The following is a 461,373-nucleotide window of genomic DNA, read 5'->3' as shown; positions in this document are numbered from 1 at the left end:
AAACATGACGGTATACAGCTTTGAGGGAGGCATGTTGTAGTGGAGATAATGCTTGTTTTCCCTCTGCAGTAGCAACATTATGCATGGCAGACAGAAGATAAAAAATTTCAATAAGTTGTAGTCTCACAATAGGTTCCAGGATATATACTTTTATGAGCTTAAGTATAGTTAAGAAATATAACAGAGCCCAATAAGTGGTGGGGATGTGGTTTATATTGCACTATTAATATTAAGTTAAGCTTAATATGGTTAGATCAGCTCCAAAATTTTTAGGAGTTGTGATGCCTGTTTATCAAGTTAACTCGCCGGTTATAATTTTTAATCATCCTGAATATGGAGAGCGCCTTTTATTTAAACAAGGTCTTACAAATCCACGTAATGAATTGGGAAAAAATGGAGTTAGTTTACATAGTGGGTTAGGCTCATTATTTTATAGAACGATTAAAATCAGAGCGACTTTAATTAATGAAAAGGGGCAACATGAGAATCGTGAGTTTAGTCTTAATCGCAATAGCTTAATTAAATATCTGGGAGAGAATGCAAGTACAAATGATAGTGATGACATCCTCATACAAAAGCTTAATCAAGGATTATTAACTTCTGATTTAAATAATTCTAATCAGGAAGATAAGCAGAAACAGAGTATAGCCGGAGAACGTTTACGTCATGCAGGACAGCATAACCGAAGGTTAATTAGCCATTGGACAAATGCCTTTATAGACTATTTAAAAGGCTCATTTCTTGGTTGGTTGTACCAAAAAACAATTGGTGGTTTAAACCGTATTAAAATACGCTTTCTTTTTGTTAGAAAAGAGAAAGATATTTTTGAAGCAGGTGAGGTTTTAGCAAAAAAACGTTTTCATGATGCTTATAAGGATGTCCCTGCTTATAAACAGCATATTATTCGCTTTAATGGCATACCTGTTTCCACGACCACATTCCAGGATATCCCCTTAACAACTAAAGAAAATTATATTAAATATCAACAATTTGATTCCGACACTCATTTTTATGGAAAATATCCAGCTTATGCAAAAACAGACACATCAACAGGAACTACTGGTAAACCGACAGCTTGGGTGCGTGGAGATTGGGAATTAGAGATTGTCAAAAAATCTTTGCAGTTAGCTGCAAAAATCCAATTCGGTAATCGGCAGTTAAGCTATATTAATGCATTCGCTCTTGGCCCTTGGGCAACGGGTTTAACTACTTATGAATTAATGAGAAACACGGGAAGTGTCTTTGCAACAGGGCCCGATAAGGAAAAAATTCTTGATGAAATATTACGTATCGCGAAGTATGAAGAGCATCAGCTTAATTTGGCTGTAGATAAATTATTGTCACAAAACCCACGCATTCTTCCGGCTAATAAGCAACTTATCAGCGATTGCATTAACAATACCCTTAAAGCATTGTTGGCAGATAGAGAATTGACCGTAGCCAGTGCTTTAAATAAACAAATGGAGCTTCTTCCCCAGCAAGTACATTCGTTTATTCTAAAACATAAAACCCAAATCTCAAGCATAGTTCAAACGTTAAATACAGAGAAAAAGCAAACCATTATTGCTGGTTATCCTCCTTTTCTATTAGATTTGGCAACGTACATTAAAGAGAAAGGCCATGATTTAAAAGATTTTTCAATTGTTGGGATCGTCGGGGGGCAGGCGATTTCCGAGGCAATGAGGGACCGTTTAGTAGAAGATGGCTTTAGCAGCATTTACTCTTCCTATGGCGCATCTGATTTAGATATAAATCTTGGTGTGGAAGCAGAGGATGAGATTTTTGTGCGTAAAGCAATTGAGCAAAATCCTGGCCTTGCACGGGAGTTTTATGGTGCAAATAAAGGATTGCCTATGGTTTTCCATTACGATCCGATGAACTGCCATGTTGAATGTTTAGATGGCAAGGATGAGAAAGATGAAGAAAGAAATTCCTTGGTTTTTACAACCACCAGAGAAGATCGCTCCTCGCCTCGTATCCGCTATAATTTAGGGGATAAGGGGCGAGTTTACGCTTCAAGTGATGTCCAAGCATTATTAGCAAAATATGGAATTTTTTATAAACCCAAAACAAACTTACCCTTAATGTTTGTTTGGGGACGTGACTCAACGGTGGTTTATAATGGCGCTAATTTGGCATTTACGGAACTAGAGCGCGCCATTACGGACACGGATACCGAGAATAAAATCCTTAAAAAAGCATTCTATAGTTATCAAGATCATTTAGGTGCTGAAAAATTAGAAATTTGGTTAGAACTCAATGAGGGAATCGAATTAACAAACGATTTGAGAGAATACGCCCAAACGTTGATGTCTCGATTGGCACTTTTAAACCAAGATTTCCGTTATCAATTAGAAAGTCTCAATGAGGGTACACCACTCCCAACAGTACGCTTCTTTAAACGTAGTCAAAGTCCTATCGGTGAAGCGGGTGGGCATCGCAAGCAAGTACTTGTTTTCCAAAAGGAAAACTTACCGAACGGCTATCAATTGCCCAAAGAGGATCAATGTCAAGAAGTAACGGTTCCGATGAGTCAAGATATTTTGAATTTTGGCGCGCGAGCTCAGTTATAAGTAGCAGGGTTTAATCATATAGATCAATTAATGGCTACGATAGACACGGTACACGCTACGATAAAAATAACCGCAGCATTCCCTGGGCATGAACATAATGCGGGAAGGGGGATAACCGAGTTTGTGGATGATTGGAAATGCGTAAGGGCAGCATGGATGCCAATCTGCTTAGGAAAGGAGCTACGGCTTAAAATGTGCAATTAGCTTATTAATTTAGGCGGTTATTTAATAAATTTCCTTCGTCAGAATGCTAATTAAAGGCAATCTTCAACATAATAAACTTCGGGATCCCGGCCAGCATATATTCGCGTAATTTGTTTGCCATTACTTTCAAAACGAATAGCCAATTTCTTTGGATTTTCGACAAAGGTAAGGTAGTGTCCTTTTTCTTCATAGCGATGAGGTTCAATTTTTAATTGAGAACCATATAAGGATTGAACTTTCTCTTCTGAATCGCCGACGTGAATACCTTTTGAGGTCTGAATGGTTGGGGAGCTCACAGAAATACGTACAATCTTACCATCAGAAACCATGAAAGAGACCTGTTTAATGCCTTTTATGGTTTCTGAATAACAGCTTTCATCTTCATAGACATCAGGCTTGTTACCAGAGAATTGAACGCCTTGAATTTTTGCTGCTTCATCCAGCGTCATACCAATTTTAATAGGACCAAAGCCTTGAGGTGATAACTGCCATTGATTAACGGTAAGCGCCAAAGCAGTATTGACTATACCGATAATTAATAATGATAAACTGAGCTTAATTTTAAGATTCATGATACTCGACAAATTGAGGCACTTTTAACATTTTGCCTATTACATCATCAATTTGTCGAGGTAGCAAATTTTTACAATGTTCTGGCCTTATATTGATAAGGCACATACTCAGGTGTCCAGATGTGTTGACGAATGCGTTTTTCTATATCTTCATCTGTGAGGTATTCGGCTAAATTTGAATTCACTGCTTCTTTTGCCACAGCAAAAGCGACCTGATAGGAAACTTCACGTACCTCAGTTAACGGCGGGAGCAGATTTCCTTTGGGATTGTGCTTGGCAGGTGAACAGGCGGCGAGCGCTTTTGCTGCAGCCATAAACATTTTATCGCTCACGTTTTTTGCTTTAATGGAGATGAGACCTAATCCCATTCCAGGAAAGATATAAACGTTATTAGTTTGGTCTACGCGAAACATTTGCCCATCTTTTACAATTGTTCCAAAAGGACTGCCAGTTCCAATAACCGCTCGATTATTCGTCCATAGCATGAGATCAGTAGGAACAGCCTCGCTGTGAGTAATTGGATTGGATAAGGGCATAATAATCGGTTGTTTTACATGCGCTGCCATTTCGCGTACAAGGTCTTCAGTAAATAAACCTGCTTGCCCAGATACGCCGACTAAGGCATTAGGGTGAAGATTTTTAATAACGTCTTTAAGACTAATAATGCCTTCATGTTCACACTGCCAGTTGGCTACTATCTGTTTTGATTTTAATAATTTTTGCTGAAAAGGTAATAAACCGTCCATCCCTTCGACGAGTAAGCCATTCCTGTCAACCATATAGATATTATCGCGTGCCTCTTTTTCGGAAAGACCATCATCAACCATCGCATGCACAATAAGCTCAGCAATACCGCAGCCGGCTGAACCTGCGCCCACAATAACAATGCGTTGTTCTTTGAGATGAATACCAGTCACTTGAACAGCAGACAAAAGTGTGCCTGTGGCTATGGCAGCAGTACCTTGAACATCATCGTTAAATGTACATAATTGGTTGCGATATCGATCCAAAAGGCGAGTCGCATTTTGTAGCGCAAAATCTTCCCATTGCAATAACACGTGAGGAAAACGTTTTTTTAACGCCTGAATAAATGCTTCAATAAAATCATCATAATCCTGTCCGCGAATGCGCTCATGACGCCAACCGACGTAGAGAGGATCTTTGCGTAGTTCATCATTATTTGTTCCAGTATCAAGTAAAATAGGAAGTGTTGCGGAAGGATGAATACCCGAACAGGCACAATAGAGAGCGAGTTTACCAATAGGAATACCCATTCCCCCAGCACCTTGGTCTCCTAAACCCAAAATGCGTTCACCATCTGAAACGACGATGGCTTTCACTTTATCGAAGCGGCGATTTTCCAAAATTTTATCAATGCGGTCACGATAAGGGTAGGCAATAAAAACACCACGAGGACGACGGTAGATGTGACTAAAATTTATACATGCATCTCCCACTACCGGTGTATATACAATGGGCATAATTTCGGTGATATGCTCACAGAGCAAACTGTAATACAAGGTTTCATTTGAATCCTGAAGATCGCGTAAATAAATGTATTTTTCCAAATCAGTCGTTTTACTTTTAAAGGCGGCGTAAGAGCGATTTCGCTGTTCGACAATATTGCTTTCTTCGGGAGGTAAGAGGCCAAACAACCCAAATTCTTCTCTTTCTTTATTGGTGAAACTGGTTCCTTTGTTGAGAATCGCATTGGAAATAAGTGCATAATCCTTTACATTAACCTCAAGATAGTCTTGTCCTTTTTCATCTACCTTACGGGTATAATCCATCATTCTCTCCTTAAATTTTATTACCAGTATAGTATGGCCTTGCAAATTTTTTAATGCTTTTTCATTATCTTAAATACAAGATAGACTCTATGAACCAAGTTTATAAGTTTAAGCTAATGAAGCATCAATGTCTTAATTAACAATAAGATAGCCCTTAGCTAATAGATTAGCTATAGTTGATATAAAAGCCTTTAGCCTAGGACCGTTGTAAATGATTCGAGAACGTCTAGCCGCGTTTCAATATTGGCCGCATGTTATTACGATAGCAATTATTATTTTTGCATACGCTGGCTATCGTTATTTTGCCTATTATTTTACTTGGTCGGACGATGCTTACGTTTCTGCAAATATAGTTAATATGGCATCTATTGTTGAGGGACCTATCACAAAACTTTATGTTGTTGAAAATCAGAATGTGAAAAAGGGACAGAAGCTGATTGAGATAGATCCTCGACCTTATAAATACGCCATGGATAAAGCTTTGGCAGAACTTAATATAGCCAAACTTAATTATGAGAACGATAAGCTTGCTATCTCAGTTGCCAAAGAAAAATTAGAACAAAATAAATCGATGATTGCCCTCAGTCAGGATCACTATCGACGATATCAAAAATTGCTAAGCGAAGGGGCTTTGCCTGAAATTCAAGTCATTAACATTGAATCTAAAATAAAGGAACAAGAAGCACAGGTTTTGGCTGCAACGGAAGAGCTAAGGATTGCAGAAAAAAACTTCGATAATAACGAAATTCTGGCCGCGCAGGCGAAATATAACAAAGCCCGCTATATGTATGAAAACACAACGGTTTTTGCCCCTGCAGATGGCTACATTACCAATTTTAATTTACGCCGGGGACAATATATTAGAATTGGTGATGGTTTATTTGCTCTAGTGGAAACGAAACAGTGGTGGGTTGTTACACGTTATCGTGAAACGGCTATTCGCTTAATCAAACCAGGTGATAAAGTAAAAATTAAACTTGATATGTATCCTGGAAAAGTCTTTTATGGACATGTAAATAGTATCGGTTGGGGAATTAATCGCGTCCAGTCCGGGGCAGTTGCTCCCTCAACGCTGGCTTATCTTGAAGCAACCGAGGATTGGATTAAAATCGCGCAACGTTTCCCTGTCCGTATTTACTTTGATGAAGTTACTCCAGAGTATCCTTTAAGAATCGGTGCAAGCGCTACTACAATAACTTATCCTACGAGGGATTGAGAATTTTTACAGCAATTACATCCAATACTATCGAAAATCGCGCCGCATTACGGACTGCTATTGCCGCCGTTACTGCGGTACTTCTTGCTTTTGCTCTTCATTTAGATAAACCTTACTGGTCAGGAATGACAGTGGTTATTGTTGCTAACCTGTATGTAGGTAGCATTATTGATAAAGCAATATTGCGAATTATTGGTACAGTTATTGGTGTATGGGTTGGTGTCATTTTAGCAAGTATGATTGCTAATAGTCTTTTTCTCTATCTTCTTATTAATTTACTACTAATTTCTGTTGCTGTTTATTATTACAATTTTAGTTCTTATGCCTATGCTTTTCTTTTGGGGGCTTTGGGAGCGTTTATTGTTATTGCCCAATTAGCAATTAATGCGGATCAAGTATTTTATGTGGCTGTTTGGCGACCCATTGAAATTGGTCTTGGTGTTATTGTTTCAGCCGCGGCGGCTTTATGTCTTTTTCCTAACAATATTCATGAAAATGTCAGGAAAAATGTTGCCGTTATCTTCGATTCCTTAAGTAAACTTCTTGAACAAGTAAGACAAGCTTTGTTAACAGGAAACCCTACATGGGTGGAAATATCGAACAGTAATTTAGCTCTAAAGGAAAAATTAAAAAAATCCATTGGCATGATAGGAGTTATGCGGCGTGAGTTAGGAGTAACAAGAGAGAAAGTGGATGAGTTTCGTGTGTTACTCGATTTGTTCTTTGAATTAAGTCGGGCCGTTACTTATTTTGAGACGTCTTATGAGGCGCAAGATGAGGTATTGGCATTTGAGACAGAAATCAATCTGGTCTTTGCTGCGATTCAAGGAGATTTAACTGTCTTAAAAGATGTATTTCTAACCGGTAAATCTTCATCGCAATCGCTGCAAGCAAAATTGGCAATAGAAAGATTTTACGCAACAATAGATAATATAAAAGATATCTCTTTTGAACAAAGAAGATCTTATTTTGATATTCGCTCTCTATTAAGTCGAATTCATACGATCATCACTAGCCTGGAAGAGACGTTGATTTTGCATCAGCGTTCTAAAGCACCAGGAAATAAATTAATTAACAAGCAACAACAGTTAAGTAGTGATCCCGATATTATCAAGCACAGCATTAAAGCTGGACTCTCTGCAATTCTTGCTCTTGTCTTTTGGCTGATTAGCAATTGGCCAGGAGGCTTGAATGGTATTATCAGCAGTATCGTTATTTCAATTAGGAAAGACTTATTTGAGATGAAAAATGTCAGCATACATCGTATGCTGGGTTGCTTTCTGGGCGGGGGAATAGCATTGTTTCCCCTCGCTTTTTTTATACTCAATTTATATGCATTTATTTTAATCTTATTTTTCTCGGTTTGGGCTTTTAGCTATTTTTCTTTCAAATACACAAAATATGCTTATATTGGTTTACAGGCGAATATCGCTTTAGTCATTTGCCTGGCTCAGGAAGGGGGACCGCCGATGGCCTTAGGACCTCCTTTGGAACGCTTTGGCGGTATTATTATTGGGATCGTTGCCAGTTTTATTGTTGGCAATATATTGTGGCGTGCACACCCACTGACTCTTTTGAGGAAAAATATAAAAAAAATTTACAGTTATCTTGTTGTGAATATGGAAGTTTTATTTGCCGGTGAAGGCAGTTTATATGACTTAATTCATTTATTTTGGCTGACGCGAAGTTTAATGGAGTCACTTGATGAATATCGATTAAATCCTAAAAAGAAGGTGACATTAGATGAGGCAAAAAGAAATTTCACGCAATTAACTCTCATTCAGGCAACGTTAAGTCATATTTATCGTGGAATAAACGTCAACGATGCTCATCGAACTGCACAAAATGTTGCAATTGATGTTCAGTCAATAGAACAAGGATTAATTGCCCTCTATAAAGAAAAAATACCTGCAACCAGAGAATTAATTAAGGAGCAGGTTGAGAAGCATTTAGCGCAAATAGATCTGGATATTTTTTATCAAACTAATTCCAGTGAAGCAGTTAATTTTGGAGAATATCTAAGGGCCTTAAAAAGGTTGTTAGCTCTGCGGGCTGATTTGATATGCTAGCGCAAGCATGAGTCTGCAAAACTTGAAGAACCATTATTTTAACAAAAGCGTTTTAACAACCAATATTAATGATACATATCGCTCTAAATTCACGTTATTCACGCGTAGACGGGAATTCATCTCACGCAGTAAGGAATTAATAGGATAGATAGATCCCGCCTGCACTGGAATGACATTACATATATACAATAGGTTGTGAAGGTACGTTGGGCTTAATAGCAAAACCTTCGGCTTGCTATAAACCAAAAAAATTGATGCCCGCGCAGACGGGCAAATCGCAAGTATAGATAGTCATTAGCTGGGTTTGCCTTGGAACTCAAGCGTTCACCAAACCTGTTTGCGTAGTTGCAAGCTTAAATGAATCAACCACCAGGTCATCCAGTGTATTAATGTCGATGCTTAAAATACGGGTATATAAGTTTCTGACTTCTTCATCACGTTTTGTGAATAAGGGTGGGTGAGCAAGACGATAATCAGCAATGGATTTCAATTTATTCAGAGTAGAGACAGGATCAAGTTTTTCGTTAAAAACAACTCTCATATCTTCAATTCCTTTGGGTGTCTTCCTAAAGTCAAAGAAAGGTAAGCAATAACCTTTTTTATCCCAACTTTCGGCAGTTATATTAGTTGAAAGATTCTCAAGTAAATCACTCAGCAACTCGAGATTTTTTCCCTGTCCAACCTTAGTTAAAGGCAAATCATGAAGCTCTTTTGCAAAAGGTGTGTAGTTGTCGTTTCCATACCCGGCTGAAAAAATAGCAAATACAACATTATCAAAATAATCAGGACGTTTCTCTAGCTCTTCGCGAAAAAGCCTTGCTACGTTTTGAGGAGGATTCTTAAATGCTCCACAACCAAAAGCACTCAAGACCACATCTCGAATTCCTTTTTCATGTAATGTTTCTAGTTGAGCTGCAATTTTTTTACGCATGCTAGATTCATTAAAGGGATGGCCACCACGCAAATCATCTGCAGCTGATTTTAATTCATAAAATAAAAAGTAATCATTATCGTCTAAATCACGGTAACTGGATTCGTCTTTAGTTTCTTGACCTTTAATACACACTCTTGGTTTATCGGTGTCTAAATAAACTCTGTCATTTTTGCCATTGATGAAGTCTGTCATTTCTTGAGTGTATCTATTTTTCTCAGGATTCATTTCATCATCTGTGACATGAAAATGACAATCGGTGCGTCGATACATATTTTCTTCTTGGGCTACCATCCCCTCCAGATAACCACCACCAGGACTAAACGCATTTGCCATGTTTAACACAGCATAAATTTTTCCTTCCTCTTTAGAGAGTTCCTGCGTAACTTCACCCCAGTCACCTTGTATAACGCGAACGCGATTTGTTGTTGATGCTGAAGCATTTGATTTCCAGCGCTGATGGTTTGCTTGCGCTTTTTGAAAATAGTTTTGACGTTTTGCGTCACTGTCGAGTTTTTCTACAGTATCCTTTAAAACAGCGCGTCGCTTTTTAAAATCTGCCCCTTGCAAATTTGAATGGATTTGTTCTTCATTGAGTAATGTTCTTGGCATTATGTGTCTACAAGCAGTGGTTGATGTAAAAATTATACATTTATTTTATTTTGTGAACAAATAAATACGTTTGTTTTTGGTAACTCGTCTTGTTTTGTAGTCCAATAAGGATATTGATTATGAAATTGCATTGGATTATCTGATAAGTTAGCATTAGTGCGACATATTTTTGTGATATTCGTTAATATACGAGTTTTTTACCTGATAAAATTTAAAATTATCAAAACCATCACGCATGCTCGCTAAAACTAGGGTTTCTGAAATTAAAGCGAAAGAAATTAATGCACTTAAAATTACACCAGGAAGGTTTACTCGATATTTTAATCTGTCGAACAAGTTGCATTCAGTTGTCCGAAAATCAAATGTATGCGGTGATACTGCCATTTGTAAACCAAGTTCTATTGGAAGGGGTATTAGTTGGGATGGAGAGAAATGCTAAGGTAAGAATAATAAAATTTTTTAAGGTGAGTTGAGAAAATGATAAAAATTGATTTTCTTAAAAACCATCCTTGCGCAATTGAACCACTGGCGCAAATTTGGCACCAGGTTTTAGGGAGTATTTGGGCGCCGGATATTTCTATCGAGTATGTCAAACAGCGATTTCTTACTCATTTGAACGACGACACATTACCCTTAACTTTTGTTGCATTCTGCAATGAACAACCCGTTGGCATGTGTAGTTTAAGGGAAAATGATGGCATTCGACCTGACTTAATGCCCTGGCTAGGTTCTCTGGTGGTTGATTCTGATTATCAAAAAAAGGGTATTGGGAGGCAGCTGATTGAGGCCACCAAACAAAGAGCAAAACAATTAAGTTTTGAAAAATTATTTTTATATGCCTTTGATCTGACTATTCCAGATTATTATAAAAAATTGGGATGGCAAAAAATAGCTATGGATCAATTTAGAGGTCATCCTGTCACGGTGATGAAAATCGTTTTATGAGAAAAAATATAAATACTTATTTAAATTTATGCACCCAGGTTTATGACTTAAGCAAACCAAATCCGCCACAAGATGCCTATGATTTTTATTTAAGTTATGCGAAACAGACCAATGGTTCAATATTAGAACCGATGTGTGGTTCAGGAGGATATCTTCTTCCAATGGTTGCTGACGGATTTAATATTGAGGGTTTTGACGCGAGCATTTCTATGCTGGAAGCGTTAAAAGTTAAGGCAGAAGCAAAAAATCTGAACCCTCATACCTGGCATGGCTTCATTGAAGACTTTAATCAGCCTAAAAAATATAAATTAATTTTTATTCCAAGTGGCTCATTTGGATTAATTACTGAGTTGTCAGATATCAAAAAGGCATTGAAAATTATTTACGAGCATCTTGATGAAAGTGGATTTTTTGTATTTGAAGCGGAAACATTAAATGCCGTTCCCGATGAATTAGGTATTTGGCGTGGTTCCAGATGGCAAAGACCGGATGGCAAAATTATTTTACTTAGCCAATTAGCCATGCTTGATGGGGAAATCTGTTGTTCAATTGGCAAATATGAATTGGTTGATGGGAATGAAGTTATTCAAACAGAAATTGAGGAATACAAAATCCGCATTTATCATGAACCTAATTTCTTAATAAATCTGCTGACTGAAGCTGGCTTTAGCCAGGTGCGTTTGATTAAAGCGTTTGACAGAGAAGCATCACCAGATGAAACCGATGAGAGTATTATTTTTGAATGCAAAAAGTAATGCTAATTTATTCATACTTAGGAAAAACACTGTGGATATCAAAAAAGACCATCAAGTCAGATTTATTGAAGAAATAGATAAACTTACTGAAAAGCGAATGAGTGATGATCTTATTGCTTATGAAAGTAGTCTTGGTATAGATGTCAATTATCGACGGTTTGCAGTGACTATATCCAATGAAAAAGAGAAGATTGTGGGTGTCCTTAAGGCCTATACAGCATTCGCAGAAATTTATGTTGATGATATTTGGGTGGACAGTGCTTTCCGTGGCAAAGGATATGGTAGACAACTCTTATTGGCACTGGAAAATCATTTTAAAGGGAAGGGATTTAATAATATTAATTTAGTGACCAGTGCTTTCCAGGCGCCGGAGTTTTATAAAAAATGTGGATTTACGGCAGAATTTACCAGGATAAATAAAGCTAACCCTAAGTTAAGCAAGACTTTTTTCGTAAAATTTTTTAACGAAGAGTCTGAGACACAAGGCGTTCTTCGTGAATAGAATCATTTACGTATCAAACTTCTCTTCTGCACAGGACCCAAAAATCTATCATGCCTGCAATACAGGCGGGCAACCATTTGGCACTGAATTTAGAAATACGCGTTCATGCATTGAATAAATAAATCTCAATAGACTTAAATACAGTACATTTTGATAGATGGATGCCCGTCCAAGCTGGCAATTTTTTCCGTTAAACAAGGTGCTTCTATTAATCAAGTGTTAATTATTACCTGCTATGATTATTAATATGTTCTCTATGTGAAGACAGTTTAATGCCTCAACCCGTTGAAATTGTTAGAGACTATCTAAAAAAGCGCAGACAATACACTGAGCCGCGGGAGATAGCTCGTGTTAGCCAGGTTTTATTTGCTTTGGCTATCCGTGACAAGGAAGCAGCGGAAGAATTGCTGAGAGAAGATAATCGATTTTTGAAAGTTATTCCCCAAGTAATTTCAGAGGAACAATTAATTAAATTTGCTCGAATTAACGGTAAAGAATTGGTTGATAAATTAATTGATTATGCTCGTATTGACAGTAATATTGCAGACAAAATGCGTAAAGAGGTGGGTGATAGAGAACCTACTCCTAATTCAGTAGTTAGACAAATTTTGGCAAAGCGCGAAAAAATCAATACGCGTGAAGCGATAGAAGCGACTAGTGCACTTTTATTTGATCTAGCTATTCGAGACAAACAAGCAGCGGAGGATCTGTTAGCAGAGGACAATCGATTTTTGAAAGTCATACCTAAGGTGGTTCCAGAGGATAAATTACTAAAATTTTCCCGAGTTAATAGTAAAGAATTGGTCGAGAAATTAATCCATTTTGCTAATATTGATAGTAGCCTTGCGCGCAAAATGCGTAAAGAAGTGGTTGATGATCCTAAAGAGGCTGCGCTACGACATGCACTATTACGACATATAACCCCACATAAGCCTGCGCCATTAGCTGATGATGGGCGAACCCGGCTTGCAGTTAAGTATAATGCGCAACTAATTAAAAAAGATAATAATTATGGCGTAATGCTAGGTAGGGAATTCATTCCCATGATAACCAGAAATACGCGTGATTTTAACAAAAAGCTATGCTCAGTAGGTTCCTCTTCATCTCGAGAGGTGATTCTTCTTGATCCTGAAGATCAGGTATTAAAACAGCTTTATGAGAGATTAAAAAAGCAGTTGCCCAATACTACTGATCCTGCAGCAATCTTAGAAGCAGTAAAAGATCTCACTAAAATCTGTTTTCCGGATAATAAACCTGAACACTTCATCAATCAAAATCTGCGTCAGGGTAAACAGATAATTCCGCTTAGTGAGTTTATTTTGCAAGGGCAGGGTGTTTGTCGACATCATACCTTGTTAAACGCTTATTTCTTATCCCGTTTAGTACAAGATAATTTATTAAAGGGGGAAGTCATTCATCATCGACAGGATTTTGGTCACGACGGCGCTCACACGTGGAACGTATTTCGCGCGACAAATGGTACCGTTTATTCGCTTGATTCACTATGGAATGATGTAACCAATATTACTGATTATCCTGGGGCGATTAATAGACTATATCGTCATAATGTTGAAGCTAAAATCAAAGAAATGCATTTCTCAGAGATACCAGCTCAAGAGAAACGGCCGAAAGCAGATATTAGGCCAGATTTTAATCACATGAAACAACGGTTAGATTTAATTAGAAGAAGTCCTGAACTGCCGAATTCACCTGGAAATATTGATCAATTTAATGCCTTAAAAGAACCTCAGTATTCAAAACCCTTAAGTGCAGCAGAGAAAATAGATGTAATCAAATCTCAAATTGAGAAGAATAAGTTCATTGTTGGTGACTATATCTTATGGAAAGGTGGCCGGATGCTTAATCTTGATAATGGTGAAGAGAAGCGCGTACCACATCGTGTTTATGAAATCTATGAGGCTATCAAACGTGGTGGTGATTATGCTAACGATCCAGGTAAAGCTGATGGCTTATGGCAAGTGATTCAAAAACATGCCGGGAATGCGCTGAGAAGTCCACGCCCTCATCAGCATCCAAAAACAACCTCATTCTACACAACGATTGCCCACGATACTGTTAGCAAAAATAACGATCTTTTTACTGAATCAGAAATTGGCAACGAGCATAGCTTTCGAGGAAGTTAGCAGTTACGAATGTAACTCATTGAAATAATTCATTAAATTATTCTATAGCATTTTCTGGTATATTGCATTGCACCAAAATTCTAGTGATGGGGGAGGATGTTATGCTTTCATTTTCAGTTCGATGAGCCCTAATTTCAGCTTTTAGCTTTCCCAGGCTATCCAAGGATAATTTATAAAAAAACATTATTTCATCATGAAAAAAGTAAAACGCAGTATTATTAATCATCAACGGTTCTTAAAAATAAAGCACAAAAAGGCAAAAATGATCAAATGTCGAATATTTAGGCCAATTAAAGAAATCCATTTGGGTACTAAAAAGATCCTTGAAAAACATTATATTAATAGCGGGAAGGGTTAGAGTATGGGCATTCATCCAAAAATAAAATTGATTTAAAAATGGGCTTATGGATTAAAAATGAAGTTCATTCAGCGAATGAGTTTATGGTTTTAGAAATTTGAAAATTACAGGTTAAGAGTAGAGTGTTATGGATGAAATGAAATTCCCTCGGATTTAAGTAAGAGCCTAAATTTTGGAATCGTGGGAATCACTGTATTGATTCTCATGGTGGCCAGAGGCAGAATCGAACTGCCGACACGAGGATTTTCAGTCCTAAATAATGCTCTTTTAACCTCTCCTATTACATCCTAAAACCCTTTAAATTCTATTTAAAATCAATTACATTAGCCATTAATACGATTTATTTATTTTTATGTTGTTTTAAATAATCTGTCTACATGGCGTCTACATATATTTCTTGGTAGTTATTTTCAAAGGGGTTTTATGGAAAGTAATAAGGCAGTGAAGCTGACCAAATCATTCATTGACAAAATCAATCCAGTTCCAGGGAAAGATCAAGTTTTTTATCGAGATGACCAATTAAAAGGATTTGCTCTTAGAGTCACAGCCAATGGAGTTAAAAGCTTTATTGTGGAAACACGTATCCTTAACAAAGTGAAGCGCATTACTTTGGGTAAATATGGGCAATTGACAGCAGAAGAAGCACGTAAAGCAGCAAAGCATTTATTAGGTCAAGTCGCGAAAGGAGATAATCCGATTGCTGAGAAAAAAGCCAATAAAATTAAATCAATGACGCTCAATGAAGTCTTTGATGATTATCTTAAGGCGCGTAAAGACTTAAAGTCTCTCACGCTCAAGGATTATCAAAGCGTCTTAAAGCAAGTGATGCCTGACTGGATGGATAGAGCCCTTATAAATATCACTCGCGAGATGATAGCCAAGCGTCATGCTCAATATGGTCAGACAAATAGCAAAGCCCGTGCGAATTATGCCATGCGAGTTTTGCGTGCTGTGTTTAATTTTGCAGTGCATGAATATCAATTAGAAAATGGTCAACCTGTTATTGCAATAAATCCAGTTGAATATCTATCTCATACACGTAGTTGGTTTCGAGTAGATAGAAAGAACACAGTGATAAAAAGCCATCAACTTGCAGCCTGGTACGAAGGTTTAACTCGTTTAGGCGAGGAAAATGATTATCCCAACGCCATGATGTGGAAAGATTATTTTTTATTAATTTTATTTACTGGTTTACGCAGAATGGAAGCAGCATCTTTAAAGTGGAGTGATGTCGATTTCAAAGACAAAACATTTACTGTTCATGATACAAAGAATCGAGAAATTCATACCTTACCTATGTCTGATTTTCTGCTTGAATTGTTCTGGCGAAGAAAACAATGCAAAATTTGTGAGTTTGTATTCCCTGCCCCTAGTAAAACTGGCCATATTATGGAGCCCAGAAAGGCTATGCTTAAAGTTGCAGAATTATCGGGTGTGCCATTTACTGTTCATGATTTAAGGCGAACTTTTGCTACTACCGCTGAGAGTCTCGACTTGCCTGCATACGCTTTAAAACGTCTTTTAAATCATAAATTGAGCAATGATGTGACGGCTGGATACATCATCCACGATGTAGAGCGATTAAGAAAACCTATACAAAAAATTTCGGATTATTTGAACTGGCAGATGGTTAAGGCAGCAGAAGTTTTTGAGGAAAAATATCTTTTGTTATAATCCTACTATATTAGGATTTTATTAGGTTTCTCTTGTGTTTCTGAAATTAATCCTACTATAATGGGATTAATAGGTAAAATTAACCTAGATTTAATATTAAGTCTACTCTAGTAGGATTATATGGCCAAGCAAATTAAAAAATTAAAGACCCCTAATCTTGAACAGCCGTTAAACGCAGAGTTATTAGGGAAAGTCATTAAAGCACGCCGTACTCAAAGTAAAATACGATTAGAGGATGCAGCAGCTTTATGTGGTGTAGCCAAAGAAACCTTCATGAAAATTGAACATGGACAATCTAATTGTCAATTGGCAAGTGTATTACAAATTTGTTCTGGTTTGGGAATAAAGCTTTACATAAAACCTTGGGTGGATAATGGCGAGGATGAAAATGGTTGGGGATAAGCAGGTCTTAGATGTTTATCTGGAGAAAGATCAAATAGCTAATATAACTTTGGCCGAAGATCAGTTGTATTTGAGCTATCATGAGGATTGGAAAAAGTCAGGTTTTGCTTTATCCCCACATCTATCTTTGCATGAAGAAGTTCCCCCATCAAATGTACAACGATTTCTACGAAATTTATTACCCGAAGGAAATCCTTTGGAAGTGCTGGCTAATAGTTTTCATTTAAGTAAGTCCAATACGTATGGATTGATTCGAGCCTTAGGATTAGATACGCCAGGCTCATTAGTAATATTGCCATCGAATGAAGCTGTTCCTGAGCAAGCTAATTTTCGACTAATAACGAATGATGAATTAGAGGATCGCTTAAATAACCGAGATACCTATAGTTTAATGGTTTGGGATGGAAAACCTCGTCTTTCAGTTGCTGGGGTACAAGATAAAATTAATGTAGTGTTGAATGAAAAAGGGCAGCTTGGCTTTGGAGAAGGTAGCTTGTGCTCTACCCATATTCTTAAATTTGAAACACAAAAACTTTCTTCTTTAGTTTTAAATGAATACCTTAGTATGAAACTCGCTAAACGATGTGCATTGAATGTTGCAAATGTCCAAATGAAACGCTTTGGTAAGAATCCTGCTTTATTGGTAGAGCGTTTTGATAGGAAATTGATTGCTACTAATAAAGTAGCAAGACGCCACTTAATAGACGGTTGTCAGGCGTTGAATTTACCCCCTGAATATAAATATGAGCAAAATTTTGGAAACAGTAGAGATGTTGCACATATTAGAGATGGTGTAAGTTTGCCTAAGCTATTTTATTTTGCAAATCAAAGTGTCAATCCCGCAAAAACTAAACAACAAATACTCGATTGGGTTTTATTTAACATTTTGATATTTAATTGTGACGCTCACGGTAAAAATATAAGTTTCTTTGTTGGACCAAACGGTATTTCGCTGGCTCCATTTTATGATTTAGTCAATATAAAAATGTATCCAGAATTTGAGCATGACTTGGCGATGGCATTGGGAGATGAATTTGAAGAGGATATGATTAATGCATATCAGCTAGCTGATTTTTCAGATACATGTCAGTTGCCACGATCTTTAGTGGCTAAACGTTTAAAATATTTAATTGGCAAGCTAACTGCTGCCTTACAAGAAGGAATTGACCTTACTTTGATTAATGATAAAGAAGAAAACTATTTAAAAAATTATCAAGAAATTGTCATTAAAAGATGTAAGAATTTATTAGAGCAAAGTGACCAAATCACTTCAGTGAGGCTTTAATACTACTCAATGTTGTTTGTTTAAAAGCATAGTTTTATATTTTCTTATCCCGAAATTTCCAAGATAGTTTTAACTGGTCTTAATAATATTTAAATTAGCTCCATAATTCTCGGTTTCTTTTCCTAATTAATAAATAAAATCAGTGGGACAGGTGGGACAAATGGGACAATCGCTTCCACAATCAATTAAATGCGTCCCACTGAATTAAATCTAGGGTGGGGCACGTGGGACATATGTTGATTTAATGTGCATGGTATTCCTTTAAAAATCAATGAATTATTATTGAGTTATCATTACTTGACTTGAATTTTAATTTAGATCAATACTCCTTTCCGAGTTTTAAAAACTTTGATGGAACATCAATCCGCGAAGGGTTGAATGTAAAATATCAAAGACTTTCTTATCGAATGGAACCTTAAGAAGGTCAATTGATATTCAAATGCAGGATGCAACCATACGGTCAGCATGAGCTGAATTGAATAATCACTTGACGAGGTTTCTATGTCTAAAATTCATCTATCCCGCTTAATCCTATTAAACGAATTTGATTCCGCACCAGATTCGGCACTTTTTAATCAACACACCTTAGCCGCTGTTTTGAACTGCTCTACCCAATTGTTGGAGCGTAATCGTTGGGCGGGTACAGGTGTGCCTTACATTAAAATCGGTCGTAAGGTGTTGTATCGCAAATGTGATGTTCTGAGTTTTCTGCAACAACAAAAAACTTATCGCTCAACCAGTGATGAAGGTCGTGTGATCAATTAATAAAAATTCTTTAAAGTGATTGATTCAAGAAGGTTCTAGTTTAAGGAAACCTTCTTGAAGCCGTTGTTGGAGCCATTCATGAACAATCATAATGCATTAAGTAATAATGTAACACCATTTCCACGTGCTCAAGATAAAGAGCTGGTTTTCTGCGAGTACGCGAGTGGTCGTTTCGAAATCTCTACAAAAGGGATTTATTTTCATGGGAAAGACAAGGATGGTATCATTTTACCTCCGCGGTGGGTTTGTTCTCCCTTATATGTCCTAGCTAAAACCCGAGATTCTAAAAGTGGTGAGTGGGGCAGGCTTTTAGAGTGGCAGGATGACGATGGTGTGACGCACCAATGGGCAATGCCCATTGCTTTATTGCAAGGTGATGCATCCGAAGTACGCCGCGAATTGGCCTCGTTAGGATTAGCAATTTCACCAAATCGTATCGCCAGAGATTTATTGGCCTCTTATTTACAAGTTTTTCCTATTGAGAAACGTGCGCGCTGTGTTGATCGTTTGGGTTGGCACAATAAGGTATTTGTTACAGCATCTGAATCCATTGGTGAGCAAGAGGAGCAGGTGGTATTTCAAAATGCACATGCTTTGGAGCCTGCAGTTTCCGTCTCTGGGGAAGTTGTGGATTGGCAAAGCACCATTGGGCGCCTTTCTTCGGAAAATTCGCGTTTAATCTTCGGTATATCATGTGCCTTTGCACCTACATTAGCCGCTTTAATCGGAGAGGATTCGGGAGGTTTCCATTTCAAAGGCGCTTCCTCTTGTGGCAAAACTACTGCTTTAAGCTCGCCGCATCGGTATGGGGTAATCATTCTAGTTATAAGCGATTGTGGCGAACCACAACAAATGGGCTGGAAGGATTAGCTGCTCTACACAATGATGGCTTATTAATTCTTGATGAATTAAGCCAAATTGATCCAAAGGAAGCAGGAGAGGCAGCTTATTTATTGGCAAATGGCCAGGGTAAAACCAGAGCTTCAAAAAATGGTATGGTGCGCGCCTCGACATGCTGGCGATTATTCTTTTTATCAGCTGGAGAAGAGTCATTGAGTGCCTTAATGGCTAGAGTAGGGCAGAAAGCGAATGCTGGCCAGGAAATTCGCCTGGCTGAAATTGAGGCGGATGCAGGTGCAAATCTTGGGATTTTTGAACGATTACACGAGCACAAGAGCTCGGCAAACTTAGCGTTGGCATTAAATGATTTTTCATCAAAGTACTATGGGGCTGTAGGACTTGAGTGGCTTAACGCTATCGTGAAAGATCGAGACCAACTTCCTCAAGCAATAAATGAGAGTATTCAAACCTTTGTAGCGAAATGCACTCGTAGCGATATGACAGGTCAAATCCTGCGTGTAGCAAGACGTTTTGCTTTGGTAGGCATTGCCGGCGAATTGGCCACCCATTACGGTTTGACAGCTTGGAAAGTAGGGGAGGCCAGTAAATCAGCTCAAATTTGCTTTAAAGTCTGGCTAGATTCCTTTGGCGATAACGGTAATCGTGAAGATCGAAAAATCCTGTCACAGGTTAGAGCTTTTTTTGAAGCATACGGGGCAAGCCGCTTTGATGATATTCAATTTCCTAATAATGAACGCATTCGGAACCGCGCCGGTTTTTATCGACAAGGGGAAAATAATAATCGTGAATACTTAGTTCTATCTGAGATTTTTAAAAATGAAATCTGCCAAGGGTTTGATTCTAAATTAGTGATAAAGGTTTTAAGTCAGGCAGGATGGTTAGAGCCAGGTAAGGATGGAAAAAACTCCCAAAAACCAAGAATTCGCGGATTAGGGATGCCTAGATGTTACCTTATTACTGAAAAAATGTGGGAGGATGACAATACTTTTTAATTTGTCCCACCTGTCCCACTTTCAATTTTTTAAGATGGGACAGCTTTAAGATTGTATTTATCAGGATGTCCCACTTGTTCCATTTGTCCCACCTGAAAATACGAATAAGTTAATTTCTTTGTGCTTTAAAAAATTAAATTCAAAGCGTAGGTATTCATTCAAAAATCTGATTTCAAGAATAAAATTTGCTCCACTCCATCCCTTAGAGTTTTCTAAGGGCGCAATATACATTGCTTGCAATGGAAAAGTTTTTAAATCAAAAGATGAGGCTCAAGAATACATAATTCAACAGGCAAAGCTATGGATTGATAACCAAATTAATTCAGGAGCGCTTAAACCTATTTAGATTTTAACTATTTGAATTATTGTTTTGTCTACATTATGTCTACATTGAAATTTAGAAAACTTTGAAGGGAAGCGTAACCCATTGATTCACATGGTGGCCAGAGGCAGAATCGAACTGCCGACACGAGGATTTTCAGTCCTCTGCTCTACCGACTGAGCTATCTGGCCGAAGAGGTTGCTATTAAACTCTGAGAACGCTTTTGAGTCAAGTAGCCTTTGTTGTTTTTTTTAAAAAAATTTATGCTAAATAGCTTCTCTGGATAACTACCTATCTTAACGGTTTAATTTTGTTCTATTTACAAAATTTATTGGTCCTAAAAAAGTAGATTAAATCGATGAGGGAAGGAAAGGCTATTCTCGGAACTATTGGTGAGCGGATTTTTCAAACTAATTATTTACTTTGGCATCATGCATATGGATAGAGGAATTCTATCCATAAAGAGAAAATGACTGGGTTTTTATTCGCTAGAATAAGCCATGGGTTTTGTATTTTGAACAAGTCTCTTATTTTCTATAACTTTATTAATGATTTTTAATTCTTGCGCACAACTGTGCATTTCATATTTTATCCATCCATTATATTCTTCGAGCTTCTTTTTCTCATCGATAAGTTCTTTTAACGGCTTTTCCAGAACTGAGCAGTCATTATCCTGTATGGAGGAATTTCTAAGGGCAGACAATGCTAAATAGCGTTCGGCTCCATTTCCAGGTAAGCCTTCAAATTGTTTTCTATGGTTACTCTCGGCGGATTGCCCTTCCTGTTCCTTTTTTTCGAGTTCCTTTCGAAGGATATCTATTTTGAGCTTGATTGTATCAATAGCTTCGTTGTTCTTATCCTCTTGCTCACTAATTCTTTCAAAGAAATTTCCATATCGATGGTTAAGCTTGATGAGTTCCTCAAGAGGTTGATCTTTGCAATATCTTTTAATCTCTTCTGGTGTCCTCATAGGAAAAAAAGGCATAACTATCACCTGCAAGTAAATGAAAGGAAGTTATAAGTTACCATTTTTGTGAATAATTACAAGCCAATATGATTCAAAATGGGTATTTATTATAATATTTTGTATAATAAGTTGTTTATAAAAACATCTCTTAATAAGATAAGAACTTAAACTCCAAATAAGATGATTTAGAGAGAGAGGAGAGAAACAGAAATTTTAAATGCCTATTTTTTCAGCGTAAGGACGCGGAGTAGATTCCAATATGAGTCGGTGAGCTTTGACGAATCTGCTGGAAAGCAATGGCAATTTCAGCACCTAACTGCGCGTTATTTTTAATTAATTCAATATTGGCTTGCAAACTTTGTCCGGCTGTCAGTTCAGCAATGCGTTGCAATAAAAAAGGAGTAATTGCCTTACCCTCAACACGGTTTGCTTCCGCCTGTGCCTGTTTGATAATGGGCATAATTTGTTCGTCAGGAATTTCAGCCTCTTTTGGAATGGGATTAGCGATAACAATACCATTATTCAATTTCAACTTGTACTGACAAGACATTAAATTAGCAATCTCAACTGTATCATCTAAACGATGCAGAAGTGGAATACCACTGGAGTGGCTAAAAAACGCGGGAAATTCATCTGTACGATAACCTATTACAGGAACACCATGAGTTTCCAGCATCTCCAACGTTTTTGGTAAATCAAGAATTGACTTTGCTCCGGAGCATACGACGGTGACTGGGGTAGAGGACAATTCTATTAGGTCAGCGGAAATATCAAAGCTTTCTTCAACGCAATGATGAACGCCCCCAATCCCGCCAGTAACAAATAAAGGTAACCCCGCTAAATAAGCACAATACATTGTAGCGGCAACAGTTGTGCTGGCTGATTGCTTACCGCTAAGCGCAAAAGCAAGATCGCGTCGGGAGGCTTTCATAATATTCTCTCCCTTCGCCAAATGTTCCATAACTTTTTGATTGATGCCTATATGAATTTTACCTTGATGAAGGGCAATAGTCGCAGGGACTGCCCCTTTATCACGAATGAGCTGCTCGACCATTTTTGCTGTGACCAAATTTTCAGGATAAGGCATTCCGTGAGAAATTATGGTTGACTCCAAGGCTACAATTGGCAGATGCCTATTAAGGGCATCCTTCACTTCTTCACCAATAGCGAGCATTTCGTGAAACATAATGTGTGTCCTCTATTCTTTAGGAGTAAAGCCAGCAGGTTTATCCGAGCCCTCACCAAAAAAGTATTTATTCATTTCCTCATTGAGGAATTCGCGTGCTTTTGGATCAATTAAACTTAAACGGTATTCATTAATAAGCATTGTTTGATGTGACAGCCACATCCGCCATGCTTGTTTTGAAACGTGATTATAAATTTTCTCTCCTAACGGACCTGGAAATGGAGGGGATTCCAAGCCTTCAGCATTTTCATTTAATTTAGAACAAAAAATGACTCTCGTCATACTATACCTTAACTTAAAAAATATAAATGCTGATTATGCGGTAATATAATATCCTCAGCAATGTAATTATTTAATCAGCTCGGCATCTAGCCTGCGCTATCATGATATGCTGAGAAAGTAGTTGCTCCTGTTCGGTACTTAGTTCTTCAAATTGCACAGCCGTTCGATATTGATTTTCATTATGGAACTGGCTGTAAACTACTACCGCATCAACAATAATAGGCAGCATTTTAGGTTTCGTATAAATGACTATTTTCATATGAGTTTTTTCTTTGATGCGTTCTTTGGTTTTAAATGACATACCACCAAGACTGATATTAACCTTACGTAAATGAATTTTATCGCCAATCAAAAGATTACGAGCCAAATGATCAATTTTAGCGTTCAATAAATTTAAATAATGTGCAAGGGAGGGCTCATGTAACGCTAATGCTTGCGTTAGTTCGGACAGCTCATAATCTAGACTTTGAAAGTATTGGTTCGTCTCTAAATATTTTTGCCCACTTTGGCCCAATAAGTCATCGGTGAGCGACTTATCGGAACAAAGCTCTTCTGTTCCAATTAATTTGTAATCAAAATAAACCTGATCCTCAATACGGAAATGTTGACGTCGTTCGTGTACTGGCATGATCACTCCATAAGTCCATTTATAAGAAGTTTAGTGCTTCAACACTTTAGCCTTTATGTGGCATAGATTAGATCAAGCGTATGCCCTCTTATTCATAACTATAGACAGAATTTTAAAATTAGTGGAAAAAAAGAGAAAAAAAAGAAATGTTTGTTCAAATTGTTAGATATGTCAATTGAGTTAAAAAACAGGTTGTGACCAAATTTTGCATTGCTCACCTACAACTTTGGGAATAAATCCTAACTCTTTAAAGAGTTGTCGTAACAAAATAGCATCGTTTATTTTATTTTCAACATCATGCATTAGGTTCTCAATGCAGCTTTCATTTCCTAGCCGGACGGCATAGGTTTTTATATTTTGCATTGTAGTAAGGATATCTTCAGCAACAGAGCTTTGTTTAAACGTAAATGGATTAATAAAAAAACCCTCTAAACCGTAGCGGCTTGCCTGAAAGCGATTATGAGTATAGATATGATATAAATCCTTAGTAATTTCAAATGGTCTTTCTTCAAGTAGATACAAGCCTAAAGCTTGCGCATAAGCTGCTAAATTAACAGCTTTTTGAATGGTTAAAGGGGTATCACAAACGCGAATTTCTACCGTGCCATATTCCGGTTTTGGACGAACATCCCAATAGAAATCTTTCATGCTCACAATAATGCCAAGGGAACGCATTTTATAATAATACTCAGAAAATTCTTTCCAATTGAGAAGATAGGGGATATGCCCACTTTGGGGAAAAGAGTTAAAAACATTAGAGCGTGCAGACGCATAGCCGGTATCTGCCCCTTGATAGAATGGCGAGGAGGCAGAAATAGCAATAAAATGAGGTACGTATCTAGCAAACGCATGAGTTAAATAGAGTGCGTCTTCAGCATTGGTACAACCAAAATGAATATGCTGGCCAAAAACAGTTGATCGCTTCGATAAGTAACGGAATTTACTGGAAATTTTTTTATAGCGCGGGGTGGGAAATATTTTTTGATTTGTCCATTTTAAGTAAGGATGAGTACCTCCTCCACAAATTGCTACATTTAATTGAGTTGCTTGATTAAGCAAAAATGCTTTTAGATACGAAAGCTCTTCTAATAGATTCTTAACTGAATGGTGAATAGAGGAATTAATTTCAATCATACTCTGAGTAATTTCAGGTTTAATAATTTCTTGATAGACACTTGACCTGATACTGCGAATAAGCTCCTTTGATCGAGAAATCAAATAAAAAGATTTGGGGTCTACAAGTTGCAACTCAAGCTCTACACCAATAGAACCAAGTTGTGATTTTTTGAAAGGTAATTTTTTCATCCTAAATAAATCCTTTATCCCTATAAGAGATAGTATAACTAAAACCATCTACTGCCGCCGAAAATTATTAAGTAATTGGGGGCTTTTTATGTCTCTACAGTAAATTTGGAACAAAGTCTATTTTGCTAAGGAGCCAAAATAGCGTTAAATGGGCGGGGTAATAAATATAAAAAAAATAAGGAATGCGTGGTACTTTTAATTCGATTTGGGTGGCAAGTACTATAAGAGGTAAACTAACCAGAGCCCAATGATTACCATTTAGATTATCGATTAAAAAATAAGAAAAAAGACAGGCTATCAAGGCTAAGATAGAAGGATTTCTACAATAAAACCAGCAACTTATACAAAATATTATTCCTGACCAGTTGTATTCAACAAAGGCGCCACCAATAAGAAACACGAATAGGGCAGCGGGGAGGTTGAGCTTCCCCCCTTTTTCATATAAAAAAAATATTACAGCTGCTATAAAAAGCATGAACATAATGTTGAGTGGCCATAAATGTTGCAGTTGTCGCATGGCCATGTAAGCAGGTGTTGCTAATACGCCAAAAAGAAAGAGTCGCTTGAATACTCGCTGGTAAATGCCGCGAGCTAAAGTTTCTTTGCGAGCGAGGTTGTAAGCAAAAATAAATGCAAATAAGGGCATTGCTAATCTACCGAAGCAGAAGAGCGAGTACACACTGGTATTAAAAAAAAAGCGATTAAAATGATCGACGGTCATGGAGATCATTGCTAACCACTTTAATCCTTCCAGTGTTCCACTGCTGATAATAATGGGAGAAAGGCTGTTAAATTTTTCAAATTTTGCAGTATGGTCCAACCTAAATCCCCTTAAGCCTATCTTTAATAAAGAAATTCTAACAGTACCTGCTTTTTAATAACAAAACAATTTTGTCATGTAATATGGCCTATCTTATTGGACTGTATAACTACTGAGGTCAGGGTTAACTATCTACAAAATAGGTGGATAACTCTGTGTATTATCTGATGATTGCTGGGGGAGTAATATTAAAGATTAATAATAGCTATATCTTGGCAGGAGAAATTTCACTACAATAAGATTTTAACAAAATTAGACCACCTATGTTTAAGCCACTGGCGTTATTTATTGGATTACGCTACACGCGAGCCAAAAAGCGAAATCATTTTGTCTCTTTTATCTCATTAAGCTCCATGCTGGGAATTGGTCTTGGCGTTATGGTATTAATTACTGTGCTCTCAGTAATGAATGGTTTTGACGAGGAAATTCATAAACGTTTTTTTGGTATGGCACCAGAAATTACAGTTAGCGGAAAAAATGGCAAAATCAGTGATTGGAAAAAACTTGAACAAGAGCTTAAAACCACACCAGGGATAAAAGCGATTGCACCTTTTGTAGGCGGACAAGGTTTATTAACACGTGAAGGGCAGGTACTGCCTATCGTCTTAACTGGTGTCGATCCAATACAAGAACAAACAGTGACGCATCTGAAAGAAAAAATGTTGGCTGGTGATTTAGCTGATCTTAAGGATTTCGGCATCATCCTGGGGCGGAATCTTGCAGATAGTTTGGGAGTATTTATCGGAGATAAAGTAACTATCATGATTCCTCAGGCAACGGTTACACCTGCTGGCATGATTCCTCGATTTAAACGATTCACGGTAGTGGGGGTTTTTTCGGCTGGTACTGGTTTTAATTTTGATACGAAGCTCGCGTTTATTAATCTTGGAGATGCTCAAAAATTAATGCAGTTAGGAAGTGATGTGACTGGTCTTAAGATGAAAATAGCAAATATTTATGCAGCACCAGCTATGTCGGAGCGGTTAGCAGCCAAATTGGGTGAGGAATATGATGTTGGAAATTGGACCCAACAATTTGGTGCTTTTTTCCAAGCTGTAAAAATGGAAAAAACAATGATGTTCCTTATTTTATTATTAATTATTGCAGTTGCTGCTTTTAATCTGGTTTCTTCATTAGTGATGGTTGTCAACGATAAGCAGGCAGAGATCGCCATTTTAAGGACAATAGGGGCAACACCCGCAAAAATTCTCTGGATATTTATAGTTCAGGGAATGATGGTTGGTATTATCGGGACGTTATTTGGTCTTATTGGTGGCTTGTTGTTAGCCTCAAACGCGACAGCCATTGTCAATAAGTTGCAGTCTCTTTTTAACGTGCAAATTCTGTCATCCAATATTTATTTTGTGGATTATTTGCCTTCAAAAATTTTATGCAGTGATTTATGGCAAGTTTGTGCCGTGGCTTTATTAATGAGTTTTCTTGCAACGATATACCCAGCATGGCGTGCGTCAAAAACCGTCATTGCGGAGGCTTTACACTATGAATAATGCAATTTTAAATTGTCAAAATCTTAATAAGTCCTATCATGATGGCACTAATTCGGTGAAGGTGCTAAAAGGCATTAATTTAGACATTCAACCTGGTGAGCGTATTGCTATTGTGGGACCTTCGGGCTCAGGCAAGAGTACACTATTGCATTTATTAGGTGGTTTAGATAAACCGACTGTGGGTGAGGTATTAATAGACAACACCAATTGGCAACATCTCTCGGAAAAAAAACGCTGCCAATTACGTAATCGGCAATTAGGTTTTGTTTATCAATTTCATCATTTATTGCCTGAATTTACTGCTTTAGAAAATGTATCCATGCCTCTTCTGCTAGGAGACAAATCAATTGCAGAAGCGCAAACCCTGGCAGAAAATATTCTAACGCAAGTGGGACTCGCTAATCGATTGCATCATAAACCTTCACAATTGTCTGGTGGTGAGAGACAACGGGTAGCCATTGCCCGAGCATTAGTGCATCAGCCTCGATGCGTTTTAGCCGATGAACCTACAGGTAATTTAGATCACGCTACTGCATTAAAAGTGTTTGAGCTTATGTTGAGTTTAAATGAGAGTTTACAAACCGCATTAGTGATTGTTACGCATGATATCCAATTAGCCAGCAAAATGGATAAAATTTTAACTATTCAAGATGGCTTGCTATCAAATTAACATTTCACGGCGCTTGATATTAGCATGTTTATTAAGGTGAAGTTTGTGATTTTTGCATATTTATAGATCCTCTACTATTCTTAAAGTCCGACCATTATGATGATGTTGTGGTCGATTCCTATAGTTTTTCAAAAATAAGGAGATATCATGAATAGGGATATTTTTGAAGGTAAATGGGAAGAAACCAAAGGCAAAATGAAAAAATTTTGGGGCTGGTTGACTGACGATGATTTAAGAGAATTACAAGGTAACCAAGAGGAAATATTTGGTAAGCTACAAAAACACTACGGCTATTCAAGAGAACAAGCAGAAAAAGCCGTTAAAGATTTCCGTCGTCAATTTTGGCATTAAAATTAGAGGATTCTGATCTAACTAGATCAGAATCCATTTTTAAGATTTATTAAATTTTTTGTCGTATTCTTCAATTGCGCCTTTCGCTTTCTCGATATCCTCTTGAGTTTGAGTTTTAACCGAGGACCAAAAAGTACCCGTTGTTTTGGATTTTTCTAGATGGTAAATGATGGGAGCCAGTAACAGGCAGCTTAAGGCAGTTAAAAAGTTATAAAATTTTTCCTTGATGCCGCGATGTTTGTCAATTCCTTTGTTTGATGCTTCATCATAAGCCTTTGTATATTCTTCTTGGTGCTCCTTGCTGATACTACCTGCCTTAAATACTCTCTGGGTAATCTCTAATAATTTCTCGCTAAGCTTAATGGCTGCTTCGCCTGCAACAAGATCTTTATTGCTTATACGATAACCATCCAGTTCAATGGCATAAATGCTACTCAAAACGTGACACTGATCCTCAGAAACGACAAGAGCACTATTTTCCCTAAACATTCCTATAGCAGCAGCGATGACAACAGCATCCGTTGCGTCGCTCTTATTATCACTCTGGTTCATTTTATCCAGTAATTCATCTAAAAGATTGAGTTTTGCTTCAGAGATAGCCATGTTTTTAAATGTTTCATTCATTAATTTTGTAAGCGTATCTCCCATCGCATCGCCGCCAGCGTCTGCAAGAGGATCTTTTTTAACTTTTTCTTGGAGTTCGGCTTCAGCAAATCGATAGAAGGCAGAGCCGGCTGTAATCAAATTATTTTGATTACCTGAAGAAGGGTTATTCAAATAAGCTAAAAAGGCTCGTCGAAAATTTACTAATTCTTTTTCCACGATTTTCTCCGGTGTTACATTTACTCTAAGTATACATAAAATACATTAACTGGTTATTAGTTGATCGATGTGTTTGTAAGGTGATCCTGCGCGGTCCATAAAATATGCTCAAGATGGCTCCTGGCGAGCAAAAACTGTTCAACAACTTGTGTGAATGGCATAATTTTTCAATTTTTTGGCAATATGTATTGTCTGCCAGAGATCCCTCCCGACGCTCGGGATGACAAGGGAATTCTCATACTGAAGGCTCTTAGTGATGTGAAGGGTCTCGGTGATACTGGGAGGGTCTCGGTGGTTTCATTGCAGCCTATATTACGTCATCCCGAGCGTAGCGAGGGATCTCCTCGCATTGGCACAATCTTTAAAATAGTGGTAAATACAAATGCTATCTAATTTGTTAACTTAATCACAAAACAAGGCAAGGTTCTCTCTCCGTAAATTGTTCTGTACAAAGCGTATGCATAGAGATCTGTGCTTTAAGAAAATCCCACTGCAATTTGTTCAAAATTGACGGATAACAGCAAAAACTATCTCAATATAAAAAATGAAAGCTTTATTTCTTTTAGATTAAAAAAATAGTAGCCTGTTTCTTCTGTAATTATGTTTTGTAAAACAGTTACCGTTTAAATTAGACAAATAAATTTTGATTAGGTGAGGGAAGTATGGATGCAAAACCAGTAATCAATAAATGGATTAGGAAGGTTCAAGATCAAGAGAAAGAAGCTATACAGCGGAGTTTGCAGGAAGGAAAGGGAAAAGCCGCTTTAGTTTTTTTTAGAACCCGGCATAATCCAGGGCATTCTCTGTTAAGTAGCGCTGCCCCTTCAGAGGAAGGGGAAGCGTCCGATTTGACAATGTAACTTAATAATCTGCATGTCCTGGCGTGCGTGGGAATGGAATTACATCACGCACGTTATTAATTCCTGTTACATAACTTATTAATCGTTCGAAACCCAGGCCAAAACCGGCATGCGGAACGGTACCATAGCGACGTAAATCTCTATACCACTGATAATATTCCCGATTTAAGTTACATTCATCAATTCGTTTGTCTAAAACCTCTAATCGCTCTTCGCGCTGACTTCCACCAATGATTTCACCGATCCCCGGTGCTAATACATCCATAGCAGCCACCGTACGGCCATCATCATTTAATCGCATATAAAAGCCTTTAATGTCTTTGGGGTAATCCGTAAGAATAACTGGTTTTTTACAAAGATCTTCAGCGAGATAACGCTCATGCTCTGACTGTAGGTCAAGGCCCCAACTCACAGGATATTCAAACTTTCTCTCTGCTTTTTCAAGAGCAGAGATAGCATCTGTGTAAGACATAATTTCAAAATTTGAATTAACAATATGTTCCAGACGCTCAATGCAGCCAGGCGATACAAATTGGTTGAAGAAGTTCATATCATCGTCACGTTCTTCAAGTACTGTTTGACAAAGGAAACGTAGCATTTGCTGACTAAGTTCACAAATATCACTCAAGGTAGCAAAGGCAATTTCAGGTTCTATCATCCAAAATTCTGCTAGATGCCTACTTGTATTGGAGTTTTCCGCTCTAAAAGTAGGTCCAAAAGTATAAACTTTAGACATTGCTAAACAATAAGCTTCAACGTTTAATTGGCCTGATACAGTTAGAAATGCTTCACGACCAAAGAAATCCTTAGAGAAATCAATGTCACCTTGAGACGTTTTAGGTAAATTTAAAAGATCGAGCGTACTGACTCGAAACATCTCACCGGCTCCCTCACAATCACTGGCGGTAATAATCGGTGTGTGGATCCAAAAATAACCGCGTTCATGAAAGAATCGATGGATCGCTTGCGCCAAGCAATGGCGAATACGCGTAACAGCGCTAATGGTATTGGTGCGTGGCCGTAAATGAGCTACTTCTCTTAAAAACTCGAGTGTATGACGCTTGGCCTGGATAGGGTAGGTATCAGGATTTTCCACCCAACCAGCAACTTCGATGGTCTCTGCTTGAATTTCAAAGGATTGTCCTTTCCCTTGAGAGGCAACTAGTTGGCCAGTAGCTGTAATGGCACAACCTGCAGTCAATTTTAAAATGTCCTGATGATAATTTTCTATTTTGTCAGTTGCCACAATTTGAATAGGATCAAAGCATGAGCCGTCATGCAGGCTAATGAATGATAGCCCCGCTTTTGAATCTCTTCTTGTTTTGACCCATCCTCTAACAGTAACAATGGTACCTACACTGATTTCGCCATCTAAACATTGTTTTATTGTATAGACCTCTGTCATTATGTACTCCAGAAACGAATATTGCCCTTTAGCCTGTAATAAGAGTCTGCTTGCCGTATCTCAATCAGATGAGAGGAACAGGCAAAAATAAAATGGGATGATACACTAAATAACGTGAGTTCGACACAGGTTACCTTCGTGCCGTTACACAAACATTATTTTTCAATGTTTAATATTTATATGGGAATAAGCGAAGGGTATTCAAGTTCGAATTAATATTATAGTCATTAAATGAGGAGTTTGTATGTTGCGGGCAGTTACCCTTGTTGTGATGTTGCTTGGATCTTACAGCACTATAGCTCGTGATACAGAGCTTAAGCTTTATCGTCCCTTTGGGGAAGCAACGCAGCAGGCTCCTATCATTGTGCAAAAGGAAATTTCAGGGCAATGTTGGCAACAATCTCAGCGAATCAAACGAGAAGATGCCTGGCGCTGCATTGCTGATGGTAAAGTATATGACCCTTGCTTTGTTAAACAATATGGTTCACGGACAGAAGCTATTTGTCCGCACTCTCCCTGGATGGGGGCTAGTATAAAAATTAATTTGACATCAGCAGTTGATAATAGTCTTAATATCGAATTAAACATGGCTGAAGCTTATCCTTGGGCTGTCGAGTTAACAACAGGGGAAAAGTGTCAAGCTGTTGATGAAGGTGGGAGCTATGATGGTATGCCTATACACTATCAGTGCGATAGTCAGACTGTCTTATTAGGACATATGCAACGTTGTAAACCTGAGTGGAGTATTTTGCAACGGACGCCAGAGGGTGTCTCCACGGCATTAGTTGCTAAGGCTTGGTTTTAATTATTTTGAATGCCACATACTATAATATAAATATATGAAGACAAGTTTTAAGGAGCAAACTATGTTTTCAGCTTTTTTTCATTCCTATTTATTTGCGCAAATTTTAGGTTTTTATTTGTTAATAATCGCCATTATTATGCTGGCACGCGTTAATTTCTATCGTCGATTTCTTATGAATTTATCGGCTGACTATGGAACCATCGTCATTGCTTCTTCCTTTGCATTGGTTGTTGGTTTACTCATAGTGTGTACTCATAATTTCTGGATTCTTATCCCGCATGTATTAATTGTCACTCTTGTTGGTTGGTTAATCTTAATATTGGCCATTCTTTGGCTTGCAATTCCAGATACGATGGCTTATTACAACAAAAAATTATATTCAGGATGGGGGTATTACGTCATTGTTGCAATTTTTGCCGTCCTGGGGATTATCCTCGTCTCTACAGGACTCTACACATTTGATCCGGACTTTAAATTTTAATAAGTAATTAGATAATTCCAGAAAGCATGAGGATGCTTTCTGGAGTTTTAATTTATTCCTGTGGGACTGCGTCTTTAAAGGGGCTGAGAGTAAGACAATAGTCATTAATTTCATTGATAATTGGATAATCTGTCATAGAAAAGCCAAAGCGATTCGCATTGAACACTTGTGGAATGAGGCAAATATCAGCCATGGTAATCTCATTACCATAACAGAATTGATTTTTATGCGGCAATGCCTGCAGTTTCTTTTCTAAAGCATCAAATCCCAGTTTCAGCCAATGATGATACCAATCCATAACCTGAGGTTCTGTTGCTTTAAACTGATCTCTTAAACGGGTTAAAACACGCAAATTGTTGAGGGGATGCATGTCACAAGCAATAGTAAATGCCATACTCCTGACTTGAGCACGACCAAGTGGATTAGTAGGCAATAAGGGAGGACTAGGGCTGATTTCATCCAAATACTCAATAATAGCCAGTGATTGAGAGAGGATATGACCATTTTCATCGAGTGTTGGTACTAAACCTTGCGGATTGAGTTCTAAATACTCGGTTCGATGTTGCTCTCCATCGTGGCCAGCCAAACGTACAGCAATTTTTTCATAACTAATGTTTTTTACATTAAGAGCTATACGCACCCGGTAGGATGCGGTTGAACGATAATAATCATAGAGTTTCACTTTGCACCCTCATAATGAGTTACAGTTTGTTCGATAGCACCAAATAAAGATTGTCCCTGAGGAGAAAGCATTTCAATGCGAATAGTATCTCCATAAGTCATATAGGCAGTTTTGGGCTTACCTTCCGCAAGGATTTCAAGCATGCGTTTTTCTGCTATACAAGAAGAGCCTTTGCTGCGATCGAGATTGGAAACAGTGCCTGAACCAATGATGGTTCCTGCTGCTAAAAATCTGGTTTTTGCAGCATGGGCAATCAACTCGGGGAAGGAAAAGGTCATGTCAATTCCGGCATTAGGCTCACCGAAAAGTTGATTATTAAGATAACTGAGTAACGGTAAATGAACTCGTTGTCCATCCCAATGTGATCCTAACTCGTCAGGGGTAATTGCAACAGGTGAAAAACTGCTTGCTGGTTTTGACTGAAAAAAGCCAAACCCTTTCGCAATTTCTGCGGGGATTAAATTACGTAGTGAAACATCATTGACTAGCAGGATGAGTTTTATATGCTGTGCTGCTTGTTTACTATCCACGCTCATTGGCACATCATCAGTAATTACTGCAACCTCAGCCTCAAAATCCACACCATAAGCCTCATCGGCAACTAAAATGGGTTCTTTGGGGCCTAAAAAATTATCTGAACCTCCTTGATACATCAAAGGATCTGTCCAAAAATCGGCAGGCATCTCTGCACCACGTGCTTTGCGTACTAGTTCTACATGATTCACATAGGCGCTGCCATCTGCCCATTGAAAAGCGCGAGGTAAGGGGGAGGTGAATTCCTCTGCATTAAACAAGAAACTCTCTTTAATTTGTCCTTCATTAAGAGCAAGGTAAACTTCTTTCAATTTGTCTTCAACATCATGCCAGTGGTCTAAGGCATCCTGTAACGTGTTAGCTATATGAGGTACTTTGACTGCCCTGGAAAGCTCTTGATTAACTACACAGAGTTCACCATCACGGCAAGTCGCTGATTTCATGCTCGCAAGTTTCATACACTTCCCTTAAATCGAATTAATTATAAGTTTTCCCACTCTGTCTTCATAACGCAGCGAAGGATCCACTTAGGATCCTTCAAAAAGAAGTTTTCAGAATAACAGGACAGCTTTACTGCCAGACGAAATATGAAAGCTCTCCATACTCCGGAAGTTAATGGGTCTCTTGTAAAGTGCCACGCTTAATTTGATCTCGTTCAATGGCTTCAAATAATGCCTGGAAATTGCCTTCTCCAAAACCTTGATTACCTCGACGCTGGATAATTTCAAAAAATACTGGGCCAAATATATTTTCAGTAAAAATTTGTAGAAGTAATCCAGAGCTTGGATCCTGTTCACCATCAATGAGAATGCGTTCTTGTTGTAGTTTTGCAAGAGGTTCTTTGTGCCATGGAACGCGCTTATCAATCATTTCATAATAAGTGTCAGGGACATCCAGAAATTTGACACCATGGTTTCTTAAACTATGTACAGTATGATAAATATCCTCAGAATTGAGTGCGATATGTTGGATGCCTTCACCGTGATACTCATGTAAAAACTCTTCAATTTGCGACACATCATCTTTGGATTCATTTAATGGGATTTTAATTTTTCCACAAGGGCTTGATAGCGCTCTACTGATGAGACCAGTCATTTGACCTTTAATATTGAAGAATCTAATTTCATGGAAATTAAAAATAGACTCATAAAAATGGGCCCATTTATCCATGTTACCACGATACACGTTGTGAGTGAGGTGATCAATAAATGTTAATCCACAACCTTTTTCCAGATTAGATGTTGCGGGTTTGCGTTCCCAATGACCAGCAAAGGGCTGATGATTTTCATCAACAAAATAAATTACGCTACCACCTATTGCTTGGATAGCATATAAACCATGATTAGCATGTTGGCAGTCTTGAAATGCAACCGCTCCATGTTTAAGGGCATAATTATAGGCTTGTTGTGCATCCTTGACTCGAAAACCCATTGCGCAAGCCCCGGCGCCATGGGTAGACGCGTGTTGTTCAGCTTGACAATCTGAGGCAGCATTAACAATAAACTGAATGGCACCTTGTTGATAAAGAGCAATATCTTGATCTTTATGAGTCGCTACAAGATGAAAGCCCATATCACTAAATTGCTTGTGTAAAAGAGATTTGTTTGGGCCTGAGAACTCTAAAAATGCAAAACCATCCAATCCACAGGGATTACCTTCCAGATGGTGTGTACAGTTTTCATGCATGTGTAAACTCCCTTATTGTCTTTTAATGTTTATTGCAGCAATTTGTTGCCAATTGCTGAGTCCAAATTAAGCGCGAGGTCTGATTAGAAAAAGTCCATCAGCGATAGCTAATAAACTTACATCAACGCGTGTATCTTGTTTTAATACTTCATTTAAGCGTCGAATTTCTCGAGTTTGTCCACTCGTGTCTTGCTCATTTATTACGTTACCATCCCAAAAGATATTATCTATGGCGATAATTCCTTGAGGTTTTAATAATTGCAAAGCAAACTCATAATAATTCAAATAATTCGTTTTATCAGCATCAATAAAAATGAAATCAAAACTGTGTGCATGCCCTTCATTCAATAAATTTTGTAAAGAATTTAATGCAGGTGCAAGGCGTAGTTCTATTTTCTTTTCTTGTTGAGCCTCTCGCCAAAAAGGGTGCGCTTTTGATGTCCACTCTGAATTAATATCGCAGGTAATTATTTGTCCCTCTTCAGGTAAGGCCAACGCCATTGCCAAAGCGCTATACCCAGTAAATGTACCGAGCTCAAGTATTTTTTTTGCATTAATCACACGAATTAGAAATTGCATAAATTGCGCTTGTTCTGGAGCAACCTGCATATTTCCAAGAGGTAACTTTGATGTTTCTTCGCGTAATGCCCGCAGAATAGGGTTTTCGCGTAAAGAAATATCCAACATATAGTCATATAGTGCTGGTGTCAGATTCAAATGCTGTTTCATCATACCGCCTATGTTTTGTTTGTAACCCTTGGAATAAAATCCAAAGGTTATTGATTTAATTACTTAAGCCAATTTTTCTTGGGCTAGCGTATCAGCAATTTCACTTGCTGGACGATTTTCTTTCTGAGAGCGGGTAAAAATTTCAAACATGGATGTACCTATACCATCTATTTGTTTATTAACCAACTCTTCGGGTGTATCGAAATATTTACTTGCAGCAAATATCAAGCCGCCGGCATTAATCACGTAGTCGGCTGCATATAGAATGCCTTTTTCATGCAATAACTCTCCGTGATAAGTATGGGCTAATTGATTGTTGGCTGCTCCCGCCACGATGGTTGTTTGCAATTGACTAATGGTAATGTCATTGATGACTGCACCTAAAGCACAGGGTGCAAAAACATCACAGGGTATTTTATGAATGAGATCAGTTGAAACAGCAGTTGCATCAAATTCTTTAACTGCTCGCTCAACGGCTTTAGGATTAATGTCAGCGACAGTTAATTTTGCACCAAGAGCATGTAAGTGCATTGCTAATAAATAACCCACATGGCCTAAACCCTGAATGGCAACATGAAGGCCATCAAGTTTGGTTTTGCCTAATTTAAATTCAATAGCGGCTTGAATACCTCGCAAGACACCCTTTGCAGTATAAGGAGAGGGGTCGCCGTTATGTTTAGACAGGCTTGCAACGTAAGGAGTGTGCTGGGCAATAATGTCCATATCACTCAACTGGGTACCGCTGTCTAATGCAGTGATATATCGACCGCCTAAATCGTTAACAAAACGGCCAAACGCATGGAGATAAGCCTCACGATCATAAGGTTTATTGGGTTTTATAATCACCGCTTTACCGCCACCGAGAGGCAGGTTGACAGAGGCTGCCTTGTAACTCATGCCTCTTGCCAGACGCATGGCATCATTGATAGCACTTGCAGTATTGGGATATTCAATAAAACGACATCCTCCTAACGCAGGTCCAAGTTTTGTACTATGAATGGCAACAATTGCTTTCATACCGGTCGCACTATCAACCTTGAAATGCAAATCACCAAAGCCGTGAGAAAGAGCATAATCAAGAAAATCATCTTGAATTACGGTGCTGGGTTCATTTTTTTTTATTATATCAATAGACATCATCGGTAAAGCTCCCAAGAAATTCTCGTGCACATGTTATAGACCCATTCAACGAGTAAATCAATGGCGATAACAACCCTCATTTATAGTCTATATCTTTTTTGTTTATTATTAGTAAAAATTGTGCCTTTGAAGCTCTTTTTTTTTATCTTTTATGTATTTTTTCTTACACAAATACCAAAAGCAGTTTCCTAGAATCTGTTTAAACAAATTGGAAGCATGAATGGCATGGTGTAAACTGATTCGAAAAATATTGGAGGAAGGGATGAGAAAACTAGCTGCAGTGCTTGGATTAGCGATGTGTAGTTCGTTATCAATGGCTGTTCAGCCCAAGATGTTACTTGATAAAGTAATATTTCAGATTTCAGCAAAAAAATGGGTTGCTACACAAACTGCATTACTTACAGTTAATATCAATGCGACATTGACGAATGCTGATCTGGTAAAAGCTCGGGCTGACATTATGAGCATGCTTGCAAAAATTGCAGCAGGTGAGTGGCATTTGACGCAGTTTGATCGCTCTCAGGATAATTCTGGTTTAGAAAAATTATACGTGGCTGCTCAAGCGAGAGTCCCTCAAGCGAGCTTAACCAATATTTATCAGAATGCCAAAGATGTCAGTAAACCTGGCGCCACTTACACAATTAATGGAGTTGAGTTTAAACCCAGTCTTGAAGAAATACAGCAAATCAAATTGCAGCTTCGTCAACAACTGTATCAACAAGTTAACGACGAAATTGCAAGATTGAATAAAATTTATACCGGCCAAAACTATAGCCTAAACACATTAATATTTAATGAAGGTGATGCAGTTCCCATCCAACCTCAACTTTATCGAGCAAAAAGTACCATGATGGTAAATGCTGAGGTTGCTGCAAGTCCTGCTCCAGCTTTGACAGTGAGTAATGAATTAACGATGACGGCCATGGTTGAATTGGCTTCAAACCGAGAAGAGAGTAGTCCTAATGCAACAGCTGCAAGCCATTGATAAAATAATAGGTCACCGGGGAGCCTCCGCTTACGCACCAGAAAATACTTTGGCAGCGTTTGATAAAGCGCTGGCTTTAGGGTGTCGTTACCTCGAGTTTGATGTAATGGTTAGTGCTGATGGTGAACCTTTTGTTTTCCATGATGAAACGTTAAAGCGCACAACGAATGGTCAAGGTGAAATAGGGTTAGTGACTGCTGACTATTTAAAGTCGCTAGATGCAGGGCGTTGGTTTTCACGGCGTTATCGTGGCGAAAAAATACCTCACTTCCGTGAAGCCTTGGAGTGGTTAACATTTTCCAATGCCCAAGCGAATATTGAAATTAAACCTTATCCGGGAACAACGGAACAAACCACGGTCGCTGTACTTTCGCATATTAATCGCTATTGGCCACCAAATAAGCCGCTGCCTTTAGTGTCAAGTTTTGATTTGGCGGCATTAACTTTATGCCGCAGTCTTGCCCCGGAGATGCCTTTAGGATTATTACTTGATCAGTGGGATAAGGACTGGTTGCAAAAAGCCAAAGAACTACAGTGTTATTCTGTCCATTACAATAAACGTGCACTTACGGCTGCACGAGTGCGTGAAGTAAAGGAACAAGGTTATGCCCTGTTGGTTTATACTGTAAATCGTAAACGACAAGCAAAGAAACTTTTTGAATGGGGTGTGGACGCTGTATTCAGTGATTATCCTGATCTATTATCATGAAGTTGTTATTAAGCCTTATTTTTCTTTTATTTATACCTAGACTAGAAGCCAAATCAGTTGAGATTACAATGTGGTATTCTCTTGCTGGTCATTTAGGAAGTGAGATAAGGCAGTTAGTTGCTGACTTTAATCATAGTCAAGATGAATACTTTATTAAACTTGCTTATAAAGGAGAATACAGCGAAGCAATGACCAGCTTTGCTGCTGCTTTTCGTGCTAAACAACCGCCTGCAATCGTACAAATTTTTGAAGTTGGTACGACGACCATGCTCTATCCCAAAGGCATTATTAAACCAGTTGATGAGGTAATGGAAGAACAGGGGTTAGTGCTTCCCAAAAAGAGTTTTCTTCCGGCTGTAAGATCCTTCTACAGTGACAATGAGCGTTTGTTGGCGATGCCCTTTAACACGTCTATTCCTGTAATCTATTACAATGCAGATGCTTTGGCAAAAGTAGGTTATAGTGAGCATTCATTTCCGCAAACCTGGCAGGAAATGGAGGGTTTGGCTTATAAATTACAACAAGCTGGCTTTTCTTGTGTTTACACTACTGCTTATCCAGCATGGATACAAATTGAAGCATTCTCAGCCATTCATGGTTTGCCCATGATTGATGCCAAGCTTGCAGCGGCTACTTATAACAATCAAGCAATTATCAGGCATCTTTCTCGTTTAAAAAGTTGGCAGGATAAGCATTATTTTGAATATGGAGGGCGGGCGAGTGATGCGACCGTTCTGTTTACCAGTGGTCATTGTCCTTTATTTAGTCAATCGTCAGGAAGTTATAATAGCTTATCAGAATTAGTTAAGTTTAAATTAGGTGTGGCACTACTACCTTTAGATTCAACCGCGAGTGTAATCCGTCATAATAATGTTGCTGGAGGAGCTGCTCTTTGGGCTGTGGCAGGGCAGAGTGAGGCTGTATATCGAGGGATTGCCAAGTTTTTCGCTTATCTTGCACAACCTGATACGCAATTAAAATGGCATCAGCATACGGGTTATTTGCCTTTGGGGCTGACAGGCGTGTACGGAACACTAGCTATAGAAAGTAAACATCCAATTCTCCAACTGGCGAAATCAGATTTAACCAGACAGACTTTAGGACGACACCATACAGGGCCGCAAAATTTGATAAGAGCTATTAATGATGAAGCCTTGGAAGCAATATTTGCTGGCATGCTGACACCTAAACAAGCTATTAATGAAGCTGTTGAGCGCGCAAATTATACCTTAATGCGATTTAATCGTAATACAAAATCTACCAACTAAAAATTCTTGTGATTTAGTCTGTTGTCCTGAAACGGCATAGCTAGTTGAAGAATTTCCTGATTCAAATGAGTTAAGTTATTTCCTTGATTTTAATGAACAAAAAAAGAGCGAATTGCGTCTTGCTTTTTTTCTGCTATTTTTATTTTGGGTATATTTGCTTTCTAGTCATTATTTTAAAAATATTCTAAGGAAAGGAATTATCATGAATACAGCAGCTCATATGCTTCACCCTGATTCAAAAGAATTTATTCATTGCTTAAGCGAACGAGCCAAAACTGCTTTAAATGGGAGTAATCTTCTCGAATTGTCTCCTGAAGAAGGGAGGGCCGCGTTCAATAAGCTAACGGCTCCTATTGCTGGAAGATTAAAGCCAATCAACGTGTACGTTGAAGATCGCACACTCAATATAGAAGGTACTAATATTAAGGTGCGTTTATATAAGCCTACGCGTGATGCTAAAGATTTACCTGCATTAATTTATTGTCATGGCGGTGGGTTTGTTTTTGGTGAACTGGAGTTTCTCGACTATGCCTGCAGATCATTGTGCGAAGGTGCTCAATGTCTGGTGGTCGCTGTCGATTTTCGCCGTGCTCCAGAACATAAATTCCCCACTGCGCATATGGATTGTTATAACGTTGCCCGCTATATTCAAAGACATGCTCGTGAATTTGATTGTAATGGCAAATTAGCCGTGGGCGGGGATAGTGCAGGTGGTAATATCGCCGCAAGTATTTGCCATCTTGCCAAGAAAAATAGAGATCTGGATATATCCTTTCAGTTACTTTTCTATCCCTGGGTCGATTTAAATAACAAAATGCCCTCAGACAAAACCTTTGCAAGTGGCTATTTTCTTGAAACTACCACTCTAAATTGGATGAGAAAACAGTATTTGTCAAAACCAGAAGATGAGAAAGATCCTGTTGCTAATCCTCAGTTCCAAAAGGACTTTTCAAATCTGCCACCGGCATTAATTGTTGCAGCAGAATGTGATCCAATTCATGACGATGCTAAAAAATATTATCAACAATTGGTTGATGCAGGCAATCATGCAGAATTTATGGAGTGTGGTGGTATTCTCCATGATTTTTGTGCCTTACCTTCTCATTATGAGGCGGCATTGTTGGCTTACGGTGTTGCCAGTTATGCTTTAAAAGAAGCATTTAAACAATAACCCAAATAGTCTTTGGCAGGTTAAATCTGCCAAAGACATATTTCTAAAATAATTTTTAATTATTCACCAAGATTGGCTGAAGCAATGAGTAAATTGCATTTTCCCCAATTAAGGGCGAGTCATAAATCCGGTTGCCGTAAACATCAATCAGGTTAGGTTTGCTTTTATTTCCATGTGCATATTTCTAATAATTTATTAAGTATGATTAGGATTACCAGACTATTTTTTTAATATAAATGATATTTGTCCACCTCGTTCCAGAATTGCTTTCTTAATTAAGTCTAGATCCTCTACACCATGTTGCACTCTTAATGCTTGTAAAACATCATTCGTGGTGATTTGACAGCAACGAAGATTTTTTTGAATGTACTTCCCATTTTTTATAATACAAAGTTTCTCTCCTTTAATGTATTTGCCTACTGTTTGGCTTTTAAATGATAAATATGCGAGGAATCTATGAATGGCGATGATTAATGTACAAACTATCATGGATGATATTAAAGGGATATTATTAACAATCGCTTCACCTAAAATAGCACCCAAAATAATATAAATTATGAAGTCCAGAGGCGAATGGCTTCCGTAAAGCCTGGCAGAATTTGTTCGAAAAAGTATAATCGCGTATATGGTAATTATGACACCTCTAAGATAAAGGCCATAGTCCATTATTTCATTTAAGTATTTGAAAGACATGATCAAATCGCCTATCCATTAGTTAGATCGATGATATCATTAATGAAAAAACATACCAGACAGCCTCCAAATAATTTTAAAAGTACAGGGTTATTTCCTCAAGAGTACCTGTAACAAATCTAAAGGGCTGTAACATCCTCTTGCTGTGCATACTGCATGATGTAACGCCCTGGCAATAGGCTGTACTCCTTGATTATTTGCATGAGTTCCATGGGTACTTGAGAAAAAAGAGTGTTTTGGTAATTATTTAGCAGGGGGTTCGTGTAGATTAACCTTATCCTGTTGAGATTGCATAAACTTATCGCTCTTTGTGATGGATGATGTAGTTATTCTAGTAATTAAGGATTAAGGAAAGATTTATCGACTACGTATTGAGAAACTCAGCGAAAAAACAAGTGAATGCTCAAGAACATTTGATTGAACGGTAAGTAAGGTTGTTTAATTGTTAAGCTTTGGATTGGCATTAAGACTAGTAAAACATTGGCTAGACTTGCTGTATAGTAGGGTGCCTTTTCACCAAATTAGAATGTAAATGGAAATTTTAATATCGTTTTATCTCATCGGATTTCTGGTGCACCTTTATCGTACCTATGTGACACTCATTGGCTTTCGAAACATGAAGCAGACCCTATCGGTTGATATGTTCAAAGAAAGACCTGAGTTAATGCGCTATTTAGCATTTAAAGTCGTCTTCTGGCCTTATTATTTTGTAACAGAAAAAAGTCCACTTGAACGTATCTCTGAAACATTTTTTAAACACTATGGTGACCAAGGCTGCCGTTATTATGGAACTCGCGGAATAACCAATTTTTTTAACGACTTAACGAAGGGTAAAAAGCGCTACCAACATTACAAAATTCAGCATTTTGTCTGGAAACTAGATAGTCCGCTTTATCCCAAAGATAACTCTGATGTGAAAGTGGGTTATGCTGAAATTATCCTGGCAGTGCATAAAGACCATTGCCTATTTCAAATGGTGCTGACTGATAAACCCTTTCGCTCACGTGGGAAGATTAGTCGGTATATGCTGGATGGTTGTGAAAAATTATCACACGCTGAAGTAAGTAATCGATTAAAAACTATAAATGTTGAGGAATTTGAAAAATTTCGCTTCCCTGGTATTAAGGAAATTTAATGAGAGTTTTAATCGGTTTAGCGAGTGTTTTTCTAATAAACTTGGTAGTGCAGCAACTCTTGGCTGTGTCGATAACCCAGACTTACAAGGTTCTCGTTCCGAAGAATTACAAGTTCTCGTTGCTGACGATCAAAAAGACCGTGAAATCGATTGGAGAGATTGATTGGTTAAAGCAAATTAATCAAGGGAGCAAATGCACAACAGAGGAATGTACTTGATTTAAAACCCTCGCTCCAAGGAACAATTCCAGGGTTTTGGTAGAAGAAAATTGGGTTAGCTCTTGCAGCGGTTCGCTTGTTACGTGGATGTCACTAAAAACATATTAGGTTCTTAAGAGGTCTCTTAAGCATACGCACCGTGCTTTCTTTTGACTTCCTAATTGGTTGTGTTAGCCGTGCAAGATTTATAATCACAACTCTAGAATAACAAGACCTAGACTACTCAACAATGCAGCAAATGCTTTCCTATCGTAAAGATAACGAAAAGTTCAAAATTGATTGTTTCAGCCCCATCTAATACGTCTCCACGCCTTAGTGGACCTCATTTTCAATGGTAATTAATGCCGAATGCATCAAAATTAATTATTTTAAAAATCATCTACTTATAATTTTAGATACATAAGGGACCAACAATTTAGTGGTCTATACTTAGACTTACAACCAAAGGAGAATATTATGAACGACAACAAATGGAATCAAAATCAGCAAGATCAACAAGGCGGCCAAAAAATGGGGCAAAATCAAGATGAACGTAAACAAGCTCCTGGTCAAGGTGGACAAAAACAAGGCCATCAACCTGGCCAAGGCCAAGGCAAAGAGCAGCAAGGTGGTCAGGGCCAAGAAAAACGCTAATCATGACACACTAGACAATTAACCTTGTCTAGTGCTCTTTTCTATTTTTCTGTCCTACCAACCAATCCCTGCTAATTTCAAGTTAAAAAAGAGAATTTAAAACATATTTCTGGAGAAAAAGTTTCTGATTCAAAAACGATACCTGAATTCGAGGCGATTCGTCGTAAATTAGATGAGCATTTTAAACGTTAAAAATGACTACTTATTTTAAATAGGCAATCGGAAGCTCCAACCACCGTGTTGTAGTGTGGGGATTTCAGTGTCGCTTTATAGAGCAGGATTTCCGAAACCCTTCAGCGGTAAGTCGCATTGTTCTCCGGCCATATTCAGAAAATTTCTTAGTAGCCTGGTGAAGATGTAATATGTAACTCAGCTACAAGCAAAAGGTTGTAGCTGAGTTACATTTAATTGCTCTATTTTAAGAGCGAAAATTATGTTGATATTGTTTTTCTACTTCTTCTCTGGCTGCAGCAGCTGAGTCAGCAACGTTGAGTCTAGCCCAAGGATTAACTGGCAGAAATTGATTAGCCAATTTCTTCAATGAATCCAATTTTGAAGTGTTCTCAGTTGTAAATTTATTCCCGCTCAGTCTCTGATTGGCTATATGGCGAAACTCTCCCATAATTTGTCGTGCAAACGTGAAGTCGTGGCGGTTTTTTGCAGTCGCACTCGCTATTTTTTCACGCAGTGCATAAAGAGTTTTAGGATGCTTTAGTTGCTCTGGTGTAAAAACTAGTTCTCCTAATGTGTCCTTTATTGCTTGTTTTTCTATTGGAGAAGCTTTTAGAATCCTATGCTCCAGCATAGAAATTACACCATCAAGCAATGTAGATACATTTTTAACAACTTGAGGTATGGGAGGGATTTGTAAAATCTTTTCATCATATGTTGCTAATACGTCATCAAACTCTGCTGGGCTTAATCTTTTACTAGCTGTTTGCTTAGTCATTTTTTGTAGAAGGTCTGCTAAGATTGTTACTTGCTTGGAAGACAATTTTGGACAGGCTTTGGCTAGATCTTTTTTCAGGTTTTCATTGGGTACTAGTCTTTTTATTTCTTTACCGTTTACTGTAAAAGTTTCTTCATGCACTTGACCTAAGCCCTCTACGGCAGTGACTCCTGCTGAATAAATGTCACCTTTTTGTGTAATGTCGGCTCCGGTAAATAACTCCGCGGGTGAATAACGTGGTGTTCCGCGAGGATCTTTGTTTTCATCGTCTTGAAAAGTTGCAAATCCAAAATCAACAATTTTAACAGTCAAGTCTTCATTCACTATAAAATTGGCTGGTTTGAAGTCGGCATGGATAATACCTAATTTATGTAGACGATGCATCTCGCCAAACATGCCGCGCATGATGATGAGAAATTCTTCAGGGGTGTATTTGCTATCTCGAATGAATTTATGTAAATCCATACCTGGACAAAATTCACTAACCATATAAGCTTCTGCTAATTGTTTCTCCTTGGCTTTTGGGAAGAATAATAGAGCTTGGGTAAAGCCTGCATGAGCTCCCACTTTCGCTTCTTTTTCTAAAGCTTCTATCTCTTGAATGAATTCATCGCTGCTTTTAAATTCGAGTTTAACTTTTTTGATAGCTTTTATAGTGCCGGTTAGTGGGTTTATTGCTTTAGAGACTTTTCCGAAAGCACCACGACCTAAGGTTTGCATCATCTCATAAGAGCTCTTTTTACCCTCAGAGTTTTCTATAATTATATGGGTATGGGAGGTAGGATCGAGCTTATCACGACTAAGTTTTTCCCCTTTTTGTATTAGAGGGGAGGATTCAGATCTAGACTTCGAGGACGTCATAATTCTACCGTTATGCTTAAATTGGAATCATTACTGCTAAAGTTTATATGATGACAGTTAAACCTTAATGTTTTATTAAGGAGAATTTCTTTTCCTTTAAATTTTGAATGTGTTATTATTGCGCAACTCAATCTTTTTTGAATCATAATCCAGATGACAAGAAACCTTTATGAATTAAATTTCAATGCCTATTTGCCCAGTGAATTTGTAGAAGTGGATGAAGGTCAATTTACTGAAGTGATGAAGCAATTTTATAAGGATGTTCCTTGTTATTCCAATGTCGCTGAAAAAAAAGCTATTTACTCGACACAACTTACTAAACTTATTGACGAACTGACAAAAATGGTGTTTGAAGTTCCTGCACATTTAAATCATCGTTTCAGTGGGGAGGAGGTTATACAGGCAGTTGAAGAGTTAAAATTAAAATTAGCAGATACCAGTTATGTGCACTCCAACCCTACGGTTCAGGAAGCCTATTTTTTAGCCTACAAAAAGAATCTTGAAACCATTTTTTTTCTCATTAAAGATTGGGAAGCCCAAAAAAAATCGCAATTTATTTTAAATTTAGGCGAAAGAATCATCGTATGCGCAACAGGTGCGCATACGCAATTATGCGAAATCCTCTACGAGCTTACTCAAAAGCCTTCGATTGCCTCGTGGTTAGCTGAGTTAAGAAAAAACATCATTAACGAGTTCGCTGAAAATTGGATTGCAAAACATAAAATTACTGAAGGACACAGTATTCATGTGCACTATTTTTGTGCGGAGCATGCAAAGGAAATGGGTTGGCAAATTCCTGCTCATAGTGAAATTAAGGGCTATGATGATGAACGATTTAAGCCTGCTTCACTCAATGAGGCTACTAAAGAAGAGTTAACGCATTTTTTTAAACAGCGTTATACACCCAAGGCCATGCTGGATAATCTGGTTGTTAATTTTAATGCGCTGTTAAACCCTTACCAAGGTGTAATATTAAAGCCAGACGAAAATGTAAGTATTCAATCTATTTTAAAACCCTTTATCAGTAATAATCTTTTAAATTTACGCGATATCTACGATTTTGATGAAGAAACGAATGCTTGGCAAATTAAGGAGAATTTTAAAGACTACCTCACGAAATTAATTATTCCCTTGCTCATTAAAGAGAACATTTTAAAATCTAACGTAACCATGCTGGTTTTAGAGCAAATGATTCCTCTCATCGAAACCGAGATAGAAAGATTGGGGGAGAAATATGGTGTACAAGATAGACGAGTTGGTATTTTAAACAATACCCTTGGATTTTTATATGAGGTGATTACTGATGACAAGATTGATCAGGCAGCTGCCATTGCAGGGTATATTAAAGAAGTTTATTTAAACAGTACCTTGGATAAATATAATGGCTTACAGAAATTCGGACTTATTCTTCTAAATATGCTTATGATAATTCCTTTAGGCATTCCTGGACTTATTAAACAGGGCCTAACGGGGACATTTTTCTTCAGTTTATCTGGTAAAACCAATGATTTAATAGGTGAGATGAATCAAGAAATAATTGCTTGCACAGCTTAATTTTACTTATTTAAGAAATCATGGTCGTGATGCAGATGAGGGAGGGCAGCAGTCCATGGAATTCTCTTCTGACTCTTTTATTTTCTTTAGTGCGCTTTTTAAGTCTTTAGTGGTTTGGGTGGAACCAAACCCAAGTACCTCTCTGTGGCAATTTATCAAGCTATCAGGGTTATTAATATCTTGCTTAACTTTTTCCTGAACCGCTTTGGGATTATTTTTTACAATTTCCATATAGCAATTTTTTAAAGTTTTAATATGATCTTTTTGCTCAGTACTGAATGCTAATCCGAACATGCCATCACGTTTTTTCGTAACTTCACTAAAATATTGATCTAATCGCTCGAGTTGTTCCATGGTAGACAATGCATATTCGAGTGGTTTAACTTTGGTTCCAGGAATTGGCTGGTTTATATTAGAACAATTATTGAGGACAGTGAAAGCTTCTTCCTGCTTTCCTTGAGACATGTGTTGATAAAACTCAACTAAGGCGACGTAATCTTGATGTTCGTGTTCAGTTAATTGCGACAAAGGTCTGCCATCATTCATTGTTCTTGGGTGTTGCCAGTCGGCCTCTTTGCGAGGAATAGGGCACTCTATATATTTATTTTTTCTTTCCTCTACATAATTAATAATTTTTTGTTTGCGTTCCTTTTTGGCATCTGTTTCAACCTCGTTTTGTAATTTTGGATTCCAGATAATATCGCCCGTTAATTGATAATGCATACCCGCAGCATAGCTAAATTTCTGCATATTGGGATGTACATTCATGAATCTTTGGCATTTTATTGCGCAAATTACATCGCCAGAGGGAATGTCTCTGACCGCTAATTCTTGAGCAAATTTTAGATAACTCTCTTGATGGGCATGAGTTTCAAACATGTTGCTTCCTTGAACAATATAAATCCAAGTTTCTGAGTTGGGTTTATCGAACTCTATTGGAAAAATAGGAGCACAATCCATGTTCGCAGTAACACATACTGCGCTTGCCGGCTCAATGTCATCTCTTGGACGCATAGAAGGCTCTATTGTTTTTTTATGTTGCTGGTAATAATCATAGGTGCCACCTTTTCGCTGAAAACCAAATTCAAATATTTCTTTTGGATCTCGGGAATCACCACGAAAATAAATTTCATCCATTTTCTTTACGTGAGCATTTAAGTTTCCTAATTTCTCTTTTGACATCAGAAAAACCCATAATACATGATGATTAAATTTTAACCAATAACGCCTTGCAGCATACTGATCAAAACTACGCAATTTATGCAGCTATCCCATCGTTTCAATAGGACACAGAGAGATAATTAGTTGACAGGCGATAAGGAAATGCAATAGCTTTAGCCACGCCAGATGAATAGCTGTTTAAGCCAAATAGCCAATTCAGCGTGCCGTAGGAAAGGTTTAACTTGCATTGTATAAGGAAGTACCCATGAAGTCTTTTTATGTTGATCCTGATATTGAAAAAGCATCTACCATCCCTTCTTCATTTTATACTTCACCCGATTGGTTTGAACAAACAAAAGAGAAACTATTTGCGAAGACCTGGCAGTTTTGTTTAAGTTCAGAGGTATTGCGATTAAGCGGACAGGCGCATCCCTTTACCTTGTTGCCAGGATTCCTGGATGAACCGTTGTTATTCATCAGAGATGAAGAGACTTTGCGCTGTTTAAGCAATGTTTGCACACATCGCGGTAATCTTTTAATTGATGCTCCTTGCACGGTTCATAAAATAAAATGTTCTTATCATGGGCGGCGATTCAATCGTTGCGGTGAATTGCTTCATATGCCTGAGTTTGAAAAAACAAAAGATTTTCCATCCACTAAAGATAACCTTCAGCACATACCATTCGGGTGCCTGGAGCCGTTTATATTTGCCTCATTATCTCCTGCAATGCCATTTCAGGAGGTTATGGCTGATATTAAAGAGCGCCTTTATTGGTTGCCTATAGAAAACATGCGTCTTGATATTAATCGTTCACGTGATTATTTGGTAAAAGCACATTGGGCTTTATATTGTGAAAATTATCTTGAAGCGTTACATATTCCTTTTGTACACCATTCATTAAGACAGGTAATTGATTGTAATACCTACACAACGGAGCTGTATCGTTATTGCAATTTACAATTAGCCTTGGCAAGCAATGGTGAAGAAAGCTTTGATTTACCTAAAGATTCACCTGACTATGGGAAACAAGTGGCTGCTTACTATTATTGGCTATTTCCCAATACCATGCTTAATTTTTATCCTTGGGGATGTTCTGTTAACGTTGTAAAGCCACTTGGTCTTGAGTTAACCAAAGTTTCTTTCCTAACCTATGTACTTGATGCAGATAAATTGGGAAAAGGAGCAGGGGGGGAGCTTGATAAGGTAGAACGAGAAGATGAGGCGGTGGTTGAATCGGTCCAAAAAGGCGTGCGTTCCCGATTCTATGATACGGGACGGTATTCTCCCACAAAAGAGCAAGGCACACACCATTTCCAACGTTTACTTTGTGAATTCCTCAACGATTAGAATGACCTTAGTTGCTCATTAGTTTACGAGTGTGCAATAGTTCAAGGATGATTAGATGCAGGATATACCTAAAGAGCATTCGTTGCAGCGAAAGCTAAATGCCCGAATGCTAAGTATGATTACTCTTGGTGGCTCCATCGGAACGGGTATCTTTTTAGCGAGTGGCAATGCCTTGTCACTTGCCGGGCCAGGAGGGACATTACTGGCTTATCTCATTATGGGAATGATGGTTTACTATCTGATGACCAGTCTAGGTGAAATGGCGGCATTCATGCCAACTACTGGTTCGTTTTGTGTTTACGCGGCTAAATTCGTTGATCCCTCCTTAGGCTATGCTTTGGCATGGAATTATTGGTATAGCTGGGCGGTTACAATTGCCTCGGAAATTTCTGCATCTTCTTTGGTGATGCACTTTTTTTTCCCTGAAAGTTCATCATTGCTTTGGTGTGCGGTATTTTTAGCGCTTACTATTGGCTTTAATGCGATATCGACAAGAGTGTTTGGTGAAGCAGAATATTGGTTTTCTTTTCTTAAAGTCGCGGTCATTGTGCTATTTATCGTGAGCGGTTTTGCCATGATTTTAGGAATTACCACTTATCAGCCTGTGGGTTTTAAATATTGGACGATAGGGGATGCGCCTTTTCATGGCGGATGGCTAGGAATTATTAGTGCATTTATGGTTGCTGGATTTTCATTTCAAGGAACAGAGTTATTAGGTATCGCAGCAGGTGAAAGTCAAAATCCTCAAGAAAATGTTACTAAAGCCGTCAGGTTAGTATTTTGGAGAATTTTGTTATTTTTTATCCTTTCTCTTTTTATTATTAGCCTTTTAATTCCCTATAACTCAGAACAACTGATGGATTCGAATGTGGTTACTAGTCCATTTACACTTGTATTTAAACAATATGATAAAGCCTTAGCAGCATTGTTAATGAACTGTGTGGTTCTTCTCGCTATTTTATCTACCGCTAATTCTGGCCTCTATGTAGCAAGCAGGCTTCTTTGGCATATGGCGAAAGAAGGTCATGTTTCTCGGGGATTGGCCAAAGTAAATAAGCGTGGAGTACCCATCTATGCCTTATTGGCGACAGGGTCGGTGGCAATGCTGGCCTTCTTATCCTCTTTATTTGGTAATGGTGTAGTTTATTTTTGGCTTCTCAATGCGGGTAGTCTGGCTGGTTTTATTGCCTGGATGGGTATTGCGATTAGCCATTACCGTTTTCGTAAAGCTTATCTCTATCAAGGGAAAGACCCACGCAGTCTTCCTTATCTGGCCAAAGGTTATCCTTACGGCCCGCTATGTGCATTTGGATTATGTCTGATTATTATAAGTGGACAAAATTATGCTGCCTTCATGGGAAATCATATTAATTGGTATGGTTTATTGATTTCTTATATTGGCTTACCATTATTTCTGGTAGTGTGGCTTGGTCGTAAATGGCTAAAGAAAACAAGATTTGTAGAATTAAGAGAATGCCAATTTGATGTTTGAATCGGCATTGGTTTTATTTCTAATTATTGTGGCGACTTAACTTTTTAATTTCGTCCAGTTCACATGAATCTCGCACTCATCGTCGCCTAATTTTATACATTTTTTTTCTTCTATATTGGCTTCATCTTTATAGTAATGGATAACCCATTGGGCTAATGCTTTGTATAAGCCACATAACTTATTCGGGGAACGATAATGGGTAATAAGTTTATTGGGTAATTGTTCCAGCTTAAATTTTTCGTTAACGGCCTGACGAGCAACTGCATCAGCACATCCCGTTGCAAAACAATTGTGGATAGTGGGTTGTATGGATAAAAATTCATAAGAGTTTTTTGACATCTGAAACCAGGTGGGAAAGCGCACAATCACATCATTACAAAAATAATCAGCATAAAGTGCTTCTATTTCCTCTTGATTTAGTTGTAACAAGTCAAGGGCAGCAGTGAGTAAGCGTTGCCATTCTTCATCCGTGTAGACATTATTAATTTGGAAGTTTTTGTCCTGAGGAACTTGTGCCAATTTCTTTAATTGCGTAACTCCCTCCTCTCCCTTAATACTATGAACCATATTTAATAGTATTTTTTGTATAAGTCCGATCATGGCATTCCTTCTCCAAAACCAATTCCTGGTAAAGCAATAAACTATTTTATAAGTATAACCATAAAGTGACTAAGTGCATATCAGAGCGTTTAAGGGTTGATTAACGAGTAAGAAGCTTTGTGTGAGATTGCTCTGGAAATTGCTGTCCCAGGAGATGTTCGAACTCAGAAACGCTATGGGGTTCTGACCAAAAATGAAAGGAATTTCGTTTTATTTTACAAACTTCTCTAATGTCTTGGATGTATTGGTCAAGGTCTGGTTCTAGATTGTCACTATCAAGACGGTTTTGAATTTGGGTTAACAAGGCTATTTTCCAAGCACTGTTTCGCGCTGTTTTTCGTCCATTTTGCTGATTGGCAATATTTCCCTTAAGCGTTTTAAGAATGGTTATTAATTTAGCTGTATTATCTAGAGGTAATTCTTCATCCACTGAAATTTGAGGATAAAAATCATTTTTAGCGACCCATGAATTTGTTTCGGCATTTTCTTCACCGAACATTCTATAATCATAAAGATAGTTGGCGGCATTGATGATATTTTTGGGCGAAGCTTTAACAAGTAATAAACAGTACTCCCCTTGAGCATGTCCCCATTTTGCAAAAGGAGATAATAAACCTAGTCCTCTTTGCGTTAATGAATTACCTTGGGTTAATTGAATATTATTTATTTCACTTGAATAAATAATCCACCCATTTTGAGCTTTATCAAAATAAAGAGTTTGCCAATGACCCGGACCACCATTGGTGCCTGTTCGTAAAAAATAAACCTTATTTTTGTCAAGTTTTTTGAGGTCATTTTCTAAGTTTTGTTTTTTATCACCACTAATCCAATATTGTTTTTCTTTGTCCTCACTAAACAAAAAGGCGGGGCTAATATCTACCTGACTATCTGGTGTTATCTTTGAATACTGGAATTGGATATTGCGTTTTAGAACTAATTGAGCAGCCTTTATAATCATTGCTTCAGCACAATTTTGATTCACTGATACTGTTTTCTTTTCGTTCTTCTCATGATATTCAAGATTTAATAATGCACATAACTCTTGTTCTGATATCATACGCCAATCAAATGCAAATTTTTTATTCTCATCAAGTTGTAGAAAAATTGCTTCAATTAACTCAGAGTTAGCTTGTTGCCAACTGTAAAAGCCATCTTCTGTTTCATCAAAACTATCACGATTTTTGATAAGATTATGGATTGCCTCAGCATTAATTTCAGGAGGATTACTCTGCTGTAGCGTGCTATTCTTTTCTTGAGAAGTTAAGCCAAGTTGTGGCGTAAAAAAATAGATAGCAATCCCTTTTGCCTTATTTGTATCTATTTTCCGGGCAACATGCTCGATTATTTCTGCAGATTCGGCAGTCGATGATAGAATGCCTGTCAATGAATCATAACTGTAATAAACTCCTGCTCGTTTAACCAGGGATATAGTATGTCCATCCATTCTCAGCGTGATTCCCTGAGGATCTTGCAACGAGGTAATAACCGCAGCTGCCTGTCTGTCTAATGGTGGCTTTTCATCAGTATTTACCAGTTGTTTCAACCTGGACGCACTGATTGTTGCCCAATCAATTGCTGGAGAACCAGGGGGAAGTTTTTTCTCAATTGCTTCTATTAAATCTAGGTTGAAAGTATAAAATTCTAAATCCAGTGTGCCGTTATAGAGGTAACCATCTCTATTCGCAATTATCGTGGCTACTGTCTTGTCACTTGCTGGGGCAGCCAAAAGTGTTGTTTTCGGCGCTGGAAAGGATTCTGAAAAATAACGTTGATAGGCTGCTTCTTCTAACAAACCTTCGCCATGTTCATAGGCATTACCAAAATCTCTTTGATAGCACTGCTGAAACTCATAGTGTGCTTTGACTACAGCATGCTCCATTTCTTTTTCATTTTGCGCACTTAAAATAGCTTGAATCGCTGCAATACTAATCAACGTGCAGGCATTAACTGTTTGGGGCTGTGTAACATGTTTATGTTTCATGATTTAGAAGGATAGTAAGTGCTTGAGTATTTTGCCTTAAAAAAATTAATAAAATATTAAATTACAGAAATATATTTTTACAACTCCTGGCAGCTTGCTTTGCACACTGAATTATTTGTAGGGATGGTTGCCTGCCCGCGGGCATGACATATTTTAGCGTCTATATAGCATAAACTGTTGTACTCACGCAGGCGGGTAACCATTGGATTAAGTGTTTATCTACCACCGAAGCACACATCAAGTGTAATTGCATCTTTGGGAGGTAACCAGTGACCATAATCTTCACCTTTCCAAAGGCTAATTTCACTAAGTTTTGCTTGAACGCTTTCATGAGTAATTCCCATGCGTTGAATCCAATCTTCACAACGTTTTTTGACATGCTTGCGAATAAGGCCTCGCATAAAGAAGTAATGAGCGGGGTTCCATGCTTCATTTAAATTATCATTCAAATAGGGTTTCAGTAGATTATCTTTGTCAATATTGCGAGCAAATTCCCATTTATTACCGCGCAGAATTATAAGGGGAGCAAGTGTTTGGTCCCCGATTTGTACACTGTGAGCTATATTCATATAAAATTTCCATCCGGCGTAATTTGCCGAGAGATCAGCATTAGAATAAATACCATTGATTAAAGTACCGAAAAAACCATCCTCTTGGCGCTGACCGTGGGTGATAATGGCGGCATGTGCTTGCTTGGCGGATTTCCCGTGAGCCAGAGCGTGCATGTAAATTTTGTAGTATCCATTACCTTGCTGAAAAAAATGGCCAATCTTGTCGGTGCCAAAATGATAGCCATACATATTAATGGTAGGAGAAAGTAAACATAATGTTCCAGGAAATTGGGAGAGTACAAGCCAATAAACCGTCTTCCATGGCCAGATTGCACTATAACGCATTGGTTGTAGCTCTTTGGGAAAATGACTCCAATGTAACCATCGCTCATAAGTCGACTCAGGTAATCCAATGCCAACCTGTTTGTAAATCAAGTGAATGACATAGGCGTCGGTACGGCGTTGTGCTAATTGGGAAGCAGCTCTTCGGCTTTGTTTAGCGTGTGGTAACAGAGATTGAATTTCAGAATTGGTTTGGTTCATTGCATTTTCAAGAACCTCAAAAAGTTTACGGCTTACTGTGGGACCGATATCCACCAATTCATAAGGAGGGAGGGTGAATTGATCTGTTTCTTCTGCTTGAGCTTCCCATAAGTTTAAAAATAAAATCATTATCCAAAGAATGCGTCCTGCCAAACCCATATTTTCTATCCTTTCATACCCAATTGCATTCATAACCTGTTAAAACAAGTAATATGAAATATCTCTTCCTGTGTATAGTACTTATTTTAAAAAATTTAGGATACTATTGCTGCAAAGACTGACTAAGCCTATTTAAGGCCGTGATAATTGGTTTCCTTAATGGAGAATAAGCTGCTCTAAAAATAGATGTATTTCTTCGCTTCTTTTGTAGTAATTAGTTGATCCTATTATTTTTTTTGTTGTTCAAGTACCTGGCGTTTTTGTAAATGAAAAATATCCAATCAAAAGAGATAGTGCATTTAATTTGATTTCTTAAGTAAATATTAAGGTTTTTATTGTAATATATGCGTTCCAAGAGTTCATTGTGCTCACTTTTTTATAGGATGATCGTATGTATCGGTATAATCCACATAACCATGTAAAAATTTGGCTCAGTAATAATCCACGCGTTTTTATGAACACTGAGAATCAGGTGCGCTTAATTCAAATGCGTGAAAAAAATCCATCTGATGCGATTAACCTAATCTACGATTCATCTTTGCTCAATGAACAAGCCCTTCAAGACTTGAAAAAGTTTTGCAATGAACATCGCATTATTCCTGTGGATGCAAATAAATTTCCAGAATTACTTATTTCAGAGGAAGAAAGAAAATTATATGCGTTCTATAAAGATGAAATCACTCATTTAAAAGATAAAGAAACTTCCCAGCCGCTGGGAGGCAATTTAGCAGTTGCCAGCGATATTCTAAGATGGTTGTCTCCTGTCTATAAACTAGGCGCATATACCGATTTTGATGTTCCAGTTGATACGACTAATCTACCTGAAACAATAGTTACAGAAAGTCCTCTGTTATTGAACATTGGTAGTCTACGTACCGGAAGTAAAGACATCATTATCTCCAATAATGATTATATTGCTGTTATTGATTCAGAAGCTGCAAAAGCTGACATAGAAAAAATACAAAAAGGCGTTATAAGCGTATTGGAAAATTACGAGAATGATTTTATTGAAAATACTGAGGCAGAATTTGGTCGAGATAGCTTTCTAAATAAGTTTTTTATAGGTTTTATGAAAAATCGTTCAGAATCGATTTATATTGCCAAATCAAAATCAGTTCCAGGTCAAGAAAAGAAGTCCTCCAGAGAGCTTAGAGCGCATATTATGGATATAATGTCTGATAAAACTAAGTTTTTGGAGTTTAATCGAAATTCGCCAACGGAAACTCCCGCCGACATTATCAAGCGTCTACGTCAAGAATTAAAAGGCCAGCTTGGTTTCTTTAAATGGCTATTTTTTAGAAGTGAATATCGTGAAATTAAGTCTGCTTTAAAGCAGGACGATAACGCTCTAATAGATTATCTAATGAAGAAAGAGCGTACTCTTTATTTAAAATCGATTGTTGTATGTACAACGGGTCCAATTGCAATTGCAAAATTTTTGTTTAATGGATACGTTTTTGATTCAAAGCATTTCGATTCACAAATTAAGCCTTATTCATTTAACCATTATGGTCTAAGGGATTCGTTTCAATCCAAAAACTCTATTAAAACACATGAAAGTATATTTGGTATGATACGTTTTCTTGGTGCAGAAGATGGAAATTTAAATGATTCTTCCTGGCTGGAATCAGGCGCTCAATTACAAAAAACTCGCGGGGAACGTCTTGAGGAACGTAGAGAAGCCCTGAAAGCACAAATGCCTGACATCTTGCAGGAGACTAGAAAAGATATCGAAGATCATATAGAGGAAATTAAAACAAGTTTAGAAGGTTTCCGCGGACTATTCTTTAGGGCCCGCAAACGAGAAAAAATAATGGCTCTTACCAATGTCTTGGATTGTTTTAAAGAAGACTACTCATTTGATACTAATGCCTTTAGTGAGGTGTTAAAGACAAGTCGTGCTAATAGTAAAGTGTATGCTGGCTTCTTTTCCAGGCAAACGAAAACAATTATTGAGAATTTGGCAGAAACTTGCAATGACGCCATTGTGCTGGGACTAACAGAATCTAGACAAATAAAGCTGGAAACCAAGTCTAAAGCGCCTGCGACTGTTACAGATTTAACTACAAGGTCTTCAACAGATGAGGAGCCTTATAGCACACCTGGTCTTGCGTTCTTTAAAGAAGCAGAGCAAAAACCTTTTAACCCTCCAGAGTTAGGCGTAGCAGTTACTTTTCAATCTTCATAGAAATTGACGATATTGTCTATCGTCAATAAGTATGAAATTTTCGGCAAAAGGGGGGCTATTTTAACAGTAGCCAACATTCAGTCAGTAATTCTGTTTCAGCCACTTCATGATCAAAATTGTAATAACAAAAAATGCAGGGTAAATCACCTAACTCCTCGCCAGAAGCAGGCAGCCATTCGCGATATAGGCGATAAATTGTGTCACTGATAGTATCCCGTGAACCTCGATGCATAACTACTGCATAACGACCTGAGGGAAGATATTTTTCAATAATATCGCTCTCGAGCTTTAATTTTTCTGGTACGGTGATTGCCAAATCAAAGCGAAAATCCTCTGCTGCCGTTGTTTTCGGATCGTCATAAGCAAAACCAAAAGCTTCCCCGGCTTTGGGTTTTAAATTTACTACCTGGGATTTTGCCCAGCCAATTAATTTATTGACGCTTTCTCCTAATCGTTCTGGTGCTCCACGATGTTCAAGTACGGCTAAACGTCTTGCTGCTATGTTTTTGATAACAACACTCATTAGTTTTTCCTCTGTTCTTGCTAAATAATACGGAGGCTTTTCCCATACAGACCAACTCGAATGCGATCTAAACTCGCTTGGACTCAGGTTACAAGTTTGTTTAAATGCACGCGTAAATGATTCATGAGATTCAAAACCCGCATCAATTGCAATTTCTATAATTGTTTTATCTTTATAAATAATTAATTGATGTGCTGCTCTTTTTAAACGCAGCCACCGTATATATTGTTGTAAAGATAAGCCTGTGTAAGCCGTAAATAAACGATGAAAATGATATTTTGAAAAGCATGCAACTTCACTCAATTGATTTAATGTGAGTTTTTCATCCAGATGTTTGCCAATAAACGAGATTACTTTCTCTAATTGCTGTTGATAATTCATGTTTCTAAATTCCATCATCATTTATTTACCCAACGTGATGTTAGCTTGCTTGTGAAACAATGTTTTGATTGTTTTTGCTAAATGGTAGCAGAAAGCATGCTTTACCAGGCAATTACGAAGGTGGGAGACAGTATTTAGGGGAGAATATTTAAAAATCTAATACTGAAATAAGCCAGATAGTATTTGCGCTTTCAGTTTGATAGTCAAAGAAGATGGAAAACTCTCGAGACATTTCAGGCATTTAAACTGCGCACCATGCCTACAAATCAGGATTCCTTACACTTAATGTTAGCTGAGCCACAAATACTATCCATATCCCTATAATAGTTCAAAATTTAAACAATTTCAAAATAAAGGCGAATAGCGTAAATCACCATAGGCGCTATGGGCGGCATACACGGCAAAAGTACGACGGAATTGATGAGGAGTAAAATTCCAGTTGATACCGTGGCTTTTAGCAAAGTTGTTTAAGCGGTCACGTATTGCTGGGGAGGAAAGAGTGCGTATCTGTTTGTTTTTTTGATTGAGAAATAAATAATTTTTATGCCGTTGTAGTTTATTTACCAAAGTGGCATTTCTTTGCTCAGCTATTTGTTGCTGTAATTTTTCTTGCAGAGGTGTTACAAGCTGCATTACGGTTTTAATCGCAGTATGAGTTATTTCCGTAACTAACCACTCTGTAGTACCTTCATGGGTTTTCTCCGAGTTTCCTTTCATCCAATAATAAGTTTCTTGCTCATGATCCGATGAGGTATAAATGCAATCCGTTTTTAATCCGGCCAGTTCATGTATTCTAATTCCACTAGTAATTAAAACAATAATAATGCAACTGTCCAGGAGTTGGCTTAATTTGGTATTAAATGATTGAAGCCCTCCATCATGATGATGTGCTTTTAGAAATCGATTTACTTTGTCACAAATAACAGAGTCCACAAAATTCTTGTTTCGCTTTTTTATGGTTTCAATTTCATTGCGTAAAGCTAATAATGTTCCTGCTTCATCTATTCTCTTTACTGCAGCGCAAAAAATATCGGATAACACCTGATCTGGAATGATCTTCGTTGTGGCGGTTTTTTTGACTTTTGTTTCTATGTTCGATAAAAAAGTAGCTGAGGTATTCGGCCATGGATGAGGCATCGGATCAAATGTATTTTGGCTTAATTCAAAAAGTGCCTCAATTGCTGAGAATTTTTTATTCAATGTATTGGGTAACAGGCTTTTTCCGGTGTTTTTATTTAACGTATTTTGAGATTTATGTACGTAATTACTGCACATTAATTGAGTAATTTCTCTTAATGAATTGACCTTTAATGTATTTATGTAGTTAAGGAATAACTGGTTTTCTTTAAAGAAATTGACGATGGTCGAACCTCTTGGTTTAACGGAGCCTTTTCTGCCATTCAAGTAATATTTGAAGCAGACGACTTTAAATATTAGCTGAAATTGCTTAGGCATCTTTTGAAAATTCAATACTTTCATGTGATCGGAATGATTGGATACAAATAGATTATCTGGCAGCTGCCATAAATCATCGTTGAATTCACTTAATATGTTATAAGAGCCATCATTTGATTGAATGAAGCTGACAATAATTTTTGTGCTTTGTAAGGACAGCACTCGTTCATCCATTTCTTGTGTGTATTGATTTAAAAATTCAGTTTCTGAGAGCATCATTCTTCTGTTTCCAATTGCAATTGGTCATTGGTGCGCCAAAAGAGGTGGGGCTCTATATGGGCATTTTTCTTTTCTTGCGCAACTTTTTGCTCATTGAAGTGAGGGGAAATTTGCGTATCAATAATCCGAATAATATGGGCGTAATAACGATTCCAACTTTTTGCGCCAATCACGTTACGTTCTTTAATGAGTAACCAATAAAAACTAAATAACCGGTATAAATCATCTTCGGTCACTACAAAACTTGAACAGCGGAAACATGCCATAAAATTAATGCATGGATTGCCATTTTTGGGAGCATAATCTCCGTATAGCGCATTTTTACATTGGGCAATTGGAGTGTTTTCTGTGTCTTGTACCTCGTTATGATTTCTTTTAAGTAGCTCTTGGTTTCGTATTTCGCCCATGAGCCGCCAGTTGTTTTGAGCCTCAAGAGGAGCCTCTAAATAATAATCATTAGATACTTTGACACTATGTCCTGCTAAGGATGCAGTCACGAATGGATCTTGTCCTGAGAGCTCCCAAATACGGTTTTCAAATGTTTTACGAAGACGCATCACATTCAGCATAAGTGGCTTATTATCTGAATTAGTTAAATGGTTTTGAGTGACAAATAATTTAATACACTTCTGTAATGTATTATGAGTTAACAGGCTAACTCTCCCACGATTACCTCCAGTGCATTGGAAAATAAATAGCTGATTTTTGAATTTTCTTTGCTTACGAATAGTATCATTGCGCTGTTTAATTAACTCAATAATATCCAATACATCCATCATAATGGTTTTTAATAGGCTCATCTTTTCTGAATGCCGTATTGTTTGAATATGAGTATTTTTTCCGCGCCGTTTATAACTGACTAACAATCTACGATCTTTTTTTAAAGGGTGGGGTTGGATGCACTCTGTATTAAGTTCCAGAATAGGGGTCGGATTTAAACCAGTACGAAGCGCAATGGATAAAACACAGATTGATAAATCGTAGCTCGATAATAATTGATTTGTTGTACGAATACGCCTTAGCTCATTGTTTAAGGTTTGTGTTATATTTTTAATCTCTGTCTTACAGATAGGCCTTTGACCTTTGGTGGCTCGCTTGCTGTTTGGGAATGGATTTCTAGGAAAAATATCTTTGTTGAGCAATCCTTTTTTTACAAGATGCATTAATAAGGATTTAGTAAAGGTAAATATATTTTTTTGTGTTACTTTTCCTGGTTTTTTTTCCGCTAAGAAGCTGATAAATTGCACAATAAATTCTTTATTAATATCGTGAACATGCAGCTGTCTTGAAAAACTATTCGCGAGAATCTGACAAAAGGAGAGAAATATTTTTAACCCTTTGCAATAATATACGATGGTGTAGACAGTAAGTATTTGCTCTTTACTTTGAATGGCTTGTGCTAATAATTGTTCGATTGCTTTTTGGCATTCAAATACGATTGAATCACATTGTTTTCCATAATAAGGTAAAAAATCAAATGTTCTTAAACTCCCTGGGTTTTTGGGAAACTGTATGCGGGTATTGTTTGGCGGATATTGGGCTATAGTTTCCTTTTTATTATCCTGCAATTCGTGAGAACGATAAAAATTATTTTTCATTTTAAAAATCTTTTTAGTCATAAATTGTCCATTCCACAAAATGAATCAATTTCTTCTTGGTAACTCGTTATCAAATGTTCCTCGACTTCGGCGAGGTAGTGCAGATATTTTTCAGTAGTGAGAACACTGCTATGGCCTAGGCGGTCTCTGATATAGAGCAGGGGATCTATTTGTGCTTTACGCTGACGCATTTCATAAAGTGTATGCGTAGCATAGGTATGTCTTAGCATATGAGGGGTGACTTTAAAGGATAACCCTAAGTTCTTCCAAAGATTATTGAGGCTTTTTCCTGCCTTGCCCCACGGCGTACCGTTTTTATTTAAAAAAAGAGTGTTTTGTTTTTCTCCGCTTATTTTTTCCAACTGATACCGCTCATGTATCACATAGTCCCAAAGTGCGGTCATTAATGCTCTTGGTATATCGATACTTCGTGGTTTACCTCCTTTGGTTTTCATATCTGAAGGATTAAGGGTGACGCGTATGATGCTTTTATAAATGCCTACGTTTTGAGGGTTAAAAATATAAGTAACTGGAAAGGTCGCTAGTTCTTCTTTACGTAAACCACTAGATAGAGCGAGGCGTGCCATAAGTTTTTGAGTAAGATTTTTTATTGCTGTTAAAAACTCCCGAACTTGTTGTTTACTCAGTAATTTAATGCGCGTGGGTTTTGTCTTCAGTAATACATCAGGAACTCGCTTCGAAGAACCAGAGGCATCAATATGAGCCAAAAATCTTTTAGAGCAGTGGCTTCTCACCTCTTCTAAATTATAGGGTAAGGAGTCGATCCAGTTCATTCCCAAGGCAAATTGATAAAATTTAATGATAAGACGGAGGCGATAATTTACTGTATTAGAACTTAATTTCATTTCTGAAAGCGACCAATCGCGGTATGCAGCAAGAAGGCTGTAATGGGATAGATTATTATCCATACGCCAATCGAATGAATTGGCTTCCAGAAAACTAAAGTAGTCGTACATCGATTGCCCATAGGCTTCCCAGCTTTTTATACTTTGTATCCTGCCCCGCTTAATGCAATGTTGCACAAGAAATAACAAAACCTCTTCAATAATATTCATTTCTGAATCCAGCAAAATGGGAAACTTTTCGTAACTTGAACCATGAATTTTAAAATCTGAAGTTGAAAATACGAGGCGCATGTAAGTTGATCCTATAAATGGTTATTGGGTAAGAATTTGTAACACTTTTATAGCACCATAACACATCATGCCCGCTGAGCATTTTGGCAAACAGCGACCTTGCTGGCGTGAAGCCCTGTGTCAGAAAAAGGGGAAACGTTTTAAAGGCAGAAAATGTTGTGAACTCATTGATAGTCAATTTAAACACATGGAAGCTGAACTTTATAACCTGTGGCCTTCCGTCGGTTTGATTAATCAACTTCGCTCTAATTATCGTTATGGTCTCATTACTACAAAAACAAAAACCTACGGGTGTGATTTTAATGTGCAAAAGGAAAATCGCCTAGTGGAACCTGCCGATGAAGCCAAAGGCATTGTCGCAAGAGCCAATCTCTTTATGGCTTACCACTATAAACTTCGGTTAAGTGACTCCCAACGTCAATTGTTTGAAGCCTGGAGTAGGATGTTTCCACCTACTCAATGGGAAATTGCATGGGCTCGCCAGGTGGAACTCATTGAAGGTTATGAGAATCCTTTCATTGGCTAAATTTCCTATTGAGGACAATGAAACCTAGAGGAATTTATAATTAAATGGGTAAAATCACCCATCTCTTTGTTGAACAAGATGGATTAAAATTGCAACATTTGTTTAATGGACCTTTGTTGCGATGTTACAGGATAATCGAGATATTCTTCTCACCATGTATAATTTTCTTCCTAAAAGAGACCTGATAAACATGTTGCTGGTTTGTAAAACTTGGAGAGAAGTGGGACGAGATAAACGATTATGGGGCAATGTACCCTATGATACATTTCGGGACATGATAACAAGCCTAGATGTTCAACTGAGGGATTTTGTATTAAGTGATGTAATTGACTTAAAGCTTGCAAAACAACTACAAACCTTATGGAACATGGATGAGAAAGGACGTGCGGAACAATTGCAAAAGCTTGTGCCAGAGCTTTGGCCAAAAGAGATAAGCCTACAAAAACCATTATCGTCTAAATTAGGAGCGGTTCTTCTCTTAGGCCGTTTTATTTCTAAAGATGATTTAGAAGCAATATGGAGAAAACATCAAAGAACGGCAGTTTGGACCAGCCTATTTGTTTCAACTTACTTACTCAGTGACCAAAAACCAGTGCACCTTTTTTTATTGCTAAACACGGTCCCGGTCATTAAGGCTTTAAAAAGTGGGCAATGTAAAATGGATGAGCTTGTTCGTTTGGATCCTTGGCAAATCAATGGCTTTAAAGATGCTCGGGGATTAAAGGCTCTAGAAAAAGGTCATTTAACGAGTGCCATCGTTGCCAAAATGAAAACCCCTTTTGATTTTACGTTTTTTTATTTCCAAGACGCTCATGAGACATTGAATACACAATGTAAGCCCTAATTTATTACTTTCGAGATAGTTGTAAAAAAACATCTTTGGGGGAAGTAAGACGTAATGGGGTGGATTTTTGTAGCGAGTTTTTAATTTGAGGTGCGATTGAATTTGGTTATTTAGTATTACTTTTTTATAAACCAAGACTCGTGATACATTAAATTTTCTTCTACAAAACCGTGGAATTATTCCAGGGTGACGGTGAAAAAATCTTCAATACATTGCTTCGCATTTTCAGACAAATTCCAATAACTCAAACTCGTGTTCAATAAGATGTATCAATTTGGCGCATTTTTACAATAATAATTTTTCATTAACTTGCATAATCTATTATCAATGTAGGCCTGCAATCATATTGATAAGCAGAAATCCTTGGGTGATTATTTATGTTTGATGAAGTTTATACAATAGCAATAGAATCTAATGATTTTGAAGAGTTAAAAAGAAAGTTAAAAAAGATTCATATTGATGCGCCATCTATAAAAGATGGTTTTTTTGTTACTGCTGCTGCTCAATTAGCTATAAAAGGAAAAAACAATAAAGTAGAGTGGATGCGACAGCTCGGGGCAAACGTTGATGATATTGCTTATGGCTATGCACTAGCAGGTAATCATGAGCGAGCAGAAGCCTACCGCACAGCACACGGTGCAAACGTTGATGCTATTGCTTATGGCTATGCACTAGTAGGTAATCATGAGCGAGTAGAAACCTACCGCACAGAACACGGTGCAAACGTTAATTTTATTGTTTCTGGCTATGCACGAGCAGGTAATCATAAGCGAGTAGAAGCCTACCGCACGGAACACGGTGCAAACGTTGATGCTATTGCTTATGGCTATGCACGAGCAGGTAATCATGAGCGAGTAGAAGCCTACCGCACGGAACACGGTGCAAAGGTTGATTCTATTGCTTATGGCTATGCACGAGCAGGTAATCAGGAGAAACAAAAAAAATACGATATTAACTACCTTCTGAATAGTTACCTAAAAGAAAGAACAGCGGTAACTGATTCTTCCGGGAAAACAAAAGAATATTTTCATGGAAGTTTCTTTTCTGTCTTTCAAAAAAGTTTCACACAAAAAAGAGAGGCCGTTAATGTGCTAAAATCAGCGCTGGAAGGAAATAAAGTCAATTTAAACGAACACTTACCCACCTTAAGAAATGGTAATTTGGGCAAAGAGCTTCGAGCATTCATTAAATCGGGCATAGGTAATGCTCTGGTTGGGAGAGAAGTAACCACCGTAAGTGATTTTGTTCAGGCTCTTCAAGAGAAGGTTTCCAATCAAGCACGGCTTTCTTAATTTGCTTAATGCTTCGATAAGCCAGACTTACAAGTTTCTTCGTTCCGAAGAATTACAAGCTCTCATCGCTGGCCATCAAAAGAACCGTAAAATCGATTGGAGCAACTTACCACCGGAAGCGTTTCAACAAATCAATGAAAATGAGACGAAAAAGGTAGGGGAGATATTTGCTGTGGGGGCATTCGAAATGATAAGGATTATTTGGCAGCCTTTATGATTTATCAACATGGCGATGTTCTTGATCCTACTATCAAGCATGTATATTTGCTTTGCGTGCTGCAGAGCTTAAGAACAAAGAAGGGAATTTAAATGCGGCGATGAATTGATAGATATTGTGAGTACTTGGCATAAGCAGCTTTTTGGGACGCAAGCTCATTCCGATAGCTTAGAAGGTTGCCTATGTTTAGAGCCACTTAACGCTCATTTTCTGATTCAGTACGGGTGTCGCATACAGAAAACACTTCAAGAGATTTGATTGGTTAAAGTAGGATAATCAAGGAAGCAATGCACTCAAGAGGATGCACTCGAGATTTAAAACCCTCGCCCCGAGGAACAATTTCAGGGTTTTGGTAGAAGAAAATTGGGTTAGTTCCTGCAGCGGTTCGCTTGTTTACGTGGATGTCACTAAAAACACATTAGGTTTCTTAAGAGGTCTCTTAAGCATACGCACAGTGCTTTCTTTTGACTTCCTAATTGGTTGTGTTAGCCGTGCAAGATTTATAACCACAACTCTAGAATCACAAGACCTATACCACTCAACAATGCAGCAAATGCTTTCCTATCGTAAAGATAACGAAAAGTTCAAAATTGATTGTTTCGCGCCCCATTTAATACGTCTCTAGGCCTTAGTGGACCTCATTTTCAATGATAATTAATGCCAAATTCATCAAAATTAATTCTGATTAAAATCATCTGCTTATAATTTTAGATACATAAAGGACCAACAATTTAGTGGTCTATACTTAGACCTACAACCAAAGGAGAATATTATGAACGACAACAAATGGAATCAAAATCAGCAAGATCAACAAGGCGGCCCAAAAATGGGGCAAAATCAAGATGAACGTAAACAAGCTCCTGGTCAAGGTGGACAAAAACAAGGCCATCAACCTGGCCAAGGCCAAGGCAAAGAGCAACAAGGTGCTCAGGGCCAAGACAAACGCTAATCATGACACACTAGACAACTAAGCTTGTCTAGTGCTCTTTTCTATTTTTCTGCCCTACCAACCACTCCCTGCTAATTTCAAGTTCATCGGCAATTGTTGTTAAGGATTCCTCATCGACCACAATCCCATTTAATGCCGCTTCAATTTTAAATTTAGGTAAATTAAATATTTTGGAACAAGCGTTAATTCTCTCATTCATCAGGGAAGGAACCCCGAGGTTATCGAGTTCCTTATTTAAGCGTTCAACCAAGTGGCGATTTGGCATAGTTCACCTCCTTTTTTTGTTATATAGCACAATCTGAAAAAAAAGTGAGTAAAATGCACAAAAATTTGCTTAGTAAGTGGGGTAGACTATACTTAAAGTGTAGAAGTAAGGTGAGGCGTTAGCCCACTTTCATTTCTACAGCAAATACCACCTTCGGGTGGTTTTTGTTTTTCTGACTCACCAAAAAATGGATGAATAAGATGGGGTTAGATCACTATCAAGCAAAAAGAGATTTTTCAAAAACGCCTGAACCCAAAGGGCGTCTTCATCGCGCAATCACTATCGTTTCGTTATTCAAAAGCATGCTGCAAGTCAGCTTCATTATGATTTTCGCTTGGAGCTTCAAGGTGTTTTAAAAAGTTGGGCAATTCCTAAAGGGCCGTGTTTAGACCCTGATGTGAAACGGATAGCGATACCTACAGAAGATCATCCTGTGGAATATTTACAGTTTGAAGGGGTAATTCCAAAAAAAGAATATGGTGGTGGTCGCATGATTGTTTGGGATACTGGCAAGTGGGAGCCTTTAGACAAAAATCCATTAGACGCTTATGAAAAAGGGCATTTGCGTTTCATTCTGCATGCCAAAAAACTAGGTGGTCGCTGGGATTTATTTAAAATTAGCCGCGAAAACACCTGGTTTTTAAAAAAATATGACGATGACTTTGCCCGAGTGCTCGATGATTATGACATTACCAAAGAAAAGCCTTTAAGTGTCATTAGTGGAAATAGCGTTGAAGAAGTAGGGGAGGACAGAGCGCCATTTTTAGAGACTAAAGTAAAATTACATCTTCCAAAAAGCGCTTTACCACAACGTTTATCGCCACAGCTCGCTACTTTAACGAATAAACCGCCTATGGGTGAAGAATGGGTGCATGAAATAAAATTTGACGGTTATCGCATGCTGGCTTTTAAAAAAGGGAGCGAGGTGCGAATCGTCTCTCGGAATAACAAAGATTGGACAAGGGAATTTCAGGTGGTTGCAGAAAGGGTTTCAAAACTCCCTATTGATAATCTTCTTTTAGATGGGGGAGCTTGTGGTGCTTGATGAAAAGCATCGCTCAAGTTTTCAGATGATGCAAAACTCTCTCGATAAAGGCGAGAGGGGCGCTTTTATTTACTACTTATTTGACCTCATTTATTATGATGAATGGGACATTACGTCGTTGCCGCTCATTGAACGTAAAAAAATTTTACAGTCCTTTCTTCCTCAAAACGATCCCATGCTTCGCTACAGTGACCACATCGGTGGGTTTGGTGATGAGGTGTTTAATAATGCCTGTGAACTTTCTTTGGAAGGGATTATTTCCAAAGTAGCGATGAGTCCGTATCAAACAAGACGGACGAAAACCTGGTTAAAAATTAAATGCACGAAACGACAGGAATTTGTTATAGGTGGTTTTACACCACCCAAAGGAGCGAGAACGCACTTTGGCTCGCTCTATTTAGGGTATTATGACAAGAAGGGTGAGCTCATCTTTTGCGGCAATGTGGGCACAGGGTTTACCTCCTCCTCACTTCGAGACATCGCAAAAGAACTGCAAAAACGCATTGTTACCGTTGGACAGGCTTTTGGCTAGATGTTTTTTTCGGTTTTCATTGGGTACTAGTCTTTTTATTTCTTTACCGTTTACTGTAAAAGTTTCTTCATGCACCTGACCTAAGCCCTCTACGGCAGTGACTCCTGCTGAATAGAAGTGAGTAGGTTAGTCGCTAGTTTTATTGCCGTATGAAAAACCCTAAGTTTGTACAAGGTGCGTGCTACTTCGTGATTGATCTTTGCTATTCATGCTAAAACTGACTCGCCAACGCGTGAAGCTAAAGGCCGTGACAGGCCTGTCCCAACTTCTCATTTCTGGGTTCAAAGCTACTTGTCTAGAAGGCGGTTTGTGGAGCCGGGAAATAGACATTCCCGGACTAAATAAGACTTTCTCATATCGTATGTAGATTCAAAGGCTATATGATTGCTTGGCTTTCAGTCAAAGCAATGGCTTTAGTGAATAGCTAGTATAGAATCAAGCTCAATAACTTTCTCTTCTTCTTCCAGAGTTTCGAAACTCGTGTGCATCTTTTCTTGTATCTGTTTAATTTGATCTAATTGAAAAGTTGTCGATTCAAAGAAGTTCTGCTTATAACCAAATGTAATTAAGGTAACCAAAAAATTTAAACATGACTTTAAAAAATTCAAGAAAGATTCAAATCCCGTTATAGTATTTCTTGTTTCATGAAGCAAAGAGTCTGTTAGTTCTATGGTTGATTCTACAGCTTGAGAAATATGAGTGGGGTTTAGCTTTTTTGGAGTGAGTAATGTCTCAATAGATATATTCCTTTCAGTAGTGAAGTCTACACCAGGATACAGAAAAGGTAACAATTTTTTGGCCATGGTGAAATAGATGGCTAGCGCTTTAAAATCGGCTAGCGTCTTCTTATCCAAATTAATCCATGGTAATTGCGAAAAATCATATTGACCATTATGCAATTGTAAGACTAAAGAAGGATAAGATGATGCTAATTTTTTTACTAAGTTTAAGTTCGATTGTTGCAAAGTGGCATAGCTTTTCTTAAATTGCTCTAAACTTTTAGACATAATAACTCCGATAATATGTAAGGAGGACTTCTCCTTATCAAGTGATTGCACTTGGTTTAAAGTGAAAAATAACTATACAAATTGGCGAGAAATAATTATTGTAAAAATGCGCCAAATTGATACATCTTGTTGGAACACGAGCTTGAGTCATGGGAAATTTCTAAAGGGAGGTAAGGCATTCAGCATTAATGTTGGTATTGAACTCGAAACTCTATAGGTTATGCAATCTGAAAGGGTATGCATGTCTCCTTATTCAATTCAAGATACCAAGGAATAAGGAGATCTATTAACTTATGTTATAAAACCAACTGATTATTGAACGTAGAAGCAAGCTCAGTAACCTTCTCTTCTTCAACCAAAGTTTCAAAACTCATATGTATTTTATCTTGTATCTCTTTAATTTGGTCTAATTGAAAAGTAGTTGTTTCAAAAAAGTTCTGTCTTTGTCCAAATGTAATTATAGTACCTAAAAAATTTAAACATGATTTTAAGAAATTCAAGATAGACTCGCATCCCGTTATAGTATTTCTTGATTCTTGAAGCATAATATTTGCTATTTCTTTGGTTGATTCGACTGCTTGAGCAATCTGAATGGGATTTAGCTTTTTTGGTGCAAGTAATGTTTCAATAGGAGTATTCTTTCCTGGAGAGAAGTCTACACCTGGATAGAGGGAGGGTAACAATTTTTTATCAATTGTTTGATAAATCGCTAGCGCTTTAAAATCAGCTAGCGTCTTATTATCCAAATCAATCCATGGTGTTTGCGAAAAATAAAAGGGACCATCGATTAAATCTGGATAAGATTGTGCTAATTTTGCTAGTAAATTTAAATTCGCTTGTTGCATAGCGACATAGCTGTTCTTAAATTGCTCTAAACTATTAGACATAATAACCCCCTAGAATGTTTAAGATGACTTCTTGTCAGTGATTGATTGCTATTGGTTCGAATTGCATAGTAATTATGCAATATGGTGAAGGATTAATATTGTAAAAATACGCCAAATTTATACATCCTATTGGAAAAATTGTTTGAATCATGGCAATTGTCTTAAAGCGAAATGTAATGTACTGGGATTTTTGACCTTACTCGAGGAGCAATTCCTGAGTCTTGGTAGAGGAAAATTGATTGATTCTTGCAGCAATTTGCGCTTATGGATATCACAAAAATCACGACGTATTCTCGCTAAAAAGATTTATCTACTATTTATTTTGAATTTATTTATTACTAATAGGAGATCATGTCGTTGCTTCATTGAGCGTTAAAAATTTTTACAATCCATTTTTCTTAACCGATCCATGGTTCTTTACAGTAACTACATCGGTAGTTTTGGCGATAAGGTGTTTTAGAACTTTCCTTATTTCCAAAGTAACGATGAGTACTATCAAACAAGATGACGAAAGACCTGATAATGAAATGCACAACGAGAGGAGTTTGTTATAAGAGGGTTGACCCCACCAAAGGTGCGAGAATACTGTGAGTCGCTCTATTAGGCTATTTATGACAAGAAGGGCGAGCTCATCTTTTGCGGTAATGTAGACACAGGGTTTACATCATCCTCACTTCGAGAAATTGCAAAGGAACTGAAATACACATGATTGCCGACAATCCTTTCAAACAAAAAATCCGTAGTGTTATAAGAGTGCAACTTGTGTATTGCCAAATTGGTGTGTGATGTGGATTATCAAGAGTCTACTTTAAGGAGCATTTTAAGGCATCCCACTCTAAGGGGTTGTGATTTGATAAAAAACACTGTAGGTGGTAATTGAAGAGCCCTGGTTCAAGTGATTGAAAACTTGCAGCAATAATTCTACAGCTAAAAAATCAACCTATAGTAGCGAGATTTTTAACCCATTATAAGTCTCATATTCTAAAGGATTTTGGAAAAATAACGTATAATATTCTCTAACTTCTGTGAAAGTGTTAATTTAGTAAATTCTAAAAGCTTAGGCTAATTTGCAATTTCCTAGAAATTATAAATGCTCTCATAAAGACACTGTCGCTCTTAAAAATGACTTAAGTAAATTTAAATGCCTTTCATTTTTGGTTAAAACCTTTCTGAAAAGGAGAAAAAACCCTCCGAAGAAATATGCTGATTGCTCTAAAGGAGTCAGTTTCGATAGTTCTCTCATAGAAACATCGCTTCAGTAAGCTAATATTATTGAATCTTTTATGAAGATTAATGTTGCCATAGTTTATAGCCACACTTGGAGGAATAGCTGCAAAGGCTTGAGCTAATTCACCAACCGATTTGTTGTGAAGATTATTCCCCCGCAAATCAAGCAAGGTAATTCCAGGAGGGATAGCTGCAAAGGCTTGTGCCAGTTCAGCAGCTGATTTATTGTCAAGATTATTTCCGCTCAAATAAATCGAGGTCACCCCAGAAGGAATAGCTGCAAAGGCCTGTGCTAATTCAGCATCCGATTTATTGCCTAGATTATTCCTGTACAAATCAAGTGAGGTTACGCCAGCAGGAATAGCTGCAAAAGTTTGAGCTAATTCAGTAGCCGATTTGTTGCCTAGGTGATTCCAGCTTAAATTAAGATGCGTAACACCGGCAGGAATAGCTGCAAACGCTTGTGCCAATTCAGGCCCCGACATTTTGTAAAAGTTATTCCCTCTTAAATCAAGTGAGGTCACCCCAGGAGGAATAGCTGCAAAGACTTTGGCTAATTCAGCTCCTGATTTTTTGTGAAAGTTATTCCTGCACAGATCAAGAAAGGCTACGCTAATAGGAATAGCTATAAAGGCTTTTGCCAAATCAGAAGCTTCTTTGTTGCTAAGGTCATTCCAGCTCAGATCAAGAGATAGCACTCCAACTGGAAGGGCTGTAAAGATTTGAACTAGTTCAGCAGCCGATTTGTTATCAAGGTCAATTAGCTTTGTATACATAATAACTCCCATGAAATATTAAATGATTAGTACGGTACATTTCATAAAATTTTTATAATGTATTGAAGAGAGCTTCTGCTATGCAGTTATTTTGTTTGTCCAAAATGATAAATTATTATGCAGGATAATGAATGATTAATATTGTAAAAATGCGTCAAATTCATAAACCCTATTAGAACACGATTCAGAATCGCGAAATATAATAACTTCGGGTTGATATGCTTTGCTTATAGCCATCCACTGAACAATTACAGAACTAGTTATACGGCAATAAAGGAATCAAATTAAATTTCAGAAATGGACTAGGGTCCATATAAGATGACATTATTATGGTTACATTCTATAGCGTGCTTTCAATTAAAATGCAGGATTCTATACCTCAAACAAATTTGTCGGAATTTTACAATACATCCATTAATGCAATAGCCATAATGGTTTTATAAGTTGGCAAAGAATGAGGTAAAAATATGAGAATGGATCTATATCGGTTAATTCATAAAGCGCAACGTCAGCGCCTCTTTGAATTATCCATCCTAATCGGAAGGACAGATTTTAATAATCAAGCACAAAGCTCACAAGTTAAAATTGCACTCGGTGCAATGATAACGCACTTACATAAACATTCCCAAACAGAGGAATCATTCATTCATCCACTATACGGGATATTCAAGGATACGGTCGAAATGATTGAGTCTGAGCATGCAATACTAGAATCTCATATTGAAATTCTAAATAAAGCGATTGCTAATGAGCAACTGACGAATAATGTATATGAAGAATTTAACAAATTTTTGATAGTTTACTTACAACATATAGAAAACGAGGAAAATTATCAAAAGACCATATTATGGAAATACTATAACGATGAAGAACTTATGAAAGTAATGCAACGATATCAACAAAGTTTGTCGGATGCTCAAATCATGGATAATTTGAGATTTATGCTACCATCTTTAAGTCGAATGGAGGCTATTTCCATGCTTCAAAACATGAAGAAATCTCTTCCAGGTTTTCTCTATAATCGAGCAAGCAGGTTGATTGAAAACGAATTTATGAAGGAAAATTGGGATATGCCTATCTCTGAAACTATTGATTAATTTAAAGACATATAGAGTGAATGATCAGGGATGATCATAATGAAAACATGATTCAAATAGACTAAAATAGAAGAAGATACCTTTGAGATAATTCAATGGACAAGCAACATCAAGATTTACATCCACTATTGTATCCTTATATAAAAAGCATTGAAATTGCTCACCAGAATTCAACATTGCCTTATCACGTTTACCCAAGTCTTTTTCCTACAATTGGATTTCAAATTAATGGAGAGCTTGCACTTCTAGAAGACGACCAAAGCAAAAGACTCAAGATAAGTGGAATTACCGGATTAATAACTCGACCACGAACCTTTCAAATAATTTCCCCTTCGACAAAAACCATACTAGTAAAATTTTACCCTTGGGGAGTACCTAGAATATTTAAAGAAGCGGCAAATACAATAACAAATCAATCGATTGGATTAGACGATTTAGTAAATGCTCAAAAAATTATAAATTTAGAAGAGAGAATTCAAATAAATAGTTGCTCATCATCAGCATTACTAGCTCTCATCCAGGAGTTCTTTTTAGACTTATATATAAGTAACGACAATGCTATTGATCATTCTCGTATCATGAAAATTGCGTTAGATATAGCTCAAAATCCAAACGGAACTGTTGCAGAATTAGGAATGAAGTATGGATTTAGTCAGCGGAATCTTGAGCGTCAGTTTTTAATGACCATAGGTTTAAGCCCCAAAAAATATATGCTGACTGCTCGATTTCAACAAACTCTTAAAATGTTACTGGGAGGCGCAAGTTGGTCATCTATTGCAAACAACTTCAATTTTCATGATCAAGCCCATTTTATTAAGGAATTTAAAGCATTTTCAGGTATGACCCCATACAATTTGATAAAGGGGATATAATCTTACCAGATCCCAAGTTTAGTGCATTAATTCTCCATTATGCATTGAAAATGAAGAAGACAAAATGAGGTTAAAAGAGTGTAATAGGGAGGAATGATGCACTTATGATGTAGGTCATTTCTGGCCTTAGGATTTTCCAATTGGTGTCCCATATCATCCATTGTGAATGGTATAGGTATTTCGAAGACAGTGTCTTTCAAACTCTTTGCAATTTTGCTTTAGATTATATAATCAACCGCTTATGATTTTAATCTTGACTCAATGCATACCATTTGCGAAGCAAAATGGATGAAGGATCGATAGGGAACAGCTGACCCATTCAAGAAGAATTTGATACTGTAATAAATTTACAGTTGGAATTGAATTCATATAACCATAGGTTTAGCAAATTTAATCGCCATTTTACAATACACAAAACCTCAAAAATTTATAATTCCACCAATGGGGCGATTAGTAAAAAAATATGGCTTAATTAAATGCCGATGTCAGGGCTGAAGTCTTACTCTAGCCCTATTATTGATTCCAGAAATTGGGAATTGGTCGCTGCGATGGTAGTTAAATTGTATTCAAAATATTAAAGGATAGTTATGAATAAATCCGTCTGTGTTGTCATTGGTGTTGGACCAGGAAATGGTGCAGCATTTGCATCCCGCTTTACCAAGGAGGGTTATATCGTTGCATTATTAGCACGCAAGAAAGAGTTTATAATGAAGCTAGCCAGTGAACTTAAAAATTCACATGTGTACCAATGTGACGTCAGTGATCCGGAAGCAATTCAACAAGTAATTAATCAGATCAATCAGGATTTGGGGGACATTGATGTCGTAATTTATAATGCCGGCTCCGGCGCCTGGGGTAATCTTGAGGAAATTAATCTAGAAACATTTGAAACAAATTGGCGTGTTAATACATTAGGCTTATTTGCCATCTTTAAGGCAGTAACGCCTTCCATGAAAAAAAGAGGCCATGGCAATATTATAGTGATTGGTGCCACAGCCTCTAGACGTGGCGGCGCTAAATCGCTAGCGTTTGCTTCCGCAAAAGCGGCGCAACGAAGTTTGGCAGAATCGATGGCAAAATATTTGTGGCCTTTTGGGATTCACATTGCTCTTGTAATCATCGATGGTGTAGTTGATTTACCAAGAACCCGTGAATATATGCCAGATAAAGCAGATGATTTTTTTGTTAAGCCAAATGATGTTGCAAATACTGTGTTTTGGTTAACGCAACAACCTTCTTCTGCATGGTCCTTTGAAGTTGAAGCACGACCCTATGGTGAAATCTGGTAAAATTCCGCTTTCATAGTGTGCTGCAGATATAGTGCATTCTACAGAATCACCTCAGCCTAGAGAATGTAAAGTTGTATTACATCCAATCTGCACCACACACTAATTCCAATAGCATAATGCTAAGAAGTTGGTTACATCTATATAAATCCAACATGTAAGAGATGATGCCGTAAAGATATTATGGAAGTAGTGTTGGAAGACATGGATTAGCTTCATTAAGGTCAAATAAGCAGCTTTAACAGGTTAAGTGGCCCAACGGTAAAGTTGTGAGTACATTACTTGAAATTTGATAGTTTATTAATCCTATAGAGCTTCATTTTAGCATTTTCAAGCAAACAAAGTGGTGTAATCTTGTTCAGAATATTAATTAAGAAAGTATCTTTACCAATTAAGTAGCGAGAATATGGATTTTTTTTCTTTGCAATTTTAAAAATTTGCTTTGCTATAATATGGGGTTCTGGGACGAAGTATGAGTTCTTTGTCAAATTCCCCATTTCTGAGATGTGTGAAAGGGATTCCTCATAAGTAGAGAGACCTTCTGAGGGAAGATTAATAAGCGATTTTTTAACCTCTGCCTCAGCCTTTGTGGTTAGGAGCGGTGATTTCATCAAGCCAGGAAGAACGGCAATAGCATCTATCCCGATTCTTTGAAACTCATAATACTGTGATTCGGTCAAACGTAGAAGTGCTGCTTTAACACTCGAATAGATTCCCGTAAAAGGGCCTGCATCAATGGCAGCCCAGGAAGATATGTTTATTATTTTGGCTCGATTTCCATTTTTTATAAAGTTTCTTTTCAGTGTGGGGAGTAGGGCTTTTGTAAGTGCTATAGGACCAAACAGCATAACTTCAAATACCTCACGAACAACATGATCTTCTGTATACTCAAACGGGGAAATAGGTGTATATCCTGCCATGTTAATAAGAATGGAAAGTCCATCTGGAAGGCACTTTTGGTCTACAAATTTTGCAACCTCGACAATTTGCTCCTTATTACTAAGATCTAGGATTACGGGTATAATTTTATTATTCTTACTTAGAAGTTTCTGAGCATCATCAGCGCTTCGCACACCTGCAAATACCCGATAGTCTTGGGAGGCGAAAAGCAATGCTACTGCTTTGCCTAGACCCGAAGAGCATCCTGTTATTAAAATTGAATGATTCATTTTACCTCCAAACCTATGACCGCGAGAGCAATACAAATTGCCACCTTGGTAACCCTCTCATGATAAGACATTATCAAAATCAACATCCCAAAAAGCCTGAATTCTCCACACGCTAGCAATAATTGGTTTGATGATGTGCTAAAATTTCATCCACATCATCTATTTGTTCAGAAATTATCGAATCATTTTCTGAGGCTATTAGGGAAGTTTGGATTTGAATTCGAGCTTGTTCAATTTCTTGCATTAATGGACTAGCTTTTGCAAAAAATGAAATATGTTTGGTGAAAGAGCCTTCACTTTTAAATGCATTTGGTAACAATTTGTAAATAGCATTTACCGCATCGTCGATGATTTTTTTCCAACCTGATGTTGGGTGTTGTTCTAAAATAGGCCTAGCCGTTTCAATCGCAATATTAAAGGCTTGTATTATATTATACGTTTTATCCTTATAGTGAGATTTGATGGCATCTTCCATGTCGGAAAGCAACAGTGTTACTACCGTTTCTATTTCCGAGTTTGCTTCATCAGCTAATTTATTTCTTATGGGTAAAAGAGCTAGCAAGGCAGGGGTGCTATCATTTTCTTGTTCCCTGAGATCACAATTATTGTTTGGTAGTGAAGAGGGGATATCGTCATTTGGCTCAAGGGATTCTATGAGTGGATCAGGTATTTCTTCACAATCATTTATTTGAGCTTCCCCTGAAGCAAAATTTGTTACAACGGCCAATATCTTGTTAAGACTTTCATTAATTCTAGGGTCGTTAATTAAAAGAGATTTTGCATTTTCGATAGTAGTTTCGCATGATTTTTTAAATACGTGGTAATTTTCATCTACGTCTTTTCTATTTTCAATAAGTGAATTATGAAAATGCTTTTGATGAGCTATTATAGAGTCGACTAAAGTCCAACCTGCAATTGCAGCTGTAGCATTAGTATCCATTTGACTGAGTGTTTCCCTTAAAGAATATAGTGAAATTCTTATTTGTTTTAATTCTGGGTAAAACATTCTAGCAAATATATCAATATTATTACTTATAATTTCATTAAAAATGTCTGAGGGAAGCTTGTCATTTTCAATAAGAGATAAGAAATACTTGACAATCTCCCAATTCTCATTAACCAACACTACACGAAATGTGTCCTTCAAAATATTTATATCCGGTATTTGCAGATCCAAAAGATTCTTAATGATATCAAAATTGCCCAGGACTGCTGCATCGAGTAAAGCAACTTCGGTAAGATGCCTAAATTTATTTACATAAATTGAGACTACATTCCCATTGTTTGCTTTTAAGGCCTCCTCAAAGCCTTCATCCCATATAGGAAATCCCCATTTCATGGTTTCATTTTCACGCTCTTCATAAAGCGACAAGAGAAATTCTACGGCCTGCGCATGCCCCTTCATAGAGGCTTCTCTAAGCGCTTGAGAGAAGTGTGGCGGTAAATGCGTATATTTCAAATATGCTGCTAAATAGCGCATAATGTCTATTAATCCTAGAGATGCAGCATATACAAGGCCTATATCGGCTACCTTTTCCCTCTCATTCTGATTTATATCGTCCATTAACTGCTTAATTTTCTCAAGAGGTTGAGCAGAACTTATAGCTTTATAGAAGGCTGTTATTTTGCTATTTAGCATATTTTTCTCATTAATTAGTATTTTGAAATTTATTGTGAATAAGGATGTACGTAACAGAATTATTAGTATTGTATAAATGCGCCAATATCATAATTACTTTGTTACACAACACACCACGTGGTGCAAAACATTCGCTAATCAGTCTCCACTCAATCTTTATGGGACAACTATCTCATAATAAATTAATGACAACTATGAGGGAGGATGCCCACCAAAATGCTGAATACTCGAGAGGGAATTGTATTCAATCCAGTAATAGAATTTCTTTCAAAAATGTAGCTTATGTATTTACTGATTGTTAACAACGAGTGATAATTTGGTAAGTAGGTTAAATATTATAAAAGATTCATTAATTATCTTGAAAGTTGAGCTCGAAATATAATCTAAGGTTTATAGTCATCGCTTAATGCTTCTTTAAGCATTAATTCTATCTCACCTCTAGCCAATTCTTGTTCGCTTTCAAGAATTTCGATTTCCCCTTCTTGGAGCGAATTGTGCTTTAAACCTTCTTGTTTAAAGAAACGTAATAATTTGCTATTTTTGATACAGGTTTCAATATGTGTAGCTGCAAGAAATTTTCCTCCAGATTTTTCAGTTGGAGCTCTACAAATGATTGCAGGGAGGGAATTAAAATTTGAATGCGAATTACTAAAAAGAGTGTATTGGTTGGAATTTTTATAATAGGCCATTACCTGGGCTCTCGGTTTGTCATCAATAGGATAAAATGCTGGCCCTGCAACATACAGCTGTGAAAATTCTCTATTGGTTTTGGTTGAGGATATAGAAACTCTATAAGGAATTAGTTCTTTAGTAGTTTCGAATCGATGCTTTTCATTTGGATAAAATGCCCCAAATGCTCCATAGTCATTAATCATATCCAGTGCTATCTTTATTGTGTTCGTTGAGCATAAAAAAGAGGCTTTCGGATTTTCTTTCATTGGTTCATAATGGAGATGGAATAATTCAGCATCTGAAACTCCTAAATATGCTCCAGCACATACACCCACGTAACCATATCTATCTTTAAATTGAATTTTAATTTTATCCATTTGAGGCTTTAGTCGATGACCAATTAAGGTGGTACTTCCACCAGGAACAACAAACACCGGATTACTTAAGCCATCCATGTTAAAATCAAAATTTTTTTCGAGGACATCCGGTGTAGAGCTAAATATATCCTTGGATGTAAATAGTTCCTTTATATCGCTCGTGGAATTTGGCCCTGTGCCTATATCATTATAGATAAATACCTTTCTGGTCATCCCGATTCTGGATTTGGGTAAAGTTGATATAATTATGTATGCCCTTGAATAATTGGTATTGTAATAATGCGCCAAATTTAAACATTAGAACTAAAGTCAACCAATTACTCTTATGTATGTCAATGAACGCTTGCTCCTTGGTTAAATTCCCTTTTAATCAAAATACTATCGAACTGAAGAAAATAAAATAATATTATGGATAGAAGTGGTTTGACTGGATGTGATTTGCATATATGTAGAAATGCATTTAAAAACTATTCCAATGAATCTTAATTAATTCATAGCTGTCATGATTTGCAAAACTCCCTGGCCCAAGATAGTAAATAATTATGTTCATGTATGAACATAATTAAGAAAAATATTGGTAGGCATGAGATAGTGCAAATTTATCGTTTGTTACAAAATTGAATTTGGGAGATGTTCGCTTCCATATCCTAATTTAGAATATCACAAAATATAATGATTGTTGCGATGGTCATAACTTTACGATTAATGAATTTGGCCCATTCTCAATAGAGACTCACCGCTATTGCTAGGATCTTCTGCCTGTAAAAGCATCTCAGATTTATTTGATATAAACTCTTGATATAGGATGAAGTCTAGACGACGCATGAGTGAACCTTGCCTATTAAATCCTGGATGTTTCGTGATCTCAATTTCCAATTCGCTTAGTATTTTTGAAACGTCTCCATTCTTAAGCTGTGCAATCGCTCTAGCAACGGGCCTATTATGATGGCGATTCCAATGCCCAGTAATAAATAAATTTAATTGAGGAAAACACGAGTTTTGCTTATTATAATCCATTAACACCGCCAACACATTTTCTTTAAAGGGTTTCTCATTTTTCCACAAGTGAGAGTATCGAAGAGATAATTTCTTAAAGCGTAAATCAATAGAATGACTCATTTGTCTTCGAGCTTCTGCCGCTCCAATATCATTTAAAAATTGCTGCTGACTTGGCGAAAATAAATATTGCTTTGGGGATACTAAGTAGCGTATTAAAATTCTCTCAGCTTTTTGTAAATATGCATCTCGTCCCCCAGGTGTACGGTTGTTTAAAAAATCCCGGATTTCTTCACTTTCATCTTCCTGACTGGGGTTTGATAATTTTGCAAGAGCTAAATAAATTGCTAAAAATTTCTCTGCTTGGTATTGCGTGTTTAATGTAGAGGAAACTGAAATTTTTCTTCGAGTATAGGGACAAATAATATTGTCTACACTTAACTCTTCTCCGTTATGCATTAGCTTTTTCTGAATATCTTTAATGTAGATTTTTTGAGTCAAATGCAATTTAACCACAAAAAATGATAAAGAATTTAATTGTAAATCAAGCTCACGTGCTAAAGAGGAATCATATATATTTTCTGGAGGAGCCGAACGCAGTCTTGATATTTTATTATACTCATCATGGGTGAAAGTATTCAAATTAAACAAGCTGTCATCTAGCACAGAGTTATTATTAATTGCAGTATCAATTAAAGCATCCAATTCATATGAAATTCTTAAGATGGTTTTAAATGATACATGTCTAAATCGATTTAAAATAGTACGATAGAACGCTTGTAATTCAGGAAGCTTTTCATTTCTATCTAATATTAATTGGATACCCGATTTATCATTATTATGTCGCTCGATTACATCACGAATCTCATCTAACTGCCCTTTTAATAATTCAACAGTACTTTTATCAATTAAGCGAACATCACTTACACTAGGCTCATAGTGTGTAAATAAAGGAGCCTCTGGAATTTCCATTACACAATCCAAAAGAAAACTCTCTTTGCTCGCAAGATTTGATTTAAAATTGCAAAGTTTAACGGACTCTAAGAATGGCATATATATTCCTAAGAAGGTGTTAATTAGCTAAAATTATTAAGTAACTCATTATGTTGATGTTTTAGAAGTGCATGCTTCAGTACCATACCCTGTTTGAGTAATGAGACGTAAAATGGATATCTCTCGAATTGATAAGCCGATACGGCATTCTCATAATTTGTCAATTTACATCCTGACCAAACTCAAAGGTCAATTATGTCTACTGTCTTGGCTTCTGTATTGTAAATATGCGACAAATTTGAACTATTAGCTGGATATTTCAATCAAGACAAAAGTGGGTTTCACTATTAGATTTTGCAATGGGAATCGAATTAGTGCATAATTTAGGTATTGTTATAAAAGTACTACACAAGTTAAAAAAATCGTGATTAATCACAATTTTTAGGTATAACGAATCTAGTTATTACAGTGGCTTGTCAAATTTCTAAAAGCCTAAAATCGCTCTTGGTTTCACAATTTCAACGTTTAAGTCAGACGTCGCTACGGCTGCATTGAAATCGGAAAATTTAAAGGCTCAATTAAGTAGTGATTTGTATTTATTCTCATCCTTGAGACTCATAAAGCAGATTAATTTAATAGACAAATATTCTTAAAAATATTCACATTCAGGTCCGTTGTTAATTTCATCCAAATTTTTAACAAATTCCCTGACTGTTCTAACTGTTGTTCCCACGATATTATCAGCCACTCCTTCCTTTATTATGTTTCGTAACATTTTACCTAAATTACCATTCTCCAAAGTGGATAAATGTTCTATAAGGTTTGTTGATTCTCCATTTAAGGCATGACGGAGAGCATAAACGGCAGTCTTCTTTTGTTCATAGCTCTTTTGAAAACAAGTAAAAAATGGAAAAAAGTATTGTTTAATCTCTTTTTGATATTCATTTCCTTTAACATAATAACTTTGTCTATTATGTAGATAATTTTCGAGCTTTACATTTAAACGCAATATTGCAATCTGCTTTAATGCATCTTGTTGCGTTGAATCTTGAAGTTGTTGCGTTGAATCTTGAAGTTGTTGCGTTGAATCTTGAAATTGTTGCGTTGAATCTTGAAGTTGTTGCGTTGAATCTTGAAATTGTTGCGTTGAATCTTGAAATTGTTGCGTTGAATCTTGAAATTGTTGCGTTGAATCTTGAAATTGTTGCGTTGAATCTTGAAATTGTTGCGTTGAATCTTGAAATTGTTGCGTTGAATCTTGAAATTGTTGCGTTGAATCTTGAAGTTGTTGCGTTGAATCTTGAAGTTGTTGCGTTGAATCTTGAAGTTGTTGCGTTGAATCTTGAAGTTGTTGCGTAATATGTCCTTTTAGTAGCGCCAAACTAGTACTCAAATTTGTCCAATTTGTTGAGCGATTGACAGAGATTTTTGTAGATAATTCTGTCAATTGTTGATTATAAATAACTAAATTTTCTGCATATTGAGAATTTTGGGCAATGTCATTGATAACCTTTAATACGTCATTTAGATTCCTTAAGTCCCTCAAGTTTAATTGTGATCTATTAATTTTATGGATTGCCCCTTTAATGCTCAGTAATGTTTCTTTCTGTGGTGAGGAAAAGTCTATACCAGAGTTTATAGTATTATTCATACAGTTGAAGTTTAATTCGAGAGTCGTTTTAGCAAAATGATTTAAAATTGCATCAATAGAGAGATGAAGCTCTTTGTATTGACGAGGTAGTTTTGCTTTTATTTCCGTCAAATTTGTGTAATAAGATGATTCAAGTTCTTTAAAATTTTCAGAGTTTTGAAAATTTTCATAGGTAATATTTTCATAATAGTACTTATTACATAAGAAATTTAAATCAATAGATAAATTTATTAAGGATTCTCGCAGGAGGTTATCGTGCGGTAAAGACTTAGACCCTTCGTCAAAGCTAATTAGCAGCTCATGCAGCTTTTTAAAAAAATCTACATAGACTTTTCTTATAGTAAGAGCGTGATGATTGGCTTCCATTTCTACTGTATCAACATCAATTCCTTGATTTCGAATACGAAAACCAAATCTTTGAAAATAAGTGATGGCCTTTTTATTATTACTTTTTACAGTTAACCTCATCAATGCTGCTCTATTATTCCTACTGGATAGACTAAGTTCATCAGCTATTATTTTTTGCATTAGCAACTCCCCTACTGAAACTGCATCAGCTTGTTTATCTTTATCTTTTGCAATTCTTATAATCTCAGTATGAGTGGAGTGTTGTTTGGTAAAGATGTAGGCGATTACATTTGAAAACCAGCCGTGGATAACGTAGGAGGTCCCATTAATATGATTATCAAAATCTTCCTCACTCCATGCATCCTGATCAAATACCCTTTTTTCAACTTGCAGAATAGATTTTTTATCTACCGTCTTCATTAATTCAATGTTCATTTCACTTTCCATTTAATTGGGTTAATTGAGATTGATCACTGAGAATTGGCGCAAACACTAACTAGTGCATACATTTTTTAAATGCAGTTAATCGACTCAGTGATTAATAAATATGCACCATGATAAAATTGTGGTATTGTAAAAGAGCGACAATTTATAACCATAAGAACTAATGGTGCGATAATTTGAATTGATATACTTACACCATTTATGGAACTTCATTCTTGAGTTAAATATTTTGAAATTGCTCCATGGGTTCAGATTATATACTTCTAGAAAGGTAACTTACTGCCTTATTGAGATATACATGCAACGAGATTTAAATATGGAAATGCTTATTAAGCATTAGATATCAGAGAAGTGACAAGGAATTCGTCCTGGTATTCTTGTACAATGGGTATATACCTTGATAATCCTTTTCTTACTTTATAAGAAGGTAACATCTATTTCGGCAGTTGATAGAATAAATTTTGTAATAACTCTGCTTAGACTTTCTCCATCTAATCTAATAAAATTCCTATTATCTAGACATCATTAAATTAATTGTATATTCGGACGCATGTTTCTCCTGTTGATAAAATGAGATACATTCGGTTGGATTCTTTACTGGAAAATTTGTTAGTTGAAATTGTTGTGGGGTTAAACCTGTAAACGCCTGAAATCCTTTAATGAAATGTGATTGGTCATAACTAAAGTCATTGGCGATTGAAGACCAACAGGTCCCTTTTCTTAGCCCTTTTAGTGTTTGTTGAAAGCGAGCAGAAAGCATAAATTTTTTTGGGCTTAAGCCTATTATCTCTAAAAAATGACGCTCCAGACTTCGCTTACTGAATGAATATTTTTTTCCAATTTCTTGAATAGTACCACATGGATTTTGAGCAATCTCATAAGCGACCTTTATAAGCCGTTGTGATTCGGTATTGTCATTGTTTAAACATAATTCTATAAAGAAATCTTGAACATGAGACATTATCGCTAAAGGTGATGGATTGTGTTGAATTTTTTCCATTAGAAGACAAATCTTTTGGTTGCTTACAATATCTTCTAATCCAATACATTGATTTGATAGGGCATTTGCTGCTTCTTTGAAAAATTTGGGAATTGCCCAAGGATACAATCTTACTATGACCGATTTTAATGGTTGAAGTATTTGATACTTCAAAGGTTGTGTTATTAATCCAGTAACACCACACATTTTTATTTTATCACGCTTATTTTTTTGGATAACCTCCACGCCGTCGCCTTCATATTGAAAAGTAATTGTTGTTAATAAACTAGGATATAAATAGAAAGGAAATGGTGAAGTTGAATGAAATATATCGATGCTCATAATATATGGAGTGAGAAGAGGATGTAAATCCATACGATGGAGAATCATAAAACTACACCAAACTGCACTTATTTAATAATTATAGTTCAAAACTTACCCCGTGACAATTGACGAATTTTTAAAAATTGTACTTCTAAGCAATTGTATTTAATTTATATTTTACAATTGAGAATAACATTCTTACTCAATTTCTGTTAATTCACATTGAGTTTATGCTATATGTAATCAGAAAACTTCTAGGTAAAGTTCAAATTTCGTGGCCGAGTTTCTAAATTAACTTATCAAACCTGGTGATTTAAGAAGTATTATAACAATTAAATGACACCTTGAAAGGTGTTTTGGACGGGAGCTGAGAACAAATCATTGGGTCAATTCGGAGTTTCTCGGCAGATAAATCTGGGATTATAGTAGTTTGGTATGAGTTTTGATTAACATAAAGTGTCTCATACAATTTCATGCAACAAATCATTCTTTTATTGATTGCATTAAGAGTTATGTAGCTGAAGAGGGTTTTACTGACTTGATGGAAGAGATAAACATGGCTGGTAATATGACAGCTATTCAAAAACTAATATTGCTAGAAATACCGTACTAGATACTCATGCAACCAACCATCAAAGCTATTATTTTGGTTGGTTGTACAATTAATTTGATCTTTTAAAGCAGCTTTAGTAAAGAGAAAGTGTTAGGGGTCTCAAACTTGGGATAAAAAGAGAATCTGAGCAACTTAAATTAGATACTTTTCGTAATGAAATCGTAAATAGGAAATTAATGCATGCTCTCCATTCACTCCTATCAAGGTAAATTAAGAAAATTTTTCTAAGAACCATTTAATTAGATGAATTCATAAGATTATTTAAACTTGATTGCATGCTTAATTTAATGTGACAATGAACGCATATTTAATATTTCTATTTAAAATGCAACAAATACGCCTACAACAAATGATGATGCGCTACCTGGACACTGTTGTCGAGGTTGGGCGGAGTTATTTGTAAACGGCGCTAATCAACTAATCCTCTCCAATACCAGTGTCCAGGCTTAAAGCACTTGGTTTCTCATCTGAACTAAGATAAAGCGCTTCATTAGTATGAGGTCATTATCATGAGCCAATCTAAGTTAGCAAATGACATTTTTTTTAACCAATTTACAAAGCATGCAAAAAAATTAAAACAATTGGATACTTCCTTTAAGAGAGTAATCCAGAGTGGTTGTGTTGAAGGTATTCCGCCAGGAATTTTCATTAATGAACATCATCAGCATAAATTTCCTAAAGAATTCTTGATTGCAAATTTTCAATATTTTAAGAGAATTGGTATTGAAACATTATTCTTTGAGTTTGGTAACGATGATGATCAGAACATATTTGATCGAGCACTAAATAACAAGGGAGTAGTCGCTATAAATTCGGGAATAATAAATGGATGTGATGATACAAAAGCAGTAGCTACAACAGCAATCCAAGCGGGAATCAGAGTTGTGCTACTAGATTGTCTAAAGGCTAGAGAGGGAAGCCCGGAATATTTTAGACGTCCGACACAAGAAGACTGGGATGAGTATTACAAAAAAAGGGATTTGATCTTTAATGAAAACGCCCGAAGGATATTTAATAAGGAGCATAAATCAAAGCCTTATCTCTTTTACTCTGGACTTGCTCATGGCAATAACCACCATGGGTTTCCAAGTTTTTTTCCTGGGCCTAAACTTACTCTATTGCTATCTGATGATGGTTTTAATTTTGATGTTAATGGAATAAAGCAGCATTTATATGTGGATGAAACTATATTCAGTCAAGATCTTGGTAGAGATTATTCACTTATTAATAAAAGTTATGATAATCAAGAAATTAGATGTCTAAAAAATGCAATAGATGAGGGATGCTTGGATGAGGATAAAGCTACCGTTTTGATTGGATATTGGTAGTGAACAGCTTAATAATTAAGAAAAATTAGAGAGTTGCATTAGGGTATTCTGTCATTACATAACACCTACTAGGTACCATAAGGTATGGTGACTAAACTTTGAAAAATTCGCAACCTGTAATAAATTACAGGTTGTGTCTTTATAGAGGAGATAATTCCCAAAGTATTCTTAAAATGCGCATCTAAACATACATCGCCGCATCCTTCATACCATTTTAAAGTAAAGATAACGATTGCAATATTTCAGCCTAAACTTACGAACTTCAAAATTTATTGGAACATTCAGGTTCCCGCTTTAAAAATTTCCAACTCAAGGGGCAATTAAATTTGTGTACAAAGGCGTGTCCTTTTATTTCCTCATTCATATTCAATTAACTTCTAATATCTATAGGATTGAAAACTGTAGTGGATTAATCTAGCACTAGCGAACAAACTGTACAATATTAGTTTAAAATGGCGCATTTTTACAATACAAATACTCATTGAAAATAAATACTATAAAGACATCAACAATGTGAATATTAAGGAGATGGCCATGATTCTCTCAAAATTAGCATCAACTCTTACTCTAGACTATCACTCCTGCTCTTCATCAAATGATAATCATTATAATACATTAATGATGCGCCCTCATGCTCCTCAATCTGAAGAGATGAATAGTATTGAGAAAGAAAAGCTTCGAAAGAGAAAAGAAGAAATTACTCTTGAGTGGGAGAAAATTGTAGAAGCGTATAGAAAGCAATTTGGTGAGCCAAAACATGATATAAACGGGAATATATATTTTCCGTTTCCAAGTTCTAATGACTCTGAACAATTTTATGATAAGCAGGCAAAGGAAGGTCGGATATTTATGATGTTGGAAGTTGATGGCAACGGACCTACCGGAAACTATTTTTTTTCTATTGGCGATGGCAATCAATATAGAGGTTACGCTGATCAACAACATATTGGAGAAATTCAAGAAGCTTTAGATAGTTGGATGTTTAAAGGCGATGAAGAGAAAAGTGAACTTGAAAAGACCCTTTTTTCGGGTGTGTCTAAAGATCAACGAGCAAAATACAATTTGCAAAACTTAAAATCTGAGAACAAGTCTATAGTGAGTCCCATTACCGAGGATGAAGACGAGGATGATGAAATCACGAAGCGAGTCAAATTGCGTATTTAAAATCATTAATCATATAGGCTTAAAAAAATGAACAATTTAAAAATTACTTCTTCCGTAGATTTATTATTTCCTGCTGATTTTTCAAATGACACAGTTAACAAACTTAAATTTTGTTTTAGAAATCATCATACTTTATATGGGGCCCCCGTTGTAGGTAGATGTATGGTAGCCTCAGAGCGCTTTGATAGCAACGTAATGGCTCAAGAAAAAAATAATATAGAAAAAAACCAAAATTATTTTTTAATAATTGCTTATAATCAATATCTTATGAAAAACACGACGGTTGAGCGTGTAAGAATGAAAATATGCGAAACCTTCAAAATTATGAATTGTGATCAAATTATAATCATTCCTTGCGAATTTAAATTTGATTCGAGTGGGTTAGGAAGAGCTCCTGAAAATGTACTACTGCCAGGGTATAAGGAGATTATTCACAGCTCTACTTCTTCAATAGTAAAAAGGCTTCGGGCGGATTTAGAAGATACCCAAAAAATTGAAGCCATACATAATTTGATAACAATCATTGATAATTATCTTCATAATAGACAAAGGTTTGTTAATACTAAAAATGGAGAAGGCTCCGAAGTGAAAGAATATTTTTTTCCCTTTTTCACATCCTTTCAAAAAAGTTACAAGCAGAAAAATGAAGCGGTGATAGCTCTTCACAAAGTATTGGAAGGCCAATCGGATAATCTTCTAGGGCATTTATCAACCTTAAGAGATGGCAAATTGGGAAAATCGCTACGAAGGTTTATAAAGGAAGGAAGAGCTGATGCTATTGTTGGTACGCCAGTAAAGACAGTCCGAGATTTTGTAAATAAATTACATCAACTTAAGGACCATGAAGAAGTGCCGATTGAACTTAATTGAAAGTGGCATAAGCAGTTGCAAGAATGACTATTTCATTGCCATTAGATTGTTCGCTCTTGCAAATATCAATACACCTGTTTATTTGGCCATACTATAGAGTTCCGGAGGACAGGCAAATATTCAAAAAGATTAGTTATTTAAATGAATTTCATTATAATGCCCGAAAAGGGATTAAAAATAACTCCAAGGATTGTCATAGAGGAACTACCGCACTTTTTGATTTTGAATTATTTATAATAGGCTCCCCTAATTAGCGTTCTTCTTTCCTCAAATTGTAGACTTCCTACAATAATGAATGGAAATTATACTACTTGGAGGTCGTGGGCATTTTTAGTAGAGCTTCGCCTAGCGTATTTATATCTTGAGCTTCATATAAAGTAACAGTAATTATCTACTGAACGAACTCAAATCTACGGAAAAACCTAAGATTTGCAGGATTCAAATTAAATTTGCATTTTATGTAATCTGTGGTTAGGTTATGAATTCCCTCCATTATCTTTTGAGTCCTATGCCTACAAAATCTAAATTTTTAATTGTTACTAATGAACCAGACATTAACTATTATCATGGAGACTTTTCCCGGGTTGAGTCAAATGAGGTAATCTCCGGACTTTTTGCGTATATTGCTTATGTGTCTGACGAAGATCGTATTTATGTTTTAAGCCCATTAAAAAATTTTAAAAGCTGTCATTCGGGAATTGCTCTAATATTTAACCAACTAATTAAAAGACAAACGTCCTTTGTTGTCTCCACTCAAGAAAGGATAAAAAAATTTTCAAACCAAGAACCTCATTATGGCGGTGAAGTTTTAATTGAAAGGGGAGTTATAATATTTTGGAATTTTAAAAGTGGTGTCTATTCCTCTAAGATTTTTAATTATAATGACTCTAATCCAGATTTAGAAAGAGAAATTAGTTGTTCATTATTTCCATCGAATTTGTTTATGAGCATTAAGGATTCGGAAACCTTTGAAAGAGATTTTCTGAATCAGAATTTTTTCGAACCTGAGGGAAAAGTCAAAGCCAATCAACAAGTCAATAACCTATTAAAAATAAAGAATTTCATAGGAGAAGTTTTGAATACAAGGCTAAAGAATTCATCTCTTAGTAAAACTGTTTCGGAGGAAAAAATAGTATATTCTGAAGAATCTCCTTACTTCTTTAAAAGGAATGAAAGTTCTACAGATAAATTATTTGAGAAGGAAAAAAGTATTTCAGCTGAACCTCCAAGCCTCTAATTACAGCTACTTCATAGCCTCATGTCACATTTTTAAACATAATTCATATCAATAACGATAATGAGCTTAGGTTATTATATGTACTGCAATTTGCAATTATGTAGTTATAAATATGAAAGTTTATTTATCGTTAATTAATAAGATGTAACGCCAGTGAAAATTGACAGAGCAGATTTTAATTTTGAGGTTCAGAGTTAATTTAGTGTACGGAGTTCCACCATTTATCATTGTTACCAACAAAGCCAAATTAGGGCCCTTCTTAGGGAGCATTTTCAAAACTTCAAAATTCCTGAGTAACGATGGGGAATATGATTGCGTATAAATAGGTGTATGATGGCAGGGTTTAAATTAAAGATATTATTTTTGTATCTAAGCCCGTAATTACAATTTGTGTGATAATCTATTGAATTTTTAAGGGAGAGAAATAATATGGGAATAAGCAATTCTAAAGACATTGAAAGGCAGGAGAGACATGTTCATCGCCAGCTTAGAGAAGACCCGAGGGCAAAATACCTTAAAAAGGAAGGGTATAGTAATGCTCAATTACTTGGAAAATTTAGACAAGAGTACAACGATCCAAATTGGAAAGGTGGAGATCGAAAAGATGCCTATATTTCGCGCAGTAAAATCGAAGAGGCTGAAAGAATGACTCAATTTTCAAGGTAGTGTAACAAGTATTTGAAGTCAACTAATCATCTCTTAAATTCCTTCGGATGGCTCAACAAGTGACTGTAATGTATAAAGAAATTCGTATTATTGAACCTTCTGATGAGCTCACGGGCGTTGTGCAAGTACGAGTATATTTATGACAACAAATACATTATTCACAATGTAATTGTGGAATCATTAACAAGATGTTTCCGCCATCTCACTGTATAACTTGAGCTCGTCAAATTGCGTGAGGGAGGGTTTTTAAAAATCCATTGGTTTAACCTTCTGTAATTATCAGGAATCATTGTTCATTCCTAAGCAGGCAAGCTCAATACGCTAGTCACCAACATCGTAATAAATAGTTAGTTTATTAGTATGAGTAAAACGGAGATTGCTGTGTAGCATGACCGAGTTTAATGAAAAAATTAATTAACGAGATAAAATCTCAGCAGCAGATTTAAATTACAACACCATATCAATAAATACGAACAAGCACAGATTGATTTCTATAAGAATTTAATCCCAACAACATTTAAAAATGCTTTTAATGAAGTTGTTTAACGGGTGTAGCAAATTTGGTTGCCCAATTATATCTAGATGATAGCACTTCCAAGAAAATCCATATTTCTTACTAATAACGAATAAGTACCAATGCGCTATTAATTTTCATACTTCCAATTCAAAGGCCAATAAATTAGTTAGTACAAATGTTAGGACACGAGTCCCATTTGGGAATTAGTCCTTGTGTAATGCAATGATTTTGAACATCAAATTAAGTATAAATTGTCGGATTTTTACAATACTTAATAGTGCCGTTAATTCATCATTATGAAAACATAAATTGAAAGCTAGTGAATGATTGAGGGTAGAAATGGATAATCGAGTAAATATTGATGCAAAAAATAATTGTCATAGTATGAGTATTTCTCATTCATATTATGCAGAAGTTAATGGCTCACTAATGCATTATACAGAACAAGGGATTGGGAAACCTATTCTATTTATTCATGGGATGCCCTCATCATCTTACTTATGGCGCAATATTATTCCCCATGTTGTCCCCTTTGGCCGTTGTATTGCAGTTGACCTTATTGGACATGGCAAATCAGACTCACCTCCGATAGATTTCAGCATTAAAACCCATTTTGATTATTTAACCAAATTTATTGAAAAATTAGCACTAAATGATTTATTCATTGTAGGGCATAGCTGGGGAGCAACTCTTGGAATTGCCTATGCAAAGGTAAACAAAAATGTTAAAGGATTGTGTTATTTTGAGCCAATGCTTGGCTCTTGGGAGAAGTGGGAAGATTTCAATCCACAAAGTCCTGAAACTCAAGATATTTTTAAAAAATTTCGGTCTGAGGATGGATGGGAACTCATAGTAAATCAAAATAAATTTCTTGAAGAAATATTTGTGAATGGCTCTCTACGTTCACTTTCTCAAGAAGAGAAGGATAACTATATAAATCCCTTTAAAAATATTGAAAGAAGAAAGGCCGCGTGGAAAGCGCCCCAGGAGCTGCCTATAGCAGGAAGTCCTCAAGAGATTATAGGATTAGTTGATGATAATTTTGAATGGCAAATAAAAACACAAATGCCACAGTTGTTCTTTTACACAAACCCTTCTGCATTTTTTACTGTAGATAAGGCTAAAGATTTTGCAAAAAGAGCTTCTGCGGTCACTTTATTTTACCTTGGTAAAGGAATTTATAATCATGCTGAAGACTATCCAGATGAAATCGGTAAGGGTATTGCTGAATGGATTAGGATTCAATCAACATAATGTTCCAAGGTCAATAATTACACATTAAAGAAATTCATGCATGTGAATTTGCCATTCCATGAGAGGATTTAAATGCTGTCGATGCTCGCCTCGGACCTTTTAAACTTAAGTCCAGAGAGAAAATATTAATTATGTTCTAATGAATGCATGGCATTGAGCCATTATAGGTACTCTTCATGTTTAACTTTTATTTTATGAGTTCTAGATTTAAAATTTCGTTGATTATGTGATCGTGAAACCAGACATGCAATTTAGCAACCTTGTCATATATGAAGGAGAATGATCTGACTATTAATAAATCACTTCAATAGTGGCCCGAAAATTTATGGTTTTTCAAAAAATTTAATATTAAAATTATAACCTTAGCTAAAAATATGGATGGAAATGAAGAATTTTAAAGGAAATTTAATTCGTGTAGGACTGATAATTTGTATTCCAAAATCACATGCTACTATGCTTTACGATTGGCCCACCGAGCACATTAATGGACAACCCCCTTACTATATTCAGACAATTGCTTTAAAAGATTTTACCGCTGCAAATAGATATGCCCAAAATCTTCGTAAAACATATCCATACCCAATTTCAATTAAAAAAAGAGGGGATTTTTACAAAATTATTATGGGTCCAATACCAAACTTAAATGAATTATCCCAGTCAAATTATAATTCCAAAACATATAACCAACAGCAAGTAAATTCATTGCTCTCTTTAAAGACCGCCACAGGTGATTCAAATTCTAGCTCTCGCGAAGCAATTATGCAGACTGCATCTTGGATGTTAACAGGAGGAGTTGGGCTGTCAAATCCCGACATTAATGATCATATCTTTGTAGCAAATGGTTCCGATATCCCTCCTTATAATTTTGATACTCTAAGCCTTCATAAAAAAAATATGACATCAATTTTAGGCGCGATTAGTTACGGTTGGTATAAAGACAAACCGTGGTTTCCTGCTTATTCTATAGGAATTCGGTATCAACATTTATTTTCAGAGAATGTTGGAGGGATGGTAACACAGTATTCCCTACCAGAATTTCAAAATTACACCTTCAATTGGAAGCTCAGCAGCAATGTCTGGTCCTTATTTACCAAAATTAATATTGCTCAGAAATATCATTTATCCCCTTTTATAAATGGTGGTATTGGAGGAGCATTCAATAAAGCTAGTACTTATCAAGAGACCCCCTTTGGTGACGTAACTGCACGTGTTAGTCCTGGATTTAAAAAGCTTTGTAACACAGATCTATCTTACCATGTCGGTACTGGCATTGACGTATCCTTTAGTAGTGCGATTTCGGCTTCTATAGGTTATGAATTTCAGGATTTAGGTTCATTTTCATCCACATCAGGCAAGTATTCATGGGCTGGAGCGCGTTTAAATCTTGATAAATATCGAATCAATAGTGTTTATCTTACGGTAAGTTATGTATTCGGGAATCGCGAATTGTCAGCGCATACTAAATAATTCAAAGAGAGCATTCATGAAGAAGAATTCTTATATTTTAGCCTTTGCACTAACAGGATCTTTTGGATTGGTGCAAGCTGCTGATCCAGTTTCTTGGAGCCTCATTCCAGCAACCGGTTTTAGCCCTACTCAAGTAGGACAGCAATCGCAAGTTACCTATACACTTAGGAATAACTTACCCTTTGCGGTTACAATTCTTACAGACTATCGATTTACAGGTAGTGGTTTTAGTACTTATGACACATGCAAAAATAAAAACCTTGCCCCAAAAGAGCAATGCCAAATTAATTTTTTATTTAAACCTCATGCGCGGGGGAATTCATCCGTGCAGTTATTTTATACATACAATCGAAATCAAATCTCGTTACCGAGTCTTCAGGCTATAGCCTTGGGAGCTCCTGCAACGGCAGTAGTGGGTTCAATTTTTGGCTTACCATCAACAATCAGCTTAAATCCCTTGCAACAACCGGATTTTATAGCAACCTATAGTAATAATAGTGATATACCCGTTACGGGTTTTGTTGGGGATGTAAGTAACTCCAATCTAATCACATCTTCTTCAAATGCTTCAATTGCTATTCTTAGGAATACCTGTGGAACTTATACAGCCCCCATTACTCTACAACCGCATAAGGACTGTCAGATTGAAGGCCAACTAACACCGTTAGCGATAGGGCCGATCACACTTAACAGTAAATTTACCTTTGATGGAGTTCACATTAGTCCAATTACAGCCAGTTCTCTTATAATACCTGGAGGTGGAGGAAGTTGCACAGTGCATGGACAAACTCAATTACCATTACCTTCTACTACTTACCAATATGCAGATAACATGGTGAAATTTCAGTTTGAAAATGAATGTACTTCCGCCTCTACTACCTTAGGACAAGTAGTTGTCTCTGCAAATTTTAGCCCAAATACAGGGCAGCAAGCAGTTGTTACTACTTCGACAGTTTATGATAATTGTTCAGGCCAAACGCTATCTCCTCAAGCAAATTGTTCAGTATTGGTGTCAGTAAGCCCACAGGATCCGGCGACACAGATGACCGTATCAGCTCAGGTTTCAGCTGGAGGAGTAACTAGCGCTGCATCGACTTCTTCCTCTGTAATTTCTAATAACCTTACAGCAAATCACGTTGTACATTTTGTTAATCAATGTCCATTCAATGTATGGTATGGTATCGCTAACGGAACTGGTTCTAGCTCGCCCGATCCCACACCAGGCAGTCAATCGGCACAAGGAGCACCGTCATCCTCATATTTCCTGGCTGAGCAACAAAATGGCCAAGCGCCAAGCACAATCGATTTATCAGCCTCAGTATATGTTAATGGATCTATTTGGGCTAGAACTGGCTGCGCCTCCGACGGAAGCAATTTTGCATGCGCGACTGGAATGTGTAATACGCTCTCTCCAACTTCAGGTACTTGTGTACCTTCCGGTCAATCATTTAATCAGCCTGTACCGCCTTACACAAAATTTGAATTTTCTTTATCCAACACGCCTGGGGGTGACGGAGTATATGATGTATCTTTAATAAATGGTTTCAATGTTCCTGTTGAAATTAAGGGGCTAGGGCCTGTATCCACAAGTGACCCATTTCAATGTACAGGTGCGGGAGCAGTACTTCAACCAAACACACAGTTAGGAGCTTGCAGCTGGACCTTTAATCCTGCATTTTCTGGATTAAGTAAATTTGATTTTGTTTGGGTGAGCCCGGGCTCTAGCAGTAATTGCACGTCAGATGCAGATTGTAGTGGTGGTGATATTTGTGGCATGGCATTTAGTAGCTCTCCCGCTAATGCCCCTATAAATCGCAGGTGTGGTCGTTTTCTAGGCTACTCAACCTTAGCTAACTATTTTGGATATTCTTCGTCTGGTCAATGGGGAAGTCCACTATTTAATTTATATAGCAAATATAATATTGGTACCCCCATGAGCAGTATTTCTGCACAAAATTATGGAACGGGAGCAATATTTGGCAATTTACTATCTTGTATTCCAACCGATACTAACTCTGCGAATACTTGCTATAATGCTGCGTCGAATCTTCCCACTTGTTGTGGATGTGTCAATTGGGATAGCAGCGTAGTTCCTACTGCTACGGCGTCTTCTTGCCTGGGTATCAACCAAGATTGGGTTGCTACAGCAGGGACCTCAGTCACGGTTTTAAATGCCATTTTGTGGTTAAAAAAGACGTGTCCTACTGCTTATTCCTATCAATTTGATGACCCATCTAGTTCGTTTACCTGCAACCCCAGTCTTAGCAATAAAACTGACTACCAAGTTACTTTTTGTCCTGGTGGTCAAACAGGGCTACCCACCAATGCAGTTGATGGAAGATAATATAAGAATGTGAATTATACGGCTATATTTTTAATTATAGCCGTAACAGTCTACTAGAGTAAGCGTACATATAAACAAGAAATTAACGAGTAGTTAAATACCTATATTTCTGCCCATCATTACTCATTTTGGGAGCATGAGCCCAATCCTAATGGTGCTAGCGTTGAAGCAGTCACAATCCAATTAATACGTATGAATGTAATCGAACAATGACGGATAAGTGTTACGTAATAAGCTCTGATGGATTGTCATCATAATTTAAATAAATCATGACCATTGTTAAATAATTTTTAAACCTAAAATGGATTATAATATTTTTGATAAATTGAAGTATAAGTTCCATCCTTTTGGATGCTGAGAATTGATTTGTTTATTTTTGTGATCATTTCAGAATTTGCTGGAAGAGCAATAATTCCGTAGCCATCACCTAATAAAAGACTAGGTCCTACAATTTTAAAATTATAAAGAATATCTTTGACTATGTTATGAGCAATAGCATTATTAAGAACAATGACATCAATTTTATTTTGAGCCAAGGCGGATAAGAGATCGGGAGTTGAATTATACGGTATTATTTGGTTTTTATCGTTAAAAGAAGATTTTGTAAATAATTTATAAAATGTATCTTTACAACTTTTTATTATCACTGTAAGTGGTAAGTTATTTTTTGTCAAAACCTAGCTTGATGAATAATATGTCTCCATGGATAAAAGCATAGACCATGATGTGCTAGGAAATCTTATATTTTTACAGGATTCTGGTAGAAATTGGTTAGTTCTTGCAGTGTTCGCTTGTTTAAAGTTATGTCACTGAAACATATTAGGTTTCTTAAGAGGTATCCTAAGTACACCATGCATTCTTTGACTTCCTAATGGATTTAGGCTCAACATATCTTAGCGCCCGGTATCTATTTGCCTTCGCGGTTGGGTGTTACACGAACTCGGCATTAAGACAACGAGTCTGAAGAAATTTGGTAATCCGCTGCAAGAAGGCTCCTTTGCGCTGAGGCTTTATCTTTCTTGGATCAGTAGATGTTGAATTGATGATGCCGACGGTACCTCCTAATCTGTTTATTAGCTTTCAGTACTTTGATTTATCTTATTGGCGATCATCCGCGACTAGGAACTAAAATCGACAGTGCTTCTTTATATTTAACCCAATCTCATCATTTAAGAGGTTAAATCTTCAAATTGTTAGACCATTCCTAACGTGAGACGCTCTCATTTCTTAAATCAGTGAGGCTGTTGCGGAGTCAACGAGACTATGTTCTTCAGAAGTAATTGCCTTATTTTTAGAGACGATACTGCTCTCTTGTGCAGATTCTGCCAGCAGCATTGGCTTGTTGGAAGCGCTGGCTTTATCCAAAATCTTTTGTGTCACGCTTAAGCCCTGTATAATGGTTTGTGGTCCATGATTTATATTGTCATTGGATGTAGCTTCTTGTTGATTGTGATCAGGTGATTGAGGCTTAGCGACACTTTTAACTACCCCGTAAGTAAAAAAAGCTCCGCCCACAAGACCGGCGGCAATTCCCGCACCTAAGGCAATTAAACTTCCACCAAGGGCTTGTGTGACTATAGGAATAGGAATTAATGCAAGAACAACGCCCACTCCTACCAATAGTGCTCCAAAGGCCACCGGCAGCCATGCTTTATTTCCTCGTGGAGTAGTCATATTTGCTTGGAGCTTCTCGCTCTCAATTTTTGTTTCTTGGGCTACATTTGACGAGCTTGTTTGTGCCACAACTTCAACTGTTTGCTCTTGACTTATTTTTTTAAAGTCGCTCTCGGTTAATGAAACGTATTCATACTGCTCCAGAATGGAATTTAATATAACTGACGAGAGAGTGCTTTCGAATTCATTATGAAATTCTTGTTTAACCTTCTCCTTAATTTTATCTAAGATGGAGTCAGGGATGCCCCAGTCATTACTGCCTGGTGTCTTTAGCTTAGCGATGTCATTTAATAACTCATTTTTATTAGATGAAGCTCTTGCATAGGCAGTCGCATGCTCTCGTACTAGTGCTTTCAATTTATTTCCTGCGGTTTCTTTGGTTATATACGCGATAAAAACATCATCATGAAAGCCTCCATTGAGCGTATCAACTAATTTGTTGATAGTACCCCCTATACAAATAGGCTGGTCCATTTCGCCGTTGTCTCTTCCTGACTCGTCAAGGTTATCCCCACGCTGAATTTCATATAGGCGCCTAAGAAAACATTCTTTAGCATCGTGTTGATTAACTTGAGATGCCCCTGTATTGTCATTCATGCCCTCCCAAACCAATGCTAAAATTCGTTTTAGGGATGTATTGGTGCTTTTTTCTTCCACATGAAAAATATATTCCATCCGCGCAATGAAGCGTTTTGCCGCTTTACGCTCTATATCGGTACTATTAGGAAAATTTTGAACGGTAATTTCTTTGGCGAAACCCATTACCGCTTTAATATTTTTATCAACATTAATTCGACTGTAGCGCGCCTTTAGTTTTTCAATCGAATCCGCCACTGTTTTATGAACACTATGTGTATGAGTACTTTGGGAGTCATTTACAGAAACAGGCGCTATAGCAATTGCGGATTTTACAGGCACCATAACGCCTTTGTTGATAGGTACTGTAAAGGGCTGGGGATAGTCATAAGACATATTATTCCATGCAGCTTTAAACCCTACTATTCTTATCTCGTCATAGCTTGCGGGTTCGTACTTGATAACGACTCTTGGAGAATTACGGCGCATTTCCCAATTTTTTATTGCTAAGAAAACGTCCTTTTCTTTCGCCCACTCTCCGCCGCGGTGCGAAAAATATCCGGCTTTAATACATCGTGCAAGAAAATTTACATCACTGGGTGTTCCAGGTACATTGACATCATCCAGGTCAATGTTTACAAAAGTATACTTTGGCATAGCTGGAACCTCCTGAAGATTTAGCGAGAAATACAAGGACAATTCTAGTATGACAAAACCATTTGCAATAATATTGTACAATAGCGACAAATATTATTCATCTCTGACGCGATAGGGCAAATTGACCGGAAGCACATAAATCTTGCAATATTGAAAGAAAATAATACCCATTCAACGGTCTAGGATCTCAGCAACATTGATCAATTAATGATAATAATAAATCGAAGTATTGTGGAAATGCGTCAATACATGATTTGTACTCACATTTTCTTTCAACGTATACACTGATTTATTACAAAAAATGTGCATTCTCTATTTATTTTCAGCCATTTTTAGGAGGAATGAATTCAGTCATAAAGAAATGAGCGTTTTATATGTCAAATAACAGGAGCAGCTTCTGATTTATATTTACTTTCCAGGTAGCCGCGAACCACTCACTTCATATAATATCATTGCAAAATGACGACCTTTGAAACAATAATTACTCAATCCAATTTTTGGCCTCAGAATATACCTTTTCCGACTGAATAATCTTCAGCGGGAAATCCAGATGATAGTTTTTTAGCCAACTCATTCAATTGAGCAATGACCATTTGTCTATTCACCTGGTTAAAACTACGCAGCACCTCGTCCTTTAATGTAGCTCCATCCTTGCTGGCAAATAAGGCAACTAACGCATTTACCTTTTGTGAAAGCGAATAGGTCTTATCGAGAAGTGACTCATAATAGCCAGCGCGACTCTGACCTCTTTCACCATGAAATCGAGGGCTAAAAAATCCATTATGAAAAAGTTGAATTCTTGAAGTACTGTACTCTTCTTTATAATTCTTAATTCCTCTTAATGCCCTTTCAATCACGAGATCAATATTCTCCGTGCTAATTTCCAAAATGGAAAGACAATACTCTTCCGATTTTTGCAAATAGGCCGCAGTCATTTTTTCATAATTTGCACCAGGATTTGGGACATACTGGCTATCGTCATAACCTGAATAAATTATTCGCCCAGCTTTCTTCAATCGTCCCTGATCAATAATATACTGGCGATGAGGGACTACTAGATTAGGAATAATATCGTTAATCATTACTTCGGGAGTCACAAGTTTAGCTATTGGCATAAATTCCGGTTTAAACTCTTCCCGAGTTCTAATAACCTCAAGTGTATCCCCCATATTGACAAGTTGTCTCATAAAATCAGCGTTTAGAATATTTTTATATTTCTCTTTGAATGATTCTTCCTCATCCTTAAAGCGTATTGTATCAGAGATAAATTCCGCTAATTCTTTGCTTATGCGCCACTTTTTGATTAAAAATTTGCGACAGGCTTCTGCGCTTTGCCGATCCCAAAGATCAATGCCATCACCTTCTCTTGCAGAGTCGTGGAAAAAAACTGCCAGATTAATTAATTCACGAAGTTGGACTGTATTTATCTTAAAATAATCAGCAATATTTGCGACGGATTTATCAAAATCAAGCACATGTTGAGCATATTTTTCATAAATTTTATCCTGTAACTCCATTGCAGAGATGGCATGTAAAAAACCATGAGATGAGCGAATTCGCAAAACATGGTTTTGGGGTGTTCGTAATTCTGTGAGTGGAGTACTTATAGGGATCTGAACAGAATTGAGATTAATCACCTTCATAGGTTTGGAATAATAATGATAATTTGCATAAGCAATTGCTTTTATTAAAGCTGGAGATGGCATAGAACCCTCTTTCAATAGGCAGGATATTATTTTCAACAGAGTCCTGCACGTTTCATAAAGTTATAAATGTCTAAAGAAGACTTCATACTCAACCGTATGTGATAGTATTTGGTTACATTAATAGATTATTATGCATCAATTAAGGAGTTTTATTGTAAAAATGCGCCATCTTGTCGCTATAAGTACAAAATGGTTAAATAGTAATTTCGAGGCTTCTAGATAAATATTCGCAAGAACTTAATTTTGAAAGAAATTGAATTCATTTCTGCATCAAATGCTAATTTTCATATCGAATAGATTGATACCATGAACTAATAAATTCTTGCACGTAATCCAAATGGATAAGAAATTGTCAGTATCAGATAAAGGAATCTCATATATCATGCTAATGTAGATACAAATGTTAATCAAAGGCCATCGGACTTTGATTCCTGCTTCTAATCATATGCTTAAAATTAGGCCGCAACGGATATAACATTACACACTGTCTTATAAAGAAATTCAAACCTTCGAGACAATGAGCGCCTATTGTTAACTGTCATAAATTCGTGAGAACTCCATACTGTAATGCTGGGCACCATTCTTTGATAATAAACAGGCTTTTATCTAAAAATGAATGATCATGGATTTAAATCAATATGCAAAATCATAACGGAGCTATCGTCTACACTCTAAGTTAGCCGATATCTATTACCAACTGGGCTAAGGTGCAAAACATTGGTGGTTCTATCCTTCATGTCCAAAATTGGCGCATTTTTACAATCCCAAGAAAGTATCGATATGTAAAATTGATAATCACATTTTACATAAAAACAGCATCAATTACTTCACTCCTTTTTACAAGCACACGAAAGTTTTTATAGGGGAAGTAGAAGCAAATTATGGTCGCTGTGCTCATAAAGAATATCACTATGTTTAAAATTGCAAAAGCGTTTATTAATGACGATGCGTTTATTGATGCAGCTGTTCATATCGGTCAAAAAGTATATAAGGAACCTTATACATATTTTGGCGGTAATCCATTAGGAGTTAATTTCACTTATACCTGTAGTGATGGCTCAGTGATAAATAGACCTAACCATAATATGGCCAATATTCTGCGTTCCCTCCATTATTTAGGCCCAATTCTTGAGTATTTCACATATAATGGTAATGACGAAACCCAGAATTTGCTTAGAGAAATCGACGAGAATGAAATTAAAAAAATTCTTTTTATGCAACTATTTTATACATCAGGTAGAAATTGTGAAGGAGGGCTAAATAACCCTATCGTTGCTGATAAATCAAGAGCAGAAGCGGCGGCTAATTTTAAAGTTTATTTCCAAGATAAGGTTGATAAATCGCCTTTTAATGATACAAATGAAGTTGAGCAGTATGCTCATGTGCTTAATGGAATTTACGATTCCAGCAAAAAAGATGCAGCCCTACGCTTAATCTTATCGTCTTGTCAGGAAATAGATTTATTACGTTGTTATCCTCATGAACGATTTCAGACAAATTGTATAAATAAGCTTAATAAAAACTCCAAGGTCCCCAATAATCGCGACTTACAAAAATTGTTGCTCTATGTACAACGCTGCATTATTGCGACCGGAGATATGTTACGTACGCAATACCAAACTCAAAATATACTTGGTGTTCATGAGGAAACCAGTTTTTATTTTCAATTAAAAAGAAAAGCACAACATCTCATTCATGCAGGAAGCAAATATTTTGTTTTTGCCAGTAAAGGTCGTGAGGATGGATTGTTTAAAGCGGCAAGTCAGGTAGATAAAAACGGAATAGTGGGCACCTGCAAAACGCTACAGGAGGTTGTTGAACCCATCTATTTTCATGCTAAAAAGCCAAATACGCAACAAGAAGATATTTTAGCTCTTATTAACTCAGGCAACGCTATGGCTCGGACATTTAATGCTTCTCCTTCTGACATATCTGCTCGCTTTGAAACCGAACAACTAACTAATTCAACCTATGTTCGACCGTTGAGAAACAATAAATTTTGTAAACCACACAATATAAGAGTTGATTTAAAAACTGGTAAGGTAAGAGAATATCCTGAGCATGAATACCAACCCATAAACGAACAAAAAGCCATTAGTATTCCTGAAAATTTGACACCTCCCGAAACAGTATCTCGACAAGAGGATAGAGGTAAGGCTAAAAATACAATATTTCAAAAGAAATGCTCTTACAGTCTAATTCCTCAAACAGGTGTTTTCCCTGTCTTCACAGGACGATTTCAAGATAAATTGATGAGCGAATTTATCTCTGTAGGGTTTCTCCATGATTCTAAAAAAATGCATCTTCACGGCCAGAAGTATATTTGGTCTGCAGATACAAGAACCTCTGGAATTGATGGTTATTTTTGGTTAGCAAAAGAAAAAGATAAAAAACCAATCTCTAATTTTCCAGGTTTACAAGCAATACGTGATGAAAGTTATTGTCAAAGTTTAGAAGAATTAAAAAATATAATTAATGATCCAGAAAATAAAGATGATTTTTATAGTGAAATTCTTGCATCTGGTTCGATTGACTCATTAAAAGCAATATATGGAACTAAAAATGATGCGAAGCATTTGTTAGCTGCGATATATGTTCAATGCCTATTGCGTAATGATTATAATGTTGAGAGACAAATCATTATTATGGATGGTGTAAACAAACCGAGAGTCTGTAGTAATAATGAATTGCAACAGATAGTTAATGAAGCTCAAGAAAGACAGACTAGAATATGGTATCGATTTTTAAACTTCTTTCGTACGTCGACAGAGAAGAAACTACTCAGTGCAATTAAGGTGGCTAGTGATAATAACCCTTTTGGCTTTTTAAATATAGCAAATACTGATTCGGTAGTGACCAAAGATACATCTGATTCTGAGCATAATAACTCAATACCAGAAGGAGAACTAAAGAATAACGCCCTTTCTGCCAAAGAAAATCAGCAGTATGTTTTTTCTAAAAACACTAATACCACTTCTGATTATTCAACATCAAATATTTATCGGTTTAGATCCAGTGAAGCATCGTCAACAAATAAGGAAGAAGAGATTGGTGAGCAGCAGATGAGGATAACACCTTAATTCTACTCCAACTTTTGCCATTTGCGGTTTGAGGAATAAGAAGAGAGGTTCTAATGTAGCATCTGTAACGTCATCAAACCCTTCTATACTCCAATTATCTTCTTGGTAAAAGAAGGAGTTGCAGCTAACCGAGTGACGACCACCCCAGATAACTAAATCCTGTGATTCGGTAATATCAATAGATTGTAGGTTTTATTGCCTGGAACAAGTTGCACGTCGGCATATTCTCATTTACATCCATCCGTCAAGTTGATTGTGGGTATTATCTGATAATCATTGAGGCTCATCTTAATCTCCTTTTTTAAGATTACCTTCTATAAGTTTAGACGATTAACTTAAGTCAATGATTTTTAATTGATTGTCTGGGTCTTTCAGAAAAGTATTGATACATTTGTCCTTTATGATCCAAACTGAAATAATAAATGGATTAAGTCGTGCCCTATTGCTGAATTCTATAAATTTAAACACGAGAGATAAGGTGATGCGTCATCTTTTATGGCAAATAAAAAACAAGATTTTATCCTTATTGGCTTTGAGAACGGTTGGCGCGCGCGCCTTAGTCATTAAAGAAGAGAAGGTTCTTTTAGTCAAACATAGTTATATTACTGGCTGGTATACAATTGGTGGAGGGGTCAAAAGAGGGGAGACCCCAATACAGGCTATACAAAGGGAACTTTTTGAAGAAGTTGGCATTAGATGCCTAACGGAACCTCAATTATTTAATGTTTATCATAACTCCAGAGAAAAGCGGGATGATTATATTGTCTTCTATCTTATCGAAAATTTTGCCAAAGAAATCGTCGCTTCTCGTGAAATTTCAGATGAAAGATGGTTTGATTTACAAAATCTGCCAGAGGACATTTCACCTGCAACTCAGCGACGCATTGAGGAGTATCAAGGGAGTCGTTGCATTGATGAGCGTTGGTGAACTTTCTGGCTCAATGGAGAGTAGCCATTTTAATAAGGAACCCAACCTTTCTCTTGTTCTATACTTGCAGGCAAATTATTATCCAATTTTGATGCGGTAGCAGCGCTAATAAAGTCTTTCCCTGCTTTGCAATAGTATTTCAATGAAGCAAAAGACGCATCATTTTCAGACTTCCAGTCTTTTTTTGTCGAATCGAGGCTTTCGTCACAAGGAGAGGTAAATTCACTTATTTCATGTTGATTGGTACCTTCTTTTTTTTCACTCAAAAAATTTTTTTCAATTAGGGAAGATATTTTGTCATCAAGAGGATTCCTAAATTGTATCTCTCTTTCACTAAGACTGTCTCTTAATGTAATTAAAAAATCCAGGTCTTCTGAGTCTTCAATGCTTTTCTTTATTAAAGTGTCTCTGTCAGGAAAGAACTCTGCAAAAGCATCATTAGCTAGCTTTTGATAGTAATCAAACTCCCAAAATACAGAAAATGCTGGTGTTAATGATAGTCTTTCACCCGGCTGCTCTGAAGATAAATTGCTATCCTCTTCAAATTGGGTAGGCAAGTTTTCTGATACGTTTGGAGTAAGCAAATTTTCTAATACCTCACTAATCTCTAATTTATTGTTATTGGGCTCTTCTTTTCTTGCTGCCCGCAATGTATTTATTTTTTCTTCTATCATGCAATAGAGTGCTTGTTTCATACGATTTTTAAAGGCATTGGAAAAATTTACTTTCCATGCTATTTGAACTTGTATGGCTTCCAGAAAGGTAGCATTGGAAATGTGACTGATACAATCGTTTACAATATGCGTATTGTCTGTCTTTATGGCAAACACTATAGCTCGTAGTAGAAAATATTGAGCATGTTCAAAGTCGGCTAACATAGCATCCTGCAACGCAGCGTTTTGAGACCACATCGTATTCAGAATGTCCTGAAAAGGAGTTTCCAAAGCAATCTCAAAGACTTCAGTAATAATATTGAGCGGAAGAAAACATTGTCTTTCTTCGACATTGACCGTGTTTCCACATAGTAATGCTTTGAAATTGGCATCCTGCCAGATTTCATTAAGCATTCGGGAGTCTCGCTGCAGCAGTGCTATTTTAAAAAGCTCAACTCGAAGAAAAATACTCAAATCGCCACTACAGTCAGTCATTAACATGGATGTCTTCCCTGATTTTGAATCCCTAATGAATCTTAATTTACGGGCCTCATAAAAATACGTAAATCGGGACGAGTATGCATGCGATATTGATAGACCGTGTAAAAAGCAATGATATTTTTTAAATAATTCCGTGTCTCGCGCCAGGGGAGTGTTTCTATCCAAATATCCATTTGTTTGGGGGGGTGATTTTTGAGCCAGTAATTCACTTGGTGTGGCCCAGCATTGTAGGCCGCAGCCATAAGAACAGGATGTTTGTCATAGCGGTTTGCCAAATGTTTTAGATAAGCAACACCAATATTAATATTTTTTTGAAATGAGAAAAGCTGGGCTTTGTCGGCATAAGCAATTTTCTCATTTTTAGCAATAACGTGGGCAGTAGCTGGCATCACTTGCATTAAACCACGCGCCCCTGCAGGTGAAACTACATTGTCACGAAAACCACTTTCCTGACGAATAATGGCGTAAATTAACTCTTGAGGAATACTATAGTTTTTGGAATATTCATTTACTGTAGCATGGTAGGCAAGAGGAAAACGTAAGATAAGTTGGTTATTTAAATCCTCAGTCGTATTACTTAAATAAACTGATTTGCCATGCCATTGCAAATCGGTGGCAATCCAATACGCAAGTGCACTTTTATCTTCTTTGGGAAGCTCAGTAACAAAATCATTTAAAAGTCTTGATGCTTGCACTTCCTGTTTAGTCTGATAAAGAGATTTGATATTATCCGTAAAGGGTTGATAGGGTTTTAAAATGGATAAATCCACCACCGGAGGCTCATTTTCAAAGTTCGGTGTTTTGTTTAAGCGCAAACTGGCTAGAAAACCATAATAATGTCTTGATTTGGCAACTTCTTGATATATTGCCATGGCTTGCTCTTTTTTACCCTGTGCTTCAAGAGCACGAGCTAACCAGTATTGCCAGCAAGGATTGTCTTTATCTTTAGAATGCTTCACTAATTGTTCAACTAAACTCCATTGTTGTCGTTTCAAGGCATAACGAATTTGCCAATCAAGAAGCACATCATTGTAATATTCAGGTTTCACTTTGGAAAACCAATACTGGGTATCCTCATGATTACGCATGGCTTTATAAAGCGCAACATGAGCAAGGAAAGCTTGTCGTTGTGCTTCATTTAACATTTGTTTGGTTTTAGGACTTTGCGATAATTTAATTGCCTGATCCATGTTCATCGCAACCATACGCTTTAAACCATAAAGATAAAATGAATCATGCAATTCTCCAGGTTGAAGCTGCGTAATTTTGGATGGGCTTTGATAAACACTTGCAAGAAGCTGTTCGTCTTTAAGGCGGGGTTCTTTGTACTGCTTTAGAAGATATTTGGCAAGGCCAATATTATGTTGATCCAGGGCTAAATTAATTCGTTGTGTAATAAGTCGCTCATCGAAATTTTCATTTTTTAATAATAATGCAAACAAATTATTACAGGCCGGAGGCTGGGAGTGTCCATTAAGCCATAGTGGTTTTGCTGCATTGAGAGCTGTTAATTGTTGTCCTTGCTGATAATCGGCAATTAGCGCGTAACACTGGAGACTGACGTCCTGAGAAGGTTTATAGTGTTTTGTGTAATTTACCCAATCCTTTTGTCTAGCCAGTTGATACAGCCATTTCTCGCGCAGCTTTTGCGCTAGAGGGGTGTCGCTATCAATAAAGGCAAAAAAATCCGGACCAGGATTTTGTGGCAGGTTCTGGCTCCATTGAGTATAGGCCATAAATCGATTTAAATAGTCTGTGCCTGATAAAGCATGCACAGAGGCAGCCAGGCCTATGCCCAGACAACATAATAATATTTTCTTCATAGCCCTCTTATCGGTTAGAATCGATAGATTAAACTGCGCCAAGTTTACTGCGCATAGTCGCAATTGTTTCCCTATAATTATTCGTAGAAAATATAGCAGAACCTGCGACAAATTGGGTAGCTCCTGCTTTCGCTAAATCTGCAATATTTTCGATGGTCACGCCACCATCGACAGCAATGGGCAATTGGGGAAATTGCTGTTTAATCCATTTTATCTTTTGCACCGCTTCAGGAATTAATTTTTGACCACCAAAACCGGGATTAACTGTCATCACCAGGACAAAATCAAGCCGATGCAAGGACCAGCTTAGACAGTCAGGAGCGGTTGCCGGATTTAATACCAAACCCGCTTCACAATTCTGTTGGCGAATCAATTCAAGGCTTCGATCCAGATGAATGGTCGCATCAGGATGAATACTAATACGAGAAGCACCTGCCTTGGCAAAATTAATAATTAACTCATCAACAGGGGTCGTCATTAGATGAACATCAAGAGGGATATGGGAAAAACGTTGATGCAATGCCTGGCAAACAGGAGGGCCAAAGGTTAAATTAGGCACATAATGATTATCCATGACGTCAAAGTGAATGAGATCAGCACCTGCTTGCATGACAGAACTTACTTCCTCGCCAAGACGAGTCATATCGGCTGAAAGTAAAGACGGAGCGATTAGATAAGTCATTATCCACCTTTAGGATTAGGGTAAAATAAAGCAGATTAAGAATCTGCTTTATTTCCTGGCTAGTTAACCATTAAACCAATAATTAAAGTTAAAATTAAGCGTATGGAAGGTAAGTCTATCGTTACTATTTTGCAATTGCCTACTCGTGATGTAACGATAGTCCATGCCTACGGAAAAATAATCATCCATTTGATAATCGATACCTAGAATCGCTTGACCAATAGGCGTCGTATCACCAGCACTTACATCCAATACGGGGAAAAAGCCAAAGAGGCCTGTATTAGGATTAAGTTGATTAATGTTGATTATCCAGTCATTTTTGATATTGGCATAACCAATACCAACGCCTACGTAAGGCATCCAACTGACATCCTGGGCTTCATGATTATAAAATTCATAAAGGACATTAAAAAGTCCTCCCAGAAGTTGATCATGACCACTCATACTGTAGGGGTTTGTTATGGTTGTTACTGTCCCCGAACTTGTTTGTGTTGTGACTGTTTGCTGGTTTTTGCCAAAGGTTAAACCACCAATTGTTATATTTTTATAGGTGTTGTAATTCCACAGTATTTCACCTTCAAAGCGGAAGCCACAGTAACGATAACCAAACTGGCCGCCAATACCGCCGCCGAATTGATATTTAATTTCTCCATTTCCAGAGGTCGGAAAAGGTACATCATTAGTAGAGGATTCATTATATTTTTTGATGCTTGAGTTGAGCGTGTCCAACTGCGAAGAACTCAGGGTAAAATTAGTCGTAGGAACATAACTTGCTAGTCCAAATAATCCAAAATACCACCCATCTGGTGGAATGGTTGCAAAAGCTGCGCTACTTGAAGCAACTAATCCCGCAAAGGATAATTTTAAAAACTTATTCATCTACAGTCCTTATTTTATGACGCCAGAGAGCGTTAATTTTTCCTTCTATAGCCATAAGATCACGCATCGCTGTTAAACCAATAATTAAAATTCAAGTTAAGTGTATGGATAGTAAAGCGATCATTAAATCCACTGATTTCCTTTGTTGTTACATAACGATAATCGAGACCCATGGAGAAATTATCATTAAATAAATAGCTGACTCCAAGAATGGCTTGGCCAACCGGCGTAGAGGTATTTTCTTTAACATCAATGATGTTTGTTGTAGTTACTGTAGTAGTGGTGGTACTGCCGGTACTTGTGGTGGTGTAGGTGTTATAGTTAAGTTGTAATTTGTTTTGTAAATAACCATATCCAATACCAAGGCCTACATAAGGCATCCAACTAATATCATCCCAGTTTTGATCATAAAAATCATAGTAGATATTAAAAAGAGCAGCACCCAGGGTCGTATTGCCATCAATAGTAAGGTTTGAATAAGGGGCCACTAAAGCGGCATTAACATTGTTAGTTAATGTATACCCACCAAGCGATACGCTATCGTAGGAATTGTAGTTATACAGGAGTTCCCCCTCAAAGCGGAAGTTGCAATTGCGATAGCCTATTTGAGCGCCACCGCCACCACCAATCTTCGAATAATCGATTTGCCCGGCTGGGGTTAGCAAAGGAGAGTAACCAAGGGAGCTTAAATAGCTATTGATATTCAAATAAGTTGCCTGGGAGATTGAAAAGTCCAAGTTGGGTGCATAACTTAATTCACCCATTAGACCAGCATACCATCCTTCATCTGAAGGCATAGCAGAAAACGCAGTGCTACTTGCAGCGAGTAAACTTACCAGCCCCAATTTAACAGTATTTTTCATGGTGTGTCCTTACTTATAACTGGCGCCATCAAAGCGATAAACTACCCCGGCACTCGCTAAGTGAGCTTGAAATACTTTATTAAAATCATCAGCCCGTTCAGTACCAAGATAGCGATAGGCAAGATTAACAGCATAGTTTTCAGCGAAATTATAAGTAAAGCCAGCGGTCGCTTGATACGCAAAAACACCGTCATCCACTTTAAAGTGAGTTGTGAATGCTGGGCCTGACACTCCTATAGGACCTTTACCATTAAGTTCGGCAGTGACATAGCCATAGCCGAGACCGACTCCTACAAACGTTGCGATGCAGGGCACCATTTCCGGGAAGTCATAATACACATTGGCCATACCAAAAGTACCTGTGGTTTCGCCATCTACCCCCAATTGTCTTGCATGATTAATTTTAAATTTGCTAAGGTATGCCTGCAGATAAGTAAGTTCTGCCTCATAACGTAAGGGCATACTTTGGTAACCAATACGTCCACCAGCATTCCAGCCATTGTTATAGGAAGGATGGGCACGCAAAAAGGCATAAGTAGTATTCGTGAAATAGCCAGGTGGATAGTAAGTTGTATTACTGACGTTATCGGGCACATAGGTATAGCCACCAAAAACGCTAGCATACCAACCATCAATAGGTACTGCTGCCGATAACAGGCCAGAGGCTAGCATGGCCGCAGAAAAAAATGCAATTCTCATGTGATCCCTTTTTTTATTATTATTTAACAGCAATCCAATGTTAGCGATTTGACTTTATTTTGCAAGCAGCTTTTTGCTCCAGCAAGACAAAATTATACTTTCATTATCTAATGAAAAATAAGTCATTCCTGCGGAGAGAGGAATCTACCTTGCAAGTCACGATAGAATTTGTACAGAATGGATTCCCGCCTACGCGGGGATGACAAAAATATTGACAGATTTATCAGGTTACCACTTGATTCAAGTCGATACGCCTTGCCTAAAGCTGAACTGATTGTGCAGAAGAGATACTAATAAATTGAGCATTTGCAAATCATTTGTGGTTAAGAATAATCAAAAAAAATAGCGCTTTTACAGAATGTAGTTGTATTACCCGATCTCTGGAGGTTAAGATAATTCGATCATGGAATAAGGAGCAAAGGAAAATGCCAGATAAAATAATAGAAGATTTAAAAACATTTGCTGACAAGTTAGTGACCTGTATCGCTGCGGATACAGAAGAAGGACAAGAACAATTAATAAAGATTTTTAAGCAAGCTAAAAAAAAATATAATAATGAAGATTCGACAATATGGTCTTGGGTTTATAGTTTAAGCCGCAAACGTTCAGAAGATTTTGATCACACGATAGAAGCCTTAAGTGTTTTTCCCAAGCCCAAAGTTCGCCTACAAGAATTTTTAAAGTTCTTTAGCATGGGGAAGGGGAAATGGGAGTCTACCTCTGCTAATACGGAATTATTTTTACTCTTAATCAATTCCGTATCCGGATATGAAAAAGAAACGGATGGCTATTTACACTCCACCATAATCTCTCCTTTAAGAAAATTACTTGTAGAAAGAATACAGGAGCTTCTTAAGCAATATGAGATAAATGATAGACGAGCTGCCGAGCGAGAGAAAGAATTAGAGTTAATGCGCAAAGCGAAAGTCCAGGAACCTGAAACGACCCATTTGTTTAATGATGAAGAACAGGCAAAATTGTTCGCTATAAAAAATCCTGACCATCAGGTCTTATACTTAAATACAAGCCTGTCGGATTCTGGCGACATGAAGTGGGAATTAAAGTGGATTGATTTCACCGGGAAGGCGACTGTTTTAGGAATAAGTGATCACCTTGCTTCTCTGTTAAAGCTTGTAGGTGCAGAATTAAAAAGTTTATCCGCATTAAGTGCAGATGGCGGGACCCAAAAACTATTAGCAGAATTACTTAATAAATCTGCGTCTGCACGGGAAATTAGAACAGAAGTTAAAAAAATATTGAGGTTAGCGTTGGATAAAATTCCCTTATTAATTAATCCATCCTCCTCTCAATTAGATAATTCTCTATCCACGTTCGTATTTAATCAACATAATAAACCAATAGGACTTTACTGGTATAATTTAGGTAACTTTAATCCAATCCTCTTAAAAGATTATCCTGAGCTTGAAAAGTGGATGGGTAATACAAGTTTTTCTGATAGCAATGTAAATGAGGTAATGCGTCTTAAGGTTTATTTAAGAGATATCCATGTTCGTCGCAGCGTTGATGAGTCTAAACAAAATAAAATTCAAAGCTTATTAAAACAAACTCACGGTGTTGCTTTGATCGCCACAGATGATTTGGCTACAATACCCGCCTACAAACTAATAAAAGATACTTATCTATTAACGCGTGTTTCTAATAATAAATCGGAAGAAGAATCCACAGACTCGACAACGGGAGAATGGGTTTTATATCAGCGGCAACGAGGAGGAGTTAATGCTCGAGTTAACATAAAAACATGGGCAAACGCTGATGCTATGGAGGCTTTTGAAAAAATTCTCAAGACCAATGAGAACGTTTCTGCAGGAAATTTGAGTGTAGAGGCAAAGGAAAAATTACGAGAATGTATCAAACAGTCGACAGTGGTTACTCAAAAAGTTAGCTGTCAGGCAATTAACGAATTTTTCCCTAAGAAAGAAACTAATTTTCACAGATTTAAGCCTTGCTCTTTTATTATTACCAGAGAAATTAATAATGATGCGCCTTACTATCAGCTCTATTATATTGATATTGTACAAAAATGTATTAAGGTTGATATGCGAGAGTATCCTGAGAAAACGATGGCCTTGCTTTCAACTTGGGATTGCAAGCCAGAGGAATTAAATTTTTCACACTTAAGTGACTTGGCAAAAACGCTCGTTGATTTCAAACCGGCTGTGCGTATAAATATGGCGCAATTTTCTGCGCTGGAATCTGTATTAGGTAAGAAACGAGTTGAAAAAGTAAATAAAGAAATTTCTACAGCTAGTCAACCATCTGAGACGACTGAAAAGGAACAAAAGGAATCTGGAAAATTAGATATTAGTAAGTTTGCAATTGCAACCCTCTTTGGACATAAATCTTCAACAGTAAAAACTGAAGTAGAAGGAAAGGACATTCCTTCAGAAGAGGGGGCAACTGTGTTAGGTTTTAGTGATTAGTTTAAAAAGATCTCTAATAATTACAGAGTAAACCCCGAGGTAATTGGCAATCGCCAATCACGCCCAAAAGCCCTCGGGGAAATTTTAATGCCCGGTGCTGCCTGACGTCTTTTATATTCATTACGTTTAATCAGACGGATGACCTTATTAACGTCCGCCGCAGCATAACCTGCTGCGATAATTTCTGCAGCGGAAATATTATGTTCCATATAGGCTTGAATAATTGCATCAAGAACTACGTACTCAGGTAGAGAGTCCTGATCAGTTTGATTTTCAGCTAACTCCGCAGAGGGTGCACGCGTAAGAACTCGTTCTGGAATAACAGGAGATAGACTGTTGCGATACCGTGCCAAGGCATATACTTGGGTTTTTAAGACATCTTTTAAGACAGCAAAACCACCTGCCATATCACCATATAATGTGGCATAACCAACAGCTGTTTCACTTTTATTACTGGTGGTGAGAACCATTTTTCCTGTTTTATTAGACAGAGCCATGAGCAAAACCCCACGAATTCTTGCTTGAATGTTTTCTTCTGTTGTATCTGGTTTAAAATTAACAAAAGAAGGGGCCAGGGTTTCTAAAAAACCATGTAAAGTTGGTTCAATAGACATCGTTGTGCTTTCTACGCCTAACGCCTCTAGTTGTTTGTATGCATCCTCAAGACTCATATCTGCTGTGTAGCGAGAAGGCATTAGGACAGCATGAACACGGGAAGCGCCCAATGCATCAACTGCCACGGCTAAAGTTAAAGCAGAATCAATACCGCCTGATAAACCGAGAAGTACACCAGGAAAACCATTTTTTTCCACGTAATCATGTGTGCCACAAACCAATGCTTCATAAATTAACTTTTCATGCGGTAATAAAGGCGTGATTTCACCGATAATGTCGTTTTGCTTGAAGGTTATTGTTTGTAAGATTTCCTGAAAAGCGGGTGCTCGAGCACGTAGGACTCCTTGCGCATCGAATGCCATAGACTGTCCATCAAAAAGCAATTCATCTTGACCACCTACTTGATTCACATAAATCATCGCTAATCCCTGTGCCGCATAATCACGCAGGAGAGCTTCTCGTAATTGCTGTTTCTCATAATCAAATGGGGACGCATTGATACAGAACGCGCCACTAATACCTGTCTGCAGTAATTGCTCAATAGGTCCTTTATGCCATATGTCTTCACAAATGCATAACCCAAATTGATAACCTTTAATCGACAGGATACAAGGTTTAGCTTCTCCGGAAGTAAAATAGCGTTGTTCGTCAAATACACCATAATTGGGTAAGTGTTGTTTATGATAAAGGGCGATACGTTCACCATTAAAAAAAACACTCGCACTATTGAAGCACTCTTCCTCTTCTAAACTGGGATGACCAACAATAACATGGCATCTTGTTGTAATGTTTTTAATTGCTTGTAAAGCCTTTTCAATTTGTTCGTGAAAGTCCTTACGAAGCAATAAATCCTCGGGGGGGTAGCCAGCTACTGCTAACTCAGGGAAGAGAATGACATCATGCTGATTTTGATGCTGTTTAATGACAGTACAAATTTTCTCGCTATTCGCTTGAATGGCGCCAACAGTCGGATTAATTTGAGCCAGAAGTATTTGTAGTGATTGAGACATAATTCCTAGTTCTAATTTAATGGGTTGTAATCATTGTTTTAATTCTATAACAACTTTCGCAAATTAGTCGTTCTCTTGAGACTAAGATATCGTTCAAAAGAGATTGGTTGGTTTAATGGGGAAACAATAAGTTTTCTTTTTGCTCAAATGAAATTGATAGTTTATATTCAATATCAAAAATAAGTCAAATTAGTTATAATTTCCCGTTTAATCTCAAAAAGAGAAAAAGTTGTATGCTCAAAGATGCATTATCACGGATGGCTGATGTTTTTTTACCTACCGTTTTGATGAATGGTCAAGAGTATCAGCAAAAAGGATATGTCCTTAACATTCGCCTTAGTGATGGTTTACTCAAAGCGCGTGTTAAGGGACGCTCAAGCCAAATTTATGATGTCCATATTGATCTTAAATCCTGGCCAACGAATCCTGCCCATTGTAGCTGTCAATACCGTATTAATTGCAAACACGCTGCTGCGAGTTTATTTTCTTTACAAGTACGAGAAAATTACGAAATTCCTCCCCCGTCAACAGAACGCAAGAGTAAATCGTTAGAGTCATGGTTAGCAACGCTACGGGAAAAAGAAGAGAAAAAAATAATTAGAAATAATTCTCATGAAGTAGCTTATTTGATTGACCCTCAATTGAATGATTATGAACATCGCATTGTCATAAAACTCGCCCTCGTCAAAAGACGGAAAAGAGGAGGAGTAGGTAAAAAAATTATCTTTAATAGTATTACGGATAGTCGACGACAATACTTTACAGTTGAAGACGAGAAAATTATTACGTCCTTGCTTGAGAAAAATAGTAGCCAAGCATACCACTTTGATAAACTTTCAATTAGAAACAGCGAATTGTTGCAACAAATTCTAAATACTGGGAGGGCCTACCTGTCGCAAACAGATGAACCTAAATTGGCATTAGGTGATAGTTTAAATGCAACGTTAGTCTGGAAATTAACGACCGAAGGCACACAGTATCCGGTATTGGAAGCTGATGGTGAAATCCTTTCGCCTATTTTTTTAGATTATCTTTGGTATCAGGACAAAGAATGCAATGAACTTGGCATTGTTGATGTTCCTTATAATTTAAATCAATTGAAAAGAGTATTTAAAACCACCCCTATTGCCTTAGATCAGGCCGCTTCTGTGGCCATGCAAATGGCTATTAGTCATCCAGATATGCCATTACCTAAAATTTATTCTGAAAGAAAAGTATGGCCTATGGAGCCATCTGTATTAATTTGTTTCGATGCGATTGAGTTGTCAGCAAATTTACCAATGCAGCTTGATACGGAAGCAACCTTCTTATTTGTTGCTGATGTATTTTTTAATTATTCAGGAATAAAAGTAGGTGTTAGCGATACAAACGACAAATTGCTCAAGGAGGTAGGCGAACAGTTAGTGGAAATTCCTCGCAATTGGTCCTTCGAGAAAGAAAAATATCATGAGATAGCTCAAATTCTTAGTCTTCGCAGTCCTAATCTTAATGAAAAACTGCAGTCTGCCTATGAGATAAGTAATGAGCAAGTATTGGCTCATTTCCATCATGAAAGCGATTTAAGCAAATTCTATAAAGAGGTACTCCCCGTACTTGAAAAAAAGAAATGGCAAGTAGAGTTTATTCATCCGGTTTATAAAGAATTGATTAATGCCGATGAGGTTGAATGGTTTTCTGAGGTTGAGGAACGAGGCAGTGATTTTTTCTCCTATCAATTAGGAATTTTAATCGAGGGAAAACAAGTTAGCATCGTACCTTTAGTAGCAGAATTACTTACTAAACTTGATAAAAATAAGATTGATAATTTACCCGATCAATCCCTTGTAAAAATGCCATTGTCCGATGGAAAAATTTTGCAGGTTGAGCTTGGTCGAGTAAAACCACTTATTCGCTTTCTTTTACAATATGGTACCCGTTACGCCAGGAATGAAGAGCGATTACAAATAAATCGCTATCAATTAGTGTTAATGCGTGAAACGGAACAGGCGATTATTGCGGTGTCTGCCCGTTGGCTTGGTGCAGAAGCGATACGTCAACAATTGCAACAATTAACGACATTGACCAATATTCCAACTGTTGAAGTCCCACAAGGCTTAAAAACTACCTTGCGTGATTATCAGCAAGAGGGGCTCAACTGGCTTCAATTTTTACGCGTTAGTCATTTTGGTGGCGTTCTTGCAGATGACATGGGTCTTGGAAAAACCGTACAAACATTAGCGCATTTACAAGTTGAAAAAGAACAGGGTCGTTTAACTAAAGCCAGTCTTATCGTGGCCCCAACCAGTTTAGTGGGTAATTGGTTTGAAGAAGCAAAACGCTTTACACCAGAATTGAAATTATTAGTCTTTCATGGCGCTTTTCGTCATCAAGACAATTTTGATGATTATGATGTCATTATTTCTACTTATGGTCTTATTCAACGTGATAAATCACGATTTGTTGACTACCCATTTTATTACTTAATTCTCGATGAATCGCAATCAATTAAAAATGCGCGGACAAAGACCACACAAATTATTCAGCAAGTCCCTGCAAAGCATCGACTTTGTCTGTCTGGGACACCCCTGGAGAATCACTTAGGTGAACTGTGGTCATTATTTCATTTTTTAATGCCGGGGTTATTAGGTGATTCAAAACAGTTTAGTCAGTTCTTTAGAAAGCCCATTGAAAAACAGGCTGATCTTAAGCGAAGGCAATTATTGGCAAAGCGAGTACAACCTTTTATTCTCCGTCGCACTAAAAATCAGGTGGCGCGTGAGTTGCCAGATAAAACTGAAATGACCCGAATTATTGAGTTAACAGGATCACAGCGGGATCTTTATGAAGCAATACGCATGAGTATGGAGAAAAAAGTGCGTGAGGCAATTTCTAAACAAGGAATGGAAAAAAGCCACATTGTACTTCTGGATGCATTATTAAAATTAAGACAAGTTTGCTGTGATCCAAAATTATTGTCGATGCCAGAAGCTGAAATTGCTTATGGTACCTCAGCTAAGCTGGATACTTTGATGGAGTTATTGGAAAGTCTTATTGAAGAAGGTCGACGTGTTTTAATTTTTTCACAGTTTACTTCCATGTTGAAGTTAATTGAAGAGCAGTTAATTCTACGTAATTATGATTATTTAAAATTAACTGGCCAAACGCAAAATCGGCAAACACTGGTTAATACCTTCCAGCAGGGTGCTATTCCTATTTTTTTAATTAGCCTGAAAGCAGGGGGGACGGGGTTGAATTTAACCAGGGCGGATACCGTTATTCACTATGATCCCTGGTGGAATCCAGCTGTAGAAGATCAGGCAACGGATAGAAGTCATCGAATAGGACAGGAAAATCCAGTATTTGTCTATAAATTAATAACTGCAGGCACCGTTGAGGAAGCGATTTTGTCAATGCAGGATAAAAAAAGGCAATTATTCGATGGTATCCTGTCGGATAATGCGAGTGGGTTAACGAGTTTGACCTCGCAGGATATCGAGCAATTTTTTATGCCTCTGTCTGTAGAATAAGGAAGTGAAAAAAAAAGTATTTGTTTCGATTGCAAACCCTGAAATCATAGCCTATTCTTTTTATGGGAAAAATATGGAGAAATCTCATGAGACAATGGAAGGCATTATTAGCATTCGTAGCAATGGTACTGTTTTTACCAGTCGCTTTTGCACAATCCCCAGCTGGTACGTGGACCACTATTGATGATAAAACAGGGCAAAAAAGAGCGGTAGTTCGCTTATCTGTATCAGGTGGCACATTAAATGGCACTATTGTAAAAGTTTATCCTCAGCCAGGTGACACTGGCATTTGTTCTAAATGCCCCGGTGGTTTTAAAGGCAAACCTATTCAAGGCTTACAATTCGTTTGGGGCTTAAAGGATAAGGGCAATGGCGAATGGGATGGTGGACAAATCCTTGATCCTAAAACTGGAAAAGTTTATCGTGCAAAAATGACCTTAAAGGGCAACAAACTCTATGTCCGCGGTTATGTGGGGGTTTCTGCACTAGGCCGCACTCAAGTTTGGGTACGCTAATTCGCTTTAAAGATATATAAAATTAAAAAGACACACTTAAGTGTGTCTTTTTTTTTATTCAGGATTACAATAAGTACAAGACTCAGACTTGGCTGTAATTATGGCTGCAGAATTAAAAACACGAAAAACAACGGTTGACTCTCTTAAATCGCCTCCTCATTCATCGGAGGCGGAGCAGGCGATTATTGGTGGCTTAATGCTCGATAATCAAGTTTGGGATGCTATCAGCACAAAATTATGCGATGCAGATTTTTATCGTACGGAACATCGTATTCTTTACCGTGCAATCAGTGAGCTAGCTAAAAAAGATCAACCTTTTGACGTGGTGACTTTACTTGATATTTTAAAATCAACCAATCAACTTGATGATGCTGGTGGTGAGACTTACCTTTTTGAATTAGCAAATAATACGCCCAGTGTTGCCAACGTTTCCGCCTATGCTGATATCGTACGCGAAAAATCAGTACAACGGCAGTTAATTACCGTGGCAAATGACATTGCCGACTCAGCTTACAATCCTTTGGGAAGAGAAGTTACCGAGCTTTTGGATTTTGCTGAAACAAAAGTATTCGCTATCGCTGAACAAACAGGCGGTGATGGTGGTCCTGAAAGTATTAAAACGATTCTTGTCAAAACAGTCGAAAAAATTGATGCGCTTTACCACAATGGCGATGCACTTACTGGATTACCCACAGGATTAACAGATTTTGATGAAAGAACATCGGGTTTACAGCCTTCTGATTTGATTATTGTCGCCGGACGTCCCTCCATGGGTAAAACAACATTAGTTATGAATATGGCTGAGCATGCTGCAATCAAAGCAGGGAAGCCTGTATTGGTTTTTTCGATGGAAATGCCAGGTGATTCTTTAGCGATGCGTATGATGTCTTCTTTAGGAAGAATCGATCAACATCGTTTGCGTACAGGTAAATTAGAAGATGATGATTGGCCAAGAGTTACTTCGGCGGTGCATCTTTTATCAGAAGCCCCCTTATTTATTGATGACACGGCAGCGTTGAGTCCAGCAGAAATGCGTGCTCGAGCGCGTCGGCTTGCCAAGGAACATGGTCAATTAGGTCTAATTGTGGTCGACTATTTGCAATTAATGAAGGTTCCAGGTTTTAAAGCGGATAATCGAACAGCTGAAATTTCGGAAATATCGCGTAGCTTAAAGTCACTGGCAAAGGAGTTAGAGGTGCCAGTCATTGCTTTATCACAGTTAAACCGTAGTCTTGAGCAACGCCAGGATAAACGGCCTGTGATGTCTGATCTTCGTGAATCTGGTGCGATAGAGCAAGACGCGGACTTAATTTGTTTTATCTATCGTGATGAAGTATACAATGAAGACAGTCCTGACAAAGGAACTGCTGAGCTTATCATTGCTAAACAACGTAACGGTCCTATTGGCAAGGTGAGAGTAGCCTTTCTTGGTAAATATACGCGTTTTGAAGATTTAGCGTTTAATGGTTATCAAGGAGAGGATTAGCGTGTCAAGACCTACTCGTGTGCAAATTGACGCAACTGCACTTTTGCATAACCTCAATCATGTAAAACGTTGTGCTCCTCATTCGAAGGTCATTGCTATGGTTAAAGCCAATGCCTATGGTTGTGGCTTATCTGCTGTGGTGCCTGTCCTTGAGGGTCAAGTATATGCCTTTGGTGTTGCTTGCCTTGAAGAAGCAATGGCTATTCGCGCTCTTGGTATACGTAGTGATTGTGTTTTATTTCAAGGGATATTTAGCCCAGATGAATTGGAGATAGTAGCTAGTCATAAATTACAGTGCGTCATTCATCAGCCGCATCAATTGCAATGGTTACTTGCTAATCCTTTGCCTAATAAGATTAAAATCTGGGTTAAAGTGAACACGGGGATGCATCGTTTAGGTTTTGCCCCGGAAGAAGTCTATGATGTCTTGAATGCTTTAACCCAGTGTCCCTGGGTGGATTCTGAACTTGGTCTGATGACTCATTTAGCTTGTGCTGATGAACCGAATCATCCAGCTAATCAAAATCAACTACGGGTTTTTAGAGAGCTTGATTTACCGACTGGCAAATTGACAAAATCAATCAGTAATTCTGCCGCTATTTTAGCATTACCTGAAACTCATGCTGATGTCATTCGTCCTGGTATTATGCTCTATGGTGTTTCGCCCTTTGCTAATCAAACGGGGCAGGAGTTAGGTTTAATGCCAGTAATGAGGTTTGTCTCGGCAATTAGCGCTATTCACCATTACCCTGCACAAGCTCAAATTGGCTATGGTGGAACTTGGCAAACGAGTCGGCCATCAATTATTGGAATTGTGGCTGTTGGGTATGGTGATGGTTATCCACGACACATTGCGCAAAACACCCCTGTTTGGATTAATGGTATGCAAGTTCCTATCGTTGGACGTGTTTCTATGGATATGTTAACGGTAGATTTAACCAATTGCTCAGGCGTAAAAATTGGCGATTCCGTTGAATTATGGGGACAACATATTCCCGTAGAATCAATAGCATTATCTGCAGGAACGATTGCTTATGAATTGTTGTGTCAATTCTCACCACGCGTTTGTCAAGAATAGGAAACACTTAAATTGCGTGAATTGTGGATAATATCTAATCGTGATGCTAGAATACCAACCGATTTTCAAACGATACTCAGGTGAATTCATGAAAAAAATAGCATTGGTATCTCTGTCTCTATCAGTTTTTCTTGCCAGTTGTGCGCAAGTAACGAATGAAGGTGTAGGTACAATCACAGGAGGTGTAGTTGGTGGACTGATCGGTAGCCAATTTGGTGGAGGTTCAGGTAAAGTTGCTGCAGCTGCAGGTGGTGCTTTGTTAGGTGCTTATCTTGGAGGTAACATTGGCCGCACGATGGATCGACTCGATCGTTTAGAAATGCAAAAAGCATTAGAAACTGCGCCAACAGGTCGAGCTGTTGTTTGGCAAAATCCTGACAACGGTAACCGTTATACGGTTCAGCCAACAAGAACATATTATACAAATAGCCAACCTTGCCGTGAATATATCACCAGAGCAATCATTGGTGGTAAATCCCAGCAAATCTATGGTAAAGCATGTCGCCAAGCCGATGGCTCCTGGAGAGTTGTCAGCTAAGAAATCTAATCACCTTGCCACGTCTAATTCTGGCAAGGTGATATCTGCTTACTTGTTATTTCACTCACAAGCTTGGATTATCATTATAATGAATGATTTTCTAACTATAACTTAATAACTCTAAAGAACTTATCAGGATCATGCCGCTCTCGTCAGATCTTCTGCTGCACTCTGAATCTACCACATATCTTGGGTGATATTTTTCAAAAATGCTACCTGGATGTTAAATTAAAATTCTTTAATATTTTGTTAATATAGGTTGATTATAATCAGCTCCTGTTTTGTGTACACCATCGTAATTGGAGCAAATTCAATGCCTTATAATTTTAATCCGCATCGCCACGTCAAAATTTGGCTCAGTAAAGATTCAAACTCCTTTCTTAATATCGAAAATCAATTACGTCTTATTAGAATGCGAGATATCAATCCTACTGATGAGATTAATTTTATTTATGACAGTAACTTGTTAACACCAAAAGCTTTAGAAGAATTAAAATCTTTTTGTGAAAAATATAAAATTAATGCTAGAGATGTGCAGGAAATTATTCCTGAGTGTAATACGGAAGAAGAAAAGCATTTAATTGAAGTTTATCAAAATGAAGTCTCTCATTTACACGAGGGAGGAAATTTAGCAGTATTAAGCGACGTTTTGCGTTGGCTAAGCCCTATTTATAAACTGGGTACTTACACTGATTTTGATGTTAGCGTTGACACAAGAGCATTGCCACCGACAATTACTGTTGAAAAGCCAATATTATTTCGTATCGGGAGTGTGGCTGTACAGGGAAAAGTTGAAAGCATCGCTATTAATAATGATACGATTGCTGTCGTTGATAATGAAGCCGCCCTTCCCACAATTAAAAAAATACAAAGGGCTATTTATACTAATTGTACGCGCACTGATGAACAGCTTTTTGGCTCCGCCATTGAAAAATATAGAGCCTCTATAGAGCAACAATTTTCCCCATTAATTGTCCCTTTTTTATTAGCAACAGATAGCAATTTTCAAAGTCTCGAGAGGCTTGCAACCCTTGACCCTGGCGATTCCTCACGCGGGGTACGTAGAATCATTCTTGCTAGTACGGATAACAATACTGATTATGGCAAAATCGTTCTTCAAGCTCATAATGCATATGAACCCTTTATGACACCTGAAGAGATTACGAAACGGGCTGCCTCTTTGGAAAGAGAAGAATTAAGAAAAGGATTAGGTTGGTTAAGTTGGTTAATAACGCCTTCTTTTCAATATAAAAAGGTGAAGGCTCTCGTTGAAATCCAGGATGATGAGGAATTTTTAAAGAAAAAACGTGAGCTAATGCGTCAACAGCTTCTAAAAGTTAATGTGCAATATAGTTCTGGCCCTGGAGCCTTGACTTTTTCTTTATTTGACAGCCTTTTTTATGAGCGGGAAACGATTGATACAACCATAGCACCTTCATCCTTTAGTCATTATGATTTAGATAACGTATTTATGTCTGGCAATAGTATCCCATTTCATACTTCATCCAGAGAGGTACTTAAAAAACTAGAGGCGGAAGTAGGAGACATTAATGATCTTTCCTGGCTGGAAGAGGGGCAGAAAGCTGTTACGGCAAGAGAGCAAAAAATTCAGAAAGCAGCCTTAACTTTTCAACGCTTTTATCGGGGTAATAAAGTTCGAGCGCAAGAAAATCTACCTCCCGCTTTTATTGAAATGCGTGAAAAAATAGAAACGCATATTAGAAAAATTGAGGCGGATTTAGAAGGATGTTTTGGCTTTTACCGTCATAACCAACGCCATAAAAAAATTGATGCATTGAGAGGTTTACTGACTTATTTTAGTGAAGACATGAAATCTTTTGATGTTAAAAAGTTCAAATCAGAATTAGAACAGTATCGCTCGGAGGATATTTTTGCAAGCATTGGCAAAAGTAAAACGAAAGAGCTCATTGATGACTTAACCTTACTTAGTCAACAGGCAAAATTTTATAATCTTGCCGATGAAGAAGGTAAATTTGCAATGCAAAAAACTTCTTGATCGTTATTGAGTGAAGCACAAAAGTAATCATTCATAGAAAGTAATTTTTGTGATAGCAGTGAATTGACTCAGCCAGTAACACTTCTCTAAGATAGTTGCCTGGCTGACGACAACGCGAAGATTCGAGCTAATTTTTTGATGAATAGCTTTGACAAACTATGTTGAAAAAAAGCTTAGAGATTCTTAGTTATTGTATCCATCATTTTTTCATCAATAATTTGATCACTAAACTTCACCATTTCATTCATCATACAATTAATTTCGCCTCGATGTTCGGGGTACTTTTCTGACCATTTGTTTTTGATTGTTTTTATGCTAAGGTCACATGAATTTCTTAAAGTGGTTACCAGCGCAGGAGTAGAGCAAATCATTAATGCAGCTAACTCATTATTACTTCCCTTCTCATAAAGTTCATTGCCATCTTTAATTTTTAAAAGGGCACTCAATTCATTAAATAGTTCTTCAGCACTGTAATTACTGGTTTCATCTTTTTTAAAATTTCTATTAGAGCAATTAAAAAAGGAATGAAGTTCATCCTTGATTTTCCTTTTCCAAACGTCGCTTGATAAAACATCACCATGACCGGTTTCTCCATTAGATAAAAAGCTGGTGACGTCTTCAAAGGTCAATACTTCATCTTTATCTATGTTCAACTCATCTTCCATCAACTTGAAAATGTTATGTCCACCATTCTTTATATCAAGAGCAATCTCGGCAATAATTTCCGAAGTCAAACCGCATTTTTGAAAAGCTAGTGAGTTGCTTGTAATCTGCTGGCTGAGTAAGTCAAATTTAGCTGTCCCCGAATCTAGCGAATATAGGATAAACTCATCAAACTTATTTTTAATAATGCTGAAGCTACTATGTAAAGATTGATTGTGACGGTTACTGAGTATTTGATAGAACTGCATTAAATTCTTGATATGCATTAAAAGTCTCCAACGCGATCTTTGTTTTAACATAATAGTACCCCTAAGAATTACCGTCAAAACTTAACGTAAATTGCAGAAACGGCTGCTAAAGTAAGGATCTTAAGTAATACAGTTGCCTTCGGAATTCATTACCTTTAATAAATGTTATATTTTTCCTTATCCTTACAATTCACTATTTGCTTCACGTTTGATCGCCAGGATAGATATTAATTGTGCTATATTTAAACAATGTGAATAGGCTTAATTTACTTTTCCAATTGCTATAGGCTAAGGAAAGTTTTTGAGGGAGTAGGTATCATGGCTCACTTAATTTTTTCTGCTTTACCGCAGCCAAGACGAACCATTGAGTTTATTAGCCCAAATGTCACCGTGGATGAGTGTGTTAAAAAAATGACTGATCTGGATATTGGTGCCTTGGTTGTTCGTGATGAAGAAAATATCATAGGGATAGTCAGTGAGCGGGATGTTTTGCGATCTTGCTTGTATTCTGGCTTGGATCCTCATACAACACTCGCATCTGAAATTGCCTATCCTGCAGTTAGTATTCTTAACATGTTTGATCCCGTTGAGAAAGCAATGGAAGTTATAACACAAACAAAACGACGTCATGTTTTAGTAACAGAGCAAGGAGAGCTTGTTGCTATTTTATCCATTGGGGATTTATTGTTTCATTTGCTTGAGGACAAGACACGAGTTATCGAGCAATTGGAAAATTATATTCATACTTATTAGAGTATATTGCTTTTTCCTTTGTATTGCGAAGGTGGTGCTCTCTAATATCTTGTATTTCTAATCAACCTGGGATGAAGATAGATTATCGTTGATAATAAACGTAGTCTATCATCTCATATCGTTCAGAATAATTTTTCTCAACAAAATTAGCGCAAAATTATGTGAAACTCTCCCGACTCAGTATAACAATATGACATAATCAAAGGATCTTGCCCTATTAGGCAATCATTGTAAGGAAGAATGAGATATGAGATTCGTAGCAAGAATTGTATTATGTGGCCTTTTATATGCAATTGTTTCTCTTAGTTGGGCTGATGCGTCATCTTCCTGGTTTACTCACGGAGAAAATAAAGAAATTAAGATTCAAGTGAGCCTATTTTTATCCTCGACTTGCACTCATTGTCAGAAAGCTGATGCATTTTTTCGTGGCCTTGAAGCAAATACGCCATGGCTTGAAGTGCATCGTTACTTAGTCAATCTTGATAAGACAGCATTGACTACCTTTAATCAATTTCTTGAGCAACAAGGATCAGATGATTTTAGTGTGCCTGCAATCTTTTTTTGCAATTCGCATTGGATAGGTTTTGCGGAAGCAAATAGTAGTGGCAAAGAATTGCTGCGTGGATTGAATTATTGTCATGATAAATTAACTCAAACAGGTCAATTAGATGCAAATACAACAAAAGTGCTAAGACAATGGGCGAGTGCTAACTTATATGGTAGTAACATTACTTCTCCACCTTCAGCAGCCGTGTTTCTTCCTATGGTAGCGCTCACTGATTCATTAAATCCCTGTTCAATTTTTGGAATAGTGACATTATTTTCTTTCTTGTGGTTATCAAGAAATCGAACTTTACAGTTAACTTTGGGATTATCATTTTTAGTCGTTGTCGGCATTGTGCATTATATACAACAAGTCCACACAGCCTTTTTCTTCCAAGCATATAGTGGATTACGCATACCGGTAATTTTAATTGGTTTAGGGCTTTTGGCCTATGTTCTTGGTTATTTAAAGGCATTTAATGAGAAACAAGCCATTATTGTTCCATGTTTAGTTGCTTTAACTGCGCTGGCTATACAAGCTTATATGCAAACTTGTACACCGAATTTTTCACTGATTTTTGAGCAATGGCTCTCAGCGCAAGGATTTTCCCCAGCAAAGACGGTTATTTTGGAGATACTTTATCAATTATTTTATTTGCTTCCTTGGTTGTTGTTCATTCTAGTTATTGTTTTTTGGGGAAAAGCGGCCCGTTTTGCCAAATATCAAAATATTTTGGCGAAAATGGCCTATATTTTCCTCGTTATAGTAGTCCTGGTATTTATTTTTTATCCCTATGCATTGGCGAAATTTTGGTTATCTTTTTTGGCCCTCCCAGTGACGTTTTTTATAGCGTTTATACTAAGGAAGAGAGCTTTCCCTTTACCTTAAAGGCCTATTTTGCGTGACGAATCCAGGAGGTAAGATGGACAAAGATGATTCTAGACCCTCTTTTTTTCCGATTCCTTATGATGTTGAGGCTGGAAAAACCTATTATTGGTGTGGTTGTGGAAAAAGCAAACATCAGCCTCTTTGTGATAGAAAAGATTGTGGCGAACAATGTGTTCCATATAGGGCTATACTTACAGAAACAGTGTACTTTTGTGGCTGTAAACAGACGCAGGATCCCCCTCTATGTGATGGATCCCATGCTAAGGTAATGCTTGAATTTCTTAAAAAAAGGAAAAAGTAATTAAAAAAACGACTTAAAAGGACTTTAAGATGCTTGAACAACAATTAAAACAGAAAATTGTTAATACTATTTCTCATTATGAACGTGAATGTAGCAAACTTCAGGGCGAAGTAGATGTTCTTCGTAAAGCAATTAACAAGCTCACCATGCTACCAAGCGGTATTCATATCGATTTAGATAAGCATCTTTTAGATTTAAAAGATGCTCTTAAAGAAAACCAGGATCCCAAATCAATCCAGAAGCGTGTGGCATCTTTAGTTGAGGTGATGTCAACTCTGCAGCAAAAAAGACAAGAAAATAAAATTATTATCACGGATTTTATCCAGCAGGGTGCAGAGCTTTTAGGGCAGATGCTAATAGAGCTTAAAGATAAACATGCGTTTGAACGCATGGAACAATTATTAAAAACAGACACGGACGAAAGAAAGTTAATTGGCCAGTTTAACCAATTATTAAAGGAATGTTTAACTACTGTGGCGCAGCAAATAGAGTTTTGCGAAAAGCATCACTCTTCTACGGTAAAAGACAGCGTTATCAATACACGAGTTAATTCCAGTTTATTTCAACTGGTGGAAAACCTTCCTCTGCCACAAGATCTTGTTGCTAAACAACAACTTATTAAATCAATTCTTGATCAGGATTTAACTGAAAAAAAACTGATTAATGTTACGGAATTATTGACAGAACTTGTAGTGGCTTCATTTACCTTTGAACAGAATCGTTTAAAAGCATTTTTATGTGAATTTGCTAATCACTTGCGAGATTTCGGTAAGTATCTACAATTATTTAGTGATAGCAATGTTTTTATTAGGAAAGATACGGAAGAATTAGAAACAGAAATCCAATTAAATATTCATGAAATTAAAAATCACCTTGATACTTCTCGAACTATAGAGGAATTATCTAAAAAAATTGGAAATAGTCTAACTTCGATAGGTTCGCATATTGAAAAATTTAAAGAAAATCAAGAGAAGCGTTTGGTGGAATATGAAAATAGAATGATGATTTTACAGGATAAGCTCATGGAAACTGAACGAGGAGCAAATGAAATAAAAAATATGCTGTCTTTTGAAAAATTGAAGAATAATGTAGACAGTTTGACCGGCTTGCCAAATAGAGCCTCTTATGAGGAGCACCTTTTAGATGCGCATCATCGCTGGAAAAGGGGATTTGGAGATTTATCAATTGCAATTGCCGATATAGATAATTTTAAGGAAATTAATGATACTTATGGACATTTGGCTGGTGATAAAGTCTTAAAAAAGATTGCGTCACTTTTTAAATCCTCAATTCGAGCGGTTGATTTTGTTGCTCGTTATGGTGGTGAGGAATTCGTTTTTATTTTCGAGCGAACCCATCTTAATGATGCAGTTAAAGTAGCTGATAGTTTGCGTAGTATAATTGAGGAATATGATTTTTATTACCGTGATCAAAGAGTGCATGTCACTGTTTCTTTTGGTTTGACAAACTTCCAGCATGAGGATGATTTAGAATCTTTATTTACTCGCGCTGATGAAGCGATGTACCAGGCAAAACGCAATGGGCGTAACTGCGTTGCCAGTCTATAGTTAAATCACTTGATCTACCCTTTCTGATTTGGGATCATCTGTGCATGCGCATTTGTTGGTGTTAGTATGAGCAAATTAAAAAATATCCCTGTTGTAATTGAAAGTGGCCAAAAATATCGTACCGAACAAGGTGTGGTGGCTATTAAAGATGGTGTCAAATCAACAGAGCAACCCTTCGAACGGTTACCTAAACCGAAATGGCTTCGCATTGTTAATCATACGACGCCAGCTTACCATCAAGTAAAAGAACAAGTAGTTAAGCATCGATTAGCTACTGTCTGTGAAGAGGCCAAATGCCCTAATATCGGTGAATGTTGGTCTCATGGCACCGCAACAATTATGTTAATGGGCGCTGTATGTACGAGAGCTTGTCGTTTTTGTTCTGTCGATACCGGTAATCCACACGGCTGGCTAGATGCAGAAGAGCCAAATAATACAGCGAATACAGTTGCACTAATGAATCTTGATTATGTCGTCTTAACCTCAGTAAATAGAGATGATCTTCCGGATGGTGGTGCCAAGCATTATGCCGATACCATTCGAGCAATTAAAGTACGTTCCCCAAAAACCAAGGTGGAAGCCTTAACACCTGATTTTCAAGGCGTGCAAGAAAGTGTGGCTATTTTACTGGATAGTGGCGTCGATGTGTTTGCTCAAAACGTTGAAACAGTAGAGCGCTTAACCCATCCCGTGCGTGATAATCGTGCTGGCTATTGGCAGACACTAAATGTTTTGGCTTATGCTAAGCAGTATCGTCCTGATGTATTAACGAAAACAAGCTTAATGTTAGGCTTAGGTGAAACGGATGAAGAAATTATTAAGACGATGGATGAGTTAAGAGCACAACAGGTAGATATTCTAACATTAGGCCAATATTTACAACCGACCAGAAATCATTTGCCAGTCGCTCGTTATGTTACCCCAGAAAAGTTTTTGGAGTTTCGTGAAATTGGCTTGCAGAAAGGTTTTTTTGAAGTAGCTTCCGGGCCTTTAGTACGTTCAAGTTATCGCGCTGATCGCGTGTTCAAGCGTGATAATTTAGGTTTATAGTTTAATACTTATGCCGTGATTTTATTTCTCGGCATCTTGCAGAAGTACCTTGACGTTGCGCAACGTGGAAAGCAAAAGTTAAATGCCTGCCTGGAATTCCTATGCCTGGCTCGAATTTCCCCTCGCCATCCAAGTTAGCTCCCTCGTCATCCCGACATTCCCCTTTCCGTCCCGAGCGCAGCGAGGGATCTCCCTTCAATGGTACAATCCCTAAAGTAACGATGGATATAAATCTTTCCATTCAGATTAAAACTCTTACTTCTTTTCACAGACAATCTTTTAATCTTTCTGGTTCAATGAAAGAAGAGAGCTCTCATAGTAAAGCAGATAATCCAGATTGCAGGGAAGGAGCTCTCTCGCTGCGCTCGGGATGACGGGATGATGAGGGAGCTAACTCGGGGTGGCGGACTGAAAATTAGAGTGTTCGGCAATATCTAGAATTAAAAATAAACATAATTTTTGCTTTAGATTTTACTTGATTTTGGTCTTTTCTGGTAAATTATCATATAATTTGATTGTATTTTGATCTTCTCCCCTTCGTTGCCAGCTTTGTAGGAGCCAATGATGCCACTAACAGTCTTATTGGATGTCGATGAAACGTTACGGATGAAGACAACTGAAACAACGGAAGATGGTCAGCGAGTTTACGAGTTGAATCAAGCTTTGTTAGATCAGTTAAAAATGCATGCTGTTACCGAAATTAATTTATTCACCAACATGACTCTAACGGATATATCGTCCTCCGACCAGGAAGAAGAACATATCACCCGTGCATTTCTGATTCGAAAATTAGAAGAACAAGGCTTCAAAGTAAACTTAGTCATGACTCCGGCTGATGTAGGATATCAAAAGGGGTTAGGTGCAGCTTATCGCGATATCTACGTACCAACCTATGAACAATATAATGCTGCGACGAAATGGCAGGATAAAGAAGCCATCATACGTAAAAACTCACCTGAATATGCCAAACATGGAGAGGCTATTTATGATGAGGAAAGTAGAAAATTGCAAACTGAAGAAAAAGCTGGTTATCAAAAAGCAAAATTATTTGAGTATTTCATTCAGGAAAATAAAAAAAATAATGTCGATATCGGAACCGTACTTTATTTTGATGATGATCCAGTATGCTTAAAATGGGTTGCCGAAGTCGCTGCCAGAGAAGGTATTAAACTTGTTACTAATCAGGTTGATCCCACAAAAATTGAGGAGTCAGGCAAAGCAATACGAGAGGCCTCCCTAATTGCGAATGTCCATAAAGCTGTTAATGGCTATAAAACCCATACGCAAGGAATTATTTTTAGCTTTTTCCATCGACATGGTTCTACAGGAGTAAATAGGGCACAGGACTTTGTTGACAGTTTAGCAAAAATAGTCGATCCAATTCAGCAACAGCAAGCTATTGTTAATTATCTTTCTAATAGTAAGAATGGTAACACCCATCCCCATTCTTTCCGCACGATGCTATTAGCTACTCTTATTGGCAAGGAACATAGTAATAAAGATTTAAAAGAAGTTTCCAAAAATTTTCATAATCTTCTGGCAAATTATAAAAATTCCACAATAGATCATTCTGTTGAACAACAAAAGGATTTAAAGACAAAGATTGCCACATTAAGGGATGAAGAACAGAAACAACAGGTAACAAGTACTGTGACAAAGATAATGTAGTAATATATAAAATGATGGCATAAATTTGTCGTAAAAAAATGAAATCTACGCTGAGGTAATATCTTAGGCGAACTCCGGTCTGGCCAAACAATAACCTTGACGTATCCCAAATCAGCGTTTTAGAATGCCTTTTTTCCTATTCCTTGCTTAAATAAGCGACAGGAGTGGGTTCTACATGACAAAAGCAGGAAGAAAACGTGTCTGGATCTCTTATACCGGTTATTCTCTGTGGCGGTGCAGGGTCACGATTGTGGCCAGTATCTCGTGAGTTACATCCAAAACCTTTTATTCGTCTTGCTGATGGTCAGAGTTTACTGCAAAAAACCTTTCTGCGGGCAGCATCACTTGATGATGTGCGAGAAATTCTTACTGTAACGAATCGAGAATTATTCTTTAAAACAGAGGATGAGTTTCGCGAAATCCAACGTTCTGATCTGAATCTATCGTTTATTCTTGAACCGTTTGGCCGTAATACCAGTGCTGCGGTTGCTGCTGCCGCATTGAGAGTAGCAGAAATATATGGAAACGAAGCATTAATGCTGGTGTTGCCTGCTGATCATTTAATCTCAGAGCAAAACGCCTTTGCCCACGCTGTTGCCAAAGCCAAAAAATTAGCATTGGGGGATTATCTCGTAACCTTTGGTATTGAACCTGAAAGTCCTGAAACTGGCTATGGTTACATTGAGGCCGAAGGCAGCAAAGTACTCCGATTTGTTGAAAAACCTTCATTAGAAAAGGCAAAAGAATATCTAACAACGGGACGATTTCTTTGGAATTCAGGAATGTTTTGCTTCTCGGCAGGAACGATATTAAAAGAGATGGAGCTTTACTGTCCTGATATTCTCTTGACTACAAAAACTTGTATGGAACTATCACGTGTGGCGAGCGGTAAAGGATTTGCACAACTTGAACTCGATGCTCAAACCTTTAATAAGGTGGCAGAAATTTCAATTGATTATGCTGTAATCGAAAAGTCTTCCAAGGTGGCTGTGGTACCTTGCAATATTGGCTGGAGCGATATAGGGTCATGGAATGCTCTTGGTGATTTGGCCGAAGCTGATCAAAAAGGAAATCGTGTGGAAGGAGAAGCCTTACTTCACGATGTTTCTAATTGTTATATTCGCAGTCAAGATAGATTGGTTGGCGCTATAGGTGTTGATAATCTTTTTATTATTGATACCCCTGATGCTTTATTAATTGCTGATAAATCTCGAGCACAAGATGTTAAAAATATTTATGCTCAATTAAAAACGCAAGGACATGAAGCACACAAAGTGCATCGCACGGTACATCGACCTTGGGGATCTTATACCGTTTTGGAGGAAGGACCTCGGTTTAAAATCAAACGCATCGAAGTGCGTCCCAATGCTAGCCTTAGTCTGCAGATGCATTATCATCGTAGTGAGCATTGGATTGTGGTAAGTGGTATGGCCAAGGTAATTAATGGCGAAAAAGAAATGTATATAAATACCAACGAGTCGACTTATATTCCTGCTGGTCACAAACACCGGTTGGAAAACCCAGGCGTTCTTCCTTTAGTTATGATTGAGGTACAAAGTGGGGAGTACATGGGTGAGGATGATATCGTTCGTTTTGAAGACCGTTACGGGCGTAGTTAAATTTTTCATGGTTTTGAATGAGAATTTCCTCATTCAAAACAGCAATTTGGTTATTTAGCGTATTAAACGAGTTCGATACCTCGTTTATTAAAATAACGACTTAAAAAATAGGCGGTAATGAACATTGCTGCTCCTAACCCTACCGCGATTATTCCCATGACAAGATAATAATTTTGATATATTCCTATACTATCCGCAGCTGAATTAATATTTTCAGGGATAGCGACAAAGGCTGCTAATCTTCCTGAAAGCGCATTGGATAATGAAGAGGCGAGATACCACACCCCCATCGCAAACGCAATTTCCTGGCTATCACAATAAAGGCCTATCATACTCAATCCAATTGCCGATACCCATAATTCAGCCAGAGTAATTAAAATATAGGTAAGACCAATAAAGTTTCCATTGATATAACCATGATGATTAATTGCCGCTGCAAATGCCATTAATAGCAATGAAATACCTGCTAATAATGTACCAGCAGCAAATTGATAAGGAATCGTGAAGCGTGGAAAGCGAGCATAAAATCGTGGTAATTGGAGTCCAAGAGCAACAATTAGAAGAGGATTAAGCATTTGATATTGTGCTGGTGACAAATGGATACCTAGCAGGGTTAAATCAGAGTTATTCTTGGCGAATAATACCAATGTGCTATTCATTTGGTTATAAATGACAAAAAATACGACGGCTTCCAGAATTAATAATAACGCCACTAATTGCTTAATCCGCTTTTCACCCGATAAAGATAATGTTCGCCAAAAAAACCAAAAAATCCCAAGAGCACAGCCAACACTAATGGCAAAACTTGCTTGATACACGTGGGAATAAGCAAAGAGGGTAAATAGGTAAATAATAGCTATATAAGCGCACAAGCTAAATTTGTTTTTTGTTGAAAATCTGGTTTTGTCTTTTCCCCAGATAACATTGTCATAGAGAGAATACTTTTTGGCAAAATTTAATGCGGCAATTGATTTACCGACAAAAACCAAGGTTAATACTGATAAGGGGCCATACTGACTATCAAGGAGTGCGGGTGAAATGATTGTTGCCAATAGAGCTCCCACATTAATAGCCATGTAATAAAAAGTCATTGCCGATTTGGCTTTAATAGCATCATCTGAGTAGATATGCGAGACCATGCTTGAAGCAGTGCCCATTAATAATGAATTGGTCGCGGGCACTAAGGCATAAGCAGCTATAAATAACCGGTCGCCATAAGAAGTCAGCGTATAGCCACTGAGCATAACTAATAGATAGGCAAGAGCCAGCATGATACTACCTAGAAGAATGGCACGTCGTATGCCTAAGATTTTATCAGCCATGAAGCCACCAAGAATGGGCATCAAATAACCTGTTGCCTGACTAATCCCCAAAAAGGCATAAGCTTTTGCCTGGCTATATCCGAGACCATGAGAGAGTAAAGGACGAGTTAGAAAAAGAATCAATATCGTATTTAATGCATAAACAGAGAATTGGCTCCAGAATGTTATAAAAACAATATTGTTAGTTTGTTGCTGGCGTGTATTTAATTGGGGAAAGAAACTCCTGATCGTTTGTGCCACCATACGCACTCCTTTGATTTATGGTAATTTAACCAAGCATACAATCCGTTAAATCTACTTTATCGCAGGTTTTATTTTTTAGCTAATATAACGTCAATAATGTGAGTATCGTGATAAGGGAAGGTAAAGATTTGACTAAAAAGTCGTTTCAAGCGGTGTAACAAAAAATTCTTAGGTAGCATTCTGATGGTAAGACTATTTAAAAACCAGGTGCCTTCAATGCCAAATTTTATCAGTTCGTCGATATTTTCCAGAACGATAGGTATATATAATCGCTCATGGCGAACCACTTGGAATTGATGTTGGGTAAAAACATGCATAAGCTCATCAAGACCGGAAGCCACCGTCGTATTTTTAACTAATGCTTTGTAATAGTGACCTACAACTGAGCTTAATAAACTGCCTTGGGAAATAAAATTTGCTAAATAATGCTGAGCTACTGGAAATGACTCATAGGTAGTGGTGATTAAGGAGAAATAACCATTTGAGCGCGTTAACAAGTCGGCCTCATCAAATAATGTGTGAATGGGAATATACGCATTAATAAAATGAGCCAGCACCAAATCTTGACTGTGATGCGGAAGATAGTGACTCGCCTCTGTAGCACTTGCTTCTATTGTTGTTAAGGGTAGGGCTTTACGTGCATGGGTTAACATTTCTGCGGAAATATCAATCCCTGTAAAATCAGCGTCGGGCATAAATTCTTGGAGTTTTTGTAAAAATGCCCCATTACCTACCCCGAAATCGAGTACCTTATAATGTGGTCTTAACCCTAAATGCTCTCGTTTGATTTGTGCTATTGCTGCGCGATGACTTTGACTTATCGAGCCAAATCGATCCGCGGTGGCATAATGGCCCGCAATTTCATTATACATGGCCTTTAAGGACACCTAAAATTTCCGATTCATAAACATTAAGACAGTATATCTCTAATTGCTGGTTTTATGCGACTACTCTTTTATTCAAGATATTTACAAGATGAATTTTAGAAATTTACGGGTAGATATAATGCTTAAGTTTTTACCTAATTCTTTTTGTATTATAAATATTTATTTTATGAGGAAGGAGCTTATGATACATTACGCATCTTAATATCGTTAAGTTTTTAGAATAAGGGTAACCGCAATGGAAAGAATTTTATCTCCTCAACCGATAGAGCTTAATAATTTTATGCAAGGCCCTAAGCAATTAGATACTAAATATGGTTTGCCTGGAAAAGTAGAGTTTTGTAAAAGCTGTGTTATATCAAATCAAAGACCCAATTCTGCTGTTGAATACGAACATAAAAAAGGCTCCACTAAAGCGACAATCCATTTTGATGAACACGGCATTTGTGATGCTTGTAGAGCAGCAGAGCGTAAGAAAAAAACGATTAACTGGGATGAAAGAGAACAGCAATTAAAAGAGCTATGCGATCGTTTTAGAAGTAAAGATGGCTCTTATGACTGCGTAGTGCCAGGTTCGGGGGGCAAGGATAGTTTTTATGCTGCTCATATGCTTAAGTATAAATACGGAATGAATCCTTTAACTGTAACGTGGGCTCCTCATATGTACACGCCATGGGGATGGCGTAATTTTCAATCATGGATTCATGCTGGTTTTGATAACCATCTCTTTACTCCAAATGGACGTGTACATCGATTATTAACGCGCTTAGCAGTAGAGAATTTATTCCATCCGTTTCAACCTTTCATGATTGGTCAAAAAGCCTATGCACCCAAAATGGCTTTATTGCACAATATTAAACTGGTCATTTATGGAGAAAACGAGGCTGAATATGGCAATCCTATTGCTGATAATGAATCCGCTAAAAGAGATTGGCGTTACTTTACTGCAGAAGATAAGAGTAAGATATTTTTAGGTGGCACTTCGGTTCTGGATTTAAAACAGAGTTTTGGATTGACTGATACCGATTTGGATGCATATCTCCCCGCTGACCCAGCCCAAATCGAGAAGAAAGAAATAGAAGTGCATTATTTGGGTTATTATCTAAAGTGGCATCCTCAAAGTTGTTATTATTATGCTGTTGAGCATGGTGGTTTTGAGGCTTCCCCAGAGAGAACGCCTGGAACCTACAGTAAATATAACAGTATCGATGATAAAATTGATGATTTCCATTATTTTACTACTCTAACAAAATTTGGAATTGGCAGAGCAACTTATGATGCTTCGCAGGAAATTCGCTCTGGTGACATTACACGTGAGGAAGGGGTTGCTTTAGTTAAGCGATTTGATACGGAATTTCCCGAGCGATTTGCCGAGGAAATTTTTAACTATTTAAGTATAAATCCAAAAGAATTCCCAGTAGCTGCCAAGATGTTTGAGCAACCAATAATAGATAGAGCTTATTTTATGGCACTTACAGATACGTTCAGATCACCACATCTTTGGAAATATGAAAATGGTCAATGGCAACTCCGCCATCAAGTCACAAATCTCGTAAAAACAGAGGCCGAATATTTGGAGAAGGTTTGATGAGTAATGTCCGCTTGATAGCACGTTTGGATATTAAAGGACCAAATTTGATTAAAGGGGTACATCTCGAAGGACTAAGAGTTGTTGGTAATCCAAATGAGTTTGCCACAGCATATTATGCTGCTGGAGCTGACGAACTTATTTATATGGACACAGTGGCGAGTTTGTATGGGCGAAATAACTTATCTGAAATAGTTAAAAAAACAGCGGAAAATGTTTTTATTCCCATCACAGTGGGTGGTGGAATTCGCAATGTGGATGATGTAAAGCAATTACTCCGTTGCGGAGCAGATAAAGTTGCAGTTAACACAGCTGCAACTAAAAATCCCCAACTTATTACTGAAATTTCTCGCCGATTTGGTTCGCAATGTATGGTTTTATCTATTGAAGCGAAGCGACTTCCTAATGGTCGTTGGGAAGTAATGACTGATAATGGCCGAGAACATACTGGAATGGATGTTATTGATTGGGCTAGAAATGGTCAGGAGTTTGGGGCAGGGGAAATATTATTAACTTCGATTGATCAGGAAGGTACTCGCAAAGGATTTGACATCGAATTGATTCGTGAAGTTTCTGATGCTGTAACTATTCCAATTATAGCAAGTGGTGGCATGGGAAAGGCAGAAGATTTATTGCCTGCGGTTCTCTCGGGTCATGCAGATGCCATCGCTATGGCTGACTTGCTACATTATAAAAGAAGCACTCTTATGGAAGTAAGAAAAATAGCATTAGATAATAATATTCATGTGAGAAGGTTATGAGCTCAGTTTCCATTATAGATTATGGCGTTGGCAATTTACTTAGTGTTGCTCGTGCATTTGATTATTTTAATATTCAAGTTCAGTTTGCTCAGACACCTGAAGATATTTTATCTGCGGAACGATTAATTTTACCAGGTGTCGGTGCTTTTGCTGATGGGATGCAAGGATTACGCGATCGTGGTTTTATTGAAGCCATAGAGAATTTTGCAAGCCAAGGCAAACCATTTTTAGGTATCTGCCTGGGTATGCAGATGCTTATGACTACCAGTAGTGAGTTTGGCAATCATGCTGGTTTGGATCTAATAAAGGGCGAGGTTATTTCCATACCTGCCGAGGGAATAGATGGTAAGCCACATAAGATTCCGCATATTGGTTGGAATGAATTATATCCCACAGAATATGGTTCTAGTTGGGCAAATACAATTTTAAATGATTTACCTCAAGCTGCTTCTGTATATTTTGTCCACTCTTATATGGTAGTTCCAAAATCGTTGGATACTCGTCTTGCTGATACGAGTTATAATGGACAGGCAATTAGTGCAGTTATTCAGCATGAAAATATTTATGGTTGTCAATTTCACCCTGAAAAAAGTGGCGAAATTGGGCTAAGGATAATCCAACAATTCATGAAACTCTAGGATGAATCCATGAAAATTTTAGCAATCATTCCAGCACGTTCTGGTTCAAAGAGGTTGCCTGGCAAGAATATTAAGCCACTTGCAGGAATGCCATTGATTGCACATAGTATTATTAGCGCCCAGGAAGCCGCGATATGTGAGGAAATTGTGGTCTCTACTGATTGTCCACATATCGCAGACGTTGCATTAAAATATGGAGCATCAGTTCCTTGGCTGCGGTCATCTAGTCTGGCACAAGATCTATCAGACGTTATCGACACGGTGACTGATACACTTCAGCGTTATCAAAATGAGAAGAAATCGTTTGATAGTGTGCTGCTTTTACAGCCAACATCTCCTTTTCGTTCTGCTTCATTCATCAGAGAAGCAGTGGCACTTCATCAAAAAACTGGACATAGCGTAGTTTCTGTAAGTCCTCCTACCATTAAACCTGCCTGGTTTAGGATAGTTGATAAAGAAGGTAATTTAATTTCTAGTCGAATTATGTCAGAGTATGAAAATGAATTAGCTCATTCTGAACTGTATCAACTCAATGGTTCTATTTATTTAGCATCAGTTGAACAAATACTTAAGCATAATAGTTTTTATAGTGAGCCAACTAAGGCACTACTTATTAAAAATCCTCACGAGGCAATTGATATTGATACGTCATTGGATTGGATATTAGCTGAAAAATTAATGGAATCTAAGGAAGAAGAGGTAATAACATGAGTTGTTTTATAATTGCTGAAGCGGGTGTTAACCATAATGGTGATATTCATTTAGCAAAAGAATTGATTCACGCGGCTAAAGAAACAGGGGCTAATGCGGTTAAATTTCAAACCTTTAAAGCGGATCATTTAGTCAATAAAACAGCAGAGCAGGCTCAATATCAGAAGAAAAATTCCTTGCATTCAAGTCAATATGACATGCTCAAGGCATTAGAAATTTCTGAAGACGATCACCACTTGCTGGCCGAGTTAGCTGATTCGCTAGGCATAGAGTTTATGTCCACTGGTTTTGATGAAGCATCCATCAATTTTTTAGTCTCACTAGGTGTTCGTCGACTTAAAGTTCCATCAGGGGAAATTACTAATTTACCCTTTCTTGAACATCTTGCCAAAACCAACTTGCCTCTTATCATGTCGACTGGCATGAGTGATTTGCTGGAGGTAAGAGAGGCAATTGATACCGTTAGACCATTCTATGGTGATAAATTAAAAGAAAACCTGGTTTTGCTTCATTGTACATCCAATTATCCTGCAGCCTATTCCGATGTAAATTTAATGGCTATGCAGACACTCGCTGATGAGTTTGGCTTGCCTGTAGGCTACTCAGACCATACTTTAGGAATGTTAGTTCCCACCTTGGCTATTGCAATGGGAGCAAAAGTACTGGAAAAACATTTTACGCTAGATAACTCACTGCCTGGGCCTGATCATGCCGCCTCAATGCTGCCTAAAGCATTTCAAGAAATGGTTACTACTATTCGAGATGCGGAGATTGCCTTAGGTGATGGCGTTAAGCAGCCCACTCAAAGTGAACTTCCAATTCGTGATTTGGTGCGGCGTAGTGTGACGTTAAGGCACGAATTACCTCAAGGGACACGACTAACAAAAAATGATCTTATTTTACTTCGTCCTGGAACAGGCATTAAGCCTGCGAGGCTTCACGAAGTAATTGGCAGACGATTAACAGTTAGTCTAAATGCTGGTAGCACTTTACAATGGGATGATGTTGAGTTGTGATGAGAAAAATTTGTTATGTGTCTGGCACTCGTGCTGATTATGGACTAATGCGTAGTGTATTGAAGCGCCTGGATGCTGCTCCTGACATTGATTTATCAATCTGTGTTACAGGCATGCATCTCTCTTCTTTATACGGCGATACGGTCAATGAAATTGCTACAGATGGTTTTAAGATATGTGGGCAAATTCCTGTTGATGTCGATACAACGGCTCATGCAACCATGGCAAAGTCCATTGGTTTTGAAATTATTGCTATGGCTGAATTATTTGAACAACAAAAGCCGGATATTGTTTTATTATTAGGGGATAGAGGTGAAATGCTTGCTGGAGCTATAGCAGCAGTGCATTTAAATATCCCAATTGTCCATATTCATGGCGGCGAACGATCTGGAACAGTTGATGAAATGGTTCGTCATGCTATATCTAAATTAGCTCATTATCATTTTGTAGCGACTAAAGCAGCTTATGAGCGGCTAATAAAAATGGGTGAAAAAGAAGAGAATGTTTTTTTGGTTGGGGCGCCTGGTTTGGATGAAATTATTACTTATGAGCCTCGCGATCGAAAGCATTGTTGCAAACAATATAATCTTGATCCCCATAGACAATTTGCTCTATTGATTTTTCATCCAGTGGTTCAAGAGTATAATGAGGTGAAATTTCAATTTAAAAATATCATCTCAGCTACTTTGCAACTGAACTTGCAAGTGATTATTCTCGAACCTAATTCCGATGCGGGTGGACAGTTTATTAGGGAAATTCTCACAGAATATCAGGATCATGCTGATATTCGTATTATTAAGCACATGCAACGGCAAAATTATTTGGATTGTTTGGCCAATGCTGATGTAATGATTGGAAATTCCAGTAGCGGCATCATTGAAGCAGCTTCCTATAATCTTAAAGTAATTAATGTGGGCAGCCGACAACAACTGCGCGAGAGAGGTGATAATGTCATTGATGTTGGAACGGATGTTCCTTCTATTTTATCAGGGCTAAATCAAGTTTTATCGGCAAAAAATACCACGTTTATCAATTTTTATGGTGATGGCCAGACCAGCGAGCGTTGTTACAACTTATTAAGAACAATTTCTTTAAACTCAGATATTTTAAATAAATGTAATGCATACTAAGCAATTGACAATAATTGGTGGGGGTGGACATAGTAAAGTGGTGATTGATGCACTTGAGCTATGTGAAGGAAACAATATTATTAGTTTATGTGATGATAATCCGCAGGTAGTGGGTAAAATAGTCGGTGGCCATGTTGTCGCAACAACCCCGCCTTTATCACAAATCTCCGCCAATGTTCATGTGGCAATTGGTAATAACCAGGTTCGTGAAAAAATTTATCGTAGTTTATCTAAAAATGCTGCATTATTTACGATTATACATCCAAGCGCTGTGATTTCTAAAACTGCAGAAATCGCCGGTGGGTCTTTTATTGCTGCAAATGCAATCTTAGCTCCTGACAGTAATATTGGCGAAGGATGCATTATTAATCATGGTGCTATTGTAGATCATGATGTGAATATAGGACCGTATTCTCATATTGCGCCAAATAGCACATTAGGAGGGAATGTTTCCATTGGAGTGGGAGTATTGATAGGATCAGGGGCTGTGGTTCTCCCTGGTATTATGATAGGAAATGGGGCTACTGTTGGTGCGGGTGCTGTTGTCACTCGAAATGTACCAGAAAACAGTGTAGTTAAAGGCGTTCCTGCAGGATGAAGGTAAATATGTTTAATATAGAGACATTATTTGTTAAAAAAAATTACACGCTAAAACAAACTCTTGGTAAATTAGATGAAACTGCGCAAGGTGTTTTACTTTTAGTTGATGATACGAATTGCCTTATCAGAACTGTGACTGATGGGGACCTTCGTCGTTTATTACTCAAAGGTTGTACTTTAGAATCAACCCTATCAGCCTTACCTACCGTGTCATCAAAATCTCTTCCGCAATCAGGCACTGTCCAAGAAGCATTTCATTTAATGGAGGAATATGAATTAGATCATATTCCTTTGGTAGATAAGCAGGGTAAACCTATTCGACTCATTCACCGTCGAGAGCTATCCTCCAATATTTTATTGTCTACACCGCATATTGGAGAGCATGAACAGCAATATGTACAAGAAGCATTTATTACCAATTGGGTGGCTCCTTTAGGGCCAAATGTGGATGCTTTTGAAAAGGAAATTGCTGCCTATGTGAATACCAAGGCGGCAGTGGCATTAAGTTCTGGTACAGCGGCAATTCATTTGGCACTAGTGCTGCTGGATGTTAAGGCAGGTGATACAGTATTTGTTTCTAGTTTTACATTTGTTGCTACTGCGAATCCAGTCCTTTATCAAGGTGCTACGCCGGTATTTATTGACTCTGATCCAGATACTTGGAATATGTCACCTCAGGCATTGCAGCGTGCATTGAAAGAGGCGGCTGCCAGAAATCGACTGCCAAAAGCGGTAATCATTGTTAATTTATATGGACAAAGCGCTAATTATGAAGAACTTTGTAAACTTTGTGATTATTATCAGGTGCCAATTATTGAAGATGCTGCTGAGTCACTAGGCGCTACGTATAACAACCAATTTAGTGGAACTTTTGGCAAACTTGGTGTTTTTTCCTTCAACGGTAATAAGATTATTACTACTTCCGGAGGAGGAATGCTAATTTCTGATGATGAAGCATTAATTGAACGAGCACGCTTCTTATCAACCCAGGCACGTGATCCAGCTTACCACTATGAACACAGCGTAATCGGTTATAATTACCGCATGAGTAATGTATTGGCAGGGATAGGACGCGGACAGTTACAAGTATTGGAAAAAAGAATCGCTTCGCGGATAGCAATTTATAATCATTATAAAGAGGTCTTGCAGCAGCACAAAGTAGTGAGCATGATGCCAGAAATTAAAGAAGGCCGCAGTACTCATTGGTTATCAACGATGCTTATAGACCCTCAATACAGTGCCATAGATCCTGTTACTGTTATTAAAAAACTAAGTGAATATCGAATTGAAGCGAGACGAACATGGAAGCCTATGCATAGACAACCTCTATTTGCTGGTACGGCCTATTATCCTCATACGGAATCTTTGAGTGTTTCTGATTATCTCTTTGATCAAGGGCTTTGTTTACCATCAGGTTCAAATCTTAGTTCGACGGATATAGACAGAGTTATCCAATGTCTTACTACTATTCTTAAGACCAGCCAAGAACTGACGGAGACGATTTAGGTATATACTGGAGGGCTGCTATTTTTGGCAGCCAGTCCATAAACCAAATCATCCCACTGATTCAAATTACCCCTGAGCTGTTACAGCAAATTTTTTTTAAGCTCATTAACTTGTTCCAAATTTTCACTTTCCCATTTTTTGAGAGCTTGAGCGTTGTTGTTAAATTCGGCTAAAAAATTTGTTGTGTCTAATGGTGTTGAAAAATCAATTAAATTAGGTTGGCTTTGCTTATTTAATATAACTGACAAAAGCAAATTTCCCAGCTCGTTTTTAAAATGGAAAGGATCCCAAAACCATTTCATTACCGTCGAGTTATCATCACCAGCAGGCAAACTTTCGGTGGTATATGAATTTAATTTGTTAAAACTCCATAAAGTGTAAGGCAGGTGAGGATAATGATCATTATGTTCCTGAATCAAATTAACTAAGGTTTTTTGCCATTCTTCATAGCGTGACCAAAGTCCTAGCAATTTATAGGTTTCCAAAAGACGTACATGTTCAGGGACTAAAACAATAATTAGTTCTGTGTTGTTTTTAGTGCAGATATCGATAATTTGTTGCATATAGCTTAAGGTGTTAATTCGATGCTTGGAATCAATAAATGCAAATTTTTTAGTTGGATCAGGAAAAAATGTTTGTGGATTAAATTTTTCAGCATAAAGGAAATGATTTTTATATCCCTTTAATTGCTGAACTTGATCGGTTCGATAATTATGTGCGAGTTGTCCGTTACTTAAGAAGGCATTTTTTTGATTTTGGGACTGAATAGTTGTTATGCTGGCTTTTAATGCATCATAAGATAAAAGTGTTGAAAAAAAACTATTCATTTTAAGGGGATTTTTTTTACCGTTTCTATCCACAAGCAAAATAGCCTCATCAAAATCCTCGCGATTTTTTACATAGGCATTAAACATAAAAAAATTGACTGCTAAAACTACTTTCTTTAATGGACGAATCGATTGAGCATGCTGTAAGTAGCGTAAGACTTCATAAATATTAGCGCCACTTAAACCTAGATTATAAATACTTTTTGTATGCCAGCCTAAAAAAGTTGGATCCAATCCCGTCTCAGCAGTGGAGGAGCCTAGAATGATGACTTCCGGCTTTTTCCACTCAACGGCCATGGCTTTGGCTAAACGGAGATGGAACGTTACTTGAGGTTTGACCTTATTAATATTTTTAATAGATAGCGATTTGTAAATATTATAAGGGTTGATTAACCAATTAAATAAAATAATGGTCAAGCAAAGAGAGATAACAATAAGTAAGTATTGAATGGTAAATTTTTTATAACTATCCAAACTGATTTCCTAAAATTTATAATACAGAAATTCACTAACATGGCCAAAAGTGAGTAAAGAAATTACTGTTAAAATAGCACAAAAAAATGCAAAAAACGCGTTGGGTCTCCAGGAAAAAAGACTGCGCTGTGACGTTGCCCTTGAGGATGTATCATTGAGTGGTCCAAAACGATGTAGAAACTCCTGTGTATTAGGGGCAAAAAAAACTATACATCCTGAGACAAGTAGCAGTAGAAGTAAGTAGGACAGGTCACTAACAACATTTGTACTTCTTGTTGTTATAAGTTTGATATTGAACATTGTGCGAAGGATATTCTTAGCCGTTGTAAATGAAGATGCGCGAAAAAAAACCCAACCAATAATAACTGCAATGAAAGTTACCAGCTTCGCCGACAATTTGCTCAGCCAGCTATTTTTAAAAAGTGGTGTCACAAAATTGGCTTTTAGCGATAACCAGGCATGGTTAACAAGCAAGTATATACCATGTAAAAATCCCCATAGAATAAAAGTCCAGGAGGCCCCATGCCATATCCCACCAATTAACATTGTCACGACAAGGTTGATATAGCGTCTGCTTGTTCCGCGGCGATTTCCCCCCAATGGGATATAGATGTAATCCCGTAAGAACCGAGAAAGGGTCATATGCCATCTTCGCCAAAAATCAATTAAATTGACTGCCTTATAGGGAGAATTAAAGTTTAAAGGAAAAGTTATGCCAAAAATTGCTGCCAGTCCAATGGCCATGTCCGAATACCCTGAGAAATCAAAATAAAGCTGAAAGGTATAGGCTAAACTTCCTGCCCAGGCTTCGATAAAGGAAATGTTACCTGTCTCCGCAGCAAGAAATATTTTTGTTACGAAAGGTGATAAGGAGTCAGCCAAAATTGCTTTCTTAAACAGACCAATTGAAAACCAGCTAAGCCCTACAGCCAGGTTAGACCACTTAAATAAACCAGCTTTTCTCACTTTAAATTGAGGCATAATTTCTTTATGATGCAGAATGGGGCCAGCCATCAAATGGGGAAAAAAAGTTACAAATAAACCATAATCGGTTAGTGCTGGTTTTGGCACTTCTTGCCTGTATCGGTCTACCAAAAAAGCAATTTGTGTAAAAGTAAAGAAAGAGATCCCTAGAGGCAAATCAAACTCGGTAGTTTGAAAGGGTATATTAAGAAGATAATGAACATTAGCGAGAATAAACTGGCTGTACTTAAAATAAATTAATATCGCGACATTAATTATGATTCCCAAATAGAGAAAACTTTTATGTCTTTCCAGGTGGCTACTAATTACATAATTAAAAGTTATAGATAGAAGCAAAAAAGGCAAATAAACAGTATTCCAATAGCTATAAAATAACAGTGATGCTACAAATAAATAAGCAATAACCACGGTTGAAGAGTAGTAATACTGAAGAAGATAAAACGCGGCAAAAGTAAATGGCAAAAAGCAAAAAAGGAAGGAATAAGAATTAAAAAGCATGACTTATAGATATCCCAAAAAAGTTACCTATTTTGCGACGAAGAAGCCATTGGATAAGCTCGTTCAATCCAGAAATAAATACCAGATAACCCAACAATCTCTAACATCACAATAGGTAAAGTATATTGCTCATAAAAATGAGTACAGGCGACAAGACCTACGATTACGCCATTAATTATTAACTGTCCCAAAAGAATTATTTCGGAGTTAACGCCTAATTGTTTGATTCTCTGATAGGCATGCTTTTTATGGGGTGAATACCAAACCTCTCGATTAAATATGCGACGAATTAAAGTAATGGTTGCGTCAAATAGAAAGAGGCCATTGAGCATAAACCAATAGAGAATTGGAACATTGTAATATTTCTGTGCTATTAATCCCATCAAAAAGGTGGTTAAACCTAGTGTTGCGCTTCCCACATCCCCCATGAAGACTTTAGCCGGAGGAAAATTAAAGATTAAAAAACCTAGTATATTTGCTGTAAGCATTAAACAAATATATTCATAAAAGACGGCGCCGTGATTATCAAAGATAAGACTATAGGTTGCGAGTAAGAAAAAGGCTTGTATCGCTGCAAATCCATCTAAGCCATCCATAAAATTAAAATGATTAATAGCCCAAACAAGTGCCCCAAACATAAATAAAAAAACTATGATTTCGTTGGAAATTGCAAAAGCAATAAAATCTAAGGAAAGGGGGGATAAGTAAAAAGCAACCCCTAAAGATACCAGGCATTGGACTAGTAAGCGTAATTTAACCGATAAATTCATGAGGTCGTCTACGAAGCTTATCGCACCTAAGACAAATCCACTAATTATTAAAACAAGTTGTTGTGAAGCGACAGCCTCTGTATAAAAGCCAATTATAGGTATGGCTAATAACCATAATCCTATAAATACAATACCCGAACCACGCACGGTTGGTTCAGCATGCAAAGTTCTTTCATTGGGTTGTACAAGCAATCTCGTATTATTAGCAAATAAATAAAATAATTTTATGAGTGTAGCTGATAGCAATATCATACCTAGGCTAGCAATTATTTTCATCTTGATACCATTGAACCGTATGTCGTATTCCTTCATTTGCCTTAACTGGAGGTTCCCAGCCAAGTTCCATTTTTATCTTATTATTACTTACTAACAATGAATCTAAAAGACGCGTACGCATCCTTTTTAATCCCAAAAGAGAAAAAATCCCTGTTAATAGTTTGACTGGAACAGGGAAAAGTCGCGATTTTATTTTCATTTCAGCAGATAGCATCTTTAATAGTTCTGCCAGTGACCAATGTTCGTTATCGGCAACTAAAAAAACTTTATTGGCCGCTTTTGGATGACTAAGAACAGTGCAGATTGCAGAAACTAAATTATCTATATACAAGAAACTTCGTCTATTTTTTACTTTTGCAAAAGGTAAGGGCCATCTTTTGGCCACAAGAGTCATCATTCGAAGGAAATTAGCTTTTACTCCAGGACCATAAACTAGCGGGGGCCGTAGAATGATTACTTCCATTGCTGTTGAGTTACTAATATCTTTTAAATATTGTTCAGCTAATAACTTACTTTTGGCATAAGGGTCATCCGGATTTTCCCGACAACTCTCAGTAAAATAGATATCTCTTGCTGTGTATTCACCCATGACTTTAATAGAGCTTAAGAAAATAAATCGCTTTATTTTATTTTGAGCGGCTTGTTCTGCAAATTCCCTGGTTGCAATGCTATTAACTTTGCAATACTCATCAAGCGATTGTTCCTTTCCTTCGAGGTCATGTACTTTGGCTGCCAGATGAATGACGATCTCCACGTCCTTGAGTGGAGCGCTCCAGTCAGTTTGCGATTCAATTTTATTAATTTTTACTTGTTCTGCCTTAAGCCATGAAACTGGTTTCCAAACTGCACAACGGACTTCGTGCCCCATGGATTGTAATTGTGGTACTAAATTCATTCCCACAAATCCGGTTGCACCCGTTACTAAAATTTTTGCCAAATTTTATCTCCTTACATTTGGCATTGGTAGCATGCCACGCTGGTGTAATAATGTATTGTATTCAATACACAGATAAGAACTCGCTATGTATTTGGTAATGCCGAATTATCATTCTAACTTGCGATTTTAACATTAAGACGCTAAGGTCAAGTTCTTATTCATTAACGTTAAATTTTGATTTAAGTAAAATTTAACAGTATCTGCCAAGTGGTTTGCGAATTCGCCCCTTGGACTCCATCCCAGCTCCTTTTGAATTTTATTATTGTTTATTGCATATCGCTTATCATGCCCTTTTCTGTCTTGAACAAAAGAAATTAACGATGTATGAGGAGAGTTGTTAGGTAAGAGCTTATCCATAATCTGACAAATATGTTTAATCAAAGATAAATTATCTAATTCATTATTACCACCAATATTATATACTTCGCCCACATGCCCTTTGCGAATAATTAAATCAATGGCGTCGCAATGATCTTTAACATAAAGCCAGTCACGAATATTCAAACCATTTCCATAGACTGGGATAGGTCGTTGGTGAATACAACAATCAATCACTGTAGGAATTAATTTTTCTTTATGTTGGTAAGGACCGTAATTATTTGAGCAATTAGATGTGGTTACAGGCAACTGGTAGGTGTGGTAATAGGCTCTAACCAAATGATCTGAGCTCGCCTTTGATGCTGAATAAGGTGAGTTGGGCTGATAAGGATTTGCTTCTGTAAAGGCAGGTTCATTTTCATTTAATGAACCATAGACTTCATCAGTTGATACATGATGAAATCGACAGTGTTGAGTAGTCCAGCCTTGTTCATTTAACCAATAATTTCTAGCTGCTTCTAATAAAGTAAAAGTACCTAAAACATTTGTTTGTAGGAAGAGTAGGGGATTTTTAATTGAATTATCCACATGCGACTCGGCAGCAAAATGAACAATAGTGTCTATTTCGTATTCTTTAAGTAGGGAGCTTACAAGTTCTTTATCTCCAATATCACCTTTTACAAAAAAATGGTTAGCTAATCCATTTACTTTGGCCAAATTAGCTTCGTTGCCGGCATAAGTCAGTTTATCTAAGCTTACAATGCGAAGCTCGGGGTAGCGCTCACTCATCATTTCAATGAAATTACTACCAATAAATCCGGCTGCCCCAGTGATAAAAAGATTTCTAGGTTGATAAGTCATCATGGTCTTCTTATTTCCTCTTGCATAGATTGGTCAATAACTTCTAGTAAATAATTATCCCAATGCGCGCATTCTATATTGAAAATTTTCTCAATTTTATTCGTAATTAATACTGAATTTTTAGGACGTTGAGCTTTAGTGGGATACTCTTCTGTCTTAATAGCTTGAAGGCGATTTAATAACAAAGGATAACCTCTGTCTTTCGCTACCTTAAGAAAGCTTGTGGCAAATTCATACCAATTAGTGGGGCCTTGGCTGGCATAATGATAAATACCCCAATTATTAAATCCTCCAGCGTCTAATTTTTGTATAATTGTGTCAATTACCCGGGCAATATCCTTGGCTGCCGTTGGACGTCCCCATTGATCGGCAACAATTCCAAGCTCTTCTCTTGTGTTTGCGAGTCGCAAAATGGTTTTTACAAAGTTTTGCCGATTTTTGCTAAACACCCAGCTCACTCTAAGGATGAGATGTTTGCCAAGATGCGCCTGAATTAATTGTTCACCTAGTAATTTGGAATGACCATAGGCACTCTTGGGATTGGTAAGGTCTTCCTCTGTATAACCTTCGGATTTCAGCCCATCAAACACATAGTCAGTGGAAAAGTGTATTAAGGGAATATTGCGTGATTGGCAATAATTTGCCACTTCCTTTATTGAATAACCATTAATCTGTTTAGCAAGCTCTACTTCGTCTTCTGCTCGATCAACGGCTGTGTAGGCTGCTGCATTCACGACAAGATCAACTTCAAATTGAGCTAAAGCAGGGAAGACTTTTTGGGGATCTAATAAATCGCATTCCTTTCTTGATAAGGACAAAATTTCATGTTTGGAATTGGCGAACCATGCAATGAGCTCCGATCCAACTTGTCCTGTACTCCCTAATAATAAGATTTTCATGTTTATTAATCTGGTAATAAATCAACGTTTTGTTAACCTTCTAATAAGAAATTATTAAAGGCAGAAATTCAAAAGCAGGCTAATCATAACAGATAGAGGAATGGGTCTCAAAAGAAAAATATTTTGTTAATTAGAGTGAAAAGCTAGCATAGACTAATTGAAGACAGTTACACAGTAATTCCGGACTGTAGCTTTACAATAATTAAAATATATGAAAGTATTCCCCCATTTTATGGATTTGCGATTTATTGCTATGACGGATTCAGCACAGCGAGCAAATATTTTATTTGTTGTTCAACGGTTATCAGATTTTGTAGAAATGCGTCGTGCAGCAGCTGGCTTAAAACACCAAGGACACCGCTGCATTATTTTATTCTGTGGAGTAGGTTCCAAGCTCCATGATGATCTAGTCTTAGAGAGTATTGACAAATCACTTGAAGCTCAAGAAATTGATGAAAAAATTGTCTTCTCCGAGCCCAAAGTCGTCATTGAAACACCCGTTCATAAATTAGTAGATTATGTACTGAAGAAAAAAGCGCTCAATGCAACCCAGAGTACTATTGAGCAACTACCTCATATCGTAGAAGTTGCATCTGCAAAGACGCAAATTGAGGAAAAAGTCTATAAAAGCCATCGAGCCAAAATTTCTAGCATAAAAAAGGGAGTTGTGATTCTTCGCAATATTGTTGTGACTCTTCGCAATATTATAGATCGTAGCATTAATGAAATCTCATCCTTTTACAAGAGACCCATACGTGCCTTTAAAAGGATGGCATTTGCGAGATTAAAAGATTTACTTGTATTTCTTAATAAAATAACTGGTTCAAGCCTCGTTGTTGTGCCGGTGATTTATAGAAAAAAGTTAGTTGCTTACGAGGAAATTCTAAAACAGCATCAAATTAAATTAATTATATTACCTGAAGATATAGTTGGTAGTGTTTCTCCTTTGCTTATAAAAGCGGGGCATCGCTATAACATACCCAGCATGATTATACCTTATACAATCGCAAATCAGTCAGAAGCGTTTCAAGCCCTAAAGGATCGCCCTGAATTCAGTCTAAAAGGAATGTTTAGTCATCGATTGCTCGGTATGTTTTTTCCTTCCTGGGTCATGAAGGATGATTTTCATGCTGCCTTAAGACTTCCTGCACCACATGTTCTTGGTCATCTTGTTACCCGAAGTTCGCCACCAGATCCATGGATGATGAATAGTACTTATGCAAATATTATTGCTGTTGAGAATGAGCAAATGCTTAGGTATTACAAAAAAAATGGTATTCCTGCTTCAAAATTGAGAATTACAGGGGCTTGCTACGATGACAACTTGGCTTATTTTCTTTTAGACAAGACTAAACAAAGGGAAAAATTATACGCAGAGCTGAATATTAACAGTACCAAGCCTTTTCTCTTAATTGGTGGCTTTCCTAACCAATTAACAGGGGGCACTCCTCCAGGGTTTGATTTTCGCGATGCAGAAGAGGCTGTCGATTTCATTGCGGATTGTTTAGACAGGATTCGCGCTGAGTATGAAATCATTTTCCGTCCACATCCCAATTATTTGGGATTGGGAGATTTGTTTGCCAAGAGAAATTTTTTAGTAACCCAAATAGATACGGCTCGATTAGTTGCTTTGTCCGATATATATATCGCTTTTGCCTCAGCAACGATACGATGGGCTATTTCCTGTGGGGTGCCAACAATTAATTATGATATTTTTTATTATGATTTTTCAGACTACAAGCAGGTGAAAGGCGTGTTGAATGTTTGTGCAAAGGAAGATTTTAAAAACGCGGTGCAAACAATTTCTGAACCAGAGCAGTTGCTATCTCTTAAAAATCATCTGGACACTGAAAAATTAGAATGGGGCTATTTAGATGGTGGCTCCATCAGTCGAATTAATTCTCTTGTAAAAGAGCTTCTTCAAGCAAAAAAGGTTCGTCGCAAGGCTTCTTAAAAAATAATTAAAAGGTAATTATAAAATGAATGGTTTGAACGTTGCTGTAATTGGTGCCGGTAAAATGGGGCGGGAACATATTAAAGCTTTCCAGGCGATTAAAGGCATTAAAGTAACTGGGCTCTTTAGTCGAACAAAAGCAACAGCAGAACAATTAGCTAAAGAATATAATATTCCTCTTGTTGCTGATTCTATCTCTGAGTTATATGAAAAGAGTGCTGCCGATTTGGTTATTGTTGCGGTTCCCGAGCTTCAGGCTAATCAAATTGCCAAGGCTTGTTTTCAATATAATTGGAATATATTACTTGAAAAGCCTGCAGGCTATGACTTGCTAGATGCGAATGATATCGCAGAAGCTGCTCGGCAAGCCAAAGGTCAGGTCTTTGTTGCTTTAAACCGTCGATTCTATTCAAGCTCTTTAACTATTCTAGATGATCTAAATGCCAATAGGGATGCCAAGCGATATATTCATATTCAAGATCAACAAAGTTTTGCTGAAGCAAGGGCTTGCCTCCATCCCGAAGAAGTAGTCCAAAAATTTATGTATGCAAACTCCATTCATGTTATTGATTTAATAAGATGTTTTGCGAGGGGAGAGGTCATTAATGTGCACTCTGTTTTACCTTGGCAAAAAGAAAAATCCCAAGTAGTGGTTAGTTTTATCGAGTTTGATAGTGGAGATAAAGCGCTTTACGAATGTATTTGGCAAGGACCAGGTCCCTGGACTTGTTCAGTGAGCACTCCTAACCGCCGTTGGAGCATGCAGCCTTTGGAAAAAGCACGTTTTCAAAATGCAAACGAAAGAATTTCCCATGAAGTAGAGATGGATGTAATTGATCAACAATATAAAGCAGGTTTTTATCGACAAGCACAAGAAGTATGCAAAGCAATTCAGGGTGAAAAAAGCCAGGCTATTACAATCGAACAGAGTTTAAAAACAATGGAATTGATTAATAAAATCTATGGAGTCTAGGAGTTGAGTCTTCCCTTTTGCTCGATGACCATAAGAATTGATCGCTGTCTAAAGACCGAGGTCAATTATTCAAGAAGTTGCCAAGTTTTTGTAACAGAGGTGTTTAAGGAGGCTAAATACGATGATTATCTACCCAGGTAAGGTTAATTTGGATAAATACAAACTGGATACTTCTTTTAAGGAAGCCTTTTATGGATTACCTTCTGAGGTTGCATTTTGCGCCAAATGTACTTATAGCAATCAAAAGCCTAATTCTGAAAAAGAATACAAGCATACTATTGATGTAAAGAAGCCCACTATTAATTTCGATGCTGAAGGGGTATGTTCGGCTTGCCGCATTGCAGAGAAGAAAAAAAATATTGATTGGGAGCAGCGTAAAGCACAATTAAAAGAATTGTGTGACAGGTACCGTAGCAAGACAGGTCATTATGACTGCTTGATCCCAGGTTCGGGAGGAAAGGATAGTTTCTATACTGCTTATATTCTGAAATATGAATATGGTATGAATCCATTAACCGTGACTTGGGCACCTCATATTTATACGTCTTGGGGTTGGAATAATTTCCAAGCCTGGATTCATGCGGGGTTTGATAACTACTTATTTACGCCTAATGGCCAAGTTCATAGGCTACTCACCCGTTTAGCACTTGAGAATCTATATCATCCATTTCAGCCTTTTATTTTGGGACAGATGTATTTTCCACCTAAACTTGCAGCTGATTTAAATATTCCTTTGGTGTTTTATGGAGAAAATCCTGCAGAATACGGTAACAATGCCAAAGAAGATGATAAAGCAACTAAAGATTTAGCGTATTTTTCAACCAAAAATACAGCTGAAATTTATCTTTCCGGGATTTCAGCTTTGGAACTAAAAGAAGATTTTGGTTTGACTGAGGTCGAGTTACAACCTTATATCCCACCAGACCCAGATAAATTAGCTGAGAAAAAAATCGAAGTTCAATATTTAGGGTATTACCTCCCTTGGCATCCGCAAGAATGCTATTACTTTGCGGTGAATAATGGTGGGTTCACTCCTTCCCCAGAGCGAACAGCAGGTACCTACAGTAAATACAGTGGTATCGATGATAAAATTGACGATCTACATTACTACACAACGTTTATCAAATTTGGCATTGGGAGAGCCACCTACGATAGTTCACAGGAAATTCGTAATGGTGAATTAATAAGAGAAGAGGGTGTGGCTCTGGTTAATCGTTTTGATGGGGAATACCCCGCTCGATTTGAGAAAGAAAATTTTGATTATCTTAGTATTGATAAAAGTAAATTGCCTATAGCTGCAAAGCAATTTGAACAAACCAAGATGGATAAGGAATATTTTGACCGACTTACGGATAACTTTAGATCACCGCATCTTTGGGCTTATGACAATGGCCAATGGGTGTTGAGGTATCGAGTTTCCTAATCTCCCTATAACAAGGAAAGATTTAAAAATAATATGATTAATATTTCCGAGTCTAAAGTTTTAGCAATCATTCCTGCTCGTGGTGGCTCCAAACGGCTACCACGAAAGAATATCTTACCGTTAGCAAATAGACCTTTATTAGCTTACTCCATTGATGCTGCAAAACAATGTTCCTTAATAACAGACATAATAGTGACCAGCGAAGATGAAGAAATTTGTGAGTTAGCAAGAAAAATGGGCGTAGAGGTTATTTGCAGGCCCTCTGAACTAGCTAGCGATACCATCTCTAATGAATATGTGGTTGAACATGCTTTGAAAACATTTATTAAAAATAAGTATTTTCCTGATTATGTGGTCTTATTGCAACCGACGTCTCCACTAAGAACAGCGACTCATTTGCAGGAATGCTTACAAAGCTTTTTGTCTTCTACTATGAGAAGTGTAGTGAGTGTGTGTCCAGTAGAACACCATCCTGGTAAATGTATGAAAATGATTGACGGTGAAATTAAACCTTATTCAAAACTTGAGGATGTGGAAAAGAGAACTCAAGAGTTAGAAAAAGTTTATCGTCAAAATGGGGCTATCTATGCGTTAAAAACCAGAGATTTTTTAGAGCAACTAAAGTTTTACCAATCGCCTTGCCTTCCTTACGTAATGGAGATTGAGGATAGCATTGATATTGACTCAAAACTTGATTTATTATTTTGCGAATGTTTGTTATCCAGCAAAAATAAAAATCAGATGGATATTGAATATGTCAGCTAATTATCAAAATTTTGGCCACTATATTACTGAAGGTTGGTCTAATGAGCCAAAGGAAATCTTTAAATTTCTTGAGCATTATTTATCCCAAGAGAAAAGAAATAAACATACTAGTTTATTGGATGTTGGTTGTGCGACAGGAGAGTTAATTCATTTCTTATCACGACATCATCCTGAATTTCAATTTACAGGGGTGGATATTTTTGATGATTTAATTCATCAATGTCAGGAATTACAGCCTGAGAAAAAATTTTTAAAAGCATCAATTCTCGAACTACCAGCTTCGCTTGAACAGCAATTTGATGTGATAACTGTTGTTGGTGTACTGACTATTTTTGATGAAGAAGAATTACCCCTGTTTTTTAATAATCTTTTTAGAGCCTGTCGTTCGAATGCTTCAATTTATATCCTATCTCCTTTTAATGAATATGGAGTGGATTGCGAAATTAAGCATAGGAAGCGCCAACAAGGTAAACGAGGAAACTGGGAAAAGGGATGGAATATTTTTAGCAAGGAAACCATCATTGAGCACATTGAGAATCATGCACAAAGCTGGAGCTTTCATCCTTTTAAACTCCCCTTTAATTTGAGTCAGAAAGAAGACCCTATCCGAACCTGGACCATAGAGACTGAATCTAATAAAAGGCAACTAACGAATGGGTTAAAACTTCTCGTTGATCATTATCTATTAAAAATATCTGTTTAATTACATAAGGATTTTAAAGTGGAAAGACAATTTAAGCTTGGACCTTATTCAGTAGGCACAAACCACGCGCCTATTTTTTTAGCGGAGGTCGGAAGCTATTTTAATGGTGATTATCAGCTTGCAAAAAATATGATTGAGATGATCATCAAAGCACGTGCGATGGTGCCCTCCCAACCGGTAGTTCTTAAAACGGAAATTCTCAATGATGCCGAAATATGTCTACCCAGTGAATTGCAAGAAACCTATACCTGCAAAGGTGGTCAGATAAAAAAGGAAAATTATCGAGAATTGATAGAGCGTAAAGTCATGTCGCTTGATAATTATGAAAAATTATTTGCCATGGTAAGACAGGCCGAGATGCCCTTTATTGTGTCGGTTTATGATTTTACTGCTGTTGATTTTGCTACAGAACATGGCGCTTGTGCTTTAAAAATTGCCTCAGCCAATATTGTTCATATTCCTCTTATTCGTTATGCCGCACAAAAAGGTTTGCCTTTGCTAATTGATACTGGCCGCTCCACAATTGCTGAGGTATTCAATGCAGTGAATACTGCAAGGCTTGCAGGTTGCGAAGATATTATTATTCAACATAGTCCTGATGGACATCCTGCCTTGCCCGAGGCTCATAACTTAAGATTACTACAAACCTATTCGCAGGCATTTAATTTACCTGTAGGTTTGTCTGATCATCGAAATGGCACTGACATGCTGTATGTTTCTGTAGCTTTAGGCGCTTCTGTTCTGGAAAAGGGTGTTTATGTTTATCCTGAGGAGCTTGATCAGGATATCTCTCATAGTATGGGAATTGATGAGTTACCTTCAGTGCTGCAATCCGTGTACGATTCTTGGCTTGCTTTAGGAAATACCGAGCGTAATTTGCGAACGCCTATTAAAGGAGTTATTGGTAGTTCACAGCGTCAATGTGTTGTGGCGAAAAAAGATTTACAGCCGGGAGACATTATTTCATTAGACAATGTCCGTTTCGCATTTCCTTGTTTAGGCATTCCTGTGCAACATTGGGATTTAGCCAATGGAAGTAAGATAGTATCGACAATAGCCGCAAATTCTCCTATTCAGTGGCAAGATATTCAAAGAAATGATTCTTAAGAATCCCAGTTGGCAAACTCTCTATCCAGGTTTGCCAACCTACCTTCCTTTGAGCCCTGAAGATTCGCACAGGCTACAGCAGCTGACGAATTTATTTGGTATCGCCTATCAAGTAAGTTTTAATAGTGAACCTTCGAATTTTTACATGATTGATGATTATCAGAATCATAAAAAATATTTTGTTAAATGCATGGAAGATAAGCATATAGAACATTATAAGCAGGCAGAAGAAATGGCCACATGGCTGCTGGCTAAAAAAATTCATGTCAATGCCGCTCTCGAATTAAGACATAATTGTTATATTTACTCGTTGTTAGACGGAGTTCGCGCTCCCTCGTCAATGGCAGTGCTTAGTCAGTTAGGGGCAGCGCTTGCGCGATTACATAATACTTTAAGTGATTATCCTCTTCAGGAAAGAATACAAACAAATACTGATAGACGAATCTCATGTCTTAATGAAATAAGAGAGAGAGTTGCACAAGGTAAACTTGCTGTTGGACCATTTCCTGATTACGTAAAAAAACTTGCTCAAAACAGCGACTTAAATTTTACGCAAGGTGCTAAAGCACAAGCTTTACATGGGGACCTGCATCCTGGAAACATGTTGTTGGTTAATGATTTGATTTATTTTTTTGATTTTGAGGACGCGCTTCATAGTTATTTACCCATCATTTACGAGATAGCTTATGTTCTAGAACGCATGGTGTTTGTGCGTCATTTTAATACAAATGAAATTCTTTGCCTCGGCAGAAGCTTTATGAAAGCATATTTGAGTAACGGTGGTTCTTACCAATTTCAGAAAAGTGATAGTTATGCTTCATTAACTTTAGCATTGCGTTCTTTGTGTGTGTTAACTTTGTGTGAAGTCGAAGGCAATAAAATTCATGACAGTGAATGGCTGAAATTCCGAAATTTGGCTGAGTTAGCATGTAAAAATCAAAATCTTCTAAGAGAAATTTTGCAGGATTGAAAGTAATAATGACGAAGAAGAGAGTTCTTATAACTGCCAGGGATGTAGGAGCGGCAATTAATATTATCGAGATTATTAAATTTATCCCCACGCGCTCTGATTGTGAGATACATGTTTATGTCCAATCGCCTGCATTGCGTTATTTTATTAATTTTAATATTTCTCACAATGTGGTACCTCAGCTTATTGCTAAAACACCAGAGGATGTGCATGCGGATGGTTTAATTCAATATGCACAACAACTGATTGCAACTGTTAAACCCGACGTTATCCTATGTGGTTTATCCACTCCCGGAGATGCTGGTATTGACGAGGCCTTAATTAAAGTTGCCAAAAACAAAATCCCCTCTATCGTAATGCAAGATTTTTGGGGAGAGGTTAATGATTTTTTTGGTGTATGTGCTGACTATTATTTTTGTTTGGATAATGAGGCTAAGAATTTAACTGAGAAACGTTATCCTTGCCAAGGAATTGTCATAGGGTCGCCGCGACATTCCTGGTATCAAACCCTTGATCTGCAAAATCTAAGACCACAACTGAGACAAGAGGTTGATTTATCAACCTCAGAAATAGTGGTTGGACTTTTCGGACAATCTTTACATCGATTGAAAGGTTATCAGGAAACGCTTTCTGAATTTTTATCTACTGTTTATCAAGTAAGACCAGAGGCGACAATTCTTTATCGGCAACACCCCAGAGAGAGTGGGGAGCAAGCGGAAAATACAGTTAAATTACTAGAGCAGTCTAACTTAAAGTTTATCAAACATAACCATGATAAAGTGGAGCATTCTTTAATACTTTGTGATGTAGTAACTAGTATCCTTTCTAATTGCCTTTATGATAGTTGTTATCTAAATTTCTTCTCTTCCAAGCCCCTAATTACCCCAATTGCTTTGTGCTATAAGGCAGATATTTTAGAGCATTTAAATAATTTTAATATGATTGAGTCATCACCTTATAAAGCGAAAAATATTGCTTTAATTTGTAATACCAAAAAACCTGATGATAAAACTATGGAAGATATATTATCCGCTGATTGTCGAAAAGAATATTGGCTTGCAAGTAAGCAATTGGAAAATCCAAAATATTCAGCGGAAAAGGCTTTTGACACTATTATAAAGATAATTACTAATTGCTGATTATTCTTTCGCAATTTAAATGATTTGTAACAAATAAATGAGGAAAATGCCTGTGTAAATTTAACTTTGATTTCGCTACTTATCGTCAGGATACGAAATTTAGAGTTAATAAAGTATGGATTTTCAATAAGTGGAGAAAAAGTTAAGTATGCCTTTAAAATTCATAAAAACAAAATTTAATTCTTTTTTAAATAAAGGAAAATCAAAGCCAATTTTAATTTTCATCTCCTCTTACACAGATACGCCCGTATTATCAATGTTGGCTAATCAATTAATTGAAAAACAAGAAAATGTATTGTTTATCATGAGAAACCATGATGAACAATTATTAGCTAAAATCAAATTGTTTATACCGAATTTTACTAATAAATATCTTGTAATAGAACATGAGGCTAAAGAAATAAGCCCTATCAATGAGAATGAAATTCCTTTTGAAAGAATAGCGAAAAAATATGAAGATTTTGATCTTTGCCTTAATACGCTTAAAGCATTGTATATACTTCAATATACGGAGTTATTTATAGCACAACAACTTATTCTTAAAATTCAGCCAAAAATTCTTATTGTTCCTGAGGACGGAATATCTGCAAATTCCTGTTTAATCCACGCCGCTATTCAGTCAAAGATTCCAGTCTTAAATGTGCCTTATGGCTATGGAAGTCATTATGATCTTGAGAATGCCTTACATCAAAAGCAAATAAAAGGAGAGTTATATACTGCTGAAGAAGGCGCTGGAAAGGCAGTCAAAAAATATTACCCACATTGGGTAAAATCAGGTAAATTTGCTGGTGCTATACTGCTTAATCCACATTTTATTTTAGCTATGGAAGAATTAAAGTTAGCAATTCAAAATCCCTGGACTGTTCATGGCGGTGCTGCCACTAAAATAGCAGTAGAAAGTCAAATAATGCTTAAACATTATATAAATGAGGGCATTCCTTCACAGAAATTATCATTAACTGGTACTCCCTATTGTGATTATTTGAAAACAAGGATAGACGTCGACAAACGATACCAAGAAGTATTCCTAAGGTCTGAAAAAATTGCTAAAGATAAAACCTCAATCCTAATATGTTGGCCGCCGAGTTATCATGCTGAGCGCGCTGAACAGTGCCAATACGCGACTTATGAAGAATTAACAATTACGGTGATAAGTTACCTTGCTAAACTTAAAAACGTTACTGTAACGCTTACAATTCATCCGGCTGTTCAACCTGAGTTCGTCAAGCTGCTAAAAGAGTTTAATGTCAAGATAAGTACTGATTATATTCTTAGTGAACTGATTAAACATGATATATATGTTAGTTGTTTCTCCAGTACGATAAGATGGGCAATTGCAGCTGCTAAACCTGTTATTAATTATGATTTTTATCAATTTAATTTGCTGGATTACCAGGAAGCCCCAGGGGTGTTGAATGCTAAAAGCTTTGCTGAGTTTCAACAATTGGCCAACAAGCTTACAGCTGACGAAGACTATTACCAAAAAATTGCTTTATTACAAAAAAGGCATGCCGAAGATTGGGGGATACTTGATGGATTAAATTTTGAAAGAATTTATTCCCTAATAAAGCAATTATCTCATACCTAAATTCAGTTCAATAGGTGGCGAGCTTGATTTGTTGCATTACCAACAAGTAAATCCGCCATCCACAATGATATTTTGCCCTGTTACATAGGTTGAGGCATCTGACGCCAGGAAGAGCAGGGCGCCTAAAAGCTCCTCAAATTTGCCCATTCGCCCTAAAGGTACTTTGTGTGAATAGTTATTTACAAAGGTGTTGTTTTGACCACTTTCAATTCCGCCAGGTGTCAGTGTATTCACTCGAATGTTGTGTTTAGCCCAATAAGTTGCCAAATATTTTGTGAGACTTAAAACTGCGCCTTTAGAAGCAGAATAAACAGCTGGTGTGTTAATTTCGACTCCTAAAAACTCTGACCCTTTGTATATTCTTTGGTCTGGTGCAACTACACCATAAATAGAGCTTGTTTGAATAATACTGCCACCTTTGTTTTGTCTCACCATCTCTTTACCAACGGCTTGAGCAACCAAAAACATTCCATCAAGATTAACGGACATGACTTTTTGCCAGGTATCAAGTTCATATTCTTCGAAAGGGGCAAAAAATTTTTTTAAATCACTGGTTTTTGTGGCGGCATTGTTTAGTAAGATATCAATGGAATCAAAGCGAGCTTTAACAATTTGAACCATATGCTCAATATTAACTTTGTCAGTTACATCACAACGCAAAGGCAACAGTTCCGCCTTGGGATTTTCTTCAAGGATAGTTTGACAAATTTGTTCGGCACGCTCATAAGAAAGATCGAGGAGGGCTACACGGCAGCCTGCTTTAGCCAGCGCACGACAAAATCCTTGTCCTAAAATTCCCGCACCACCAGTGACGATTGCGGTTTTATTAGTCAGTTCAAACAAATGACTCTCCTTGTTTAAAGACAATTGTTTCCATTGCTTTAAGTGTTTTTGCCTGATTAATTAATTTCATACTATTGATAACCTCATCGGGCTGAATCATAGGCATTTTTTGCTTTACCATCGCAAACATGTTTTGTAATGTGCGTTTAAATGCTGAGAAATTATCATGTAAGTCGTAATGAAAATGATTTTTAGTCCCATAGAAAGAAAGATGCAATGTTTTGCCTACAGCACCCAGGCAAGATAAATTAAAGATTACATTGTTTTCAAGCGTTAGTGTATATGCTTCAAAAGGGGTAGACATACGCATTATGGAATTAATTTTTCCAAGTCCAAGACCATGGATAGCATCAATCAAATGAATGCCATATTTTTCTAAATCATTCAGAATTACCCCTTCAATTAACTTAAGCTCGCCAAGCTCTGAAGGGTCATTTCTTAGTGTGTCAAGCTCTCTGGCATACCTCATTCCAGAGGTGCTCATAAGTAAACCACTATGCAAATATTTTGCGAAATAATCTAATTCACTATTTTCTAAAGTGAGGGGTTTATCTATAAATACAGGGGTCCCATGCTCTAGAAATGGCCTTGCTATTGGATAATGTGTGTGATAGTCATCTCTTGCAATGAAAACAACGTCTACCTTGCCCAACATATCGGTATAATTTTCTACTGCGTGAGGAATTTTGCTAGCCTCACACAGTTTCTTAGTGAGTGATGGGTCTTGTGTCCATGCATGAGTGACTTCGACATCATTGAAATCAAAAGCTTCTTTTGGTTGCTTTTCAAGATAATTAAGAATGACATGCCATCCGGCGGACATGAATGCATCTGGTTCATAGCCATTAATAATTGCTGAAAAAGAAAAGGGGTGCCCATTTCCCTCGCTATATCCCAGCATGCCAACTTTCATTACCATATACCCCAGCCTCCATCCACACAGATATTTTGACCAGTAATATAGGAGCCTGCATCTGAGCAAAGAAGAGCTGCGGCCCCTTTTAATTCAAAGGGTTTCCCAATTCTATTTAAAGGATTTTTACTGCAGAGGCGTTGAATGAAATCAGGGTTTTCCTTTTGTGTACTTTCAAAAGGAAAGGGACCAGGGCTGATGGCATTCACTCTTATGTTATCAGGTGAAAGAAAACTCGCCAGGTATTTGGTGAGTTGGAGCAAACCTGCTTTAGCAGCACCGTAACTGGGTGGATTTGCAAAACGCTCGCTATCATATAGACGATAGTCAGGTGCAACATGACCATACATCGAAGCAATGTTAAGGATATTTCCCTTGCGTTTTTTTAATAAGGGGTAACTTCGTTTTATGGTTCTGAAAACACCATTCAAACAAACTTCAATATCTAAATTCCAGTCTTCGTCGGAAATAGAATCGAAGGTATTTTTACGCCCTGACCAGCCACAGTTAACTAATATGTCCAAACCGGCAGGTACAAGCTCGTCAACCGAATGCAAACAACGATCAATTGATTTAGGCTCAGAGATGTCAATTTCTAAGGGAATAAAATGGCCCTGCGGATAAATATCTTTGAGAGATGAGGTAAATGCCTCGCATTTTTTTATATCACGACTAGCGATGACGAGGTTAGCATCAAGTTCAGCGAATGCGTGAGAAATTTCGCTGCCTAGTAAACCTGCGCCACCAATAACTAGAGCAGTTTTGTTTGTTAGTGAAAAGAGCTCAGATAACCTCGGTGCTGTTTCTGGTTTTGAATAAGACATTTGCAATCACCAAATCCCTTTTTGTATCGATATCAATGGCAGAATTCCTGTCAAGAATTTCCGCCCCCATTTTTCCAAAAAGCACATTAGGACCTTCTTTAGGAAAAGTTTTCAAATTAAAGGCATAAACAACGCCATTTAGTTGATATGCTTTAGGTAATTTTTGCCTGGACAACCAAGGGATTGCGTCTTTGATAAAGGGTTCTGGAGTCCCTTCTTCAATTGACCATGTCCGATGAGGATTAATATCCGCCTCGTGAAAAGTAGCAATAGAATCCAGATCTTCATTAACCAGTCGATTAAGACATCGCTGGATAATTTCGACAGTCCGGAAGGGCGATGTTGCTTCGAGCAGTATCATATAGTCTGGCATTTCATTCTGGCTTTCCAAGACCTCTCGACAATATCGAATTGCGTCTGCCACCAGCGCTGTATCGGTAGCAAGATGATCGGGGCGCTGCTGGATTATGGCACCATAACTCTCTGCTGCATTGGCAATATCTTGGCTATCAGTGGAAACAATCACCCTATCTATTTCTGGTACTTGGGTCGCTATCTCTATTGGCCAAGCTAGTAATGGTTTATCGCCCAGTAAAGCTAGATTTTTATTAATGATTGATTTACTGCCGCCACGCATGGGAATGAAAGCAAAAATTTTTTTATTGTTTATCACTTTGCATCCATTAAAGTGGATTATGAGGATTGGATTATAATGCTGGAAAATCACTAAAGCAAGGAATCAACTTGTTTTAAAATTGTTTTTTATTTTTACTGAAAAATCAATAAATTATATTTTTTATCACGCCTTTATGTGCTAAAAAAGCATAGCGAAATAACCCTTAATAGGTACTCTTTGTTTTTATTGTTGTAAGACTATTACCATTTAGCTAAATTTAAGAACACAGTTTGGAATTTATAAAAAGGCTTTGTTGGATTATTCAGCATAGCAGCCCAGCAGACGCGCTTTAAACTAGAGTATAGTTGCTCAGAATAATGTCTAATCTCGTATTTGATTATTTGTCTACCCGATTCAAACCGAATTTGTAGATTTTGTTCCTGGGCTTAATTGATAAGATAGCTTTCAAAGTTTTCTTAAGAAATAAAATACTCCCTAAAGCAAACAATCTCAAAATAATTCCTGTCCTAATTAAAAAAGTACTTAGTTGGTTTGAATTCGTTTTGAAAAATTTATCATGATAGCGCCACATTCCTCTTGCTTTATAGAGTAGTACTTTAAATGGGATCTGTTTGGCACTGAAACTTTTTATATGGGTTACTTTGGTGTCAGGAGTAAAAAGTAGTTTCCATTGGCTTTGGGTAAAACGATAAAACCAATCATAGTCCTCACAGTATAAAAAATAGTTTTCATCTAACAAACCTACTTCATCAAGGGCTTCTTTCCTGGCAAACATACAGGAGCCAGAAATAAGTTCTACTGTTATAGGCGTTTTAGGTAAGGGTTGATGCGATAGCAAATAGCCAGCAAATTTCGGGTTTTGCGGAAATAGTTTAGATAATTTGAATAATTGATTGATAATACGTTTAGGAGTTGGAGTTAGCCCTCTACAACCTGTTTGTTCCGACCCATCCACATTGGTTACCAAACATCCCGCCATCCCTGCATTAGGATAATTACGCATGAGTGTTAAAAAATGTTCTATGGTGTCTTTTTCTATAAAACAATCGGGATTAAGGTAAAAAACAAAAGGTGTTGTGATCAGGGGATATACAGCATTATTGGCTGTTGCAAAACCAAGGTTCGCAGCATTCCGATGTAGATGGATTGCTGGATGATTTTTATAGTTCTCCTGCAGAAGTTCCAGACTATTATCGCTAGAGGCATTATCAGAAATGAGAATATTAGCCTGCTCGGTACTTGCTAATATGTTGGCAACACAGCGAGTGAGCATTTCCCCTGAGTTATAATTGACGATAATCACTGTGACCTGATTTACCATGGCAACCCTTTTTCCAGAATTTTTAAAAGATTTTTTGTTGAAAGCGTTCTGGTGTTTTGAATAGCTCGTCTCTGCTTCAGTATCGCTTTTATGCTTTTCAAAGCATCCCTTTTAGATTTAAAGATGGTCGTAGCTTGCCCTCTCATTATAAACAAAAAAATTGTGGCAAAATTTAATAAGATATGCAGAGGTAGAGTCATGATGAGAAGGGGTAAGGGCATATTTTTAAAATAAGTCCAAACTAAATTTCTATGTCCATGATAAGTATAAAAGTCACTATGCCTTTCAGTCGTTGCAGAACCCGTATGCTCAGCAATGGATTCAGGAACATAGCAGCCTTTATAACCTAAAAGTCTTAAGCGAAATGCAAGATCAATGTCTTCATAATAGCAAAAATAATTTTCATCGAAACCTTGGACTGCCATGAAGGCATCACGGCGATAGACAGCAGCTGCAGCACAGGGAGAAAATATTTCCCTTATTTCATTCTCGTCATGTATCAATGGTTTTCGATGATTTTTTCGCCAGGCTTTTCCGCTAATGTGATAAACATCGCCTGTTCCATCGAGTAAATGAGGTTCTTTCTCACAGATTAACTTAGAGCCCATAAAGGCGTAATGAGGACAGCTCTCTATAACCTTAACTATCTCCATAAGCCAATCCTCATGGGGATAAGCATCTGGGTTTAGAAGTGCTATCCAATTTATTTGAGGGTCAAGAAACTCGATGGCCTTATTATTGCCGGCAGCAAAACCTAAATTAACTGGTGATATAATTACCTTTAAAGGTAGTCCCAAAGTTTTTATTTCTGCAGGTAAAGGTTCTTTGCTGCCATTATCAAATACAATAACTTGTTCCGGTTTGAAGTTTTGTTTTGCAAGTGCTCTCAATGCCTTCAAAAGATAGCATGAAGAATTGTAATTAATTATTACTACAGCAATTTTTATTTTATCACTAAATTGATAATGCATGGGTGCGATTCCAATCTTTGAGGGCTGCAATCATCCTTAAATAAAGATTATTACTTTCAATAAACCAATGCATTTTCTCTTTTGAGAAATAGTCTTCTATCATTTTTTGCGTTAATACATGCTTGACCGGCTTATTATAGATGTAAGGAATAGAAACAGAAGAGTAAGATACAGATAATATCTCACATCCTTGAATTAAACTTTCTGCAAGCTCTATTGGTAAATGATAATATTGACCATCGACTAAATGAACATCGTAGTTCCTCTTCAAAACTCGAACTATTTCTTGTAAAAAATTGGGGTTGTGGGCAGGGTGAGGTTTGATGATGATTCTGCTTTCTTCAGGTGTATGAGTACTTAAGATATCCTGGTAAAGAGCAATCTCATTTTCAAGCGTCGTTAATTTTGATTCTGTAAAGTTACTCGGCATTAAAAGAAAACAAGGTTTTTGACTCTGAAGAATTAATTCTTTCATGTGTACTTTAAAATCTGGTAAAGAGTCAGATAATTGTTTCACACAGTCTTGAAGCTCCTGCTGACTAACAATGGATAGTTCACACTGATTTAAAAAATCCTTTCCTGGATCACAAGGAATCGCCAAAATTGCTCGATTAGCTAGTAACTGATTTTTTTTGTTCGGATAAATAAATCGTCGTTTCAGACGAGCAAGTAAATTGGTTAATAAAATTTTATTGTTTATTCTAATGCTATACATCAGCTGCGTGAAATGGTGTTGACTATAAACTAGCCCAAGAGCATCTCCATAACAAATTCTATTTGCTTCAGGAAAGGCATGCATCAGAGTTTGGTTCCAAAAATCACTACTTATATCATGCGAAAAAAAAATTTCAGTAATAGGGTAGTCTTTTAATTTTTTGAGCAAAAATTTGGCGCGCAAAAGAACGGGCATATTATTGAGAAGTTTTAAATCTTTGAACAACGTATTGCCTACAATGAGGGTGCAGGAGGACTCGTTCCGTAATAAGGCTCTAATCTGATTAAGGGTAGTGTCGCTAAAATACAAATGAGGTTTGGTAAAAATCAGCACTCGCCTGCTAGAGATATTTTCTCTAGCATTAAAGTGCTTTAAAGCTGCAAGCGCAGGGATTAATTGATTAACATGATCAATACTTATCAATGAGTATGTTGTCATAGGTCCTATTTCAAAAGAAGATTTAACAAGCTAACTATCAATTTTAAGTAAATGGATAACTGACCTCACTGTGGAAACCGCATTCTGTTAAAAATGACTTTAGCGGATTTAGTAATTGTAAATGTATCTGCATTGAGGTTTCATAATCAGTTAATGAGCATTGGTTTTGTTCGAGCAAGGAATTTACTAATTCAGCTGTTAACGTACTTTGAAAGGGGATTGCTGCTTCTACCTCTTCCCATTTCCAATCATTGTTTAAGCTTGTTTGCCAGGCTTGCTGTTCCCATTCTCTTGAAATAATACGATATTTCTCATTGAAAATTTCAATTTGAATAGGTGCCATACCAGCTTTATCACTATGCAAAAAAGCGAGGCTACCATTTTCAAATCGTGCGATTAATGTTCCGGTAACTTCATAATAACCGGGTCTTTTGCTTTCGATAATTTGTTTATCCAAATAGCGAGTATCTAACTCAAATTTATTTATTCCGGTTATGTAAGCTAAATGATCTAAATAATGAATCGCATTTGTAATTAAGCCATACTGACTGCCAGTTACATGGTATTGAATAACTTGCTTATGAAATAAATTGGGGAGATTTTGATAATAGGGCATCATACGCATCGTGCAGTTAACCCAAGTTTTGGTTTGATGCTTTGAAAGTAATTGAGCGATATCGTAATAATCTTGTTCTTGAGTAAATAATAATTTCTCTAAAACCAAATGCTTAACAGAACTATGCTCATTGAGCAGTTTTTCGATAATCATTCGTCTACTTTGAGCTGTGCTCGCAACAATAGCAATATCAATTGCACCTTTTGTATTTAACTCTTGTTGGTAGTTGATTTGGTGTTTAGTATCTTTTATGGTTGCTTCAAATCGTGAACGCGCTGTCTCTAATGAACTTATGCTTGGATCAATAACTGTAATATCAAGTTCTTTATTAAGGAGATTAAGAGACTGTAAATGTCGACTGCCTAATTGACCAGCACCAATAATTATTATTTTTGTCATACGCTTGGAATATCAGAAAGTGTGAGGCGCATTTTATCCGAGCTTAATATTTAAATCTACTGCTGTATCATCGATTGCGAGGACTATTGTAAAACAGGTAGATACAAACTACACTGCCGGCTATTCTCCATGTCAGGGACTGATCAGAATGTTTTTTAATTCATATCTTTTTTTATTGTTCTTCCTTGAGCTAAATTATATATCTTTTGGTATGTTCCTAATTGTTTGCCTGACTCTTAGTTTGGCCGTACCGAATACCATCATGCTAATGAATTCAACTCAGACTTTTTTAGAATTAACCAAGGGCTCTTTATCTAGCCATCTCAAGTATGTCTACAACTCCTTAATTTTAAATTTTTAATTTAGTTGAAAACTGCAATATGTTTAAAAAGATATACAATAAATATTTGCTGGCAATTTTAGGTGGCTTAATACTTACGCATATCGGCTATAGTTATATTCTTGGATTGGTTACGTCTTATATTTATGATGGCTTTATGCCAAATATTCGCAATTACGAGGGTAAGGAAAGATATCGATTTTCAAGTGCCTATTTAACTGAAAAAATAAGAGGAAGTACTAAGCCTATATTACTAATTTTAGGCTCATCTTTCTCTTATGGATATGGATTGACCCTAGACAATAACTTTACAAACTATCTCAGAAAAAAAATGAAAAGTTATTCAATACTGAATGCCTCTATAATTGGTGATTCAGGAGATCTGATGCTTGCAAATCTTAAGTTTTTAAAGTCAAAAAAATTGTTTGTAGATACGTTGATTATTGAAGTCAATCTTTTCAATTTTACCTCTAGTAATTTTGTGATTACAAAATCAGAGATCCCCATAGCCGCCGATAACCCATTAACAATAGATTCCTTGATTACTTCTTTCTCCTCATTTTATTTATTCTACCCTCACGGTATGGATTCTATTCTTAATCTTGAGCTTGGCGACCGTTACGCTTTCGGCACACAAAGCGAGCATATATACCAGTTTCTCTCTTTACCGGAGAATTACGTCGAATCATATGAACAATTTAAGAAAAAATTTCCAATCTACACAAGTGAGCTCACTAGCATCCTATCCTTGGCATCGGATGTGGCAAAACATGTCTATTTCTTTGTTTCTCCAATTTATAAAGAGGGCATTCTTCAGAATGGATTTAAACTAGTGGATCTGGAAAAGCAAATTAATGATATTAACTTGATTTGTAAGCAATTTTCTAAAGCCCATTGCTTGAATTTGGGCATACAAGAAAATGAGAAAATTTTTTTGAATCTTTCACATTTTAATGAGGAGGGACATCGCTTTTTAGCTAATTGGATGTCTAAGCAATTAACTCCATAAGTTAAATCAAATAGCAGATTTTGCTAACTTTTATAATCCTGAGGAGTAATAAATATGATGTCATCTACTTAATAAGTAGCTTGTGATGGACATTAGAAGCAAGTATTCTACTTTACTTCGAATGTTAACTCTTAGAAATAAGCTAGGTTGTTGGATATGATAAATGTATCTTATCAAGGCAAATTTGGGAAATTCTATAAGTGAAGATCTTAGCAATTATACCAGCAAGAGCTGGGTCCAAACGATTACCAGGTAAAAATGTGAGATTACTTGACGGGAAACCATTAATTGCTTATACCATCATGGCTGCGCAGAAAGCTGCTTGCTGCAACCAAATCGTAGTCTCTACGGATTCCCAGGAAATAGCAGATATCTCTTTGCAATACGGTGCCAGCGTACCTTGGCTAAGACCAGAAAGTTTAGCTGAAGATTCATCCGATGTTATTTATGCAGTCATCGATATGCTGGAACGCTATCAGTCAATGAATATTAATTTTGATAGTGTATTGTTGCTTCAACCGACGTCCCCTTTTCGTAAACCAGATACAATAAAACAGGCTGTTGAAATGCATATTGCCTCTGGTTTAAGTGTTGTGTCGGTTAATTCCGTCGCGATGAAGCCATCTTGGTATAGAACTATTGATACGAATGGCAATTTAAGCCCAAGTGAACTATTCAATAATAGTTTAATTCCCGAGGAAACGTCTCCTCTATATAAACTAAACGGTTCAGTTTATATAGCAAGTACTGAGCAAATAATGACAAACAAGTCGTTTTATAGCTCGCCAACAAAGGCGCTTATTGTCGCTAAAACTAGCGAAGGAATAGATGTGGATACGGTCTTGGATTGGGCTTTGGTTGAGAAATTGGTTGAATTAAAAGAAGAAACTCTTCCATGATTCTCCAAGAGCGTGAATGTTTCATTAAAAAATTAAGCAGTTAATTTAATGTATTTAAAAAGACAGACATTTGATATAGCTGGCAAAATTTGAACTTGTGATTAAATAGTTAAAGTCATACAATACGCAAACTAATAAAGCAAAGAAGTACGTGGAAGTTTAAGGAAGGATTTTTTGCTTTTAAATAATGCTTTCCATTAGTTATAGCTTAAAGGTTATCAAAAACGGAGATAGGGTCATTCGTTATTGAATGGGTTTTTTGATGTAATTAAAGTTGTTCTAGGATGTTTATCATTATGAGTGAAGAGAAGTTGCTAAAGGAAACAGTAATTAAAGCCGGTGATATCCAACCTTTGAAAACTTACCTGAAGGATCTATGGCAGTATCGAATGCTTCTTTGGGTATTTACCGCAAGAGATATTAAAGTCCGATATTCACAAACTGTCTTAGGTTTTGGTTGGTTAATTTTGTCACCACTTATTACGGTTGGGGTATTTACCTTTGTTTTTGGCTTTATGATTAAGATCCCAACAGATGGATTGCCTTACCTATTATTTTATCTTGTAGCCATTATACCCTGGTATGGATTCATGGCTATGATTAACATGAGCATGGGAGCTGTAGAAGGAAATGCCGGCTTAGTCAATAAAATTTACTTCCCCAGATTATTGTTAAGTGGTACTTATACGCTATCTGCAGCGATTGATTATTTGATAGGGTTCGGATTAATAGTAATATGTGCCCTAATTTATGGCCTTTTTAATTATCATTTGTTTATCCTTTTTCCTCTTTTATTATTGATTCAATGCATGTATGCAATGGGTTTGGGATTGCTTCTTGCACCGTTTAGCGCGCGTTACCGCGATATTAGATTGTTTGTTCCACTAGCCTTGCAATTTTATTATTTTGCCAACCCGGTTTTATACCCTGTTTCTGCTTCTCCATCCTGGTTACGTTTATGGTATGAATTTAATCCCATGAGTATGATTATCTGTGCCTACCGTGATGCGTTGAAAGGAGGGTGGCCAAATCCAGAGCAGTTTGTTTTTGGATTTTCAGCTGCGATTTTGATATTTGTGATTGGATTTACTTTTTTCAGAAAACATGAACAATCTATAGTAGATGCATTATGAACTGGATATTAAAGGTTGAGAACTTAAGTAAGGTATATCGTTTAGGCGCTGGTGCAACTCATCATGGAACTATCTATGAACAGCTCTCAAAAAAAGTTAAAACGGTTTTTGGAAAGAGAAAAGATAATGTTCAAGTAGAAGAGGACATAACAAAGAAATCTGAAAAAGTTGTTGTCTCGGAAGCCCAAACTGAAGGACTTTCCCCTGGGTATTTTTGGGCGTTAAAAGACATCGATTTTGAGATAAAGCCTGGCGAAAGAATTGGTCTTATTGGTCAAAATGGTTCTGGTAAAAGCACATTATTAAAAATTTTATCAAGAATTACCGCGCCTACTTACGGTGAGTTTCGCTATAGAGGTCACTTAATTAGTCTACTGGAAGTCGGCACAGGTTTTCATCCAGAATTAACCGGACGAGAAAATGTTTATTTAAATGCTGCTATCAATGGATTGACGAGAAAACAGATTAATCAGCGTTTTAGCGATATTCTTGAGTTTTCTGAACTTGGCACTCAAATAGATACCCCTGTTAAGCGTTATTCATCAGGGATGTATATGCGTCTTGCTTTTTCTGTCGCGGCCTTCCTTGAATCAGAAATTTTACTGATCGATGAAGTTCTAGCTGTAGGAGACGCGGATTTTCAAAAGAAATGTAAAGAAAAAATGTTGGAAGTGGCTAACGATGGACGTTCAGTTATTTTTGTAAGCCATGACATGAAATCTATCGAATCCATTTGCAAGAAAACAATCGAAATATCCCATGGAAAAATCGCCACGATTAAAGATATCATTGTCACAAATGATTTAGAATCAAATGAAAGTAATCTGATTGATCTCGCCAATCAGGTTACAGAAGAGCCTATTCCTGTTCTTCCACCATCTGTTCATCCGGTTAATGTTATTGAAACGCAACCAAAATGTTCGCTTCGTGCGGAACAAAACTGGGAATTAGATTCAATACAAATTCCTAATGTTGTGAGGTTGTTGTCCTGTAGGTTAAAAGGTGAGGATGGAAAAATCCAGGAAAAATTTACGGTAAATGAAAATATTCATTTACAAATTAAGTTTGATGTATTAAGTCCGCATGCAAAATTTACTATTAGAATGGATTTAATGTCATCTAGTGGTCTAAGATTATTTTCTTGTATGGATAATGCCTGCTTCACCTCGAATAATGCTGAGCGCCAATCAGGTCTTTATCATGAGGAAGTAATTATCCCTAAAGAGCTTTTGAATGAAGGCCAGTTCAATATCTCAATTTACATTATAGAGACAGGTGCGGTCGAGCCTGGTATTGCCCAGATGGACTGCTTGACTATGAAGATTATTGAAGATCATTTACCTATTGGTGCTCGTTCAAATTGGGAGGGCTCCTGGCCTGAGGGTATGTTACGTCCTAAACTGGCTTGGAAAATTATCCCCCAAAATGGAATTGGAGATATCTTGAAAGAAGCAGAGCTTCTTAATGAAATTTCTAAATAATTGCTAATTATTGGATGACTCATTGCAGTTATGACTACACCAAAAAATACTTTACTATTTGTACATATCTCTACTCATTTTAAGGAAATAATACGAGTTGCCCGCTTAATGAAGGCGCATCATAGTTATGTACCTATTGTTTTTTTTGATGCGGAATATGAGGGCTCAAGAAAAGATATTGCCCTTTGTGAGGCAGAAGGAATTGATGTTATTCTTTTTTTTGAAAAAACCTATACGCCTCCCCAGCGAAAATTATGGTTGAGAATCCTTCGTTTTGGGATAAGAAAATGTTTGTTTTTCTTACAAATCTTTAAATATTTAAAGATGCCGTTTCCTTCATTAAAATTAAATAAGTTAAAGTTTAAGAGTAAAAAGAAATTCAAAGCAGAATTATTACCTCTGAAAAAAAGGAAAAAGTTTAGTGCGGATAGATTCCAACAGCCGAGTCTTAAAGCTAGTAACACATCAAAATATTTACTAGCATTCTATCGATTAATTTGGAAGAGGTTTCCCCAATTCTTGCCAGCTATTTCGCGAGCTGCCCGTGAGTATTGTGCGCAAATACCAGACCTTTTATTAAAGCATAATATAAAATTAATGGTATTTCCGGAGCATAATCTTTTTTATTTCACCCAAATTTTTGTCTATTTTGGTAGAAAATATAATATTCCTTCTATTATTGTACCATTTACAATTGCAAATACATTGGAGTGGGCGGAGGCTTTCTATGATGACCCCTCTCGCTCCCTGGAGCAGGTTTATAATCGAATTTGTGCCGACGCCTTTCCACATTGGGTTCATGTCTATAAAGGAAGGCCATTGATTTTGCCGGTAGAAATTGTGCTGCTTCATGAAATGTTAAAAATTACTCCTAAAAATCCTTGGCTGTTGAATAGTGGTGATATTGATTTTTTAGCGTTGGAAAGTGACGCTATGAAGGATTATTATGTCACGGCAGGCATTGAGGAAAAACATTTGCGCGCTACCGGAGCGCTCTGTAATGATGATCTTTACTTTAGATTACAACAGGCAGAAATCCATCGTAAGGCCTTGTATGAGTCACTTAATTTCACATCCGACAAGCCGATGATTTTGTGCGCCTTACCTCCTGATCAGTGTGCTAGCCGAAAAAAATTCATTGAATTTGAGGATTTTGAAGAAACCGTTCGATTTGTAATAAGTGAATTGTCAAAATATAGTGAACAATACAACATTGTTATTAACCTACATCCCAGAATTAAGCCCTCCAGCGTTGATTATATTAATGAGTATCCTGTAAAAATATTTTACGGAGATATCGCTGAAGTTATTCCTTTGAGTGCAATTTATATGGCGGTCAGTTCCGCTACCATCAGAATGGCTATTACCTGTGGTATTCCTGTAATTAATTATGATTTGTATCGTTATCGATACGATGATTACGCAAATTTAGATGGAGTTCTCACTCTATTTGATAAAAAGGAGTTTATTCTGACTCTTGAAAAATTAACGAAACAAAATAACTTTTATGAAAAGATCAAGTCAGCACAAATTGAAAAGAGTGGCTTGTGGGGAAAGTTAGATGGTCAGGCAGGAAAAAATTTATTGTCTGAAATCAACTTATTATATGCAGGTTAAAGCGGCTCATTTTTTGAGGGAACAATGAACATACTCGATACGAACATTGATGAGGTTAAAATTATTGAACCAACGATTCATGGTGACGAGAGGGGTTTTTTTTATGAATCTTTTCAAGATATTCGCTATCAAAACATGCTTGGGATTAAGGATAGTTTTGTGCAGGATAATCTGTCGCGTTCACGCAAAGGGGTACTGCGTGGATTGCATTTCCAAAGTCGCCATCCTCAAGGAAAATTAATTTCAGTACTGGCAGGTGAGGTTTTTGATGTTGCAGTGGATATTCGCTTAGGTTCACCTACTTATGGGCAGTGGGTGAGTGTGGTACTTTCTGCTGAAAATCGACGTCAATTGTGGATTCCTAAGGGGTTTGCTCATGGTTTTTATGTTTTAAGTCCCTCGGCAGATTTTTTCTACAAATGTACTGATTATTATTATCCTGAATTTGAGTTGGCAATCAATTATAACGATCCGGCCTTATCCATCACTTGGCCTTCTGAAAATGAAATTCAACTTTCTGCTAAGGATTTAGCTGCTAAAAATTTAAATGATATTGATCACCATCTATTACCCCAATATGATTGCAAAAAATTTGTAGAAAAAGAATTAATTTGATTGATGTTAAATGACTTACTCATTCATTATCTATAATTAGTTTTGCATCATTAAAAAATAACTTTAAAAGGACCTTTAATGCTTTTTCGTCAATTGTTTGATCGTGAATCGTGTACCTATACTTATCTTTTGGCTTCTGATAACAGCAAAGAAGCTGTCTTGATAGATCCTGTGAAGGAACATGTGAGTCATTACATACGATTAGTTGAACAACTTGAATTGAAATTGGTTGTCACTATGGACACACATATGCACGCCGATCATATTACGGGCACGGGAGAATTACAGCAATTAACCAATTGTCAGATTGGAATGGGAATGCAAACTCAGGCAGAATTTGTATCACTCAGATTTTCAGATAACGAAATAATTAATTTTGATGGCTTTAAACTGAAGACAATGTATACGCCTGGTCATACGAGTGATTCTTATTGTTTTTTAGTGGATGATAAAGTGTTTACTGGAGATACATTATTAATTCGTGGAACAGGCCGCACTGATTTTCAAGGAGGTTGTGCCAGGGCACAGTACGACAGTCTGAATCGGTTACTCGCTCTGCCTGAAAACACCTATGTATATCCAGCTCATGATTATAATGGAATGACAGTAAGCACTATTGGTGAGGAAAAACGCTTTAATCCAAGACTGCAAGTGAATTCTTGTGATGAATACGTTGCTATAATGGAAGGATTAAATTTACCTAAACCACAAAAAATGGCTATTGCTATTCCAGCTAATTTGCGAAATGGACTCACTAATTGATATGCAGAAGACAAATATTTTGTTTTTTTGCACTTAATTTTCTCCTGTGAAATGACGCTAATATTACATTCTGCAGGCAAAGTATGATTTTGTCCTACTTTAATAGCCATTCTGTTTATCAACCTTCTTTAAATCGCTATAATAATCATTTTTCCATTGGTGTGAGTTTGTGGCACGTTGGCCCCAATGAATACGGAATTTGATTTTTCACAACCGCTTTGGATTAATTGCTTGATTAGATTGCGTCTTTTCAAGCGAATATTAAAAAGAGAGCATTTTGATTAAACGTATTTTTGATATTTTATTTTCTTGCACATTATTATTGGTAATGTCTCCGCTAATTTTAGTCATTGGACTTCTGATTCGTTATAATTTGGGAACCCCAATATTTTTTTACCAGGATCGTCCTGGTTTGCATGGTAAAATTTTTAAAATTATTAAGTTCAGAACAATGCGAGATGCTACAAATGTTCAAGGTGAATTGCTACCAGATGAACAGCGTATGACTCGTTTAGGGCGATTTCTTAGAGCAACCAGCTTAGATGAGCTACCTCAGTTTTTGAATGTATTAGCTGGCCAAATGAGTATAGTAGGTCCGCGTCCGCTATTAGTTGAATACCTTCCTCTTTATAATTCAGAACAAAAAAGACGCCATGATGTAAAGCCAGGAATTACTGGGTTAGCTCAGGTTTGCGGGCGTAATGCATTGCAATGGGAAGACAAATTCAAGTTGGATATTTGGTATGTAGATAACCAATCCTTTTGGTTAGATGTCAAAATATTATTTTTGACACTTAAAAAAGTGATGCTTCGAGATGGTATTACTAGCGAGGGCAATACAACAGCTGAAAAATTTGAAGGAACAAAAAAATAGAGGCAGTTGATGACAGGTGTGACTGCTCGGTTGAATGAGTTGGAGAGGCAATTAGGGAGTTCGCATGAGTACACAATCAGTAGTTGGCAACGAAATAGATTTAATTAAGTTGTTCCGGGCTTTGTGGCGTGGAAAATGGTTTATTGTAATTCTGACAACTATTATTTCATTATCTACTTTTTTATATGTTCAAAAGATTCAGCCTGTCTATCAGGCAAAGATCATCTTAATGCCTCCTACAAATAGTGATTTATTTGGTCTAAATGATCAATTGTTTAATACTAATAAAAAATTATCTAAAGAACTGAAAAGCCATATCACTCTCCCAAGTTTTCATGCGGAAGAAGTATATAAAATTTTTTTAGCCCTTCTTGCTGCCGAAACAACGAGAAAGGAATTTTTAAATAGTAAACAAAAAAACAACAAAAACCATGAAGATGATTTTCCTATCTCACTTGTAGTTATTAGAAACGATATCGATCGCTTTAGTGTGATTGTTAATGCTCACAGCCCTGAAGTTGCTTCATCATCTATACGCCATGTGATAGAAATGACGAATGATAAAGTTCAAGCTGTATTAACTTCCATCATTCAAAGAGAGCTTCAGGTTTTAAAGAATAGCCTGGATAAGCAGCTTGAATTGTTACGTATTGCTGCAAATAATGCGCGAGAAGATGACCTTGCTCAGCGAACATCACAACTATTGTTAGCTCGATCTGCGTATAGCAACTTACCTCACGTCAATATTGATAATCAAAAAGAAGTAAAAGAATTGCTTGTTGAAATAAATAAAATTAAACAGAAAACCGATGTTCAATATATTCCTCGCATAAGAAATTTAGAAAAAATGCAAAGTTTGTTAAATTATAAACCTGATTTCACTAATGTTGTTTTTTCAAGACCAGATGGTTCTATTGAAGTATCAGAAACATATACACGTTATAAAAGTAATTTTTTTATTGCTTTTTCAGTAGCATGTGGTTTGATTATGGGATTTATTTTAATCATTTTATTCAATTTTAAATCTCTATTGACGACGCCAAAACTAGTTGAAGTGAACTTACCTGGTTGAATGAATTGAGAATAAGGTATTAAAAAAATGGTTTGCAGCAGTTTATTCCAGCTGTCTTAATGACACTTGGATTTAAGGAGTTAAATATGAAAGGCATTGTTCTTGCCGGTGGGGCAGGCACTCGTTTGCATCCGATTACAAAAGGGGTGTCTAAACAATTGCTTCCAGTTTATGACAAACCAATGATTTATTACCCTCTTTCAGTATTAATGCTCGCTGGTATCCGTGATATTTTAATTATTACAACCCCTGAAGATAAAAGTTCCTTTCAACGTCTGCTTGGGGGTGGGGAACAATTTGGCTTGAACTTAAAGTATGAGACTCAACCAAATCCCAATGGTTTAGCTGAAGCATTTATTATTGGTGAATCATTTATCGGTACTGACTCTGTTTGCCTGGTATTGGGTGACAATATTTTTTATGGGCAGGGACTAACTCCGAAGTTGAGAGAGGTTGTTTCCAGGTCGTCCGGAGCTACAGTCTTTGGCTATCAAGTGAAAGATCCGGGTCGATTCGGGGTAATTGAGTTTGATGAAAACCTACGTGCAATTTCAATTGAGGAAAAACCTAGTAATCCTCGATCAAACTATGCAGTTACTGGACTTTATTTTTATGATAATCAGGTTGTTGAGTTTGCCAAACAAATCAAACCTTCTTATCGTGGAGAATTAGAGATTACTGCCATCAATCAAATTTATCTTGAACTTAATCAATTAAAAGTAGAATTACTAGGACGTGGTTTTGCCTGGTTAGATACAGGAACTTATGAAAGCTTACTGGAGGCAAGTATGTTTGTACAAACGATAGAACATCGTCAGGGCTTAAAAATCGCTTGTCTAGAGGAAATTGCTTATAACTCAGGTTGGTTGTCTACAGATAAATTGCAAGAGATGGCGAATGAGCTAAACAAAAATAGTTATGGCTGCTATCTATTATCATTGCTGCAAGGGAATAAATAAAAGCAATTGACCGTTCATTTATATTCTCAAAAGTGAGATGTATTGTGAAAATCAGATTAACTACGCTACAAGTGTTTTCTCTATTAATTCCAATTTTGGTTTTGCTAGTTTTTAGCATTGGTTTTAGACCTGAAGATACTGGTACTGACACGAAGAATTATTTATTTTTTTATAATTCGGTGAATAAAAATTTCCTGCTTTTGTGGCCACTGGAATATGGTTTTCAGGCAATTTTATTCTTTTTTTCATTCTTTTCAGCCTCTCCACCTGTTTATCTATCTTCAATAGCCTTAATTGATTTGATTTTAATTTTCTTCTTGATAAGGAAATTATCAAGTTTTCTTGATAATAAAATTGATGGCTATAGATTATTTTTTTTACTAGCCACCTTCTTTTTTCTCTCTCCTTTTTTTTTCGCGATAATGGTTAATGTATTGAGACACGGTACAGCGATCTTATCTTTATTCGTTTTTTATATTACTCTGGCATCTCGAAGGCGCCTGTATGCTCTTGTCCCATTAGCTCTGATTGCTTTAGGGTTTCATAAGGCTGCGCTTATTATGATTATCTTTTCTCCGCTAATGTTTTTGCCTTACTGGCTAATTCTTGCGGGTACTTTAGTTCTGGGCTTCTGCTATCTGAGCGGCCTCACAGTGAAATTAATTTATTTAATTTCTGCATTGACGAATTTTGATTTGTACTCAAAGATTGCTGGTTATGCATCTTCATCCTCTGACGGAGTACATTATGTCAGTGGGGTGCGTTATGATTTTGCATTATTTACTGTTGCCCTAGGCACTGTCTTCCATGTTTTACAAAAGTATTTTCTGGCGGTTGAAGATAGACCAATTTTTTGTGAATTGCTAAAACATTATTGGATCTTGGTTTTACCCTTTTTCTTTTTTGGCTTTGGTCCTTTTTCCGACCGTTATCTTTTACCGGGATGGTTATATCTTTCAATTTTAAGTGCTGTATTTCTTGGGTTACTAGTCCGCAAATACTCTATACGCATCGGATGGGATTTTATTATTTTCTTATGTTCATTATTGTATTTCATGATTAAAGTGCAAGTTTTGTAATTTTTTGATAGAGCAATAAGAAATATCAATTTATACTATGCAGTAATTTTTTTTTTTACTTCAAGTAGCCCATGCTTTGCAAGAGATGAATAATGGCTAAAAAAATTGAATTAACTCGAATAGCGAGAGTTTCAACAGTTCCTCTATTCGTTTACACGTTGCTGCGTACACAAGTTGAAGCCATCGTCAATGCTGGGGCTGATGTCATGATTATTACAAGCCCTGATGATTTAAATCATTCCATGCAGCCGATCCATAATTGCCAATATAAACATATAAATATTGCGCGCGAAATCAGTATTCTTGCTGACATTAAATCTTTAATTAAATTAACCTCATTTTTCCGTAAGGAAAAATTTGATATTGTCCATTCAAATACCCCAAAGGCAGGCCTACTTTGTGCAATCGCTGCAAAATTGGCAGGCGCTCCTATTCGGTTACATACTTTTACAGGCCAAACCTGGGTAACTTCTAAAGGTATAAAACGAGCAATATTGAAGTTTTGCGATAAAATCATTGGGTTATTAAATACTCATTGCTATGCAGATAGTCCTAGTCAACGAGATTTTTTGATAAAAAATAAAATAATTAATGCAGTAAAAATCTCTGTATTGGGAAAAGGCTCATTAGCAGGAGTTAATTTGTCTCGATTTAGACGAGAGAACTTTTCTGAAATTGATAAAAAGACAATCCGTAATACCGTGAAAATAAGTGATGATCAGGTGGTTATCTTATTTGTCGGTCGACTCACAAAAGATAAAGGTATTTTTGAGTTAATTGAGGCATTTGGTAAATTAGTAGAAAGCAAAGCAAATGCTGTGTTGTTAGTTGTTGGACCTTTTGAGCAGGGCATTGAGCAAAAAATAAAAATCCATGCGCAAAAACATGGAGACGAACGCATTATTTTTGCTGGTTTTTGCCCGCAACCTGAAAAATTTATGGCTATTGCGGATATCCTGTGCTTACCTAGTTATCGAGAAGGCTTTGGAACAGTTGTTATCGAAGCGGCAGCAATGGAAGTTCCTGCTATTGGTACAAAAATTTATGGCTTGACGGATGCTATTGTTGATGGAGAAACTGGCCTTTTGGTTGAACCTGGAAATATAGAGCAACTGTCAAACGCATTGAAGACATTGACCTCAAATCCTGAGTTACGTCAGAAAATGGCAAAAAATGCAAAAATTAGAGCCATCAAAGAATTTGATAGTAAAACGTTGGGAAATTTAATGATTGATGATTATAAAAACTTATTGAGTAATGACAAAACTCAGTCATATTAATCGATAACCTCCTAGGCTGTTTTTAATATGTTTTACTGTTCCTACCGTCTTTTTTTGCATGGATAAAACCAGCGGAAGGGAGTGAATAATAGTGATGGAAATTAAAGATTTTATTTGACACTTGAAAAAATTTTAAAATAACTGTAGTTTTCGCAATCAGTTTTTATCAAGTCAGATTTTTCTCACCAAATTTTAAGACATGGGGTAAATTGTTTATGAGCGCATATCTTAGTGAAATTGATTGCAAGCGTTTTGGGTTGAAAGTTGCAAAGATAGACGAGTGGGGCACGTCACCACAAGAGCTTCTCAAACAATTGCGCGCCGAAAATACGCAGTTAATTATTTCTCGTATACCTACAGAAAACACTGAGCTCATAAATAAACTGGAAGATTTGGGTTTTCATTTAAAAGATAGTCAATTAACCTACCAATTTAACTTAAATCGCTTAAATTTTGATACTCTGGAAATTCCCATGCATCTCGAACTACGTGAAGCCAGGGAAGAAGATCTACCATTAATAGGTGAATTAGCCAAGCAGTCTTTTCATAATTATGGCCATTATGCTAATAATCGAAAGCTTGATCAAAATAAAGTAAATGAAATTTATGAAGATTGGGCTGTTAGTAGTTTTGCAAATAAACAGATGTCAGATAAATTTTTTATAATTGCTTCATCTAATGACGTTGCTGGTTTTCTTACTTTGAAATTAGTTCATCAGGGCAATAAAAATTTTGCTAAGGGCGGAATAGGGGCTGTTTCAGAAAAATACCGTAATCAAGGAATTTTTAAATTATTAGTTAAACAAAGCCTTTTATGGGGAAAAGAACTAAATCTTGATTGGGTTGAGCATAATGCCCTCTCAACGAATTATCCAGTAGGCAAAGTATTTACGTCGCTTGGTTTTTACAATGCTGCTTCATTAGTTACCTTGCATTGTTGGCTGGAGTAATTTAGCTTTTTCCAAAGTTATCTAAGTGCAGATTGTTTTGATTATATAGTGCAAAATTTGGATGATACCCGCCAAGGCGGGAATCTGTTCTATAAGATAGGACAGAATTTGCTGCAAAAATGGACTTTATTGCATGAGAGTGGCAAAAATATACCCCAATTTATAAATGCTACAATTCATAATCAACTCAAATTAGTATGATCTTAATCTGATTCAGAAGTACCTTCTTTTGTTTAATTGAAAGAGAAAAGGTATAATTCCGAGCATTTTTTCGGCTTCTCATGTTTAGGTTTAAATCTATAACAAGAGGACAGCTTACGAGCATCGAATTGTCTCATAGTTTGTTATGGGGGTAACCTGTAAGAATGATTAATTTCAATAATCCTCCTGTGTTGGGAAGTGAGATCGCTTACATTTCTGACGCCATTAATTTCAATAAAAAATTATGTGGAGATGGAATTTTTACTAAGCAATGCCAAAATTGGCTTGAAAAACCTGAAAGTGTGCAAAAGGCACTTCTCACTCCATCGTGCACGGCGGCTTTGGAGATGGCTGCTTTACTAATTGATATTAAGCCTGGCGATGAAGTAATCATGCCTAGTTATACTTTTGTAAGTACTGCCAATGCCTTTGTTTTGCGTGGGGCAAAGATAGTATTTGTAGATATTCGACCGGATACAATGAATATCGATGAGCAAAAAATTGAAGCGGCCATTACTGTAAAAACTAAAGCTATAGTTCCAGTGCATTATGCCGGTGTTGCTTGTGAAATGGACACTATTATGGATTTAGCTGCTCATTACAACCTTTATGTAATTGAGGATGCTGCTCAAGGTGTAATGGCGACTTATAAAGGGAGACCCCTAGGTTCTATAGGGCATTTGGGTTGCTACAGTTTTCACGAAACAAAAAATTACACCTCTGGGGGTGAGGGTGGAGCATTACTTGTTAATGATAAATGTTTTGTAGAACGCGCTGAAGTGCTTCGGGAAAAAGGGACTAATCGCTCGCAGTTTTTAAAGGGTCAAATCGATAAATATACTTGGCGAGATATTGGCTCAAGCTTCCTTCCAAGTGAGTTACAGGCTGCGTATCTTTTTGCGCAATTGGAAGCCGCTGAAATAATTAATGAAAAGCGTCTCGCACTTTGGAGGCAGTATCATGAGGCATTTGTCAGTTTAGATGAAACTATTGAGCGCCCACATATTCCTTCAGCATGTCAACATAATGCCCATATGTATTATTTGAAGCTTGAAACGAGCGTAAAGCGAGAACTATTTATTGCCAAGATGAAGTCTAAGGGAATTCAAACCGCATTCCATTACATTCCTCTCCACTCAAGTCCGGCAGGCTTAAAATATGGTAGATTTTCAGGAGAGGATATATTTACAACCTCTGAAAGTGAAAAGCTCGTTCGTCTGCCACTTTGGTTTAATTTGTCCCAATCTGATGCGGAATTGGTAATTAATGGGACAATTGCGAGTCTCAAGGAGCTCTATGCAGCAATTTAAGGTTGCCATATTAACTGCAAGCTCTCACTTAAGTCGATTATTGGTCAACTTATACATTATTAAACAAATTGCCTTGACGAAGGGACCGGATGGTTTAGGCGTGCTAGGCAACTTTATGACCTTAATCACCATTGCCGGAACGCTTGCTGGTGGTGGAATCACCTCTGGGATTATTAAATATATTTCTGAATACAGGGAATTTCCTGATAAACAACTTGGTTTTGCCGGTAGCGCTTTTGTTTATACTGTAATATCAGCCTTGCTTACTTTAAGTATTGGCTTGCTTTGTATTAATCAACTAACTACTTATGTATTTTTAAGTCAAGATTACCGTATCTATATTTATTTTTTCTTAATCGCGCAAATCTTCATTTCTTTTAATAATTATACTTACGGTATAGTTAATGGTTTTCGTAAAAATACAGTGTATGCTGTGTTAGTTATTGTAGGAAATCTCCTGGCAATTATTCTTGCCAGTTGGATGATTCCTCGGTATGGCTTGTGGGGCGCGATTGTAGCCATTACCGCACCACTTATTTGTCCTTTTATTCCGGCAGTATCTTACAGTGTATCCAAGCGTTTTCTTATTAATTTACGGTTTGATTCTTTAAAGCAGGATAGCTTTTTACTCAGCAAATTCAGCTTGATGTTACTTTTTAGTACGCTAAGCTTTCCATTTGTTGAGATGTTCATAAGAAATAAAATCATTTCTTTAATGGGAGTAGAGACAGCCGGATTTTGGCAAGCGATTACCAAGCTCTCTGCTGCCTATCTTAGTTTTTATTCTCTTTTCTTGTCCCTCTATTTTGTTCCTATCGTTTCGCCAAAACAAAGTAGTACAAGCCTCGTGCGTGAAGTCAATAAAATGATTCTTTTTATTAGCGGATTATTCCTTATAATGATGCTTTTTTTCTTCTTTTTTAAAGGCACTGTCATTAAACTTGTCTATACGGAAAAATTCTTAAGTATAAGTGATTTATTTCTATTACAAATGTTGGGGGATTTTTTTAGAGTTCTTGGCTGGGTCATTGGTTTTGTTGTTGTCGCCAAAGCCGCTACGAAACTCTATATTTTAGGGGAAATTCTACAAGGTACGCTCTTTATTCTCTTATGCTCTATTGAATTGAATTATTCTGTCTCATTGTTTGGAGTAGTATACTCTTATGTGCTTACATCTTTTTTATATTGTTTAATAGTATTTGTTGCCTTTTATTATTTTTATCGCAATAAACGCACAATGCTAGTTACGGAAATTTAAACATGTTAAATGCTACGGTTGTTGTCTCTTGTTACAATCAAGAAAATTATATTCGTGAATCGCTAGACAGTATTTTACAGCAGGAAACTGATTTCGAATTTAATATTTTAATTTCTGATGATTGCTCCACAGATAGTACGAAAGAAATAATTGCCAGCTATCAAGCGCGATATCCTGAAAAAATAACAGCCATTTTACGTGATAAAAATATCGGTGCAGGAAAAAATTATATTGAGGCGCATAAAATGGCCTTGGGCGATATTATTTTTCATCTTGATGGGGATGATATAATGTTGCCGGGTAAGTTACAAAGGCAATTTGATGTATTTAAGGATAACTCAGTAAATTTAGCGTTTCATCGAGCACTTTATTTTTCTGATGATTATAGCTATACGGCTGAAACAGGGGCACTCTCTTTAGAGACAGGAAATATTTTATATTTTGCCGCACAAGATTTAGCTTTATGGGGTACTGTAGCGGTGCACAGCTCCTATGCCTATCGCAAATCTGCGCGCAAAATAATGGATCCAAAAAGGGATTTTATGGAATGGTTTTTTGCTATGGATTCTTTACTTCCTGTCGGGAAGGGCGCTTTTATCAATGAAATATTAGTAAAATATCGTTGCAATGCAACGGGCGGGGCTTATTTGGCGAGTAAAGCAGGCCGACGCAAAGCATATAATATTTATTTTCATGATTTATTGTACTATTTTAAAGCCTATCCGGCATTGCGAAGGGAATTATACACCAATTGCATGGTGACAACGCTTGCTATGCTTAAAGGCGGTTGTGGGTATGCAAAAGGTATTCCTCTTTTCTTATTAAGAGGATTTTACTATCTTCGCTTTGTAAATTTTAGAAGAACTCTAAAAATGAGAGCATCGGTTGCACCAGCTAAAAGAATTAGATAATGTAAATGTAATTACATGTCACAAGGGACTAACGTTACGTGTATTTGAACATTGATGGAATTGTTCACTAGATTTGAATTATCCCCGGGTTAAGATCGCTAACGTTGTTCTTAATATTTGCGCCTATTTTTGACAAAGAAGGTTCGTTGAAAAACAAAAAACTTCCAGTATTAGATTTATTAATAAAACCAGCTACTAAATAAAGTGCAATGACGGCACAAACTGCAAGCGCTATATTTTTAAGAATTTGTAGGAATACGTTTTTCTCCATTTGGAGTATCGGGCTTGCTTCATCAATCAATGCCGAAGATTTTTGAGCAAACTGTTCATAAGTAACAGCTCCTTCTTTAAAGTTTTTATACTCCCATCGCAGCTTGGTAGCTACTGCTTGTAAATTGTCAGCATTTTCTCTATTTTTTAATTTATTGGCTACAGTTTCAAGACGTGCAATGCCTGCATTGAGACATATTTCGGGATCTACCAAGGCAATACATTCCTCCAATTCTTGAGCTGTATACGGGTTGGCTTCTTCAGAGGCTTTTAACAGGCGTTCAATAGATTCATACGATCCGTCGTATTTTATTTTAGATATATTCTCTAGCTCTTTAGAACAACTGCCAATGTATTTACCATAATTAAAATATATACTGTCATTAAGCCTATTTATACTGAGCTCAATGAGTGTATTGATTAACTGTTTTGTATCAGTTTTTGAGATGGACTCTAGAAGCTGTTTTCGAAATAGAGCCCGTGATTGATGTGCTAGGGCATAGACTTTTTTTGCCACAGAAATGGGAGTTAAGGCAAAACGATGGGTTGGTTTTTCTGATGTATAACCCGCACAATGAAGTATCTCCATAGTTGCATGAGCGCAGTTGTTAGTAAACAACCTATAAGTCGAATTGTATGGTGGCTCAAATGTATAGTCACTTTTCTCAACTGCAGTAAAGAAATCAATGAAGCTTTTTGTAGTTGGCGGTAGGGCAAATCGTATAGGCCTCCCTTTATCTTCCATATTTTCTTCAAAGTCATAAGCTCCACCCCAATCAAAAAAATATTCTGTTCTTTTGAACTCTGGGTGCCCCTTCTGCATGAGCTGATACAAAGGATCGGATGGCTTAATTTGTTTACGTTGAAAATCGCTAGACAAATGTATGTAACCTTCTGGTAAAACTTTTTTTTGCCAAATACCATTCTCATAACTACCGCTAGTGTATCTATCATTTTTTTTAACAATTACCGCCTGAAAAGCCAAGTTTTGGAGGAGCGTTTGTTCTTCTAATGACAAATTATTTAAAGGAGTTTCTTGCCAGGAACCTTCTTTATAACCATATATACTAAACTCACCATTATCTTGCAAAAAAAGTACGGGGCAATAATGACTCCTGGCGTACAATTTACATTCTTTCTCCTTGTATCTGGGCGGATTAGATTTGGAATAAATTAAGAGTTGATATTCTTTCTTCTCTGGTATTTCACTTTTAGAGAAGATGATATTAACACTCGTATGACCCAAACCTATGGGGTAATAATAGACTTCTGCTTTTGGCATATGATAAATATAGAAACCACAATGACTTTAAATTATACAATAAATATTAAAAATGTAGCTAATTAAAATCAAATGAGCGCTCCTAAATACCTCGGAAATAACAACGGCAAAAAAGAACTTGAGAATAAACATCGCAAACTAAATAAAGAAGGTCGCAGAAAAAAGCAAAAATTCAAGACTGTTGCTACAGTTGCTGTAAACTTGTCGTGGTAAATGTTTCTTTGGTAAAAGTTACAGAATTTTTTTCAGGGTTTTGCAATTTAAAGTATCGCTGTATAGGTTTTTCAATAAAGGAATAACTCCAAAAGGAAACCACTAAAATTAACAAACAGCTTAAACATAACATGAGAAAAGGGTTAATACCCAAGGTGAGAGAAATAAGGTGGGAAATTGCTAATATCAAAGGATGACAGAGATAAGTAGAATAAGACCAGTTACCCAAACGGATAAGCCAATCATTGTTAAACCACCGATCTTGCGATATCACAGCTGTAAAAATTAATGCACAGGGGATACCTAAACGCAGAAAATGATGCCTTGGTTCTTGGATACTTATCGATGTTATAGCAAGTAGAAGAAGAATGATTGCCCCTTTAGCATTTATGCGTTGGATAAGCTTTTTTCGCCAGAAGAAGTTGATTAAAATGCCAAACAAAAATTCAAACATAATTTTATTACTGTAAAATAAAAAACTTCCACCCAATCGAGAAGAAAGTAAAACTATCGATAAAAGACCCACTGCTGTGGCGATAAAGCGTAACTTTAGTGGTAAATAAAGGGTCAAGGCAAAAATCATATAAAAAATCATTTCATAATTTAAGGTCCAGCCAATGGTTAATAAAGGATAAAATCCTATCCCTGAAGGATTGTGGGCTGGCAAAAATAAAAGACTCTTGAAAAAAAAACTTAATTCAAAAGCCGTGAGAGGGATTAATCCTTTACAGGTAACCACCAGGATGGTAACCACTAGAGTAAAAAACCAATAGGCTGGTGCAATCCGTATTAATCGGTGAAGAATAAACTGTTTGGGAGTAGTCATTTTATCTGCTGTCGAATGGTAGATGACAAAACCACTAATTACAAAAAAAAGATCGACGCCGTAAGCGCCGTAATTGGAAAAAAATAAAACAAACCAATTATTCTTTTCAAAGTTAAAATAAATCTGGGTAAAATGATGAAAAACTACCATCCAGGCAGCTAACAGTCTAAGGCCTTGTATGGATTTAATCATAATACAACAGATGGGGCTCCTTGTCGCTTTGCACTTTCGACGCCAGGTTGATCGAAAGCATTAATATCCCAAATGACACTTTGGGTATAAATTTTATGCTCATAGAGTGCTATAAGCTGCCCAAGTGTAAATGGTGAGCAATCATTTAGTTGAATGTGATTGAGTGGTTTGTTACCAGGAATATAGCCGCTGGGATTATCATTTTCATGAACACCGTAGGCTAATATCCGTCTTTTTGCCGCAGACATTTCATTAATTATTTCGTTAGCAAAAGTTTTCACAGTAATAAAATCCGCAGCAACTTTATGAGTACCTTGGCAAAGTAACTGATAATAGCTATGTTGTGCCTGGTTACCCAATCCACCCCAAACAATAGGGCCTGTGGCGTGATTAACCGCCCGTCCGCGTTTATCAATGGATTTACCATTGCTTTCCATGTCGAGTTGTTGAATATAGGGAACAAAATATTCAAGTTGCTGTGAGTAAACAAGAATCAGCAGATTATGAATATGCAAAAAATTATTATTCCAGATGCCTAAGAGACCTAAAATAACCGGTAGGTTACTCGCAAAAGGCGTTTCCTGGAAATGTTTATCCATGCTATGAGCACCAGCGAGTATCTGGGTGAACTGTTCATAACCTATTGCGATGGCAGTGATCAAACTGATTGCTGAGCACAAGGAATAACGGCCACCTACCCAGTCCCAAATTGGTAGAATATGATAAAATCCAAGTTCTTTGGCTTTTTTGACATTGGCTGTTATGGCAATAAAATGCTTGTCTTTCTGAGATGTATTACCTAGCCAGGCCAGTGCTTTTTGCGCATTGTGTAAGGTTTCTTTTGTTGTAAATGATTTGGATGAAACAATAAAAAGCGTTGTCTCCGGGTTTAACTTACTGACGGCATTTTTTAATGCATAAGGGTCAACATCTGAAACAAAATGATAATTTAGGTGTTCGGCTGCAAGAGCAGAAAATGCCTGGATTGAAAAACGTGGACCTAAATCGGAGCCGCCCATACCAATATTGACAATATCAGTAATCGGTTTGCCAGAATAACCGACCCACTCTCCTGTTCTAATAGCTTGTGAAATGATTCTCATTTTTTCACGCGCTTCTAAAATGTCAGGAATAATATTATGGTTATTAACAAGAAGCGGGGTATTGTCTGGTGTGCGTAAAGCAGTATGCAGAGCGGGTCTTGCTTCGCTATTGTTAACAAAATCCCCTCGCATTAATGCATCGATTTTGTTTTTTAAGCTACATTCATCAGCTAACTGCAGTAATAATTCCAGTGTTGTTGAATTAATTCGTTGATTACTAAAATCAAGATGAATATTTTGCGTAGAGATAGTGCGTGATTCAGGATTATGAACTGAATTTTTTAAATCATTAATTGTTACTAATTGTAGTGAACGGACATGATTTTCTAATTCTATCCAGGAATTAAGCTCGGTTAATTGCTTCATGCGAAATAATTGTTAATTTTTTTGTAAAAATACCACTAATGGACCTTCTAATAAACAAAAATTCGCAAAAAACCATTAAAATTTCTGGAGTATCGCTGCAGGAGCTTAGAAGTCAATTTGTAATTTTAACTCAGTTCAACAAAAATTTCTTCATGTATTAAGAAATGAGCTTAATCAACAAAAGAAATAATCAGTTAAATGCTAATAAATGAAGCATAATGAAATAAAAAATCAGTAAAAACAAATAACTTCTACTGCAATCCAATAACTAAAAATTTAATAAAAATAATTAAAAAAAGTGTCTTATTTTTTTTAATTTTTCCAGTATAATATCCCGCTGCTTTTAAACTTGAAATGCTATTTGTAAAATAAAGTTTAATACTGCTCATTATTAATAATAAAGAGAGTGGTTTCATCCAGTTTAAGATAATTTGCCCAAAATTTTACCCAGCATTCATTGGTCTAAAAAAAGCATTAAAAATTTAATTTTTTATTAGTTTATAAAACTAAATAAGGGCTTTCTTAATATTCCGTTAAGAATCATTGTGTAAACTTACGATGGAATAGCCTAAAATTGTTTATAATTTAATCAAGTTGTAGTCACCGAGAGCACCATGGAAGCTTCTATGGAATAGATGGTGGCTGCCATCTAAGGGAGAATAAGTCATGTTAATTTTGACTCGGCGTATTGGTGAAACATTAATCATCGGTGATGATGTAAATATTACTGTGTTAGGTGTAAAAGGAAATCAGGTGCGTCTAGGTATTAATGCACCAAAAGATGTTTCTGTACATCGTGAAGAAATTTATCTACGTATTCAACAAGAAAAAGAATCTACTGATAGCGAAGAAGCTGTATAAAACCGAATTTATTGCAGTCGTCCAGTCCCGGGTACAAAGGGAGTTGTTCGCCCGGGACAAATTTCCCCCTCTAAATTGCGCTTAGCGAGGTATCCCCTGAGGATAAATAATGAACAGTGCCTTGCTCATCTCTTAGACACAATTGTCCAAATTCATTAACCCCACATGCTTTTCCATGCATAGTACCGGTTGGTTGCATTATCGTGATGGCCTTACCTTCTAAATAATCAACATGTTGCCATTCTTGTTTGAATCCTGGAAACCCTGATTGTAAAAATTTTTCCATATACTCATGCAATCGATAAATTAAATTGGCTAATAGAAGGTTGCGATCATAAAATTGATTAGTGATTTCATATAAAGAACACCAAGGTTTCTCTGAAAGCGGTTTTTCATGAGTTGCTGAGTTTACATTCATACCAATGCCAATAATCACTTGAGCACAACCATGTGTTTCTGCGATAACTTCGATAAGAATCCCGCACAATTTTTTATTTTGCCACAATAAATCATTGGGCCATTTGAGCTCAATCTCTTGTTCAATATGGCTATCTTTTAAGCTTGCAAGAATGGCTAAACCTATAACTAAACTAAGACCCGAAAGTTTGGATAGGCAACAATTGAGCTCCCATCGGCTTGAACAATAAATATTTTTTCCAAAAGGAGATATCCATTCACGACCAAAGCGTCCGCGCCCGTGAGTCTGCATTTCAGCACAACAAATACTTAAATGGGCATTATTAGACAAATTTTTTAAAAATTGATTTGTGGAATCTACTATTGGGAAGAGATGAAAATTAATTTCTTTCGAGAAATGTCGTGATAACAGCTTTTGACGAATCATCGCTTCATCAAGTAGCTGCATTGGAATTGCTAATTGATAACCTTGTTGTGGTAGTCGTTTTATTGGCAAACCTAAATCAATGAGTTGACCAATATGCTTCCATATGGCGGTGCGAGAAACACCCAGTTGTTCTCCGAGGGTATTGCCACTATAGCAGCGACCATCAGCAAGCTGTTTGATTAACTCGATTTGTAGATGACTAAATTCTTTCATAAAAATGATATGCAAATTAAGAACAGCAGGATTATAGCGATTGCAGCAAGAATTCAGAATTATTAATAGCGTTTAATTTGAGAATTTATCATAGGCCTGTATTAAGAAATACCGGCCTATGTAAAGATTAGTTTTTTAGGAATGACGTAATGATAAAGCCAGGAAAATATATGTCCAACCATCAACAATTAACTCTACAGCAATGAAAAGACCAATAATCCACAAGCCACTCATAGGCCAGTGTATTAAGATCATCACGCCTAAGGCAATGGCAATAATTCCCGCAAGAAGCAACCATACCCACCCCGAAGCACCTCTAAGCATGATCGCCATAAAAAAGCGACTTACACCAATAATAATTAACACGGCTGCTAATAAGGCAGTGATTATTGCTGAAGCAAAGAAAGGATCATAAATGACTAAACCACCGGCAATGAGATACAGTACGGCGATAAAGGCATGCCAGGTTACAGCTTTCCAGCGTCTGCATTTAAACGCATCCACAATTTGCAGAACACCACCGATAATTAATAAAATCCCCAGAAAAAGCATACTGGCCAAGGTTAAGCCGACCACCATGCCTAAACCAATGCCTCCCAAAATAACAAATAGTATTCCTAAAGTTAGTAACCAACCCCAATTACGCTTAACATCTTGCGGCTCTTCTAATAGCACAGTAGTCATAAAACGTCCTTATTAAGTGAGTACCAAATTAAGCATAAACAATATTTAAGGATCCTGCATCTAATCATTGCAACAAAGGCTTTGAATGAAAGCAAAATAAATTGGATATTGGACCACTTGACTCATCTTTTTCTGCATCTCGTGATTTTAAACCTAAGAAATCATTATTTTTTCTTGACCTCCCCTGTCGGAACTTCAATCACAGCATGTTCAGCTTGATAAAGTCATGGATGAATTCTTTTCTCTAACTTTGAGATTATGAATATCACGAATTGAGGTGGCATAGGGATTTTTATCTTTTTCCCAACGCTCGTTATCCCAATGGTAATAATCAAGAACGGTATACCCTAGCTCTTTTAACAGTGGTACGCCTTGGTTTTGCAGTGCTTCTCGTCGATTTTCAAAAATCCCGCTGCAACGCAAAATGTAAAAAGGATTGTTAGGCACCGTTTTCATCGCCGCTTCGAAATAGGCATGGTAATTATCCTGGGAGAGGGCAAAATGATAACTCAAATCGCCTAATATAAAATAAGCCTTGCCTAATACTAATCTGGCTTCGGTATCTTTTATATTTTCAAGCAAATTGATAATTTGTTTAAGTAACAAGCTCGCTTTAGGGATATTTTCTTTTGTAGAAGGGATGAAATGAATCAGGTGATCTGCCTGACGCATTAAGCTTTTTGCCAAAATTAGTTGATGGTATTTTTTACCATTACTACCTGTAGGTTTGCATTGATTGAGCAGGTTAATTGCTTTCATGATTTGAGTAAGATCGCAATCTTCAATGTTATGCTCACTGATATCTCTTTCTATTAACGCTTCAGCATATAAAGTCATACAAGCATAATACCTTTCTCGCCTGCTATTGCTTTCATCTAATTGTATGGTTTTTTTCATTTGACCAATACTTTCAGAGGTTAGTTTTTCAACTTCTCGCCAATTGTGTAGACTCTTAAATTCGGTCGCGGTTTGATATTTTTGTTGACCCAATCGCTCAAAGTGGCTGGCAAGTTTTTGTAAATCAACAACATAATATTCGCCTTTTGCTTGTTCATACACTTGATAAGCACTGTCATATTGCTGCTCGGCAACAGCAAGTCGAAAAGCTTGCGCAGGATATTCTTGTGCTATTTGGGAATTAAAACTGGCTACAAATTTTATTTTATCAATACTTTCAGTGTCTCTAGTTAAGTAATAAGGCGTAATTGCTTTTGCCAGGAGAGAATCCATTTTGACAAACGCTAAAATTTGTTCTTTTGGAAATTGTAGTAGAAACGTGACGGCTTCATTAATATCTTCATGTTGTTCTATTAAGGCAAAAGCGCTCGCAAAATTCTTTTTTTCTAAATAAAAGTTAATAAAAAAATTTTTGTCTTCTTGACAAATATCAGGCGCAAATAAAATCGCACGTTCAACCAATCGTTGTGAATCCACTGATAAATTAAGCACTTGCTTAATAAATTTAGTAGCCCAGCTGGATGCATTATGAGATTTAACTTTGTCAAGGTGTCTTTTAGCCACGGCAAAACCATATTTACTATTGGGTAAAGCATCATATTTTGCAAAAGGAGGGGATTGCTCTAAGTGGTCTACAGTGCGGTTAATGAGTTCACCATCTTGGGGATCCAGTTTGGGAATTTCTGACCAGAGGTCTAATGATGCCCACGCATTACCAAAGGCATACCTGGGCGAAATTAGTGGTTGTCCCTCACGAAGAGACGCCTCCACTTGATCGGCATAAAATGTAATTAAGCTATTTTGCAATGCCCCCGTATCTGCTGGTGTTTTTGCTTTTGAAATGTCATTAAGAAACCCAGTGTTGTCGGGTATATTCTGATTCTTGAGGATATCAGCAGGTAATTGCGGATAGCCTTTTAGATAACCAAAGTAAGCAAATTTATATAGCCCCAGTTGAATTTTTTTAGTATCGCAACCATTGCTAAATCCCAACCAACCTTTGAATGATTCAAAGACATACCATAAAAAACCTATTGGTTGAATGTCATAACCATCTGTATAAAGATATTTGGCACTAGTCAAATTTGTGATGACATTTAAATACTCTTCTTTACTATCCTGGAAGAGAAAGACATCAGGATAGAAACCAAAAAATGACCGCTGTTTTTCCGGTATCTTCTCAAATAGTGCTTGGTTAAGACGAGGCATGAGGACTCCCGCAATGACATTAGAGGAAATGAGATGATCACTGTCTTTATGTATTAAAAATGGGCTGATTGTACCATGAGAGCGACAAAAAGATAATTAAAGACGTATATGTTATAAGAAATTTAAAGGATTAATAATTGAATAATTTATTTTTTTTACAGAAGGGGAACAGCATAATGCTGCACTGCAGGTTATTTGTGGCATAAACGAGATCATTTGCCAGGTTGTTTGGTGCTTATGATCGACTATGAGCTCATTAGTAGGAGGAACAACCGGCACATCAAATTGCTGCGTAGGGTAGGCAAGTCCTAAACCACAGGCTTTTATTAACGCCTCTTTTTGTGCCCAAATGTGAAAAAAAGACAAAGGTTGTCTTGCGGGGCTTAATTTAGAAAAATTAAGAATTTCTTGAGGTGAAAACATGTTCTTCGCGATTCCTTGATAAGGTCTTGCTGAAAAAAACTCTAAATCAATACCTAAAGGAAATTGCCTGCCTACAGCCAATAATGCCAACTCCGCCGAATGGCTTAAGTTAAACTCGAGATTAGAGCTTTGCACCTGAGGTTTACCATGATGATTGTATTCAAAGGATAATGTTGCCGCGTCTTGCTTGAGATAGCGAGCAAGGATGGTACGCAGCATAGCGCGAGCGACTATAAAACGGCGCTGATGACGCTCAAAATAAAAGCGATTTGCGCGCTCGTGTTCTTCTTTGGTAAGCAAGGAGGTTGCGCAAGGAGGTAGATTGGCTAGACTGAACTCCCAAATATCAATACGATCGTGTTGCAAAATATAATCATCGAGAGGCATGGGGTAAAATAGGGTCATAAGGATTCTCTTTTACAATCACCGGATGGAATTACAACATCATTCTATGAGTACGCTATATAATACGTAGGAACGGTAGCGTCAAAAAGCAGTTACGGGTATCATAGCGTATGAAAATAAATTCGCCAAATGAGTAGCAAATGAGTCGTCAATTTTTGGATTTTGAACAACCTATTGAAGAATTGAATCAGAAAATTCAAGCATTGCGTATGGTTGGTAATGATAACGAAGTAAATTTAAGTGAGGAAATTGCTCGCCTTGAAGCAAAATGCGAGGAATTAACAGCAAATATTTTCTCTAATTTGGAGCCTTGGCAAGTTGCGCAAATGTCACGCCATCCTCTGCGCCCTCAGACTACTGATTATATTGAAAATATTTTTACTGACTTTCAAGAACTGCATGGTGATAGACATTATTCGTCTGCTCCTGCCATTATTGGAGGCCTTGCGCGTTTAAATGGTGAACCGGTTATGGTGTTAGGACACCAGAAGGGTAAACGCACGAAAGAAAAAGTGTATCGTAATTTTGGTATGGCTCGGCCTGAAGAATATCGCAAAGCTTTACGATTAATGAAAATGGCTGAAAAGTTCAAATTACCCATTTTTACGTTCATTGATACAGCTGGTGCCTATCCTGGTATTGGAGCAGAAGAACGCAATCAATCGGAAGCTATCGCAAGAAACCTATTGGAAATGGCTAAACTGAAAACAATTGTTATTTGTACTGTGACTGGTGAAGCTGGTTCAGGAGGGGCTTTGGCCATTGGTGTTGGTGATAGGGTGCTAATGCTGCAATATGGTATTTATTCTGTTATTTCACCAGAGGGATGTGCCTCTATTCTCTGGAAAGATGCCGCAAAAGCGAGTGAAGCTGCGCGTGCTATGGGGATTACTGCGGATAGAATTATTGAATCTGGTCTTGTTGATGAAGTAATTCCTGAACCGTTAGGTGGTGCTCATCGTAATGTCGGTGAAATGGCTGCAAGATTGAAAGAGGTATTAATTGATGAGTTAAGAACTCTAAAGACCTTTTCCATGACAGAGCTTTTGCAGCAACGTTATGAGAAATTTATGGCAATGGGGGCTTGTGACTAAACCACTGCTAAAAGACGAGTTTTTACAACAACTCAACAAGTATGAGCGCTTATTAATTGGTTACAGTGGAGGATTAGACTCCACTGTGTTACTTCATCTTCTTTCAACCCAATCATTTCTTAAATCTAAATTAATTGCTGTTCACATTAATCATGGGCTTAGTCCTAATGCCCAAAAATGGCAAAAACACTGTCAAGAATTTTGCAAAGCTTTACATGTATCCTTCATAGTCGAGCAAGTGCACCTTTATCACACAGCAAACATTGAAGAGGCTGCAAGAGAGGCAAGGTATGCGAGTTTTGCCAAATTAATGAAAGATAACGATGGTTTAATTTTGGCTCATCATCTAAATGATCAGGCTGAAACACTGCTTTTACAGCTTATCCGCGGAACAGGTATTGATGGATTAGCGGGAATGGCTTTCTCAAAACGATTTGCCACGGGAAAACTATTACGACCCTTTTTAGGTCATTCGCGAGAAACGTTAGAGGCTTATGCTAATTTTCATCAACTTCAGTGGATTGATGATGAAAGTAATGAAAATATTGATTTTTCACGTAATTATCTAAGACATCAAGTGATGCCTTTGCTGGTGTCTCGTTGGCCTAAGATAAGCAATAATTTTGCACGTACGAGTGAACATTGTCAGCAAGCGCAATCAAATCTTGATGATTTGGCAAAAATAGATTGTCCATCCCTTACAAAGGCTTCGGGTCAACTGACACTTACTCAGTTAAAAAAAGATCTTAGCTGCGCTCGATTAACAAACGTTTTACGGTTTTGGCTTAAAGAAAACCAAGTCAAATTGCCTTCTACGGCAACCTTTAATCGCTTGATAACTGAAGTTATTGAGGCTAAAGATGATGCGAATCCGCAAATAACCTGGGAAAATAATCAGGTCAGGCGTTACCAGGAAACGCTGTATCTACTAAAGATGTCTCAGAGCATACCAATTTCTCCATTGCGATGGTTATCTTTTCCCGAACCATTGAATTTGGGTGAGAGTTTAGGTGTTTTACATGCCAATTTAAGCGATAAGGGGCTTGTTATCCCTGAAAAAAGTATCATTGAAGTTCGGTTTCGCAAGGGGGGAGAAACATTTTTTTGGCATGGTCAAACGAAGCAGTTAAAAAAACTCTTCCAGGAATGGCAGATTCCTCCCTGGATGCGAGAACAAGTTCCTTTGGTTTATGTGGATAATCAATTAGCCTGCGTGGTAGGGTATGCCATTAGTGATTGTTTTTATAATTCATTAGCCAATGTAAGCTATCAATTATCCTTGCATTGGGGCTCGTAATTATACACTTTTACATAGGTGTATTAATTTGATTCGAGGAACTATCCTTACAAATGGCATCTTCTATTGGCTTAGTCAACAAGGCGGCTAATTCATTTATTCGATTATAATTACCCTTCAATAAAGGTTCTTTGTCATGCATTAGTTTGGCTGCCTGTTTGATACTGCCAAAAAGATCATTAATTCCTTTAGGAATACTCGGATCGACCCCGACATTTTTAATAGTTCCAATTTCTTTAAAAACACGTAAACATTCTTCATGATTTAAATCTGGGAAATCAAGTAAGTTTGCTGAACTACTAGCAGTAAAAAAGACTCCTCGACGAGAAGACTTTAGGCCTTTTTTCAATGAAAATTTATCGTTATCCAGGAAGGATTCAAGATTTTTTAATAGCGAGTCTATTTCGATATTATTCCTTAGAGTAATGCTAAGATGACAAGCTGCTCTCTGAATTTCTGGTAACCATTCGCAGTAATGGAAGGATAGGTCCACAATATAATACACTGGATTTTCTTTATTTTTAAAATTTATAGTCCATTTACAAGAGGTACGACTTTCAAGCCGTGGACCATCAAAACGCAACCACATGATATTCCTTATTTGTGAAAAGATGCGATTCTAATAATAATCCAGACGTATATCGATGTTATTTTTCTGCATTTTTTTCATATCTAATTATTATAAAGCCTATTTATTAACTAATAGTTAATGGTATTTAATTTTTACCTCATTTATCAATTTAAATTCAATAAATATAATTGTTTCATCTTGATGTATTAATGAGGTAATTAAAATGATATCGACATTTCGTATGGGATGGCTGCTCAGTTATATCTCCATTGCTTCATTTTCAGCCGCGATAATTACCCCAGGCTTGCCGCAAATACAAATGCAATTTGGCTTGCAAGCGGGTGAAGTTGAGTGGATTGTATCTGCTTTTTTACTGGGTTATGTCATTGGACAATTAGTTTATGGACCCGTTGCCAATCGTTGGGGAAGATTATTTGCCTTGCGCCTTGGATTAGGCATTAACCTTATTGGTCTTCTGGTTTGCTTCTTAGGGTTGGCTGTGTCAGGTTTTTGGTTAATTGTCCTGGGGCGTTTAATAAGTGCTTTAGGAGCCGCTAGCGGTTTGGCATGCACCTATATGTTAATTAACGAATGGCTTCCTGAATCGCAGCGCGCTACTGCAATGGCCTATAGTATTTTATCCTTTACGATTGGTATTGGTTTGGCAGTGGCTATTGGTAGTTTCATGACAGAATATTGGCAATGGTCATTTTGCCTTTTAGTGTTGTTAATTCATGGTATTGTTATGCTTCTGGGTACATGGATGTTTCATGAAACTTTGCAGATAGCAAAAAGCATCAACCTAGCCACGATTGCGAAAAGTTATTTGCAAGCGTTAAAGTCAGGAAAATTAATTGTCTTTTCATTAGTCATCGGTTTTTGTTCAGCAGTTGGATATTGTTTTTCTGCAGCCGCACCACAAATTGCCAGTGACATTTTGCATATGCGAACAGTAGATTATGGTTACTGGAATTTTCTTAATATGTTTGGCATGTTAATTGGTGGTTTATGGGCCAAAATTTTGATGAATCGTTTTCCTGCTAAACAAATTATTGTCCTTGGTTTAACCGGAAATATCGTTGGCATCTTAAGTCTTGCAGCCATGATCTATTGCAGTTCTTTTTCGGCTGGCTGGTTTTTTCTAAGCACCATGGATTTCTATATTTTTAGCGGATTGCTCTTCGCGGCCGGTTCATTAGTTGCTTCAAATGCAATCAATGATAAAGCGAGTGGTTCGGCAATGATGAGTTTTATCAATATGTTTAGTGCTACTTTGGCCGTAATTATAATGAGTGGGCTTAATACTAATCCTTTGAAGGCTTATGTGGAAATTCTGACAGGTATGTGGCTATTGGTTGCTGGCTTATTGATCCTGCAACATTATTGGAGCAGGATAGATAATTCAGCTCATGCTAACGCCATTTAATTAATTAACTGGGATGAACTTAGCGAACATCCCATTGAATATTTATAGGATCAACATTCAGGATGATTAACAGCCAAGCCACCCATGGATGTTTCTTTATAGATACTCTGCATGTCTTTACCAGTATCCTTCATTGTGCGGATAACCTTGTCTAAAGAGATCTGGTGTTGACCATCACCAATCAGAGCCATACGGGAAGCATTGACTGCTTTAACCGCACCCATGGCATTGCGTTCAATGCAGGGAATTTGTACCAAGCCCATCACTGGATCACACGTCATACCAAGATGATGTTCCATTGCGATTTCTGCCGCGTTTTCAATTTGTTCGACTGAACCACCCAACACAGCAGTCAATCCTGCCGCGGCCATGGAAGATGCTACGCCAACTTCACCTTGGCATCCCACTTCAGCACCGGAAATAGAAGCCCCTTCTTTATAAAGAATGCCGACAGCCGCGGCTGTTAAAAAATAAGTATAAATATCTTCTTTTTGCCAACGATCGTGCGCTTCCTGACAATATCTGAGAACAGCCGGAATAATACCCGCCGCACCGTTGGTCGGTGCTGTAACAATACGTCCGCCTGCAGCATTTTCCTCATTAACAGCCATAGCAAACAGATTAAGTTTGTTCATAATATCGGACTGTTCAAAAACACTGGGTATACCCTTATGTTCAATTAGTTTTTTATACAGATCCGGCGCTCGGCGTTTGAGGTTTAAGCCACCGGGTAAGTTACCCGGATGATGACAGCCATTTTCGATACACTCATCCATTACTTTTGCAATAGCAAGTATACCTTCATGAATTGCATCAGCAGTTCTCCAGGTTAATTCATTGACCATCATTAATTCCGCAATAGTCATTTTGTTTTCCCGGCAAAGGGTTAAAAGTTGACGAGCCGTGGTAAAAGGATAGGGAGGGGGAGTATTGACTGTGGATGCGTGATCAAACTCTTCTTCTGTAGTAATAAAGCCACCGCCTATGGAATAATAAACTTGCGTAAGTAGCGTGTTACCTTCTTTATCATAGGCCGTAAAGCGCATCCCATTGCTATGTTTGGGGAGGAGTTCTTTTTGTAAGAATAAAAAATCGGAATCTTCAACAAAAGAAATGGTTTTTTCCCCTGCCAAACGGAGTTTTTGGGAGTTAATAATTTCCTGCATACGAGGAACCATACTCTCAGGAACTACCGTTTCAGGCGCCTTTCCTTCCAATCCATTTAGAATTGCTTTATCAGTGCCATGCCCCTTCCCTGTTAATGCAAGTGAGCCATAAAGCTCAATTTTTATCCGTTCGCTCTTATCAAATTTCTTTTCCTTGAATAACAAATCTAAAAAAGCATTAGCCGCCAGCATCGGTCCCACCGTGTGGGAGCTTGAAGGGCCAATACCTATGGAAAACAAATCAAATAAGCTAATACTCATTCTAAGTACTCTGTGGTTTAAATAATGACAATTTTAGAAGGAAATTGTCATGCAAACAACATTAATATGGTGTTGTTATTAAAAGATTAGTTGAAAAATCGATTTTGCTTAAGCCTTGACTAGTAATTTCGTGTAAATTTAGGCAGAATGGTTGGGCATTTTTGCAAGTTCTATTCTGACCAAAGACAAAAGGGGATTGTTTATGAAGATGAGACTGGTCGCTGCAGCTGTCATAGGTTTGACAATGTCTACGGCAATTGTTGCCGCTGATGCATCAGCTACTGCTACAACTGCACCTGCTACATCTACCACACCTGCAACATCGTTAAATAGCGACATGGATAAGCTGTCTTACAGTATTGGTGCTGATTTAGGTAAAAATTTTAAAAAACAAGGTATCGACATTAATCCTTCAGCAATGGCTAAAGGCTTACAAGACGGTATGAGTGGTGGTCAATTATTGCTGACAGAACAGCAAATGAAGGATGTATTGAATAAGTTTCAAAAAGACCTAATGGCAAAACGAAATGCCGATTTCACTAAAAAAGCTGAAGAAAACAAAGCAAAAGGTGAAGCATTCTTAAATCAGAATAAAGGCAAAGAAGGTGTTATTAGTTTACCCAGCGGTTTGCAATATAAAATATTGCAAAAGGGCGACGGTGCTAAACCAACAAAAGATGATACTGTTACCGTAGAATACACTGGTAAGTTGATTGATGGTCAAGTGTTTGATAGCACTGATAGAACCGGTAAACCAGCAACGTTTAAAGTATCACAAGTTATTCCTGGATGGACTGAAGCGTTGCAATTAATGCCAGCCGGTTCAACTTGGGAAGTTTACGTTCCAGCTGATCTAGCTTACGGTCCACGTAGCGTCGGTGGTCCAATTGGTCCGAATGAAACTTTAATTTTTAAAATTCATTTGATCTCTGTAAAAAAGACTGAAGCCTAATTAAATCCAGCGCTCTCCTACTAGAGAGCGCTACTTATTTGAATTCTTAATCTTGCTTGTTTATTCCTTCTCTACTTTTTTACCTCAATCATGTCTTACTCGCTTTTGCACAAGACTTGAATAATGAATCGTCCAATGAGCAATGTTAAGAATTTAATGTGATAGAAATTCATAATCCGAGCATTCTATGTATGAATAAGCGATTGTTAATTATTTTTTTACTGGGCTTTTCCTCAGGACTTCCCTTGGCATTAATTAGTGGAACATTACAAGCCTGGTACGCCGACGTAGGTATGTCGGTGTTAGCAACGGGGATGTTAAGTTTGATTGGCTTGCCCTATGCTTATCGCATTGCTTGGGGCCCGCTTCTCGATCGCTATTCGCTTTTACCAATTGGAAGACGACGAAGCTGGATGTTGCTAACTCAGGTAGCTTTATTACTGGGTTTTAATACACTAGCCTGGTTCTCGCCACGTACTTCTCCAGAAATAATGGCTGCTTTAGCTTTTATTTTAGCCTGTCTTTCAGCCACACAAGATGTGGCTATCGATGCACATCGAGTTGAATATTTATCGACGTCAGAGCATGGTATCGGGGCCTCCATAGCTGTTTTTGGTTACCGCCTCGCTCTGGTTATTGCTGGTGGATTAGCTTTGGTTATTGCTAAGCATTGGGGATGGGCCTTTACTTACCGTTTAATGGGTATATTAATGTTTGTCGGTATTATTGCCACGTTGGGAAGTTCTGAACCTAAAACACAACTGGAAAATAGCAGCAGTTTTGTTAATTCATTCGTTGCTCCTGTTAAAGATCTTTTAACTCGGCGAGGCATTATTCCCTTATTATTTTTTATTTTATTCTATAAATTAGGTGAAGCTTTTACTGCGACCACAAGTGGTATAGTAATGCCTTTTTTAATCCAGGGTGTTGGATTTTCATTGGATACCATTGGCTATGTAAACAAGATGATGGGCCTTAGTTCTATTCTTCTCGGTGGTTTGGCCGCCGGTGTGATATTAATGCGCTTTTCATTATTCAAAGCACTGTTAGCTTTTGGCTTGTTACAAGCAGCAACGAACATTTTATTTATCTTGCTAGCTATTGTCGGGAAAAATTTAGCCTTATTTGCCACAGCGGTCATTTGCGATAATTTTGCAGCCGGCATGGGGTCAACGGCGTTGGTTGCTCTATTTATGAGACTCGTGAATAAGTCTTTTACCGGTACGCAGTTTTCCTTATTAGTCGCTGTTTCAACATTACCGCGAATTTTTTCAGGTCCTTTGGCGGCAATGTTGCAAATGTGGCTGGGTTGGATAGGGCTCTATCAATTGTCGTTTATCTTGGCGCTAGGATTTGTTCCTTTTCTTTTGTTAATAAGAGAACAAACCAAAAGTACTGCCGAGGTTGATTTTACTCAGAGAGAAAGTGCGACTGTTGTTCATTGATTTAGACTCTCAGCAATTTAAACTTAAGCTAATAAGTGTTGTTAGTGAATGATTGGATTATCATCAGGATAAGTTGCAATTCCTTGCGGAAATCCCGTTGTGATGCCTGGGATACTGATATTGTTATAATTCCAGTTTTTTGCTGCTAGTTCACCAGCCATCCAAAAGCCAACAGTATTTGATAACATTTCAGTAGGTTCTGCTAATGAAAATTTCAATCTTATTAAGAACTCTTCAATTTTAGGTTTTTTAGAGTAGGCATAATCGCCCGGAATAGTGGGGCGGTCAGGTAGAAATATACTCGGAATGTTAATAAAGACGGCATTGGCAATGACCGAGCGATCATGTCTGGAATTCCATATCGTGTCATAGTAGTCAAAATCGGCTTGAGATAACTCATTTGCACCAAGTGATGATTTTACTTCCGCATAAGGCACCATATAAATTCTGTCGGCAGACAACGTGTTATTTGCTAATGCTTCAATAAATGGTACTAGCCAATTACTACCCTTGGTAACGCCAGCAGAAACATTGGAGCCAGCAACAAAACGAATGAGGACTTTTGTCTTGGGCCAATCAAGCTTTAATTTCGAAATCTCGCGATGAAGCTCATCCATGCTTTGTAACGCTGTGAGCATGAAGGTACCAACCATAACATTATTGTAAGGAATTGAATAAATTTTGTTCCCATTGAGAAAGTCATTTTGTAATAAAGTCGTATTAAATGATTCTTTGCCGCTTAATACATCACTCATATAATTACCAGCCATAGAACAGGCATAATCAACCATATTATGAATTGTGGTTAAATATGGTTTCCATGAGGGTGCATTGATTTGATCGAGCCAATTATTATTAGTCTGCGAATTGACAGCCCTTACAGCTTTAACATCGTTTAATAAAATTCTCATTTGCGACTTCCAGCTACTATCACCATTGGCTTTGATTTTTGCAAGATACATAAGTGCTGTGCCAATATGTGAAATTGCCGTCATTTCAGTAAAACCTGTGTTGGGCGCAGTACGCAGCAGCTGTTTAAGCTCAAGTTTGCGGTCGCTGTTATAAACATACAAAGTAGAGTTAATGAACATAATCAAGGGGCCAGTCTGTGAAGTTAGACTTTTATTCTGTTGTGTTTCCGATTGATACAGGGTTTGAGAAATATTAATTTTGCCTTTAGGATAGTCTGGATCGTTATTACCTGTAAAATCATAATAAAGATCCCAAAATGCTTGTGATGTGGTGTAGCCATTAGTGTTACTAGCAAAGCTAAGGGAATTGTTAAACATAACTAACAATAGGTAGAATATTCGAATAATTATAGATTTCATGACAAGTCCCTTCGCTTTTTAATCAGCTGCATTTAATATTCAAATATCAAACTAGTATGTTGTTATATTTGAAAATCATTCTCAAAAAAATTTGCTTAAAGATAGATATCACTAATATCAATAGGATTGTAGGCATTCCACAACTTAATAATCAGATCATCCAGGTAACTTGGAAACGGATGATAACCTGGTGAATAATTATTCTCTAATAGGAGTTGTGCTACTAAATTATGAGCATAAAAGATAGGGTCAATAAAATGGAGCAAAGTCGGGTGTTGCAAAGAAAAGTTAATTGGCATCCGCGAACATAACACATTATCGTTACTAAAGTTAGAGCCAATTTCATCGCTCGCACCCATATTGGCAATAATTGCTTGGGAACAGTCCTTAGCTGTTAGATATCGTGAGAGAAAATCAGGCTCGCCTGTTGCGGTGACTAGACAAAATGCTTTTTTGGCGCAAATTTTGATAGTTTCTATTTGTGATATATGAAGAATTTCAACATTTAAAGCTTCTGCTTTTCTTAATTGTTCTTGAGATTTATCAACCACAGTCACATAAGGTGTCTCTTTCAGTAAATACTTTACAATTCCGCGACCGACCTTGCCAAAACCAAAGACTAAAAAATGTCGATTCTTAAGAGGTTCGCCGATTTTTTCTTTCAATGCCCTTACAAAAGATTCACCTGTACCATACATGCCTTCTAATTTTTTAAGATTCGATTCATCAACATTAATGACAGGGTAGAGAGTATTTGCTTGTTTATAACGCTCTCCTCCAGTTTGTGTTAATTCAGCGATACCTCTACTGATTGTAACATGTGGCATATCCATTACTTCAGCGCAACAGTCTAAAGCAATATCAAAGGTACCTTTAATATTTTCATGCTTTTCAATGTACTGAATCCCTAAGCGATTTAGGAGCGATACTATAGTAGTCAATGGCTGGCCAAGAAATTTAGTATTGGTAACCGTTAGTTCGGCTCCAGCAACTAGAAGAGGCTCTAGTTTTACCAAGGTTTCATAAGTTAAAGGAATGTTATGTAGTAATTTGATTCCAGTTAAGGGTTTAGTTTTATTCCATTGAACGCGCAAGTCATTTAACAGTTTGGCTTGGGTGGCAGGGAAGATTTCTAAATTATGTTGAAATAATGGCGCAAATTCATGATTGCTTAACATCGTTAACATCCTTATTTAAGTTTGTAAATAGTAAGCTGATTTAGAAGTGAAAACCAGATAGTAAGGATATTAAGATTGGAGTAATTTTATCTAAATTAGCTATAAGGAACTGGTCTTAAATTCTGGATTGCTCTATAGGTATACTCGATAATGCGCTTTGATTGCTTGAATGCTTGTTGTATAAAAAAGGTTTTTCCACAAATTTATAGGAGAGAAAGGCAATAAGAAGGGTGAAGCTTATTGATATTGACATGCTAAGCCAGAAGTTTTGACTGATTAAATTGATAACTACCTGTTGTATTGGGAATGCATAAATATAGATTCCATAAGAAAGATCAAATCGACCTTTTATCCATTTATCCTGAAAAGAAATCCCGGTAACTATGATGATGATAGAAAGACTTAGCGTGCCAAATAATGACATTAATAAATGACCTTGAAAATTGAAAAGTGATATCAATGCAATAAAGAGTAAATAATGTTTAAAGGGGAGCCAATATTTTTGTAGCATTGCCATTAGAGAGCCGGTGGTAAAAGCAATTCCATAGAGAGCTATATAATGAATATGGAAAACGTTAACGTAGAATAAAGTCCCTATTTTGGTAAAGGTTAACGCTAGATTTGTAAAAACTAGAACCACAAATAACAAGAGAACGATTCTCCAAGTATTTGCTAAAGAAAGTACAGCACCTAAAAGAATGTAGTAGGCGAACTCAATTGGTAAAGTCCATAAGCTGCCATTTATTGCGTTCTTATATAAGAAATCAGAAAATACGCCTGGGATCTGCTTATGCAGAAAAATACAATACAGCAAACTTGTTATCAGTGTGGATGGACTTAATAAGTATTCCAAGCTGGATTCTGTCGTAAAGATCCCACCAATTAAATAGCACATCATAAATGAACAGACGATAAGCCCTGGAAAAATTCGGCGACAGCGTCTAAACAGATAGTTTGTGAAATTTCCTGCGCGCGTAAAGCTTCCTGGCATAAAATAACCAGAGATTGAAAAAAATAATATAACGGCAGTGGTTCCCAAGGTATCCCAATGTAAAAAAATGGGTTCTGGAAGTAATAACAGAGCATGTTGATGACTATAGAGAACGAGCAGGGCAGCGAAATGTCTAATCAGGTCAAAAGAGTTATTTCTTCCCAATTTATGTTTCCTTAGCAAACAGATAATTGAGCAGCAGTCCTATCAGTGGGTTGCATTGTCGCTGAAAAAATAGCTGGGAGCAAGATATTAGGTGGCTAGCTAGGGGCGAAATAAAGAAAGGAAAAAGAACTAATTCAGTGCTAAATTTTGGTACCGAGGGTGGGACTCGAACCCACACGGTGTCACCACCACCGGATTTTGAATCCGGCGCGTCTACCAATTCCGCCACCCCGGCACAGGCGGCCATTATAGCAAAGAAACGTGGCGAAACAATGGGAAATTGAAAATTATTTGGAATCAGCTGGCTTACACAGTTGTTTCAAGACATTAACAGGATAATTTATAGTAAATAGTTAAGATTAAAGAGAGAGATTGCCACTATTTTGGTTAATATTCTGGTAGAATTTTATTTAATAAATATAAAAATAGGATTAATGATGCAATCAATTCCGTCATGCCCCAAATGCAATTCTGAATACACCTACGAAGAAGGCTCTTTATATATTTGCCCAGAATGTGCTCATGAGTGGGAGCAAGGGGGTAGTGAAGCAGTAAATGACAGTGCACTGATTGCCAAAGACGCACATGGTCAAATTCTAAGTGATGGGGATACCGTTACGGTAATTAAGGATCTTAAGGTAAAAGGTTCTTCAGCAGTTATTAAAGTGGGCACTAAAATAAAAAATATCAGAGTCGTTGGTGGTGATCATGATATTGATTGTAAAATTGATGGTATCGGCCCAATGAAGTTAAAATCAGAATTTTTAAAGAAAGTATAAACAGTATTGCGAATAGTTTTTGATATAACTTGTTGTTTCAAATGTTTTGCACAGTCTAATACATGGGTAAACCTATGAAAAAAATAATTACAACATACGTTATATTTGCATCTTTTACTTGTCAAGCAGCGATTTTAACTTGTCCTGATCCAGATACAACTTCATTAAAATGGGGCGTTATTCCTGAGCCGTGGATTAAAAACCCTTACTCCTCTAATGCTGTTCAAGGAGAAGAGGGAACTCGCTTTACTAGAGCAAACATCCTGGTGGCAGGCCTGGGGCGCGGCGTTATGTGTACCTATAAAAACTCATTAGGCGATTATTCAATTTGGTGGCCGGTTAAAATTAAAATTCCCGCTCGCTCTGATTACAACTGGATCGAAACTGTTGGTGGCTTTGTCTGTACCCAATCCGTTGTCGACTGCAAGTTCAATGTTGCAATCGAGGCAATAAAATAATCATTTTCAAAGTCCATGTGGGGTCTGGATGCCTCGGACGAGCCATGGCACATAGGCGGCAGGTGAAATGTTCAATAGGCCCTGGTGTTTAGAAAAATAAAGATAACTGTGGTAAGTTAAACAGGATTTATATGCCGTAGGGAATGGCTCAATGTTACTGCTGGGAAAATTTTTAATTTATGCTTTGATTATCCTGATTGTAAGTGTCAATAATGCTTTTGCAGAGGATAATCCTTGTACTGCTTCTCCGCCGGTAATTACTCTAAGTGATCGAGGGGGAAATGCTGATAGCCCCTGTATTATTCCTGTTAAAACTGCTTTCCTAGAGGGGGGGTATCTTTATCAAAATCTTATACCCTCTGGTCAGTTACAAACATATCCCCAAGGTGAGTTTCGTATTGGTTTACCAGCTCATTCGGAGATAGGTCTTTTTTTACCAAACTACAACACGCCATTTTCAGGATACGGTCCTTTCGGCTTCGATATAAAGCATCAATTTGGCGCTGGTAAGAACTGGATATTTTCCACCCAAACGACATTCATTTTACCTGGGGGCAGTTCAGTTTTTGGCAGTAAGGGACTTGGTGCCAGTATGGCAGGGATCATGACTTATAATTTAAATGATCAATGGAGTTTAACAGGAATGCTACAAATAGGTTCCTTCACTGAGCCCACGATTATTGGGGGTGAGCGTTATATTTCATTTACTCCTGATTTAGTTTTGAGTTATTCCCCTATTGAAAGACTTACGCTTTATGGCGAAGTTTATAGCTTGTCACCAGTTGGTCCGAATCAAGGGGATGTAACTCTTGTAGATTATGGTTTGCTTTATATGCTGGTGCCTCAGTTTGCAATCGACGTGGGTGTTTATCATCAACTGGGAAATAATCCGAATCAATTTAAGAATGCTTTTGGTGGTGGCTTTACGCTAGTGCTTTAACAATAGAGCTGTATAAACCCAGCAAGTTTACCACAGCAAGTTTGTTATAGGAAAATCTCCAGCAAAGTAAATCAAAGCTATAGTGCTATAAACTTTATGTTCATTAATTATTCAATTTGGTTTAACTTGCTATACTTAAAATAAATCATTTTTATAAGGAGATAAAAATGGGGTACATTATTGCGTGGCTTTTGGGTGTTCCCTTAAGCATTCTTGTATTAATTTGGTTAGTATCTCACATATTCTAAGGATGGAAGTCATGACTAGAGCGAAAGAAGTAATTGTTGAGTCTGAAACTATTTTACCTCCTCTTAAACGCATATCCTGGAGCGCAATACTCATGGGTGCAATTGTGGGTATTGGTTTAAGCTTTTTATTAAATCTCTTTGGGATAGCAATTGGTTTAACGTTTATTAAAACAGGAACAACCACAATAGCGGTGGGGGGGCTGATTGGCATAATTATCGGTATAATTGCCTCCATGCTGGTGGCGGGTTATGCAGCCGGTTATTTAGGAAGAGGTTACTGTCCACAACGTAATCTTGGCATTCTCTACGGCTTTGCTACATGGACGGTTGCTTTGATTTTAAGTGCAATAATTACGGCGCATTTAAGCCAATATGTAGAAAGCTATACCCAAGCTGTCACACAGACAGTAGTTGCTCCAGATAACACACAAAATACACCGTCGGTGTCTGTTGAACCAAAATCTGAAGCAAATACTACTAAATCTCAAGTCAATGTAAGTGTGACTCCCGAGCAGTTAGCCTGGACCTCTTTTTCAATTTTTGTGCTTTTCTTTATTGGCGCATTGGCAACATGCCTTGGAGCATGCTGGGGAATGAGTTGTAAAAGGATTGATTAGAGGCAAGAACAAGATTAGAAATTAAGGGTTTACCTTTTGGGTGGAAAGAAGTCACTCTGGTGACTTCTTTTTAACCTTTCTTTTGACAACTAAATTCTGAGTAGCATTAATTGCTCTCAGTTGTCTTCAAAATCAAACTTGTCTTACTCGACCTCTATTTGCATTTGATAAATTGTACCTCTTGTGTCTAAGACTATTGTTAAACGTTTTTTCAAAAATGGAGCTATATTAATTAGTTGAGGTTGAGAGGGTTGTTATTAACTATGAAAGAACATCTTTTTAAGCAAAATCGAATTGAAATTAATTACGTGGTGACAGAAAGCAAAGGGCTTCCTATTTTATTGTTGCATGGAGTAACGCATCGGTGGCAGTCTTTTCTTCCAATTATTCCTAAGCTGATGGAAAATTTTAAAGTCTATGCTACGGATCTCCGTGGCCATGGGAAATCAAAAAAATACCCTGGTGCATATAAAATTGATAGTTATGTAGAAGATATGCAACTGTTTATTGAACATCAAATAAAAAGATCGGCTATCATTTTAGGGCACTCTTTAGGGGGTATGATAGCGCTTATGCTTGCAGCAATATATCCTAAGTGGGTTAAGGCTTTGATTATTATAGATACCCCTCTAAATCTTGAACGGGTGCATGAATTAACAGGTCATCACCGAGCTCTATTAGATAATTTGGGTTCTGAGTATATTAAAACGATGTATTCGCCATTAATGCAATTATTACCACCTCATGTTCAGAATTGTGATCTCGATATGTTACTTGCGATGATTCAACGGCCTAAAGAAATGTTTAGCTCATATCAATTAGAACAGTTGCTTCCGAATATCAAATGTCCAACCTTAATTATCAGGGGAGCACCAGAGCGAGGCAGTCTGATAAGAGAGGACGATATTTACCGCGTAGAAAAACTTATAGTAAATTTATCACATGTTTTGATTCCCACCGTGGGTCATTCGCCTATCCGGCAAGATAAGAATGCTTTGCTGAATGAAATTAAACTATTCTTAAAAAAGATTTTGGAATAAAACTAAATTTTCCATCTAGTCAAATATCTTTTTGGACATTCTCATCGGTTAGCCAGCAATGGTACTGGGATCTTGAAATTCATTATAACTATTAAGAATAGTAGACTTTTAACTACTAATTATTTCTTTGTGATTATTTTTAATGAAGGTGATGCCCAATAAATTAACTGGGCATCGTTAATCTTCTTATAAGGTAAAAGAATATTTTCTTTACGTTGAAATCGCCAAAACTCACCACAATACCTGCCATCTTTTCGGTTAGAAACTACCTTAATTTCATTTCCATTTTCATCAGTAAATTGTTTGCAATATTCAATGTCCTGGTTTGGAGGTATTTTGAATATTGAATTAGAGAGGCTTACCTCTCCTTGTTTATTAAGAGAAAATATCAATCTATCTATAAAGGCATATAGGTCATAACTAAAACTATATATGAGTGTTGAAAATAAAATCACTATAATTGTGGTCTTAATTTTGGGAAGTCTAACTTTTCTTGCTGTTAATATCTTATAAAAAAATAGCCAGGAGATGATTAATCCTAGCAAGTAAATTAGTGTAGTCATTTTTCTATTTATTGCAAAGCTAATGGAGTCTCTCTAACTTAACAAACAAATAAGATACTTTCCATCCTGGTGAGCTACTCAGCTTCGCGCATGTCCTCTATCGCCACACAGGAATAAATTTATAATGTATTTTTTCTTTGTATTAAGCATTAATGATCATCGATCTTATTAATACTTCTTAATTTGAGATAAATAATTACTGGGTACGCCTGTTAGTATAATCAGCTCTAGAGATGCATTTGTGGACATCACTGTTGTGAGATCTAACTGGGCTTTTAGATAGAATGTTTCTCGCCAAGCTGAGATTTAGGGAGTAGCAATTCAATTTCCTTGCGGATTTTCTTAAATGACGTGGTAGGTAAGTATTGTTTTAGGACTTTCCCCTGAGGATCCACCACAATTTTTGTAAAATTCCACGGGATAAATTTTAAGGGGCGTTTTTGAATATTGCTGCGAATATACTGATATAGAGGAGCCTGATTTGTCCCCTTTACATCTATTTTTGCGAATAATGGAAAAGTAATGCGGTAGCAACTTTCTGCAAATTCTTTAATTTCTTCATGGCTTCCAGGTTCCTGATGTAAAAATTGATTACATGGAAAACCAAGAATGCTAAAGCCTTTGGCGTGATAATCTTGGTAAAGTGCTTCCAGGTCAGTATATTGAGGAGTAAAACCGCATCGGCTGGCAACATTGACAATCAAGAGAGCTTGTCCTTTATAAGCTTGTAAATTAGATTGGCTACCATCCATTTTTTTAACAGGCACTTCATAGATTGACTGATATTGATTACTCAAAATTATGTACTCCTATTTATATCACGCACAGGATGGCATATCAGGAACATCATAACGTAGCAAAGGTTTTTAAACTGTACAACAACTAAATGTTTTTTGCTGAATAGAGGAGGAATTATTGCCGCAAAAGATGCGGCAGAAGGGAGATAGATTTATAAGCGATCTTCGGTAATGTTTATCATCATTTTCAGCGCTTTTTTAGCATTCTCAATAATCCATTGTTGGTCGGTTTCACTGAGGCGCTGACGGGAGCCGGTAAATTCATTCACTAAATCACCAGCTTTAACTTCATTGTAGGCCATTGTTTTACCTTGACGTAGTAAATCAACCAGGGCGACAAGATGAGGCGGATCATTGCGTGACATTGTTGCGCAGCCGCATCCCATGCCTTTTTCATGATCTTTTTTTGGAGCTTCCGCCAGATTGACAGCCTCTATACCAAGATTGCGACAATGCTGTTTTACGTTTTCGACCATATGATTTTCAGTTCCTATCGCGTATTTTTTGCTACCAGCTCTATCGTTGACAACATAGTCCCAAATAAATGCAGTAGAACCAGCATGCTGAGCTACACGAATAACATCATTGCGGCATTCAGGATGTACGACTGTTGTATAGCCGTGCTTATGCCAGTATTCGCACATTTCAGGTTGATAGTGGGTATGAACAGCGCATTCACTCGAAAAAAGAATGAGCTCTGCCTTATCAAATTGCGCTAGTGTTTTATTATCCTGAGCTTGTAAGGAGTATTGAGCGCCAGCTGTACCACCAGGCCAATAAGCAAGATTTCTGATACCCATCCAATAAGCAATATTTTCACCCATATGGCGATCGGGAATAAATAATATTTTTTTATTTTGTTTTCGAGCCCATTCAAAAATTTTTTTAACATTTGAACTGGTACAGACTGCACCACCTTGAGCTCCGGTCATTGCTTTTACACGACCTGAGGTATTCATATAACAAACGGGTAAAATATTTTCCGGTCCATAGCGCTCATTGAGATCCATGAAGGCTGGTTCCACCATAAAATCCTTAGCAAGCATTTCCATGGTGCATCCTGATTTAGGATTAGTTATATAAACGTGTTGATGGGGATTGGCCAAAATAGAAATTGACTCGGCCATAAAATGCACTGCTGATTCAATAATTACGGATTTTTCAGGGTGATTAGCAGCCATCAGTGCCAATTGATAAGAATCCCCAATTTGTCCACCAAACTGTTCCACAAGCCTGACAATATCACCGCCCATGTAGTAATGAGCTAATAATAATAATTGGTCACCAAAATGTTCTTGTGCTTTTTTTAGATAGGGTTGCATCCAGGATAACACCGTGGTTAATTTACGATCGGGTAGAGCAAGGTATTCTTCGGCGTAAGGGGTAAAATCCTCTTGATACCAATCCAGTGGATAATCACTTTGACAAATGCTCATATCATTAGTAATGCGCATCAATGTTTTTTCTGGTTGATAAATGGATCGACTTTTAAACATCCAGGACCTCAAATTAAATGAATGGATTTTGCGGCGAGGTTAACCGGGAAATACTTTCCTCGGCATTTGCATTTTTTTGAGGAAAATCTTCTCGATAATGTCCTCCACGTGACTCCCTTCTTGATAATGCTGCCCTAACAATCAATTCCGCATTTAAAACAATATTACGTAACTCAATGAAATCACGAGTAATACAATGTTTCCAATAGTATTCTTCAATGATTTTTTTTCTCTTCATGATTAATTGTAGTAGATCTTGTAGCCCGGCTTCGGTCCGCACAATGCCGGCATAGGAGGTCATTTCACCTCGTAAACCGCGCCAATGTGCATTAATCTGACTGGCTCGTCTGGGATTCACTTCACCGGGAGAGCTCCAATTGGGAATTGCCTCGCTGATTTTTGCCGGGGTCATAATATCTTTTAGCGTGCATCGGGCTGCATTGCCAGCCATAACCAAAGCTTCTAACAACGAATTACTCGCCAGGCGATTGGCACCATGTAAGCCGGTAAAAGCAACTTCACCTATTGCATATAAACGCTTGAGATCAGAACGGCCATCTACATCGGTTAATACGCCACCACATTGATAATGAGCTGCAGGAACCACAGGGATCATGTCTTGACTCATATCAATGCCAATACTCAGCAAGGTCTTATAAATTTGGGGAAAGCGTTTTTTCAAAAAGGCCTTGGGTTGATGCGTAATATCTAGATAGACAAAACCATGTTGGCTTTGTTCAATTTCACTAAAAATAGAACGAGCGACTACATCGCGAGTTGCCAACTCCAGAGATTCGGGGGCATAGCGCTGCATAAAACGTTCATTTGTATCTGGGTTTTTTAACAAAGCCCCTTCACCGCGAACGGCTTCAGAAATTAAAAAATTATTGAGTGAATGATGATGAAGCAGGGTAGGGTGGAATTGATAAAATTCCATGTTACCAACGCGAGCACCTGCTCGATAGGCCATTGCCACACCATCGCCAGTGGCGATAATGGGATTGGTTGTATAGCGATATGTTTTGCCAGCACCTCCTGTGGCAAGGATTACACAGTTTGCTACAAAAGTATGAATGCGATTTTGTCGACAATCTAGCACATAAGCACCTAGAACCTCTCCCTGAATATCTGTACGGTGAGGATGATACTGAGTAATTAAATTTACCGCGATATGATGCTCGAAGAAGGTTATTTGAGAATGTTTTTGGGCCATATCCAGTAATGTCTGTGTTATGGTCAATCCCGTTTGATCGCCGCTATTAAAAATGCGTCGATGAGAGTGTCCTCCTTCCTGAGCCAAAGCAAAATTACCGTCTGCCTGTTTAGTAAAGTGAATGGCGTAGTTTAGTAAATCTTCTATCGCTTGCGGCGCCTGGCGAATAATGAATTCCACAGCAGGCTGGTAACAAAGTCCATCACCTGCTTGCAACGTATCGGCAATATGGGATTCTGGTGAGTCTTCTTTACTCACTGCAGCAGCAATCCCACCTTGAGCATACCGGCTATTGCACTCATAACTTTCAGCTTTACTTATCAGGGCAATTTTAACGTGAGGCTGGATTTTAAGTAACTGAAGACAATAGTTAAGGCCAGCTAAGCCGGTGCCTAATACCAAAACATCAAACTCTCGAGCTTCTCCCTGCTGGTTTAGTGTTGTCATGAGAATGCTTTTACTAATTGAGCCGCCAAACCAGTATATTTTTCCGGGGTTAACTCGATTAATTGTTTTTTAACCTCATCAGGAATAGCAAGCGATTGAATGAATTTCTTTAAACTTGCCTGATCGATACCTTGGCCGCGTGTTAAATTTTTAAGTTGTTCATAGGCATTAGAAATGTTATAGCGACGCATGACTGTTTGAATTGGTTCAGCCAGAACTTCCCAATTAGAATCCAAGTCTGCTTTTAGAGCAGGTTTGTTAATTTGGAGTTTATCATTACCTTTAGCAATCGCCTGGAAAGCGATAAGCGTATAGGCGAAGGCAACACCAAGATTACGCAAGACAGTCGAATCAGACAAATCACGTTGCATGCGAGATTGCGTAAGTTTATTGGCAAAATGATTAAACAGGGCATTTGCTAAGCCAAGATTACCTTCAGCATTTTCAAAATCAATAGGATTTACCTTGTGCGGCATGGTCGATGAGCCAACTTCTTCCGCGACCGTTTTTTGCTTGAAATAATTGAGTGAAATATAGGTCCAAATATCGCGTGTGTAATCAAGCAAAATATTATTAATGCGAATCATGATATGAGAAACCTCTGCAATCCCATCATGAGGCTCGATTTGTGTTGTGTAGGCGCTGAAAGACAAACCCAGGGAACTGACAAAATTCGCACAATGCTTGCGCCAATCCACATCCGGGTAGGCAATGATATGCGCATTATAATTTCCTACAGCGCCATTACATTTAGCCGGTATAAGGACTTCAGCTAATTGTTGCTGTGGACGTTTTAAGCGTGCGACAAAATTTACAAGCTCTTTTCCAACTGTCGTTGGCGTAGCCGGTTGTCCATGCGTCCTTGAGAGCATGGCTATATCGCCGTGCTGTTTGCCTAACATGGTAATACTGCCGATAATTTCTGCAAAAGTGGGTTGAATAACTTGTGCAATTGCTTCTTTGACCATCAAAGCATAGGCTAAGTTGTTGATGTCTTCTGAGGTACAGGCAAAATGAATAAAGGCCGTGTATTTGCGTAGGCTTTCAAACTGTTCTAATTTTTCTTGCAAATAATATTCAACCGCTTTGACGTCATGATTGGTTGTTTTTTCATATTCCTTGACTTTTTCTGCTTCCGCTTCATTAAAATTAACTAATATTTCTGCTAGATAGACTTTAGCACCATTATCAAGTTGAGGGACTTCTGCAATATCTTTATTGGCAGCAAGGGCTTCAAGCCAACGAATTTCAACCATCAAACGATAATAAGTGAGAGCAAACTCGCTAAAGTAAGAACTTAGGACCGTTGTTTTCTTCAAATAACGTCCATCGATAGGAGAAATAGCATTTAAAGGGGATAAAGTCATTGGTGAATCGCCGCAATCGTAAAGCGCATATAATATTAGATGCAACGGCAGATGTGAATCAAAACAATCACTAAAATGAGAATAAATGGTGCAAAATAAAACCTGCGGCAAATGCCGCAGGTGTGATAACTAGTGTTGATAGCAAAGAATATATATTAATTGAAGGTTTGTCTTAACGTATCGTCAACGGTGTGAGCTGGCGGTATTGTTGCAGCGTTAGCACTGTTGCCAAAGAAAGTTTGACCAATTGTCCCTGTAAGGCCCGAAAAGAGAGCTGGAGCTGAAGGAAGATTTTCCGGATTGAGCTCTTTTAATCGGTGGCGAATAAGGGCTGTTAGTTCACGTAGCTCATGTGAGTCTTTAAGTTCATTGTAGGGGAAAATGCGATATTTAGTTTTATGACCCTGATAGGGGGTTGCATCATTCATTGGCTCACGGGTTTCTGGATGCGAGTTGTGTAGTTGCAGCCATTCTTTAAGATTTTTATAATCGATAATCTTAGTGGTTCCTTTCACAGGTTTCCATTTGTTGGGTTCGTATTCATACAATTTTATAAGTAAAGAAGGTTTCTCTATTTCTAAATGAGTAAGTTCATCAGCTATTAAACTATCGTCAAGCATTCCTTCAATACGCTCTTTTTTTATCGCTTCATTAAGTGCTGTCAGACGTTTATGTAGATCCTCATATTGGGAGAGGCTATCGCCAAGATCGCTAATCTCACGGGCTTTTTGTAATTCCTCCGCAGATAAAGGTGTAAAGGCATTAGGAGTTGTCGTTGTATTTGAAGTTACCTCAGTATTATCAGTTAATTCTGACGGAACCTCATTCGTTGAGCGAGGCACATCTTCGAATTGGCTATAGTCGATATCATCAATATCGGTGAGTTCATTAAGGCCTTCTTCATTCAATGCCTCTGCTCCTCCACCATTAGCGATACGGTGAAGTACAGCTGCGGTAGTTTGCAAGGTACGACTAAAGGGAACAAAGCCTGTTAAAAATTGTTTGAGAACGTGTGGAATTAATCCTTCCGCATAACCTTCTGTTGCTCCTAGGCGAATGCTGCTAAATATGTCTTTTACAGTAGTAACTGCTGCACCAATAAGTGTTGTAATGGTGAGAGGAGGGATTATCACTAGTGCGATTATACCCACGAGAGAGCCCGTAATAATAGCAGAGCTTAATTTACTACCCATCTCTGCTTTGGAATAGGCTACATAGGCAAAGAGAAGAGGAAGACCAACAAGAAGAATGGACGCTGTCAGTACAATTAAGGCGGCTAAAAAAAGATTAATTAATAAGGATTTAATAGGATATAAAATGATACCAAAGAGAGCACCACTTACTTTATTAAGAGCTCGAAACATAGGGTCACCTTAATGTTAAAACTGTTTAAATTAATAAGACAGCTTGGTTTTAAAAACGGACTTTATGTTAACAAAATAAACAGAAAAGACCAAGTAAATTTACAAAATAAAAACAAATTAAATATTGAATAGCCACTTGAAATGGTTTGTTTCCTCAGAATTAAAAGGTCTATACTGAGAGGAAATCGTTCAAAAAGGAGTGAGAATTATGCAGTCTGAGGAAGAATTAGGGGATGATTTATTTCATCAGGAAGAAGTAAATAGCAGGAGAGCTGTTCTAAGACAGTATATGAGAGCACTTGCTGATTATGAGAAAATAGGTAGTTTCTTGCTTGATAGATTGTGTAATGGCTCATTAGAGGCGGTAAAGTCAAATATCAAATCATTATGCGTAGTAATAGCTGCAGAGGGTGATGGAGATTTAAGGCATGCTGTTGCTGAAGCATTAGCTAAAAAAGCTAATCAAAATCGGGGTGTTCATTCCATTTTAGAAGAGTTTTCAACGAGAGAAATGCCGACAATTGCGGGCACAGCAAGTGGCATACTTACTGTTGGGGCTAGTCTAAAGACACCATGATTTAACCGAGGGCCTCTTATACAATAAGGTACTTAATTGGCTTAAACTGAGTTATTGAGCTTGGTTGTCTTGCTTATTAATCCCCATTAGAAATTTATTAATGGAAAAATTTAACCTTTTTAATAGTGCATAGTTTCATTAACAGGCATGTCGTTTAATGTAATGTCATTTCCCCGTGGGCGGGAATGACATAAGTTAGATGAAACATACTTTTAGTTTCCAGATGGAAGGCTTGGGGAGTTATCTTTTAAGTTTATTTTGAATAAATAAACATAACAATATATAAAATAATTGATTTGGCTGAATCTATCTTCCAAATACGATTTATTGCAACCTTCATTCACATCATCTTTTAATTTAAGTAGAATGAAGTTCATTTTTAAGGAGTAGAGGAATTGGGTTATGGCAGTCAACATACATACAATTGATTTTCAACGCTTAGGGATGCGGGATCTTGAACAAGTCGGTGGTAAGAACGCTTCTTTAGGAGAAATGATAAGCCATTTATCCTCAGCGGGTGTACTTGTACCTACGGGCTTTGCTACGACAGCCGATTCTTTTCGTGAATTCTTAGCACAAAATAAGCTTGATCAAAAAATTTATGAGTTGCTTTCCTCCTTAAACACAGATGATATTTCTCAATTAACCTCTGTCGGCAAAACGATCCGGGAAATGGTTGTCAATGCACCTTTTTCTCAAGAATTTGAGAGTGCTATCCGCGCCGCTTATGATAATTTGACAAAGACAATAGGACATCATGATTTCAGTGTCGCGGTGCGTTCATCGGCAACTGCTGAAGATTTACCTGATGCCTCATTTGCTGGTCAACAAGAAACTTATTTAAATGTACGTGGTATTGATGCAGTTTTAACTGCCATTAAGCAGGTATTTGCATCCTTATTTAACGACCGGGCAATTGCCTATCGCGTGCACCATGGTTTTGCGCATAATGACGTTGCTTTATCAGCAGGTATTCAGCAAATGGTGCGCAGTGATTTGGCAGTCAGCGGTGTGATGTTCACTATGGATACCGAATCAGGTTTTAATGATGTGGTTTTCATTACCTCCTCTTATGGTTTAGGTGAAATGGTGGTACAGGGGGCTGTTAATCCCGATGAGTTTTATGTACATAAGCCAAGTTTGAAAGCAGGGAAGCCGGCTGTAATTCGACGTACTCTAGGCAGTAAAGCTATGAAAATGGTTTATGCTAATGACTCCAATAAAAATCAAACAGTAACAGCTACTGATGTCTCGCCACAAGAGCGATTACTATTTTCTCTTACGAACGAAGAAATTCAACAACTTGCTAAACAAGCCCTAATTATTGAGCAACATTATGGTCGGCCCATGGATATTGAATGGGCTAAAGATGGAAAAGATGGCAAATTATATATTTTGCAAGCAAGACCAGAAACAGTAAAAAGTCGGGCTAGTGCGCAGATATTAGAACGATATACCTTACAAACCCAAGGGGAAATACTCACAGAAGGCCGTAGTATTGGCCAAAAAATAGGTCAAGGTCGTGCCCGAATTATTACAGATGTTAGTGAAATGCATCGTGTAGAACCTGGTGACGTTTTAGTCTCTGACATGACAGATCCCGATTGGGAGCCGGTTATGAAACGTGCCTCAGCCATTGTTACTAATCGCGGTGGCCGAACCTGTCATGCTGCAATTATTGCTCGTGAGCTGGGAATTCCTGCAGTTGTGGGTTGTGGTGATGCAACTAAAGCGATTAAAGATGGTGATGAGGTAACGGTAAGTTGTGCCGAAGGTGATACCGGCTATGTCTATCGGGGATTATTGCCTTTTGAGCAAGTTAGTCTTGATGTCGATACTATGCCAGAGTTACCACTGAAAATTATGTTAAATGTTGGTAATCCTGAGCGAGCATTTGCTTTTCAATCAATTCCTAATGCCGGTGTTGGCCTGGCGCGATTGGAATTTTTAATTTCCAATACAATAGGGATTCATCCTAAAGCATTATTGGAATATAACAAGCTTGAAGATAAACAGTTGAAACAGTTTATTAATGAGAAAACGGCAGCCTATGCTTCTCCTGTCGAGTATTACATTGAGCGTTTGAAAGAGGGAATTGCCACCATTGCTGCAGCATTCTATCCAAAGCCGGTTATTGTGAGACTTTCTGATTTTAAATCCAACGAATATGCCAATCTGGCTGGGGGCAAATACTATGAGCCCCATGAAGAAAATCCAATGCTGGGTTTTCGCGGCGCTTCACGTTATGTCTCCGAGGATTTTGCAGAATGTTTTGCCCTGGAATGTCAGGCTGTTCGTCGTGTACGAGAAGACATGGGACTGACTAATGTGGAAGTTATGATTCCTTTTGTCCGAACAGTGACTGAAGCACAAGACGTTATTAATGTACTAAAAGAGCACGGTCTGGAACGAGGCAAAGCTGGCTTGCGTATTATTATGATGTGCGAATTGCCTTCTAATGCCTTGTTAGCAAGCGAGTTTTTGGAACATTTTGACGGTTTTTCAATTGGATCAAACGATTTGACGCAGCTTACATTAGGACTAGACCGGGATTCAGGTTTGATAGCGGCCCAGTTTGATGAGCGAAATGCTGCAGTAAAGGCTTTATTACATATGGCAATATCTACCTGTAAAAAGGCAGGAAAATATGTTGGAATCTGTGGTCAAGGACCTTCTGATCACCAGGATTTTGCCGAGTGGTTAATGAAAGAAGGCATTGATAGTGTGTCGCTAAATCCCGATTCAGTGCTGGAAACTTGCCTATTTCTTGCAGGTAAAACGAGATGAGACGTTCTCTTTGCTATCTAATATTGGCAGGGATTTTTCCTGCCTTCTTGTATGCGGGTGTACCTCAAGATAGCCACCATGATCCCATTGCTCCTATACTCCTATGGGTAACTCTCATTTTATTTTTTGCCCTTATTGGCCGTTTTCTTGCACGACGATTTAATCAACCTGGTGTTTTGGGTGAACTGTTGATGGGCGTTCTTCTAGGTAATGTCTGCTACTACTTTGGTTTACATCTAGCCGTGATTTTGCGTGAAGGACCGGAAATTTTTAACATTATGCGGGAAATGTTAAGAGGCATGTCCGTTTCCGAAGCGGTGGCAGCAAACGTTACTGATCCTGTGTATGCCGCTCAGGTGACCGCTGCTTTAACATCGCTGCACGGCCTTGATTTCATCAAAATAGGATATATTCTCGATGTTTTCTCGCGCTATGGCGTTATTTTTTTACTTTTTATGGTAGGTTTGGAAAGTTCAATTGAGGAGTTAAAACATACGGGGCGCGAGTCACTGCAGGTGGCTTTACTTGGCGTTTTAGCCCCTATCATTTTGGGCTTCATTGTTGCACATCTTTTGCTTCCTACTGCTTCTTATAAAGTAGACTTATTTGTAGCAGCGACTTTATCTGCAACCAGTGTTGGGATTACTGCCCGGGTCCTTTCGGAAATGAAAAAATTGCGTACCCGAGAAGCACGAACTATTTTGGGTGCCGCAATGATTGACGACATTTTAGGACTTATTATTTTAGCCGTAGTAAGTTCGGTCATAATAAGCGATGTTGTTGATTTTACAATAATTTTGCGTATTACTATTTCAGCATTACTATTCTTTGGTGCAGCATTAACGCTTGGTCCTTTCCTTTTGCGTAAAGTTGTTATTTTTTTTGATAATTTCCTGGAATTTTGGGAAGTTAAATTACTTGCTTCATTTATTTTTGTAATGCTTTTAGCTTGGCTGGCTACATTGGTTGACCTTGCTGCGATTATCGGTGCTTTTGCTGCAGGTTTAATCCTTCATGACGGCCTTTTTTCCAATTCCAAGGGACAAGGTACAGATGCTCGCAGCATTAAAAATTTGGTTGGTCCATTGGAGTCCATTCTTGCACCACTATTTTTTATTTTAATTGGCATTCAAGTGAAGCTTGAGACATTTGTTAATTGGTCTGTCTTGCTCATGTCTACAGGACTTATTCTTGCTGCAATTATAGGGAAATTAATAAGTGGATTGGGTGCAAACCGTAAAGACGATCGTTTATTAATTGGTATTGGCATGATGCCTCGTGGCGAGGTAGGGCTGGTTTTTGCTTCAATTGGTCGAACACTAGGAGTTATTTCTGATCAATTGTTTTCTGCAATTATTCTAATGGTTATTGTGACCACATTCATTGCCCCACCCTTGTTAAAATCAAGATATACACGAAGAGCAGCAAAACATGACAATAAATAAAACAGATATTTTAGTGGATGTTAAACGTGCTTTAGCCGAAGATATTGGGAGTGGGGATGTTAGTGCCGCCTTACTCTCGCCACAATTAATGGCGGAGGCAGAAATCATTTCACGTGAACCGATGCTTGTATGTGGATGTCCCTGGGTTAATGAAGTTTTTGCTGAAGTTAATCGTGGGATAGAAATAACTTGGTTTGTTCAAGAAGGTCAATGGCTGGATGGACCGGCAACATTATGTAAGATAAGGGGAGTGGCTGCTGATATTCTAACCGCTGAAAGGACAGCGTTAAATTTCCTGCAAACATTATCAGGAACGGCAACTCAGGCTTATCGTTATTTATTTAAACTACAAGGCACAAAAACGCGTTTGTTAGATACACGCAAAACCATACCCGGTCTTAGAAAGGCACAGAAATACGCGGTGAGCTGTGCTGGGGGAGTAAACCATCGCATGGGATTGTATGATGCATTTTTAATTAAAGAAAACCATATTAAATCTTGCGGATCAATTACAAAAGCCGTGATTTTGGCAAAAGAGAAATATAGTGGTTTTTTTATTGAAGTTGAGGTTGAAACATTAGATGAGTTACAAGAAGCACTTGCGGCCAAGCCTGATCGGATTTTGCTCGATAATTTCAGCAATGCTATGCTTGTTGAAGCAGTAGAAATAACGAAAGGTCGATGTGAATTAGAGGCCTCAGGTGGTATCGATTTATCAACAATTAGAGCAGTAGCTGAGACAGGAGTTGATTATATTTCGGTTGGTTCAATTACCAAATCAATTCAAGCCATTGATCTAAGTTTATTGGTTAGGGAAGTCAAATGAATCCTCGTATCGTTTTTACTGGTGGTGGCACCGCAGGTCATGTAACACCTAATTTGGCATTAATTGAGATTTTACAAACAAATGACTGGCAAATTGATTACATAGGCTCGGAAGATGGCATAGAGAAAAACATGATAAGTTCATTAACTATTCCTTATCATGGTGTCAGTAGTGGCAAATTACGACGTTATTTTAGTTGGAAAAATTTTTTAGATCCTTTAAAAATTTTTCTTGGTATTAGCCAGGCTTATTGCTTATTACGAAAACTTAAAACGGATGTTGTGTTTTCCAAGGGAGGGTTTGTTGCGTTTCCTGTTGTTGTTGCTGCCTGGTTACATAGAATACCAGTGATTGCGCATGAGTCAGATATGACACCAGGTCTCGCTAATCGTTTAAGCTTTCCTTTTGTTGATAAAATCTGTGTTACTTTTGCAGCAGCCAAAAAACATTTTAAAAAACAAGAAAAGGTTGAAATCACCGGAACGCCAATACGCGCACAATTATTTAAAGGTTCCAAAGCAAAAGGGCTGGCTTTATGCGGTTTTACTGAGGAAAAACCTTGTTTATTAGTTGTAGGAGGTAGCCAGGGCTCAGCCTTACTCAACAAAGTATTAAGAGAATCCTTATCTTTTTTAGGTGAACATTACCAAATTATTCATTTATGTGGCAAAGGTAAGATAGATAGCAATTTGCTTAATAAAAATAATTACTGCCAATTTGAATATGCTAATGAAGAGTTAGCTGATCTATTTGCTGCCAGTGATATTGTTATTTCGCGTGCTGGAGCAAATGCACTGTATGAAATTCTCGCTTTGGGAAAACCACATATTTTAATTCCTTTATCTGCAAAAGTAAGTCGGGGAGATCAAATTCAAAATGCGCGCTATTTTAAGGAACAGGGTATCAGCACTGTTGTTGAAGAAGAAAATTTAACACCCCAATCCCTTTTAGTGGCTATCGAGGATGTTAATCAACACAAAGAAGAGATTATTGCCAAAATTAAGGCGTTAGAGATCGAGTCTGCTGCCTTGAAAATTATTACGCTGATCAAGGAGCAGATGCATGTTGAATCCCCAGAGATTGTCTGAATACATTACATTGCAATGGCAGGAAAATATTCTTCCAAGTCTTTGCGACTATATAAAAATTCCAAATAAGTCGCCTCATTTTGATAAACAGTGGCAGGAACATGGTTATATGGAACAAGCGGTTAACCATGTGGCTAATTGGTGTAGGGCCAATGCACCTTTGGGAATGACTTTAGAAGTTGTTCGTTTGCCCAATCGTACCCCGTTATTATTTATGGAAGTGCCAGGACTTCGGGATGAAACCGTTTTGCTGTATGGGCATTTAGATAAACAACCTGAAATGACTGGATGGAGAGAGGGATTAGGGCCGTGGCAGCCTGTTATTAAAGATGGCAAGCTTTATGGGCGAGGAGGAGCTGATGATGGTTATTCAGCTTATGCTTCATTGACAGCAATACGTGCTCTACAAGAGCAGGGCTTGCCCCATGCTCGTTGCATTTTAATTATTGAAGCTTGTGAAGAAAGTGGCAGTTATGACTTGCCTTTCTATATTGATGCGCTAAAGGAAAAAATAGGAGAGCCTTCTTTAGTCATTTGTCTTGATTCTGGTGCCGGTAATTATCAGCAACTTTGGATGACAACTTCCTTGCGTGGCAATGTAACAGGTGAATTGTCAGTCGAGCTACTTACCGAAGGTGTTCATTCAGGTTATGCCAGTGGCGTAGTGGCAGACAGTTTTCGCATAGCAAAACAATTAATAAGCCGTATTGAAGATGAAGTAAGTGGTGAAATTAAGTTAGATGCCTTGTTCTGTGACATTCCTGAAGAACGCATCAACCAAGCAACATCCTGTGCTGAAATTTTAGGTGAGGAGCTCTATAGTAATTTTCCTTTCCATCCGGGTGTTGAACCGGTTACAAAGGATAAGCAGCAATTGCTCTTAAATCGTACTTGGCGGCCCGCACTTGCAGTTACGGGTGCCCTTGGTTTACCTGCTATTACAGATGCGGGTAATGTGCTTAGACCAAAAACCTCATTAAAGCTGTCCATGCGATTACCTCCTTTGGTTTGCCCTGAAAAAGCGGCTTTGGCAATGCAGCAGGCATTAACAGAAAACCCACCTTATCAAGCTAAAGTAGCTTTCCATATCCATGACGGAGCAGTTGGCTGGAATGCGCCTAAAATGGTGCCATGGCTGGAGAAAGCGGTGAATAATGCCTCCGTAACCTTTTATAATAGGCCGGCAGCGTATATTGGAGAAGGAGGAACCATTCCTTTCATGGGAATGCTAGGTGAAAAATTTCCTAAAGCTCAATTTATGATTACTGGCGTTTTGGGACCTCATTCCAATGCGCATGGTCCAAATGAGTTCTTGCATTTGAAAATGGTTGAAAAATTAACGGCTTGCGTTGCTTATGTGCTAAATTCGCACTTTAATCACGTAAATCTCGACAGATAAAAAAAATACTGCGATACTCCTCGGCTTCTTGCGTATGAGCAAGAAATCGAGGCGATTTGGATTGGTTGGAAACCATTCTAAATCCCGGTAGTCCAACAATTAAGGAGAAAATAAAAATGAAAGCAAATTTATTTGCTGCTGCTGTATTATCTTTGTGCGTATCTTTCCCTCTACAAGCTGCAACGAATCCAGGTCACTCAAAGTCTGCGGCTATGGCTTCTCAAAGTAGAATTGATCTAAACAAAGCCGATGCTGCTATTCTTTCCCAATCTGTAAAAGGGATAGGCAAAAAGCGTGCAGAAGCTATTGTGCAATATAGAGAAGAGCATGGTCGTTTTAAATCAATCGAAGAATTAGCACAAGTCAAGGGATTAGGAAAACAATTCGTTAAAAATCATATGGAGCAGCTTCAAGCAGTTTTTACGATTGGCTAAGATTTTTTGTAAAAAATTCTTAGCGAATAGGCGGGGTTCCCCGCCATTATTTTTAAACTCCAGTAATAATGTTCCACTTGAATCAAAATTAACTTTAATTATTAAATTTATTATTTGCTGAAATTAGTTAGAGGATTTTCTTAAACGGAAATTAGGAAATGATTGATGTTACAATTTTGGGTTTTCTATAGGACAATTTTTATTGTTAAGAACATTAATTTTAAGTGAAATAGCAGTGGGTCATTATAAAGCTAACTATGAAAAATTTGTAGGCGGGCAACCATCCACCAAATAATCCTTATCAAATACAAGCTACAGAGAATTATTTTTCAATATATGTTAGTAAGCTCTTGATTTAGCATCAAATTGGAAGTCGTTGCCCACCTATGAGGGCATGACAGATTTTGTGTCGCGATATATAGTTCGTGTAGAAAGTTATTCAATTTTCATCAACTAAAGAACCCATAGGGGTTATTATGCAAATTTTGGGTAAACCATGTGCGACAAATTTTTGGGCAAACAAGGTATTGTTATTTATAGATAATTCCAGTACTTAATTCACCTTTAACAGGGCCAAAAAAATCTTAGCAAAGATCTGTCGATTTTTATTCAAATTTAAGGTAAAGTGTTCGCCAAAAAAATAATGAGGTAGTGTTGCACATGTTTAGGAAATTGAGGGGCGTTTTTTCCAATGATTTATCAATCGATTTGGGAACAGCGAATACATTGATTTACGTCAGGGATAAAGGAATTGTTTTAAACGAGCCATCTGTCGTAGCGCTTCGTAATGAATCAGGGCAGAAGCGAGTAGCTGCGGTGGGATTGGAAGCGAAGCGTATGCTGGGTAGAACACCTGGCAATATTAACGCGATACGACCAATGAAAGATGGTGTAATTGCCGATTTCTTCGTAACTGAAAAAATGTTGCAACACTTTATCCATAAAGTACATGAAAATCGTTTCTTGCGTCCAAGCCCACGCGTATTAGTCTGTGTACCTTGTGGTTCAACACAGGTAGAGCGACGTGCTATTCGCGAGTCAGCGATGGGTGCTGGTGCACGCGAAGTCTTCCTGATTGAAGAGCCAATGGCTGCTGCCTTAGGTTCTGGTATGCCAGTTGAAGAAGCCAGCGGTTCAATGGTTGTTGATATTGGCGGCGGTACCACAGAAGTTGCAATTATTTCTTTAAGTGGCATTGTTTATCATCAATCAGTACGCATTGGTGGTGATAAATTTGATGATGCAATTGTTTCTTATGTTCGCCGAAATTACGGTACTTTAATTGGTGAGACTACTGCTGAACGTATCAAGCATGAAATTGGTTCAGCCTTCCCAAGTCGTGATCTTTTCGAAATTGAAGTAAGAGGTAGAAACCTGGCTGAAGGGGTGCCTCGTAGCTTTACTTTAACCAGTGCGGAAATTCTTGAAGCATTGCAAGAACCTCTTTCCGGAATTGTTGGAGCAGTTAGAGCTGCTCTAGAATTGGCACCTCCAGAACTCGCTGCTGATATTGCTGAGCGTGGTATGGTGCTGACTGGTGGAGGTGCTCTATTAAAGAACATGGACACTCTATTGATGGAAGAAACAGGTCTGCCCGTGCTAGTTGCAGAAGATCCTTTAACCTGCGTGGCTCGAGGTGGTGGTAAAGCATTAGAAACCATGGATCTACGTGGCGGTGATTTCCTCTCAACAGAATAATTCTAAAAGCAGGCTTTTTGCTAAAAAAGGTAAACACAAAGCGTTTGGTTTTGTGTTTGCTTCTGTTTTATCTTTTTTGCTTATGTTTTCTGACTACCACTATAACTATTTGCGTAGTGTTCGTAGCGGCTTCGCTTTACTTATTTCACCATTGCAATTTGCTGTTGATTACCCGGTCCGTGTCATTGGTTGGGTTCAGTCATTAGTCAGTGCTAAAAAAGCGCTCATTAACGAAAATATGCAGCTACGTTATCAACATACTTTGCTTGAAGCTGAACTGCAGAAACTGTTAGTTATTAAAGAGGAAAACTCCCAACTTAAAGAACTGTTATTAACATCATCCAAGGCACAAATGCGTGCAATGGCTGCACAAATACTTGCTGTGGATACAAGCAGTTCACGCCAACTGGTGGTATTGAATAAAGGAAAGCGCGATGGCGTTTATACAGGCCAACCAGTTTTGGATGCTAAAGGAGTGATGGGGCAAATTATTGATGTAGGTTCAATGACTAGCACAGTTTTGTTGATATCTGATTCAAAAAGTGCTGTCCCTGTCAGAAATAATCGCACAGGAGAGCGGGCTATTTTGATAGGAACTAATAATATGAGTCAATTGTCACTGATTAATTTACCGCGGACTTCGTCAATCAACAAAGGTGATTTGTTAGTGACATCGGGTATGGGACGGCTATATCCAGAAGGTTATCCAGTTGGAAGAGTTGAAGCCGTAAGGAGTATCCCTGGTGAAGCCTTTATTAAGGTGGATGTTAGTCCGATCGCTTTACTAAATCGCAATAGACTTGTTTTACTTATATGGCCTGATAAAGAGCAGACTGAATTAACAGCCCAAATCAATGAACGCTTAAATGTCATTGGAGAGAGTGCATGAACTCATTACATTTACGTATATTTGTTGCTGTTATCTTGGCACTGGCTTTAACTATTTTACCTTTACCCGATTTACTAATTGGTTTAAGGCCTCCTTGGGTTTTGATGCTGGTTTTATATTTACAGTTTTTTCTACCGAACCATTTTAATATATTGAGCTTGTTATTGATTGGCTTGATTCTCGATGTGTTGTTAGCTACCGTTCTTGGAGAGCATGCATTTGCGCTGTCGGTTGTTACCTGGATTGCCAGTAATAAGGAGCGGCGTTTTAACTTCTTCTCTATAGGCCAACAAATGGCCTTAATAGGTTTTTTCTGCTTACTCTATCAAATTCTAATTTTAATGATGGAAGTATTTCTTGGCTACCATGTCGCTTTTATTATGTCTGTTGGCAGCGCTGCGCTTAGCATGATTCTTTGGCCCTGGGTAAGATTGCTGGCCGATGATACATTGCGTGCCAAAGCGTTTTATGGGCGTTAAGCCACTGAGAGGGGCCGTAACCTGCAAGTTTTGTAGTTAGCGTTGCTTTTTTAGCCCCTTCATATCTACCGATGTAATACGATACTCACCTGGCTGCAGATCACCTATAGACCAATTTGCGATTTTATGCCGTACCAATCTTAAAGTGGGGAAGCCGATTGCTGCAGTCATCTTACGAACCTGGTGATTCTTTCCTTCGCATAAGATAATTTCTAACCATGATGTGGGTACGGTTTTACGAAAGCGTATAGGTGGGTTACGTTCCCATAAAAGAGGCTCGGTAATAATTTTAACTTTAGCAGGCAAAAAACGAATTTGCTTAAGCTTTAAACCTTCTCGCAAAGGATTGAGATCGCTTTCCTGCGGTATACCCTCAATTTGAACCCAATATGATTTTTCTTTATTAAAACGAGGATCGGTTAACTGATGCTGTAATCGACCATCATTGGTGAGTAAAAGTAAACCTTCACTATTTTTATCTAAACGCCCAGCAGCATAAAAATTAGGTAGCTTAATGTAATCAGCCAATGTTTTGTCGTCTTTCTCACCAGTAAATTGGCTTAAGACATCATAAGGTTTATTGAATAGTAAAATGTCAGTCACGGCTAATATCTATTAAATCTTTAAAAAAGATTTATTATGCAGTGAAACGCATTTGGGACAAAGGGTTTTCGCATGTTATGATTATTGCAAAAAATTGCAGTTGGATATTTGCGAAGATCAAGGTCTTTGAATCTGCTCGATTTTTCAAAAATTTCTAAGCAAACAGGTACATTGCGAGAATTAGTAAAAATTCTTGAAATAATCGTTCCTTTTTTAATGTTTCTAAGATTTTCGCTTAAATCCGACTGCTTGAATCATTCACTTTAAATTGACGATGGAGTTACCAATGACATTCGAAAAAATTCATGTACCAGCACAAGGAGAGGCCATTACTGTTGCTGCTGATTTGTCTCTAAAGGTTCCTAATTTTCCAATTATTCCTTTTATTGAAGGTGATGGTATTGGTGTCGACGTTACTCCGCCAATGATGCGTGTTGTGGATGCTGCAGTAGCGAAAGCTTATGGTGGTAAAAAGAAAATTGCGTGGATGGAGGTGTATGCAGGTGAAAAGGCAACAAAAGTTTATGGTGATGGCCAATGGTTACCTAAAGAAACTTTAGATGCTTTGAAGAAATTTGTTGTCGCGATTAAAGGTCCGCTGACTACGCCAGTAGGCGGGGGGATTCGCTCTTTGAACGTAGCAATTCGTCAAGATCTTGATTTGTATACTTGTTTGCGTCCAGTTCGTTATTTTGCGGGGACACCAAGCCCTGTTAAAGAGCCATGGAAAACGGACATGGTTATATTCCGCGAAAACTCAGAAGATATTTATGCAGGAATCGAATGGCAAGCTGACACAGCGGAAGCGAAGAAAATTATTAATTTTCTGCAACAGGAAATGGGTGTTAAAAAAATACGCTTTCCTGAACATTGTGGAATCGGCATTAAGCCAGTATCTAAAGAAGGTACTACTCGTTTAGTAAAAGCTGCCATTCAGTATGCCATTGATAATAATCGTGACTCAGTGACATTGGTTCATAAAGGTAACATTATGAAATTTACTGAAGGTGCTTTTAAGGATTGGGGATATCAAGTTGCGAAAGATAGTTTTGGTGCAACTGAATATCAAGGTGGACCCTGGATGCAACTTACTAACCCTAAAAATGGCAAGACAATTATTATTAAAGATGTTATTGCGGATGCTTTCTTACAACAAATTCTGTTAAGACCAGAAGATTACAGTGTTATTGCTACATTGAATTTAAATGGTGATTATATTTCTGATGCGCTTGCTGCGCAGGTTGGTGGTATTGGTATTGCTCCCGGGGCCAACATTGGTGATGAGGTCGCAGTGTTTGAAGCAACTCACGGTACTGCTCCCAAATATGCTGGTCAAGACAAAGTGAATCCTGGTTCCCTGATTTTGTCTGCTGAAATGATGCTTCGTCATTTGGGATGGACTGAGGCGGCCGACTATATTATCAAGGGCATGGAAGGCGCTATTGAGGCGAGGACTGTAACTTATGATTTTGAGCGTCTAATGGAAGGTGCTACTTGTGTCAGCAGTTCAGGATTTGCCGAAGCAATGATTAAGCACATGTAAAGACTATACTTTAAATTGAAGCATGAAAAACCTTGATACATTTTGTACCAAGGTTTTTCAATATTAGAGATCTTAACCCTCTTGAGGTTACTTTGCCTTTTCTCAGGACATCGTAGCAAATTTTACCTCAAATAAATAAAATGGATAATTTTTATCTGAAGAATGCAGGGAATTTTTGCAGCAACTCTATTTTACAGACGAATAATACTGGTAATTTAAAAACCAATTGTGGACGCCAGATTGAATGCAATCTAATCAAGATGTTGTTGATTATCGCAAGGTTTAATTTTTTCAAGAATTAAATCAATTTTTACTGGCCAAATGTGCGTTAGAAGTCTATAAAATTAATAAAGGGTATGTGGTTATGAGTGGATGGTCCTTAGACGAAATAGTTGAACGTAAAACGGCTGAATCGGAAGTTTTACCAGAGGTTAAACAGCCGAGGAAATACAAAGTCATTTTACTTAATGACGATTACACTCCTATGGAGTTTGTTGTGGAAGTTTTAAAGCGGTTCTTCCACTTAAATGAAGAGATAGCAACTCAGGTGATGTTACAGGTTCATATTGTGGGAAAAGGTGTTTGTGGTGTTTTTACAAGGGACATAGCAGAAACAAAAGTGGCTTTAGTTAATGATCATGCTAGAAGCAATCAACACCCACTGTTATGTACCATGGAACCAGAATAATAGTGGTGGCTGGAGATAGGAGCAACGACAATGTTAAATAAAGAACTTGAATTCACCTTAAATCTGGCCTTTAAGGAAGCAAAAGAGAAGCGTCATGAATTTATGACTGTTGAACATTTGCTTTTATCGCTGCTTGATAATCCGGCTGCAGGCAATGTACTTCAGGCTTGTGATGCAAATATTGATGCTTTGCGTCGAGATTTAATCGAATTTATTGATGAGACTACTCCTAGAATTCCGGAAGATGAGCTAGATAGAGAAACTCAACCAACACTCGGCTTTCAACGTGTTTTGCAGCGTGCTGTATTTCATGTGCAGTCTGCGGGAAAAACAGAAGTTACTGGGGCTAATGTATTAGCAGCTATTTTTAGTGAACAAGAAAGTCAAGCCGTTTATTTTCTGCGCCGCGAGAACATCACTCGCCTGGATGTTATCAATTACATCTCTCATGGTGTATCCAAATATCACAGTGATATGGGCGAAGGTATGCATTCTATGGATGAAGAAGGCTTGGGCAATGAAGTTAATGAGTCACCGCTCGAAAGCTATTGCATGAATCTTAATAAACGAGCTCGACTGGGTAAAATTGATCCATTAATTGGTCGTCATGAAGAAATTCAACGAACTATTCAGGTCCTATGTCGTCGCAGAAAAAACAACCCCCTATTAGTAGGAGAGGCAGGGGTTGGTAAAACAGCAATTGCAGAAGGATTGGCTCGTCGAATAGTTGATGGTGAAGTCCCAGAGGCTATTCATAATTGTGTCGTTTACTCCCTTGATTTGGGTGCATTGCTGGCGGGAACCAAATACCGCGGTGACTTTGAAAAACGTCTAAAAGCCGTCCTAAAACAATTATCACAGCAAGATGGTGCGGTTCTTTTTATTGACGAAATCCATACTATTATTGGGGCCGGGGCTGCATCTGGTGGGGTAATGGATGCTTCAAATCTCATTAAACCTTTACTTGCTAATGGTGAATTAAAATGCATAGGTTCAACAACTTATCAGGAGTATCGTGGTATTTTTGAAAAAGATAGGGCACTTGCAAGACGTTTCCAAAAAATTGATATTACAGAACCAAGCATTGATGAAACATTTGAAATTCTTAAAGGATTGAAGGGGCGCCTGGAAGAACACCATGGCGTCAAGTTCTCTATCCCGGCATTAAAAGCCGCTGCAGAGTTATCTGCCAAATACATTAATGATCGCTTTTTACCAGATAAAGCAATTGATGTTGTGGATGAAGCTGGCGCTTATCAAAATCTGCTAACCGCCAATAAACGCAAGAAAATTATTTCAGTTACCGAAATTGAAAGTGTGGTTGCTAAAATTGCCCGTATACCTGTTAAAAAAGTATCAGCAAGAGACAAAGATACATTACGTAATCTTGAGCGAGACTTGAAATTACTGGTTTATGGACAAGATGATGCGATTACAGCGCTCGCCTCTGCAATTAAGCTTGCTCGTTCAGGATTGCGTGAACCACAAAAACCAGTAGGCTGTTTCTTATTTGCCGGTCCTACCGGGGTTGGTAAAACCGAGGTGACGAAACAGCTGGCAAATGTGTTAGGCATTGAACTGCTTCGCTTTGATATGTCTGAATACATGGAAAAACATACTGTTTCTCGTTTGATTGGTGCACCTCCAGGCTATGTTGGTTATGATCAAGGGGGATTGCTAACGGAGGCTGTGACTAAAAATCCACATGCTGTACTGCTTTTGGATGAGATAGAAAAAGCCCATCCGGATGTCTTTAATTTATTGCTCCAAATTATGGATCATGGCACGCTAACCGATACCAATGGACGTCAAGCTGATTTTAGACATGTTATTTTAGTAATGACTTCTAATGCTGGGGCAAGTGAAATCAGTAGAAATTCTATCGGCTTTTCTTTACAGGACAACAGTAACGATGGCCTGGAAGTTCTCAAGCGTCAATTTAGCCCAGAATTTAGAAATAGATTAGATGCAATTATTAATTTTGCTCCGTTAGATACGGCAACTATCGGTTTAGTGGTTGACAAATTTATCATGGAACTTGATGAGCAATTAAGTAATAAAGGAGTAACCTTTAAGGTTGATCAAGCTGCACGTGATTGGCTCATTGAACATGGCTATGATAAAGCAATGGGTGCTCGACCCATGGCAAGATTGATTCAAGAAAACGTCAAAAAGCCACTTGCTGACGAACTACTTTTTGGCAAATTGGCAAATGGTGGTCACGTTACACTAAAAGTAAAAGATGGCAAATTGCATTTCGATAGTCACGATCATAGAGAAGGGGTCTGCTGATTTACCAATAATTTGAATGCGCCTAAGGCGCATTTTTTTTGAATTGTCTGTTGGAGATCAATGATGTTTAAAAAATATTTTTAAACATCGTTGATCTCTTGAGTGGCAAAATTTTTAAAGTAGTGATAGATACAAATCGCCTCGTTAATATTTAGAACCGGCTCCTCTTCGTAAAGATTATCCCGTGTAAAACTTCAATAGACTTCTAAATTGATCCTCAAATTAGGACGAAGAATTCATTATGTGTCGTTTCTCGACACTTACTATTTTTTATTATGACAGTTCTGAGTTAAAATATTGCAATTACATTCGATTGGTTATCACATGTTAAGTGTCATCATTATTGCAAAAGATGAGGAAGCAAATATCAAGCGCTGCTTAAAATCTGTGCAATGGGCGGACGAAATTATAGTTTTGGATTCAGGCAGTAGCGATAATACTGTGGCCATTGCAAAAGAATTTACCCAGCATGTGTATTGTACGGATTGGCAAGGTTACGGTGTTCAGAAACAAAGAGCATTATCCTACGCCACAGGTGATTGGATATTAAATCTTGATGCGGATGAATCAGTGGACGGTCAGTTACAAGAAATTATCCAACAGGCAATAAAAAATAATGAAGTTGATGCTTATCGTATCCCCATATGCATGAATTTTTATGGTAAACTTTTGCGATTTTCTTCAAGTCCTTCAAGGCACATTCGTTTATTCAAGCGTGATGGGGCTCGCTACAGTGATGACATTGTTCATGAAAAAGTCGTGCTACCTTCTACGGCAAAAGTAGGTAGACTAAAAAGAGCTATCCAGCATCATTCCTTTCAAGATGTTAGTCATGCGCTTTATAAAATAAATAAATACTCTTCTTACAGCGCCAAAATTAGAATAGAGCGGCAACAATCGCCTAAATTTGCAAAAATTTTATTAGGCACAAGCTGGATGTTTTTCCGCTGTTACATTTTACAGAGGGGATTCTTGGATGGTAAGGCAGGCTTTTTATTTGCTGTCCTGAATGCTCAGGGAACGTTTTTTCGCGGTATCAAGCAACTTTATCGTGATTCGCAATTTGATAAATTACCAAATATATTGAGAGATAATTAGAATGGATACTTTACTTAATTTTACCCAAAGAATTCCCTTACAAAGATGGGCTTCCCTTTTGCTCGTGGCAACACTATTTACATTACCCATGAGTTCAACTGCCAAAAGTATCTGTCTTGGTCTTACCGTAGTGACAATATTATTGACACCAAGCTATCGTGCAGACGTACTGGAACTTCTTTCAAGTAGATGGTGTAAAGCTGCTTTTTTATTATTTGTTGTGGCATTGATTGCTTGTTTTTGGAGTCCCGCAAGTTTTGCCGATAAAAAATTTATGCTTGCAAAATATAGTAAATTGCTTTACTTCCCAATATTAGTTGTCGGATTTCAAGATGCCAGAACAAGACAAATTGGCTTGCATGCTTTTCTGTTAGCCATAGCCATTACTTGTGCCTTATCGATTTTAAAATTTCATGGTTACCTGCAGTTTTTACATTTTAATCCTGATCATGTCTTTCGCAATCATATCATGACTGGCTTTATGGTGGCGTTTGCTGCTTATTTGGCATGGTTATTTGCATACCGGCAACAAGGTGCTTCACGCTTTGGTTATAGTGTATTAGCTATCATTTTTAGCTATCAGGTGCTTTTTATAAGTGGTGGACGTACAGGTTATGTTATTTATTTGTTGCTCATGTCAATTTTAGTACTACAACTATGTACATGGCGGCAAGCCATCGCGGGTGTATCTTTGGTTTGCGCAATATTTGTTACAAGTTATTATTTCAGCCCTGTTATGAAAGGACGTGTAGATGCGATTGGGCAACAAATTCAGGGTTATCAACATAATCAAAAAAATACAGATATAGGCTTACGTTTACAATTCCACGATTATGCGCATCAATTGTTTAATCGTCATCCTTTCCTAGGAAATGGTACGGGTAGCTTTACCTATTATTTTGAAAAAGAGAAGCCCGTTCCTTTCTGGACTTGGAAGTTACAAGAACCCCATAGCCAATATTGGCTTATTGCCGCAGAATTTGGTCTGTTAGGAGTTGGTGCATTATTCTTTTTCTTTTTTAGTGTTGCCCTGGAAAGTTTGCGACTTGAGAAAACGAAAATCATTGCCTTTGCTATGTTAATACCTTTTCTAATTGGGAATTTATCGGATTCTTTGCTTCTTTATTCAGGTTCCGGGTATTTCTTTTTATTATTTATGGCGCTTTGTTTTGGTGAACAGTTTGAGATAAGGCGTAAAAATGCTAGAGTGACCGAGTAAGCCTCGGTTATTCTAATGACTTTAAGATTAGAAATAGTTTTCATACAATTTTAAATAAGTCCCATCATCCTCTAACTCAAGCAGATACTTGTTGACAGTGTTAATAAGTTCAACTTGATTCCTGTTGGCCATGACGCCATATCCGGAACTAATTGGTTTTCCAACAGGTCGAAATACATTGGCATTGTTAGTCACCCAGTATTGGACGATGCCAATATCCAGTAAAACGACATCTACTTTACCTTCATAAAGTGCTTGTAAAACATCGCTTGAATTTCTGTATTCCAGTATTTTTTCATCATCACCAAATTGAGACATGATCCAGGCTTTAAAAACAGTTCCTTCTTCTATACCAATTCGCTTGCCATTAATATCTTCAATTGTTTTAATTGGGCTCGATATTTTAGTGACGTATTGACCTCCGCCAGGAAGATAGGGGAGGCTAAAAAGAAAGTCTTTTTGCCTCTCTGGAGTAATTGAGATGGCTCCAATGGCTAAGTCAATACGATTGGCTAGCGTTTCATTGAACAATTCGGGGAAAGAGTATCTTTTGTAGACACATTCAAATTTGGCACGACGACATATTTCTTCCATTAGGTCGATTTCAAAACCAGAAAAATGTGCCTCATCATCCGCTGCAATTTCAAAAGGAGGTCCGTAATTTGATACGCCAATATGAATGATTGGTTGCGCAAATAAAAGGAAAGGACACAATAAGCCAACCCAAAAAAGTAAGCGCATAAGGATTCCTATCCATTTTATTTTTATTGTAGAACATTTTATCTACTATGTATTACCAAGATCAATCAAGCGAATATTAGTCTAACAACTCAGGTGTGCTTTGTGTTTAATTATGATACAATATTACAGCTTTTCCGAATTTCTTAAGAATTAAATCCGTATAAAGCATCTACCGTACATTGGTCATAGTGGAGACGTAGCTTCATAGTGAGATGTCAACCTGTCTGGTTCAAATCCAGTAATTAAGAGGAAACATAATGATATTCTCAGAGCTATCTTTAGCTGAACCTTTGTTACGCGCTATTCATGAGCAGGGTTATAAAGCTCCTTCGCCTATCCAACAAAAAGCAATCCCCGTGATATTAAAAGGAAGTGATTTACTCGCTTCTGCTCAAACTGGAACCGGGAAAACTGCAGGATTTACATTGCCATTGCTTCATCAACTGATGCAAAAACCCAAGGCAAAAAATAATCATACTTTTGCGTTAATACTTGCTCCAACGAGAGAACTTGCAGCACAAGTTCATGAAAATATTCTTCAATATGGGAAATATTCAGGATTGCGTTCCGCTGTTGTTTTTGGTGGGGTAAAAATTAATCCGCAAATGATGAAATTACGCTCTGGTGTCGAGATACTCGTCGCAACACCAGGTCGATTGCTTGATTTATATAAGCAAAATGCCATTCGATTCGAACAAATTAAGACACTTATTTTGGATGAGGCTGATCGAATGTTGGATATGGGCTTTATTCATGATATTAAACGAATTATTGCCTTATTACCGACTTCACGCCAAAATTTGTTATTTTCAGCAACATTTTCAGAAGATATTCGAAAATTAGCAAAGGAACTTCTAAATAATCCTGTTGAAATCGACATTGCGCCCCGAAATACAACGGCTACCAAAGTTCAGCAAGTTATTCATCCTGTGGATAAAGCGCGTAAAGCCGCTTTACTGTGCCATTTAATACACAAAAAACAGTGGCAACAAGCGCTTGTATTCTCGCGCACCAAGCATGGCGCTAATAAGCTGGTTAAGTTATTGGCTTCAGAAAATATTCAAACAGCAGCAATTCATGGTAATAAAAGCCAATCTCAGCGTACGAAAGCATTAAACGACTTTAAAGACGGCAAAATTAGAATACTTGTCGCAACCGATATTGCCGCCAGAGGCATAGATATTGACAGTTTGCCCTTAGTGGTTAATTTTGACTTGCCTCAGGTTGCGGAAGATTATGTGCATCGTATAGGACGAACAGGCCGAGCAGGTGCTTCAGGACAAGCAATTTCATTAGTTTGTGCCGATGAGTTTTCACAGTTACAGGATATAGAAAAACTCATTAAATCCTCTATTAAAAGGATTGAAATCGAAGACTTTGAGCCTAATCATAATGTTCCAGTCAGTAAATCTTTGTCCAATTTTGCAGCAAAAAAGCAAACACATAAACGGCCTACGCCAACTAAACAGGTTAGCAAAAACAATGATTCGAAGAAGAAATTTAGACGATAAATGCTAAATATAAGCTGAAATCTTATCTGCCATGCCCGCGCAGACGGGCAACCATTGCTGATTTGGCACGGTACGAAAATCAAGATAGACTATCTGATTAAGCTTGAATTTAATCAAACGCATCAAAGTTCGCAAACAAATTTTTTCCTGGTTTTTCTCAAAAACCAACCTCATCACACCTGTTTATATGAGATAGGTAACGATTAGTACATTCGTTGTGGTCAGAGAAAAAAATTGCAAATGGAAGAGACAATGGAAATAGATTCTGTTGGATTTTATGCTCAGAAATAGCTCCGTAGCTTATAAAGTCGAGGTAAAGGAATTGTTGTAAATTACATGATTTATTAATCAAAGGAGAGAAGACTGATGGTAGGAAAAAAAAATAAATCGAATATATTAAAACTTTCAGGCAGCATCTTATCTGCGCTTATTTATAGTTATGCCACCTATGGGGCTACCTCTTTAGGACATGGCATTTATTATGATGATCAACAAGTTAATAAACTTGCACAAAAATACCCAGGACGCGTTTCAAAAGATGCTGGTTATCCTCTCATAGATAATTATTCTACATTAAAATCATTTTTCCGAGGTAGTCAATTTGGTCTGCAAAATAAGCCGCCAACCACTGGCCTTTGGTGGACACCTCTTTTAGCTGTGGATAAATCTGCAGACACCATACAAGACAGTGATTATCTTACACCACTTCTTTTAATTCCTAATCCACTTACGGTTCAGTTTGTTGAAAAAGGAATTGCATTAGGAATTCCATTACAAAAAGCGAATGTAGATAATGTGCACGTAGATAGAGGTTATGGGAATACCTTAGATATTCGTTTCACAACAGGAGATTTGTCGGATACCGCTCCTTTGGTATCAGACTATTCGGATTGGATGGTTAAGGCAACATGGGCTCGCAACAATGTTCCTCTCATTACAGCCAGTTTGGCAGAAGGCTCTCCTTTTGTGTTCGTTGAAAAGAAAAATAACCAAGCTACGTCTTATCTTCTATTCACAAACTCACAAGACGCAAAGCTATTAAGCCAAACTGCAGGGTTTAGCCTTTTCAAGACAAAGAATGCGTCAGATGCCAACTATCGATATTATGCATACTATTCTAATCCAGATGCTCCGATTGCTTCTTGGAAAACAAGTTCTGGAGAGAACATTGTTCCTGTAAGTCAGGGAGGAAATGGAAATATTGTTCCAAGTACTCAAATTAATATACAGGATACCAATCGCTATATTTCACTTGCCGCCATTCCAGCAACTTCTGACAGTACGGCTGCAGATTTGGCAAATAAATTTAAACCTTATGCTTATACATTCATTAAAAATACTTCTGTTAGGTATGAGTATGATCAGAATAATGCCAAGGTACTCACGCATTTTAATTTTGAAACTGAAACAATTTATTCCACTAGTTCGCTCAAAAAACAGCCATTAATTATGCTTTTTCCCTGGCAAATTAAAAATATGACAAACACTGAAAAAGCCAATTGTTTGTTGCAAGATGAGTGTGCTAGTGAGCAGGGGATTATTCAAACACTAAAAGGCAGCATGCATCTTTTTGTTCCCACATCTTCGGGGCAAAATTTTTCTCAGTTTACAACAGAGGTTCCTTTCCATGGGATATTACCTGTGTTACCCAATCGGCTCAGTCAAGCTGAATTAGATAAAATAGCGGGTTACTCCTTCACTCTCCCTCTAGACCCCCACTTAGATGCAAAAAATCCTTGGACGGACACCTATGCGACGGGTAAGTTACTTAGCCGTGAGGCTCAACTCATCAAAATTGCCAATATTTTAATGGGTTCTTCTCCTAATCCGAATTCTCCCTATAAAAAAATTCGTGATAATTTATTGATGGATTTAAAAAATCAAGTGACCAGTTTTCTAACTGGACTAAATTACACAGATCCTTGTCCTGGTGGTCGTTCTGATTGTCAACGTCCGGAAGGAAGTTGGTTCTTTGTATATAATCCTGATTGGTATAGTTTTATTGGATTTCCAAGTGGATTTTTTACCGCCACCACCTTAACTGACCATGGGTTTCACTGGGGTTATTTAATGGATGCGGCTGCAACCATTGCTCAATTTGATAAAACCTGGGCACAGCAATATGGAGCCATGGTTAATTTGATGATTCGTGATCTCTGTGATTACAAATATGGAAAAACGGGGAATGAAGCCCTCAAATTCCCTCATTTTAGAAGCTTCGATCCCTACTCAGGATTGCATTCCGCGCTAGGGATGCCATATAGCCTCGATAATATCAATGAAGAGGACAGTGCTGAATTCATGAATTTAGCACAAGGGATTATTCTCTGGGCTTTAAATACGGAAGGTTTGAGTTTTGAAGGAGACAATACAACCTCTCAGGAGTTATTGGAAACAGGACTTTATCTCTATACAACTGAAGGAGAAGCGTTGAATCATTATCATTTCAATCAAAATCCAGATTCAGGGGTATTTCCAAAAGGATGGTCTAATTCTTCAACAGGACAAAATCATTTAATCGTAGGAAATGTATGGGGAGGAAAGTTAGATCGATCCACTTATTTCTGCGCAGGCCAGCCTTGTTATTATCAGAATCTTGCCTCTAACACATTGCCAATCAGTGGAGGATCACTTTATCTTGGTCTTAATCCTCAGTTTGTCATTAAAGCTTATACAGAGGATGCTAAAAATCCCTGCTCTGGGAGCCCAACTAACTCAGCATACTGCGGTACACTTTTAAAATACCTGGCTCTGGGGGATCCAGGCAAAGCATCACAATATTATTCTCAATATTTTGATGTTCAAAATAATAACCCTGATCCAGGTGAATCTAAACCAAGCATTTATTATTGGATTCAAAATTTAAAAACATTGGGAAATCTAAACACAACACTTCACGCGGATACCCCTGCTTTTGCCGTATTTGGTACTGCAACTAACCCTTATGTTTCAGCCTTTAATCATGAAACAACACCGAAAAGTATTAATTTTTATCGGGAAGGAAATTTAGTTTGTACTCTGAGCAATGTACAACCGGGAGAAGTTAAGGGAGCTTTTTGTGGTAGTGAACCGCCTCAACCCACTACACAATTTTCCTATATGCTATACGTTGGTTATCCTTTTAAGTCTGTTATAGTCAATAACAGCATCACATGTCCTGATCCGATTACGAAAAATCCGGCATGTCTGATTAAGGGTATAGACGGTCCATCCACCATGACAATTTCCGGCAGCAATAGTAATTTTTGTACGCTAGCGATTAGTAGTAATGGTGTTGTCACTCCAATTGAAGCAAAATCAAAAGGATGCTATATCAATTCGCAACCCTCTACGCCAGAGAAAGCAGGCGCAATTATGCTCCCAGGTGGTTTTTAAAATATCATGGCCAAGGTAGTACCTTGGCCTGTACTTTTTGATACCTATACAAAAATACCTCTGATACGCATGTTGGTTTAAACTGACATCTGGAAAAATGAGTAATCGTGAAAAGAACCAGGCAATGTCTTATGAGTTAATATTTAAAAAGCCAGCTTTAATTGCTGCCAGTACTGATTATAAAGAGTGAGTGTTTCCTCGCCGACATCACGCTGAAAATGTCCTCGCTTTAAGACTTCAGCAGGTGGATAAACCAGCGGATTATTGCTAATTGCAGGAGGCAACAGCTTTTTGCTTGCTTTATTCGTTATTGCATGGCCTTCAATCAATGCTATTTTTGCACCAACATCGGGTCTTAGTAGGAAGTTAACAAATTCATAAGCTTCTTTGGGGTGAGGGGGATTATTGGGAATAGCAAGGCAATCAACCCAAATAACGAAGCCATCTTCTGGATAATTAAAGCCTATTTTATTATTCTCAGCTTGTGCTTTAAGGGCATCACCATTCCAGGCAGAGCCAGCAATGGCATCTTCATCAATCATAATGGCTTGAATGCTATCGCTGGCAAATAATTTAATGTTAGGGACTAGTTGTAGTAATTGATGGAATCCTTCTCTGATATGCTTGGGATTCGTATCATTAGGATCAAATCCTAAACTCATTAAAGCGATAGCAAAAATTTCTCGTGAATCGTCAAGCAACATCAGCTGTTTTCGCCAATGTGGCTGCCAAAGCTCTACCCATTTTTTAGGTGGAGGGTTGACGAAAGTTTGATTGTAAAAAATGCCTGTTGCTCCCCAAATTAAGGGAACACTGTAATGATTTCCTGGATCGTAATCATTATTAGTAAAATTTGTTTCAAGATTTTTAAGGTTAGGTAATTGGTCTTTATCGAGACGCGATAGCATGCCTTGTTTTTGCATTCGCTCAACAAAATAGGCTGAAGGTAAAATGACATCATAAATGCTGCTACTGCTTGCTTTCAACTTGGCATACATTGTTTCATTACTATCATAAGTTGAAAAATGAACGGTAATGCCAGTTTCGTATTCAAATTGTTGCACCACTTTTTTCGGAATTTCACCTCCCCAAACATAGACATTTACCGCACGCTCTGCAAAGAGCCAGAAGGGAAATAGACATAATGTAAGAAATAGAAGGATGCGATTCATGGTGCTCTACTTGATAAACGATGCGAAACTATAACTAATATCATGGAAATAATAATGGTAATTGTACATAAAGCATTAAGTTCTGGCGTAACACCAGCTCTGACCAAGGAATAAATGGTCAGAGGCAAAATATTAAAGTCGGGACCCGCAACGAAATAACTAATAATAACGTCATCAAAAGATAAGGTGAAACAAAGTAGAAAAGCACTTAGTACGGCCGGCCACAGGAGAGGTAATAGAATTTTCGTTAAAGCAATAAAGCGGGTGGCTCCTAAATCCAGCGCGCTAAAATAAATATTTGGATCTAACGTGTGTATACGGCTGTTAATTGTCAAGACAACAAAAGGAATACAAAAGGTAATGTGAGCAATTAATAAACTTAAAAACCCAAGTGAGATATTGCTTGCATTAAAAAAAATCAATAGTGCCACACCCAAAACCAGATCGGGGATAATAACCAACAGTAGCAGCATGGCGTGCAATGAGCGTCGATGCTTACTGCGGAAAAGAAACAAATTGACGCAAGTAAGTAAACCTACGGTAGTTGCAATGGTTGAAGCGCTCAAACCTAAAATAACGGAATGTACGAATGAAGCCCAAAGCCCACGATCATGAAAAAGCTCATTGTACCAACGAAACGAAAAACCGTGCCATTGTAGAGAAAATTTAGCATTGTTTACTGAATAAATAATCAAAACTAAAATAGGTGTATAAAGCATTGAATAAACAAGAAAAAGAAAGAATTTCTGGGAAAATATTTTCAATTTAACCCCTCCTTGTTTTGACGTCGAAAGACAATAAGAAGGAGCAATAACAAGGCAGTTAAAATCATACTGGTAGCCGAGCCTTGAGGCCAGTTTCCTAACACAAGAAATTGGTCCTGAATTATGTTACCTAATAGGACGGAGCGAGCACCTCCAAGAACATTAGGAATATAGAATAAAGTCATTGCTGGTAATAGTACCAATAGACATCCCGCTGCAATTCCACTAGCAGTATTGGGTAAGAAAACTCGAAAAAAAATATCCCATTTAGTTGCTCCAAGATCTTTGGCTGCTTCAATGAGTCTGAAATCAAAGCGCTCCATATTTGTGAAAATGGGTAAAACCATGAAAGGAAATAAGTTGTAAACTAAACCAATAATGACGGCAAAATTTGAATAAAGTAAAGAAAGCGGACTATCAATAAGATGCAAGCTGAGCAGCATTGTATTAAGCACTCCTTTAGCCTTCAGAATTGCTATTAATGAGTAGGTACGTACTAAAGAACTGGTCCAGAAAGGGATAATAATCAACAGTAATAATAAAGACTGATGTTTCGATTTTACTAACAAATAACTAAAGGGGTAAGCAAGAAGCAGGCATCCCCCGGTAGTCAATAATGCAATAAAAATGGAGCGAAAGAAAATTTTCGCAAAGGTTGGGGTAAGTAAAGCAGAGTAGTTTGCCAGTGTAAATGGCATGGTAACAAGGTGCATACTATCTTTGGATAAAAAACTGGCTATGAGCATTAAACTTAGTGGAATTAAGCTAAATACGATTAACCAGGTATAAATAAAATAAATTGAAATCGATTTACCTTTCATAATAGATCCAGGATATAGCTTAATTTTTAAAGGCAGCTGTAATTGTTGTCATTATTGATGATTATTAGCTTCGTGCGGCAATAACACTTCCCATCCTGTCAACCAATGCACCCAAACTGTTTCATTCTGAGAGTATTCCAACTTATCATCATCCTCATCGAAAAATTCTGAGGCATTAATTATTTTGCCAGATGCTAATTCTACTTTTAAATCAACGGTTGATCCCTTATAAATAATATCGATTATTTTACCCGGTATCATGTCCTTCGCGTCGTCAACCTCGGATAAGCTCCAGACCCGGATATCCTCTGGGCGAATCATTAAATGGAGCTTGTCTCCGATTTTATAATTGTTTGTATTTTTGCAATGCAAGGGGATGGATTCAATTTCTGTTACCAAGGTTTGCTCGGAGACTTCTGTAACTTCAATGTCAAAAATATTAGCTTCACCAATAAATTTCGCTACATAAAGATTATTGGGTGTCTCATAAACTTCTCGAGGCGTACCAATTTGCTCAATATGGCCATGATTAAAAATGACGATCCGATCAGACATTGATAATGCTTCTTCCTGATCGTGAGTAACGAAAATAAAGGTCATATTAAGTTTCTTTTGTAACTGTTTTAGCTCCGATTGCATGGCTTTGCGTAAACGATAATCAAGAGAACTTAATGGTTCATCAAGTAATAGCACTTGCGGGCGATTAATGATGGCTCGAGCAATGGCTACGCGCTGTTGTTGTCCTCCACTTAATTGCTTAATATTTCTAGTGGCGAATGCCTCTAGCTGCACAAGGCGCAATGTTTCCTGTACTCGTTCGTTAATTTCTTTTTCATTAACGCCTTTACAACGCAAAGCAAAAGCAACATTTTCGTAAACAGATAAATGAGGAAAAAGCGCATAACTTTGAAAAACGGTATGAACATCACGTTTTTGAGGTGGTAATGAATTTACACATTGATCGTTAATATAGATATTACCGGCAGAGGGCTGTTCGAAGCCGGAAATCATGCGTAAAAGCGTTGTCTTGCCGCAGCCAGAGGGTCCTAACAAGGTTAGAAATTCACCGTTATAAACAGATAAGCTGACATTATCGAGTATCGTTGCCGAACCGTATGACTTATAAAGGTGCTTAATTTCGATAAGTGGCATCATAGGATTGTTCATAAAAAGGGCAATTATGAGGTCTGGTAAAGCACTTGTCCAGACCAGGATTTATATTTAACTATGCCTGGATTTCACCAGGCACTAAACCCTTGTGTGGCGGACTGTAAACTACAGACTTCTGAAATTCCACCATTATTACAAACAACAGCTCCAGTTGCATCATCAATGGTTAAAACGCCTCCTTGCCAGAGGCAGCAACCTTCAAGTTTTTGTAAATCCATTACTGCATGTCGGGTACAGTAGCAGGAGGAATAATAGCCATTGTTACAAACATAACGACCTGCAGAAGAGTCACAATAGCTAATACCACCCATACTACCACAGCAGTTCATTTTATCACATTCCGGTATGAAGGTAGTTGACTTGTCGCAGATAACAGTTGTTTTTGCAAAATTAGGAAAAGAAGTCGTTAAACAAGCAATCGCCACGAGCAAACTACACAATAACCGCATGGTATATTCCAACAATTAATATTTATTTAAGAATAACATAGGTATAAAGCTAAAAAGAAGCTACTTTATGATGGTGCGTGAGCTCCTGGAACATGCAATCTACTATGTCCAACTCATTCGATTGTGACACTTATTTCCTCTATTAGTTCAAATTAAAGACAAAAAATTAAAAATAGTTCAGAGTTTCTTAAGAAACTCATTATATAATTAAAGAAGTTTTCATTTTTAGAGTAATCCTATGAAGCTTAAAATTAATGATAAAGAAACCATATTTTCATCTATTGAAGAGGTTTGTTTAAACTCACCTGGAGACAAAATTCTATTATCGGTCTACGAAAAAGATAACTTAATTGCAAAAATTGAGTTAGATGTAAGCGTAGATGAAATAGTGATTGGTAAAGTTACGTTTATGCCAGGTTATGAAAGCAATCCTTCTGCTTCTGAGGAACTGGAAACGGTTTTGAAAGAAATAGGTATTTATAATGCGAAATTAAAAATTCCCTTCGTGATTGATTCTCTATCCAACACTAAAGATCTGTTCCTGGCCTTGGCAAATAGCAAGAATGCTATTCATGATTTTTTACAGAAAAATAAAGAGTATGGAGAGTTTATTAGTACTTTCCAACGTCAATTTGCCACCTTGTCTACTCCCGCATTACAAACTGCTCTAGGCGCGCTTTATAAATCTGCTGATAAATCATTAATCACAACTTATTTAAGTGATAGCAAGAACGAGGCATTATTAGAATTATTAATAAATGCACTGCCAACCTTTGATAAATTGGCTAAAGATTTTAAAGCTTATACTGAGAAGGAATTTGAACAATTCGTAGAAGAAGGAAAAACTACTAAATATAGGTCAAATGCTTTTGTTCAAGAAGCTCTAAATAATCAAGACAAGCTGCAAGCGTTTATATCAAACACGCTACAGCAATATAAAACTAAATTTCCCGATAAATACAATGACTCAACTAAAACTGAATTACCTAATGAGTTTTTGAAAAACCAGCCGATAAGAGAATTTCTATTTCATCTAGTTCGCAATCAACAAGTAAAACCAGATGCAATGAACGAGAAACCTAATTTAGATGTAGCACTTGCCACGATAAACGATATGTTGTTAGTTCATGTAGTTAGAGTTTACGAAGCAAAAGCAAGGGTGGATGAACTTGGTTTTTCAACTCTTAAAACGCAATCAAGCGATGATAAATCTGTTTTGGGCGAGCTAAAAGTTGATTGGGATTCTCAAGGGGAAGACATTATAAGGAGTTTGGAAGAGGTTGTTAATTCTTCCCACGCGGCAGAAAACGAAAAGAGTGAGGCAAAAAAGGCAATTGGACAAGTTTTTATTCATATGTCGCCTGATAAAATTACTCCAGAAAAAGTAGATTACAATAAATATGGAAGTGATATCCTGTTACAACGCTTACAATCCATTGAAGCTTCTCCCAATCTTAATCTAGTTCAGAAAAAGGCAGAGGCTAAAAAAGCAGTTGATTCGATATTGCCCCACATTACTTCCAATAAAGCAATGTTAAAATTATGTGAGATTATCGAGCATAAACATACTACTTATGCTTATCTTCGCCAGGAGCGTTCCTGGTGGCGCCTGAGTAGTCATGGTAATACCAACACGTGGTCAACCATTCTTGGAAAAATTAAAGACCAGATGGATGCCAATGTAGAGACTTGCAAAGAGGAGACGTATACTCCGGAAGAATATGAAAAATTCCTTCGTATTATGAATGAGCATCGAGGCAGAGGCTTTGGTTCAGTGACGCATTCTAAACTCTATTCTCAAATTGATGAGGTTGAGTCGCAATCTGAAATTCATATTACTAAAAAAATGTAACCTTTTCGTGTTGAGAAGGCCATTTGAACACATCAAATGGTCTTTTTTTTCTTTAGTGCAGAAAAGGTGATGAGTGATGATATCTCAATCCCTATGGCTAGCAAACTATACATTTGTTATGTTTTTTCTCATCGTCAGTCAGACATTTCAATAATAAACTAACTTGCTTTTTCTCTTTCTGTTCAAGAAATGCTATTGAACGCTTTTTAAGTAGGGATAGAGGGGAGTTTTGATAATAATCTTTTGCATTTGCATCAAAGTTATAATTTTTCCAAAGATAGTATGCTGTTTTATAAGCTCTACCTTCTATAGCAGCATGGAGTGGGGTATTTTGAATACTAGACATTGTTTGATCAGTAGGATCGATTATGCCTTGGTTGAGAATTTTTTTAACAGTTTTAAGTTCATTATGGCGAGCAGCCATCATAAGTTTGCCCCATAATTCTTTTTTTAAGCGAAACTTTCTTTCCTTACACAGATCTAAATACTCATCATTCGCCAGACGATTAAAAAAACGACAGGTACTTGCCATACGAGCAAGACTCTTAGTTTTTAAAAAATACAAAGTATGGAGCAACGTTTCTTCAGGAAGAGCGCAAAGATTCAGAGAGTCTTCAGTTTTCATAATAACTATTTGATAAGTTAAGGTATTATAAATTTTACCTTTTATATGTTAATGAATTATTAAATGCTTTGTTATAGGCGCTCATTCATTCTGCATGGAAGATGTTAGCTGGGTTCAAGAGGTACAATGAGCCACATAATAAGGTAAACAAGAATGGCTGAACCACCCAAAAGAAGACAAACAATAAAGATTAATCTCATAATAGTTGGGTCCATGCCAAAATATTGGGCTAAACCGCCACAAACTCCTGCAATCATGCGTTCACGACGTGAGCGATAAAGCCTTTTGGTTTTATTGGATAGTTGCTTCATAAAATTTTTTCCTGTTTAGTAAAAAGTGTCATGATTTCTATGGCCTTATTGTAATTATACCAAACGCTTTGGTTTCCAATTATTTTTTAGTTTCCTATATAAGCGTTCTACTTCATGTTAATCCAGAAATTTACAAAGGATGTTGTCTACACGCTATGCTATGCTGCTAATAGACTATAAAGGGAGTATATCATGCTAAAAAGAATTAATTTGTTTATTGTTGGCAGCTTTTTAGGATTGATTTCACCCTACGTTTTAGCGCAAGACTTTTGCCAAATTGCGCATGAGAAGATTTATGAACAGGGTAGTGATTTGCTTGCCGTGGTAAAAGTTAATACGAGCAAACCAGCTCTCTATCAGTCCATAGTGGAAATTAGTAAGAATTGTCAGAGTTACTCTCCTTTTTTATCGGTAAAAGACCCTGATGTTATTAAAACAACAAACGGGTTTTGTATGGTGCTACCGGCTAGTGAAATACAACCCAACGTATGTGGGATGCGAGTAACGCTTTGTAATTCTGAAAAAAACTGTCAAACCGTCACGATTCGTCTAAAAATGGAGGCTGGCCATTATGTATCTGCTGAGCCTGGCTATTATGAAATGACTTTTTCTGATTAAATTCCAATGGCTTCTGTAACTATCGAGCGCATCAAAGATTTCAAAAATAGTCATTTCCCGGCAGGTGGAGTCTGTCAATTTTATTAATTCTTTTGGGGGATTCCAGCTTGCGCGGAATGACACGAATTTAGATTAGCCTGTTTTCAAAATAGAGACACAGGTATGGGAATATCTGAATATTTCCACGCACGTTTAAATTCCTCATATACTTGAGCTGCTTCTGCAGTTTTGCCTAATTGTTTAAGAGCTTTTGCCAAGCCGTAAAGAGCCCAGCCATTTTGAGGATATTGTTTTAAATCTTGTTGATACAATCTGATTGCTTCCTTCGGATCTCCCCATTTTAAGTAGGCATCAGCAAGCATTTCTTTTGCGGGGAAATACCAGTCAGGCGGTTCGTGATAGCGCATATTTTGCTGTAAATTTACGGCAATTTGGAGATAACTGAGAGTTGATTGTTTTTCTTTGTGAGCATTCGCTATACTTGCCTGTAATACCGTTCTGGCAATTTTTAATAATTGTATCCCTTTTTCCTGTAAAGTTTGTTCACTAGGGCCTGCCTGAATAATCTTATTTAGTTGATGTAATTCATTCGCAGCTTCTTTTTGTTTATCAAGATGTATGAAAGCCATACCTTGGGTATAATGCCACATGCCAAGTGCATATTGATATTGAGCAGGTGGCTTGTTCTCATTTAACAGTTCTTCCCACATCCCAAAGCGAGCTTTCACATAATAAGAAATGGGTATAAACCATTGGAGGGAAGGCTGATGTGCTAACCAGGTAGGAAAAGGCTCTTTAATCATTGATTTTGCAGCGGATAAAGCCAGCGATCGACGGCCTTCCATGGTCGCTGTTGTTCTTAAAAAATCATAATTATGAAAATAAAGATAATTAATTTCAGGTTTAAATCCTTGCTCATGACACGCCTTGTTATAAGCGTCAAAAGCAGCAATGGCTTGTAAATTTGATTCAGTTCCCTCATGGTAACGCCCCGTGAGCAGGTAGATATGAGTGGGCATATGGACTAAGTGTTCAGAACCAGGAACAAGTGTTCTTAAAAGATTAGCATTATCTAATGCTTCTTCTGGTTTCGGAGAAGTTTCAATGACATGAATATAGTAATGATTAGCCCCTACATGTAATTTATCTGTCTCCAGTGCTTCTTTTAATACGGAAATAATTTTGGGCGTGACAGGATTAATCTTTCCTTGAATGTCCCAAAAATTCCATTCAATGACTTCAATCAACGCCCAGGCATATAAGGCTTTTGCATGACTATCCTTGGGATAATCTTTTATTAATCTCTCCATGGCTTGAGAATAAGCTAAAAGCTCTTGGGGTGATGATTTGTCATAAACGTTATCAGTTTCATGGCAGCTAAAGATGCTGGCTAAAGGGATTTGTAAAGCTTTATTAGGTTGATGTTTAAAGCGTGTTGCTAATGCTTTGATATAGGCACGCTCAATGGGTGTTACATAATTGTCTAAAGAAATGGCTTTTTCAATGGCGTTTTTGGCCTCCTCGTATTCTGTACCAGACATCGGAGCATTGTTTTTTGAACCAAGAACCAAGGCCAAACCCCAATAGCATATCCCACATTGGGGATCGAGTCTGACTGCTTCTTTAAACGAGCGAATCGCTTCACCCCATTCAAAGCCATAATATAAAACCAACCCTTGATCAAAAAAACGTTGTGTGAGGGAAACTTTAGTTGCAATAGGAAAATGAGTAGATCCCAGGTTAGTAAATAAAGGAGCTTCCAACTTGGGATTTGAAGTTGCCGCGAAAGAAAACTGGGCAATGTAGAAAATAATTATCGCTAATAAGAATCTAATTCCCATAAAATATCCCTATTCGAAGGAACACTTCGTTGTCCTAAATCATTAATTGTCTTCAAGTGCTGGAACGGTATTTGTTAATTCCTGTAAATCTAAATCAACCGATTCAATCTTTTGAAAGCGCTGGGTAATTTTTTTAGCTGAGGTATTAACATCATTCACATCTTGATGAGCTAAATCGATATGTTTTGATAATTTATCCATTCTTTTTTCAAAACGTTGGAAATCATCCGCAAGAGCTTGTAAATGCTTTTGAATGATATGGACATGTTTTCGAGTCTCATCATCTTTTAAAACAGCTTTTGCTGTAGTTAGTACAGCCATGAGAGTACTTGGAGAAACCAACCAGACCTTTAAACGTTGAGAAAGAGCAACAATCTCGGGATAGTTGGCATGAATTTCTGCAAAAATAGCTTCAGCAGGAATAAACATAACCGCGCCATCGGCAGTTTCGTTAGGAATAATATATTTTTCAGCGATATCTTTAATATGTTTTTGCAAATCTTGTTTAAATTGTTGTTGTAGCGTTTTTCTATCCGTTGAGGCAGGATCTGCATTCATTAATTTTTGATAAGTTTCTAAGGGAAATTTGGCATCAATTACAACATTCCCTGTTGGATCAGGTAAAAACAAAATGCAATCAGCTCTTTTTTGATTACTGAGGGTGTATTGCATACGATAGTGTGTAGTCGGTAAAACGTTGGCAATCAACGTTGCTAACTGTACCTCACCAAAGGCTCCCCGGGCGCGTTTATCCACCAAGACGTCTTGCAAGCTAACCACGTGAGTTGATAGCTCGGTAATTTTTTTCTGGGCTTCATCGATAATGGTCAGGCGGCGAACGACGTCAGTAAATGTGGATGATGTTTTTTCAAAGCCTTCTGTTAGTTTGTGATTGACCTGTTGCGTAAGACTATGCAGATGATTGCGAATTTCTTCAGTCAGTGATTGTAGATGAGACGTCAAGGCAGAGGCATGTTGCTTAAAACTGTGATTCATTTGCTCTCTTACATCAGTCATTTGACGCTGTACTGTTTCGCTAATTAATTGCTGACTGGTTAGTTGGCCTTGAATAATTTTTTCCTGAATATGATGCTGACTGGCTTGGTAAGCTTGTTGTAAATCAAGATGTAATTGATGAAGTTGCGAGATGAACAACTGTTGTAGTTTATCAGATTGCACCTCAACAAAATTGCGTTGCTTGGTTTGACGTACAATCAACCAAGCTATTAAAAAAAACTGGAGGGCAATCGCCAAAGCGATACCCTCAAGCAAAGAGAAAGAAGAATAAAAGACCATACTATCCTAAAGTTGTCAGTTCAATTGGCGTATTGTATTCATATACAGGCTTCAATTGACCAAAATCAATCAAATGAAGATAACCAAGATAATAAGGAGCTTTATAATCAGTTTTTAAGTCGGAATCAAATGAAAAATTAATCGTATGTTTTCCAGGGGACAGCCAAGATGCAGATTGCACCGCAGTTATCGGATGCAATTTTCCGGCAGAGTCACTGCCGAAGAGTATAGCTTCCAAGGCATAACGACTTCCTGTTGCAACTTCTACTTTGGCAGAAAATGACAGTGGCTTATCGGTTGCGCGTATTTTGCGAATAGTCGCAGAGGGAATTACATAAGAAAAAGCAGTATGAGCCTGACGGGTAATGGTTTCATCACCCAATAATGTCGAGGTTTCAACGGCTACATACCAGTTTTCTCCCAGAACATTTTTATCAGAAACTAAATCGAATTGAGCTTGATAAAGATTGTTACTCACTTGCTCAAGGTTTAATGGCATTATCTCGCCAGATGGATTAATTACATTGGCATTAATATAATCAATAGGATAATTGAGTTCATCATCACTTAAGCGAATAGTCACGTTTAATTTGTCGCCATAATGATATCGGGCTTTATCCGTTTCCAGACTTAAATAAGTTGCTGCATCTTTATCATAAACATGAATAATATAGGGACCTTCATTTGCGTTTGCTGAGTTATCGGTACTGTTAATAATAAATTTTCCTGAGCCTAGTTCTGGCTTTAATTGAAATGCTAGCAGTTGTCCTGCAAACGGTGTGTTTTTTAAAGCAGTGTCTTTGGATAATAAGCTGGAGGCTTCTTGCACACTGAATTGTTTGCCCTGACTATTTCTAATATAAAGATTTGGACTGGAGCTGACAGTTGAATTAGCAGATGTGATGCGGATAAGGGCTCCTGGGGCCTGTGTATAGATTGAAATGCCGTTATGTAGCTGCTGTAAGGATGCTTTAATTTGATAGTTACGACTTATTTGTTTGTGTACAATTTCTTCCTTAAGCGCCCCCTCGTCCGTAGTCCAGCTTGAATTTAAATCGTCGTGGGAGAGGTTTTCACACTGTTTACAGTCGTAAGAAATAATAGGCTGTGTCGGCAAGGATATAGCCTGCAATTGTGTAAACCACAGTGTTGTTGTTAGAAAAATTAAATGACTTGATTTCATTGCAACGCTCCTTGTGCAAGTAAGTCTTTGCGCAAAATTTGTTCAAAACCAAAGCAAGCGTGTCGACTTTGGTTGTGACTTAAAGGGATTCTGTCTTTTGTTTTTTGCCAATCATAAAACCAGACCTTGCCAGCTAATGCTTGAGATGAGCAATTTAAAAAACCATCTGAACAGTCATCTAAATAAAATTGGGTAATTTTTAATCCAGTATTTAAGATGTAACCATTACAATAACTGGCTTTTGAAATGGGTGATGCAGTGACATCGGTTCCAATCACCACGCGAAATGGTACGGGAAGCGAGGGGCGGCCATTCGTGCCAAATAATAATTCGGCATTAAAAAGTGCCATATCACCCACACGTTGTTGTTTAACTGAGTCATTTTGATAACCCAGTAACCAGCCAACTTTAGATTCAAAACTATGGCCGTCCATCACTTCATCGGCCAAAGGTGTGCCGCCACTGGATGGCGCTATGGCAATGACCTGGGTAATTTTTTTAGTTAACGATTGATAACGCGCGTCATAACTAGGATTAGATAAAATCCAACGAATGATATTTGCCCCATTAGAATGAGTGTAAACAATTAATTTAGTAATATGTTTTTTACTAATAAAATCTAAAAGTTGATTGGCAACACAGCCTGCAGCACCTTCGTGCCACATGTACTGACTAAAATCACAGGCTAATACAATATGGTTATCGTAATTAGGTAAGGCCTTTGCTAAAGAATTAATGAAGTCTCTTTTCCAATATCCTCCGTCAGCATCCTCCCGATGGTCGTTGGTGCCATGCACAAAAGCAATGCCAAGATTTTCTGTTATCGTAGCTGTGTAACCGCAGAATGGAATGAGAAATATAATAAGGCAGGCAAAAAAACGTTTTAAGTCCATTTATTTCGTCCTTGTCTGGAACCCAAGGAATATCTATAACATACTCGAACTTCGGACAGCAAGAGGAGGATTATTCTTAATCTCTACTAAAAAAGCTGTCCTATAGGTCAGAAATTTTTCTTATTATGCGTGAGTAAAATTTATTCATAAAATGGAGGAAAGGCATTATGACGTGCCGTCAGTGTCGACCTAAGTTAGTATAAAATACAAATGGCCGTAGTATTCCGCCAAAGAATTGGATAATGCTAAACTGCTTCTTTTTTCAAGGAACTCCTGATAGATGAGTCAAGATATTATTTTAATGAAAATTAATGAGTTACGAGAACGTATCAGGTTATATGATCATCATTACTATGTATTGGATGCGCCTTTAGTTCCAGATATCGAATATGATCGCTGCTTTAAAGAGTTACAAAAACTTGAGAGTGAAAATCCACATTATATTACCCCTGATTCACCTACTCAACGCGTTGGTGTTAGTCCTGCAGGTGCCTTCGAAGAGATTGTGCATCTAAAACCCATGCTTTCATTGGCGAACGTTTTTTCAACAGAAGAATTAAATGCTTTTATGAAAAGAATCGCTGACAGACTCGATAACAAAGAAGAGTTACTTTTTACTTGTGAACCAAAGCTTGATGGACTCGCTGTTAATTTAACCTATAAAGATGGCCTATTAGCCTATGCAGCAACTCGTGGAGATGGTGCGGTAGGTGAAAACATTACAAATAATATCAAAACAATCGCCGCAGTTCCCCTAAAAATACTAAGCGACAATCCTCCGCGTTTAATTGAAATTCGAGGAGAGGTTTATATGCCTAAAGCAGGTTTTGAAGCCTACAATGCTCGGGCAAGGCTCTCGGGAGAGAAAACTTTCGCCAACCCACGAAATGCCGCTGCAGGGAGCTTGCGTCAATTGAATGCGGCTATTACAGCGACGCGACCATTAGCCATTTATTTTTATGGTATTGGAGCATGTGAGGATTTTGATTTGCCCGGAAGTCATTTCCTCCAACTTGAGCTTTTAAAAAGTTGGGGATTTAGAGTTTCAAGTGAGACTCAAAAGGCAACAGGGCTATCAGGCTGTCTCGCTTTTTATCAATCTATGCTGAAGCGGCGAATGGATTTGCCTTATGAAATAGATGGGGTAGTTTATAAGATAGATAGTATTGCATTACAGCGCGATTTGGGCTACGTGGCGCGTGCTCCTCGCTTTGCTTGTGCTCATAAGTTCCCGGCCAGTGAGGAAATGACTGAATTAATGGCGGTGGATTTTCAAGTAGGGCGTACGGGAGCGTTAACCCCTGTTGCCCGTTTAAAACCTGTCAGTGTGGCTGGGGTTACTGTTAGTAATGCTACCTTACATAATATGGATGAGATTCAACGCAAAGACATTCGTATCGGAGATACGGTAGTCATTCGTCGGGCTGGCGATGTTATTCCTGAAGTAGTTTCTGTTGTTCTTGAGAAGCGGCCGTTAGAAACCCAAAGTATTCATATGCCTGCTCAATGTCCAGTCTGTGGGGCTGATGTGATTCGTGAAGAAGATGAAGCTGTTGCACGCTGTACTGGCGGGTTATTTTGCAGTGCTCAGCTTAAACGAATGCTTTGGCATTTTGCCTCTCGCAAAGCGATGGCAATTGATGGTTTGGGTGCAGGAATTATTGATCAGCTGGTCGAAGAGCGATTAGTACAAGATATATCAGATCTTTATCATCTGGAGTTAGATACAGTGACTAATCTTCCAAGAATGGGGAAAAAGTCGGCTGAAAATTTACTATCAGCAATAGAAAAAAGTAAAAAAACAACCTTTCCTCGTTTCTTATATGCATTGGGGATACGTGAAGTTGGTGAAGTTAGTGCGCGGGTATTGGCAGCGGAATTTCAAGATATTGATTCCTTGAAAACAGCATCCGTTGAAAGGCTTATGGAACTAAGAGATATTGGTCCGATATGCGCTTATCATATCGTGCATTTTTTTGCTCAGGCACATAACTGTGAGGTTATTGATAAATTATTATCCTATGGCGTGCATTGGCCTCAAGAAGAACGCAAACAACTTGATGCCCAACATCCTTTTTATGGCAAGACAATGGTTCTCACGGGAACCTTAACTGCCATGGGACGTGAGGAAGCAAAAGCACAATTGCTTGCTATTGGTGCCAAGGTTTCTGGCAGTGTTTCAGGTAAAACGGATTATGTAGTAGCTGGTACTGAAGCAGGTTCAAAACTTGATAAAGCCATAGATCTTGGCGTTAAGGTTTTGAATGAGGAGGAATTTCTTGCTTTGCTTACTTGACTAAACGCATTGTCACTAACATCATAATACTCATTTTACTCTTATTAGGAATCGTACTTTGGCAGTGGTTAGCAGGCTATGGATGGTGTTCGTTTTACTGCTAAGTATGACTTCTTCCTATGCAGGTAATTGGACTTTTAATAATCCCTATCCAGATGATGATGCTTTAGAGAAAATTTATTATTCGTCATTTGCCGAGCAACCGAAAACCCTCGATCCGGCGAAGTCTTATTCTAGTAATGAATACCAATTCATTATGCAAATTTATGAACCTCTTTTGCAGTACGATTATTTTATAAGACCATATCAATTAGAACCGTTAACTGCTTCCACAATGCCGCAAATTCGCTTCCTTAATAAAGCGCATGAATCAATACCTGATTCAAAAAATGGGGATGTTGCTTACACGGTTTATACTATTCATATCAGGTCTGGTATCTTTTTCCAGCCGCATCCTGCATTTGCTAAAAATAAAAAAGGGCAATATTTATATCATCAGTTATCTGCGGATTATCTTGATAATAATGACATTAATAAGCTGTCTGATTTTGCAAAAACAGGCACACGTGAAGTAACGGCTGATGATTACATCTACCAAATTAAACGCCTCGCAAGTCCTGCTGTAAATTCACCTATTTACGGCTTAATGAGTGAGCATATTGTAGGTTTTCGCGATTTTGCCCAAAGTTTACCCGATAATTTGCAACCTCTTAATTTTCTTGATTTAAGAAAATATCCAATGGCTGGGGTACAAAAAATTGATGACTATACATTTGAGGTCACAATAACGGGTCAATATTCGCAATTTTTATTTTGGTTAGCGATGCCTTTTTTTGCGCCTGTTCCCTGGGAAGCAGATCGTTTTTACTCGCAAGTTGGTATGGATGATAAAAATTTGAGTTTCGATTGGTATCCTGTCGGTACTGGTCCATTTATGCTAAGCGAAAATAACCCAAATCGACGAATGGTACTGAGTAAAAACCCAAATTTTCGCCAAGAATTTTTTCCTTCGCATGGCTCAGAAGAAGATAAAAAGGCAGGTTATTTAGAATATGCCGGCAAACCACTTCCTCTAGTTAATCGAGCAATTTATACCCTGGAAAAAGAGTCAATTCCTCGTTGGAATAAATTTTTACAAGGCTACTATGACCTGTCAGGGATTAGCGCTGACAGTTTTGATCAAGCAATTCAGATCAACTCTGCGGGTCTTCCTACATTAACGCCAAGCATGCAGGATAAAAAAATACGGTTATCGCAAACGACAGATCCCACAATTTATTATTTAGGTTTTAACATGCTTGATCCTATCGTGGGTGGGACAAGCGAAAGGGCACGAAAATTACGGCTGGCTATTTCTATTGCCGTCAATTTTGATGAAAGCATCGCTATTTTTTATAACGGGCGAGGTAACGCTGCGCAAGGACCAATTCCTCCTGGAATTTTTGGTTATAAAGAAGGGGCAGAGGGTATCAATCCTTACGTTTATCGTTGGGATGGTAGCAAGCCAGCAAGGCGACCTCTTAAAGATGCAAAGTTTTTAATGAAACAAGCGGGGTATCCGGGAGGGATTGATCCCAAAACTGGTGAAGCATTAATTTTGCATTATGATGTCCCTATAACCGGAGGCCCTGATGATAAAGCTCAATTGGACTGGATGCGCAAACAATTTGCCAAGATTGGCATTGATTTAAATATTCGTGCCACGCAATACAACCGTTTCCAAGATAAAATGCGTTCGGGAAATGCTCAAATTTATAGTTGGGGCTGGAATGCAGACTACCCTGACCCTGAGAATTTTTTGTTTATGCTTTATGGTGCGAATGGCAAAGTTAAACATAATGGGGAAAATGCTTCAAATTATGAAAATCTCCGCTATGACCGCTTATTCGAGCTCATGAGAAACCGCAAGAATGATGCAGAGCGACAAAAATTAATTGATAGCATGGTTGAAATAGTCAGGCATGATGCACCTTGGGCTTGGGGAATTAATACGCAAACCCTAATATTAACTCATCAATGGGTTTCTCCGACAAAACCAAACACAATTAGTCTCAACGGATTGAAATACATGAATGTGGATGTGCCGCGACGCAATCAATTACGTGAACTATGGAATAAACCTGTGTTATGGCCGATTGGCTTACTAATTTTATTTGGTTTCTTGTTATTACTGCCTTTATTGTTAGCTTATTATCAAAAAGAACGGCGACATGCCCCGAGAATAAAAAAATGATTCAGTATTTATTGCGGCGAATTTTATATGCCATACCAATTTTATTAGGGATTAACATTATTACCTTTGCTTTATTTTTCATGGTGAATTCTCCAGATGATATGGCTCGGATGCAGTTAGGGGAAAAACATGTTAAACCTGCTGCCATCATGCAATGGAAGGTACAACATGGTTACAACTTACCTTTATTTTATAATAGTGAAGAACAAGGTATTAGAAGCATTACTCGAACGTTGTTTTTTCAAAAATCATTAAAATTATTTGCTTTTGATTTTGGTGTTTCCGATGCTGGTCGTGACATTAGTTATGACATTTCTCATCGCATGTGGCCAAGTCTTGCGATTGCTATTCCAATTCTTATATGGGGGATGTTAGCTGATATTATTTTTGCGATGGCCATGGCCTTTTTTCGCTCCACCTATCTTGATTTAAGTGGTGTGGTTTTCTGTATTATTTTAATGTCAGTTTCAAGTTTATTTTACATCATTGGGGGGCAGTATATTTTTGGGAAGGTTTTGCGACTCGTACCCATTTCAGGCTACGATGATGGATTAGATAGCATCAAATTTATAATCCTCCCTGTGGTAGTTGCTATCCTTGCTGGTGTAGGGGCCGGGGCAAGATGGTATCGCAGTTTATTTTTAGAAGAAATGAATCGAGATTACGTTAAAACCGCAAGGGCAAAAGGATTATCGGAAATTCGTGTATTATTTCGGCATGTTTTAAAGAATGCAATGCTACCCATTCTTACAGGAATTGTGGTTTTAATTCCTTCCTTATTTATGGGAAGCCTGGTTTTGGAATCTTTTTTCGGTGTTCCAGGTCTTGGAAGTTATATTATTGATGCGATTCAGCAACAAGATTTTGCGATTGTCAGAGCAATGGTATTTTTGGGTTCTATTCTTTATATCATTGGTTTAATTTTAACTGATATCTCCTACACATTAGTGGATCCGCGCGTAAGGTTTAATTAATGGAATTATTATGGACAGATAAATGCTTTCTTGGCGTTCTATTGATTAGTACGCTAATTATAATTTTTAGCTTGCGGAAAAAACATATTCGACTTGCGTTTAAACGAATTCTCAAAAGGCCATTGGCCGTTAGCGCCGGCGTTGTGTTGTTATTTTTTTTAGTGATAGGTGTTATGGATTCAGTGCATTTGAAACAGACAAACGCTGAATTTAAAAATACAACTTCTAGTCAAACTGAATCTATTTTGGATAAAATCCTGTCGCCACTTGGAACAGTGTATGAAAAAACTTATTCAGCTCCTTTAGCTCTTAATTTATACAGCGCAGAAACAAGGCTTATTGATGATAAACCCCAGCAAATTTATCCTCGATTAAATTATGGATCTCAAACAATAAAAAATACTGAAGATCGAACGCAAGAAGTTGTGCGAGCACTCATTAAAGCAGCATGGGTGTCTCTTACCGGCGGGATTTTTCTGTGGTGCTTGTTGATTGTAATTAGGTCGATGCGAGCTGAAAAGTTAATTATTTTGCCAAGTAAACTGAGCTTCAGTGTATTGCTTACTGTTTTTCTTTGCCTATTTATCGCCCTGGCTGGTTACTGGCTATCGCGAAATTTTCATGTATTAGGTACAGGAAAAATAGGACAGGATATTTTTTATTATACGGTCAAGAGTATTCGAACTGGGCTTGTAATAGGGATTCTAACGACGCTCTTTATGTTGCCTCTGGCCTTATTTTTTGGCATAGGTGCTGGCTATTTTGGTGGTCTTATCGATGACATTATTCAGTATATTTACACAACCTTAAGCTCCATCCCCGGTGTACTTCTAATTACTGCTTCGGTGCTGTCTATGCAAACCTATATTGCCAATCATCCGCAGCAGTTTGCAACACTAAGTAAAAGTGCTGATGCCAGATTATTTGCTCTTTGTCTTATTCTTGGTGTAACCAGTTGGACTAGCTTATGTCGCCTACTGCGCGCCGAAACCTTAAAGCTAAGAGAAGTTGATTACGTCACTGCAGCGCGAGCTTTGGGTAGTAGTTCTTTTACTATTATTCGTAAACATCTATTACCTAATGTAATGCATATCGTGTTAATTACCTTGGTTTTGGATTTTAGTTTCCTTGTTTTGGCTGAAGCAGTTTTATCCTATGTAGGGGTTGGCGTTTCACCCATGACCATCAGTTGGGGAAATATGATTAATGGGGCTCGTCTTGAACTGGCAAGAGAACCTATTGTGTGGTGGCCTATGATGTCGGCTTTTGTTTTTATGTTTGTTCTGGTATTGGCCAGCAATCTTTTTGCCGATGCGGTAAGGGATGCGTTTGACCCTCACCAGGCATAAGCTGACAGCGACTACAAATTATAATAGAGCGCTCTATTGAGTTAAGGTAAGATAGGCGTTTTTTGTATAAGGAGTAGGCTATGCCTTTGGTAAAAGAGGTCATTGAGGAATTTAAATCAGGTTTTAAATATTTGGATGAAAGTAACCATCGCCAGTCTAAATGGTATGAATTTTGGTATAAGTTAAATGTATTAAAAGAAGAATGTACCGATGTGAACTTAACCCAAGTGATTGAAGACGCAGCCAAAACTTGCAACGATGCGCTTGTTACTTTGGAAGATCAATATGGTCATGAGGATTTTGCTCAGCATCAGAAGTATTTCTTTAGAATTATTGCCCAGGCTTTGTATGCAGTGCGGGTGCAGCGCTTTGCCCATGGCGAATTCAAGACGCTTAATTACCAACAAGGTGAAAAATCCATATTGGAACGCGTAATAATTCCAAAAAAAATGGGGGTTTTTGAGGATAAACTTCTAGACGGGCTTAAGGCAGTGAAGACTAAATTTACTGACCTTGAAACCGTTATGAACGATGCTATTAAAAAAATTAAGCAATCAGAACAAGGAAGAGTTTCATTATTTCGTGAAAGCATGCGACAAAATTCACGAGGGGAATTTAGCTATTCTGAGCCTACAGAGAATTTAAGTAGTCTTTATCATAGCATAGCTGAAAGAGAGGCCACTGCTGGAGAGTATGTTAGTACACTACAATTTTAAATATTGTTCTTCTATGGCTTCTAATTTATAACATTTGACAATATTCACTGAAGGCGAGCTTAACTTCATCGGGATTATCAATCCATGGATAATGGCCGGCTGCAGTAATCTCCTTGATGAGAATATTGTCTTTCTTAAATGCTTCTAGCTGCGTAAATAATTTCAAGGGCGTTATTCTGTCTTGATCACCTGCAAAGATGAGCGTTGGTATCGTTTGAGGAATCCATTGTGCTTTAAAGTGGGTATCGAAATGTTGAGTGGACCACTCAGAAGTTTTGTAGTTGAATGGTAACTGCTGAAGCAGTATAACCCCTTTTTCAAACCCGGACTTGGTAAATAAATAAGGGGCTGAGGCGATTGTTAATTGTTTCAATGTTTCATTACAAGGATGAGTAAGATATTGATCCTGTAATTGTTCAAGATTGGCAATAGGATTCTGATTAACGTATTCCATAAAAAATGTCTGCCAGGAGGCATCGGGCGCAGAGTCCATAAGAACCAAGCCCATCAATAGCTGCTCTAGCTTTTTTGTAGCTAATACATACATGCCTCCTGTTGAATGAGCAACCAAAATGACATTATCCAGTGATTCTACGGCCTCCACTAAAGCCTCTGACCAACTCGAAAAATAAGAGCTATCATCAGTCGTTAAATTGGAACCGTCACCAGGCAAATCTAGACGCCAGATTGAGCCAGGAAGCTTAAGAAGGCTAACTAATCCGTTTAATGATTCTGAGCCAAGCCCAGGGCCGCCTGGAAGAAAGAGCCAGTTAAATGGTTTGCCTTCTTGAGTGCTAACTAATTGCAGGCGTGATTTTAAAGATGTCCAAAGAAATTTTTTCATAATGAAATAAAGTTGCTATTAAAGTTTTATTTTATCTCTACAAGATGATGTCAAAGAGAAGTTTTTAAGAAATCTCATAATATTACGAAAAAGGTAAAAAATAAGTAAAGGTTAACTAAAAATAGTGAAGTTAATTAATAAAAGGAGCACTATAATTAGAGGATATTGTAAATAATAGGTGAATTATGGCTAAACCAGTGCTTATGGGAACTCAAACGCAGAACCTACATTCGGACCACCATCCGTCAATATTTGGTAAAACCCTGATATGGAACCTTGATAAAGATAACGGGGCAACTAGCTCACCTAAGGACTTGGGAAAAGGTTTGGAAATGGAAGCTTACGCTATTGCTCAAAAGATCAATGCCGGGGACATTGACAGTGGAATGCTGCAAGAGTTACCTGTTGGTCAGCAAGCTAAATTTGTTGCCGCCATTGAAAAATATTTAGATGAGCCCAAGCCTAAATTGGAGTGGCGTTATGCTCAAGCGAAGCCACATGAATTTGGTAACTTGACTTTCCAATGTAAGGATAAAAGTGCGCCTTCTGCAATACCTACTGCTGATGATCTTAAGTTACAAGCTGAAGTTGCAAAATTACAACAAAAATATGAAGGAGCTATTCCACCTAAAGGGCAGGCATTAATTTCTTTAGTCGAAGGGACCGATGGAAAGAAGCGTTTATTGGTTAATGTGCATGCGGAAAGTGAAAAATCAATGGATGATCCAGATCCCAAGAAAAGAACTCCAAGAGTTAATCTTGAGCAGTTAACGAAAGACTTGAGTGCCTTAAAAGACAAGCATGACATTGAGGTGACGGTTGGTGGCGATATGAATGCCGGAAAGACGGCATTGCCGAGAGATCTGGGCAATGGCCCAAGTAGTGATTTTGTCTATCAACATAGCGCTGACAATAGTTCATTTAAACGAGATGGAACGGGTGTTTCGGTAGATGCTGTTGTTTCAACTGACAAAAATAGTCAGTTAAAAACTGCGCCTGACATGAATACCTGTAATACGGAATTTGTTAAACAATTTGATAAGGACAAAAAAGCAAAAGAATCGCTGGAAAAAAAGGCTTTAGAGAAATCTGAAGCCGAGTTGGCATCAAAGTTTGCAACCAGTCCGAATTTTAATAATGCCAAAGTGAGGACAGGAAATGTTTCTGTTGCTTATCGCGAAGATGAATCACAAGTTTATGCTGTGAAACTAACTTTTCGCGATGCTAATCAGGCGAGACAATTTACAAATTTAATGGGTATAAATAGTCGCAAACAATTATTTCAAAACGAAGGTGATGTTTATCTTACCAGGGAAGCTTTTGCTAAAGTGATGAAGGCTGATCTAAGTCAACCAAAGGCGGGTCCTGTTCATCAAGAGAAATTAGCCCATTCGAAATTAGTTGAATTGCAGCAAATCTGTAAAGAAAAAGCCCAGAGCGTATCAGATACTCCAATTACTAAAGAACCATCTATTGAATATAAAAATGCCTCAATACGCCAAGACACACGAGGGGTTGTTAATTATTCCATGCAATTAACATTTGCTTCAAAAGAGGAAGCTCGTGCTTTTAGTGATGCAATGGGTTACAAAAATAAAACGAAATTATTTCAAGAGGGTAATAAAGTTTATATTGCTAAGGATACTGAGGCGGACTTCCTCAAAAAAACATGCATGAAAGACAATGCAATAGATTATAAAGCCCGTTTGGGAAGTCTAGTGCAAAGTAAAAAGACTGATGTTGAACCTGCTTTAAATACACAATCTCAGATGAGTCCAAAATTATCACACTAAGGGTGAGGGATAGTGTTGGCGATAAAGACTACATATGAAAAAAACCCTTGGCTTCAACGTTCCGCGGTGTTAATCGCGGAATCTAATCCTCTTAATAGGACGCTAGCTCTCGCGTAGATTGACCATTTTATGCCTGGATCATGATCGTCAGGAATTTTTTATTAGCTATAAAAATTCTTCTTTTAACACTTTCATCTGGTAAGAGTCTGGTTTTATGCGTAAATTATAATCACCCCAACCATGGCCTGTTGACCACATTGTCCAACCAGCAAAGCCATAATCTTTACCTTGAGCTGCATTATCTTTCAAATAAAGCATGAACTGGCGCAGTGGTTCGCTGCAACTTCCAGCATCCTTTCCAGAGCCTAATTCCGTAACCATGGCCTTTAGCCGATTTTCCAGCAAATAATTAGCAAAAGCATTTAAATTAAAGCCATTAGATCCTTCTGTACTCAAATCTTGGAGACAATTATCATGGGTACCACTGTAGTCATTATCAAGATACTGGTGAACATTAATCAGTATCTTAGATAAATCAGTAATGCCAGCATTCACAAAGTTATCGCGAGTAAATAAAGTTGCATTGCTATATTGTTGGCCATCCTTCCCTTTCCATTGGTGGGTGGTCCATGAGTGCAAACCTGACCAATTGTTTCCCTCAACCAAAATATAGCCATTAAATTTTTGTTGTCGTAATAGCTTGATTATGGATGCTTGGATAGCGAATACCCTATCATCTGGAACACCTACGGGTTCATTCATTAAGTCTAATAATACATAATCTTTGTTGATGGCTGGATCATTCTGAATGAGTGTAGCCAGTTGCCCCCATACCAATTCGTAAGCTTTTGTATCCAAAATTAAGGTGCCATCAGGGCATGGACCTGAAGCGCCACAGCCGGAATATTGCTCACCAAATTTTGAATAACGCATATAAGCATGGAGGTCAATAATTGTATGTACTTTTGCTTGAGTTAGCGTCTGTAAAAGAGGACGGATAAAATTGTTGTAGTAAGCCAAATTTAATGAGCCTTTGCCGGCACCATCAAGCTGTAAATAACCCCAGCTGACAGGGACGCGAACAGTATTCATTCCTGCATTAATAAAAGACTGCATTTCTTTTAGATCTGAATTGGAGCTTGTGCTGTCTTGAGTCGAAAGATTAGGGATTACAACTGGGTCAATAACCTTACCAAATTCTAAACCTGAGAGATTTACACCCACAAATTGCCAAAATTTAGATGTTTTGGCAGTAGTTAATTGTGAATTTGTTGCAATTGACGTGTAGATAATGGCTCCACCAACTTGCCCTTGACTATTAATACTTGGTTTATCGTAAATGATGTGGACACCTTCAGGCGGTGAATAGCTTCCGATTGAGTTGTTGCCGGAATTATTAATATTAAAACCTACATAACCAAGGTAGGTATTGGATGTATCACAACCACCAAATCGTAAGGTTGCTCCCGCATAATACTCATTGCCAGAGGCTTTATTAGCATCACCCGATTGTCCTGCAGCAAGTTTTAGATTTACATTGCCAGAGTGATCTTGAATGCAAATATAAGGTTTTACAGAACCTTGTGGACCGACTCCTTGAATGTTATTGGTTATTGTTGCGCTGATGACAGCGGTCGGTAGCAATAAATTCATTGCGATTAATTTTCGCATGTGGAATCTCCGGGTGAACATAAATTAAATTATATGTATAATAACAATCCAATATAGAATGAAAACCTGTCTTTCCTGACAGGTTATGGAAGATAAAATGTACGAGGTATGTTCAAAATTGGCTGCTGCAGACAGCATAGAGCACTTAAACAAGCTACTAGTAAGCTATTTTTCTCGAGAGGGAATAACAAGTCTTGCGTTCACGTACTATAAACAACACACTAAAAGCGGAAGTCGACTAATTTATAATTGGGTAACTCCACCGCTTCGTGCGTGGCATGAGCATTATCTTGATGAAAGTTACGCTGATGTCGATAGAACATTGGAATCAATGGAGCAAAATTTAGTGCCATTTCTTTGGGATATTGATGAACAGCTTTCAAAAGCTAAAAACAAACGCGAACTTCGCATGCGTCAAGAGGCGAAAGAGTTTGGAATTTATAGAGGATTATGTATTCCTTTACATGGGCCTCAGGGTGATTTCGTTAATCTGGTATTACATCAACGAATTCAGGAAAATGGTTTAGTGGATTGGCAAGAGAAGCAGTTTATTTGGTTAGCAATAACCCAATGCTATTTTCATTATGTAAGGCAATTGTTGTTACAGACCGTCAAATCAAAGATAAAACTGACAAAGCGCGAACAGCAATGTCTCGAGTTAACAGCCCAGAATATACGCATTAATGTCATAGCAAGTTTATTAGGCGTTTCTCAAAGGACAGTCAACTTTCATTTGCAAAATGCTAATAAAAAAATGGGCGTTAGTAATAAATACTTAGCCGTCATGCGATGGGTTACTGGTGCAATGGATTAACTGACTTACCCACTCGTCATCCCGAAAAACGGTGCATAGTCGTTTAAGTGTCCTGGGATGTCCGGAAAATCGAAGTTAAAACTTTTATCCACTCAAATATTGCCCTGGGCTACTGACTTCGGTACAGTTCACTCATTCCCTTAAATGAGTTTTTCCAAATTATGCAATCGCGTTTTGTCCATTTGCGGGTACATACTGAATTTTCTATGGTGGATGGTTTAGTGCGTATCAAGCCCCTTATGAAATCCCTTGCCAATAAGGGCATGAACGCAATAGCGATTACTGACTATTGCAATTTGTTTGCAGCCGTAAAATTCTTTAAGTCGGCCTTGGAATCGGGTATTAAACCTATCTTGGGAAGTGATTTACCTTGTCATGATCCAGCCAATCCTGAGCAGGTCACATCGCTTGTACTTTTATGCCAAAACGAAACGGGTTATCGAAATTTAACCTGTTTGGTTTCCAAAGCCTATCAAGAAGGACAGTATCAGGGGCAGCCGAGAATTCAGTATTCCTGGATCAATGAGTATGCAGAAGGGTTGATCGCACTTTCCGGCGGGCGATTTGGAACCATAGGAAAGGCCCTATTGGCAGAGGATGAATCGAATGCTTATGCATTGGCTAAATCATTTATGGAAATTTTTCCTAATCGGTTTTATCTGGAAATACAAAGAACGGGGCGAGAAGATGAGATTGAATACAATGAACGTGTAGTTCGTCTTGCTGAAGAATTAAATTTACCCTTAGTCGCTACAAATGATGTTCGTTTTCTGCAGGAAGAGGATTATGAAGCCCATGAGGCGCGGGTGTGTATCCATGACGGCTATACTTTAGCCGATCCACGACGAAACCAACAATATAGTGCGCAGCAATACCTTCGCTCTGCAGATGAAATGGTTGAGTTGTTCAAGGATTTGCCCCAGGCGCTTGAAAATACCGTTGAAATTTCCAAGCGCTGTACTGTCAAGTTGGACTTAGGTAATAACTATTTACCAAATTTTCCTATTCCAGAAGGATCAACAGTAGAGAATTATTTATCGGAATTATCAAAGCAAGGTTTGGAAGAGCGTTTAAAACAGATTTTTCGCAATCAGCCGCCCGAAGCAATAGAGAATTTACGCCCTCCTTACGATAAAAGATTACAAATTGAGTTAGACGTAATTAATACGATGGGTTTCCCTGGGTACTTTCTAATTGTTGCCGATTTTATTCAATGGGCGAAGCAAAATGGTGTCCCCGTCGGTCCAGGAAGGGGGTCTGGTGCTGGTTCCTTAGTTGCATATGCTTTAAAAATTACCGATTTGGACCCTTTACTATATGAATTACTATTCGAGCGTTTTCTAAATCCTGAGCGGGTTTCCATGCCAGATTTTGATATTGATTTCTGTATGGAGGGACGAGATAGGGTTATTGAATATGTTGCCGAAAAGTATGGGCGTCAAAGCGTCTCCCAGATTATTACCTTTGGTACAATGGCAGCTAAAGCTGTTGTCCGTGATGTAGGAAGAGTTTTAGGACATCCTTATGGTTTTGTGGATAAAATAGCCAAATTAATTCCTTTTGAAATAGGGATGACTTTAAATAAAGCGCTTGAAGACGAAGAGGAGTTAAAGCGACGTTATCAAGATGAAGAAGAGGTAAAAGAGTTAATCGATTTGGCTCTAAAACTTGAAGGGATAACACGCAACGCAGGGAAACATGCCGGAGGTGTGGTGATTGCCCCTTCAAAATTAACTGATTTTACAGCAATTTATTGTGAACAGGGCTCTACACAATTAGTGAGCCAATTTGATAAAGATGATGTTGAGGCTGCAGGCTTGGTAAAGTTTGACTTTCTAGGCTTAAGAACATTGACAATCATTGATTGGGCATTAGCTATTATTAACAAACAACGGATTGCTCAGGGTGAGACGCCTGTCGATATTTCCCTTATACCGACAGATGATAAAAAAAGTTTTGAGTTGTTAATGGCCTGTCAAACCACCGCCGTTTTCCAATTGGAATCTCGTGGTATGAAGGAGCTGATTCATCGATTACAACCAGATTGCTTTGAAGACATCATTGCATTGGTTGCTCTTTTTAGGCCTGGTCCATTACAGTCGGGGATGGTTGATGATTTTATCGATCGAAAACATGGACGTGCCAAAGTTGAATATCCTCATCCAGATTTGGAGCCCATTCTAAAACCCACTTATGGCGTTATTCTTTATCAAGAGCAAGTTATGCAAATTGCTCAGGTCCTTGCGAATTATACCTTAGGAGGCGCAGATTTATTACGCCGCGCAATGGGTAAGAAAAAACCGGAGGAAATGGCAAAGCAACGAGCTATTTTTACTGAAGGCGCTACAGCGCGTGGCGTTGATGAGCACGTTGCCACTCATATTTTTGACTTAATGGAAAAGTTTGCTGGTTATGGCTTTAATAAATCACATTCTGCAGCTTATGCTTTGGTAGCCTATCAAACCGCCTGGTTGAAAGCACATTACCCAGCTGCTTTTATGGCTGCTGTAATGTCTTCTGATATGGATAATACAGAGAAAGTGGTCACCTTTATTGATGAGTGTATGCAAATGCAGATAAAGGTTTTGCCTCCAACAATCAATCATTCTCATTACCAATTTACAGTAGCTGATGATAAAACAATTCTTTATGGGTTAGGAGCTATCAAAGGAGTAGGGGAGTCGGCAATCAATTGCATCGTTGATGAACGCACAAGTGGCGGCCCTTATTCTGGCTTATTTAGTTTTTGTCAAAGAATGGATTTGCGTAAGGTTAACCGGCGCGTTTTAGAGGCTCTAATTAAAAGTGGGGCGATGGATTGTTGGGGAGAGGAGCGTTCTGTACTTTTTGCTTCGCTCGATAAAGCACTAAAGGTTGCTGACAAGGTACATCAAAATCAGACAAGTGGGCAGACCGATTTGTTTTCTATATTGGATGACTCTTCTAATGAAGAGGACTATGTAGAGTGCAGACCTTGGCCAGATATGATTCGCCTGAATAGTGAAAAAGAAACCTTAGGTCTTTATCTTACCGGACATCCTGCCAGTCAATATTCTCAGGAATTTAAGGCTTTTGTTACCTTAATTGCCAGACTTAATCCAGGCATGGCCAAAAAGGCTTGTGTTTGTGGCCTGGTGACTTCTTTACGACGTGTTATGACCAAGCGTGGTAAAAAATTAACAATTATTGGTGTTGAAGATTCTTCTAGTAAATTAGATATCGTCGTTTTCTCAGAGGTTTATGAAGCACAGCAGGCTGATGTTCAAGTGGGGCAAATGCTTGTTGTTGAAGGCGAGATTGCACCTGATGAATATAGTGGCGGGATTAAAATGACAGCGAGCCAGCTTTATAGCATTGATGAAGCTCGAACGCGGTTTGCCAAATGTATCGCTCTCAATTTAACGTCTGCAGATAATGCAAGAATTACTTCCTTGCAATCGATATTAAAAGCTCATCAAGGAGAATGTGTTGTTCAAATTCGCTACATAAGTCCAACGGCAACGGCGAATCTGAATTTAGGAACGCAATGGCGAGTAACCCCTAGCGATAATTTACTGATGGTTCTTAGTGACCTTCTCGGTGAGGATAAAGTCGCATTAAGTTACTAATGATTGGACAGCTCCTTTGATTGCCATTGAAAAATAAAGCCTTCTCCAATGTCAAAATCAATATTCGATAGATTGCGGATAAAACTTGATTTTGTATGCGATTGCCAGTAATTCCAACCGTATCAGGACGGGGATCAATACCAAATTATTGTAGAGATGCTGAGGAATGAGTGAGAGAATATTTTTATATGGGGAGAATCCAATACTAGTAAGGTTGGGTAGTCCAAAAAATTGTGATGGAGTAGGGAAATAGGGTAAGGCTGAAAGTTGGAATTGGTTTAAGTAATTAGACAGGCTAGAAGATAAAAGAGTTACTTTGTTAATTATAGTTTATGAGTTTTTTTTCTAGCTAATGAGTAGGAGTCATTGCAACGCCTTTTGTGAACACTTGGCGAGCACAAAAACTTTTATCATGATAAGTAACTATATGGTACTCCAAATCAAAATTGACACAGAAGGTACAATAAGTATTGTATTAGACTTATAGGCTTACCTAACTTGTCTATCCAGAGTAATTACGCTTTTGGTTATTTTGCTTATATAAAATTCATAATTTTTAGATCCTCTTCCTTAATTTGCTCTGGCAAATTTTTAGGTTGGCTAAATAAACTTAAATTATGAAAAGCTTTCCCTGTACTTAATGCGAATCCTAGCAGTAAATTTTGTTCCGTCTGAGGTTGATCAATGAGTGGTAATGCTTGTCTTTGATAATATTTAATCCTAACATGTGTAATAAATGCATCAATTGCATGTACAATCGCCGTTCCCATTACTAGTAATAATCCAAGAGGTGTGTAAGGCGGAATTAGACCTTCTATTGATATTTCATATAATCTTCTATAAGAAGACGCTCTACCGTCACCAAAATTTCCAAAATGACCATAACCACGCTTAATTTGCGTTAATTTTTGGGTGTTCTGCCTAAATAAGCGTCGAACAGCCAGAGCAGATGCATTATCAGAAGTATTAAATACCCTATGTGCATCCTCTAAAATGATTTCGATAGGGGGTATCTCTTTGATATTAAATGGCTCTTTAGCTAATTCATTAACAATTTGTTTATAAGCAAGAAGATTTTTATCGTATTCTTCTAAAATTTCAGAGCTTTCAATTTCCTTTTGTTCTAATTTCCTAAGAATGCACTTAATTTTTTCCTTAATATCTTGAAGTTCCTCACACATCAATAAAACTTTTGAAGCGTTGTTCATCTCTAATGCTCATTATTGTCTAAAAAAGTAGTAGCCTAACAAACATTGTATATTAGGTCAATGTTTGATCAGTTGATATTGTCATGACACTGATAGATTAAAAATGGCTCTTGAAACAGTAATCCGGTAAGCGAGCTAGTTTGATACATTTTCGTGGAGAGACCATACTTGTCTAATACAAATTACACAGAAGAGAAATTAATATTTTAAAAGCTGAAATATCAATGCAACGATATTATTCTTCATGAAAGGCATTGCGGAAACTCTCTGTGAGAGGGGTTATTAAGTAATCAAACGCGGTTCTTTTTTCAGTAATGATCATGACTTGCACTGGCATTCCAGGATAGAGATGAATATGAGGGTAGTTGGCTAATTCCTGGCTATTTAAAGAAATACGAGCTTTATAAAACTCTTTCTTTGTGACCTGATCTTCAAAAATATCAGCAGAAATATTGGTAACTGTACCCTCAAGAGTTGGTGTATTTCTTTGTTTATATGCGGTTAAATGAATTTTGGCTATTAATCCTGGTTTAACGATATTGATATCTATCGGGTTAATTTCAGCTTCTATGATTAATTTATCGCCAGAAGGAATGATATCGAGAATATCCTGACCTGGAGTTATTACGCCGCCAATGGTATGTTTTTTTAAGCCAATGACAGTACCGGCTTGCGGGGCAAGAATGAGGGTTCTTTTTAAAATGTCTTCAGCAGATTTTAACTTTTCGAGTAAATCGGCTAATTTCTGTTGCGTTTCTCGTAACTCTTGTAATAATTCTTTGCGTCGAGTTTCTGTGAGAGTATAGATTTGTGATTTAGTTTCTCCAATGGATTGATGTGCTTTGGCAATTTGTCCAAGGTGTTCACCACGATTACCATTAAGCCTTGCGGCTTCTCGTTTTAAAGCTAATAAGCGTGGGCGATCAACCAATTTACGTGCCTCTAGATAAGCCACGGCAGTAATCTCCTCATTGATTAATTTTAGCTGTTCAGTTTCAGAATCTACTTGCGCTTTAATACTGGTTATTTCCTGATTGAGCTCGTCAATACGTTGTTGTAATACCTGATTTTGACCTTCGTAGCTATTAACATTGGCTATAAACAAATTCTCTTGACCTGTAATGATCTTTTTTGCTTTGGGATCGTTGGCCATTTTAAGTAATTCATTTGGGAAAACTACTTCAGATTTATTGTTTAATTCTGCAAAAATACGTGCTTCTGCTGCCAAACTTTCCCAAACCTGACCTTGGAGTAATTGCAAGGAAGCTTTGGCTTGTGTGTCATCCAGCTTTATAAGAGGAGTATTTTTTTGAACCACAGAACCTTCAGAAATATATATTTTATCGATAATTCCCCCTTCCATGTGTTGAATAGTCTTGTGTTCATACTCAACGATAAATTTTCCTTCCGCGACGGCTGCAGAGTCTAAGGGAAATAGTATGGACCAGAGAAAAAATCCGCCTATAAAAAGAAATAAAATTCCAAAGCCGATTAGAACAGGCGTTCTTATTATCGGTTTTTCTGACGTGCCTGGTAATTGATTGACAGACTTATCCATTGCCTATCCCTTCTTGCTTTTTGGGATTAGTAATCACATTAAGCTCTCTTAATTTGCTTAAAATTTTATCTCTTGGACCTGCAAATTGAATTTTTCCTTCGTTAAGAACAATAATGGTATCGACAAAGTGAATGATGCTGGGACGATGGGCAATAATAAGAGTAGTAATTCCTTTCGCTTTCAAATTTTCGAGTGCTTTACTCAGTGCAACTTCACCTTCGCTATCAAGATTAGAGTTAGGTTCGTCAAGTACTATTAATTGAGGATCATTATAGAGTGCTCTGGCTAAAGCAATACGTTGGCGTTGTCCGCCAGATAAATTAAAGCTTTCGCGTAAGACCATTGTATTATAGCCATGCGGAAGACGAAGAATCATGTCATGACATCCGGCAAGCTGGGCTGCTTTAATAACGGCGGCATCATCTGCTTCACCCAGGCGAGCAATGTTATCTTTTACTGTCCCGGCGAATAACTCGATGTCTTGGGGCAAATACCCAACATGCCTGCCAAAGTCATCACGCTCCCATTGATAAACATCGGCGCTGTCTAGTCTGACTGCTCCTGAATTAGGCTTTAAAATTCCAACAATTAGGCGTGCTAAGGTCGATTTTCCCGCAGCAGAGGCACCAATAAGAGCTACCATTTCTCCCTGTTTAATTCGATAGTTAAGACTAGAAATGATGAATTTTTGGGAGTTAGGGGGAGCATAATAAAGATTTTCGATTGAAACATTTCCTTTTGGTTGTGGTAACTTAAGGCCTGATACTCTTCCTGAAACAAACATAAGATGAGGGTCAATACGTTTTTTTGCTTGCTTGAAATTTTGAAATTGTTTCCAGGCTCCTATAGCTTGCTCAACAGGAGCGAGTGCGCGAGACATTAGAAGAGAACCAGCAATCATCATACCGGAAGTAATTTTATTGGTAAGAACAAGGTAGGCACCTACTCCAAGGATAATAACTTGTAAGCTAAGACGGAAAAATTTACTTAATGATAAGATATTGCCTGATACTTGACTGGATTTGGTTTGGAATAAAAGGACTTTTTCATTATTTGAAAACCAATTATTGACTAGAGAATTAGTCATTCCCATAGCTTGAATGACTTCAGCATTGCGTAAAGTTGCTGTTGTTTCAATATTATTACTGATGGCTATATCATTTGCTTTTTCTAGTACTTTTTGAGTAGAAAACTCATTTAGTAAGGCAAATGCAAAAAGGGCAATGGCGCCGATTATCGAAATAATGCCAAGAAGCGGGTGTATCAAAAAAATAACAAGGATATAAATTGGGATCCATGGTGCATCAAAAAAAGTTAAAATAGCGCTCCCACCCAAAAATTGACGCAGCGTTCCGATATCACGTAAAACCTGCTCGGAATAGCGGTTGCCTTGTAACAGTTGATCTGGGCTCATCGCTAAGGCTACTGGACTTATTTTTCTATCAAACCATGTACTGATATGAATCAGAATATGTGTGCGCACGGTATCTAAAAGGCTAAGAACTAATAACGCGAGAATGGCTATTATTGTTAAATAAATGAGTGTTTCATAACTGTGACTGGCTAAAACACGATCAAAAATCTGCATCATATAGAGAGGAACAGTCAGCATCAGGACATTGATGAAAAGACTAAAAAAGGCAACATAGAGGTATGCACTTTTACTTGCCTGGAATGCCTCTTGCAGCAGCCCTTGGTTTTTTTTCTGCGTCATTAAAAATTAATCAAAAACAACATGTAATTAACTATAGTTCAAGGATTAATAATCTTCACAGCAAATGATCAATTTTCTGTAATTCTCTAAAGAGACCACTTTGAATTACGTTAAGCGATATCAGATTTAATTATGTGACCAATTCTAATAAGCGTATTCTCAACACTGTCAAAAAAATATCAAAGGTTCGTTTTTCCTCTTTTTTTGCTGACGGTCATAGGCTAACATGTCATAAATGCTGCTAACGGATTGTAATAATGACTTTTTTTTCACGAATGGTTGCGGGACTATTAATCGGCTTGCTTTTTAGCAATATGAGCATGGCCGCTCGCAGTGATGATTATTATAGAAATTTTTGGATGCCCAAATACCATGGTGAACGTTTAAATTATTGCATGTTTGATGGCAGAGAATGCGGGTTGGCAGTAGCAACCCGTTATTGCAGACTTATGGGATATGAGCGTGCAGATCAACAGATTATTGACAATAATGTGGGTTTAACCCATTTCTTATTTTGCAAAGCAAAATGTAAAGGTTGGCGTTGTAATGGATTTAAAACCATTCGTTGTGTATCTAACATGGCTCATAAACCTCCTCGAGCTTATCATTATCGCCTAAGACGCTTTGTGTATCCTCGTTTTAACAATTATCGTGTTGATTGGTGCTATGACGGCCGTCAGGGTTGTGGACGTAGAGCCGCTTTTTCCTTTTGCCGTCGCCTGGGCTATATCGATGTTCGTAGATTTGCCATTCAAAAGCACATTGCCGCCACCGAGGCTATAGGTAATCAAAAATTGTGCTTTGGGATGTTATGTAATGCTTTTAGCTACATCGATTGTTATCGCTAAGGACTAGCTTTTAATGATTTATGACACTAGTAAAAAAGATCGTCATTTATTTGACAGGGTATCAATTGATAACCAATACTCAATTGTAGGTACGGTGGATGTAGGGATAGAGCTATGAGTTCTAAAAAAACTCTTTTCGTTATTGATGATAACGATGAACGTTCTCATAAGCTCAGTACCATTTTAAATTTTGTGGGCGAAACCTGCGTTCTGGCTAATACGACTAATTGGCGAACTTTTTCTTATAAAAATGCACAATTAATTTTAATTGGTGCGCAAGAATCTGAAGAAGAAACACTTGAGTTTCTTACTGATTTCCGCGCATTAGTACCTCAATTGCCGATTATTCTTATAGATTCTTCTGAGACGCATTATCCAGTAAATAATGTTTTAGCGAATCTTTGTTTCCCTTTTACTTATGCCCAAATGTTGGAAGCACTTCACAAATGTCAAATTGCAAATGAAACGGCACTTGCTGAGATAAATAGTAAAAAACGCACACCGCTGTTTCGTAGTTTGGTGGGAAATAGTGAGTCTATACGACAGGTGCGTAAATTGATTGCTCAAGTAGCAGATACAGAGGCGAGTGTGCTTATTCTTGGTGAATCAGGAACGGGTAAGGAAGTAGTCGCTCGTAATATACATGCTTTTTCGTCACGACATAATAAGCCTTTTATCCCAATCAATTGTGGTGCTATTCCAGCGGAATTACTTGAGAGTGAGTTGTTTGGGCATGAGAAGGGGGCGTTTACCGGAGCTATTACTTCTCGCCAGGGTCGATTTGAATTGGCAAATGGCGGAACTCTATTTCTTGATGAAATCGGTGACATGCCTTTAGCAATGCAAGTTAAATTGCTACGAGTATTACAAGAGCGATGCTTTGAGCGAGTAGGAAGTAATAAAAGTATTGATGTGAATGTCAGAATTATTGCTGCGACTCACCGTAATCTTGAAGAAGCCATCAGTGAAGGCAAATTTCGTGAAGACTTATTTTATCGTTTAAACGTTTTTCCTATTGATATGCCTCCATTGCGGGCAAGACGCGAGGATTTACCTTTATTGCTTAATGAACTTGTTTCGCGTATTGAGGGTGAAAACAGACCTGGAGTGCGATTGATGCCTACTGCACTTGAGGCATTGAGCCGTTATAATTGGCCTGGAAATGTAAGAGAGTTAGCGAATCTTGTCGAACGTCTATCAATATTATTCCCTAACGGTATCATTGGCTTCGATGATTTACCAAGGCGATTTAGGAAAGATAGCAAATTAAATCAAGGCGTTTTGAATAATGAAAGAGAAACGCTATTAGAAATGTTGAGTCCTGACTCTGCGATTGGGGATGGTATTGATCTTAAAGAGCATCTGGTAAAGACGGAACTTGCACTTATTAGCCAGGCTTTAAATGAATCCGATTGGGTAGTGGCACATGCAGCTAATTATCTAAACATGCGCCGCACTACTTTAGTTGAAAAAATGCGCAAATATGGCCTCACGCGACCTGCACGCGCTTAGTTTTATATAAAAGAGGTGGATTATTCAGGTTTTCCTGGTTCTTTTGTTTCAGCACCCTCTACTTGAGGTTTGACTGGTTTGCTTTTTTTAGCAGTGGCAACTGTCGCAACCTCTTCCTCACCAGTTTTGCTTTTAGTTGCTACAATCACTTCCTCTTCTTTTTTAGCAGTTTTCGCTTGAGAACTGACTACCTCTTCTTTTTCAGCCTGTTCACGCTTTTTCTTATAATCATCAATAATTTCTGAAACACTTTGCTTAACGTCTTTAAAGAGCTTAGTTGCTATTGATGTAATTTCCTTAAAATCAGGAAGCTTAGATTTAAAGTCGTTCATGCTTTTACTCCATATTAAATTCTTTAGTCTTAAATTTAAGACACCCTACTATTAGTATATCTCGACTTTAGTCTTTTTAGTAAATAATCAATTAGGTAGTGTATAAGTGATTATTGTAGCCCACTTATCCATAATTAGGTTGAGAAGGGCTGTATAGACTTTGACAATCGCCATGAATATGCTGCAACTCTTTTGATAAGCCCCTTTGCATACCATTTTGTACCGTTTTTACACCAAAAAAGGTCAGTGCGCTGCCGCCAATAGCCGTTAGTGTAAGCGCGCTGGCCTGCAAGATAGTGAGACCCAATGTTATGCCAGCAATACTTCCACCAAAAGTAGCACATAATCCAGCGATGCTTGCAACAATAAGAGCTAGTCCTCCGATAGTAAGCAAGACTCCTCCAATTTTTTTACCTAACGATGGGGAGCCTGAAGCATGTTCTGCAAGCAAATTCAAGTGAGTAATAACTTCACTATCAGGGACTTCCCGTGTAATTTTATTAAAATCACGCACCGCATGAATATAAAAATGATAATCGACAGGTTCATTTTTTTGCTGCTTTTCTTTAATCTCTGTTTCAATTAAAGCAACAGCATTGGCGATATGAACTTGTAGTGGATTTTCTCTCTTTAAGTATGGCTTAAGCCATGAAAGTTGTGCTTCAAAAATTTTAGATTCGTAGTCTATTAATTGTTCGTTAGTTAAATCCTGTAAATAAGAGGAGGTCGGTTTAATTTCCTGGTAATAGATATTTGCTGTTTTTCCTGTTGCCATATGATCAGGTAAATCACCATTTTCAGGAATATGTGTTTCATTGAGAAGGTCAACAAGTATATTGTTAAAATCCTCATCGATTCCCTCATTTGCTACTCTGTGGTGCATTTCCCAAAGGAAGCCGCAGAAGCGAAGATAATTGATATGAGAAGTTGTTTGGGTGAGGTAGGTTTGAATATAGGGATAAGACACCTGGGTCAGTGGATATAATGTTGCGGGCACTGGTAATGTAAACAACTCATTAAATTTCTCTTGGAGATTTAAAAGACAGAAGCGAACTTGAGGGCTAACGCCAGCTGGATGATAAAAATCATAATTTTTAAAATTTGCTACAAGCTTTTGCTGCAGATGGGTTGTTAACTGACTTGGATTATTATTAAGTGTTTGCAAAAATTGCTGCCCTTTCTGGATATGCTTGTCAATCCATTCAATACGCTTTCGGCATTTTTCGATTACGTCTTCAGCTCGTTGGATTTGATTAATGTGGTCTTGTATTTCTCTTTCCAAACCACTTTGCTGTGAAAGTAATGTACTTAACTCGCCTCTCATTTGGATTAAATTCAGAGTTGCAACCGTATCGACCACACCATCAATAATGCCATGTGAGTGGCCATGGTGGTTATGTCCATGGTGGTGGTGCTGATGGCGAGAAAGTTCAATTTCTGCAAGATTAATTCTTAAACGAAGACTGCTTATATTTGAATTGAGGACTTGTAATTGGCTGTTTAGGGGTATTAATACTTTTTTTGTTTCGCCGATAAAATGAGAGCTTGATTGAATTTGGCTTTTGAGATTAGGTAGTTCGTCATTCCATGAGTTAAGGTTTGCCTGATTATAAATCACATTATTCACTTGGCGCATGATGTCTTACCTATACTGCTTAATGTGGCGCCATTGTAGTGAATGTTTGATCAATTATCAATATAGTAGGTTTTTTTTTTTATTTATTGTGTAATTGTTGTTCTCTTTATAGGGGGTAATCAATGTTATCCCCACAAAGATACTACTTATTAAAGCACATAAGGTATGATTTTATAGGGAACTAAATTGCAATAAGTTTCCCAGTAGATGCCGTATTTCTTAGAACATCTCTCATCATCCCGAAACGCGCGATCCAAGAGTAAAATAGATAAAAAGCAGACATAAAAATAAGGCGAGAAATGGTTGAATAATGCTGGAACAGACCAGAAAAAGGCAGCTGCAATTTCAGGAAGATAGTGGAAATGACGCGAGATTCCCCACCAACCAGAGCTTAACAGAATATTTTGCTTTGGTTCGCCAGAGTCAGTGTGATAGTTTGCCAGGGTAAGACGAGGTTTTTTCCCCCAGATTTTGCAGTTTCCTGAGGTAGCTCGAACTAATTGTCTTTGTCTGTCTGCCAGATAATTAATGGCAATACTTACCGTACCGGCAATAAAAATAGTGATGGCAAGCCAAGTACTCAATTGATGCGGATGTAGAACCAAATACATTGTGGGGGAAGTATAGATACAAGGTACCCACACAAGACAACCCCAGCAAATATAAAAACCCGCTCTATCATGCATAATATCCAGAGAACCCAAATATCCTGTCTCCCAGATAAAAAATTTGGTTATATAGATAAATTGTAAGGCCACAGCAACTAGCATGGCATTGCTTATACCCAATAAGGCATGTTGTTTAGCTGCATAAGAAAGTAAAATTAATCCCCAACTCATCATGCCTAATCGGCAATTTATAAACATTTTGAGGTTGACTTGCCAAAAAGTGGGGTAAAGCTCAGTTCCCCAGTAATAATCAAAAATAAAATTTTGTGTAATGCCTGAATCTGTGGAGGAGGGGTAAAAACGTCCCTTTATGTAAAATAGAACACATAGAATCAAGCTAAAACAATTTAAAGCGCCGAGAATGGCACCAAAATTGTCATAAATAATTGTTGCTGGAAATAGATGCAAATAGAAGCTACAAAGGCAAAATATAAGAATTGTAAGCAGAAAAGCGCTTATTCCGTTCGCTTTATAGACTGGCACATTGCCTTTAGCGGTTATTGGCCCATAGAAGGTTTTTCCTTTTAATATTTTTACCAGGAAAAATTCAAAGACTATAAAAGTAAAAATGATTATCCAGGCTGTCTTTGAACCGAAAAAGACAGGTTGCCAGATAACATAGAGCGTGTGAAAGAAACCTTCCTGGCTCATTAATTGCCAAAGCATACTCAGAGAACCATCCAAAGCGGTATTCGTATACCACATTAAAATGGCAAAAGGTGGGCAACATACAATTAAAAAAAGTGGTCCCAGCGTATTTCGAATGGATTTCATTCTGATCCTTGAATGATAAATATGCTCATAGGGAAAAATTAGCTACGCTCAGAATGGCAGTTTTCCTACCTATAAATGCATTAATAGCTAATATGATTAACGAGAGAGATAGTATCCTTTCATTCAATTCAAATCAACCTCACAAGTCAGGAGATCCCTCGCTACGCTCGGGATGACGGGAGATTGCTAAGTATGGCGTGTTGTGACTCGAGTGACATGGTATGGCTCGAGTCGCGTGATAGCGTCTGCAATCAATATTTCTCATTGGGTTCAAGTACTGAAACCTCCTCACGTCATCCCGAGCGAAGCGAAGGATCTCCTCCCAGTGGCACAGTCTTTAAAGTAGTGATAGATTCCTTGGTGGAAGATTATTAATAATTCACTCTAATCAAAATTAATGCAAAATTATCTATTTAGGCCTACATTTAAGTGAGAAAGTTGGATAAAAATCACCATTGTTTTATTAAAAATGAAATTTGACCAAAGGATATAGGTAATAGAAGTCTAATCCATGACTAGATGATTAGGGATACTTAGGATGCAAAATCATTTTTTTTATAAATTGGGAAAACTTATTTATCCATTGCGCTGGTTTATTATCGTATTTTGGATACTTATTATTATTGCCTCGCTTCCGTTTCTTCCGCATATTATAAGTCCATTTAAGACGACTGGTTTCGTTGATGAAAATTCAAAAAGTGCTAAAGCTGAAGAATACTTAAGTCAGAAGTTAAAATACAATAATGCGAATAAATTTCTCATTATTTATAAAAGTCCTACGCTTTTAGCTACAAATCCTTCATTCTCCAAGAAAATAAAACAATCACTAGAAGAATTAAAAGATTTTCCAATTGAGCATGAAATTCTTTTACCCGCTAATAATAAAAAACAAATTTCAAAAGATAAGCATACGGCTTATGTCGTTGTTATTGTTAAAAGTAGTGAACCTCTCACGGATAGTCTTTTAAAAAAGTTTGAAAATGCAATAAAGAAACCAACCAATATGACTGTGGAACTTGGAGGTCAATCCATTTTTGTAAAAGGAGTTAATAAGCAAACGCAAAAAGATCTTTATCACGCCGATTTTGTTGCGACGCCAGTAGCAATCATCACTTTAATTCTCGTTTTTGGCTCTCTGGTTGCAGCTTTATTGCCAATTATTTTAGGGGGAGGAGGGGCATTAATTATTTTAACCATGCTCTATTTTTTAGGACATGTGTATACACTGTCAATTTTTACATTAAATATTGCTTTACTGTTAGGGCTTTGTCTGTGCCTCGATTATTCCTTATTTATCATAAGTCGTTTTCGTGATGAATTACATAATGGCGTGACAGTCGAGGAGGCCATAGCTATTACGGTGGAAACGGCGGGAAAAGCCGTCTTTTTTAGCGGCCTAGCTGTTCTTGTCAGTCTTAGCGCGTTATTTTTATTTCCTATTAATATATTATTTTCCATGGCAATGGGAGGCGGGATTGCGGTGTTGGTGGCTGTTTTAACCGCGATCGTTTTGTTACCTGCTGTTCTTGCCACACTTAAATATCGAATAAACGCATTACCAATAAAATTTACGCGAAAAAATAAAAAAAATCGTTTTCATTTTTGGCATTGGCTTGCAGTAAAAATTGTGAAACGTCCATTGTTATTTTTCTTTCCTATTCTTATTTTTCTATTAATGCTCGGGTACCCATTTTTATGGGCAAAATTTGGGGTATCCGATTATAAAATTCTACCCAAAGATACAGAGGGTAGGCAGTTTTTCGATACTTTTTCTAAAAAATTTAATATTCAAACCTTAACACCAGTTCTTCTTGTAGTACAAACGCCTCATAGTTATATCTTATCGAGAAATAATATTTCTCATTTGTATAATTTGTCACAAAGACTGAAAGAAAACCCTGCCGTTGACCAAATTAATAGCGTTGTAACGGTGGATTCAGATTTAAATAAAAAACAATATTATGCGCTATATAGTTCGCGCAAAAATTTTGATAGTAACCTTAAGCAATTTTTAGAAACAACCACCAGCTATTCCTTTACCGTAATGAGTGTGGTGAGCAAATATCGAATTAATTCACCAGAAACAAAAGAATTGATTACGAGCTTACGTAATATCAAAGCAGCCTCAGGAATGAATATTCAATTAACTGGTACGCCGGTTATTAATACTGAAGTATTGGAAAGTATTGCGCGAATTCTTCCTTTTGCCATTCTATGGATTATTGTTTTTACTTATCTGATACTACTAATTTTACTCCGCTCGTTATTCCTGCCAATTAAAGCAATTATCATGAATTTATTGAGTCTTTGCGCTTGCTATGGGGCATTGGTTTTAGTATTCCAGGAAGGGTATTTATCGGAATTTCTCAATTTTGAACCGCAGGGAATGCTGGATATTAGCTTGTTAGTCATCATTTTTTGTGCTTTATTTGGATTTTCGATGGATTATGAAGTCTTTTTATTGACCAGAATAAAAGAATGTCATGAGACAAATGGTAATAACAACGATAGTATTATTTTTGGTATCGAAAAAAGCAGCCGTATTATCACAAGTGCAGCGCTTATTGTTATTTTTATTTGTGGTTCATTTTTGGTCGCAGATGTGCTTATGGTAAAAGCCTTCGGACTAGGAATAGCCGTGGCTATTTTTGTTGATGCATTCTTAATTCGTACCTTGCTAGTCCCTTCAACAATGGCTCTTCTAAAAAAATGGAATTGGTATTTGCCTAAATGGTTAGATAAATTGATCCCGCAATTATAATTAATCATGTAATTGTGTTAGGTTATAAAAAAGGGATTAACATAAAGATTGAGATGGAAAGCTCACAAACCTTACACGAGTTGTTTGAATTACAGGTCGAAAAGAGACCTAAAAGTACTGCTGCTGTTTTTGAAGAGCATTCGCTCAGCTATGAACAATTAAATCAAAAAGCGAATCAATTAGCGCATTATTTACGAGAAATGGGTGTTAAGGCTGACACGCGAGTAGCTTTGTGTATGGAGCGCTCTATTGAGCTTTTAATTGTTATTATGGGCATTTTAAAAGCAGGAGGAGCCTATATTCCCTTAGATCCATCCCATCCAGAAGAGCGCTTACTGCTTATTTTAAAAGAAGGTGACACCCAGTTTCTTATTACCACGCTTGAGTTCCAAAAAAAATTTACTCGCTATCCAGGTAAAACATTATTGTTTGATAATGAGCCGGCACTATTAAAACAGAAAGTAGATAACCCTTCTTCAGTAGTAACACCACGAAACTTGGCATATGTTATTTACACATCAGGATCGACTGGTGTACCTAAAGGAGTATTGGTCGAACATCGAGGTGTAGTTGACTATGCATTGTGGTTTGCTGATTATTGTAATTGTCGACCTCGGGAACGTATCGACTTTTCTTCTAATCATGCTTTTGATTTTGCTTTGACTACCTCTATAGTGCCCTTAGCATTAGGTTTGACCCTTGTTATTGGTGCGGACAGGGTGAAAAAAGATCCAAGGCAATATTTAAAATATTTAAAAGCTAACAAAGTTAATTTTATAAAACTAACGCCGAGTTACTTCAGGGTATTTTTATATGAGGTAAAAAATAAACCCACTATTCTTCCTCACTTACAAAAAATTATGCTGGCGGGAGAAAATTTATCAGCAAGTGATTGTACATCCTGGTTAATGCTCTACCCCAAACATATCTTATTTAATGAGTACGGTCCTACTGAAACCAGTGTTGCAGTTACCCTCTATAAAATAGACAGTAAAAATATTCATAACATAGGAGCAAATGTTCCTATTGGAGAACTAGCCCCACATGTTCAATCTTATCTTCTCAACGAGAATCGAATACCCGTAGCTGAGGGGGAAATTGGTGAGTTATATCTCGGTGGGAGTTGTCTCGCCAGAGGGTATTTGAATAATCCAAAATTAACCGAGCAATCGTTTATTAACGATCCGTTTAGTGAAGACGTCGATGCCAGATTGTATAAAACTGGTGATTTATGCCGTCGATTGCCTACAGGAGAATTGGAATGCATAGGCAGAATTGATCATCAAATAAAAATAAGGGGATTTAGGGTTGAACCTGCTGAAATTGAGAATTGTTTAACAAAACATCCTGCAATAAAGGCTGGAGTGATAGTTGCTTTTGATGTCCCGCAAAAGGAAAAAAATCTAGTTGCCTATTATATTCTTAAAAACCCCAAGGGGGTTATCGAGAATAATGAGCTTCGCCAATATATGCAGCGATATTTGCCTAACTATATGATCCCGACCGCTTTTGTCAGAATGGATGCTTTCCCTCTTAATGCCAATGAGAAACTGGATCGCTCAGCCCTGCCGCTACCTCAATTTACTGCCAGTCAATCTTATTTGCCGCCACGAACAATCCTGGAAAAAAAGATTGCAGAGCTTTGGTCTAAAGAGTTGGTTAAAACGCCAATAGGGCTCCATGATGATTTTTTTGAGTTAGGAGGGCATTCATTATCTGCTGCAAGAGTTATTTCAACTATCAATTATCGGTTGGGAAAGGAAGTCACATTAAATGATTTTTATAAAAATCCAACGATTGCTCACCTGGCTGCTTTAGTGAAAAATGCGAAGAAAACGGTTAAAAAGCATAAAGCTACTAACGAGGTGTTTAACAAGCAGGCGAAGCTTCCATTAAGTGATTTTCAGCTCTTGCTATGGCTGGCTGATACGTTTGAACCAAAAGCAAAAAAATTAAATATCTGGGCAAGAAAGCGACTGGAAGGACATCTTGATGCAGCAACGCTAACCGCTGCTTTGCAGGCTGTTTTGCAAAAGCATGAAGTATTATCTTATCGCGTGGGTAAATTTCGTCCTATACAATATCTACAAAAAAAGGCTGCCTGCGAAATTTTTGAAAAAAGTCTTGAAGCTTTATCGCAAGAGGAAAAAGAAATTGCTTTACAAAACTCTATTCAAGACTTAATAACATACCACGCGTGGCCAAAAAACAGAGCCAATCTAATCATTCGTGTATTTTATCTAAGCAAAAGTGAGACAGAATTACAGCTATGTGTACCGCATATTATTTCGGATGAGGTTTCACCTGAAATAATTTTGTCTGATTTATCCAAATCTTATGTAACTGCAAAAGAAGTAAAGAGCAAAATAAAAGAAAGGACGAGTTACAGAGATTATTTATTGGCAGAGCAATATCATGTTCAGGAATATTTAAATCGCGATATGGCTTTCTGGGAAAATTATCTCAAAGATGCTTCTTTATTTAGTTTTTCGCCAGAATACATTGTAGAAAATACGAAACAATTTGCTTATTCAACCTATACAGAAATACCGAAAGAAACGTTAAATCAGTTTCAATCATTTTGTGCTAAGAACCATATCAGCATACTTGATGGCTTATGTGCAGCCCTTATAAGGGCATTGTCTAATTGTGGACAGAATTCTCAACAAAATAACTCACCTATTTGCATTAATCGTGTGAAATCAACGCGCGAATTGACAGAATACGATAACATTGTAGGTTGTTTTCTTAGATTGGAGCCTATTAAGGTAATGCCGAATCAACAGACTACGTTGGCATTACTGTCTCAACAAGTTCATGAGTCTTTAGTAAAAACATCCCTCTATCAGGGGTGTTCAAATTTAGTAAAACTTGCGAATATAGGTACGTTTCGTCAGCAAAAAAGGGTTCGAGAATATTTCATTAAATTTTTTGTTTGGTTATATACAACCCTATATCCTGCATCCAAGTTAAATCCGCAAATTCTTAATCTCTGTGGACGCCTTAACGCGTCTAAAGGGAATAATTTTCTTATTAATGTTAATGTTCAAAGTAGTTTTTTGGACAATTTTAATCAAGGAAATGAGGCTGAGTTCTTTGGATTTAAAGTAAAGAATATAAAAAATTATCAATACGATTTATTAAAAATAAATAATTTATTTGATGCTTGTTTTCTGAATTTAGAACAAAATACCCCGGCTCTAGTTATCTCTGCCAATCTGAAGCCTGCTTTTCGTGAACTCATTGCCAATGAAGTTATTAGAATTATTGGTGGCGAAAAATAAACGAAATTTTTTATTTGTAGTGACTGAGTTTTCTGGTAAAGTTTCTTAGAATTTTTTTTTTATATAAGGATCAAGGATGATAAGAATAATTGTGGCTGCTATGTTTGCATGTTGTTTCAACTTCTCTGTATTTGCTGCCAGTTGCCCGAATGCATTGCCTACCAATGATGCGAACTTTTGTCCTTCATTTAAAACAGCTGCGATTTGTTACTGCACCGCCTCAGGTTTGCCAAGTGGCGTATGTCAGGACATGAATGTGCTCTATACGCGACTAATAGCTTATTTTGGGTCAATACAGAAAGCTTGTGAATATCAACACTATACAAGTACACAAGATTGTATCGATAATTGGAATTGTTATCTTTATGGCGGGGTAGACTCGCGTGGTAGACTTTGCAGCTCTACAAAGAGAGCATGTCAATAATTAACTCTGAAGTAACTTGTATCTTGATTATCAGCTAGTCAAGATACAAAAATGGATGTTATCGTGAAAATTAAAAATTTAGCATTATATATCTTACCATTATTCGTTTCCTCACTAAGTAGTTATGCGGGTTCACAAGGAAGTATTGCCTCTTCACATTCTTTTTATCTTGGGGTTTTAGGTGGTTACGGTTCCACAACCTGGGAAGGACTAGTGCCATTGAGAGAAAATCAAAATGCGGCACTTAGTATGTCCACTCCTATTGATGTTCACGAAGGAGGAGGGGTATGGGGCGTTTTTACCGGCTATGAATTTATCCCGCAATTGGCTATTGAATTAAACTATATGCGTTACCCGGATGCGGATGTACACTTTGATCCCCTAAGTCTATTTAGCTTTTTAAATGACAATTTAACAACATTTAAGACAAAAACTGAAACAGTAGATTTAAAGGCAAAAGTTATGCTGCCTATCTCTAATACAAATTTTAGACTTTATTCGAGTGTAGGTGCTGCCGGTGTTCATCGTGAAGATATTCTCGTCAATGATTGGCATTTAAGTCCTGCTTTTGGAGCTGGTTTAAATTATCGCTTTAATACTCATTTCATGGGTGAACTGGGAGGAAATTATACGGCTGGTTATGGCGAGGCTCAGCTAAATCCAACTGATGCTTACTTCCCATTTCTCTACTCTGTAGTTTTACGTCTGGCTTATCGTTTTTAACGTTGTTTCTCTAAGAATAGTTTAGATAGGTAACATTTTAGTACGAAGACGGGGAGGGGCTGAGCTCATAATTGCTCCAAATAATAATGCTAAAAATAGAATCAAAGAAAAATAAAAAATAAGTTTCGCTATATAAGTTAAGGTGGAAGGATCTTTTCTATAGCTAAACATCCCTGCAAAAGTGCTTACTGCTAAAAAAATAAGAGCGGAACTCCACATAGTCTGTCCTTAGACTAGAATAGTAAGCATTCATATTAGATGCATTATTTACTTTTTACTATAGGTTGAAATAATTCGCTGTAAATTGCAGCAAATTATTTGCTAAAAGTTATGGATTATTATGATATAAGGCAATTAATTCTTTACTCGAGGTGCATCCCAGTAACTCCATGGTTTTAGCGATATTACCTTCCACAGTCCTAAATGAAATATTCATTTCTCGAGCAATATTCTTTGAACTCTTTCCCTGGGCCAATAACTTTAGACAGCTTGCTTGTTGTTCTGATAAATGAATTGGAACATAGCGATCTCTATGAAGAAGAGTTAAGTCTTTTTTATCTAATGTCAGCTTGACAGCAACAGATTTAATTTCATTGGTTTCAAAAGCTTCTTTCGTTATGTGCAATAAATGTTGCTCAAGCTCATTATCATCACTATCAATAGTTAAACTGGCAACTTGTTCATAGAAGTTATCTCGCTCTTGGTGAAGGTTATCAAGAAACTGCTTAAGATCGCTGACGGGTAGGAGAGGAGTGGGGTGGCGAGCAGTCCGCTCAAGCTGTACTGATGTGCTGACATCAATAAATACCACAAATTCTTCTAACAGAAGTTCGCGATTTTTTTCGCTGCAAACTATACTGCCATCGGTGGCCACAACAATATTTTCTTGTTGTAATTGTGATGACAAAATGGTGGATTCGCAATCATAAAAAAACTGATGACCTTCGCTGCCCAATAGATCACGCAAATTGCGTCCAGCTCTAAATTCCAGACCGAAATCTGCATCGATAAATTCCCAGCCAAGTTTTTCTGCTAATTTTTTTGCTACTAAGGCTTTACCAGCTCCCGGCTGACCGACAATAAAAATTCGTTTGCAAGGGTTCATTTTAAGACTCCTAAGTAAGTTAAGTTATACCAGGCTTCTTGATTTCTTATTATAAGCCAGTAGTTCATTTATTGTACAATTTCTGTCAGGCGATACAATACGTAAAACTACGCGATAGGAGGAGTAAATTTAAAACTCTAATAGGAAATTTACATGGTGGAATTTGCTATCTTGTGTATACTGATGAACAAAATGGACTTTAAAAAGATAGTATGTATATACCGAAAGAGTCTCAAGTAACGATTAGTCGCGATCTAGGATTAAAGGTTATTGCATTTAAAAAAATATATTGGGCACTTTATGTTGCACAAAAAAATGATTCCCGACTTAAAAAAAATTTTTTGGAAGATAAAGAAAATCTCAATCTGGTAGAGCTATTGTCTGAGATAGAAAAGCACTATAAAGAAAAATCAAATAGTCGTACGCGCAAAGCCTGGGATTTGGCCGAAATATTTTACGATAATTGTTTTACTGAAAATTTTGATTTATTTGTAGAAATTTATAACTATGCTTGGGAAAGAACTCGATTTAAATTATTCTCGCCCTTGATGAAACCTCTTGTATTTTCCAGAAAAAATTTTGCAGAAGAGAAGGATAGGAATTGGCAAGGTATGGTTGCAGCAATTAGTTATGAACTCGATGCTGGAGTGCATCTCAATAAACATGATATTCAGTTTTTTATCGACCACAAAATATCCAGTGAGTTTAAAAAGAGTATTTAATTTTACAGGGTTCACTTTTATATATAGTAAACCCTGATTATTTAATAGCTACGGAGTTTGAATTTTATTTTTAATATAAACGCCAGCTGGTTTTAAATTACTATCAATCCAGGATCCACTGGAACAAGTATTTGTTTTCCATATTGCACCTGAGCGAAAATCATCAGAATAATTCCAGTTAGTCCATCCTATTTTTCGCGATGCCATTAGTTGCATATAGCGATCAGACATAGCAAAATCATTTGCTCCATCTCCACTATAAGTTTGAGTGCCAAATTCTGTTACAAAAATGGGCAAAATTCGAGAAGCATTGTCCAACGCATTTAAATATTCATCGCGATGCGAAGCTGCATAAAAATGAAAAGTATACATAATGTTAGGAAAGCGCACAGGATTATTGACTATTTCCTGATAGGTCGCACCTTCAGAAACACCTAATGAACTCCATGCACGGGTACCTACAAGAATGGGAGCTTTAGGATCAATGGCTCTTATTACTGGAATAATTTGCTCTGAATAACTTTTGATGGTTGCCCAGTTTACACCATTAGGTTCATTGGCAATCTCATAGAGGATATTATTTTTATTTTTGTGAACCGTTGCTATATCGCTAAAGAATTTTTTAGCGCGAGTTAAATTATAATTGGGATCGCCAGGATTTAAGATGTGCCAATCGACAATAACATAAATTCCGCGATTAAAGGCTTCATCAATTAAGGTGCTCACTTCGTTGGTAAATCTGCTGGGATCAGTCTCATATCCTCCTTCCTGTACATACAAGGAGAGTCTTATCACACTAGCCTTAAAATTATTGCGTAGGGCATCTAAAGAGCCTGAAGTGACGCAGATACCCTGTCCATACCACTGCAAACCATGAGTACTCATTCCTTTTAGTTGAATAGCATCTCCATGCTCGTTACAAAGTTGAGTACCGCAAACTGTTAACTGACCATTTATTGCGACGGGAGTACCGGCATTTCCAGTTAGTGTAATTGTTACTATTGCATTTTCAGTAACTGTTAAAGGTTGTGGTGAAAAGTGAATGGTATATCCAGGTACAGATGGGGCAGAAAGCGTATAAATAACGCCCTCTGTTAAAGAAACAGTACTCGAGCCAGCACCATTGCTTAAATTAACGGTTTGTGAGATGGTGGCTGAGTTATCATTAGGGGTTAAAGTAATGGGCAGTGAGGATAGTGTTGATGGTGCCCCATTTATATTTAACGTGACTGTATCCTGATTAACTTGAACACAGTTATACGTTAAATTGACAGTAGGTGTGTTGGTTCCATTTGCTACAGCTGTTGAAGGTGTAAAGGTTGGAGCGCAATTGTAACCGTTGTAATTAATTAATGCTGTTGAAAAATTGTAACTACTTCCTTCTTTTAATTGTGAAACAACGGTGGTGGTATTCCAGGTTAATTGTTGCGATATCGCGTTTCCAGTTTGAACTTGTGTTAATAAAACAGAAGGACTTGCAGTGTAACCAGTTAATTCATTTGGCAGATTTTGTAAATGAATGGCAATTTTCCCAATTTGCTGTACTAAGGTGTAACTGACGGTTGAGTTAACAACGCTGTTGGCTGCGAGAGTAAAGCTGGCTGGAGTTGCGCTGCCTTGATAACTATTTCCATTGCTGTCAGAAATACTTTCTGGCGCTAAACTGTAATTTCCTGCTGCCAGGTCCGTTAGGGTTATGGTGTTGGCCCAGGGAAGTTGAATATCATTGACAATTTGTCCGTTCATCGTTAAGTGAACCAAGGCATAATTCTGGCTAACATTGTTGGGCTTGGCTGAGGAATTATTTAAAATCAAACTCCCGGTTTGTACAGGCGTTCCCGTGTAAACATTGGTGCTCCCTTCCAAATGCTGATCAGAACTGACGCCATATTTAATTTGAATACTGTTACCATTTGGTAGCTTGCTATTCGCACCAGGATAAGACGGAAAATGCAAATTCAATGTGGCTAGATAGTTTCCATCGGTTTGTATTTGCGAACTGATATTTAAGACATTATCGGGATAGGGCAGGGGAGCAAAGTCTCCCCAAAATGAAGTGTTAATCGCTGTTTTATTTTTAAAAGTAACAGTAGCATTTTGAAAATCGACTGATTGGCCGCAGTTATTTGTTAATTTTAAGATTATGGATTTCCAATATTCATCACCAGATGCGATAAATTGCGAAGAAATGCATGTCGTGGGTTGCGCCACATTGGCTGCCTGCAAAGAATGTATAAAGACACTTTGAGTTAAAATAAGTAAGGGTACGAAACTAGATAGAGGATATTTCATAATTTATTGCTTCCTTTCAATAAATGAGTAACCAGTTAGAAAATATAATTTTTAGCAAACTGAAAATTTATACCGAAATGTTATTGCACTGCAACAATTTTAAAGCTTAATTATAAAATCTTCTTAAAATTAGTTGATAATGATGACATGAGTGTGGTGTTTTATTTAGAGAGTGGTGTCGGAAAGTGACTGTTTTTTATATAATTAAGTGGTTAAGGCAGTTAAAATTCTACGTTTTCCTTTAAAAGGAGCTCTGCCGTGCATGGTAAGGACATTATCTAAAACCATAACATCCCCTTTTTTCCAGGGAAAAGAGACGGTATGTTTTTTCAATGTATCAAGAATATGGTAAAGATCAGCACGGGATATTGTGCTTCCATCAGCGAAAATGACTTCATGTAATCGTGTTAAGCGACGAAAATATAGCAGTTTGACCGCAAGAAAATTTAAAAGTCCTAACAATTTAGGGTTAAAATCATAAAGATGAGCCTGATTAAACCAAACGGTTTCTTTAGTTATTGGGTGTTGAAGAAGAGCGGGGCGAGTGTGTTTTAATTCAATCCAGTTCCCACGAAGCCATCGCCATCTAATTTCATTAGTTTGGCAAAATTGCTCGACGATTGTTTTGCTATCCGTTTCAAAAACATCCATCCACGATTTATGGGAGCGTGCTAAGTAATTAATGAATGTCATTAATGCGCTTTTTTGATAGTAATGAGAAATATAGGTTAACTCTTTTTCGCGAAAGCGACTTACTACCTCAGGATCCAGTGAATTATAGATTTTTCTAGCATCGGCAATGACCGTTTCTCCTTGATATTCGGGTTCAATTTCGCAATAAAAGTAAACATGAGCAGGATAAGTTTTCAAATATGAAAGTTCCTGATGTAATGGAATATAAATATGAGGCGGAGCCTCAGTGGACGTATATATTTTATTAATTACTTTGTCGCGAGGGCTGTCGCCGCCAATGTAGTTTACAAAAGTCCCTAAATTTATTGCTTTAATAAAATCCGAAAAATGCTCAGCTGTAGTTAAAGGTAAATCCCGAAAAAGCAATGCACCATGAGTTAATAATTGTTGTTGAATTTGAGCTTTATAATGCGGGATTTTTTGCTTCCATTCTGAGGCATTTGTCTTTTTAAAGGTAAAAACTGTAGGAAAACCCTCTTGAATACTAAAATCTTCCATAATTAACCTCCATGATTGCTAATTTTAGTCCACCTAACAAAAAAATAATATTTTTGTTGGAGGGATATGGTGCGCTATCGTCTTGATGCATCCGAGTTGCACGTCATCGAGCGTCGAGAGGGATTTCCCAATTGACACAGTCCTTAAAGTAGTGATTTGCGATTAAGGTTAGGGGAGTTTAACGACATACGAGCATAGAGAGGGACTCCTTTAAGGGATTGTAATTTAAGTAGTAAGTAATCAGGTTAGGAAAAGCGCGTTAAAAATCATTACACGATTCTATTATTAATTGCGTAACAGCTGTGTTATTCCTAAAAACTTGGCAGCCGATATTCACACCTTGTAAGTCGACGAAATTATAATAGGGTTCGTTTTGTTGCAAATTAATTCCCATATCGATTTTGGCGGCAGAGCAATATTGATTGGGTTTACTTGCATCCGGATAAATTTTGACATTTTGCAGGGTTACGGAGTAATGGCCATCGCCATTTCTTGCTGACTGAAAGGCAATGATGTTTTGGCCATCTACATACACCTGACTATCAGGAGGAAAGCTCTGGGCATATTCAATTGATAAGTTGGGACATTTTGAAGTAATGATCATGCCCTTTGGGCCAAGTTCAGCATAAGCAGCAGGGATAGTAATAGTCATAAAGTAAAATAACACTACTTTAAGGCTTCTTATTCTGTCCATAATGAATTTCCTAATCATAGCTACTCCTATAGATAATAGCCTAAATGGTACAATTTTTTTATGGTCTGAAAAGAGTTAACGTTGGGAGATTGCCGGGCTACATGCTTATATCCCGGCTATAGGGGATAAGAATCAATTTTTAGGCCCAGGGATGAACCAGTTTTGTTACTGGCTTAAGCAGTTTTTCCACTAGGGATTTTTTACCATGCGTTGTGATTTTAAATGCATTAAATGTTGCCATTTTTTCGGTAAGGTAGTCATCACTCGTTTTTAATTGATCAACAAGACGTAAATCGAAGGCATCTTTCGCTAGCCAGTGTTCGCCAGTTGCAACCTCATCGATGTTTAATTGTGGGCGATTTACCAAAACATAGGTTCTGAAGGCTTGATGAATTTTTTCCAGATCTTCCTGAAATTTTTGTCGTCCTTTTTCTGTATTTTCGCCAAATATTGTCAACGTGCGTTTATATTCTCCTGCGGTTAGCAGTTCAACATCGATATCATTTTTCTTTAACCAGCGATGAAAATTGGGTAATTGTGCGACAACACCGATAGACCCAATAATGGCAAAAGGGGCTGCGATAATAGTGTGAGCAACGCAGGCCATTAAATAACCACCACTGGCGGCCATTTTGTCAATACAGACTGTTAAAGGGATATTTTTGTCGCGTACTCGTTGTAATTGCGAGGCAGCAAGACCGTAACTATTGACAGCACCACCAGGACTTTCTATACGAACAACCACTTCATCGTTAGGTTCGGCAATAGCAAGAATAGCGGTAATGGCATCACGTAGCTGGTCGGCCTCACTTGCTTTAATGTCACCATGAAAGTCAATAACATAGAGAGAAGGTTTGTCATCGCTTACTTTTTTCTTCTTCTTTTTCTCAGGTTTTTTGTTTTTGATGTCATGAGACATTTGTTGCATTGTTTCTTCATATTTCTTATTTAATGAGGTAATTTCCAGTTTAGGTTTGGGTTTACGGCTTAATGCTGCAATACCCGCAAAAGTTAATAATACAGCAATTACCAGGGTTAATACTTTCAGTAGAAATAAACCATATGCAGATAGAAATTCCATCGTCCACCTAATTCATGAAACAAGTAAATGCCGATTATCCCTATGACTGCGCAATGGTGCAAGTTCTTTCCGCAATAAGCCTCTTGCTATAAAGGACAATTCTAGTTAGTCTGCCTGTTTTACCTTAACCATTCTCTATGCTTGAAGTCCGCGCACTTTGTTTTGATTACCAAGATAAGCCTCTGCTGAATCAGGTTGAATTTGAATTAAAAGCAGGGCAACTATTGCATTTACGTGGTAGTAATGGGACAGGAAAAACCACGTTACTGCGATTGTTAGCAGGTCTTTTAAATCCTTTAGCTGGCGAAATTCATTTTAACGGGGAAACTATTGCTAACAATATTACAGCCTATCAACAAAACCTTTGTTATGTTGGACATAGAACGGGGATTAATCCCCTGTTAACAGTTAAGGAAAACTGCTTTTTTGATATGCATTGGGGAAGACGAGCGGTTGATTTTGAGCTCTTGCTTGAGAATTTTGGTTTGGGTGGATTGAGTAATGAAATAAGTGGACATTTATCGGCCGGTCAGCGCCGACGTGTAGGATTGCTACGTATTGCAATGACGGATGCTCGTTTATGGTTACTGGATGAACCCCTAGTCGCACTTGACAAAGATGCCATTACACTCTTTTTGGACTCGCTTGAAAATCATCTGTTTCAAGGAGGACTGGTTATTTTCACATCGCATCAAAGCTTACCAATTGGTAAAATAAACTACCGGGAGTATTGTTTATGAAAGCGCTGTTTTCTCTTATCGGATGCAGAATATGAATCTTGCTGTCCTTTTTAAGAGACAATTTCATCGGGAAGTATTACTCCATCTCCGCCAGCCAAGGCTTCTGTTGCATGCATCATTATTTTTTTTGATGGTTACGGTTTTTTTCCCTTTAACCATGCCACCAGAAGCTTCAATGATGCGTGTTGTCGCGCCAGGCATAGTCTGGATAGCCATGTTATTAGCCATGTTACTTTCGTCTGTAGGGCTTTTTCAGCAAGATCACGAGGACGGAGTAATAGAACAGTGGTTAATTTCAGGTTATCCGTTGAGTCTTATTATTACTGCCAAATTGCTGGTTCACTGGTTACTTAATTTATTGCCAATGTTAATTTTTTGTCCTTTGCTGGCTGTGTTGTTTAATTTAACTGCTTACGAAACGGTTATTTTAATGCTCAGTCTCATTGTAGGGACGCCTGCTATTCTTTTTTTATGCGGACTTGCTGCTGCATTTAGTGCTGGTAAGGGGGTGTTGATGGCATTGGTTTTATTGCCTCTAACGGTGCCGATAATGATTTTTGGAAGTGGCAGTTTAGCGGCAGTTATGCAGGGATTTTCTGTCTCAGGCTTTATAACTCTCTTAACAGCGGTATCCCTTTTAGCAAGCGCTTTTCTACCTTTTGCCATTGCTGCTGTTATTCGCATTAGCCTTGCTGACTAATGCGTGATAAAATTCTAGTTTTTTCTTGACTTAATTATCTCCTATGTGGAAATTTTTATACCAAATGGCTTCCCCTAAAACATTTTATGAGCGTACCAGGCCATGGCTTGTTTGGTTAGGGTTGAGTGCTTTGGTATTTTTAAGCGCAGGCCTGATTTGGGGATTGGTTTTTGCGCCACCTGATTATCAGCAGGGTGATGCTTTTCGTATCATTTATGTCCATGTGCCAAGTGCATTCTTATCGATGGCGCTGTATGGCTGGATGGGTTTTCTAGCTATTCTTTTATTAGTTTGGCGCATTAAAATGGCAGGGCTTATTTTAGCAATAGCTGCTCAGCTTGGTGCATCCATGGCGTTTCTTGCTTTGATTACGGGAAGCATTTGGGGTAAACCGATGTGGGGTACCTGGTGGGTTTGGGATGCACGATTGACATCCGAACTGATTTTATTGTTCTTGTATTTAGCAATCCTGGCATTAAAAAGTTCATTTCAAGATCAAGAACAGGGGGATAAAGTCGCAGCTATTCTTACTCTGGTAGGACTTATTGATTTACCTATTATTCATTATTCCGTTTATTGGTGGAATACCCTTCATCAGGGCTCCACGTTATCGGTATTTGCAAAACCTAAAATTGCGGCGCCCATGTTATACCCACTCCTATTGACTATTCTTGGTTTTTCCCTTTACTGCCTCTGGGTTATTACGCACAAAGCACGTAATGAACTTTTAATCCGCGAGCGCAGGCAACAATGGGTGAAGAGTCTAGTGGAAGGAGGAAAGGTATGAGCCAATTTATGCATTGGTGGTCTATGGGAGGTTATTCCATGTACGTATGGCCCGCGTATGGCCTGGTTTGTATTGTACTTGGAATACATGTGTTCGGTATCCGATCTCAACGTTTGCGAACAATCACAAAATTGCAGCAATGGTTTAAGAGATAATAATGATGAATACTGTTCGCCGCCGTAAAATTTTTCTGCTGCTGTTTATTGTATCTATTTTAGGATTGGTTACAGGGCTGGTTTTATATACTTTACGACAAAATATCAGTTTATTTTATACGCCAACTCAAATTGCAGAAGGGGTGGCGCCAAATGATCGAACAATTCGATTAGGCGGCATGGTGGTTAAAAACAGTATTGTACGCAATACCCATGATTTGTCTGTGGAGTTTCAATTAACTGATTTTAAACAAACAGTGACTGTAAATTATCGCGGAATATTACCTGACTTATTCCGGGAAGGTCAGGGTATTGTGGCACTTGGCAAATTGCATGATAACCATCATTTTAAAGCTACGGAAGTGCTCGCAAAACATGATGCAAACTATATGCCACCCGAAGTAAAAGATGCTTTGGCGAAAGTGGCACAAAATGGAGAAAAGAGAAGTCCATGATAGCTGAAATCGGTTTGTTTTCTTTAATAGTAGGTTTGGTTTTTGCGGTGTTGCTTGCGTTGGTTCCAACTTATGGTTTATGGCGTAACAAAATAGATTGGATAACTGCTGCACCTTTATACGCTTGTGGTCAGTTTGTTTTTATTGCTCTGGCTTATCTTTGTCTGACTTTCTGTTTTTTGCGCGATGATTTTAGTGTGATCTATGTATTGACCAACTCCAGTATCTCACTTCCCTGGTTTTATAAAGTTTGCGCTGTCTGGGGAGGACATGAGGGCTCGATGTTACTGTGGGTGGCGATACTTAGTTTGTGGATGTTAGCAGTCAGTTTTTTTAGTAAAGCATTGGACAAAACCATGAGAGCCCGTGTATTAGTGGTTCTCGGATGGGTGAGCATTGGTTTCATTCTCTTTTTGTTATCAACATCTAATCCCTTTGCGCGCCAGTTTCAGGTGTTGCAGACACAGGGTCGGGATTTAAATCCTCTATTGCAAGATCCGGGCTTTTTATTTCATCCGCCTATGTTGTATATGGGATATGTAGGATTTTCTGTGGCCTTTGCATTTGCCATTGCGGCTCTTTGGGTTGGACGGGTCGAGTCATCCTGGGCAAAATGGACAAGACCCTGGACATTAGCTGCCTGGTGTTGTTTGACGACAGGTATTACTTTAGGAAGCTGGTGGGCTTATCGTGAACTAGGCTGGGGCGGCTGGTGGTTTTGGGACCCAGTTGAAAACGCTTCTTTTATGCCTTGGCTTATTGGTACAGCATTATTGCATTCATTGGCAGTCAGTGAGCAGCGACAACAATTTAAAGCCTGGACTTTATTGTTGGCTATTTCTGCCTTTTCATTAAGTCTTATTGGTACATTTCTGGTACGTTCGGGAGTATTGACCTCCGTTCATGCTTTTGCTGTTGATCCCAAACGTGGTTTGTATATCTTGGGTTTTTTGCTCTTTGTAATCGGTGGTTCTTTACTGTTATTTGCCTTAAGGGCACAAACGTTACAAAATCGTGAGAAGCCATCTCCCATTTCGCGCGAAAGCGCTTTGCTTTTAAATAATGTTTTTCTTGCCACCATGATGCTTACGGTATTAATGGGAACCGTTTATCCCTTACTCATCGATGGTCTTGGGTTAGGTAAATTATCGGTTGGTGCTCCTTATTTTAATTCGGTTTTTGTGCCTTTAATGATTCCTTTATTAATCTTAATGGGCATGGGCATACACTTAAATTGGCAACGAGATAGTTTGCAAAAACTACTACCACGATTACGAAGCGTATTAATAGTCAGTTTATTAGGTTCATTAGGCCTTTTATATTGGTTAACTACAATGATTAATCTTTCTGCCTTATTAGGTCTGGCGTTGGCCCTTTGGGTGATCTTTAGTACTTGCAAATTAGTTTTAGTTCGAAGTAAACAACGTGGAGTTGTTAACCTGGGGCAGGGCTTTTGGGGAATGGTTGTTGCTCACTGTGGTGTAGCAGTCACAGTCATTGGCATTAGTATTTCCTGTAACTATGGCATTCAAGACGATGTAAGAATGGGGCCCGGTGATAAAGTAAATCTTGTTGGATATGATATTCAGTTTATCGGCGAATCATCTTTACAGGGACCAAATTACCATGGTACTCAGGCGCGTTTTACGATAAATCATCACCATAGAACAACGACTATTTATCCAGAGAAGCGAATTTATAATGTAGGGCAGATGGCCATGACTGAATCTGCAATCGATGTGAATCCATTTCGTGACATTTATGTGGCCTTAGGCGAGCCATTGGACGATAAAGCATGGTCAGTGCGACTCTATTATAAACCCTTTATTCGCTGGATATGGGGCGGAGGTTTTATGATTTTAGCGGGTGGTTTCCTTGCATTAACGGATAGACGTTATTATCAAAGACGTCAACGAGTAAATGCTCTAAATGAGGTAATTGCATGAGACTTTGGCGCTTAATCCCTTTAATTGCTTTTGGTGTTCTGGTAATTTTTCTTTGGCGAGGTTTATCTTTAGAACCGCAAACACTGCCCTCTGCAAAAATTGGTAAATCACTTCCAGCGTTTCAGTTAAAAGCCTTGGAAGGAGAACACTTATTTACTCCTGAAGCATTACGCGGGCAAGTTGCTTTGCTCAATGTTTGGGCGAGCTGGTGTACTGCTTGTGTGGAAGAGCAGGTTTTTCTGATGCGTCTTGCACGAGAGGGTGTACCTATTTATGGTTTAAATTACAAAGATGATACCAATAATGCTCAACGTTGGCTCAAAGAGTGGGGAAATCCTTATCGTGCTATTGGTGAGGATCATGAAGGGAATGTCGCAATTGACCTGGGTGTTTATGGCGCACCTGAAACGTTTTTAATCGATAAGAAAGGTATTATTCGTTTTAGGCATGTCGGTGTTTTGGATGAAAAAACGTGGGAAACAGAATTTTTGCCAAGAATGAAGCATTTACAGGAGAAAGCATGATGCGTTTTCGGCTTTATTTTTTCCTGGCAAGTTTTTTCTGGGTAACAATAGCTATAGCAAATACCTTTTATCCCCTTGAGACAGCAAAGCAAGAAGCCCAATTTTCCCATTTATTAAAAGAATTGCGCTGTTTGGTTTGCCAAAACCAGGATTTAGCTGACTCCAACGCCAGTCTTGCCAAAGATTTACGTGAGCAGGTTTATGTTTTGGTCAAAGAAGGGAAAGCGGATAGTGAAATTATTGATTATTTAACTTCTCGCTACGGTGATTTTATTCTATTTAATCCCCCTGTAAAACCACTGACAGCATTGTTATGGTTTGGTCCGGCTCTCTTTTTATTTGCGGGTTTATTGATTTTTTGGCGTACCTGTTTAAAGCGAAGTGCAAATGAATAAATGGTTATTAATTTGTTTTCTAATGCTGGTTTTATTAGCTCTACCAGTTATTTTATATCCTTTTCGTAAATCAAAAGGGATATCATTTTTATTAACGCTTATGATTGCATTGGCAATCATAGCAGGGTATTGGCACTGGGGAGCAATGCCGCAGTGGCAACTCTTTCTTGACCATGAAGAAAAACAGAAAAAGGTTCAGGCAGTATTACAATCGATAAAAAACCCAATGCAACTGATTGAAAAATTAAAAGCTCGTTTGCAGACAGATCCCAATAGTGCTCGTGGCTGGTATTTATTAGGACGTTTGTATGCTAGTCAGGAACAATGGGTATCTGCACGTGATGCCTTTGAAAAAGCTCATCAATTAAATCCCGACGATGAGGCAACTACCGTAAATTATGCACAAAGCCTGTGGCAGCTTAATCAACAACAATTTAATGACGCAATCAGAGCGTTATTTAAAAAGTTATTGCAAAAAAATCCAAATCAACCTGATGCCTTGGCAATGTTGGCAATGGATGCTTTCACGGCACAAGATTATCAGCAAGCAATTGATTATTGGCAGCAGCTGCTAAAATTAGCACCTGAGCAATCACAAGAAGCACAAATGATCCGTAAAGCGATTGCGAAAGCTCAGCAACAATTACCGTCTTAACAGACTGAAATTAGTTTAAAGATGGAACAATGCAGTAGTTAATGCCTAGATAGAAAATCCTATTATTTGAGGAATAAAATGCAAAAACTACCTGTCTTAAAGCCAGGAGATAGTGTCGAAATTATTGCTCCAGCTTCACGCTGTTCGGATAAACATTTAATGGATCTTAAAAAGCTACTAACGTCCTGGGGCTTAAATTGCTTAGTCGATGCGGCCATTTTTGGTCAAGATCTGTTATGTGCTAATAACGACGAAATGCGCTTTTTTTTCTTAAAGAGAGCGCTTGAGAATACTGAAACAAAAGCTGTTATCTGTGCTCGTGGGGGATATGGCAGTATGCGTTTAATTCCCTCTTTAAGCCAAATGGCTAAACCAGTTGTCCCGAAAGTGTTTGTCGGAATGAGCGATATTACGGCTTTACAATTGTATTTTCAAAGACAATGGCAATGGCCAAGTATTCATGGCGCTTTAGCAGTTGATAAATTTTCTCCCGAGTCCATCGCGGCATTGAAGGCGTTATTATTTGGTGAAACTCATTCACTTGAATTTCGGGGGACAGCGCTTAATTCCCATGCCGAAAAGACAACGTCCTTTAAAAGCATAATAACCGGCGGAAACTTGACATTAGTGCAGGCAAGTATCGGTACCAGTTGGCAAATTGATGGGCACGATAAAATAATTTTTCTTGAGGAAATTGGGGAGCGCGGTTATCGGGTGGATCGCATGTTAATGCATTTATTGCAAGCCAGTGTCTTTAAAGAGGCTAAAGCAATTGTCCTGGGTGACTTTCTTGGGGGAGCTGAACCGAATGGTATATCCCTAATTCAACCTGTGTTAGAGCGTTTTGCCCAAAGTTGTGAAATTCCTGTCATTCAAATAGAAGGTATTGGTCATGGGTACACCAATTTTCCACTCCCTCTGGGGGTCGAGATGTTGCTAAATCTTGGTAACGACATTTTACTTAATATCTAATCCCTCAGTATACCGCGTGGTATCTGGCTGCTCGAAGCAGTGTCCTCATCGTCTGGATACCGCGGATAAACCGCGCCTTGTAGACTCTCCTTCCAAGTTTCTGATAGGTTAAGCCCAACTATTTCAACTAAAAAATTTATTTAAATTACAGATATGACCCATAAAGACTACCTATTCTTAAATTTATGTGTTAAATAGTTGTAATTCGTCTAGACTAAAAGTTGATCATGGAGTTTTACTATTCAAGGAGCGAAAATGAATAATCGGGTGTATCAAGTCATTGAACTAGTCGGTAGTTCAGAAGATGGGATTGAAGAAGCAATTAACAATGCTATCGCACAGGCCGCTAAAGATTATGGTAAATTAGATTGGTATGAGGTTATGGAAACTCGTGGATTTATTGAAGGGAATAAGAGTAAATATTACCAAGTGCACCTAAAGGTTGGTTGTCACGCTCACTAAAAAATAGTGGTGTAGCCCGGGTAAATAATGAACCCCGGGTTACGGTTCCTGCAGACTAAAAAGGTAATCGTTCACGACTCTCATCATTCAGAATCCCTCGTCATTAGAGCCCTCACATTATCCAAGCTCCCCACGTTGTCCCCCTCCACGTCATTCAGATTCCCCACGTCATCCAGAGCGAAGCGAAGGATCTCCTGAGTGCCATAGGTTTACCTAAAGATAGTGCCACATTCAGGAGATCCTTCGTCATAAACTCCTCAGGATGACGTGAATCGTGAATGCTTATGGCTAAATTTCCCAGGATGACATGGGTTGTGACGGTTGCCTAACAAGTTGGTGATATGTTACACCAACTCTTGATATTCCCGTAAAGCCTTTAAAAAATGCCAGCCGTAGTGATTAAGCTTGTGTTGCCCAACCCCTGAAATATTGAGTAACTCATCTAAATTTTTAGGATTGTCTCTTACCATTTGATGTAGTGTTGTATCACTGAAAATCATGAAGGGAGGTTTGTTTTCTTCCTCAGCAAGTTTACGGCGCAGTGCACGTAATACATCAAATAGCGGATGATTTGCATTAGTAAAATTATCACGGTCTTTATTTTTAACTTTCTTCATTTTTAGCTCAGAATGTGGGATTGAGAGAGAAACTTTTTCTTGGCTTTTTAAAACAGCTGCCGCTTTTTTAGTCAATCGAAGAACATTAAAATTACTAATATCCTGATAGCAAAAATCGCGATGAATTAATTGCCAGGCCAATTGTTTCCAATAATTCGCTGACTTATCTTTCCCTATACCAAACGTGCTCAATTGATGATGAGCTAATTTTTGAATTTTTTCCGCGGTGCTTCCACGAAGAACATCAATTACATGAGTCATACCATAGCTTTGCTGTAGTCTATAGATGCAAGATAGAAATTTTTGTGCATCTTCCGTAGCATCAACAGTTTGCGGAGGGTTATCACAAACATCACAGTTATTACATAAATTTTCAGTAGGTTCATCAAAATAGCGCAGCAGAATTTGACGACGGCAGTGGGTGGCTTCTGCAAAAGCAAGCATGTGATTTAATTTGCCAATTTCAATACGTTGTTGTACCTCATTTGAGGCAGTAGCAATCCAGCCGCGTAAGCGGCCACTATCCGCAGGATCATAGAATAAGATTGCTGAGGCAGGTAAGCCATCACGGCCCGCGCGACCAGTTTCCTGATAGTAGCTTTCAATATTTTTTGGTAAGTCGTAATGCACCACAAAACGCACATTTGGTTTATCAATGCCCATGCCGAATGCCAGGGTGGCTACCACAATGTCAATTTTGTCATGACGAAATAAACTTTGTACTTCGCGACGTTCATTGTAAGCAAGGCCTGCGTGATAAGCTCTGGCTTTTACCCCTTGTTCCTGTAATTTAAGTGCTACTCGTTCAACGCCATTACGAGTGCCACAGTAAACAATTCCTGATTGTTGATTTTGTGTTTGTAAAAATTGTTGTAATTGTTTTACAGGATTATCTTTAACAACAACGGTATAGTGAATATTTGGACGATTAAATGAGACGATAAATTGCTTTGGTTCATAGTTTAATTTTTTAATAATATCTTGTCGGGTCTGCTGATCCGCGGTGGCTGTAAGCGCAATCATTGGCACAGTAGGGAAATGGGTTTTTAATAACCCTAGCGTCGCATATTCGGGGCGAAAATCATGTCCCCATTGTGAAATACAGTGGGCTTCATCGATAGCAAATAAGGCGAGAGAACAGTCTTGCAGGCGTTCTAAAAACGATTGACTCATTAAACGCTCAGGGGCAATGTAAAGAAAATCCAGTTCGTTTGCATGAAGTTGGGCAAGGACCTGTCTTGCCTCGTCAGTGGTTAGAGAGGAATTATAATACGCTGCACGCATCCCTTGTAATTTCAAAGCAGCAACCTGATCTTCCATTAAAGCAATAAGTGGAGATACCACAATGGCAACACCTTGGCGTACTAAAGCTGGGATTTGGTAACAAAGAGATTTTCCACCGCCTGTTGGCATGAGTACTAACAAGTCATTCCCGGTAATTAGATCATGAATGATGTCTTCTTGCGGATGGCGGAATGCATCAAAACCAAAATAATCTTTTAACACATGGAGAGCTTTTGTACGATAGAATTCAGTGTGTCCCATGGTTTCCATACGTTTTTTCTTTTTTTTATTTAACGGATGCGAAAAATTGGCAATAATAGCATTCTTTATTAACTCATCGTAAATACTTTGTTTGCCTTTCGCTTTAAAAAAAGCAGGGATAGATAAGGGATGGTTTAAGGCAAGTGATCTTCACCAAAGGCTTATAAATTTGTGGTGATAACCCATTTTGCTAAGCGAAAAAAATGTTATGGTTTAAACTAGTTAGATAACTTAATTATTTAAGGAAAGCTATGGATTTTAAGTTAAGTGAAGAACATCTTGCCTTTCGAGATATGGCTTTAGAGTTTGCCCGCAATAAATTAGCACCTAATGCAGCACACTGGGATGAACACAATTTCTTTCCAGTGGATATCATGCGTGAAGCAGCAAATTTGGGAATGGCTGGTATTGTTGCTGCTGAAGATATTGGTGGTGCCGCTTTAAAGCGTCTTGATGCGGCAATTATCTTCGAACAACTTGCTGCTGGTTGTGTTAGTACGAGTGCTTATCTTTCTATTCATAATATGGTGACCTCACTGATTGACCGTTATGCTCAAGAGCCTTTACGGAGCACTTGGGGACCTCGTTTAACTTCAATGCAGGCTTTAGCAAGCTATTGTTTAACAGAACCAGAAGCCGGTTCAGATGCCGCATCATTAAAAACTCGAGCAGTTAGAGAAGGTGATTGCTACATTCTAAATGGTGCAAAAGCCTTTATCTCTGGCGGTAGCGTCAGTGATGTTTATTTATGTATGGTAAGAACAGGAGATGATTCCCACCATGGAATTTCTTCACTATTAATCGAAAAAGGAACACCGGGCTTAAGTTTCGGTAAGTTAGAAAGAAAATTGGGCTGGCATAACCAACCTACTTGCATGGTTTATTTTGAAAATTGTCGCGTTCCTATTTCCAATCGGGTAGGCGATGAAGGTATGGGATTTAAAATTGCCCTGAACGCTCTTAACGGAGGACGAGTTAACATTGCTGCTTGTTCATTGGGAGGAGCAACCGCTTGCCTACGTCTTACACAACAATATCTTCATGAGCGCAAGCAATTTGGTAAATCATTAACGCAAATGCAAGCTTTGCGTTTTTATTTTGCTGATATGCTGACCGATTTTGAAGCTGCGCGATTAATGGTGTATCGAGCAGCTGATGCGTTAGATAAAAATGATCCACATGCTCCTATGTATTGTGCTATGGCTAAGCGTGTGGCAACTGATGTTGCTTTTCGCATTAGTGATAAAGCTATGCAGCTGCATGGCGGCTATGGTTATCTTCATGATTACCAAATCGAGCGAATTTTTCGCGATTTGAGGGTGCATCAAATCCTTGAGGGTACTAACGAGATCATGCGAGAGATTATCGCGAAAGCAACATTAGACGATGATTATCTGATTGAATAATCCTTAAAAAAGGTTGTATTTGAGGGATCGTATAAATTAATAGAAATAAGAAATAACAGGAGTTTCTGCATGAATTTAATTGAAAAAGAGTTGGATAATCAAGGCATTTTAACGTTAACTCTCAATCGTCCGGAAAAGTTAAATGCATTGAGTACAGACGTTTTATATGCTCTAAAAGAGATCTTTGCTGAAGCCAAAGAAAATTCTAAAGTGAAAGCTATTCTTTTAACCGGTTCAGGCAAAGCTTTTTGTGCTGGAGCAGATATTTCCCGTTTGGCAGAATGCAATGCTCAGACTGGATACCAATTTGCCTGCGAAGGTCAAGAGGTTTTTAGACAATTGGAGATGCTCGGTAAACCCTCGCTTGCTGCTGTGAATGGTTTTGCATTTGGAGGAGGCTGTGAGCTGGCTATTTCAGCAACAATAAGAATTGCCTCCACCGCCGCGCAATTCGGACAACCCGAGGTAAAATTAGGCGTTATACCTGGCTATGGTGGAACACAACGCCTGGCAAGATTAATTGGTAAAGGACGTGCTCTTGATTTATGCCTGACAGGTCGCTTTATTAATGCTGAAACCGCTTTAAGCTGGGGGTTGATTAGTGAAGTTGTCGAACCCGATGCTTTGCTTGAACAAGGAAAGTATATTTTAAACACGATTTTATCGATGGCTCCGTTAGCGATTGCCAGTGTGATGGAAGTGATCGATCACGGTTATAATCTTCCGTTAACTGATGCACTGCATTTGGAAGCTATTCATTTTGCTAAAGTTTGTGCAACTGCAGACAAGCAGGAAGGCGTGGCGGCATTTTTAGCAAAACGTAGGGCAGATTTTAAAGGAGAGTAGGGATGACGACAGAGATAGTCTTCGCTCGCGAAGGACATCTGGGCTTAGTAACCTTAAATCGGCCGCAAGCATTAAATGCACTCACTTTGGACATGATTAAAGCTTTACAGCAGCAATTATTGCTTTGGGAAAAAGATGCCACGATTCATGCTGTTATTGTACAAAGTCAAGATGAAAAAGCCTTTTGTGCTGGTGGGGATGTGCGTTGGTTGTATGAAGCAGGATTAAATAAAAGTCCTGAACAAATGCAATTTTTTTGGCATGAATATCGTCTAAACCACTATATTCACTGTTTTACTAAGCCTTATATTTCTTTAATGAATGGCATTACCATGGGAGGGGGCGTAGGCATCTCTCTTCATGGTTCGCATCCTGTTGCGACCGAGCGATTTATTTTTGCAATGCCTGAAACCGGTATCGGTTTTTTCCCTGATATTGGTGCAAGTTACCTATTATCACGCTGTCCTGATGCGACTGGTACTTACTTAGGTTTGACAGGGAATCGCCTGCAGGCGCAAGATGCCTTTGCTTTAGGTTTGGTTAAACAGATTGTATCGTCCGATAGACTACAAGAGTTGGTGAAAAATCTGGCTAATGTTGATTTAACCCACCACGCTCATGAACAAGTGGATGCTTGCCTAAGTCAATTAGCCCTGGCACCTGAGAAAGCCCCTATTGAAGATCAAAAATCAGCAATAGCGCATTGTTTTTCTCAGCAATCGATGGAAGAAATTTTTTCTGCTCTGGAAGAAATGGGTGATGAATGGGCAACGACAACGTTAAATAATCTGCGTCATAAGGCCCCTTTGAGTCTTAAGGTGACGTTGACACAAATTCAAAGAGCAAAAACAATGTCCATGGCTGAATGTATTTCAATGGATTACTGTCTGGTTAACCAATTTATGCGTGAGCCTGATTTTTATGAAGGTATCAGAGCATTATTAGTGGATAAAGATAAATCACCTCGATGGCAGCCTAATAGTTTAGATAAAGCAACGGCAGCAAAGGTTGCTGACTATTTTGAATGTCGGGAAGAACTTATTCTTATTGCTTAATAACTTAGCTTATAGCCTCGGATAATTTGTAGTTGAGGTTATAAGCTTGTGATTCAACTTAAATCAGCTGGGTACTCGCAGAAGATGGAAAATTTGCCTGTAGAAGTGCTTTTGTTAATTTTTGCTTATCTTCCTTCTCATGGTATTGCACAGATTGCAGCCACATGTACCTTGTGGAATACCCTAACCAATGAACAGGTATTTTGGAAACAACGTTGTCAACGTGACTTTAGTGCAAAAGCGATAAAGACCATTCAAAAAGAGCATGAAGAATCGTCATGGAAAAAAATCTATTTTTATTTAAGGGAAAACACGACCAAGGCATACAAACGACTTATGGATGTTAAGGCCTATAGTAGTCGGCCAGATAATGAGTTGAAGCTGTTTGCAGCTGCTTTAACGGGAAATACGGACAGGCTACATGTTTTATTTGATAATGAGCAACTTCATTTAAAAGATATTTTTAATGTGGATAATTGGGACGTTACTGGGGAAGAATTGTTATATCCCGAGCGTCATCAACAATTTGGATATGAACTGCTTGAACCCTATGATTCTCACGCCTGTCTCCTTGATTTCATTTGCTTGCATCAACAACAAACTGTATTAGATAGATTGTATTCACTCGCACTGAATGAGAGGCCGGAAAATCGTTTATTTTGGGCGGTCGTATGTAATCAATCTCAGCAAGAATTGCTAACAATCATGCAGGAGACTGGCAGTAAAGTTATACTGCTTTTATCATTTACAAGTCGACCATCTTATGAAGCGCGCCTTTTTGAATTGGCGGTTGTTTTTGGCCATTTTGAATTGGTTAAATTTCTGTTAGAACCTTATTCCAATAAATCATTTGAGTTAATAAAAGAAGCTCTTATGATTGCGGTATATCGAGGTCATGTGGAAATTGTTAAATACCTCCACACTTGTTTTACAACTATTCCGACAAAAGAAATTGGACTTTATCATTACCTGATTGAAATAGCTGCCTCTCATGGGGAGCTTTCTATCCTTGAGGTATTATTAAGTAAACATTCAATGCCCAGCGTTTTGGAGAAAGCATTTAAAGCAGCGGTAATAGGAAACTGTCATCTTGTATTAGAGGCGCTTTACAAAAAATATTCCGCTTTTTTCCCTCAGTTTTTTCTCCAGCAAATGTTATTTGAAACGTTAAATGCTGACGATCCCTATAGAATTTTGTGCTTTTTATTTGATAAAGGAGTTGATGTTTTTGCCAGGGATAATTTTAATCGGACTATTGATAATTTTTGTGGGAAAAGCCAGCGCTTAAAGAACATGGTTTTTTGTGAAATTAAAATTCAAAATGCTATAAAGTTAATAAAAAAACAGCAAGAGCCATGGGCCTTTAGTCCTATAATAAGCTTTAGCTATTTGTTCACTGCCACTACTTCTTTTTTCCAGACAAATACTTCCGCTCTCTTAGAAGAAGCTTATAAACTCGAGCCCGATTATTTTTGTCATCGAATCAATGTGTTAATGACCAATGCCTCTTGTCTGCATGACAAAAAAACTGTCGCAAAACTGGCTTCATTAGTTCAATTTTTATCCATGAAGATGGGTTTTGATATAACTTGCAGAACTCAGACATCAGATTGTTTTTTTATCTAAATTAACTCTAAACATGGAAATGTACTCCTAACCTATACAGATTTTCTAAAAATCTATAAGAGCTTTTTCTCCATATAAAATAATTTATGAAATTTATTAATACTTTCTTAAGCTAATTAGTATACAATGCGCAATTCCTGAGCTTAGTCACTCATTCAGTTAAAATTGAATAAATACCTAAGAGAGTTTTTTGACTGAGGTTCAGTTAAGCAAATTAATTAATCTTTGGAGTAATGATGGCAAAACTTATTAGACCTATTTTTCATGAAGAAGCATCTAGACTACGAACTACTGTACAGCGTGGGCTTACCATGTTTAGACCTATTCAGGAAACAGAACACAAGGCGTCTGATTTCGCTGGTTATCTTTTAAATCCAATTATCGACATCGTCTTAATGCCCGCATTTGTTGTAGATACTGCTATTCATTTGGTAAATAGTCTGGTTTCATTGCTCAATGCAGCTTATATTTGGAGTTCTAAACAGCAGACATCTGAAGAGTTAATCGATAGTTATTCAAAATGAGAATTTAAAGCGGCAGCAGAGCAATTTGGTGCAGCCATTTCATCATTAATTTCTCTACTTAATCCAATTTTCAGTGCCCTGAGTTTAGTTACTCGTCCGGTTGCTAGCGCTGTTAAAGGTATTGCTAATGCATTGGATTGCGGTTCTTCTTCACAATATGATGAAGAATCTCATCATCCTGAATTTTCTTACCAATAAGATTGTTATTAAATTGATTTGAACCCTAGGGTTCAAATCAATTTATCTACTCGTGTTATCATTGTTAATATTTCCTTAAGCTTTCATTTCTAGAATTTATCATTTTTCTTAACCATCCGTCAGTGACAATCCATCCCATAGTTGGTTAAGGATAACATTTTATTAATAAAAACAATTGTTAATAGGGAGTTCATCATGGTAGGAGTTATACCTTCTATATTTGCAAAGAGAGATAGAATTTTTGCTTCCCCGCAAAATCGTTTTTTTACCGTGTTTAAACCCATCCAGCGTGTAGATTATAAACAGTCAGATTTTACTGCTTATCTTTTAAATCCAATTATTGACCTTTGTCTAGCACCTGCATTTTTACTTGATGTAGTTATTGACGTTGTAAATACAGTAATTTCACTTTTAAAGGCTGCCAACTACTGGTCACACAACCAGCAAAGAGAAAGTAGTTTGTTGGATAGTGAGGCAAAAAGGGAATTAAAAGAGGCACAAATATGCTTTTTAAATGCTATTTCTGCTTTAATGTCGGCGGTTATTAATCCAATTTTAAGTATCTTAAGTTTAGTAACCCGTCCCATCGCGAGTGTTGTAAAATGTGTCGCTGATGCGATAGACGAGTGCTGTTCCCCTTCCCATGGCTTGTAAGACGGTTCAAATTGGGAATTGATTTACAGGGTGGATTTAAATCAATTCCCAGCTGGCTGTCTACAAATTTAAGAACTATATTCCATAGTAAATTGTCAGTTTAGGTTCTTTCCCTTAAAATGCACGTTATCTTGTGCAGTGGCAGGTTCATATGTCCGATTTTTATCAGAATTTTTCCAAACGGCGAACATTCGCTATTATTTCTCACCCCGATGCAGGTAAAACCACGGTCACCGAAAAATTATTATTATTCGGGGGTGCTATTCAGCTGGCTGGTACTGTGAAGGGACGAAAAGCCGACAGGCATGCAACATCTGATTGGATGGAGATGGAGAAAGAAAGAGGAATCTCTATCACTACCTCCGTCATGCAGTTTATTCATAATAACCATGTGATGAATTTACTCGATACCCCAGGTCATGAAGATTTCTCTGAAGATACCTACAGAACGCTCACGGCAGTCGACTCCGCGCTAATGGTTATCGACGTTGCTAAAGGGGTCGAGGAGCGAACGGTTAAATTAATGGAAGTATGTCGTTTACGAGATACACCAATTATGACTTTTATTAATAAATTAGACCGTGAGGGACGAGAGCCGATTAGTTTGCTTGATGAGGTTGAAACTGTACTTGGTATTCAATGTGCGCCTGTAACCTGGCCCGTTGGAATGGGGAAACGTTTTAAGGGGATTTACCATCTCTATCAAGACACTGTTTATCTGTATCAGCCAGGAAAAAATACTCAAAAACAGGAAGCAGTGGCAATAAAAGGATTAAATAATCCGCAATTAGATGAGCTCTTAGGAAGCATGGCCCAAGAACTACGTGATGAAATTGAATTAGTTAAAGGTGCTTCACACGAGTTTAACATTGAAGATTATCTCTCAGGAAAACTGACGCCCGTTTATTTTGGGTCTGCTATTAATAATTTTGGCATTAAAGAACTTTTGGATGATTTTGCTGAATATGCTCCAGGCCCTATGCCTCGCGTGGCATTGGAGCGACGGGTAAATCCTGCTGAAGAAGCGTTTAGCGGTTTTGTATTCAAGATCCAGGCTAACATGGATCCCAAACATCGCGATCGCATTGCTTTTTTGCGTATTTGTTCTGGAACCTTTAAGAAAGGGATGAAATTAACACATTTGCGAATTGCAAAAGAAGTGCAAATTGCGAATGCACTAACTTTTATGGCAGGCGATAGGGCGCACGCAGAAATGGCAATGGCAGGTGATATTATTGGTTTGCATAATCATGGCACTATTCGCATTGGCGATACGTTTACTCAGGGGGAAACCTTAAAATTTACCGGCATTCCCAATTTTGCACCCGAGCTTTTTCGCTTGGTACGTCTTAAAGATCCACTAAAAAGCAAAGCATTATTAAAAGGTTTGATTGAGTTATCAGAGGAAGGAGCAACGCAAGTATTTCGTCCTTTAAACAGCAATCAATTGATTTTAGGTGCAGTGGGTGTCTTGCAGTTTGATGTTGTGGCCCACCGTTTAAAACATGAATATAAAGTAGACTGTATCTATGAAACGGTAAATGTGAGCTGTGCTCGCTGGGTTTATTCTGACGATGATAAAGCGATGGCTGAGTTTCGTATAAAAGCTCATGATTACCTGGCTTTAGACGGTAGTGATTCTTTAATGTATCTGGCCCCTACAAGGGTCAATCTAACCATGGCCCAAGAGCGCTATCCCAAAATTCATTTTGCAGCGACCCGAGAACATTAATAAAGAGATAGGAGAGGGGAAGAGTATTCCCCTCATACCTCAAAGCTACTGACATTTCATTATTCTGGTAAAATGTCAATAAACTCTTTGAGTTGCGTTTAAGTTGAGCAACTTGCAGAAACAGTGTTTTCGCCTTGATTAGTTAGTCTTACTTTGCTACCAGACTCCGCTGCAATAATGACTTTATCACCATTATGAACGGGCATTAATAGTGTATCGCCCTGGTGTAAGCTGATGTCATTAACTTTTCCTGATTTCTTTAGAATCTCAATAAAAATATCGTCACTATTATCCTTGGTGTGTATTGTGCAAGTTGAAGTGATAGTCCAAAACCAGGAATTTACAAAATCCTCTGATTTATTTGGAGCTAATTCATACTCCACGTTAATACCAGCCGCCAGGGTGTGAGTTATAGCCAGGGCGTTCGCACTGAATAATGCTCCTGCACAAAACAAGCTATAACCAAGCTTTCGTAACATAAAGATCTCCTAATAAAAAATCAATTAAGATAACCTTATTTTGTGGGCTTAGCAAACCATGAACAATAAACACGTCTAAACAGCTACCAACGATCTGTCATTGTCTACTTACTGTGCCTGATTGCAAAATTAGAAGATGCAAAATTTTTTAGCGCTATGTGCCTGATTTTCCTGAAGAATTTATCGATTTTTTTATGAGCATATTGTTTACATATAGTGTCATCACCACGTATGACACTATGTAAACCAATTGGGATGATATTAAGACTAGATTTCTTCTAATGCTTTGGCGATGGATTCTGTCATCGTTTTGGCATCACCAAAAAGCATATACGTATTGTCACGGAAGAAGAGATCATTATCGACACCAGCATATCCCGGGGAAAGACTGCGTTTTACGAATAAAACGGTTTTAGCTTTCTCAACTTCTAATACAGGCATACCATAAATGGGCGAACCTGGGTCAGTTTTAGCTGCGGGGTTGGTTATGTCATTAGCGCCAATGACAAAAGCCACATCAGAGGTAGCAAAATCGCGGTTGATTTCACTTTGTTCAAATACACGGTCATAAGGAATATTTGCTTCAGCAAGAAGCACATTCATATGGCCAGGCATACGACCAGCCACTGGATGGATAGCAAAGCGAACCCGAATGTCGCGATCCTCTAATGCATCGACTAATTCTTTCACGGCATGCTGCGCATGAGCTACGGCCATTCCATATCCGGGAACAATGATCACATCTTTGGCATTGCTTAATAAAAAGGCAGCATCTTCACCATTGGCTTGATGTATTTGCTGATTATCATGATGGGCTGCTGCAGCGTTTGTATCAGCTCCTTTTAAACCACCAAAAATAACATTAATGATGGAGCGATTCATGCCAACGCACATGATATAACTCAGAATGGCCCCGCTTGCACCAACCAACGCGCCAGTAATCACTAAAAGATGATTACTTAATGTAAAGCCAATACCTGCTGCTGCCCAACCAGAATAGGAGTTCAACATCGAAATGACCACCGGCATATCGGCACCACCAATTGGAATGATTAACAAAATACCAATGAGAAAAGAAAGCAGCGCCATTAAAGCAAAAATAGGCAGTCCTTGAGCCATTACAAAGTAAATAAACAATGCAACAATCGCCAGGGCAATAATCAAATTTCCTATTTTTTGTCCTGGATAGCGCACAGGTTTTCCTGACATAAGTCCCTGGAGTTTTAAAAAGGCAATGATGGAACCAGAAAACGTAATTGCCCCGATAATTAGTCCAAGGCTCATCTCAATCAAACTGGCAAATTCGATTGCTCCTGGGGTGCCAATATGAAAGGATTGCGGAGAGAGATACGCACAAAATGCGACAAGAACAGCAGCAAGACCTACTAATGAGTGAAAGCCAGCAACTAATTGCGGAATGGCTGTCATATTAATTTTAAGCGCAATGATAGTACCAATAATACCGCCGGCGATAATAAGCCCAATTAATAATCCATGATGATGAACTGATGGCATCATTAAGGTTGAACCAATTGCCACCGCCATGCCAAAAATCCCTAATAAATTACCGCGACGTGAGGTGGCAGGACTAGCTAAACCTTTGAGTGCCAGAATGAAGCATACTGCGGCAACCAGGTATAAAAAGGGGAATAAAGAAGTCATATGTTTATCCTATTATTTTTTATACATGCGTAACATGCGCTGAGTTACCACAAATCCACCAAAAATATTAATGGCGGTAATAAAAATGCCTAATCCGCCTAAAAAAGTAATTGTTCCCGTGAATTGAGTACCTGCAGCGATAAGGGCACCGAGAATGATAATACTAGAGATAGCATTGGTTACTGACATCAATGGCGTGTGTAGTGCTGGTGTAACTTTCCAGACTACGTAATAGCCAACAAAACAGGCTAAAACAAAAATGGTAAGAATTGCGATATAGGGATTACCAAGTGTATTGATTTCAGGCATGTTGTGGTTCCTTAGCCATTTGAAAGGGGAGATATTGGCCATCGTGACAAAGCAAGGCTTGTTTAATAATTTCATCTTCAGCATTAAAAGAAAGCGCATCGGCTGAAGGAATTAGAAGGCGTAGTAAATTTATCAAATTGGTTGCATACAACTCACTGGCGGTTGCGGGTATTAATCCTGCAAGATTGCTTAAACCCACAAGAGTCACTTCACCATGTTTAATAATCTTATCTTTTTCACTCAGTTCACAATTTCCACCTCGAGCCGTGGCTAAATCAACAATGACAGAACCTGGTTTCATTTGTTCAACGGTTTTTTTAGTTATTAATACAGGCGCTTTTTTACCGGGTATTAAGGCTGTAGAAATAGTAATGTCTGATTGCTTTGCATATTGATCAATAAGTTCTGCCTGTAAACGTTTATATTCTTCACTCGTTTCGCCAGCATAACCCCCGCTTGTTTCTGCATCTTGCTCCATGCTGACTTCAATAAACTCAGCGCCTAAGCTTTCTACTTGTTCTTTAGCAGCACGACGAACATCAAAAGCATAGACAACAGCCCCCAGACGTTTGGCGGTTGCAATGGCCTGGAGACCCGCAACACCAGCGCCAAGAATCAATACTTTTGCGGGGTGAATCATACCCGCCGCTGTCATCATCATTGGAATAGCGCGTTTAAAATGAGAAACGGCTTCTAATACTGCACGATAACCTGCGAGGTTAGCCTGAGAAGACAAACTATCCATACTTTGTGCACGACTAATACGTGGGATGAGATTCATTGAAAAAATACTAATTTTTTCTTTTGCGCCCCACGTTAATAAATCACTGGTTGGCTCATTATCGATAGGACCAATCACGAGAGTTTTTGGAGTAATACCTACAAGTTCTTTAGGATTAGGTTCATCAACACAGACAATAATATTTGCGGTATTAAGCAATGCTTTTCTGTCATTAACAATAGTAGCGCCTGATGTCTGGTAATCTGCATCACTGAAACCTGATGCCTGACCGGCATTGCTTTCCACTGTCACGTCCAAGCCCATTTTGAGGTACTGCTTTACTGCATTAGGGGTAATTGCGACGCGGGTATCGTTATTACTTTCATTTAACGCTGAAATGATCATGGAGAAATATCCTTTTCACCGCAGATTAGTCTTATCCTATTTGAATCTGTTTGATATTGCTAGTTTTTTAGAAAATTTTCCTAAGATTGTCATTGGTTTTAATATAACGAGAAGATTAACAGGCTAGCGATTTTTACTGGGAATACCTAAATTTTGTAAGAGAATTTCCTATAGGTTATCAGGTTAAGATACCCAATCTGTTTGTTTCGTTATGTTCCGCATAGATTTCAATTTCAATAGTAACTAAAACGATTTCTCCTGATTCTGCTCTTTCTGAAGGGGTAGAGTTAAGCTCTCCTTTGTTACCTATCCCTATAATGTTTTGAACTTTGACTTTCAGTACATTGATCGTATCAAATGAATATTAATAAATGATTAATTAATGATCTTATTTTATAAATAAACAAATTCAGCGCTGATAAAGTTACTTAAGCATTCATTAAGTTAACTTTGCTAAAATAGGCCATCGCTCTCTTAGCCTAAGCTGAAGTATGCACTATTCTGATTGCTACAAATTAATCAAAAATATTAAAGATAAATACCTTGCAGCTCGTTTAAAAAGCTCATTGAAAAATCTGGAAAAAGAGGCTAACCATCCTAGCTTTGTTACTTATTTAAAAACAGCTTCTGCTGAGAAATCCATCCTTGAATTGCGTAAAGCCTATGATATAGAGCAATTAGCAAAGGTACGCAAGGAAATAAAAAATATTCTTCAATCATTGCCAAAAGATGATGTGGATCATGCTGTTTTAGAAGTTAAAAATGTCCTGAAAAACATCAAAAGAACTGCCAAAAGTCAGATGGCGAATTACGATGCATATCAAGAAAATGGTTCACATTACGCTCAATTAGCACAAAAATATGCTACTCATTTTATTCCCTTTAATCAATCAAATGATCCTTTTAAAAGTTCAGATTTTAATGGGTACTGTTGGGGACATACTCATCGTTATGGAAAACTGGCATCCAAGGGAATATTGGATAGTTTATCAGTAGCCTCAGATAAAAAGCTTTATACCACTTTCAAAACCAACTGGACCTTTGCAGATATTCTTTTTAGACGCGTAGGCTGGTATTTTGCTATAAGGCAAGAACTAAAGATAAAGGAAGTTATTTGGAATGCTCTAAAACAGCTGGATGAAAAAAGCACTTTTAATTTTAATTTCTTAATAAATACCTGGGGCTTTCACTCAACAGCTTTGCGAATGGTGGGCAAAGGCATTGAGTATTACGATAATAATTATGGTTTAGTTAAATTTAAGTGCCGTGAAGATGCAGTTAACTTTTTGTCAGCTCATTTACTTCATCAAGCCATGGAAATGAATGGTAAAGTGAGTTTCGTTACCGTTTATAAATTACCCTATGAGAATTTGGTTGAGCATGACATTTTCCCTGATTTACCTCAAGCTGCGATTAAAAGAGAGGAAACATTTTCAGCTGAAGCTGAACGGATGCCTCGCTCTCCTAAGTTACGAGAGACACTTGATGCCTTAAGCAATTATGCAAGCGAGTTAGAAAATTCTAAAGATATTAAAGCAAAAATTAAAGCAAATGAACTTAGAAATTTATTTACAGAATTAGAATCACTACCCGATAGTAAGCTTGGTAATCGCTTGAAAGAAATACTTGAAACTAAAGAGCATAGCTTAATGATAAATCGTGGAACTGGATTTTATTTTTTTGCATCAGGATGTAAAAGCCATAGTACGACAGAGATGTTATTACAAGCTATTTATGAAGCTGCCACCACAGAGAGTATCCCGAGTTTAGTGGTTTAGAGAATTGTATGCCTGCATTAATTATTATAAAGTAGGCACCCATTGCAGCAAGTCCAATTAAAATATGGAAATTCTTTGTTTTTTTGCAGGGATAGCTTTTGCCTATTCAAAATCCCTCTATGCTTTTTTATTTCTTGCTATGAGTCTGAGTTTAAAACCTCGGTGGACTTTGCTCGGTTGTTTTTTAGTTGCCATTTTTTGGAGTGTGATTCATAACCGGTGGGTAGCCGATAGTGATATGCCATCGGATGTTCAAGTAATCACAAAAGCCATTTTGGAAGGTGAAATTGTCTCTATCCCAACCACTGGTTTTTCCAAATCTCAATTCCAGTTTTTAATAAATCAGCTGAATGGCAAACAAGTGAAGTCGACAGTTTTACTCGCTTGCTATACTCATTGCCCTAAATTTAAAGTAGGGGACTTCTGGCATTTTGAAGCCAAGTTAAAAAAGCCTGTTAACCTTGGAAATCCAGGTGGTTTTGATTATGTCGGTTGGCTTAATGCGCGCCATATTAGTTGGACTGGTTACATTAGACCCCATTCCGCTAAATTGTTGACGCGAGTTCATAGTCCGCAAAGTCTTCTTGGTTTTCGTGAGCATCTTGCTCTAAATGTTGGCAAATTAATGCCTAAAGAGAAGGTATTAGGCGTTTTTGAAGCATTAACTTTAGGATTAACCAATCACATTGATAAATCACAATGGGATCTATTCAGGCGAACAGGCACAACGCACTTAATGGTTATTTCTGGCTCTCATATAGGACTTGTGGCTGGATTAAGTTTTTTATTAATGCGTTGGTTATGGTCACGAGGAGGGCGATTATGCCTTCATTATCCCGCCGACCAGGCTGCCAGTATTGTTAGTTTTTTAATGGCTCTTATTTATGCGCTTATTGCAGGTTTTGCAGCCGCTTCACAGCGCTCTTTAATTGCCTGTTTTTTCTTACTTTTAAAAAATTTCTTAAATCATCGTTTCACAGCATGGCAAGCCTGGCGCTACTCATTGCTTGCTGTCTTACTTTATGAGCCACACGATGTCTTATCGCCCGGATTTTATTTATCTTTTCTCGCGGTCGCGAGTCTACTGCTTGGTAGTCAGCGTTTTTCTGCAAAAGGGTTTAGAAAAACAATCATCCTGCAGTTAATCTGTCTTTTTGGTTTAATGCCTCTAACTTTGTTTTGGTTTTCTTATGGGGCAGTCAATGGCGTACTTGCTAATTTACTGGCCATTCCTTTGGTGGAATTTATTATTGTGCCGTTGTCTTTGATCGCTTTGTTTATGGCTCAATGGTGGGATAATTCTCTTTTGCTAATTCTGGTATCGTGGGCTATTGAAGGGTTGCTTTATTATTTAAATTGGATTGATGCTCTTTCATTGCTTAACCTAAATTTTTCATTTATCAGTGTACTGTCGCCGCTGGCATTAATGTTAACTATGCTTGTGCTGTTATTTTTTCCAGTAAAAACAATGTGGCCAGCCTTAATTGTCATGAGTATGGCTGCTCTTTTTCCAGGCTATCCGCGTGTGAAAGACGGAAAGGCAGAAATTAACATTATCGATGTTGGACAGGGATTAGCAGTTAGTGTGCGAACAGCAAAACACTTACTCATTTACGATACTGGCGTCAAATTTTATCAGGGAGGAGATATGGCAAAATTAGCGATTATTCCTTATCTAAATACGCTAGGTATAAAGAAAGTCGATAAGGTGATTATTAGCCATCCTGATTTAGATCACCGAGGTGGGTTAGCCTCGTTGGAAGAAAACTATAAGATTGATGAACTCATAGTAAATAGTCCCTCTTTTTATCATCGTGGTAAAAATTGTCATCATTATCCTGCCTGGCAATGGGATGGTGTCAATTTTCGTTTTTTAGCAATTAATAAACGGTTTAAAAATAAAAATAACAACTCTTGTATCTTACAAATCGAGAATAAAGAACAAAAAATTCTATTAACAGGGGATATTGAGCGTCTGGCTGAAAATTATTTGGTTACTCATTATAAAGGGCAACTACAATCTGCTGTTCTCGTACTGCCCCATCATGGCAGCAAAACGTCGTCTTCATTGCCATTCATAAAACAAGTGGCACCGCAGTTTGCTGTCATTTCCGCAGGGTTTGATAATCGCTATCATTTTCCCCATAAAGAAACATTGCAAACACTGCAGAAACAACGAATCGATTTCTTAAACACTGCAGATTGTGGCATGGTAACGATTCGTCTGTCTGGAGATAGAGGTAGGGTAAAACCAACCTGTTATAAAACTGAATAAGTGGACCAATAATTGATCTTATTCAATTCTCATTGACAAGAAAATATACATAATGTACTATGTGCCCACTCTCAAGTCTTCACTAGTGATCTTATGCGCGTCATTGCTCGTTTAGTTTGTCTTGTTGCTATTCTGGTTACTTTTACTGTTAATGCTGCAAATACTAACTGCCAAGAGCATCAGTGTCTCGCTGTAGTGGATGCAGGCAGCACCGGCTCCCGCGTTCATATCTATTCTTATGATTTAGATGCTACTCAAACACCCATTAACATTCGTGAAATCTGGTCTAAAAAAATTAAACCCGGTTTAGCAACTATTGAAGCAAACGATGCAACCATCGATGCTTACTTAACCACGTTATTTTCTGGAGCGCCAGAAAATAACTTACCTATCTATTTTTACGCTACAGCAGGCATGCGTTTATTGCCAAAGCCTAAACAACAGCAGTTTTATACAACGATTGAGCAATGGTTCGCCCATCAATCAGGATGGCAGCTGCAAAAAGCCAAAACGATAACGGGCACAGAAGAAGGGTTATTCGGTTGGTTGGCGGTTAACTACCAACGAGGTTCTTTGGCTGCGGATGATCAGGAATTATCTGGGGTGATGGATATGGGGGGGGCTTCCGTGCAAATTATATTCCCTATTCAAAAAACAGAAGGTATTAATGCTCAAGACATTCAGCAATTTGATCTTTATGGTCGCCATTTAACGCTATTTATTCATAGCTTTTTAGGCTTAGGGCAAACCGAAGTAACGCATCAATTCCTCGATGAATCAACATGCTTTGCTGATAATTATGAGCTCCCCACAGGTCAACCAGCGACTGGCGATGCGTACTCTTGTAAAAGTGGCTTAGCTCATTTAATGAATTCAGTACATAAAGTAAATAGTACTGTTCAGCCAGCATTAGCTGCTTCCGAAATCAACAGTTGGTTTGTGATAGGGGGAGCATCTGATCTTGCTAAAAGCAAACCTTTCCAATTTGAAAATCAGTTCACCAATCAAGAGTTGCTTGACCAAGCAGACACCCAAATCTGCCACCAACAATGGTCAACGTTAACGTCGCAATACCCCGGAAACGACTACCTCTATGGCTATTGCCTGTTCCCATCCTACTATTATGCATTAATGGTAGACGGCTACGGTATCCAACCCCAACAAAACATTAACCTCATGGCCGAAAATGGTGACTGGACCATCGGGGTCGTATTAACACAAAAGCAAGCCCAACTAGCACAACAAGCCTCCTAGAAATCTTGCACCTCAATCATCCCTGGGTATAATAGATTCTATTGCCGTTGTAGCTCAGTCGGTAGAGCACTTGATTCGTAATCAATAGGTCCGCGGTTCGATTCCGCGCAACGGCATTGTAAAATCAATAAGTTATGTAATTAATAAATATTATTTTTGCTATGTGTCGAATATTAATAATGATTTAACCCCTAAATTGATAAAAGTATGTCTATTAAAAAATGGAAAGCATTTGAAGACTTAGTTGCAAAGGTTCAAGCTGATTTAGCTCCTGAAGCAACAATTAAGTTAGATCAAAAAATCGTTGGCAGAATTTCCAGGAGAAAAAGACAGATAGATATCTTAGTTCAGAAAAATATAGGTAATTATCTTATAAATATAGTTATTGAATGTAAGGACTTAAAAGGGCCTGTAAATGTAAAAAGTGTCGAGGCCACAATAGGATTGATAAAGGACGTGGGTGCAAATATAGGAGTTATTGTTTCAGCTAAGGGGTTTACTAAAGCAGCTTTAGCTGTAGGAGAGCATGCACAACTTAAATTATATAGACTTATTGATACTGGCAATCATGATTGGCGATCTGATATTGCCTTTCCAGCAATTTGTTTGGTTAGGAATCTGAGACAGTTTAGTTTTAATATACAGTATCTGGGAACCGGCCCCATTCCCTTAAATCATTCCATGATGTTATATAATAAGGAACAAGAAATTGGGCTTGCGAATGATCTCCTTATGAACTGGTGGATAAACGAAAACAATAAGATCTCCGTTGGTATTCATGAAAATATTGAGTTTATAGCTACAGATTTGTTTTTATTGATTGACAATAAACCTTTTCCGGTTAAATTTACAGCTAATTTAGAGGTTGAAGAAATCATTTATTTTAGAAAATGCCCTTTAAAAGATATTTCAGGTTTTGAAGATCAATTCAAGAGAGGGACAATAGAAACTCGTGGCTTTACTCTGAGTAATTTTAATATTGACGAACTAAAAAATAACTGGATAAAAATAAAGGGCTCTCATGAGCTATCGATTAAGCCAATTATTAGTATGCATATAGCTACTTGCGCGCAGCTTTAATAACCTACTGTATCTGTACAAATAGGTGCGTAATCAGTTGCGATTATTTATTTCTGTAAGGATACTTTTGCTAAAGCTGAAATTAATTTCTTTTTGTAGCGATGAAACATAGGTATAAATATGGAACTTCCTAAATTTATTTGCATCACATAACTTTAAGAAACTATTCCAGGATGTTACGTACATATAGGTTTCACCATGTTGTAGCATTTTAGGTAAAGAATCTTCTATTAAGTTATTATTTTGCATACTGAATTCAACAGTGGCATGTTTTTTTGAACATAAATAACCACTGATAAATTTTACTCCAGCTAATTCGAGAAAAATAGGTCTATATCCTGTATTAGTAAACCGTAATGCTAAATAGCCCCCTTCAATATTCGGAAGTGAACCGTATGCGTCTCCATGCATTCCATTAAACCGAAGTTTTAAAGCTTCATCACGAAACCAAAAATAAAGTGCTAAAAATGTTGCACCGCATGTACCTAAAGCAGCGAATCCAGAAATAAATAAATCAATGACCTTATAAGTATCCATATATTATTCTCTTTATTAATTTAACTCGCACTCTTTTATTCAATAAACTAGAGCTAAAAGTATACTCTCTATACGTGGATTTTAGGAAGAATCGAAGCCCACATCTCACCATAGCCGTATATGAAAGTCATTCCCAGCCATCGTAGCGAGTAGCAACTGTCTTGAATTTCTAATTCAAGACAGTTGCTACTGCTGAATTTGGTTTATTCATTTACTTCACAATCTGATTCTTATAAAACATCAAACAGGTTCCTCGCCAATGAAGTGGAAAACCCTGGTTGTCACTCTGCGCCAACCAGGCTACGCTTGCTGGCGAAACTGCTTAATTATTAAGAGGAATTTATGAAAAAATTTATAGCAATTATCTTAACAACAATGTTGGTTGGTGAAGCGTCCTGTTTTGCTGCCACTTTAAACGCGTTGAATAAAGAGCAATTTATCAACGCTTTTGTTAATAAAACATCAATATCAATCGCAACAGATAACTTAAATGGTCGCACCATTGAAAATACCTTTTCCATGTTTATGGATGAGCAAGGTACTGTTATTGGTAGGATGTCGCATAAACCCGCCAATGAACCACAAACAGACAAGGGCAGTTATTCAATTGACGACGACGGTACCGCCTACATTACATGGCAACATTGGGATGGTGGCAAAAAATTATGTTTTCACGCATTTGATACAGCAAACGCATACATTAATGTTGGTTGTGATAATGTATTTCACACAGCCTTTATGAAGGAAGCTATTAAATCTGGAAATCATCTGAAGTAGGATGCGTCGATTGGGTTACTTAAACCCAACAAATCTCAATTTGAGTTATCACTTAAATAAACCTTTTCCAAAATGCTCCAATTGGCAAGCGTAGGCTGGGCTGCAAAGCCCAGCATTCATCAGCAATGGAAACTTCAATGCTAAGAAAAGTTGTTAATTCTGTTTTACTGGTCAACATAGTTTTCAGTTTCACAAAAGGGATCGCTGGGCTTTGCAGCCCAGCCTACGCTTGCTAGACCTAAGCACACCTCAATAGAGAATTTTTTACAGAAAAATATTAAAACCTCTACAAATGAAATTCAGAAAGATGTTTGTATAAATGCAGTAAAAAGAATCAAAAATAGTAGTCTAAAATTAAGGAAAGATATTTTTTTGCTAACATTTATACACTACTAGTATAGGAGTTATACCATGAGAAAAATGGAGTTTTCCAAAGTAAGTACATGTCTCTGGGAACTACGTTTTGAGGTACTGGGAGTTATTTTATTGGCTATCGCAACTGGTTTGACGATATCTTCTGGTAATAGTCTTGGAATAGTCGCTCTATTTGCTGCAGGTGTTATTTTTTGTTTGTTTAATAAATTTTGCTGTTACTTTTGCTCATCAACCCAATCATGTTCTGTTTGCAATACTCCCCATCCTTCTCACTCCGAAGAGTCGATTCAAATACAGGAAAAAGAAGAAAGTGAAGCAAAAGAAACAATGGATAATGAAGGTGGAAATCAAACTAATAGGATAAGATAGTCTATAAGCAAATCACGCTTGTCTATCCTTTTTAGGACTTGCGAAGATAAAAAAATTACCTCCAAAATTGGCCAGAGACAATAGTAATCGTTTTCAAATTATGTCCAATTAATATGAAGGAGTAATTATTCCCCTTTTGAAAAATGAAAAACGCAACATTAAGATAAAAAAGAATGGCATTTATTTAAAGATGCTAAAGGCCTGTTACAAGAAAGAACTACAAAAACTAATCCTCAGTTGCAAGACTTACTAAATTGTTTTGAGCAATTATGACTTGTTTATAATTATCGTCAATCATTGGAGCGAATTTGGCTAAAAAAAGTATCCTCGCAAAAAGTGTTAATTGAATCTTTAAACCAATGGTGCAAAAAAGCGGAAGCGTCAGGCTTGGATGTATTACATCAATGTTCTCTTCGGCTAAAAAACTACATTTAATTAGCGCTGAGAACTCCTTTATAGAAAGATTGCAACAAAATGATCGGGCTTCATGGTTTTCATGCTCAGCAATTGATAAGCATTAAGGCACAGCAAGTAGTTGAGTTTTTAAATCAAATTTTCTTCAATAAGTGATACTGTATGTGAATTCTTAATATCTTGAATTACTGCGTAAACTTTCCTTCCATAACTGGTTTTGTTTCTTCTTCCTTTCTTGTTTTTCCATCGATTCCTTAGAGTCCAAAATGGTAGTTATGTATAGATCATATTATGAATTTACAGTTTTTTGTGAAAATTCCCAACATCATTATTCTCCAATAGCACAAGAGGCCAAAAACTATGCATAGACTATAATTAATTATTATGGAAAGAGAAAACAAAATGCTAAATATAAAACCCCAGAAAATTAGAGCTATTCTTCATAAAATAGAACGCTTTCAAGAAAAGGAAGATGAATATCCTAAGTTGACGACAGAAGAGGATACACCGTATATTCTGTCGGATCCTTGGTATCAAAGTATACTTGCTACAATAAATAACTTACCACCAGACCAACAGGCAACCTTGGTCGCTTTAATGTATTTAGGACATGGGGATTTTAAGAAAAATGAATGGAATGTGGCTTTTGATACCGCTCAAGAACAGCTAACAAAACATATAGGACAATACTTATTGTCACAACCACATGTAGTAAACTCTATTGAAAATGGCCTAAATATTTTAGGTTTCGTAAACATTAATTAGGTGATTTTGTTCTATCAGCTAGAGTTCTGCTGGAGTTGCATTTTTGTCATTACCATTATTTATTGATGCAACACATTATCAATGCCGATGATTGTTTCTAGAGACAAGACGTTGCAAAAGCAAGAGTTGAGGTGGGCAGATCAATGATGTAAATTACTACAAGACCGCTGAACAATCCCGCGACCACAGGCATATTTGGTATACCTTAAAAAACTTAAGATACTAAGACTGGTTTTTTATATTCTAATAATAGTTAAAGGATGACTGCATGCCCATAAGTCCGCAATTACCTAAAGAACTCATACATTGGATATCAAAACCCTTAGATCGATTTATTCGTATTGAAACAAGCACAGCCAGTTTACTATTATTAGCCACTGCTATATCACTAATTATGGCGAATTCTCCTTGGTCAGAGTCTTTTTTATCTATTTGGGATATACCCTTGGGCATTCGCTTGGGAAATATTGAATTTTCTCGTCCAATCCATGGCTGGATAAATGATGGATTAATGACCCTATTTTTCTTTTTTGTATCTTTAGAATTAAAAAGAGAGTTAGTTTTTGGTGAGTTACGTCAACCTAAAATGGCTGCTCTTCCTATTGTCGCGGCCTTAGGGGGAATGCTTGTGCCTGCTGTGTTTTACCTTTTACTTCAAGAAGGTAGACCCGGACAAAATGGCTGGGGTACTGTTATGGCGACAGATACTGCTTTTGTAATTGGATGCTTGGCCTTATTTGGTAAACATATTCCTCAAAGTCTTCGGATATTCATGTTGTCGTTGGCTATTATTGATGACATTGGCGCTATTCTGGTTGTTGCTATTGGTTATAGTGATGGGATTACTTGGACTGCTCTTGGTGCATCTGTAATAGGGTTTGTTTTCGTTTACATAATAAGAAAATTAGGGATTCGCAGTATAATTGTATTTTTTTTAATTGGAGCCCTTATATGGGTTTCAGTGGATGCCTCCGGTATTCACCCCACCATTACTGGCGTTATCCTTGGATTGATGACCCCTACTGAAACATGGATAAGTGATGAACGATTACGTAAAATTTTAGAACATATGGTTTCTTATCCACCAGGAGAACATTGGAGCGGAGATACAGAGGATCGCAAGTCATTACACATGACTGAAGTAGCGAGTCGTGAAACCCTTTCTCCGGTTGAACGACTGGAAATTCTATTACACCCATGGATTGGGTATCTAATTTTGCCTCTATTTGCGTTAGCTAATGCAGGAGTGCTGATATCTTTCTCCGATTTTACTAATGAAGTTACCCTGGCTGTATTTTTAGGATTTATTCTGGGAAAACCTATAGGTGTTTTTGGTTTTAGTTTTATTGCCGAAGCTTTTGGATTAGCGAAGAGGCCTAGAGATCTCAACTGGATATTGTTAGGTTGCGGTAGTATATTGACTGGTATCGGATTTACCATGGCTATCTTTATCGCGAATTTAGCTTTCAATGAAAATCTTATTAATTCAGCTCGATTAGGTATACTCTTAGCAAGTATTTTTTGCTCCTTAACGGGTATTTTTATGCTTTTAATATACAAATTATTTTCTAATAGAACTTAACCGCTAATAATTTTCCCTCAATATTTTTTATTAGCATGCGTAGCCCGGATTAGCGCAGCATAATCCGGGATTTTCAAAGATATTGCATCAACTCCCCAAGTTTTATCATCGCGTCATCCAACCTAAGGGATTGCTTATGGTCAACTATCGTCGCGATTATTCTCATGGTGCTATTTATTTTTTCACGTTAACTTTGAAAAGCAGAAAATCTACCTATTTAACGACCTATATTGATGTATTAGGTCAATCATTTCGTGCTGTGAAGGCTAAATTTAACTTTAAGACGCATGCCATTATTGTACTGCCGGATCACTTGCATTTGATAGGGGAGCTACCTAAAGAAGATTGCAATTATTCTCAACGCTGGCGCTTAATTAAAACGCGTTTCACGCAAGGGTTAATAAAAAAAGGGGGGTGGTTAACAGAAATAATCGTGGTGAAGGAAATGTTTGGCAAAATCGCTTTTGGGAGCATCGTATTAGAGATGACCATGATTTGGAGAAACACATTGATTATATTCATTATAATCCTGTAAACATGGTTATACTTCAAAGCCAGAAAGTTGGCCATATTCAAGTATCCATCGGTATATTCAACAAGGGATTATTATTAAAAATTGGAAGAGTGGGGAGTATTGGGGACTTGGTGAATGAGAAAGGCATCCATCCCGGATTACGCTGCGCTAATCCGGGCTACGCTTGCTACTTACTATTATTTTCTAAATTGATTGATACCTTCCTTTGTAGCCTCGGTAAGTTTGCTTTCCTCTTTGGGGCCGAACTTATCGTTATTCCTCGCGATGAAGAAGGAGGCTGTATTAAATAATGATGGAGTAGATGCCTGAAATCCAAGGCGTATATAAGTATTGGCATCGGCTCTACTTAAAGATGGATCTAATGGTTTATCGTGTTCATCAGTTAAAATAATTTGTTCTGCTCTAGGAAAGCGTGTTTGAATGGCTTGACGTTGTTCTGAGCTCATCACCGCTAATTCGCAAGCCATTACAGACACTGTTTCAATATTTTGAGGTATTGCTTGAACAATAAGCGTCAAATCTTCTGCTGTTCTATCTCCAAGACGATTTCGTGTCAAATCAAGATGGATGATTCCCGAATCTTTGAGCACGCTCAATATAGCTACCAACTCTTCTCCGGTCTTTTGCCCAAGATTATTCCCGCTCAAATTAAGATGAGTGATTCCCGAATCTTTGAGGACACTCAATATAGCTATAAGCTCTTCTGTGGTCTTCTCCTCAAGTTTATTGCCGCTCAAATTAAGATGGGTAATTCCCGAATCTTTGAGGACATTCAATATAGCTATAAGCTCTTCTGCAGTCTTCTCCCCAAGATTATTCTCGCTCAAATTAAGATGAGTGATTCCCGAATTTTTGAGGACACTCAATATAGCTACCAGCTCTTCTGCAGTCTTTTGCCAAAGTTTATTCCCGCTCAAATTAAGGTGGGTGATTCCCGAATCCTTGAAGACGCTCAATATAGCTACAAGCTCTTCCCCGCTCTTTTGCCCAAGATTATTAAACTCCAAATTAAGATGAGTGATTCCCAAATCTTTGAGGACGATTAATATAGCTACCAGCTCTTCTGCAGTCCTTTGCCCAAGTCCATTTATAGCCAAACAAAGATGGGTAACTCCTGAATTTTTGAGGACACTCAATATAGCTACCAGCTCTTCTCCGGTCCTTTGCCCAAGATTATTCCCCCGCAAATCAAGATGCGTGATTCCCGAATCTTTGAGGGTGCTCAATATAGCTACCAGCTCTTCTCCGGTCCTTTGCCCAAGATTATTCCCCCGCAAATCAAGATGCGTGATTCCCGAATCTTTGAGGGTGCTCAATATAGCTACTAGCTCTTCTCCGGTCCTTTGCCCAAGATTATTTCTGCTCAAATCAAGATGAGTGATTCCCGAATTTTTGAGGGCGCCCAATATAGCTACCAGCTCTTCTCCACTCTTTTCCTCAAGTTCACTCTCGCCCAAATCAAGATGGGTAATTCCCGAATCCTTAAGGACACTAAATATTGCTGCCAACTCTTTTCCTGTCTTTTGACAAAGATTATTCCTCCTTAAACTAAGATGGGTGACGCCAGAATTTTTGAGAATATTCAATAGGGCTACCAGCTCTGCCTCTGTCTTTTGTCCAAGATTATTCCTGCCTAAATCAAGATGAGTAACTCCAGAATCTCTGAGGGCGCTCAATATGGCTACCAGCTCTTCTGCGGTCTTTTGAAAAAGCTTGTTCCATCTCAAATCAAGATGGGTGACTACAGAAATTTTGAGAATACTAAATAGAGCTACTAGTTCTGCCTCTGTATTTTGCCCAAGATTATTTTCGCTCAAATCAAGATGGGTGACTTCATTTTTTTTTTGTTTCAATTCGGAGATTAATTGTTCGATTTGATTTTTTTTGAGATGTAAATGCAGCATAATAGAGTTCCTTATGCATTATTGATTATTTTATGATCAATGATATCGTTTTATGATGAGTTGGTCAATTATTTGCACTAAATCCATTCAGTATCTACATAGAGAACAAAATTAATACGAAAGAACATTGAAGAGCTGTCAGGCGCTGCATGTCTCTACAACAGAAACATAACTTTGCTGGAAACCATGAAAGCAACTTTTTCTTACTTACTCATAAACTTTTACAGGTGATACAAAACTTTGAGGTTTAATGTCCCACGGGGAACAATTAAATTTTTGTAAAATATTTTCGGCAGCGAGTAGGTTGGGTCGTTTTGACCCAACAAAATTCCTAAGGTTAGGCCGAATTTCAATTCAGGTTTTCTGATTGCCCTTTTAGACTTCTGTCAAACTTTGAATGGTTGGGTCAAAATGACCCAACCTACTCGCTTCAATTTAACTGGTCAACGTAGTTTTTAGTTTCATAAAGAAATCGTTAGGCTTTGCAGCCTAGCCTATGCTTGCTGCACTTTTTGAGTTATTGACACAATAAGCATCAAATTGTTAAAATATTGATCTTAAATATTGGATAAGAAACGCTACCATGATACAAATTGAAGAAAAATTCTACGATACATTGGACTTAGAAAGCTTCTTAAAAACTTATTACTCTGAAGACGCTGATTCGATTGTCGAAGGAATTCTGGATTATTTTCAAAATTACCCTGATTGGGCTAATGCCGCAGATTTTGCATGTAATTATTTACGTAAAAACCCTCATCTCATATCTAAATTAGATAATTCCCTAAGTGCTTTACTAACTCCAGAAAATTCAAATGAAAATTTAATTGAGATATGTAACTTTTTATTATTGGAAGATAATAATTGGTCAGTTCTCAACTCTTCATTAAAACATCTCTTAAAAAATGACTATTTTCAGAGAAAATTAGCTTATGACTTGAGCTTTGAACAATATTGTGCATGGACTGGTCAACAATTATTCCCTGCCCTTATCGGGTATTTAAGTATTCCTCCAAGGGTATTTCCATCGACTTTAGATTCATCTGATAGACCAAGAGCAAAACTTACACAAGTTGGCAGTAACAAATCAAGACTTCGAAAGATGCTCAATGCTGTAGAAAATGGTTATTACGAGGGTTTTAGTGTTTTTATTGCAGCCATACAACCCTATTGTTTAGACCCTCATTATAACAACCCTATTTTCTTTAATAATCTCGTTTCGATAATAGAAGACCATAATTACTGGAATGCTTCTAATCTGGAAGATCGTAAAGATTTAATTGAAATCGTTAGTCTACATCCTTTTAGCCAGGATAATTTCCTCCAAAGCGGTTCTTTCCCACTTTATTATGAAGTTGCAAAAAGAAATAATCCTCACACTACGCTTCTGCAAAATATACGATTTTTTTTACAATTGTCTTCTGAATCTAAGTTTCGCTATGAAGCCATTAAAAGCATTACCATCCATTTATCTTATCTCCCTAAAAAAGAGTTGGATGAATTTGTTCAACAATTATTCCAAGATGAAAATTTGGATTTGATACAAGCTTTTTATCAATTACATGAACTTTGTATTTGTTGGGAAGGTGAGACTTTAGAAACTTGGTCCATGTTTGCACGATCCATATTCTTTCCGTTGACTGAACCAGAATGTAGAAATTCTATTCTGGAAGAAAAAATTGGAAAAAAACCTACTGCCTCCCGAGAGGCGTTAAATCATAAATTGAAGCAATATAATGAAGAGGTATTTACTCAATCACCTTTCGTCATTCCTGAAAATTGTACTTTTCTACGTATACAAGGGAGAACAATATTATTTAAGGATAAAAACGAAGAAAAAATTCACGCCATAAAAATACAGAAAAAAGGGGAGGATGCGCAATCACTCTTTCAGCAAAAAATAACCGTGGATTTTTTAAACCAGAATAAAGAAGTGCTCGGATTAAAAAGTGAATTTCCTGAAGCATTATCCTTAAAAAAAATGACAGGATTAAATAATTATTTAATGGATTTAGTAAAAAATAACCACATAACAGAACAAGAATACACTCAATTGATGGAGAGTATCCAAACTCAAAATGATACTCATCTTGTATATGAGTACAGTGCTCATCCTAATTATTTTGAGTATTTAAATTCACCTGATATATCCATGGAACAAGCTTATCATGGAGCTCAAGCAGCATTGCATGATTTATTGGTGTTTCTGGATATGGGAATAGTCTATGATGAAATCATAGATCTATTTCATACACGTCATATTGAAGAAAACCGTACAGACAATGGACGATATCTGTCTTTAGTTAGTTTTTCACGCCGCCATAATAATTGGGAAAATGTAGGGGCGGGAAGACTATCTGGTTGGAAAAATTGCAAGTGGCCTAACATCCGTCTAACTGGACTTGCTGATGAAGGCGATTGGAAAAATTTGGAAGAGTTTACCTCTATAAATCCTTCATCGACTGCGACAAGTTTTTTTAAGGAGTTAGTCCGAACCAAACTTCCTAATCAGAAAAATCGCATTCGTGCGACTTTTGTTGCCGAGGCTATGCTCTGTTTAGAGCTGTGTCTAGGAATGAGGGCTTGTCGTATTATTGAAAAAAATCCTCAGATAGACTCATCTAGTCTATGGCTTGAAACTGCAAATTGTATCATTAGGCTACATATTCAAGCCTTTAGTGAAATTGGTCAAATTCCTCAAGAAAAAGCCAGAGAAATGTTTTTATCGATTATTGACGTAGAGCGCTATGCTCGGCAAATGGCTTACTGGATGGGCCAAGAAAATATAGCCTACAGCTTAAAGGGTGAAATCAAACCAGGGATTTATGAGCCAGAAGCCAAAGTCCTTCTCATTCTAAATGAGATCCAAACAGGAACTTTTAGTGCTGAGCAGGGCTGGTGTGTGGATCCAGAACTTGGACCCGATTTAGGAACATTTAATGGACCTTACCCGATCCAGGAAGCTGTTAAAGGTCATTATGCCCTGGTTACATTAGGTTATGTTTCACGAGCTTTACAACTCAAACTTGGCGTGAGTCCAAAACCGGATGCAGATAGCGTACTCTCTGAGTCGGTTGATAATTTGAGATTCTTTTCTCCTTTATCAAAGCAACATGAAATAAATAGTTCAACAAATCCACAGCCCCAAAAAACTGCGGAGTTTGGACTGTAATAATGAATAAGGACTGATTAATAAACAAAAGGCGCCAATGCCGTTGCTTCTCATCCAATATTTCAAATAGCGAAGTAGGTTGGGTCAAAATGACCCAACCTACTACTTGCTCTACAAAGCTGATTGCCGTAAATACCCATAAATTTCTTGTTAATGAAATGGAAACCTGGTTGTCACTATATGCCTCAACCAGGCTATGTTTGCTAATCTAGTCGAATATCAAACGGTTATAATGTTGAGATACTCTCTAAATAGATCCGTTGGAATATGGGCTCCTACTCCAGAAATATTAACGATGATTACCACCGTAGCGCCGCTGTGAGGTTCATGCATCATTAGTAACAGATAGCCAAAATAATCACCTGTATGTCCTATCCAGCCATTAATAGCTCCCATCCCATAACCGTATTTGTCATATTCAGGACAAGTAGGGTGGGGGCGTGTAGGATCATTATCAGCGCAAGGATTGAAACTAATCGGTAAAAGACTATTTACTCGTTGCTGCTGCATTAGTGGTGATAAGAGGCTGCCTGTTGCAAGTGCTTTAACCCATATTCTTAAATCACCAAGTGTAGAAATCATTCCTCCAGCTGCGCCGGAAAAAGAAGGGTCGATAAAGGTAACATCTTCGCGATCAGTACCGGCGTATCCTCTTACAAAAGGGATAGGCATATTTGGTGTTGTAGGATAGCTTGTTTCGCTAAGACCTAAGGGTTTGATAATTCTATTACTTATTTCATTACCAACAAAGTTGCCAGTTAATTGCTCAATAATCATGCCCAATATAATGGTGTTGGTATTTGAATAGTGCCAGTTTGCATTAGGGGGAAAATAGACGTTATTGCTATTGGCAATCGTGACTAACTCTTGGGGTGACCATTTTCTTAAAAAATTATCTACAAGGGCTTGGAGAAAATTAGGATCGGCACTGTAATTAAAAATCCCACTGCGCATATTTGCTAACATGGCAAGAGTAGCACTATTATTTTGGATGTTAAAACCAAAATTACTAATTGGAGTATTTAAAGTTGTTAGACCTTGTTGAATCAGTTGTAAAACTACAGTTGTTGTGAAAGATTTAGTAAGACTCGCTATACGGACGTGATCTGCAGAACTAATTGGACGCTCTGTACTTAAATCCGCAACGCCATCCTCAATAACTAACTCTCCTTGCCCTGGTATCCAAATACCTGCCAAAACACCAGGTATATTATATTGCTGCTTGTAACTAGTAGTGATATTTCGTAATAACTGTTCAGTGGTTTGGTTTAAGCAAACACCTTTAGTGCAGGGAGTAACACTTATATCCAAACTATCAGTTGCAGAAGGACCGTAGCAGAGTAATGGATCAGGTATATTCGTGCCTGGTTTGGTTTGGCAAATAATAGGTCCAGAGTGAAGCCCTGCGCCCATTTGCGAAGATCTAAGCCTCAGGTTTAAAGAGCATGATTGCCCCGGCGCTAAAGTAAAAGGGTTTGGACAAAGCGAGGTTCCTGATATTTGCTCCGTGCCGGGCATGGGTTTGATGGTCAATGTTCGCGTTCGATTGCTATTGTTTTTTATTTTATATTGTACTGTCAGAATTCTGTTCGCTAATAACCGGTTTGGCGCTTTAGTAACGGCTGTTACTTCAAAGAGTGGGATACCTGCATTTGCATTTAAAGGAAGTAAATTTAATAAACCAATAATGAAAATTTTAATTAGAATTTTTGTCATAGTAATCCGTCACTTTTAAATAAAAACTTTTAAGCATTGCTTTTTAACAGATATTAAGGATAAAAGAAAATAAGACTTAACTTTTATTTGATTGGATGAAACTCAAAGTGATCCGTTAGGGGGGCTTTGCGCGGTTAAGCCAAACGTGATTCTTTTAAAAAGGATCTTAAACAGCCGGCTATAGAACCAGGATGTTCCTGTTGTACGGTTCGAGTTTGAGCCATTGTAGCAACGTATATTCGCTTATAGCCTAATGCTGCAAAAATTCCAGTTAGGCGTGTGGCAATGTTCAACGCATCTAGTAAATCTTGTTCTTGATGCAGATCTAACCATGAGGAAATCCATTGTCGTTTAAAATCTTCATAAATTTCATCTGGTTTTATTTCATGAAAATAAGTCATGTTCCATAAACAACCGCTTAACGATAAAAACGGATGGGTGATAACGGTTTCTCCCCAGTCAATAATGCTGATATGACCAGTTTCTTGATCAAGCACCATATTATTTTCCTGAAAATCGCAATGATTCATCGTTTCAGGAATCTGATAGTTGGATAGTGATTCACAGAGTGTGGTGCCGAATTCGTAAGCATTCTCTAGCTCTGTAATTTCTTCTTTGGACAAACCATCACTTATTAACAATTCTTTTTGATCTATTAACTCCCGGTATAACAAAGGTATTTTTCCAAGCCGCCAATCAGGAAGATTTAAGCCTATTAATTGAGATATTTTGTTTTCTACAGTTCGTTGGATTTTGGTGTAATTTAGAACCCCTCTGTTCAGCAGGACTGAATCAACTTTTTCTTTAAAAAGATGCCGTAAAGTTACATCGCCGCAAGATCTCATTAAAAAACAACATAACTGTTTATTTTCTGCAATGAGTGTTGGGATATTATTACATCCTTGCTCATGCAGGTAGATTAACGTTTGAGCTTCAGTTGACAATTCTGGGGGTGTCTTTTTAAGGTAGAACGTGTTTTTAGAAGTGATAATTTTATATACTGTGGAATAGGAGGTTGCAGTAATATTGTTATAGCTGCTAATAGTACCCTCATTGTGAGATACCAAATACTCAAGAGCCCATTTTAAAGCGAGTTCTATTTGCTCTTGATTCACTATATTCTCAAAACAATCCTCACGTCGTTTGACTTTAATATATAAAATCGTTCAAGTCCAAAAATTGGAAATTTATTAGCGAGCGTAGATACTGTCCATGACAAATAAGGAGGTAAGAATGAATTCAACGACCCTGTGCTTTTTCAAGCTCTTTAATTGAGCTATGACAGTACTGAACCTACGACCCAACTATTTGAATTTTTTTGTAATTTATATTAAACATAGTACATTATTTGATGCGCTTTATTACAAATATTCTTTCTTAGCTATCCTTAAGGACTAGAAATGCTAAACAAAATTCAAATTTTTGTTTTGTTAATCGCAATGGTATTTTTTTCTGCCGTACCGGCACAAAATTACAGGGTTCCCGCAACAAAAGATACCGTGACTCTAGGCCTTTATACACTGGATAAGGAACCTGTAGTTAAAGTTCACTCTGGAGATTCTGTTTCTCTTGAGACCTGGAACAGTTGTTTGCATGAAATGACTTATAATAAAACAACTCCAGCTGAAGTCGCGCAGTTCTATACTAAATATGACATTCAAAAAAGACGTGGGATGCACAGCTTAACTGGGCCTGTTTACATTGAAGAAGCTGAACCAGGAGACGTGCTTGAGATTCGAATATTAGATATCAAATTAAATAATTTTGGTTATAACTTTTTAAGTCCTACAGCGGGGATTTTATCGGAATTTACCCAGCCCAGGATCATGTATTTTAAATACAATAAAGAAAAGAACGCCACTGAATTCACCAAAGGAATATGTTTACGTCTCAAGCCATTTCCAGGAGTAATTGCGGTAGCTCCTCCTCGAGATTGGCCTGATGGCTGGCCTGTAAATCTAGAAACACATATGGGGCAACCAGTTGCAGGGCAATTCAATTCAGTTCCACCAGGCCCTTTTGGAGGTAATTTAGATGAGCCCAGCTTACAAGTAGGTTCCATTCTTTATTTACCCGTTTTTCAAAAAGGAGCTTTAGTGTGGACCGGTGACTCACATGCGATGCAAAGTAACGGCGAAATTGACGTTACAGCGATGGAGACTTCCTATGAAGGCATCACCTTGCAATTTATTGTCAGAAAAGATCTAAAAGCCGAGGGAGTATTTGATAAAACAAAACGCAATGGTAACAGTTTATTCACTTGGCCTATAGTCGAAAACTCGAAAGAATGGATTGTGATAGGATTGAATCAGGATCTTTTTGAAGCTATGCAGCTTGCCTCAAGAAATGCAATTGAATTTTTAGTGCGTACTCAAGGATTCTCAGCACAAGAAAGTTATCAATTTTTGAGCATGGTAGGTAATTTCGACATCCCTGAAGCAGTCAATGTTATTAAAAATGTCGCAGTACATATTCCAAAAAAACCTTTCAAAAATCTGGGCAAGATGAAAACTCTTTCTTCTGCAGGTAAGTTCCCACTCACAACACCAACGATTGATGAAAATGCAAGCTGCCCACCACAAGAAGGCAAAATTATTCAATAACCATTAGGTGAAAAATGAAAAAGATCTTCATTCTGTTGTGCTCCAGCTTTATGACTTCGGCTGTTTTCGCGAGCAGTATTGTGCTTGACAATAAAACGAATTACCCGAAGAAAGATACATTCGGTAGAATCGCGATACAGTGGGCTGTTTCAGCTAAAGCAGTACAAAAAGCCAATGAAAACATCCTTAATGGTGCAATATTAAACTCAAACTCTTTAATGATACTCACCCAAAAAGGAAAAGTTGAACTCAGTTCACCGAATAACGCCAGATACTTTAGACTAGTCGTGTGGTCAAATGATAAAAAAGAACCAGACTTACTTACGAATTGGGTAGATTTTATTCCTAATAAAACCTATGTTGTGCATCAAAATCAACTTGTCCCCAGAATGCTCATGGCTGGATCAGGCTGCTAAAAGATTGATTAGAAAAAGTATGCTACGGCCAATTGTTATCCCAGCTGCAGCAAGAGTCAGGGAGCGAAAAGAAAAATGATAATTCGCACCCTCTTTGTTATTTTGTTGGTTACAATTCATGGTGTTTATGCAAAAACAATCAAGGCCATTCCTAAAAAATCAACACCCACAGAATCCTCAAAAATCACGAGTATCAGCTCGAACCCAGCAGCAGTTAATGTTCCAACTGGGACAGGAATAATTCAGCGCTTTATAGAAAAAAAACTTGGTATTGAAAATAATCATGGAATTATGATACAGGGTGCCTGGATCGGAGATACAAATGATTTATTTTCTGGTGGCATAACTGATGCGAAACGAGTCACATCAAACAGTGTGTTATTAGTCGATTTAAATATTGATATGGAGAAGTTTAACGGTTGGCGCGGCGGTCTATTTAGTGCTCAATTTTTACAACAAAACGCGCAAAATACTAATGCACAAGCGGGTCTTATTCAAGGATATAACTCGTTGCCTGATGTTGCTCCTTTTAATCGTTCTGAACTTTATGCATTGTGGTATCGACAAGCGCTTTTTGATGATACGCTGTTTGTTCGCATTGGAAAAACAATTACTACCCTGGATTTTAATAATGTCATCAAACCGGTTCCCCTGAGCGCCGGTGAACCGAATATCCCCGCGGTAACCAGTTTGATTTATACTCCCATTTTTATCAGCCCTGCTGTAGATGGGGTTATGCCCGGCTATACGAATTCTGCTTATGGACTCACTTTGAATTTTACGCCTGTGAATCAATGGTATCTTGCTTATGGCATTTATGATGGCAATTTAGCCAGTGGTAGACAAACCGGTTTAAACGGACCAACATTCAATGGAAGTTACTTTCAAGTTGCTGAAACAGGTGGGGCATGGATTTTAGGAAAAAAACCTGGGACTGCTGGAGTCGGAGTCTGGCATCAAAAAGGTCTTATTCGTCAGCAAAATCTCAGCGAAATGGAGGTCACAGGTGCTTACTTGTTCGGATCACAACGTTTATGGTATCGTCATCCAGGATACGATATTAGTGGTATTTCAGCTTTTTACCAATTAAGTATTAATAATTCCAGTGCTTTACCCATGAACAAATCCATTGGCGCGGGCTTAACGGCATTTGGTTTAATCGCAAATCGAGAAGCCGATTCTCTGGGTTTTGGTTTTTCACTAGCATGGCTGAATCAACACAGTACCGATCAACCCACTGAATTGATATACCAAATTTACTATCAGGCACAAATAATCCCTAATATTTATTTAGAACCTGCTCTTTCCTATATTCCCACCCCAGGACAAAGCTCAAGTTTACCACCCGCATTTGCAGGCACAATAAGAGCGATTATTTTAGCTTGAATGATTGGGTTTAACCCCCAGGTTCATGACTCCTATTTTTTTGAATTTGAGGCTCAAAGCTGCTCTTAAAACGCTTTTTGAATAATTAATTTCTTCCTAACGGTCTCAAAAATTATTTCTAATATTTGATTTTTATCTTGGCATTAAGGTCTTTTATTGGTCATTTATTCTATATTTATATAAATAGAATCTTCAAAAGGAATTGAGAATGAAAAATCATACTCTAAAAGCACTAATTGATGACTTGGATGTGATTGTTAAATCAATTGATGGCGATCCATCAAGTCCAAATAAAAGTACTGCTCATAATCTTAAGACTGCACTATTACAACGATTAAATGAAATTGGTGTTCCACCTTTTCCAGATACTCAAACCTCAGAAGAAGAAGCAGAGACAGACATTTTTGTTTTAACTGCCTTAAAAGATGCGTATACGCAGTCTAAAGGGTTAGGTGCGCACTCTCTATTTAGACATATTAAAGTTGAAAAACTTGGCATTGAGCCTGGAAGTAATTTGAAATCCGGTATTGCGAGCCTTGCACAAAAATATTTTGGTAGTGAAGAAAAAATCAAAAATACGACAGAGTTTTTAAATAATCTTATACAACAAAAACGAAGTGAGGAGGGATGGATAACCCCCAGACATAAATAACGAATGTAGCAACTGCTATAGCTTTAATCATGCAGTTGCTACTAGTTTACGGCATTGCTACTTGCCAACAGCGGGTAACAGGATTATATTTTTTATCTCTCTTCCAAAATAGTAAAACATGACCAAAATTGCGCTTTATTTGGCCGGTGGTGGTGCTCGCGGAGCCTATCAGGCTGGAGCTCTCAAAGCAGTCAGTACAATTTTAAATTCAAAACACATTCCTTTTTACATGCTCACAGGTGCCAGTGTTGGTAGCATTAATACGGCTGTATTAGCTGAAAATGCACGGGATTTTCAAGCTGCGACTAATAAATTAAGTGAATTGTGGGGGGATATTACTTGTCCACAAATTTTTAAAACCAGCAATTATGCACTCAGTAAAACGGCTTTTCGTAATATGAATAGCATGTTTTTCAAGCGACGCTTACTCGGGCATATTCTTGATACCTCTCCATTACGTGGATTTCTTCGAAGTGTTATTAATTTTGGGGATGTAGAAGCTGCTGTGAAAAATAAACACTTGGAAGCAATCGAAATCATTAGTAACTGTTATGAAACGCAAAAAACCATTTCCTTTTATCAGCATTATGCCGAGGAGTTTGAGGGATGGAACCATCCCTTGCATATGAGTCAGCGAGTTAATCTTGAAATGGAATATTTTCTGGCCTCTACCGCTTTACCCTTATTTTTTCCACCTTCCAAAATAGATGGTTTTCATTATGGAGACGGGCATTTAGGGTTAGAGTCTCCTCTACGTGGGGCAATTCATTGTCAAGCCGATAAGATTTTAGTTATCGGTAATCGACAATTAAATAGAGGCGAACCAGAAAAGTTACGGAATGAAGACATTGATTTCTCACGTGTTTTAGGGGGAATGATCAATGGATTATTTTTAGACAATCTCGATCGTGATATTGAGATGATTAATCATATGAATAATATTGCAAGTTTGTTACCGGTGGAGAAAAAAGAGGACTCTCCCTGGCGGAGTGTTCAAATCTTGCATTTACGCCCAAGTGCTGATATAGCCTCGATAGCACAGGCCCATTACAATAGCATTCCAATATTATTACGCCTTTTACTTAATTTTCTTGGTGCTAAACGTCATTCTGGTGATCTGTTAAGTTTTCTTTTATTTGAAAGGGAGTTCACCCGCGAATTAATCAAACTGGGCTTTAACGACACAATGGCAGTAAGAGACTCTGTCTCAGCCTTTTTTGACGTCTAAAAATAAAGTAATGTAAGTCAGAAGTCAGATCATGGTCTGACTCTTCGCTTCAGTGGTAAAATTATTTGTCTCTTCTAATTGTTTAATGTCATGTATAGCTGTCTTTGCTGGTTTGAATATGCCAAGTTTAGATTCAAGGAGGAGTGTCGCTAGCTCCTTATGAAGCATTTGCTTTTTATCATGGAGACTGCTGCGAGCAATAATATTTATTTTTGCATCTTGAATTCGTTTGGCAGCTTCGTTGTCTTCAGGAAAAATAACTGGAAATTGACTAACAGTATCAAGATAAATTTTAGGTGACTGCCCGAACTTAATATATTCATCAGCAATCAGGGGATAGACCCAGAAATCTCTAAGATTAAAATGAAGGTGTTGCTTATTCTTTTGAAGCATTTCATCCACTTTTTCAAAATCACCATGCCGGGCATAGGAGAGCATTCGCTCTGCTGTTGATAGTTTCTGAGATATTTTAAATAAATCTTTTGAATCAATGATTACATCATGAACAACTGGTGCTAAACCCAGCTTCATTGCACATACATTGACAGCTCTGATATTCGCTGGTGAATAATAAGCGTGAGTAAAATTAACAAAAGTACCAAGGTCAACTTCATTTCCAGAATGAATAGCAGCAAATAAATCATGCGTGTATTTTCCAGTGTCATGCTTGATAACACTCCCTATCTTAAACTGCCAATCACCCTGTTTGTCCTTGAAAAAAAGAATATTTTCCCATCCAATAGCATCCAAAATAATATTAGTCTTTTGGTAAAAATCACGATAGTGATTTAAAAATTCAATCATTACCTCCCTAAGCTTGGGGTCACTCTCTAAACGTTGCAATATTGCTCCGATTCTTTCATCAATGAGCGCATAATCATCAAGACTAAAACCGGGTGTGAATTCGCCTTGATGTATAAGTATTTTATTAGCCTTGTCAAACAATAGCCGGTTGTGCTCTATGACATAAGGGTCGAGTTCGGCAGGCTCTATTTTGAAATCAAATTTTACCTTAGATTTGAAACATGTTTCGTAGGGAACAATTGATAGGGCCGCAAGTTGAGGTTCTGTTCCAGAAACCAACACGGACAGGGTAGTATGCCGTTCCCGAATACATCGTTGTTTCCCTTCTCTATCAAAGCACTCATATAAAACAGCGTATTTTTTTTCTAACTTCTCAAGTTCGTTGGGATTGGGATTTTGTTTCATTAATTTAATGACGAAAGGCGCCTCTGCGAATCGATAAAGTATATGTGTTCCACCCTCAGCAATACGTTCAGCCTGCGTTAAATCAATCGCACCAGACTCGGTTTGGGGAAGCGAGGTATTATTAATGACTATTTCTTCAGGTGTCGTTAATTTAATTGATTTAAACATTTCAATTTCTCTTTTAATCTTGAAACCCAAATTATATTTAAATGAAATAGGCAAATTTTCATCAATAATAAAATTTACACATTATTTTCAATGAATGCAGAAGAGATAGGCTTCCCAACAAAAATTACGATAGTTAATAAGAGTCAATTACATTAGTGAAGATTCTATTACACTTGCATTTTTATATTGCCTCACAGACAATCCTCCACGAAAAGTTTAATAGCACATGAGGTGAATTGTGAAAGAAAAGATTCTTAAAAAATTGCAAAAAATTCATAGTTTAAAAACTGAAGTAACAAAGAGAGTATGGAACAATGCTCATCCTGTAAGGGAGATAGATGAGGACAAATTTGATAAGAAAGGGGAAGCTCTTACTGAGAGTGTAATTAAACAACGCATAAAATTATTAGCTGAAAGGCTTATGAAGGAATATCCTACTTCTAATCCAGTCTTGGTCAGTTTAATGGATGGTGCTCTTCCTTTTGCCAGTCTTTTACAACAGGAATTAAACGCGCGCGGTTACCAATATTCCTATACAGCAATGCAAGCAAGTAGTTATGGGGATGAAATGACTTCTGGCGAGTTGAAAATTGGTTCGATGCCTAAGATTCCCCTTGGTGGTCGAACAGTTTTTGTAGTGGATGATGTTTGTGATACAGGAAAAACTTATTTAAAAATCAGAGAGTTGCTTCAAAACCAAGGTGCTTTGAAGGTTGCTTTGGTGGTTTTGGTTGATAAAGTACAGAAAAGAGTAGGTAATTATCGACCTGAATATGTTGGATTTGAAGTACCAGCCGATGCGTTTATTGTAGGTATGGGGCTAGATTACTATGGTGAATTACGTAATGAGTTTGAAATTCGAGCCGTAGATGTAAACTTTTTACCTTCTCCAGCAGAAAAGGAACAGCTGGATAAAGAGAAATCTCTCAATGCGGAATTAGTTAAATTAATTGCTTTGGAAAAAGAAGCAAAGCCAGGCAGCAGCAACCTGACAATATTTGGTTTGAATAAAGATGGATTGAATAAAGAAAGTTTACCCTCGCATACTGCTCAGCCATTACCTGAGCCGGAAGATTCGTATACTTTCCAATAGCGACTATAATCTATTCTCAGCTATCCGGAAAATTTCGGATAGCCTCCAATTTGTCACGGGTATGGCTTGGCGAGTTTACTCACTTGAAATCCTATGAAAAAATAGTGAGCCATTTAAAAAAAGTGGGAATTTCATGCAGAAAGGTTTTATGTTAATCGCTGTTTTATTTATTTTGATGGCAAATATTTTAGGAGCCTTTGGTACTCATACTCTAAAAGGAAAAGTAGATGTATCCTTTCTAAATACTTTTCAAACTGGTGTTCAGTATCATTTTTATCATAGCTTGGCACTTTTAGCCCTTTCCATTTTAATGTTTCATGTAAAAAATCAATGGCTAAATGCTGCTGGAATAGGATTTATCCTGGGATGTATTCTATTTTCAGGGAGTCTCTATGCTTTGAGTATTACTGGTTTAAGAGGCTTAGGTATGATTACTCCTTGCGGCGGTCTGGCCTTTATCATGGGGTGGTTACTATTGTTCATCGGTATTTGCAAAGTAAAATTTTAGATTTATCTATCAGGAGGGGTAATGGATATATCTTGACCATGTGTCAATGGTGAAGCTTGATAGTTAGTACATCGCTTCACGTGAATGGTTTTCTCGGCAGAGACATTACAACGTATCTGATACCCCGTATGGTTATATATAATCAAAGTGGCCTCACCTGGCAGATCACCTTCAATATGTACATTGTAATTGTCTGGATTAGGAATATCATGAACCATATCAACTATACAGTGACTCAATTGAGAGCCAGTCTGATGTTGTACTTCATAGCAATATCGCATCACTTGAATTGTTGAATCTAAAACAATCTTAGGATCAACTGCTATAGCCATTGCATTAGCAGCGAAGGTAAAACTTACTATAGAGCCAAAAATCACTTTGTAGAAAGACATGTTTCCCTGCTTAAATTTGTTTTAACATAATTATAGATATTGGTTATTGCATTTCCAGTTAGTGATTAAATTATCGAAGGCAAAAGGAAACATAAACTTGATCCATTTATTCTGTCACGAATTGATTTTCTACCTATAATAATACCTATCATCTATTGCCGAAATTAGTGTATGGGTAAGCAAAAACTAATTCTGTTTATCATAATTCTAGCGATGTTACGCCTGTTCTTTATTTTTTTTGTACCTCCTCAAGCAGGGTTAACACCAGTTGATCCGAATCAGATTGGTTATATTGGCCTATTGAAAAACCCGATTATTCAATTACTGTTTTGCTTAAGTTTAATTATTATGCTTTTTGGCTTTCACTTGATATTACCTAACTTTAATCTCTTTATTTTTGTTTTGATTATCGGATTGGTTTGTATTTCCATTGGTATTTTGTGGATCCACTGGGGATACATTCATTCAGAGTTTGGTTCGTTAATGTCAATGTTAATGTATGAAGCCTATAATCCTCGTTCAGCTCCGCAACTTGGTTATTATCAGTGGAAGTATTCACTGAATCCCGCTAAAGTCACGGTTGGTTTGTTAATACTTCCAATTCTTCTTCCTTTATTCTATTTTGTAAGGCTAATTCGGAATAAAAAAAGATAAGTCGCATTAAAATTACAAAATTACAGGAGAACACATGCGCACAGCATTCATCGGCTTGGATTACATTATTGATATTATGCACCCTCAGGGAAAAATTGCTCGCTGCGCTGCACAAGCTACGCAACGAGATGTAATTACCAAAACCAATCGCGCATTGGAGATAATCGCCCAAAAAAATTGGTTAAAAATTCTTGTGAAAGTAGGTTTTAGTGCTAATTATATTGAACAGCCAAAGGAGTCGCCAATGTTTGGTAAGGCCAATGAATTAGGAGCATTAAAACTGGGTTCAGAAGGAACAAATTTTCATCCCGATTTAAATACAGCGGACTGTCTGGTTATTACAAAGCCGAGAGTGAGTGCATTTCATGGAACGAATCTTGACGTCGTGCTTCGAGCTAATAAAATTGAGCGTTTATTAATTGGCGGTGTGAGTACTGCTTGGGCTGTGCAAAGTACGGTACGCGCTGCTCATGATTGTGACTATCAGGTGTGTATTATTGAGGATATATGCGCTGCTGCCGATGAGCAAGAGCATCAAACCTCAATTGATTTAATGAGTAGAATCGCAAAAATAGTAACCGTAGAGGATTTAAAACATTGGTAATGCGAGTTTTTCCTAAAGATCTTAAATGGATAAAAAATGAAATTAGGGGCAATTTATTGCTTCGTGGCATATTAGTACTATTACCCTTTGCCTATCTTTTCTGGCTTACAGAAAACTATTCCTGGTTACAAATATCTGTTCTGAGTATATCCATTTTAATTGTCGAAGAAAAACTCAAGCTAACTGTTCTAGGGATTTTACTTCATTGGCTGGGAATTGTTGTTCTCTTTAATTTGCTATTTCTTACACAGTTTCAGCCTTTTCTTTTCGTCGTAATTTGTACAATATCAGCAACAGCGATTATATGGATCACCACTCAAGGTGAGCAATTACGAACACTAGGGAATTGGACATTTATTCCTGCAATTATTCTTTCAATAGAATTAGCCGCCGAAATGAAGTTTGGGCTGCTTGAAGAAAGCAAAATCATCTTTCCCTTTTTAGTGATGGCTTTATTACCCACACTATGCCTCGGTTTATATGAACAAATTAGAGCCATACAAAGAGAAGGGCATTTTAATATGTTGCAGTTATCCTATTTATCGGATTTTGGAGAAAAGAAAAGTAATTTAGAGGCTATGTTTGCTATGGCATTAGGTATTACCATTTCTGCTTGCCTTGTAGAATATTTACCTATGGAAAATGGACAGTGGATGATTTGGGGAGTTGCCAGCGTTATAACCGGGAATAGAGAAACATCACCCAAAAAATTCAACCAACGCTTGATTGGCGTGTCAATTGGAGTTCCTCTAGGCATCCTCTTTGGTGAGTATGTCATACCTTCGACTCCTTTCGATTTAACAATAGTGACGCTCTTTCTTCTATTAACACTTGTTGCCTTCCGGCGATATGTGGTTGCTTATACCTTTCGATGTTTTTTCGTTGGGACGGTTGTTATGCTGTTGACCCATTCACGAACAATAGCTTTTGAGAGATTTTCTCATGTGGTTGCTGGGGGAATAATTGGCTTGCTTTCCATGGTTTTATCACGCTTTGTGTTAAAAAAAATGAGATTAATTTCATAAGATTGAAAGCCTGGGAAATTGGGTGCTCACCAGGGCGAGGACCCAATTTGTTCAGATGCATACTAGTTTAGCGTAAGTTCTTCTGCGACAGGGGTAGGGTTATCGAGACATTTAGGTCTAAAAAATCTCATAAAACCTGTAGGTTGTACTTTTTCAGACACGGGTCTTGGCGGTATTAATGATTCTTCTTGAACTAAACTTGCTTCGTATCGTAATAGCTCGCTGGTACTGAAAAACCGCTGTGTTTGATAGCGGGATTTTTTTGCTTCTGATTGCTTGAATTGTTCAAGGGTAGCTTCTGACGTGCGGAGTTCATCTTCACAAGCTTCGATAAGTGTTTTGCTGGTTTCTTGAAGGTATTGATTGAGTTTGTGCTTAGCTTTTGTTTCCAGCAAGGATATCACTTCCGTTGTTTTCGATGTAAATTTTGGAATGAGGTTAGCTAGGCTCTCCAGACACTCTCTTTCTTCATCTGCAATGGCTCCTAAATTTTTTGCTGGCTCCGTAAGTTTATTTTCAAGAAGAGAAATTTCAGCTTTAGTGCTAAGAACTTGAACGTTTAGCTTAAGTTTATCCAATATACCGCTTTCGGGTGATTTTAATTGTTCATTAAGATGTTGCAGGTTTTTTTCTTCAGTTATAATTTTCTGTTTTCTATCCTCTAGCGTTCTTTCAGCAACAGTTTTTCGTTCGCGAATTATTCTAAGTTTTTCATTTAAACCAGCTTGTTCTTTAAATAATTCATCGAAAAGAGGCTGGAAATCCTTTCCTAATGGTTTATCTTCCTGAGAATTCCAATCAAACTGCTGGAATTGTTTAAGTCGCATATAAAGAGATTTGACCGACTCAGGCAATTGGTTGGCAAACGAGATATCTAAACCTTCACTCCAGTTCTTATCTAACAAGGCTTTTAATTGAAAAAGTTTCTCAAACTCCATTCGTTTTCCTACAGAAAGCGACTCCGTTACTTTTAAGTCTGATAGATTAAGAAGAGCTTCTTTATGACCCTCCAAAAATGCTTTTTGGAGAGAAGCAGCAGATTGTTCTTTCTCAAGTGTTGGTAAATAGGAGGACTGATAACCTGTAAAGCCTTGTTGTAGAGAGGCATTTTCGACTTGTATCTCAATATAAGTTTGAATGCCATCACATCCACTTTGGATACGAACTTGTTCAGGAGCTACGTTCAATAAAGTGGCAAGCTGAGAAGCTTTGCGGGTGAATAAGCTATCTTCCAGGTTTTGTTTTAACCCTTGATCTGAGTTGGTTAGGGCATCAACGGATTGAGTTAGTTGTGCCTTTAACGTTTTAAGGGCACTGCGATAGGGTTGGTAGGCACTGTAAGTGCTGTAGCGCTCAACTTTCTCAAGTAATTCTGTAATGAGATGAATTTCATTTTTACCCTCTTCACTAATTTTTGCGAGGCTATTTTTAAGATGTTCCCAGACGAGATCATCTTTGCTGAAAGAACTGGAAGTCTTTTCCAGGCAATTACGAAATTGGCTTAGATGATAGGCGGAAACTACTGTGTCATGGCAATTCTCGCGAAATGCACGTTCGCAATGAGGGCTAATTTCTAAGGATTCAATAGCCGTTAATGCAGTATTAATAACATCGCGAGGCGAATGATGCCTGATAGAAAAAAGGTATTTATCCTGCAATTTCACGCGATGTTCTTGCAGTGCTTTATAAAGCGCTTGAATACTGGTCTGATCTTGAGGAGAGCGACTTACCTCCTCAGCCAGTGAATAAATTGCCAGAGCCGCTTCTTTGGCTACAGTACGTTCTAAAAATGCGTGTATAGGTTGAGGAGATCGTTTTACCCATTCGAATTCGTTAAGAAGATGATCCGCCAGCATTTTCATTATGTTATCGTTATAACTGGTTTGTAATTCACTTAATTCTTCATCGGCAGGAAGTCCTGATTGTTCATAAAGTTTGGTAAAACTAAGAATTAATCCTTGTATTTTAAACTTATCAACTAAGGACATACCAGCCAGAGTCTCACTGTAGGCAAAGATCAACGGTTTTATCTTTTCCAGAACAATTTGAATCGTAGCCGCATCAGCCTCATTCAATTTGGTTTGGTACAATTGAATGATTGATTGCGTTATTTGTTGCGTATCTGCAATTCTTAATGCTTTATTTTTTTGCTGAATAACTTTCTCGGCAAGGGTGACGAGTATCTTGGGTAGAAAAGACGAGGCTTTATTCTTGTCTGCTGAGTTAAGCTTTTTAACAGCTTCCGGATATAGAGCGCAAAGCTCTCCTATTAAATAAGGAAGAAGTTGTTTGCTTTGAGCCAATTGCAAGTTAGTTTTTTCTTCTTCATCGGGGGTAGTATATTCGAGAACTGCTCCTGCTTTGTCTAGAATAATCGTTTCTAAATTTTGATGTATTAAAGCTTTGGCAGCTTCTTTAAAGGGTAAGCATTTTTCTTGTAATGCGCTTTGAATATTTAATTCATTAGCGAGATCTAATTGTTTTAAATAACTGATCCTCAGGCTTTGTTGAGGAGTAACGGTAGCTGCTTTTTGTGCCTTAGCCACCCATTTTTCTTCTTTGGCTGCATCCCAAATTTTGCAGATAGCTTTTTGAAACTCAGCAATACTGGACTCAAGAGTCTCTCTGGTAATACTTGTTTCCTGGGCATGAGTAAGCTCGCTTAGAAGTGTTTCACGCCATTGATACAACTCATGAGATAAATTGGTATCAGTTGGGTAGAGCTCTAATAATAAGTTTTCCCAAGCACGAATTTGCTGCATTAGCGTTTGCTGAGCTTGATCAATCGCTTGCGTGTAGAGTCTATCCAACGTTGCTTGCAATTTGATTTCAGTTTGCAAGGTTTCAATCGTTTGTTGAGATCGACGTTGACGAAAGCTGGGAAAAATAAAGTCGATTAACCTGGTAAACCAACTCTCAGGTGCTGGAACTTGATAAATTGGCAGCCATTGACCAGGCTTTCCATTTCGTGCTGCACGCCCGGCAATTTGAGTAGTCATTCTTTTACTGTCGGTATAGGTTTGAATTACGAATAAACCTTGAGGATGATTACCAGGATTAATGTCAATACCTCTTGCCAGCATTGCTGTGCCAATGGTTATTGTATTGGCTCGGCCTGCTTGTTTAATAATACGCTCAAGCTCTTCGGAACTTTCTTTACCTGTAACAATTTGAATTTTGAAGCCAGCTTTTTTGTACTCCTCAAAACTTTGTCCAATGGTCTGAGCATCATCAAAATCCTCACTAACGATGAGAATTGGTTGTGTTTGTGTTTGTCTCCATTTTTCCTCTGCATCTTTAGCTTCAAGGATAAACGCTTCTTTCTCTTCTACCGTTTGTTTTGAAATATCAGGCTCAAACTCTAACTTAGGTTTTTGAACAGGGCGTTTAACACCGTCAATGGCTCGATGTATGGCCGCGATGGTTTCCTCGCGAGAATAAGTGAAAACAGGATCATGTTTTGTGCGATTATCTCCTGCATAAGGAGCCACACCAATTGCTTGCGTACCAAGTTGCGTCGCTAAATATTGCAATTCAACACGGTCGCCTGGCGTTCCAGAAATCCCGACTAAATGCCCTCCAGTACTTTTATAAAACTGCACGATACCACGAGCGGATTGGCTTGCGAGAACGGGTGGGTCTGCGTCAATAACAACATAATGTGCCTGATCTTTATTTTCAGCAATTAATCGAGCTTGAAGAGCTTGCTGAACACCATCGGTAAAAATACATCCGGTTTTAGGAGTGCTTCGAATTAGCGGAATACAAACAATTTTCTTGGTTACTTCTTGACCTGTTTCATCCTTTTCTTTAATGGGACGAACAATAAAATGTTTCTTCTCAATAAGTTTTGCAGCTTTACAACTGGCATTAATCCACTGTTTTAATTGAGTATTGCTGGTTGCCATAATAAAATTTTGTTTCGCAGCATCGCCATTAAATTTTTCAGCAATTTCCTTATTAACATACAGCCGAAATTGCTCTAAATCTTCTTCCTCATCCCAAACTTTTCCTTTCGTTGCATTGAGATTGCGAAACGCAGGAAGATTAATAAATTGATAGGCAATTGGATAAATCCATTTCGCAGGGTTATCTTCAACTTCAGTAAGTGCATTTTCTGCGACCAATTTATAAAGAGTTGTTTGATCAAGTAACGCATCATCACATTCATCCAGGACAAGATGAATCGGGGCATCATTTTGAGGTAATGCTTCCGGTTTGGCTTCTTTTGCTGCTAAGCGGAAAAGCGCCATGTCTTCTAATGTAGAACAGTTAATGCCATTGAGTTGGTAATCTTTAGGATGACTGTTATCCTGAATCAGCGCCGATGGAATATCTAAGAATTTAAAGAAAGGCTCGCAGCTATTTTCATAATCTCGGCCCAGCAATGTTCTATTTGCAGTACATACATCAACAGTTCCACCGGATGCCCACTGTAATACGGCAAGTAGGGGGGTGATTAAACTTTTACCTTCCCCGGTTTTGATACGCATGAGTAAATTAGCTGATGGCGCATGTAGAGATAGAAGCAGCATAAGCATTTGCGTACTGTTGGGAAATAATCCTGTGGTGCGAAAATAGATTTCTCTTAAGTTAGCCAGAAGCTCTAAATGGGTTACTTCAATTTGATCTTCTGGGACATTTTGAGTACGTAACTGAAAGAGTAGCTCCTTGGCACGTTCTTTTAAGTCGTGACGTGAGCGTGCTGTTAATTTTTTCAGTTCCGAATAATCATTTGGATTCAAAGGATCCGTGTAGCCTAGTGTTTCTATGTAAGTTAGTTGTCTTGCGAGTTGACATTGAAGGGTATAAGGAAGTTCAATGCCGTGCATTAGATCTTTTAGACTTAACAAAGCATTTTCAATTCTATTGGTTGCAAAATGTTCTGCCAGAGGTCGTGCTTCCCCTGTTTTTGCAAAGGGGTTTGTATCAAAGCTTGAACAATAGGCTTGGAGTTTTTCCGAACCATGGGCTTGTAAAACGGAGTTTAGAGCCTGTGCAATAGGATAGGGTGGTGTGGCAAATAAATCCACGACTTGATCCAGATCACCAGATCGGCGTCCTAATCCCTTAGTTATATCAAGTAAAGCAGGTAAATTAACGCTGTCATCTTTTTTACTATTGGCGAGTCCCGTTAGTATCGTAATAACTTTTTCGCGATTTTTCTGTTCTATCCCAGCAAGTTGGCTGATAATACTTGTGTAGGCATTTAAATCTCTGCCAAGTTTGTTATTATCAAGAGAAACACGTTTCAAGAGTGCAGTACAAAGCGATGCTTGTGCAGTATTTTGAGTTAAGAAAGACTGCGTTTGTTGTATCAAACTTTGTATTTGATCTGAGGAATCTGTATCTGCTGTACGGCCTAAAATCTGAATAATTTGCTTAAGAAGTAATGTTTTTGTCTGTTCATCAAAATTGAATTTCTTTAATTCATTTAAGGTCTCCAGGGGGAAAAGATTCTGGCTCCTTAAGTTGTGACTCATGCTCATTTTAAAGAACATGACTTGAGATTCTGGTTCAAGATCTGATAACGCAAATAGAGGAGTCAAACCGCTTAATGCGCGATCGATGGCTGAAGGATCAGCGGTAGGATTATCTTCTAATACCTGAGTAGTAAGTTTTAAATATAGATCAAGCGATCCGGAGTTCGCTCGCAGAAGATTATTTATAAGCGTTTGTTTTTGTGCATAGTTTAATCGAGCCAGGGTACCCGTGCTCAGTTGTTTATAGATGGTTAAAAATTGTTGCGGCGCTTTTCCTTTAAGATCAATGAGAAAATTAAGATAACTAACAATCGCTTCTATTGTCGTTTTATAGTTTTGTAAGGCTTGATTAGAGGGTTGATCTTCATCAAGATTTTTGGCTGCATCAAGAATGGTATTTTCGAACGTGGGATCTTGTGTGTTAAGTTGATGCAAAGTCTTTGTAAGAGCGGGCAGTACTTTTTTCTCTACTAATTCTTCTTTAAAGAGGAAGGTAAGCGAGTGAGTATCATTCAATGCTGCAAGCCAATTGAGACAAGTTTGGGCATCCAGGTCTGTCACAGCATTTCTATTTTGTTCATCATTAAAATAGGCATGTATTTCCTCATTAATGAGGCCATACAATTTGGATAGAAGGGCGGCAAATACTGTTCCTGTCGTCGTGTCCTTTTCTTTTCTTTTTCCGGTAAGAATGTAGCTTAAGAGAAACTCTCCTTTGGCTTGTCCTATTAAACCTACGTTGTAGTTTGCCTCAAGTAATTTGGGTTGTTGTTGTTCAAAAAATCTGAACTTTTCGAGTATGTCTTCAAATTTGGGATTTGGAGTTTGCAGAAGAAGAACTAGCTCATGCAAAGCATCAAAAAGAGGCCATAATTCTCGGTTAAGTTGCTCTTTTAATTGTTGCGGCACAAGCTTGCTTTGAAGATTTTTTTCCAGAGCAGCTTTTAATTTATCTATCCTCAGTACACTACTGCGTTTTTTTACTGCATCAACAAGTGCTTCAACAATAAGATCATCAAGTTTTGATATATCGCCATTACCAAAAACACAGCCAGGGACCAGATTTTTTTCAATAATGGATTCTTTCAACCATTTTTCTTGCGCCTCAGGTGTTGTAAAAGCAGGAGGTATGGTGTCGGTTGAATCTGCGAGTCTGGTGAATAGCTCTTGAATTTGTTGAAAAGTCGGCAATGTTTGGGATTTTGAAACATTGATTTTACCTAAGAGGCTCAGCAACGTACTGGCGTACGTTTCATCTTTTTTGGTTTTCAAATCCTTGATTGCGGCAGTTAGATCATCGATATTCGTTTGAATAAGTTCAGGTTCACCGAGTGTCGCTAATAACCGGATTGTATCCGTGCTTAAATTAGTTCGATTATGTTGCAGCAGCGTAGTAAAAGAGACAAGTGTTTCTAAAGTATTTCCATTGTTTGTACTTGTTTTTTGTATGCGTTCTTGTAGCGTGTTAATTAATTCAGGTCCCTCATTTTCCAGAGCAGAGAAAAGAGGAGCAAGAATATCATTTTTAAAATCTTTCGTTGGGAAATGTGCTTTGAGTTCAATGCATTGTGCGATGAGTGCTTGTACTTGAATAAGTGAAAGACCTGGTTTAAACCGAAAGCAGAATGAAAGTGCTTTTAATAAGTGAGCACGGTCATTTTCATCAAGGGGTTGAAGCAAATTGATACAGCTTTTTAGCGTTTTCCGCCAGTTTTCAGCGGTAAAAGTTGCTTCTCCCGCAAACGTGCAGCTTAAAATGAACAATAATTGATTTTTTTGCAAAGCGCCCCACGTTGACTGGGTTTGGATCTCATCGAATTGGGCCTGGATATCGGTTAACCTGATTTCAGTTTTCCAATGTTGCCCCATGTATCGAAATAACCAAGGCTTCAGTTCCGATACATCTTTGTCGAGAAGAGAGCCTATTATTTCAGGATGGATTTTTGCGTCTTCATGGCTTTCGATTTTCATGCAGGCAGCTACTTGCTTAAAACGCTCCTGTTTAGGCGCTTGTACCATGGCGTAATGTACACCTGTTGCTCCCCAATTCAGGGGATCTGCTAAGGCTAAACATTGTTCTTGAGGGTTTTGAGCATGCTCTAAAACATCTAAAACACGATTTAAAGTAATTAAAATATGTCCCTTATGAGTAATTGGACATGAATTTGGGAGAGTAAGGTTTTTTTCTATTATGCGAGGAAGGAATATCTGAGTATAAGCTTCAAAAAAAACGTTGAAATTAAAGCGAGACTGCTCATTTTGGAGATGTGCTATTGCAAGCTTATTCCACCACTCTCTCTGTTCTGCTGGTAATTGCAGAAGTTTTTGCAAATTTTTGATCCCTCGTGGGTTTAAAAAAGCATCTTGTGCCTCAGGATCGTTAAGAAATTCAATACTTAAATTTTTGCTTATACAATTCTTCAGAAGTTTTATAAATAATTTGGTATGTGCTTCGCCACCAAGAATAAAGAGCTTTGAAAGTAGAGGTATTATAAACTCTGAATCTGTTGGCTTGAGTGAGCTAAGAAGACTTGTAATTTCTTTGGCTTGTGTTGGCAGGGTAGTGATTAGTGCCGTCTTCTGTGAAACCTTATCCTGAGTATCCAGCAACTGTATAAGCGTATTTTTTTCTACAGTTGGCAATAATACTTGAGCCTCGTCAACAGTGGGCATAGGCAAAGGCATCCCCTTTTCAAGCACTGGGGCTAAGGCGGAAGGAAGTCTTTGTGGAGTATTTGTGTAGCACAATGCTTGCTTTTCTTTGTCAATGTAAAAGCCTTTGGGTAGATTTCCTGGAACGATACCATCTATAAAAAACTCAGGATATTCCTTAATTTTTTGTGCTGCAGTGTCTTGTAATTTTTGAATACCCAAAATGGAAAGTTGATTGGCAAGGACAGGAAGCTCAGGAAGCTCAATTGGAATTAAGTCAAGATTTGGTGTTACCACTACCTCAATGTGTGCACTCTGGGGACGATGGGAACCATTAACCTGTTTAGGCAGAGAGAAACTTTTTTGAATTTGGATATTAGCACGTACCGTTGAGGTAGATGTGCCTAAGGCCTGCTTTAAAGGATTGATTTTAGGCTCAGTGGAAGTGCTTAATATAGTTTCGGCAGTGCTATTAAGTACGGAGCGACGTGCGGTAAAAGAAAGAATATTACTGTTAAATTCAGAGGTTGGTAATTTAAAAATAAAAAGACGTTTGCGTTTTTCCTGGACAAAGGCTAATAGGCTAGCTATATCGTTTTCTTGAATCTGTAGGGGATCGAGCTTCACTTCAATGGGATTATAGTTTATTTCCGTTTCATACGAAGCGACCAAGTTTTCCAGGAGAGTTTGAATGTAAGCATTCTCTGAGTAAGCCGGCACTGAGGTACTCCTTATGTTTAATAAAGTGAGTAAAGCATCTTGTTATTTACGGTTATTTCAATCACTATCCAGAAAAAAGCTCATAGAAGCATAATAAAAAAAACGAATAGTTTAAATACTTTGTGTAAAATAAAAAATCACACAAGAATATCATAAATTTCAAAGAAAGTGTTTTGATTCTTAAAAATTCACTTAGATTAGATGGATTGCTTTAAAAAGTCCTTCTAATTATGTTAATCATGATCTAACAAATAATAACGCGCCTTAATTCAAATTGGTGGATAACTCTTTTTAAATCAAAAGCATGGGTTACTCTTATGCAAAGACTGTTCTAAATATACGCAGTTTCCTTAAGCATCTCTTAATATGTCGGTGATAAAATCGCCATTCATTTTTAGCAATAATCATTTTGCATATTTTTTTATCTGGAGTTTGGGATGTTACCTTCTAATGAAATGCATGAAAAATTAACTGAACATAAGGCTATCCAAGAGATGCTGGATACGGAGTTTAGCTATAATAAGGCATTAGCACGCTTATTAGCAGCACAAGAATTGATGCCAGAACATGAGCTTTTTACTCAATTAAAAATTTTTCTTCCTCAATTAAAAACCATTTCCGAAAAGCTTTTGGAAAATGTGTCTAAGTCTTTACATGAAGGAAATAGCGTCACTGAAAGCAATCAACTAAAAATGCAGCGCATTCAATTATTAAAGGCATTTTTTACACTTTATCAAAATTATGCAAAGTGGTATGAAGCCTATGCAAAAGAACTGGCAATCAATCCCTCACAGTTTACAGAATTAGATAAATATCTCTCTACCAGTCATGCAAGTAAACTTGGTCTTTCTGATTATCTGATTCAGCCCTTTCAACGTGGACCACGTTATTTTATGCTAGTTAATGCTGCGATTGATTATAATCATAAACTGCCAAATGAGGATCTTACTAAACTTTCTGATGAGAATATTGCTGATCTTCTCAAGGCAAAAGAAATCATTCAGGAATACATGCTGGCAGCAAATTCTTCGATGAGCAAAAAGCAGGTAGTGAAAGAATATCAATTTGGTGATTACACCCGAGCAGCTCTTGGTTTTCTTAGTGATTATTATCAAGAAAGTAAAACCCCGGAAGTACCATCTTCATCCGTGAAAAGTCAAAATCACACCAAACCTCAACCAGAAACTCAAGAAGGTTATAAGTTCGGTAACTTATCCAGGTCTCTATGGGCGTCCATATGGAACAAGCCTGCTCTTACGGAGGAAGAAATAAAAGTAAATGTTCAAGAAGAGGCTACATCTTCAGTATTGCCTATTTCTAAAGGAGAAACTTCTGATGATGATGATGGATTGGATGGATTTACCGTCATTCCTAATTAAAATCAATTATCTGACGGGAGTTAAGGATAATCTTGGCGACGCTCCACGCGTAAACCTTCCACTATTATCGTAATATAGTGGAAGATTTGCTGTAGAATTTAAAAAAGGCAACAGGAGTGATTTGCCTCATCAGGTGCAAGCTCAGGCTCATTAGGATATGCATTTAGTTGTTTGATGCATTTATCAATTTCTTGAAGCTGTTTGCCTGCTATAAATCGATTATCAACATAGGCACTGTATGCTGTAATCGTTAGTGTCAAGGCAGAAAGTAAGGTCATCCCTATTCCCAAAAGCATTATACTAAAGGGGGCGGTAGCAAGGGCCGCACCAAAAAGAAGAATTCCAGCGCCGCTAATAGTAGCTATTATTGAATTTGTTACCAAGTTAAGATAGGCAAATGCTTTATAAGAGGCCTGATCTTCTTGAATTTCTCTTTCTAATGTAGCAAAAGCGCTTCCCAATGAATGAGAAAATAACGAAGCATTAAAGCGCTCATCATTTACTGCATTATTTATCGCTCTTGTAATGATTTCATCCAATGCCTTAACATTCTGGGAACCTGTAATTGTTTTCAATTGGTGAAGACTGGCGGCGACTCTGGATGCATGGGTTTTTAAATTGAGCAGCGCTTGATATTTTTTCTTGTCCCAAGATGATGTTTGCTCATTTAAAAGTTTTTGTTGAAGATTTTCTTCATAGGACGTAGAAGAAAAGCGAGGGAGATAAATTCTTGAATAAAACATTTTAATTCACCAATTTGTTTAAAAACGCTGCATTCTATCACAAATAAAATAATTTTGGGGCTATAGAATAAAAACACTATGTTACAAGAATGCGTCTAGTAAATGAGATAATTATCAGGACAATCAGGCTTATCTGTATTTTTTTTATCTGAAGGTAAGTTAAAAAATCTAGGTAAGGGAGCCAAGGCTGAAGGAAAAGAGGTTTTTGAAAATAAACGTGCTGTTTCAAACGAAGGCATTAGCCAAATCGAAAGAAGTCTTTTCCTGACAGAAGGATAATGCTCACCATGGATAGTTCTAATATGCCATAAAATATTAGTCACCTGACTAAACATTTTTGGATCTTCAGCTGCTTTTGTCAGATAGGTTATCCCGTCTTGTAAACGCTTTTCTCGAGATTTTATATTATCTTCTGGGAGGTTAATATCTACTAATAATCCAGTTAGTAACAGTCCCGTGATGAGATGGCCATGAGAAGAGTTCATCTTTTCCAAATTCTTTATGTAGACCTCTAAAGAAACTTCGTCTACTGGCGTAGGTAGATGAATACGTTCTCGCAGTGCAACATAGGCAAAAGTATCTTGTTCTAATCTCGCTTTTACAGCATTGCACATTAAAATGATATTGATTTGCTGTTGTTTTTCAATAGGTAAACTTCGGACATCTCCATTATCTAATGTGGTTATTGCTGATGCGGCTAATGTTTCACAAAAGGTTTCCCATTGACAGGGAGATAACATATTCAAGCCGGAAATTGATATATTAAGTGTTGTTATCCTGGATTTGACGATTAGACTTTTAAATAATTCCCATTGATGTTTTGTAAGGTGATGGAGTTCTTTGCTACTGAAACCAAGTGTTGTGACTTTAGAATTTACAAATATATTTTCAAAAGCTATCCATTGTTCAGGACCAAAAAAATGAAAGGAATTATCTGAAAAATCAATCCTGGTAATGTTTGAGTGTCTGAGAATTCGGGCATAGGTTTGCCATTGAGATGGACTAAGTATACCTAAAGAATTTGTACTTAGTGTTAGTGCTGTGATCTTGGATTCTATAATCGTATTTTCGAAATCTGATAAGCATTCATCTGTTATAAGACATAAGCTGTTATTGGCTAGAGTTAGTGAAGTAATTTTTGATTTTTTAAGGATATTATTTAGTTTTCTCCATTCTTCAACGGAGAATGCATGTAAATTATTATTTGATAAATCGAGTGAAGTTATTTTGGATATTATTAACGCATTCTCCAAAAGCTCCCATTGCAGTGGAGTAAAAGTATTTAAATTACTATGAGCTAAAGAAAGAGTGGTTAAATTCGAGTGCGCAAGTAAATCTGTAAAAATTTTCCATTGAGCAGGTGTAAATTTATTGATATTTTGACTAAAGTGGAGCGTTGTGACCCTTGATCTTGTTAATAGTTCACTCAACATCCGCAATGATTCAATATTGGAGTCAGTCAGGTTCATATTGTCAAGATGGAGTACGGTGATATTTGAGGTGAATAAGAAATTTTCAAAAGTTTGCCATTGAGCCTTATTAAACAGGGTAAAAAAACTTCCGGCTAAGATAAGTTCGAAAATTGTCGTGTGTTTAAGAGAAACTCCTAAAGTCAGTAAATTCTCAGGAGTAAGTTCATCAAAATTTTTTTGTATTGATAATGTAGTTAGGTTTGAATTTGTTAATGTGTCGCCAAGAAATTTCCATTGAGTATGGCCAAATTTTTTTAAAGTCTCAGCTTGAATATCGACTATTTGTAGGTTGGATTGTGCAAGTGTCTCAGATAAAACTTTCCATTGTGACTCATTAAATGTAAGACAATTAGCATCTAAAAAAATAAAACCAAATTTATGACTCATTACCCAATTAATAAGACTAGCCAGTGAAAAATTATGCTTTAAATTAGGACAATGAATTGGGGTGGAATCACAAACTGTTGCAATAATAACTTGTTTGGCTATTGATCTCTCCTCTTTCCCTGGGAGCTGATTCAATAAAGTAACTAACATTGTATTGTTCTGATCCGGGTCGGATATAAAAAATGCGTGAATTAATTCTTCGAGTGCTTTCTCATCGCCTCTTTTTGACAAATAATCACGAATTAGTTGAGCAACTATTGAATAATTAACCATTGCGGCGGCCATAAATGAGCAGATTGGTCTTATTATACACATTTGAGGGGTGGCAAAATATAGTCGAAGTGAATCCTGTTACTATCTTTCTTTTATGAAATTATCAGATGGCCTATTTGCCTTACAAATAAGTAGAGACATTTCGCCACCTGAATTATAAAATGGCGTTTTAAATAATAATTGATAAGAAGGACCATTTGGATGTATCAATTTAAATCAAGCCGTGCAAAATTTAGTGCTACCGGGGCAATTTTTTTGTCAAAATAAAGGAGATAGATTATGTTGGTAGGACTTTTAGCAGGAACGGTTATCGCAACCAAGTACATCATCGCGCTTGTTGTCGGTGGAGGTGTTGCTGGCGCTGGGATTGGTGCTAGTACGGTTCATCTTTTACACAAAAACCAAAAACCAGATGTTATTGATCTAGAGCGTTTGTCACGACAACAGGCGCGTGAAGATTCCCTGGATGAATTACTTAAGGATACAGAAAACTTTTTGGAAATTACCTTTCATGATTTAAAAACTAACTCAGAAGAAATGTCCTCAACTGTAGTCCTCTTAAAAGAAGCATTTACCCAGGTTTTTCAAAAAACAGAAGAACTAAGTCAAATTACTCACACAATTAAAGAGAGTGAGAAAAAAAGACTTGAAGAACTGGAGCAAACACACGCACAATTATTATTGGAAATAAGCACTCTAAATAACAAACTTAGTGAAGCAGAAAAAAATCGTGAAATACTTACTGGTAAATTACTTGAAGTAGGTGAGCAATCACAAGGTTCGGCATTGAAACTCATTGAGGCTAAAAAGCAATTAGAGGAACTGCGTTTAATTTATGACGCAAAAAAGGTTGAATTGAAAAAACTAGCTGATGAATGTAAAGAATTAAGAGATGCAAATAAACTGTTAGAAAAGCAGTTTAATGATGCTGTGGGGTTGTTGCAAAAGAAACAACAAAGCGAAACTCCGAATAATAAAAAAACCAATCAAGAGGATACAAAAGTATCTTACTCCAATGGTTTTTTTTAATAAGAACAAATAATTTCTAAGTAAAAGGAAGTGCGATGCCAACCAGTACTCTAAAAGCAGCTGAAATAATACTTGATATTGAGGAAGTTAAAAAAAATGCTTTCGATTCAATTGCTCATTTACAAAAGCAACAACAAAGAATTTCATTATTTAAAGCAGACTTGGACCTCCTTCTCCAACGCTATAAATCCTATAAAAGTTTAATTGGAAAAATTGCTGACTGGTATCAGGAGCAATCCCTCTGGCGTCAAGCTATATTAGGTGTATTGGCCCTTGCAGCGGCAACTTTAGTCGGTGTTTTAGTAAGCATGTTGGTTACTTATACCCTTTTGCTTATGGGGGGTGTTGCAGTCTACTTACTAAAAGATCATTACGATACGGAGCAGCAAAGAGCAGAAGCATTTTGTAATGATGTTTTGAAGATGGAAGAGGATTTAGCGCAATCGGTAAAATCATTAAATGAAATAGAAGATAGACTCCTTAATATGTTTCAACTCTTGGCAAAGAAGAGTGAGGAATATGCTGCTTCAATCGAAGACCTTAAAGAAAAAATACAATATCTCCAAGAGCAAATTGAATTTTTCGATAAGACGCTGAAAAAGTTGCAGGAAATTAACGAGTTTATTCTCGCTGATACCAAGGAAGTCCATACCTCAGGTAAATTGATTAGAGAGCAGCTTTCTCACTTATACCGAAAATTTGCTAATTTAGAGGTAGAAGATGAGGCTTACTCCAGACTCCAACGTATACAGACTTTGCTGCAAGAAGGTGAGAACTCACTGGAACAACTTATTGATCAAGTAAGGGGAGAACTATTAACAGCAGAGGTTGGTGAGCAGGAAAAATTATCTTCTGATAATCAGGAAGCAATAGCTCAAACAAAGAAAGTAATTGATAAGAATCAAGCCATTCTTGATACTTTACTAAAAGGCGAGATAGAAACAGAGGCTAAAAAATTAACAGGAGGACGAGATAGGCTTTTTAGCGAAAAACCTGTATTACACGCAGAGCAAAAAATTGATACAAACTGTACTATTTAATAATCTTATCGAATTAACCAAACTACAAACTATTTAGTTTTATGCTATTCAGGAAGAAAGATGATGAAAGGGAATTTATTAATAGGATTTATGGCTGCAATGTCTTTTGCGAATATGTCGCACGCTGATTTTACTTTTCATTCTAATGTTGCAAATGTATGCAAATATCTTGCTGGACATTGGTCCGGAAAAGGTAAAGCGTCCAGTTGGCTTATAGGGGATTGTTTATATCATGGCGCGGGGGTGATAAGTGAAGTAGATAATGATGGCCATTTTACTGTGGAAGTGAAAGCAGACAAGGATTCAGGAAGCTTTTTTTGTCCTAAGCATTCTACCAAACAACTCACCGGAATTTGCACAAATGGTGTTGCTACGATTATGACTGAATACGGCAATTTACAGGGAAATTTTTCGCAAAATGCAGGCAGTGCAAAAGGTACTTTAACTGTTGCTCCTGGAATAAATGCGGAGATAACTATTGAATTCCAACGGTTAGGTTAACTGCAGCTTAAAGATTGCCGAATTCACCTGTAGCAAAATATGAAAAAAAATTTAAGTGCTTTGAGTTTATTATGGATTTCAATTACTAGCATCGTCGGTTCTGGTTGGTTATTTGGTTCTTTATATTCAGCGCATTTTGCTGGCCCTGCCGCAATTATATCCTGGCCTCTTGCGGGTTTTTTGCTTCTATTTGTTGCCTTATCCTATGCGGAAATAGGAACGATGTTTCCGCAGTCAGATAGCTTGACCTGCTTACCACTATACACGCATGGACGCTTGGCTAGCATCATTATGAGCACCTTAGCATGGTTTTCTCTGGCTATTTTACCTGTGATTGAAACACAAGGTGTCATTCAATACGCTAGTAACTATATTCCCGGTTTGGTAATACATCATGGTGTCCATTATGGTAATACACTGTTAGGCTATTTATTAGCCTTAACCTTCTTAATTAGTTTTGTTCTTCTTAACTATTTTGGTATTAGTTTATTCGCACGTATTAATGCATTGTTTACTATTTGGAAAATAGTGATCCCCAGCTTAACAATTATTGCTTTATTTCTCACAAGTTATCAGGCTAAAAATTTCTCACAATTTGGTGGTTTTATGCCCTACGGTTGGCAGGGGGTTATGGCCGCAATGTCTAGTGGCGGTGTGCTTTTTTCATTATTAGGATTTAGACAAGTCATTATTATGATGAGTGAAATTGAAAAGCCAGGAAAGTACGTTCCTATAATTTTAATTAGCTCATTGTTGCTTACCACTGTTCTCTATACTTGCTTGCAATGGTGCTTCATCGGTAGTGTGGCGTCCCAAAATCTTATGGGCGGATGGACGAATTTGTCGTTTACAGGTGATGCAGGACCGTTTGCCGCACTAGCTACATTCGCAGGGCTAATCTGGTTGAGTGTTTTACTATATATCGATGCGTTTATATCACCTTATTCAACGGGGTTGGTTTATTCGACAACTGCAGCTCATATGTTGACAAGTATGGACTCCCTGACTCATGCTAAAATGCTCTCAAAGCAAAATAAGTATCAGGTTCCATGGGTTAGTTTGTGTGTTAATTTTTTATTGGCTGCTACGATGTTAATAATACTGCATGGTTGGCAAGAAATGTCAGCATTTTTAGTAGCAATTTTAATGACCAGCTATGCTATGGGGCCAATTTGTCTGATATCTTTACGTAAACAAATCCCTGATTTTCCAAGACCTTTTAAATTGCACTTTAGTAGTTTGATTGCATTTATAGGATTTTATATATGTACGATGGGGGTTTATTGGGCTGGTTTACAGAGCGTAAAAAAGTTACTAGTTATTATTTTTCTAGGTTTGGGATCCTCCTATTTTTACTGTTTGATAAGAAAAAGTCATCGAATGCTTGATGCCAAGCATGCATTTTGGTTTTTATTTTATCTTTTGGGTTTGGGGGTTTTTTCTTATCTCGGGAATTATGGTGGAAAGCATTTTCTGCCACAATATTGGGATTTATTGTATTTGTTGATATTTAGCCTACTTGTTTTTTATCTTGCAATTATATCCAGAAAGCCAGGTGTCTATACACAAGCTATGATTTCGCAAAAATAAGATTATTTCTATTAGCATGAGCATATTGCCTAGCGTCAACGGTTTTATATCGATGACGCTAGGCAAACAATTATCTCCAGCAACGTAATTGACCAGCTCCATTATACCAACAGTCTGGGCGACCCGGTGCAGGGGTTGCATTAGGACCAGGGTGGTTAGGTACACATCTACCAAAAGCAGTCATATGATATCCGAATCCGCAGCCCTGAGCGGCATTTGTAATGGATGAATAACATATTCCAAAAGTTAAAAGTCCACCAATAACTAGAGGGGCTATTAATCTTGAAATGCTTATAGAATGTGTCTTCATGACAATCTCCATAGAGTTATTTTTTTACCACACACTAAGTATAGAGTTTAATTTTTATTTTGCTTAAAATTTAACCTGCATTTCAGAATGATGATACAAGAAAAAAATGTCCCTAATAATGAATAGATTAGATAGAATAGGGACATACATGTGATTGTGATTTACAAGCTAATATTAATGATGGCCGTGAGAAAATCCACCGCTATCATGACCATGATGATGTCCGCCAGTATATCCACCGTCATGACCATGATGATGTCCACCAGTATATCCACCGTCATGACTATGATGATGTCCGCCAGTATATCCACCATCGTGACCATGGTGATGTCCACCTGTATGAACATCAATATGATTGGATGTACCAAAAAAATAGGGTTGATAAGCGGGGCGATAATTGCTTGTATAGTAGGACGATCTTGTACACGAATTACCAAAACAGAAAGGTAGTACACAAATAGCACCAATAAATAGTAAAAGTGCAGCGATAGGTAACACTGGAGCAGCTGTAGTGGCTACGACCGCTCCGGTTGTTAGGGCAGGAGCTAGAGTAGTCGTTGTTGTTGCAATAGCTCCTAAGGCTATTACTGCAGCCGCAGCTAAGGCCTCCATACATTTTAAAATAAAGCTATAATCAATCTTCGCTAAATCTATTAATTTTGAAGCCATTAGTTCACTCCCAAGTATTAAAATCTAAAAAAGGTTAATCTTCGTTTTCAAAATGAAATGAGTCAACGATTTTTTGAACAAGAGGTAAAAAAAGGTATTGATTAAGAACTGTGTGTAGGGTTATTTTTCCAAGAGATTATGTCAGGAATAGATTACTTATGCTAAAAAATCTCTTCAGATACAATTAAGTCAAAATTGATCTATTGCGTACAATTTAGCTGTTATTTGAATTTACTGTGCAAATTTAATTGGTTAATATTCACTCTCATAACCTACCGGTAGTTATTGCAAATGCTTTTATGCTATAAAAAGAAAGAAGAGAGCGATTATTCGTCTAAGTGAAATAAATTATATGTCGAAAATTAGCCTCACAAAACACAGTTTTTTCAATAAATCAGCCAACAAGTTAGAGAATATTTCTTTTAAGGAAGATGACTTTAATTTGAGCTTAATTAATTCAGAATTCCTATCGCTGTATCAACTATTTATCTCAAATAGGCATTACTTGAAAAAAGATAGCGAAATTGCTTTATATATTAATAAGTTATGCGATTTGTTAATTCAATATTATCAGTGTGATTACGTTACTGAAGAATTAAACAAACTATTAGAAAAGAAAAAAGAAATCGAAAATTTCTTTACAAAAAATATCTTAAAAGAAATAGAAGAATCGCCAAGGAAATTCTCTTCTTTCTTACTGGATGAAATAAAAAATCATCTTCCCAAACCTCCCTCCATTAAGAGTTCATCTAAAATCAGAGGCCAAGTTTCAGCTTTAATTACTAATCGTTCTTATTGGAATTACAGCCGAACATTTGCAAATTATCTTATTATCTATTTTCGAGAAAATGGTTTTTATGATTTTATTAAGGAATATAATGAAAAAATCGGTCTTTATTACACTCCTGATGATTTGATCAAGGTATTGGAACAGCCGCAAGATATTTTACGTGCCTTAGGAGTTGGATTATATGCGGTTCGTTTTATGATTAATTTTTTTACAATTCTCAAACATGTCGTTCAAGCTGCAATGAACAAAAAGCTATCCAGTAAAAAGGTACTTGTACAGGAACTTGAGAAACGCGCTTACATTATGACTAATGACATGATTTGGGGAACCGTAAGTTTGTTGAGTAACTATAATAAATTTTTTAATTTAACATCTTTAACTGTCGCCCAACTAAATTTGACTTTTTTGGGTGTTGATGTGGCTCTTTTCATCATACGTTGGCTATATGAAAACAGGCAATATGAACAACATATTAACGAATTATTGTTACAAAAAAATAATTTAGCATCTCCTCTTGAATGGGCAGTCATTGACCGACAGCTGGATATTTTACAAGATGAACGGGAGGTACAATGCGCCTATTATGTAATTAATATTGTAGCGGCAAATTTGTTAGTGCTTGCTTATGCAGCTTCATTGCTACTGTCTGGTCCTCTTGCTTTGGCTTGTCTAGCTTCTGCAAGCATGCTGGGTAACGCTCTATACAATAGTTGTGAAGAATATAAAAAATATAAACAGGCTAGTATCGCTGTTAAGCGTGAAACTGCAAATGGCAAAATATTGGATGATAAACATCACCACGATCTGTTGAAAGAATTGACGGAGGAGTGCGCTCAAGCTCATAGCGATTATTGGAAGACACTAATCTACAATACTACAGCTACCGCTTTTATTATTACTGCCGCCGCAATTTCCTGGCCTATAGCTTGTGTTTTAACTATTGCTTATATAGGGCATCGATTTATCGAAACTTATCAAAAATATTTACAGACAGATAATAAAAATCAGATAACTCATGACATTTATAGATTATTTCGTGCAGAAGAATCTGCAATTAGCCCACCCAAATTAAATGAACTATCATTAAATTACCTAGTTACTTAAATAAAGGCTCAATAATCCTTCTTGTGTAAAAACTATTATTCACCAGCGTAGCGGCATTCATTTTTTGCAGTTGTGTCACACATTTGGATACAGTTTGTATCATCTGCATTTTCGCAGGTGCTGATGCATTGTTTTGCCCGTTGCTGTACACACAGCTCCTGATCAGTTTGTTGCGACTTTATTGCCTCTTCGGATGGTTCCGTCGCATGAATGGGAAGTAAAAATAGTCCTAACAATAGGCCTAGAATAAATTTCATAATGGAATTTTCCTTTATTATTCCTATTTCATAACTTAGCACAGGAAACGGAAATTTGTCTGTTCAGTGATTACCTAAAAATTTAAGCGTTAGGTGTATGAAATCTCGATTAATATACGTTATTTCATAAATTGTAAAAATTTTTTGATTTAATCTTGTCTATATTTAATAAACCATATCCAAAATAAATTAAAAATACTTTCGGGAAACGGAAATTGAGTTTGATTTAGTTAATAAAATTTTGGTAAAGAATTTGCAAAAAAAGGTATTCAATCATTTATGAAGACCTATTGTGTACTATATTTATACAGATAGGGTTATATATCGTAAATCTCTAGTGAATTTATAAGGATGTCCAAAACGCTAATGATTCTCTTGTTGAAATTAAAGTATTAAACAAGTGGTGTTTTGTCATTAAAGCAGGGCAATAGGTAGGGATAAATTATTGGAATACAGGTTTTAGATTGAAATTGCGAGATTGATATGAATAAATCTTTGCCCGTAGTAGATGCTTTAAATGGTTTTTTAATTAAGAATCATCCAAATGGACAGAGCTCAATCGCCAAAAATGGGGCTAAAGTGGTTCCCGGTGAGCAGCTTATTCTATTAAGCGGTGAGGCAATTTTACACCATTTAGGTGTGGGATGGACCGCTCTTGAAGTAGGGCACCCCTTTAAGTTGGATGGAATTTCACCACTCTTAAAAAGTGTTATCACTCAAGCTGACATTGAAAATCTGATTGAACAAGCAGTTGCTAATGGAATTGATCCTATTCCCTTGCTTAACATGTTAGAAGCCACGGCGGCAGGTGAAGAAACGCCATTAGGTAGTGGAGGTGATACTTTTATTCTGGATCCCTACTTTGGTGTTGGTCATGTTGCTGCAGGTTATGATACAAGAGGTGGGAGCTTTTCAAGCGAGGGGGCTGAAAGATACATTCCTCTATTTGAAAGAAGATTAACATCAGTTGAAACCGAGTCGATATCTCAATCTGAGCCTCAACCACCGGTACCAGAGCCACCAATACCAGAACCACCTCAATCTCCATCCGAACCTGTTGAACTGGCAGTTACAAATCTGACATTTGATGAAACATTTGGCATGCAAGTAGGCTCTGAATCTCTACAGTCCAATACTGGTTTGTCACAGATACAATCATTAACTTTTACTGCAGCTGACGCCACCTGGGATGATGCTACTTATACTTTAACTGCAAATGATAACAGTTGGTCTCTAACCTATAATTCCGATACTCGACAATATCAATTTACACAACTTAAGCCTATCCAACATTCTGATTCTACAGATTCTAATGACAGTATTACCATTCCTATCACAGTGACTTTGACCAGAGATGACGGAGCTGTTGCCATTAATCAATTTACTGTAACTATTCATGACGATGGACCAAGACTGGATGCGAATCCTGTAAATCTAAATTTGACTGTAGATGAAAGTGTTCTTTCGGATAACGCTTCTACTGACGTGCAAACAGCTTTTAACGTAAATTTTGGTACCGACGGTCCTGCTAACGGTGACTCTATTACTTATCGCCTGGATATTAAAGCTAATGGTATTGATTCTGGACTTGTTGATACACAAACTGGACAAAAAATCTATTTATTCCTTGAGGATGGAAGTGTAGTAGGTCGTGTTGGGCGTGAAAACGCTAATGAAGGTCCTGTAGCGTTTAAAGTCTCATTGAATGCAGAAGGTAAACTTACCTTAGATCAACAACTAGCTATAGTTCACAATGATGCTACTAATCCAAATGATAGTATGCATTTAGCCGCTGCTGATTTGATCACTTTAACTATAAAGGCAACTGATAATGATGGAGATACTAGTACCGTCTCAATCAATATTGGGTTGGCTTTTAATTTTGCTGATGATGCTCCTATCGCACAAGCTAAAAATATACAGGCTGATATTACCCTTGATGAATCCTCTCTTAGCAGTGATGGTATTAATCCCGCTACAGTAGCAGCAACGACAGTTGCTGGACTATTTGAAACCCCCATTTTTGGTGCTGACGGAGCGGGTTCCGTAAATTATCACTTAACGGCAACAGATGAAGCGCATACTGGTTTATGGTTAACAGGGCAGTCTGCGCCGCTCGATGAAATTTTGCTTCATAAAGTATCTGATACTCAATATGAAGGGCGAGTAGGAAGTAATGGTACCTTGGCTTTTACAATTACCATTAATAGTATTACCGGTGAAATTACAGTAACCCAAGCAGCAACCCTCGAACACCAAATTGATGGTAATACTGCCGCAGCTTATGATGATGCGTTGTCCTTAGCTGCTGCTATTCATGTGGTACAAACGGTAACCGATAAAGATGGTGATTCAGCTCAAGCGATTAGTACCAATGCATTAAACATTTCTTTTGAAGACGATGGCCCTGTTATTACTAACAATAAAATTAATGTAATTGTAGATGAAGACGGTCTGGCTGGTGGTATTGCCGGTGGCACGGGGGATGTGGCAGGAGAAGCAGTAACCGCTGCAGGCAGTGTTACCAGTTTATTCCAGGCTGGTGCTGATGCACCACTGACTTACAGTTTAAATACTTCTACCACCGCTTTGGAAAATCAGGAATTAAGTTCCGGTGGCGTTGGCTTAAGTTACACGGTGAATGGCAATACCCTGACTGCGTTGGCAGGCAATGTGGCGGTCTTTACCTTAACGCTTAATAGCAGCACCGGTGCCTACAGTTTTAATTTGTTGCAACCCTTAGATCATGCGGCCGGCAGCAATGAAAATGATATCCTCATTAACCTTGGCTCTATGATTAAAGCCACCGACGGTGATGGCGATACGGTGACTGCGAATGCCAGTGGCCTGGTGATTACGATTAATGATGACACGCCGATTGCCAGTAGCGCGCAAGTCACAGCTACGGTTGATGAAGACGGCCTGGCTGGCGGTATTGCCGGTGGCACGGGAGATGTGGCAGGAGAAGCAGTAACCGCTGCAGGCAGTGTTACCAGTTTATTCCAGGCTGGTGCCGATGCGCCACTGACTTACAGTTTAAATACTTCTACCACCGCTTTGGAAAATCAGGAATTAAGCTCCGGTGGCGTTGGCTTAAGTTACACGGTGAATGGCAATACCCTGACCGCGTTGGCAGGCAATGTGGCGGTCTTTACCTTAACGCTTAATAGCAGCACCGGTGCCTACAGTTTTAATTTGTTGCAACCTTTAGATCATGCGGCCGGCAGCAATGAAAATGATATCCTCATTAACCTTGGCTCTATGATTAAAGCCACCGACGGTGATGGCGATACGGTGACTGCTGCTTTAAATGGTTTGGTGATTACCGTTAATGATGACACGCCGATTGCCAGTAGCAATACCGTTAGTGCCACGGTTGATGAAGACGGCCTGGCTGGTGGTATTGCCGGTGGTACGGGGGATGTGGCAGGAGAAGCAGTAACCGCTGCAGGCAGTGTTACCAGTTTATTCCAGTCTGGTGCTGATGCGCCACTGACTTACAGTTTAAATACCGCCACCACCGCTTTGGAAAATCAGGAATTAAGCTCCGGTGGCGTTGGCTTAAGTTACACGGTGAATGGCAATACCCTGACCGCGTTGGCAGGCAATGTGGCGGTCTTTACCTTAACGCTTAATAGCAGCACCGGTGCCTACAGTTTTAATTTGTTGCAACCTTTAGATCATGCGGCCGGCAGTAATGAAAATGATATCCTCATTAACCTTGGCTCTATGATTAAAGCCACCGACGGTGATGGCGATACGGTGACTGCGAATGCCAGTGGCCTGGTGATTACCGTCAATGATGACACGCCGATTGCCAGTAGCGCGCAAGTCACAGCTACGGTTGATGAAGACGGCCTGGCTGGTGGTATTGCCGGTGGCACGGGGGATGTGGCAGGAGAAGCAGTCACTGCAAGTGGCAGTGTTACCAGTTTATTCCAGTCTGGTGCTGATGCGCCGCTGACTTACAGTTTAAATGGCAATACCAGTGCTTTAGATAATCAGGAATTAAGCTCCGGTGGCGTTGGCTTAAGTTACACGGTGAATGGCAATACCCTGACCGCGTTGGCAGGCAATGTGGCAGTCTTTACCTTAACGCTTAATGGCAGCACCGGTGCCTACAGTTTTAATTTGTTGCAACCCTTAGATCATGCGGCCGGCAGCAATGAAAATGATATCCTCATTAACCTTGGCTCCATGATTAGAGCCACCGACGGTGATGGCGATACGGTGACTGCTGCTTTAAATGGTTTGGTGATTACCGTTAATGATGACACACCGGTTGCCAGTAGCGCGCAAGTCACAGCTACGGTTGATGAAGATGGTCTGGCTGGTGGTATTGCCGGTGGCACGGGGGATGTGGCAGGAGAGGCAATCGCTGCAAGTGGCAGTGTAACCAGTTTATTCCAGGCTGGTGCCGATGCGCCACTGACCTACAGTTTAAATGGCAACACCAGTGCTTTGGCAGGTTTAAGCTCTGGTGGCGTTGCCTTAACCTATGCAGTCAGCGGTAATACCCTGACCGCCAAAGCCGGTGCTGTGACGGTATTCACCTTCACTCTTGATGGTAGTGGCAATTACAGCTTTAACTTGTTAAAAGCCCTCGATCATGCCCCGGGTAATAATGAAAATAATTTAACCTTGAATCTTGGCTCTGTCATTACTGCGACCGACGGTGATGGCGATACGGTGACTGCGAATGCCAGTGGCCTGGTGATTACGATTAATGATGACACACCGGTTGCCAGTAGCGCGCAAGTCACAGCCACGGTTGATGAAGACGGCCTGGCTGGTGGTATTGCCGGTGGCACGGGGGATGTGGCCGGAGAAGCAATTGCTGCAAGTGGCAGTGTAACCAGCTTGTTTCAGGCTGGTGCCGATGCGCCACTGACTTACAGTTTAAATACTTCTACCACCGCTTTGGAAAATCAGGAATTAAGTTCCGGTGGCGTTGGCTTAAGTTACACGGTGAATGGCAATACCCTGACTGCGTTGGCAGGCAATGTGGCGGTCTTTACCTTAACGCTTAATAGCAGCACCGGTGCCTACAGTTTTAATTTGTTGCAACCTTTAGATCATGCGGCCGGCAGTAATGAAAATGATATCCTCATTAACCTTGGCTCTATGATTAAAGCCACCGACGGTGATGGCGATACGGTGACTGCTGCTTTAAATGGTTTGGTGATTACCGTTAATGATGACACACCGATTGCCAGTAGCGCGCAAGTCACAGCTACGGTTGATGAAGATGGTCTGGCTGGTGGTATTGCCGGTGGCACGGGGGATGTGGCAGGAGAGGCAATCGCTGCAAGTGGCAGTGTAACCAGTTTATTCCAGGCTGGTGCCGATGCGCCACTGACCTACAGTTTAAATGGCAACACCAGTGCTTTGGCAGGTTTAAGCTCTGGTGGCGTTGCCTTAACCTATGCAGTCAGCGGTAATACCCTGACCGCCAAAGCCGGTGCTGTGACGGTATTCACCTTCACTCTTGATGGTAGTGGCAATTACAGCTTTAACTTGTTAAAAGCCCTCGATCATGCCCCGGGTAATAATGAAAATAATTTAACCTTGAATCTTGGCTCTGTCATTACTGCGACTGACCGTGATGGCGATACGGTGACTGCGAATGCCAGTGGCCTGGTGATTACCGTTAATGATGACACACCGGTTGCCAGTAGCAATACCGTTAGTGCCACGGTTGATGAAGACGGTCTGGCTGGCGGTATTGCCGGTGGCACGGGAGATGTGGCAGGAGAGGCAATCGCTGCAAGTGGCAGTGTAACCAGTTTATTCCAGGCTGGTGCCGATGCGCCACTGACTTACAGTTTAAATACCGCCACCACCGCTTTGGAAAATCAGGAATTAAGCTCCGGTGGCGTTGGCTTAAGTTACACGGTAAGTGGCAATACCCTGACCGCGTTGGCAGGCAATGTGGCAGTCTTTACCTTAACGCTTAATAGCAGCACCGGTGCCTACAGCTTTAATTTGCTGCAACCTTTAGATCATGCGGCCGGCAGTAATGAAAATGATATTCTTATTAACCTTGGCTCCATGATTAGAGCCACCGACGGTGATGGCGATACGGTGACTGCGAATGCCAGTGGCCTGGTGATTACCGTAAATGATGACACACCGGTTGCCAGTAGCGCGCAAGTCACAGCCACGGTTGATGAAGACGGTCTGGCTGGCGGTATTGCCGGTGGCACGGGGGATGTGGCAGGAGAAGCAGTAACCGCTGCAGGCAGTGTAACCAGTTTATTCCAGGCTGGTGCTGATGCGCCGCTGACTTACAGTTTAAATACTTCTACCACCGCATTAGAAAATCAGGAATTAAGTTCCGGTGGCGTTGGCTTAAGTTACACGGTGAATGGCAATACCCTGACCGCGTTGGCAGGCAATGTGGCAGTCTTTACCTTAACGCTTAATAGCAGCACCGGTGCCTACAGTTTTAATTTGTTGCAACCCTTAGATCATGCGGCCGGCAGCAATGAAAATGATATCCTCATTAACCTTGGCTCTATGATTAAAGCCACCGACGGTGATGGCGATACGGTGACTGCTGCTTTAAATGGTTTGGTGATTACCGTTAATGATGACACACCGATTGCCAGTAGCGCGCAAGTCACAGCTACGGTTGATGAAGATGGTCTGGCTGGTGGTATTGCCGGTGGCACGGGGGATGTGGCAGGAGAGGCAATCGCTGCAAGTGGCAGTGTAACCAGTTTATTCCAGGCTGGTGCCGATGTGCCACTGACCTACAGTTTAAATGGCAACACCAGTGCTTTGGCAGGTTTAAGCTCTGGTGGCGTTGCCTTAACCTATGCAGTCAGCGGTAATACCCTGACCGCCAAAGCCGGTGCTGTGACGGTATTCACCTTCACTCTTGATGGTAGTGGCAATTACAGCTTTAACTTGTTAAAAGCCCTCGATCATGCCCCGGGTAATAATGAAAATAATTTAACCTTGAATCTTGGCTCTGTCATTACTGCGACCGACCGTGATGGCGATACGGTGACTGCGAATGCCAGTGGCCTGGTGATTACCGTTAATGATGACACGCCAATTGCGACAAATACTTCAGTAATAGCCACGGTTGATGAAGACGGTTTGCCTGGCGGTATTGCCGGCGGCACGGGGGATGTGGCAGGGAACGCAGTAACCGCTGTAGGCAGTCTTGCAAGCCTGTTCCAGGCTGGTGCCGATGCGCCACTGACTTACAGTTTAAATACTTCTACCACCGCTTTAGAAAATCAGGAATTAAGTTCCGGTGGCGTTGGCTTAAGTTACACGGTGAATGGCAATACCCTGACTGCGTTGGCAGGCAATGTGGCGGTCTTTACCTTAACGCTTAATAGCAGCACCGGTGCCTACAGTTTTAATTTGTTGCAACCCTTAGATCATGCGGCCGGCAGCAATGAAAATGATATCCTCATTAACCTTGGCTCCATGATTAGAGCCACCGACGGTGATGGCGATACGGTGACTGCGAATGCCAGTGGCCTGGTGATTACGATTAATGATGACACACCGGTTGCCAGTAGCGCGCAAGTCACAGCCACGGTTGATGAAGACGGCCTGGCTGGTGGTATTGCCGGTGGCACGGGGGATGTGGCCGGAGAAGCAATTGCTGCAAGTGGCAGTGTAACCAGCTTGTTTCAGGCTGGTGCCGATGCGCCACTGACTTACAGTTTAAATACTTCTACCACCGCTTTGGAAAATCAGGAATTAAGTTCCGGTGGCGTTGGCTTAAGTTACACGGTGAATGGCAATACCCTGACTGCGTTGGCAGGCAATGTGGCGGTCTTTACCTTAACGCTTAATAGCAGCACCGGTGCCTACAGTTTTAATTTGTTGCAACCTTTAGATCATGCGGCCGGCAGTAATGAAAATGATATCCTCATTAACCTTGGCTCTATGATTAAAGCCACCGACGGTGATGGCGATACGGTGACTGCTGCTTTAAATGGTTTGGTGATTACCGTTAATGATGACACACCGATTGCCAGTAGCGCGCAAGTCACAGCTACGGTTGATGAAGATGGTCTGGCTGGTGGTATTGCCGGTGGCACGGGGGATGTGGCAGGAGAGGCAGTCGCTGCAAGTGGCAGTGTAACCAGTTTATTCCAGGCTGGTGCCGATGCGCCACTGACCTACAGTTTAAATGGCAACACCAGTGCTTTGGCAGGTTTAAGCTCTGGTGGCGTTGCCTTAACCTATGCAGTCAGCGGTAATACCCTGACCGCCAAAGCCGGTGCTGTGACGGTATTCACCTTCACTCTTGATGGTAGTGGCAATTACAGCTTTAACTTGTTAAAAGCCCTCGATCATGCTCCGGGTAATAATGAAAATAATTTAACCTTGAATCTTGGCTCTGTCATTACTGCGACCGACCGTGATGGCGATACGGTGACTGCGAATGCCAGTGGCCTGGTGATTACCGTTAATGATGACACGCCAATTGCGACAAATACTTCAGTAATAGCCACGGTTGATGAAGACGGTTTGCCTGGCGGTATTGCCGGCGGCACGGGGGATGTGGCAGGGAACGCAGTAACCGCTGTAGGCAGTCTTGCAAGCCTTTTCCAGGCTGGTGCTGATGCGCCACTGACTTATAGTTTAAATACCGCCACCACCGCTTTAGAAAATCAAGGGCTGAGTTCCGGTGGGGTTGGCTTAAGTTACACGGTAAGTGGCAATACCCTGACTGCGTTGGCAGGCAATATGGCGGTCTTTATCTTAACGCTTAATAGCAGCGGCGGTACCTACAGCTTTAATTTGTTACAACCTTTAGATCATGCGGCTGGTAGTAATGAAAATAATTTATCCATTAACCTTGGTTCCATGATTAGAGCCACCGACCGTGATGGTGATACGGTTACAGGTGCTTTAAATGGTTTGGTGATTACCGTTAATGATGACACGCCAATTGTTATAAACACGTCAGTAACAGCAACGGTGGATGAGGACGGTCTGGCTGGTGGTATTGCTGGTGGTACGGGAGATGTGGCAGGAGAGGCAACGACGGTTACGGGTAGTCTTGCAATTTTGTTCCAGGCTGGTGCCGATGCGCCGCTAACCTACAGTTTAAATGGCAATACCAGTGCTTTGGCAGGTTTAAGTTCTGGTGGCGTTGCCTTAACCTATACAGTCAGCGGTAATACCCTGACCGCCAAAGCCGGTGCTGTGACGGTATTCACCTTCACTCTTGATGGTAGTGGCAATTACAGCTTTAACTTGTTAAAAGCCCTCGATCATGCCCCGGGTAATAATGAAAATAATTTAACCTTGAATCTTGGCTCTGTCATTACTGCGACCGACCGTGATGGCGATACGGTGACTGCGAATGCCAATGGCCTGGTGATTACCGTTAATGATGACACACCGGTTGCCAGTAGTAATACCGTTAGTGCCACGGTTGATGAAGACGGTCTGGCTGGCGGTATTGCCGGTGGTACGGGGGATGTGGCAGGAAACGCAATAACCGCTGCAGGCAGTGTAACCAGTTTATTCCAGGCTGGTGCCGATGCGCCACTGACCTACAGTTTAAATGGCAACACCAGTGCTTTGGCAGGTTTAAGCTCTGGTGGCGTTGCCTTAACCTATGCAGTCAGCGGTAATACCCTGACCGCCAAAGCCGGTGCTGTGACGGTATTCACCTTCACTCTTGATGGTAGTGGCAATTACAGCTTTAACTTGTTAAAAGCCCTCGATCATGCCCCGGGTAATAATGAAAATAATTTAACCTTGAATCTTGGCTCTGTCATTACTGCGACCGATCGTGATGGCGATACGGTGACTGCGAATGCCAGTGGCCTGGTGATTACGATTAATGATGACACGCCGATTGCCAGTAGTAATACCGTTAGTGCTACGGTTGATGAAGATGGCCTGGCTGGCGGTATTGCCGGTGGCACGGGGGATGTGGCAGGAGAAGCAGTAACCGCTGCAGGCAGTGTTACCAGTTTATTCCAGTCTGGTGCTGATGCGCCACTGACTTATAGTTTAAATACCGCCACCACCGCTTTAGAAAATCAAGGGCTGAGTTCCGGTGGGGTTGGCTTAAGTTACACGGTAAGTGGCAATACCCTGACTGCGTTGGCAGGCAACACGGCGGTCTTTATCTTAACGCTTAATAGCAGCGGTACCTACAGCTTTAATTTGTTGCAACCCTTAGATCATGCGGCCGGCAGTAATGAAAATGATATTCTTATTAATCTTGGCTCCATGATTAGAGTCACCGACGGTGATGGCGATACGGTGACAGCGAATGCCAGTGGTCTGGTGATTACCGTAAATGATGACACACCGGTTGCCAGTAGCGCGCAAGTCACAGCTACGGTTGATGAAGACGGTCTGGCTGGTGGTATTGCCGGTGGCACGGGGGATGTGGCAGGAGAGGCAATCGCTGCAAGTGGCAGTGTAACCAGTTTATTCCAGTCTGGTGCTGATGCGCCGCTGACTTACAGTTTAAATGGCAATACCAGTGCTTTGGCAGGTTTAAGTTCTGGTGGCGTTGCCTTAACCTATACAGTCAGCGGTAATACCCTGACCGCCAAAGCCGGTGCTGTGACGGTATTCACCTTCACTCTTGATGGTAGTGGCAATTACAGCTTTAACTTGTTAAAAGCCCTCGATCATGCCCCGGGTAATAATGAAAATAATTTAACCTTGAATCTTGGCTCTGTCATTACTGCGACCGACCGTGATGGCGATACGGTGACTGCGAATGCCAATGGCCTGGTGATTACCGTTAATGATGACACACCGGTTGCCAGTAGCAATACCGTTAGTGCTACGGTTGATGAAGACGGTCTGGCTGGCGGTATTGCCGGTGGCACGGGAGATGTGGCAGGAGAGGCAATCGCTGCAAGTGGCAGTGTAACCAGTTTATTCCAGTCTGGTGCCGATGCGCCACTGACTTACAGTTTAAATACCGCCACCACCGCTTTGGAAAATCAGGAATTAAGCTCCGGTGGCGTTGGCTTAAGTTACACGGTGAATGGCAATACCCTGACCGCGTTGGCAGGCAATGTGGCAGTCTTTACCTTAACGCTTAATGGCAGCACCGGTGCCTACAGTTTTAATTTGTTGCAACCTTTAGATCATGCGGCCGGCAGTAATGAAAATGACATCCTCATTAACCTTGGCTCCATGATTAGAGCCACCGACGGTGATGGCGATACGGTGACTGCTGCTTTAAATGGTTTGGTGATTACCGTTAATGATGACACGCCGATTGCCAGTAGTAATACCGTTAGTGCCACGGTTGATGAAGACGGTCTGGCTGGCGGTATTGCCGGTGGCACGGGGGATGTGGCCGGAGAAGCAATCACTGCAAGTGGCAGTGTTACCAGCTTGTTCCAGGCTGGTGCCGATGCGCCACTGACTTACAGTTTAAATACTTCTACCACCGCTTTGGAAAATCAGGAATTAAGCTCCGGTGGCGTTGGCTTAAGTTACACGGTGAATGGCAATACCCTGACCGCGTTGGCAGGCAACGTGGCAGTCTTTACCTTAACGCTTAATGGCAGCACCGGTGCCTACAGTTTTAATTTGTTGCAACCCTTAGATCATGCGGCCGGCAGCAATGAAAATGATATCCTCATTAACCTTGGCTCCATGATTAGAGCCACCGACGGTGATGGCGATACGGTGACTGCTGCTTTAAATGGTTTGGTGATTACCGTTAATGATGACACACCGGTTGCCAGTAGCGCGCAAGTCACAGCTACGGTTGATGAAGATGGTCTGACTGGTGGTATTGCCGGTGGCACGGGAGATGTGGCAGGAGAGGCAATCGCTGCAAGTGGCAGTGTAACCAGTTTATTCCAGGCTGGTGCCGATGCGCCACTGACCTACAGTTTAAATGGCAACACCAGTGCTTTGGCAGGTTTAAGCTCTGGTGGCGTTGCCTTAACCTATGCAGTCAGCGGTAATACCCTGACCGCCAAAGCCGGTGCTGTGACGGTATTCACCTTCACTCTTGATGGTAGTGGCAATTACAGCTTTAACTTGTTAAAAGCCCTCGATCATGCTCCGGGTAATAATGAAAATAATTTAACCTTGAATCTTGGCTCTGTCATTACTGCGACCGACCGTGATGGCGATACGGTGACTGCGAATGCCAGTGGCCTGGTGATTACCGTTAATGATGACACGCCAATTGCGACAAATACTTCAGTAATAGCCACGGTTGATGAAGACGGTTTGCCTGGCGGTATTGCCGGCGGCACGGGGGATGTGGCAGGGAACGCAGTAACCGCTGTAGGCAGTCTTGCAAGCCTTTTCCAGGCTGGTGCTGATGCGCCACTGACTTATAGTTTAAATACCGCCACCACCGCTTTAGAAAATCAAGGGCTGAGTTCCGGTGGGGTTGGCTTAAGTTACACGGTAAGTGGCAATACCCTGACTGCGTTGGCAGGCAACACGGCGGTCTTTATCTTAACGCTTAATAGCAGCGGTACCTACAGCTTTAATTTGTTGCAACCCTTAGATCATGCGGCTGGTAGTAATGAAAATAATTTATCCATTAACCTTGGTTCCATGATTAGAGCCACCGACCGTGATGGTGATATGGTTACAGGTGCTTTAAATGGTTTGGTGATTACCGTTAATGATGACACGCCAATTGTTATAAACACGTCAGTAACAGCAACGGTGGATGAGGACGGTCTGGCTGGTGGTATTGCCGGTGGCACGGGAGATGTGGCAGGAGAGGCAACAACGGTTACGGGCAGTCTTGCAATTTTGTTCCAGGCTGGTGCCGATGCGCCGCTAACCTACAGTTTAAATGGTAATACCAGTGCTTTGGCAGGTTTAAGCTCTGGTGGCGTTGCCTTAACCTATACAGTCAGCGGTAATACCCTGACCGCCAAAGCCGGTGCTGTGACGGTATTCACCTTCACTCTTGATGGTAGTGGCAATTACAGCTTTAACTTGTTAAAAGCCCTCGATCATGCCCCGGGTAATAATGAAAATAATTTAACCTTGAATCTTGGCTCTGTCATTACTGCGACCGACCGTGATGGCGATACGGTGACTGCGAATGCCAATGGCCTGGTGATTACCGTTAATGATGACACACCGGTTGCCAGTAGCAATACCGTTAGTGCCACGGTTGATGAAGACGGTCTGGCTGGCGGTATTTCCGGTGGTACGGGGGATGTGGCAGGAAACGCAATAACCGCTGCAGGCAGTGTAACCAGTTTATTCCAGGCTGGTGCCGATGCGCCACTGACCTACAGTTTAAATGGCAACACCAGTGCTTTGGCAGGTTTAAGCTCTGGTGGCGTTGCCTTAACCTATGCAGTCAGCGGTAATACCCTGACCGCCAAAGCCGGTGCTGTGACGGTATTCACCTTCACTCTTGATGGTAGTGGCAATTACAGCTTTAACTTGTTAAAAGCCCTCGATCATGCCCCGGGTAATAATGAAAATAATTTAACCTTGAATCTTGGCTCTGTCATTACTGCGACCGATCGTGATGGCGATACGGTGACTGCGAATGCCAGTGGCCTGGTGATTACGATTAATGATGACACGCCGATTGCCAGTAGTAATACCGTTAGTGCTACGGTTGATGAAGATGGCCTGGCTGGCGGTATTGCCGGTGGCACGGGGGATGTGGCAGGAGAAGCAGTAACCGCTGCAGGCAGTGTTACCAGTTTATTCCAGTCTGGTGCCGATGCGCCACTGACTTACAGTTTAAATACTTCTACCACCGCTTTGGAAAATCAGGAATTAAGCTCCGGTGGCGTTGGCTTAAGTTACACGGTGAATGGTAATACTCTGACCGCGTTGGCAGGCAATGTGGCGGTCTTTACCTTAACGCTTAATAGCAGCACCGGTGCCTACAGTTTTAATTTGTTGCAACCTTTAGATCATGCGGCCGGCAGTAATGAAAATGATATTCTTATTAATCTTGGCTCCATGATTAGAGTCACCGACGGTGATGGCGATACGGTGACTGCGAATGCCAGTGGCCTGGTGATTACCGTTAATGATGACACACCGGTTGCCAGTAGCAATACCGTTAGTGCCACGGTTGATGAAGACGGTCTGGCTGGCGGTATTGCCGGTGGTACGGGGGATGTGGCCGGAGAAGCAATCACTGCAAGTGGCAGTGTTACCAGCTTGTTCCAGTCTGGTGCTGATGCGCCGCTGACTTACAGTTTAAATGGCAACACCAGTGCTTTGGCAGGTTTAAGCTCTGGTGGGGTTGCCTTAACCTATGCAGTCAGCGGTAATACCCTGACCGCCAAAGCCGGTTCTGTGACAGTATTCACCTTCACTCTTGATGGTAGTGGCAATTACAGCTTTAACTTGTTAAAAGCCCTTGATCATGCCCCGGGTAATAATGAAAATAATTTAACCTTGAACCTTGGCTCTGTCATTACTGCGACCGACGGTGATGGCGATACGGTGACTGCTGCTTTAAATGGTTTGGTGATTACCGTTAATGATGACACGCCGATTGCCAGTAGCAATACCGTTAGTGCCACGGTTGATGAAGACGGTCTGGCTGGCGGTATTGCCGGTGGTACGGGGGATGTGGCCGGAGAAGCAATCACTGCAAGTGGCAGTGTTACCAGCTTGTTCCAGTCTGGTGCTGATGCGCCGCTGACTTACAGTTTAAATGGCAACACCAGTGCTTTGGCAGGTTTAAGCTCTGGTGGGGTTGCCTTAACCTATGCAGTCAGCGGTAATACCCTGACCGCCAAAGCCGGTTCTGTGACAGTATTCACCTTCACTCTTGATGGTAGTGGCAATTACAGCTTTAACTTGTTAAAAGCCCTTGATCATGCCCCGGGTAATAATGAAAATAATTTAACCTTGAACCTTGGCTCTGTCATTACTGCGACCGACGGTGATGGCGATACGGTGACTGCTGCTTTAAATGGTTTGGTGATTACCGTTAATGATGACACGCCGATTGCCAGTAGCAATACCGTTAGTGCCACGGTTGATGAAGACGGTCTGGCTGGCGGTATTGCCGGTGGCACGGGGGATGTGGCAGGAGAAGCAATTGCTGCAAGTGGCAGTGTAACCAGTTTATTCCAGGCTGGTGCTGATGCGCCGCTGGCTTACAGTTTAAATACCGCCACCACCGCTTTGGAAAATCAGGAATTAAGCTCCGGTGGCGTTGGCTTAAGTTACACGGTGAATGGCAATACCCTGACCGCGTTGGCAGGCAACGTGGCAGTCTTTACCTTAACGCTTAATGGCAGCACCGGTGCCTACAGTTTTAATTTGTTGCAACCCTTAGATCATGCGGCCGGCAGCAATGAAAATGATATCCTCATTAACCTTGGCTCCATGATTAGAGCCACCGACGGTGATGGCGATACGGTGACTGCTGCTTTAAATGGTTTGGTGATTACCGTTAATGATGACACACCGGTTGCCAGTAGCGCGCAAGTCACAGCTACGGTTGATGAAGATGGTCTGACTGGTGGTATTGCCGGTGGCACGGGAGATGTGGCAGGAGAGGCAATCGCTGCAAGTGGCAGTGTAACCAGTTTATTCCAGGCTGGTGCCGATGCGCCACTGACCTACAGTTTAAATGGCAACACCAGTGCTTTGGCAGGTTTAAGCTCTGGTGGCGTTGCCTTAACCTATGCAGTCAGCGGTAATACCCTGACCGCCAAAGCCGGTGCTGTGACGGTATTCACCTTCACTCTTGATGGTAGTGGCAATTACAGCTTTAACTTGTTAAAAGCCCTCGATCATGCTCCGGGTAATAATGAAAATAATTTAACCTTGAATCTTGGCTCTGTCATTACTGCGACCGACCGTGATGGCGATACGGTGACTGCGAATGCCAGTGGCCTGGTGATTACCGTTAATGATGACACGCCAATTGCGACAAATACTTCAGTAATAGCCACGGTTGATGAAGACGGTTTGCCTGGCGGTATTGCCGGCGGCACGGGGGATGTGGCAGGGAACGCAGTAACCGCTGTAGGCAGTCTTGCAAGCCTTTTCCAGGCTGGTGCTGATGCGCCACTGACTTATAGTTTAAATACCGCCACCACCGCTTTAGAAAATCAAGGGCTGAGTTCCGGTGGGGTTGGCTTAAGTTACACGGTAAGTGGCAATACCCTGACTGCGTTGGCAGGCAATATGGCGGTCTTTATCTTAACGCTTAATAGCAGCGGTACCTACAGCTTTAATTTGTTGCAACCCTTAGATCATGCGGCTGGTAGTAATGAAAATAATTTATCCATTAACCTTGGTTCCATGATTAGAGCCACCGACCGTGATGGTGATATGGTTACAGGTGCTTTAAATGGTTTGGTGATTACCGTTAATGATGACACGCCAATTGTTATAAACACGTCAGTAACAGCAACGGTGGATGAGGACGGTCTGGCTGGTGGTATTGCTGGTGGTACGGGAGATGTGGCAGGAGAGGCAACGACGGTTACGGGCAGTCTTGCAATTTTGTTCCAGGCTGGTGCCGATGCGCCGCTAACCTACAGTTTAAATGGTAATACCAGTGCTTTGGCAGGTTTAAGCTCTGGTGGCGTTGCCTTAACCTATACAGTCAGCGGTAATACCCTGACCGCCAAAGCCGGTGCTGTGACGGTATTCACCTTCACTCTTGATGGTAGTGGCAATTACAGCTTTAACTTGTTAAAAGCCCTCGATCATGCCCCGGGTAATAATGAAAATAATTTAACCTTGAATCTTGGCTCTGTCATTACTGCGACCGACCGTGATGGCGATACGGTGACTGCGAATGCCAATGGCCTGGTGATTACCGTTAATGATGACACACCGGTTGCCAGTAGCAATACCGTTAGTGCCACGGTTGATGAAGATGGCCTGGCTGGCGGTATTTCCGGTGGTACGGGGGATGTGGCAGGAAACGCAATAACCGCTGCAGGCAGTGTTACCAGTTTATTCCAGGCTGGTGCCGATGCGCCGCTGACCTACAGTTTAAATGGCAACACCAGTGCTTTGGCAGGTTTAAGCTCTGGTGGCGTTGCCTTAACCTATGCAGTCAGCGGTAATACCCTGACCGCCAAAGCCGGTGCTGTGACGGTATTCACCTTCACTCTTGATGGTAGTGGCAATTACAGCTTTAACTTGTTAAAAGCCCTCGATCATGCTCCGGGTAATAATGAAAATAATTTAACCTTGAATCTTGGCTCTGTCATTACTGCGACCGACGGTGATGGCGATACGGTGACTGCGAATGCCAGTGGCCTGGTGATTACCGTTAATGATGACACACCGGTTGCCAGTAGCAATACCGTTAGTGCCACGGTTGATGAAGACGGTTTGGCTGGCGGTATTGCCGGTGGCACGGGGGATGTGGCCGGAGAAGCAGTAACCGCTGCAGGCAGTGTTACCAGCTTGTTCCAGTCTGGTGCCGATGCGCCACTGACATATAGTTTAAATACTGATGTCAGTGCCTTGCAAAGTCAGGGCCTTAGCTCTGGTGGCATTGGATTAAGTTATACAATAAGTGGCAGTACGCTGACTGCAACAGCCGGCATAGGTGGCGCTGCTGTATTTACTTTAACTCTTGATAATAATACCGGAGCTTATAGTTTTAATTTGTTAAAACCTTTAGATCATGCCCCGGGTAATAATGAAAATAACTTAGTGATTAACTTAGGTTCAATGGTACGGGCAAGTGATGCAGATGGGGATGTAGTCACAGCCCCAGCTAATGGATTATCAATCACGGTGAATGATGATACGCCGGTGGCATCAAACATTACTCGGGAAGGAATAACAAGTGAAGGAGTTGATACCAATTTGATGTTAATTCTTGATGTTTCTGGAAGTATGCAAGGGGATGGTATTGCAGCATTAATCAATTCTTCATTAGAATTGCTGGAACAATATGAAGCGCTTGGTAATGTAAAAGTGCGAATTGTAACATTCAGTACGTCAGCAACAGCGAATGGTTCTGGTTGGATGACTGTAGATGCTGCTAAAAATACAATTCTAGGGCTTGCTGTGGGTGGTACCACAAATTTTGATGCAGCACTTATTACAGCTATGAGTGCATTTAATACTGGTGAGGTTGGGCAAGCTAATGGACGAATTGCAAATGCTCAAAACGTTTCTTACTTTATTTCTGATGGTAATCCCACCGCATCCTCTGATTGGCCCGACGTTCAGGGCACACAATTCCAAAATGGTATTCAATCTAATGAGCAGGCTGCATGGGAAGCATTTCTTCGTGATACTAATGGTTCAGCCGCTGGAGGCGAACAGATAAGATCTTATGCGTTAGGTATGGGTGATAATATTTCAGTAAGTAACCTTCAACCTATTGCATATAATGGCACCAATGGTACCAACATCCCAGCCATTGTTGTTAATGATCTTGGTGATTTATCCTCTGTTTTGGTAAATACCATTACAACTAGTCCCATCACTGGTAGTTTAATTACCGGTCCTACCCCTCTGGATTCTTTTGGCGCGGATGGTGGTGGACATATTCATGCTGTTACAGTAAACGGTATTACTTATACAGTTAACAGTAACCTTAATGCTATTACTACCAGCGGCTCTCCTAGTGAAGGAACGAACAGTTATACTTACGATACCACTAGCCATGTATTAATAGTTACCCTAAGCACGGGTGAAATGTTTTCTGTAGATCTGGATAATGGTAGTTACACATTCACGCCTCCTGATCAATTAACAAGTCCAATAAATCGAGCAATTGATTTTGTAATAACTGATAATGATGGAGATAGTGCTAGTGCAACAATCAATTTTATTTTTAATGTTGCTGGAACGAATCAACCTTTGATTGTTCGAGATGACCTTATTCTTACCAATCAAGCTGCGGTTGCCGGAAATGATATGATTCGAATCCCAACCTGGGCATTATTAGCTAATGACTCCGGTGGAAGTGGAGCTTCAACAATTACTAGTGTTTCATCTAACCCAGACGAAGGTAGTGTAAGTCTTGCAACCAACACTGTTAATTTTGTAGAGGAGGATGCTAGCGCAAAAGATGGCACGTATGATGTTTTGACACCTCATCCGTTTTCCTACACAAATACAACGGGGAATGAGTCAGCAACTGCAAATGTCGATATTAATCGTTCCCAAGAGAATCAAGATACTTTAGACGGTACGTATAGAAATGAAATTTTGTTAGGACGAGATGGCTCTGGAACTTCAGCTGCGGATACCATAAATGGTGGTGGCGGTGATGATATTCTCATTGGCCTAGGCGGCAATGATACACTAAACGGCGGGGATGGAAACGACATTCTTGCTGGCGGTGCTGGCAATGATAAGTTAGACGGTGGTGCGGGAAATGACACTGCGACTTATATTGATGCAGCAGCAGGTGTTAACGTTACTTTGAATACAACTTCTTCTCAAGAGACCATAGGGGCAGGTAAAGATACTTTAATCAATATTGAAAACCTCACTGGATCTAATTTTAATGACACGTTAACTGGAAATAGTTCTGCAAATATACTTCAAGGTTTAGATGGTAACGACATAATAAGTGGTGGAGGAGGAGCTGATTTAATACAAGGGGGTAAAGGTACTGATCGCCTAACTGGCGGTTCTGGCAGTGACACCTTTTTGTGGATGAAAGACGATGGTAATATTCCTATGCCATCAACGGACACCATTACTGATTTTAACAAAGCACCTGCCAGCCAGGGTGGTGATGTATTAAATCTCTCAGATTTCTTGAGTGGTGAGCATGCTGATGGTGCAAGTCTGCAGAGTTATCTCAATTTTACCTATGACAGCGGAACGAATGCTACAACTCTGAAAATTGATGCTGATGGCGGTGGTGATTTCTCTAATCCTTCACAAACGGTTATTTTCCAAGGTGTTAATTTAACGACAGATCCTGCTGGAACGCCTTTAGCTAACCCGGCAGAAGTTATTAATTCACTTGTTCAAAATGGTAATCTTGTCGTTGATGCATAACATATGATTCTTCGTTGAGAAATAACAAAAGACGTTTGTAAAATACGTAATCAGTGTTTCAATTTGAATTGAGAACAATGACTTAGAGATAGTATTAACAATGTTATCCACAGAAACTGTGGATATTTCTATTTTTACTTGATATAACTTTTTACGAAAAAGGTATTGTTTTATTGACTTTTTTATGGAAAAAGATTGAGGGAACTAGGAATAATAGCTGAATAGCTAAAAAAATATCCACAGATTGTGGAGTGTTAATGGAGTAAGAGAATTGACGGTTATCGTACCAAATAAAAAAGAAAAAACCAGTCTTGACTTGTAATTTTTTCTCACGAGGGTTTATAGATTAAGATATTTATTTTTCTTTAAATTTGCTGATTGGCTAACCAGTCTTCATAAGTTAAAGCAAAACGTAAATGATCACACCATGTATTATTAACCTTTAAATATCTTGGGGAAAACCCTTCTTTAAGAAAACCATTTTGAGTAGCTAAACGTATCGAGGCCTTATTTGATGGCTGAATATTTGCTTCGATGCGATGTAATTTTAAGTCCAGAAAAATTTTTTTTAAAACCAGTTTAAGAGCAGCACTCATTAATCCTTTATCAGCATAATCAATAGAAGCATAGTAACCAAGATAAGCACTTTGAAAAACGCCTCGCACGATACCACTAATACAAAATACTCCGATGATATCAAGCTCGCTAATAGCTAAGTAACATTTTTGATCATCCTGCTGAGATTTGCGAAAGTAGATCTGAAATTCTTCAACCGTTTGTGGTGCTATTACAAAAGGGGAGTGAAAATGGGAGCTTTTTTGCATAGTATTGAGAAAAATGGTTTCATCTTCTTGGGAAAGTTCTCTTATGCAAATTTTATCCATTACGATTAAAGTTATGTGAAAATGGCATAATACTAGCATGTTAAGTCAATGAAATCATGTGATTAAAAGATGAAAGAGTGTAGAACAATTCTATTCTTGTCTTTATTACTCTGTGTTAAGATTGAAAATTGTTGATTCAGAGGTTGGAGATGGATGGATACTCTCTTAATAATTACTGTCCTCATTTTTTTTATTTTTTGCTTTGTTTTAATCAAGTTCTTTGATTCGCTATCAAGGAGTAAAGAATGAGTCTTTATTGGATATGCGGGTTAATCGCGTTCGCGTTACTTATTTACTTGATGATTGTTTTATTTAAACCAGAACTGTTCTAATTGGGTGAAATGGATTTTGTATGTTAGGGATTGATAAGCTTCAAGTTGTTCTCTTCATTTTAGCCCTACTCCTGCTCGTCAAGCCGCTTGGGTGGTATATTGCACAAGTTTATCAGGGCAAATCGTGTGGGTTAGATCGGCTATGTAAACCTTTCGAACGTTTAGTTTATCGGCTATGCAACATTCAGTACAATGAAGAAATGGATTGGAAAAGGTATTTATCAGCGATGCTATTTTTCAATTTATTAGGTTTGTTAATAGTTTATGCAATCCAAAGGCTTCAAATATATCTTCCTTTAAACCCAGAAAATTTTGCTTCACTTTCACCTCAACTTAGTTTTAATACTGCTGCTAGTTTTATAACGAATACAAATTGGCAGGCATACGGTGGCGAAACTACTTTAAGTTATCTTACACAAATGCTGGCTTTGACTGTACAAAATTTTATTTCCGCAGCGACCGGTATGTCTTTACTTATGGCATTGATAAGAGGCATTTCAAAACATGAAAGCTCCGGTTTGGGAAATTTTTGGGTAGATAGTGTGAGAGGAATTCTCTATATCTTATTACCACTTTCATTCCTATTAGCCATTATTTTAACATCGCAAGGTGTAATTCAGAATTTTAAATCGTATGAAAAAATAAATCTCCTCCAAGCAATAAGTTATGAACAACCTCTTCATGATACCCAAAATAATGTGATGATGGATGCGCAAGGCAAGCCCGTGACAAAAACAATAAATGTCACTGTTCAAACCATTCCCATGGGGCCAGCTGCATCCCAAATTGCAATTAAACAACTAGGAACTAATGGTGGTGGTTTTTTTAATACCAATTCTGCGCATCCATTTGAAAATCCAACGCCGTTAACCAATTTCCTTGAAATGTTGGCGATATTACTAATTCCTGCCGCACTTTGTTATGCCTTTGGGGTAATGGTTAATGATAAAAGGCAAGGTTGGGCAATATTGGTGGCAATGTTAATCATTTTTATTCCTTTTAGTATTGTTGAGATTATTAGCGAGCAACAGGGAAATCCCGCATTAACTCAAATGGGAGTCGATCCGGCTCCTCAATATAATCTTTATCCTGCAGGGAATATGGAGGGAAAAGAAACACGTTTTGGTATTACTAACTCAGCGCTTTGGGCAACTTCTACAACAGCAGCTTCTAATGGTTCTGTCAATTCAATGCTTGATTCTTTCACCCCTTTGGGTGGTTTGATTCCTTTATTATTAATGCATTTAGGAGAAGTTGTTTTTGGAGGAGTAGGCTCCGGTTTGTATGGAATGCTAATGCTTGTGATTATTACAGTATTTGTTGCTGGATTAATGGTGGGAAGAACGCCGGAATATCTAGGTAAAAAAATTGAACCCTATGAGATGAAAATGGCTTCTTTCGCGGTGTTGATAATGCCATTGATTGTTCTGGTTTCAACAGCAGCAGGGGTTATTACAGAGGCAGGGATTAGTTCAATTGCAAATCCAGGTCCCCATGGATTTACAGAGATACTTTATGCATTCACTTCAATGGGAAATAATAACGGTAGTGCGTTTGCAGGATTAAATGCAAACACACCTTTTTATAATATTGTCGGCGGTATCGTGATGCTAATTAGCCGATATTGGATTGCTGTTCCCGTAATTGCTATTGCTGGTTCTCTGGCTCGTAAAAAAAGGATACCCTCTAGTTCAGGAACCCTTGCTACGCACACACCTCTTTTTATTATTCTTTTAGTTGGTATAACAATTATTCTAGGAGCTCTTTCGTTTCTGCCTGCACTTTCTCTGGGACCCATCGTGGAGCAAGTAATGCTTTGGGGGCAATATGGTCGCTAAGATACATTCTGTCTGGAATTTCAAGATAATAAGTGCTGCTGCAAGAGACGCCATTTTAAAGTTATCTCCACACCATCAAATACAAAATCCTGTTATGTTTACGGTGTATGTTGGTGCGATATTAACTACTGCTCTTTTTATTCAGGCTTTCACCGGTAAAGGAGAAACAGCGCCTCCTTTTATTTTGGCAATTACTTTATGGCTTTGGTTTACTGTTTTGTTTGCTAATTTTGCTGAAGCAATGGCAGAAGGGCGGGGGAAAGCGCAAGCAGATGCATTGCGTCGAGCGCGACGGGATATTCAGGCTAAGAAATTAGCCAAGCCTTCTAAAGAGGCAAAAATAACCTTAATCCCATCCATAAAATTACGCGTTGGTGACGTCGTTTTAGTAGAAGCCGGCGATCTTATTCCTAATGATGGGGAAGTGATTGAAGGGGTTGCTTCAGTGAATGAAAGTGCTGTTACGGGTGAAAGCGCTCCAGTTATTCGTGAAAGTGGTGGCGACCGTAGTGCCGTAACAGGTGGTACACAAGTGATTTCTGACTGGTTAATTATACGTATCACCTCAAATCCAGGTGAAACTTTCTTAGATCGAATGATTTCATTGGTGGAAGGAGCACGACGCCAAAAGACACCGAATGAACTTGCATTAACCATATTATTGGCCGCACTGACCATTGTATTTTTACTGGTTTGTGCAACGTTATTACCTTTTTCTATTCATAGCGTGGCTGCTGCAGGGGGAGGTAAAGTCATCACAGTGACCGTGTTGGTTGCTTTATTTGTTTGCCTTGCACCAACCACAATTGGAGGATTACTGTCTTCTATTGGTATTGCCGGAATGGATCGAATGATTCAAGCGAACGTTATTGCTTTATCCGGTAGAGCGGTGGAGGCTGCAGGTGATATAGATGTGTTATTGCTCGATAAAACAGGAACTATTACGTTAGGTAATCGACAGGCAACAGAATTTATTCCTGAAACAGGTGTTAGCATAGAAACTTTAGCTGACGCTGCCCAACTAGCCTCACTTGCAGATGAAACTCCTGAGGGGCGTAGTATTGTAATTTTGGCCAAAGAAAAATATGGTTTGCGCGGTAGAGATATTGCGGAGATGGGAGCTACATTTGTTCCTTTTACTGCGCAAACAAGGATGAGTGGTGTTAATTTACAGGACAGACAAATCCGTAAAGGAGCAGATGAAGCAGTTGAAGAGTACGTTAAACAACTAGGTGGCTCTTTTTCGGATACACTTCGCCGAAATGTGGAAAAAATTTCACGTAAAGGAGGTACTGCACTGGTGGTTGCTGAAGAATCGAAAGTATTAGGCGTGGTACACCTGAAAGATATTGTTAAAGGTGGTATTCGTGAGCGATTTGCGCAATTACGGCAGATGGGTATTAAGACGATTATGGTCACCGGTGATAATCCGCTTACTGCGACAGCAATAGCCAGCGAGGCGGGTGTCGATGATTTCTTAGCTAATGCAAAACCTGAAGATAAATTAAAATTAATACGTAATCTACAAGCGGAAGGACATTTGGTTGCAATGACTGGTGATGGTACAAACGATGCCCCTGCTCTGGCACAAGCAGATGTTGCTGTTGCCATGAATACAGGCACGCAAGCAGCAAAAGAAGCAGGTAATTTGGTTGATTTGGATTCTAATCCTACTAAACTAATTGAAGTAGTAGAAATTGGTAAGCAGCTCTTAATGACAAGAGGAGCATTAACAACATTTAGTATTTCGAATGATGTTGCTAAATATTTTGCAATTTTACCTGCTGCCTTTTCCGCCACTTATCCTGCACTTAATGTGTTTAATATTATGCATCTTGCTACACCAAACAGCGCTATTCTTTCAGCAGTTATCTTTAATGCATTAATTATTATTGGACTTATTCCCTTGGCTTTGCGTGGCGTTAAGTATCGTCGCCTATCGGCTGCACGATTGTTACGAAGCAATGTTTTAATTTATGGCTTAGGTGGTTTATTAATACCGTTTATAGGCATCAAAATGATCGATTTGGTACTGGTTGGATTAGGTTTAACAGGATAAATAATGCTAAAAGATCTAAAAACTGCTTTTGTTCTTCTAATTTTGATTACTGTTATAACAGGTCTAATCTATCCACTGGCAGTTACTGCTTTTGCGCAACTGTTTTTTCCATGGAAAGCCAATGGTAGCCTGATGAAGCAAGATGAAAAAGTAATAGGATCTTTACTAATTGGACAGTCATTTGATGCTCCTCAGTATTTCTGGGGACGTCCTTCTGCAACAAGTCCTTTTCCTTATAATTCAGCAAGTTCATCTGGGTCTAATATGGGGCCTTCTAACCCTGCATTTTTAGCTACTGTGAAAGAACGTATTGCTCATTTAAAAGAGTATGACTCATTAAAGGAGCGCTTAATTCCAGTTGATTTAGTAACTGCTTCAGGAAGTGGGTTAGATCCTGAGATCAGTCCTCTTGCAGCTTTCTATCAGGTACCAAGAATTGCAAAAGCTCGAAATATACCGGAAAAAGACATTGAGATAATTATTAATCGCTTAATAAAAAATCGTACGTTTTTTGTATTAGGTGAGCCAAGAATTAATGTATTAGAGCTCAATATGGCTTTGGATCTAGCAAGGAGTGCTCATGACCATAGTGCAGCGTCCTGATCCGGATACTCTTTTAAGACGAGTCCAAGAAGAAGAGCGCCAGGAAAGGCGAGGAAAACTTAAAATATATCTGGGGGCTGCGCCTGGGGTCGGAAAAACTTATGAAATGCTTCATGATGCGCTTGATTTACAGAGTAAAGGCTTAGATGTTGTCGTTGGTGTGGCAGAGTCCCATGGGCGAAAGGAAATTGATTCTTTATTAACGCATTTCAATATTTTGCCCCGGCAGGTGGTTAATTACCATAATAAGCAATTATTAGAGTTTGATCTGGATAGTGCTTTGAAGCGGCGACCAGGATTAATACTTGTTGATGAAATGGCACATACTAATGCGCCAGGTTTGCGACATCAAAAACGTTGGCAAGATATTAAAGAACTTTTAGATAGAGGAATTAATGTTTATACAACCCTAAACGTTCAACACATCGAAAGTCTTAATGATGATGTTTCACAAATAATTCATGCACCTGTTAAAGAAACAGTACCTGATTCAATGATTGAAGTTGCTGACACTATTGAGCTTGTTGATTTACCGCCTGAAGAATTACTAAAACGCCTGGATGAGGGAAAAGTATACGTTCCTGCGCAAGTAAAGCTGGCAACAGAGTCATTTTTTCGTAAGGGTAATCTTATTGCTTTACGCGAGCTAGCACTGCGTACTGCAGCAAAATGCGTCAGTACTCAGGTTCTTTTATATCGGCAGGGATTAGGTATAAAAAAAATATGGCCAACCAAAGAAAAAATATTGGTTTGTGTTGGGGCTGGACCTGATTCGGTAAAACTCATTCGAGCAGCCAAACGAACAGCTGGTAATCTGAAAGCCGAGTGGATAGCTGTTTATGTTGATGCGCCACATATTACGTCTGCCGAAGAAAAAAGAGTACAAGCAATTCAGTATTTACAGTTAGCGGAGCAATTAGGTGCTCGAACCCGCGTATTAACCGGTTTTGATATCGTTAAAGAAATATTGAATTTTGCTCACGAACAAAATATTACACAAATCATGGTATGGAAGCATATCCGCAATCGTTGGCGTGACTTATTTTTCCGCAGTCTGGCAGATGAAATTGTACGCTATAGTGAAGAAATTGATGTTTATATTATGACTGGTGATCGTCAAGTAAAGACGAAGAAAAAGCTAATGAAACGCACTGCTCCTTGGGCCACCTATGTGGCTTCTATTAGCATTGTAGCTATCACAACGGCCCTTAATTTTTTACTGTTCCCCATATTAAGTACTAGTAATCTAATAATGATTTATTTGTTGGCAGTCACAGGCATCGCCTTGTTTGGCCGTATGGGGCCCTCTATTTTAGGATCCATTTTAAGTGTTCTGGCCTATGATTTCTTCTTTATTCCACCTTACTATAGTTTTGCTATTACCGATTTGGAGTATTTCCTGACCTTGATAATTATGTTAATTGTCGCACAGGTGATAAGTCAGCTAACTATTCTAACTCGCCGTCAAATGGAGTCTGCTCGTCAAAGTGAACAGCAAACCTCAGCTCTCTTCACGTTAAGTAAACAATTATCCAGTACTCGTGGAGTAGACAATTTATTAAATATTGGAGTCAGCTATATTGCTACTATTTTTGATAGTGAAGTTATTGCTTTATTACCCTATAAAGGACGGCTAACAATACGTACGCAAAGGTCCAGCGAGAAAACATTAGGTGAAAAAGAATTTAATATTGCCCAATGGGTGTACGAATTGGGTCAAAAGGCAGGATTAGGCACTGATGCATTCTCCTCTTCTGAAGCCTTATATATTCCCTTACTTGGAGCAAGAGGGGTAATCGGGGTTTTAAGGTTAAAATTCCATAAAAAGGGTTATTTTGTGTTGCCTGAAAGAGAACAACTGTTAGAAGCTTGTGCTAATCAAATTGCTTTAGCATTAGAAGTTGATACCTTGTATGAATAGAAAAAAGTCTGTTTACAAAGTTTTTTATAGCCTTCATGCAACAAAGCGATGAATGCTCTCTCGATTCTCCACTAGTCATCTTGATTCTTCCCTCGTCATCTCGAGTGTAACGAGAGAGCTCCTTAAAGTGGCACCACTCGATGGTTAATGCTCTTTCCATTTAGGCTTAATTTATTTTAGTGCTGCCTATGCGTAACCTGGTCTTAAAGATTCCGGTTTGATAGAGTAAGCCTCGAATGTCTTACTCTTTAAATTATTTTGTAATGCCAATATAAACTGCGCATTCATGCGAATTTCGATATACCTCAAAATCAGTATCGTACTTTCGTGTAAATTGTGATTGAGAAGAAAAATAATCCCAGACTTGTTGCCACGTTTGAATAATCGTTTGTGGTTGAGGTCCTTGATTCTCAAAAAGTAAATAATTACCTGATTGCACAGCAATGGTTGTAAATTGAGGAGGAGGCATCTCATCGCTAATTTCTAGTCCCGCCGTGACGGTATAAGATCCAGTAACATCTGATTCATAGTCTGAATAGACGCCAAAAATTGATGGGTTTAATTTGTATGATGAAAATTGACTTGGGATATCCTGTGCGTAAAATTTATTCCAGAGAGTTGGTAATTTAGCAGTTTTTAAATCGAATTCATTTTGATTATTAGTGCGTGTGCTGATTCCTGCAACAGTAAAATTTTGTATTTGTACCAATCGTGGTTCTAAAAAAGACATACGTGCTCCTGCTAATGTTCTGTATAGCCAATTTTACAATAAGTAGCTGACAAATTGTGTCAGCAGGTGATTCATATTAGAGACTATTTTAAGTAGGACAAGATTATAGCGCTATTTGTTCTCGTCCTCAGAGATTTACAATCCTAGCCAACGGATGAATTGATTTGTTGCCTTTAAATTAATACTTGGCCTAGTTTCAAATTCCACGGTATAACTTTTAGTTTGCGTTGTATTTGGGGAATCGGAATTTAGTTTCACATCCTTTATTTTACCAAATGGAACTATCTTCATTTGGGTTATGTAGTAACCTCGTTGCAATTGAACGTCGGGAATAATAAAAAGGATGTCATCCAAGGTAGTTCTGTCAAAACCATGACTACTACGAATGGTTATATTTCTAAATTCAGGCTCACTTAAAGCAATGTATTCGACGTTGTTAATTTGACGCCTGAGCATACGATTTACCGGGGGTTTAGTATGGAATATGCGTTCATAGTTATCGGCAGTCACAACAACAATCGGATCACTTTCCTCGCGATAACTATTTTTATTGATATCCGCAAAAAGAATCTCTTCGCGAAAATCATTTTCTGCTGGAGCCTTTTCTACATCAGGTTTCACGTCAGTTTGTTGGGAAAATTTATCGCAGTTTAAGAATTTAGATTTTATGAACCAATTGTCGTTAGGATAATAAATAACGAATAGCGATTTATCTTTTATGGTATTGATAATTGGTTTAGTTAACTCAAGTGGTAGAGCAGGGCATCCCCAGCTGCGCCCAGCTCGTCCATATTTCTTAATAAAATCTTCATCAACATACCAGCCACCGTGCATCACTACAAAACGACTGGTAGCATTGTCATTAAAACCTTTATCCAGACCATTTAAGACTAAAGATAATCCATCGCGTCCGTGGTAAGTGTTTTCTGTTCTATAGACACCAATACTACTCGCCTTACTGTCATGTTTATTCGAAAAATAGTTGGTTACCAGACTACCTGAGCGAATACCATGTGATACATAAGTATGGAAAAGTAGTTTTTTGGTGTTTAAATCAAATACCCATAGTCTTTTTTCACTTGAGGGCTGCGAGTAATCAATAATTGTTAAAATATTATTATGCTCAATATTGTATTCTCCAGCACATTTTACAGTGGTTAAAACTTTATTGATTACTCCGATATTTAATGTTGTTGCTTCTTTATGTAGCATTTCTCTTATTTCACTAAGAGGGTTTACCGTCATTCCCGGATAGTGATATTCGTTTTTTACAATAGCAGTAAATGCAGCAACTGTTTGTTCATTAATTGGTGTCGTTGGTTTTTTATCAGTCAGTGATTTTTGTGACGTCAGAGAGAAACAAGTCGAAGTGACTGCTAAAGCCAATAGCAGCTTTATCTTCATGGTATCTCCTTGATAATTTTTTTATTGTTCTTGTGTAAGTTAAATATAGCTCAATTTGAATATATTTTATGGTTTGGTTGCAAATAAAAATCATATTGTTGGTTTTTTTATGAAATCATTGGGTTACCTAGCGTCAGGCCTTGCTTTTGTCCAGGCTAATCGCTAGGCTGATCTACAACAAAAATAAAAAAATTTTAACCATGAAAAAAATTGTAATTTTTCTTGCTCTGGTTATGACCCAAATAGTTATAGCTCATGCAACATCAAAGATTGTTGTATGTACTTTACAAGGATTGGATGAGACTATTTCCTTTACTCCTCCCGCGAAAATTGGTCAGTTGCCTAAACTCGATTTTTCTTATCCAGTTGATACCACAATTTTTAGTATGCGCGATGGCAATTTATTATTAGTCGCTATGGATCATGAAGATTCAACACGCCCAAGAATTTTTATCTCCGCACAAGCTTGGGAGAATAGCCTATACAAAGGACAATTCATGACTGATTCAGGTGGCAACCAGATGCAATTAGATAATGGGTTTGTTTCTTGTAAGGCAGAATAAACTCCTGCCAAACTTGTGATGAGAAACTTTGTGAAGCAATGCTTAAATCCACGTATAAGCATTATTTAATGCCCCAAACTTGGCAGGATTGGTAGAACCCTACAATTGCAAACTCATCTTCTGCAAGCCTTAGCAATTCTTGAGCTTGTTCTTCCCATTCATTTTCACTTTGCCCCTGTTCAAGTGCAGTTTTCTTATAAGCATAGTGGCCATCAAGCAACATTTTTTTATTTTTCTGTGTTGTTAATAAAGGTTGTATCAATCCTGCATCTTTAATATTGAAACCTGCTTTTTTCATCCAATAAATCAGCTTCATACCAAATTCACCATCTCTTGTTATGCCATCTACTTCTTCTTCTGGAGGTAAAATTGTGGGACGATTATATTGCCAGGCTTTTGAAGGAGGATAAGAAAATGCGGCACTAATAATTCCTTCCTCTGCCATATAAATCCCGCCTTTTGGAAGACAATTATAAAAGAGATTGATTGCTAATCTTGGATTATGCAAATGATGCAAGACAAAGCGGCAATAGATTAAATCAAAAGCCTGATTTAATTGTTCAAGATCATAAGCAGAGAGGACGCGAAAACTTACATTGTTATCATTGTGCTGTTCACAGTAACGCTTGGCACGATTAAGTTGTTCAGCACTAATATCAATCGATAAAACCTGTCCTTCTTTGCCCACTTGTTGGGCAAGATAATGTGTCATTACCCCTGAGCCGCTGCCAATATCAAGTACGCGCATGCCAGGTTTAATGCCATTACTCATAAGGAAACGTTGGGTGGTAGGATTAAACGATACATCAAGGATATCATAAGATAATCCTTCTTCAGATATTTCAAAATCGTAGCGTTCATTAGATTGTTCATTCATGACGTAACTCTCCCTCTGCTAGCCTGCAATAAAATCTGGGTAATTTTTCGCATAGAGGGCATCCATTACTGTAGCATTGTTGGATAAAATTCCTGTCTGTTTATGATAGAAAAAATATACTCAAATTCTATAGGCTTATTGAAAATCCATAATCCATTCAAATTAGTACAACTTTCCCATCACTATTACTAACTAAATTTGGCAAAGTGATTTTGTATCCTTAGTAAAGATTTTAGTATGCAAATTTCTGTTTGTTCAAATAAAAACCAAATGAATGCCTATACTTAAATTACATGTAGTGCCGAAAAGTTGCAAATCTATGATAAAGTCTAGCGAAGCAAAATTTTCTTCCATTGTTTCCACGGATTTTCTTGGACCCATTATTTTGCATATGAATGATGAAAATGGTTATGGCGATGTTTCTTTAGCAATAAAGGTTGCAAAATTTTTAATGCATAAATATCCCAATGCACCCATTCATGTGATTGGTCAGTCAAGTTCATTTGAAAAGATTAAAGAAATTGAGCCTGATTTTTTAGATAAAGAACGTTATCCTCAAATTTCGGTGGTTAATGGACGGGGGATTATACCCCAAAGTTTATTTGATAGTGCTAAATTGGAAATCGAAACGGCTATTTACAGTAATTCCTTGGGTTCAGAATCTGCGACCCCACATACTAAGATTTTTATTGGTGAATATGGGTCTTATGTGGATGATCCTTATGAGCCTCCTGTCATTTGCTTAAGCGGTAATATTGGCAAAAAGTCCAATGAAACAGGAAAAAGTTTCCCGGGAATTTTGATCGAGCCTGATTTGAAAAAATTTTCTCAACTGCAACCTGAATCAAAAAAAGAAGAGCGAATTAAAATCCTTAAAAGTAATAGTATAGACAGAGAACCTTTATTGAGAAAGCAGCTTTTCGGTCAAGATGATAATAATATTAAAAAATGGGTTGAAACAAGTAAGTGTGCATTTTCTTATTATAATCATCCTATATCTTACAAGAGAGCAGCGGTTGTACTTGCGGCAAGCAATGATAAAGACCATGCGAATTATTTTGTGAGCGCGTCGGAAAAAATGGGAAAAGACAAAGTAGTAAGGGAAATGCTCCAGGAGGAAGATTTTAAATCAACCTTAAAGGCATTAGGTTATAGTAAAATTGTTTTTTATGACAAAACATCAGAACAACCCAGTGCAAATATTGTTCTGGATGATAAGAAAGCCGAGGGCAGGGAGTTTCGAGTTTTTCAAAGACCTCGATTTCATCATGATGTAACCCTGGATTTGATGCGTTTATCAGATATCTGTGGTGTAGCAGGGGATCAATCCCTGACTGAAGCGATTTCTCTAGGAGCAGTTCCGTTAGCCGAGGAATGGCGTTGCCAAACTGTGATTAATAAACAAATTGCCTTAACCTATTACAATGAAACACCCATGGCGATCGTATTTAATAATACCTGGTTAAGAAGAGACAATGCTGATATAGATTTGTGGCAAGAAGCTGGTGAAGCGATACGCCATGGCCGGAAAGCAATAGGAGTTGCTTTGACTCGTCTCCAGGAAGAATCCAATCTTTATAACGCATTGGATTATACGTTGAATTTGCAATTGACAAAGCCTCATCAGGAGAAAATTACCGAATTCAATAAAAAATTTATTGAGGTATTGGAAAACCATACCAGTAATTTAAAGAATGCAGAAAAACAGTCCGCTTTTCGTATTGCAACTGAAATTGCATGTTATTACGCGAAACATAAGCCAAATGAGGCCTTATCGATGCCAGCTATCATAAAAGTTATTGAAACCAATCTGGGTAGAACAATGTCTCATATTCCAGCTATTAGAACTTATACTATCGGGGCAAATTTTGCTCATTTAATTCGTGATAGCCAAACGCACAGTTTTCTCAAGAAACATATAACCCATTCTCCTTCTGGGAACGCTCGGTTAGCTTCTAAATTAGAACAATTACATCAAGAATATTTTGGTGTCAAAGATGATAGCTGGCTGCAATCAAAAAAAGAGTCAAATTTATCCAGCCTCCCTTAAATTTCATGTTAAACGAGTTACCTATTTAAAAATAACTCGTTTAACTAAAATAGAGAATTATGGTTATTAACTTCCATTAGTGTCTATTATTAATATCATTTGCTACAGACAACAGTTGTTTTTCAAAAATATCAAAAGCTTGTTGCATGTAATCTAACATTTTATGACTATTATGAATAAAAATATGAACATTTTTTTCCAAAAAATCCTCTGGGTTTTTGAGTTGAGAAAGCTCGTCGGGTTTTAAATAAGATATTTTTTGAAATGTTTTAACATTAAGTTCTGCTAGTTCCCTCAAAGGTTTTTGCAATTGATGGAGGGTGTCTTTCCAGCTTTCAATGTAATCAGGGTGCATGATGGTCTCCCTTTATGTTGCACTGCACAAAGTTTAGTTTTTTAATTACAGCTTGTCAAATAAACGGGATGACTAATTAGTTGCCATTCTTTGCTTCTCCAACCTGTTTAAAATCAGTTTCCCCAAAGATGGCTGATGGGTGAGTATAATATTTAAATTCAAGAAGGTTATTACTTGGATCTTTTAGAAAAAAAGAATGATGCTCAATTTGAGTATGGGGGAAGCGAATTTTTAGTGGTATTTCATACTTCATTTTGTGAGCATTAACCCGTTGAATAAAAGTATCAAATTCGTTTTTATTTAAAAAAATTAAACCAAAATGTCGCGGATAAATACCTTGTTGCAAAGGAAGTGGAGCATCTACTTTATGGGCAACAATTTGATTTTCTCCAAATTGCAGAATTAAGGCATGTTCCGATTCTCTGCCTATCTTAAACCCCAACTGTTCATTATAAAAATGCTTTGCCAAATCAAAATCATGTACCGGAAATGCTAAATGAAATAGTGTGTTCATCATTAATAATTCTGCTGGTTGAAAAGATCAATTTGTAGTTTATCGTGTATTTTTTTTAAATTAAAATGAATGCAAATATTATTCTCTTGCTTTATGTAAAAGCCAGGCTTGTTTTGTTTCAAAATCGTTAATATTTTCTTAATATAGTTTAGGTACAATTATGCTTCTTTAATAGTCGATGGAGAAGCATGAAAGCTGTGTTTTTAGGTGAGCAAGGATCAGGAAAAACCCAACTGATAAATCGCATTCAGGGCTTTCCTTTTCAAAAAGACTATTTCCCTACCAGATTTGCTCGCTATGTCCCCGCTTATGAATTAGAGATATGGGACTTATCAGGTGATGAACAATATAAGAATCACAATGGCTTTTATTATAGACATGCTAAAATTGTAGTTTATTGCGTCGACTTATCAGAAGATATTAATACTGGCACCATACAACGTGAGCTAACTCATTTACTACACTATTCCTCAGATGCCACTATTTTATTGGTCGGAACAAAAGCTGATCTTTGTATGGATTCGGAGGAAAAACTGCAAAAGCTAAGGCAAGAGCTTGCCGGAGGAGACATAAGAGAAGCTTTTGTTACGTCAAGTCTATATGATGAGGGTACAACAGCTTTTGTTGACTATTTAAAAAAACTTCCCGCAGAGCTGGCAAAGGAACAAGAGACTGAGCTAGCCCGCCTTGACCTTTCTTTATGGCAACAAGCTGAAGAACAACTAAGACAAGAAATAAGTCGTCTACCCTATAACAAGTATCTAGATTTAAAAAATGAGATATCTATACTGAAAGGCTCTTTGGAAAAAGCCGAGACTCTTTTGCAAAAAGAAGAGGCTATTCAAAATTTTAATAAGCAATGTCATCAAATTTTAGAAGGTAAATATCCTGTTATTTACAATAGTCTCCTAACCTTGTCTGCGGTTGCTGCGGTTACAGTTATTGCGGGCTTAATTGGTTTTGGAATTGGATTTGCCGCAGGAGCATGGACAGGCCCGGGTGCTTTTTTTACAGGGTTAATTGCAGCTCATACTGCAGCTACCGCTGTAGTCGCTGTGAGTGCTTCTCTGGGCTTGTTAACTGGTGGATTAACCGCTTACGGTTTTTTTAAGCAATCCAAAGAAAGTGCAGCCGTTGATAATTTTGTTGCAACGATGAGTGCATCTAATAATGCCTAAATAATAATTAAAACTCAGTTTCTGGTTATAACCAGAAACTGAGTGTCTGTCTAACTCACTATTGTTTGTGCAGCCTTCAGGCGCTCGTGTAAGAAAAGAGCAAAGAAACCAACAACGGCAAGTGCCAAGGCTATTGGAATAATTGCTAAGCCATAAATAAAGGCTTTAGAAACATTAATACCACCAAAATAGTTTACTATTACTCCAATTGTTGTATGAAAGGCATAGCCAAAACTCATAATAATCATATTTGCAATGGCTGTTGTAATACCTGCGACATGTTCCGGAACATAGGTGGATGCTTTATAGATCGCTAAAATTTGATAGGCAGAGCATATTCCAACCAAAATAAAACCAATGGCCATACTTTCACTGGTCATATGATGCGAAATCAGCGCGAGGAAAATAATCATCATTAAAAAGCCTGCGCCAATAATTACTCCCAAATAATTACGGGTTTTATCAGCGATATAACTTAGAACAGGAGCACCAAAGCACATACCAATAAAAATCATTGAGGGTAAGTAACTCGCTAAGGCACGATTATATCCATAAACTTGTCTTATAAATGCTGACCCCCAGACATCAGCAAAACCCTCTAAAGGCCCCACCATTAAACCGGCTAAAATGCATAAAATAATAATTTGTCGGTTGGTAACAATGTGTTTAATGTCAGCAAGAATCGTGGTTTTATGATGTGATTTATCAATTTCAGGAACAATAAAATAAGTTAATACTGCTAAAAGAACACCAAATAAAGAAAAAATTTCAACAACTATTTTATAACCCAAAGTGGCACATAAATAGCTTACAGGACCACCTCCATAAATTGCCCCAATTAAACCAATTGTTACTGAAAAGCTCAGCATCCTAGTGAAGTACTCTTCTTTAAAGCCCATACGGATAATTTTGAAAGTGCCAAGAATTGCTGCTGAGGAGCCCATACCTATTAAGGCGCGTCCAATCATAGGGTAAACCCAGTGTTCTGCAAAAAGAATAGGTAGCAAGCCGATAACCGTCAATAGAATGCATGCTGTCATTACTTTTTTCGGACCAAAACGATCGAGCATAATGCCAATAGGAAGGTGCATTAATGAGTAGCCAATATAATAAACACCAGAAAATTGCCCAAAAACTGCAGTATCTATATGAAATTGTTGAATAAAATTATCCAGCATGATATTGGGCATAACCCGCAGAATATATTGATAGGCATAAAATAAAGAAGCAATTATCCATATTCCCCATGCTGCAGTACGTGTGATTGATCTATTCATAATCGTTACTTCAAATAAGTGGTTAATAAGCCGCTAACAAATAAAGTTAATTTAATTAGAGGGGTAAAATATTTTGAAATGTGAAATAGATACATGCTCCGCCTTAGCGGAGGAGGGTGGCAAGAAGAAATATTATGAAAAATTGTTTGTCACTTTGTGCCATTCTTATTTCTCATAAACAGTAAAAAATATAATCAATGAAACCATAGTATAATCATTGAACTGTTTAGTCAACTGCTAACTTTTAATTCTAATAGAGAGAGATAGACTATGTGTTTGATTGTTCTGCAAATGTAAATAATTTATACTAAGTCTGGAAGCAATTAAGGTGTAGGCTACTTCGTGACTTTTAATTGCATAATCTTTTAATAAATCCTTAAGTAAAAAAAACTATACTTTATATTATTTGTTCATTAGGAGTAAATCTTAATGCCTTTCCCAAAGCTTTCAGCTATTTTGAATAATTGTCCCTTACATGCTTTAACTCCGGAATTAAAAGAAGAAATTATAAAATTGGGAGGAGATAGTAAGCGTGACCATCAATATCGTAAAGATTATGAACTTTTAAAAAGAAAATTTGCAGAGTTTTATGGAATCCCACCTCATTCATTTACTTTTGAGCAATTTGCTGAAATTTTAAATAGATATAATGCTTTTGATACGCAGATCCTTCTGGGACCGGTATTACGCCAGTTCATGAATGTAAAAATGCAGCAAGAAAAGCACGACCCGACGGGATTCGTAGCTATGCTTGCACTAACCTATTCAAAATCAGAAGAAATCATTATTTCTGAAGCAACAGAAATTAATGAAAATACTGGTCGCTATGCCAGTTTAGGGCCTGAGCAAGTATTCAGTTATGCAGCCAAATTTTTGGGAATTAATATTCAATATTTTAGCCACGGCGGTCAAGAAGCATGCGTTTTGCACAACCCTTTAGCTGAGATTAAAATGTATCATGAAGGGAGTGTGGAAGGTGCTCAGGGCGGGGGACATTGGGAAAGAACCAAAAATGGTGAAGAAAGTATTGATGTGCGTCGTGTAGAGGGCAGTAAGCTTAGTAGCTTGTTACCACTTTTAAGCGAAAATCACGCGCTTAGGGGTGTCGGATTTCGTCTACTGTCAAAACATGTGTTAATGACTCATAAAGCTAATCAGGAACAAAGTGATTTATCAGACGAATTTAATGATATAGCGATTTCGGGTGCACAATTAGAAAAATATATTTTTAATCTAACATTGGTACCTAAATATTTGGCAAAGCAGCTGTTAGGGAATGATTTAACCGAAACTACGACTCGCTTTATTGAGTCTTATAAGCCTCCATTTGAGGCCGAAGAAGAGCCTTATGGAAGACTTGTAAAAGCTCGTTTGAAAAATCCCTTTTATGAAATTGGAACTGAGGAAGTCAGAAAAGCTATTGATCTTCTTCTTAGCAAGCCTCCCCAGGCAAAAAAAGCCCCTTCAGATTCTCACAGCCATGCTTCAATCTCTCCGCAGGATATGGGTTCATCCAGTGTTGATAGCTCATTGTTGGATAATACGGATCCTCTACATTCAGACGCACTAAATGAACAGCTAGGTCAGACAAAAAGTAAAGGGGGATCTAAGCAGACAAGAGAAGAGGAGATGGTGCTAGAGGAGGAATTGTCTCGAAAAAAAGTAGAGGAGTTATTGCGAGAAGAGCAGCAATTATTTCAAGAAAAAATAGCACTAGAAGAGGAGTTATCTCGAAAAAAAATAGAGGATTTATTGCGAGAAGAGCAACGATTATCTCTCGAAAAGGCTGCGCGAGAGGAGGAGTTATCTCGACAAGCAATAGAGAAAATATTGCGAGAGGAACGACTAGCTCGAGAAAAAAAGACGCGTGAACAAGAATTATCCCGGCAAAAAGCAGAAAAATTACAAGAAGAGGAAGGGCTGTCCGCACAAAGAGACGAGAAGAATACAGCTTCACCAGGCTTTGAAACGGTTGTTGAGCCAATTCCATCAGTTGCTGAGCCGCTTGGGGATAGCGAATTGACCAATACACAGCTCAGACAGTTTAATCACCAGTTACAGCTGCTGCAAGTTAAGGCCGAAATCTTCGCTGATAAAGCGAAATCCTTTACACATAATGAGGCTGCATTCTTAAGATATGATCGCGCTGCAAAAGCAGCACAGGCTTTATATACTGAACTTTATGAGCGATTTGCTACATTTGTACGTAGCAATAAGACAGAGGCTGATTTTAAAACATTTAGCGATAAAAGTATGACTGCAATTGAGACGCATCAGGATGTTTTGGAAAATCATCGTGAAGATCGCGGTCTCTTTAAACAGGTGTTAGGAAATATCATTTTAGGTATTTTAGGGATTGGCGTCTTTTATGGCATTGCCTTATATGTAAATCATCAAAAGAATGGCCGTTGCTTCTTTTTTGCTCCTGAAACAGCACAGCAAGTATCTAAAATTGAAAATATGATACCCTCGATTAAAGTTAAATAACCGTATTTATATACCCGTAAGAGGCTCATAGGTTGATTTGATTTTGAGCCTCTCGTTTTATTCCCAATGGATTGGAAGAAAACTGGGGCTGTGAAGATTGAGAGTGAGATTTAGGAAAAAACTGTATTGTTCGTTTGGCTCGATGAATTGTGGCAGGTTGTTTTGCAGAATTTAATTCTAAATCAATCACCCCAGAATTTTTCTTATTAATGCTTCCGGTAATATGCATCGTTTGCATGACCTGCTTCACCGCGCATTTAACCTCCGATTCATTCTCATTTTTATATAGTTTTTTATGTAACCCCTTCCCGCTAATGACGGACATTTTATTTGAGGTTGTCTCTGCCAGAATCCTGGTTAAGCTAAGATAAGCTGTGCCGTAATTATAACCATGTAAATCAATAACTAAACTTCCGTTAGCTTTTCTTATTTGAGGGAGTTTTAATGATTTATCGTCTAATGCCTCCTGAAATAAGTTTTCTGCTTCTTTGAATTGGTTTTGTTTAACTAAAACATTGATTATGGAACTATAGGCAAAAAAACAGTCTAACTTTAGTTTTTTTAACTTCTGTAACAGCTCCATCATATAATTTAAATCAGGATTAGCGCTACGTGAAATGGCATTCAGTGCGCAACTATAACCAATTTCATTAACCCAACCTTGAGTTTCACCTTGATCAATTAAGTCTACAATTCGTTTGATTTGTGGTGGGTTACTTTTTGCCAAAACATTGAGAGTGCAACTGAAGACAACTTCATTAACTAATTTTAAGTCCTTGGCGTCATTAAATAATTCCACTGCCAATTGTGCATCTGGCTCGGCACTTCTACCCATCACCTCCAAGGTTTTTGCAAAGACATATGAATCAAGTTTGGCTCGTTGTTTTGCGTAATTAAATATTTCGAGAGCGAGTGGAATATCAGGGGCACGACTGTGACTAATTGCATTAAGAACTGCACAATAAGAAAAAGGGGTGTCTAGATTGTGTTTAATGGCTATCTCATGGATTAAGACTGCAATTTTTGGATCTTGCTGGCCGAATGTTTTGATAATAACTTTAAACATAAAATCGTTGGGGTATAAATTTTTATTCAGGATTTCATGAATAATGCGGCAAAATTTAAATATAGAAAATGATTTTTCTAATAAAGAATTATAATGAATATATTGAGATTTTTTTCCGATAAAGGCTGTGTTATCCCAGGAACTCCATTTCTCATCGGACAGCAAAATAGTGATTTTTTTAATTTGTTCTAATAGGCATGGTTTCATTTAAATCCTTATATATAGAAACTATGAAATATTGTTGCATTTTGTAATAACTATCTAACTATTTCAGTTAGATAGTTTGCAATGTAAAAGAATTTTTTTTATTTCCTCTAATCCAAGTTTTTGTAAGGTTTTGATATTGTTTGCGGGAATAATTGTTGTTTCACCATATAATTGAATCGCTTTTTCAAGACTTTCCTCACGAAGCAGGTGAATCATGGGGTATGGGGAGCGATTAGTATAATTAGAAACATCGGTTGGCGCTTCATCCGCAAAGCAGTAATCAGGGTGAAAACTAGCTATTTGATAGCTACCTTCATAATTCTTTTTTCGTAAAATTTCTTCACATAGATTGATGAAATCCAAATAATCTGAAAAATCTTCAAATAAATAAGAGAAAATTAATAGCGTTGTTTCAATTTTTTGTTGGCGATCGAGTAAAATTATTTCATGAAGAAAGTCTTTAATAGCTTTCTCAATTTTTTGTGTGCGGCTGACGGTTATTCGCAAGCTCCTTCTATTAATTTCTCTTCTGGCAAATGGACACAAGTTAAATTTAACAACAAATGAATGAAGCCACGTTTGGGTTTGTTTGATAATTAATTCAGATTCATTTGCCATTTTGAATATATGCCTTCTAATACTGGATAAAAATAATACTAGGGAATAAGATTAAAAATTTATTCTATAAAAGTCTATACTAACAAAAGCACTATCTTAATGGAGTAATCATGAAAATTATCATGCTCTTTTTCATGTGCTTTTCTGTTATTTCTTATGCTTCTTCAAATAATCAACAAGATGTCTCATCAACTAGTATGAATCCAAATAAAATGTTATTACCTTCACCGTTTCCAGTTTATATTCTCGAGAACAATGGCGTAATTAATCATCCTTATCCTGGCGCTATACCTGCTGCATTACCGACAGATAATAGTTACACGGATGCTCCGGGATGTTACATTGCTTGTTATTCTCATTTTAAAGGAGTATATCCTGTTGCTCCATCGATTTATGTTATGGGACAAATTCGGGTTAAGGGACAGTATCTCGACCGCATCTGTCAACCAGAGGGCTATGTTAATAGAGACATCAGTGCCGCAGACAGCTTTAAACAATTATGCTCGCAAAAAATTGCGAGTTGTAAAGAGATAGAGTGCTGGGCTGGCGGAGATACGGGAGGTTGGTTTGGAATTCAATAGACGTGATTGCCAGTTTATAGTCTATATGCAAATGCTAAAGTGTATCTGGCTCCTCAGTACGGTGTTTCTAAGATTGTAGTGTATTAATCTTCAATCAGAAACTTTATCTCATCCATCATTGCCGTGATTCTTGCTTGAAGATAATGATCATTTTTGGCTAGTAGTTTGGCTTGCTTTAATTGCCGCATTGCATCTCGTTTACGCCCTTGTAACAGTTGGCATTTTGCTTCAGTAAAATAGGCATAATCTTTATGGCGAGAGGCTGATTGAGCCTGAGCCAAGGCTTCGCATAAAGGAAGATCTTGTTTAAATTGTCTTGAGCCTTTTAATAAAACACTTGCGGCCTTCTCAGCGTTGCCAGCAGCAAGTAAGCCTTGAGCATGAGCCATGAGCGCTGCATAATTCTCAGGGTAGTTGGCCTGTAAGTTACTAAGTCTTTTTAATGCAGCAGCAAATTGCTTATTTCCTGTTTCAGCTTGTGCCATCGCAATTTGGTAAAATAGGTTATCCTGATCTTGATTAAGCAGGGGCTCAAGACGCGTTTCGGCTTGCTGTGATTGATTAAGACTAAGTAGCGCTAGAACATAGCCATATTGGCAGGCTGTATCGCTATTTTTCTTTTGACATTGATGTTGGTAATAATCAAGTAATTGCTTGCCATTATTGGCAACAGAAACGCGAATTAGTTCTTTAAATAAACGATAATTAAGTGATTCTGGCGCTGTTTTTGTTGCATGGCGAGGACTGCGATTTTCTGCCTCGGCAATCCTATCCTCATCAAGTGGGTGAGTTCGTAAAATTGCTGGAATATTAGCTGTATAGTAATACCGAGAGTTTTCCTGCATTTTTTTAAAAAAATTAGCCATGCCACGAGCATCAAAACCAGCCTTTATTAACATATCAATGCCAATACGATCAGCTTCTTTTTCGTTAGCACGGGTAAAATTAATATTATCTTGTGCGAAACCACTTAATGAAGCCATTAATGCTCCGCTGGCTAAGGTAGGATTAATTACGCCGAGCGCTGCAGAAGCCAACAAGGATGCTAGCATGGGAATGCGCATTTGCTTTTCATGTTGAATCATCTGATAAAGATGATGCAGACGAACGTGAGCAATTTCATGCGCCATTACAGCAGCTAATTCACTCTCATTTGCGGTAGCTAAAATTAATTGGGTGTTGATGCCTATATAACCGCCTGGGCCTGCAAAAGCATTGATTTCATTGGATTTAACAATAAAAAAATAGGGCGTCGGAATACGCGCAAGGCGGGCAAGTTTTTGACCTAGATGATTAATATATTGACTGGCCAAAGGATTTCGCTCAATACTATCTGATTGGTTAATGAGCTGAATAAACTCTTTTTCTAACTCTTCAAGTTCTCGTGTTGAATAGGGGGAAAGTGCAAACGTATTGCAGCACAAACTTTGCAAAAACAAAAAGATAGTTATTATCCAGCCTGTGGGCTTAAAAAAAACTTGTCGTTTGAAAGATTGCAATAGGTTCATAAGCCTACTCAATTGTTAAAAGGCGCGTAATATTGATTACTTTAATACACAACAACCTGCTAGTATACCCTATTTCTGTATTAGACTCCCTCAGAGATTCCTCTACACTCGAATGACGTTTATTTTATGCGAATGCGATTCAGTTACCTGGGAGTGGTAGTTATTTACCCGGTTAGATTCCTTTGGGACTCCTCGACGGTTTATTTTTGCCATGGTCACGCCTAATATGGACTACTCAAAAATTGAATAATTTGCTAACATATTCGGATTTTTCATTATTGATTTAACTATGCACAACTACTTTATGCTGGCTGCCCTTGAACAAGCCTGGCTCGGACGGGGTACTTGTGCGCCAAACCCCAGTGTTGGTGCCGTTGTAGTGCACAATGGCAACATTATAGCTCGTGCCTGGCATCACGGGGCAGGGAGTGCGCATGCGGAGCAATTGGTATTAGAGCAAATTCCAGAAAACCTAAACGATCTTACTCTTTATGTTACTTTAGAACCTTGTAATCATTGGGGGAGAACCCCTCCTTGTGTTTCAGCAATTATTCGTCATAAGGTTTCACGAGTTATTTACGGTTTTCGCGATCCTAATCCAGTAGTGGCTGCTAATAATACGCCAGAACTCTTGCAGGCAGCGGGTATCGATGTCTTGCATTTCCCTTTGACAGAGATTGACAATTTTTATCAGAGCTATCGTTATTGGATATTGACAAAAAAACCATGGGTGACAGTAAAAATAGCACAGTCTTTAGATGGGAAAATTGCTGGGGTAAATGGTAAGCGTTATCAATTATCAAATAATTACTGTACTGAATTTACTCATCAAAATCGTTTGCACGCTGATGTTATTCTGACAACAGCAAAAACTATTCTTAATGATGATCCTTTGTTGAATGTTCGCTTAAAAGACAAAACGCAGGGTAAACCCTTAGCAATCCTGGATAGGCGATTATCCCTAGGTCCTGCTGCTAGGGTATTTACCAGCGCGACACATTGTCATATCTACCATGAAGAAAGTCGTATTGTTGAAGCTCCTTTCCCAAATTGCAGTTATCATGCGGTTCCAACTAAAAATGGTATGCTTGATTTAGCTGCGGTATTGGCTGATTTAGGAAAACTTGGCTATCACGATGTCTGGGTTGAAGGAGGCGGAGCATTATTTTCAACATTACATCGGGAAAACCTGGTACAGCGCACTTATCTTTATCTAGTACCAGAGGTTTTAGGCGATAATGCCACACCAGCTTTTCACAGCGATGCAATCTTTACTCAACGAAAAATGGTTTCATGGGATATAAAAGCAGACAATATAATCGCTCGACTTGATTGGCAGCTGGAGGATTCATGTTCACAGGATTAATTGAAGAGCAAGGGGAGATTATTGCTAATATCCAAGGCGAAGTTGCTAATCGCTTACTCATTAAATCTTCGTTTAAGCAGTTACAAACCGGTGAAAGCATTGCTGTAAATGGTGTTTGTTTAACTTTGTTGCCAGAGCATGACGAGTATCTTGCCTTTGATGTATCTCCTGAAACACTTGCTGTAACTACGCTAGATCAATTGCAAAATAGAGATTTAGTTAATCTTGAGCGAGCAATGTCGGCTTCCGCTCGTTTTGGTGGTCATTACGTTAGCGGGCACGTTGATACTACGGCATGTTTAACGGCAATGAGGCCGGTGGGAGATTATTTAGAAATAACAGTAGGTGATTTTGCAGTTTGTGCTAGCATGTATCTTTTGCCGAAGGGTAGCATTACGTTAGATGGAGTGAGTCTTACCATTAATGAGGTATGTGCAGAAAATATTAAATTAATGTTGGTTCCACATACTTTGGTAAAAACTAATCTTGGTAAAATAAAAATTGGCCAAAGAATGAATGTAGAATTTGATTATTTGACTCGAATCGTAGCTCATCAGCTCAAGATTGCGGGACAATTAAAAAAAGAGGTTGAAGTATGACAAGTCCTTTTGCAACCATTGAGCAAGCGATTGAAACATTAAAAGCTGGTCGCATGATTATCTTATTAGATGATGAAGATCGTGAAAACGAAGGTGATTTAGTAATCGCAGCGCAGTATGTTACTGCAGATGTCATTAATTTTATGGCTCGATTTGGCCGTGGACTTATCTGCTTGCCGATGGCAGAAACGTTAATTAAGAAATTACAGTTGCCGTTAATGGCTAGTCATAATCGTTCGCCCTACAAAACGGCATTTACGGTTTCAATTGAAGCTGCTAATGGTGTTTCAACGGGTATTTCGGCAAAAGATAGAGCACACACCATCCAAGTAGCGATTGATCCAGCAACCGGTCCAGATGATATTGTTTCTCCAGGACATGTTTTCCCATTAAGTGCTAAACCACGTGGTGTATTGGAACGCGCTGGACAAACCGAAGGAAGTGTGGATTTAGCTATTCTTGCAGGACTTACGCCTGCTGCGGTTATTTGTGAAATTATTAATGACAATGGCACGATGAGTCGTCGTGATGATCTGGCTCGTTTCTCAAAAGAACATAATATTCCAATGGTAACCATCAAAGATTTAATTGACTATCGAATCCGTCATGAAAAGTTGGTGGAAGAAATCGCTACAACAAGACTTCCTTTACATAAGCATGGTGATTTTGCCATGACTGCTTTTACCAATGCTATCGATTCTCATGAGCATTTTGCTTTAGTGAGACCTCCAAAAATTGCTAATCAGGTTCCTCTTGTTCGCATCCATTCGGAATGCATTACCGGTGATGTATTTGGTTCTTGTAAATGTGATTGCGGTGCCCAGCTGCAAGAATCCCTGCAGATGATCGCAGAAGAGGGAGGGATTCTTGTTTATTTACGTCAGGAAGGTCGTGGGATTGGTTTAGCTAATAAATTAAAAGCTTATGCTTTACAGGAGCAAGGTTATGATACGGTTGATGCGAATATAAAGTTGGGTTTTCCAGCGGATAAGCGCGAATATGCTGTGGCATTTCAGATGTTAAAACATTTTGGGGTGGATGTGGTTCGACTATTAACCAATAACCCAAAGAAGGTTGAAGCCATAGAAAAATACGGCGTCAAAGTTAGCGAACGTATTCCTCTAATGATAAGTCCTACTCATGAAAATCGTGACTATCTAAAAACTAAAAAGCAAAAACTGGGTCATCTGTTAACTATTGATTAGAGGTTCATTATGAAACGTATAACTGCTAATTCTGATGAAGTAATTAATTCTTTTCCTATTGCTATTGTAGTTAGCCGTTTTAATCAAGCGGTGACGGATGAGCTACAACAAGGAGCAATTGCTCGTTTAAAAGAACGTGGATTTAAACCACAGGATATTACGGTGGTTGAGGTGCCGGGAGCTGTTGAAATTCCTTTAATTGCCAAACGCCTTGCCATGACTAATCAAGTCAAAGTCATTATAACCTTGGGTGCTGTTATAAGGGGAGATACCAGCCACTACGATTATGTTTGTGAGCAAGTGAGTTATGGCACACAGCGCGTGGCCTTAGATTATAATCTCCCGGTAATTTTCGGTGTATTAACAACGGAGAATGAAGAGCAAGCGTGGGAGCGCCTCGGTGGATCACATGGGCATAAAGGCCGGGATGCAGCAGATTGCGCTATTGAAATGTATCAGATTACTCACGAAATGGAACATCTATCACAGTAAAGCATGGCAAAAATAAGTTCTGCGCATGCAATATCACATTATAAATCTGAAGAGCAAGGTAAGAAAAAACAAATGATTTTGGAAATTATATATTAATTCTGCTCTTCTTTTGATAAAATAAAACCCCGTTTATATGCAATTTTATTTATGCGCCCATACGGGTTGTTAGCATTCCAAACGGGGTCATCATGACAAATTATATTTTCATCACTGGCGGGGTAGTCTCTTCACTTGGAAAAGGCATTGCCTCAGCTTCTCTGGCAGCAATTCTTGAAGCACGCGGTTTAAGTGTCACTCTTATTAAGCTCGATCCATATATTAATGTTGATCCAGGCACAATGAGCCCCTTTCAACATGGGGAAGTATTTGTAACCCACGATGGTGCAGAAACTGATCTCGACCTGGGGCATTATGAGCGTTTTGTACGCTCTACAATGACCAAGCGCAATAATTTCACATCGGGTAAAATCTACGAGACAGTTATTAAAAAGGAACGTCGGGGTGACTATCTTGGTGGTACTGTGCAGGTTATTCCTCATATTACTAATGAAATCAAACGCTCCATAAAACAAGGCGCTGATGGATTTGATGTTGCCATGATTGAAATTGGTGGAACTGTTGGGGATATAGAATCACTTCCATTTCTGGAAGCAATTCGACAGATGCGTATTGAGTTAGGAGCCCAACGAGCTTTATTTATTCACTTAACATTGGTTCCTTATATTCCAACTTCCGGTGAAACGAAAACAAAACCCACTCAACATTCAGTAAAAGAATTGCGTTCTATTGGTATTCAGCCTGATATTTTAATTTGTCGTTCTGAGAAACCGCTCTCTTTAAGTGACAGGGCCAAGATTGCTTTATTTACTAACGTGGAAAAAGAGGGGGTAATCTCTCTACAGGATGCTAAGAGCATTTATCAAATTCCAATGATTCTCCATGAACAAGGTTTGGATGAAATTGTAGTAAGAAAAATGGCTTTAGAGGTAAGACCTGCGGATTTGAGTGAGTGGCAAAAAGTAGTGGATGCACAAGCCATTCAAACTTTGACAGTCAAAGTTGGTATGGTGGGTAAATATACCGAGTTAAACGATGCGTATAAGTCGATTAATGAAGCATTAATTCATGCGGGTATTCACACACAAACAAAGGTTGAAATTGTATATATTGATGCCGAGCTCATTGAAAAACATGGCGTAGAATTACTAACTACCATTGATGCACTTTTAATTCCTGGTGGATTTGGTGAGCGGGGTATTGAAGGTAAAATTAAAGCTATTCAATATGCTCGCGAAGAAAAAGTTCCTTTCCTGGGTATTTGTTTAGGTATGCAAACGGCAGTAATAGAGTTTGCTCGCAATGTTAGTGGACTGACAGGAGCCAATTCGACTGAGTTTGATAAAACAACACCTTATCCAGTTATAGGTTTAATCAGCGAATGGATGGAATCCGATGGCAAGATTAATTTGCGCGATGAAAATTCGGATTTAGGTGGCACAATGCGGCTGGGGGCACAGCTATGTCATCTAGATTCAAGCTCATTAGCTTATAAAATATATAAAAAACCACAGATCATAGAGCGCCATCGTCACCGTTATGAAGTTAATAATCAATTCCTGGAGTCCTTAATACAGCATGGTTTAATTATTTCTGGACGCTCAGCAGATGGTAATTTGGTTGAAATGATTGAGCTGCAAGATCATCCATGGTTCGTTGCGTGCCAGTTCCACCCGGAATTTACCTCTACACCTCGCGACGGCCATCCCCTATTTGAGCAATTTGTGATTGCAGCTCGCAAAAATCATCAACAAAAGGAGAGTGTATGAAGTTATGCGGTTTTGAAGTAGGGATTACTTCCCCCTTGTTTTTAATAGCAGGACCTTGCGTCATCGAAAGTGAAGCACTTGCTTTAGAAACAGCTGGCTACCTCAAAGAATTGTGTGTCCAACTTAAATTGCCTTTTATTTATAAATCTTCTTTTGATAAGGCAAATCGTTCCTCACTTACTAGTTACAGGGGCCCAGGATTTGAAAAAGGATTAATGATTCTAGAAAAAGTAAAGGAGCAGGTCGGTGTTCCTGTTTTAACGGACGTGCATGAGGATACGCCTTTATTAGAAGTTGCCAGTGTGGTTGATGTACTGCAAACGCCAGCATTTTTGTGTCGACAAACTAACTTTATTCAAAAAGTTGCCGCAATGAATAAGCCAGTAAATATTAAAAAAGGCCAATTTTTAGCACCTTGGGAAATGAAGCATGTGGTCGCTAAAGCCAAAGCCTGTGATAATGAGCAAATCATGGTATGCGAGCGTGGGGTAAGTTTTGGTTATAATAATTTAGTCTCTGATATGCGTTCTTTACAAATTATGCGTGAAACGGGATGCCCTGTTGTTTATGACGCCACGCATTCCGTGCAATTACCTGGAGGTAATAATGGAGTCTCTGGCGGACAAAGAGAATTTGTTCCTGTATTAGCAAGAGCTGCAGTTGCTGCGGGAATTTCTGGCATTTTTATGGAAACCCATCCTGATCCTGATAAGGCGTTGAGTGATGGTCCTAACAGCTGGCCACTTGAGAAAATGAAGCCTTTGTTAGAAAGTTTAATGGCAATCGATAATATTGTTAAATCCAGTGCTGATTTTTAATAAACTTGTTTTGATCTTGCCGTTATTAGGAGTGTTTTTTTGATGACGGCGGAATCTTCTTCTCTTCCAATAGAAAATCCTCCACTGCAATAATCCTATTGTCTGGGTATAATGCCGATACATAACCATATCATCTCGATGTGTAGCGAAATGGTGGTATTGAATTACTAAATAATGCTCAAGCTTGAATAGTTAGCCGGAAAAAAAAGTGAGGGTGTGATGAGATTGAGGTTTGGCGGAGAGGCAGGGATTCGAACCCTGGGAAGGTTGCCCTTCAACGGTTTTCAAGACCGCCGCTTTCGACCGCTCAGCCACCTCTCCGATAGGGCAGCAATATATATCAACCCTCGTTGTAATGCAAATGATTTTTAAATGATCTTTTTAATTTTATTTAGTAACGCTTACGTCTCGCAAAATTATAAAGGATGGGTATAATGTGCCCATTCGTAATTAGGACCATTGCAATTGAAATCATTTGTTGAAATGATTTTGCCTAAGCAATAGGAAATAATTCATAGGGTTTTAATGATAGCGTTCATGATTATAGGTGTATTTATATGAAACGAGTTCAAGCACTGCTTCTTATAGGTCTATTTTTATCCTTAACTGCTTGTGCAAAATGGTGGGGTAAAGATGATGATGACTATAATCCTTATCAAGGAATGACAGCAAAGCAGTTGTTAACCGAGGCTGAAACCGCAATGTCGAAAGAACAATATGAGAGTGCGGTTAAGCGTTTGGAAGCAATGGAATCCATGTATCCTTTCAGTGATTACGCTGAGAAAGCACAAATGGATTTAATCTACGCATACTATAAAAAGGATGATTTCGCTTCTGCAGCAGCTACCTCAGAGCGCTTTATTCATCTTTATCCACGTTCTAAGAACGTTGATTATGCATATTATATGAAAGGGCTGGCCAATTTCCAGCAACCTCGAGGAGCGTTTTCTAATAAGCTTCCTTTGGATGAGTCTTGGCGCGATCCTGGCACTCAAGCTCAAGCCTATTCAGATTTTGCAACACTAGTGCAAAGATTCCCCGAGAGTCGTTATAAAGCAAACGCTTTGCAACGAATGATTTATTTAAGAAATATGTTTGCTCAGCGTGAATTGAATACATCGAAGTATTATTATCAACGAAGAATGTATGTCGCTGCTGCCGAGAGAGCCAGCTTTTTGGTAAAAAACTACCCTCAAGCCCCAAGTGCTCAAGAAGCGTTAGCAATTATTTATTATGCAAATAAAACACTTGGATTAGACAAGGCGGCTGCTGATGCACTAGCTGTATATCAAGCTACTTATCACAAACAACCTCCAAATATTGTAATCTAGGTTGTAAAGCGATATTCAAATGTGAAAAAACAGCGGTCTTAACCGCTGTTTTTTCATAGTTCTCAGGTAGTATCTATTAAGCTGGGGATTCTTCTAATAAAGCTTCTTGTGCTTCCACTTGTGGATGTGTATTCAATCCAGCCAATAAGTCATTAACCAACGCTCGTAATTCTCCACCCAACAAAGTGAGTGCGGCGTCTTTTTGCTGATATTCTTCCTCTAGTTGACGTATTTCATCAAATTCATCAATTAAATAATCCAGGCTTTTTAAACGTTTAAAGGTAAGATCATGGGTTAAAGTAAATTGAATACGTTCATTCCAGATTAGAGAGATTTCAGCTGCAGCCAAACCTTGAGATAGCAACGTTAAAATTTCGTCTGCAGGTAACTCGTAGCCTTTGCAATTCACGCGTTTCTTTTCATCATCTAATGAAAATAAGAGGCAATCGGATGCTAATTGAAATGAAGCCGGAAGCATTGATGGATTACTAATCCATTGTGCAAAACGCATTGCCAAATTTTCCTGATGAGCCAAAGGCTCAATCTGGATGCCTGGAATTGATTTTCGTAAGAGGGAGGTCAATTGTGAAGCTTGATTATTACTTGCAGCGTTGACTATTAAACGATTACTCATCGTGTCGAGTAAGGCAAACATTTGCTTTTGGACGCAGAATGATTTGGGTAATAATTCGAACTCCAGATCTTCGGCAAGTTGTGCTCGCTCTGCACGTTTTACAGTGCGTTGCTGCTGTGTCTCTAACGCCTGAATCCGTTCAGTCAATAAACGTTTTATAACACCTCGTGGTAAAATTCGTTCTTCTTTACCTAAACAAATGAGGGAACATCCTGCTACTTCCTGCACAAGTTCATCGGCATAAGCTGGCAGCCAACCATAAATAAAGCGAGCATGTGGTGGGCATGGTTTTAATGTTTCTTCAGCTAATGCCGCTGTCAAATCCACGGCGTCTTTAAATTCAAAATAGTAAATAAGAGCGTTGTTAAACCACATGGTAATCCTCAGTATAAAAAAATGGATGCTAGCATGTTTCGCTAAGCTCGGCGATTCCTAAAAATTAAAATTCCCAAGTTGTCAGTTATGGTAGATTGATAAAAAACAGATTGTTTATGTTATTGACAAAATGATGTGAAAAATTTTACAGTGTATTCTGAAAATTTAACCAGGAGAAAACTATGTTAGCTAAAAATGAAATTATAGAGCAGTTAGAAGATTCTAAACAACTCACCACCTCCTCTCATGGACACAACAATGCATTTCAAGGTGAGGATCGGGGGTATCTTTTTAGATAGTGAACCAAAAGAACAGCTCACCTCCTCACGACATCCACATCGATATCGCTTATTCCATTCCGTTTCTCACGTACTACCACAGCACTATTTAAGTAAATCCTGCGATAAAGCTAATAGCCGCTTTCACACTATTCATGCGCAATATGCGAGAAAGAGTTTGAAAGAAAACTACATTATAATTTTATTGCAAGGAGAACTTTCATTATGGAAGAAGGGTAGCGATGGTGATTATTTACAAGTTACAAGCCAATCTAGCGCTGCTAAAAGTGTAGCTTACAATTACCTTAAAACGATTTTGCACATTTCAACAACTCTTTTAATACTGAATGATATGCAAAAGAAGGACGCCATTTTGAATGACGACATTCAATCTCATTTGCAAGGAATGATTGAGGAGCTTAAGGAGCTCCAAAAATGGGAGTTGGAATTGGAGCAAGAGCCATTGGCTCTTGGTAGGCAGTTGACAACGTTACTGTTGCAACAATTGCAAACAGAACAATCGCTTCAGCAGTTAGTTGTTAACCTGCACCATCAGCAAAAATCTTTGCTCCAAAAAATTAGTCAGTATGTAACTGCCATGCAATTGCATAGCATGCATGCGATTCTATTGGGTTGGGAGTTAGAAGGAGTGTTGATTAAAGCGGAGTCTCGTGCTGCTGTGGTTGGTACTCAAGGGCCTAGGAAAGGCATGATTGAGGTCCAATATTTTCAACATTACTTCAAAGACACGCCTATCGACCATCCTGTTTTTTATGCAGAAATGCCACCTCAATTGATGGGGCAAGCAACAGGATTAATGATTATTGAGTACTTGAGTAAAGAGCTATGTAATAATCTAGTGGGTGAGATGGTGTTCAATAACAAAAAAGCGATGCAGGAAGATATTCTTCATGCATATGCCGCACCTGTTTTAGAACAACTCAGTAGAGGCCTGTCTAAAGTACCGCAGGATAAACCTCAAGCGACTCGATGTCCCTATAGTTATTAACAAACCAAATTTCTCGGCAACCTTGTGTTGCTGAGAAATACAAAAGTTTATCAACCATTCTTACAATAAACGTATCTGACATTTTGCTTACTTTATCTTCAGTTGATAACTAAAAAAAACTGTCATTTCGCAGGTGGGTAACCATCTATTAAAGTAATGTATGCTCAAGTTAAGTTACGAGATTGATACCTCAATATATGTCAGGTGGCGCATGACAGTTTCATTACCAATAAGCGTTTAAAGCGACTACATAGGATATAAACTGTGTTGTTTCACGCCCAGTTACGGTAAACCACGGACCAGCAATCACACCAACATTGGGAGAAAAATTGTATTCAACCGCAGGAGATAAGGTGATTTCTTCAATATCCCCATGGCCGATGGAAGCTGGCAGTCCTTGTGCATTATTGCCTATAAAACCATTAAATTCAGTTGCGCCGCGTGATGCGTAATAACTCTCCATTACTGCCACCCATTTTTGGGTTAGTGTAAATTCAGCAGCTAAATCCGCAGTAAATAAAGCACCAGGGTCAATATTTCCTACTGTATCACGTGTTCCCCCATAGCTGCTGAAACCGCGAATATTAACAATGCTTGGGTGTAAATAGTTCAAGCTCAAACGAGTACGTAAATAATGTTCGCCAATAGGTTTTAAGTGTTGGAAATTCAGGGCGACTCCTGTTTGGTAGCTACCCAGTCCCGTTGCATCAGTACCATTATTAAGAGGATTTAAAGACTTAAAACGGCCCGTTGGAATGATTTCCTGGACAGTTACACGAAGATCAGGTCGCCATTTCGAATCTCGTTGTTCGAGTAATTGATAGCCTAATGTAACAGAAGTGTCACCAATCCCTTGCGCACTTGCTCCTTGATTTTTATTGTAAACATAAGGAAGGCCATATTGCACATCGAGTTTATTTGTTAAGCCATGACTAAAAATAGGATTGCCTACGATGCTTTCACTATGAGGAGTATGAATTAATTTCCAATTTCGTGTATAAATACCTTCGTTAATCGTATAAAAGCCATAAATTTCAAGGTTTGAGTGTCCTCGAGGAATGGTATGTCCAGCCGGTGCTAATAGAGGACCAGTAAACCAGGGACCAGCAGTTACTGTATTAGAAAAAACAAAAAATAAACCTGTTAGGCTTATTATAAATAAGCGGATAAAAATCTTAAACATCGTAAATCACCTTGCAGCTACGAAGGACAGTAGTGTAGATTAGCCGACTTTTAGCATTTGGGAAATAGTTTATGAACGCAATTGTTTATTTACATAAAGCAAAAGAAAACACCATAAAAAGAGGGCATCCATGGATTTTCCCAAAGGCAATTATTAAAACCAGCGGTAAGTTAATAACTGGCCAATTAGTCGATATTTTTAGCTCAGAAGGTGAGCAACTTGGGGTGGGTGTTTATAATGAACATTCTCTCTATAGGGTAAGAGTGTTGGCACTTGCCTGGGAAAATATCGACAAGAGTTCAATTAGCACAATTGCAAAGCATCGTTTGATGCAAGCCTTAGCCATTCGAAAAAATTTAAATCTTCCCAATGAGCGAACAAACGCTTATCGTTTATTCAATAGTGAAGCTGATGGATTATCAGGACTTACAATTGATCGTTTTAATCAAATGACGGTGGTAGCTAGTTCTGCATTTTGGGTTGAGGCAAATAAAGATGCCATTATTAAATGTATTAATGAACAATTACCAGACCAAGTTGTTTGGCTTGCACAACAGAAACCTCTAGCTCAAGACGGTTGGAAACAAATATCAGATGAGTTGATAACAGCAAATACAGAAGTACTCGAAGAAGGAATAATTTATCAAATCGATTTTTCACAGGCACAAAAAACAGGATTATTTCTTGATCAACGCGAGAACCATCAGCGCATTGCCAATTTAGCGAAAGGAAAGCGTGTTTTGGATCTTTATTGCTATGTAGGAGGGTTTGCTCTCCATGCAGCAAAGGCTGGGGCAATTAGAGTTACGGCGGTAGATAGTTCTGCGCAGGCTATTTTGCAAGCTAAGCATAATGCTGAGATAAACGACATTAAAACAATTGAATTTATTCAGGCTGATGCGCGCGACTATTTGGCTCATGCTGCCGATTACGATTTAATTATTTTAGATCCGCCAAAGTTAGTTCCATCCCAGCAACATTTACAGCGTGCAAAAAATTATTATCGTTTTCTCCACCGCGAAATCTTTAAAACGATGCGTTCAGGTTCCTTATTAATGACGTGTAATTGCTCTTCAGCATTATCAACGCTAGAGTTCACTGCTTTGGTAAGTAATCAGGCCGCAGCAGTAGGAAAAAATGCGCGTGTTTTAGGTGTTTTCGGTCCAGCGAGTTGTCATCCTACTTTGCCGGTTTTTCCAGAGGGTAACTATCTGACAGCTGTTTTATTAGCTATTGTCTGATTATTATATTGCTTTTGTCATCTTTAATGTAAAAGATGACAAAAATTTCCTAATGATTATTTTTGATGCCGTTCTCGTAAACAGCCTAATAGATCATAAAATCCTACCTCACTAATTTTTAATAAAACCAGTAAATGAAAAAGTAAATCGGCTGATTCATTAATCAGTTCTTCGCGATTCTTACTAACAGCGGCAATCACTGTTTCAACAGCCTCTTCACCAACTTTTTGTGCACAGCGATTAATACCTGCAGCCAACAATTGACTTGTATAACTTGTCGTCGATTGGGAATTGGCTCTCTCATTAATAATCTCAATCAAATCAGCTAAAAAAGTTAGTTTTAATCCCGACGCTGGTTGAAAACAGGTATTAAAACCCAAATGGCATGCAGCTCCTGCTGGTTGAACTTGTATTAATAAACTGTCTCCATCACAGTCTGCAGTAATTGACTCTACAGTCATTGTGTTGCCGGACGTTTCACCTTTACGCCACAAACGTTGTTTACTGCGACTGAAAAAAGTGAGTTGTTTTGTTTCCAAACTGACTACCAAGGCTTCTTCATTCATATAACCTAACATGAGCACGCTGCCAGTATTACTGTCTTGAACAATTGCAGGCAAAAGGCCCTTCATTTTTTGCCAGTCGAGTTTGTTAATATCATTACTATTCATAATCTAACCTCAATTGCATTCTCAGCTAGTGCAATTTTAACGTCGTTAATGCTAAGAATTTGATTGTGAAAAACACTGGCAGCCAATGCTCCGTCTACTTGTGCTTTTTGAAACACTTCAACAAAATCTTTAAGCTCTCCAGCCCCTCCGGAGGCAATTAGTGGAACAGAGGTTATTGAGCGAATCTGTTGTAATTGTTCTATATCATAACCCTTGCGTACGCCATCTGCTTGCATACAATTAAGTACAATTTCTCCTGCACCGCGATCTTGCACTTCTCTAACCCAATCTAGCGTTTTACGACGCGAGTTTTTGCTTTTGCTTTCATCACCAGTGTATTGATAGACGTAAAAATCATTGTCTATCCATTGACTATCAATACCAATAACGACACATTGGCTACCAAAAATACCACTTAGTTGATCAATGAGATTAGGGGTCTCAAGAGCAGGACTGTTAATCGATAGTTTGTCAGCTCCAGCGTATAAAAGGGCTTTGGCCGTATCAAGGTTACGAATTCCTCCTGCAACAGTAAAAGGAATATTTATTTTTGCCGCTACCTGGTTTATCCATTCAAGACAGACCGATCGACCGTCACTGCTGGCAGTAATGTCATAAAATACTAATTCGTCTGCTCCCTGATTTGAGTACATTTCTGCTAAAGGAAGTATGTCACCTACTATGCGGTGATTGCGAAATTGAACGCCTTTAACCACTTGGTTATCACGGACATCGAGACAGGGTATAATTCGTTTAGCCAACATAATTTTCTCTCCCTAAATAAGCGGCCAGATCAAAATCTGTCTCATAGAGCATTCGACCTAAAATGGCTGCTGACAGCCCCAGAGAAGCGAGCTTTTGTAAATCTTTTTCATGACGAATACCACCAGAAGCTTGCCAGGCAATTTGAGGAAAACGCTCCACTGCCTGAGTATACAAATTAAAATTTGGGCCGCTCATCATTCCATCGCAAGCAATATCAGTACATAGAATTTCGCGAATTCCAAGTAATTGATAATAACTCACGGCTTCCCACAAATTATTTTTTGTTGTTGTTTGCCAGCCATGAATAGCAGGTTTGGGGATATTATTTTCAATATGAACATCCAGGGCTAAAACAATATTTTTAGCCTGAATTTCGCTAATAATTTGTGAGGTTAAATCAGGATTAGTTACAGCTATACTGCCAATAACAAGTTTGGATGCTCCTGCCTCAAGGGCGGCTCTTGCTGAGGCAAGGCTACGAATACCACCGCCTAATTGTAATGTTAAACCACTGGCTTTCAGTGTTTTAATTAATGACAGCTGTTGAATTTCTCCTGTTTGTGCACCGTCCAGATCGACAACGTGCAAACGTTGGGCTCCTTTATCGGCATAATACCGAGCAAGAATTGCTGGTGAATTTTTATAAATAGAAACTTTATCAAATTGACCTTGGCGCAAACGAACACATTGCCCTTGCTTTAAATCGATGGCTGGGATAATTAACATGCTTCCTCCAACTGCAAAAAATTATTAAGTAATTTAAGTCCTATTGCCGCTGATTTTTCGGGATGAAATTGCATGCCATAAAAATTTTGATACTGGACAATGGCGGTAAATTCCTGGCTGTATTGGCAACTGGCTAAGGCATGTTCTGTTGCCAATAGGGCATAGCTATGGACAAAATAAACGTAATCTTTTGCCGCCAACCCCTTGGCTAGAGGTGATTCTTTTTGCCAAATGAGTTTATTCCAACCCATATGTGGAACGGGTTGACTAGGTTGTGGGGCTAAGCGTTTGATCTGACCAGGTATAAGATTTAAGCAACTAATGTTATCTTCATCGCTATATTCCATGAGTAGCTGCATTCCCAAGCAAATACCTAATAATGGCTGTGACAGTTCAGACAGAACATCAATAAGCTGGTAACGTGCTAATGCATCCATGCCTGTTGCTGCAGCACCCACACCTGGTAAAATCACGTGGCTTGCTTTTTTTATCTTTTCTGGATCATGAGTCAATAGATAGTTATAACCCAGATTTTTGATGGCATTCGTTAGAGAAGTTAAATTATTCCCAGCGACATCGATAACAGCAATCATAAGGCCCCCTTGGTTGATGGTAGGTCGCTATCGCATTGCATGCAGGCTTGGCGTAGTGCTCGTCCTAATGCTTTAAAACAGGCCTCAATCATATGATGGTGGTTTTGGCCTTTGACAGTGACGTGGATAGTGGCGCCAAGACTAGTTGCAAAAGAGTGAAAGAAATGGGGGACCATCTCGGTGGCCATACCGCCTACGAACTCACGTGTAAATTGTCCTTCAAAAACACAATAGCTTCGACCACAAAGATCAATAGCAAGAGTCGCCAAGGACTCGTCCATAGGTAAGGTAAAGCCATAGCGAGCAATTCCCCATTTATCGGCCAATGCTTTCTTGAAGGCCTCACCAAGCGCTAAAGCAGTGTCTTCTATGAGGTGATGTTCATCGACCTCGACATCACCCTTTGCTTGTATTTGCAGGCTAAAACCACCATGTTTGGCTACCTGTTCTAACATGTGGCTAAAAAAAGCAATGGGGGTGTTAATAATCGTAGGGGCTTCTTTATCGAGTGATAGTACAACCTCAATCGCTGTTTCTTTAGTATTGCGACTAATCATTGTTGATCGTTTGCGAAACAAAATGGTTTCGGCAATTTTTTGCCAATTATGTTCACTAGAAACAGGGAGAAAAGAAACACCAATGTTATTAGCAAGCTCTCTATCTGTATCTCTATCACCAATTACCCAGGAGTGAGTGCGATCAATCATGGTTTCTTGTAAAAAATTTTGCAATAAACCAGTTTTGGGCTTGCGACATCCACAGTTATCCATTTCTGTATGGGGACAAATAAAAATATCGTTAAAATAAATCCCTTGAGATGCAAATAAGTGGAGAATAAAGTCATGGCAATTTTGAAAAGAATCTTTGGGAAAACTGCTTGAACCAAGACCATCTTGATTGCTGACCATGACAAGTCTAAATCCTGCTTTCTGTAAAGCCAACAAACTTGGAATAACGTCTTTACATAACTTAATTTTTTCAAGGTTATCAACCTGATAATCTTGAGGTTCTTCAACTAAAGTACCATCTCTATCGATAAATAAAACTTTTTGCATGACGCTGTCCTATTAGGGCTTAAAAGAATTTAGGGCGGTTAACAATCGCTGATTTTGTTGTTCATCGCCAACGGTAATACGCATCATGTGTTCTAAGGGTGGTAAGGAAAAATGTCGTATAGCAATATCATGCTTTGCTAACCATTGGGCTATAGATTGCGCATAAGGACTTTTTACCAAAAGAAAATTGGCGTTGCTTGGGTAAATGGTTTCTATCCAATTCAATTGCTGTAATTGTTCGATTAATTTAGCGCGAGCATTGAGAATTTGCTGGATACGAGCTGAAAACCATTCTTTATTGGCTAAAGCATTTTTTGCCAGTGAGAGGACTGCACTTGATAAAGTATAAGGTGGCATTGCATTTCGTAAGGCATTAATTACTTGTGGTTGTGCGATTACTGCGCCAAGGCGTAATCCTGCCAGACCGTAAGCTTTGGATAAAGTGCGAAGGATAATTAGATTGTCAAATGACGATAGCAATGTTGTGGCACTTTCTCCTTTTGCGAAATCAATATAGGCCTCATCAACAACGATTACGGCTTTATTTGTAAAATAATCACATAGCTGCTCAATCGTGGTCAATTCAATAAAATTTCCTGTAGGGTTATTAGGACGGCAAAGCATAATAAGCTTACAATTTTCTTGCCAGGCTGAGAGCAGTTTTTCAGGAGAAAGATAGAAATTGTTATCAATTTCTAATGGGCAGTTAATAACACTGGCCTGTTGGAGACGTGCGTAAAAGCTATACATAGGAAATGTCGGTGGGCATTGTAAAATACTATCCACGCCAGCACGCAGAAAAACCCGCATGATCAAATCAATTCCATCATCACTACCTCGAGTAATTACCATGTTTTCGCTGTTAACCTGAAAATATTCTGTTAGCAGCATTTGCAATGGCTGAAGATCACGACTATTCGGGTAGTGGTTTAAAGAGACATTGTTTAAGGATGCAGCAGACCAGGGTAATTCATTCGCATGCAGACGATAATTCAATTCATCGCCTGTGGGCACATAAGGTTGAATATCGAGTAAATCGGGGCGAATTAAATTTAAAGCAGACATTTGAAAAACCTCCTAATGGTTAGTCAATAGAAACATCATTCAGAATTGAGTGTTCTGCCAACGTTGCACCTTGTACTTCTGCCAAGAAGTTCATTCGAACGTTGACTGCATTCGCATGGGCATCTAATCCCTCGATTATGGCAAGACTCTGCGCTGCATCACTTAATGTGCTTATGCCTTGTACCGTGATATCCTGGATACTGAAGGCCTTTAAAAAATCTATGGTACCAAGTCCACTGTGGTTTCGAGCATAACCATTCGTTGGCAAGACATGATTACTACCGGTGACATAATCACCGAGTGTTTCAGCTGCCCACGGCCCTAAGAAAATGGTTCCGGCAGCCATAATATTAGGCAACCATTCTACGGCATCGTTTCGATTAATAATTAAGTGCTCTGGCGCGTAATCATTAATAATATCTATTTGGGCCTCTAAATTGGGGCATACTACTATGGCGCTATGTTCAAGTGCCTGACGAATGATAGTTTGTCTGGATAAACTATCAAATTGCTGCGTGATTGCTGTTTGTACTTGCTTTGCAAATTGCTCGGCTTCGCAAAGTAAAATTACTTGAGAATCGACACCATGTTCTGCTTGAGCAAGAAGATCGGCAGCGACAAATACGGGATTTGCCTTATTGTCAGCAACGATCATCACTTCAGAAGGGCCAGCAGGCATATCAATTGCAGCCCCTAATGGATCAGTTGAAACTTGTGTTTTTGCTTCGGTAACAAAGCTATTGCCTGGGCCAAATATTTTATCTACCTTGGGTATAGATTCCGTACCATAAGCCATTGCAGCAACTGCCTGTGCACCACCAACCTGATAAATCGTTTCAATGTTGCATAAGCGAGCAGCAACCAAGAGATGAGGATCGATTTGTCCACCGCGATTGGGAGGTGTACATAAAATTCTAATAGGGCAACCTGCAATCATTGCTGGAATTGCTTGCATGAGCAATGACGATACCAACGGGGTTTTGTTACCTCCTGGAACGTATAAGCCGACTTTAGTAATGGGTTTATAAACGCGAGAAATGGTTACGCCTTCAACCGTGCTTAACGATTGCGATTGAGGCATTGTATTTTGATGATAGGTGGTAATGGTTTCTATGGCTGTAGTGAGCGCCCGCATTGCTTTAGGACTAACTTCAGCCTGTTTGATGACTGTAGATGAAACTTGTAATGCGTTTAAATCGACTCCATCAAAATCGCGAGTCAACGCATACAATCCCGCATCACCTCGTGTTTTGACTGTTGCGATAATGTCCTCGACTTGTTTTTTGAAGCAATTATTATATTGCGGTCTTGACAAGAGTTGTTTCTTTTCTTCAGTGGAAAGTGTTTGCCAGGTATTAATGGGTAACATTCAATTTCACTCCAACATTTTTTCAATCGGTAATACCAAAATAGAGCTGGCACCTAAAGATTGAATAGTTTCTAAGGTATTCCAGAAGATTCCTTCACTGGAAACAACATGAACGGCTACTTTCTCAGGATTTGCTGATAAAGGGAGAATCGTGGGAGACTCGGCACCAGGGAGACGCTCACAAATTCTTTCCAATGCATTTTTAGGAGCATGAAAAAGAATATATTTTCTCTCTTGTGCTTGTTGTACTGCTTGAATACGTCGTTTTAACTTAGTCAATAACTCCTGAAAGGATAAATCCAGAGGTTCACTCGTACGTATAAATGTTGCCTGACTAGTTAAAACGGTGTCGACTTCAATAAGTTTATTGTCTTCTAAAGTTTGACCACTCGAGACTAAATCACAAATAACATCAGCCATTCCCATTCTGGGAGCCACCTCAACTGAACCTGAAAGGATAAGACTTTCAGCACGTATTTTATGTTTTTCTAAATATTGATTGAGTAAATAGGGGTAGCTTGTTGCTATGCGTTTTCCTTCAAGACTACCTGGGCCTTGATAATCAAACGATTCGGGAATTGCAATTGAGAGTCGGCAGCGACAGTTACCTAACGGCAAAACAATTTCATAGTTTTGTTTAATTGAAGCAAGCGCTGCTTCAAACAACACATTTTCGCCGACAATACCACCATCACATAGTCCATCAAAAATTAGCGTAGGAATGTCATCATCACGCACAAAAAGCAAATCAATGGGAAAATTCTCAACATGTGTCAGTAAAGCGTTTTCTTTAAGACGAAATTTCAATCCACAACGTTGTAACAAGCTAAGAGATTCTTGGGCCAAGCGGCCTTTTTTTTGTAAAGCAATACGCAAACGTTTTTTCACGACGACTCCATACGATCAGCAATTAATTGATAACCACCACTTCCAAAAGTCAGGCAGCGAGCCACGCGAGTAATGGTTGTTACACTCACACCAGTCTGTTCGTGAATAGTGCGATAAGGAATATTTTTTTGTAGTAAAGGAACGACTTCCCAACGATCGGCCATTGCTTCGATTTCTGCTGGCGTACAGAGATCGGTAAAAAAGGCAAATGCTTCGTCTTCATTTTTAATTAAGCTAATGGCATGCATTAGATGATGAATAGAGTGTTGTTTATGTGGGTGTGATTTCATAATAATGTATTAATGTGATATAACATTGTATCATTCTAACGTTAGTGATTTTTTATGTCAAATAAAATTTGACAGTTAATCGCGTTTAGGTTGATATGATGTTTTCTATCAGGGAGAAAGAAAATGTTGCTGGAGAAAGAGAACTCCTGTTTATTACTTATTGATGTTCAGGAAAAATTGGCACCGCATGTCAAAGAGCCAGATCAGTTGTTAAATCGTTGTCAGTGGCTTATACGTTTAGCCAGCGAATTGCAGGTCCCATTGTTAGTGAGTGAGCAATATCCTAGAGGGTTAGGAGCAACTGTTACTTCTTTAAAAGAACTAATGCCACAAAAAGAATACATTGAAAAAGTCCATTTCTCTTGCTTTCGTGAACCCTCTTTTAAGCACAGTCTTGACGCGTTAAACAAAAAACAGCTTGTTTTGATAGGCATTGAAGCTCATGTTTGTGTATTACAAACAGCCATTGATCTGCAAGAGGCGGGATATGATGTTTTTGTTGTAGTTGATGCAGTAAGCAGTCGTAAAGAACTTGATTATAAGTATGGTCTTAAGCGAATGAAACAAATAGGGATTCAACTTGTCACTTCAGAAATGATATTTTTTGAATGGGTAGGGCAGGCTGGTACGGCAGAATTTAAAGCCTTAAGTAACGCCTATTTAAAATAACTGTTCTAATGAACATTTTGTTTGAGAATTTTTTGATAATAAGTAAAGGAGTAGTAATGCACCTGGATAATCAAATTGCCATTATTACCGGTGGCGCTTCTGGGATGGGGAAAGCTTGTGCCGAGTTATTAAATTCTCATGGTGCAAAAGTAATTATTTGGGATCGGCAAATTGAGAATGTTGATCTGACAGATATTGCTTTGTCGGTAGCTTGCGATGTGAGCTTGGCTGAAGATGTTGAACGAGCCATAAAAAAAACTGTTAATGAAATAGGAATTCCACGGGTTTGTATCAACTGTGCGGGGATTGCTCCAGCTAAACGTATGGTTGGCAAAGAGGGGGCGATGCCTTTGGCAGCATTTAAACAGGTTATCGATATCAATTTAGTGGGTACATTTAATGTCATGCGTGTTGTGGCTGAAGCGATGACGCATTTGGAGCTCGATAATAATTCACAAGAACGAGGTGTGATAATTAATACAGCCTCCATCGCAGCATTCGAAGGGCAAATTGGTCAGATGGCTTATAGCGCTTCAAAAGGAGGTGTTGTGGCAATGACTTTGCCTGCTGCACGCGAACTAGCACAGTATGCCATTAGGGTAAACACCATTGCTCCGGGACTTATTGCTACACCGATGCTATTAAATATGCCGCAGGAAGTACAAGACAGTTTGGCTGCAACCGTTACCTTCCCAAAACGGCTCGGAAAGCCAGAGGAATTTGCAGCCCTGGTGCGGCATATTATTGAAAATTCCATGATCAATGGCGAAGTAATTCGTTTAGATGGCGCACTACGGATGCAAGCTCGTTAGTAATTTATTCAAGCTTCTCCTGTTTTGAGAAGCTTGAATAGTTATCAATAAAGTTGAAAGTGTATTAAGTGAAACTTGCTGTTTCAACATCTCCCTTATCAGCCGTGTCCTCTTTACCCGTTTTATTTTCTTTTTCCTGCTCATCTTCTTTATCCAGTGTCAAAGTCTCAAATAGTGAAGAGAAGGAAGATAATAGCTGTGCAGGAGATTTTTGTTGCTTACTATCGCTCTCTATTTCTCCCAATGCCTTGGTGTCTTTCGTAAGAGATTTAAAGAATGTTGATAATGAAGTAAGAGATTCTTGTAGCTTTTCTAATCTATTAAGTTCTGCTGTTAAATCAGCTAAACCTGCGACTGATTCTTGCAATTTGTCAACCTGATGGGTTATTTCATATTTTTCTTGAAGTTCTTTAATTTCTTTTAGTAGCACTTGTTCTAAACGTAAATTCTCTTTTTGTCTTCTAGAAGGTTTTCTTATAACAGGATGGCTATGTAATTCTGCTTGTACAGTTTGCAGTTCTCTTATCTTAGTGTGGAGTAATATCTTGCCTTTAAGAGCGTCTATAACTACTGGTTTGAGATCTTCAAATTCAAATTTAATGCCTAACTCATCTAGAAGTTGATCAAGAACATTAACGGCCTTAGCTGTCTTACGTAAAAATAATTGTGTTCCAGGCTGTTTGGATTGCGTCATTAAGCTTTTACTTACCGCCTCTAATTGAGAAGATAAAAAAGAAATCTCAGGATCTTCTTTTAACTGTCTTTTTAAGTTTCCAAAATGCTTTTCTTCAAAGTAGTCAAAACGCTGTTGGAGTTTTTTGCCTTCTGTAGTTTGAAGTTCTGGGCACAATAATATTTTTATACGAGCATCATAATTCTCTATTTCTCTGCTAATGGCTTCATATTCAATTGCATTAGCATTACCCTGTTTAAGATAACTTATCAGTGCGCCGCGCAATTCTTTAAAAAATTTTACTGAGTCAATAGTATTATTTCTATTGTTAATCAAAGCTTGCTGTAGCGGATGATTGTCTGTGGTCATAATGGTATAAGCAAGTGGTAAACCATTCTCTCCTTGAACACAGAGTGATGCCCCATGTTTTAAGAGAACGGATAGGCAGTGAACCATCGGGCTAGCGCCACTATCACGACTAATACATGCTGTGATGGCAGAGGAATAGGTTATCTCTTGCATAACCGCCGTTTTTACTTTAAGCGTTACAGGCTGGCTATTAAGATTAAAGTCACCGTGTGTTAAAACGAAATCTAAAAGTTCGTGATTTCTAGTTTGTAAAGCTAAATTGAGGTATTTGTCAGTTAACAAATGATGAAACGAAGGGAGTTGTGCTGCTAAAGTAAACTTTTTCTCGAACAATAACGAGACAAGAAGCGATTCACCAAGCAAATGAATGTTACGACGTAAATTGTCTATTTCCTGTATAACTTCGAAAGAGAGCGTTTCCTTCTCTTCAAATAGTAACAAAAATTCATAGGTTTGAGCTAACAGGTTTTCAATATTCTTTGCTTGTGCAGTGGTATCCGATGTTTGTAATTGTTCAAAAGCAAGATGTAAGCGCTTGAGTGCCCGATCATATTTTTTGGGTTTTTGCGGTTTTGCTGCAAAGGTTTTCCTCTCTGAAGGTGTTTTCTTTTCTGAATTAAATTTTGCAGAAGTTTCCGCATTTGGAGAATCTAAAGCTAATGAGGCCTCTTCCGCAACCATTGATAAAAATGTATGGTTTTCTGTGATTAACGGGGCTTTTTCTTCTGCTGCAGGAATTGACGCAGCCACTAAAGTTTGTTGTTTGGGGGGCTCATTGGCAGGTGTAGTGGTTTCTTCGATTATTCGGGCTTGCATCGATGCTTTTGTACGAGTAATGAAACGATAAATCTGTTGATAAGGGCTTTTTCTTACTAATGGAATCAGGGCTTTTAGTGTTACGCAGATGGCATTGAGTTTTGCCAGATATTCTGTATCTTTCTCTTTTTTTCCAAAAAGTGCTTTTGCTTCTTTTTCAAGCTGAATGTATCGTCTTTCCAAAGTAGAAATCTGGTTATTATGGTTTTTTCTTAATGCAGAAATTACGGGTTTGACACTAGTTACAGCCAATTCTATGAATTTGCTTTCCAAGTCTTCTGTTTTTACTGGTATAAATGATCCCTGTTCCTTTCTGGAAAACACGGTGTTCATCGTGAGTTCGTCATTGTCATTAAAATATACGTGAAGACGAAATACCATACCTTTCGAATCAGTAAAATAAGCTGTGTAATGATATTGGCTTAGGCTGGGATTATTTCTTTGCTCAATTTGATAAATACTAATATGGTGCTCTGAGAGGGTATATATTTCATTGCCATTTTTTAATATAACAGGTTTAGTCGATTGATTTAATTCACACCGGTAATAGAGATGTCCATCTTTGTTCTTATCCAACTCTAATTTATTACAATGAATTGCTCCCAGATCTAATGACAGAATGTGTAAGTCAATGAAATTGAAAAGAGTATTTGTAGACATGAATATACCCTGATTAAATTAAAACTGGTCAGAGTATATCGATAATGGAAAAATTGTGCAATTAATGAAAATTATATTTAAAAAATATCATTACTGCATCTTAATTAGGCTTTTTGATGGTTATTAGAATTAATTTCGAGGGGTGTTTTTAAATTTCCTGTTGCCGTATAGACACGAGTCGAGTCGTCTGAAGATTGTCCTGTAATGGTATTAATAATTTCTTGACGAGTATTTATATTGCTTGTAATAACCTGTCCATTAACAGCATTTAATTCACGACAAAGAATTAATTTTTCTGCGAGTTCTTTATTCAGGGCGCTAATTTTCTCTGCCTCCTGCGTTGAGCATTGTGCTAAAAAATCTTCAAAAACTTGTTTGGCACGTTGAGTGTGTGGATCTAAACCTAATAACTCAACTCGCTGTTTTGTGCATTGTTCAAGTTGATTAGATAGTTCCTGTTTTTTTGCAGCAATAGGCTCAAGTTCTTCAAATTCCCGAGCCACTAAGGCGTTCTTCTCATCAGATAGAAGGTTAATAAGTTTTTGAATGAAATTCACTTCTTGTTGCAAAATTTGCATTAAAATTGCTGGTTTTGACTGAGTCATTTTATAAAATCCTTTTGCTTGTCAGCCTAAAAATCAAATTAGACTAGCTCAATATCCCTAAACATGTTTGTTGCAATTTGACTACAACTAATTTGATAATGCCCGTTAGCCAATTGCTCTTTAAAAAATGCCACTCGCTCACTATTTACTTCTGGCGCACTAAGAATCAATTCTTTTAAATTAGCGAGTTGTTTGGAAATATTGCTTAAATTGACATGACTATCCTCATCAGTGTGTGGATCTTTGGCAATAGATTGGGTGCGTTGCAGCCGATTCTCTGAATCTAGAACTTTGAAGGTATTGGAATCATTAATCGGATTTACCATAACATTGCTCTCAATTGCGCTCATAATTGTTATCGGCTCCTGGTGGTGAAATCTTTAGGTGAATGCCCCTAATTTCTACCTATATCATATTTTAAAATCTAAGTCACTATGATTTTTAACGAGTTTTATAGAGGAACCTTTACTTGGCGCGTTGCGCTAACTTGTGCTTCAATTATCTTTTTTGAAGAAAGATTTTTCACACGAATCATTTCGCCTGCTGCACCATCTGTTAAAGCAATCCCTTCCATACTTACAACAAAGCTATCACTTATTGCCTGAATTGCCACTTGTTCACCTTTATGTACTAACACCGCAGCCTGGAGAAGAAGAGGAGTAATTGCACTTCCTTGCGCAACATTCGTTTTACTGACTTGATTTATAACCTGTTCTACTTTATCAAAATAACCTTGTTTTAACTGGCTAATGTCCACTTCCATAATTTCAAGATCATTTTCGGTAATCATGGTTCCTTTCGTTAAGGGACGTTTAGCGACAAGCACAGGTTTTTGCACAGTAACTTTTATAGGAACATATAGTGTCCAACGATTGACAGATTCCTGACACTTAACTCCCATGATAGTGGCACGTAACATGGGGATTGAATAAGGATTGAATACTTCCAGATGATTTTCAGCGCAGGGTTTTAATTTAAGTCTTGAATCAATTCTATCGACAGTAACCTGAATTTTACTGTTTTGTTCAGTAGCCAGTGAAGTAAGTACATAATTTTCAATTTTCTCCTTAAGCAAGTCTAACGACTGAGATTCCTCTGCAAATAAGATCTGACTTACAAAAAACAGTAAAAATCCTGGAATAAGTCGTATCATGGAAGCGCTCACATTAGGTAAAATAGCGAACTTAAGCAAATTGTACGCCAATTTTGGAGAAATAATGCAGTTAATACAATATATTTTTGTTGGTTGGCTAATTAGCTTTCATTCCTATGCTGCAAGTCACCATCCACAAGATTTTCTGAACTCAATTAAAGGTAGCAAGAATGAAGGAGAGCTAATCGTGCAGCACTTCTGTGTTAATTGCCATGGAGTAAAGCCCCTCATTCCGATTGGTGCACCACGCATCGGACAAAAAGAAGATTGGGCACCAAGAATGAATATAGGAATAACCGCGTTATTAAAACATACAACGGAGGGGCTAAATGCAATGCCTCCCAGAGGAGGCTGCTTTGAATGCACGGATGAACAATTAATTTTAGCGATAGTTTCAATGTTACCTAAAGAGCTAAAAAATAGCTTTTTAAACGATCTAAAAGATTATAAAAAAAACAATTAGTTAAAAAAATTATTAAAAAAAGCTAAATTTATGCAAAATCCTCCCGATAACATAAAAAAAAAGAGGGAGGGTTAACCAATGAAAAAACAACTTATCATTGGGCCATTGTGTGTGTTAACTGTAGCATGTTCATCCATGGATAGGGGTGTAGCCGTTGTTGACGATGCAGGTTATACGCACTACACCATGAGTCTTGACTCTGATCGCAAAGGTAGAAATTATTTCCCTGAAAAACGACCGGCAACAGGGAAAAAAGTTTTCATCTTCGATCCGAAAGCCACCGCCTGGGCTGCTTATGATGCCCAGGGTAACCGTATTAAAACTGGTAGTGCATCTGGAGGAAAAGATTTTTGTGAAGATACTGGTAGAGGTTGTCGCACAGTTACTGGTACATTTCGAGTTTACTCCAAGAAAGGTGAAGACTGTACCTCCAGTATCTATCCAATTGAAACAGGAGGAGGGGCTAGAATGCCTTACTGCATGCACTTCAGTGGCGGCTACTCTATTCATGCCGCTTATGAGGTACCTAACTGGAATGCCAGTCATGGTTGCATCAGGGTTCTACCAGGAGCGGCTAAATGGTTGAGCCAGGATTTTATTGATATTGGTACTACCGTTATTGTAAAACCTTACTAATAACGACTCGTTTGATTAAATAACCCGCTTTTGCAGCGGGTTGTTTTTTTACTGATGGAGATGTTTTTTTAGCAGCTGATTGATTTGTTCGGGATTTGCTTGTCCCTTTGTTTCTTTCATCACTTGACCAACAAAAAAGGAAAGGAGTTTTTCTTTTCCTGCTCGATAATCAGCTACTTGCTGGGGATATTGTTGAATAATGTTGCTAATCAATTCTTCCAGTAGATTACTATCGGTGAGTTGGTTAAAACCTTCTTTTTTTATAATTTCATCAATATTTGTTTCACCTTCCCACAGTTTGGCAAAAATTTCTTTAGCAATCTTATTTGAAATAGTTTGTTTTGTCAGTTTATCCAACAATGTTGCTAATGATGTTGCTGACACTGGGGGATTATCGAAACTAAGATTGATTTCGTTAAGAGCAGCCGCATAAGTTCCTTTAAGCCAATTAATAATAGTTTTTTCATCTGCGTGGCTGTTTGTTTTAACTGCTTTAAAGAAGTGATAAGTTGCAGGTGAAGCAAGAAGAAAATTCACATCTTCCTGGTTTAAAATAGGATTTTTCTGGCACTCTTCTTTGATCTGCTCAGGAAGGATAGGCATGTTTTTTCTAATTTTTTCAAGATCAGTTGCTTCAATATGGATAGGCAACAGATCAGGATCAGGGAAATAGCGATAATCATTTTCATTTTCTTTACTTCTTAAAGCATGCGTTGTATTGGTATCAGGGTTATACAATCTTGTTTCTTGATGAATGATTAGACCGCTCTCCAGTAAATCTTGATGGCGGGCTTGTTCGTAAGCAATGGCTTTTTCAATAAAACGAAATGAATTTAAGTTTTTAAGCTCTGTTCTCACACCAAGCTGCTGTGAGCCTTTAGGTTTAAGGGAAATATTCACATCGCAACGAAAAGAGCCTTCTTGCATGTTTCCATCGCAAATGCCTAAAAAGCGAACCAGTTGATGTAATTTTTTTAAATAGCTAACAGCTTCTTCGGCGGAAAAAAGACAAGGTGCAGTAACTATTTCCAGCAGAGGCGTGCCGGCTCGATTCAAATCTATTCCGCTGTATGTCGCGTGATTTTCATGCAGGGATTTGCCGGCATCTTCTTCCAAATGAGCTCGGACAATAGAAACTTCCTTTTCGCTACCGTCGCTTAATTCAATTGTCAAATGACCATTAGAAACTATTGGGGCTTGATATTGACTGATTTGATAACCTTTAGGTAAATCAGGGTAAAAATAATTTTTACGTTCAAAGTAGGAATTATTGTTGATATTTGCGTCAATGGCCAGTCCAAACTGAATCGCCATATGAACCGCTGCTTCATTAAGTACTGGTAAGACACCAGGTAAACCCGCATCGATAAAACTGGTTTGCGAGTTTGGTCGTGCGCCAAATGCAGTAGCTGTGGCGGAAAATAATTTTGATTTTGTCTTTAATTGGGCGTGAACTTCAAGACCAATAACGGTATCCCATGCCATAAATCACCCTTTGTAGGTTGGTCTGGCTTGGTGCCAGTCAGTGCATTGTTGATAGTGATGAGCGATATTTAGTAGTTTGGCTTCACTAAAGTAATTGCCAATTAATTGCATGCCAATAGGCAATCCAGCACTAAACCCTGCGGGAATAGACAGAGCGGGCAATCCTGCTAAATTGACAGCTACTGTAAAAACATCAGCTAAATAGTTTTGAATGGGATCGCCCACTTTTTCGCCTAATTTGAAAGCGCAAGTCGGGGTGGTTGGACCTAAAATAATATCAACTTGCTTCAATGTATCTTGCAGTTCAACTTGAATTAATCGTCTGATTTTTAAAGCTTGTAAATAATAAGCATCAAAATAACCTGAAGAAAGAACATGTGTGCCGGTTAGAATTCGACGCTGCACTTCCGCACCAAAACCCTCACTTCGTGAATTGACAATAAGTTCATGCAGGGTTTCAGCTTTTTTGCTTCGGTGACCAAAACGTATCCCATCGTAACGTGATAAATTTGAGGAGGCTTCGGCACAGGCAATTACATAATAGCAAGGAACCCAAAGAGGCTGCAGGGATAAATCAAGTTCAATAATTTCAGCCCCTTCCTGTGCAAAAATCCTAACTGCATTAGTTATGGCTTCTTGTATTTCTGTATCAACTTCTTTTTGAAAAAAACAGGAAGGCAAGCCAATACGTAATCCTTTAATCGATTGTAATAAATTTAAGGAGTAGTCAGGAACAGGCTGGTTAACTGAGGTTGAGTCATGGCTATCGAAACCTGCCATAGCTTGAAGAACGAAGGCTAAATCTTCAGCTGTATGAGCCATAGGACCTGCCTGATCAAGGCTGGATGCAAAAGCAACCATGCCAAATCTTGAGACCAATCCATAAGTTGGTTTTATACCGGAAATTCCACAAAACGCAGCGGGTTGTCTGATTGAGCCTCCGGTATCAGAACCTGTTGCAAATGGAATAAGCCCAGCTGCTACTGCGGCAGCAGAACCTCCTGAGGAACCACCGGGGACTCTATTGATATCCCATGGATTTTTTACTGGCCCAAAGTAACTATTTTCATTGGATGAACCCATTGCGAATTCATCCATATTTGTTTTACCGACTATTACTGCCCCTTGCTCTTCAAGCCGCCTAACAATTGTGGCCTGATACGGCGCTTGAAAATTTGCCAGCATTTTTGAACCGCAAGTGGTGGGTAATACTTGTGTGCAAAACAAGTCTTTATGGGCCATCGGTATGCCGGTTAAAGGCCTGGCTTTTCCTTCTCGAATCTGTTTATCGGCCAGAGCTGCAGAATTTAAGGCGTTATTTTCATTCACATTAATAAAGGCATTGAGTGATTTGTATCGGTTAATGCGACTTAAAAAGTGCTTGGTTAATTCAACGCTTGAGAATTCACCGCGTAGCAGATTATGAGACAATTCTTTCAAAGAATACTTATGCATAAAATTATTGTCCTGAATCGATTACTTTGGGAACTAAATATAAATCATTTTCAAAAAGCGGTGCTATTTGCTCTAATTGATCCGCACAATCCTCTTCAGAAACTACGTCAGCACGCAGGCGCTGATGTAAATCAAAAGGATGAAAAAGAGGGGCAACCCCCATTGTATCGATTTGCTTTAATTGTTCTACAAAATCAATAATGGCATTGATTTCTTCAGTAAGTTTTTCATTGCTGTTTGATTCAGCATCCAGATAAGCAAGTTGCTTGATATTATTTAAATCGTCTTGAGTGATTGTCATTATACGTCCAATAACTAGCAAACATCTAAGATCATCGGCGTGCAGTCCAAACTTGAATATAGACAATAACGCCAGTGCAAACATGTGAATTGATCGATATCTTCACCATTTTCGCTTAGTAACAATAAATGTCAATAAATCTTGCAGTTTTATAGAGCAAAATCATACTTAATTATATGAAAAATTTGAGGTCCTCCTGCGCAGTCAGGAATTCATTTCTGTAGCAACTTTAAGGCTAAGCGCCCAAACTTTTAATGACAAGCCAGCCGTTACCTGCGAAAATGCAGCAATGTTTTTAGAATCATCAAAATTATGAAATACAAGGGGTACTGTTTTCTGTTAACACTATTGTGTTCCGTAGCTTTTGCCAGGATTCCCGTTATTATAGATACAGATATGGGGTTTGATGATTGGGTAGCAATTCTTTATGTTCTGAAAAATAAAAATTTGGATGTTAAGGCTATTACCGTCGATTGCAATGGATTAACCTACTGTCCTCAAGGTGGTATTAATGCTGCGAAGCTGGCAAGCCTGGTTAATAAAAAAATTCCTGTTTATGTAGGGCGAATCGATAAAAAAAATGCAGCTTATGCGTTCCCCTCCGAATTACGCGAATTTAGTTCGAAGATGGCAATCCCTGGCGTTTCCTCATTAGCTGCCTACCCCATCGCTGAAAAACCAGCTGCTCAGGCAATTGTCGATTTAGCCCGTGAAGCAGCTGCTGGCAATCAACCAATCACCATTATGTCTATCGGGACAGCGGTTAATTTAGCAGACAGCTTCGCTTTTGCAAAAACACAAAATGAATTTGCCGTTGTTAAAAAGGGAATTGCAAGAATATATAAGGCGGGTGGCGCTTTCGGAGAAACAATACTAACAGAGAACAAACAGAGGCAACTGAGTAATTTTAATATTCAGGGAAATCTGGGTATTCCAGATTTTTTTGCAACAAATAATACGATGGCTGAGTGGAATATTTACGCGGCAGTAGGGGCAATGCAAGATGTTTTACAATCAGGTATTCCTATTACCTGGGTCTCAATTAATGCTTCAGATATGGCTCGCATTACACCTGAAGCAATCAATTTTCTCGAAGAATATGCTAAAAAGGATAACGCCTTACAATTTAGTTTAGATGCCGCGAAATACCTTGTTGCCTATCAAGGCGGGTGGGATAAGATTGCTCATAATTTTGATTTTTGGGATACAGCAGCGACGATTGCCGCATTTAACTCTGATGTGGTCAGTGAAGCATATGAAAATGTTCCTGTTTGTTTAAATGACAAAGGTTTCCAATTTAGTTTTCCTGCTAAATTACCGCGTTTGACGGAAGGAAAGACATTGAACTACTATTTTTTTCCAGCGATTCATGGTTTCTACTATGGTGCTGTAATTGTTGATGAGACTCCAGGAAAGAACGATGCAACATCTATTTGTAATTTACTTAAGATGAATGTCAGAAAAACAAATGTGATTAAAGGAATTAATGTATCACGTTTTTATCAGCACTTTGCGCGCATGAATTAAAGCTGAAAAAGAAATTATAATATACCGCCTTGCAGAGGCTTCGTTTTACAGTAGAATGAGGAAACATTGTATTTTTTAGACGAGCTTTGGTGATGTTACAGCAAGTTAAAACGGCAGGTGGTGTTTATATTGAATATGAACAACATAAATTGGCTTATGAAAACGCAATAGATCCTCTTCTTGAGCGTCTTGATACGCAACGCGGCGCTTTATTTGCGTCCAGTTTTGAATACCCTGGTCGTTATACTTGTTGGGATATCGGTTTTTATAATCCTCCTCTGGCGATGGTATGTAAGGCGAATGAGATTCAACTGCAAGCCCTAAATGAACGAGGAGAAATTTTACTCGCTATTCTTTTCCCCGTATTAGATTCCTGTAATGAGTTAATTATTCGCGAACATTCTAAAGATAGTTGCCGAATTGAAGTTAAACGTGGACAAAAAATTTTCAGCGAAGAAGAACGCAGTCACCAGCCCTCTGTATTTACCGTGCTTCGAAAGTTACTCGCTTTTTTCAAATCGGATGAACCTTATTTAGGCTTTTATGGTGCTTTTGGATATGACTTAATATTCCAATTTGAAGCGTTAACCCAGCATAAAACACGAGCAAATGATCAACGCGAAATGGTTTTATATCTTCCTGATGAAATTTATGTCGTCAATCATCGGAAGGAAGAGGCATTTATTCGTCGATATAACTTTCAATTTCAGGGTAAGTCAACACAAGCTTTACCCCGCGAAGGTGAGTTTAAAACTTATGAGCCAACATTGAAGCCTGAAAAACAGTGCGATCATGCCCCAGGGGAGTATGCAAAATTAGTAGAAACCGCAAAGGAACGTTTTGCGTGTGGTGATCTTTTTGAAGTGGTCCCTAGTCAAACTTTCTACGCCCACTGTTCAGAACAGCCTTCAGTAATGTTTAGTCGAATGCGGCGTCTAAATCCGTCTCCTTATGGCTTTTTTATTAATCTGGGAGAAGAGGAATACCTGGTTGGCGCGTCTCCTGAAATGTATGTCCGGGTTCAAGGTAAACGTGTAGAGACTTGCCCTATTTCTGGCACAATAAAACGCGGAGCTGATGCCATTGAAGATGCACACAATATTCAACTTCTCTTAGATTCTGAAAAAGAAGCGTCTGAATTAACAATGTGTACCGATGTTGATAGAAATGATAAATCAAGAATTTGTGAAGCAGGAAGTGTACGAGTTCTTGGTCGTCGCCAGATTGAAATGTATTCGCGTTTAATCCATACCGTAGACCATGTCGAAGGAATGATACGTGAAGGTTTTGATGCTGTTGATGCTTTTTTAACGCATATGTGGGTTGTGACAGTAACCGGTGCTCCTAAACTTTGGGCGATGAACTTTATAGAAGAACATGAAAAATCACCTAGAAGATGGTATGCTGGAGCGGTGGGGTGGTTTGGCTTTAATGGCAATTTAAATACCGGATTGGTATTAAGAACCATGCGAATTCAACAAGGAATTGCTGAGATTCGTGTCGGAGCAACCTTACTCTATGATTCTGAGCCACAAGCAGAGGAACAAGAAACCCGATTAAAAGCATCAGCTTTTTTGGATATGTTACAAAAACAAGAATTAAAGGTAAACATCACTAATCCTGTTTTGGGACCTGGTTTAGGTAAGCGGGTTTTACTTGTTGATCATCAGGATTCTTTTGTTCATACCTTAGCAAATTATGTGCGACAAACGGGGGCCGAAGTACTAACTGTTCGTAGCGAGCATGCGATAGAGTATCTGGAAAAAGAGCATTTTGATCTTGTTCTTTTATCTCCTGGACCTGGTAGACCTGCCGATTTTAAAGTAGCACACACGATTGAGGCTGTCCTGAAATCAAAAACGCCTTTATTTGGAGTTTGCTTGGGCTTACAAGGTATTGTTGAATATTTTGGTGGCAAACTTGATGTATTAAATTATCCTATGCATGGAAAGGCCTCGGATATTGAGGTAAAAGATAGTTCAGGGCTTTTTGCAGGATTTGATGCCTCTTTCACTGCAGGACGTTATCACTCGCTTTATGCTCGCTTGGATGCGATGCCTGAAGATTTGAAAGTAACAGCAACAACTCGAGATGGGGTGGTTATGGCAATTGCGCATAAATCTTTACCGGTCTATGCTGTGCAATTTCATCCGGAAACGATTTTATCGATGCCGAATCAAGCTGGATTAAAAATCATTAATAACCTTATGGACATGTTGGCTACAAATGCGCAATAAAATTTTAACACTCTATTTCATTGCTATTGTACTAGGCATATTAACAGGGGTAGTTGGTTCATTTTTTCAAATCGCTATTTCCTATGGAAATCAGCTTATTGCCAAAATATTAGCCTATCAATCGCATGGAGGTGTTAGCACGTTACTTTCCGTATTGATCTCAATGTGTCTCACATTTTTAGCTTGGCTTTTAGTAAGGGGGTTTGCCCCAGAAGCCTCTGGCAGCGGCGTGCAGGAAATTGAAGGAACGTTATTGCATCAACGACCTATTTTCTGGCGCAGATTATTACCTGTGAAATTTATTGGTGGCGTCATGGCTATTACTGCCAAATTAGTAGTCGGTCGTGAAGGACCAACTATCCAAATGGGAGGTAATCTTGGTGAAATGCTGGGAGAGTTACTGCGCTTACCTTCAAAACGATGCGATGCATTAATTGCTGCTGGTGCTGCAGCAGGGCTTGCTTCTGCATTTAATGCTCCTCTCGCAGGGGTATTGTTTGTACTTGAAGAAATGCGGAGTCAATTTAATTTCTCTTTTACTAACTTTAAAACGGTTGCTATTAGCTGTGTTATGGCAACGATTACTCTGCATTTTATTATTGGGTCGCAACCTGCTATTCCAATGGCTGTTTTTCCTTTACCCAGCCTAGCCTCGCTGTGGATCTTTTTTATTTTTGGAATTTTGATTGGTTTTGTCGGACTGTTCTTTAATATTGTATTGATGAAAACTTTGTCTGCAACGGATAAGTTGTCAACAAGAACACGAATCGTATACGTACTAGGTATTGGAGCGCTGGTGGGGTTTCTGGCACAACATCATCCCGCTATTGTTGGAGGTGGTTATGAAATTATTGAGCGCTCCCTTGTTATTTCACCCTCGATACTGGTTCTATTGCTGTTAATTGTTGCCAGATTTGCAACGACCATGCTTTGTTACTCATCCAGTGTACCAGGAGGAATTTTTGCGCCGATGCTAGCTTTAGGTACTTTATTGGGTATAGCTAGTTCTACTATTGTTTTGTACTTTATCCCAAACATTGGTATTCATCCAGGAATGTTCGCTGTCGCTGGAATGGGGGCTTTATTTTCTGCTGCAGTGCGCGCACCAATAACAGGAATCATTCTGGTGGTTGAGATGACTCATAACTACTTATTAATTTTACCCTTAATGGTAACCTGTTTAACTTCAACAACTATCGTGCAATTAGCGGGTAATAAGCCAATCTACACGCAACTTTTAAAACGTACTTTAAAACGGGCAAATGCAATGGAAGGAGTTAATTCTGGGAATTGAGTAGCTCTTTGCAACGACATCAAAAAGGAGTAAATGTACCCATTAAATCTTAAATCCAAATAAATCAAGCTTCCGTTTTTCCAATTTAAAATAATCAAAAAACAATTTCAGTAATTGCATCTATGCCCAACCTGGCGAAGCATTAGAAGATTTTGTCATTGAATATGAAAATGAAAAAATTTATATCAAGGCAGGTGATTTGTTACACCACATGGGTTGCGAGCCTTAGAGAATGAGGGTCTTTTGCCAATGAATTTAATCCGGAAGAAGATAAACAACATTATCAACAGTTAAATCCGTATCTACGTTTGGTTCTGGTTCACGCGTATGTCGTGGTAAAACCATTACTTTAGCCATCATAGAGTACTTAACTTCGAAAATGCTGGGATAGTTTCGCTGGAAAGCTGACGTTGATGGTCTGGAAAATCATCATTCTACAGAGTTTAATTTTAATAATGGGGTTGGCGGCAATCTGGAATTTGTTTCTCCCAAATCAGCAAATTAAATTTGGTATCTGATAATAAGAATGTTGCCTTGCCAGTTGATTCACAAAGTTTTACTGCGAATAATGATCCCGCTGCTAATGAGCGTAAGCAGCGTTCAACAGGAACACCTAGACAGAATGGCGCTTTTAAATTAAAAAGTACGCTTGTTGTGGAAACTGAGAGTTCTGTCTTTCAGTGTAATTCTAATTGATTGTGCATCTTGATGCTCCCAAAGCAGCATCAAGGCATCAAGGCTAACTCAGCGTAACAACGATTTTTCCAAAATGCTCATTGTTTTGCATCCGTGCATGGGCTTGTTCCATGTCTTCAAAACGAAATTCTGAATCAATAACAGGGGCAATATGTTGATTGAGCAAGGATGTGGCCCATAATTTTTGTGCTGATCTCCAAAGCTCGATTTTTTCGAGAAGAGATTGTGGACGTAAAACAAAACCGTTGATTTGCAGACGTTTTTGCATGACTAGCAATAAATTGGCTTCCACAAGATGTCCTTGCATACAGGCAATTTGAATCAGTTTTCCTTGGGATTTTAAAAGTTTTAAGTGTTTGGGAAAATAAGAGCCCCCAATAAAGTCAACAATAATATCGATGGAACGTTCTTCAAGTACGGTTTCAAAGTCTTCTTTTTTATAATTTATTAAAGTGGTTACTCCTAATTTCTTAGCCTTTAAAATTTTTTCCTCACTACTGGCGGTACTAATGATCTTCGCACCTTTTAATTTAGCCATTTGTATAGCGAGAGAGGTAATTCCGCTTCCTGCCGCATGGATTAGCAAGGTTTGCCCTTGCTGTAATTGACCTAATAAAAAGACAGTTGCATGTGCAGTTACCAAGGCCTCGGGTAAAGCTGCCGCATAAGCATAACTCCAATTATTGGGAATAAGTTCAGCAAGATTTTGATTGACACAACAATACTCAGCATAAGCTCCCGCTGCTACTAATCCATAGATGCGATCCCCTTTTTGGAAGCGAGTTACATCACTGCCTACATCAACAACTTCTCCAGCAACTTCTAAACCGGGGATAATGGATTCACCAACAGGGGGAGGGTATTTTCCTTGTCTTTGTAGTAAATCAGCTCGATTTATTGCCGTTGCTTTGACTTGCACTAAAATTTCCTCTCGTTGGCAAGTGGGGAGAGCTTGCTCGCTTATAGTTAAGCGACTGCTTTGGCCTGGATTATCAATTAGAATGCAGCGCATAGTATTATCAAGTGGAGAGTGAATTAGCTAACTATATCTCAGGTTAGATGGATCGCGTAGCGTAATTTTTTAACGTATTAAAGGTGAAGAGAAGAAATATCAATAGGAGAAAGCCGTGTATCACTATAAAGCTCGCAAAAGGAAAACTGTTCGTTATATACTGCCATGCAATCTGGTTATTTAATCTGTTAATGGCTAAATACACTCAATACAAAAAATTAGCATTGTTTTTTATTTTTCCGCAATTGCTAGTAACACTTTTATTTTTTATTTGGCCTGCACTTAGTGCGTTAACGCAAGCTTTTTTCTTCAGCGATGCCTTTGGTTTACATAGTCAGTTTGCAGGGTTAACGAATTTTTTTGATTTGCTAAAAGATCCTGGTTACCTTAAAGCACTCTATGTAACGCTTATAATTGCTTTTTTTGTAACTTTAGGAACAATGAGCTTAGGGCTGCTTTTAGCTACTCTTGTGCAAGCACGACGCAAAAGTCAATCCGTCTATAAAACTCTGTTTCTTTGGCCCTATGCCGTAGCACCAGCTATTGCCGCCATATTATGGCGTTTCTTATGTCAGCCAACGATTGGATGGCTGGCTCATGGATTACAACACGTAGGGATACATTTTAATTATTTAATTAATGCAAAGCAGGCACTGCTTGTTGTAATAGTAACAGCGTGCTGGCAGCAATTAAGCTACAATTTTCTTTTCTTCTTTGCAGCACTGCAAGCGATACCCAATTCTTTGATTGAGGCTGCAATAATTGATGGCGCTTCCGCATGGCGTCGATTTTGGCAAATCGTTTTTCCATTGTTATCACCCACAAGTTTTTTTCTATTAATTATGAACTTAATTTATGCTTTTTTTGATACTTTTGGCATTATTGATGTGATGACAAATGGGGGCCCTAATAATAGTACGACAACATTAATTTACAAAGTGTATAAAGACGGTTTTGTGGGGTTAGATCCAGGAAGTTCTTCTGCTCAATCCGTCATGTTGATGATTATGGTGATTGTGCTTACTTTATTTCAATTCCGTTACCTTGAGAAAAAAGTGCATTACGAATGAAAATATTCAAGCGAATTCTTAGCCATAGCTTGCTATGCTTTTTTGTTGCATTATTGTTTATTCCTCTTTATTTGGCTTTGGTTGCCGCCAGTCATAATGGTACAGCAATGATGCAGGCGCCACTGCCTGTCTGGCCCGGCACTGTTTTATTTCATAATATTAAAGTGGTATTGACTCAGGGGCTGGTGGCAACAGGTGGGCAACCTGTATGGCAGATGCTACTGAATAGTTTTGCTATGGCAATTCTGATTGCCGGTGGCAAAATAATTTTAGCGTTGTTTTCTGCCTTTGCGCTTGTCTATTTTGACTTTCCAGGTAAACAATTTTTCTTTGCGTTAATTTTTACGACGATGATGTTACCCGTTGAGGTAAGAATTGTGCCAACCTTTCAGGTGATTGCTGCTTTTGGCTGGTTAAATAGTTTTGCTGGTCTTAGTTTTCCTTTAATGGCCTCAGCAACAGCCACCTTTTTATTTCGGCAATTTTTTAAGACAATACCTAAAGAGTTAATTGATGCAGCGACTTTGGATGGGGCAGGACCAGTACGTTTTTTTTGGGATATTCTTTTACCCCTATCTAAAACTCAAATTGCCGCTTTATTTATTATTTTATTTGTATATGGATGGAATCAGTATCTTTGGCCACTGGTAATTACAACAGATAGCAGTATGGCAACGATAGTTATGGGGATTCGTTATTTGGCCGGCGTTGCTGATCAGATTCCCCAATGGCATTACATAATGACTATTGCTTTAATTGCATTGATACCACCGTGTTTGGTGGTCTTAACAATGCAACGATGGTTTGAAAAGGGGTTAACACACTGATGGCCACGGTAAATTTAATCGATGTGGATAAAGTCTACACACAACAACGCATTCTCGACAAAATAAACCTAAACATTGAGAAAGGGGAGTTTGTGGTTGTAATAGGGCCTTCAGGTTGTGGAAAATCAACCTTATTGCGACTTGTTGCAGGTTTGGATACAGTGACGAGCGGAAATATTTTGATTAACAATCAATGTGTCAACAAAATCCCTCCTGCAAAACGCGATATGGCAATGGTGTTCCAGAACTATGCACTTTATCCGCATATGACCGTTTTTGATAATATGGCTTATGGCCTTAAAATGCGAGGTATGAAGGCATCGCTAATCCAACAAAAAACACAAGAGGTAGCGGCCATGTTGCAACTAACCGATTATTTGCAACGTAAGCCACAAGCACTTTCTGGAGGGCAGCGCCAACGAGTTGCTATGGGAAGAGCTATTGTACGTTCGCCTGCGGTCTTTTTATTTGATGAGCCTCTTTCTAATCTCGATGCAAAGTTACGTACGGAAATGCGCTACGAAATCAAAAGAATGCATCAAAAATTACAAACAACATGTTTATATGTTACTCATGATCAAACCGAAGCCATGACTATGGCATCGAGAGTATTAGTTTTAAACAAAGGAAAAATAGAACAAATTGGTTCGCCACAACTTTTATATTCACAACCTGCATCGCTTTTTGTTGCGAGTTTTATTGGTCATTATCCGATTAATTTTTTACCAGCTAAAATTGATCAAAATCAACAAAAGGTCCTGGCTGATTTTGGGGTTGAGTTCCCACTACCGCTGGTAAAAGAATCGCTTATGGATAATGAAGAGGTGGTTATCGGATTTAGACCGGAACATTTAAAAGTCGTTGAGAAAGGTAACCCGTCAGCAATTCCTGTTAAGATTGAATTTGTTGATGACATGGGAGCTGACAAATTGATTCAGGCTGTCACATATTGTGGCAAGGGGCGTTTTTCAGTACGGGTTTCGGCTGACATTGAAATTGTTGATGACAGACTTGCCTTGGAACTTATTATAAATAAAGCTAATCTATTTCGTCAAAAAACTGGTTTACGTCTAGGAGGGTGGCATGACTGAACAAAAAACTTTAAGAAAAATTGATGCACCCTTTTACAACTATTGGCAAGCTTTGCTTCTATCTTTTTTTAGTAGTCGTTTATATGTGGATGTTGGCAAACGCTGGAAAGGTTTAGGCATACTTTATTTATTATTGGTTATATTTTTATTCTCAATCCCATTCTCATTACGTATTGCTGTTGAGTTTAATACTTTTTTTGAACAGCAAATCATTGAACCGCTTAAAAAATTACCGCCTATTTATATTCAAAATGGAAAAGTGTCTTTTGACGAACCAATGCCGTATTTCATCAAAAATGATGCAGGGGAAATTGTCTCAATTATTGATACGACAGGAAAAGTTAAAACCATTGATAAAACCTATCCTAATTTAACGACCTTAATCACCGAAGATAAATTTTTCTATCGTATTCGTTCACCCCAGTTCTTTTTTACGAAGCAGATGGATGAAGAGGCAGATCAAATTTATGTGCAGCCTCTAAGTAAAAATATCAATCAAATATTTGATGGCAGCACTTGGATAAAATCGTCTGGCTTGAAGCGAGTGAAATTGTTTTCACTAATCATTATTTATCCTACTGTAGCATTGTTATTGTTTTTAATTTATTTGGTATTTCTTTTAGCATTTGCACTCATGGGACAGTTTATTTCCAACTTGTTTTTTCGCTTATCAATTAGCTATAAACAATCATCTCGTTTGCTATCGGTTAGTTCAACACCGCAGATACTTATTCTCTTGCTTTTTTTAACAATAGACTGGCTTTTTATCGGCTTTGGATTGATATTAATGATTCTGCCTGCATTCTACTTTTGTTTTGCATTACGTTCGTTGAAACGTGAAAGCCATAAATTGGTGGTTTCGTGAAAGAGTTAATTCATTTTGCTCATGGCAATGGTTTTCCGTCGCCTTGTTATATGCAATTGTTAAAACACTTGGAGACGAGATATGACTATTGTTATATTGATAAAATAGGACACAATCCTCTATTCCCTGTCACGGAAAACTGGCATCTTCTCGTGGATGAGATTATTGCCAGTGTGCAGGCGCAAGCGACACAACCTGTTATTGCAGTAGGACATTCATTAGGGGGAGTTTTAAGTCTTTTGGCTGCAATTGAAAAGCCTGCATTATTTAAAGCGGTGATTATGATTGACTCGCCTCTTTTAGGACGCATGAAGTCAAGTGTAGTGAGACTGGCAAAAGCTCTAGGTATAATTGATAGGATTACTCCGGCATTTAGAGCACGCAGTAGAAGAGAGTACTGGCAAAATAAAGAACAACTTATTAATTACCTGAAAACTCGTGATCTGTTTAAAACATTTACTCAAGAATGTTTAGAAGACTATATTGAGTATGGTATGAGAAAAACCGAAGAAGGTTATGTACTCCGCTTCGATCGCCATATAGAATATTTGATCTTCCGAACTATACCTCACACTTTACACGCATACGAGGGAAAATTAAGAGTTCCAGCCTTATTAATTTATGGAGATAAAAGTACAGTTGTTGATGGATTGGATGTACGTTATATGCAAAAGCATTACAATATCTCAGCGGTTAAAATGAATGGTACTCATATGCTGCCAATGGAGCATCCAATCCAAGTCGCAAAACAAATTTTTGCGGGGCTTGATGCTATACTGAAAGGATGACAAGATTGCTTGAAAATAAAGTTTTACAAGCATACTCTGAACGCATGTATGAAGATCGTTATTCCTAAGGATCGTTTATTAAAAGGAGAAGACAGTGTTGCATACTCTGACTGTATTAGCAGTGGTGGGTGCGGCTATTTTATTGCTCGCTAAACAAGCATCCCTTGTGGTTTGGACTATCAGTTACGCTTTATTTGCTTTGTTAGTTACTAACTATGGTTCGCCAGGGATCGTTGGTCAAGTTTTTCTCTGGGGAATTTTTGCAATTTTTGCGTTAGCTTCTATCAGGCCATTGCGTAAAAATTTATTATCGCGTCATCTATTTGCAACGATTAGCAAGTCAATGCCCGCAATGTCTTCTACAGAACGAGAAGCCCTGGAAGCCGGAACGGTCAGTTGGGAGGGTGACCTTTTTAGTGGCTCACCAGATTTTAATCGTCTCCTTAGTTCACCTGTAGTTAAATTAACTGTTGAAGAGCAGGCTTTCATCGACGGTCCCGTTAATGAATTGTGTCGCATGATTGACGATTGGGATATCACGCACGTTCGAACAGATATGCCACCTGAAATGTGGCAATTTATTAAAGAAAAGGGTTTCTTGGGAATGATCATTCCCAAGCATTATGGTGGACTGGAATTTTCTGCTACGGCACAGTTTTCTATTTTAGCAAAATTATATGGTCGCTCTGTTACCGTTGGGAGCTCAGTGTCAGTTCCTAATTCTTTGGGCCCAGCAGAATTATTATTAAAATATGGTACCAAAGAGCAAAAAGAATATTATTTGCCTCGTTTGGCTGATGGACGGGAGATTCCTTGCTTTGCCTTAACAGGACCTAATGCTGGTTCTGACGCAGCCTCAATTCCTGATAAGGGTGTAGTTTGCTATCAAGAATTCAATGGTCAAGAAGTATTAGGAATCCGTTTAACCTGGAATAAGCGTTATATTACGCTTTGCCCAGTTGCAACCGTTATCGGCTTGGCGTTCCGCCTATTTGATCCTGAGAATATTTTAGGTAAAGGAACCGATGTTGGAATTACCTGCGCCTTAATTCCCGCAAATACGCCTGGCGTTATTAAGGGGCGTCGCCATTTTCCATTAAATACAGGCTTTTTGAATGGCCCAACTCAAGGAAAGGATGTTTTTGTTCCCATTGATTATTTAATTGGTGGTGCTGCCATGGCAGGAGCAGGTTGGCGTATGTTAATGGAATGTTTGAGTGCCGGACGCGCTATTTCTTTGCCATCAAGTGCGACTGGGGGTACACAAGCGGGTGCTCTGGCGAGTGGTGCTTATGCAAGAATACGCAAACAATTCAACCAGTCTATAGCAAACTTTGAAGGCATTGAAGAGCCTTTGGCGCGGATTGCCGGAAATACCTATCTTATTGACGCTGGTTTAACCATGGCTGCTGCAGCTATTGATCATGGTGCCAAACCTTCAGTAGCTGGTGCGATCTTAAAATATCATACGACTGAAAGAGGACGTCAAGTTGCTATTGATGCCATGGACATTCATGGAGGTAAAGGGATTTGTCTTGGCCCAAATAACTATTTAGGACGTGCCTATCAAAATTTACCTATAGGTATTACTGTTGAGGGAGCTAATATTCTCACTCGTAGCTTAATTATTTTTGGCCAAGGCGCAATTCGTTGTCATCCTTATGTATTCCAGGAATTAGAGAGTGTTCGCAAAAATGACCTAAATGCCTTTGATAAAGCATTTTGGGGTCATGCTGGATTTGTATTAGCAAACTTAACCAAATCTTTAATTTATTCGATAACAGATGCTCACTTTATCTCCACACCAAAAAGCAAAGCTAAACGCTATTATCAATTGGCTCAACGTTATAGTGCTCAATTAGCCTTTTTATCTGATTTTTCGATGGCGATACTTGGTGGTGAGCTTAAGCGAAAGGAGAAAATGTCGGCTCGTTTAGGGGATGTTTTAAGCAATTTATATTTGATATCAGCTGTCTTGAAACGCTTTCATGATGATGGTGAGCCAGTTGCTGATTTACCTTTAGTTGAATGGAGTTGTCAGCAATTGCTAAATGAGAGTGAGACTGCTATTCATAATGTTATTGTTAATTTCCCGACACGTTGGGCGCGTATTGTACTGAAATTAATTCTGCAGCCGTTTGGTGGTCAACGTCATGCTCCCTCTGATGAATTGGGTGCTAAATTGGCTCAAATACTTACTGAACCAAATGAAACCAGAACACGACTCACTCGGTTTGTATTTGCAGAAGCCATCCAGAATTGTCCTTTGGGCCGTTTGGAAGATACATTCCATAAAATTTGTGCAATTGAAGAACTTGAGAAAAAAGTTAGTCGTGCTGTGAGAGAAGGAAAATTAACCTCTTTAACCTTGCTAGAACAAATTAATGAAGCAGAACAAAATGGTATTTTAGATACTAATGATGCTATGCGTTTGCGAGAGGCTGAAATCAAAAGACAGGAAATTATTGCTGTGGATGATTTTAGTGATGATGAATTGCGGCGATCATCATTTGATGCCGCATTGAGTAAGGTAAAAAAGAAAGAAATAACTCCGAGCGAAGATAATTTAACAACTGAAGTTGTTTAATTGGTGTTCTCCGAATAAAGGATTTGCGGCAATCCTTTATTCGGATTTTATTGCTTGGAACATTTTATATAAAAACGAATGCCAATGCTATTGGTGGCTTGAATAATAAAGTCCAAATTTATGGTAAAAATTATCCTTACCAATCATAACAAGCAGTCACCTTTTAAAAAGGCTGTCCTTGATGTCTCCTCGAAGATATGCGAGATAGATGAATCTCAGAAGGGCGGATTTCAATTATTACAAAATCTCGATTTTCAACACCCTTTGCTTTCTTATCCATATCTTAAATCGTCTACTACCACGTATCATTACCATTATCATGATATGGCTGGTCTTCTAGAAACGGCAAAATATGTGTATGCCACGTTACTTCACGCCAGCAAACCAGAAGAGTGCCAATTTGTAGTTTCTCCTTCACCACATTTTTTATCTTTAAAAGCTATTTATAAAATTCCTTTTTCTCTTGATGACCATAAAGAAGCAAAGGATTTCATTACTGTTAATCAAATTAACGGTATAATCAGTCAACTAGCAAATCATCAATTCCATTTTCATGATAAATTAATAATTAATGATACGATTTTATTTAAAAATTTACCGGAAACCGTTGATGGTGATGCCTTGTTTGCCTATAACGACAAAGCATACGAACTTTTAAACAAAGAAGAACCGTTTGAATTATGTGAAATACGCTACATTAATCAATTTATTGGTTTTGGCGTTTATGCCAGAAAGGATATAAAGAAGGGGACTAATGTATGCGTATATCAGGGAATGAAAACTAATCCCGAATCAAAGCGATATCATTTTTACCCTCACTTTGATCTTTTAGGTTTAGGAATTGATGCCACAGACTATGGCAACATTGGTCGATTCGTGAATCACGCTCCTTCCTCCAGCCAACCAGATCACTTCCTTCTCGACGTCAATCTTATGGTGGATAGACATATTCTCAATGGTATAGAAATTGTTGCTTTTACAGCCAAAAGAGATATTGCTAAGAATGAACAATTGTTTGTAGATTATGGTGCCGGATATTTTGAAAATGCAGAAGAATATAGGTTTAATAGAGAGGGAAAACTTTTAAATCCTAAAGGTGAAATCCTACTTGATAAACATCATGAAAAATTGAATACCTTAAGGGTAATGGCAAAAAACGGTGTCAGCCAAGCTGCCTATCGTCTTTTAAAAAGACCATTGCTAGCTCTCTTATTGACTGCTTTAGGGTTTATTGCATTGTACAGTATCCAATTTCTTTAGAGAGATAAAATATTTCGCTAAAGTTGGATTTACTATTAAGCCTCTTCTAGAACTTCGTCGGGCATAGTCACATTCAATTCAAGCACTGCGCTATCACCAAGGCGTTCAAGGTTCACACTAACCTGATCACGACTAATGCGGATATATTTCGCAATCACTGCCAGTATTTCCTCTTGAAGCTTTGGCAAATAATCCGGCGTATTTCGCTGAGAACGCTCATGAGAAATAATAATCTGTAAACGCTCTTTAGCTACTGAGGCAGTACTATTTCGCTTTCTTAAATAACTGAATAGGCTCATGCTGGAATATCCTCCTTGTTTTTACTGAACAAGCGGCGCAGCAACCCTTTACGCTCACTAGTAACAAAACGCATGGGCCTACTTTCTCCCAGGAAGCGAGCTATAGCATCCTGATAGGCAAGGCCAGCGTCGCTGGTTTCATCAAGAACAACTGGAGTTCCTGTATTAGACGCTTTTAGTACAGCTTTAGACTCAGGAATTACGCCCATTAGAGGAATGGCAAGAATTTCCTTAACATCTTCTACGGATAACATATCCCCTTTTTCAACACGCTCAGGATCATAGCGAGTGAGAAGTAAATGTTCTTGAACAGGAGGTTGATTTTCTACTGCCCGTTTAGTTTTACTAGCTAAAATGCCCAGGATCCTATCAGAGTCACGGACCGAAGAAACTTCAGGATTGGTTACTACAATAGCATGGTCAGCAAAATACATGGCCATTAAGGCTCCTGTTTCAATACCAGCCGGTGAATCACAAACAATGTATTCAAATTCTTTTGCTAACTCAGCCAAGACTTTTTCAACACCAGCAAGTGTTAAAGCATCCTTATCTCTGGTCTGGGACGCAGGTAAAATACACAAATCCGGTAAACGCTTATCTTTAATAAGCGCTTGATTTAAATTGGCTTCACCGTTAATAACATGAATAAAATCGTACACAACACGGCGTTCACAGCCCATAATGATATCAAGGTTTCTAAGACCAATATCAAAGTCAATGACAACAGTCTTATGCCCACGCATGGCTAAGCCTGAAGAAATTGCTGCTGAGGTAGTAGTTTTTCCTACACCGCCCTTACCTGAAGTGACAACTATAATTTTAGCCAACGTTGAACCTTCCTGTTTAGTCTACGAGTTAAACATTTTCGCTCAGTTTACACGTTAATGTTTGTTCGTTTCAAGCTCAAAGAGTGATATTAGAAAATTAATTTTTCAAATCATAATTTAACTTATTAATTTCGTTTTTTGTAGGCTTATCCTGCTTAAACGATGGCAACTGAATACACTTAAATGAATAATTAAATGTGAAATAAATTGTTTTTTAAGGACTTAAGAAGAAACATGAATTAGTGAATGAGAATTAATAGAATTCACCACGAGTGCTTAGCCTAAATTAAGCGCTTTTTAAAAAAGCCAAAAATCATTAAAATTATAAGCAAGAATTAAGGCAAGAATTAAATATTATTAATAAAAATTT

General features: G+C 38.1%; 375 protein-coding genes, 5 tRNA genes and 2 pseudogenes (1 of these 382 cut by a window edge). 220 read left to right on the top strand and 162 right to left on the bottom strand.

Annotated elements, in window-relative coordinates:
- Positions 1–127: the start of a hypothetical protein gene (locus tag PXX05_RS08815; RefSeq protein WP_275087857.1), read on the bottom strand. The gene continues 854 nt to the left of window position 1, outside the view; 127 of the gene's 981 nt are visible here — the first part of the coding sequence; the start codon lies at positions 125–127; its stop codon lies off the left edge, out of view.
- 154 nt (positions 128–281) lie between these two features.
- Between PXX05_RS08815 and PXX05_RS08810 the strand changes: the two genes are divergently transcribed.
- A complete protein-coding gene (locus tag PXX05_RS08810) occupies positions 282–2,573 on the top strand; it encodes a phenylacetate--CoA ligase family protein (RefSeq protein WP_275087856.1) in 2,292 nt (763 codons plus the stop codon).
- A 254-nt stretch (positions 2,574–2,827) separates the two neighbouring features.
- Here PXX05_RS08810 and PXX05_RS08805 read toward each other — a convergent pair whose 3' ends face one another.
- Both PXX05_RS08805 and PXX05_RS08800 read right to left on the bottom strand, forming a co-directional pair.
- Complete coding sequence (locus tag PXX05_RS08805; protein ID WP_275087855.1) at positions 2,828–3,349, bottom strand: hypothetical protein; 522 nt, start codon at positions 3,347–3,349, stop codon at positions 2,828–2,830.
- Positions 3,350–3,420: 71 nt separating this feature from the next.
- Positions 3,421–5,142 carry an NAD-dependent malic enzyme gene (locus tag PXX05_RS08800; RefSeq protein ID WP_275087854.1) on the bottom strand — a complete coding sequence of 574 codons (1,722 nt, stop codon included), beginning with the start codon at positions 5,140–5,142 and terminating at the stop codon, positions 3,421–3,423.
- 208 nt (positions 5,143–5,350) lie between these two features.
- Between PXX05_RS08800 and PXX05_RS08795 the strand changes: the two genes are divergently transcribed.
- On the top strand, positions 5,351–6,355 hold the full coding sequence (locus PXX05_RS08795; protein WP_275087853.1) for an HlyD family secretion protein: 1,005 nt from the start codon (positions 5,351–5,353) through the stop codon (positions 6,353–6,355).
- Positions 6,352–8,424, top strand: a complete 2,073-nt coding sequence (locus PXX05_RS08790) for an FUSC family protein (RefSeq protein WP_275087852.1) — start codon at positions 6,352–6,354, stop codon at positions 8,422–8,424. The genes PXX05_RS08795 and PXX05_RS08790 overlap by 4 nt, the downstream gene beginning before the upstream one ends.
- A 316-nt stretch (positions 8,425–8,740) precedes the next feature.
- On the opposite strand, the gene PXX05_RS08785 is transcribed toward PXX05_RS08790, so the two are convergent.
- Positions 8,741–9,967, bottom strand: a complete 1,227-nt coding sequence (locus PXX05_RS08785; RefSeq protein ID WP_275087851.1) for a poly(ADP-ribose) glycohydrolase domain-containing protein — start codon at positions 9,965–9,967, stop codon at positions 8,741–8,743.
- 477 nt (positions 9,968–10,444) lie between these two features.
- Here PXX05_RS08785 and PXX05_RS08780 point away from each other — a divergent pair, with 477 nt between their 5' ends.
- From PXX05_RS08780 to PXX05_RS08765, 4 genes and pseudogenes are all read left to right on the top strand, one after another.
- Positions 10,445–10,912: a GNAT family N-acetyltransferase gene (locus tag PXX05_RS08780; RefSeq protein ID WP_275087850.1), complete on the top strand. Its 468-nt coding sequence runs from the start codon at positions 10,445–10,447 to the stop codon at positions 10,910–10,912.
- Complete coding sequence (locus PXX05_RS08775; protein ID WP_275087849.1) at positions 10,909–11,667, top strand: methyltransferase domain-containing protein; 759 nt, start codon at positions 10,909–10,911, stop codon at positions 11,665–11,667. The genes PXX05_RS08780 and PXX05_RS08775 overlap by 4 nt, the downstream gene beginning before the upstream one ends.
- Positions 11,668–11,746: 79 nt before the next feature.
- Positions 11,747–12,169: pseudogene (locus PXX05_RS08770) on the top strand (GNAT family N-acetyltransferase); the annotation flags it as partial.
- A 272-nt stretch (positions 12,170–12,441) separates the two neighbouring features.
- Positions 12,442–14,313, top strand: a complete 1,872-nt coding sequence (locus PXX05_RS08765) for a hypothetical protein (protein WP_275087847.1) — start codon at positions 12,442–12,444, stop codon at positions 14,311–14,313.
- A gap of 563 nt (positions 14,314–14,876) precedes the next feature.
- On the opposite strand, the gene PXX05_RS08760 is transcribed toward PXX05_RS08765, so the two are convergent.
- A tRNA-Phe gene (locus PXX05_RS08760) sits at positions 14,877–14,955 on the bottom strand.
- Positions 14,956–15,094: 139 nt separating this feature from the next.
- On the opposite strand from PXX05_RS08760, the gene PXX05_RS08755 reads away from it, so the two are divergent.
- From PXX05_RS08755 to PXX05_RS08735, 5 genes and pseudogenes are all read left to right on the top strand, one after another.
- Entirely contained in the window at positions 15,095–16,345 is a 1,251-nt protein-coding gene (locus PXX05_RS08755; RefSeq protein ID WP_275087846.1) for a tyrosine-type recombinase/integrase, read from the top strand.
- Between the two features lie 120 nt (positions 16,346–16,465).
- Positions 16,466–16,747: a helix-turn-helix domain-containing protein gene (locus PXX05_RS08750; RefSeq protein ID WP_275087845.1), complete on the top strand. Its 282-nt coding sequence runs from the start codon at positions 16,466–16,468 to the stop codon at positions 16,745–16,747.
- Positions 16,734–18,032, top strand: a complete 1,299-nt coding sequence (locus PXX05_RS08745) for a HipA domain-containing protein (protein ID WP_275087844.1) — start codon at positions 16,734–16,736, stop codon at positions 18,030–18,032. Before PXX05_RS08750 ends, PXX05_RS08745 begins: the two co-directional genes overlap by 14 nt.
- A gap of 501 nt (positions 18,033–18,533) precedes the next feature.
- Positions 18,534–18,797, top strand: a complete 264-nt coding sequence (locus tag PXX05_RS08740; protein ID WP_275087843.1) for a DNA-binding protein — start codon at positions 18,534–18,536, stop codon at positions 18,795–18,797.
- A 78-nt stretch (positions 18,798–18,875) separates the two neighbouring features.
- Positions 18,876–20,650, top strand: a pseudogene (locus PXX05_RS08735) (DUF927 domain-containing protein).
- A gap of 437 nt (positions 20,651–21,087) precedes the next feature.
- Here PXX05_RS08735 and PXX05_RS08730 read toward each other — a convergent pair.
- From PXX05_RS08730 to PXX05_RS08700, 7 genes are all read right to left on the bottom strand, one after another.
- Positions 21,088–21,163: transfer RNA gene (locus PXX05_RS08730), tRNA-Phe, on the bottom strand.
- Positions 21,164–21,453: 290 nt separating this feature from the next.
- Positions 21,454–21,957, bottom strand: coding sequence for a hypothetical protein (locus tag PXX05_RS08725; protein WP_275087842.1), 504 nt, complete (start codon positions 21,955–21,957; stop codon positions 21,454–21,456).
- A 211-nt stretch (positions 21,958–22,168) separates the two neighbouring features.
- Complete coding sequence (locus PXX05_RS08720) at positions 22,169–23,125, bottom strand: pseudouridine-5'-phosphate glycosidase (RefSeq protein ID WP_275087841.1); 957 nt, start codon at positions 23,123–23,125, stop codon at positions 22,169–22,171.
- A gap of 12 nt (positions 23,126–23,137) precedes the next feature.
- Positions 23,138–23,407: an oxidative damage protection protein gene (locus tag PXX05_RS08715; RefSeq protein ID WP_275087840.1), complete on the bottom strand. Its 270-nt coding sequence runs from the start codon at positions 23,405–23,407 to the stop codon at positions 23,138–23,140.
- 70 nt (positions 23,408–23,477) lie between these two features.
- The gene (locus PXX05_RS08710; protein WP_275087839.1) at positions 23,478–24,035 is read right to left on the bottom strand and encodes a PilZ domain-containing protein; all 558 of its coding nucleotides are present in this window, start codon (positions 24,033–24,035) and stop codon (positions 23,478–23,480) included.
- Between the two features lie 180 nt (positions 24,036–24,215).
- Positions 24,216–25,340, bottom strand: a complete 1,125-nt coding sequence (locus PXX05_RS08705; protein WP_275087838.1) for a YbdK family carboxylate-amine ligase — start codon at positions 25,338–25,340, stop codon at positions 24,216–24,218.
- 94 nt (positions 25,341–25,434) lie between these two features.
- Positions 25,435–26,160 (bottom strand): TraX family protein, encoded by a 726-nt coding sequence (locus tag PXX05_RS08700; RefSeq protein WP_275087837.1) that lies wholly within the window; start codon positions 26,158–26,160, stop codon positions 25,435–25,437.
- A 263-nt stretch (positions 26,161–26,423) separates the two neighbouring features.
- Between PXX05_RS08700 and PXX05_RS08695 the strand changes: the two genes are divergently transcribed.
- The 3 genes from PXX05_RS08695 (at position 26,424) to PXX05_RS08685 (ending at position 28,689) form a co-directional block, all read left to right on the top strand.
- On the top strand, positions 26,424–27,668 hold the full coding sequence (locus tag PXX05_RS08695) for a lipoprotein-releasing ABC transporter permease subunit (protein ID WP_275087836.1): 1,245 nt from the start codon (positions 26,424–26,426) through the stop codon (positions 27,666–27,668).
- On the top strand, positions 27,661–28,338 hold the full coding sequence (gene lolD / locus PXX05_RS08690) for a lipoprotein-releasing ABC transporter ATP-binding protein LolD (RefSeq protein WP_275087835.1): 678 nt from the start codon (positions 27,661–27,663) through the stop codon (positions 28,336–28,338). Before PXX05_RS08695 ends, lolD begins: the two co-directional genes overlap by 8 nt.
- A gap of 147 nt (positions 28,339–28,485) precedes the next feature.
- Positions 28,486–28,689 (top strand): CsbD family protein, encoded by a 204-nt coding sequence (locus PXX05_RS08685; RefSeq protein ID WP_275087834.1) that lies wholly within the window; start codon positions 28,486–28,488, stop codon positions 28,687–28,689.
- A 39-nt stretch (positions 28,690–28,728) separates the two neighbouring features.
- Here PXX05_RS08685 and PXX05_RS08680 read toward each other — a convergent pair whose 3' ends face one another.
- Positions 28,729–29,511: a hypothetical protein gene (locus PXX05_RS08680; protein WP_275087833.1), complete on the bottom strand. Its 783-nt coding sequence runs from the start codon at positions 29,509–29,511 to the stop codon at positions 28,729–28,731.
- A 662-nt stretch (positions 29,512–30,173) separates the two neighbouring features.
- On the opposite strand from PXX05_RS08680, the gene PXX05_RS08675 reads away from it, so the two are divergent.
- Entirely contained in the window at positions 30,174–30,371 is a 198-nt protein-coding gene (locus PXX05_RS08675; protein ID WP_275087832.1) for a hypothetical protein, read from the top strand.
- Between the two features lies 1 nt (position 30,372).
- On the opposite strand, the gene asnS is transcribed toward PXX05_RS08675, so the two are convergent.
- Positions 30,373–31,776 (bottom strand): asparagine--tRNA ligase, encoded by a 1,404-nt coding sequence (asnS, locus tag PXX05_RS08670; protein ID WP_275087831.1) that lies wholly within the window; start codon positions 31,774–31,776, stop codon positions 30,373–30,375.
- A gap of 244 nt (positions 31,777–32,020) precedes the next feature.
- Between asnS and PXX05_RS08665 the strand changes: the two genes are divergently transcribed.
- Positions 32,021–32,581 (top strand): hypothetical protein, encoded by a 561-nt coding sequence (locus PXX05_RS08665; RefSeq protein WP_275087830.1) that lies wholly within the window; start codon positions 32,021–32,023, stop codon positions 32,579–32,581.
- 61 nt (positions 32,582–32,642) lie between these two features.
- Entirely contained in the window at positions 32,643–33,062 is a 420-nt protein-coding gene (locus tag PXX05_RS08660; protein WP_275087829.1) for a hypothetical protein, read from the top strand.
- A 52-nt stretch (positions 33,063–33,114) separates the two neighbouring features.
- On the opposite strand, the gene maiA is transcribed toward PXX05_RS08660, so the two are convergent.
- The 5 genes from maiA to PXX05_RS08635 form a co-directional block, all read right to left on the bottom strand.
- Positions 33,115–33,744 (bottom strand): maleylacetoacetate isomerase, encoded by a 630-nt coding sequence (gene maiA, locus PXX05_RS08655; protein ID WP_275087828.1) that lies wholly within the window; start codon positions 33,742–33,744, stop codon positions 33,115–33,117.
- Positions 33,741–34,736 carry a fumarylacetoacetate hydrolase family protein gene (locus PXX05_RS08650; protein WP_275087827.1) on the bottom strand — a complete coding sequence of 332 codons (996 nt, stop codon included), beginning with the start codon at positions 34,734–34,736 and terminating at the stop codon, positions 33,741–33,743. Before PXX05_RS08650 ends, maiA begins: the two co-directional genes overlap by 4 nt.
- Positions 34,737–34,890: 154 nt before the next feature.
- A complete protein-coding gene (gene hppD / locus PXX05_RS08645; protein ID WP_275087826.1) occupies positions 34,891–35,964 on the bottom strand; it encodes a 4-hydroxyphenylpyruvate dioxygenase in 1,074 nt (357 codons plus the stop codon).
- Positions 35,965–36,030: 66 nt separating this feature from the next.
- Positions 36,031–36,693, bottom strand: coding sequence for a class I SAM-dependent methyltransferase (locus tag PXX05_RS08640; protein ID WP_275090488.1), 663 nt, complete (start codon positions 36,691–36,693; stop codon positions 36,031–36,033).
- Between the two features lie 63 nt (positions 36,694–36,756).
- On the bottom strand, positions 36,757–37,833 hold the full coding sequence (locus PXX05_RS08635) for a Leu/Phe/Val dehydrogenase (RefSeq protein WP_275087825.1): 1,077 nt from the start codon (positions 37,831–37,833) through the stop codon (positions 36,757–36,759).
- Between the two features lie 262 nt (positions 37,834–38,095).
- On the opposite strand from PXX05_RS08635, the gene PXX05_RS08630 reads away from it, so the two are divergent.
- The 4 genes from PXX05_RS08630 (at position 38,096) to PXX05_RS08615 (ending at position 41,966) form a co-directional block, all read left to right on the top strand.
- Positions 38,096–38,818 carry a hypothetical protein gene (locus PXX05_RS08630; RefSeq protein WP_275087824.1) on the top strand — a complete coding sequence of 241 codons (723 nt, stop codon included), beginning with the start codon at positions 38,096–38,098 and terminating at the stop codon, positions 38,816–38,818.
- Positions 38,796–39,527, top strand: coding sequence for a glycerophosphodiester phosphodiesterase (gene ugpQ / locus PXX05_RS08625; RefSeq protein WP_275087823.1), 732 nt, complete (start codon positions 38,796–38,798; stop codon positions 39,525–39,527). The genes PXX05_RS08630 and ugpQ overlap by 23 nt, the downstream gene beginning before the upstream one ends.
- Positions 39,524–40,795, top strand: coding sequence for an extracellular solute-binding protein (locus PXX05_RS08620; RefSeq protein WP_275087822.1), 1,272 nt, complete (start codon positions 39,524–39,526; stop codon positions 40,793–40,795). Before ugpQ ends, PXX05_RS08620 begins: the two co-directional genes overlap by 4 nt.
- A gap of 202 nt (positions 40,796–40,997) precedes the next feature.
- The gene (locus PXX05_RS08615; RefSeq protein WP_275087821.1) at positions 40,998–41,966 is read left to right on the top strand and encodes an alpha/beta hydrolase; all 969 of its coding nucleotides are present in this window, start codon (positions 40,998–41,000) and stop codon (positions 41,964–41,966) included.
- 219 nt (positions 41,967–42,185) lie between these two features.
- Here the strand turns inward: PXX05_RS08615 and PXX05_RS08610 are convergent, their stop codons facing one another.
- Entirely contained in the window at positions 42,186–42,659 is a 474-nt protein-coding gene (locus PXX05_RS08610) for a DUF421 domain-containing protein (protein ID WP_275087820.1), read from the bottom strand.
- 532 nt (positions 42,660–43,191) lie between these two features.
- Here PXX05_RS08610 and PXX05_RS08605 point away from each other — a divergent pair.
- Positions 43,192–43,794 carry a hypothetical protein gene (locus tag PXX05_RS08605; RefSeq protein ID WP_275087819.1) on the top strand — a complete coding sequence of 201 codons (603 nt, stop codon included), beginning with the start codon at positions 43,192–43,194 and terminating at the stop codon, positions 43,792–43,794.
- A gap of 674 nt (positions 43,795–44,468) precedes the next feature.
- Positions 44,469–44,645 carry a hypothetical protein gene (locus PXX05_RS08600; RefSeq protein WP_275087818.1) on the top strand — a complete coding sequence of 59 codons (177 nt, stop codon included), beginning with the start codon at positions 44,469–44,471 and terminating at the stop codon, positions 44,643–44,645.
- A gap of 418 nt (positions 44,646–45,063) precedes the next feature.
- Here PXX05_RS08600 and PXX05_RS08595 read toward each other — a convergent pair whose 3' ends face one another.
- Entirely contained in the window at positions 45,064–46,317 is a 1,254-nt protein-coding gene (locus PXX05_RS08595; protein ID WP_275087817.1) for a protein kinase domain-containing protein, read from the bottom strand.
- 291 nt (positions 46,318–46,608) lie between these two features.
- Here PXX05_RS08595 and PXX05_RS08590 point away from each other — a divergent pair, with 291 nt between their 5' ends.
- Positions 46,609–48,009, top strand: coding sequence for a hypothetical protein (locus PXX05_RS08590; RefSeq protein WP_275087816.1), 1,401 nt, complete (start codon positions 46,609–46,611; stop codon positions 48,007–48,009).
- Between the two features lie 18 nt (positions 48,010–48,027).
- Here PXX05_RS08590 and PXX05_RS08585 read toward each other — a convergent pair whose 3' ends face one another.
- A complete protein-coding gene (locus PXX05_RS08585; RefSeq protein WP_275087815.1) occupies positions 48,028–49,191 on the bottom strand; it encodes a hypothetical protein in 1,164 nt (387 codons plus the stop codon).
- A gap of 244 nt (positions 49,192–49,435) precedes the next feature.
- On the opposite strand from PXX05_RS08585, the gene PXX05_RS08580 reads away from it, so the two are divergent.
- Both PXX05_RS08580 and PXX05_RS08575 read left to right on the top strand, forming a co-directional pair.
- Positions 49,436–50,518, top strand: coding sequence for an SRPBCC family protein (locus PXX05_RS08580; protein WP_275087814.1), 1,083 nt, complete (start codon positions 49,436–49,438; stop codon positions 50,516–50,518).
- A 55-nt stretch (positions 50,519–50,573) separates the two neighbouring features.
- The gene (locus tag PXX05_RS08575) at positions 50,574–52,010 is read left to right on the top strand and encodes an amino acid permease (protein WP_275087813.1); all 1,437 of its coding nucleotides are present in this window, start codon (positions 50,574–50,576) and stop codon (positions 52,008–52,010) included.
- A gap of 36 nt (positions 52,011–52,046) precedes the next feature.
- Here PXX05_RS08575 and PXX05_RS08570 read toward each other — a convergent pair whose 3' ends face one another.
- The 3 genes from PXX05_RS08570 to PXX05_RS08560 form a co-directional block, all read right to left on the bottom strand.
- Complete coding sequence (locus tag PXX05_RS08570) at positions 52,047–52,610, bottom strand: heme NO-binding domain-containing protein (RefSeq protein ID WP_275087812.1); 564 nt, start codon at positions 52,608–52,610, stop codon at positions 52,047–52,049.
- A gap of 100 nt (positions 52,611–52,710) precedes the next feature.
- Positions 52,711–54,591, bottom strand: a complete 1,881-nt coding sequence (locus tag PXX05_RS08565; RefSeq protein ID WP_275087811.1) for a hypothetical protein — start codon at positions 54,589–54,591, stop codon at positions 52,711–52,713.
- Positions 54,592–54,806: 215 nt separating this feature from the next.
- Positions 54,807–55,877 carry a hypothetical protein gene (locus PXX05_RS08560; RefSeq protein WP_275087810.1) on the bottom strand — a complete coding sequence of 357 codons (1,071 nt, stop codon included), beginning with the start codon at positions 55,875–55,877 and terminating at the stop codon, positions 54,807–54,809.
- A gap of 358 nt (positions 55,878–56,235) precedes the next feature.
- Here PXX05_RS08560 and PXX05_RS08555 point away from each other — a divergent pair, with 358 nt between their 5' ends.
- Positions 56,236–58,032 carry a glycosyltransferase family 88 protein gene (locus PXX05_RS08555; RefSeq protein WP_275087809.1) on the top strand — a complete coding sequence of 599 codons (1,797 nt, stop codon included), beginning with the start codon at positions 56,236–56,238 and terminating at the stop codon, positions 58,030–58,032.
- Between the two features lie 55 nt (positions 58,033–58,087).
- Here PXX05_RS08555 and PXX05_RS08550 read toward each other — a convergent pair whose 3' ends face one another.
- The 4 genes from PXX05_RS08550 to PXX05_RS08535 all read right to left on the bottom strand — a co-directional run bounded on the left by PXX05_RS08550 (position 58,088) and on the right by PXX05_RS08535 (position 63,365).
- Positions 58,088–58,957, bottom strand: a complete 870-nt coding sequence (locus PXX05_RS08550) for an AraC family transcriptional regulator (protein ID WP_275087808.1) — start codon at positions 58,955–58,957, stop codon at positions 58,088–58,090.
- A gap of 324 nt (positions 58,958–59,281) precedes the next feature.
- Positions 59,282–60,610 (bottom strand): tyrosine-type recombinase/integrase, encoded by a 1,329-nt coding sequence (locus PXX05_RS08545; protein ID WP_275087807.1) that lies wholly within the window; start codon positions 60,608–60,610, stop codon positions 59,282–59,284.
- Entirely contained in the window at positions 60,607–62,229 is a 1,623-nt protein-coding gene (locus PXX05_RS08540; protein WP_275087806.1) for a phage integrase SAM-like domain-containing protein, read from the bottom strand. The genes PXX05_RS08545 and PXX05_RS08540 overlap by 4 nt, the downstream gene beginning before the upstream one ends.
- Positions 62,226–63,365 (bottom strand): tyrosine-type recombinase/integrase, encoded by a 1,140-nt coding sequence (locus PXX05_RS08535; RefSeq protein ID WP_275087805.1) that lies wholly within the window; start codon positions 63,363–63,365, stop codon positions 62,226–62,228. The genes PXX05_RS08540 and PXX05_RS08535 overlap by 4 nt, the downstream gene beginning before the upstream one ends.
- 67 nt (positions 63,366–63,432) lie before the next feature.
- Between PXX05_RS08535 and PXX05_RS08530 the strand changes: the two genes are divergently transcribed.
- The 4 genes from PXX05_RS08530 (at position 63,433) to PXX05_RS08515 (ending at position 67,193) form a co-directional block, all read left to right on the top strand.
- Positions 63,433–63,891 carry an endonuclease gene (locus PXX05_RS08530; RefSeq protein WP_275087804.1) on the top strand — a complete coding sequence of 153 codons (459 nt, stop codon included), beginning with the start codon at positions 63,433–63,435 and terminating at the stop codon, positions 63,889–63,891.
- 121 nt (positions 63,892–64,012) lie between these two features.
- Positions 64,013–64,735 carry an F-box-like domain-containing protein gene (locus PXX05_RS08525; protein ID WP_275087803.1) on the top strand — a complete coding sequence of 241 codons (723 nt, stop codon included), beginning with the start codon at positions 64,013–64,015 and terminating at the stop codon, positions 64,733–64,735.
- Between the two features lie 377 nt (positions 64,736–65,112).
- Positions 65,113–66,027, top strand: coding sequence for a hypothetical protein (locus tag PXX05_RS08520; protein ID WP_275087802.1), 915 nt, complete (start codon positions 65,113–65,115; stop codon positions 66,025–66,027).
- 989 nt (positions 66,028–67,016) lie between these two features.
- Positions 67,017–67,193, top strand: coding sequence for a hypothetical protein (locus PXX05_RS08515; RefSeq protein WP_275087801.1), 177 nt, complete (start codon positions 67,017–67,019; stop codon positions 67,191–67,193).
- A 28-nt stretch (positions 67,194–67,221) separates the two neighbouring features.
- Here PXX05_RS08515 and PXX05_RS08510 read toward each other — a convergent pair whose 3' ends face one another.
- Complete coding sequence (locus PXX05_RS08510; RefSeq protein WP_275087800.1) at positions 67,222–67,458, bottom strand: hypothetical protein; 237 nt, start codon at positions 67,456–67,458, stop codon at positions 67,222–67,224.
- Positions 67,459–67,750: 292 nt separating this feature from the next.
- Here PXX05_RS08510 and PXX05_RS08505 point away from each other — a divergent pair, with 292 nt between their 5' ends.
- Together PXX05_RS08505 and PXX05_RS08500 are read left to right on the top strand one after the other, a co-directional pair.
- On the top strand, positions 67,751–68,503 hold the full coding sequence (locus tag PXX05_RS08505) for a DNA polymerase ligase N-terminal domain-containing protein (protein ID WP_275090487.1): 753 nt from the start codon (positions 67,751–67,753) through the stop codon (positions 68,501–68,503).
- Entirely contained in the window at positions 68,496–69,035 is a 540-nt protein-coding gene (locus PXX05_RS08500; protein WP_275087799.1) for an ATP-dependent DNA ligase, read from the top strand. The genes PXX05_RS08505 and PXX05_RS08500 overlap by 8 nt, the downstream gene beginning before the upstream one ends.
- Before the next feature lie 413 nt (positions 69,036–69,448).
- Here the strand turns inward: PXX05_RS08500 and PXX05_RS08495 are convergent, their stop codons facing one another.
- The 3 genes from PXX05_RS08495 to PXX05_RS08485 form a co-directional block, all read right to left on the bottom strand.
- Entirely contained in the window at positions 69,449–70,042 is a 594-nt protein-coding gene (locus PXX05_RS08495; protein WP_275087798.1) for a hypothetical protein, read from the bottom strand.
- Between the two features lie 296 nt (positions 70,043–70,338).
- Positions 70,339–70,929: a hypothetical protein gene (locus tag PXX05_RS08490; protein WP_275087797.1), complete on the bottom strand. Its 591-nt coding sequence runs from the start codon at positions 70,927–70,929 to the stop codon at positions 70,339–70,341.
- Positions 70,930–72,077: 1,148 nt separating this feature from the next.
- Positions 72,078–72,932 carry a leucine-rich repeat domain-containing protein gene (locus tag PXX05_RS08485; RefSeq protein ID WP_275087796.1) on the bottom strand — a complete coding sequence of 285 codons (855 nt, stop codon included), beginning with the start codon at positions 72,930–72,932 and terminating at the stop codon, positions 72,078–72,080.
- A 467-nt stretch (positions 72,933–73,399) separates the two neighbouring features.
- On the opposite strand from PXX05_RS08485, the gene PXX05_RS08480 reads away from it, so the two are divergent.
- The 3 genes from PXX05_RS08480 (at position 73,400) to PXX05_RS08470 (ending at position 76,190) form a co-directional block, all read left to right on the top strand.
- Entirely contained in the window at positions 73,400–74,029 is a 630-nt protein-coding gene (locus PXX05_RS08480) for a hemerythrin domain-containing protein (protein ID WP_275087795.1), read from the top strand.
- 95 nt (positions 74,030–74,124) lie between these two features.
- The gene (locus PXX05_RS08475) at positions 74,125–74,901 is read left to right on the top strand and encodes a helix-turn-helix domain-containing protein (protein ID WP_275087794.1); all 777 of its coding nucleotides are present in this window, start codon (positions 74,125–74,127) and stop codon (positions 74,899–74,901) included.
- A gap of 587 nt (positions 74,902–75,488) precedes the next feature.
- Entirely contained in the window at positions 75,489–76,190 is a 702-nt protein-coding gene (locus PXX05_RS08470; RefSeq protein ID WP_275087793.1) for an SDR family NAD(P)-dependent oxidoreductase, read from the top strand.
- Between the two features lie 275 nt (positions 76,191–76,465).
- On the opposite strand, the gene PXX05_RS08465 is transcribed toward PXX05_RS08470, so the two are convergent.
- The 6 genes from PXX05_RS08465 to PXX05_RS08440 form a co-directional block, all read right to left on the bottom strand.
- Entirely contained in the window at positions 76,466–77,356 is an 891-nt protein-coding gene (locus PXX05_RS08465; protein WP_275087792.1) for an SDR family NAD(P)-dependent oxidoreductase, read from the bottom strand.
- A gap of 112 nt (positions 77,357–77,468) precedes the next feature.
- Positions 77,469–78,995: a hypothetical protein gene (locus tag PXX05_RS08460; RefSeq protein WP_275087791.1), complete on the bottom strand. Its 1,527-nt coding sequence runs from the start codon at positions 78,993–78,995 to the stop codon at positions 77,469–77,471.
- Between the two features lie 383 nt (positions 78,996–79,378).
- Positions 79,379–80,257, bottom strand: coding sequence for a BPL-N domain-containing protein (locus PXX05_RS08455; RefSeq protein ID WP_275087790.1), 879 nt, complete (start codon positions 80,255–80,257; stop codon positions 79,379–79,381).
- A gap of 489 nt (positions 80,258–80,746) precedes the next feature.
- On the bottom strand, positions 80,747–82,093 hold the full coding sequence (locus tag PXX05_RS08450; protein ID WP_275087789.1) for a DUF5617 domain-containing protein: 1,347 nt from the start codon (positions 82,091–82,093) through the stop codon (positions 80,747–80,749).
- Positions 82,094–82,682: 589 nt separating this feature from the next.
- Positions 82,683–84,467 (bottom strand): hypothetical protein, encoded by a 1,785-nt coding sequence (locus PXX05_RS08445; RefSeq protein ID WP_275087788.1) that lies wholly within the window; start codon positions 84,465–84,467, stop codon positions 82,683–82,685.
- Positions 84,468–84,987: 520 nt separating this feature from the next.
- On the bottom strand, positions 84,988–85,797 hold the full coding sequence (locus tag PXX05_RS08440) for a helix-turn-helix domain-containing protein (RefSeq protein WP_275087787.1): 810 nt from the start codon (positions 85,795–85,797) through the stop codon (positions 84,988–84,990).
- 1,104 nt (positions 85,798–86,901) lie between these two features.
- On the opposite strand from PXX05_RS08440, the gene PXX05_RS08435 reads away from it, so the two are divergent.
- From PXX05_RS08435 to PXX05_RS08400, 8 genes are all read left to right on the top strand, one after another.
- The gene (locus PXX05_RS08435) at positions 86,902–87,720 is read left to right on the top strand and encodes a TraB/GumN family protein (RefSeq protein ID WP_275087786.1); all 819 of its coding nucleotides are present in this window, start codon (positions 86,902–86,904) and stop codon (positions 87,718–87,720) included.
- Positions 87,721–88,254: 534 nt separating this feature from the next.
- Complete coding sequence (locus PXX05_RS08430; RefSeq protein WP_275087785.1) at positions 88,255–88,884, top strand: hypothetical protein; 630 nt, start codon at positions 88,255–88,257, stop codon at positions 88,882–88,884.
- A gap of 27 nt (positions 88,885–88,911) precedes the next feature.
- Positions 88,912–89,754 (top strand): hypothetical protein, encoded by an 843-nt coding sequence (locus tag PXX05_RS08425; RefSeq protein WP_275087784.1) that lies wholly within the window; start codon positions 88,912–88,914, stop codon positions 89,752–89,754.
- Positions 89,755–90,262: 508 nt separating this feature from the next.
- Entirely contained in the window at positions 90,263–90,991 is a 729-nt protein-coding gene (locus PXX05_RS08420) for a hypothetical protein (protein ID WP_275087783.1), read from the top strand.
- 429 nt (positions 90,992–91,420) lie between these two features.
- On the top strand, positions 91,421–91,657 hold the full coding sequence (locus PXX05_RS08415) for a hypothetical protein (protein ID WP_275087782.1): 237 nt from the start codon (positions 91,421–91,423) through the stop codon (positions 91,655–91,657).
- A gap of 856 nt (positions 91,658–92,513) precedes the next feature.
- Positions 92,514–93,428: a haloalkane dehalogenase gene (locus PXX05_RS08410; protein ID WP_275087781.1), complete on the top strand. Its 915-nt coding sequence runs from the start codon at positions 92,514–92,516 to the stop codon at positions 93,426–93,428.
- 384 nt (positions 93,429–93,812) lie between these two features.
- Positions 93,813–94,895, top strand: coding sequence for an SPOR domain-containing protein (locus tag PXX05_RS08405; protein WP_275087780.1), 1,083 nt, complete (start codon positions 93,813–93,815; stop codon positions 94,893–94,895).
- Positions 94,896–94,911: 16 nt separating this feature from the next.
- On the top strand, positions 94,912–97,239 hold the full coding sequence (locus PXX05_RS08400) for a thaumatin family protein (protein ID WP_275087779.1): 2,328 nt from the start codon (positions 94,912–94,914) through the stop codon (positions 97,237–97,239).
- 296 nt (positions 97,240–97,535) lie between these two features.
- Here PXX05_RS08400 and PXX05_RS08395 read toward each other — a convergent pair whose 3' ends face one another.
- The 3 genes from PXX05_RS08395 to PXX05_RS08385 form a co-directional block, all read right to left on the bottom strand.
- Positions 97,536–97,913 carry a transporter substrate-binding domain-containing protein gene (locus tag PXX05_RS08395; protein WP_275087778.1) on the bottom strand — a complete coding sequence of 126 codons (378 nt, stop codon included), beginning with the start codon at positions 97,911–97,913 and terminating at the stop codon, positions 97,536–97,538.
- Positions 97,914–98,466: 553 nt separating this feature from the next.
- Positions 98,467–100,146 carry a hypothetical protein gene (locus PXX05_RS08390; protein ID WP_275087777.1) on the bottom strand — a complete coding sequence of 560 codons (1,680 nt, stop codon included), beginning with the start codon at positions 100,144–100,146 and terminating at the stop codon, positions 98,467–98,469.
- A gap of 503 nt (positions 100,147–100,649) precedes the next feature.
- Positions 100,650–101,852, bottom strand: coding sequence for a hypothetical protein (locus PXX05_RS08385; RefSeq protein WP_275087776.1), 1,203 nt, complete (start codon positions 101,850–101,852; stop codon positions 100,650–100,652).
- 911 nt (positions 101,853–102,763) lie between these two features.
- On the opposite strand from PXX05_RS08385, the gene PXX05_RS08380 reads away from it, so the two are divergent.
- Together PXX05_RS08380 and PXX05_RS08375 are read left to right on the top strand one after the other, a co-directional pair.
- Complete coding sequence (locus tag PXX05_RS08380) at positions 102,764–104,932, top strand: SidE phosphodiesterase domain-containing protein (RefSeq protein WP_275087775.1); 2,169 nt, start codon at positions 102,764–102,766, stop codon at positions 104,930–104,932.
- Positions 104,933–105,413: 481 nt separating this feature from the next.
- The gene (locus PXX05_RS08375) at positions 105,414–105,860 is read left to right on the top strand and encodes an NUDIX domain-containing protein (protein ID WP_275090486.1); all 447 of its coding nucleotides are present in this window, start codon (positions 105,414–105,416) and stop codon (positions 105,858–105,860) included.
- A gap of 29 nt (positions 105,861–105,889) precedes the next feature.
- On the opposite strand, the gene PXX05_RS08370 is transcribed toward PXX05_RS08375, so the two are convergent.
- The 6 genes from PXX05_RS08370 to PXX05_RS08345 form a co-directional block, all read right to left on the bottom strand.
- Entirely contained in the window at positions 105,890–107,014 is a 1,125-nt protein-coding gene (locus tag PXX05_RS08370; RefSeq protein WP_275087774.1) for a hypothetical protein, read from the bottom strand.
- Between the two features lie 35 nt (positions 107,015–107,049).
- Positions 107,050–108,837: a transglycosylase SLT domain-containing protein gene (locus tag PXX05_RS08365; RefSeq protein WP_275087773.1), complete on the bottom strand. Its 1,788-nt coding sequence runs from the start codon at positions 108,835–108,837 to the stop codon at positions 107,050–107,052.
- A 28-nt stretch (positions 108,838–108,865) separates the two neighbouring features.
- Positions 108,866–109,519 carry a ribulose-phosphate 3-epimerase gene (gene rpe, locus PXX05_RS08360; RefSeq protein WP_275087772.1) on the bottom strand — a complete coding sequence of 218 codons (654 nt, stop codon included), beginning with the start codon at positions 109,517–109,519 and terminating at the stop codon, positions 108,866–108,868.
- 63 nt (positions 109,520–109,582) lie between these two features.
- On the bottom strand, positions 109,583–110,398 hold the full coding sequence (locus PXX05_RS08355) for an outer membrane protein (RefSeq protein ID WP_275087771.1): 816 nt from the start codon (positions 110,396–110,398) through the stop codon (positions 109,583–109,585).
- A 59-nt stretch (positions 110,399–110,457) separates the two neighbouring features.
- Positions 110,458–111,261 (bottom strand): outer membrane protein, encoded by an 804-nt coding sequence (locus PXX05_RS08350; RefSeq protein WP_275087770.1) that lies wholly within the window; start codon positions 111,259–111,261, stop codon positions 110,458–110,460.
- 9 nt (positions 111,262–111,270) lie between these two features.
- On the bottom strand, positions 111,271–111,960 hold the full coding sequence (locus PXX05_RS08345; RefSeq protein WP_275087769.1) for an outer membrane protein: 690 nt from the start codon (positions 111,958–111,960) through the stop codon (positions 111,271–111,273).
- A gap of 425 nt (positions 111,961–112,385) precedes the next feature.
- Between PXX05_RS08345 and PXX05_RS08340 the strand changes: the two genes are divergently transcribed.
- Positions 112,386–114,401, top strand: coding sequence for a hypothetical protein (locus PXX05_RS08340; protein ID WP_275087768.1), 2,016 nt, complete (start codon positions 112,386–112,388; stop codon positions 114,399–114,401).
- A gap of 20 nt (positions 114,402–114,421) precedes the next feature.
- On the opposite strand, the gene PXX05_RS08335 is transcribed toward PXX05_RS08340, so the two are convergent.
- A complete protein-coding gene (locus PXX05_RS08335) occupies positions 114,422–116,026 on the bottom strand; it encodes an NAD+ synthase (RefSeq protein WP_275087767.1) in 1,605 nt (534 codons plus the stop codon).
- 233 nt (positions 116,027–116,259) lie between these two features.
- Here PXX05_RS08335 and PXX05_RS08330 point away from each other — a divergent pair, with 233 nt between their 5' ends.
- The 6 genes from PXX05_RS08330 to PXX05_RS08305 all read left to right on the top strand — a co-directional run bounded on the left by PXX05_RS08330 (position 116,260) and on the right by PXX05_RS08305 (position 125,166).
- A complete protein-coding gene (locus PXX05_RS08330; protein WP_275087766.1) occupies positions 116,260–119,532 on the top strand; it encodes a DEAD/DEAH box helicase in 3,273 nt (1,090 codons plus the stop codon).
- Between the two features lie 86 nt (positions 119,533–119,618).
- Positions 119,619–120,047 (top strand): DUF2147 domain-containing protein, encoded by a 429-nt coding sequence (locus tag PXX05_RS08325; protein ID WP_275087765.1) that lies wholly within the window; start codon positions 119,619–119,621, stop codon positions 120,045–120,047.
- Between the two features lie 100 nt (positions 120,048–120,147).
- Positions 120,148–121,533 carry a replicative DNA helicase gene (dnaB, locus tag PXX05_RS08320; RefSeq protein ID WP_275087764.1) on the top strand — a complete coding sequence of 462 codons (1,386 nt, stop codon included), beginning with the start codon at positions 120,148–120,150 and terminating at the stop codon, positions 121,531–121,533.
- Position 121,534: 1 nt separating this feature from the next.
- On the top strand, positions 121,535–122,611 hold the full coding sequence (alr, locus tag PXX05_RS08315; protein WP_275087763.1) for an alanine racemase: 1,077 nt from the start codon (positions 121,535–121,537) through the stop codon (positions 122,609–122,611).
- A gap of 88 nt (positions 122,612–122,699) precedes the next feature.
- Positions 122,700–123,149 carry an RT0821/Lpp0805 family surface protein gene (locus PXX05_RS08310; protein WP_275087762.1) on the top strand — a complete coding sequence of 150 codons (450 nt, stop codon included), beginning with the start codon at positions 122,700–122,702 and terminating at the stop codon, positions 123,147–123,149.
- 313 nt (positions 123,150–123,462) lie between these two features.
- Complete coding sequence (locus PXX05_RS08305; RefSeq protein ID WP_275087761.1) at positions 123,463–125,166, top strand: glycosyltransferase family 88 protein; 1,704 nt, start codon at positions 123,463–123,465, stop codon at positions 125,164–125,166.
- Between the two features lie 173 nt (positions 125,167–125,339).
- Here PXX05_RS08305 and PXX05_RS08300 read toward each other — a convergent pair whose 3' ends face one another.
- Complete coding sequence (locus PXX05_RS08300; protein WP_275087760.1) at positions 125,340–126,128, bottom strand: hypothetical protein; 789 nt, start codon at positions 126,126–126,128, stop codon at positions 125,340–125,342.
- Positions 126,129–126,395: 267 nt separating this feature from the next.
- On the opposite strand from PXX05_RS08300, the gene PXX05_RS08295 reads away from it, so the two are divergent.
- The 5 genes from PXX05_RS08295 (at position 126,396) to lipA (ending at position 131,181) form a co-directional block, all read left to right on the top strand.
- Positions 126,396–126,830 carry a CBS domain-containing protein gene (locus PXX05_RS08295; protein ID WP_275087759.1) on the top strand — a complete coding sequence of 145 codons (435 nt, stop codon included), beginning with the start codon at positions 126,396–126,398 and terminating at the stop codon, positions 126,828–126,830.
- A 247-nt stretch (positions 126,831–127,077) separates the two neighbouring features.
- Positions 127,078–128,262: a hypothetical protein gene (locus tag PXX05_RS08290; protein ID WP_275087758.1), complete on the top strand. Its 1,185-nt coding sequence runs from the start codon at positions 127,078–127,080 to the stop codon at positions 128,260–128,262.
- A 34-nt stretch (positions 128,263–128,296) separates the two neighbouring features.
- Positions 128,297–128,563: a CDGSH iron-sulfur domain-containing protein gene (locus PXX05_RS08285; protein ID WP_275087757.1), complete on the top strand. Its 267-nt coding sequence runs from the start codon at positions 128,297–128,299 to the stop codon at positions 128,561–128,563.
- 29 nt (positions 128,564–128,592) lie between these two features.
- Entirely contained in the window at positions 128,593–130,131 is a 1,539-nt protein-coding gene (locus tag PXX05_RS08280) for a GGDEF domain-containing protein (protein WP_275087756.1), read from the top strand.
- Between the two features lie 66 nt (positions 130,132–130,197).
- Positions 130,198–131,181 (top strand): lipoyl synthase, encoded by a 984-nt coding sequence (gene lipA / locus PXX05_RS08275; RefSeq protein WP_275087755.1) that lies wholly within the window; start codon positions 130,198–130,200, stop codon positions 131,179–131,181.
- Position 131,182: 1 nt separating this feature from the next.
- Here the strand turns inward: lipA and PXX05_RS08270 are convergent, their stop codons facing one another.
- Positions 131,183–131,422, bottom strand: a complete 240-nt coding sequence (locus tag PXX05_RS08270) for a hypothetical protein (RefSeq protein WP_275087754.1) — start codon at positions 131,420–131,422, stop codon at positions 131,183–131,185.
- Between the two features lie 320 nt (positions 131,423–131,742).
- Here PXX05_RS08270 and PXX05_RS08265 point away from each other — a divergent pair, with 320 nt between their 5' ends.
- Positions 131,743–132,849, top strand: coding sequence for a hypothetical protein (locus tag PXX05_RS08265; protein WP_275087753.1), 1,107 nt, complete (start codon positions 131,743–131,745; stop codon positions 132,847–132,849).
- A gap of 197 nt (positions 132,850–133,046) precedes the next feature.
- Positions 133,047–134,468 (top strand): mannose-1-phosphate guanylyltransferase/mannose-6-phosphate isomerase, encoded by a 1,422-nt coding sequence (locus PXX05_RS08260; protein WP_275087752.1) that lies wholly within the window; start codon positions 133,047–133,049, stop codon positions 134,466–134,468.
- Between the two features lie 62 nt (positions 134,469–134,530).
- On the opposite strand, the gene PXX05_RS08255 is transcribed toward PXX05_RS08260, so the two are convergent.
- Positions 134,531–136,033 (bottom strand): peptide MFS transporter, encoded by a 1,503-nt coding sequence (locus tag PXX05_RS08255; RefSeq protein ID WP_275087751.1) that lies wholly within the window; start codon positions 136,031–136,033, stop codon positions 134,531–134,533.
- A gap of 68 nt (positions 136,034–136,101) precedes the next feature.
- Positions 136,102–136,920: a class I SAM-dependent methyltransferase gene (locus PXX05_RS08250; protein WP_338034415.1), complete on the bottom strand. Its 819-nt coding sequence runs from the start codon at positions 136,918–136,920 to the stop codon at positions 136,102–136,104.
- A 280-nt stretch (positions 136,921–137,200) separates the two neighbouring features.
- Here PXX05_RS08250 and PXX05_RS08245 point away from each other — a divergent pair, with 280 nt between their 5' ends.
- The 8 genes from PXX05_RS08245 to PXX05_RS08210 are packed head-to-tail and all read left to right on the top strand — an operon-like array spanning position 137,201 to position 144,867.
- Positions 137,201–138,505: an N-acetyl sugar amidotransferase gene (locus tag PXX05_RS08245; protein WP_420844645.1), complete on the top strand. Its 1,305-nt coding sequence runs from the start codon at positions 137,201–137,203 to the stop codon at positions 138,503–138,505.
- Entirely contained in the window at positions 138,505–139,266 is a 762-nt protein-coding gene (gene hisF, locus PXX05_RS08240; RefSeq protein ID WP_275087748.1) for an imidazole glycerol phosphate synthase subunit HisF, read from the top strand. Before PXX05_RS08245 ends, hisF (PXX05_RS08240) begins: the two co-directional genes overlap by 1 nt.
- Positions 139,263–139,904: an imidazole glycerol phosphate synthase subunit HisH gene (gene hisH, locus PXX05_RS08235; protein WP_275087747.1), complete on the top strand. Its 642-nt coding sequence runs from the start codon at positions 139,263–139,265 to the stop codon at positions 139,902–139,904. The genes hisF (PXX05_RS08240) and hisH (PXX05_RS08235) overlap by 4 nt, the downstream gene beginning before the upstream one ends.
- Positions 139,905–139,913: 9 nt before the next feature.
- On the top strand, positions 139,914–140,615 hold the full coding sequence (locus PXX05_RS08230) for an acylneuraminate cytidylyltransferase family protein (RefSeq protein ID WP_275087746.1): 702 nt from the start codon (positions 139,914–139,916) through the stop codon (positions 140,613–140,615).
- Entirely contained in the window at positions 140,612–141,631 is a 1,020-nt protein-coding gene (gene neuB, locus PXX05_RS08225) for an N-acetylneuraminate synthase (RefSeq protein WP_275087745.1), read from the top strand. The genes PXX05_RS08230 and neuB overlap by 4 nt, the downstream gene beginning before the upstream one ends.
- A complete protein-coding gene (gene neuC, locus PXX05_RS08220) occupies positions 141,631–142,761 on the top strand; it encodes a UDP-N-acetylglucosamine 2-epimerase (protein WP_275087744.1) in 1,131 nt (376 codons plus the stop codon). Before neuB ends, neuC begins: the two co-directional genes overlap by 1 nt.
- A complete protein-coding gene (locus tag PXX05_RS08215; protein WP_275087743.1) occupies positions 142,751–143,359 on the top strand; it encodes an acetyltransferase in 609 nt (202 codons plus the stop codon). Before neuC ends, PXX05_RS08215 begins: the two co-directional genes overlap by 11 nt.
- An 8-nt stretch (positions 143,360–143,367) precedes the next feature.
- Entirely contained in the window at positions 143,368–144,867 is a 1,500-nt protein-coding gene (locus tag PXX05_RS08210; RefSeq protein ID WP_275087742.1) for an aminotransferase class I/II-fold pyridoxal phosphate-dependent enzyme, read from the top strand.
- A gap of 80 nt (positions 144,868–144,947) precedes the next feature.
- Here PXX05_RS08210 and PXX05_RS08205 read toward each other — a convergent pair whose 3' ends face one another.
- From PXX05_RS08205 to rfbD, 6 genes are all read right to left on the bottom strand, one after another.
- Positions 144,948–146,168 (bottom strand): hypothetical protein, encoded by a 1,221-nt coding sequence (locus PXX05_RS08205; RefSeq protein ID WP_275087741.1) that lies wholly within the window; start codon positions 146,166–146,168, stop codon positions 144,948–144,950.
- A gap of 9 nt (positions 146,169–146,177) precedes the next feature.
- Positions 146,178–147,650: an MBOAT family O-acyltransferase gene (locus PXX05_RS08200; protein ID WP_275087740.1), complete on the bottom strand. Its 1,473-nt coding sequence runs from the start codon at positions 147,648–147,650 to the stop codon at positions 146,178–146,180.
- Positions 147,651–147,673: 23 nt separating this feature from the next.
- A complete protein-coding gene (locus PXX05_RS08195) occupies positions 147,674–148,696 on the bottom strand; it encodes an MraY family glycosyltransferase (RefSeq protein WP_275087739.1) in 1,023 nt (340 codons plus the stop codon).
- On the bottom strand, positions 148,680–149,633 hold the full coding sequence (locus tag PXX05_RS08190; RefSeq protein ID WP_275087738.1) for an NAD-dependent epimerase/dehydratase family protein: 954 nt from the start codon (positions 149,631–149,633) through the stop codon (positions 148,680–148,682). The genes PXX05_RS08195 and PXX05_RS08190 overlap by 17 nt, the downstream gene beginning before the upstream one ends.
- Before the next feature lie 132 nt (positions 149,634–149,765).
- Positions 149,766–150,812, bottom strand: a complete 1,047-nt coding sequence (gene rfbB / locus PXX05_RS08185; RefSeq protein WP_420844644.1) for a dTDP-glucose 4,6-dehydratase — start codon at positions 150,810–150,812, stop codon at positions 149,766–149,768.
- Positions 150,812–151,711: a dTDP-4-dehydrorhamnose reductase gene (gene rfbD / locus PXX05_RS08180; RefSeq protein WP_275087736.1), complete on the bottom strand. Its 900-nt coding sequence runs from the start codon at positions 151,709–151,711 to the stop codon at positions 150,812–150,814. Before rfbD ends, rfbB begins: the two co-directional genes overlap by 1 nt.
- Positions 151,712–151,922: 211 nt before the next feature.
- Between rfbD and PXX05_RS08175 the strand changes: the two genes are divergently transcribed.
- The 9 genes from PXX05_RS08175 to PXX05_RS08135 all read left to right on the top strand — a co-directional run bounded on the left by PXX05_RS08175 (position 151,923) and on the right by PXX05_RS08135 (position 162,333).
- Entirely contained in the window at positions 151,923–153,665 is a 1,743-nt protein-coding gene (locus tag PXX05_RS08175) for a hypothetical protein (RefSeq protein WP_275087735.1), read from the top strand.
- 25 nt (positions 153,666–153,690) lie between these two features.
- The gene (locus PXX05_RS08170) at positions 153,691–154,638 is read left to right on the top strand and encodes a Gfo/Idh/MocA family protein (protein WP_275087734.1); all 948 of its coding nucleotides are present in this window, start codon (positions 153,691–153,693) and stop codon (positions 154,636–154,638) included.
- A gap of 121 nt (positions 154,639–154,759) precedes the next feature.
- Positions 154,760–156,061, top strand: a complete 1,302-nt coding sequence (locus tag PXX05_RS08165) for an N-acetyl sugar amidotransferase (RefSeq protein ID WP_275087733.1) — start codon at positions 154,760–154,762, stop codon at positions 156,059–156,061.
- A 33-nt stretch (positions 156,062–156,094) separates the two neighbouring features.
- Positions 156,095–156,826: an acylneuraminate cytidylyltransferase family protein gene (locus PXX05_RS08160; RefSeq protein WP_275087732.1), complete on the top strand. Its 732-nt coding sequence runs from the start codon at positions 156,095–156,097 to the stop codon at positions 156,824–156,826.
- The gene (locus PXX05_RS08155; RefSeq protein ID WP_275087731.1) at positions 156,816–157,529 is read left to right on the top strand and encodes a class I SAM-dependent methyltransferase; all 714 of its coding nucleotides are present in this window, start codon (positions 156,816–156,818) and stop codon (positions 157,527–157,529) included. The genes PXX05_RS08160 and PXX05_RS08155 overlap by 11 nt, the downstream gene beginning before the upstream one ends.
- 18 nt (positions 157,530–157,547) lie before the next feature.
- Entirely contained in the window at positions 157,548–158,636 is a 1,089-nt protein-coding gene (locus tag PXX05_RS08150) for an N-acetylneuraminate synthase family protein (RefSeq protein ID WP_275087730.1), read from the top strand.
- Positions 158,626–159,606: a phosphotransferase gene (locus tag PXX05_RS08145; RefSeq protein ID WP_275087729.1), complete on the top strand. Its 981-nt coding sequence runs from the start codon at positions 158,626–158,628 to the stop codon at positions 159,604–159,606. The genes PXX05_RS08150 and PXX05_RS08145 overlap by 11 nt, the downstream gene beginning before the upstream one ends.
- 8 nt (positions 159,607–159,614) lie before the next feature.
- Positions 159,615–160,745, top strand: a complete 1,131-nt coding sequence (locus PXX05_RS08140) for a hypothetical protein (RefSeq protein ID WP_275087728.1) — start codon at positions 159,615–159,617, stop codon at positions 160,743–160,745.
- 148 nt (positions 160,746–160,893) lie between these two features.
- The gene (locus PXX05_RS08135) at positions 160,894–162,333 is read left to right on the top strand and encodes a hypothetical protein (protein ID WP_275087727.1); all 1,440 of its coding nucleotides are present in this window, start codon (positions 160,894–160,896) and stop codon (positions 162,331–162,333) included.
- A gap of 36 nt (positions 162,334–162,369) precedes the next feature.
- On the opposite strand, the gene PXX05_RS08130 is transcribed toward PXX05_RS08135, so the two are convergent.
- The 8 genes from PXX05_RS08130 to PXX05_RS08095 all read right to left on the bottom strand — a co-directional run bounded on the left by PXX05_RS08130 (position 162,370) and on the right by PXX05_RS08095 (position 170,010).
- Positions 162,370–163,176, bottom strand: coding sequence for an SDR family oxidoreductase (locus PXX05_RS08130; RefSeq protein ID WP_275087726.1), 807 nt, complete (start codon positions 163,174–163,176; stop codon positions 162,370–162,372).
- Complete coding sequence (locus PXX05_RS08125; protein WP_275087725.1) at positions 163,169–164,095, bottom strand: Gfo/Idh/MocA family oxidoreductase; 927 nt, start codon at positions 164,093–164,095, stop codon at positions 163,169–163,171. Before PXX05_RS08125 ends, PXX05_RS08130 begins: the two co-directional genes overlap by 8 nt.
- Positions 164,089–164,913 carry an SDR family oxidoreductase gene (locus PXX05_RS08120; protein WP_275087724.1) on the bottom strand — a complete coding sequence of 275 codons (825 nt, stop codon included), beginning with the start codon at positions 164,911–164,913 and terminating at the stop codon, positions 164,089–164,091. Before PXX05_RS08120 ends, PXX05_RS08125 begins: the two co-directional genes overlap by 7 nt.
- Positions 164,873–165,586, bottom strand: coding sequence for an acylneuraminate cytidylyltransferase family protein (locus PXX05_RS08115; RefSeq protein ID WP_275087723.1), 714 nt, complete (start codon positions 165,584–165,586; stop codon positions 164,873–164,875). The genes PXX05_RS08120 and PXX05_RS08115 overlap by 41 nt, the downstream gene beginning before the upstream one ends.
- A 340-nt stretch (positions 165,587–165,926) precedes the next feature.
- Positions 165,927–166,871 carry a glycosyltransferase family 2 protein gene (locus tag PXX05_RS08110; RefSeq protein WP_275087722.1) on the bottom strand — a complete coding sequence of 315 codons (945 nt, stop codon included), beginning with the start codon at positions 166,869–166,871 and terminating at the stop codon, positions 165,927–165,929.
- Positions 166,865–167,842, bottom strand: a complete 978-nt coding sequence (locus tag PXX05_RS08105) for a glycosyltransferase family 2 protein (protein ID WP_275087721.1) — start codon at positions 167,840–167,842, stop codon at positions 166,865–166,867. The genes PXX05_RS08110 and PXX05_RS08105 overlap by 7 nt, the downstream gene beginning before the upstream one ends.
- The gene (locus tag PXX05_RS08100) at positions 167,826–168,995 is read right to left on the bottom strand and encodes a polysialyltransferase family glycosyltransferase (RefSeq protein ID WP_275087720.1); all 1,170 of its coding nucleotides are present in this window, start codon (positions 168,993–168,995) and stop codon (positions 167,826–167,828) included. Before PXX05_RS08100 ends, PXX05_RS08105 begins: the two co-directional genes overlap by 17 nt.
- Positions 168,996–169,038: 43 nt before the next feature.
- Positions 169,039–170,010, bottom strand: a complete 972-nt coding sequence (locus tag PXX05_RS08095) for a Gfo/Idh/MocA family oxidoreductase (RefSeq protein ID WP_275087719.1) — start codon at positions 170,008–170,010, stop codon at positions 169,039–169,041.
- 380 nt (positions 170,011–170,390) lie between these two features.
- On the opposite strand from PXX05_RS08095, the gene PXX05_RS08090 reads away from it, so the two are divergent.
- From PXX05_RS08090 to PXX05_RS08015, 16 genes are all read left to right on the top strand, one after another.
- Entirely contained in the window at positions 170,391–171,359 is a 969-nt protein-coding gene (locus PXX05_RS08090; protein ID WP_275087718.1) for an SGNH/GDSL hydrolase family protein, read from the top strand.
- Positions 171,360–171,559: 200 nt separating this feature from the next.
- The gene (locus tag PXX05_RS08085; protein ID WP_275087717.1) at positions 171,560–172,258 is read left to right on the top strand and encodes an acylneuraminate cytidylyltransferase family protein; all 699 of its coding nucleotides are present in this window, start codon (positions 171,560–171,562) and stop codon (positions 172,256–172,258) included.
- A gap of 296 nt (positions 172,259–172,554) precedes the next feature.
- Complete coding sequence (locus PXX05_RS08080) at positions 172,555–173,391, top strand: ABC transporter permease (protein WP_275087716.1); 837 nt, start codon at positions 172,555–172,557, stop codon at positions 173,389–173,391.
- Entirely contained in the window at positions 173,388–174,872 is a 1,485-nt protein-coding gene (locus tag PXX05_RS08075) for an ABC transporter ATP-binding protein (RefSeq protein WP_275087715.1), read from the top strand. Before PXX05_RS08080 ends, PXX05_RS08075 begins: the two co-directional genes overlap by 4 nt.
- 30 nt (positions 174,873–174,902) lie before the next feature.
- Complete coding sequence (locus PXX05_RS08070; RefSeq protein ID WP_275087714.1) at positions 174,903–176,489, top strand: hypothetical protein; 1,587 nt, start codon at positions 174,903–174,905, stop codon at positions 176,487–176,489.
- Positions 176,490–176,513: 24 nt separating this feature from the next.
- A complete protein-coding gene (rfbC, locus tag PXX05_RS08065; protein WP_275087713.1) occupies positions 176,514–177,104 on the top strand; it encodes a dTDP-4-dehydrorhamnose 3,5-epimerase in 591 nt (196 codons plus the stop codon).
- 78 nt (positions 177,105–177,182) lie between these two features.
- On the top strand, positions 177,183–177,866 hold the full coding sequence (locus tag PXX05_RS08060) for an MBL fold metallo-hydrolase (RefSeq protein WP_275087712.1): 684 nt from the start codon (positions 177,183–177,185) through the stop codon (positions 177,864–177,866).
- Between the two features lie 277 nt (positions 177,867–178,143).
- The gene (locus tag PXX05_RS08055; protein ID WP_275087711.1) at positions 178,144–178,740 is read left to right on the top strand and encodes a sugar transferase; all 597 of its coding nucleotides are present in this window, start codon (positions 178,144–178,146) and stop codon (positions 178,738–178,740) included.
- Between the two features lie 64 nt (positions 178,741–178,804).
- Positions 178,805–179,812: a Wzz/FepE/Etk N-terminal domain-containing protein gene (locus tag PXX05_RS08050; protein ID WP_275087710.1), complete on the top strand. Its 1,008-nt coding sequence runs from the start codon at positions 178,805–178,807 to the stop codon at positions 179,810–179,812.
- Positions 179,813–179,898: 86 nt separating this feature from the next.
- Positions 179,899–180,771 carry a glucose-1-phosphate thymidylyltransferase RfbA gene (rfbA, locus tag PXX05_RS08045; protein ID WP_275087709.1) on the top strand — a complete coding sequence of 291 codons (873 nt, stop codon included), beginning with the start codon at positions 179,899–179,901 and terminating at the stop codon, positions 180,769–180,771.
- A gap of 44 nt (positions 180,772–180,815) precedes the next feature.
- Positions 180,816–181,850, top strand: coding sequence for an EpsG family protein (locus PXX05_RS08040; RefSeq protein WP_275087708.1), 1,035 nt, complete (start codon positions 180,816–180,818; stop codon positions 181,848–181,850).
- A gap of 92 nt (positions 181,851–181,942) precedes the next feature.
- Positions 181,943–183,130 carry a glycosyltransferase family 4 protein gene (locus PXX05_RS08035; RefSeq protein ID WP_275087707.1) on the top strand — a complete coding sequence of 396 codons (1,188 nt, stop codon included), beginning with the start codon at positions 181,943–181,945 and terminating at the stop codon, positions 183,128–183,130.
- A 215-nt stretch (positions 183,131–183,345) separates the two neighbouring features.
- Positions 183,346–184,080, top strand: a complete 735-nt coding sequence (locus PXX05_RS08030; RefSeq protein ID WP_275087706.1) for a GNAT family N-acetyltransferase — start codon at positions 183,346–183,348, stop codon at positions 184,078–184,080.
- Positions 184,081–184,445: 365 nt separating this feature from the next.
- Positions 184,446–185,591 carry a dTDP-4-amino-4,6-dideoxygalactose transaminase gene (gene rffA, locus PXX05_RS08025; RefSeq protein WP_275087705.1) on the top strand — a complete coding sequence of 382 codons (1,146 nt, stop codon included), beginning with the start codon at positions 184,446–184,448 and terminating at the stop codon, positions 185,589–185,591.
- Positions 185,578–186,849, top strand: a complete 1,272-nt coding sequence (locus tag PXX05_RS08020) for an O-antigen translocase (protein WP_275087704.1) — start codon at positions 185,578–185,580, stop codon at positions 186,847–186,849. Before rffA ends, PXX05_RS08020 begins: the two co-directional genes overlap by 14 nt.
- A gap of 2 nt (positions 186,850–186,851) precedes the next feature.
- Positions 186,852–187,760, top strand: a complete 909-nt coding sequence (locus PXX05_RS08015; protein ID WP_275087703.1) for a glycosyltransferase — start codon at positions 186,852–186,854, stop codon at positions 187,758–187,760.
- Positions 187,761–187,827: 67 nt separating this feature from the next.
- On the opposite strand, the gene PXX05_RS08010 is transcribed toward PXX05_RS08015, so the two are convergent.
- The 3 genes from PXX05_RS08010 to pgi form a co-directional block, all read right to left on the bottom strand.
- Entirely contained in the window at positions 187,828–189,312 is a 1,485-nt protein-coding gene (locus tag PXX05_RS08010; RefSeq protein ID WP_275087702.1) for a hypothetical protein, read from the bottom strand.
- Positions 189,313–189,496: 184 nt separating this feature from the next.
- The gene (locus PXX05_RS08005; RefSeq protein WP_275087701.1) at positions 189,497–190,543 is read right to left on the bottom strand and encodes an acyltransferase family protein; all 1,047 of its coding nucleotides are present in this window, start codon (positions 190,541–190,543) and stop codon (positions 189,497–189,499) included.
- The gene (gene pgi, locus PXX05_RS08000) at positions 190,540–192,012 is read right to left on the bottom strand and encodes a glucose-6-phosphate isomerase (protein WP_275087700.1); all 1,473 of its coding nucleotides are present in this window, start codon (positions 192,010–192,012) and stop codon (positions 190,540–190,542) included. Before pgi ends, PXX05_RS08005 begins: the two co-directional genes overlap by 4 nt.
- Positions 192,013–192,678: 666 nt before the next feature.
- On the opposite strand from pgi, the gene csrA reads away from it, so the two are divergent.
- Entirely contained in the window at positions 192,679–192,873 is a 195-nt protein-coding gene (gene csrA / locus PXX05_RS07995) for a carbon storage regulator CsrA (RefSeq protein ID WP_045105668.1), read from the top strand.
- 70 nt (positions 192,874–192,943) lie between these two features.
- Here csrA and birA read toward each other — a convergent pair whose 3' ends face one another.
- The 4 genes from birA to PXX05_RS07975 form a co-directional block, all read right to left on the bottom strand.
- Positions 192,944–193,930 (bottom strand): bifunctional biotin--[acetyl-CoA-carboxylase] ligase/biotin operon repressor BirA, encoded by a 987-nt coding sequence (gene birA, locus PXX05_RS07990; protein WP_275087699.1) that lies wholly within the window; start codon positions 193,928–193,930, stop codon positions 192,944–192,946.
- A gap of 135 nt (positions 193,931–194,065) precedes the next feature.
- Complete coding sequence (locus PXX05_RS07985) at positions 194,066–194,614, bottom strand: HdeD family acid-resistance protein (protein WP_275087698.1); 549 nt, start codon at positions 194,612–194,614, stop codon at positions 194,066–194,068.
- 210 nt (positions 194,615–194,824) lie between these two features.
- Positions 194,825–196,780: a hypothetical protein gene (locus PXX05_RS07980; RefSeq protein ID WP_275087697.1), complete on the bottom strand. Its 1,956-nt coding sequence runs from the start codon at positions 196,778–196,780 to the stop codon at positions 194,825–194,827.
- A 111-nt stretch (positions 196,781–196,891) separates the two neighbouring features.
- A complete protein-coding gene (locus tag PXX05_RS07975) occupies positions 196,892–197,608 on the bottom strand; it encodes a 4'-phosphopantetheinyl transferase family protein (RefSeq protein ID WP_420844577.1) in 717 nt (238 codons plus the stop codon).
- Between the two features lie 140 nt (positions 197,609–197,748).
- Between PXX05_RS07975 and PXX05_RS07970 the strand changes: the two genes are divergently transcribed.
- A complete protein-coding gene (locus PXX05_RS07970; protein ID WP_275087696.1) occupies positions 197,749–198,702 on the top strand; it encodes an acetyl-CoA carboxylase carboxyltransferase subunit alpha in 954 nt (317 codons plus the stop codon).
- Positions 198,695–199,999 (top strand): tRNA lysidine(34) synthetase TilS, encoded by a 1,305-nt coding sequence (gene tilS / locus PXX05_RS07965; protein ID WP_275090484.1) that lies wholly within the window; start codon positions 198,695–198,697, stop codon positions 199,997–199,999. The genes PXX05_RS07970 and tilS overlap by 8 nt, the downstream gene beginning before the upstream one ends.
- Positions 200,000–200,009: 10 nt before the next feature.
- Here tilS and PXX05_RS07960 read toward each other — a convergent pair whose 3' ends face one another.
- Positions 200,010–200,588 (bottom strand): hypothetical protein, encoded by a 579-nt coding sequence (locus PXX05_RS07960; RefSeq protein ID WP_275087695.1) that lies wholly within the window; start codon positions 200,586–200,588, stop codon positions 200,010–200,012.
- A gap of 205 nt (positions 200,589–200,793) precedes the next feature.
- Here PXX05_RS07960 and PXX05_RS07955 point away from each other — a divergent pair, with 205 nt between their 5' ends.
- A complete protein-coding gene (locus PXX05_RS07955; RefSeq protein ID WP_275087694.1) occupies positions 200,794–201,996 on the top strand; it encodes an MFS transporter in 1,203 nt (400 codons plus the stop codon).
- 50 nt (positions 201,997–202,046) lie between these two features.
- Here the strand turns inward: PXX05_RS07955 and PXX05_RS07950 are convergent, their stop codons facing one another.
- Entirely contained in the window at positions 202,047–203,423 is a 1,377-nt protein-coding gene (locus PXX05_RS07950; RefSeq protein ID WP_275087693.1) for an L-serine ammonia-lyase, read from the bottom strand.
- Between the two features lie 202 nt (positions 203,424–203,625).
- Here PXX05_RS07950 and PXX05_RS07945 point away from each other — a divergent pair, with 202 nt between their 5' ends.
- Complete coding sequence (locus PXX05_RS07945) at positions 203,626–204,375, top strand: BamJ family beta-barrel-assembly machinery protein (RefSeq protein ID WP_275087692.1); 750 nt, start codon at positions 203,626–203,628, stop codon at positions 204,373–204,375.
- Between the two features lie 191 nt (positions 204,376–204,566).
- The gene (locus PXX05_RS07940) at positions 204,567–205,820 is read left to right on the top strand and encodes an AmpG family muropeptide MFS transporter (protein ID WP_275087691.1); all 1,254 of its coding nucleotides are present in this window, start codon (positions 204,567–204,569) and stop codon (positions 205,818–205,820) included.
- A 41-nt stretch (positions 205,821–205,861) separates the two neighbouring features.
- On the opposite strand, the gene PXX05_RS07935 is transcribed toward PXX05_RS07940, so the two are convergent.
- From PXX05_RS07935 to PXX05_RS07920, 4 genes are all read right to left on the bottom strand, one after another.
- Positions 205,862–207,109, bottom strand: coding sequence for a DUF5624 domain-containing protein (locus PXX05_RS07935; RefSeq protein ID WP_420844643.1), 1,248 nt, complete (start codon positions 207,107–207,109; stop codon positions 205,862–205,864).
- 137 nt (positions 207,110–207,246) lie between these two features.
- Positions 207,247–208,329, bottom strand: coding sequence for an NAD(P)-dependent oxidoreductase (locus PXX05_RS07930; protein ID WP_275087689.1), 1,083 nt, complete (start codon positions 208,327–208,329; stop codon positions 207,247–207,249).
- 115 nt (positions 208,330–208,444) lie between these two features.
- On the bottom strand, positions 208,445–209,485 hold the full coding sequence (locus tag PXX05_RS07925; RefSeq protein ID WP_275087688.1) for an acyltransferase family protein: 1,041 nt from the start codon (positions 209,483–209,485) through the stop codon (positions 208,445–208,447).
- A gap of 148 nt (positions 209,486–209,633) precedes the next feature.
- A tRNA-Leu gene (locus PXX05_RS07920) sits at positions 209,634–209,720 on the bottom strand.
- Positions 209,721–209,922: 202 nt separating this feature from the next.
- Here PXX05_RS07920 and PXX05_RS07915 point away from each other — a divergent pair.
- The 5 genes from PXX05_RS07915 to PXX05_RS07895 all read left to right on the top strand — a co-directional run bounded on the left by PXX05_RS07915 (position 209,923) and on the right by PXX05_RS07895 (position 213,567).
- A complete protein-coding gene (locus tag PXX05_RS07915; protein WP_275090483.1) occupies positions 209,923–210,264 on the top strand; it encodes a zinc ribbon domain-containing protein YjdM in 342 nt (113 codons plus the stop codon).
- Positions 210,265–210,338: 74 nt separating this feature from the next.
- Complete coding sequence (locus PXX05_RS07910) at positions 210,339–210,722, top strand: DUF3757 domain-containing protein (RefSeq protein ID WP_275087687.1); 384 nt, start codon at positions 210,339–210,341, stop codon at positions 210,720–210,722.
- Between the two features lie 151 nt (positions 210,723–210,873).
- Positions 210,874–211,662, top strand: a complete 789-nt coding sequence (locus PXX05_RS07905; protein WP_275087686.1) for a transporter — start codon at positions 210,874–210,876, stop codon at positions 211,660–211,662.
- Positions 211,663–211,921: 259 nt separating this feature from the next.
- Positions 211,922–212,527: a hypothetical protein gene (locus PXX05_RS07900; RefSeq protein ID WP_275087685.1), complete on the top strand. Its 606-nt coding sequence runs from the start codon at positions 211,922–211,924 to the stop codon at positions 212,525–212,527.
- Positions 212,528–212,790: 263 nt separating this feature from the next.
- The gene (locus PXX05_RS07895) at positions 212,791–213,567 is read left to right on the top strand and encodes an alpha/beta fold hydrolase (protein WP_275087684.1); all 777 of its coding nucleotides are present in this window, start codon (positions 212,791–212,793) and stop codon (positions 213,565–213,567) included.
- A 119-nt stretch (positions 213,568–213,686) separates the two neighbouring features.
- Here PXX05_RS07895 and PXX05_RS07890 read toward each other — a convergent pair whose 3' ends face one another.
- The 6 genes from PXX05_RS07890 to PXX05_RS07865 form a co-directional block, all read right to left on the bottom strand.
- The gene (locus tag PXX05_RS07890) at positions 213,687–214,130 is read right to left on the bottom strand and encodes a hypothetical protein (protein WP_275087683.1); all 444 of its coding nucleotides are present in this window, start codon (positions 214,128–214,130) and stop codon (positions 213,687–213,689) included.
- A gap of 275 nt (positions 214,131–214,405) precedes the next feature.
- Positions 214,406–214,927: a glutathione peroxidase gene (locus PXX05_RS07885; RefSeq protein WP_275087682.1), complete on the bottom strand. Its 522-nt coding sequence runs from the start codon at positions 214,925–214,927 to the stop codon at positions 214,406–214,408.
- Between the two features lie 152 nt (positions 214,928–215,079).
- Positions 215,080–216,423, bottom strand: a complete 1,344-nt coding sequence (nadA, locus tag PXX05_RS07880; protein ID WP_275087681.1) for a quinolinate synthase NadA — start codon at positions 216,421–216,423, stop codon at positions 215,080–215,082.
- A gap of 13 nt (positions 216,424–216,436) precedes the next feature.
- Positions 216,437–218,083 carry an L-aspartate oxidase gene (nadB, locus tag PXX05_RS07875; RefSeq protein WP_275087680.1) on the bottom strand — a complete coding sequence of 549 codons (1,647 nt, stop codon included), beginning with the start codon at positions 218,081–218,083 and terminating at the stop codon, positions 216,437–216,439.
- Positions 218,080–219,450, bottom strand: coding sequence for an adenylosuccinate lyase (purB, locus tag PXX05_RS07870; protein ID WP_275087679.1), 1,371 nt, complete (start codon positions 219,448–219,450; stop codon positions 218,080–218,082). Before purB ends, nadB begins: the two co-directional genes overlap by 4 nt.
- A gap of 155 nt (positions 219,451–219,605) precedes the next feature.
- Complete coding sequence (locus tag PXX05_RS07865) at positions 219,606–220,814, bottom strand: hypothetical protein (protein WP_275087678.1); 1,209 nt, start codon at positions 220,812–220,814, stop codon at positions 219,606–219,608.
- Positions 220,815–221,022: 208 nt separating this feature from the next.
- Here PXX05_RS07865 and PXX05_RS07860 point away from each other — a divergent pair, with 208 nt between their 5' ends.
- The 10 genes from PXX05_RS07860 to mreD all read left to right on the top strand — a co-directional run bounded on the left by PXX05_RS07860 (position 221,023) and on the right by mreD (position 232,436).
- A complete protein-coding gene (locus PXX05_RS07860; protein ID WP_275087677.1) occupies positions 221,023–221,391 on the top strand; it encodes a hypothetical protein in 369 nt (122 codons plus the stop codon).
- A 402-nt stretch (positions 221,392–221,793) separates the two neighbouring features.
- Positions 221,794–224,178: a phosphoenolpyruvate synthase gene (ppsA, locus tag PXX05_RS07855; RefSeq protein WP_275087676.1), complete on the top strand. Its 2,385-nt coding sequence runs from the start codon at positions 221,794–221,796 to the stop codon at positions 224,176–224,178.
- On the top strand, positions 224,175–225,623 hold the full coding sequence (locus tag PXX05_RS07850) for a cation:proton antiporter (protein WP_275087675.1): 1,449 nt from the start codon (positions 224,175–224,177) through the stop codon (positions 225,621–225,623). Before ppsA ends, PXX05_RS07850 begins: the two co-directional genes overlap by 4 nt.
- Positions 225,610–226,449 (top strand): carboxylating nicotinate-nucleotide diphosphorylase, encoded by an 840-nt coding sequence (gene nadC, locus PXX05_RS07845; protein ID WP_275087674.1) that lies wholly within the window; start codon positions 225,610–225,612, stop codon positions 226,447–226,449. The genes PXX05_RS07850 and nadC overlap by 14 nt, the downstream gene beginning before the upstream one ends.
- Entirely contained in the window at positions 226,446–227,537 is a 1,092-nt protein-coding gene (locus tag PXX05_RS07840) for an undecaprenyldiphospho-muramoylpentapeptide beta-N-acetylglucosaminyltransferase (protein WP_275087673.1), read from the top strand. Before nadC ends, PXX05_RS07840 begins: the two co-directional genes overlap by 4 nt.
- Complete coding sequence (locus PXX05_RS07835) at positions 227,512–228,936, top strand: M20 family metallopeptidase (protein WP_275087672.1); 1,425 nt, start codon at positions 227,512–227,514, stop codon at positions 228,934–228,936. The genes PXX05_RS07840 and PXX05_RS07835 overlap by 26 nt, the downstream gene beginning before the upstream one ends.
- A gap of 116 nt (positions 228,937–229,052) precedes the next feature.
- Positions 229,053–229,370 carry a ComEA family DNA-binding protein gene (locus PXX05_RS07830; RefSeq protein WP_275087671.1) on the top strand — a complete coding sequence of 106 codons (318 nt, stop codon included), beginning with the start codon at positions 229,053–229,055 and terminating at the stop codon, positions 229,368–229,370.
- 660 nt (positions 229,371–230,030) lie between these two features.
- Positions 230,031–231,068 carry a rod shape-determining protein gene (locus PXX05_RS07825; RefSeq protein ID WP_025385468.1) on the top strand — a complete coding sequence of 346 codons (1,038 nt, stop codon included), beginning with the start codon at positions 230,031–230,033 and terminating at the stop codon, positions 231,066–231,068.
- Complete coding sequence (gene mreC, locus PXX05_RS07820) at positions 231,046–231,957, top strand: rod shape-determining protein MreC (protein ID WP_338034438.1); 912 nt, start codon at positions 231,046–231,048, stop codon at positions 231,955–231,957. The genes PXX05_RS07825 and mreC overlap by 23 nt, the downstream gene beginning before the upstream one ends.
- Positions 231,954–232,436, top strand: coding sequence for a rod shape-determining protein MreD (mreD, locus tag PXX05_RS07815; protein WP_275087669.1), 483 nt, complete (start codon positions 231,954–231,956; stop codon positions 232,434–232,436). The genes mreC and mreD overlap by 4 nt, the downstream gene beginning before the upstream one ends.
- Before the next feature lie 36 nt (positions 232,437–232,472).
- Here mreD and PXX05_RS07810 read toward each other — a convergent pair whose 3' ends face one another.
- Positions 232,473–233,039, bottom strand: a complete 567-nt coding sequence (locus tag PXX05_RS07810) for a pseudouridine synthase (protein WP_275087668.1) — start codon at positions 233,037–233,039, stop codon at positions 232,473–232,475.
- Between the two features lie 286 nt (positions 233,040–233,325).
- Between PXX05_RS07810 and icd the strand changes: the two genes are divergently transcribed.
- The 5 genes from icd (at position 233,326) to PXX05_RS07785 (ending at position 239,879) form a co-directional block, all read left to right on the top strand.
- Positions 233,326–234,582: an NADP-dependent isocitrate dehydrogenase gene (gene icd, locus PXX05_RS07805; protein ID WP_275087667.1), complete on the top strand. Its 1,257-nt coding sequence runs from the start codon at positions 233,326–233,328 to the stop codon at positions 234,580–234,582.
- Between the two features lie 364 nt (positions 234,583–234,946).
- A complete protein-coding gene (gene clpS / locus PXX05_RS07800) occupies positions 234,947–235,270 on the top strand; it encodes an ATP-dependent Clp protease adapter ClpS (protein WP_275087666.1) in 324 nt (107 codons plus the stop codon).
- Between the two features lie 30 nt (positions 235,271–235,300).
- Entirely contained in the window at positions 235,301–237,562 is a 2,262-nt protein-coding gene (gene clpA, locus PXX05_RS07795) for an ATP-dependent Clp protease ATP-binding subunit ClpA (protein ID WP_275087665.1), read from the top strand.
- A 324-nt stretch (positions 237,563–237,886) separates the two neighbouring features.
- Positions 237,887–238,660, top strand: coding sequence for a glycosyltransferase family 2 protein (locus PXX05_RS07790; RefSeq protein ID WP_275087664.1), 774 nt, complete (start codon positions 237,887–237,889; stop codon positions 238,658–238,660).
- A gap of 1 nt (position 238,661) precedes the next feature.
- Complete coding sequence (locus PXX05_RS07785; RefSeq protein ID WP_275087663.1) at positions 238,662–239,879, top strand: O-antigen ligase family protein; 1,218 nt, start codon at positions 238,662–238,664, stop codon at positions 239,877–239,879.
- 27 nt (positions 239,880–239,906) lie between these two features.
- Here PXX05_RS07785 and PXX05_RS07780 read toward each other — a convergent pair whose 3' ends face one another.
- Positions 239,907–240,620 (bottom strand): transporter substrate-binding domain-containing protein, encoded by a 714-nt coding sequence (locus PXX05_RS07780; RefSeq protein WP_275087662.1) that lies wholly within the window; start codon positions 240,618–240,620, stop codon positions 239,907–239,909.
- Between the two features lie 257 nt (positions 240,621–240,877).
- Between PXX05_RS07780 and PXX05_RS07775 the strand changes: the two genes are divergently transcribed.
- Entirely contained in the window at positions 240,878–242,131 is a 1,254-nt protein-coding gene (locus tag PXX05_RS07775; protein ID WP_275087661.1) for a DEAD/DEAH box helicase, read from the top strand.
- A 3-nt stretch (positions 242,132–242,134) separates the two neighbouring features.
- On the opposite strand, the gene PXX05_RS07770 is transcribed toward PXX05_RS07775, so the two are convergent.
- On the bottom strand, positions 242,135–242,305 hold the full coding sequence (locus PXX05_RS07770) for a hypothetical protein (protein WP_275087660.1): 171 nt from the start codon (positions 242,303–242,305) through the stop codon (positions 242,135–242,137).
- A 192-nt stretch (positions 242,306–242,497) separates the two neighbouring features.
- Between PXX05_RS07770 and PXX05_RS07765 the strand changes: the two genes are divergently transcribed.
- Complete coding sequence (locus PXX05_RS07765) at positions 242,498–245,506, top strand: glycosyl hydrolase (RefSeq protein WP_275087659.1); 3,009 nt, start codon at positions 242,498–242,500, stop codon at positions 245,504–245,506.
- A 143-nt stretch (positions 245,507–245,649) separates the two neighbouring features.
- Here PXX05_RS07765 and PXX05_RS07760 read toward each other — a convergent pair whose 3' ends face one another.
- The 5 genes from PXX05_RS07760 to PXX05_RS07740 all read right to left on the bottom strand — a co-directional run bounded on the left by PXX05_RS07760 (position 245,650) and on the right by PXX05_RS07740 (position 249,882).
- Positions 245,650–246,678, bottom strand: coding sequence for an ABC transporter substrate-binding protein (locus tag PXX05_RS07760; RefSeq protein ID WP_275087658.1), 1,029 nt, complete (start codon positions 246,676–246,678; stop codon positions 245,650–245,652).
- Positions 246,675–247,397: an ABC transporter permease subunit gene (locus PXX05_RS07755; protein ID WP_420844642.1), complete on the bottom strand. Its 723-nt coding sequence runs from the start codon at positions 247,395–247,397 to the stop codon at positions 246,675–246,677. Before PXX05_RS07755 ends, PXX05_RS07760 begins: the two co-directional genes overlap by 4 nt.
- 41 nt (positions 247,398–247,438) lie before the next feature.
- A complete protein-coding gene (locus PXX05_RS07750; RefSeq protein ID WP_275087656.1) occupies positions 247,439–248,263 on the bottom strand; it encodes an ABC transporter permease in 825 nt (274 codons plus the stop codon).
- A 51-nt stretch (positions 248,264–248,314) separates the two neighbouring features.
- Positions 248,315–249,430, bottom strand: a complete 1,116-nt coding sequence (potA, locus tag PXX05_RS07745; protein ID WP_275087655.1) for a spermidine/putrescine ABC transporter ATP-binding protein PotA — start codon at positions 249,428–249,430, stop codon at positions 248,315–248,317.
- A gap of 71 nt (positions 249,431–249,501) precedes the next feature.
- Positions 249,502–249,882 (bottom strand): hypothetical protein, encoded by a 381-nt coding sequence (locus PXX05_RS07740; protein WP_275087654.1) that lies wholly within the window; start codon positions 249,880–249,882, stop codon positions 249,502–249,504.
- 238 nt (positions 249,883–250,120) lie between these two features.
- On the opposite strand from PXX05_RS07740, the gene PXX05_RS07735 reads away from it, so the two are divergent.
- Positions 250,121–251,734, top strand: a complete 1,614-nt coding sequence (locus tag PXX05_RS07735; RefSeq protein WP_275087653.1) for a hypothetical protein — start codon at positions 250,121–250,123, stop codon at positions 251,732–251,734.
- A gap of 97 nt (positions 251,735–251,831) precedes the next feature.
- On the opposite strand, the gene PXX05_RS07730 is transcribed toward PXX05_RS07735, so the two are convergent.
- A complete protein-coding gene (locus PXX05_RS07730) occupies positions 251,832–252,359 on the bottom strand; it encodes an F-box-like domain-containing protein (RefSeq protein WP_275087652.1) in 528 nt (175 codons plus the stop codon).
- Between the two features lie 104 nt (positions 252,360–252,463).
- On the bottom strand, positions 252,464–252,670 hold the full coding sequence (locus tag PXX05_RS07725; RefSeq protein ID WP_275087651.1) for a PspC domain-containing protein: 207 nt from the start codon (positions 252,668–252,670) through the stop codon (positions 252,464–252,466).
- A gap of 192 nt (positions 252,671–252,862) precedes the next feature.
- Between PXX05_RS07725 and PXX05_RS07720 the strand changes: the two genes are divergently transcribed.
- The gene (locus tag PXX05_RS07720; protein ID WP_275087650.1) at positions 252,863–253,288 is read left to right on the top strand and encodes a hypothetical protein; all 426 of its coding nucleotides are present in this window, start codon (positions 252,863–252,865) and stop codon (positions 253,286–253,288) included.
- Between the two features lie 143 nt (positions 253,289–253,431).
- Here the strand turns inward: PXX05_RS07720 and PXX05_RS07715 are convergent, their stop codons facing one another.
- From PXX05_RS07715 to PXX05_RS07700, 4 genes are read right to left on the bottom strand one after another with little or no spacing between them, the layout of a single operon-like run.
- Positions 253,432–255,129, bottom strand: a complete 1,698-nt coding sequence (locus PXX05_RS07715) for a tetratricopeptide repeat protein (protein ID WP_275087649.1) — start codon at positions 255,127–255,129, stop codon at positions 253,432–253,434.
- Positions 255,130–255,171: 42 nt separating this feature from the next.
- Positions 255,172–256,425, bottom strand: a complete 1,254-nt coding sequence (locus PXX05_RS07710; RefSeq protein WP_275087648.1) for a DNA recombination protein RmuC — start codon at positions 256,423–256,425, stop codon at positions 255,172–255,174.
- A gap of 1 nt (position 256,426) precedes the next feature.
- Positions 256,427–257,608 (bottom strand): DUF4785 domain-containing protein, encoded by a 1,182-nt coding sequence (locus PXX05_RS07705; RefSeq protein WP_275087647.1) that lies wholly within the window; start codon positions 257,606–257,608, stop codon positions 256,427–256,429.
- The gene (locus PXX05_RS07700; RefSeq protein ID WP_275087646.1) at positions 257,605–258,501 is read right to left on the bottom strand and encodes a hypothetical protein; all 897 of its coding nucleotides are present in this window, start codon (positions 258,499–258,501) and stop codon (positions 257,605–257,607) included. The genes PXX05_RS07705 and PXX05_RS07700 overlap by 4 nt, the downstream gene beginning before the upstream one ends.
- A gap of 280 nt (positions 258,502–258,781) precedes the next feature.
- Between PXX05_RS07700 and ligA the strand changes: the two genes are divergently transcribed.
- The 5 genes from ligA to PXX05_RS07675 all read left to right on the top strand — a co-directional run bounded on the left by ligA (position 258,782) and on the right by PXX05_RS07675 (position 266,069).
- On the top strand, positions 258,782–260,797 hold the full coding sequence (gene ligA / locus PXX05_RS07695; protein WP_275087645.1) for an NAD-dependent DNA ligase LigA: 2,016 nt from the start codon (positions 258,782–258,784) through the stop codon (positions 260,795–260,797).
- A gap of 82 nt (positions 260,798–260,879) precedes the next feature.
- A complete protein-coding gene (locus tag PXX05_RS07690) occupies positions 260,880–263,030 on the top strand; it encodes an ABC transporter substrate-binding protein (RefSeq protein WP_275090482.1) in 2,151 nt (716 codons plus the stop codon).
- Positions 263,027–264,004, top strand: a complete 978-nt coding sequence (locus PXX05_RS07685; RefSeq protein WP_275087644.1) for an ABC transporter permease — start codon at positions 263,027–263,029, stop codon at positions 264,002–264,004. Before PXX05_RS07690 ends, PXX05_RS07685 begins: the two co-directional genes overlap by 4 nt.
- Complete coding sequence (locus tag PXX05_RS07680; RefSeq protein ID WP_275087643.1) at positions 264,004–265,353, top strand: ABC transporter permease; 1,350 nt, start codon at positions 264,004–264,006, stop codon at positions 265,351–265,353. Before PXX05_RS07685 ends, PXX05_RS07680 begins: the two co-directional genes overlap by 1 nt.
- 80 nt (positions 265,354–265,433) lie before the next feature.
- A complete protein-coding gene (locus PXX05_RS07675) occupies positions 265,434–266,069 on the top strand; it encodes a hypothetical protein (RefSeq protein WP_275087642.1) in 636 nt (211 codons plus the stop codon).
- A gap of 25 nt (positions 266,070–266,094) precedes the next feature.
- Here the strand turns inward: PXX05_RS07675 and PXX05_RS07670 are convergent, their stop codons facing one another.
- Entirely contained in the window at positions 266,095–266,913 is an 819-nt protein-coding gene (locus PXX05_RS07670) for an alpha/beta fold hydrolase (RefSeq protein ID WP_275087641.1), read from the bottom strand.
- Between the two features lie 185 nt (positions 266,914–267,098).
- Between PXX05_RS07670 and PXX05_RS07665 the strand changes: the two genes are divergently transcribed.
- Positions 267,099–268,706: a hypothetical protein gene (locus PXX05_RS07665; protein WP_275087640.1), complete on the top strand. Its 1,608-nt coding sequence runs from the start codon at positions 267,099–267,101 to the stop codon at positions 268,704–268,706.
- Positions 268,707–268,871: 165 nt separating this feature from the next.
- On the opposite strand, the gene PXX05_RS07660 is transcribed toward PXX05_RS07665, so the two are convergent.
- Positions 268,872–270,377, bottom strand: coding sequence for a glycoside hydrolase family 5 protein (locus PXX05_RS07660; protein ID WP_275087639.1), 1,506 nt, complete (start codon positions 270,375–270,377; stop codon positions 268,872–268,874).
- An 85-nt stretch (positions 270,378–270,462) separates the two neighbouring features.
- Between PXX05_RS07660 and PXX05_RS07655 the strand changes: the two genes are divergently transcribed.
- Together PXX05_RS07655 and dnaE are read left to right on the top strand one after the other, a co-directional pair.
- The gene (locus tag PXX05_RS07655) at positions 270,463–271,191 is read left to right on the top strand and encodes a helix-turn-helix transcriptional regulator (RefSeq protein WP_275087638.1); all 729 of its coding nucleotides are present in this window, start codon (positions 270,463–270,465) and stop codon (positions 271,189–271,191) included.
- Positions 271,192–271,352: 161 nt separating this feature from the next.
- Positions 271,353–274,799 carry a DNA polymerase III subunit alpha gene (dnaE, locus tag PXX05_RS07650; RefSeq protein ID WP_275087637.1) on the top strand — a complete coding sequence of 1,149 codons (3,447 nt, stop codon included), beginning with the start codon at positions 271,353–271,355 and terminating at the stop codon, positions 274,797–274,799.
- Between the two features lie 536 nt (positions 274,800–275,335).
- On the opposite strand, the gene PXX05_RS07645 is transcribed toward dnaE, so the two are convergent.
- From PXX05_RS07645 to PXX05_RS07635, 3 genes are all read right to left on the bottom strand, one after another.
- A complete protein-coding gene (locus PXX05_RS07645) occupies positions 275,336–276,007 on the bottom strand; it encodes a hypothetical protein (protein WP_275087636.1) in 672 nt (223 codons plus the stop codon).
- A 235-nt stretch (positions 276,008–276,242) separates the two neighbouring features.
- Positions 276,243–277,565 (bottom strand): HlyD family type I secretion periplasmic adaptor subunit, encoded by a 1,323-nt coding sequence (locus PXX05_RS07640; RefSeq protein WP_275087635.1) that lies wholly within the window; start codon positions 277,563–277,565, stop codon positions 276,243–276,245.
- Positions 277,558–279,279, bottom strand: a complete 1,722-nt coding sequence (locus tag PXX05_RS07635) for a type I secretion system permease/ATPase (RefSeq protein ID WP_275087634.1) — start codon at positions 279,277–279,279, stop codon at positions 277,558–277,560. The genes PXX05_RS07640 and PXX05_RS07635 overlap by 8 nt, the downstream gene beginning before the upstream one ends.
- 257 nt (positions 279,280–279,536) lie before the next feature.
- Between PXX05_RS07635 and PXX05_RS07630 the strand changes: the two genes are divergently transcribed.
- On the top strand, positions 279,537–280,127 hold the full coding sequence (locus tag PXX05_RS07630; protein WP_275087633.1) for a hypothetical protein: 591 nt from the start codon (positions 279,537–279,539) through the stop codon (positions 280,125–280,127).
- 114 nt (positions 280,128–280,241) lie between these two features.
- The gene (locus PXX05_RS07625; protein WP_275087632.1) at positions 280,242–281,639 is read left to right on the top strand and encodes a sigma-54 dependent transcriptional regulator; all 1,398 of its coding nucleotides are present in this window, start codon (positions 280,242–280,244) and stop codon (positions 281,637–281,639) included.
- A gap of 20 nt (positions 281,640–281,659) precedes the next feature.
- On the opposite strand, the gene PXX05_RS07620 is transcribed toward PXX05_RS07625, so the two are convergent.
- The 3 genes from PXX05_RS07620 to PXX05_RS07610 form a co-directional block, all read right to left on the bottom strand.
- Positions 281,660–281,971, bottom strand: a complete 312-nt coding sequence (locus PXX05_RS07620; protein WP_275087631.1) for a hypothetical protein — start codon at positions 281,969–281,971, stop codon at positions 281,660–281,662.
- Positions 281,972–282,095: 124 nt separating this feature from the next.
- Positions 282,096–283,607 carry a hypothetical protein gene (locus tag PXX05_RS07615; RefSeq protein ID WP_275087630.1) on the bottom strand — a complete coding sequence of 504 codons (1,512 nt, stop codon included), beginning with the start codon at positions 283,605–283,607 and terminating at the stop codon, positions 282,096–282,098.
- 149 nt (positions 283,608–283,756) lie between these two features.
- Entirely contained in the window at positions 283,757–285,049 is a 1,293-nt protein-coding gene (locus tag PXX05_RS07610; RefSeq protein WP_275087629.1) for a phosphatidylethanolamine N-methyltransferase family domain-containing protein, read from the bottom strand.
- 538 nt (positions 285,050–285,587) lie between these two features.
- Between PXX05_RS07610 and PXX05_RS07605 the strand changes: the two genes are divergently transcribed.
- The 4 genes from PXX05_RS07605 (at position 285,588) to PXX05_RS07590 (ending at position 292,241) form a co-directional block, all read left to right on the top strand.
- Positions 285,588–287,810 (top strand): MMPL family transporter, encoded by a 2,223-nt coding sequence (locus tag PXX05_RS07605; protein ID WP_275087628.1) that lies wholly within the window; start codon positions 285,588–285,590, stop codon positions 287,808–287,810.
- Between the two features lie 53 nt (positions 287,811–287,863).
- Positions 287,864–291,094: a non-ribosomal peptide synthetase gene (locus PXX05_RS07600; RefSeq protein WP_275087627.1), complete on the top strand. Its 3,231-nt coding sequence runs from the start codon at positions 287,864–287,866 to the stop codon at positions 291,092–291,094.
- Between the two features lie 76 nt (positions 291,095–291,170).
- Positions 291,171–291,518 (top strand): hypothetical protein, encoded by a 348-nt coding sequence (locus PXX05_RS07595; RefSeq protein ID WP_275087626.1) that lies wholly within the window; start codon positions 291,171–291,173, stop codon positions 291,516–291,518.
- Between the two features lie 63 nt (positions 291,519–291,581).
- Positions 291,582–292,241 (top strand): outer membrane beta-barrel protein, encoded by a 660-nt coding sequence (locus tag PXX05_RS07590; protein ID WP_275087625.1) that lies wholly within the window; start codon positions 291,582–291,584, stop codon positions 292,239–292,241.
- A 328-nt stretch (positions 292,242–292,569) separates the two neighbouring features.
- Here PXX05_RS07590 and PXX05_RS07585 read toward each other — a convergent pair whose 3' ends face one another.
- Positions 292,570–293,346 (bottom strand): shikimate kinase, encoded by a 777-nt coding sequence (locus PXX05_RS07585; RefSeq protein WP_275087624.1) that lies wholly within the window; start codon positions 293,344–293,346, stop codon positions 292,570–292,572.
- Between the two features lie 212 nt (positions 293,347–293,558).
- On the opposite strand from PXX05_RS07585, the gene PXX05_RS07580 reads away from it, so the two are divergent.
- Positions 293,559–294,068, top strand: a complete 510-nt coding sequence (locus tag PXX05_RS07580; RefSeq protein WP_275087623.1) for a hypothetical protein — start codon at positions 293,559–293,561, stop codon at positions 294,066–294,068.
- A 48-nt stretch (positions 294,069–294,116) separates the two neighbouring features.
- Here PXX05_RS07580 and PXX05_RS07575 read toward each other — a convergent pair whose 3' ends face one another.
- From PXX05_RS07575 to sohB, 4 genes are all read right to left on the bottom strand, one after another.
- Positions 294,117–296,360: a cellulase family glycosylhydrolase gene (locus tag PXX05_RS07575; protein ID WP_275087622.1), complete on the bottom strand. Its 2,244-nt coding sequence runs from the start codon at positions 296,358–296,360 to the stop codon at positions 294,117–294,119.
- A gap of 204 nt (positions 296,361–296,564) precedes the next feature.
- Positions 296,565–297,551 (bottom strand): TauD/TfdA family dioxygenase, encoded by a 987-nt coding sequence (locus PXX05_RS07570; protein WP_275087621.1) that lies wholly within the window; start codon positions 297,549–297,551, stop codon positions 296,565–296,567.
- A gap of 259 nt (positions 297,552–297,810) precedes the next feature.
- On the bottom strand, positions 297,811–298,263 hold the full coding sequence (locus tag PXX05_RS07565; RefSeq protein WP_275087620.1) for a hypothetical protein: 453 nt from the start codon (positions 298,261–298,263) through the stop codon (positions 297,811–297,813).
- Positions 298,264–298,384: 121 nt separating this feature from the next.
- Positions 298,385–299,326: a protease SohB gene (gene sohB, locus PXX05_RS07560; RefSeq protein ID WP_275087619.1), complete on the bottom strand. Its 942-nt coding sequence runs from the start codon at positions 299,324–299,326 to the stop codon at positions 298,385–298,387.
- A gap of 137 nt (positions 299,327–299,463) precedes the next feature.
- Here sohB and ccmA point away from each other — a divergent pair, with 137 nt between their 5' ends.
- The 11 genes from ccmA to PXX05_RS07505 all read left to right on the top strand — a co-directional run bounded on the left by ccmA (position 299,464) and on the right by PXX05_RS07505 (position 307,117).
- Positions 299,464–300,066: a cytochrome c biogenesis heme-transporting ATPase CcmA gene (gene ccmA, locus PXX05_RS07555; RefSeq protein WP_275087618.1), complete on the top strand. Its 603-nt coding sequence runs from the start codon at positions 299,464–299,466 to the stop codon at positions 300,064–300,066.
- Positions 300,067–300,097: 31 nt separating this feature from the next.
- Positions 300,098–300,766 (top strand): heme exporter protein CcmB, encoded by a 669-nt coding sequence (gene ccmB, locus PXX05_RS07550; protein WP_275087617.1) that lies wholly within the window; start codon positions 300,098–300,100, stop codon positions 300,764–300,766.
- A gap of 43 nt (positions 300,767–300,809) precedes the next feature.
- The gene (locus PXX05_RS07545; protein WP_275087616.1) at positions 300,810–301,553 is read left to right on the top strand and encodes a heme ABC transporter permease; all 744 of its coding nucleotides are present in this window, start codon (positions 300,810–300,812) and stop codon (positions 301,551–301,553) included.
- Positions 301,550–301,708: a heme exporter protein CcmD gene (ccmD, locus tag PXX05_RS07540; RefSeq protein ID WP_275087615.1), complete on the top strand. Its 159-nt coding sequence runs from the start codon at positions 301,550–301,552 to the stop codon at positions 301,706–301,708. Before PXX05_RS07545 ends, ccmD begins: the two co-directional genes overlap by 4 nt.
- 5 nt (positions 301,709–301,713) lie before the next feature.
- Positions 301,714–302,163, top strand: a complete 450-nt coding sequence (gene ccmE / locus PXX05_RS07535; protein ID WP_275090481.1) for a cytochrome c maturation protein CcmE — start codon at positions 301,714–301,716, stop codon at positions 302,161–302,163.
- Positions 302,160–304,109 carry a heme lyase CcmF/NrfE family subunit gene (locus PXX05_RS07530; protein ID WP_275087614.1) on the top strand — a complete coding sequence of 650 codons (1,950 nt, stop codon included), beginning with the start codon at positions 302,160–302,162 and terminating at the stop codon, positions 304,107–304,109. The genes ccmE and PXX05_RS07530 overlap by 4 nt, the downstream gene beginning before the upstream one ends.
- A complete protein-coding gene (locus tag PXX05_RS07525; RefSeq protein ID WP_275087613.1) occupies positions 304,106–304,633 on the top strand; it encodes a DsbE family thiol:disulfide interchange protein in 528 nt (175 codons plus the stop codon). The genes PXX05_RS07530 and PXX05_RS07525 overlap by 4 nt, the downstream gene beginning before the upstream one ends.
- The gene (locus tag PXX05_RS07520) at positions 304,633–305,028 is read left to right on the top strand and encodes a cytochrome c-type biogenesis protein (RefSeq protein WP_275090480.1); all 396 of its coding nucleotides are present in this window, start codon (positions 304,633–304,635) and stop codon (positions 305,026–305,028) included. Before PXX05_RS07525 ends, PXX05_RS07520 begins: the two co-directional genes overlap by 1 nt.
- Positions 305,021–305,683: a tetratricopeptide repeat protein gene (locus PXX05_RS07515; protein WP_275087612.1), complete on the top strand. Its 663-nt coding sequence runs from the start codon at positions 305,021–305,023 to the stop codon at positions 305,681–305,683. The genes PXX05_RS07520 and PXX05_RS07515 overlap by 8 nt, the downstream gene beginning before the upstream one ends.
- A 78-nt stretch (positions 305,684–305,761) precedes the next feature.
- Positions 305,762–306,655 carry a S66 peptidase family protein gene (locus PXX05_RS07510; RefSeq protein WP_275087611.1) on the top strand — a complete coding sequence of 298 codons (894 nt, stop codon included), beginning with the start codon at positions 305,762–305,764 and terminating at the stop codon, positions 306,653–306,655.
- 255 nt (positions 306,656–306,910) lie between these two features.
- The gene (locus PXX05_RS07505; RefSeq protein WP_275087610.1) at positions 306,911–307,117 is read left to right on the top strand and encodes a dodecin; all 207 of its coding nucleotides are present in this window, start codon (positions 306,911–306,913) and stop codon (positions 307,115–307,117) included.
- Between the two features lie 344 nt (positions 307,118–307,461).
- Here PXX05_RS07505 and recQ read toward each other — a convergent pair whose 3' ends face one another.
- Positions 307,462–309,288, bottom strand: a complete 1,827-nt coding sequence (gene recQ / locus PXX05_RS07500; RefSeq protein WP_420844575.1) for a DNA helicase RecQ — start codon at positions 309,286–309,288, stop codon at positions 307,462–307,464.
- A 242-nt stretch (positions 309,289–309,530) separates the two neighbouring features.
- Between recQ and PXX05_RS07495 the strand changes: the two genes are divergently transcribed.
- The 7 genes from PXX05_RS07495 to PXX05_RS07465 all read left to right on the top strand — a co-directional run bounded on the left by PXX05_RS07495 (position 309,531) and on the right by PXX05_RS07465 (position 317,320).
- Entirely contained in the window at positions 309,531–310,685 is a 1,155-nt protein-coding gene (locus PXX05_RS07495) for an acyl-CoA dehydrogenase family protein (protein ID WP_275087608.1), read from the top strand.
- 69 nt (positions 310,686–310,754) lie between these two features.
- A complete protein-coding gene (locus PXX05_RS07490; protein WP_275087607.1) occupies positions 310,755–311,531 on the top strand; it encodes an enoyl-CoA hydratase/isomerase family protein in 777 nt (258 codons plus the stop codon).
- Between the two features lie 2 nt (positions 311,532–311,533).
- Positions 311,534–312,586, top strand: a complete 1,053-nt coding sequence (locus PXX05_RS07485; RefSeq protein WP_275087606.1) for an enoyl-CoA hydratase/isomerase family protein — start codon at positions 311,534–311,536, stop codon at positions 312,584–312,586.
- 84 nt (positions 312,587–312,670) lie between these two features.
- Positions 312,671–314,212 (top strand): ankyrin repeat domain-containing protein, encoded by a 1,542-nt coding sequence (locus PXX05_RS07480; RefSeq protein WP_275087605.1) that lies wholly within the window; start codon positions 312,671–312,673, stop codon positions 314,210–314,212.
- Between the two features lie 233 nt (positions 314,213–314,445).
- Positions 314,446–314,736, top strand: a complete 291-nt coding sequence (locus PXX05_RS07475) for a hypothetical protein (RefSeq protein ID WP_275087604.1) — start codon at positions 314,446–314,448, stop codon at positions 314,734–314,736.
- 393 nt (positions 314,737–315,129) lie between these two features.
- Positions 315,130–315,588 (top strand): hypothetical protein, encoded by a 459-nt coding sequence (locus tag PXX05_RS07470; RefSeq protein WP_275087603.1) that lies wholly within the window; start codon positions 315,130–315,132, stop codon positions 315,586–315,588.
- 151 nt (positions 315,589–315,739) lie between these two features.
- Positions 315,740–317,320, top strand: a complete 1,581-nt coding sequence (locus PXX05_RS07465; protein ID WP_275087602.1) for a peptide chain release factor 3 — start codon at positions 315,740–315,742, stop codon at positions 317,318–317,320.
- 98 nt (positions 317,321–317,418) lie between these two features.
- Here the strand turns inward: PXX05_RS07465 and PXX05_RS07460 are convergent, their stop codons facing one another.
- From PXX05_RS07460 to PXX05_RS07445, 4 genes are all read right to left on the bottom strand, one after another.
- Positions 317,419–317,799 (bottom strand): hypothetical protein, encoded by a 381-nt coding sequence (locus tag PXX05_RS07460; protein ID WP_275087601.1) that lies wholly within the window; start codon positions 317,797–317,799, stop codon positions 317,419–317,421.
- 267 nt (positions 317,800–318,066) lie between these two features.
- Positions 318,067–319,461 (bottom strand): NAD(P)(+) transhydrogenase (Re/Si-specific) subunit beta, encoded by a 1,395-nt coding sequence (locus tag PXX05_RS07455; RefSeq protein WP_275087600.1) that lies wholly within the window; start codon positions 319,459–319,461, stop codon positions 318,067–318,069.
- Between the two features lie 12 nt (positions 319,462–319,473).
- The gene (locus PXX05_RS07450; RefSeq protein WP_275087599.1) at positions 319,474–319,770 is read right to left on the bottom strand and encodes a proton-translocating transhydrogenase family protein; all 297 of its coding nucleotides are present in this window, start codon (positions 319,768–319,770) and stop codon (positions 319,474–319,476) included.
- Positions 319,763–320,896 carry a Re/Si-specific NAD(P)(+) transhydrogenase subunit alpha gene (locus tag PXX05_RS07445; RefSeq protein WP_275087598.1) on the bottom strand — a complete coding sequence of 378 codons (1,134 nt, stop codon included), beginning with the start codon at positions 320,894–320,896 and terminating at the stop codon, positions 319,763–319,765. Before PXX05_RS07445 ends, PXX05_RS07450 begins: the two co-directional genes overlap by 8 nt.
- 491 nt (positions 320,897–321,387) lie before the next feature.
- Between PXX05_RS07445 and PXX05_RS07440 the strand changes: the two genes are divergently transcribed.
- The 5 genes from PXX05_RS07440 to PXX05_RS07420 all read left to right on the top strand — a co-directional run bounded on the left by PXX05_RS07440 (position 321,388) and on the right by PXX05_RS07420 (position 327,283).
- Positions 321,388–322,674, top strand: coding sequence for a hypothetical protein (locus PXX05_RS07440; RefSeq protein ID WP_275087597.1), 1,287 nt, complete (start codon positions 321,388–321,390; stop codon positions 322,672–322,674).
- Positions 322,675–322,738: 64 nt separating this feature from the next.
- Entirely contained in the window at positions 322,739–324,949 is a 2,211-nt protein-coding gene (locus PXX05_RS07435) for a DNA internalization-related competence protein ComEC/Rec2 (RefSeq protein ID WP_275090433.1), read from the top strand.
- A gap of 93 nt (positions 324,950–325,042) precedes the next feature.
- Positions 325,043–326,203 (top strand): acetate and sugar kinases/Hsc70/actin family protein, encoded by a 1,161-nt coding sequence (locus tag PXX05_RS07430; RefSeq protein ID WP_275090432.1) that lies wholly within the window; start codon positions 325,043–325,045, stop codon positions 326,201–326,203.
- A 43-nt stretch (positions 326,204–326,246) separates the two neighbouring features.
- A tRNA-Thr gene (locus tag PXX05_RS07425) sits at positions 326,247–326,319 on the top strand.
- A gap of 91 nt (positions 326,320–326,410) precedes the next feature.
- The gene (locus PXX05_RS07420; protein WP_275090431.1) at positions 326,411–327,283 is read left to right on the top strand and encodes a restriction endonuclease; all 873 of its coding nucleotides are present in this window, start codon (positions 326,411–326,413) and stop codon (positions 327,281–327,283) included.
- Between the two features lie 33 nt (positions 327,284–327,316).
- Here PXX05_RS07420 and PXX05_RS07415 read toward each other — a convergent pair whose 3' ends face one another.
- On the bottom strand, positions 327,317–327,820 hold the full coding sequence (locus PXX05_RS07415) for a hypothetical protein (RefSeq protein ID WP_275090430.1): 504 nt from the start codon (positions 327,818–327,820) through the stop codon (positions 327,317–327,319).
- A 342-nt stretch (positions 327,821–328,162) separates the two neighbouring features.
- Between PXX05_RS07415 and PXX05_RS07410 the strand changes: the two genes are divergently transcribed.
- The 6 genes from PXX05_RS07410 to PXX05_RS07390 all read left to right on the top strand — a co-directional run bounded on the left by PXX05_RS07410 (position 328,163) and on the right by PXX05_RS07390 (position 332,637).
- A complete protein-coding gene (locus tag PXX05_RS07410) occupies positions 328,163–328,597 on the top strand; it encodes a hypothetical protein (RefSeq protein ID WP_275090429.1) in 435 nt (144 codons plus the stop codon).
- A gap of 411 nt (positions 328,598–329,008) precedes the next feature.
- Positions 329,009–329,341 (top strand): hypothetical protein, encoded by a 333-nt coding sequence (locus tag PXX05_RS07405; protein ID WP_275090428.1) that lies wholly within the window; start codon positions 329,009–329,011, stop codon positions 329,339–329,341.
- 336 nt (positions 329,342–329,677) lie between these two features.
- Positions 329,678–329,776: a hypothetical protein gene (locus PXX05_RS15145; RefSeq protein WP_420844636.1), complete on the top strand. Its 99-nt coding sequence runs from the start codon at positions 329,678–329,680 to the stop codon at positions 329,774–329,776.
- A 363-nt stretch (positions 329,777–330,139) separates the two neighbouring features.
- Positions 330,140–330,520, top strand: coding sequence for a DUF3775 domain-containing protein (locus PXX05_RS07400; protein ID WP_275090427.1), 381 nt, complete (start codon positions 330,140–330,142; stop codon positions 330,518–330,520).
- Between the two features lie 268 nt (positions 330,521–330,788).
- Positions 330,789–332,102, top strand: coding sequence for a Na+/H+ antiporter NhaA (nhaA, locus tag PXX05_RS07395; protein ID WP_275090426.1), 1,314 nt, complete (start codon positions 330,789–330,791; stop codon positions 332,100–332,102).
- A 136-nt stretch (positions 332,103–332,238) separates the two neighbouring features.
- A complete protein-coding gene (locus tag PXX05_RS07390; protein WP_275090425.1) occupies positions 332,239–332,637 on the top strand; it encodes an REP-associated tyrosine transposase in 399 nt (132 codons plus the stop codon).
- Positions 332,638–332,813: 176 nt separating this feature from the next.
- Here the strand turns inward: PXX05_RS07390 and PXX05_RS07385 are convergent, their stop codons facing one another.
- Positions 332,814–334,541: a leucine-rich repeat domain-containing protein gene (locus PXX05_RS07385; protein ID WP_275090424.1), complete on the bottom strand. Its 1,728-nt coding sequence runs from the start codon at positions 334,539–334,541 to the stop codon at positions 332,814–332,816.
- Between the two features lie 583 nt (positions 334,542–335,124).
- Here PXX05_RS07385 and PXX05_RS07380 point away from each other — a divergent pair.
- On the top strand, positions 335,125–337,713 hold the full coding sequence (locus tag PXX05_RS07380) for a hypothetical protein (protein WP_275090423.1): 2,589 nt from the start codon (positions 335,125–335,127) through the stop codon (positions 337,711–337,713).
- A gap of 219 nt (positions 337,714–337,932) precedes the next feature.
- Here PXX05_RS07380 and PXX05_RS07375 read toward each other — a convergent pair whose 3' ends face one another.
- Positions 337,933–339,429, bottom strand: a complete 1,497-nt coding sequence (locus PXX05_RS07375; RefSeq protein ID WP_275090422.1) for a serine hydrolase domain-containing protein — start codon at positions 339,427–339,429, stop codon at positions 337,933–337,935.
- A gap of 134 nt (positions 339,430–339,563) precedes the next feature.
- Positions 339,564–340,544: a phosphotransferase gene (locus PXX05_RS07370; RefSeq protein WP_275090421.1), complete on the bottom strand. Its 981-nt coding sequence runs from the start codon at positions 340,542–340,544 to the stop codon at positions 339,564–339,566.
- A gap of 285 nt (positions 340,545–340,829) precedes the next feature.
- Between PXX05_RS07370 and PXX05_RS07365 the strand changes: the two genes are divergently transcribed.
- The 5 genes from PXX05_RS07365 (at position 340,830) to PXX05_RS07345 (ending at position 345,714) form a co-directional block, all read left to right on the top strand.
- Positions 340,830–342,032, top strand: a complete 1,203-nt coding sequence (locus PXX05_RS07365; RefSeq protein WP_275090420.1) for an acetamidase/formamidase family protein — start codon at positions 340,830–340,832, stop codon at positions 342,030–342,032.
- Between the two features lie 14 nt (positions 342,033–342,046).
- Complete coding sequence (locus PXX05_RS07360; protein ID WP_275090419.1) at positions 342,047–342,448, top strand: hypothetical protein; 402 nt, start codon at positions 342,047–342,049, stop codon at positions 342,446–342,448.
- A gap of 75 nt (positions 342,449–342,523) precedes the next feature.
- Positions 342,524–343,834: a carbohydrate porin gene (locus tag PXX05_RS07355; RefSeq protein ID WP_275090418.1), complete on the top strand. Its 1,311-nt coding sequence runs from the start codon at positions 342,524–342,526 to the stop codon at positions 343,832–343,834.
- Positions 343,835–344,042: 208 nt separating this feature from the next.
- On the top strand, positions 344,043–344,486 hold the full coding sequence (locus tag PXX05_RS07350) for a hypothetical protein (RefSeq protein ID WP_275090417.1): 444 nt from the start codon (positions 344,043–344,045) through the stop codon (positions 344,484–344,486).
- Between the two features lie 118 nt (positions 344,487–344,604).
- Positions 344,605–345,714 carry a patatin-like phospholipase family protein gene (locus PXX05_RS07345; RefSeq protein ID WP_275090416.1) on the top strand — a complete coding sequence of 370 codons (1,110 nt, stop codon included), beginning with the start codon at positions 344,605–344,607 and terminating at the stop codon, positions 345,712–345,714.
- 24 nt (positions 345,715–345,738) lie between these two features.
- On the opposite strand, the gene PXX05_RS07340 is transcribed toward PXX05_RS07345, so the two are convergent.
- Positions 345,739–347,091: a hypothetical protein gene (locus PXX05_RS07340; protein WP_275090415.1), complete on the bottom strand. Its 1,353-nt coding sequence runs from the start codon at positions 347,089–347,091 to the stop codon at positions 345,739–345,741.
- Between the two features lie 238 nt (positions 347,092–347,329).
- Between PXX05_RS07340 and PXX05_RS07335 the strand changes: the two genes are divergently transcribed.
- Positions 347,330–348,184 carry a phosphoribosyltransferase gene (locus PXX05_RS07335; RefSeq protein WP_275090414.1) on the top strand — a complete coding sequence of 285 codons (855 nt, stop codon included), beginning with the start codon at positions 347,330–347,332 and terminating at the stop codon, positions 348,182–348,184.
- A 133-nt stretch (positions 348,185–348,317) separates the two neighbouring features.
- Positions 348,318–348,692 (top strand): DUF423 domain-containing protein, encoded by a 375-nt coding sequence (locus PXX05_RS07330; protein WP_275090413.1) that lies wholly within the window; start codon positions 348,318–348,320, stop codon positions 348,690–348,692.
- Positions 348,693–348,694: 2 nt separating this feature from the next.
- Here the strand turns inward: PXX05_RS07330 and PXX05_RS07325 are convergent, their stop codons facing one another.
- Positions 348,695–349,084, bottom strand: a complete 390-nt coding sequence (locus PXX05_RS07325; RefSeq protein WP_275090412.1) for a hypothetical protein — start codon at positions 349,082–349,084, stop codon at positions 348,695–348,697.
- A gap of 171 nt (positions 349,085–349,255) precedes the next feature.
- On the opposite strand from PXX05_RS07325, the gene PXX05_RS07320 reads away from it, so the two are divergent.
- The 3 genes from PXX05_RS07320 to PXX05_RS07310 are packed head-to-tail and all read left to right on the top strand — an operon-like array spanning position 349,256 to position 351,367.
- A complete protein-coding gene (locus tag PXX05_RS07320; protein WP_275090411.1) occupies positions 349,256–349,738 on the top strand; it encodes a hypothetical protein in 483 nt (160 codons plus the stop codon).
- Positions 349,739–349,772: 34 nt separating this feature from the next.
- Positions 349,773–350,342, top strand: coding sequence for a cysteine hydrolase family protein (locus PXX05_RS07315; RefSeq protein ID WP_275090410.1), 570 nt, complete (start codon positions 349,773–349,775; stop codon positions 350,340–350,342).
- Positions 350,342–351,367, top strand: coding sequence for an FUSC family protein (locus tag PXX05_RS07310; RefSeq protein ID WP_275090409.1), 1,026 nt, complete (start codon positions 350,342–350,344; stop codon positions 351,365–351,367). The genes PXX05_RS07315 and PXX05_RS07310 overlap by 1 nt, the downstream gene beginning before the upstream one ends.
- Before the next feature lie 62 nt (positions 351,368–351,429).
- On the opposite strand, the gene PXX05_RS07305 is transcribed toward PXX05_RS07310, so the two are convergent.
- A complete protein-coding gene (locus PXX05_RS07305; RefSeq protein ID WP_275090408.1) occupies positions 351,430–360,222 on the bottom strand; it encodes a preprotein translocase subunit SecA in 8,793 nt (2,930 codons plus the stop codon).
- A gap of 437 nt (positions 360,223–360,659) precedes the next feature.
- Here PXX05_RS07305 and PXX05_RS07300 point away from each other — a divergent pair, with 437 nt between their 5' ends.
- The gene (locus tag PXX05_RS07300; protein ID WP_275090407.1) at positions 360,660–361,601 is read left to right on the top strand and encodes a RhoGEF domain-containing protein; all 942 of its coding nucleotides are present in this window, start codon (positions 360,660–360,662) and stop codon (positions 361,599–361,601) included.
- Between the two features lie 98 nt (positions 361,602–361,699).
- On the opposite strand, the gene PXX05_RS07295 is transcribed toward PXX05_RS07300, so the two are convergent.
- Positions 361,700–362,344 carry a hypothetical protein gene (locus tag PXX05_RS07295; protein ID WP_275090406.1) on the bottom strand — a complete coding sequence of 215 codons (645 nt, stop codon included), beginning with the start codon at positions 362,342–362,344 and terminating at the stop codon, positions 361,700–361,702.
- Positions 362,345–362,439: 95 nt separating this feature from the next.
- The gene (locus tag PXX05_RS07290; protein WP_275090405.1) at positions 362,440–364,488 is read right to left on the bottom strand and encodes a leucine-rich repeat domain-containing protein; all 2,049 of its coding nucleotides are present in this window, start codon (positions 364,486–364,488) and stop codon (positions 362,440–362,442) included.
- 267 nt (positions 364,489–364,755) lie between these two features.
- Between PXX05_RS07290 and PXX05_RS07285 the strand changes: the two genes are divergently transcribed.
- Genes PXX05_RS07285 through PXX05_RS07270 form a run of 4 tightly spaced genes read left to right on the top strand, consistent with a single transcriptional unit; the run spans position 364,756 to position 368,636 of the window.
- Positions 364,756–365,505: a hypothetical protein gene (locus PXX05_RS07285; RefSeq protein ID WP_275090404.1), complete on the top strand. Its 750-nt coding sequence runs from the start codon at positions 364,756–364,758 to the stop codon at positions 365,503–365,505.
- Between the two features lie 35 nt (positions 365,506–365,540).
- Positions 365,541–366,545: a hypothetical protein gene (locus PXX05_RS07280; protein WP_275090403.1), complete on the top strand. Its 1,005-nt coding sequence runs from the start codon at positions 365,541–365,543 to the stop codon at positions 366,543–366,545.
- Positions 366,546–366,605: 60 nt separating this feature from the next.
- Positions 366,606–367,046 carry a hypothetical protein gene (locus tag PXX05_RS07275; RefSeq protein ID WP_275090402.1) on the top strand — a complete coding sequence of 147 codons (441 nt, stop codon included), beginning with the start codon at positions 366,606–366,608 and terminating at the stop codon, positions 367,044–367,046.
- Between the two features lie 39 nt (positions 367,047–367,085).
- Complete coding sequence (locus PXX05_RS07270) at positions 367,086–368,636, top strand: APC family permease (RefSeq protein ID WP_275090401.1); 1,551 nt, start codon at positions 367,086–367,088, stop codon at positions 368,634–368,636.
- A gap of 70 nt (positions 368,637–368,706) precedes the next feature.
- Here PXX05_RS07270 and PXX05_RS07265 read toward each other — a convergent pair whose 3' ends face one another.
- Positions 368,707–368,946 carry a GCG_CRPN prefix-to-repeats domain-containing protein gene (locus tag PXX05_RS07265; protein ID WP_275090400.1) on the bottom strand — a complete coding sequence of 80 codons (240 nt, stop codon included), beginning with the start codon at positions 368,944–368,946 and terminating at the stop codon, positions 368,707–368,709.
- 174 nt (positions 368,947–369,120) lie between these two features.
- Positions 369,121–369,615, bottom strand: coding sequence for a hypothetical protein (locus PXX05_RS07260; protein ID WP_275090399.1), 495 nt, complete (start codon positions 369,613–369,615; stop codon positions 369,121–369,123).
- A gap of 505 nt (positions 369,616–370,120) precedes the next feature.
- On the opposite strand from PXX05_RS07260, the gene PXX05_RS07255 reads away from it, so the two are divergent.
- Positions 370,121–371,509: a hypothetical protein gene (locus tag PXX05_RS07255; protein ID WP_275090398.1), complete on the top strand. Its 1,389-nt coding sequence runs from the start codon at positions 370,121–370,123 to the stop codon at positions 371,507–371,509.
- Positions 371,510–371,544: 35 nt separating this feature from the next.
- Here PXX05_RS07255 and PXX05_RS07250 read toward each other — a convergent pair whose 3' ends face one another.
- Positions 371,545–371,766 (bottom strand): hypothetical protein, encoded by a 222-nt coding sequence (locus tag PXX05_RS07250; protein WP_275090397.1) that lies wholly within the window; start codon positions 371,764–371,766, stop codon positions 371,545–371,547.
- 483 nt (positions 371,767–372,249) lie between these two features.
- On the opposite strand from PXX05_RS07250, the gene PXX05_RS07245 reads away from it, so the two are divergent.
- A complete protein-coding gene (locus PXX05_RS07245) occupies positions 372,250–391,695 on the top strand; it encodes a T1SS-143 repeat domain-containing protein (RefSeq protein WP_275090396.1) in 19,446 nt (6,481 codons plus the stop codon).
- Between the two features lie 365 nt (positions 391,696–392,060).
- On the opposite strand, the gene PXX05_RS07240 is transcribed toward PXX05_RS07245, so the two are convergent.
- The gene (locus PXX05_RS07240; protein ID WP_275090395.1) at positions 392,061–392,579 is read right to left on the bottom strand and encodes a GNAT family N-acetyltransferase; all 519 of its coding nucleotides are present in this window, start codon (positions 392,577–392,579) and stop codon (positions 392,061–392,063) included.
- A gap of 245 nt (positions 392,580–392,824) precedes the next feature.
- Here PXX05_RS07240 and kdpF point away from each other — a divergent pair, with 245 nt between their 5' ends.
- From kdpF to PXX05_RS07220, 5 genes are read left to right on the top strand one after another with little or no spacing between them, the layout of a single operon-like run.
- Positions 392,825–392,911 carry a K(+)-transporting ATPase subunit F gene (kdpF, locus tag PXX05_RS15140; RefSeq protein ID WP_420844641.1) on the top strand — a complete coding sequence of 29 codons (87 nt, stop codon included), beginning with the start codon at positions 392,825–392,827 and terminating at the stop codon, positions 392,909–392,911.
- Between the two features lie 20 nt (positions 392,912–392,931).
- Positions 392,932–394,749 (top strand): potassium-transporting ATPase subunit KdpA, encoded by a 1,818-nt coding sequence (gene kdpA / locus PXX05_RS07235; protein WP_275090394.1) that lies wholly within the window; start codon positions 392,932–392,934, stop codon positions 394,747–394,749.
- Positions 394,739–396,808, top strand: coding sequence for a potassium-transporting ATPase subunit KdpB (gene kdpB, locus PXX05_RS07230; protein WP_275090392.1), 2,070 nt, complete (start codon positions 394,739–394,741; stop codon positions 396,806–396,808). The genes kdpA and kdpB overlap by 11 nt, the downstream gene beginning before the upstream one ends.
- Positions 396,809–396,811: 3 nt before the next feature.
- Positions 396,812–397,411, top strand: coding sequence for a potassium-transporting ATPase subunit KdpC (gene kdpC, locus PXX05_RS07225; RefSeq protein ID WP_275090391.1), 600 nt, complete (start codon positions 396,812–396,814; stop codon positions 397,409–397,411).
- Positions 397,389–399,332, top strand: coding sequence for a DUF4118 domain-containing protein (locus PXX05_RS07220; RefSeq protein ID WP_275090390.1), 1,944 nt, complete (start codon positions 397,389–397,391; stop codon positions 399,330–399,332). The genes kdpC and PXX05_RS07220 overlap by 23 nt, the downstream gene beginning before the upstream one ends.
- A gap of 253 nt (positions 399,333–399,585) precedes the next feature.
- Here PXX05_RS07220 and PXX05_RS07215 read toward each other — a convergent pair whose 3' ends face one another.
- Together PXX05_RS07215 and PXX05_RS07210 are read right to left on the bottom strand one after the other, a co-directional pair.
- Entirely contained in the window at positions 399,586–400,062 is a 477-nt protein-coding gene (locus PXX05_RS07215) for a GyrI-like domain-containing protein (RefSeq protein ID WP_275090389.1), read from the bottom strand.
- Between the two features lie 135 nt (positions 400,063–400,197).
- Positions 400,198–401,466 (bottom strand): murein L,D-transpeptidase catalytic domain family protein, encoded by a 1,269-nt coding sequence (locus tag PXX05_RS07210; protein ID WP_275090388.1) that lies wholly within the window; start codon positions 401,464–401,466, stop codon positions 400,198–400,200.
- A gap of 200 nt (positions 401,467–401,666) precedes the next feature.
- Here PXX05_RS07210 and PXX05_RS07205 point away from each other — a divergent pair, with 200 nt between their 5' ends.
- Positions 401,667–402,029 carry a hypothetical protein gene (locus PXX05_RS07205; RefSeq protein WP_275090387.1) on the top strand — a complete coding sequence of 121 codons (363 nt, stop codon included), beginning with the start codon at positions 401,667–401,669 and terminating at the stop codon, positions 402,027–402,029.
- Positions 402,030–402,090: 61 nt separating this feature from the next.
- On the opposite strand, the gene PXX05_RS07200 is transcribed toward PXX05_RS07205, so the two are convergent.
- Positions 402,091–402,906: a class I SAM-dependent methyltransferase gene (locus tag PXX05_RS07200; protein ID WP_275090386.1), complete on the bottom strand. Its 816-nt coding sequence runs from the start codon at positions 402,904–402,906 to the stop codon at positions 402,091–402,093.
- A 319-nt stretch (positions 402,907–403,225) separates the two neighbouring features.
- Here PXX05_RS07200 and PXX05_RS07195 point away from each other — a divergent pair, with 319 nt between their 5' ends.
- A complete protein-coding gene (locus PXX05_RS07195; RefSeq protein WP_275090385.1) occupies positions 403,226–404,956 on the top strand; it encodes a hypothetical protein in 1,731 nt (576 codons plus the stop codon).
- Positions 404,957–405,032: 76 nt separating this feature from the next.
- Here the strand turns inward: PXX05_RS07195 and PXX05_RS07190 are convergent, their stop codons facing one another.
- Positions 405,033–405,311: a phasin family protein gene (locus tag PXX05_RS07190; RefSeq protein WP_275090384.1), complete on the bottom strand. Its 279-nt coding sequence runs from the start codon at positions 405,309–405,311 to the stop codon at positions 405,033–405,035.
- Positions 405,312–405,387: 76 nt separating this feature from the next.
- On the bottom strand, positions 405,388–405,828 hold the full coding sequence (locus PXX05_RS07185; protein WP_275090383.1) for a VOC family protein: 441 nt from the start codon (positions 405,826–405,828) through the stop codon (positions 405,388–405,390).
- Between the two features lie 185 nt (positions 405,829–406,013).
- On the opposite strand from PXX05_RS07185, the gene PXX05_RS07180 reads away from it, so the two are divergent.
- A complete protein-coding gene (locus PXX05_RS07180) occupies positions 406,014–407,003 on the top strand; it encodes an ADP-ribosylation factor-like protein (RefSeq protein WP_275090382.1) in 990 nt (329 codons plus the stop codon).
- Positions 407,004–407,053: 50 nt separating this feature from the next.
- Here PXX05_RS07180 and PXX05_RS07175 read toward each other — a convergent pair whose 3' ends face one another.
- Positions 407,054–408,280, bottom strand: coding sequence for an MFS transporter (locus PXX05_RS07175; protein WP_275090381.1), 1,227 nt, complete (start codon positions 408,278–408,280; stop codon positions 407,054–407,056).
- Between the two features lie 429 nt (positions 408,281–408,709).
- On the opposite strand from PXX05_RS07175, the gene PXX05_RS07170 reads away from it, so the two are divergent.
- On the top strand, positions 408,710–410,767 hold the full coding sequence (locus PXX05_RS07170; protein ID WP_275090380.1) for a hypothetical protein: 2,058 nt from the start codon (positions 408,710–408,712) through the stop codon (positions 410,765–410,767).
- A gap of 25 nt (positions 410,768–410,792) precedes the next feature.
- Here PXX05_RS07170 and PXX05_RS07165 read toward each other — a convergent pair whose 3' ends face one another.
- Positions 410,793–412,040 carry a hypothetical protein gene (locus PXX05_RS07165; RefSeq protein ID WP_275090379.1) on the bottom strand — a complete coding sequence of 416 codons (1,248 nt, stop codon included), beginning with the start codon at positions 412,038–412,040 and terminating at the stop codon, positions 410,793–410,795.
- A 63-nt stretch (positions 412,041–412,103) separates the two neighbouring features.
- Positions 412,104–412,658 carry a DUF1415 domain-containing protein gene (locus tag PXX05_RS07160; protein WP_275090378.1) on the bottom strand — a complete coding sequence of 185 codons (555 nt, stop codon included), beginning with the start codon at positions 412,656–412,658 and terminating at the stop codon, positions 412,104–412,106.
- A gap of 110 nt (positions 412,659–412,768) precedes the next feature.
- Here PXX05_RS07160 and PXX05_RS07155 point away from each other — a divergent pair, with 110 nt between their 5' ends.
- Positions 412,769–413,239: a hypothetical protein gene (locus tag PXX05_RS07155; protein ID WP_275090377.1), complete on the top strand. Its 471-nt coding sequence runs from the start codon at positions 412,769–412,771 to the stop codon at positions 413,237–413,239.
- Positions 413,240–413,322: 83 nt separating this feature from the next.
- Here PXX05_RS07155 and PXX05_RS07150 read toward each other — a convergent pair whose 3' ends face one another.
- Positions 413,323–414,747 carry a M48 family metalloprotease gene (locus PXX05_RS07150; protein WP_275090376.1) on the bottom strand — a complete coding sequence of 475 codons (1,425 nt, stop codon included), beginning with the start codon at positions 414,745–414,747 and terminating at the stop codon, positions 413,323–413,325.
- Between the two features lie 289 nt (positions 414,748–415,036).
- Here PXX05_RS07150 and ribD point away from each other — a divergent pair, with 289 nt between their 5' ends.
- The 6 genes from ribD (at position 415,037) to kdsA (ending at position 421,053) form a co-directional block, all read left to right on the top strand.
- The gene (gene ribD, locus PXX05_RS07145; protein WP_275090375.1) at positions 415,037–416,113 is read left to right on the top strand and encodes a bifunctional diaminohydroxyphosphoribosylaminopyrimidine deaminase/5-amino-6-(5-phosphoribosylamino)uracil reductase RibD; all 1,077 of its coding nucleotides are present in this window, start codon (positions 415,037–415,039) and stop codon (positions 416,111–416,113) included.
- Positions 416,098–416,712 carry a riboflavin synthase gene (locus tag PXX05_RS07140; RefSeq protein ID WP_275090374.1) on the top strand — a complete coding sequence of 205 codons (615 nt, stop codon included), beginning with the start codon at positions 416,098–416,100 and terminating at the stop codon, positions 416,710–416,712. The genes ribD and PXX05_RS07140 overlap by 16 nt, the downstream gene beginning before the upstream one ends.
- The gene (ribA, locus tag PXX05_RS07135; RefSeq protein WP_275090373.1) at positions 416,709–417,917 is read left to right on the top strand and encodes a GTP cyclohydrolase II; all 1,209 of its coding nucleotides are present in this window, start codon (positions 416,709–416,711) and stop codon (positions 417,915–417,917) included. The genes PXX05_RS07140 and ribA overlap by 4 nt, the downstream gene beginning before the upstream one ends.
- A 9-nt stretch (positions 417,918–417,926) precedes the next feature.
- Positions 417,927–418,409, top strand: coding sequence for a 6,7-dimethyl-8-ribityllumazine synthase (gene ribH, locus PXX05_RS07130; RefSeq protein ID WP_275090372.1), 483 nt, complete (start codon positions 417,927–417,929; stop codon positions 418,407–418,409).
- A gap of 188 nt (positions 418,410–418,597) precedes the next feature.
- On the top strand, positions 418,598–420,235 hold the full coding sequence (locus PXX05_RS07125; protein ID WP_275090371.1) for a CTP synthase: 1,638 nt from the start codon (positions 418,598–418,600) through the stop codon (positions 420,233–420,235).
- A complete protein-coding gene (gene kdsA / locus PXX05_RS07120) occupies positions 420,232–421,053 on the top strand; it encodes a 3-deoxy-8-phosphooctulonate synthase (RefSeq protein WP_275090370.1) in 822 nt (273 codons plus the stop codon). Before PXX05_RS07125 ends, kdsA begins: the two co-directional genes overlap by 4 nt.
- A gap of 233 nt (positions 421,054–421,286) precedes the next feature.
- Here kdsA and PXX05_RS07115 read toward each other — a convergent pair.
- A tRNA-Ser gene (locus PXX05_RS07115) sits at positions 421,287–421,374 on the bottom strand.
- A gap of 236 nt (positions 421,375–421,610) precedes the next feature.
- Here PXX05_RS07115 and PXX05_RS07110 point away from each other — a divergent pair.
- Entirely contained in the window at positions 421,611–422,384 is a 774-nt protein-coding gene (locus PXX05_RS07110; protein ID WP_275090369.1) for an outer membrane protein assembly factor BamD, read from the top strand.
- A gap of 76 nt (positions 422,385–422,460) precedes the next feature.
- Here PXX05_RS07110 and PXX05_RS07105 read toward each other — a convergent pair whose 3' ends face one another.
- The gene (locus tag PXX05_RS07105; RefSeq protein WP_275090368.1) at positions 422,461–423,393 is read right to left on the bottom strand and encodes a recombination-associated protein RdgC; all 933 of its coding nucleotides are present in this window, start codon (positions 423,391–423,393) and stop codon (positions 422,461–422,463) included.
- A gap of 258 nt (positions 423,394–423,651) precedes the next feature.
- Here PXX05_RS07105 and PXX05_RS07100 point away from each other — a divergent pair, with 258 nt between their 5' ends.
- The gene (locus PXX05_RS07100) at positions 423,652–424,680 is read left to right on the top strand and encodes a hypothetical protein (protein WP_275090367.1); all 1,029 of its coding nucleotides are present in this window, start codon (positions 423,652–423,654) and stop codon (positions 424,678–424,680) included.
- Between the two features lie 223 nt (positions 424,681–424,903).
- On the opposite strand, the gene PXX05_RS07095 is transcribed toward PXX05_RS07100, so the two are convergent.
- A complete protein-coding gene (locus PXX05_RS07095) occupies positions 424,904–425,863 on the bottom strand; it encodes a transporter (protein WP_275090366.1) in 960 nt (319 codons plus the stop codon).
- Positions 425,864–425,934: 71 nt separating this feature from the next.
- Here PXX05_RS07095 and PXX05_RS07090 point away from each other — a divergent pair, with 71 nt between their 5' ends.
- Positions 425,935–427,104, top strand: coding sequence for a class I SAM-dependent rRNA methyltransferase (locus PXX05_RS07090; RefSeq protein ID WP_275090365.1), 1,170 nt, complete (start codon positions 425,935–425,937; stop codon positions 427,102–427,104).
- A gap of 56 nt (positions 427,105–427,160) precedes the next feature.
- Here the strand turns inward: PXX05_RS07090 and hisIE are convergent, their stop codons facing one another.
- Genes hisIE through PXX05_RS07045 form a run of 9 tightly spaced genes read right to left on the bottom strand, consistent with a single transcriptional unit; the run spans position 427,161 to position 434,526 of the window.
- Entirely contained in the window at positions 427,161–427,775 is a 615-nt protein-coding gene (hisIE, locus tag PXX05_RS07085) for a bifunctional phosphoribosyl-AMP cyclohydrolase/phosphoribosyl-ATP diphosphatase HisIE (protein WP_275090364.1), read from the bottom strand.
- Positions 427,772–428,539: an imidazole glycerol phosphate synthase subunit HisF gene (hisF, locus tag PXX05_RS07080; RefSeq protein ID WP_275090363.1), complete on the bottom strand. Its 768-nt coding sequence runs from the start codon at positions 428,537–428,539 to the stop codon at positions 427,772–427,774. Before hisF (PXX05_RS07080) ends, hisIE begins: the two co-directional genes overlap by 4 nt.
- Complete coding sequence (gene hisA / locus PXX05_RS07075; protein WP_275090362.1) at positions 428,529–429,266, bottom strand: 1-(5-phosphoribosyl)-5-[(5-phosphoribosylamino)methylideneamino]imidazole-4-carboxamide isomerase; 738 nt, start codon at positions 429,264–429,266, stop codon at positions 428,529–428,531. The genes hisF (PXX05_RS07080) and hisA overlap by 11 nt, the downstream gene beginning before the upstream one ends.
- Entirely contained in the window at positions 429,260–429,859 is a 600-nt protein-coding gene (hisH, locus tag PXX05_RS07070; protein WP_275090361.1) for an imidazole glycerol phosphate synthase subunit HisH, read from the bottom strand. The genes hisA and hisH (PXX05_RS07070) overlap by 7 nt, the downstream gene beginning before the upstream one ends.
- Positions 429,856–430,914, bottom strand: a complete 1,059-nt coding sequence (hisB, locus tag PXX05_RS07065) for a bifunctional histidinol-phosphatase/imidazoleglycerol-phosphate dehydratase HisB (protein ID WP_275090360.1) — start codon at positions 430,912–430,914, stop codon at positions 429,856–429,858. The genes hisH (PXX05_RS07070) and hisB overlap by 4 nt, the downstream gene beginning before the upstream one ends.
- A 12-nt stretch (positions 430,915–430,926) precedes the next feature.
- Entirely contained in the window at positions 430,927–431,979 is a 1,053-nt protein-coding gene (gene hisC, locus PXX05_RS07060; protein WP_275090359.1) for a histidinol-phosphate transaminase, read from the bottom strand.
- A 19-nt stretch (positions 431,980–431,998) separates the two neighbouring features.
- On the bottom strand, positions 431,999–433,348 hold the full coding sequence (gene hisD, locus PXX05_RS07055) for a histidinol dehydrogenase (protein WP_275090358.1): 1,350 nt from the start codon (positions 433,346–433,348) through the stop codon (positions 431,999–432,001).
- Between the two features lie 6 nt (positions 433,349–433,354).
- The gene (gene hisG, locus PXX05_RS07050) at positions 433,355–434,236 is read right to left on the bottom strand and encodes an ATP phosphoribosyltransferase (protein ID WP_275090357.1); all 882 of its coding nucleotides are present in this window, start codon (positions 434,234–434,236) and stop codon (positions 433,355–433,357) included.
- The gene (locus tag PXX05_RS07045; RefSeq protein ID WP_275090356.1) at positions 434,233–434,526 is read right to left on the bottom strand and encodes a YerC/YecD family TrpR-related protein; all 294 of its coding nucleotides are present in this window, start codon (positions 434,524–434,526) and stop codon (positions 434,233–434,235) included. Before PXX05_RS07045 ends, hisG begins: the two co-directional genes overlap by 4 nt.
- A 123-nt stretch (positions 434,527–434,649) precedes the next feature.
- Here PXX05_RS07045 and PXX05_RS07040 point away from each other — a divergent pair, with 123 nt between their 5' ends.
- Positions 434,650–435,195 carry a hydrolase gene (locus PXX05_RS07040; RefSeq protein ID WP_275090355.1) on the top strand — a complete coding sequence of 182 codons (546 nt, stop codon included), beginning with the start codon at positions 434,650–434,652 and terminating at the stop codon, positions 435,193–435,195.
- Positions 435,196–435,251: 56 nt separating this feature from the next.
- Positions 435,252–436,007, top strand: coding sequence for an SDR family NAD(P)-dependent oxidoreductase (locus tag PXX05_RS07035; RefSeq protein WP_275090354.1), 756 nt, complete (start codon positions 435,252–435,254; stop codon positions 436,005–436,007).
- Positions 436,008–436,071: 64 nt separating this feature from the next.
- Here the strand turns inward: PXX05_RS07035 and PXX05_RS07030 are convergent, their stop codons facing one another.
- The 4 genes from PXX05_RS07030 to flgA form a co-directional block, all read right to left on the bottom strand.
- Positions 436,072–438,525: a hypothetical protein gene (locus tag PXX05_RS07030; protein ID WP_275090353.1), complete on the bottom strand. Its 2,454-nt coding sequence runs from the start codon at positions 438,523–438,525 to the stop codon at positions 436,072–436,074.
- 104 nt (positions 438,526–438,629) lie between these two features.
- Entirely contained in the window at positions 438,630–439,130 is a 501-nt protein-coding gene (locus tag PXX05_RS07025) for a flagella synthesis protein FlgN (protein ID WP_275090352.1), read from the bottom strand.
- 38 nt (positions 439,131–439,168) lie between these two features.
- Positions 439,169–439,480 carry a flagellar biosynthesis anti-sigma factor FlgM gene (gene flgM, locus PXX05_RS07020; protein ID WP_275090351.1) on the bottom strand — a complete coding sequence of 104 codons (312 nt, stop codon included), beginning with the start codon at positions 439,478–439,480 and terminating at the stop codon, positions 439,169–439,171.
- Between the two features lie 101 nt (positions 439,481–439,581).
- Entirely contained in the window at positions 439,582–440,283 is a 702-nt protein-coding gene (flgA, locus tag PXX05_RS07015) for a flagellar basal body P-ring formation chaperone FlgA (protein WP_275090350.1), read from the bottom strand.
- Between the two features lie 64 nt (positions 440,284–440,347).
- Here flgA and PXX05_RS07010 point away from each other — a divergent pair, with 64 nt between their 5' ends.
- Both PXX05_RS07010 and PXX05_RS07005 read left to right on the top strand, forming a co-directional pair.
- Complete coding sequence (locus PXX05_RS07010; RefSeq protein WP_275090349.1) at positions 440,348–440,746, top strand: c-type cytochrome; 399 nt, start codon at positions 440,348–440,350, stop codon at positions 440,744–440,746.
- 78 nt (positions 440,747–440,824) lie between these two features.
- A complete protein-coding gene (locus PXX05_RS07005) occupies positions 440,825–441,382 on the top strand; it encodes a L,D-transpeptidase (RefSeq protein WP_275090348.1) in 558 nt (185 codons plus the stop codon).
- A gap of 48 nt (positions 441,383–441,430) precedes the next feature.
- Here the strand turns inward: PXX05_RS07005 and gatB are convergent, their stop codons facing one another.
- The 3 genes from gatB to gatC are packed head-to-tail and all read right to left on the bottom strand — an operon-like array spanning position 441,431 to position 444,623.
- Positions 441,431–442,867 carry an Asp-tRNA(Asn)/Glu-tRNA(Gln) amidotransferase subunit GatB gene (gene gatB / locus PXX05_RS07000; RefSeq protein WP_275090347.1) on the bottom strand — a complete coding sequence of 479 codons (1,437 nt, stop codon included), beginning with the start codon at positions 442,865–442,867 and terminating at the stop codon, positions 441,431–441,433.
- Between the two features lie 3 nt (positions 442,868–442,870).
- Positions 442,871–444,322, bottom strand: coding sequence for an Asp-tRNA(Asn)/Glu-tRNA(Gln) amidotransferase subunit GatA (gene gatA / locus PXX05_RS06995; protein ID WP_275090346.1), 1,452 nt, complete (start codon positions 444,320–444,322; stop codon positions 442,871–442,873).
- Positions 444,323–444,326: 4 nt separating this feature from the next.
- A complete protein-coding gene (gene gatC / locus PXX05_RS06990; RefSeq protein WP_275090345.1) occupies positions 444,327–444,623 on the bottom strand; it encodes an Asp-tRNA(Asn)/Glu-tRNA(Gln) amidotransferase subunit GatC in 297 nt (98 codons plus the stop codon).
- 312 nt (positions 444,624–444,935) lie between these two features.
- On the opposite strand from gatC, the gene PXX05_RS06985 reads away from it, so the two are divergent.
- From PXX05_RS06985 to PXX05_RS06970, 4 genes are all read left to right on the top strand, one after another.
- On the top strand, positions 444,936–446,150 hold the full coding sequence (locus PXX05_RS06985) for a nucleoside hydrolase (protein ID WP_275090344.1): 1,215 nt from the start codon (positions 444,936–444,938) through the stop codon (positions 446,148–446,150).
- 92 nt (positions 446,151–446,242) lie between these two features.
- A complete protein-coding gene (locus PXX05_RS06980) occupies positions 446,243–448,387 on the top strand; it encodes an anthranilate synthase component I (RefSeq protein ID WP_275090343.1) in 2,145 nt (714 codons plus the stop codon).
- Positions 448,377–449,681: a H(+)/Cl(-) exchange transporter ClcA gene (gene clcA / locus PXX05_RS06975; protein WP_275090342.1), complete on the top strand. Its 1,305-nt coding sequence runs from the start codon at positions 448,377–448,379 to the stop codon at positions 449,679–449,681. Before PXX05_RS06980 ends, clcA begins: the two co-directional genes overlap by 11 nt.
- A 507-nt stretch (positions 449,682–450,188) precedes the next feature.
- Entirely contained in the window at positions 450,189–450,377 is a 189-nt protein-coding gene (locus PXX05_RS06970) for a hypothetical protein (protein WP_275090341.1), read from the top strand.
- Positions 450,378–450,420: 43 nt separating this feature from the next.
- Here PXX05_RS06970 and PXX05_RS06965 read toward each other — a convergent pair whose 3' ends face one another.
- Positions 450,421–451,389: an NAD(P)H-quinone oxidoreductase gene (locus PXX05_RS06965; protein ID WP_275090340.1), complete on the bottom strand. Its 969-nt coding sequence runs from the start codon at positions 451,387–451,389 to the stop codon at positions 450,421–450,423.
- A 191-nt stretch (positions 451,390–451,580) separates the two neighbouring features.
- On the opposite strand from PXX05_RS06965, the gene ugpA reads away from it, so the two are divergent.
- From ugpA to PXX05_RS06930, 7 genes are all read left to right on the top strand, one after another.
- Entirely contained in the window at positions 451,581–452,459 is an 879-nt protein-coding gene (gene ugpA, locus PXX05_RS06960; RefSeq protein WP_275090339.1) for a sn-glycerol-3-phosphate ABC transporter permease UgpA, read from the top strand.
- Complete coding sequence (gene ugpE / locus PXX05_RS06955) at positions 452,456–453,286, top strand: sn-glycerol-3-phosphate ABC transporter permease UgpE (protein ID WP_275090338.1); 831 nt, start codon at positions 452,456–452,458, stop codon at positions 453,284–453,286. The genes ugpA and ugpE overlap by 4 nt, the downstream gene beginning before the upstream one ends.
- Positions 453,286–454,377, top strand: a complete 1,092-nt coding sequence (locus tag PXX05_RS06950) for an ABC transporter ATP-binding protein (protein ID WP_275090337.1) — start codon at positions 453,286–453,288, stop codon at positions 454,375–454,377. Before ugpE ends, PXX05_RS06950 begins: the two co-directional genes overlap by 1 nt.
- Positions 454,370–455,242, top strand: coding sequence for a DUF1189 family protein (locus PXX05_RS06945; RefSeq protein ID WP_275090336.1), 873 nt, complete (start codon positions 454,370–454,372; stop codon positions 455,240–455,242). Before PXX05_RS06950 ends, PXX05_RS06945 begins: the two co-directional genes overlap by 8 nt.
- Complete coding sequence (locus PXX05_RS06940; RefSeq protein WP_275090335.1) at positions 455,239–456,030, top strand: alpha/beta fold hydrolase; 792 nt, start codon at positions 455,239–455,241, stop codon at positions 456,028–456,030. The genes PXX05_RS06945 and PXX05_RS06940 overlap by 4 nt, the downstream gene beginning before the upstream one ends.
- A gap of 94 nt (positions 456,031–456,124) precedes the next feature.
- Positions 456,125–458,617 (top strand): acyl-CoA dehydrogenase, encoded by a 2,493-nt coding sequence (locus PXX05_RS06935; RefSeq protein WP_275090334.1) that lies wholly within the window; start codon positions 456,125–456,127, stop codon positions 458,615–458,617.
- A gap of 120 nt (positions 458,618–458,737) precedes the next feature.
- Complete coding sequence (locus PXX05_RS06930; protein WP_275090333.1) at positions 458,738–459,877, top strand: SET domain-containing protein-lysine N-methyltransferase; 1,140 nt, start codon at positions 458,738–458,740, stop codon at positions 459,875–459,877.
- 35 nt (positions 459,878–459,912) lie between these two features.
- Here PXX05_RS06930 and minE read toward each other — a convergent pair whose 3' ends face one another.
- Positions 459,913–460,176, bottom strand: coding sequence for a cell division topological specificity factor MinE (gene minE / locus PXX05_RS06925; RefSeq protein ID WP_275090332.1), 264 nt, complete (start codon positions 460,174–460,176; stop codon positions 459,913–459,915).
- Positions 460,173–461,003: a septum site-determining protein MinD gene (minD, locus tag PXX05_RS06920; RefSeq protein ID WP_275090331.1), complete on the bottom strand. Its 831-nt coding sequence runs from the start codon at positions 461,001–461,003 to the stop codon at positions 460,173–460,175. Before minD ends, minE begins: the two co-directional genes overlap by 4 nt.
- Between the last annotated feature and the right edge of the window lie 370 nt (positions 461,004–461,373).

The organism is Legionella cardiaca (genome assembly GCF_029026145.1).
In the GTDB taxonomy this organism is placed as follows: Bacteria; Pseudomonadota; Gammaproteobacteria; order Legionellales; family Legionellaceae; genus Tatlockia; species Tatlockia cardiaca.
The sequence above is the reverse complement of the archived record's forward strand: the minus strand, read 5'-3'. Positions and strand labels throughout refer to the sequence as shown.

Coding starts and splice junctions, on each gene's coding strand:
- PXX05_RS08810 (WP_275087856.1), top strand. CDS start 282: ATGCCTGTTTATCAAGTTAACTCGCCGGTTATAATTTTTAATCATCCT.
- PXX05_RS08805 (WP_275087855.1), bottom strand. CDS start 3,349: ATGAATCTTAAAATTAAGCTCAGTTTATCATTATTAATTATCGGTATA.
- PXX05_RS08800 (WP_275087854.1), bottom strand. CDS start 5,142: ATGATGGATTATACCCGTAAGGTAGATGAAAAAGGACAAGACTATCTT.
- PXX05_RS08795 (WP_275087853.1), top strand. CDS start 5,351: ATGATTCGAGAACGTCTAGCCGCGTTTCAATATTGGCCGCATGTTATT.
- PXX05_RS08785 (WP_275087851.1), bottom strand. CDS start 9,967: ATGCCAAGAACATTACTCAATGAAGAACAAATCCATTCAAATTTGCAA.
- PXX05_RS08780 (WP_275087850.1), top strand. CDS start 10,445: ATGATAAAAATTGATTTTCTTAAAAACCATCCTTGCGCAATTGAACCA.
- PXX05_RS08775 (WP_275087849.1), top strand. CDS start 10,909: ATGAGAAAAAATATAAATACTTATTTAAATTTATGCACCCAGGTTTAT.
- PXX05_RS08765 (WP_275087847.1), top strand. CDS start 12,442: ATGCCTCAACCCGTTGAAATTGTTAGAGACTATCTAAAAAAGCGCAGA.
- PXX05_RS08755 (WP_275087846.1), top strand. CDS start 15,095: ATGGAAAGTAATAAGGCAGTGAAGCTGACCAAATCATTCATTGACAAA.
- PXX05_RS08750 (WP_275087845.1), top strand. CDS start 16,466: ATGGCCAAGCAAATTAAAAAATTAAAGACCCCTAATCTTGAACAGCCG.
- PXX05_RS08745 (WP_275087844.1), top strand. CDS start 16,734: ATGGTTGGGGATAAGCAGGTCTTAGATGTTTATCTGGAGAAAGATCAA.
- PXX05_RS08740 (WP_275087843.1), top strand. CDS start 18,534: ATGTCTAAAATTCATCTATCCCGCTTAATCCTATTAAACGAATTTGAT.
- PXX05_RS08725 (WP_275087842.1), bottom strand. CDS start 21,957: ATGCCTTTTTTTCCTATGAGGACACCAGAAGAGATTAAAAGATATTGC.
- PXX05_RS08720 (WP_275087841.1), bottom strand. CDS start 23,125: ATGTTTCACGAAATGCTCGCTATTGGTGAAGAAGTGAAGGATGCCCTT.
- PXX05_RS08715 (WP_275087840.1), bottom strand. CDS start 23,407: ATGACGAGAGTCATTTTTTGTTCTAAATTAAATGAAAATGCTGAAGGC.
- PXX05_RS08710 (WP_275087839.1), bottom strand. CDS start 24,035: ATGCCAGTACACGAACGACGTCAACATTTCCGTATTGAGGATCAGGTT.
- PXX05_RS08705 (WP_275087838.1), bottom strand. CDS start 25,340: ATGAAAAAATTACCTTTCAAAAAATCACAACTTGGTTCTATTGGTGTA.
- PXX05_RS08695 (WP_275087836.1), top strand. CDS start 26,424: ATGTTTAAGCCACTGGCGTTATTTATTGGATTACGCTACACGCGAGCC.
- lolD (WP_275087835.1), top strand. CDS start 27,661: ATGAATAATGCAATTTTAAATTGTCAAAATCTTAATAAGTCCTATCAT.
- PXX05_RS08685 (WP_275087834.1), top strand. CDS start 28,486: ATGAATAGGGATATTTTTGAAGGTAAATGGGAAGAAACCAAAGGCAAA.
- PXX05_RS08675 (WP_275087832.1), top strand. CDS start 30,174: ATGGATGCAAAACCAGTAATCAATAAATGGATTAGGAAGGTTCAAGAT.
- asnS (WP_275087831.1), bottom strand. CDS start 31,776: ATGACAGAGGTCTATACAATAAAACAATGTTTAGATGGCGAAATCAGT.
- PXX05_RS08665 (WP_275087830.1), top strand. CDS start 32,021: ATGTTGCGGGCAGTTACCCTTGTTGTGATGTTGCTTGGATCTTACAGC.
- PXX05_RS08660 (WP_275087829.1), top strand. CDS start 32,643: ATGTTTTCAGCTTTTTTTCATTCCTATTTATTTGCGCAAATTTTAGGT.
- PXX05_RS08650 (WP_275087827.1), bottom strand. CDS start 34,736: ATGAAACTTGCGAGCATGAAATCAGCGACTTGCCGTGATGGTGAACTC.
- hppD (WP_275087826.1), bottom strand. CDS start 35,964: ATGCATGAAAACTGTACACACCATCTGGAAGGTAATCCCTGTGGATTG.
- PXX05_RS08640 (WP_275090488.1), bottom strand. CDS start 36,693: ATGAAACAGCATTTGAATCTGACACCAGCACTATATGACTATATGTTG.
- PXX05_RS08635 (WP_275087825.1), bottom strand. CDS start 37,833: ATGATGTCTATTGATATAATAAAAAAAAATGAACCCAGCACCGTAATT.
- PXX05_RS08630 (WP_275087824.1), top strand. CDS start 38,096: ATGAGAAAACTAGCTGCAGTGCTTGGATTAGCGATGTGTAGTTCGTTA.
- ugpQ (WP_275087823.1), top strand. CDS start 38,796: ATGCAACAGCTGCAAGCCATTGATAAAATAATAGGTCACCGGGGAGCC.
- PXX05_RS08620 (WP_275087822.1), top strand. CDS start 39,524: ATGAAGTTGTTATTAAGCCTTATTTTTCTTTTATTTATACCTAGACTA.
- PXX05_RS08615 (WP_275087821.1), top strand. CDS start 40,998: ATGAATACAGCAGCTCATATGCTTCACCCTGATTCAAAAGAATTTATT.
- PXX05_RS08610 (WP_275087820.1), bottom strand. CDS start 42,659: ATGTCTTTCAAATACTTAAATGAAATAATGGACTATGGCCTTTATCTT.
- PXX05_RS08605 (WP_275087819.1), top strand. CDS start 43,192: ATGGAAATTTTAATATCGTTTTATCTCATCGGATTTCTGGTGCACCTT.
- PXX05_RS08600 (WP_275087818.1), top strand. CDS start 44,469: ATGAACGACAACAAATGGAATCAAAATCAGCAAGATCAACAAGGCGGC.
- PXX05_RS08595 (WP_275087817.1), bottom strand. CDS start 46,317: ATGATGCAAACCTTAGGTCGTGGTGCTTTCGGAAAAGTCTCTAAAGCA.
- PXX05_RS08590 (WP_275087816.1), top strand. CDS start 46,609: ATGACAAGAAACCTTTATGAATTAAATTTCAATGCCTATTTGCCCAGT.
- PXX05_RS08585 (WP_275087815.1), bottom strand. CDS start 49,191: ATGTCAAAAGAGAAATTAGGAAACTTAAATGCTCACGTAAAGAAAATG.
- PXX05_RS08580 (WP_275087814.1), top strand. CDS start 49,436: ATGAAGTCTTTTTATGTTGATCCTGATATTGAAAAAGCATCTACCATC.
- PXX05_RS08575 (WP_275087813.1), top strand. CDS start 50,574: ATGCAGGATATACCTAAAGAGCATTCGTTGCAGCGAAAGCTAAATGCC.
- PXX05_RS08570 (WP_275087812.1), bottom strand. CDS start 52,610: ATGATCGGACTTATACAAAAAATACTATTAAATATGGTTCATAGTATT.
- PXX05_RS08565 (WP_275087811.1), bottom strand. CDS start 54,591: ATGAAACATAAACATGTTACACAGCCCCAAACAGTTAATGCCTGCACG.
- PXX05_RS08560 (WP_275087810.1), bottom strand. CDS start 55,877: ATGAATGCAATTGGGTATGAAAGGATAGAAAATATGGGTTTGGCAGGA.
- PXX05_RS08555 (WP_275087809.1), top strand. CDS start 56,236: ATGTATCGGTATAATCCACATAACCATGTAAAAATTTGGCTCAGTAAT.
- PXX05_RS08550 (WP_275087808.1), bottom strand. CDS start 58,957: ATGATGATGGAATTTAGAAACATGAATTATCAACAGCAATTAGAGAAA.
- PXX05_RS08545 (WP_275087807.1), bottom strand. CDS start 60,610: ATGATGCTCTCAGAAACTGAATTTTTAAATCAATACACACAAGAAATG.
- PXX05_RS08540 (WP_275087806.1), bottom strand. CDS start 62,229: ATGACTAAAAAGATTTTTAAAATGAAAAATAATTTTTATCGTTCTCAC.
- PXX05_RS08535 (WP_275087805.1), bottom strand. CDS start 63,365: ATGCGCCTCGTATTTTCAACTTCAGATTTTAAAATTCATGGTTCAAGT.
- PXX05_RS08530 (WP_275087804.1), top strand. CDS start 63,433: ATGCCCGCTGAGCATTTTGGCAAACAGCGACCTTGCTGGCGTGAAGCC.
- PXX05_RS08525 (WP_275087803.1), top strand. CDS start 64,013: ATGTTACAGGATAATCGAGATATTCTTCTCACCATGTATAATTTTCTT.
- PXX05_RS08520 (WP_275087802.1), top strand. CDS start 65,113: ATGTTTGATGAAGTTTATACAATAGCAATAGAATCTAATGATTTTGAA.
- PXX05_RS08515 (WP_275087801.1), top strand. CDS start 67,017: ATGAACGACAACAAATGGAATCAAAATCAGCAAGATCAACAAGGCGGC.
- PXX05_RS08510 (WP_275087800.1), bottom strand. CDS start 67,458: ATGCCAAATCGCCACTTGGTTGAACGCTTAAATAAGGAACTCGATAAC.
- PXX05_RS08495 (WP_275087798.1), bottom strand. CDS start 70,042: ATGTCTAAAAGTTTAGAGCAATTTAAGAAAAGCTATGCCACTTTGCAA.
- PXX05_RS08490 (WP_275087797.1), bottom strand. CDS start 70,929: ATGTCTAATAGTTTAGAGCAATTTAAGAACAGCTATGTCGCTATGCAA.
- PXX05_RS08485 (WP_275087796.1), bottom strand. CDS start 72,932: ATGTATACAAAGCTAATTGACCTTGATAACAAATCGGCTGCTGAACTA.
- PXX05_RS08480 (WP_275087795.1), top strand. CDS start 73,400: ATGAGAATGGATCTATATCGGTTAATTCATAAAGCGCAACGTCAGCGC.
- PXX05_RS08475 (WP_275087794.1), top strand. CDS start 74,125: ATGGACAAGCAACATCAAGATTTACATCCACTATTGTATCCTTATATA.
- PXX05_RS08470 (WP_275087793.1), top strand. CDS start 75,489: ATGAATAAATCCGTCTGTGTTGTCATTGGTGTTGGACCAGGAAATGGT.
- PXX05_RS08465 (WP_275087792.1), bottom strand. CDS start 77,356: ATGAATCATTCAATTTTAATAACAGGATGCTCTTCGGGTCTAGGCAAA.
- PXX05_RS08460 (WP_275087791.1), bottom strand. CDS start 78,995: ATGCTAAATAGCAAAATAACAGCCTTCTATAAAGCTATAAGTTCTGCT.
- PXX05_RS08455 (WP_275087790.1), bottom strand. CDS start 80,257: ATGACCAGAAAGGTATTTATCTATAATGATATAGGCACAGGGCCAAAT.
- PXX05_RS08450 (WP_275087789.1), bottom strand. CDS start 82,093: ATGCCATTCTTAGAGTCCGTTAAACTTTGCAATTTTAAATCAAATCTT.
- PXX05_RS08445 (WP_275087788.1), bottom strand. CDS start 84,467: ATGAACATTGAATTAATGAAGACGGTAGATAAAAAATCTATTCTGCAA.
- PXX05_RS08440 (WP_275087787.1), bottom strand. CDS start 85,797: ATGAGCATCGATATATTTCATTCAACTTCACCATTTCCTTTCTATTTA.
- PXX05_RS08435 (WP_275087786.1), top strand. CDS start 86,902: ATGAGCCAATCTAAGTTAGCAAATGACATTTTTTTTAACCAATTTACA.
- PXX05_RS08430 (WP_275087785.1), top strand. CDS start 88,255: ATGATTCTCTCAAAATTAGCATCAACTCTTACTCTAGACTATCACTCC.
- PXX05_RS08425 (WP_275087784.1), top strand. CDS start 88,912: ATGAACAATTTAAAAATTACTTCTTCCGTAGATTTATTATTTCCTGCT.
- PXX05_RS08420 (WP_275087783.1), top strand. CDS start 90,263: ATGCCTACAAAATCTAAATTTTTAATTGTTACTAATGAACCAGACATT.
- PXX05_RS08415 (WP_275087782.1), top strand. CDS start 91,421: ATGGGAATAAGCAATTCTAAAGACATTGAAAGGCAGGAGAGACATGTT.
- PXX05_RS08410 (WP_275087781.1), top strand. CDS start 92,514: ATGGATAATCGAGTAAATATTGATGCAAAAAATAATTGTCATAGTATG.
- PXX05_RS08405 (WP_275087780.1), top strand. CDS start 93,813: ATGAAGAATTTTAAAGGAAATTTAATTCGTGTAGGACTGATAATTTGT.
- PXX05_RS08400 (WP_275087779.1), top strand. CDS start 94,912: ATGAAGAAGAATTCTTATATTTTAGCCTTTGCACTAACAGGATCTTTT.
- PXX05_RS08390 (WP_275087777.1), bottom strand. CDS start 100,146: ATGCCAAAGTATACTTTTGTAAACATTGACCTGGATGATGTCAATGTA.
- PXX05_RS08385 (WP_275087776.1), bottom strand. CDS start 101,852: ATGCCATCTCCAGCTTTAATAAAAGCAATTGCTTATGCAAATTATCAT.
- PXX05_RS08380 (WP_275087775.1), top strand. CDS start 102,764: ATGTTTAAAATTGCAAAAGCGTTTATTAATGACGATGCGTTTATTGAT.
- PXX05_RS08375 (WP_275090486.1), top strand. CDS start 105,414: ATGCGTCATCTTTTATGGCAAATAAAAAACAAGATTTTATCCTTATTG.
- PXX05_RS08370 (WP_275087774.1), bottom strand. CDS start 107,014: ATGTTAATGACTGACTGTAGTGGCGATTTGAGTATTTTTCTTCGAGTT.
- PXX05_RS08365 (WP_275087773.1), bottom strand. CDS start 108,837: ATGAAGAAAATATTATTATGTTGTCTGGGCATAGGCCTGGCTGCCTCT.
- rpe (WP_275087772.1), bottom strand. CDS start 109,519: ATGACTTATCTAATCGCTCCGTCTTTACTTTCAGCCGATATGACTCGT.
- PXX05_RS08355 (WP_275087771.1), bottom strand. CDS start 110,398: ATGAATAAGTTTTTAAAATTATCCTTTGCGGGATTAGTTGCTTCAAGT.
- PXX05_RS08350 (WP_275087770.1), bottom strand. CDS start 111,261: ATGAAAAATACTGTTAAATTGGGGCTGGTAAGTTTACTCGCTGCAAGT.
- PXX05_RS08345 (WP_275087769.1), bottom strand. CDS start 111,960: ATGAGAATTGCATTTTTTTCTGCGGCCATGCTAGCCTCTGGCCTGTTA.
- PXX05_RS08340 (WP_275087768.1), top strand. CDS start 112,386: ATGCCAGATAAAATAATAGAAGATTTAAAAACATTTGCTGACAAGTTA.
- PXX05_RS08335 (WP_275087767.1), bottom strand. CDS start 116,026: ATGTCTCAATCACTACAAATACTTCTGGCTCAAATTAATCCGACTGTT.
- PXX05_RS08330 (WP_275087766.1), top strand. CDS start 116,260: ATGCTCAAAGATGCATTATCACGGATGGCTGATGTTTTTTTACCTACC.
- PXX05_RS08325 (WP_275087765.1), top strand. CDS start 119,619: ATGAGACAATGGAAGGCATTATTAGCATTCGTAGCAATGGTACTGTTT.
- dnaB (WP_275087764.1), top strand. CDS start 120,148: ATGGCTGCAGAATTAAAAACACGAAAAACAACGGTTGACTCTCTTAAA.
- PXX05_RS08310 (WP_275087762.1), top strand. CDS start 122,700: ATGAAAAAAATAGCATTGGTATCTCTGTCTCTATCAGTTTTTCTTGCC.
- PXX05_RS08305 (WP_275087761.1), top strand. CDS start 123,463: ATGCCTTATAATTTTAATCCGCATCGCCACGTCAAAATTTGGCTCAGT.
- PXX05_RS08300 (WP_275087760.1), bottom strand. CDS start 126,128: ATGTTAAAACAAAGATCGCGTTGGAGACTTTTAATGCATATCAAGAAT.
- PXX05_RS08295 (WP_275087759.1), top strand. CDS start 126,396: ATGGCTCACTTAATTTTTTCTGCTTTACCGCAGCCAAGACGAACCATT.
- PXX05_RS08290 (WP_275087758.1), top strand. CDS start 127,078: ATGAGATTCGTAGCAAGAATTGTATTATGTGGCCTTTTATATGCAATT.
- PXX05_RS08285 (WP_275087757.1), top strand. CDS start 128,297: ATGGACAAAGATGATTCTAGACCCTCTTTTTTTCCGATTCCTTATGAT.
- PXX05_RS08280 (WP_275087756.1), top strand. CDS start 128,593: ATGCTTGAACAACAATTAAAACAGAAAATTGTTAATACTATTTCTCAT.
- lipA (WP_275087755.1), top strand. CDS start 130,198: ATGAGCAAATTAAAAAATATCCCTGTTGTAATTGAAAGTGGCCAAAAA.
- PXX05_RS08270 (WP_275087754.1), bottom strand. CDS start 131,422: ATGGAAAGATTTATATCCATCGTTACTTTAGGGATTGTACCATTGAAG.
- PXX05_RS08265 (WP_275087753.1), top strand. CDS start 131,743: ATGATGCCACTAACAGTCTTATTGGATGTCGATGAAACGTTACGGATG.
- PXX05_RS08255 (WP_275087751.1), bottom strand. CDS start 136,033: ATGGTGGCACAAACGATCAGGAGTTTCTTTCCCCAATTAAATACACGC.
- PXX05_RS08245 (WP_420844645.1), top strand. CDS start 137,201: ATGCAAGGCCCTAAGCAATTAGATACTAAATATGGTTTGCCTGGAAAA.
- hisF (WP_275087748.1), top strand. CDS start 138,505: ATGAGTAATGTCCGCTTGATAGCACGTTTGGATATTAAAGGACCAAAT.
- hisH (WP_275087747.1), top strand. CDS start 139,263: ATGAGCTCAGTTTCCATTATAGATTATGGCGTTGGCAATTTACTTAGT.
- PXX05_RS08230 (WP_275087746.1), top strand. CDS start 139,914: ATGAAAATTTTAGCAATCATTCCAGCACGTTCTGGTTCAAAGAGGTTG.
- neuB (WP_275087745.1), top strand. CDS start 140,612: ATGAGTTGTTTTATAATTGCTGAAGCGGGTGTTAACCATAATGGTGAT.
- neuC (WP_275087744.1), top strand. CDS start 141,631: ATGAGAAAAATTTGTTATGTGTCTGGCACTCGTGCTGATTATGGACTA.
- PXX05_RS08215 (WP_275087743.1), top strand. CDS start 142,751: ATGCATACTAAGCAATTGACAATAATTGGTGGGGGTGGACATAGTAAA.
- PXX05_RS08210 (WP_275087742.1), top strand. CDS start 143,368: ATGTTTAATATAGAGACATTATTTGTTAAAAAAAATTACACGCTAAAA.
- PXX05_RS08200 (WP_275087740.1), bottom strand. CDS start 147,650: ATGCTTTTTAATTCTTATTCCTTCCTTTTTTGCTTTTTGCCATTTACT.
- PXX05_RS08195 (WP_275087739.1), bottom strand. CDS start 148,696: ATGAAAATAATTGCTAGCCTAGGTATGATATTGCTATCAGCTACACTC.
- rfbB (WP_420844644.1), bottom strand. CDS start 150,812: ATGACTTATCAACCTAGAAATCTTTTTATCACTGGGGCAGCCGGATTT.
- rfbD (WP_275087736.1), bottom strand. CDS start 151,711: ATGAAAATCTTATTATTAGGGAGTACAGGACAAGTTGGATCGGAGCTC.
- PXX05_RS08175 (WP_275087735.1), top strand. CDS start 151,923: ATGAAAGTATTCCCCCATTTTATGGATTTGCGATTTATTGCTATGACG.
- PXX05_RS08170 (WP_275087734.1), top strand. CDS start 153,691: ATGAATGGTTTGAACGTTGCTGTAATTGGTGCCGGTAAAATGGGGCGG.
- PXX05_RS08165 (WP_275087733.1), top strand. CDS start 154,760: ATGATTATCTACCCAGGTAAGGTTAATTTGGATAAATACAAACTGGAT.
- PXX05_RS08160 (WP_275087732.1), top strand. CDS start 156,095: ATGATTAATATTTCCGAGTCTAAAGTTTTAGCAATCATTCCTGCTCGT.
- PXX05_RS08155 (WP_275087731.1), top strand. CDS start 156,816: ATGTCAGCTAATTATCAAAATTTTGGCCACTATATTACTGAAGGTTGG.
- PXX05_RS08145 (WP_275087729.1), top strand. CDS start 158,626: ATGATTCTTAAGAATCCCAGTTGGCAAACTCTCTATCCAGGTTTGCCA.
- PXX05_RS08140 (WP_275087728.1), top strand. CDS start 159,615: ATGACGAAGAAGAGAGTTCTTATAACTGCCAGGGATGTAGGAGCGGCA.
- PXX05_RS08135 (WP_275087727.1), top strand. CDS start 160,894: ATGCCTTTAAAATTCATAAAAACAAAATTTAATTCTTTTTTAAATAAA.
- PXX05_RS08125 (WP_275087725.1), bottom strand. CDS start 164,095: ATGGTAATGAAAGTTGGCATGCTGGGATATAGCGAGGGAAATGGGCAC.
- PXX05_RS08120 (WP_275087724.1), bottom strand. CDS start 164,913: ATGTCTTATTCAAAACCAGAAACAGCACCGAGGTTATCTGAGCTCTTT.
- PXX05_RS08110 (WP_275087722.1), bottom strand. CDS start 166,871: ATGGTAAATCAGGTCACAGTGATTATCGTCAATTATAACTCAGGGGAA.
- PXX05_RS08105 (WP_275087721.1), bottom strand. CDS start 167,842: ATGCATTATCAATTTAGTGATAAAATAAAAATTGCTGTAGTAATAATT.
- PXX05_RS08100 (WP_275087720.1), bottom strand. CDS start 168,995: ATGACAACATACTCATTGATAAGTATTGATCATGTTAATCAATTAATC.
- PXX05_RS08095 (WP_275087719.1), bottom strand. CDS start 170,010: ATGACAAAAATAATAATTATTGGTGCTGGTCAATTAGGCAGTCGACAT.
- PXX05_RS08090 (WP_275087718.1), top strand. CDS start 170,391: ATGTTTAAAAAGATATACAATAAATATTTGCTGGCAATTTTAGGTGGC.
- PXX05_RS08080 (WP_275087716.1), top strand. CDS start 172,555: ATGAGTGAAGAGAAGTTGCTAAAGGAAACAGTAATTAAAGCCGGTGAT.
- PXX05_RS08075 (WP_275087715.1), top strand. CDS start 173,388: ATGAACTGGATATTAAAGGTTGAGAACTTAAGTAAGGTATATCGTTTA.
- PXX05_RS08070 (WP_275087714.1), top strand. CDS start 174,903: ATGACTACACCAAAAAATACTTTACTATTTGTACATATCTCTACTCAT.
- rfbC (WP_275087713.1), top strand. CDS start 176,514: ATGAACATACTCGATACGAACATTGATGAGGTTAAAATTATTGAACCA.
- PXX05_RS08060 (WP_275087712.1), top strand. CDS start 177,183: ATGCTTTTTCGTCAATTGTTTGATCGTGAATCGTGTACCTATACTTAT.
- PXX05_RS08050 (WP_275087710.1), top strand. CDS start 178,805: ATGAGTACACAATCAGTAGTTGGCAACGAAATAGATTTAATTAAGTTG.
- rfbA (WP_275087709.1), top strand. CDS start 179,899: ATGAAAGGCATTGTTCTTGCCGGTGGGGCAGGCACTCGTTTGCATCCG.
- PXX05_RS08035 (WP_275087707.1), top strand. CDS start 181,943: ATGGCTAAAAAAATTGAATTAACTCGAATAGCGAGAGTTTCAACAGTT.
- PXX05_RS08030 (WP_275087706.1), top strand. CDS start 183,346: ATGAGCGCATATCTTAGTGAAATTGATTGCAAGCGTTTTGGGTTGAAA.
- rffA (WP_275087705.1), top strand. CDS start 184,446: ATGATTAATTTCAATAATCCTCCTGTGTTGGGAAGTGAGATCGCTTAC.
- PXX05_RS08020 (WP_275087704.1), top strand. CDS start 185,578: ATGCAGCAATTTAAGGTTGCCATATTAACTGCAAGCTCTCACTTAAGT.
- PXX05_RS08015 (WP_275087703.1), top strand. CDS start 186,852: ATGTTAAATGCTACGGTTGTTGTCTCTTGTTACAATCAAGAAAATTAT.
- PXX05_RS08010 (WP_275087702.1), bottom strand. CDS start 189,312: ATGCCAAAAGCAGAAGTCTATTATTACCCCATAGGTTTGGGTCATACG.
- PXX05_RS08005 (WP_275087701.1), bottom strand. CDS start 190,543: ATGATTAAATCCATACAAGGCCTTAGACTGTTAGCTGCCTGGATGGTA.
- pgi (WP_275087700.1), bottom strand. CDS start 192,012: ATGAAGCAATTAACCGAGCTTAATTCCTGGATAGAATTAGAAAATCAT.
- csrA (WP_045105668.1), top strand. CDS start 192,679: ATGTTAATTTTGACTCGGCGTATTGGTGAAACATTAATCATCGGTGAT.
- birA (WP_275087699.1), bottom strand. CDS start 193,930: ATGAAAGAATTTAGTCATCTACAAATCGAGTTAATCAAACAGCTTGCT.
- PXX05_RS07985 (WP_275087698.1), bottom strand. CDS start 194,614: ATGACTACTGTGCTATTAGAAGAGCCGCAAGATGTTAAGCGTAATTGG.
- PXX05_RS07980 (WP_275087697.1), bottom strand. CDS start 196,780: ATGCCTCGTCTTAACCAAGCACTATTTGAGAAGATACCGGAAAAACAG.
- PXX05_RS07975 (WP_420844577.1), bottom strand. CDS start 197,608: ATGACCCTATTTTACCCCATGCCTCTCGATGATTATATTTTGCAACAC.
- PXX05_RS07970 (WP_275087696.1), top strand. CDS start 197,749: ATGAGTCGTCAATTTTTGGATTTTGAACAACCTATTGAAGAATTGAAT.
- PXX05_RS07960 (WP_275087695.1), bottom strand. CDS start 200,588: ATGTGGTTGCGTTTTGATGGTCCACGGCTTGAAAGTCGTACCTCTTGT.
- PXX05_RS07955 (WP_275087694.1), top strand. CDS start 200,794: ATGATATCGACATTTCGTATGGGATGGCTGCTCAGTTATATCTCCATT.
- PXX05_RS07950 (WP_275087693.1), bottom strand. CDS start 203,423: ATGAGTATTAGCTTATTTGATTTGTTTTCCATAGGTATTGGCCCTTCA.
- PXX05_RS07945 (WP_275087692.1), top strand. CDS start 203,626: ATGAAGATGAGACTGGTCGCTGCAGCTGTCATAGGTTTGACAATGTCT.
- PXX05_RS07940 (WP_275087691.1), top strand. CDS start 204,567: ATGAATAAGCGATTGTTAATTATTTTTTTACTGGGCTTTTCCTCAGGA.
- PXX05_RS07935 (WP_420844643.1), bottom strand. CDS start 207,109: ATGTTTAACAATTCCCTTAGCTTTGCTAGTAACACTAATGGCTACACC.
- PXX05_RS07930 (WP_275087689.1), bottom strand. CDS start 208,329: ATGTTAAGCAATCATGAATTTGCGCCATTATTTCAACATAATTTAGAA.
- PXX05_RS07915 (WP_275090483.1), top strand. CDS start 209,923: ATGCAATCAATTCCGTCATGCCCCAAATGCAATTCTGAATACACCTAC.
- PXX05_RS07910 (WP_275087687.1), top strand. CDS start 210,339: ATGAAAAAAATAATTACAACATACGTTATATTTGCATCTTTTACTTGT.
- PXX05_RS07905 (WP_275087686.1), top strand. CDS start 210,874: ATGTTACTGCTGGGAAAATTTTTAATTTATGCTTTGATTATCCTGATT.
- PXX05_RS07900 (WP_275087685.1), top strand. CDS start 211,922: ATGACTAGAGCGAAAGAAGTAATTGTTGAGTCTGAAACTATTTTACCT.
- PXX05_RS07895 (WP_275087684.1), top strand. CDS start 212,791: ATGAAAGAACATCTTTTTAAGCAAAATCGAATTGAAATTAATTACGTG.
- PXX05_RS07890 (WP_275087683.1), bottom strand. CDS start 214,130: ATGACTACACTAATTTACTTGCTAGGATTAATCATCTCCTGGCTATTT.
- nadA (WP_275087681.1), bottom strand. CDS start 216,423: ATGTTTAAAAGTCGATCCATTTATCAACCAGAAAAAACATTGATGCGC.
- nadB (WP_275087680.1), bottom strand. CDS start 218,083: ATGACAACACTAAACCAGCAGGGAGAAGCTCGAGAGTTTGATGTTTTG.
- purB (WP_275087679.1), bottom strand. CDS start 219,450: ATGACTTTATCCCCTTTAAATGCTATTTCTCCTATCGATGGACGTTAT.
- PXX05_RS07865 (WP_275087678.1), bottom strand. CDS start 220,814: ATGTTTCGAGCTCTTAATAAAGTAAGTGGTGCTCTCTTTGGTATCATT.
- PXX05_RS07860 (WP_275087677.1), top strand. CDS start 221,023: ATGCAGTCTGAGGAAGAATTAGGGGATGATTTATTTCATCAGGAAGAA.
- ppsA (WP_275087676.1), top strand. CDS start 221,794: ATGGCAGTCAACATACATACAATTGATTTTCAACGCTTAGGGATGCGG.
- PXX05_RS07850 (WP_275087675.1), top strand. CDS start 224,175: ATGAGACGTTCTCTTTGCTATCTAATATTGGCAGGGATTTTTCCTGCC.
- nadC (WP_275087674.1), top strand. CDS start 225,610: ATGACAATAAATAAAACAGATATTTTAGTGGATGTTAAACGTGCTTTA.
- PXX05_RS07840 (WP_275087673.1), top strand. CDS start 226,446: ATGAATCCTCGTATCGTTTTTACTGGTGGTGGCACCGCAGGTCATGTA.
- PXX05_RS07835 (WP_275087672.1), top strand. CDS start 227,512: ATGTTGAATCCCCAGAGATTGTCTGAATACATTACATTGCAATGGCAG.
- PXX05_RS07830 (WP_275087671.1), top strand. CDS start 229,053: ATGAAAGCAAATTTATTTGCTGCTGCTGTATTATCTTTGTGCGTATCT.
- PXX05_RS07825 (WP_025385468.1), top strand. CDS start 230,031: ATGTTTAGGAAATTGAGGGGCGTTTTTTCCAATGATTTATCAATCGAT.
- mreD (WP_275087669.1), top strand. CDS start 231,954: ATGAACTCATTACATTTACGTATATTTGTTGCTGTTATCTTGGCACTG.
- icd (WP_275087667.1), top strand. CDS start 233,326: ATGACATTCGAAAAAATTCATGTACCAGCACAAGGAGAGGCCATTACT.
- clpS (WP_275087666.1), top strand. CDS start 234,947: ATGAGTGGATGGTCCTTAGACGAAATAGTTGAACGTAAAACGGCTGAA.
- clpA (WP_275087665.1), top strand. CDS start 235,301: ATGTTAAATAAAGAACTTGAATTCACCTTAAATCTGGCCTTTAAGGAA.
- PXX05_RS07790 (WP_275087664.1), top strand. CDS start 237,887: ATGTTAAGTGTCATCATTATTGCAAAAGATGAGGAAGCAAATATCAAG.
- PXX05_RS07785 (WP_275087663.1), top strand. CDS start 238,662: ATGGATACTTTACTTAATTTTACCCAAAGAATTCCCTTACAAAGATGG.
- PXX05_RS07780 (WP_275087662.1), bottom strand. CDS start 240,620: ATGCGCTTACTTTTTTGGGTTGGCTTATTGTGTCCTTTCCTTTTATTT.
- PXX05_RS07775 (WP_275087661.1), top strand. CDS start 240,878: ATGATATTCTCAGAGCTATCTTTAGCTGAACCTTTGTTACGCGCTATT.
- PXX05_RS07770 (WP_275087660.1), bottom strand. CDS start 242,305: ATGAGGTTGGTTTTTGAGAAAAACCAGGAAAAAATTTGTTTGCGAACT.
- PXX05_RS07765 (WP_275087659.1), top strand. CDS start 242,498: ATGGTAGGAAAAAAAAATAAATCGAATATATTAAAACTTTCAGGCAGC.
- PXX05_RS07760 (WP_275087658.1), bottom strand. CDS start 246,678: ATGAATCGCATCCTTCTATTTCTTACATTATGTCTATTTCCCTTCTGG.
- PXX05_RS07755 (WP_420844642.1), bottom strand. CDS start 247,397: ATGCTTTATACACCTATTTTAGTTTTGATTATTTATTCAGTAAACAAT.
- PXX05_RS07750 (WP_275087656.1), bottom strand. CDS start 248,263: ATGAAAGGTAAATCGATTTCAATTTATTTTATTTATACCTGGTTAATC.
- potA (WP_275087655.1), bottom strand. CDS start 249,430: ATGAACAATCCTATGATGCCACTTATCGAAATTAAGCACCTTTATAAG.
- PXX05_RS07740 (WP_275087654.1), bottom strand. CDS start 249,882: ATGCGGTTATTGTGTAGTTTGCTCGTGGCGATTGCTTGTTTAACGACT.
- PXX05_RS07735 (WP_275087653.1), top strand. CDS start 250,121: ATGAAGCTTAAAATTAATGATAAAGAAACCATATTTTCATCTATTGAA.
- PXX05_RS07730 (WP_275087652.1), bottom strand. CDS start 252,359: ATGAAAACTGAAGACTCTCTGAATCTTTGCGCTCTTCCTGAAGAAACG.
- PXX05_RS07725 (WP_275087651.1), bottom strand. CDS start 252,670: ATGAAGCAACTATCCAATAAAACCAAAAGGCTTTATCGCTCACGTCGT.
- PXX05_RS07720 (WP_275087650.1), top strand. CDS start 252,863: ATGCTAAAAAGAATTAATTTGTTTATTGTTGGCAGCTTTTTAGGATTG.
- PXX05_RS07715 (WP_275087649.1), bottom strand. CDS start 255,129: ATGGGAATTAGATTCTTATTAGCGATAATTATTTTCTACATTGCCCAG.
- PXX05_RS07710 (WP_275087648.1), bottom strand. CDS start 256,425: ATGGTCTTTTATTCTTCTTTCTCTTTGCTTGAGGGTATCGCTTTGGCG.
- PXX05_RS07705 (WP_275087647.1), bottom strand. CDS start 257,608: ATGAAATCAAGTCATTTAATTTTTCTAACAACAACACTGTGGTTTACA.
- PXX05_RS07700 (WP_275087646.1), bottom strand. CDS start 258,501: ATGGACTTAAAACGTTTTTTTGCCTGCCTTATTATATTTCTCATTCCA.
- ligA (WP_275087645.1), top strand. CDS start 258,782: ATGAGTCAAGATATTATTTTAATGAAAATTAATGAGTTACGAGAACGT.
- PXX05_RS07690 (WP_275090482.1), top strand. CDS start 260,880: ATGGTGTTCGTTTTACTGCTAAGTATGACTTCTTCCTATGCAGGTAAT.
- PXX05_RS07685 (WP_275087644.1), top strand. CDS start 263,027: ATGATTCAGTATTTATTGCGGCGAATTTTATATGCCATACCAATTTTA.
- PXX05_RS07680 (WP_275087643.1), top strand. CDS start 264,004: ATGGAATTATTATGGACAGATAAATGCTTTCTTGGCGTTCTATTGATT.
- PXX05_RS07675 (WP_275087642.1), top strand. CDS start 265,434: ATGCCTTTGGTAAAAGAGGTCATTGAGGAATTTAAATCAGGTTTTAAA.
- PXX05_RS07670 (WP_275087641.1), bottom strand. CDS start 266,913: ATGAAAAAATTTCTTTGGACATCTTTAAAATCACGCCTGCAATTAGTT.
- PXX05_RS07665 (WP_275087640.1), top strand. CDS start 267,099: ATGGCTAAACCAGTGCTTATGGGAACTCAAACGCAGAACCTACATTCG.
- PXX05_RS07660 (WP_275087639.1), bottom strand. CDS start 270,377: ATGCGAAAATTAATCGCAATGAATTTATTGCTACCGACCGCTGTCATC.
- PXX05_RS07655 (WP_275087638.1), top strand. CDS start 270,463: ATGGAAGATAAAATGTACGAGGTATGTTCAAAATTGGCTGCTGCAGAC.
- dnaE (WP_275087637.1), top strand. CDS start 271,353: ATGCAATCGCGTTTTGTCCATTTGCGGGTACATACTGAATTTTCTATG.
- PXX05_RS07645 (WP_275087636.1), bottom strand. CDS start 276,007: ATGAACAACGCTTCAAAAGTTTTATTGATGTGTGAGGAACTTCAAGAT.
- PXX05_RS07640 (WP_275087635.1), bottom strand. CDS start 277,565: ATGGATAAGTCTGTCAATCAATTACCAGGCACGTCAGAAAAACCGATA.
- PXX05_RS07635 (WP_275087634.1), bottom strand. CDS start 279,279: ATGACGCAGAAAAAAAACCAAGGGCTGCTGCAAGAGGCATTCCAGGCA.
- PXX05_RS07630 (WP_275087633.1), top strand. CDS start 279,537: ATGACTTTTTTTTCACGAATGGTTGCGGGACTATTAATCGGCTTGCTT.
- PXX05_RS07625 (WP_275087632.1), top strand. CDS start 280,242: ATGAGTTCTAAAAAAACTCTTTTCGTTATTGATGATAACGATGAACGT.
- PXX05_RS07620 (WP_275087631.1), bottom strand. CDS start 281,971: ATGAACGACTTTAAATCTAAGCTTCCTGATTTTAAGGAAATTACATCA.
- PXX05_RS07615 (WP_275087630.1), bottom strand. CDS start 283,607: ATGCGCCAAGTGAATAATGTGATTTATAATCAGGCAAACCTTAACTCA.
- PXX05_RS07610 (WP_275087629.1), bottom strand. CDS start 285,049: ATGAAATCCATTCGAAATACGCTGGGACCACTTTTTTTAATTGTATGT.
- PXX05_RS07605 (WP_275087628.1), top strand. CDS start 285,588: ATGCAAAATCATTTTTTTTATAAATTGGGAAAACTTATTTATCCATTG.
- PXX05_RS07600 (WP_275087627.1), top strand. CDS start 287,864: ATGGAAAGCTCACAAACCTTACACGAGTTGTTTGAATTACAGGTCGAA.
- PXX05_RS07595 (WP_275087626.1), top strand. CDS start 291,171: ATGATAAGAATAATTGTGGCTGCTATGTTTGCATGTTGTTTCAACTTC.
- PXX05_RS07585 (WP_275087624.1), bottom strand. CDS start 293,346: ATGAACCCTTGCAAACGAATTTTTATTGTCGGTCAGCCGGGAGCTGGT.
- PXX05_RS07580 (WP_275087623.1), top strand. CDS start 293,559: ATGTATATACCGAAAGAGTCTCAAGTAACGATTAGTCGCGATCTAGGA.
- PXX05_RS07575 (WP_275087622.1), bottom strand. CDS start 296,360: ATGAAATATCCTCTATCTAGTTTCGTACCCTTACTTATTTTAACTCAA.
- PXX05_RS07570 (WP_275087621.1), bottom strand. CDS start 297,551: ATGGAAGATTTTAGTATTCAAGAGGGTTTTCCTACAGTTTTTACCTTT.
- PXX05_RS07565 (WP_275087620.1), bottom strand. CDS start 298,263: ATGATTAGGAAATTCATTATGGACAGAATAAGAAGCCTTAAAGTAGTG.
- sohB (WP_275087619.1), bottom strand. CDS start 299,326: ATGGAATTTCTATCTGCATATGGTTTATTTCTACTGAAAGTATTAACC.
- ccmA (WP_275087618.1), top strand. CDS start 299,464: ATGCTTGAAGTCCGCGCACTTTGTTTTGATTACCAAGATAAGCCTCTG.
- ccmB (WP_275087617.1), top strand. CDS start 300,098: ATGAATCTTGCTGTCCTTTTTAAGAGACAATTTCATCGGGAAGTATTA.
- PXX05_RS07545 (WP_275087616.1), top strand. CDS start 300,810: ATGTGGAAATTTTTATACCAAATGGCTTCCCCTAAAACATTTTATGAG.
- ccmD (WP_275087615.1), top strand. CDS start 301,550: ATGAGCCAATTTATGCATTGGTGGTCTATGGGAGGTTATTCCATGTAC.
- ccmE (WP_275090481.1), top strand. CDS start 301,714: ATGAATACTGTTCGCCGCCGTAAAATTTTTCTGCTGCTGTTTATTGTA.
- PXX05_RS07530 (WP_275087614.1), top strand. CDS start 302,160: ATGATAGCTGAAATCGGTTTGTTTTCTTTAATAGTAGGTTTGGTTTTT.
- PXX05_RS07525 (WP_275087613.1), top strand. CDS start 304,106: ATGAGACTTTGGCGCTTAATCCCTTTAATTGCTTTTGGTGTTCTGGTA.
- PXX05_RS07520 (WP_275090480.1), top strand. CDS start 304,633: ATGCGTTTTCGGCTTTATTTTTTCCTGGCAAGTTTTTTCTGGGTAACA.
- PXX05_RS07515 (WP_275087612.1), top strand. CDS start 305,021: ATGAATAAATGGTTATTAATTTGTTTTCTAATGCTGGTTTTATTAGCT.
- PXX05_RS07510 (WP_275087611.1), top strand. CDS start 305,762: ATGCAAAAACTACCTGTCTTAAAGCCAGGAGATAGTGTCGAAATTATT.
- PXX05_RS07505 (WP_275087610.1), top strand. CDS start 306,911: ATGAATAATCGGGTGTATCAAGTCATTGAACTAGTCGGTAGTTCAGAA.
- recQ (WP_420844575.1), bottom strand. CDS start 309,288: ATGGAAACCATGGGACACACTGAATTCTATCGTACAAAAGCTCTCCAT.
- PXX05_RS07495 (WP_275087608.1), top strand. CDS start 309,531: ATGGATTTTAAGTTAAGTGAAGAACATCTTGCCTTTCGAGATATGGCT.
- PXX05_RS07490 (WP_275087607.1), top strand. CDS start 310,755: ATGAATTTAATTGAAAAAGAGTTGGATAATCAAGGCATTTTAACGTTA.
- PXX05_RS07485 (WP_275087606.1), top strand. CDS start 311,534: ATGACGACAGAGATAGTCTTCGCTCGCGAAGGACATCTGGGCTTAGTA.
- PXX05_RS07480 (WP_275087605.1), top strand. CDS start 312,671: ATGGAAAATTTGCCTGTAGAAGTGCTTTTGTTAATTTTTGCTTATCTT.
- PXX05_RS07475 (WP_275087604.1), top strand. CDS start 314,446: ATGATGGCAAAACTTATTAGACCTATTTTTCATGAAGAAGCATCTAGA.
- PXX05_RS07470 (WP_275087603.1), top strand. CDS start 315,130: ATGGTAGGAGTTATACCTTCTATATTTGCAAAGAGAGATAGAATTTTT.
- PXX05_RS07465 (WP_275087602.1), top strand. CDS start 315,740: ATGTCCGATTTTTATCAGAATTTTTCCAAACGGCGAACATTCGCTATT.
- PXX05_RS07460 (WP_275087601.1), bottom strand. CDS start 317,799: ATGTTACGAAAGCTTGGTTATAGCTTGTTTTGTGCAGGAGCATTATTC.
- PXX05_RS07455 (WP_275087600.1), bottom strand. CDS start 319,461: ATGACTTCTTTATTCCCCTTTTTATACCTGGTTGCCGCAGTATGCTTC.
- PXX05_RS07450 (WP_275087599.1), bottom strand. CDS start 319,770: ATGCCTGAAATCAATACACTTGGTAATCCCTATATCGCAATTCTTACC.
- PXX05_RS07445 (WP_275087598.1), bottom strand. CDS start 320,896: ATGATCATTTCAGCGTTAAATGAAAGTAATAACGATACCCGCGTCGCA.
- PXX05_RS07440 (WP_275087597.1), top strand. CDS start 321,388: ATGCACTATTCTGATTGCTACAAATTAATCAAAAATATTAAAGATAAA.
- PXX05_RS07435 (WP_275090433.1), top strand. CDS start 322,739: ATGGAAATTCTTTGTTTTTTTGCAGGGATAGCTTTTGCCTATTCAAAA.
- PXX05_RS07430 (WP_275090432.1), top strand. CDS start 325,043: ATGCGCGTCATTGCTCGTTTAGTTTGTCTTGTTGCTATTCTGGTTACT.
- PXX05_RS07420 (WP_275090431.1), top strand. CDS start 326,411: ATGTCTATTAAAAAATGGAAAGCATTTGAAGACTTAGTTGCAAAGGTT.
- PXX05_RS07415 (WP_275090430.1), bottom strand. CDS start 327,820: ATGGATACTTATAAGGTCATTGATTTATTTATTTCTGGATTCGCTGCT.
- PXX05_RS07410 (WP_275090429.1), top strand. CDS start 328,163: ATGAAAAAATTTATAGCAATTATCTTAACAACAATGTTGGTTGGTGAA.
- PXX05_RS07405 (WP_275090428.1), top strand. CDS start 329,009: ATGAGAAAAATGGAGTTTTCCAAAGTAAGTACATGTCTCTGGGAACTA.
- PXX05_RS07400 (WP_275090427.1), top strand. CDS start 330,140: ATGGAAAGAGAAAACAAAATGCTAAATATAAAACCCCAGAAAATTAGA.
- nhaA (WP_275090426.1), top strand. CDS start 330,789: ATGCCCATAAGTCCGCAATTACCTAAAGAACTCATACATTGGATATCA.
- PXX05_RS07390 (WP_275090425.1), top strand. CDS start 332,239: ATGGTCAACTATCGTCGCGATTATTCTCATGGTGCTATTTATTTTTTC.
- PXX05_RS07385 (WP_275090424.1), bottom strand. CDS start 334,541: ATGCTGCATTTACATCTCAAAAAAAATCAAATCGAACAATTAATCTCC.
- PXX05_RS07380 (WP_275090423.1), top strand. CDS start 335,125: ATGATACAAATTGAAGAAAAATTCTACGATACATTGGACTTAGAAAGC.
- PXX05_RS07375 (WP_275090422.1), bottom strand. CDS start 339,429: ATGACAAAAATTCTAATTAAAATTTTCATTATTGGTTTATTAAATTTA.
- PXX05_RS07365 (WP_275090420.1), top strand. CDS start 340,830: ATGCTAAACAAAATTCAAATTTTTGTTTTGTTAATCGCAATGGTATTT.
- PXX05_RS07360 (WP_275090419.1), top strand. CDS start 342,047: ATGAAAAAGATCTTCATTCTGTTGTGCTCCAGCTTTATGACTTCGGCT.
- PXX05_RS07355 (WP_275090418.1), top strand. CDS start 342,524: ATGATAATTCGCACCCTCTTTGTTATTTTGTTGGTTACAATTCATGGT.
- PXX05_RS07350 (WP_275090417.1), top strand. CDS start 344,043: ATGAAAAATCATACTCTAAAAGCACTAATTGATGACTTGGATGTGATT.
- PXX05_RS07345 (WP_275090416.1), top strand. CDS start 344,605: ATGACCAAAATTGCGCTTTATTTGGCCGGTGGTGGTGCTCGCGGAGCC.
- PXX05_RS07340 (WP_275090415.1), bottom strand. CDS start 347,091: ATGTTTAAATCAATTAAATTAACGACACCTGAAGAAATAGTCATTAAT.
- PXX05_RS07330 (WP_275090413.1), top strand. CDS start 348,318: ATGCAGAAAGGTTTTATGTTAATCGCTGTTTTATTTATTTTGATGGCA.
- PXX05_RS07325 (WP_275090412.1), bottom strand. CDS start 349,084: ATGTCTTTCTACAAAGTGATTTTTGGCTCTATAGTAAGTTTTACCTTC.
- PXX05_RS07320 (WP_275090411.1), top strand. CDS start 349,256: ATGGGTAAGCAAAAACTAATTCTGTTTATCATAATTCTAGCGATGTTA.
- PXX05_RS07315 (WP_275090410.1), top strand. CDS start 349,773: ATGCGCACAGCATTCATCGGCTTGGATTACATTATTGATATTATGCAC.
- PXX05_RS07310 (WP_275090409.1), top strand. CDS start 350,342: ATGCGAGTTTTTCCTAAAGATCTTAAATGGATAAAAAATGAAATTAGG.
- PXX05_RS07300 (WP_275090407.1), top strand. CDS start 360,660: ATGTTACCTTCTAATGAAATGCATGAAAAATTAACTGAACATAAGGCT.
- PXX05_RS07295 (WP_275090406.1), bottom strand. CDS start 362,344: ATGTTTTATTCAAGAATTTATCTCCCTCGCTTTTCTTCTACGTCCTAT.
- PXX05_RS07290 (WP_275090405.1), bottom strand. CDS start 364,488: ATGGCCGCCGCAATGGTTAATTATTCAATAGTTGCTCAACTAATTCGT.
- PXX05_RS07285 (WP_275090404.1), top strand. CDS start 364,756: ATGTTGGTAGGACTTTTAGCAGGAACGGTTATCGCAACCAAGTACATC.
- PXX05_RS07280 (WP_275090403.1), top strand. CDS start 365,541: ATGCCAACCAGTACTCTAAAAGCAGCTGAAATAATACTTGATATTGAG.
- PXX05_RS07275 (WP_275090402.1), top strand. CDS start 366,606: ATGATGAAAGGGAATTTATTAATAGGATTTATGGCTGCAATGTCTTTT.
- PXX05_RS07270 (WP_275090401.1), top strand. CDS start 367,086: ATGAAAAAAAATTTAAGTGCTTTGAGTTTATTATGGATTTCAATTACT.
- PXX05_RS07265 (WP_275090400.1), bottom strand. CDS start 368,946: ATGAAGACACATTCTATAAGCATTTCAAGATTAATAGCCCCTCTAGTT.
- PXX05_RS07260 (WP_275090399.1), bottom strand. CDS start 369,615: ATGGCTTCAAAATTAATAGATTTAGCGAAGATTGATTATAGCTTTATT.
- PXX05_RS07250 (WP_275090397.1), bottom strand. CDS start 371,766: ATGAAATTTATTCTAGGCCTATTGTTAGGACTATTTTTACTTCCCATT.
- PXX05_RS07245 (WP_275090396.1), top strand. CDS start 372,250: ATGAATAAATCTTTGCCCGTAGTAGATGCTTTAAATGGTTTTTTAATT.
- PXX05_RS07240 (WP_275090395.1), bottom strand. CDS start 392,579: ATGGATAAAATTTGCATAAGAGAACTTTCCCAAGAAGATGAAACCATT.
- kdpF (WP_420844641.1), top strand. CDS start 392,825: ATGAGTCTTTATTGGATATGCGGGTTAATCGCGTTCGCGTTACTTATT.
- kdpA (WP_275090394.1), top strand. CDS start 392,932: ATGTTAGGGATTGATAAGCTTCAAGTTGTTCTCTTCATTTTAGCCCTA.
- kdpB (WP_275090392.1), top strand. CDS start 394,739: ATGGTCGCTAAGATACATTCTGTCTGGAATTTCAAGATAATAAGTGCT.
- kdpC (WP_275090391.1), top strand. CDS start 396,812: ATGCTAAAAGATCTAAAAACTGCTTTTGTTCTTCTAATTTTGATTACT.
- PXX05_RS07220 (WP_275090390.1), top strand. CDS start 397,389: ATGACCATAGTGCAGCGTCCTGATCCGGATACTCTTTTAAGACGAGTC.
- PXX05_RS07215 (WP_275090389.1), bottom strand. CDS start 400,062: ATGTCTTTTTTAGAACCACGATTGGTACAAATACAAAATTTTACTGTT.
- PXX05_RS07210 (WP_275090388.1), bottom strand. CDS start 401,466: ATGAAGATAAAGCTGCTATTGGCTTTAGCAGTCACTTCGACTTGTTTC.
- PXX05_RS07205 (WP_275090387.1), top strand. CDS start 401,667: ATGAAAAAAATTGTAATTTTTCTTGCTCTGGTTATGACCCAAATAGTT.
- PXX05_RS07200 (WP_275090386.1), bottom strand. CDS start 402,906: ATGAATGAACAATCTAATGAACGCTACGATTTTGAAATATCTGAAGAA.
- PXX05_RS07195 (WP_275090385.1), top strand. CDS start 403,226: ATGATAAAGTCTAGCGAAGCAAAATTTTCTTCCATTGTTTCCACGGAT.
- PXX05_RS07190 (WP_275090384.1), bottom strand. CDS start 405,311: ATGCACCCTGATTACATTGAAAGCTGGAAAGACACCCTCCATCAATTG.
- PXX05_RS07185 (WP_275090383.1), bottom strand. CDS start 405,828: ATGATGAACACACTATTTCATTTAGCATTTCCGGTACATGATTTTGAT.
- PXX05_RS07180 (WP_275090382.1), top strand. CDS start 406,014: ATGAAAGCTGTGTTTTTAGGTGAGCAAGGATCAGGAAAAACCCAACTG.
- PXX05_RS07175 (WP_275090381.1), bottom strand. CDS start 408,280: ATGAATAGATCAATCACACGTACTGCAGCATGGGGAATATGGATAATT.
- PXX05_RS07170 (WP_275090380.1), top strand. CDS start 408,710: ATGCCTTTCCCAAAGCTTTCAGCTATTTTGAATAATTGTCCCTTACAT.
- PXX05_RS07165 (WP_275090379.1), bottom strand. CDS start 412,040: ATGAAACCATGCCTATTAGAACAAATTAAAAAAATCACTATTTTGCTG.
- PXX05_RS07160 (WP_275090378.1), bottom strand. CDS start 412,658: ATGGCAAATGAATCTGAATTAATTATCAAACAAACCCAAACGTGGCTT.
- PXX05_RS07155 (WP_275090377.1), top strand. CDS start 412,769: ATGAAAATTATCATGCTCTTTTTCATGTGCTTTTCTGTTATTTCTTAT.
- PXX05_RS07150 (WP_275090376.1), bottom strand. CDS start 414,747: ATGAACCTATTGCAATCTTTCAAACGACAAGTTTTTTTTAAGCCCACA.
- ribD (WP_275090375.1), top strand. CDS start 415,037: ATGCACAACTACTTTATGCTGGCTGCCCTTGAACAAGCCTGGCTCGGA.
- PXX05_RS07140 (WP_275090374.1), top strand. CDS start 416,098: ATGTTCACAGGATTAATTGAAGAGCAAGGGGAGATTATTGCTAATATC.
- ribA (WP_275090373.1), top strand. CDS start 416,709: ATGACAAGTCCTTTTGCAACCATTGAGCAAGCGATTGAAACATTAAAA.
- ribH (WP_275090372.1), top strand. CDS start 417,927: ATGAAACGTATAACTGCTAATTCTGATGAAGTAATTAATTCTTTTCCT.
- PXX05_RS07125 (WP_275090371.1), top strand. CDS start 418,598: ATGACAAATTATATTTTCATCACTGGCGGGGTAGTCTCTTCACTTGGA.
- kdsA (WP_275090370.1), top strand. CDS start 420,232: ATGAAGTTATGCGGTTTTGAAGTAGGGATTACTTCCCCCTTGTTTTTA.
- PXX05_RS07110 (WP_275090369.1), top strand. CDS start 421,611: ATGAAACGAGTTCAAGCACTGCTTCTTATAGGTCTATTTTTATCCTTA.
- PXX05_RS07105 (WP_275090368.1), bottom strand. CDS start 423,393: ATGTGGTTTAACAACGCTCTTATTTACTATTTTGAATTTAAAGACGCC.
- PXX05_RS07100 (WP_275090367.1), top strand. CDS start 423,652: ATGCATTTCAAGGTGAGGATCGGGGGTATCTTTTTAGATAGTGAACCA.
- PXX05_RS07095 (WP_275090366.1), bottom strand. CDS start 425,863: ATGTTTAAGATTTTTATCCGCTTATTTATAATAAGCCTAACAGGTTTA.
- PXX05_RS07090 (WP_275090365.1), top strand. CDS start 425,935: ATGAACGCAATTGTTTATTTACATAAAGCAAAAGAAAACACCATAAAA.
- hisIE (WP_275090364.1), bottom strand. CDS start 427,775: ATGAATAGTAATGATATTAACAAACTCGACTGGCAAAAAATGAAGGGC.
- hisF (WP_275090363.1), bottom strand. CDS start 428,539: ATGTTGGCTAAACGAATTATACCCTGTCTCGATGTCCGTGATAACCAA.
- hisA (WP_275090362.1), bottom strand. CDS start 429,266: ATGTTAATTATCCCAGCCATCGATTTAAAGCAAGGGCAATGTGTTCGT.
- hisH (WP_275090361.1), bottom strand. CDS start 429,859: ATGATTGCTGTTATCGATGTCGCTGGGAATAATTTAACTTCTCTAACG.
- hisB (WP_275090360.1), bottom strand. CDS start 430,914: ATGCAAAAAGTTTTATTTATCGATAGAGATGGTACTTTAGTTGAAGAA.
- hisC (WP_275090359.1), bottom strand. CDS start 431,979: ATGTCTGCTTTAAATTTAATTCGCCCCGATTTACTCGATATTCAACCT.
- hisD (WP_275090358.1), bottom strand. CDS start 433,348: ATGTTACCCATTAATACCTGGCAAACACTTTCCACTGAAGAAAAGAAA.
- PXX05_RS07045 (WP_275090356.1), bottom strand. CDS start 434,526: ATGAAATCACACCCACATAAACAACACTCTATTCATCATCTAATGCAT.
- PXX05_RS07040 (WP_275090355.1), top strand. CDS start 434,650: ATGTTGCTGGAGAAAGAGAACTCCTGTTTATTACTTATTGATGTTCAG.
- PXX05_RS07035 (WP_275090354.1), top strand. CDS start 435,252: ATGCACCTGGATAATCAAATTGCCATTATTACCGGTGGCGCTTCTGGG.
- PXX05_RS07030 (WP_275090353.1), bottom strand. CDS start 438,525: ATGTCTACAAATACTCTTTTCAATTTCATTGACTTACACATTCTGTCA.
- PXX05_RS07025 (WP_275090352.1), bottom strand. CDS start 439,130: ATGACTCAGTCAAAACCAGCAATTTTAATGCAAATTTTGCAACAAGAA.
- flgM (WP_275090351.1), bottom strand. CDS start 439,480: ATGAGCGCAATTGAGAGCAATGTTATGGTAAATCCGATTAATGATTCC.
- flgA (WP_275090350.1), bottom strand. CDS start 440,283: ATGATACGACTTATTCCAGGATTTTTACTGTTTTTTGTAAGTCAGATC.
- PXX05_RS07010 (WP_275090349.1), top strand. CDS start 440,348: ATGCAGTTAATACAATATATTTTTGTTGGTTGGCTAATTAGCTTTCAT.
- PXX05_RS07005 (WP_275090348.1), top strand. CDS start 440,825: ATGAAAAAACAACTTATCATTGGGCCATTGTGTGTGTTAACTGTAGCA.
- gatB (WP_275090347.1), bottom strand. CDS start 442,867: ATGGCATGGGATACCGTTATTGGTCTTGAAGTTCACGCCCAATTAAAG.
- gatA (WP_275090346.1), bottom strand. CDS start 444,322: ATGCATAAGTATTCTTTGAAAGAATTGTCTCATAATCTGCTACGCGGT.
- gatC (WP_275090345.1), bottom strand. CDS start 444,623: ATGACAATCACTCAAGACGATTTAAATAATATCAAGCAACTTGCTTAT.
- PXX05_RS06985 (WP_275090344.1), top strand. CDS start 444,936: ATGAAATACAAGGGGTACTGTTTTCTGTTAACACTATTGTGTTCCGTA.
- PXX05_RS06980 (WP_275090343.1), top strand. CDS start 446,243: ATGTTACAGCAAGTTAAAACGGCAGGTGGTGTTTATATTGAATATGAA.
- clcA (WP_275090342.1), top strand. CDS start 448,377: ATGCGCAATAAAATTTTAACACTCTATTTCATTGCTATTGTACTAGGC.
- PXX05_RS06965 (WP_275090340.1), bottom strand. CDS start 451,389: ATGCGCTGCATTCTAATTGATAATCCAGGCCAAAGCAGTCGCTTAACT.
- ugpA (WP_275090339.1), top strand. CDS start 451,581: ATGGCTAAATACACTCAATACAAAAAATTAGCATTGTTTTTTATTTTT.
- ugpE (WP_275090338.1), top strand. CDS start 452,456: ATGAAAATATTCAAGCGAATTCTTAGCCATAGCTTGCTATGCTTTTTT.
- PXX05_RS06950 (WP_275090337.1), top strand. CDS start 453,286: ATGGCCACGGTAAATTTAATCGATGTGGATAAAGTCTACACACAACAA.
- PXX05_RS06945 (WP_275090336.1), top strand. CDS start 454,370: ATGACTGAACAAAAAACTTTAAGAAAAATTGATGCACCCTTTTACAAC.
- PXX05_RS06930 (WP_275090333.1), top strand. CDS start 458,738: ATGGTAAAAATTATCCTTACCAATCATAACAAGCAGTCACCTTTTAAA.
- minE (WP_275090332.1), bottom strand. CDS start 460,176: ATGAGCCTATTCAGTTATTTAAGAAAGCGAAATAGTACTGCCTCAGTA.